Annotated in this window: 401 protein-coding genes, 5 tRNA genes and 2 pseudogenes (1 of these 408 only partly in view); 211 read left to right on the forward strand and 197 right to left on the reverse strand. The window is 62.8% G+C overall.

The window, feature by feature from the left end; all coding sequences use genetic code 11:
• The first annotated feature begins 385 nt into the window (after nucleotides 1-385).
• Nucleotides 386-2,221 carry a DNA helicase RecQ gene (recQ, locus tag JTF07_RS15650; RefSeq protein ID WP_204235165.1) on the forward strand — a complete coding sequence of 612 codons (1,836 nt, stop codon included), beginning with the start codon at nucleotides 386-388 and terminating at the stop codon, nucleotides 2,219-2,221.
• 36 nt (nucleotides 2,222-2,257) lie between these two features.
• Here recQ and JTF07_RS15655 read toward each other — a convergent pair whose 3' ends face one another.
• From JTF07_RS15655 to JTF07_RS15670, 4 genes are all read right to left on the reverse strand, one after another.
• Nucleotides 2,258-2,689 carry a VOC family protein gene (locus tag JTF07_RS15655; RefSeq protein ID WP_204235166.1) on the reverse strand — a complete coding sequence of 144 codons (432 nt, stop codon included), beginning with the start codon at nucleotides 2,687-2,689 and terminating at the stop codon, nucleotides 2,258-2,260.
• A gap of 124 nt (nucleotides 2,690-2,813) precedes the next feature.
• Nucleotides 2,814-3,407 (reverse strand): OsmC family protein, encoded by a 594-nt coding sequence (locus tag JTF07_RS15660; RefSeq protein ID WP_204235167.1) that lies wholly within the window; start codon nucleotides 3,405-3,407, stop codon nucleotides 2,814-2,816.
• Nucleotides 3,408-3,552: 145 nt separating this feature from the next.
• A complete protein-coding gene (locus tag JTF07_RS15665; protein WP_204235168.1) occupies nucleotides 3,553-5,142 on the reverse strand; it encodes an SLC13 family permease in 1,590 nt (529 codons plus the stop codon).
• A 64-nt stretch (nucleotides 5,143-5,206) separates the two neighbouring features.
• Nucleotides 5,207-5,689: an Lrp/AsnC family transcriptional regulator gene (locus JTF07_RS15670; protein WP_353843991.1), complete on the reverse strand. Its 483-nt coding sequence runs from the start codon at nucleotides 5,687-5,689 to the stop codon at nucleotides 5,207-5,209.
• A 125-nt stretch (nucleotides 5,690-5,814) separates the two neighbouring features.
• Here JTF07_RS15670 and kynU point away from each other — a divergent pair, with 125 nt between their 5' ends.
• On the forward strand, nucleotides 5,815-7,098 hold the full coding sequence (kynU, locus tag JTF07_RS15675) for a kynureninase (RefSeq protein ID WP_204235170.1): 1,284 nt from the start codon (nucleotides 5,815-5,817) through the stop codon (nucleotides 7,096-7,098).
• A gap of 59 nt (nucleotides 7,099-7,157) precedes the next feature.
• On the opposite strand, the gene JTF07_RS15680 is transcribed toward kynU, so the two are convergent.
• Nucleotides 7,158-8,432: an MFS transporter gene (locus JTF07_RS15680; RefSeq protein WP_204235171.1), complete on the reverse strand. Its 1,275-nt coding sequence runs from the start codon at nucleotides 8,430-8,432 to the stop codon at nucleotides 7,158-7,160.
• A 207-nt stretch (nucleotides 8,433-8,639) separates the two neighbouring features.
• On the opposite strand from JTF07_RS15680, the gene JTF07_RS15685 reads away from it, so the two are divergent.
• Nucleotides 8,640-9,062, forward strand: a complete 423-nt coding sequence (locus tag JTF07_RS15685; RefSeq protein WP_143923957.1) for an OsmC family protein — start codon at nucleotides 8,640-8,642, stop codon at nucleotides 9,060-9,062.
• Between the two features lie 50 nt (nucleotides 9,063-9,112).
• Here the strand turns inward: JTF07_RS15685 and JTF07_RS15690 are convergent, their stop codons facing one another.
• The 6 genes from JTF07_RS15690 to JTF07_RS15715 form a co-directional block, all read right to left on the reverse strand.
• Nucleotides 9,113-10,198 carry a tartrate dehydrogenase gene (locus JTF07_RS15690; protein ID WP_204235172.1) on the reverse strand — a complete coding sequence of 362 codons (1,086 nt, stop codon included), beginning with the start codon at nucleotides 10,196-10,198 and terminating at the stop codon, nucleotides 9,113-9,115.
• Nucleotides 10,195-11,223 (reverse strand): ABC transporter ATP-binding protein, encoded by a 1,029-nt coding sequence (locus tag JTF07_RS15695; protein WP_204235173.1) that lies wholly within the window; start codon nucleotides 11,221-11,223, stop codon nucleotides 10,195-10,197. The genes JTF07_RS15690 and JTF07_RS15695 overlap by 4 nt, the downstream gene beginning before the upstream one ends.
• Nucleotides 11,220-12,236, reverse strand: a complete 1,017-nt coding sequence (locus JTF07_RS15700) for an ABC transporter ATP-binding protein (protein WP_252199866.1) — start codon at nucleotides 12,234-12,236, stop codon at nucleotides 11,220-11,222. Before JTF07_RS15700 ends, JTF07_RS15695 begins: the two co-directional genes overlap by 4 nt.
• An 8-nt stretch (nucleotides 12,237-12,244) precedes the next feature.
• Nucleotides 12,245-13,135 (reverse strand): ABC transporter permease, encoded by an 891-nt coding sequence (locus JTF07_RS15705; RefSeq protein ID WP_204235175.1) that lies wholly within the window; start codon nucleotides 13,133-13,135, stop codon nucleotides 12,245-12,247.
• Nucleotides 13,132-14,097 carry an ABC transporter permease gene (locus JTF07_RS15710; protein WP_204235176.1) on the reverse strand — a complete coding sequence of 322 codons (966 nt, stop codon included), beginning with the start codon at nucleotides 14,095-14,097 and terminating at the stop codon, nucleotides 13,132-13,134. The genes JTF07_RS15705 and JTF07_RS15710 overlap by 4 nt, the downstream gene beginning before the upstream one ends.
• A gap of 84 nt (nucleotides 14,098-14,181) precedes the next feature.
• Nucleotides 14,182-15,864 carry an ABC transporter substrate-binding protein gene (locus JTF07_RS15715; RefSeq protein WP_204235177.1) on the reverse strand — a complete coding sequence of 561 codons (1,683 nt, stop codon included), beginning with the start codon at nucleotides 15,862-15,864 and terminating at the stop codon, nucleotides 14,182-14,184.
• A gap of 182 nt (nucleotides 15,865-16,046) precedes the next feature.
• Here JTF07_RS15715 and JTF07_RS15720 point away from each other — a divergent pair, with 182 nt between their 5' ends.
• Entirely contained in the window at nucleotides 16,047-16,781 is a 735-nt protein-coding gene (locus tag JTF07_RS15720) for a TetR/AcrR family transcriptional regulator (RefSeq protein ID WP_204235178.1), read from the forward strand.
• 105 nt (nucleotides 16,782-16,886) lie between these two features.
• Here the strand turns inward: JTF07_RS15720 and JTF07_RS15725 are convergent, their stop codons facing one another.
• From JTF07_RS15725 to JTF07_RS15750, 6 genes are all read right to left on the reverse strand, one after another.
• Complete coding sequence (locus JTF07_RS15725) at nucleotides 16,887-18,779, reverse strand: prolyl oligopeptidase family serine peptidase (RefSeq protein ID WP_204235179.1); 1,893 nt, start codon at nucleotides 18,777-18,779, stop codon at nucleotides 16,887-16,889.
• A gap of 117 nt (nucleotides 18,780-18,896) precedes the next feature.
• Nucleotides 18,897-19,964 (reverse strand): M20 family metallopeptidase, encoded by a 1,068-nt coding sequence (locus tag JTF07_RS15730; protein WP_204235180.1) that lies wholly within the window; start codon nucleotides 19,962-19,964, stop codon nucleotides 18,897-18,899.
• Nucleotides 19,965-20,044: 80 nt separating this feature from the next.
• Entirely contained in the window at nucleotides 20,045-20,953 is a 909-nt protein-coding gene (locus tag JTF07_RS15735; RefSeq protein ID WP_204235181.1) for an alpha/beta fold hydrolase, read from the reverse strand.
• Nucleotides 20,954-21,115: 162 nt separating this feature from the next.
• Nucleotides 21,116-21,979 (reverse strand): PPK2 family polyphosphate kinase, encoded by an 864-nt coding sequence (locus JTF07_RS15740; RefSeq protein ID WP_204235182.1) that lies wholly within the window; start codon nucleotides 21,977-21,979, stop codon nucleotides 21,116-21,118.
• Between the two features lie 67 nt (nucleotides 21,980-22,046).
• Nucleotides 22,047-22,730 carry a trimeric intracellular cation channel family protein gene (locus tag JTF07_RS15745; RefSeq protein ID WP_204235183.1) on the reverse strand — a complete coding sequence of 228 codons (684 nt, stop codon included), beginning with the start codon at nucleotides 22,728-22,730 and terminating at the stop codon, nucleotides 22,047-22,049.
• Nucleotides 22,731-22,890: 160 nt separating this feature from the next.
• Nucleotides 22,891-23,391 (reverse strand): OsmC family protein, encoded by a 501-nt coding sequence (locus JTF07_RS15750; protein WP_204235184.1) that lies wholly within the window; start codon nucleotides 23,389-23,391, stop codon nucleotides 22,891-22,893.
• A gap of 125 nt (nucleotides 23,392-23,516) precedes the next feature.
• On the opposite strand from JTF07_RS15750, the gene JTF07_RS15755 reads away from it, so the two are divergent.
• The 4 genes from JTF07_RS15755 to JTF07_RS15770 all read left to right on the forward strand — a co-directional run bounded on the left by JTF07_RS15755 (nucleotide 23,517) and on the right by JTF07_RS15770 (nucleotide 27,625).
• Nucleotides 23,517-25,046, forward strand: a complete 1,530-nt coding sequence (locus tag JTF07_RS15755; RefSeq protein ID WP_204235185.1) for a molybdopterin-dependent oxidoreductase — start codon at nucleotides 23,517-23,519, stop codon at nucleotides 25,044-25,046.
• Nucleotides 25,047-25,306: 260 nt separating this feature from the next.
• Nucleotides 25,307-25,984 carry a fasciclin domain-containing protein gene (locus tag JTF07_RS15760; protein ID WP_252199867.1) on the forward strand — a complete coding sequence of 226 codons (678 nt, stop codon included), beginning with the start codon at nucleotides 25,307-25,309 and terminating at the stop codon, nucleotides 25,982-25,984.
• Nucleotides 25,985-26,114: 130 nt separating this feature from the next.
• Entirely contained in the window at nucleotides 26,115-26,744 is a 630-nt protein-coding gene (locus tag JTF07_RS15765; protein ID WP_204235186.1) for a sigma-70 family RNA polymerase sigma factor, read from the forward strand.
• A complete protein-coding gene (locus tag JTF07_RS15770; protein ID WP_204235187.1) occupies nucleotides 26,741-27,625 on the forward strand; it encodes an anti-sigma factor in 885 nt (294 codons plus the stop codon). Before JTF07_RS15765 ends, JTF07_RS15770 begins: the two co-directional genes overlap by 4 nt.
• A gap of 64 nt (nucleotides 27,626-27,689) precedes the next feature.
• Here JTF07_RS15770 and JTF07_RS15775 read toward each other — a convergent pair whose 3' ends face one another.
• The 7 genes from JTF07_RS15775 to JTF07_RS15805 form a co-directional block, all read right to left on the reverse strand.
• The gene (locus tag JTF07_RS15775; RefSeq protein ID WP_204235188.1) at nucleotides 27,690-29,081 is read right to left on the reverse strand and encodes an amidase; all 1,392 of its coding nucleotides are present in this window, start codon (nucleotides 29,079-29,081) and stop codon (nucleotides 27,690-27,692) included.
• Nucleotides 29,082-29,113: 32 nt separating this feature from the next.
• On the reverse strand, nucleotides 29,114-29,785 hold the full coding sequence (locus JTF07_RS15780; protein ID WP_204235189.1) for an SRPBCC family protein: 672 nt from the start codon (nucleotides 29,783-29,785) through the stop codon (nucleotides 29,114-29,116).
• Nucleotides 29,786-29,797: 12 nt separating this feature from the next.
• Nucleotides 29,798-32,242: an aerobic carbon-monoxide dehydrogenase large subunit gene (gene cutA / locus JTF07_RS15785; protein ID WP_204235190.1), complete on the reverse strand. Its 2,445-nt coding sequence runs from the start codon at nucleotides 32,240-32,242 to the stop codon at nucleotides 29,798-29,800.
• Nucleotides 32,239-32,793 (reverse strand): (2Fe-2S)-binding protein, encoded by a 555-nt coding sequence (locus JTF07_RS15790; protein WP_252199868.1) that lies wholly within the window; start codon nucleotides 32,791-32,793, stop codon nucleotides 32,239-32,241. The genes cutA and JTF07_RS15790 overlap by 4 nt, the downstream gene beginning before the upstream one ends.
• Nucleotides 32,794-32,822: 29 nt before the next feature.
• Nucleotides 32,823-33,803 carry an FAD binding domain-containing protein gene (locus tag JTF07_RS15795; protein WP_204235191.1) on the reverse strand — a complete coding sequence of 327 codons (981 nt, stop codon included), beginning with the start codon at nucleotides 33,801-33,803 and terminating at the stop codon, nucleotides 32,823-32,825.
• 8 nt (nucleotides 33,804-33,811) lie between these two features.
• Nucleotides 33,812-35,275 carry a uracil-xanthine permease family protein gene (locus JTF07_RS15800; protein WP_204235192.1) on the reverse strand — a complete coding sequence of 488 codons (1,464 nt, stop codon included), beginning with the start codon at nucleotides 35,273-35,275 and terminating at the stop codon, nucleotides 33,812-33,814.
• A gap of 170 nt (nucleotides 35,276-35,445) precedes the next feature.
• Nucleotides 35,446-37,134, reverse strand: coding sequence for a PucR family transcriptional regulator (locus tag JTF07_RS15805; RefSeq protein ID WP_204235193.1), 1,689 nt, complete (start codon nucleotides 37,132-37,134; stop codon nucleotides 35,446-35,448).
• 74 nt (nucleotides 37,135-37,208) lie between these two features.
• On the opposite strand from JTF07_RS15805, the gene JTF07_RS15810 reads away from it, so the two are divergent.
• On the forward strand, nucleotides 37,209-38,237 hold the full coding sequence (locus tag JTF07_RS15810; protein ID WP_204235194.1) for an oxamate carbamoyltransferase subunit AllH family protein: 1,029 nt from the start codon (nucleotides 37,209-37,211) through the stop codon (nucleotides 38,235-38,237).
• Complete coding sequence (locus tag JTF07_RS15815) at nucleotides 38,221-41,223, forward strand: bifunctional FdrA/YlbE family protein (RefSeq protein WP_204235195.1); 3,003 nt, start codon at nucleotides 38,221-38,223, stop codon at nucleotides 41,221-41,223. Before JTF07_RS15810 ends, JTF07_RS15815 begins: the two co-directional genes overlap by 17 nt.
• 52 nt (nucleotides 41,224-41,275) lie before the next feature.
• Here the strand turns inward: JTF07_RS15815 and JTF07_RS15820 are convergent, their stop codons facing one another.
• The 8 genes from JTF07_RS15820 to JTF07_RS15855 form a co-directional block, all read right to left on the reverse strand.
• Nucleotides 41,276-42,520 carry an XdhC family protein gene (locus tag JTF07_RS15820; protein ID WP_204235196.1) on the reverse strand — a complete coding sequence of 415 codons (1,245 nt, stop codon included), beginning with the start codon at nucleotides 42,518-42,520 and terminating at the stop codon, nucleotides 41,276-41,278.
• Nucleotides 42,513-43,721 (reverse strand): VWA domain-containing protein, encoded by a 1,209-nt coding sequence (locus JTF07_RS15825; protein ID WP_204235197.1) that lies wholly within the window; start codon nucleotides 43,719-43,721, stop codon nucleotides 42,513-42,515. Before JTF07_RS15825 ends, JTF07_RS15820 begins: the two co-directional genes overlap by 8 nt.
• Nucleotides 43,721-44,632, reverse strand: coding sequence for an AAA family ATPase (locus JTF07_RS15830; protein WP_204235198.1), 912 nt, complete (start codon nucleotides 44,630-44,632; stop codon nucleotides 43,721-43,723). The genes JTF07_RS15825 and JTF07_RS15830 overlap by 1 nt, the downstream gene beginning before the upstream one ends.
• Nucleotides 44,625-45,299 (reverse strand): nucleotidyltransferase family protein, encoded by a 675-nt coding sequence (locus tag JTF07_RS15835; protein ID WP_204235199.1) that lies wholly within the window; start codon nucleotides 45,297-45,299, stop codon nucleotides 44,625-44,627. The genes JTF07_RS15830 and JTF07_RS15835 overlap by 8 nt, the downstream gene beginning before the upstream one ends.
• 11 nt (nucleotides 45,300-45,310) lie before the next feature.
• Nucleotides 45,311-46,294: a carbamate kinase gene (locus JTF07_RS15840; protein WP_204235200.1), complete on the reverse strand. Its 984-nt coding sequence runs from the start codon at nucleotides 46,292-46,294 to the stop codon at nucleotides 45,311-45,313.
• Nucleotides 46,291-48,330, reverse strand: coding sequence for a hydantoinase B/oxoprolinase family protein (locus tag JTF07_RS15845; protein ID WP_252199869.1), 2,040 nt, complete (start codon nucleotides 48,328-48,330; stop codon nucleotides 46,291-46,293). The genes JTF07_RS15840 and JTF07_RS15845 overlap by 4 nt, the downstream gene beginning before the upstream one ends.
• Nucleotides 48,327-50,471 (reverse strand): hydantoinase/oxoprolinase family protein, encoded by a 2,145-nt coding sequence (locus JTF07_RS15850; protein WP_204235201.1) that lies wholly within the window; start codon nucleotides 50,469-50,471, stop codon nucleotides 48,327-48,329. Before JTF07_RS15850 ends, JTF07_RS15845 begins: the two co-directional genes overlap by 4 nt.
• Before the next feature lie 128 nt (nucleotides 50,472-50,599).
• The gene (locus JTF07_RS15855) at nucleotides 50,600-51,451 is read right to left on the reverse strand and encodes an SDR family oxidoreductase (RefSeq protein ID WP_204235202.1); all 852 of its coding nucleotides are present in this window, start codon (nucleotides 51,449-51,451) and stop codon (nucleotides 50,600-50,602) included.
• A 206-nt stretch (nucleotides 51,452-51,657) separates the two neighbouring features.
• Here JTF07_RS15855 and JTF07_RS15860 point away from each other — a divergent pair, with 206 nt between their 5' ends.
• The 4 genes from JTF07_RS15860 (at nucleotide 51,658) to JTF07_RS15875 (ending at nucleotide 55,892) form a co-directional block, all read left to right on the forward strand.
• Entirely contained in the window at nucleotides 51,658-53,046 is a 1,389-nt protein-coding gene (locus JTF07_RS15860) for a sensor histidine kinase (RefSeq protein WP_204235203.1), read from the forward strand.
• A gap of 3 nt (nucleotides 53,047-53,049) precedes the next feature.
• A complete protein-coding gene (locus tag JTF07_RS15865; protein WP_204235204.1) occupies nucleotides 53,050-53,700 on the forward strand; it encodes a response regulator in 651 nt (216 codons plus the stop codon).
• A 123-nt stretch (nucleotides 53,701-53,823) separates the two neighbouring features.
• Complete coding sequence (locus JTF07_RS15870; protein ID WP_204235205.1) at nucleotides 53,824-54,711, forward strand: ABC transporter ATP-binding protein; 888 nt, start codon at nucleotides 53,824-53,826, stop codon at nucleotides 54,709-54,711.
• The gene (locus JTF07_RS15875) at nucleotides 54,708-55,892 is read left to right on the forward strand and encodes an ABC transporter permease (RefSeq protein WP_204235206.1); all 1,185 of its coding nucleotides are present in this window, start codon (nucleotides 54,708-54,710) and stop codon (nucleotides 55,890-55,892) included. Before JTF07_RS15870 ends, JTF07_RS15875 begins: the two co-directional genes overlap by 4 nt.
• Before the next feature lie 79 nt (nucleotides 55,893-55,971).
• Here JTF07_RS15875 and JTF07_RS15880 read toward each other — a convergent pair whose 3' ends face one another.
• The 3 genes from JTF07_RS15880 to JTF07_RS15890 form a co-directional block, all read right to left on the reverse strand.
• On the reverse strand, nucleotides 55,972-56,706 hold the full coding sequence (locus tag JTF07_RS15880; protein WP_204235207.1) for an ABC transporter permease: 735 nt from the start codon (nucleotides 56,704-56,706) through the stop codon (nucleotides 55,972-55,974).
• Nucleotides 56,703-57,539 (reverse strand): ABC transporter ATP-binding protein, encoded by an 837-nt coding sequence (locus JTF07_RS15885; protein WP_204235208.1) that lies wholly within the window; start codon nucleotides 57,537-57,539, stop codon nucleotides 56,703-56,705. Before JTF07_RS15885 ends, JTF07_RS15880 begins: the two co-directional genes overlap by 4 nt.
• Before the next feature lie 117 nt (nucleotides 57,540-57,656).
• Nucleotides 57,657-58,292: a TetR/AcrR family transcriptional regulator gene (locus tag JTF07_RS15890; RefSeq protein ID WP_204235209.1), complete on the reverse strand. Its 636-nt coding sequence runs from the start codon at nucleotides 58,290-58,292 to the stop codon at nucleotides 57,657-57,659.
• A 140-nt stretch (nucleotides 58,293-58,432) separates the two neighbouring features.
• Here JTF07_RS15890 and JTF07_RS15895 point away from each other — a divergent pair, with 140 nt between their 5' ends.
• The 9 genes from JTF07_RS15895 to JTF07_RS15935 all read left to right on the forward strand — a co-directional run bounded on the left by JTF07_RS15895 (nucleotide 58,433) and on the right by JTF07_RS15935 (nucleotide 68,198).
• Nucleotides 58,433-59,014, forward strand: a complete 582-nt coding sequence (locus tag JTF07_RS15895) for a GNAT family N-acetyltransferase (protein WP_204235210.1) — start codon at nucleotides 58,433-58,435, stop codon at nucleotides 59,012-59,014.
• 188 nt (nucleotides 59,015-59,202) lie between these two features.
• Nucleotides 59,203-60,471 (forward strand): pyridoxal phosphate-dependent aminotransferase, encoded by a 1,269-nt coding sequence (locus JTF07_RS15900; protein WP_204235211.1) that lies wholly within the window; start codon nucleotides 59,203-59,205, stop codon nucleotides 60,469-60,471.
• A gap of 48 nt (nucleotides 60,472-60,519) precedes the next feature.
• Complete coding sequence (locus JTF07_RS15905) at nucleotides 60,520-62,418, forward strand: helix-turn-helix domain-containing protein (protein WP_204235212.1); 1,899 nt, start codon at nucleotides 60,520-60,522, stop codon at nucleotides 62,416-62,418.
• 117 nt (nucleotides 62,419-62,535) lie between these two features.
• On the forward strand, nucleotides 62,536-63,909 hold the full coding sequence (locus JTF07_RS15910; protein WP_353844011.1) for a hydroxymethylglutaryl-CoA reductase, degradative: 1,374 nt from the start codon (nucleotides 62,536-62,538) through the stop codon (nucleotides 63,907-63,909).
• Nucleotides 63,906-64,841, forward strand: coding sequence for a hydroxymethylglutaryl-CoA lyase (locus JTF07_RS15915; RefSeq protein ID WP_353843992.1), 936 nt, complete (start codon nucleotides 63,906-63,908; stop codon nucleotides 64,839-64,841). Before JTF07_RS15910 ends, JTF07_RS15915 begins: the two co-directional genes overlap by 4 nt.
• A 47-nt stretch (nucleotides 64,842-64,888) precedes the next feature.
• Nucleotides 64,889-65,302: a hypothetical protein gene (locus tag JTF07_RS15920; RefSeq protein WP_204235214.1), complete on the forward strand. Its 414-nt coding sequence runs from the start codon at nucleotides 64,889-64,891 to the stop codon at nucleotides 65,300-65,302.
• Nucleotides 65,299-66,684, forward strand: a complete 1,386-nt coding sequence (locus JTF07_RS15925) for a tripartite tricarboxylate transporter permease (protein WP_353843993.1) — start codon at nucleotides 65,299-65,301, stop codon at nucleotides 66,682-66,684. The genes JTF07_RS15920 and JTF07_RS15925 overlap by 4 nt, the downstream gene beginning before the upstream one ends.
• A gap of 119 nt (nucleotides 66,685-66,803) precedes the next feature.
• The gene (locus tag JTF07_RS15930) at nucleotides 66,804-67,712 is read left to right on the forward strand and encodes a sulfite exporter TauE/SafE family protein (RefSeq protein WP_204235215.1); all 909 of its coding nucleotides are present in this window, start codon (nucleotides 66,804-66,806) and stop codon (nucleotides 67,710-67,712) included.
• Between the two features lie 27 nt (nucleotides 67,713-67,739).
• Nucleotides 67,740-68,198: an RrF2 family transcriptional regulator gene (locus JTF07_RS15935; RefSeq protein WP_204235216.1), complete on the forward strand. Its 459-nt coding sequence runs from the start codon at nucleotides 67,740-67,742 to the stop codon at nucleotides 68,196-68,198.
• A gap of 24 nt (nucleotides 68,199-68,222) precedes the next feature.
• Here the strand turns inward: JTF07_RS15935 and JTF07_RS15940 are convergent, their stop codons facing one another.
• On the reverse strand, nucleotides 68,223-69,242 hold the full coding sequence (locus tag JTF07_RS15940) for a LysR family transcriptional regulator (protein ID WP_204235217.1): 1,020 nt from the start codon (nucleotides 69,240-69,242) through the stop codon (nucleotides 68,223-68,225).
• A 91-nt stretch (nucleotides 69,243-69,333) separates the two neighbouring features.
• On the opposite strand from JTF07_RS15940, the gene JTF07_RS15945 reads away from it, so the two are divergent.
• The 3 genes from JTF07_RS15945 to JTF07_RS15955 all read left to right on the forward strand — a co-directional run bounded on the left by JTF07_RS15945 (nucleotide 69,334) and on the right by JTF07_RS15955 (nucleotide 74,922).
• Nucleotides 69,334-70,872 (forward strand): aminotransferase class I/II-fold pyridoxal phosphate-dependent enzyme, encoded by a 1,539-nt coding sequence (locus JTF07_RS15945; protein ID WP_252199870.1) that lies wholly within the window; start codon nucleotides 69,334-69,336, stop codon nucleotides 70,870-70,872.
• A gap of 307 nt (nucleotides 70,873-71,179) precedes the next feature.
• Nucleotides 71,180-72,997: a sigma-70 family RNA polymerase sigma factor gene (locus JTF07_RS15950; RefSeq protein WP_204235218.1), complete on the forward strand. Its 1,818-nt coding sequence runs from the start codon at nucleotides 71,180-71,182 to the stop codon at nucleotides 72,995-72,997.
• A gap of 404 nt (nucleotides 72,998-73,401) precedes the next feature.
• Entirely contained in the window at nucleotides 73,402-74,922 is a 1,521-nt protein-coding gene (locus tag JTF07_RS15955; RefSeq protein ID WP_204235219.1) for an MFS transporter, read from the forward strand.
• 203 nt (nucleotides 74,923-75,125) lie between these two features.
• Here JTF07_RS15955 and JTF07_RS15960 read toward each other — a convergent pair whose 3' ends face one another.
• Nucleotides 75,126-75,863: a GntR family transcriptional regulator gene (locus JTF07_RS15960; protein WP_213018889.1), complete on the reverse strand. Its 738-nt coding sequence runs from the start codon at nucleotides 75,861-75,863 to the stop codon at nucleotides 75,126-75,128.
• 167 nt (nucleotides 75,864-76,030) lie between these two features.
• Between JTF07_RS15960 and JTF07_RS15965 the strand changes: the two genes are divergently transcribed.
• The 7 genes from JTF07_RS15965 to JTF07_RS15995 all read left to right on the forward strand — a co-directional run bounded on the left by JTF07_RS15965 (nucleotide 76,031) and on the right by JTF07_RS15995 (nucleotide 84,478).
• The gene (locus JTF07_RS15965) at nucleotides 76,031-78,124 is read left to right on the forward strand and encodes an oxidoreductase (RefSeq protein ID WP_204235220.1); all 2,094 of its coding nucleotides are present in this window, start codon (nucleotides 76,031-76,033) and stop codon (nucleotides 78,122-78,124) included.
• A 4-nt stretch (nucleotides 78,125-78,128) separates the two neighbouring features.
• Nucleotides 78,129-79,196, forward strand: a complete 1,068-nt coding sequence (locus JTF07_RS15970) for a proline racemase family protein (RefSeq protein WP_204235221.1) — start codon at nucleotides 78,129-78,131, stop codon at nucleotides 79,194-79,196.
• Nucleotides 79,197-79,355: 159 nt separating this feature from the next.
• On the forward strand, nucleotides 79,356-80,294 hold the full coding sequence (locus tag JTF07_RS15975) for an ABC transporter permease (protein WP_204235222.1): 939 nt from the start codon (nucleotides 79,356-79,358) through the stop codon (nucleotides 80,292-80,294).
• 2 nt (nucleotides 80,295-80,296) lie between these two features.
• Complete coding sequence (locus JTF07_RS15980; RefSeq protein ID WP_204235223.1) at nucleotides 80,297-81,175, forward strand: ABC transporter permease; 879 nt, start codon at nucleotides 80,297-80,299, stop codon at nucleotides 81,173-81,175.
• Nucleotides 81,176-81,180: 5 nt separating this feature from the next.
• Nucleotides 81,181-82,047, forward strand: a complete 867-nt coding sequence (locus tag JTF07_RS15985) for an ABC transporter ATP-binding protein (RefSeq protein ID WP_204235224.1) — start codon at nucleotides 81,181-81,183, stop codon at nucleotides 82,045-82,047.
• Nucleotides 82,044-82,934, forward strand: coding sequence for an ABC transporter ATP-binding protein (locus JTF07_RS15990; RefSeq protein WP_204235225.1), 891 nt, complete (start codon nucleotides 82,044-82,046; stop codon nucleotides 82,932-82,934). Before JTF07_RS15985 ends, JTF07_RS15990 begins: the two co-directional genes overlap by 4 nt.
• Nucleotides 82,934-84,478: an ABC transporter substrate-binding protein gene (locus JTF07_RS15995; protein WP_204235226.1), complete on the forward strand. Its 1,545-nt coding sequence runs from the start codon at nucleotides 82,934-82,936 to the stop codon at nucleotides 84,476-84,478. The genes JTF07_RS15990 and JTF07_RS15995 overlap by 1 nt, the downstream gene beginning before the upstream one ends.
• Before the next feature lie 93 nt (nucleotides 84,479-84,571).
• Here JTF07_RS15995 and JTF07_RS16000 read toward each other — a convergent pair whose 3' ends face one another.
• From JTF07_RS16000 to JTF07_RS16010, 3 genes are all read right to left on the reverse strand, one after another.
• A complete protein-coding gene (locus JTF07_RS16000) occupies nucleotides 84,572-85,909 on the reverse strand; it encodes an MFS transporter (protein WP_204235227.1) in 1,338 nt (445 codons plus the stop codon).
• 77 nt (nucleotides 85,910-85,986) lie between these two features.
• On the reverse strand, nucleotides 85,987-86,919 hold the full coding sequence (locus tag JTF07_RS16005) for an NADP-dependent oxidoreductase (protein ID WP_213018890.1): 933 nt from the start codon (nucleotides 86,917-86,919) through the stop codon (nucleotides 85,987-85,989).
• Entirely contained in the window at nucleotides 86,916-87,548 is a 633-nt protein-coding gene (locus JTF07_RS16010) for a DsbA family oxidoreductase (RefSeq protein ID WP_204235228.1), read from the reverse strand. The genes JTF07_RS16005 and JTF07_RS16010 overlap by 4 nt, the downstream gene beginning before the upstream one ends.
• An 81-nt stretch (nucleotides 87,549-87,629) precedes the next feature.
• Between JTF07_RS16010 and soxR the strand changes: the two genes are divergently transcribed.
• On the forward strand, nucleotides 87,630-88,115 hold the full coding sequence (gene soxR / locus JTF07_RS16015) for a redox-sensitive transcriptional activator SoxR (RefSeq protein WP_204235229.1): 486 nt from the start codon (nucleotides 87,630-87,632) through the stop codon (nucleotides 88,113-88,115).
• An 11-nt stretch (nucleotides 88,116-88,126) separates the two neighbouring features.
• Here soxR and JTF07_RS16020 read toward each other — a convergent pair whose 3' ends face one another.
• Nucleotides 88,127-89,086 (reverse strand): quinone oxidoreductase family protein, encoded by a 960-nt coding sequence (locus tag JTF07_RS16020; RefSeq protein ID WP_204235230.1) that lies wholly within the window; start codon nucleotides 89,084-89,086, stop codon nucleotides 88,127-88,129.
• Between the two features lie 78 nt (nucleotides 89,087-89,164).
• On the opposite strand from JTF07_RS16020, the gene JTF07_RS16025 reads away from it, so the two are divergent.
• The gene (locus JTF07_RS16025; protein WP_204235231.1) at nucleotides 89,165-89,806 is read left to right on the forward strand and encodes a TetR/AcrR family transcriptional regulator; all 642 of its coding nucleotides are present in this window, start codon (nucleotides 89,165-89,167) and stop codon (nucleotides 89,804-89,806) included.
• Between the two features lie 6 nt (nucleotides 89,807-89,812).
• On the opposite strand, the gene JTF07_RS16030 is transcribed toward JTF07_RS16025, so the two are convergent.
• The gene (locus tag JTF07_RS16030; RefSeq protein ID WP_204235232.1) at nucleotides 89,813-91,024 is read right to left on the reverse strand and encodes an FAD-binding oxidoreductase; all 1,212 of its coding nucleotides are present in this window, start codon (nucleotides 91,022-91,024) and stop codon (nucleotides 89,813-89,815) included.
• Complete coding sequence (locus JTF07_RS16035; RefSeq protein ID WP_204235233.1) at nucleotides 91,024-92,328, reverse strand: aromatic ring-hydroxylating oxygenase subunit alpha; 1,305 nt, start codon at nucleotides 92,326-92,328, stop codon at nucleotides 91,024-91,026. The genes JTF07_RS16030 and JTF07_RS16035 overlap by 1 nt, the downstream gene beginning before the upstream one ends.
• 106 nt (nucleotides 92,329-92,434) lie before the next feature.
• On the opposite strand from JTF07_RS16035, the gene JTF07_RS16040 reads away from it, so the two are divergent.
• A complete protein-coding gene (locus JTF07_RS16040) occupies nucleotides 92,435-93,361 on the forward strand; it encodes a LysR family transcriptional regulator (protein ID WP_204235234.1) in 927 nt (308 codons plus the stop codon).
• Nucleotides 93,362-93,364: 3 nt separating this feature from the next.
• Here the strand turns inward: JTF07_RS16040 and JTF07_RS16045 are convergent, their stop codons facing one another.
• The gene (locus JTF07_RS16045; RefSeq protein ID WP_204235235.1) at nucleotides 93,365-93,730 is read right to left on the reverse strand and encodes a hypothetical protein; all 366 of its coding nucleotides are present in this window, start codon (nucleotides 93,728-93,730) and stop codon (nucleotides 93,365-93,367) included.
• Nucleotides 93,731-93,988: 258 nt separating this feature from the next.
• On the opposite strand from JTF07_RS16045, the gene JTF07_RS16050 reads away from it, so the two are divergent.
• Nucleotides 93,989-94,921 (forward strand): ornithine cyclodeaminase family protein, encoded by a 933-nt coding sequence (locus JTF07_RS16050; protein ID WP_204235236.1) that lies wholly within the window; start codon nucleotides 93,989-93,991, stop codon nucleotides 94,919-94,921.
• The gene (locus JTF07_RS16055; protein WP_252199871.1) at nucleotides 94,918-96,327 is read left to right on the forward strand and encodes an APC family permease; all 1,410 of its coding nucleotides are present in this window, start codon (nucleotides 94,918-94,920) and stop codon (nucleotides 96,325-96,327) included. Before JTF07_RS16050 ends, JTF07_RS16055 begins: the two co-directional genes overlap by 4 nt.
• Nucleotides 96,328-96,449: 122 nt before the next feature.
• Here JTF07_RS16055 and JTF07_RS16060 read toward each other — a convergent pair whose 3' ends face one another.
• Entirely contained in the window at nucleotides 96,450-97,025 is a 576-nt protein-coding gene (locus JTF07_RS16060; protein ID WP_213018891.1) for a hypothetical protein, read from the reverse strand.
• Between the two features lie 1,159 nt (nucleotides 97,026-98,184).
• On the opposite strand from JTF07_RS16060, the gene JTF07_RS16065 reads away from it, so the two are divergent.
• A complete protein-coding gene (locus JTF07_RS16065; protein ID WP_252199872.1) occupies nucleotides 98,185-100,974 on the forward strand; it encodes a zinc ribbon domain-containing protein in 2,790 nt (929 codons plus the stop codon).
• Nucleotides 100,975-101,034: 60 nt separating this feature from the next.
• Here the strand turns inward: JTF07_RS16065 and dsdA are convergent, their stop codons facing one another.
• The 4 genes from dsdA to JTF07_RS16085 form a co-directional block, all read right to left on the reverse strand.
• A complete protein-coding gene (gene dsdA / locus JTF07_RS16070) occupies nucleotides 101,035-102,444 on the reverse strand; it encodes a D-serine ammonia-lyase (RefSeq protein WP_204235237.1) in 1,410 nt (469 codons plus the stop codon).
• Nucleotides 102,445-102,480: 36 nt separating this feature from the next.
• Nucleotides 102,481-104,067, reverse strand: a complete 1,587-nt coding sequence (locus tag JTF07_RS16075; RefSeq protein WP_204235238.1) for an N-acyl-D-amino-acid deacylase family protein — start codon at nucleotides 104,065-104,067, stop codon at nucleotides 102,481-102,483.
• Between the two features lie 2 nt (nucleotides 104,068-104,069).
• The gene (locus JTF07_RS16080; protein ID WP_204235239.1) at nucleotides 104,070-105,401 is read right to left on the reverse strand and encodes an MFS transporter; all 1,332 of its coding nucleotides are present in this window, start codon (nucleotides 105,399-105,401) and stop codon (nucleotides 104,070-104,072) included.
• A 356-nt stretch (nucleotides 105,402-105,757) separates the two neighbouring features.
• A complete protein-coding gene (locus tag JTF07_RS16085) occupies nucleotides 105,758-105,949 on the reverse strand; it encodes a hypothetical protein (RefSeq protein ID WP_204235240.1) in 192 nt (63 codons plus the stop codon).
• Between the two features lie 201 nt (nucleotides 105,950-106,150).
• On the opposite strand from JTF07_RS16085, the gene JTF07_RS16090 reads away from it, so the two are divergent.
• Nucleotides 106,151-106,579, forward strand: coding sequence for an Lrp/AsnC family transcriptional regulator (locus tag JTF07_RS16090; protein ID WP_204235241.1), 429 nt, complete (start codon nucleotides 106,151-106,153; stop codon nucleotides 106,577-106,579).
• 199 nt (nucleotides 106,580-106,778) lie between these two features.
• On the opposite strand, the gene JTF07_RS16095 is transcribed toward JTF07_RS16090, so the two are convergent.
• On the reverse strand, nucleotides 106,779-107,741 hold the full coding sequence (locus JTF07_RS16095; RefSeq protein WP_204235242.1) for an ABC transporter substrate-binding protein: 963 nt from the start codon (nucleotides 107,739-107,741) through the stop codon (nucleotides 106,779-106,781).
• 383 nt (nucleotides 107,742-108,124) lie between these two features.
• Here JTF07_RS16095 and JTF07_RS16100 point away from each other — a divergent pair, with 383 nt between their 5' ends.
• Complete coding sequence (locus tag JTF07_RS16100; RefSeq protein ID WP_204235243.1) at nucleotides 108,125-109,129, forward strand: siderophore-interacting protein; 1,005 nt, start codon at nucleotides 108,125-108,127, stop codon at nucleotides 109,127-109,129.
• 87 nt (nucleotides 109,130-109,216) lie between these two features.
• Here the strand turns inward: JTF07_RS16100 and JTF07_RS16105 are convergent, their stop codons facing one another.
• Nucleotides 109,217-110,407 (reverse strand): DMT family transporter, encoded by a 1,191-nt coding sequence (locus tag JTF07_RS16105; protein ID WP_252199873.1) that lies wholly within the window; start codon nucleotides 110,405-110,407, stop codon nucleotides 109,217-109,219.
• 82 nt (nucleotides 110,408-110,489) lie between these two features.
• On the opposite strand from JTF07_RS16105, the gene JTF07_RS16110 reads away from it, so the two are divergent.
• Nucleotides 110,490-111,392, forward strand: coding sequence for a LysR family transcriptional regulator (locus JTF07_RS16110; RefSeq protein ID WP_204235244.1), 903 nt, complete (start codon nucleotides 110,490-110,492; stop codon nucleotides 111,390-111,392).
• Between the two features lie 93 nt (nucleotides 111,393-111,485).
• Here JTF07_RS16110 and JTF07_RS16115 read toward each other — a convergent pair whose 3' ends face one another.
• Nucleotides 111,486-112,655, reverse strand: a complete 1,170-nt coding sequence (locus JTF07_RS16115) for an acyl-CoA dehydrogenase family protein (RefSeq protein ID WP_204235245.1) — start codon at nucleotides 112,653-112,655, stop codon at nucleotides 111,486-111,488.
• 223 nt (nucleotides 112,656-112,878) lie between these two features.
• On the opposite strand from JTF07_RS16115, the gene JTF07_RS16120 reads away from it, so the two are divergent.
• The 6 genes from JTF07_RS16120 to JTF07_RS16145 all read left to right on the forward strand — a co-directional run bounded on the left by JTF07_RS16120 (nucleotide 112,879) and on the right by JTF07_RS16145 (nucleotide 118,569).
• Nucleotides 112,879-113,577 (forward strand): FadR/GntR family transcriptional regulator, encoded by a 699-nt coding sequence (locus JTF07_RS16120; protein ID WP_204235246.1) that lies wholly within the window; start codon nucleotides 112,879-112,881, stop codon nucleotides 113,575-113,577.
• A 114-nt stretch (nucleotides 113,578-113,691) separates the two neighbouring features.
• Nucleotides 113,692-114,774 (forward strand): TRAP transporter substrate-binding protein, encoded by a 1,083-nt coding sequence (locus tag JTF07_RS16125; RefSeq protein WP_204235247.1) that lies wholly within the window; start codon nucleotides 113,692-113,694, stop codon nucleotides 114,772-114,774.
• Nucleotides 114,771-115,319 carry a TRAP transporter small permease gene (locus JTF07_RS16130; protein ID WP_252199874.1) on the forward strand — a complete coding sequence of 183 codons (549 nt, stop codon included), beginning with the start codon at nucleotides 114,771-114,773 and terminating at the stop codon, nucleotides 115,317-115,319. Before JTF07_RS16125 ends, JTF07_RS16130 begins: the two co-directional genes overlap by 4 nt.
• On the forward strand, nucleotides 115,316-116,596 hold the full coding sequence (locus JTF07_RS16135) for a TRAP transporter large permease (RefSeq protein ID WP_204235248.1): 1,281 nt from the start codon (nucleotides 115,316-115,318) through the stop codon (nucleotides 116,594-116,596). Before JTF07_RS16130 ends, JTF07_RS16135 begins: the two co-directional genes overlap by 4 nt.
• 11 nt (nucleotides 116,597-116,607) lie before the next feature.
• Nucleotides 116,608-117,810, forward strand: a complete 1,203-nt coding sequence (locus tag JTF07_RS16140; protein WP_204235249.1) for a CaiB/BaiF CoA transferase family protein — start codon at nucleotides 116,608-116,610, stop codon at nucleotides 117,808-117,810.
• A 66-nt stretch (nucleotides 117,811-117,876) separates the two neighbouring features.
• Nucleotides 117,877-118,569: an IclR family transcriptional regulator gene (locus JTF07_RS16145; RefSeq protein ID WP_204235250.1), complete on the forward strand. Its 693-nt coding sequence runs from the start codon at nucleotides 117,877-117,879 to the stop codon at nucleotides 118,567-118,569.
• Nucleotides 118,570-118,661: 92 nt separating this feature from the next.
• Here the strand turns inward: JTF07_RS16145 and JTF07_RS16150 are convergent, their stop codons facing one another.
• The 3 genes from JTF07_RS16150 to JTF07_RS16160 all read right to left on the reverse strand — a co-directional run bounded on the left by JTF07_RS16150 (nucleotide 118,662) and on the right by JTF07_RS16160 (nucleotide 123,687).
• On the reverse strand, nucleotides 118,662-120,554 hold the full coding sequence (locus JTF07_RS16150) for an HNH endonuclease signature motif containing protein (protein WP_252199877.1): 1,893 nt from the start codon (nucleotides 120,552-120,554) through the stop codon (nucleotides 118,662-118,664).
• A gap of 283 nt (nucleotides 120,555-120,837) precedes the next feature.
• A complete protein-coding gene (locus JTF07_RS16155) occupies nucleotides 120,838-122,259 on the reverse strand; it encodes an FAD-binding oxidoreductase (protein ID WP_204235252.1) in 1,422 nt (473 codons plus the stop codon).
• A gap of 84 nt (nucleotides 122,260-122,343) precedes the next feature.
• Nucleotides 122,344-123,687, reverse strand: coding sequence for an MFS transporter (locus JTF07_RS16160; protein ID WP_353843994.1), 1,344 nt, complete (start codon nucleotides 123,685-123,687; stop codon nucleotides 122,344-122,346).
• 200 nt (nucleotides 123,688-123,887) lie between these two features.
• Here JTF07_RS16160 and JTF07_RS16165 point away from each other — a divergent pair, with 200 nt between their 5' ends.
• A complete protein-coding gene (locus JTF07_RS16165) occupies nucleotides 123,888-124,898 on the forward strand; it encodes a DUF2332 domain-containing protein (RefSeq protein ID WP_204235253.1) in 1,011 nt (336 codons plus the stop codon).
• A 12-nt stretch (nucleotides 124,899-124,910) separates the two neighbouring features.
• Here JTF07_RS16165 and JTF07_RS16170 read toward each other — a convergent pair whose 3' ends face one another.
• Nucleotides 124,911-126,161 (reverse strand): PucR family transcriptional regulator, encoded by a 1,251-nt coding sequence (locus tag JTF07_RS16170; RefSeq protein ID WP_204235254.1) that lies wholly within the window; start codon nucleotides 126,159-126,161, stop codon nucleotides 124,911-124,913.
• A 494-nt stretch (nucleotides 126,162-126,655) separates the two neighbouring features.
• On the opposite strand from JTF07_RS16170, the gene JTF07_RS16175 reads away from it, so the two are divergent.
• Together JTF07_RS16175 and JTF07_RS16180 are read left to right on the forward strand one after the other, a co-directional pair.
• The gene (locus JTF07_RS16175) at nucleotides 126,656-128,248 is read left to right on the forward strand and encodes a choice-of-anchor G family protein (RefSeq protein ID WP_204235255.1); all 1,593 of its coding nucleotides are present in this window, start codon (nucleotides 126,656-126,658) and stop codon (nucleotides 128,246-128,248) included.
• A 192-nt stretch (nucleotides 128,249-128,440) separates the two neighbouring features.
• A complete protein-coding gene (locus JTF07_RS16180; RefSeq protein ID WP_204235256.1) occupies nucleotides 128,441-129,808 on the forward strand; it encodes a copper amine oxidase in 1,368 nt (455 codons plus the stop codon).
• 281 nt (nucleotides 129,809-130,089) lie between these two features.
• Here JTF07_RS16180 and JTF07_RS16185 read toward each other — a convergent pair whose 3' ends face one another.
• The gene (locus JTF07_RS16185) at nucleotides 130,090-131,550 is read right to left on the reverse strand and encodes a SulP family inorganic anion transporter (protein ID WP_353843995.1); all 1,461 of its coding nucleotides are present in this window, start codon (nucleotides 131,548-131,550) and stop codon (nucleotides 130,090-130,092) included.
• 214 nt (nucleotides 131,551-131,764) lie between these two features.
• On the opposite strand from JTF07_RS16185, the gene JTF07_RS16190 reads away from it, so the two are divergent.
• Nucleotides 131,765-132,196: a MerR family DNA-binding transcriptional regulator gene (locus JTF07_RS16190; RefSeq protein ID WP_353843996.1), complete on the forward strand. Its 432-nt coding sequence runs from the start codon at nucleotides 131,765-131,767 to the stop codon at nucleotides 132,194-132,196.
• A 51-nt stretch (nucleotides 132,197-132,247) separates the two neighbouring features.
• On the opposite strand, the gene JTF07_RS16195 is transcribed toward JTF07_RS16190, so the two are convergent.
• Nucleotides 132,248-133,297: an LLM class flavin-dependent oxidoreductase gene (locus tag JTF07_RS16195; RefSeq protein ID WP_204235257.1), complete on the reverse strand. Its 1,050-nt coding sequence runs from the start codon at nucleotides 133,295-133,297 to the stop codon at nucleotides 132,248-132,250.
• A gap of 140 nt (nucleotides 133,298-133,437) precedes the next feature.
• Nucleotides 133,438-134,607 carry a PucR family transcriptional regulator gene (locus tag JTF07_RS16200; RefSeq protein ID WP_204235258.1) on the reverse strand — a complete coding sequence of 390 codons (1,170 nt, stop codon included), beginning with the start codon at nucleotides 134,605-134,607 and terminating at the stop codon, nucleotides 133,438-133,440.
• 184 nt (nucleotides 134,608-134,791) lie between these two features.
• Here JTF07_RS16200 and JTF07_RS16205 point away from each other — a divergent pair, with 184 nt between their 5' ends.
• From JTF07_RS16205 to JTF07_RS16215, 3 genes are all read left to right on the forward strand, one after another.
• The gene (locus JTF07_RS16205; RefSeq protein WP_198397876.1) at nucleotides 134,792-136,123 is read left to right on the forward strand and encodes an MFS transporter; all 1,332 of its coding nucleotides are present in this window, start codon (nucleotides 134,792-134,794) and stop codon (nucleotides 136,121-136,123) included.
• Between the two features lie 87 nt (nucleotides 136,124-136,210).
• On the forward strand, nucleotides 136,211-137,884 hold the full coding sequence (locus JTF07_RS16210) for a thiamine pyrophosphate-dependent enzyme (protein ID WP_204235259.1): 1,674 nt from the start codon (nucleotides 136,211-136,213) through the stop codon (nucleotides 137,882-137,884).
• 67 nt (nucleotides 137,885-137,951) lie between these two features.
• On the forward strand, nucleotides 137,952-139,244 hold the full coding sequence (locus JTF07_RS16215) for a M20 family metallo-hydrolase (RefSeq protein WP_204235260.1): 1,293 nt from the start codon (nucleotides 137,952-137,954) through the stop codon (nucleotides 139,242-139,244).
• A gap of 118 nt (nucleotides 139,245-139,362) precedes the next feature.
• On the opposite strand, the gene JTF07_RS16220 is transcribed toward JTF07_RS16215, so the two are convergent.
• Nucleotides 139,363-139,953: a hypothetical protein gene (locus JTF07_RS16220; RefSeq protein ID WP_204235261.1), complete on the reverse strand. Its 591-nt coding sequence runs from the start codon at nucleotides 139,951-139,953 to the stop codon at nucleotides 139,363-139,365.
• A gap of 351 nt (nucleotides 139,954-140,304) precedes the next feature.
• Between JTF07_RS16220 and JTF07_RS16225 the strand changes: the two genes are divergently transcribed.
• Nucleotides 140,305-141,132: an aminoglycoside adenylyltransferase domain-containing protein gene (locus tag JTF07_RS16225; RefSeq protein ID WP_204235262.1), complete on the forward strand. Its 828-nt coding sequence runs from the start codon at nucleotides 140,305-140,307 to the stop codon at nucleotides 141,130-141,132.
• On the opposite strand, the gene JTF07_RS16230 is transcribed toward JTF07_RS16225, so the two are convergent.
• From JTF07_RS16230 to JTF07_RS16250, 5 genes are all read right to left on the reverse strand, one after another.
• Nucleotides 141,125-141,733, reverse strand: a complete 609-nt coding sequence (locus JTF07_RS16230) for a hypothetical protein (RefSeq protein WP_204235263.1) — start codon at nucleotides 141,731-141,733, stop codon at nucleotides 141,125-141,127. The two genes, JTF07_RS16225 and JTF07_RS16230, sit on opposite strands and share 8 nt — an antisense overlap.
• Nucleotides 141,734-142,067: 334 nt before the next feature.
• Nucleotides 142,068-143,879, reverse strand: a complete 1,812-nt coding sequence (selB, locus tag JTF07_RS16235; RefSeq protein ID WP_204235264.1) for a selenocysteine-specific translation elongation factor — start codon at nucleotides 143,877-143,879, stop codon at nucleotides 142,068-142,070.
• A 1-nt stretch (nucleotide 143,880) separates the two neighbouring features.
• Nucleotides 143,881-145,299, reverse strand: a complete 1,419-nt coding sequence (selA, locus tag JTF07_RS16240; RefSeq protein WP_204235265.1) for an L-seryl-tRNA(Sec) selenium transferase — start codon at nucleotides 145,297-145,299, stop codon at nucleotides 143,881-143,883.
• Nucleotides 145,300-145,377: 78 nt separating this feature from the next.
• Nucleotides 145,378-145,472 (reverse strand) — tRNA-Sec (locus JTF07_RS16245).
• Between the two features lie 105 nt (nucleotides 145,473-145,577).
• Nucleotides 145,578-146,771, reverse strand: coding sequence for a trans-sulfuration enzyme family protein (locus JTF07_RS16250; RefSeq protein WP_204235266.1), 1,194 nt, complete (start codon nucleotides 146,769-146,771; stop codon nucleotides 145,578-145,580).
• Between the two features lie 255 nt (nucleotides 146,772-147,026).
• Between JTF07_RS16250 and JTF07_RS16255 the strand changes: the two genes are divergently transcribed.
• The 4 genes from JTF07_RS16255 (at nucleotide 147,027) to selD (ending at nucleotide 153,894) form a co-directional block, all read left to right on the forward strand.
• Nucleotides 147,027-148,193: an alpha/beta hydrolase gene (locus JTF07_RS16255; RefSeq protein ID WP_204235267.1), complete on the forward strand. Its 1,167-nt coding sequence runs from the start codon at nucleotides 147,027-147,029 to the stop codon at nucleotides 148,191-148,193.
• Between the two features lie 11 nt (nucleotides 148,194-148,204).
• The gene (locus JTF07_RS16260) at nucleotides 148,205-148,795 is read left to right on the forward strand and encodes a class I SAM-dependent methyltransferase (protein WP_204235268.1); all 591 of its coding nucleotides are present in this window, start codon (nucleotides 148,205-148,207) and stop codon (nucleotides 148,793-148,795) included.
• A 125-nt stretch (nucleotides 148,796-148,920) separates the two neighbouring features.
• Entirely contained in the window at nucleotides 148,921-152,811 is a 3,891-nt protein-coding gene (locus tag JTF07_RS16265) for a phosphodiester glycosidase family protein (protein WP_204235269.1), read from the forward strand.
• Nucleotides 152,812-152,907: 96 nt separating this feature from the next.
• Nucleotides 152,908-153,894: a selenide, water dikinase SelD gene (gene selD / locus JTF07_RS16270; protein ID WP_204235270.1), complete on the forward strand. Its 987-nt coding sequence runs from the start codon at nucleotides 152,908-152,910 to the stop codon at nucleotides 153,892-153,894.
• A 23-nt stretch (nucleotides 153,895-153,917) separates the two neighbouring features.
• Here the strand turns inward: selD and JTF07_RS16275 are convergent, their stop codons facing one another.
• Nucleotides 153,918-154,526, reverse strand: a complete 609-nt coding sequence (locus tag JTF07_RS16275; RefSeq protein ID WP_204235271.1) for a TetR/AcrR family transcriptional regulator — start codon at nucleotides 154,524-154,526, stop codon at nucleotides 153,918-153,920.
• Between the two features lie 132 nt (nucleotides 154,527-154,658).
• On the opposite strand from JTF07_RS16275, the gene JTF07_RS16280 reads away from it, so the two are divergent.
• Together JTF07_RS16280 and JTF07_RS16285 are read left to right on the forward strand one after the other, a co-directional pair.
• Nucleotides 154,659-155,897 carry an MFS transporter gene (locus JTF07_RS16280; RefSeq protein ID WP_204235272.1) on the forward strand — a complete coding sequence of 413 codons (1,239 nt, stop codon included), beginning with the start codon at nucleotides 154,659-154,661 and terminating at the stop codon, nucleotides 155,895-155,897.
• 28 nt (nucleotides 155,898-155,925) lie between these two features.
• A complete protein-coding gene (locus tag JTF07_RS16285) occupies nucleotides 155,926-157,566 on the forward strand; it encodes an amidohydrolase (RefSeq protein WP_204235273.1) in 1,641 nt (546 codons plus the stop codon).
• Between the two features lie 209 nt (nucleotides 157,567-157,775).
• Here the strand turns inward: JTF07_RS16285 and nrfD are convergent, their stop codons facing one another.
• From nrfD to JTF07_RS16320, 6 genes and pseudogenes are all read right to left on the reverse strand, one after another.
• Nucleotides 157,776-158,981 (reverse strand): NrfD/PsrC family molybdoenzyme membrane anchor subunit, encoded by a 1,206-nt coding sequence (gene nrfD / locus JTF07_RS16290; protein WP_204235274.1) that lies wholly within the window; start codon nucleotides 158,979-158,981, stop codon nucleotides 157,776-157,778.
• On the reverse strand, nucleotides 158,978-160,126 hold the full coding sequence (locus JTF07_RS16295; protein ID WP_204235275.1) for a 4Fe-4S dicluster domain-containing protein: 1,149 nt from the start codon (nucleotides 160,124-160,126) through the stop codon (nucleotides 158,978-158,980). Before JTF07_RS16295 ends, nrfD begins: the two co-directional genes overlap by 4 nt.
• 467 nt (nucleotides 160,127-160,593) lie before the next feature.
• A pseudogene (gene fdnG, locus JTF07_RS16300) lies at nucleotides 160,594-163,755 on the reverse strand (formate dehydrogenase-N subunit alpha); the annotation flags it as partial.
• Between the two features lie 107 nt (nucleotides 163,756-163,862).
• Complete coding sequence (locus JTF07_RS16310; protein WP_204235278.1) at nucleotides 163,863-164,573, reverse strand: class I SAM-dependent methyltransferase; 711 nt, start codon at nucleotides 164,571-164,573, stop codon at nucleotides 163,863-163,865.
• The gene (locus tag JTF07_RS16315; protein ID WP_204235279.1) at nucleotides 164,570-165,013 is read right to left on the reverse strand and encodes a thioredoxin family protein; all 444 of its coding nucleotides are present in this window, start codon (nucleotides 165,011-165,013) and stop codon (nucleotides 164,570-164,572) included. The genes JTF07_RS16310 and JTF07_RS16315 overlap by 4 nt, the downstream gene beginning before the upstream one ends.
• A gap of 140 nt (nucleotides 165,014-165,153) precedes the next feature.
• The gene (locus tag JTF07_RS16320) at nucleotides 165,154-166,170 is read right to left on the reverse strand and encodes an LCP family protein (RefSeq protein WP_204235280.1); all 1,017 of its coding nucleotides are present in this window, start codon (nucleotides 166,168-166,170) and stop codon (nucleotides 165,154-165,156) included.
• A gap of 536 nt (nucleotides 166,171-166,706) precedes the next feature.
• On the opposite strand from JTF07_RS16320, the gene JTF07_RS16325 reads away from it, so the two are divergent.
• Nucleotides 166,707-166,910, forward strand: a complete 204-nt coding sequence (locus JTF07_RS16325) for a cold-shock protein (protein ID WP_009882802.1) — start codon at nucleotides 166,707-166,709, stop codon at nucleotides 166,908-166,910.
• A 228-nt stretch (nucleotides 166,911-167,138) separates the two neighbouring features.
• Here JTF07_RS16325 and JTF07_RS16330 read toward each other — a convergent pair whose 3' ends face one another.
• Both JTF07_RS16330 and JTF07_RS16335 read right to left on the reverse strand, forming a co-directional pair.
• Nucleotides 167,139-168,161 carry an NADP-dependent oxidoreductase gene (locus tag JTF07_RS16330; RefSeq protein WP_286672975.1) on the reverse strand — a complete coding sequence of 341 codons (1,023 nt, stop codon included), beginning with the start codon at nucleotides 168,159-168,161 and terminating at the stop codon, nucleotides 167,139-167,141.
• On the reverse strand, nucleotides 168,161-168,577 hold the full coding sequence (locus JTF07_RS16335; RefSeq protein WP_204235282.1) for a MarR family winged helix-turn-helix transcriptional regulator: 417 nt from the start codon (nucleotides 168,575-168,577) through the stop codon (nucleotides 168,161-168,163). The genes JTF07_RS16330 and JTF07_RS16335 overlap by 1 nt, the downstream gene beginning before the upstream one ends.
• Before the next feature lie 254 nt (nucleotides 168,578-168,831).
• Between JTF07_RS16335 and JTF07_RS16340 the strand changes: the two genes are divergently transcribed.
• Together JTF07_RS16340 and JTF07_RS16345 are read left to right on the forward strand one after the other, a co-directional pair.
• A complete protein-coding gene (locus JTF07_RS16340) occupies nucleotides 168,832-169,476 on the forward strand; it encodes an HAD family hydrolase (protein WP_204235283.1) in 645 nt (214 codons plus the stop codon).
• Between the two features lie 42 nt (nucleotides 169,477-169,518).
• On the forward strand, nucleotides 169,519-170,667 hold the full coding sequence (locus JTF07_RS16345; protein WP_204235284.1) for a M20/M25/M40 family metallo-hydrolase: 1,149 nt from the start codon (nucleotides 169,519-169,521) through the stop codon (nucleotides 170,665-170,667).
• Nucleotides 170,668-170,750: 83 nt separating this feature from the next.
• Here JTF07_RS16345 and JTF07_RS16350 read toward each other — a convergent pair whose 3' ends face one another.
• The 4 genes from JTF07_RS16350 to JTF07_RS16365 all read right to left on the reverse strand — a co-directional run bounded on the left by JTF07_RS16350 (nucleotide 170,751) and on the right by JTF07_RS16365 (nucleotide 173,196).
• Entirely contained in the window at nucleotides 170,751-171,908 is a 1,158-nt protein-coding gene (locus JTF07_RS16350; protein ID WP_204235285.1) for an NAD(P)/FAD-dependent oxidoreductase, read from the reverse strand.
• Nucleotides 171,909-171,953: 45 nt separating this feature from the next.
• Nucleotides 171,954-172,148 (reverse strand): ferredoxin, encoded by a 195-nt coding sequence (locus tag JTF07_RS16355; RefSeq protein ID WP_204235286.1) that lies wholly within the window; start codon nucleotides 172,146-172,148, stop codon nucleotides 171,954-171,956.
• Nucleotides 172,149-172,341: 193 nt separating this feature from the next.
• Nucleotides 172,342-172,911: a DapH/DapD/GlmU-related protein gene (locus JTF07_RS16360; RefSeq protein ID WP_204235287.1), complete on the reverse strand. Its 570-nt coding sequence runs from the start codon at nucleotides 172,909-172,911 to the stop codon at nucleotides 172,342-172,344.
• 54 nt (nucleotides 172,912-172,965) lie between these two features.
• Nucleotides 172,966-173,196 (reverse strand): hypothetical protein, encoded by a 231-nt coding sequence (locus tag JTF07_RS16365; protein ID WP_204235288.1) that lies wholly within the window; start codon nucleotides 173,194-173,196, stop codon nucleotides 172,966-172,968.
• Between the two features lie 57 nt (nucleotides 173,197-173,253).
• Here JTF07_RS16365 and JTF07_RS16370 point away from each other — a divergent pair, with 57 nt between their 5' ends.
• The 6 genes from JTF07_RS16370 to fdxA all read left to right on the forward strand — a co-directional run bounded on the left by JTF07_RS16370 (nucleotide 173,254) and on the right by fdxA (nucleotide 176,591).
• On the forward strand, nucleotides 173,254-173,760 hold the full coding sequence (locus JTF07_RS16370; RefSeq protein ID WP_204235289.1) for a TetR/AcrR family transcriptional regulator: 507 nt from the start codon (nucleotides 173,254-173,256) through the stop codon (nucleotides 173,758-173,760).
• A 14-nt stretch (nucleotides 173,761-173,774) separates the two neighbouring features.
• The gene (locus JTF07_RS16375; RefSeq protein ID WP_213018894.1) at nucleotides 173,775-174,113 is read left to right on the forward strand and encodes a DMT family transporter; all 339 of its coding nucleotides are present in this window, start codon (nucleotides 173,775-173,777) and stop codon (nucleotides 174,111-174,113) included.
• On the forward strand, nucleotides 174,110-174,433 hold the full coding sequence (locus tag JTF07_RS16380; protein WP_204235291.1) for a DMT family transporter: 324 nt from the start codon (nucleotides 174,110-174,112) through the stop codon (nucleotides 174,431-174,433). Before JTF07_RS16375 ends, JTF07_RS16380 begins: the two co-directional genes overlap by 4 nt.
• Nucleotides 174,434-174,490: 57 nt before the next feature.
• On the forward strand, nucleotides 174,491-175,156 hold the full coding sequence (locus JTF07_RS16385; RefSeq protein WP_204235292.1) for an NAD(P)H-dependent oxidoreductase: 666 nt from the start codon (nucleotides 174,491-174,493) through the stop codon (nucleotides 175,154-175,156).
• Between the two features lie 174 nt (nucleotides 175,157-175,330).
• A complete protein-coding gene (locus JTF07_RS16390; RefSeq protein ID WP_204235293.1) occupies nucleotides 175,331-176,236 on the forward strand; it encodes an alpha/beta fold hydrolase in 906 nt (301 codons plus the stop codon).
• A 34-nt stretch (nucleotides 176,237-176,270) separates the two neighbouring features.
• Nucleotides 176,271-176,591, forward strand: coding sequence for a ferredoxin (gene fdxA / locus JTF07_RS16395; protein WP_204235294.1), 321 nt, complete (start codon nucleotides 176,271-176,273; stop codon nucleotides 176,589-176,591).
• A 33-nt stretch (nucleotides 176,592-176,624) separates the two neighbouring features.
• Here fdxA and JTF07_RS16400 read toward each other — a convergent pair whose 3' ends face one another.
• A complete protein-coding gene (locus JTF07_RS16400) occupies nucleotides 176,625-177,128 on the reverse strand; it encodes an SRPBCC family protein (RefSeq protein ID WP_204235295.1) in 504 nt (167 codons plus the stop codon).
• Nucleotides 177,129-177,248: 120 nt separating this feature from the next.
• Between JTF07_RS16400 and JTF07_RS16405 the strand changes: the two genes are divergently transcribed.
• Nucleotides 177,249-177,746 (forward strand): GNAT family N-acetyltransferase, encoded by a 498-nt coding sequence (locus JTF07_RS16405; RefSeq protein ID WP_204235296.1) that lies wholly within the window; start codon nucleotides 177,249-177,251, stop codon nucleotides 177,744-177,746.
• Nucleotides 177,747-177,789: 43 nt separating this feature from the next.
• Here JTF07_RS16405 and JTF07_RS16410 read toward each other — a convergent pair whose 3' ends face one another.
• From JTF07_RS16410 to JTF07_RS16420, 3 genes are all read right to left on the reverse strand, one after another.
• Nucleotides 177,790-178,707: a LysR family transcriptional regulator gene (locus JTF07_RS16410; protein ID WP_204235297.1), complete on the reverse strand. Its 918-nt coding sequence runs from the start codon at nucleotides 178,705-178,707 to the stop codon at nucleotides 177,790-177,792.
• 117 nt (nucleotides 178,708-178,824) lie between these two features.
• The gene (locus JTF07_RS16415; protein WP_204235298.1) at nucleotides 178,825-179,358 is read right to left on the reverse strand and encodes a GNAT family N-acetyltransferase; all 534 of its coding nucleotides are present in this window, start codon (nucleotides 179,356-179,358) and stop codon (nucleotides 178,825-178,827) included.
• Nucleotides 179,359-179,397: 39 nt separating this feature from the next.
• Nucleotides 179,398-179,961 carry a dihydrofolate reductase family protein gene (locus JTF07_RS16420; RefSeq protein ID WP_204235299.1) on the reverse strand — a complete coding sequence of 188 codons (564 nt, stop codon included), beginning with the start codon at nucleotides 179,959-179,961 and terminating at the stop codon, nucleotides 179,398-179,400.
• A 363-nt stretch (nucleotides 179,962-180,324) separates the two neighbouring features.
• Here JTF07_RS16420 and JTF07_RS16425 point away from each other — a divergent pair, with 363 nt between their 5' ends.
• The 4 genes and pseudogenes from JTF07_RS16425 to JTF07_RS20445 form a co-directional block, all read left to right on the forward strand.
• Nucleotides 180,325-181,785, forward strand: a complete 1,461-nt coding sequence (locus JTF07_RS16425) for an aldehyde dehydrogenase family protein (RefSeq protein WP_204235300.1) — start codon at nucleotides 180,325-180,327, stop codon at nucleotides 181,783-181,785.
• Between the two features lie 283 nt (nucleotides 181,786-182,068).
• Nucleotides 182,069-182,830, forward strand: a complete 762-nt coding sequence (locus tag JTF07_RS16430) for an SDR family NAD(P)-dependent oxidoreductase (protein ID WP_204235301.1) — start codon at nucleotides 182,069-182,071, stop codon at nucleotides 182,828-182,830.
• A 104-nt stretch (nucleotides 182,831-182,934) separates the two neighbouring features.
• Entirely contained in the window at nucleotides 182,935-183,342 is a 408-nt protein-coding gene (locus JTF07_RS20440; protein WP_252199879.1) for a helix-turn-helix domain-containing protein, read from the forward strand.
• A 123-nt stretch (nucleotides 183,343-183,465) separates the two neighbouring features.
• Nucleotides 183,466-183,768, forward strand: a pseudogene (locus JTF07_RS20445) (MmyB family transcriptional regulator); the annotation flags it as partial.
• A gap of 101 nt (nucleotides 183,769-183,869) precedes the next feature.
• Here the strand turns inward: JTF07_RS20445 and JTF07_RS16440 are convergent.
• From JTF07_RS16440 to JTF07_RS16450, 3 genes are all read right to left on the reverse strand, one after another.
• Nucleotides 183,870-184,853, reverse strand: a complete 984-nt coding sequence (locus tag JTF07_RS16440) for an aldo/keto reductase (protein WP_252199880.1) — start codon at nucleotides 184,851-184,853, stop codon at nucleotides 183,870-183,872.
• Nucleotides 184,828-185,268 carry a MerR family transcriptional regulator gene (locus tag JTF07_RS16445; RefSeq protein ID WP_252199881.1) on the reverse strand — a complete coding sequence of 147 codons (441 nt, stop codon included), beginning with the start codon at nucleotides 185,266-185,268 and terminating at the stop codon, nucleotides 184,828-184,830. Before JTF07_RS16445 ends, JTF07_RS16440 begins: the two co-directional genes overlap by 26 nt.
• Nucleotides 185,269-185,673: 405 nt before the next feature.
• Nucleotides 185,674-186,432, reverse strand: a complete 759-nt coding sequence (locus JTF07_RS16450; protein WP_204235302.1) for an SDR family NAD(P)-dependent oxidoreductase — start codon at nucleotides 186,430-186,432, stop codon at nucleotides 185,674-185,676.
• A 153-nt stretch (nucleotides 186,433-186,585) separates the two neighbouring features.
• Between JTF07_RS16450 and JTF07_RS16455 the strand changes: the two genes are divergently transcribed.
• Nucleotides 186,586-187,488 (forward strand): helix-turn-helix transcriptional regulator, encoded by a 903-nt coding sequence (locus tag JTF07_RS16455; protein WP_204235303.1) that lies wholly within the window; start codon nucleotides 186,586-186,588, stop codon nucleotides 187,486-187,488.
• Nucleotides 187,489-187,861: 373 nt separating this feature from the next.
• Here the strand turns inward: JTF07_RS16455 and dnaB are convergent, their stop codons facing one another.
• The 4 genes from dnaB to JTF07_RS16475 all read right to left on the reverse strand — a co-directional run bounded on the left by dnaB (nucleotide 187,862) and on the right by JTF07_RS16475 (nucleotide 192,889).
• On the reverse strand, nucleotides 187,862-189,172 hold the full coding sequence (dnaB, locus tag JTF07_RS16460; RefSeq protein WP_050773361.1) for a replicative DNA helicase: 1,311 nt from the start codon (nucleotides 189,170-189,172) through the stop codon (nucleotides 187,862-187,864).
• Nucleotides 189,173-189,346: 174 nt separating this feature from the next.
• Nucleotides 189,347-190,741 (reverse strand): FtsX-like permease family protein, encoded by a 1,395-nt coding sequence (locus JTF07_RS16465; protein ID WP_204235304.1) that lies wholly within the window; start codon nucleotides 190,739-190,741, stop codon nucleotides 189,347-189,349.
• 13 nt (nucleotides 190,742-190,754) lie between these two features.
• Nucleotides 190,755-192,125: an FtsX-like permease family protein gene (locus tag JTF07_RS16470; RefSeq protein ID WP_204235305.1), complete on the reverse strand. Its 1,371-nt coding sequence runs from the start codon at nucleotides 192,123-192,125 to the stop codon at nucleotides 190,755-190,757.
• Nucleotides 192,125-192,889 (reverse strand): ABC transporter ATP-binding protein, encoded by a 765-nt coding sequence (locus JTF07_RS16475; RefSeq protein ID WP_204235306.1) that lies wholly within the window; start codon nucleotides 192,887-192,889, stop codon nucleotides 192,125-192,127. The genes JTF07_RS16470 and JTF07_RS16475 overlap by 1 nt, the downstream gene beginning before the upstream one ends.
• Nucleotides 192,890-193,171: 282 nt before the next feature.
• Here JTF07_RS16475 and JTF07_RS16480 point away from each other — a divergent pair, with 282 nt between their 5' ends.
• Nucleotides 193,172-193,582, forward strand: coding sequence for a VOC family protein (locus JTF07_RS16480; protein WP_204235307.1), 411 nt, complete (start codon nucleotides 193,172-193,174; stop codon nucleotides 193,580-193,582).
• Here JTF07_RS16480 and JTF07_RS16485 read toward each other — a convergent pair.
• A complete protein-coding gene (locus JTF07_RS16485) occupies nucleotides 193,573-194,136 on the reverse strand; it encodes a TetR/AcrR family transcriptional regulator (RefSeq protein ID WP_204235308.1) in 564 nt (187 codons plus the stop codon). The two genes, JTF07_RS16480 and JTF07_RS16485, sit on opposite strands and share 10 nt — an antisense overlap.
• Nucleotides 194,137-194,313: 177 nt before the next feature.
• Here JTF07_RS16485 and JTF07_RS16490 point away from each other — a divergent pair, with 177 nt between their 5' ends.
• Nucleotides 194,314-195,174 carry an SDR family oxidoreductase gene (locus tag JTF07_RS16490; RefSeq protein WP_204235309.1) on the forward strand — a complete coding sequence of 287 codons (861 nt, stop codon included), beginning with the start codon at nucleotides 194,314-194,316 and terminating at the stop codon, nucleotides 195,172-195,174.
• 31 nt (nucleotides 195,175-195,205) lie between these two features.
• Here the strand turns inward: JTF07_RS16490 and JTF07_RS16495 are convergent, their stop codons facing one another.
• From JTF07_RS16495 to JTF07_RS16505, 3 genes are all read right to left on the reverse strand, one after another.
• A complete protein-coding gene (locus JTF07_RS16495) occupies nucleotides 195,206-196,759 on the reverse strand; it encodes an AMP-binding protein (RefSeq protein ID WP_204235310.1) in 1,554 nt (517 codons plus the stop codon).
• Nucleotides 196,760-196,799: 40 nt separating this feature from the next.
• Nucleotides 196,800-197,933: a DUF5938 domain-containing protein gene (locus JTF07_RS16500; RefSeq protein WP_204235311.1), complete on the reverse strand. Its 1,134-nt coding sequence runs from the start codon at nucleotides 197,931-197,933 to the stop codon at nucleotides 196,800-196,802.
• An 84-nt stretch (nucleotides 197,934-198,017) separates the two neighbouring features.
• The gene (locus tag JTF07_RS16505; protein WP_204235312.1) at nucleotides 198,018-198,809 is read right to left on the reverse strand and encodes an SDR family NAD(P)-dependent oxidoreductase; all 792 of its coding nucleotides are present in this window, start codon (nucleotides 198,807-198,809) and stop codon (nucleotides 198,018-198,020) included.
• Between the two features lie 120 nt (nucleotides 198,810-198,929).
• Between JTF07_RS16505 and JTF07_RS16510 the strand changes: the two genes are divergently transcribed.
• Nucleotides 198,930-199,580 (forward strand): TetR/AcrR family transcriptional regulator, encoded by a 651-nt coding sequence (locus tag JTF07_RS16510; RefSeq protein WP_204235313.1) that lies wholly within the window; start codon nucleotides 198,930-198,932, stop codon nucleotides 199,578-199,580.
• Between the two features lie 56 nt (nucleotides 199,581-199,636).
• Here the strand turns inward: JTF07_RS16510 and JTF07_RS16515 are convergent, their stop codons facing one another.
• On the reverse strand, nucleotides 199,637-200,935 hold the full coding sequence (locus JTF07_RS16515; protein ID WP_204235314.1) for a DUF445 domain-containing protein: 1,299 nt from the start codon (nucleotides 200,933-200,935) through the stop codon (nucleotides 199,637-199,639).
• 238 nt (nucleotides 200,936-201,173) lie between these two features.
• Between JTF07_RS16515 and JTF07_RS16520 the strand changes: the two genes are divergently transcribed.
• From JTF07_RS16520 to JTF07_RS16535, 4 genes are all read left to right on the forward strand, one after another.
• Nucleotides 201,174-201,392 carry a hypervirulence associated TUDOR domain-containing protein gene (locus JTF07_RS16520; protein WP_204235315.1) on the forward strand — a complete coding sequence of 73 codons (219 nt, stop codon included), beginning with the start codon at nucleotides 201,174-201,176 and terminating at the stop codon, nucleotides 201,390-201,392.
• A complete protein-coding gene (locus tag JTF07_RS16525) occupies nucleotides 201,389-201,934 on the forward strand; it encodes a DUF488 domain-containing protein (RefSeq protein WP_204235316.1) in 546 nt (181 codons plus the stop codon). The genes JTF07_RS16520 and JTF07_RS16525 overlap by 4 nt, the downstream gene beginning before the upstream one ends.
• A gap of 155 nt (nucleotides 201,935-202,089) precedes the next feature.
• Entirely contained in the window at nucleotides 202,090-203,289 is a 1,200-nt protein-coding gene (argE, locus tag JTF07_RS16530) for an acetylornithine deacetylase (RefSeq protein WP_353843998.1), read from the forward strand.
• A 5-nt stretch (nucleotides 203,290-203,294) separates the two neighbouring features.
• Nucleotides 203,295-204,596 (forward strand): MFS transporter, encoded by a 1,302-nt coding sequence (locus tag JTF07_RS16535; protein ID WP_204235317.1) that lies wholly within the window; start codon nucleotides 203,295-203,297, stop codon nucleotides 204,594-204,596.
• 255 nt (nucleotides 204,597-204,851) lie between these two features.
• Here JTF07_RS16535 and rplI read toward each other — a convergent pair whose 3' ends face one another.
• From rplI to JTF07_RS16575, 8 genes are all read right to left on the reverse strand, one after another.
• Nucleotides 204,852-205,310 (reverse strand): 50S ribosomal protein L9, encoded by a 459-nt coding sequence (rplI, locus tag JTF07_RS16540; RefSeq protein WP_143922726.1) that lies wholly within the window; start codon nucleotides 205,308-205,310, stop codon nucleotides 204,852-204,854.
• A 15-nt stretch (nucleotides 205,311-205,325) separates the two neighbouring features.
• Complete coding sequence (gene rpsR / locus JTF07_RS16545) at nucleotides 205,326-205,565, reverse strand: 30S ribosomal protein S18 (RefSeq protein ID WP_009882767.1); 240 nt, start codon at nucleotides 205,563-205,565, stop codon at nucleotides 205,326-205,328.
• A 36-nt stretch (nucleotides 205,566-205,601) separates the two neighbouring features.
• Complete coding sequence (locus JTF07_RS16550) at nucleotides 205,602-206,243, reverse strand: single-stranded DNA-binding protein (protein ID WP_204235318.1); 642 nt, start codon at nucleotides 206,241-206,243, stop codon at nucleotides 205,602-205,604.
• 33 nt (nucleotides 206,244-206,276) lie between these two features.
• The gene (gene rpsF / locus JTF07_RS16555; RefSeq protein ID WP_114384810.1) at nucleotides 206,277-206,567 is read right to left on the reverse strand and encodes a 30S ribosomal protein S6; all 291 of its coding nucleotides are present in this window, start codon (nucleotides 206,565-206,567) and stop codon (nucleotides 206,277-206,279) included.
• A gap of 137 nt (nucleotides 206,568-206,704) precedes the next feature.
• Nucleotides 206,705-208,030, reverse strand: coding sequence for a hypothetical protein (locus JTF07_RS16560; protein ID WP_204235319.1), 1,326 nt, complete (start codon nucleotides 208,028-208,030; stop codon nucleotides 206,705-206,707).
• A gap of 12 nt (nucleotides 208,031-208,042) precedes the next feature.
• A complete protein-coding gene (locus tag JTF07_RS16565) occupies nucleotides 208,043-210,490 on the reverse strand; it encodes a transglycosylase domain-containing protein (RefSeq protein WP_204235320.1) in 2,448 nt (815 codons plus the stop codon).
• A gap of 386 nt (nucleotides 210,491-210,876) precedes the next feature.
• Nucleotides 210,877-212,583, reverse strand: a complete 1,707-nt coding sequence (locus tag JTF07_RS16570) for an AMP-binding protein (protein ID WP_286672977.1) — start codon at nucleotides 212,581-212,583, stop codon at nucleotides 210,877-210,879.
• A gap of 113 nt (nucleotides 212,584-212,696) precedes the next feature.
• Nucleotides 212,697-214,223, reverse strand: a complete 1,527-nt coding sequence (locus JTF07_RS16575) for a CCA tRNA nucleotidyltransferase (protein ID WP_204235321.1) — start codon at nucleotides 214,221-214,223, stop codon at nucleotides 212,697-212,699.
• Nucleotides 214,224-214,342: 119 nt separating this feature from the next.
• Between JTF07_RS16575 and JTF07_RS16580 the strand changes: the two genes are divergently transcribed.
• The 7 genes from JTF07_RS16580 (at nucleotide 214,343) to JTF07_RS16610 (ending at nucleotide 224,190) form a co-directional block, all read left to right on the forward strand.
• A complete protein-coding gene (locus JTF07_RS16580) occupies nucleotides 214,343-214,831 on the forward strand; it encodes an NUDIX domain-containing protein (protein ID WP_252199883.1) in 489 nt (162 codons plus the stop codon).
• A complete protein-coding gene (locus JTF07_RS16585) occupies nucleotides 214,828-217,179 on the forward strand; it encodes a DUF6049 family protein (RefSeq protein WP_204235322.1) in 2,352 nt (783 codons plus the stop codon). Before JTF07_RS16580 ends, JTF07_RS16585 begins: the two co-directional genes overlap by 4 nt.
• A 3-nt stretch (nucleotides 217,180-217,182) precedes the next feature.
• Entirely contained in the window at nucleotides 217,183-218,796 is a 1,614-nt protein-coding gene (murJ, locus tag JTF07_RS16590) for a murein biosynthesis integral membrane protein MurJ (protein WP_204235323.1), read from the forward strand.
• Between the two features lie 19 nt (nucleotides 218,797-218,815).
• Nucleotides 218,816-221,287: a protein kinase family protein gene (locus JTF07_RS16595; RefSeq protein ID WP_204235324.1), complete on the forward strand. Its 2,472-nt coding sequence runs from the start codon at nucleotides 218,816-218,818 to the stop codon at nucleotides 221,285-221,287.
• Nucleotides 221,288-221,495: 208 nt separating this feature from the next.
• On the forward strand, nucleotides 221,496-222,491 hold the full coding sequence (gene trxB / locus JTF07_RS16600; protein ID WP_204235325.1) for a thioredoxin-disulfide reductase: 996 nt from the start codon (nucleotides 221,496-221,498) through the stop codon (nucleotides 222,489-222,491).
• 141 nt (nucleotides 222,492-222,632) lie between these two features.
• Nucleotides 222,633-222,950 (forward strand): thioredoxin, encoded by a 318-nt coding sequence (trxA, locus tag JTF07_RS16605; RefSeq protein WP_204235326.1) that lies wholly within the window; start codon nucleotides 222,633-222,635, stop codon nucleotides 222,948-222,950.
• Nucleotides 222,951-223,101: 151 nt separating this feature from the next.
• Nucleotides 223,102-224,190 carry an N-acetylmuramoyl-L-alanine amidase gene (locus tag JTF07_RS16610; protein WP_353843999.1) on the forward strand — a complete coding sequence of 363 codons (1,089 nt, stop codon included), beginning with the start codon at nucleotides 223,102-223,104 and terminating at the stop codon, nucleotides 224,188-224,190.
• A gap of 3,326 nt (nucleotides 224,191-227,516) precedes the next feature.
• Here the strand turns inward: JTF07_RS16610 and JTF07_RS16615 are convergent.
• From JTF07_RS16615 to rpmH, 8 genes are all read right to left on the reverse strand, one after another.
• Nucleotides 227,517-228,587, reverse strand: coding sequence for a ParB/RepB/Spo0J family partition protein (locus JTF07_RS16615; protein WP_353844012.1), 1,071 nt, complete (start codon nucleotides 228,585-228,587; stop codon nucleotides 227,517-227,519).
• 667 nt (nucleotides 228,588-229,254) lie between these two features.
• Nucleotides 229,255-230,151: a ParA family protein gene (locus JTF07_RS16620; RefSeq protein ID WP_252199917.1), complete on the reverse strand. Its 897-nt coding sequence runs from the start codon at nucleotides 230,149-230,151 to the stop codon at nucleotides 229,255-229,257.
• A 66-nt stretch (nucleotides 230,152-230,217) separates the two neighbouring features.
• Nucleotides 230,218-230,856 (reverse strand): 16S rRNA (guanine(527)-N(7))-methyltransferase RsmG, encoded by a 639-nt coding sequence (gene rsmG, locus JTF07_RS16625; RefSeq protein ID WP_204235330.1) that lies wholly within the window; start codon nucleotides 230,854-230,856, stop codon nucleotides 230,218-230,220.
• Nucleotides 230,849-231,430, reverse strand: coding sequence for a Jag family protein (locus JTF07_RS16630; protein ID WP_204235331.1), 582 nt, complete (start codon nucleotides 231,428-231,430; stop codon nucleotides 230,849-230,851). The genes rsmG and JTF07_RS16630 overlap by 8 nt, the downstream gene beginning before the upstream one ends.
• A gap of 9 nt (nucleotides 231,431-231,439) precedes the next feature.
• A complete protein-coding gene (gene yidC / locus JTF07_RS16635; RefSeq protein ID WP_204235332.1) occupies nucleotides 231,440-232,399 on the reverse strand; it encodes a membrane protein insertase YidC in 960 nt (319 codons plus the stop codon).
• Between the two features lie 171 nt (nucleotides 232,400-232,570).
• Entirely contained in the window at nucleotides 232,571-232,825 is a 255-nt protein-coding gene (gene yidD, locus JTF07_RS16640) for a membrane protein insertion efficiency factor YidD (RefSeq protein WP_353844013.1), read from the reverse strand.
• Between the two features lie 82 nt (nucleotides 232,826-232,907).
• On the reverse strand, nucleotides 232,908-233,273 hold the full coding sequence (gene rnpA, locus JTF07_RS16645; protein ID WP_204235334.1) for a ribonuclease P protein component: 366 nt from the start codon (nucleotides 233,271-233,273) through the stop codon (nucleotides 232,908-232,910).
• A gap of 2 nt (nucleotides 233,274-233,275) precedes the next feature.
• Nucleotides 233,276-233,413, reverse strand: a complete 138-nt coding sequence (gene rpmH, locus JTF07_RS16650) for a 50S ribosomal protein L34 (protein ID WP_009882743.1) — start codon at nucleotides 233,411-233,413, stop codon at nucleotides 233,276-233,278.
• 415 nt (nucleotides 233,414-233,828) lie between these two features.
• Here rpmH and dnaA point away from each other — a divergent pair, with 415 nt between their 5' ends.
• From dnaA to JTF07_RS16700, 10 genes are all read left to right on the forward strand, one after another.
• Nucleotides 233,829-235,463, forward strand: a complete 1,635-nt coding sequence (gene dnaA / locus JTF07_RS16655) for a chromosomal replication initiator protein DnaA (protein ID WP_204235335.1) — start codon at nucleotides 233,829-233,831, stop codon at nucleotides 235,461-235,463.
• A 541-nt stretch (nucleotides 235,464-236,004) separates the two neighbouring features.
• On the forward strand, nucleotides 236,005-237,144 hold the full coding sequence (gene dnaN / locus JTF07_RS16660; protein ID WP_204235336.1) for a DNA polymerase III subunit beta: 1,140 nt from the start codon (nucleotides 236,005-236,007) through the stop codon (nucleotides 237,142-237,144).
• Nucleotides 237,145-238,269, forward strand: coding sequence for a DNA replication/repair protein RecF (gene recF / locus JTF07_RS16665; protein WP_204235337.1), 1,125 nt, complete (start codon nucleotides 237,145-237,147; stop codon nucleotides 238,267-238,269). It abuts the gene before it with no gap.
• Nucleotides 238,266-238,778: a DciA family protein gene (locus JTF07_RS16670; protein ID WP_204235338.1), complete on the forward strand. Its 513-nt coding sequence runs from the start codon at nucleotides 238,266-238,268 to the stop codon at nucleotides 238,776-238,778. The genes recF and JTF07_RS16670 overlap by 4 nt, the downstream gene beginning before the upstream one ends.
• Nucleotides 238,779-238,979: 201 nt before the next feature.
• Nucleotides 238,980-240,977 (forward strand): DNA topoisomerase (ATP-hydrolyzing) subunit B, encoded by a 1,998-nt coding sequence (gene gyrB, locus JTF07_RS16675; RefSeq protein ID WP_204235339.1) that lies wholly within the window; start codon nucleotides 238,980-238,982, stop codon nucleotides 240,975-240,977.
• Nucleotides 240,978-241,086: 109 nt separating this feature from the next.
• On the forward strand, nucleotides 241,087-243,645 hold the full coding sequence (gyrA, locus tag JTF07_RS16680) for a DNA gyrase subunit A (protein WP_204235340.1): 2,559 nt from the start codon (nucleotides 241,087-241,089) through the stop codon (nucleotides 243,643-243,645).
• Nucleotides 243,642-244,469, forward strand: a complete 828-nt coding sequence (locus JTF07_RS20940) for a DUF3566 domain-containing protein (RefSeq protein ID WP_353844000.1) — start codon at nucleotides 243,642-243,644, stop codon at nucleotides 244,467-244,469. The genes gyrA and JTF07_RS20940 overlap by 4 nt, the downstream gene beginning before the upstream one ends.
• Before the next feature lie 231 nt (nucleotides 244,470-244,700).
• Nucleotides 244,701-244,774, forward strand: a tRNA-Ile gene (locus JTF07_RS16690).
• Nucleotides 244,775-244,925: 151 nt separating this feature from the next.
• Nucleotides 244,926-245,001, forward strand: a tRNA-Ala gene (locus tag JTF07_RS16695).
• Nucleotides 245,002-245,527: 526 nt separating this feature from the next.
• Entirely contained in the window at nucleotides 245,528-246,976 is a 1,449-nt protein-coding gene (locus tag JTF07_RS16700; protein WP_204235585.1) for an MDR family MFS transporter, read from the forward strand.
• A gap of 88 nt (nucleotides 246,977-247,064) precedes the next feature.
• On the opposite strand, the gene JTF07_RS16705 is transcribed toward JTF07_RS16700, so the two are convergent.
• Complete coding sequence (locus JTF07_RS16705; protein WP_204235341.1) at nucleotides 247,065-248,321, reverse strand: MFS transporter; 1,257 nt, start codon at nucleotides 248,319-248,321, stop codon at nucleotides 247,065-247,067.
• Between the two features lie 162 nt (nucleotides 248,322-248,483).
• On the opposite strand from JTF07_RS16705, the gene JTF07_RS16710 reads away from it, so the two are divergent.
• The 3 genes from JTF07_RS16710 to JTF07_RS16720 all read left to right on the forward strand — a co-directional run bounded on the left by JTF07_RS16710 (nucleotide 248,484) and on the right by JTF07_RS16720 (nucleotide 249,764).
• Nucleotides 248,484-248,933 (forward strand): MarR family winged helix-turn-helix transcriptional regulator, encoded by a 450-nt coding sequence (locus JTF07_RS16710; RefSeq protein ID WP_204235342.1) that lies wholly within the window; start codon nucleotides 248,484-248,486, stop codon nucleotides 248,931-248,933.
• A 104-nt stretch (nucleotides 248,934-249,037) separates the two neighbouring features.
• Complete coding sequence (locus JTF07_RS16715) at nucleotides 249,038-249,619, forward strand: GNAT family N-acetyltransferase (RefSeq protein WP_204235343.1); 582 nt, start codon at nucleotides 249,038-249,040, stop codon at nucleotides 249,617-249,619.
• Nucleotides 249,620-249,691: 72 nt separating this feature from the next.
• A tRNA-Ala gene (locus JTF07_RS16720) sits at nucleotides 249,692-249,764 on the forward strand.
• Nucleotides 249,765-249,910: 146 nt separating this feature from the next.
• Here JTF07_RS16720 and JTF07_RS16725 read toward each other — a convergent pair.
• Both JTF07_RS16725 and JTF07_RS16730 read right to left on the reverse strand, forming a co-directional pair.
• Complete coding sequence (locus tag JTF07_RS16725) at nucleotides 249,911-251,284, reverse strand: NAD-dependent succinate-semialdehyde dehydrogenase (protein ID WP_204235344.1); 1,374 nt, start codon at nucleotides 251,282-251,284, stop codon at nucleotides 249,911-249,913.
• A 135-nt stretch (nucleotides 251,285-251,419) separates the two neighbouring features.
• Entirely contained in the window at nucleotides 251,420-252,766 is a 1,347-nt protein-coding gene (locus JTF07_RS16730; protein WP_204235345.1) for an MFS transporter, read from the reverse strand.
• Nucleotides 252,767-252,842: 76 nt separating this feature from the next.
• Here JTF07_RS16730 and JTF07_RS16735 point away from each other — a divergent pair, with 76 nt between their 5' ends.
• Both JTF07_RS16735 and JTF07_RS16740 read left to right on the forward strand, forming a co-directional pair.
• A complete protein-coding gene (locus JTF07_RS16735) occupies nucleotides 252,843-253,370 on the forward strand; it encodes a winged helix-turn-helix transcriptional regulator (RefSeq protein ID WP_204235346.1) in 528 nt (175 codons plus the stop codon).
• A 47-nt stretch (nucleotides 253,371-253,417) separates the two neighbouring features.
• Nucleotides 253,418-254,035, forward strand: coding sequence for a dihydrofolate reductase family protein (locus tag JTF07_RS16740; RefSeq protein WP_204235347.1), 618 nt, complete (start codon nucleotides 253,418-253,420; stop codon nucleotides 254,033-254,035).
• Nucleotides 254,036-254,041: 6 nt separating this feature from the next.
• On the opposite strand, the gene JTF07_RS16745 is transcribed toward JTF07_RS16740, so the two are convergent.
• Entirely contained in the window at nucleotides 254,042-255,463 is a 1,422-nt protein-coding gene (locus JTF07_RS16745; protein WP_204235348.1) for an aldehyde dehydrogenase family protein, read from the reverse strand.
• Between the two features lie 67 nt (nucleotides 255,464-255,530).
• Nucleotides 255,531-257,108, reverse strand: a complete 1,578-nt coding sequence (locus JTF07_RS16750) for a GMC family oxidoreductase (RefSeq protein WP_204235349.1) — start codon at nucleotides 257,106-257,108, stop codon at nucleotides 255,531-255,533.
• Between the two features lie 123 nt (nucleotides 257,109-257,231).
• Here JTF07_RS16750 and JTF07_RS16755 point away from each other — a divergent pair, with 123 nt between their 5' ends.
• Nucleotides 257,232-257,741 (forward strand): GbsR/MarR family transcriptional regulator, encoded by a 510-nt coding sequence (locus tag JTF07_RS16755; RefSeq protein WP_204235350.1) that lies wholly within the window; start codon nucleotides 257,232-257,234, stop codon nucleotides 257,739-257,741.
• Here the strand turns inward: JTF07_RS16755 and JTF07_RS16760 are convergent.
• Together JTF07_RS16760 and JTF07_RS16765 are read right to left on the reverse strand one after the other, a co-directional pair.
• Nucleotides 257,724-258,971, reverse strand: a complete 1,248-nt coding sequence (locus JTF07_RS16760) for a Cmx/CmrA family chloramphenicol efflux MFS transporter (protein WP_204235351.1) — start codon at nucleotides 258,969-258,971, stop codon at nucleotides 257,724-257,726. The genes JTF07_RS16755 and JTF07_RS16760 overlap by 18 nt on opposite strands.
• Nucleotides 258,968-259,645, reverse strand: a complete 678-nt coding sequence (locus JTF07_RS16765) for a TetR/AcrR family transcriptional regulator (RefSeq protein WP_204235352.1) — start codon at nucleotides 259,643-259,645, stop codon at nucleotides 258,968-258,970. The genes JTF07_RS16760 and JTF07_RS16765 overlap by 4 nt, the downstream gene beginning before the upstream one ends.
• Before the next feature lie 116 nt (nucleotides 259,646-259,761).
• Between JTF07_RS16765 and JTF07_RS16770 the strand changes: the two genes are divergently transcribed.
• Complete coding sequence (locus tag JTF07_RS16770; RefSeq protein ID WP_252199887.1) at nucleotides 259,762-260,031, forward strand: DUF5808 domain-containing protein; 270 nt, start codon at nucleotides 259,762-259,764, stop codon at nucleotides 260,029-260,031.
• A gap of 100 nt (nucleotides 260,032-260,131) precedes the next feature.
• Here the strand turns inward: JTF07_RS16770 and JTF07_RS16775 are convergent, their stop codons facing one another.
• The 3 genes from JTF07_RS16775 to JTF07_RS16785 all read right to left on the reverse strand — a co-directional run bounded on the left by JTF07_RS16775 (nucleotide 260,132) and on the right by JTF07_RS16785 (nucleotide 261,232).
• A complete protein-coding gene (locus tag JTF07_RS16775) occupies nucleotides 260,132-260,488 on the reverse strand; it encodes a VOC family protein (protein WP_204235353.1) in 357 nt (118 codons plus the stop codon).
• 50 nt (nucleotides 260,489-260,538) lie between these two features.
• On the reverse strand, nucleotides 260,539-260,781 hold the full coding sequence (locus JTF07_RS16780) for a DinB family protein (RefSeq protein ID WP_353844014.1): 243 nt from the start codon (nucleotides 260,779-260,781) through the stop codon (nucleotides 260,539-260,541).
• A gap of 85 nt (nucleotides 260,782-260,866) precedes the next feature.
• Nucleotides 260,867-261,232 carry a DUF488 domain-containing protein gene (locus JTF07_RS16785; protein ID WP_204235355.1) on the reverse strand — a complete coding sequence of 122 codons (366 nt, stop codon included), beginning with the start codon at nucleotides 261,230-261,232 and terminating at the stop codon, nucleotides 260,867-260,869.
• Between the two features lie 229 nt (nucleotides 261,233-261,461).
• Between JTF07_RS16785 and JTF07_RS16790 the strand changes: the two genes are divergently transcribed.
• Together JTF07_RS16790 and JTF07_RS16795 are read left to right on the forward strand one after the other, a co-directional pair.
• Nucleotides 261,462-261,638, forward strand: coding sequence for a hypothetical protein (locus JTF07_RS16790; RefSeq protein ID WP_204235356.1), 177 nt, complete (start codon nucleotides 261,462-261,464; stop codon nucleotides 261,636-261,638).
• Nucleotides 261,631-262,410, forward strand: coding sequence for a pyrimidine reductase family protein (locus JTF07_RS16795; protein WP_204235357.1), 780 nt, complete (start codon nucleotides 261,631-261,633; stop codon nucleotides 262,408-262,410). Before JTF07_RS16790 ends, JTF07_RS16795 begins: the two co-directional genes overlap by 8 nt.
• Nucleotides 262,411-262,441: 31 nt before the next feature.
• Here JTF07_RS16795 and JTF07_RS16800 read toward each other — a convergent pair whose 3' ends face one another.
• From JTF07_RS16800 to JTF07_RS16820, 5 genes are all read right to left on the reverse strand, one after another.
• The gene (locus tag JTF07_RS16800; RefSeq protein WP_204235358.1) at nucleotides 262,442-263,092 is read right to left on the reverse strand and encodes a TetR/AcrR family transcriptional regulator; all 651 of its coding nucleotides are present in this window, start codon (nucleotides 263,090-263,092) and stop codon (nucleotides 262,442-262,444) included.
• Nucleotides 263,082-264,779, reverse strand: coding sequence for an AMP-binding protein (locus JTF07_RS16805; protein WP_204235359.1), 1,698 nt, complete (start codon nucleotides 264,777-264,779; stop codon nucleotides 263,082-263,084). Before JTF07_RS16805 ends, JTF07_RS16800 begins: the two co-directional genes overlap by 11 nt.
• A 69-nt stretch (nucleotides 264,780-264,848) precedes the next feature.
• A complete protein-coding gene (locus tag JTF07_RS16810) occupies nucleotides 264,849-265,595 on the reverse strand; it encodes an SDR family NAD(P)-dependent oxidoreductase (RefSeq protein WP_204235360.1) in 747 nt (248 codons plus the stop codon).
• A gap of 71 nt (nucleotides 265,596-265,666) precedes the next feature.
• On the reverse strand, nucleotides 265,667-266,812 hold the full coding sequence (locus JTF07_RS16815) for an acyl-CoA dehydrogenase family protein (protein ID WP_353844001.1): 1,146 nt from the start codon (nucleotides 266,810-266,812) through the stop codon (nucleotides 265,667-265,669).
• A gap of 46 nt (nucleotides 266,813-266,858) precedes the next feature.
• Nucleotides 266,859-267,686, reverse strand: coding sequence for an enoyl-CoA hydratase-related protein (locus tag JTF07_RS16820; protein ID WP_204235362.1), 828 nt, complete (start codon nucleotides 267,684-267,686; stop codon nucleotides 266,859-266,861).
• A gap of 262 nt (nucleotides 267,687-267,948) precedes the next feature.
• Here JTF07_RS16820 and JTF07_RS20450 point away from each other — a divergent pair, with 262 nt between their 5' ends.
• On the forward strand, nucleotides 267,949-268,665 hold the full coding sequence (locus tag JTF07_RS20450) for a hypothetical protein (protein WP_252199888.1): 717 nt from the start codon (nucleotides 267,949-267,951) through the stop codon (nucleotides 268,663-268,665).
• A 143-nt stretch (nucleotides 268,666-268,808) separates the two neighbouring features.
• Here JTF07_RS20450 and JTF07_RS16830 read toward each other — a convergent pair whose 3' ends face one another.
• The gene (locus JTF07_RS16830; protein WP_204235363.1) at nucleotides 268,809-272,105 is read right to left on the reverse strand and encodes a S41 family peptidase; all 3,297 of its coding nucleotides are present in this window, start codon (nucleotides 272,103-272,105) and stop codon (nucleotides 268,809-268,811) included.
• Nucleotides 272,106-272,270: 165 nt separating this feature from the next.
• Here JTF07_RS16830 and argS point away from each other — a divergent pair, with 165 nt between their 5' ends.
• Complete coding sequence (gene argS, locus JTF07_RS16835) at nucleotides 272,271-273,995, forward strand: arginine--tRNA ligase (RefSeq protein WP_204235364.1); 1,725 nt, start codon at nucleotides 272,271-272,273, stop codon at nucleotides 273,993-273,995.
• Complete coding sequence (locus JTF07_RS16840) at nucleotides 273,992-275,263, forward strand: MFS transporter (RefSeq protein ID WP_353844002.1); 1,272 nt, start codon at nucleotides 273,992-273,994, stop codon at nucleotides 275,261-275,263. Before argS ends, JTF07_RS16840 begins: the two co-directional genes overlap by 4 nt.
• A 130-nt stretch (nucleotides 275,264-275,393) precedes the next feature.
• On the opposite strand, the gene JTF07_RS16845 is transcribed toward JTF07_RS16840, so the two are convergent.
• Nucleotides 275,394-276,239 (reverse strand): hypothetical protein, encoded by an 846-nt coding sequence (locus tag JTF07_RS16845; RefSeq protein ID WP_252199889.1) that lies wholly within the window; start codon nucleotides 276,237-276,239, stop codon nucleotides 275,394-275,396.
• Between the two features lie 172 nt (nucleotides 276,240-276,411).
• On the opposite strand from JTF07_RS16845, the gene JTF07_RS16850 reads away from it, so the two are divergent.
• The gene (locus JTF07_RS16850) at nucleotides 276,412-276,951 is read left to right on the forward strand and encodes a peptidylprolyl isomerase (protein WP_204235366.1); all 540 of its coding nucleotides are present in this window, start codon (nucleotides 276,412-276,414) and stop codon (nucleotides 276,949-276,951) included.
• Nucleotides 276,952-277,026: 75 nt separating this feature from the next.
• Nucleotides 277,027-277,734 carry a rhomboid family intramembrane serine protease gene (locus JTF07_RS16855; RefSeq protein ID WP_204235367.1) on the forward strand — a complete coding sequence of 236 codons (708 nt, stop codon included), beginning with the start codon at nucleotides 277,027-277,029 and terminating at the stop codon, nucleotides 277,732-277,734.
• Nucleotides 277,735-278,157: 423 nt separating this feature from the next.
• Here JTF07_RS16855 and JTF07_RS16860 read toward each other — a convergent pair whose 3' ends face one another.
• On the reverse strand, nucleotides 278,158-279,015 hold the full coding sequence (locus JTF07_RS16860) for a cell division protein CrgA (protein ID WP_204235368.1): 858 nt from the start codon (nucleotides 279,013-279,015) through the stop codon (nucleotides 278,158-278,160).
• A gap of 380 nt (nucleotides 279,016-279,395) precedes the next feature.
• Between JTF07_RS16860 and JTF07_RS16865 the strand changes: the two genes are divergently transcribed.
• The 4 genes from JTF07_RS16865 (at nucleotide 279,396) to JTF07_RS16880 (ending at nucleotide 282,002) form a co-directional block, all read left to right on the forward strand.
• Nucleotides 279,396-280,493 carry a class E sortase gene (locus tag JTF07_RS16865; RefSeq protein ID WP_204235369.1) on the forward strand — a complete coding sequence of 366 codons (1,098 nt, stop codon included), beginning with the start codon at nucleotides 279,396-279,398 and terminating at the stop codon, nucleotides 280,491-280,493.
• Between the two features lie 2 nt (nucleotides 280,494-280,495).
• Complete coding sequence (locus JTF07_RS16870; protein WP_186293079.1) at nucleotides 280,496-280,669, forward strand: hypothetical protein; 174 nt, start codon at nucleotides 280,496-280,498, stop codon at nucleotides 280,667-280,669.
• Nucleotides 280,666-281,340 carry an anthranilate synthase component II gene (locus JTF07_RS16875; protein ID WP_204235370.1) on the forward strand — a complete coding sequence of 225 codons (675 nt, stop codon included), beginning with the start codon at nucleotides 280,666-280,668 and terminating at the stop codon, nucleotides 281,338-281,340. The genes JTF07_RS16870 and JTF07_RS16875 overlap by 4 nt, the downstream gene beginning before the upstream one ends.
• Nucleotides 281,341-281,489: 149 nt before the next feature.
• Nucleotides 281,490-282,002, forward strand: a complete 513-nt coding sequence (locus JTF07_RS16880) for a GyrI-like domain-containing protein (RefSeq protein ID WP_204235371.1) — start codon at nucleotides 281,490-281,492, stop codon at nucleotides 282,000-282,002.
• A gap of 79 nt (nucleotides 282,003-282,081) precedes the next feature.
• On the opposite strand, the gene pknB is transcribed toward JTF07_RS16880, so the two are convergent.
• The 7 genes from pknB to JTF07_RS16915 all read right to left on the reverse strand — a co-directional run bounded on the left by pknB (nucleotide 282,082) and on the right by JTF07_RS16915 (nucleotide 291,801).
• On the reverse strand, nucleotides 282,082-284,007 hold the full coding sequence (pknB, locus tag JTF07_RS16885; protein WP_204235372.1) for a Stk1 family PASTA domain-containing Ser/Thr kinase: 1,926 nt from the start codon (nucleotides 284,005-284,007) through the stop codon (nucleotides 282,082-282,084).
• A gap of 83 nt (nucleotides 284,008-284,090) precedes the next feature.
• A complete protein-coding gene (locus JTF07_RS16890; RefSeq protein WP_204235373.1) occupies nucleotides 284,091-285,944 on the reverse strand; it encodes a protein kinase domain-containing protein in 1,854 nt (617 codons plus the stop codon).
• Entirely contained in the window at nucleotides 285,941-287,410 is a 1,470-nt protein-coding gene (locus JTF07_RS16895) for a peptidoglycan D,D-transpeptidase FtsI family protein (RefSeq protein ID WP_204235374.1), read from the reverse strand. The genes JTF07_RS16890 and JTF07_RS16895 overlap by 4 nt, the downstream gene beginning before the upstream one ends.
• Nucleotides 287,407-288,993, reverse strand: a complete 1,587-nt coding sequence (locus JTF07_RS16900) for an FtsW/RodA/SpoVE family cell cycle protein (RefSeq protein WP_204235375.1) — start codon at nucleotides 288,991-288,993, stop codon at nucleotides 287,407-287,409. The genes JTF07_RS16895 and JTF07_RS16900 overlap by 4 nt, the downstream gene beginning before the upstream one ends.
• On the reverse strand, nucleotides 288,993-290,447 hold the full coding sequence (locus JTF07_RS16905; protein ID WP_204235376.1) for a PP2C family protein-serine/threonine phosphatase: 1,455 nt from the start codon (nucleotides 290,445-290,447) through the stop codon (nucleotides 288,993-288,995). The genes JTF07_RS16900 and JTF07_RS16905 overlap by 1 nt, the downstream gene beginning before the upstream one ends.
• Nucleotides 290,444-290,962 carry an FHA domain-containing protein FhaB/FipA gene (locus tag JTF07_RS20945; protein WP_143922781.1) on the reverse strand — a complete coding sequence of 173 codons (519 nt, stop codon included), beginning with the start codon at nucleotides 290,960-290,962 and terminating at the stop codon, nucleotides 290,444-290,446. The genes JTF07_RS16905 and JTF07_RS20945 overlap by 4 nt, the downstream gene beginning before the upstream one ends.
• Nucleotides 290,959-291,801 carry an FHA domain-containing protein gene (locus JTF07_RS16915; RefSeq protein ID WP_204235377.1) on the reverse strand — a complete coding sequence of 281 codons (843 nt, stop codon included), beginning with the start codon at nucleotides 291,799-291,801 and terminating at the stop codon, nucleotides 290,959-290,961. Before JTF07_RS16915 ends, JTF07_RS20945 begins: the two co-directional genes overlap by 4 nt.
• Nucleotides 291,802-292,199: 398 nt before the next feature.
• On the opposite strand from JTF07_RS16915, the gene JTF07_RS16920 reads away from it, so the two are divergent.
• Nucleotides 292,200-292,283, forward strand: a tRNA-Leu gene (locus JTF07_RS16920).
• Between the two features lie 89 nt (nucleotides 292,284-292,372).
• Here JTF07_RS16920 and fni read toward each other — a convergent pair.
• The 8 genes from fni to JTF07_RS16960 all read right to left on the reverse strand — a co-directional run bounded on the left by fni (nucleotide 292,373) and on the right by JTF07_RS16960 (nucleotide 299,566).
• The gene (gene fni, locus JTF07_RS16925; RefSeq protein WP_204235378.1) at nucleotides 292,373-293,458 is read right to left on the reverse strand and encodes a type 2 isopentenyl-diphosphate Delta-isomerase; all 1,086 of its coding nucleotides are present in this window, start codon (nucleotides 293,456-293,458) and stop codon (nucleotides 292,373-292,375) included.
• Nucleotides 293,448-294,539 (reverse strand): phosphomevalonate kinase, encoded by a 1,092-nt coding sequence (locus tag JTF07_RS16930; RefSeq protein ID WP_204235379.1) that lies wholly within the window; start codon nucleotides 294,537-294,539, stop codon nucleotides 293,448-293,450. The genes fni and JTF07_RS16930 overlap by 11 nt, the downstream gene beginning before the upstream one ends.
• Complete coding sequence (gene mvaD, locus JTF07_RS16935) at nucleotides 294,536-295,528, reverse strand: diphosphomevalonate decarboxylase (RefSeq protein ID WP_204235380.1); 993 nt, start codon at nucleotides 295,526-295,528, stop codon at nucleotides 294,536-294,538. The genes JTF07_RS16930 and mvaD overlap by 4 nt, the downstream gene beginning before the upstream one ends.
• Nucleotides 295,525-296,517 (reverse strand): mevalonate kinase, encoded by a 993-nt coding sequence (mvk, locus tag JTF07_RS16940; protein WP_204235381.1) that lies wholly within the window; start codon nucleotides 296,515-296,517, stop codon nucleotides 295,525-295,527. Before mvk ends, mvaD begins: the two co-directional genes overlap by 4 nt.
• A 160-nt stretch (nucleotides 296,518-296,677) precedes the next feature.
• Entirely contained in the window at nucleotides 296,678-297,367 is a 690-nt protein-coding gene (locus JTF07_RS16945; RefSeq protein ID WP_204235382.1) for a cation efflux transmembrane domain-containing protein, read from the reverse strand.
• Nucleotides 297,364-297,747, reverse strand: a complete 384-nt coding sequence (gene cmtR, locus JTF07_RS16950) for a Cd(II)/Pb(II)-sensing metalloregulatory transcriptional regulator CmtR (protein ID WP_204235383.1) — start codon at nucleotides 297,745-297,747, stop codon at nucleotides 297,364-297,366. Before cmtR ends, JTF07_RS16945 begins: the two co-directional genes overlap by 4 nt.
• A 66-nt stretch (nucleotides 297,748-297,813) precedes the next feature.
• Nucleotides 297,814-299,139: an RNA polymerase sigma factor gene (locus tag JTF07_RS16955; RefSeq protein WP_353844003.1), complete on the reverse strand. Its 1,326-nt coding sequence runs from the start codon at nucleotides 299,137-299,139 to the stop codon at nucleotides 297,814-297,816.
• A 46-nt stretch (nucleotides 299,140-299,185) separates the two neighbouring features.
• Nucleotides 299,186-299,566, reverse strand: a complete 381-nt coding sequence (locus JTF07_RS16960; RefSeq protein ID WP_204235384.1) for a YciI family protein — start codon at nucleotides 299,564-299,566, stop codon at nucleotides 299,186-299,188.
• A 204-nt stretch (nucleotides 299,567-299,770) separates the two neighbouring features.
• Between JTF07_RS16960 and JTF07_RS16965 the strand changes: the two genes are divergently transcribed.
• The 3 genes from JTF07_RS16965 to JTF07_RS16975 all read left to right on the forward strand — a co-directional run bounded on the left by JTF07_RS16965 (nucleotide 299,771) and on the right by JTF07_RS16975 (nucleotide 303,560).
• Entirely contained in the window at nucleotides 299,771-301,612 is a 1,842-nt protein-coding gene (locus JTF07_RS16965) for a bifunctional 3'-5' exonuclease/DNA polymerase (protein WP_204235385.1), read from the forward strand.
• 165 nt (nucleotides 301,613-301,777) lie between these two features.
• A complete protein-coding gene (locus JTF07_RS16970) occupies nucleotides 301,778-302,863 on the forward strand; it encodes an NAD(P)-dependent alcohol dehydrogenase (RefSeq protein ID WP_204235386.1) in 1,086 nt (361 codons plus the stop codon).
• A 52-nt stretch (nucleotides 302,864-302,915) separates the two neighbouring features.
• Entirely contained in the window at nucleotides 302,916-303,560 is a 645-nt protein-coding gene (locus JTF07_RS16975; RefSeq protein WP_252199890.1) for a VanZ family protein, read from the forward strand.
• A gap of 20 nt (nucleotides 303,561-303,580) precedes the next feature.
• On the opposite strand, the gene JTF07_RS16980 is transcribed toward JTF07_RS16975, so the two are convergent.
• On the reverse strand, nucleotides 303,581-304,054 hold the full coding sequence (locus tag JTF07_RS16980) for a MarR family winged helix-turn-helix transcriptional regulator (RefSeq protein WP_204235387.1): 474 nt from the start codon (nucleotides 304,052-304,054) through the stop codon (nucleotides 303,581-303,583).
• 73 nt (nucleotides 304,055-304,127) lie between these two features.
• Between JTF07_RS16980 and JTF07_RS16985 the strand changes: the two genes are divergently transcribed.
• Nucleotides 304,128-304,496 carry a VOC family protein gene (locus tag JTF07_RS16985; protein ID WP_204235388.1) on the forward strand — a complete coding sequence of 123 codons (369 nt, stop codon included), beginning with the start codon at nucleotides 304,128-304,130 and terminating at the stop codon, nucleotides 304,494-304,496.
• Nucleotides 304,497-304,564: 68 nt separating this feature from the next.
• Here JTF07_RS16985 and JTF07_RS16990 read toward each other — a convergent pair whose 3' ends face one another.
• The 4 genes from JTF07_RS16990 to JTF07_RS17005 form a co-directional block, all read right to left on the reverse strand.
• Nucleotides 304,565-304,996: a YdeI/OmpD-associated family protein gene (locus JTF07_RS16990; protein ID WP_204235389.1), complete on the reverse strand. Its 432-nt coding sequence runs from the start codon at nucleotides 304,994-304,996 to the stop codon at nucleotides 304,565-304,567.
• Nucleotides 304,997-305,028: 32 nt separating this feature from the next.
• Nucleotides 305,029-306,159, reverse strand: coding sequence for a methyltransferase family protein (locus JTF07_RS16995; protein ID WP_204235390.1), 1,131 nt, complete (start codon nucleotides 306,157-306,159; stop codon nucleotides 305,029-305,031).
• Nucleotides 306,156-306,995 carry a PhzF family phenazine biosynthesis protein gene (locus JTF07_RS17000; protein ID WP_204235391.1) on the reverse strand — a complete coding sequence of 280 codons (840 nt, stop codon included), beginning with the start codon at nucleotides 306,993-306,995 and terminating at the stop codon, nucleotides 306,156-306,158. The genes JTF07_RS16995 and JTF07_RS17000 overlap by 4 nt, the downstream gene beginning before the upstream one ends.
• Nucleotides 306,996-307,179: 184 nt before the next feature.
• Nucleotides 307,180-308,367: an ROK family transcriptional regulator gene (locus JTF07_RS17005; RefSeq protein ID WP_204235392.1), complete on the reverse strand. Its 1,188-nt coding sequence runs from the start codon at nucleotides 308,365-308,367 to the stop codon at nucleotides 307,180-307,182.
• 109 nt (nucleotides 308,368-308,476) lie between these two features.
• On the opposite strand from JTF07_RS17005, the gene JTF07_RS17010 reads away from it, so the two are divergent.
• From JTF07_RS17010 to JTF07_RS17040, 7 genes are all read left to right on the forward strand, one after another.
• Nucleotides 308,477-309,577: a Gfo/Idh/MocA family protein gene (locus tag JTF07_RS17010; protein ID WP_204235393.1), complete on the forward strand. Its 1,101-nt coding sequence runs from the start codon at nucleotides 308,477-308,479 to the stop codon at nucleotides 309,575-309,577.
• On the forward strand, nucleotides 309,574-311,115 hold the full coding sequence (locus JTF07_RS17015; RefSeq protein WP_204235394.1) for a sugar ABC transporter ATP-binding protein: 1,542 nt from the start codon (nucleotides 309,574-309,576) through the stop codon (nucleotides 311,113-311,115). Before JTF07_RS17010 ends, JTF07_RS17015 begins: the two co-directional genes overlap by 4 nt.
• Nucleotides 311,112-312,239, forward strand: coding sequence for an ABC transporter permease (locus tag JTF07_RS17020; RefSeq protein ID WP_252199891.1), 1,128 nt, complete (start codon nucleotides 311,112-311,114; stop codon nucleotides 312,237-312,239). The genes JTF07_RS17015 and JTF07_RS17020 overlap by 4 nt, the downstream gene beginning before the upstream one ends.
• Nucleotides 312,236-313,357: an ABC transporter permease gene (locus tag JTF07_RS17025; protein WP_204235395.1), complete on the forward strand. Its 1,122-nt coding sequence runs from the start codon at nucleotides 312,236-312,238 to the stop codon at nucleotides 313,355-313,357. Before JTF07_RS17020 ends, JTF07_RS17025 begins: the two co-directional genes overlap by 4 nt.
• 16 nt (nucleotides 313,358-313,373) lie before the next feature.
• A complete protein-coding gene (locus JTF07_RS17030; protein ID WP_204235396.1) occupies nucleotides 313,374-314,585 on the forward strand; it encodes a substrate-binding domain-containing protein in 1,212 nt (403 codons plus the stop codon).
• A 116-nt stretch (nucleotides 314,586-314,701) separates the two neighbouring features.
• Complete coding sequence (locus tag JTF07_RS17035; protein ID WP_204235397.1) at nucleotides 314,702-315,706, forward strand: sugar phosphate isomerase/epimerase family protein; 1,005 nt, start codon at nucleotides 314,702-314,704, stop codon at nucleotides 315,704-315,706.
• Nucleotides 315,703-316,716, forward strand: a complete 1,014-nt coding sequence (locus tag JTF07_RS17040; RefSeq protein ID WP_204235398.1) for a sugar phosphate isomerase/epimerase family protein — start codon at nucleotides 315,703-315,705, stop codon at nucleotides 316,714-316,716. Before JTF07_RS17035 ends, JTF07_RS17040 begins: the two co-directional genes overlap by 4 nt.
• 113 nt (nucleotides 316,717-316,829) lie before the next feature.
• On the opposite strand, the gene JTF07_RS17045 is transcribed toward JTF07_RS17040, so the two are convergent.
• Nucleotides 316,830-317,510: a LysE family translocator gene (locus JTF07_RS17045; protein ID WP_204235399.1), complete on the reverse strand. Its 681-nt coding sequence runs from the start codon at nucleotides 317,508-317,510 to the stop codon at nucleotides 316,830-316,832.
• 241 nt (nucleotides 317,511-317,751) lie between these two features.
• Between JTF07_RS17045 and JTF07_RS17050 the strand changes: the two genes are divergently transcribed.
• The 3 genes from JTF07_RS17050 (at nucleotide 317,752) to JTF07_RS17060 (ending at nucleotide 321,745) form a co-directional block, all read left to right on the forward strand.
• Entirely contained in the window at nucleotides 317,752-318,501 is a 750-nt protein-coding gene (locus tag JTF07_RS17050; RefSeq protein ID WP_204235400.1) for a M50 family metallopeptidase, read from the forward strand.
• Nucleotides 318,502-318,668: 167 nt separating this feature from the next.
• Entirely contained in the window at nucleotides 318,669-319,346 is a 678-nt protein-coding gene (locus tag JTF07_RS17055; protein WP_204235401.1) for an HAD family hydrolase, read from the forward strand.
• Nucleotides 319,347-319,579: 233 nt separating this feature from the next.
• Complete coding sequence (locus JTF07_RS17060; protein WP_204235402.1) at nucleotides 319,580-321,745, forward strand: HNH endonuclease signature motif containing protein; 2,166 nt, start codon at nucleotides 319,580-319,582, stop codon at nucleotides 321,743-321,745.
• Between the two features lie 156 nt (nucleotides 321,746-321,901).
• Here JTF07_RS17060 and JTF07_RS17065 read toward each other — a convergent pair whose 3' ends face one another.
• The gene (locus JTF07_RS17065) at nucleotides 321,902-323,497 is read right to left on the reverse strand and encodes a nucleobase:cation symporter-2 family protein (protein ID WP_204235403.1); all 1,596 of its coding nucleotides are present in this window, start codon (nucleotides 323,495-323,497) and stop codon (nucleotides 321,902-321,904) included.
• A gap of 606 nt (nucleotides 323,498-324,103) precedes the next feature.
• Between JTF07_RS17065 and JTF07_RS17070 the strand changes: the two genes are divergently transcribed.
• The gene (locus tag JTF07_RS17070; protein WP_204235590.1) at nucleotides 324,104-325,483 is read left to right on the forward strand and encodes an 8-oxoguanine deaminase; all 1,380 of its coding nucleotides are present in this window, start codon (nucleotides 324,104-324,106) and stop codon (nucleotides 325,481-325,483) included.
• A gap of 66 nt (nucleotides 325,484-325,549) precedes the next feature.
• Here JTF07_RS17070 and JTF07_RS17075 read toward each other — a convergent pair whose 3' ends face one another.
• Nucleotides 325,550-326,035 (reverse strand): hypothetical protein, encoded by a 486-nt coding sequence (locus tag JTF07_RS17075; protein ID WP_204235404.1) that lies wholly within the window; start codon nucleotides 326,033-326,035, stop codon nucleotides 325,550-325,552.
• 145 nt (nucleotides 326,036-326,180) lie between these two features.
• Here JTF07_RS17075 and JTF07_RS17080 point away from each other — a divergent pair, with 145 nt between their 5' ends.
• The 3 genes from JTF07_RS17080 to JTF07_RS17090 all read left to right on the forward strand — a co-directional run bounded on the left by JTF07_RS17080 (nucleotide 326,181) and on the right by JTF07_RS17090 (nucleotide 329,565).
• Nucleotides 326,181-326,630, forward strand: coding sequence for a DUF2871 domain-containing protein (locus JTF07_RS17080; protein ID WP_204235405.1), 450 nt, complete (start codon nucleotides 326,181-326,183; stop codon nucleotides 326,628-326,630).
• Nucleotides 326,631-326,890: 260 nt separating this feature from the next.
• On the forward strand, nucleotides 326,891-327,643 hold the full coding sequence (locus tag JTF07_RS17085; RefSeq protein WP_204235406.1) for a type 1 glutamine amidotransferase: 753 nt from the start codon (nucleotides 326,891-326,893) through the stop codon (nucleotides 327,641-327,643).
• A 140-nt stretch (nucleotides 327,644-327,783) separates the two neighbouring features.
• Nucleotides 327,784-329,565, forward strand: a complete 1,782-nt coding sequence (locus JTF07_RS17090) for an alanine/glycine:cation symporter family protein (protein WP_204235591.1) — start codon at nucleotides 327,784-327,786, stop codon at nucleotides 329,563-329,565.
• A 162-nt stretch (nucleotides 329,566-329,727) separates the two neighbouring features.
• Here the strand turns inward: JTF07_RS17090 and JTF07_RS17095 are convergent, their stop codons facing one another.
• The 8 genes from JTF07_RS17095 to JTF07_RS17130 all read right to left on the reverse strand — a co-directional run bounded on the left by JTF07_RS17095 (nucleotide 329,728) and on the right by JTF07_RS17130 (nucleotide 337,206).
• Entirely contained in the window at nucleotides 329,728-330,573 is an 846-nt protein-coding gene (locus JTF07_RS17095) for a hypothetical protein (protein WP_204235407.1), read from the reverse strand.
• Complete coding sequence (locus tag JTF07_RS20460) at nucleotides 330,570-331,250, reverse strand: DUF6114 domain-containing protein (RefSeq protein ID WP_252199892.1); 681 nt, start codon at nucleotides 331,248-331,250, stop codon at nucleotides 330,570-330,572. The genes JTF07_RS17095 and JTF07_RS20460 overlap by 4 nt, the downstream gene beginning before the upstream one ends.
• The gene (locus JTF07_RS17105; RefSeq protein WP_204235408.1) at nucleotides 331,250-331,867 is read right to left on the reverse strand and encodes a DUF6230 family protein; all 618 of its coding nucleotides are present in this window, start codon (nucleotides 331,865-331,867) and stop codon (nucleotides 331,250-331,252) included. The genes JTF07_RS20460 and JTF07_RS17105 overlap by 1 nt, the downstream gene beginning before the upstream one ends.
• Nucleotides 331,868-332,128: 261 nt before the next feature.
• Entirely contained in the window at nucleotides 332,129-333,661 is a 1,533-nt protein-coding gene (locus JTF07_RS17110) for an AbgT family transporter (RefSeq protein ID WP_204235409.1), read from the reverse strand.
• 162 nt (nucleotides 333,662-333,823) lie between these two features.
• Complete coding sequence (locus tag JTF07_RS17115) at nucleotides 333,824-334,672, reverse strand: creatininase family protein (RefSeq protein ID WP_204235410.1); 849 nt, start codon at nucleotides 334,670-334,672, stop codon at nucleotides 333,824-333,826.
• Nucleotides 334,669-335,415, reverse strand: coding sequence for a FadR/GntR family transcriptional regulator (locus tag JTF07_RS17120; protein ID WP_204235411.1), 747 nt, complete (start codon nucleotides 335,413-335,415; stop codon nucleotides 334,669-334,671). Before JTF07_RS17120 ends, JTF07_RS17115 begins: the two co-directional genes overlap by 4 nt.
• A 58-nt stretch (nucleotides 335,416-335,473) precedes the next feature.
• Entirely contained in the window at nucleotides 335,474-336,433 is a 960-nt protein-coding gene (locus tag JTF07_RS17125; RefSeq protein WP_204235412.1) for a CE1 family esterase, read from the reverse strand.
• A 119-nt stretch (nucleotides 336,434-336,552) separates the two neighbouring features.
• A complete protein-coding gene (locus JTF07_RS17130) occupies nucleotides 336,553-337,206 on the reverse strand; it encodes a GntR family transcriptional regulator (protein WP_204235413.1) in 654 nt (217 codons plus the stop codon).
• A 199-nt stretch (nucleotides 337,207-337,405) separates the two neighbouring features.
• Between JTF07_RS17130 and JTF07_RS17135 the strand changes: the two genes are divergently transcribed.
• The 3 genes from JTF07_RS17135 to JTF07_RS17145 all read left to right on the forward strand — a co-directional run bounded on the left by JTF07_RS17135 (nucleotide 337,406) and on the right by JTF07_RS17145 (nucleotide 341,823).
• Nucleotides 337,406-338,476 carry a 1-aminocyclopropane-1-carboxylate deaminase gene (locus tag JTF07_RS17135; RefSeq protein ID WP_204235414.1) on the forward strand — a complete coding sequence of 357 codons (1,071 nt, stop codon included), beginning with the start codon at nucleotides 337,406-337,408 and terminating at the stop codon, nucleotides 338,474-338,476.
• Between the two features lie 364 nt (nucleotides 338,477-338,840).
• Nucleotides 338,841-340,235, forward strand: coding sequence for an NAD-dependent succinate-semialdehyde dehydrogenase (locus JTF07_RS17140; protein WP_204235415.1), 1,395 nt, complete (start codon nucleotides 338,841-338,843; stop codon nucleotides 340,233-340,235).
• 256 nt (nucleotides 340,236-340,491) lie between these two features.
• Nucleotides 340,492-341,823: an MFS transporter gene (locus JTF07_RS17145; protein ID WP_204235416.1), complete on the forward strand. Its 1,332-nt coding sequence runs from the start codon at nucleotides 340,492-340,494 to the stop codon at nucleotides 341,821-341,823.
• A 41-nt stretch (nucleotides 341,824-341,864) separates the two neighbouring features.
• Here JTF07_RS17145 and JTF07_RS17150 read toward each other — a convergent pair whose 3' ends face one another.
• Nucleotides 341,865-343,277, reverse strand: a complete 1,413-nt coding sequence (locus JTF07_RS17150) for an MFS transporter (protein WP_204235417.1) — start codon at nucleotides 343,275-343,277, stop codon at nucleotides 341,865-341,867.
• A 462-nt stretch (nucleotides 343,278-343,739) separates the two neighbouring features.
• Between JTF07_RS17150 and JTF07_RS17155 the strand changes: the two genes are divergently transcribed.
• The 4 genes from JTF07_RS17155 (at nucleotide 343,740) to JTF07_RS17170 (ending at nucleotide 349,871) form a co-directional block, all read left to right on the forward strand.
• Nucleotides 343,740-345,371 carry an AMP-binding protein gene (locus tag JTF07_RS17155; RefSeq protein ID WP_204235418.1) on the forward strand — a complete coding sequence of 544 codons (1,632 nt, stop codon included), beginning with the start codon at nucleotides 343,740-343,742 and terminating at the stop codon, nucleotides 345,369-345,371.
• 65 nt (nucleotides 345,372-345,436) lie between these two features.
• Nucleotides 345,437-346,744, forward strand: coding sequence for a beta-ketoacyl-[acyl-carrier-protein] synthase family protein (locus tag JTF07_RS17160; RefSeq protein ID WP_204235592.1), 1,308 nt, complete (start codon nucleotides 345,437-345,439; stop codon nucleotides 346,742-346,744).
• A gap of 69 nt (nucleotides 346,745-346,813) precedes the next feature.
• The gene (locus JTF07_RS17165) at nucleotides 346,814-348,019 is read left to right on the forward strand and encodes an acyl-CoA dehydrogenase family protein (protein ID WP_204235593.1); all 1,206 of its coding nucleotides are present in this window, start codon (nucleotides 346,814-346,816) and stop codon (nucleotides 348,017-348,019) included.
• Nucleotides 348,020-348,212: 193 nt separating this feature from the next.
• Nucleotides 348,213-349,871, forward strand: a complete 1,659-nt coding sequence (locus JTF07_RS17170; protein ID WP_204235419.1) for an amidohydrolase — start codon at nucleotides 348,213-348,215, stop codon at nucleotides 349,869-349,871.
• 39 nt (nucleotides 349,872-349,910) lie between these two features.
• On the opposite strand, the gene JTF07_RS17175 is transcribed toward JTF07_RS17170, so the two are convergent.
• The 6 genes from JTF07_RS17175 to JTF07_RS17200 form a co-directional block, all read right to left on the reverse strand.
• Nucleotides 349,911-351,413 (reverse strand): sodium:solute symporter family protein, encoded by a 1,503-nt coding sequence (locus JTF07_RS17175; RefSeq protein ID WP_204235420.1) that lies wholly within the window; start codon nucleotides 351,411-351,413, stop codon nucleotides 349,911-349,913.
• Nucleotides 351,410-351,712: a DUF3311 domain-containing protein gene (locus JTF07_RS17180; RefSeq protein WP_204235421.1), complete on the reverse strand. Its 303-nt coding sequence runs from the start codon at nucleotides 351,710-351,712 to the stop codon at nucleotides 351,410-351,412. The genes JTF07_RS17175 and JTF07_RS17180 overlap by 4 nt, the downstream gene beginning before the upstream one ends.
• Nucleotides 351,713-351,826: 114 nt before the next feature.
• Nucleotides 351,827-353,311 carry a dihydrolipoamide acetyltransferase family protein gene (locus tag JTF07_RS17185; protein WP_204235422.1) on the reverse strand — a complete coding sequence of 495 codons (1,485 nt, stop codon included), beginning with the start codon at nucleotides 353,309-353,311 and terminating at the stop codon, nucleotides 351,827-351,829.
• Nucleotides 353,311-354,330: an alpha-ketoacid dehydrogenase subunit beta gene (locus tag JTF07_RS17190; RefSeq protein WP_204235423.1), complete on the reverse strand. Its 1,020-nt coding sequence runs from the start codon at nucleotides 354,328-354,330 to the stop codon at nucleotides 353,311-353,313. Before JTF07_RS17190 ends, JTF07_RS17185 begins: the two co-directional genes overlap by 1 nt.
• The gene (gene pdhA / locus JTF07_RS17195) at nucleotides 354,327-355,439 is read right to left on the reverse strand and encodes a pyruvate dehydrogenase (acetyl-transferring) E1 component subunit alpha (protein ID WP_204235424.1); all 1,113 of its coding nucleotides are present in this window, start codon (nucleotides 355,437-355,439) and stop codon (nucleotides 354,327-354,329) included. The genes JTF07_RS17190 and pdhA overlap by 4 nt, the downstream gene beginning before the upstream one ends.
• A 173-nt stretch (nucleotides 355,440-355,612) precedes the next feature.
• Nucleotides 355,613-356,188, reverse strand: coding sequence for a YqeB family protein (locus JTF07_RS17200; protein WP_252199894.1), 576 nt, complete (start codon nucleotides 356,186-356,188; stop codon nucleotides 355,613-355,615).
• Between the two features lie 200 nt (nucleotides 356,189-356,388).
• Between JTF07_RS17200 and JTF07_RS17205 the strand changes: the two genes are divergently transcribed.
• The 3 genes from JTF07_RS17205 (at nucleotide 356,389) to JTF07_RS17215 (ending at nucleotide 360,258) form a co-directional block, all read left to right on the forward strand.
• Nucleotides 356,389-357,018 carry a TetR/AcrR family transcriptional regulator gene (locus JTF07_RS17205; protein ID WP_204235425.1) on the forward strand — a complete coding sequence of 210 codons (630 nt, stop codon included), beginning with the start codon at nucleotides 356,389-356,391 and terminating at the stop codon, nucleotides 357,016-357,018.
• Nucleotides 357,019-357,218: 200 nt separating this feature from the next.
• Nucleotides 357,219-359,177, forward strand: a complete 1,959-nt coding sequence (locus JTF07_RS17210; protein WP_204235426.1) for a siderophore-interacting protein — start codon at nucleotides 357,219-357,221, stop codon at nucleotides 359,175-359,177.
• A gap of 64 nt (nucleotides 359,178-359,241) precedes the next feature.
• On the forward strand, nucleotides 359,242-360,258 hold the full coding sequence (locus tag JTF07_RS17215) for an ABC transporter substrate-binding protein (RefSeq protein ID WP_204235427.1): 1,017 nt from the start codon (nucleotides 359,242-359,244) through the stop codon (nucleotides 360,256-360,258).
• 9 nt (nucleotides 360,259-360,267) lie between these two features.
• On the opposite strand, the gene JTF07_RS17220 is transcribed toward JTF07_RS17215, so the two are convergent.
• Nucleotides 360,268-360,726: an Lrp/AsnC family transcriptional regulator gene (locus JTF07_RS17220; protein WP_204235428.1), complete on the reverse strand. Its 459-nt coding sequence runs from the start codon at nucleotides 360,724-360,726 to the stop codon at nucleotides 360,268-360,270.
• Between the two features lie 366 nt (nucleotides 360,727-361,092).
• Here JTF07_RS17220 and JTF07_RS17225 point away from each other — a divergent pair, with 366 nt between their 5' ends.
• Genes JTF07_RS17225 through JTF07_RS17235 form a run of 3 tightly spaced genes read left to right on the forward strand, consistent with a single transcriptional unit; the run spans nucleotide 361,093 to nucleotide 365,604 of the window.
• Entirely contained in the window at nucleotides 361,093-361,869 is a 777-nt protein-coding gene (locus tag JTF07_RS17225) for an electron transfer flavoprotein subunit beta/FixA family protein (protein WP_204235429.1), read from the forward strand.
• A gap of 11 nt (nucleotides 361,870-361,880) precedes the next feature.
• The gene (locus tag JTF07_RS17230; protein ID WP_204235430.1) at nucleotides 361,881-362,867 is read left to right on the forward strand and encodes an electron transfer flavoprotein subunit alpha/FixB family protein; all 987 of its coding nucleotides are present in this window, start codon (nucleotides 361,881-361,883) and stop codon (nucleotides 362,865-362,867) included.
• Nucleotide 362,868: 1 nt separating this feature from the next.
• Nucleotides 362,869-365,604: a cytochrome b/b6 domain-containing protein gene (locus tag JTF07_RS17235; protein ID WP_204235431.1), complete on the forward strand. Its 2,736-nt coding sequence runs from the start codon at nucleotides 362,869-362,871 to the stop codon at nucleotides 365,602-365,604.
• Nucleotides 365,605-366,009: 405 nt separating this feature from the next.
• On the opposite strand, the gene JTF07_RS17240 is transcribed toward JTF07_RS17235, so the two are convergent.
• Nucleotides 366,010-366,672 (reverse strand): GntR family transcriptional regulator, encoded by a 663-nt coding sequence (locus JTF07_RS17240; RefSeq protein ID WP_204235432.1) that lies wholly within the window; start codon nucleotides 366,670-366,672, stop codon nucleotides 366,010-366,012.
• Nucleotides 366,673-366,778: 106 nt separating this feature from the next.
• On the opposite strand from JTF07_RS17240, the gene glyA reads away from it, so the two are divergent.
• The 6 genes from glyA to purU all read left to right on the forward strand — a co-directional run bounded on the left by glyA (nucleotide 366,779) and on the right by purU (nucleotide 374,323).
• Nucleotides 366,779-368,188, forward strand: coding sequence for a serine hydroxymethyltransferase (gene glyA, locus JTF07_RS17245; RefSeq protein ID WP_204235433.1), 1,410 nt, complete (start codon nucleotides 366,779-366,781; stop codon nucleotides 368,186-368,188).
• Complete coding sequence (locus tag JTF07_RS17250) at nucleotides 368,188-369,405, forward strand: sarcosine oxidase subunit beta family protein (protein ID WP_204235434.1); 1,218 nt, start codon at nucleotides 368,188-368,190, stop codon at nucleotides 369,403-369,405. Before glyA ends, JTF07_RS17250 begins: the two co-directional genes overlap by 1 nt.
• Before the next feature lie 26 nt (nucleotides 369,406-369,431).
• Nucleotides 369,432-369,794, forward strand: coding sequence for a sarcosine oxidase subunit delta (locus tag JTF07_RS17255; RefSeq protein WP_204235435.1), 363 nt, complete (start codon nucleotides 369,432-369,434; stop codon nucleotides 369,792-369,794).
• Nucleotides 369,791-372,760 (forward strand): 2Fe-2S iron-sulfur cluster-binding protein, encoded by a 2,970-nt coding sequence (locus JTF07_RS17260; protein ID WP_204235436.1) that lies wholly within the window; start codon nucleotides 369,791-369,793, stop codon nucleotides 372,758-372,760. Before JTF07_RS17255 ends, JTF07_RS17260 begins: the two co-directional genes overlap by 4 nt.
• Complete coding sequence (locus tag JTF07_RS17265) at nucleotides 372,753-373,403, forward strand: sarcosine oxidase subunit gamma (RefSeq protein ID WP_204235437.1); 651 nt, start codon at nucleotides 372,753-372,755, stop codon at nucleotides 373,401-373,403. The genes JTF07_RS17260 and JTF07_RS17265 overlap by 8 nt, the downstream gene beginning before the upstream one ends.
• Nucleotides 373,404-373,468: 65 nt before the next feature.
• Nucleotides 373,469-374,323, forward strand: coding sequence for a formyltetrahydrofolate deformylase (gene purU, locus JTF07_RS17270; RefSeq protein WP_204235595.1), 855 nt, complete (start codon nucleotides 373,469-373,471; stop codon nucleotides 374,321-374,323).
• A 166-nt stretch (nucleotides 374,324-374,489) separates the two neighbouring features.
• Here purU and JTF07_RS17275 read toward each other — a convergent pair whose 3' ends face one another.
• A complete protein-coding gene (locus JTF07_RS17275; protein WP_204235438.1) occupies nucleotides 374,490-375,479 on the reverse strand; it encodes an Ldh family oxidoreductase in 990 nt (329 codons plus the stop codon).
• Between the two features lie 24 nt (nucleotides 375,480-375,503).
• Complete coding sequence (locus tag JTF07_RS17280) at nucleotides 375,504-377,030, reverse strand: aminotransferase class I/II-fold pyridoxal phosphate-dependent enzyme (protein WP_213018896.1); 1,527 nt, start codon at nucleotides 377,028-377,030, stop codon at nucleotides 375,504-375,506.
• Between the two features lie 74 nt (nucleotides 377,031-377,104).
• Between JTF07_RS17280 and JTF07_RS17285 the strand changes: the two genes are divergently transcribed.
• Nucleotides 377,105-378,019 carry a LysR family transcriptional regulator gene (locus JTF07_RS17285; RefSeq protein ID WP_204235440.1) on the forward strand — a complete coding sequence of 305 codons (915 nt, stop codon included), beginning with the start codon at nucleotides 377,105-377,107 and terminating at the stop codon, nucleotides 378,017-378,019.
• Between the two features lie 27 nt (nucleotides 378,020-378,046).
• Here the strand turns inward: JTF07_RS17285 and JTF07_RS17290 are convergent, their stop codons facing one another.
• Both JTF07_RS17290 and JTF07_RS17295 read right to left on the reverse strand, forming a co-directional pair.
• A complete protein-coding gene (locus JTF07_RS17290) occupies nucleotides 378,047-378,937 on the reverse strand; it encodes an IclR family transcriptional regulator (protein ID WP_204235441.1) in 891 nt (296 codons plus the stop codon).
• Nucleotides 378,938-379,069: 132 nt separating this feature from the next.
• Entirely contained in the window at nucleotides 379,070-379,807 is a 738-nt protein-coding gene (locus JTF07_RS17295) for an SDR family NAD(P)-dependent oxidoreductase (RefSeq protein WP_252199895.1), read from the reverse strand.
• 111 nt (nucleotides 379,808-379,918) lie between these two features.
• Here JTF07_RS17295 and JTF07_RS17300 point away from each other — a divergent pair, with 111 nt between their 5' ends.
• The 4 genes from JTF07_RS17300 to JTF07_RS17315 all read left to right on the forward strand — a co-directional run bounded on the left by JTF07_RS17300 (nucleotide 379,919) and on the right by JTF07_RS17315 (nucleotide 382,536).
• Nucleotides 379,919-380,506 (forward strand): TetR/AcrR family transcriptional regulator, encoded by a 588-nt coding sequence (locus JTF07_RS17300; protein ID WP_204235442.1) that lies wholly within the window; start codon nucleotides 379,919-379,921, stop codon nucleotides 380,504-380,506.
• Between the two features lie 126 nt (nucleotides 380,507-380,632).
• Nucleotides 380,633-381,214: a dihydrofolate reductase family protein gene (locus tag JTF07_RS17305; RefSeq protein WP_204235443.1), complete on the forward strand. Its 582-nt coding sequence runs from the start codon at nucleotides 380,633-380,635 to the stop codon at nucleotides 381,212-381,214.
• A 240-nt stretch (nucleotides 381,215-381,454) separates the two neighbouring features.
• A complete protein-coding gene (locus tag JTF07_RS17310) occupies nucleotides 381,455-382,297 on the forward strand; it encodes an ABC transporter ATP-binding protein (protein WP_204235444.1) in 843 nt (280 codons plus the stop codon).
• 62 nt (nucleotides 382,298-382,359) lie between these two features.
• Nucleotides 382,360-382,536, forward strand: a complete 177-nt coding sequence (locus JTF07_RS17315) for a hypothetical protein (protein ID WP_204235445.1) — start codon at nucleotides 382,360-382,362, stop codon at nucleotides 382,534-382,536.
• An 83-nt stretch (nucleotides 382,537-382,619) separates the two neighbouring features.
• Here the strand turns inward: JTF07_RS17315 and JTF07_RS17320 are convergent, their stop codons facing one another.
• Nucleotides 382,620-383,630, reverse strand: coding sequence for a threonine/serine dehydratase (locus tag JTF07_RS17320; protein ID WP_204235446.1), 1,011 nt, complete (start codon nucleotides 383,628-383,630; stop codon nucleotides 382,620-382,622).
• 371 nt (nucleotides 383,631-384,001) lie between these two features.
• Between JTF07_RS17320 and JTF07_RS17325 the strand changes: the two genes are divergently transcribed.
• Nucleotides 384,002-384,274 carry a hypothetical protein gene (locus JTF07_RS17325; RefSeq protein WP_204235447.1) on the forward strand — a complete coding sequence of 91 codons (273 nt, stop codon included), beginning with the start codon at nucleotides 384,002-384,004 and terminating at the stop codon, nucleotides 384,272-384,274.
• Between the two features lie 45 nt (nucleotides 384,275-384,319).
• Here the strand turns inward: JTF07_RS17325 and JTF07_RS17330 are convergent, their stop codons facing one another.
• Complete coding sequence (locus tag JTF07_RS17330) at nucleotides 384,320-385,678, reverse strand: MFS transporter (protein ID WP_204235448.1); 1,359 nt, start codon at nucleotides 385,676-385,678, stop codon at nucleotides 384,320-384,322.
• A 334-nt stretch (nucleotides 385,679-386,012) separates the two neighbouring features.
• Between JTF07_RS17330 and paaZ the strand changes: the two genes are divergently transcribed.
• Nucleotides 386,013-388,049 carry a phenylacetic acid degradation bifunctional protein PaaZ gene (gene paaZ, locus JTF07_RS17335; protein WP_204235449.1) on the forward strand — a complete coding sequence of 679 codons (2,037 nt, stop codon included), beginning with the start codon at nucleotides 386,013-386,015 and terminating at the stop codon, nucleotides 388,047-388,049.
• Here the strand turns inward: paaZ and JTF07_RS17340 are convergent.
• The 3 genes from JTF07_RS17340 to JTF07_RS20950 are packed head-to-tail and all read right to left on the reverse strand — an operon-like array spanning nucleotide 388,027 to nucleotide 392,155.
• Entirely contained in the window at nucleotides 388,027-388,947 is a 921-nt protein-coding gene (locus tag JTF07_RS17340; protein ID WP_204235450.1) for a diacylglycerol/lipid kinase family protein, read from the reverse strand. The two genes, paaZ and JTF07_RS17340, sit on opposite strands and share 23 nt — an antisense overlap.
• The gene (locus JTF07_RS17345) at nucleotides 388,944-390,596 is read right to left on the reverse strand and encodes an FAD-binding oxidoreductase (protein WP_204235451.1); all 1,653 of its coding nucleotides are present in this window, start codon (nucleotides 390,594-390,596) and stop codon (nucleotides 388,944-388,946) included. The genes JTF07_RS17340 and JTF07_RS17345 overlap by 4 nt, the downstream gene beginning before the upstream one ends.
• Before the next feature lie 5 nt (nucleotides 390,597-390,601).
• Nucleotides 390,602-392,155, reverse strand: coding sequence for a glycerol-3-phosphate dehydrogenase/oxidase (locus JTF07_RS20950; protein ID WP_204235452.1), 1,554 nt, complete (start codon nucleotides 392,153-392,155; stop codon nucleotides 390,602-390,604).
• A gap of 67 nt (nucleotides 392,156-392,222) precedes the next feature.
• Here JTF07_RS20950 and JTF07_RS17355 point away from each other — a divergent pair, with 67 nt between their 5' ends.
• The 3 genes from JTF07_RS17355 to JTF07_RS17365 all read left to right on the forward strand — a co-directional run bounded on the left by JTF07_RS17355 (nucleotide 392,223) and on the right by JTF07_RS17365 (nucleotide 395,339).
• On the forward strand, nucleotides 392,223-392,852 hold the full coding sequence (locus JTF07_RS17355) for a TetR/AcrR family transcriptional regulator (protein WP_204235453.1): 630 nt from the start codon (nucleotides 392,223-392,225) through the stop codon (nucleotides 392,850-392,852).
• Between the two features lie 133 nt (nucleotides 392,853-392,985).
• A complete protein-coding gene (locus tag JTF07_RS20955; RefSeq protein WP_204235454.1) occupies nucleotides 392,986-394,500 on the forward strand; it encodes a glucose-6-phosphate dehydrogenase in 1,515 nt (504 codons plus the stop codon).
• Nucleotides 394,497-395,339, forward strand: coding sequence for an SMP-30/gluconolactonase/LRE family protein (locus tag JTF07_RS17365; protein ID WP_204235455.1), 843 nt, complete (start codon nucleotides 394,497-394,499; stop codon nucleotides 395,337-395,339). The genes JTF07_RS20955 and JTF07_RS17365 overlap by 4 nt, the downstream gene beginning before the upstream one ends.
• A 50-nt stretch (nucleotides 395,340-395,389) precedes the next feature.
• Here the strand turns inward: JTF07_RS17365 and JTF07_RS17370 are convergent, their stop codons facing one another.
• From JTF07_RS17370 to paaI, 3 genes are all read right to left on the reverse strand, one after another.
• A complete protein-coding gene (locus tag JTF07_RS17370; protein WP_204235456.1) occupies nucleotides 395,390-396,052 on the reverse strand; it encodes a TetR/AcrR family transcriptional regulator in 663 nt (220 codons plus the stop codon).
• A gap of 69 nt (nucleotides 396,053-396,121) precedes the next feature.
• Nucleotides 396,122-397,417 (reverse strand): phenylacetate--CoA ligase PaaK, encoded by a 1,296-nt coding sequence (paaK, locus tag JTF07_RS17375; protein WP_204235457.1) that lies wholly within the window; start codon nucleotides 397,415-397,417, stop codon nucleotides 396,122-396,124.
• A 78-nt stretch (nucleotides 397,418-397,495) separates the two neighbouring features.
• A complete protein-coding gene (paaI, locus tag JTF07_RS17380; protein ID WP_204235458.1) occupies nucleotides 397,496-397,999 on the reverse strand; it encodes a hydroxyphenylacetyl-CoA thioesterase PaaI in 504 nt (167 codons plus the stop codon).
• A 414-nt stretch (nucleotides 398,000-398,413) separates the two neighbouring features.
• On the opposite strand from paaI, the gene paaA reads away from it, so the two are divergent.
• From paaA to JTF07_RS17425, 9 genes are all read left to right on the forward strand, one after another.
• Complete coding sequence (gene paaA / locus JTF07_RS17385; RefSeq protein ID WP_204235459.1) at nucleotides 398,414-399,424, forward strand: 1,2-phenylacetyl-CoA epoxidase subunit PaaA; 1,011 nt, start codon at nucleotides 398,414-398,416, stop codon at nucleotides 399,422-399,424.
• Nucleotides 399,421-399,732, forward strand: coding sequence for a 1,2-phenylacetyl-CoA epoxidase subunit PaaB (gene paaB, locus JTF07_RS17390; protein WP_143922875.1), 312 nt, complete (start codon nucleotides 399,421-399,423; stop codon nucleotides 399,730-399,732). The genes paaA and paaB overlap by 4 nt, the downstream gene beginning before the upstream one ends.
• A gap of 13 nt (nucleotides 399,733-399,745) precedes the next feature.
• Entirely contained in the window at nucleotides 399,746-400,714 is a 969-nt protein-coding gene (gene paaC, locus JTF07_RS17395) for a 1,2-phenylacetyl-CoA epoxidase subunit PaaC (protein ID WP_204235460.1), read from the forward strand.
• Entirely contained in the window at nucleotides 400,708-401,298 is a 591-nt protein-coding gene (gene paaD / locus JTF07_RS17400; RefSeq protein ID WP_502710968.1) for a 1,2-phenylacetyl-CoA epoxidase subunit PaaD, read from the forward strand. Before paaC ends, paaD begins: the two co-directional genes overlap by 7 nt.
• Nucleotide 401,299: 1 nt before the next feature.
• Entirely contained in the window at nucleotides 401,300-402,418 is a 1,119-nt protein-coding gene (gene paaE / locus JTF07_RS17405; protein ID WP_204235461.1) for a 1,2-phenylacetyl-CoA epoxidase subunit PaaE, read from the forward strand.
• Between the two features lie 102 nt (nucleotides 402,419-402,520).
• Nucleotides 402,521-403,687 (forward strand): thiolase family protein, encoded by a 1,167-nt coding sequence (locus tag JTF07_RS17410; RefSeq protein ID WP_204235462.1) that lies wholly within the window; start codon nucleotides 402,521-402,523, stop codon nucleotides 403,685-403,687.
• On the forward strand, nucleotides 403,684-404,562 hold the full coding sequence (locus tag JTF07_RS17415) for an enoyl-CoA hydratase/isomerase family protein (RefSeq protein WP_204235463.1): 879 nt from the start codon (nucleotides 403,684-403,686) through the stop codon (nucleotides 404,560-404,562). Before JTF07_RS17410 ends, JTF07_RS17415 begins: the two co-directional genes overlap by 4 nt.
• The gene (locus tag JTF07_RS17420; protein ID WP_204235464.1) at nucleotides 404,559-405,455 is read left to right on the forward strand and encodes a 3-hydroxyacyl-CoA dehydrogenase family protein; all 897 of its coding nucleotides are present in this window, start codon (nucleotides 404,559-404,561) and stop codon (nucleotides 405,453-405,455) included. The genes JTF07_RS17415 and JTF07_RS17420 overlap by 4 nt, the downstream gene beginning before the upstream one ends.
• Nucleotides 405,456-405,522: 67 nt before the next feature.
• Nucleotides 405,523-406,299, forward strand: a complete 777-nt coding sequence (locus tag JTF07_RS17425) for an enoyl-CoA hydratase/isomerase family protein (protein WP_204235465.1) — start codon at nucleotides 405,523-405,525, stop codon at nucleotides 406,297-406,299.
• A gap of 33 nt (nucleotides 406,300-406,332) precedes the next feature.
• Here JTF07_RS17425 and JTF07_RS17430 read toward each other — a convergent pair whose 3' ends face one another.
• Nucleotides 406,333-406,926, reverse strand: a complete 594-nt coding sequence (locus JTF07_RS17430) for a YdhK family protein (RefSeq protein WP_204235466.1) — start codon at nucleotides 406,924-406,926, stop codon at nucleotides 406,333-406,335.
• Between the two features lie 140 nt (nucleotides 406,927-407,066).
• Between JTF07_RS17430 and JTF07_RS17435 the strand changes: the two genes are divergently transcribed.
• Nucleotides 407,067-407,393: a CueP family metal-binding protein gene (locus JTF07_RS17435; RefSeq protein WP_204235467.1), complete on the forward strand. Its 327-nt coding sequence runs from the start codon at nucleotides 407,067-407,069 to the stop codon at nucleotides 407,391-407,393.
• A gap of 27 nt (nucleotides 407,394-407,420) precedes the next feature.
• On the opposite strand, the gene JTF07_RS17440 is transcribed toward JTF07_RS17435, so the two are convergent.
• Nucleotides 407,421-408,161, reverse strand: coding sequence for a TVP38/TMEM64 family protein (locus tag JTF07_RS17440; RefSeq protein WP_204235468.1), 741 nt, complete (start codon nucleotides 408,159-408,161; stop codon nucleotides 407,421-407,423).
• On the opposite strand from JTF07_RS17440, the gene JTF07_RS17445 reads away from it, so the two are divergent.
• Entirely contained in the window at nucleotides 408,160-408,303 is a 144-nt protein-coding gene (locus tag JTF07_RS17445) for a hypothetical protein (protein WP_204235469.1), read from the forward strand. The two genes, JTF07_RS17440 and JTF07_RS17445, sit on opposite strands and share 2 nt — an antisense overlap.
• Here the strand turns inward: JTF07_RS17445 and JTF07_RS17450 are convergent.
• The 3 genes from JTF07_RS17450 to JTF07_RS17460 all read right to left on the reverse strand — a co-directional run bounded on the left by JTF07_RS17450 (nucleotide 408,293) and on the right by JTF07_RS17460 (nucleotide 410,875).
• On the reverse strand, nucleotides 408,293-408,463 hold the full coding sequence (locus JTF07_RS17450) for a hypothetical protein (protein ID WP_204235470.1): 171 nt from the start codon (nucleotides 408,461-408,463) through the stop codon (nucleotides 408,293-408,295). The genes JTF07_RS17445 and JTF07_RS17450 overlap by 11 nt on opposite strands.
• Before the next feature lie 19 nt (nucleotides 408,464-408,482).
• Nucleotides 408,483-409,856: an L-lactate MFS transporter gene (locus tag JTF07_RS17455; RefSeq protein ID WP_204235471.1), complete on the reverse strand. Its 1,374-nt coding sequence runs from the start codon at nucleotides 409,854-409,856 to the stop codon at nucleotides 408,483-408,485.
• 224 nt (nucleotides 409,857-410,080) lie between these two features.
• Entirely contained in the window at nucleotides 410,081-410,875 is a 795-nt protein-coding gene (locus JTF07_RS17460; RefSeq protein ID WP_353844006.1) for a SurA N-terminal domain-containing protein, read from the reverse strand.
• A 253-nt stretch (nucleotides 410,876-411,128) separates the two neighbouring features.
• Here JTF07_RS17460 and JTF07_RS17465 point away from each other — a divergent pair, with 253 nt between their 5' ends.
• Nucleotides 411,129-411,485 (forward strand): VOC family protein, encoded by a 357-nt coding sequence (locus tag JTF07_RS17465; RefSeq protein ID WP_204235472.1) that lies wholly within the window; start codon nucleotides 411,129-411,131, stop codon nucleotides 411,483-411,485.
• A gap of 6 nt (nucleotides 411,486-411,491) precedes the next feature.
• Here the strand turns inward: JTF07_RS17465 and JTF07_RS17470 are convergent, their stop codons facing one another.
• Complete coding sequence (locus tag JTF07_RS17470) at nucleotides 411,492-412,037, reverse strand: dihydrofolate reductase family protein (protein WP_204235599.1); 546 nt, start codon at nucleotides 412,035-412,037, stop codon at nucleotides 411,492-411,494.
• A gap of 232 nt (nucleotides 412,038-412,269) precedes the next feature.
• Here JTF07_RS17470 and JTF07_RS17475 point away from each other — a divergent pair, with 232 nt between their 5' ends.
• Nucleotides 412,270-413,484: a M20 metallopeptidase family protein gene (locus JTF07_RS17475; RefSeq protein WP_204235473.1), complete on the forward strand. Its 1,215-nt coding sequence runs from the start codon at nucleotides 412,270-412,272 to the stop codon at nucleotides 413,482-413,484.
• A 56-nt stretch (nucleotides 413,485-413,540) separates the two neighbouring features.
• Here the strand turns inward: JTF07_RS17475 and JTF07_RS17480 are convergent, their stop codons facing one another.
• Both JTF07_RS17480 and JTF07_RS17485 read right to left on the reverse strand, forming a co-directional pair.
• Nucleotides 413,541-415,247 carry a BCCT family transporter gene (locus JTF07_RS17480; RefSeq protein WP_252199897.1) on the reverse strand — a complete coding sequence of 569 codons (1,707 nt, stop codon included), beginning with the start codon at nucleotides 415,245-415,247 and terminating at the stop codon, nucleotides 413,541-413,543.
• Nucleotides 415,248-415,288: 41 nt separating this feature from the next.
• A complete protein-coding gene (locus tag JTF07_RS17485; protein ID WP_204235474.1) occupies nucleotides 415,289-416,266 on the reverse strand; it encodes a flavin reductase in 978 nt (325 codons plus the stop codon).
• Between the two features lie 141 nt (nucleotides 416,267-416,407).
• Here JTF07_RS17485 and JTF07_RS17490 point away from each other — a divergent pair, with 141 nt between their 5' ends.
• Genes JTF07_RS17490 through JTF07_RS17515 form a run of 6 tightly spaced genes read left to right on the forward strand, consistent with a single transcriptional unit; the run spans nucleotide 416,408 to nucleotide 421,182 of the window.
• Complete coding sequence (locus JTF07_RS17490) at nucleotides 416,408-417,100, forward strand: amino acid synthesis family protein (RefSeq protein WP_204235475.1); 693 nt, start codon at nucleotides 416,408-416,410, stop codon at nucleotides 417,098-417,100.
• A complete protein-coding gene (locus JTF07_RS17495) occupies nucleotides 417,097-417,648 on the forward strand; it encodes an amino acid synthesis family protein (protein WP_143924698.1) in 552 nt (183 codons plus the stop codon). The genes JTF07_RS17490 and JTF07_RS17495 overlap by 4 nt, the downstream gene beginning before the upstream one ends.
• An 11-nt stretch (nucleotides 417,649-417,659) precedes the next feature.
• The gene (locus tag JTF07_RS17500) at nucleotides 417,660-418,409 is read left to right on the forward strand and encodes an alpha/beta fold hydrolase (RefSeq protein WP_204235476.1); all 750 of its coding nucleotides are present in this window, start codon (nucleotides 417,660-417,662) and stop codon (nucleotides 418,407-418,409) included.
• The gene (locus tag JTF07_RS17505; RefSeq protein WP_204235477.1) at nucleotides 418,406-419,887 is read left to right on the forward strand and encodes an aldehyde dehydrogenase; all 1,482 of its coding nucleotides are present in this window, start codon (nucleotides 418,406-418,408) and stop codon (nucleotides 419,885-419,887) included. The genes JTF07_RS17500 and JTF07_RS17505 overlap by 4 nt, the downstream gene beginning before the upstream one ends.
• A gap of 9 nt (nucleotides 419,888-419,896) precedes the next feature.
• On the forward strand, nucleotides 419,897-420,094 hold the full coding sequence (locus JTF07_RS17510; protein ID WP_204235478.1) for a tautomerase family protein: 198 nt from the start codon (nucleotides 419,897-419,899) through the stop codon (nucleotides 420,092-420,094).
• Nucleotides 420,095-420,135: 41 nt separating this feature from the next.
• Nucleotides 420,136-421,182: an LLM class flavin-dependent oxidoreductase gene (locus JTF07_RS17515; RefSeq protein ID WP_204235479.1), complete on the forward strand. Its 1,047-nt coding sequence runs from the start codon at nucleotides 420,136-420,138 to the stop codon at nucleotides 421,180-421,182.
• A gap of 233 nt (nucleotides 421,183-421,415) precedes the next feature.
• Here the strand turns inward: JTF07_RS17515 and JTF07_RS17520 are convergent, their stop codons facing one another.
• A complete protein-coding gene (locus JTF07_RS17520) occupies nucleotides 421,416-422,096 on the reverse strand; it encodes a GntR family transcriptional regulator (RefSeq protein WP_204235480.1) in 681 nt (226 codons plus the stop codon).
• Between the two features lie 140 nt (nucleotides 422,097-422,236).
• On the opposite strand from JTF07_RS17520, the gene JTF07_RS20705 reads away from it, so the two are divergent.
• Nucleotides 422,237-422,371 carry a hypothetical protein gene (locus JTF07_RS20705; RefSeq protein WP_286672978.1) on the forward strand — a complete coding sequence of 45 codons (135 nt, stop codon included), beginning with the start codon at nucleotides 422,237-422,239 and terminating at the stop codon, nucleotides 422,369-422,371.
• Between the two features lie 508 nt (nucleotides 422,372-422,879).
• Here the strand turns inward: JTF07_RS20705 and fdhA are convergent.
• Both fdhA and JTF07_RS17530 read right to left on the reverse strand, forming a co-directional pair.
• A complete protein-coding gene (fdhA, locus tag JTF07_RS17525) occupies nucleotides 422,880-424,094 on the reverse strand; it encodes a formaldehyde dehydrogenase, glutathione-independent (RefSeq protein ID WP_204235481.1) in 1,215 nt (404 codons plus the stop codon).
• A 135-nt stretch (nucleotides 424,095-424,229) separates the two neighbouring features.
• A complete protein-coding gene (locus JTF07_RS17530; RefSeq protein WP_204235482.1) occupies nucleotides 424,230-425,156 on the reverse strand; it encodes a LysR family transcriptional regulator in 927 nt (308 codons plus the stop codon).
• Nucleotides 425,157-425,342: 186 nt separating this feature from the next.
• Between JTF07_RS17530 and JTF07_RS17535 the strand changes: the two genes are divergently transcribed.
• The 3 genes from JTF07_RS17535 to JTF07_RS17545 all read left to right on the forward strand — a co-directional run bounded on the left by JTF07_RS17535 (nucleotide 425,343) and on the right by JTF07_RS17545 (nucleotide 430,818).
• Entirely contained in the window at nucleotides 425,343-426,641 is a 1,299-nt protein-coding gene (locus tag JTF07_RS17535; protein WP_204235483.1) for an aromatic ring-hydroxylating dioxygenase subunit alpha, read from the forward strand.
• Nucleotides 426,638-428,179 (forward strand): flavin reductase family protein, encoded by a 1,542-nt coding sequence (locus tag JTF07_RS17540; RefSeq protein ID WP_204235484.1) that lies wholly within the window; start codon nucleotides 426,638-426,640, stop codon nucleotides 428,177-428,179. The genes JTF07_RS17535 and JTF07_RS17540 overlap by 4 nt, the downstream gene beginning before the upstream one ends.
• 65 nt (nucleotides 428,180-428,244) lie before the next feature.
• Nucleotides 428,245-430,818, forward strand: coding sequence for a GcvT family protein (locus JTF07_RS17545; RefSeq protein WP_204235485.1), 2,574 nt, complete (start codon nucleotides 428,245-428,247; stop codon nucleotides 430,816-430,818).
• Nucleotides 430,819-431,091: 273 nt separating this feature from the next.
• On the opposite strand, the gene JTF07_RS17550 is transcribed toward JTF07_RS17545, so the two are convergent.
• On the reverse strand, nucleotides 431,092-431,964 hold the full coding sequence (locus tag JTF07_RS17550) for a MurR/RpiR family transcriptional regulator (RefSeq protein WP_204235486.1): 873 nt from the start codon (nucleotides 431,962-431,964) through the stop codon (nucleotides 431,092-431,094).
• A 104-nt stretch (nucleotides 431,965-432,068) separates the two neighbouring features.
• Between JTF07_RS17550 and JTF07_RS17555 the strand changes: the two genes are divergently transcribed.
• The 13 genes from JTF07_RS17555 (at nucleotide 432,069) to JTF07_RS20960 (ending at nucleotide 446,259) form a co-directional block, all read left to right on the forward strand.
• Nucleotides 432,069-433,211, forward strand: a complete 1,143-nt coding sequence (locus JTF07_RS17555; RefSeq protein ID WP_204235487.1) for an NAD(P)/FAD-dependent oxidoreductase — start codon at nucleotides 432,069-432,071, stop codon at nucleotides 433,209-433,211.
• 12 nt (nucleotides 433,212-433,223) lie between these two features.
• Nucleotides 433,224-434,612, forward strand: a complete 1,389-nt coding sequence (locus JTF07_RS17560; RefSeq protein ID WP_204235488.1) for a sodium/glutamate symporter — start codon at nucleotides 433,224-433,226, stop codon at nucleotides 434,610-434,612.
• A gap of 172 nt (nucleotides 434,613-434,784) precedes the next feature.
• A complete protein-coding gene (locus tag JTF07_RS17565; protein WP_204235489.1) occupies nucleotides 434,785-435,759 on the forward strand; it encodes a hypothetical protein in 975 nt (324 codons plus the stop codon).
• Nucleotides 435,759-436,964: an MFS transporter gene (locus JTF07_RS17570; RefSeq protein ID WP_204235490.1), complete on the forward strand. Its 1,206-nt coding sequence runs from the start codon at nucleotides 435,759-435,761 to the stop codon at nucleotides 436,962-436,964. The genes JTF07_RS17565 and JTF07_RS17570 overlap by 1 nt, the downstream gene beginning before the upstream one ends.
• Before the next feature lie 147 nt (nucleotides 436,965-437,111).
• Entirely contained in the window at nucleotides 437,112-437,453 is a 342-nt protein-coding gene (locus JTF07_RS17575; RefSeq protein ID WP_204235491.1) for a DUF1330 domain-containing protein, read from the forward strand.
• Nucleotides 437,454-437,658: 205 nt separating this feature from the next.
• Nucleotides 437,659-438,822: a thiolase domain-containing protein gene (locus JTF07_RS17580; RefSeq protein WP_204235492.1), complete on the forward strand. Its 1,164-nt coding sequence runs from the start codon at nucleotides 437,659-437,661 to the stop codon at nucleotides 438,820-438,822.
• Nucleotides 438,822-440,495 carry an AMP-binding protein gene (locus tag JTF07_RS17585; RefSeq protein WP_204235493.1) on the forward strand — a complete coding sequence of 558 codons (1,674 nt, stop codon included), beginning with the start codon at nucleotides 438,822-438,824 and terminating at the stop codon, nucleotides 440,493-440,495. Before JTF07_RS17580 ends, JTF07_RS17585 begins: the two co-directional genes overlap by 1 nt.
• The gene (locus JTF07_RS17590) at nucleotides 440,492-441,352 is read left to right on the forward strand and encodes an SDR family NAD(P)-dependent oxidoreductase (RefSeq protein ID WP_204235494.1); all 861 of its coding nucleotides are present in this window, start codon (nucleotides 440,492-440,494) and stop codon (nucleotides 441,350-441,352) included. Before JTF07_RS17585 ends, JTF07_RS17590 begins: the two co-directional genes overlap by 4 nt.
• Before the next feature lie 112 nt (nucleotides 441,353-441,464).
• Complete coding sequence (locus JTF07_RS17595; protein WP_252199899.1) at nucleotides 441,465-442,517, forward strand: DctP family TRAP transporter solute-binding subunit; 1,053 nt, start codon at nucleotides 441,465-441,467, stop codon at nucleotides 442,515-442,517.
• 1 nt (nucleotide 442,518) lies between these two features.
• Nucleotides 442,519-443,082: a TRAP transporter small permease gene (locus JTF07_RS17600; protein WP_204235495.1), complete on the forward strand. Its 564-nt coding sequence runs from the start codon at nucleotides 442,519-442,521 to the stop codon at nucleotides 443,080-443,082.
• Nucleotides 443,079-444,656 carry a TRAP transporter large permease gene (locus tag JTF07_RS17605; protein WP_204235496.1) on the forward strand — a complete coding sequence of 526 codons (1,578 nt, stop codon included), beginning with the start codon at nucleotides 443,079-443,081 and terminating at the stop codon, nucleotides 444,654-444,656. The genes JTF07_RS17600 and JTF07_RS17605 overlap by 4 nt, the downstream gene beginning before the upstream one ends.
• Before the next feature lie 53 nt (nucleotides 444,657-444,709).
• A complete protein-coding gene (locus tag JTF07_RS17610) occupies nucleotides 444,710-445,477 on the forward strand; it encodes an SDR family NAD(P)-dependent oxidoreductase (RefSeq protein ID WP_204235497.1) in 768 nt (255 codons plus the stop codon).
• The gene (locus JTF07_RS20960) at nucleotides 445,474-446,259 is read left to right on the forward strand and encodes an MOSC domain-containing protein (RefSeq protein WP_204235498.1); all 786 of its coding nucleotides are present in this window, start codon (nucleotides 445,474-445,476) and stop codon (nucleotides 446,257-446,259) included. Before JTF07_RS17610 ends, JTF07_RS20960 begins: the two co-directional genes overlap by 4 nt.
• Nucleotides 446,260-446,301: 42 nt before the next feature.
• Here JTF07_RS20960 and JTF07_RS17620 read toward each other — a convergent pair whose 3' ends face one another.
• The 3 genes from JTF07_RS17620 to JTF07_RS17630 form a co-directional block, all read right to left on the reverse strand.
• Entirely contained in the window at nucleotides 446,302-447,288 is a 987-nt protein-coding gene (locus JTF07_RS17620) for a PCC domain-containing protein (protein ID WP_204235499.1), read from the reverse strand.
• Nucleotides 447,285-448,178: an IclR family transcriptional regulator gene (locus JTF07_RS17625; protein ID WP_204235500.1), complete on the reverse strand. Its 894-nt coding sequence runs from the start codon at nucleotides 448,176-448,178 to the stop codon at nucleotides 447,285-447,287. Before JTF07_RS17625 ends, JTF07_RS17620 begins: the two co-directional genes overlap by 4 nt.
• A 73-nt stretch (nucleotides 448,179-448,251) precedes the next feature.
• Nucleotides 448,252-449,160 carry a LysR family transcriptional regulator gene (locus JTF07_RS17630; RefSeq protein ID WP_204235501.1) on the reverse strand — a complete coding sequence of 303 codons (909 nt, stop codon included), beginning with the start codon at nucleotides 449,158-449,160 and terminating at the stop codon, nucleotides 448,252-448,254.
• A gap of 114 nt (nucleotides 449,161-449,274) precedes the next feature.
• Here JTF07_RS17630 and JTF07_RS17635 point away from each other — a divergent pair, with 114 nt between their 5' ends.
• Together JTF07_RS17635 and JTF07_RS17640 are read left to right on the forward strand one after the other, a co-directional pair.
• Nucleotides 449,275-450,795: a M20/M25/M40 family metallo-hydrolase gene (locus JTF07_RS17635; RefSeq protein WP_204235502.1), complete on the forward strand. Its 1,521-nt coding sequence runs from the start codon at nucleotides 449,275-449,277 to the stop codon at nucleotides 450,793-450,795.
• Nucleotides 450,796-450,822: 27 nt separating this feature from the next.
• Nucleotides 450,823-452,121, forward strand: a complete 1,299-nt coding sequence (locus tag JTF07_RS17640; RefSeq protein ID WP_204235503.1) for an MFS transporter — start codon at nucleotides 450,823-450,825, stop codon at nucleotides 452,119-452,121.
• Nucleotides 452,122-452,164: 43 nt separating this feature from the next.
• On the opposite strand, the gene JTF07_RS17645 is transcribed toward JTF07_RS17640, so the two are convergent.
• Nucleotides 452,165-452,860: a YoaK family protein gene (locus JTF07_RS17645; RefSeq protein WP_204235504.1), complete on the reverse strand. Its 696-nt coding sequence runs from the start codon at nucleotides 452,858-452,860 to the stop codon at nucleotides 452,165-452,167.
• Nucleotides 452,861-453,027: 167 nt separating this feature from the next.
• Here JTF07_RS17645 and JTF07_RS17650 point away from each other — a divergent pair, with 167 nt between their 5' ends.
• From JTF07_RS17650 to JTF07_RS17675, 6 genes are all read left to right on the forward strand, one after another.
• Nucleotides 453,028-454,641 carry an ABC transporter substrate-binding protein gene (locus JTF07_RS17650; RefSeq protein ID WP_240518434.1) on the forward strand — a complete coding sequence of 538 codons (1,614 nt, stop codon included), beginning with the start codon at nucleotides 453,028-453,030 and terminating at the stop codon, nucleotides 454,639-454,641.
• Nucleotides 454,638-455,594 (forward strand): ABC transporter permease, encoded by a 957-nt coding sequence (locus JTF07_RS17655; RefSeq protein ID WP_204235506.1) that lies wholly within the window; start codon nucleotides 454,638-454,640, stop codon nucleotides 455,592-455,594. The genes JTF07_RS17650 and JTF07_RS17655 overlap by 4 nt, the downstream gene beginning before the upstream one ends.
• Nucleotides 455,591-456,505 (forward strand): ABC transporter permease, encoded by a 915-nt coding sequence (locus JTF07_RS17660; protein WP_204235507.1) that lies wholly within the window; start codon nucleotides 455,591-455,593, stop codon nucleotides 456,503-456,505. The genes JTF07_RS17655 and JTF07_RS17660 overlap by 4 nt, the downstream gene beginning before the upstream one ends.
• A 1-nt stretch (nucleotide 456,506) precedes the next feature.
• Nucleotides 456,507-458,312, forward strand: coding sequence for a gamma-glutamyltransferase family protein (locus JTF07_RS17665; RefSeq protein ID WP_204235508.1), 1,806 nt, complete (start codon nucleotides 456,507-456,509; stop codon nucleotides 458,310-458,312).
• A complete protein-coding gene (locus JTF07_RS17670) occupies nucleotides 458,309-459,991 on the forward strand; it encodes a dipeptide ABC transporter ATP-binding protein (protein ID WP_502710969.1) in 1,683 nt (560 codons plus the stop codon). Before JTF07_RS17665 ends, JTF07_RS17670 begins: the two co-directional genes overlap by 4 nt.
• Before the next feature lie 64 nt (nucleotides 459,992-460,055).
• Nucleotides 460,056-460,715: a GntR family transcriptional regulator gene (locus JTF07_RS17675; protein WP_204235602.1), complete on the forward strand. Its 660-nt coding sequence runs from the start codon at nucleotides 460,056-460,058 to the stop codon at nucleotides 460,713-460,715.
• 6 nt (nucleotides 460,716-460,721) lie between these two features.
• Here JTF07_RS17675 and JTF07_RS17680 read toward each other — a convergent pair whose 3' ends face one another.
• On the reverse strand, nucleotides 460,722-461,373 hold the 3' portion of the coding sequence (locus tag JTF07_RS17680; protein WP_204235510.1) for a PLP-dependent cysteine synthase family protein. The gene runs 473 nt beyond the window's last position; only the last 652 of its 1,125 coding nucleotides appear in the window; its start codon lies off the right edge, out of view; it ends in the stop codon at nucleotides 460,722-460,724.

Below are 461,373 nucleotides of genomic sequence, written 5' to 3' on the forward strand. Positions count from 1 at the left end.
GCCATCAAACATGGCGGTCTACACCGGGGGTGTCAGTTTCAATTTTCGTTGTCATCTCGCATCCTGTGATGATCCGGCTCAAACTGTGTTTGTGCTGGTCATACCGGGTGAAAACTGTTCTCGAAGAGTTCGTTTTCTGCGGGGCAACGAGATACAACTCTAGACCAGGCTGGCTGGTGCGTGCAACTCGAAACCGGAAAACTCGGCGTGACGCCCACCACACGTCGCCGGACCGCCCTGAGAGCGTCTGTGAAGGCCTGCCGGTGCCAGTGGTCAGAGTCGTCGTCGGAGGGGTGATCCCGTGGCTGCAGCACGCGCTCCTCTATGCACGTGGGCCCCGCGTACGAAGTTCGGCCGAGTCAGCACCGTCCACTAGGCTGGATGCATGACCTCGGCACCCACGACCTCTCCGCTCGACGTCCTCCACGATGTCTTCGGCTATGACGAGTTCCGGGGCCAGCAGCAAGCGGTCGTTGATCAGATCGTGGGCGGTGGTGACGCAGTCGTCCTCATGCCCACCGGCGGCGGAAAGTCTCTCTGCTATCAGATACCGAGTCTCGTCAGGCCCGGCGCCGGCGTCGTGATCTCTCCGCTGATCGCGCTCATGGCCGATCAGGTCGCTGCCCTGGAGAACCTCGGCGTGCGAGCGGCTTACCTCAACTCAACCCTCGACTTCGAGGAAGCGCAGAACGTCGAACGTGCGCTCCTGGACGGTGAACTCGATCTGCTCTACCTGGCACCTGAACGCCTCGTCCTGCCGCGCACAATGGCGCTGCTCGAACGTGCACAGGTCGCTTTGTTCGCAATCGACGAAGCCCACTGTGTTTCACAGTGGGGCCATGACTTCCGCAGCGACTACCTGGGCCTGGGAGTGCTGGCCGAACGATTCCCTGACGTTCCACGCATCGCACTCACCGCCACCGCCACCCCCGCCACACATGCCGAACTCACCGAGCGTCTTCACCTCGGCGAGGCCCAGCATTTCGTCGCCAGCTTCGACCGCCCGAACATCACCTATCGCATCGAGCCGAAGCAATCTGGCCGCTCTCAGCTCATCAACTTCATCACCACCGAACACTCTGGTGACTCGGGCATCGTCTACTGTCTGTCCCGGCGCGGTGTCGAACAGCTCTCCGAGGCGCTCGTGGCCCGAGGAATCAATGCCCTGCCCTATCACGCAGGGCTGCCATCCGAAGTACGCGCCGATCATCAGGCCAGGTTCCTCCGCGAGGACGGCGTGGTCATGGTCGCGACGATCGCCTTCGGCATGGGCATCGACAAACCTGATGTCCGCTTCGTCGCCCACCTCGACCTTCCGCGCAGCGTCGAAGGCTACTACCAGGAGACCGGTCGCGCCGGACGTGACGGACTGCCGGCCGATGCGTGGATGGTCTACGGTCTCGGCGATGTCGTCTCCCAACGCCGGCTCATCGAGTCAGGCGACGGCGATCGCACCTACCAGCGGCGTGCGATGTCGCACCTCGACTCCATGCTGGCCCTGTGCGAGACCGTCGATTGCAGGCGCGTGCAGCTGCTGCGCTACTTCGACGAGGAATCCGCTCCCTGCGGCAACTGCGACACCTGCATCACTCCCCCAGTGACCTGGGACGCAACGGTGGCCGTCCAGAAACTCCTCTCGGCCGTCATCCGCCTCGACCGTGAACGAGGCCAGCGCTTCGGCTCGGGCCAGGTCATCGACGTCCTGCGCGGCAACGACAATGAGCGTTCCCGCGCGGCCGATCACGAAAGCCTCAGTGTCTGGGGAATCGGCGAAGACCTCAGTGAAACGCAGTGGAAGACTGTGGTCCGCCAGGTCCTCGCCCGCGGGCTCCTGGAATCCCACGGCGATTACGGCGTGCTTGTCGTCGGTGAGGACGCTGGCCCGGTTCTGCGCAGCGAAGTGGAAGTGTCGCTGCGAGTGGACCCCGTCAAGAAGTCCGGATCCAAGAAGGCAGGAGCCAAGCGCCGAGGCGGCCCCGAAGTCGAACTCGGGACCGCGGACACAGCCCTATTCGAGGCTCTGCGGTCTTGGCGTGCCGATCAGGCCAAAGAGCAGAGCGTCCCTGCCTACGTCGTGTTCCCCGATGCCACTCTGTACGGAATCGTCGAAGCCAAGCCGAGCTCAATCGACGAACTCGGCAAGGTCAGCGGTGTGGGCCTGAAGAAGCTCGAACGCTATGGACCCGGGGTTCTCGAGGTCTTGGAGTCCGGCACCGGCTGATCCTGGTGGCCGCCAGATGACTATCGGCACCTGAGGTCAGCTCTGTTCTGCGGTGTATGCCTCGGGACCCTGTTCGGCTGCGACAGGATCCATCCACATGAATTCGAGAATATTGCCATCCGGGTCGGCCATGCTGATGGAATACATGAATCCGTAGTCCTGTGGTTCCTTGTTCTCCGAGCCACCACCGTCGAGAACCTTCGCCCGCGTGGCATCAACATCTTCACGTGACTCGCGGCTCAATGCGGTGAGCACCTGCGCGGTCGAATGCGGATCGGCGATCGGCTTATCGGTGAAGGTCGCGAGATACTCCCTCGTCAGCACCATGAAGAAGATGCTCTCGTCCCACTTCAGACAAGCTGCATTCTCATCAGTGAACTCGGGGACGACTTCGGCCCCCAGAGAGGCATAGAACTCTTTCGACCGGTTGAGGTCGGTGGTCGGAAAATTGACGAAGATCTGGGTCATGACTGCTCCTGGGCAGTTGGTGGCCAGCTATGGAGTCCAAATCTTCGTCTTCGGCCACAGGAAAGTCAATGGTCCGACGAGACTCGCCTCAATGCCTTGACGTGGTGCTCAGCTGTCGTGGCGCTCAGTTCTTCTTCGTCACGATGACGTCGATGGGCGTGGGGTTTGTGAAGATGTCGAAGACAGGGCAGTGAGCGTCGACGGTCTTCTGCAGCTCCTGGTAGGCCTCGTCACTATCGGGCCCCGTGATCTCCACGTTGACGCGAACCGTTGAGAATCCCGGTCGCACGGTGTCATCGGCTCCGAAGAGTCCCTGCACATCGAGGTCGCCCTCTGCGCTGACGTCAAGGCTCTCGATCGTCAGTCCCAGGTTGTGGGCGTAGAGGCGGTAGACGACGATCTGGCAGGAGATGAGCGCACCGAGCGCATACTCGACGGGGTTCGGTGCCACATCGTCGCCGGCCAGTGGGGTCGGCTCATCGACAGTGAAGGTGTGCTTACCGGCGGTGATGACCGAGGACACCGAGCCCTGGGCGCTGCCCTTCGCGGAGAAGGTCAGCTGTGCGTTCTTCGCCGAGGCGGCGATCCGTTCGTTCCACGCCTGACCTGCTGAGGTGAGGCGCTCGGCCCGATCCTCGGCGCTGATCGCGACGGTCGAACCAGGGGTGAAGTCTGCTGTACTGGTGGAGTCTGTGGTGGTGCCGGCTGTGACGGTCATGGGACGTCTCCTTCGATTGGGTGGTCCCCAGACTAGGAAGCCCAACCGATCTCCCGGAGCGCCCTCGTCAGATTCCGACTCAGACTGTCATACCCCCGCCATACGGCGACGCATATCGACACGTCGACTGGCTCGGATGAACGAACTAGAAGGGCCAGATGAGGGGGACATAGAGGACTGCAATCCCCAGATAGACGACCATCAGCGGCAGTCCCAATTTCCAGTAATCGCCGAAATGGTAACCACCGGCCCGCATGACGATGAGGTTGCCGGCAGTCGCCACCGGGGTGATGAAAGAGGCTGCGCCGCATACGGCCAAGCCCATCATGAAGGGTTGGATGCTTGCCCCGGTGCTCCCGGCAATGGCGACCGCGATCGGCAGCATGACCAACACTGTTGCCAGGTTCGACATGAACTGTCCGAGCACCATTGAGATCACGCAGATGACGAGGAGCGCCAGATACGGCGACGCCGCACCGAGGTTGCCCAGGACGAGATCAGCGACGATGTCGGCGGAACCGGTGTCGACGAATGCTCGGGACAGGGGAATCATTCCTCCGACCAGGATGACGATGCTCCACGGAACGGCCCTGTACACCGTCGGCAGTCTCACCACCTTCGTGACGATCAGTGCCCCGGCCGCCAGCATGGTGGCGATCGCGGTCGGCACTACCCCGGTGACCAGCAGCAGGATCATCGCCGCGAAGATGAAGAGGGTGCGCTTGTACTTCCTGCTCAGAGGCACTGCACGCTGCAGAGACTGCGGCGGAGTCACCGCGATGACATCCTGCGAACCCGCATACCGTTCGAGTGCTGCCCACGGACCCTGCACGAGCACGGCGTCACCCGCCCGAAGCTCGAACCTCTCCTCGGTCTCCTCCGACTCGCGCACCAACGGACCGGCGTGGTCCCCACGACGAACACCGAGGACGACGAGTCCGTCATCTGGTGTCGTCATGCCGGGCAGCACATGGCGGCCGATCAGGGAGGAATGGGGAGCGACGAGCACCTCGGCGACACCCTCTTCGACGGTGTACAGCGCGCCAGTGCTCACATCCATTCGATAGTCCTCGCGCAGGCGCTTCGCATGGGCGGTCGGATCCGGTGCGGCAATCGACTCCGGGCTTCTGTCGGGAAGCAGCCGATCGCCGGCGAGGAGGACGATGAGAATCGTGATGACCACCAGAGGAATGCCTGCCAGGGCGAATTCGAAATAGCCGAACTGACGTCCTCCGTGGTCGCTGGCAGCCTGTGAGACGACGATATTCACCGGCGACGCGGTGAGTGTGAGCACCGAGCCGCCGCTGGCGAGGAAGGCGAGCGGAATGAGCATCTTCGACGGCAGCATTCCCGCCTTCTTCGTCACGATGACGACCACGGGGAGTAGGGCACCGACCGTTCCGCTGACGCTGATGAACGCGCCGAGCATCCCAGCGGCGACGCCGATGACGAGGACCAGACGCGTTCTGCTGGTGCCGGCTCGGTTGACCACGAAATTCGCGAGCCAGGCGGTGATTCCCGAAGCCTCGAGCGACTCGATGACGATGAACAGCGAGACGATGAAGACCACGGTCGGATCAGCGAAGCCCTCGAACACTTCGGGCAGGCTGCGCACGCCGGTGGCCCACAGTGCGAGGACCACGCCTCCGGCGACGACGGCAAGCGGCACCTTTGAGGAGATGAAGGCGATCATCGCCGCACCTAGGATGATGAAGGTCCAGGTTGCCGGTTCCACGCTCACAGCATAGCCAGTGCCCAACAGCAGAGACTTTTCGTCTCAGGAACGGTGCTCCTGTGCTTCAGGGGCGGTGATGCCCGAACACGAGGCTCGTCTGAGTATGGGCGATCCTCGGATCTGAGAGATGCTCTGCGATGAAGGAATTCAACCCGGTCGGATGGGCGGTGGCGATGTGCACAAGCAGGTCTCGCTCTCCCGAGACTTGGAAGACGTCGAGGGTCTCTGGCGCCCGGAGCAGTCCAGCGATGACGTCGCTCATCTTCGACCGCCCGACCGGGGACATCCTCACCGAGATCATGCCGAACACGTGCAGACCGAGCGCGTCGAAGTCGATCTGGGCATGAAATCCTCGGATGATTCCCCGCGACCTCAGTGCACTGACGCGCCCCGAACATGTGGATGGAGCCAATCCCACTCGGCCGGCGAGCTCCTTGTTGGAGATCCGGGCATCGGTACTGAGCTCGCGCAGAATCGCCAGGTCCACCTCGGCGAGGTGGGAATCGTTCGCTTCAGAACGATGATCGACGATCAGATCCGAATTCACCACAAGAATCACTCCCAGTTTCCGTCTTCTGTTCGGATGGGTTCGATGATATCCGTGATCTGAGTATTCTGTGAGGAGATCCGCCATCAGCAGCACCGGCATTCCCGCTCCGACGAAGGTGACCAATGACGAGCCCCGAACACAGCACCCCACGTGATCGCACCGACTGCGAACGCCTCGATGCCGAGGATCCGCTGCGCGGTTTCAAGGACGAGTTCGTCCTTCCCTCCGACACGATCTACCTCGACGGGAACTCACTCGGCGCGCGGACGAAGGGGGCGGCCGAGCGCGCTCAGGAGGTTATCGCCGACGAATGGGGCACCGGGCTCATCCGCTCCTGGAACACCGCCGGGTGGTTCGATCTGCCGGCGACGCTGGGCGAGAAGGTTGCAGGCATCATCGGCGGTGGGACCGGCAGCACCGTCGTCACAGACACCACCTCGATCAACCTGTTCAAAGCCGCCTCGGCCGCACTGAAGATGCAGACCGCAGATGCGCCCGAGCGTCGGGTCATCCTCACTCAGCGGGAGAACTTCCCCTCCGACATCTACATGCTGCAGGGCCTGGCCGATCAGCTGAATGCCGGATACGAGGTGCGTCTCGTCGATGACGCCGAGGTGACCGCTGGGTTCCCGAACACGCTGACCGACGAGGTGGCCCTCGTCGTCCTCACCCACGTGAACTACCGCACCGGCCGACTCTTCGACATGGCCACAACCACCTCGGCGATCCATGACGGCGACGCCATGGTGATCTGGGACCTGTGCCATTCGGCGGGCGCCCTGGAGATCGACCTGGCTGGGTCGGGCGCGGACATGGCCATCGGGTGCACCTACAAGTTCCTCAACGGCGGGCCGGGCTCTCCCGCTTTCATCTGGGTCTCCGAGGCGCTGCAGAACCGTTTCACACAACCGCTCTCGGGCTGGTGGGGGCACGCGAGGCCCTTCGAGATGTCGCCGGACTATGCTCCGGCCGAAGGCATCCGCCGGTATCTGACCGGCACGCAGGGCGTCATCTCACTGGCGGTCGCAGAGCTGGGCCTCGATATCGCCAACACGGTCGATATGGCCGCGGTGCGGCAGAAGTCCCTGCAGCTGTCCGACCTCTTCATCGAACTCGTCGAATCTCGCCTGGCCGATCACCCGGTCGCACTCGTCACTCCACGCGAGCACGACCATCGGGGTTCACAGGTCTCGATTACTCACCCCGAGGGCTTCGCAATCATGAGTGCGCTCATCGAGCGCGGAATCATCGGCGACTATCGCGAGCCTGAAGTTCTGCGGTTCGGACTGACTCCGCTCTACCTCGGCTTCACCGATGTCTGGGACACGGTCGAGGCTCTGCGCGACATCCTCGACAACCGGATCTGGGACGCCCCTGCGCACAAGGTCCGTGGCGCCGTCACCTGAGGCTCGGAGCTCGGTTCCGCCCCGCTCCTCACCTGCACTGCGGCCTGATACAAGCGCGGTCAGCCGACTGGGCGCCCGCGTCCGGTCACCGCGTATGCGCCGATTCCCACTGCGCCGATCGCCAGGACCGCGCCGCCGATCGTCACGGCCTGCGGGATCGTCGCGATCGTGCCGAGCACGCCGACGGTCACGCCGGAGAAAGTCTGCATTCCGGGCCCGAACATCGAATAGGAGCCGATGACGCGTCCGCGGATCTCGGGCGGCGCCTCGAGTTGGATGATGGCCATCTCGGTCGATTCGGCGGTGATCTTACAGACCCCCGCAAGCACGAGGACGGTCAGCGCCAGCCACAGGTGCGTGGTCAGCGCGAAGACGATCGAGCTGGCACCGAGTCCAGCTGCGGCGACCGCTGCCGCCGCAGGGATCGGTCGCACCCACCCCGTCGCCTCGAGGAAGAAGCCGCCGAGCACACCGCCGGCGCCGAGCGCGAAGAGCAGCAGCCCGTAGGTGAAGTCACTGTCTCCTCCGGGGCCTGTCAGGAGGCCGCCGAAGACCGGCATCGCCGTCTGCAGCACAGCGCCGATCGTGATCGAGGCCAGTGCGGCCAGCAGCAGCATGCCGATGATCGAGCGGTTGTGTCGAACGTCGATGAGCACTCGCAGCGACTGCACCAGAGTCGTGCGTGTCTTGTTCGGACTCCCGCTCCTGGTGTGCCCGGTGAAGGGTGTGCGCGTCAGGAAGATCGTCAGCGGCAGGTAGAAGATGATGTTGATGAAGATGCCCCAGGTCGGTCCGAACGACAGCAGGAGCGCCGAGCCGACGACGGGTCCGAACAGGATCCCGAGACTGCGGAAGGTCGCATTCATCCGCACGGCGCTCGGCAACTCCTTGCGGTCGACGAAGTCATGCAGCATCATCTGCTCGGCCGGTCCCCACAGGCATCCTGCGAGGCCGTGGATGACGAGCAGCACGCACGCCTGCCACAGCTGGAGCGAATCGGTGAGGAAGAGGATGCCCCAACACAGGGACACGACCATGAACATGACCTGTCCGATCTGGATCAGGCGCCGGCAGTCGAATCGTTCGGCCAGGGATCCTGCGTAGACCGAGAGCAGGAGGAACGGCAGCCAATGGCTGATGAGCTGGAATCCCACGAGCGCCGGCGATTCGAACTGCTGCCACAGCACCCAGTACGTGATGACGTGCTCGATGTTGTCGCCCATCATTGCCAGCCCCGTTCCCACCAGGTACGGAGCCGTCGCCCAGCTGCGCAGCACCCCGAAGCGGCGGGGACTCGGGGTGTTCTTCGCCGAACCGTCTCGTGTCTCGTTCACCCGCCCATTCTGGCACCACGTTCACATGCGCCCCTTCCGCTTCCGCACCGTGGAACCTGATTCCTCTCCGCCGAGGCGGCTCTGGACATGGTCGTCTCCCACACGAATCTCAACCGGGGCTCCGAATCGTGCCCCCACACGCAGCGCGAGTGCAGAAATCAGCATAGACCGACTTCACTGCAGCGTGATTCCTGACATCATGGGGTCATGAGTGAAGACACCCGCAGCATCGAACTGACCAGGCTCGCCGAGAACCACTACCGGGCTACCGCACCAAGTGGGGCGAGCATCGAATTCGGCCGAGGAGAGGGCCTGATGACACCCGTCGAACTGCTGCTCGCAGCCGTCGCCGGGTGTTCGTCCATCGATGTCGACACTGTGACCAGCAGGCACACCGAGCCGACGCGCTTCGACGTCTCGGCAGTGGCCGACAAGATCGACGAGGACGGTGCGTCCCGGGTGGACAACGTCCACCTCGACTTCGACCTCGCCTTTCCCGACGACGAGGAGGGCCGCAAGGCCGACTCGCGCATCGAGAAGCTCGTCGGCCTCTCCCATGACAAGTACTGCACAGTCTCCCGCACGGTCGAGCAGGAGACGAAGGTCGACTTCAGCATCCGCCGCGACTGACCTCCGGCGTCAGCGCCGGGTCACGCAAACGGCACGGATGCTCTCGAACATCAGTCCTGCGACAGGATCGTCGAGGCGATCGCCTCGCCAAGTGATGAGGTCGAGCCCCGACCTCCCAGATCGGGAGTGAGAATGCTCGCGTCCCCGCTCCTCAGCACCGATTCGATGCCCTTGAGGACGTCCGCGCTTGCCGCGGTCTCGCCGAAGTGGTCGAGCATCATCGCACCCGACCAGATCTGGCCGATCGGGTTGGCGATGCCCTGACCCGCAATATCAGGAGCCGAGCCGTGCACCGGTTCGAACAGACTCGGGAAGGTTCCTTCAGGGTTGATGTTCGCGCTCGGCGCGACCCCGATGGTTCCCGTGCAGGCCGGTCCCAGATCAGAGAGGATGTCGCCGAAGAGGTTGCTCGCGACGACGACGTCGAAATGATTCGGTTTGAGGACGAAGTTGGCGGTGAGGATGTCAATGTGGAACTGATCTTGCTTCACCTCGGGGTAATTCTCAGACATGTTCTTCACACGCTCGTCCCAATAGGGCATTGTGATGGAGATTCCGTTGCTCTTCGTTGCCGAGGTGAGGTGTTGATTCGGACGGGAATCGGCCAGGTCGAAGGCGAACTTGAGCACCCTGTCGACTCCTGTCCGAGTCATCACGGTCTCCTGAACAACGATCTCCCGGTCGGTGCCCTCGAACATCTTTCCGCCGATCGACGAGTACTCGCCCTCGGTGTTCTCCCGCACCACGTAGAAGTCGACGTCACCTGGGCCGTAGCCGACCAGCGGGCTCTTCACACCGGGCAGCAGACGGCATGGCCTGAGGTTGATGTACTGGTCGAAAGACCTCCTGAATTGCAGCAGGCTGCCCCATAGAGAGATGTGGTCGGGCACGACGTCCGGCCAGCCGACCGCCCCGAAGAAGATTGCGTCGAAGCCGCGCAGACTGTCGAACCAGTCCTCGGGCAGCATGGTTCCATGAGCCTGGAAGTAGTCGGCACTCGCGAAGTCGAAATCGACGAATTCGAGATCGATTCCGTGTTTCTGTGAGACTGCCTGCAACACCCGACGCCCCTCGGGAACCACTTCCTTCCCGATCCCGTCGCCTGGGATGACTGCGATCGCCTTCTGTAAGCTCATTGAGCACCTGCTTCCGTTCTCTGACTGTCCGTGGGATCGGTTGGACTCTGAGTCTCCGATTCGGGATGATGACAGGCCGCTCGAGTCCCGTCTGCCATCGTACGCAGCAGCGGAATCTCGGTGGCACAGCGTTCGGTGGCCTTCCAACACCGGGTTCGGAACCGGCATCCGCTCGGAGGGTTCAAAGGGCTGGGCACATCACCGCTGAGGGTGATCCGCTCTCTGCTCCGCTCGACGATCGGATCGGGGATCGGAACTGCAGACAGCAGCGCCTTGGTATACGGATGCTCGGGTGCCGCGAACAGCCTGCCCGTCGGCGCGGTCTCGACGATTCTGCCGAGATACATCACGGCCACCTCGTCGCTGAGGTATCTCACGACGGAGAGGTCGTGGGCGATGAACACGTAGGTGAGTCCGAGCAGATCCTGGAGTTCCTTGAGCTGGTTGAGGACGCCGGCCTGCACACTGACGTCGAGGGCGCTGACCGGTTCATCGAGCACGATCACCTCGGGTTCGACGGCGAGCGCTCGGGCGATGCCGATGCGCTGCCGCTGACCACCGGAGAATTCATGGGGGTAGCGCTGGACGAACTCGGGACGCAGACCCACCATCTCCAGCAGTTCCTGCGCCCGTTCCGAACGGCGACCGGCCGCCAAGCCGTGGATCTCGAGGGCTTCGATGAGGGCGCTGCCGATCGTCAGACGCGGATTGAGGGAGGCATAGGGGTCCTGGAACACCATCTGCACGCGTCGCCGCAGGGAGCGCAGGTCCTGACCGGAGGCCGACTCGACCGACTCGCCGTCCAAGCGGATGCTGCCGCTGTCGATGTCGTGGAGCCGGACGATCGAGCGTCCCAGCGTGGACTTTCCGCAGCCGGACTCACCGACGATGCCGAGCGTCTTTCCCTTCGGCACCTCGAGGCTGACCCCCGAAAGCGCGTGGACCGTCCCCGTGCGTCTGCGGAAGAGACCCGAGCGAACCGGGTACTCCTTGACGACATCGATTGCTTCGAGTGTGCTGCTCATGAGGACGCCTCCTGTCGAACGGCGGCGACCTCGTCGATCCTCAGGCAGGCCGCCACATGGCGATCGGTGATGAACTGTTCGGGAACGGGTGTTCGATCACACGTGCCGAGCATCGCGTACCGGCACCTGGGCGCGAATCGACAGCCCGGCGGAAGCTCGGTTGGATCCGGAGGGGCCCCGGGGATCGAGTACAGGCGCGAATCGCCAGAATTGCCATCGAGTCGGGGCATCGCGGCCAGCAGATCCAAGGTGTACGGGTGGGAAGGACGGTAGAAGACATCCTCGACGTCGGCTTCCTCCACCTTCTTCCCGGAATACATCACGAGGACCCTGTCGGCAAGCCCTGCGACCACGCCCAGATCGTGGGTGATGATCAGCAGGGCCGAGTTGGTCCGTCTCTGAACCCGACGCAGCACGTCGAGCACCTGCGCTTGGACCGTGACATCGAGGGCTGTCGTCGGCTCGTCGGCGATGAGCACATCCGGATCGTTGGCGATGCTCATGGCGATCATGATGCGCTGGCGCATTCCCCCGGAGAATTCGTGAGGGAATTGGTCGACACGCTGCTCGGGGGTGGGAATGCCGACGATGTCGAGGAGTTCGATCGCCCTGGCTCGCATCTCTCGGCGGCTGCGGTCCGAGGAATGGACTCGCACCGCCTCCATGAGCTGATTGCCCACTGACTTCACCGGATTGAGTGCGGCGAGCGCGTCCTGGAACACCATGGAGATCCGTCGACCGCGCAGGTCCCGCAGCTGATCGTCGGTTTTGGTCAGCAGTTCCTCTCCGCGGAACCTGATCGATCCGGTCACAGCAGCTGTGCGCGGAAGCAGTCCCATGATCGCCATCGAGGTGATGGATTTTCCTGAACCGGATTCACCGACCACGCCGAGGGTCTCGTTCGCATTCAGTTCGAAGCTCAGCCCCTCCACCGAGGTGGCCGGGCCGTTGTCCGTGGAGAAGACGACGCTGAGGTTGTCGACCGTGAGCAGCGGCTGTTGGTTGAGTGTCATGGCGGGCCTCATCGTTTCGTCTGTGGATCGAGGGCGTCACGGAGCCCGTCGCCGATGAAGTTCACCGACAGCACCGTGATCAGTATGAGCAGGCCGGGGTAGAGCAGCAGATGCACCTGCGGGGTGCCGAGCAGACCGGCGGCCTGGCTGAGCATGTTGCCCCAGCTCGAGTCCGGGGGTTGGACTCCGAATCCGAGGAAGCTCAGGGTCGATTCCGTGATGATCGCCGCCGCTACTGCGAGGGAGACATTCACGGCGATGACTCCGGCGAGGTTGGGGATCATGTGTCTCACGATCACTCGCAGGGGAGAGGCTCCGAGAACGATCGCCGCATCGACGAACTCCTTCTCCCGCAATGAGAGCACCTGAGATCTCGCGACACGTGCGATAACGGTCCAGCCCAGTGCGCTCAGGGCCAGCACGATTGTCGCCGATGAACTGCCGAATCCCTGGAGCAGGAGAGCGAGGATCGCGATCGGTGGGACGACGAGGAAGAGATCGACGAGGCGCATGATGAGTTCGTCCACCCAGCCGCCGAAGTATCCCGCCAGGGAGCCGAGGAGGACACCCACAATGGTTGAGAGCACGCCCACACCAAGGCCGACCGACATCGATATCCGCCCGGCATAGAGCAGTTGGCTGAGGAAGTCTCGACCCAGTTCGTCCGTTCCCAGCCAATGCACCGGACTCGGGCCAGTGGACCCGGTGATGAGGTCCTGGTGATTCTCCTGGAAGGGGGCGATCCAGGGAGCGCCGAAACAGGCGATGACGAGCATCGCCAGCACCACGAGTCCGCTGACGGCGAGCCTATGCCGGAGGAACCGGCGTCGGAAGAGAGTCCACTGACCGACGAATGATCTGGTCGTCTTGGTGGTCGCGGCCACTGATTGTGCTCTCATGACAATTTCACTCTCGGGTCGAGGTAGGCATAGCTGAGATCCGCCAGAAGATTGAAGACGACGATGGTGATGGCGACGAGCATCATCCACGGCAACAGCAGCTGCGCATCGCCGGCGAGCAGGGAATCGAGAAGGAGCTTGCCCATCCCTGGGATCGAGAAGATCTGTTCGGTGACGACGAGCCCGCCGAGGAGGATGCCCGCATCGAGGAACACCACGGTGACGAAGGGTGCCAGGGAGTTGCGGAGGGCATGGTTGATGACAACCTGACGTTTCGGCACCCCTTTTGCCCGCGCCGTGCGCACATAATCACTGGTGAGCGAATCAAGCATCGAAGCTCGCCCGTATCTGCTCCAACTGGCGACGAGAGTGATCGTCATTGTCACCACGGGAAGGGCGAGGTGGCGTAGGTAATCCCCGAAATCGGAATGGCCCACCGAGTGAAGACCCACGAAGTACAGCGGCGGCTCGGCCAGGTTCCATATCTGCACCGGCCACACCCCGAATATCTGGATGAGAAGGAGCCCGAACCAGAACGCGGGGAGGGCGATTCCGATGTAGGACACTCCGGTGAACACATAGTCGGCTGCGCTGTACTGCTTGACCGCCGAGTACGTTCCCACCGCTATCGCTATGACCGCACCGAGGAGGACTCCCCAGAAGATGAGCTGGATGGTCGGCCCGGCGGCGCCGGCTATCATGTCGAGAACGTCACGGCCTGTGCGGGTGCTGGTCCCCCAGTCCCCTGTCACAAAGTCCTTGAACCAGAGGAGATACTGCTCCGGGATCGGTTTGTCGAGACCCAGTCGTTCGGTCTCTCGGGCGATCGCCGTCGGATCCTGGTTCAGCCGGAGCTTGCTCAACGGGTCGAAGGCTCGACGGACAGCCCAGAAGAGCAGGAACGAGGCGATGAGGATGACCGGGATCGAGTAGGCCAGTCGGCGCAGGGCATAGGTGATCATGATGATTCCCGGGCCTTTCCGGTTCCAGGACGGTCGAGTGCGATGCCGGCTCTGATCCTTGTGGCTTCACAAATAGCTGAGCGCTCAATCAAGGGTCCACTCCTCCAGGTTCCAGAAGGGGCCCTCTGCGGGATTGACCTCGACCGGCCCCTTGACCTTGCTGCTGGTCATGACGATGTTCGGCACCGTGTCGATGGGGATTCCGGGAACAGCCTCGGCGATGAGCTTTTCGGCTGCATGGGACTTCGTGATCCGTTCCTTGTCGTCCGTCGTGCGGGCTACGGTGTTGAGGAGTCCATCAGCTCCTGGGATGCTCGCTCGGGTGAAGTTGATGCCTGAGAATCCGTTGTCGTCACCGGGGATGGCGTCCGACCTGAATGAGGAGCCGAGATCGGGTTCGGGGACGGTGTCGATGATCGTCCATAATCCGACCTCGAAGTCCCCCTTCGGCGCGACGCTTGAAAACAGGTCGGCGCCTGCGACGTTGGCGATCTTCATGGAGAAACCGGCCTCACCTGCCTGCTTCTGAAGAATCTGTTCGGCCAGTTCGCGTCGCTGGTTCCCGGACTGCGTGGTGATGCGGAACTCAGCGGGTTTCCCGTTCTTCTCCCAGATTCCCTCGTCGTTCCTGCGCCACCCGTCATCCGTCATGAGTTCCTCAACCTTCTCGAGGTCTCTGGTGTATCGGGAGAAGTCTTCCCGGGCGTAGATTCCGTTGAGTGGGGTGAGGAAGCTTTGCTGCACCTGCTCGACCCCGATCTGTCCGTAGAGTCGCTCAACGATCGCGGGCCTGTCGATCGAATGGGCGAAGGCTTGTCGCACCGCCAAGCTGTCGAAGGGAAAAGCCGCATTGTTGATCCACAGGGCCTCCAGGTTTCCAGAATCGGTGTCGACGTCGATGTTCGTATTCGGGACGCCGGCCTTGATCTGACTCATCGCGTCGAGTTGCGGCGTCGGATACAGCGCCTGGACCTGACCGCTCTTGAGCGCGAGGAAGGCAGCCGCGGTGTCGGTGATGAACTGGAACGTGACCTTCTTGAGTTTCGGCTTCTCGCCCCAATAGTTGTCGTTGGGCACCAGTGTCACTGAGACCCCTTTGACCCAGGACTCGATCTTCCAGGGGCCACCGGAGAAGTCATAGCCGTCCTTCATCATCTCCGCGCGGTCCTCGCTCTTGAGGATGTGACTGGGCAGGACAGAGTAGTCGCCGCTGAAGAGCTTCTTCCATGAGCCGGTCGAGGTCTTGAGCGTGACGACTGCGGTCCTCTCGTTCGGAGCGTCGATAGATTCGATTTGCGAGTACCCGCTCTTGTCGAAGATGTCATCGCCGTCCCGGATCTGGAGGCCGGTGTACACGAAGTCTTCACCGGTGATGGGTTCTCCATCGGACCACCGAGCTTCGGGATTGATGCGATAGGTGATCGTCTGCTTCCCGTCCTCTGCTATGGCTACCCTCGGTTCACCGGTCAGCAGATCAGAGGGGACCAGCTCCCAGGAACCATCGGTCTTCCGGGACTCGAAGGCGCGTGGAAGTGTGGGGATCCGCATCGTGTAGGAGCCCCAGATGTTTGCGGCACACGTAGCGATCCAGTCTGCGCAGTCGGGTTCCTGTTCGGCACCGATGACGATCTGTTCGTCGTCCGAGATGTTCTGGTCAAGACCGCCGTCGCCAGTCGAACACGCGGTGAGACCGAGCGCGAACGCGAGGCCTGCGGCCGCTGCTGCACGAAGATGTCTCCTGCCTCGCGGTCGGGTGAAACTCGTCATTGAAGTTCCTTTCCACCATGGCCCCACTGCTTACAGTGCCATGTCGTAGCAACAGATTAATCCCGAATCGAAGAGATAGCAATAGTGTTAGTCAACAGAATTGACTATCTATTGGGCAAGCGATCTTCGTGTTCATCCCGACTGCGGTTATCCTTGAGGACACACACGACGATGGGAGAACCTTGACGAATCCCGGCACATCCGCGGACGGCACTCGATCGACATCCGATGCCCCGGTCCGCACAAGGCGCAAACGCGATTCGCTCAACCGCACCGTCATTCTCGACGCCGCAAAGGTGATTTCTGAGCGCGACGGCCTCGAAGGACTGACATTCCAATCGCTGGGAGCCGAACTCGGGGCCCACCCAACATCGATGTACCGTCATTTCAAGGACAAGGACGAACTCGTCCTCGCGCTGATCGATTCCCTGCGCGACCGTTCCTATCTCGGTGCCCTTGTGCCCACCGGGGACTGGAGAGAGAATCTGCGGATTGCTGCACGTGTCGTCCACGAACACTACTTGCGCTATCCTCAACTCGCTTCGCAGATGGCGGCCAGAACCACTCGCATGCCTCGCGAGTTCAGCAATATGGAATACACGCTCAAGGCGTTCTTCGATGCTGGATTCGACAATGAGGACGCGCTCAAATACCAACGCGTCTTCGGCAACTATGTGCGCGCGCTTTCAAGCATCGAAGCGACCTCCCACTGCCTGCCGGAGCAGGTGCAGCGAGAGGACGAGCTGGCCTGGAGAATACAGTTCGAACGCCTCGATCCCGAAGAGTATCCCGCCATCACTGCAGCTGGTCAACCTCCTCTGGGCATCGGGGATGCCAGTACGTTCGACGCCGGTCTCGAAGTGCTCATCAAGGGTCTCGAAGCACTTGCAGAGAGTGCTCCCGGCGCCGGAAGCTGATAGCGGGCGCGGTCAAGGGACTCAGCCGAGACGAACGGCAGCTGAGTTCCGATCACACCCCCAGCAGCGTCGAAATCCGTCGCTTGAAGGAATTCGACACAGCGATCAGGGCGTGTCGGACCACCTCGCTGAGGACTCGGTGAGCGCAACGAACCCCAGCTCACGCTCCAACCATTCGTGTTCGATGGCCAGACCCGCAGGTGTGTGACCGGCATCGAACCATTCGATGGAGACGTCTCCCCCGCTTGCCCGCAGCTGTTCGATGTACTTCCTCGCCTGTGCCGGTGGAGTGCGAGAGTCACGCGCTCCCTGAAACAGCACGACTGACCCTTGTACCTGATCCACGTAGCTCGTGGACGAGAGCTTCGCACAGGCCTCCTCGAAGCTCAGTTCACCGTTGGACAGCACCTTTTCCCACACGGGCCTGAGTGCGGCGTTCATCTCCTCAAAGGCAGTGGCCCAATCGGCCATCGCCACCACGGCGAAACCTCCAGCGAAGTACTCGGGCAGCCGGCCCATTGACAACAGCGTGAGGTGACCGCCGTAGGAGGCCCCGGTGACGAACGTCGATGCCGGATCCGCCACGCCAAGTCGCCGCAGGCGGTCCATCACCGCCTGAATATCTGCGATCTCGCGGTCGCCGTATCCGGTCCAGAAGCCTTCTCTGAATTCCCTGCCGAATGTCACCGAACCCCGATAATTGAGCGAAGCGAAGGCGAAGCCCTCTGCCAGCCAGGCCTGCGCCTCGGGAGCGTAGTGGTCGGTGGTGACCAAGTTGGGCCCGCCGTGGATGGACAGGATAGTGCCGCGCACCTCACCTACCGGAATCGCCCACCATAACTGAACAGGTGTGCCATCGGCGCTGGTGACGAGTTCAGAATTGAATGGCACACCCGCGGGCAGCTGGGGTGCATCGATGACGGGAATCGATTCGCCGTGGTGATCGATTCTGACGAGCGCTGGAGGAGTGTTCCACGACTGCTCGAATACAAATACTCCGCCAGCTTGATCGAGGTAGGACTGCGCGCTGTAGGCGAATTCTGCGGCCACATCGGGGTCGGCATAGCTGCCGGTACCCTCACGCACAACGGCGATGCCCCCGCCATCGGTGTCGAGGAGCAGGAGGCGATGAATCCCCTCGTCGACGTGGAGCAGGAGGATCTGCGAATATTCCGGGGCCCAGTCGAGCGCGAGCACTTCACCAGCCAACTCAGTCAAGGGGTAGTCTGTCCGGTCTCCAGTGGACGGTGACCACAGCGCTGGCCTGGCGAAGCCGCTCTTCTCAGTGCTCAACAGCACTCGATCGTCTCCCCGCCGCGGAGAGAAGCGTACGGCCCGGACCGGCCCGCCTTCGCCCATATCGTTGCACACGGCGATCTCCTCACCGGAGTGTGCGTCGACGATGGTGACAGCTGTCCGACGCCAACCCGGATTATGATTCGTCGAGTCAACGGAGAAGAGGCTGGCATCGGCGGAGACGTGCCCGTACCAGGCTTCGTTCTGTGAGGACCAGATGACCTCCGCCTCGCCCCAGGGATGCGCGGGAATCGACAGCAGGTGAAAGCCCTCATCATCGACGATGGTGGCGAGAAGCGTCGACCCATCGGCGGAGAACTCCATTCCTCTGATGACGTAGGGATCACGGTCTGGAGTCAGATGAACACTCGTCGTACCGTCGACCGATTGGGCCACGAGTCCGCCGACCTCAGAACCTCCGTCATCATCGAGGGAGACGATCCAGCGAGAATCGGGTGACAGAAAGGACTCGAAGCTCACGTCACCGGGAAGGATATCGGAGAGCACTGGATCGGCGTTCCCTGCCTCGGGCATGAGCAGACGCCCCTTGACCCCATGGCGATGGTTTTCGATAACAAGGCCAGTGCGCGGGTTTCCCATCGCCGGTCTCACCGTGTGCAGATACGGCGTGTTGAAGCGCATCTCCCATGTCGATGTCTTGCGTCCATTGGTCGATGCGGTGGAGTCGGTGTGAGCGGTCATTGCTTCTCCCCTGTGGTCATAGTGGCGTGATTCTCAGTAATAAGTGATATCTGTGTGGTTCTGAGTCACAGATGCGCGAGTCAGATCTGCAGCTCAGTTGTCGCGAGGACGCATCGGCTACGTGTCCGTCTGCTCGCGAATGCGCCGAATAAGCTCAGCGACGAGGTCGGTCCTTTCGATGATCGATTCGAGATTCGCCCATTCGTGTTCGGCATGGGCACCGTCTCCCAGCGGCCCGAGTCCGTCGAGGGTAGGCGTGCCGAGTGCCGCTGTGAAGTTGCCATCGGATGCACCCCCGACCTCGACACCGTCAAGCGGGGTCTGCCCGAGGTCTGCGGCGACCTCCCGGGCGAGGAGATAGAGCGCCTCGGCGTGCTCACGCTCAAGGGGCGGCCTGTTGATTCCCCCGTCCAGGGCCAGTGCGATCTCGGGATTGCGCGGGAGAATCGACCGGAAAGCGGCGTCGACGCGTTCGAGTTCCCTGAGGGACCAGGCACGGACATCGAAGGCCACCTCGGCGAGTTCCGGGATGGTGTTCACGGCACTACCGGCCGTGGCGAATGTCGGCGACACTGTTGTGCCGAGCGACTTGTCCGACTGGAGCGCGAGCCGCTGGAGGACATCGGCCATCTCTGCGAGGGCATTGGCGCCCTTTTCGGGCTCAAGGCCCGCGTGTGCTGCCCGCCCCTTGATCCCGACGCGGTAGATTCCGGCGCCTCGGCGAGCGATCTTCACCGCCCCATCGAGGCTCGGTTCGAGGATGAGCACGGCACGTGAGCGCGCCGCCGCCTCCTCGATGAGCCCCCGGGAGGTGATCGATCCGGTTTCCTCATCGCCCGTGATCAGGAGAGAGACGTCGTCGCGTCCGCTCCGCCCCTCGGCGGCCAGTCTTTCGAGAGCACCGATGGCCGCCACGAGCCCCGACTTCATGTCGAAGACGCCGGGGCCGCGAGCGCGCCCGTTCTCGACCGTGAAAGGCAGCCGGTCCAGAGTGCCCACTGGCCATACGGTATCGACGTGGCCGAGCAGGAGCATTCCCCCCGGAGCGGTGGCCTCGAAGTACAGATGGTCGACGCCGTCGATCTCTCGGATCTCGCCCTGCCAATCGAGTGCCGCACCGGCCCAGTGCCTGATGAGGGAGAAGCATTCGGCAATCCCTTCCCGGTGCCCGGTGGGAGATTCCACTTCGACCAACGATCGCAAGCGTGCGTGAACGAGCTCGGATTCAGTTTTCTTCTCGCCTACGCGGCCGCCGTGAGTGCTGTTCACGAGCTCCGCCGTCCGTTGGCGGCAGCAAGCGGATGAAAGAACTTCGTGAGTTCGGCGATGACGAACTCTGAAGTCTCTTCTGCCAAGTAGTGATCGGATTGTGCCGCCGCACCTTCGACTGCGGCGGCATACCCCTTCCACACGTCGACGACATCGAAGTTCATGCCGACGTATCCCTGCTCTCCCCACAGAGCCAGCAGCGGCATCCTCAGGCGCAGGTCGCGATCACGGTCGGCGCGATCATGGTCGAGATCGATGGTAGCCGCGGACTGATAGTCGGCCGTGGACGCTTCAACTCCTCCCGGGCTCGTGAAGCACCGTGCATATTCCTCATATGCGTCCGGATCGATCTGGCGACCCCCGGCGTTGCGGCCTTCGAATCGACTGCGCAGCCAGGTGAGAGGGTCTGCCCTGATGAGAGCCTCGGGCATCCCATTCTCCAGGGCGAGGAAGAACCAGTGGAAATAGGAGCTCGCCATAGCGCGGTTCACGTTGTCGAACATGTGCAGAGTCGGAACGATGTCAAGCACGGCCAAGCGTTCGACGGCCTCCGGGTGGTCGAGGCCCAAGCGATGCGCAACGCGGCCGCCTCGGTCATGCCCGACGACGGAGTACTTCTCGAAACCGAGCGACGCCATCAGGGCATGCTGGTCGGCAGCCATCTCCCGCTTGGAATAGGTGCTGCGGTCGTTCGTCTGCTCCGGCTTGTCGGAGTCACCGTACCCGCGCAGATCCCCAAGCACGACGGTGTGGTGCTTTGCCAGCTCAGGGGCCACCAGATGCCACATGTGCTTCGTCTGGGGATATCCGTGCAATAGCAGCACCGGGGGACCGGAACCGGCAATCAATCCGCTGACTCGCACACCTGAGCGCGAATTGCCGATCGGATCGAATCCTTCGAGCATGATGCATGCGCCTTCCGTCTTTGGAAAAACCTTTAGTCAATTCCTTAGACTATCTCAATTGCGCATGGGCAGGAAGGGGTCAGGGCAGGTGAAGACAGGGAGCCTGCAACGCTCAACTGCACCGGAGCACCACCGAGCCCGAGGGCTTCCAGAACCCAAGCCTCAGCTCTCGGCCAGTCGCTCCCGTTCGACGTCGATATCGAAGTCCGCAGCCGGCCACTGGGGGGCGATGTTCCGCAGCGCATTCAGCAGGAGCTGCTGGATCGCCAATCGTGCATACCATTTGCGGTCAGCGGGGACGACGTACCAAGGAGCCGCCTCGGTCGAGGTGCGCTCGAACACCGCCTGATAAGCCTTCATGTAGTCGGGCCACAGGAGACGTTCGTCCACGTCACCCGGGTTGTACTTCCAGTACTTATCCGGACGGTCCAGGCGCTCCATCAGCCTGTCCTTCTGCTCATCCGGGGAGATGTTGAGCATGACCTTGATCATGCGCACACCCGCGTCGGCGAGCTCGGCCTCGAAGTCATTGATGGCGGCGTAGCGCCGCTCGATCTCTTCGTCATCGGCAAGCTCGCGGACCTTGCCGATGAGCACATCCTCGTAGTGAGAGCGATCGAAGACGCCGATCATGCCAGGCCCGGGCACGCGCGATCGGATGCGCCAGAGGAAATCGTGGGAGAGCTCATCCTTCGTCGGCGCCTTGAACGCAGCGAGCTCCACGCCCTGTGGATCGACCGATCCGACGACGTGGCGCACGATCCCGCCCTTGCCTGCCGTGTCCATCGCTTGGAGGACGAGGAGAACCGCTGGCCCCGACTCCTCCTCATGATGGGCCGCGAAGAGTCGTTCCTGAAGATCGTCGAGTTCGGGGATGCAGGCTTTGAGGTCCTTGCGTCCGGATTTCTTGTTGCCTTCGTAGCCGGGGGTCGAACGCGGATCAACATCATCGAGCCGAAACCCTTTGCCTGCCCGCAGCAGCGGCTCCGGATCCTCGGTCCAACTCTGCGTCGTCTTCTCGCTCATGAGTTCATCTTTGCAGGCAGGAGGGTCAGCGTCTATATCTGTGATGATCTCCGAGGGCTCTGCGCCTTCAATCGGGTTTCCGGAAAACCGAAGGCAGCCTCTTCATCTTCCGCTCGGTCTCCCGATACGACCACTGCCGCATCGGCTGCGGTACCCGCCACTGCAGCCTCCAGGCCACCATTCGGAAAGTGAACGCGAGCCCGGCGATGATCAGCGACACCACGTTGCCCAGAATGCCTGTCGCATCGGCGATGAGCGTGACACCGGCTCCGAAGAGTGCAGGGATCAGGTAGAGGTCGGTGCCGGTGAAGATCGCCGGATCCTCACTGGCCACAGCATCGCGCATGAGACCGCCGCCGCAGGCCGTGAGCGCCCCCATGAGCAGCGCCGCCGGATAGGTCGCACCGGCGCCGAGGGCGATCGTCGTACCGGTGACGCTGAAGATGGCGAGCCCGATCGCGTCGAAGGCCACGATCCAGATCCGAGCCCGCGAGACATGCTTGCCGATGAGGTAGATGAGCAGCGTGGCGATGAGGGGCGGGGCCAGATAGATCGGCTGACCGAGCGCGTTCGGCACTCGATCGAGCAGGACGTCACGGATCATGCCCCCACCGATGCCGGTCATCGTCCCGAGGACCAACCCTCCGGTGATGTCGAAGCCGCGTCTGGCGGCCAGCAGAACTCCGGATACCGCGAAGACGAAGGTTCCGGTGAGGTCGAGAGCGAGAAAGACTGCTTCCTGTACGTCCACGACTGACTTCCCTTCCGGCCCATCAACGGCACACCCGACACCGATCGGCGTGCGGTCAGCATTTCCCGACGCCGATTCTCCAACCTCGGCGCCTGGTCACCACTGTAGTATCAGCGCGCCGAGGCGGAGCGTGCCGTCCTCATCCGGGCAGGAATCGGACTCAGCTGAGCTGGAAGTTGTCCGGGTTCTTGTATTCTTCGATCTCGACGCTCGGGTTGCCCTGTCCTTTGAGCAGCTTCGAGATCGGGCACCTGGCATGGGCCCGCCCGGCATACTTCTCCGCGTCTGCGGCAGAGACACCATCGATGGAGATGTAGGCCCGGGGCACGAAGTAGAACCCGGCGTTGGACTCACCGTGCAGGTCGACCTCGACGCGGACGCGGGACTGGGCTTCAACGTCGTTGACCGCCAGCACCACCTTGAGGGTTTCGCCGAGGCAGGTGCTCCACGCCATGGCGAGGAACTGCTCGGGATTGCTGCCCTGATCGGTGTGAGAGGTAGGGGCCGTCGACAGTGTCATACCATCGTCGACTCGCACTTCACCCGAGGTCCCGCCGAGGTTCTCGACCTTGGCGGTATAGATAGGAGCGCTTGCGCTTCTTGGTTCGTCCGAGTCTCCGCTTGGCGCCTGCGGCTCGGCGTATCCTGGGTTCTCAGTCATTGCACTATGCTACGTCAGCTTGACGGCAAGTTCACTGACAATTTCGTGAATGAGGCGCGGCACAGGAACGAATCTTCGCACCCTGATCGTCCATCCGGATCGTCGCCCGCTCCGAATATCTGTACATGAGAAGACCATTTCGCGCCGCCCTCGCTGGGACCGTCGCCACCCTTGTCCTGTTCGGTGCCGCCGACTTGATCGCCCGCGCGTTCGGTCCACCGGCGGCACCCCTGCTGGCATTGGGGCAGACGATCATTCCGCTGGCACCGACTGGCCTCGTCAAACCCGTCATCGACCTCTTCGGCACCAATGACAAGCTCTTCCTCATTCTCACCACAGGTCTCGGCGCGCTGGTGCTCGGAGGGCTCATCGGATGGCTGGCTTCTCAACGGCTCCGTCTGGCCACGGCGCTGCTGTGTGTGGCCGGGCTTGTTCCCATCATCGTCATTCTCATCCGCCCCGAGTCCAGTGTCGTCGACATCATCCCGACGCTTATCGGGCTCGCCCTTGGCTTGGCCGTCTTCCGACTCCTGATGAGCTTTGGAACGAGCCGCACTGAGACAGGGACGGCTCCAGCAGCAGAGCCATCTCGTCGCCGTTTCTTCATCATCACCGGCATCATCGGGACCGCGGGTGCCGCTGCGATGGCGGCCGGACAGACCGTGGCCGCATTGACTCTGGATGCGGGAGCCGCGGTGGCCAAACTGGTGCTCCCGAAGCCGGCGACGACAGCCCCTCCGATTCCCACCTCGGCGCATCCCGATGTCAAGGGTCTTGCGCCCTTTCTCACGGACCCCAAAGACTTCTATCGCATCGACACGGCACTGGCGCCCCCGGTCATCGACCCACAGGAATGGTCGCTGAGAATCCACGGCATGGTCGAGACCGAAGTGACTCTGACGATGGACGATCTGCTCGGCCTTCCTCTCGACGAACACCACATCACGCTCACCTGTGTCTCCAACCCCGTCGGTGGTGACCTGGTCGGCAATGCCACCTGGTTGGGCTATCCCGTGCGTGAGCTGCTGCGACGGGCGAACCCGAACAGGGACGCAGACATGGTCCTTTCCCATTCCATCGACGGGTTTTCGGCCTCGACGCCGATCGAAGCCCTCACCGATGACCGGGACTCCCTGCTGGCGGTTGGAATGAACGGCAGTCCGCTTCCTCCCGAACACGGCTTCCCCGCCCGCCTCGTCGTTCCCGGACTCTACGGTTTCGTCTCGGCGACAAAGTGGGTCACCGAACTCGAAGTCACTCGTTTCGATGAGAAGACGGCCTATTGGACTGATCGGGGGTGGGATGCCAAGGCGCCCATCCTCGTCGCGTCGAGGGTCGAAGTGCCGAAGCCGTTGGCCAAGGTGCCTGCCGGTGATGTGTCCGTCGCTGGCACGGCATGGGCGCAGCGCAGCGGCATCAAGCGAGTCGATGTGAAACTCGACGATGGGGAATGGACCTCGGCAGAACTCGGCGATGAGGTCACCATCGATACCTGGCGCCAGTGGAAGACGGGTTTCAGCGACGTCGATTCCGGATTGCACACCGTCACGGTCCGTGCGATCGATCAGGACGGAAACGTCCAGACCCCGAAGCGCAGGAAGTCCATTCCCAACTCCGCGACCGGTCACCACCACATCCAGTTCAGTGTCGAGTAGAGCGACCCTCAGTCACGCACCGAACTACACCGTTACGGCCCCAGACTCCCCATTCAGGCGGAGCCTGGGGCCGATCTGCGCGGGTCCGAGGATTTTGCAGAGGGCTCCGGGAAAAGAAGTCCAAAGAATCTTTGAAAATCACCCATCCAGAACCAGACGGGCTGCGAATACCAGGTACACAGCGAGCAATGAAGGCAACTTCAAAGCTGTGCGCTGATACGCACCACCGTTGATGCATGACCTCAATTAGGAGAAGAACGATGAAAACGCTGCTTCGCACTCGCACCACCACCATCCTGGCCGCCGGCGCAATCGGTCTTATGGCTCTGAGCGGCTGCTCGGACATGGGCTCCGACTCCGAGTCAGGTGATACCGAGACCAAGTCCAGTGACACCGCAGAAAGCCCTGCGGCATCGGAAGAGTCAGGCGACGACGCCATGGCCGGCGGGGATCTCGTCGGACCGGACTGTGCTGCCTACGCCGAGGCCAATCCCAAGGGCGGAGGATCGGTCGAAGGTATGGCACAGGATCCTGTCGCCACAGCGGCATCGAACAACCCGATGCTCAAGACCCTGACCAAGGCCGTTTCGGGCAAGCTCAATCCCGACGTCGACCTCGTCGACACTCTCAACGGAGACGAGTTCACCGTCATCGCACCCACCGATGATGCCTTCGGCGACGTCCCCAAGGACGACTTGGATGCGCTGGCCAAGGATTCGGACATGCTGACCAAGGTTCTCACCTATCACGTCATCCCAGGAAAGCTGGCGCCCGACGAGATCGCCGGTGAGCACGAGACCGTCGAAGGTTCGAAGGTGACCATTTCCGGTGAAGGAGACGACCTCAAGTTCGACGATGCCGGTCTGGTCTGTGGTGGCGTGGCCACCTCGAATGCCACCGTGTACATGGTCGACAGTGTGATGATGCCCTCTCAGTGACACCAGAGTTTGACGAGGCAGTGGCCAAGGACCGATTTCGACAGCTCGGATCGGCCCTTGGCCACCACCTTTTTCATACGATGCGTGGACAACCGACGAACAGAAGCCGATCGAATGACATGATTGGACAATGAGTTCAGATGATCCTACGGCTCCAGGCCATGGACCCCCGGGATATGATGCCCGAGCGTCAGAGGGCACCGTCGCCACAGCAGCAGACCCGAGCAGCGCCCAGCTGCTGCGGATCGCAGCCGGTGACAGGTCCGCTTTCGAAGAACTCTTCGTGGCGCAATCGCGCATACTCATGGCCGTGATCCTGCGGATTGTGAGAAGTCAGTCGCTTGCTGAGGAGGTGCTCCAGGAATGCTTCGCCGAAGTGTGGACCCGGTGCTCAGGATTCGACCCACAACGCGGGACGGGCAGGGCATGGCTGATCACGCTGGCTCGTCGGAGAGCCATCGACTGTGTCCGCAGTGTTCAGGCCCAACAGGATCGCGACTACGCCGACGGCCTGAGATCGTCGGCGGGAGAGGGCGAGCAGGTCGAACAGACGGTCATCGACAGATCCGAGTCGGAAAGAACCGTCACAGCGCTGAAGATACTTCCCCCGGACCAAGCACAACCCATCGTCATGGCCTTCTACCAAGGCCTGACCCACGCTGAGATTTCGGAGAATCTCAAGGTGCCCCTCGGCACCATCAAGTCACGAATCAGAGACGGAATGAAAAAGCTGCGAGAAGAGTTGGAGGTAAGCCGATGAGTGCCGATCGCGACTATCTGGCTGCCGGGCTGGCTCTGGGCGGACTCAGCGAAGCTGAGCTTGCCGAGGCGCAGGCTCTCGCAGACACCGACGCTGATTTCCGTTCCGAAGTCGCCGAGTATGAAGACACTATGGCGCTCATGGCCGAATCCGATGCAGGAGCATCTGAATCCTCAACCACAGATGCCTCTGAACCCATCAGTGCAGCCACCTGGAACGCAATTCTCGCCATCCCGAACACACATGATCAAGAGGATGCCGCCGCGAAACCACCGAGCCTGGAACAGGCTGGTTCTGAACAACAGCAGGCTCAGTCATCAGTACCGACCCAACTCAACGCTCCGGCTCAACCCGCATCGCAGGCAGACGATCAGCCGGCCTCGGACGTGCCACCGCCTGCAGACCTGGCCGAGCGCCGTCGGAAACGCAGCGCCTGGGTGCCGATGGCGGCAGCCGCTGCCGCTGTCATCGTCGCCGCCGGCGTCGGAGTGAGTTCCTGGCAGAAGCAGAACGAGCTGGAAGACGACCTGGCAGCTGCTCAGCAACAGCTCGACGACTCGGCTCGTCTCATGGAAGCCGGCGATCTGAAGACCAGCACTGCCGAGCTTCCCGAGGGCGGATCAGTCACTGTGGCCTCGTCCGAGAAGGAACAGCTCATTCGCCTCAGTCCTCGCGACGTCGAAGTCTCTCCTGCAGGAAAATCCCTGCAGATGTGGGTGATCGGCGATGAGGGCCCGGAGAGTGTGGGGCTGATGACGAACGCACCGGTGACCATCGCCGATGAGCCTTTCGCCAAAGGAAGCCTGTTCGGCGTCACTGTGGAACCCAAGGGCGGGTCGGAACAGCCGACCACCGATCCAATCGTGGCCATCGGCCTGTAGGCAGTGGCCATTGTCGAGATGCCTGGAGGCATCGGGCCTTCGTGACGTTCGGAAGGCTGAAACCTCAGAGCGACGGATGGGTCCGAGCGTGGTTGGTGACGTTCTCGAAGGCCTGTGCCACCTCGAGCACTCGCTTATCGGCACCGACGGGGCCGATGATCTGCAGTCCCACCGGCAGCCCCGTTGCGGAGAATCCAGCCGGCACGCTGATCGCCGGGCATCCCGTTGCTGAGATCAGGCTTGTCGCGTGGACCCACGCCATGTAATCACTGATCGGTTGGCCACAGAGGCTGTCCGGATGGTCGAGTTCGGCTGCAAAAGGTTCCACCTGACTTGTGGTCGTCACCAGCACGTCGTGACGCGAAAAATAGTCCTGCATCGCCACCCACAGCCGAGCACGAGCGTCGTCAAATGCGAAGAGCTCCTCCACACCCAAGTTCAACCCAGCTTGAATGTTGTCCCGGAGCGAACTTTTCATCTCGTGCGCATGGCCCCCAACGAGTTGCCCATAGTTCTGAGCGAATTCGTAGGCCCTGGCCACGCGGAACACCTCGACAGCATCGTCGAGTGCTGGGGCTTCGTGACTCAGTCGGGCACCCAACCCGGCCAGCACAGGACCTGCTGCTCCGACAACCTCAGCTACCTCGTCTTCGACCTCGACCTGGCCACCCAGATTCGGCGCGAATCCGATCGCCCATCCCGACAAGTCCTTCCCCGAATCCAGCGTCGAGAACCCTCCCGACTCCACGCGCGCAGCCGGTCCCATGCGATCAGGTCCGCTGCAGAGATCCATGAGCATGGCGATATCGGCAACCCTGCGAGCCATGAATCCCGGTTGGCTCAGCCACTCCCACGGGTTGCCTGGAGACACATGCGGTATCCAGCCGTTGGAAGGGCGCAGGCCCACAATATTGTTGAATCCAGCTGGCAGACGCAGTGACCCTCCCGTATCCGAGCCGTCTCCCGCTGCCTGGACCCCGCAGGCGATCGCTGCCGCGGCGCCGCCGGACGAACCGGAGGCGGACAGAGCGGTGTCATAAGGGTTACGTGTCGTCCCGAACACGGGGTTGGTGGTGTGGGCGCCCGCCGCGAATTCAGGCACATTGGTTTTGCCTGTGCTGATCACGCCTGCCGACTTCAGTCTGGACACGATGAGGGCATCCCGGTTCGGCACGTTCTCAGCAAAGATCGGGGAACCGAATGTCGTCCGCATCCCAGCGGTCTCGTGAGTGTCCTTATGCGTCATCGGGATGCCTGACAAAAGAGGAAGGGCCGATCCTCGGGCTCTGAGCTCATCTACCTCCGCCGCCGAGGCGAGCGCACCGTCTGCATCGACTGTGATCACCGCGTTGACAAAAGGATTGATCTCGTCAATGCGGAGGAGGTGCGCCTCGACAAGTTCTCGAGAACTCAGTTGACGAGTCGCAAGTGCATCCGCAAGTTCAGCGAGGGACATCCATCGGATGTCCGATTCTGCACCAAGCGACACTAGCGGCGTCCGGCCAACAGCCCGACGCAGACTCCGAGCAGGGCCGCACCGGCGCCGACGGCTGCACCCGCCAAGAACTCGCTGCCTCGCACAGACGTCCCGAGCACTGACCCGGCAGGCTCAGTCACCGGCGTTGCCGGACCTGCAGCCGCTGCAAGACCTGACGATGCTGCGGGCACTGCAAGGACATCAGGGGCATCGGCTGTGGCTGTAACGGCTGGCTCCTCGACTCCTTCGTGAATGGCCCGATCGATGTCTTTGAAGAATTTTGTGGCGATGCGTTTTGCCACGCCGGACAGCATTCGCTGGCCGACGCCGCCGATGGCTCCGCCCAGAACGGCGTCGGCTTCCCAGGTGACCTCGGTACCACCGGCTTCGCCAGGTGCCAGCGCCACGGTGATATCGGCACCGATGGTCCCCGGCCCGCCAGAACCCTTGGCAGTGAGGACGAACGACGTCGGTGGCTGCTCTTGCGAGAACGCCACCGAGCCTTTGTAAGTGCCTTTGATCGCCGCCACACCCATGGTCAGAATCACGTGATAGGTGTGGTCGTCTACCGGAGTGAAGCCTTCGACTCCAGGAATGGTGGCCGCGAGGATCCGGGGGTCGTGGAACGCAGCATATGCGGTGTCAGGATCGGCAGTCATCTGAGCGACGGAAGAGATGTGCATGTGGCGCAGTCCTTACTTGTGTCCGGCAGTGGATGGGGGTGCAGAATCGGCAGATCCGAGGCCTCCGGCTTTCGGGCCAGGTACTTCACCGGCCGCATGCTTATTCCGCAGTTCCCAGAGTGTGGAAGGATCAAGTGGCATGGCACGGATGGGGAAGCCTTCGGCGTCTTCGATGGCCGATGCGATTGTCGTGGCTGTCGGAATTGTTCCGGCCTCTCCTGCACCTTTGATGCCCAGGGGGTTGAGCGGGCTGGGAGTCTCCAGATGATCGGTCTCAACATAGGGAATCTCAGACGCGAAGGGCATCAGGAAGTCCATGAAGGAAGCATTGAGCAGCTGCCCGTCCTCGTCGTAGGCCATCCGTTCGTAGAGCGCTCCTCCCACACCTTGGGCGACACCGCCATGGACCTGTCCTTCGACGACCATCGGGTTGATCATCGGCCCGCAGTCGTGGACGACGCAGTAGCGAAGGATCGTGATGTCGGCAGTCTCTGGATCGGTTTCGACGATCGCGGCATGCATGCCGTTGGCCACGGTGGACCGCAGCGGCGAGAAGAACTCCTGCTCTTCCAGGCCCGGCTGCTCGCCCGGCTTCACTGAGGGTTCCTCTGCGTTGGACTCCTTGGCGAACTGGGTTGCGGCCTTGGCACTCTCATCAAACGCGTATCGCAGGGGATTCGACAGAACCGACACCGCGGCCAAGGGCATGGCGGCACTGGGGTCGCCTTTGACGGAGATGATCCCATCAATGATCTCCAGATCCTCCGGATCAGCCTCCAGAGACTCACCGGCAATCGTCAATGCCTTGGCCTTGACCTTCTGAGCCGTCAGGTGCAGGGCGTTGCCTGCCATCACGGCTCCTCGCGATCCCCACGTCCCGACCGAGTACGGAAGTTTGCGGGTGTCTCCTGTCGCCACATGCACTGTGTCGATGGGCACGCCGAGAGCATCGGCGACGATCTGAGCGAATACAGTCGCATGCGCCTGTCCGTGGGTTGTCAGCCCAGTCCAGACGTTCACCCGTCCAGAGGATTCGACCTCGATATGACCGCCTTCATAGGGTCCGGCACCGGTGCTCTCCACATAGCATCCGATCCCCAGACCGACTGTGCGGCCCTCGGCTCTGGCCTGGTCCCGATAGGCTTCGAAATCGTCCCAACCGACGAGGGCTTTGAGCTTGTCGAGGGAGGTCACGAAGTCACCCGAGTCCAGACAGCCTTCCGCACCGTCTTGCATGGTCACTCCCATCGGATGGGGGAACTCGCGGACGAAGTTGTTCAGTCGTACCTGTGTGCGATCCATTCCAAGTTCGTCGGCGATGGCGTCGACGGTGCGCTCCATCATGAACACCGCATGGGCGCGACCGGCGCCTCGATAGGGAGTGACCATGACAGTGTTGGTGTACAGAGACCAGTATTCGACTCGATAGTTAGCGATGTTGTAGGGGCCCGTGACATGCGTCGACGTGTTGAGCGGGACGATGACGCCGTAAGGAATGTAGGCCCCGTTGTCGTGCCAGAACTTCACATCCAGGCTGAGAATCCGACCGTCATCGTCGAACCCGACTTTCACACTCTGAGTCTGTGCTCTCTCATGCGCCGAGGAAATGAAGTGTTCGCGCCGGTCCTCGGTCCATTTCACCGTCGTTCCAAGTGCCCTGGCGGCACACGCCACGGCCAGTTCTTCCGGCCAGGGGTGGTTGATCTTGACTCCGAAGGCACCGCCGACATCGGGGGTGATGACTTCGACGCGAGTCAGGGGGATCTCCAGCCTCGCTGCCAACGCAGCTCGCAACCCGGTGCTGGTCTGGGTTGAGGAATGGACCTGGAGACTTTCGTCCTCCCGGTTCCAGGCTGCGATGACGCCTTTGCCTTCCATCGGCATGCAGGCGCTGCGCTCGAACTCCAGGTCAAGGTCGAGAGTATGTGGGGCCCGGTCCAACCCCGAAGCAACGTCCCCGACCTCTTGGACGTAGTGGGCTGCCACGTTATCGTCCATTCCGGCGTGAACGATTCGCTGCCCTTCACGTGACTGTTCGACACCGACGATCGGGTCGAGGAACTCATAGTCGACCTCGATCCTCCCAGCCGCGTCTTCAGCGATGTAGCGGTCGCGGGCGATGACCATGACGATCGGTTCGCCGACGAAGTTCACGTGGTCTTGGGCCAGGGCGAAACCGGTGTGAGGTGCCACGATGGATGGGTGGGGGATCAACATGGGCAGGCGATCTGCTGCCTGACCGGGCAGATCTTCGTGGGTCCAGACAGCGATGACGCCTTCGACGTCGATGGCACCTGTGACGTCGATATCGACGATGTCGGCGTGGGCATGGGGGCTGCGCACGAAGGCCGCGGCCACGCTGCCGTTGGCCAGATCATCAAGATATCGACCATTACCGGTGACCAGTCGCGGATCTTCGCGACGTTTGATCTTCTGGCCGAACATACGCGTGGTCATTGAGACACCTCCGGGGCGTCCTTGCCACAGCAATCCTGGCCACAGCCGCCACGCAGTTCGGCCGTACGCTGCACTGCCTTGACGATGTTCTGGTAGCCGGTGCACCGGCAGAGGTTGCCGGAGATCGCCTCCCGAGCCTCTTCTTCGCTCGGGTGCGGGTTTTCGTTCACGAAGGCGTCGATGGTGGTGATGAAGCCCGGAGTGCAGAAGCCGCATTGCAGCCCATGGGAATCGATGAAGGCCTGCTGCACGTCGGCAGGGTTCTCCGGATCGTCTCCGATTCCTTCAACGGTGGTGACCTCATGACTCTGTGCGCTGGCGGCAAAGATCAGACAGGACCGGATCGGATCACCGTCAAGCTGCACTGTGCAGGCACCGCAGACCCCGTGCTCGCAGCCGACGTGGGTACCGGTCAGTTCCAGATCCTGACGCAGCACGTCGGAGAGAAGTTTGCGATCCGGCACATCGAGGACATGGTCTTTGCCGTTGACGCTCAACCGGATGGTCGATCTCGGTTCGGCCGCTGCCTCAGCAGCGCTCATCTGGGTCATCGTGCTTCCTTCTCCTTGCCTGTCGCTGCTCACTGTCCACCGCTGAGGACTGACACACCACGCGCGTTCTTGGGCCTGCTCAATCGCTTGAGCAGGCGTCCAGCGAGGACTCCGGTGAGATGCCGGCGATAATCGGCGCTGGCGTGGATGTCTCCCTCCGGGTCAATGAAATCCTTGATCGCCGAGGCGACAGCGTCGACGATCGTATCCACACGATCCACGGGGGTGCCCGCGACGACGTCGTCGAGTTCAATGATGTCCGGGGTGTCCGTGACTGACACGAATCCCGCCTTCAGCCCTGTGATCGTGGCCGCTGTGCCTGCAGCCCCGGAACTGGCAGGGTCGACATTGTCGACATAGTCTGCTCGGTCGGAAGTGCTGGCAAAGTCAGTGTTGTCGGTCGACATGATCAGTCCGACCCCGGCCAGCCCGTAGTCACCGCTGCGGCGCGCCAGTTCGTCGAATCCGGCCCTCTGTCCTGGCTGCAGGGAGGGGAAGCTCGCCTCGGTGATGAGCTCCTCGGGTTCCAGACTGGTCTCCAAGGGACCGACGTTGAGTTCGTCTGCGGTGAGTGTGCGGGTACCGGTCAGACTCCTGACCTTCACGCGGCCACCCGTCAGCGCCAGAATCATCGGCATCTCACCGTTCGGGTCGGCATGGGCAATCGAGCCGACTGTGGTTCCCCGGTTCCTTATCGCCGGGTGAGCGACGTGTCCGAGCGCTTCACCGAGAACCGGATTCGCGCAGGCGGCACCCGGGTCGCGCTCGAGTCGTCGGTGACTCACGAGCGCACCGACCGTGATCTCCGTCTCCGTTGCTGTCAGTCCGTCGAGCCCCTCGACGGCAGTGATGTCGATGAGGTTCTTCGGAGATGCCAGGCGCATATTGAGGACCGGAACCAGGCTCTGTCCCCCGGCGATGATCTTTCCATCTGATGCATGCGCTGCAAGCAGCTCCAGGGTGTCCTCAACGGTCTTCGGACGGTGAATCCTCAGAGGAGAAGGCTTCATTGTCTCAGTCACTCATCTTTCGTTCTGCGAAGCTTGCGATCTTGTTCGAGGTCAGCGGTGACCCGGGCCCTCTGCCCTTCGCCTCCAATGTTGAGCCCAGCACCATCAGCCGGATCATCCAGCAGTTCTTTCGGCGCCAGCCAACGCGCAACATGGTACATGACCAGCATCGATATCGTACCCAGGGCAATTCCGGAGAGGACGAAGTCGTCAGTGAACTCCAGGCTGACGTCACCGATGGCGATGATCAGTCCAGCCGCGACCGGAACGATGTTGAGCGGGTTGGCGAAGTTGACTCGGTTCTCGATCCAGATCTTCGCACCCAGCATGCCGATCATTCCGTAGAGGACCACCGTGATGCCGCCGAGGACTCCGCCCGGAACCGATGATATGAGTGCGCCGAACTTCGGTGAGAAGCCGAAGCAGATGGCAACAAGGGCAGCCACCCAGTAGGCAGCGGTGGAGTAGACGCGTGTGGCCGCCATGACTCCGATGTTCTCAGCATAGGTTGTCGTCGGTGAGCCTCCGACCGAGGTGGCGACGACAGTGGCGACACCGTCGCCCAGGACCGCGCGACCCATGTATTTGTCGAGCTTCTCACCGGTCATCTCCTCGACGGCTTTGACGTGTCCGGCGTTCTCGGCGACAAGGGCGATGATGCCCGGCAGCATGACGACGATCGCTGCCGCGTTGAAGACAGGAAGGTGAACTCCGACGACACCTGCAGCAGTGTCGGTCATGGGCGGGAACCCGATCCACGCGGCTGACTCGATGGCGGAGAAGTCGACGCGGAAGTGCGTGGTCACTTCCCCGGCTGCTGCGCTGAACGAGGTGATCTGACCGAACATCTTGTCGAAGAGCCAGGAGACTCCGTAGCCGAGGATGAGGCCGAGGAACACTGCGATGCGACCAAGGAATCCTCGCGCCCAGACGGAGAGGAAGACGATGAAGACCATGACGATGACCGCGACCCACTGGTCCTGGGGCCAGTAGGTGTTCGCGACGACCGGGGCCAGGTTGAAGCCGATGAGCATGACCACTCCGCCGGTGACGACGGGTGGGAGAACCTTCGTCAGCGCGGATGCCCCGATGTAGTGGATGAACACACCGACGAGAGCGAGGATGACGCCAGAGATCATGATCGCACCGGTCACCTCGGCGGGGGTGCCGCCCTGTGCGGTGACAGCGGTGACGCCTCCGACGAATGCGGCGGAGGTGCCGACGTAGCTGGGCACCTTGCCCTTGACGATGAGAAGGAAGATGATGGTGCCGAATCCCGACATCATGACGGCCAGCTGGGGGTTGAGCCCCATGATGATGGGGAACACGAAGGTGGCCCCGAACATGGCTACCACGTGCTGAGCGCCAAGGCCGATCGTTCGACCCCAGGTCAGACGCTCGTTGGGTTTGACGAACTCGCCTGGGGCGACAGTCTTGCCATCCCCGTGCAACGTCCATGAAAACATCGACATGTGTTTCTCCTCATCGTTGAGAAAGGCCCGGTGCAGACATTTCGACACGTGTGTTCCTGCAGCCGCCGGTCACGAAACATCTCGACTCACACCCCGACTCTATTGGGATGCTGAGGCACACATCACGTCAGATCCTGCCAAATATACCCATGGCTCGTCGGCAGTCTTTGCTAAGGAAGCTTCACGATCTGCAAGGCCAAGGACAGCGAGAGGCGGAGGTTGGGATCCTCGGTGAACGGACCGAGCATGTGTTCGAGCTTGGTGATCCGGTATCTCAGCGTGTTGTAGTGGAAGAACAGCGACCGCGCCGTTTCGGCCACATTGAGGTTGTGATCGAGCAGCGCCTGCAACGTGGTGCGCAGTCCTTCGTACTCTTCTTTGTCGTCTCCTGCCAGTGGGCCGAGGACCTCGCGCGCAAAGCTGCGCAGCTCGTCCTTCTTCGTCACCTGAAGGAGCAGCCGGTAGACGCCGAGGGAGTCGTAGTGGCTGAGTCCCTGACCACGCTCCAACTGGCGTCCGACCTCGAGTGCGCGCATCGCCTCCTGATAGGCCGCCGCCAGGCCGGACACGTCTGCCGCGGGACGTGAGATACCGACCGAGAACTGCCTCCTGCCTCCCCCACCGTATCCGCGCACATCCGTGATGAAGGACTTCAGTCGTGCTGTGATCTTGTCCGCACTCTCTGCCGAGAGCAGCAGGATGACCTGATCTCCTGACCCGACGACCGCAGCCGCGGGATCGTCCTGGGACACGACTTTCGTCCAGGCGTCGGCGAAGAGGGACTGCATCGTCCGCTTGTTCTCAGCATCCGTCTGGTCCGCCTCCGAATCCACCTCGGCGACTGCCACATTGATGGGTCGGGCCAGGTCCCAACCCAGCGAGTCGGCATGGGAGAGCACTCGGTCTGTGGAAGCAATATGGCCTCGCAGCACCTCGAGGACGAAGTCTGTGCGGTACTTGCTTTCGACCGCAGTGATCGCCTGCTCCCGGGTGATGACAAGCGCCGCAGCTGCGGCGGCCTGTTCTATGAGCCGGAACTCGGGAGCCTTGAGCGCGCCTTCGCCGAAGGCAACGATGCGGCCCAGAGTCTTGTCTCCACCTTCGATGGTGCAGTTGCCCCACACAGATGTCCGGCCCGCGCGGGTCCGGCCCCTGCGCTCCAGGCCCGCGGGTTCGTCCTCAACTCGGAAACGGCCAGACTTGTCGAAGCAGACCAAGCTCACCAGATCCTCGTCAAACGCTGATTGAGCCTCGGTGTACATCGAATGAAGCCGCAGGCAGCGCACCCGACCGTCCAATGTGGTGACCGCGGCGGCCACACCAATCCGTTCTGCCACCATCTGACAGACGTCTTTGAGGTCACCGTCGTTGATGACGACGTCGACGAGCTCCCGCATCGTCTGCTCCGTCTTCCGGATCAGTTCGGCCCGGCGATCAAGGTTGCTCGACAGCACTTCATGCATGATCTCGTCGAACCCGACACCGTCACCGAGGTGGATGATCGGCAAACCGAGCCGGTTGGCTTCCGCGAGAGCAGCGTCGGGAATCTCGGTGAGATATCGTCCCGGCTTGATGCAGACGGCGGACACGCCGCTGCCCTCAAGGGTCGTCAGGAGCTGGGCGATCTCCTCGGGCCGGTCCCGCAGCGGATAGGCGGTGGTGAGGAGCAGTTCGCGGGGCTTCACCCAGGGAATGATGTCAGGGACTTCCATCACATTGGTCAGTTCGACCAGCCGATCAAGCCCCTGTTCCCCCGCAACGATCTCGCCGCTGCGCATACTCGGCAATCCGAGCACGTCACGTACGGACAGGCAGGCTGAAATGGAGGCACCCTCATCGACTGGCAAATTTTGATGCACATCTAGGCCATCCTTGGCACTATTTGACATGCATTGACGATAGCAGGTCACGATAACCTGTCGAAATGAGGTCCATGTCACGCACTCTTCCGGCAGCGGCTTCGCCCCTGCCGTTGCTGGACCACGACGACGTCACCGCGCTGGAGTCGATTCTCTCGAGCTCACCCGAGGTGACCTCATCAGAGATGACCGTTGACGCAACGGTCATCGGACTGTTTCCGACTGGCTTCTACCTCGGAGTCGATGCACACCGGCGCGGGACACAAGTGCTTCCCGTGATGGGCCCGGATGCCCTGCAACTGCCCACGGGACTTCAGGTACCCCAGCTGACTGCGGACCACCTCGGCGGGCTCCGGCCCGGGATGCCTGCCACCGTCACTTTCTCGACGGCACCGGCCCACCCGAGAGTGGAACAGATCGAAGCTGCGAATCTCAGGTGCGCAGCCGTGAGAACATGGCGTCCCAGCCGAATCGAGCCCCCGGATCTCAGCGGTCCTCGACGATGTTCGCTCGGGGTGGTCGCCTCAGTCCAAGATCGCCTGAACCCGGGTCTCAACGATCTTGCCCTCCGGTCGGTCAATCTCGTCCGGGCCCTGAAATCCGGTGCTGCTGAGGACGTCGACTCCTTCGCCCGCGCCCTCCTGGGTTACGGTCCCGGAAGCACCCCATCCGGTGATGACGCACTGTGCGGAATCGCCCTTGCCTTGCGCTGGACATCGCAGTCAGAGTTCAGCTCGTGCCAGCACTCGCTGCTGGCCAGCAGTCTGGTCGGCCTTGCTCTCGAAGAGCGAACCACAGCCGTCTCCGCCTCACTTCTGCGTGCCGCACTCGATGGCTACTGCATTCCGGAGATCGAGCGCGCCGTCGCCGACATCGCCCGACTGATCCGCGCCGAGAAGATCTCCGGCAACGGCCACCGCACCACACCGCCGCTTCACTCGTTCGACGAAGCTCACGGTCTCGATGAAGTGTTCGCGAACATCAGTCGGATCGGTCATCACTCCGGCCATGATCTCCTGACCGGATTCCTCGCGGTACTCACACCTCCCGAGCTCACTCTCGCTTCACCACTGGAAGGAACCATCCATGCCGACGACTCTTGATATCAGGTCAGGCCTCTACTACGACTCCGTAGCTCTCATGCAGGTCTCTGCGCAGGTCAAGGCCACCGAAGGTGTAGACGCGGCACTCATCGGCATGGGCACCGAGCTCAATGTCGGGCTCATGCGCGATGCCGGTTTCGACATTCCCGATTCGACTGCCCCCAACGATCTGGTCATCGCGATCAGCGGCAGCGACGAAGCTGCGCTCACGTCCGGTCTCGCCGCTGTCGATGAAGCCTTCACCCGCATTGCCGACACCGCCGCACGCTCGCTCGGGCCAACGGGAGCGGAACAGTCTCCCCTGACTGTCGAGTCAGCGGTCGAGCGCACCAGCTCCACCCTGGTCGTGGTCTCCGTGCCCGGCGACTATGCAGGCATCGAGACCATTGCCGCTCTGGATGCGGGCAACTCGGTGCTGCTCTTCAGCGACAACGTCGATGTCGACACCGAGGTCGCACTCAAGCACAGAGCCGCCGAGGCGGGGCTCATCGTCATGGGGCCCGACTGCGGGACGGCCATCGTCGCCGGGGCCGGGCTCGGTTTCGCCAACGAGGTGAGGCCGGGTCGAATCGGGATTGTCGCCGCTTCGGGCACTGGCGCGCAGCAGGTCTCGACCCTGCTCGATGCCGCGGGGGCAGGGATCTCCCAGCTGATCGGCACCGGCGGACGCGATCTGGCACGCGAGGTCGGCGGACTCAGTGCCAAACAGGCACTCAAGGCTCTGGCCGGCGACGAAGACACCGATCATGTCATCATCGTATCGAAGCCCGCCGACGCCGAGGTGGTCGCAGAGATAGAGGTGTTGGCAGCTGATCTGGGCATCGATGTCAGCTGGGCTGTGCTCGGTCCCGAGCGCACCGATCTCACAGCAAGCGTCGAAGCTGCCCTGGACAGGTGCGGCTTCACCGTCCCCACCTGGCCCTCCTGGGGAACGACCGGCACCTCAGAGGACCTGCAGCAGGGACCTCTGGTGGGACTGTTCTGCGGGGGCACCATGGCCGATGAAGCCATGCTCATCGCGGCCGAAACCCTGGGACCTATCACCTCGAACATCCCCCTCGGCGGGGCTGAGAAGATGACTGGCGCCGAACTGCCCACGTCCGCGCACACGGTCATCGACTTCGGTGACGATGGGATGACTCAGGGCCGCGCCCACCCGATGATCGACCCCAGCCTCCGTCTCGGGGCCATCGCCGAGGCGGGAGGCAGCGCCGGGGTCCTCCTCCTCGATCTGGTCCTCGGTCATGGGGCCCACGCGGCTCCAGCGGAAGGTCTCGCTGAAGCCATTTCCGCAGCTCGCTTGGCCGCAGCACAGGCCGGTCGGGAGTTGCCGGTCATCGTCAGCCTCATCGGCACCCAGTCTGATCCTCAGGATTTCTCCGCCACGGTCGGATCGCTCGTTGGGGCCGGCGCTGAGGTCTACGTCTCAAATGCTCAGGCGACGCGGCGGGCGGTCTCCCTCATCGCCCCACTCAACCAGCCCGAGAGCGACAACGCTCCCGTACGGCCGGGCCCCTCTACCCACGGGGCACCAGCGAACACGAAGGCGGCAGCGAACTCTGCAGCGACGAGCGATGTGTCGGCGAGTGATGCGTCGGCGACGAAGCTGGGCGAGCTGCTCTCGGCCGAGCCGAAAGTCGTCAGTGTCGGCCTGTCACTCTTCGCCGATGCGCTGCGCGCCCAGGCCGTTCCCGTCGTCGAAGTACCGTGGCAGCCACCCGTCGGTGATGCGAGCCGGCTGTTCTCCGTGATGAGCGACCCTCGTCGACTGACCGCCAATGCCCAAGCGTTGGAGGCCATGCTCAAGGCCGGCGCCCAGCTCGTCGGCCTACGACCGGCCCGTGAGTGTCTGGGCCTTGCCGACAACGAGTTCCTGCATTCGGGACCGCCCCTGGATTTCGAACGCGCCTCGGGGCCCATGCGCGGAGCATTGGCCGGCGCTGTGGTCTTCGAAGGGCTGACCGACACCCTCGAAGAGGCTGAAGCCGGGCTCGCCGATGGACGATTCAGCATGGCGCCGTGTCATTCGAAGGATGCTGTCGGGCCGATGGCCGGAGTGATCAGCCCGTCGATGTGGATGTTCGAACTCATCGACCCTGTGTACGGCAATCGCGCCTACTGCTCCCTCAACGAGGGCTTGGGCAAGGTGCTGCGGTACGGTGCGAACAACGACGAGGTGCTTGACCGCCTGCGCTGGATGCGCGACATCTTGGGCCCCGTGCTCGCACAGGCGGTCGCCGCACACGGACCCATCGACACGAAGTACTATGTTTCGCAGATGTTGGCATCCGGCGATGAAGGCCACAATCGCAATCGCACCGCGACACTGCTGTTCCTCCGAGATCTGATGCCGGATCTGCTGGCACTGGACTTCGCAACCGATGACCTCGCCGAGGTGTGCAGTTTCCTGGGCGCCAACGACTACTTCGCGCTCAACCTGGTCATGCCGACCTGCAAACTGGCGATGGCAGCGGCGAAGGGCATTCCCGGATCCTCACTGGTCGTGACCATGGCCCGCAACGGCACCGATTTCGGCATCCAACTTTCTGGTACCGGCGACGAATGGTTCACCGGACCGGCCCAGATCGCTGAGGGACTGTACCTGGGCGACTTCGGTCCAGAAGACGCCAATCCCGACATCGGTGACTCGGCGATCACCGAGACCGCCGGCATCGGAGGACTGGCCATGGCCGCGGCTCCGGCAGTGGTGCGTCTCGTCGGTGGCGATGTGGCCTTCGCTGTGGAGACGACGCGGAGAATGTACGAGATCACCGCTGGTGAGCACCCGATCAACCAGATTCCGATCCTCGAATTCCGCGGAGTTCCCAGCGGAATCGACCTGGTCAAGGTGCTGCGAACGAAGGTGCTTCCGCAGATCAACACGGGCATGGCCGGTCGCATAGCCGGTGTCGGCCAGGTGGGTGCCGGACTCGTCAACCCTCCGATGGACTGCTTCACCAATGGTCTCGAGTCGCTCGGACAGTAATTCGCTTCAACCTCGGTCACCGGACCCAGAGAGCATTCGCTGGGTCCGGTGGCTAAGAGTGAATGGGTCCGGATGTCCTCCGCAGCGAAAGGCCGCTGCCTTGGGCGAACTCAAGCAGCACCTCGGCGAAGATGGACACTGCAGTGGCCTCCGGCGAACGGGCGCCGAGATCGAGGCCGATCGGACCATGGATTCGGTCGATCTCTGCAGCGCTCGCCCCCGCCAGTGACATAGCCTCGACTCGCAGCCTGTGGGTGCGACGACTTCCCAACGCACCGATGTATCCGGCCACAGACCGTGCCGCTTCGAGGAGCACTGGAACGTCGAACTTCAAATCGTGGGTGAGCACCGCGATGACCGTGGATCCTTCGATTCGCCCGGCCCGGACCTCTTCAGCCAAGTATCGATGCGGCCACGAGACGATGACCTCATCGGCATCGGGGAACCTCTCCGGAGTTGCGAAGATCGGTCGCGCATCGCACACCGTCACCTGATAGCCGAGGAACTTCCCGAGCTGAGACAAGGCCGCCGCATAGTCGATCGCCCCGAAGATGATGAGACGCGGAGGCGGATCCGAGGTGGTGACGAAGATCCGTGTTCCCGCGCCGAGGCGCATTCCAGTTGAGTCGTATTCGCGCACTCCCGATCGGCCTTGGGCGATCATCGCACCCGCATCGGTGGTGACGTGCTCATCGAGTCGCGGGTGCCCGAGAGTTCCGCTCGTGCGCCACTCAGCTCCAGCCTCGGCGGCCGCACTATCTCGGCCGGCAGAAGAGGGCACGCCGGCCGCACCCTCTGCGGGTTCGATGAACAACATGCGGCCCGTGCCACCGATGCCCTCGGACGCGCCGGAGTCTTCGGCCGCCCGGCCGAACACCTCGTCGGCTGAAGTCTCACGGATCACCGGGAGTTCCAGGGCGAGCGCAGCCGGTCGAGATTCCTCAAGCGCACGCATATAGGCAGCCAGCGGCACCCTCCTTGCCTCATCGACGACGGGGATCACCAGCGCCTCGATCTGCCCGCCGCAGGCAAGGCCCACAGCGTAGGCCTCGTCGTCGCTGGTGCCGTAGTGCGACAACTTGGCCTGACCTGTGGCCAGTACCTCGAGAGCGAGTTCGTGGACGGCGGATTCGACGCACCCCCCGGACAGGCTGCCGACCGTCTGACCATCGGAGGCCACCGCCATCATCGATCCGGCCGGGCGGGGTGCCGATGCCCAGGTTTCGACGACGATGGCAACTGAGAACCGGCGGCCGGCCTGCAGCCAATTCAGCAGTGTCTGTTCCAGCTCAGCCATTCGTCATCGTCTCCTTCACTGCGCTCTGGCCCAGGCTTGCCGGATCCGGATGTCGGCTCATTCCATCCTTGCTCGTTCCATCCCGGCTCTGCCTCGCCGTATCCCGTCTCACGCTGGAAGCGATGTTCTCTGCCACTGCCTGCCACCCGTCAACTGTGGTGGCGGGAAGCATCACCTGCGCATATTCCTCCGCGATCCGCATACCTCGCACCTCCGGAGTGAAGCCGGCACGCCCCGCACGAGGATTCACCCAGATGAATCGGTGGCTCAGTCTCCTCAGCCGTGCGCACGCGCGGCGCAGTTCGGAGCAGTCGCCCTGTTCCCAGCCATCGCTGATGAGGACGAGCACCGATCCGCGGATCGCCTCTCGATGTCCCCCGTTGAGCAGGGTGAGCAGTCCTTCTCCGAGGCGGGTCCCGCCGGCCAGGTCGGGAATCATCTCCTGCGCCGCCAGCAATTCACGGTCATTCAACGGTGCACAGAAGTGATGGTCGACTCGAGTCAGACGAGTTCCCAGAGTGAAGCTTCGTGCCTTGAGTCTTGGCGTGGCTCGAGCCAGGAATCGGATGAGTGCCGGCAGCCATTGCTTCATTGAGGCTGAGACATCGACGATGATCGTGGCATCTCGATCGCGTTCTCGGCGGGTTGACCGCGGCAGACGAGAGAGTTCTTCCTGCCGAATCAGGGTCTTCACGATCTGGTTCGCATCGATTCTTCCGAAACTGCTGCGCCTGTCTGCATACGCACTGCGACGTGGGTTGTGAAAAGACAGGCCATCGATCAGACGTACCGCCTCCGCCGCATGTTCTCCGTTGCCGAGGTCGGTGGTGCGCAGGACCTCGAGCCGGCTGGCAGCGGCTTGGAGCGCCATTGTCTGGTCTTCGACGTGATCCCATTTCGCCGAGTCACTCGACTCTTCGCTGGGCTCCGGAGTCGGGATCAACACCTCGTGAGGGCTCGGTGCCGCTCGGTGTCGCCCGGTGAGACCGAAATGCTGGTTGAAGAGGGCATCGTGGATCGGAATATGTTTCTGCTCCGTGCAGATCAATGACCGCGAGGCAGCACGAACCTGGGTTGGGTCCAGCGGGTCGATGAGGGCGAGTGCGCCGGCCAGAGTCCGGATCCTGTCTGCACCGGCAGGCAGTCCATGTCGGCGCAGACGTGAGCCGAAGCGCATCAGCTCGGCGGGCAGGTCGCTCATCACTGGTCGACCAGACTGTTCGGACTCAGATCGCTGAGATCATCGGCATCTTTGAGAACTGCGGAAATCGTCGACCGCACGGCCGCCTCATCGAGTTCACTGATTCCCAGCGCCGCGAGCGCGCGGATCCAGTCGATGGTCTCCGAGGTCCCCGGAGGTTTGATCAGGGTCTGCGCCCGCAGACGAGTCGCAGCTCGAACCACGGCGGCTCGCAGCGCTTGGGAAGAAGCTGGGACATGATGAGCGAGTATTCTCTCCTCCGTCTGGGCATCAGGTTGTGAGAACCAGTGGTAGACGCAGCGGCGTTTGAGCGCGTCGTGAAGTTCACGCGTGCGGTTGGAGGTCAGGATCACCAAGGGCGGGGTCGGCGTGTGAATGGTGCCCAGCTCGGGAACTGTCACAGACCAATCCGAAAGGACCTCAAGCAGGAGAGCATCGAATTCGTCGCCGGCACGGTCGATCTCATCGATGAGCAGCACAGGACGCCGAGGTTGAGCATCAGCTCCTTCGTTTCGTGAACTTTCGATCGCCTGGAGGATAGGTCGTCTGAGCAGAAATGGCAGGCTGTGGAGTTCATCGTCGAGGCGTGTGGCATCGAGCCGTTGAGCCGATGCCTTCGCCGCTGCTTCGATGGTCCGGACGTGGAGAATCTGTTTGGCGAAGTCCCAGTCGTAGAGTGCATGGGTCGCGTCGAGCCCCTCGTAGCACTGCAGACGGATCAGTTCGGTGCCGTGGACTTCGGCCAGCGCCTTGGCCAGGCTGGTCTTGCCCACTCCGGGCGCTCCTTCGCACAAGAGCGGCTTGTCGAGTGCTCCCGCGAGGAAGCTTGCGGTGGCAAGGGAATCGTCGGCCATGTACCCCACGTCTCCCAGGGCCTTCGCCAGGTCGATGGCGCCGGTGTATTCAGGCATGATCACTCATTCCGGTGGTGGGCAGAACCAATCCTTGTGCTTGTGCATCTGCCGGAGTGTCGACATCCCTGTTCCCCGTGACTCCAGGCGCCAACAGATCTCCGCACTCGATGTCGAGGACCTGACACGACCGTTCTCTGAACAGACTCCTCGCCCCTCTATCCTCGTGACAGGCCGCGATCGCTTCCGAGATCAGGTCCCTGCCGATCATCACAGGGTGCCCGAGTGCCGTGTTCCACGTGCAGCGCGCCAAAACCTCGGTGCCGGAGTGCTCAACCAATCGACGGTAGGCCTCGACAGGAGTCTCGGGTAGGTCGACCAAGGTCACGATGGCCGCTTCGGCATCGGCGGCGACTGCCCGCAAGCCCACCTGCAGCGATGACCCCATCCCCGAGGCGAAGTCAGGGTTCTCGACCACACGTGCTTTGGCCGGCACCAGGGGTCTCGCCACATCGGCAGACGCCCCGAGAACCACGATGATCTCCAGCGAGTCCTCGGACTGCTGCACCTCGCCCCAAGCATGCGCCGCAGCCATCGTGTGCACATGGTGTTCGAGCACCGAGGTCCCCGAACGCAGTCGCAGCAGCGCCTTGGGCGCACCCATCCGGCTGCCGCTGCCTGCCGCCAACACGATCATGCTGACCTTGCGCTTCATCGCCCTCACCATGGATATCGATTCTAGGCGTGTTCTGCCAAGGTCGAATCTCGGGCAGCCCCGGTCACATCGTCGTCAACAGGTGTGACCACGGTTCCGGAGCTGCCTGCCACAGCCTCGGGGAGATTGCCGAGAGCAGCGATGACACCCATCGGTCCACCGTCGTCGACGAAGTTGAGAACAGCATCGACCTTGGGGCCCATCGAACCCGAGGCGAAGGTGCCTGTGTCCTTGAGCTCGCGCAGCTGGGCGTTCGTGACTTTCGTGATGTCACGGGCCTCGGGAGTGCCGAACCCCGCGACGGCACAGGGCACATCGGTGGCGATGATGAGTCGATCGGCCTTCACCGAGCGTGCCAGCTGCGCCGCGCTGAGGTCCTTGTCGATGACCGCGGAGACTCCGTTGAATCCTTTCTCATCGGGGATGACTGGGATTCCGCCACCGCCTGCCGCGACGACGACCACCCCGGAATCCGCCAGGAACTCGATCGTCGGGGTCTCGAGGATCCGCACCGGGCGAGGCGATGCGACAACCCGACGCCACCCTCTGCTGCCGAAGTCCTTCCATGTCTGCCCCAGCTCCTCCATCGCAGCCGCATAGTTCCGAGGCTGATAGGAGCCGATCGGTTTGACCGGATCCGTGAAGGCCGGATCGTCAGGGTCGACGACGGTGCGGGTAATCAGTGCAACGACGCTCTTGGCAATCCCTCGAGAATTCAGCTCCTTCTCGATCCTGCTCACGATAGTGAAGCCGATGGTGCCCTGGGTCTGGGCCCCGCACCAGTCGAGGCTGACTGGGGGCAGTTCCGCGACGGCAAGCTCGTTCTTGCGCATGATGTTGCCGACCTGCGGCCCATTCCCATGGGCGACGACGAGTTCGTGTCCGTCGTCGATGATATCGGCGAGATGGACGGCCGCCTGGGCGATGGCACGGCGCTGGCTCTCCGGTGACGCGTCACCATCAGAGGAGGTCATCGCGTTGCCGCCGAGGGCGACGAGGACTCTCACAGCCAGTCCACCTCGGGTGCACTGGCACCGTCACCAGCCAACTCGGCGTAGCCGGGCCCTCTGTCGAAGAAGGGTTCGTTCTCTCCACGTTCGGTGAGCAGGCGTGCACGCAGCGACTCCGAAGCCGCCGCGTCGACGGTGGCGTTCTCGATTCCCTCCGGGCCCTCGGTGACGATGACACCATAGGACTCTTCGGCCGCTGCGATACTCACCTTGCCCCACTGGACGTCGCGGACGACTTCGGCGAAGGGACGCTGGAGCGGGTCTCCCCAACCGCCGCCGCCGGTCGTGCGGATCCGCACGACCTCGCCGGCGCTGATCGGCTCGTCATCGGCCAGCGCATCGATTTCGCGTTCGTTCGCACCACCCGGGTCGATGGTGACTTGGAAGGGCTGTCCGGCCTTACCACCTTTGACTCCCCAGCAGGCGAGGATCGATCGGTCGGCGATCGACATGAAGTGACCATCGCGCAGCATCCTGATGTGCTTCTCGTAGCCGAGTCCGCCACGGTAGCGACCAGCCCCGCCGGAGTCGACAGACAGGCCGAGGCGTTCAACGCGAAACGGGAACCTGGACTCCGTGAACTCTGTCGGCAGATTCCGGGAGTCGGGGACCACGTGGATCGTATCTTCACCGTCGGAGTAGTAGCGTCCACCGGAGCCGCCGCCGAGGACCTCGCGCATGAGGTAATCGTTGCCGTCGCGGTCCTTGCCGTAGACGCCGGTGTAGCGGATGGTCTCCTGGTCAGCAGGCATCTGCCCGTCGACTGCCTTCGCCACCACGCCGGCCAGCACGCCGAGAAGGCGCAGAATGACGAAGGTGCGTGCGTTCGTAGGACCTGGGAACTCGGGCGTAAGCAGGGTCCCCTTCTCCGGGAAGCGCATCTCGATGAGGGGGACGATTCCCTCGTTGACGTCGAGTTCACCCATGCGTTCGGGGCTGTCGGCGAGGTTGCGCAGGATCGGTGCCAACCACTTCTTGAGGAAGTTTCCGCCCACATAGTCACCACAGTGGTTGATCGGCCCTGCAGCCTGAGCCGCGGTGCCGGTGAAGTCGATGATGAGACGTGGACCGTCGTCGGGGCCGCCGGTTGAGGTCTTGGTCAGGGTGATCCTCTGTGTGTGCAGCATCGGGTCGGAGACTCCGTCGTGTTCGGCGTAGTCCTCCCATACGTACTGGCCATCGGGGATCTTCGACAGGATCTCGCGGCGGTAGATCTCCGTGGAGTTATCGAGGATGGTGTCGAAGGCGGCCTCGACGGTGTCGACGCCGTAGCGGGTGAACAGTTCGGTCAGACGCCTGGCGCCCATGAGGCAGGCAGAGCATTCCGCATCGAGATCTGCCGAGAGCGAGTCGGGCATGCGCGAGTTGCGCGTCATGATGGCCAGTGCCGACTTGTTCGGCTTCCCCGCGTCCCAGAGTTTGATCGGGGGGATCATCAGGCCCTCTTCGAAGACGCTGGTAGCACCAGAGGGCATCGATCCGGGGCAGGCTCCGCCGATGTCATCGTGGTGGCCGAACGCCTGGACGAAGCAGACGACCTCACCGTCGGCGAAGACCGGCACGGTCACGCACATATCTGGAAGGTGGCCGATTCCGCCCTCAGAGGCGTAGACGTCGTTGTGGAAGAAGACATCGCCTTCCTGCATCTCCTCGATCGGGAAGTCGCGGACGATGGGATGGACGAGTGCCGAATATGAGCGACCTGTGAGCTTGCGCAGCTGCCGGTCATGGATTCCCGCTCGGAAATCGTGAGCGTCGCGGATCATCGGTGACCGCGAGGTTCGGGCAATCGCGGTCTCGACCTCCATTTCGACACTGGCCAAGGTGCCTTCGACGATCTCGACGATGATCGGGTCAACCGTCGAAGCCTTCTGCCTCGATGTCAGACGGTTGCCATGTTCATAAGCCGTTGGCAGACCTGCGGGGTTGATCGGGTCAGCGTTGATGTAATCGGTCAGCGCCTGCCCTGTCAACGGAGTGAGGCTGAGCATCGACCCGGAGTCGGGTGCTGCGGTCTGGTCAGTGATCGTCATTTGCCTGCCTCCTGGCGTTTGCGGCGAGTGGTGATGATGTTGCCGCCGGCATCGATGCGAGCGGTGAATCCCGGGTGCAGCGGGAAGGTCGAGCCGAACTCTTCGACGATGGCCGGACCTTCCAGGGTGTCTCCTGCCAGGAGACTCTCACGCCAGTACACGGCGGTGTCGACGTATCCGTCCTCGGCGTCGAAGCAGACTGGTCGCACAGCGGTCTGTGCACGTTCGGACTTATCCGGCGCACCCTCGGCTGATGCGATGTGGCGAAGCTCCGGACGGGTGATCGGACCGATGCCTGAGACCCGGACATTGACCCATTCCACGTGCTGGTCCGACGCATCGGCGAAGTCATAGCCGTAGAGCTGCCTGTGCTCGGCGTGGAATGCCCGTGTCACCTCGTCGGCCCATTCTCGGGTGATCGTGCCCGAAGGAGCGGGCACGCGGACCTCGAAGGCCTGACCGAAGTAACGGAGGTCGACGGAGCGGTCGAACTGATGGCGTTCTGGCGTGAATCCCTCGTTGATCAGGGCCTCGGTTGCCCGAGTCTGGAGACGTTCGAAGAGGCCTGCGACCTCAGCGATGTCCAATCCGTCATCGCGTGCGACGTTCGTCTGAACATAGTCGTTCTTGACGTCGACGGTGAGGAGACCGAAGGCGGAGACGTTTCCAGGGTTAGGCGGAACGACGACGCCGGCAAGGTCGAGGATGTCGACGAGCGTGCAGGCCAGCAGCGAGCCGGAGCCTCCGAAGGTGGTGAGCATGAAGTCACGGACGTCGAGGCCACGTTGGACCGAGATCTGGCGTAGGGCGTTGGCTTGGTTCCAGGCAGAGATCTCGAGGATTCCGGTCGCGGCCTTCTCCGTGCTCAGGCCGAGCTTTGCGGCGATTTCGCTGATGCCGCGACCAGCGGCATCAGCGTCGAGGGGGATCTCTCCGCCGAGGAGGTGGGGCGGGATCCGCCCGAGGAAGACGTGGGCATCGGTGATGGTCGGTTCCACCCCGCCGTTGCCATAGCAGATGGGCCCCGGGTCTGCTCCTGCCGACTGAGGACCGACCTTGAGCTGTCCTTCGGCCGTGGTCCAGGCGATCGAGCCGCCGCCGGCACCGACGGTGACGACGTCGATCATGGGGATCTTGGACGGATAGACACCGACCGAGCCTTCGGTCGTCAGAGCAGGCTCTCCGTCGACGACAACGGTGACGTCCGTCGAGGTGCCGCCGCCGTCGCAGGTCAGGACCTTGTCGAATCCGGCTTCCCGCGCGATGAGTCCGGCACCCAGTGCACCGGCGGCAGGGCCGGAGAGCACCGTGGTGATGGGCTGGTTGACGACCTCATCTGCGGAGAGGACGCCGCCGTTGGACTTCATGATGTAGAACGGCAGCTTGGCATCCTTGTCGGTGCCGGTATAGGCCTCGAGGCGCTCATGGATGTTCTTGACGTACGTGGAGACTTTGGGTTTGACTGCGGCGTCAACCAAGGTCGTCATCGATCGTTCGTATTCGCGGTATTCGCGCAGCACTTCCGAACTCAGGGACACAATGACGTCGGGGTGCTCTTCGAGGAGGATCTCGCGCATCCTCTGCTCATGGGCGGGGTTCGCGTAGGCGTGGAGGAAGTTGACTCCCAATGTGCTGATTCCCTGGTCCCGGAACCAGCGGGCGACCTTGCGTGCCTCGACTTCGTCGAAGGGACGCACTTCGTTGCCTTCGAAGTCCATGCGGCCGGTCACAGTCTTGACGAGGTCCGCGGGTACGATGCGGTCGGGCTTGACCCAGAAATAGGAGTTTCCGTACCCGTCGGGTACTGCCTGTCGGGCGATTTCGAGCACGAATTCGTAGCCCTCGGTGGTGATGAAGCCGAGACGATCGAGCTTGCCTTCGAGCAGCTGATTGGTAGCGACGGTGGTTCCATGGCTGACCGCACTGATATCGGAGGCCGTGATCGTCGCGGAGTCCTGATCGGTGCCCAACATGTCGAGTACCTTGTCAATGCCGTTGATGAAGCCATCAGCGGGATTCGACGGTGTCGAGGGAGTCTTCGTCGTGGTGAGCTCACCGGTGGCTTCGTTGAAGGCCACCACATCTGTGAACGTGCCGCCGGTGTCGATACCGATACGGATTCGTGGGCTTTGAGTCGACATCAATGTCCTTCCCAGGTCTGCTGACCCCAGGTCTGCTGAGCGTTTGAATCCATTTTTGCCGGTGACTCACATCACTGAACCGGCAAAAGATGCCAAACAACCCATGAGCCGTTGGTAAATGTCTCCAATTACGACAGCTCCGAGCACAGCACTTCTTCAACAGATCGCGCGGGGCGGCCCAAGATGGCCCGCGCTGGAAGCGCTCCACACGGCAATCCGTGGTTGTCGTAGTAGGAGAACATCGCTGCCAGCCATTCGATCTCGCGCAGGTCGAGGCTCGTGCCAGACGTCGAGTCGGCGCCAGCGCTTCTGTGCGCGGCGACCCACTGCTGCGGAGTTGATGCTTCGAGTTCAACCGCTCGACCCAGCACTTGTTCCGCGGCGGCAGCATAGTCGCGAACAGTCAGCTGCTGCGGGCCGCCGAGTTCATAGCTCGCCCCGATATGGGAGTCATCAAGCAGCACTGCGGCCGCGATCTCCCCGAGGTCGGCGAGACTGATCAGTCCGAATCGGGTGTCGACGCTGTAGGGCACAGCAACGTGCGGATTCTGTCCTCGCAGGCCCGGCAGGAGATTGTCGATATATGCGCACGGCTGGAGAATCGACCACTGAAGTCCGCTCCGCCGCACCAGGTCCTCAGATGCAGCCTTGGCCACATGGTGAGGCATGTCCGGAGCATAGGGTGCCGCCACCGAATGGTAGACGACGCGATCCACTCCTGCCTCGCGGCAGGCCCCGAGCAGTGTGGAGATGAAATCACGCTCATCTGGGTGAAGGTTCGGCGCCATGAGATAGGCGGCACGACAACCCTTCAGCGCCTCGACGGGGTTCGTCATTTCGCTTCGCCCAATCGGAATGGTGGGAACTGCTCGGTCCTTGAGCGCCGATGAAATTGCCCGTCCTGTCTTTCCTCGCGCGCCCACAACAGCGACAGATTCTCCTGCCGCCGGATCGATGGTTGTCCTTGTGATCTCCGTCATCAACGTACTTCTTTCTGATCGATAGTTCTGCAGATTGGGCGGCGCAGTCACGCCTGGCCCCGAACTTACACACGAGAGACATGCGCAGATACGGCGAATACTGCCAAACCCTCCAGCCACGTCTCCACCCCGCGCCGGAGGGTGCACGCACCAGATCCCCACAGCGGCGGATATCCCAACACGCCTCTGCTGTCTAAGCTGGAGGGATGGCAGAGAATCCGACATCGCTGAGACCTACGCGCGGCGACGTATATCTGGTCATCGCCCTGGCCGCAGGTTCTGTAGTCTTCGCCATCCTGTATGTCACGACAAGCTACTGGCCGTTCGAGGCCCCGCTATGGGTTCTGTGCCTGGCTTCGGTGGCGGTCACAGTGCCCCTCATCTGGAGGCGGCGCTACCCCAGCCAAGTCGCCTGGATCCAGACCGCGATCTTCGTCGGCGCACAGATCGGCGGCGCCATGGAACCTGGGGTCACCCAGGTCATCCTCTTCATGGGCGTGTACTCGATCGGTGCGTGGCAGAGCAATCGCCGGGCGGCTCTCTTCTCCAGGGCGCTGTTGTGCACGGCCATCTTCATCTACCTAGTGGCCTCCGTATTCTTCCAGTCCAACGGTCTCTCGGACTTGACAGTCCTGCAGATCACCGCGAGCTTCGGCGTCAGCCTGCTGACGAATGTCGCCTATTTCGGCGGCGCCTGGCTCTTCGGCAACCGAGCCTGGAAGCAGCGGCTGATCCTCGACGATCTGCGCTCCGCCAACGCCGAGGTCCGCGCCCAGGAACAGCAGCTGACTCGTCAGGCTCTCGATCTTGAGCGGGTGCGCATCGCTCGTGAACTCCACGATGGCATCGCCCACCACATCACCGGCGTCGGCATCCACGCCGCAGCCGCCCGCCGCAGCCTCGAGAAGAACCCCGACAAGGCCCGAAAGTCCCTCAAGACCATCGAGTCCTCCACCCGAGAAACCGTCGATGAACTGCGTGCGCTCGTCTACACCCTCCGGGATACGGACGACGCCAGCACCAGTGATCACAACACAAAGGGCAACCCCGGCCTCGGCGACATTCCCGAACTCATCGACGCCTCACGTCGATCGGGACAGCAGATCGACGTTGTCACGATCGGTGAGCCCAGACCGCTGACACCGATCACGGAGATGTCGATCTACCGGGTGATCCAGGAGTCCCTGACCAACTGTCGTCGCTATGCGGGATCGCACGCCGAGGTGGATGTCCGCCTGCGGTACGGCACCACCGATCTCGAGGTCGAGATCAGCGACACCCGGTCTCCCGGCGGGCTCCACGAGGAGGCGCACCCCAACTCCGAACCTCCGGCGAAGCAACCGGGCCTGGGCCTCGGCATCGTCGGCATGCGCGAACGGATGAGCGCCATGGGCGGCTCCCTCGAAGCCGGTCCGAAGTCCCGTGGCGGCTGGCTGGTGCGGGCACAGATTCCCTACCCTCGGAACGTCGCCGGACCAGAGGTCGACCCCGCCGCGCCTGCTGATCTCGGGACAGAGACCGCCACCGGTACCGACATGGATACGGACGATCTCCCAACTGCTTCCTCCTTCACCGACTCCACAGCAAAGGCCTGAACCGTGATCCGAGTCCTCCTCGTCGACGACCAGTCGATGGTCCGCACCGGCTTCCGCACGATCCTCGAGAGCGAGGACGGCATCGTGGTCGTCGGGGAGGCTGAAAACGGTCAGGTCGCGATCGACCGCGCGCTCGAGCTGGCGCCGGATGTGATCTGCATGGACGTCCAGATGCCTGTCATGGACGGGCTCGAATCCACCGCGGAGATCGTGCGCCGAGGAGCGGCCGGCGCCGTCCTCATGCTCACCACCTTCGACCGCGACGACTTCCTGTTCCAGGCGCTGGCCGCTGGCGCCAGCGGATTCCTGCTCAAGACCGCCGAGGCGGAGCAGCTCATCGACGCGGTCACCGCGCTGGCGGGCGGCGATGGACTCCTGTCCCCCGAGGTGACCCGACGCGTCATCGAACGCTCCGTCCGCAGCCCTGTCGCCACCACCTCGGCGGCTCCCGAACTGGAACTCCTCACCGACCGGGAACTCGAGGTCCTCCACCTCGTGGCCAAGGGGCTGAGCAATTCCGAAATCGCAGGAACGCTCTTCGTCGGCGAGGCCACCGTCAAGACACATGTCTCCAACCTGCTGACCAAGCTCGACATCCGCGACCGCATCCACGTCGTCATCTTCGCCTACGAGAACGGACTCGTCGGGAACTGAAAGTTCTCATTCCCAGTGTCAGGCTTATTCCCAGTGTCAGACCTCGGCCTCCCCCACACTGCCGATGCCGAAATAGCCCGAACGACGGATTCGCATCGGCGCAGCACCACATAGCGTTGAACCATGATCACCTTGGACTCGATTTCACGCAGCTTCGGCGACAAACAGGTTCTCCACGACCTGTCCTTCAGCATCGGCTCGGGCAGGATGACAGGATTCGTGGGCTCCAACGGATCCGGCAAGACGACGACCATGCGCATCATCCTCGGCGTACTCGCTGCCGACTCCGGTCGCATCACCGTCGACGGCGAAACCATCACCGCCGCACATCGCAGTGCGATCGGGTACATGCCCGAGGAACGGGGCCTCTACCCGAAGATGCCGATCATCGATCAGCTCATCTACCTCGCCCGCTTCCACGGTCTCAGCCGCCATTCGGCCCGTCGTCGCGGATTAGAACTCCTCGAGCAGCTCGACCTGGGCGGCAGACCCAGCGACAACCTCGAAGCCGTCAGCCTGGGCAACCAGCAGAAGGTCCAGATCGCTGCCGCGCTCATCCACCGCCCGCGTGCCCTCGTGCTCGACGAGCCCTTCTCCGGACTCGACCCGGTCGCCGTCGAACGCACCCTCGAGGTCCTCAAGGATTTCGCCGACACCGGTGCACCCGTCCTCTTCTCCAGCCACCAGCTCGACCTGGTCGAACGCCTCGTCGACGACCTCGTCATCATCGACGGCGGCCGGCTTGTTGCGGGCGGCACCGCCGATGAGCTGCGGCGTCAGCGCAGCACACCTGAGTGGATTCTGCAGACCGATTCGGACATGGGCTGGGTGCGCGAGATCCCCGACATCCGAGTCGTCGAATTCGACGGCAACTGGGTGCGCTTCGCCGCACCGAACGCCGATATCGCCGAGACGGTCCTGCACCAGGCCATCACCGTGTCCTCAGTGAAGTCATTCGCCCCGCACACCGTCGCCCTCAACCGACTCTTCCAGGAGGTCACGCAGGCATGAGCACCCAACAGGATTCGAACTCCGTCGACACGAGGCCTCCCGCTACGAACGCCCCCAGGAAATCCGGATTGGCGACGACAGCACAGACACAGCGTGCCAGCTTCACCACCGCCATCGGTCTCGTCATCGAACGAGAGGTCATGGTCCGCCTGAAATCCAAGGCCTTCATGGTCTCGACGCTGCTGAGCATCGTCCTCTTCGGGGCACTCGTGGCAGTCTCCGGGTCGCTGCCCACACTGTTCTCCTCCACGGACAAGGTGGCGGTCACCTCGGCGGGGGCGCAGGCTGTTGAGGGAATCGACGGAATCGAACTCGTCTCCGTCGACAGCACAGATGAGGCGAAGACCCTGGTGACGTCCGAAGAGGTCGCGGCCGCCGTCGTCGAAGACCCTGCGTCCCCTGTCGGCGTCACCGTCATCGCCGAACGCTCCGCCCCCGAGTCGCTCACCGGCGCTCTCAGCCAAGTGCCCACCGTTGAACTCCTCGACCCGCACGCACCGGATCCCGGACTCACGTACCTGATCGGGCTGGGCCTCGGGCTCGTGTTCTTCATGTCGGCGGTGACCTTCGGGACAACCATCGCCTCCTCGGTGGTGGAGGAGAAGCAGTCACGGATTGTGGAGATCCTGCTCGCCTCCACCTCGGCGAAGGTGCTGATGTTCGGCAAGGTTCTCGCGTGTTCGATCCTCGCCTTCGCACAGATAGGCCTGACTGCACTCTCCGTCCTCATCGGGGCCGCCATCAGCGGAAACGACCTGGTGCTCGGCAAGGTCACGGAACCGATCGCCTGGTTCATCCCGCTCTTCATCGTCGGCTTCGTCATGATCGCCTCCCTCTACGCCGCGGCCGCTTCAATGGTCTCCCGGACTGAGGACCTGGGCTCGACGTCCAGCCCGATCATGATGCTCATCTTCCTGCCCTATATGGCCGTCATCCTCTTCTCATCCAACGAGACGGTGATGGCGGTGATGTCCTACATCCCCTTCTCCGCAGCGGTCGCGGTCCCGATGCGCGTCTTCCTCGGCACGATCGAATGGTGGGAGCCGCTGGTCTCCCTCCTCATCCTCGCGATCACCACGATCCTGGCTCTGCTGCTGGCGACCCGGATCTTCGAGCGTTCCATCCTCCAGTCGGGTCCGAAGGTGTCGTGGAGACAGGCCCTGACCAGGTCGAAGAAATAGTTTCGGCAGGATCAGTGCTCGTCGGCACAGCAGACAGGCGGGAATGTCTCGCAGCGCCCGTCATGCGGCGTCAGCCGTATCATTGCGTGCGCCGGCGCAGCGTCAGCGAACCGATGACGATCGCGCCGAGGATCCACCATCCGATGAAGAGGATGCGCAGCCAGATGTAGCTGGAATCCTCATCGCCGCTCGCGACTGCTGTGAGCGCGTCGATCGCGTGTGAGAGCGGCAGCCAATCGCCGATGGTCTCGAGCACCTCTGGCAGCTGATCACGGGGCAGGAAGATGCCTCCGAGGAGGATCTGGGGGAAAACGAGCGCCGGCATGAACTGCACAACCTGGAATTCGGTGCGGGCGAAGGCACTTGCGAGCAGTCCCAGCGACGTACCCAGCAGGGCATCAGCGATCGCGACAATGAAGAGCATCCATATGGACCCCTCGATCTCGAGACCGCACACCAGTGTGGCATAGGCGACGGCGACCGCAGTCTGGACCACAGCGAGGATCCCGAAGGCGAGTGTGTAGCCGAGGATGAAGTCACCGCGGCCCAAGGGCATCGACAGCAGTCGCTCGAGCGTGCCGCTGCGGCGTTCGCGCAGAGTGGAGATGCTCGTGACGAGGAACATCACGATGAAGGGAAAGAGCGCGAGCATCGCCGGGCCGATTGTCGCGAAGACCTTGGTCTCATCGAAGATCCAGGCCACGAGCCCGATGAGGAGGCTGGGTACGATGAGGAGCAGGGCAATGGTGCGCGGATCATTGCGGATCTGAAGCAGCACGCGTCCGGCCGTGGCCAGGGTTCGCACCGGAGTCATTGTGGGCCCCTCTTCCGCTCGGCCCGGCTTTTTCCGACGGTGAGCAGATGTGTGGGAGACAGACGTCTTGATCGCCGGGCACCACGGTCACGGCGACCAATGAGCGAGGCGCCCGAACCCGAATCGTGGGTCTCGATGATCCGCAGAAACGCGTCTTCGGCCGTGTCCGCACCAGTGGTCGACAGAAGCTGTTCGGGGGTCGTATCCGCGATGAGATCGCCCTCACGCATGAGCAGGAGCCGATCGCAGCGAGTCGCCTCGTCCATCACGTGACTCGACACGAGGAGGGTCGTCCCATCCTCGGCGAGTCTGCGGAAGATGGCCCACAGATCCCCGCGCAGGACCGGGTCGAGGCCGACGGTCGGTTCATCGAGTACGAGCAGGTCCGGCGAGCCGAGCATCGCCGCCGCCAGCGAGACTCGGCTGGCCTGCCCACCGGACAGGGTCCTGGCCAAACGATCGGCCTGCCCGGACAGATCCGCGCGATCGATGACTCTTTCGACATCCGAACGGGGAGCGCCCTGAACGCGAGCGAAGTAGCGGAGGTTCTGCCGCACGGACAGATCCTCATAGATGCTGGCCTGCTGGGTCATGTAACCGACTCTGTGCCGAAGCGATGCGCTCCCTGCGCTCTGACCGAAGACATTCACCGATCCGCCGGCCAGGACCTGTACCCCGACGACGGCCCGCATGAGAGTCGTCTTGCCGCTTCCGCTGGGTCCGAGCAGACCGACGATCGCGCCACCGGGCACTGTGAGGTTGAGGCAGTCGATGACCATCGTTGGGCCCCGAGAAATTCGCAGACCGCGGGTTTCGATCGCATTATTCATCATATGATGAATTAGACGCTTCCACGCCGCCCACGTCAAGGGCTCAACCCGAGCACTGATGGTCCCGGGTGAGACCGAGAAGGGGTGCTCGCTACGAGCCCTTGTCAGCCATCTACGTTGTCAGCACTCTGCCCGGAGCCCGTCGATATGACCCTGCACCGCGGGAACGACATGAGCGATGACCTCCTCGATCGGGCTGGAGGCCAGGGGTTCGGCCATGACGACATGCCTGAGGATGAGCACCCCGGCTATCTGAGAAAGCACCATCGAGGCCCGCTGCTGCGCCGACGCGGCCTCAATCCCCACATCCTCGAGGCGCTGGGCAATCGCGGACATGAGTTCGCGCAGCAGGAACTGACGGACGAGTTTTCCGGCCGCCGATCCGTTGACGACCGAGCGCAGAATCGTCACACCCACGGGTTTGACCTTCGGGTCCTCCCACGCGAGCAGCACCGTGCGGGCGATCGAAGCACCGAGTTCGGCAAGGGGCGCATCGAGGGCAGCAGCGATGATCTTGTCGGGCCGGACCGGGAGCTTGACGACGTCGGCGAACAGGGCCGCTTTCGTGTCGAAATAGTGGTGGACGAGCGCCGGATCGACTTCGGCGCGGCGGGCGATGCCGCGCATACTCGCCGTCTCATATCCCTTTTCGGAGAATTCGGCGGCGGCCGCCTCGGCGATCATCGTCCGGGTGTCCCCGCTCTGTCCCTTCCGTGGACGCCCCCTGCGACGGGGCGCGGATTCTGGCTCGACCATGCTCCTCAGCTTAGCGGGGAGGACTCACAGCCAGTCGGGCATAATGATGCCATTTGTCACCGATGCGCAACCCTTGCCAAGGGCTCTCTGACGCCCAACGAATCTTGCGCACACCCGAGACACGTGATTTCGTTATTGACATGAATCCGCAGGAGCTGTCTCTGCCGCTGACCACCGACCGACTGCGCCTCCGTGCGTATCGGGACTCCGACGCCGAGGCTCTGCTGCCCATCTACTCCCGCGAAGATGTCGCGCGGTTCCTTCTCTGCGAGCCGTGGACCGCCGAGGTGGCGCGGGCCGAGGTATCCAAGCGCATTCCGAGAACCGGCCTGGACACCGAGGCTCGCGCACTCGCATTGGTCATCGAAACCGCGGACGGGCTGGAGAGCATCGAAGGCTCGGTCGTCATCGGCGACATCGCGATCTGGTTCGACGCAGAGTCATCGGAGAAGGCCGAGATCGGCTGGGTTCTCAACCCGGCGGCAGGCGGGCACGGATTCGCCACCGAGGCGGCCATCGCCATGCTCAACGCCGCCTTTGCCCACGACGGCCTCCATCGAATCATCGCTCAGATGGATGCCAGAAACAGTGCCTCGGCGAGGATGGCCTCGCGCATCGGCATGCGGCAGGAGGCTCACCTGCGGCAGGACTGGTGGTCAAAGGGCGAATGGAGCGACACGCTCATCTTCGGCATGCTGCGCAGCGACCGGCAGCGGGCATGAGGGTTCGCCCCCTCGATACTGGCCCACGTCATGTGACCCGTGTGACGAAAGGTCTGGGAAACAATCCGAAAACCCGGTCAAAGGTTCACGAAACGGGCCTCTGTGTGGTCGGAACCACCTCGGCGGTGGCCATAGCGTGGTAATAGCGGTATCAGCAATCGTCGCATCGAAAGGTCCTCAGGGTTCCCATGTACAGGCAGTCGTCGAAATTGGCCAACGTCCTCTATGACATTCGGGGACCCGTCCTCGAAGAGGCCGAGGCGATGGAGGCCAAGGGCCACACCATCCTCAAGCTCAACATCGGCAACCCCGCCCCCTTCGGATTCGAAGCCCCCGAGGCGATCGTCCATGACATGGTCAAGCAGCTTCCCGTTGCGCAGGGCTATTCCGATTCGCGCGGAATCCTCTCCGGGCGCCGGGCCGTGGTCCAGTACTACGAGACCCGAGGCATCCACAATCTGGACACCTCCGAGGTGTTCCTGGGCAACGGAGTCAGCGAACTCATCACCCTGTCCCTGCAGGCGCTGTGCAATCCCGGCGATGAGATCCTCGTTCCCAGCCCGGACTACCCCCTGTGGACGGCATCGGTTGCGCTCTCCGGCGGCACGCCCAAGCACTACCTGTGCGACGAAGCCACCGCCTGGCAGCCCGACCTCGACGACCTCGAATCGAAGATCACCGAGAACACCCGCGGCATCGTCGTCATCAACCCGAACAACCCCACCGGCGCCGTCTATTCGCGTGAGACCCTGAACAAGATCGTCGACATCGCACGTCGTCACGGCCTCATCATCTTCGCCGACGAGATCTACGAGAAGATCACCTACGACGATGTCGACATGGTCAATATGGCCACGCTCACCGGCGACGATGTGCTGTGCCTGACCTACTCTGGCCTGTCGAAGGCCTACCGGATCGCCGGATACCGCGCTGGCTGGCTGGCCATCACCGGACCGCTGTCCGAGGCGAAGAGCTACCTCGAGGGGATCAAGCTCCTGGCCAATATGCGCATGTGTGCGAACGTTCCCGCTCAGCACGCGATCCAGGCTGCCCTGGGCGGCAAGCAGTCAATCGATGACCTCGTCCTGCCGCAGGGTCGCCTGGGTGCACAGATGGACGTCGCCCACACGGGCCTGAACTCCATCGACGGCGTCTCTGCACATCGGGCCAGCGGTGCGCTCTACATGTTCGCCAAACTCGATGTCGAGAAGTTCGGGATCACCGACGATGAACAGTTCGCCCTCGATCTGCTGCGCGAGCAGAAGATCCTCGTCTCCCACGGTTCGGCTTTCAATTGGTCACGACCGGACCATTTCCGGCTCGTCACCCTGCCCTCCGTCGAGGTGCTGGACGAATCGATCAACCGCCTCGGCGAGTTCCTCTCCGGGTATCAGCAGAAGGCGAGCAGCACCTGCGAACTGCCGACCGTCAAGGAGATGTCCCCCGCAGCGGGGTGAAACCGCCGGGGCACGTGGTCTGGTGATCCGGGCTGAGATAATGGCCCCATGACGGAGCGCGCAGCAGGGCCAGAGACAGCAGCGGTGGATTCCGTCGCACGGGCGATCAGCCTGATCGCGCGGGGCAACCCCGTCGATCGCAGCTCGTTGGAATCAGAACTCGGGCGGCAGTCGGCCCTCATCGACTCGCTGCTCGATCTGTCCACGACCATGGTTCGCTGGCGCCAGAAGGACCATGAACGCGCCGCCCTGCTCGAAAGCGCCTCTGAGCTCATCCAGGTCAGAGACACGAAGCGCCTTCTGCAGAAGCTCGTCGACAGAGCCAAGTCGCTGATCGGCTGCGACATCGCCTACCTCTCCGAATACAACCCCGAAACCGACGAGCTCAACGTCAGAGCCAGTCGCGGGGCGATCTCACTCCAACTCCCAGCTCTCCGGGTGCCGCCGGGAGTCGGACTTGCAGGCCGGGTTGTCCGCGACCGAGCGGCCCACTGGACCTCGGACTACGACCTGACCCAGCTGCCTCATGAGCGGCGTGTGGACTCAGCGGTCAAGGCCGAAGGCATGGAGTCGCTCCTCGGGGTGCCGATGGTCGTCGACGGTGAAGTACTCGGCGCCCTGTTCGCGGCGAATCGCTACCCTCATGACTTCGGAGCAGATGAGATCACTCTGCTCTCCGCCTTGGCAGACCATGCCTCGGTGATTCTCAAGACCGCTCGACTCATGGGCGAACTCGCCGAGGCTGCGGCGCTGTCAGCTGCCGCAGAAGAGCTGGCTGCGGCCAAGGCGAACACCTTGCAGCGACTCGTCGAGATCGAAGAGCAGCTGACCCAGCTGGTGCTGCAGGGCCACGGCGCACCAGCCGTCACCAACGTCATCTCCAAAACTCTCCGCGCCGAGGTGCTCATCGTCGACAGCTGGAGGCTGGACTCCCCCGACTTCCCAGCGGACGAGGGCTTCCTCGCCGAGGGCGACATGAGTCGAGAAGACATTCTTGCGGCCGTAGACATCAGTCGCCGCACCGGACGGAGCATTCAGATTGCTCACGCCAAGCGACTCATCGCCGCTTCGGTGGCGTCGAACAGACGTCAGCACAGCGGACTGTTCGTGCGCTTCCACAACGACCCGAAAGACGGCGACCACAGCATCGTCGCTCAGGCCGCACAGTCCTTGGCCCTCATCCAGATGAACGAGCAGTCACGCGCCGACGCCGAGAACCGTGTGCGCGGCGAACTGGCCGTCGATCTGATCGCCGACACCAGAAGTCTCGACGAGCTGCGAGCGCGAGCACGCTCCAGCAACTTCACCCTCCTCGGCCCTTGGCAGCTGATAGTGGTCCAAGCCGGCCCCAACGAATTCGACCGCATCGGCTCGTACCTGGCTCGGATCGAGCCGCGGATTCTCATGACCCAGCGCTCCCCTGGGCTGACAGTGCTGCTGCCCCGTTCGGCTCATCGCACCCGGATACAGCTGGAAGAGCTGCTCACCGCCTCAGAAGTCCTGCGCAACTGCCTGATCGTCGTCTCCGACACCGGTTTCCAACGTTCGGAGCTGCGCACCGCAGAGGACGAGCTGTGGTCGTGCGTGCGCGTCCTCAATTCGCTTTCGATCACCAGCGGCGTCGCACCTGCCGAGGACTTCGCCCCCTACACAGCCATGTTCGGCTCAGCTCCCGAACACGTCGGACGGTTCATGGAGCGCATGCTCGGCCCCCTCCGACGGTGGGATCGGAGACAATCCGCCGATCTGGTCACCACACTGCGCACCTACTTCGAACACAGCAGCAGCATCAGCCGCACCGCCGCCGCTCTCTCGGTTCACGTCAACACCGTCAAGCTGCGCCTGGAGCGCATCGACGCGGTGCTCGACAACGATTGGCGTGCACCCGAATATGCGTTCCGCCTCCACGTCGCACTCCGTCTGGATCAGCTCCAGCAGAAGATCTGAATGCAGCCAGGCACGAGCCACCCACCCTGGCCGATCCAGCCAGTGGGAGGAGATATCAATGGCCATTACGGCCATAGGTGATCGAGCCCCGAAGTGTTTGACTGAACTCTGCGCGGAATTACTCCGCGCGAACGGTCTGACCGGCTCTGCTCGGCCGCTTTCGGCAGCCGCAGGCGGCAGACACAGACTCGAAGAAGACTCGACAGGAGACACACAATGGCAGAGAACAGTCGCATCGCCGACTTCCGCAATATGTCGGTCAACGATCGTCGCACGGCAGTAGCCGAGGCAACCGGGCTCGACACCGAGGTGTTCGCCCAGATCGATGCGACTGCATTCGGCCCCGAACAGGCCGCGAACCTGAGTGAGAACGTCTTCGGCGTCTTCTCCCTGCCCTTGGGCGCCGCCACCAACTTCACGATCAACGGCACCGATGTCCTCGTACCCATGGCCACCGAAGAGGCTTCGGTCATCGCCGCTGCCAGCAACGCCGCCCGGATGGCGCGCCCACAGGGTGGGTTCTTCACCAGCTCGACCCAGCCGATCATGCAGGCGCAGATCCAGCTCATCAATGTGGCAGACCCCCATGCCGCTCGGTCTCGCATCTTCGAACGCCAGGACGAGATCATCGACCTGGCCAATGCACAGGATCCGAAGCTCGTCGAGGTCGGCGGAGGCGTCAAGGGCCTCGATGTCCGCCTCGTCGAAGCGAAGTCGGCAACCTACGTCGTCGTCCACCTTCATGTCGACGTCCGCGACGCCATGGGCGCGAACGCGGTGAATACCATGGCAGAGGCCGTCTCAAGCAGTCTCGCGGCGATCGCCGAAGGTGACGCACTCCTGCGAATCCTGACGAACAAGGCCGATCTGCGTCTGAGCCGAGCACACGCCGTCTTCGACAAGGAGCTGCTGGGAGGCGCCGAGGTCGTCGACAACATCCTCCACGCCTATGAGTTGGCCGCAGCCGACCCCTACCGTGCCGCCACCCACAACAAAGGCATCATGAACGGCATCTCCGCCGTCGTCCTGGCCACCGGCAATGACACTCGCGCTGTGGAAGCCGGCGCCCATTCACATGCCCTCAGCGACGGTCGTTACACCTCACTGTCCACGTTCGAAAAGAATGCCGAGGGCAACCTCGTCGGCAACCTCGAGATGCCGATGCCCGTCGGTCTCGTGGGCGGTGCCACGAAGGTCCACCCTGCGGCCAGAACCGCGCTCCAGATCGCCGAGGTGAGCACGGCGAAAGATCTGGCCGAAATCATCGTCGCCGCAGGGCTGGCGCAGAATCTGGCGGCCCTGCGAGTCCTTGCCACCGAAGGTGTGCAGCGCGGCCACATGTCGCTGCATGCGAAGAACCTCGCCGTGTCTGCCGGCGCCACTGCCGAAGAATCCAAGACCATCGTCACGAGGCTCATCGAAGAGAAGGCCTTCCGCTTCGACCGAGTTCAGGCCATCCTCGCCGAGCTTCGCTCAGGTGGATCGAAATGATGGACTCACTCCCTCAGGTGTTCACCCATGACACGCTGCCGACTCAGGTCAGGGTCTACGAGGTCAGCGCACGGGACGGCCTCCAAGCCGAATCGCTCACCCTGCCCGCCCAGACGCGTGCGCAGCTCATCTCCCGACTGGCAGGTGCCGGTCTGAGAACCATCGAAGCAGGCAGCTTCGTGTCTCCACGGGCCGTTCCGCAGATGGCCGACACCCGCTCAGTTCTCGACGGGCTCGACCTCGACTCGGACATCTCCTATCCGGTCCTGGTTCCCAACCGACGCGGACTCGACGAGGCCAGGGCGGCTGGGGCCAAGGACATCGCCGTCTTCGTCAGTGTCACGGAATCGTTCTCTCGGGCCAACCTCGGCGACAGCCTCGAAGTGACCACAGCACGCAATCTTGATGTGGCAGCGGCGGCCACCTCGGCGGGGATGCGGGTCCGCGGGTATCTGTCCATGGTCTTCGGCGACCCCTGGGAGGGTCCAGTGGATCCGCAGCGCGTGGTCACTGCGGCTGCGCAGCTGCTGGAGGCAGGGTGCGCGTCGATCTCGCTCGGAGATACGATCGGCACTGCAACACCTGGACACGTGACTGCAGTCCTGCAGTCCCTGATCGAAAGCGGTGTCCCCGTCGACGCGATCGCGCTGCACACTCACAACACCTACGGTCAGGCGCTGGCGAACGTCTTCGCCGCCCTCCAACTCGGAGTGAGTGAGTTCGACGCTTCTGCCGGAGGAGTCGGAGGCTGCCCGTTCGCGGGTTCGGCAACCGGAAATCTGGCAACCGAGGATCTCCTGTGGATGCTCAACGGCTTGGGAATCTCGACAGGAGTCGACATCCGCACAGTCGCAGAGACGAGCCAGTGGCTGAGCCGGCAGCTCGACAAACCACTGGCTTCTGCCACATCCGCTGCCATCGTCAATCAGTAGCACCACCGTTCATCAACAGACCGTTCATCAACAGAAGGTAGGCGAAGATGCCACAGCTGCTCGAAGTCTGGAATGATACCGTCGACTCGAAACACCTTGTCGGCAGCATTGCCATCGGAATCGGGGTGGCGGTACCGGCGTTCCTCATTTCCGACCACTTCTTCACGACCACCGGCGATCCGGAACTGGGGCATTCCTATGCCCTCCTGATCGGGATCGTGGGCTGCATCGTCGGTGCCGTGATCTCCGGAATACTGTTCAAGCCCAAGCGAGTGATCACTGAATCAGAGGCTGACACGCGCAACAGGCAGGAGGTCATCGACGAAGTCGTCGAAGAGTACGGAGACCTAGGCGACCCACGCGATCTCAAACCGGCAGTGCAGGAAGAGATCCGAGCACTCGGGCTCTTCGACGCTCTGGTCGAGAATCATGAGAACCGAGCGAAGGGTGCACAGCTGTGAGCGCGGACCTCATCGAACCGATCCTGTGGGCAATCGGCATGGCTCTGCTGGCTGCAGTGCTCTTCACCGGAATCGGTCTCATCTCAGGCACCGACGAGACAGCGATCGTCGCACCCCTGGCACTGCTTGTCATCCTCATCGGTGTGCCGCCGGCCGGTGTCATCGCCTTCTTCCTCGCAGCGATCATCGCCAAGCACATCTCTCACGCCGTGCCCACAACACTGCTGGGGATACCCGGCGACACCACTGCAGTGCCGATGCTGCGCGAGGCACAGCTGCTGCGTTCTCTCGGAGTGCCCCATATCGCGCTGCAGAAGGCCATCTCGGGTGGCGTCATCTCGGTGATCATCGCGATTCCGCTGTCAATTCTCTTCGCTCTTGTCCTTACTCCGTTCGCTGAGGCCATCGGTGCCGCAGCACCGTGGATCTTCATCGCGGCGGCGATTCTCGTCGCGTACACCTCGAAGGGAAAGCTCGCGGCAGTTCTCGCTCTGATCCCCTTCGTCCTCATCATCGTCGGGCTGCAGGCATTCATCCTCGAACAGAAGGATGCGACGTTCACGACATCCTTCTTCCTGGGCATCGCGACCGGCCCGCTCATCTACGATCTGTTCTCTGCCCTATCCCCCGCAGGCCGTCGCTCGATGACGCAGACAGGCAAGCGGGAATTCGATCTTGCTCCCGATGTGCGGCCCGCCGGTGGCACGAGGCTGCCGAACCCATTCACGGTCCTGGACCGGCAGCAGCTGGCCTACACCAGCGGTTCGGCCGTCATCACCAGCGCAACCTTCGTCTTCTCACCCGTCGCCATGGCGGTGCTCATGGGTGAGATCGCGGGCAGCCGGATCAAGAACGGCTTCCATCGGCTGACAACGGTCGTGTCCGTGAGGAACGGAACCACCGAGTCGACCTATATCGCCGAGACCCTGATCCCGCTGATCGCCATCGGGCTTCCGCTCTCACCCATGGCAGCGGGCCCGGCCGCACCCCTCTTCAACGCGCCTCCCGTCTACACTCTTGATGCCAAGACAGGTGAGACGAACAACCTGCACGATCTGCTGTCGACCGGTGAGTTCGCGCTCTTCTCGGTCATCGCCGCGGTCATCGCCGTTGCGGTCGCCTATCCGTTCGTGATGAGAAACGCCCATCGGGCTGCTACTTGGGTGATGAAATCTGTCTCCCACGAGGCGATCATCGCAGGCTTCGCCGCACTCATCTGTGTCATCTGCCTCTACGAGGGCGGGCTGCTCGCACTCGGTGTGACCATCACCGTGGGCCTGGTCGGCGGCCTGTTCAATCGCATGATCGGCATGCACGCCGGCGTCCAGTTCATGGGCTACTACGTCGCCGTCCTCACCGTTCCGGCGGTCTTGGCACTGTGACGCACAAGGTCCGGAAACGTCACAGAAATTCATAGTCTAGTAATCGGATGGACTTAGTGGGTATTGTTGGCATCGATCGAATTGCTCAACAATTTTCGGCATGCTGAAAGGTCCCCACCATGCGCCAACTCATCGTCCTCGGACTCGTCGGGCTCCTTGCCCAACTCATCGACGGTTCCCTCGGCATGGCCTATGGGGTGACGTCGACGACCCTGCTGCTCGCGGCCGGGATCGCCCCGGCCACCGCCTCGGCGGCGGTCCACTTCTCCGAGATCGGCACCTCGCTGGTCTCCGGAATCTCGCACCACAAGTTCGGCAATGTCGACTGGAAGACGGTCTCGATCCTCGCGGTACCCGGCTTCATCGGAGCCTTCGCCGGCGCCACGTTCCTCGCCGGCCTCAGCGGTGACGCGGCCACTCCGTGGATCTCAGGCATTCTGCTGCTCCTCGGCGTCTATGTGATCTGGCGATTCCTCGCCCTCGGCGGCCGCCGCCCCACCTTCAAGGGACGCCCGGGCCCGAAGCTCCTCGTTCCCGTCGGTCTCATCGGCGGCGCACTCGACTCCATCGGCGGAGGCGGCTGGGGGCCAGTCGGAACCACGACGCTCCTGTCGTCTGGTCGGATCGAGCCGCGCAAGGTCGTCGGCTCGATCGATACCAGCGAATTCGTCGTCGCGGTCGGCGGCTCGCTCGGGTTCCTGTTCGCCCTCGGCTCCTCGGGCATCGAGTGGTCCATCGCCGCCGCCCTTCTGATCGGCGGAATCATCGCCGCCCCTTTCGCTGCCTGGCTGGTCAAGATCCTGCCTGCTCGGATCCTCGCCATCGCAGCCGGTGGCATCATCATCCTCACCAACGCACGCACCATCGCCCTGGCACTCGGTGCCTCGACGACCACCGTCTCAACTATCCTCTTGGTGCTCGCCGCTGCCTGGATCGCCCTCATCGTTCAGGCTGCACGGAACGAACGCAGGGCTCGGCGCGCAGAAGCTGCCCAGGAGGCCGAGGTCGAGGTCGGCGCGGGCAGCTGAGGCTCAACCCGCTGTTACTATGACGGCATGCGGGTCACCACGAAATCCGACTATGCGCTTCGCGCCCTGATCGAGATCGCCAACGTCAGCGACGGTGGCCCCATCAGCGCCGATGAACTGGGAAAGCGACAGGGCATCCCCAAGGGATTCCTCCAGGCGATCCTCGCTGACCTCCGCAGGGTCGAGATCGTGGCCTCCATCCGCGGCAAGTCCGGGGGCTGGAAACTGACGAAGCCAGCGAGCGCCACCACAATCGCCGACGTGATCCGAGCCGTCGACGGCCCCCTGGTCTCGATCTACGGGCAGCGCCCGGAGGTCGTCGAGTACGACGATGCCGCCGAGTCACTCCAGCAGGTGTGGATTGCGGCCAGGTTCGCCCTGCGCGATGTCCTCGAACAGGTGACCATCGAGGCGCTGGCCTCGAAGTCCCTGCCCGCCGAGGTGACCGAGAGGGTCGCGATCGAAGACGCCTGGCAGCCGCACTGACCAATCACAATCGCGCTACGATCGTCACCGCCACTGCGCGGTGACGACCCCGAGGTCGGCGACCACCTCGGCGATGGCGGCATTGTGGGCGGCGACGATCGGGTCATGCCGCGAGACCTTCTTACTCGACTCCGCCGTCCGGGCACGGGACACGAGGAGCACGTCGCGGCGGCAGGCGTCCATCGGCATCGGGATGATCTCGACCGTCGGGTCCTCCGGCACCGAGGAATCAGGGATCACCGCGACCGCCAACCCAGCGGCGATCATGCGGATGATCGCCGCATAGTCATCCATCCTCATCCCCACCCGGGGCTCGAATCCGGCGGCGACACAGAACGATCTGACCACCTCGTCGATGGCGTCACCGGGATCGATGCTGAATGCCCACGTCTGGGACACGAGTGAGGTGAGGTCGGGCATGCCGTGGGCGTCAAGTGCGGTCGGGCCCACGGACTTCGGCACGCAGAGGAAGAGCTGCTCCGAATACAGGTGCCGCGCGGTCAGGGTCGAGGGAATCCAGGTTCTGTCGATGTCGGTCGAGACGAGCAGCGCCAGATCGAGATCCCCGGCCTCCAATCTGGCGACGAGCTTCGCATGCTCATCCATGGTCACGTCGAGAGCAGCCGTGGTCGTGTCTGCCGGGTCCGGATTCGCGGCGGCCATCTCGTCATGGGCCCGCCAGCGCGGTCGCCTCTGCAACTGGTTGTGCAGCTTCGGGATCACCCGGGCGCCGACTGTGGGTACGGCCCCGATGCGAACAGGGACTGCCTGATCTTCGCGCCACAGTGCCACCTCGTCACCGAGGCGATCGCACAGCCCCAGGATCTCGATGGCACGGGAGACGACGAGGCTGCCGACCACTGTCGGACGCGATCCCCGAGGGCTCTTCTCGATCAAGGTCGACCCCAGAGCCTTCTCCAGATTGCGCAGGTGATGATTGACCGTCGGCTGGCTCCACCCCAGTGTGGTCGCCGCGGCGGCAACCGAACCGGACTCGGCGATCACGCGCAGGGCCATGAGTCCACGGGTATCGAGGGTTTCCATTATCCTCCGACTTCGAGATCAATAGTGCGTATTCATCAGTTTAGGAAACTTGGTATTCTCCCGGCAAGGGTCCGTTCCCTAATCTGGATTCATGACCGTGCACCAAGACTCCCCCATGACATCCACCTCAGATCAGTCGGCATTCCCGGGAACCGCGAAGACCTACGCACCCTATGCCGATGCACTGCAGGCGGCGGCCCAGCGTGACTCGCTGTTCCTGTCCACCCCCGGGCACGGCGGCACCACCATGGGAATCTCTGCAGGTCAGGCCGAGTTCTTCGGCGAGCACACCCTCTCCCTGGACATCCCCCCGCTCTTCGAGGGCATCGACCTCGGTGTCGATACCCCGAAGGACGAAGCCTTGCAATTAGCTGCCGAGGCCTGGGGCGCGCGGCGCACCTGGTTCCTCACCAACGGCTCCTCGCAGGGCAACCGCATGGCAGCACTGGCGATCGGCACCCTGGGTACGGGCGTCGTCACCCAGCGCAGCGCCCATTCGAGCTTCATCGACGGCATCGTTCTGGCCGGACTCAACCCCGGCTTCGTCTCTCCCAACGTCGACGAGGTCAACGGCATCGCCCACGGAGTCACCCCAGACTCGCTGCGCCATGCCATCGCAGCCCATCCCGAGAAGGTTTCCGCGGTCTACCTGGTGACCCCCAGCTACTTCGGTGCCGTCGCCGATGTCAGGGCACTCGCCGAGGTGGCCCATGAAGCCGGCGCTGCCCTCATCATCGACGCCGCATGGGGCGCGCACTTCGGATTCCATCCTGATCTGCCGGAATCCCCGGTCACGCTGGGCGCCGACATCGTCATCATGAGCACTCACAAGCTCGCCGGGTCGTTCACGCAGTCAGCTCTGCTCCACCTCGGCGACACCGAGTTCGCAAACAGACTCGAACCGGCCTTGGCCCGCGCCTTCATGATGACGGCCTCGACCAGTGAGAACGCCCACCTGATGGCGTCGATCGACATCGCCCGCCGGGATCTTGTGAACTCATATGTCGCGATCTCCGATTCTCTGGAGAACATCCGTCAGATCCGTGCCCGGATCGAGGGCTCCGAGCACTATCACCTGCTCTCCGGGGACTTCATGAACCATGCCGATGTCGTCGACATCGATCCCTTCCGCCTGCCCATCGACATCACCTCGACAGGACTCGACGGCCATGCTGTGCGCAAGCGCTTGACCGAGGAATTCGACATCTTCGCCGAGATGGCGACGGCCACGACGATCGTCGCCCTCATCGGCATCGGCAAGTCCCCCGACCTCAGCCGACTCTTCGATGCCCTGGACCAGATGCGCCTCGAACACGAAGATGACAGGCTTGCAGACGCCCTGAACGCTTCGGCCGGGATCCCGGCGCTGCCGAGCCCTGGAAAGCTGGTGGCCCTGCCGCGTGATGCGTACTTCGCGGACTCCGAGCTCGTCCCCGCCGCCGAGGCTGTCGGCCGAACCAGCGTCAGCTCGCTGGCCGCGTACCCACCCGGAATCCCGAATGTTCTCCCCGGTGAGGAGATCACCGCGGAGACCGTCGAGTTCCTGCAAGCCGTGGCTGCGAGCCCATCGGGACACGTCCGCGGCGGAGTCGATCCGAAACTGAGCACGTTCCGAGTGCTCAAAGACTGACTTCCAGTCTGGCGCTTCTCCGTTGCCGCCAGCCGGTCTGCTGTAGTCAGCCGGTCCGTTGCCTCAAAGAGGAATGTTGCCTCGAAGGGCCCCGTTTACTCTGATCGGACCCTCTCATCGTCCCCATGAGACTGGTTGATTGTTCAAATAGCGATACTGGATGCAAAAGGACGTCTTGTCGGATACAGTCACCGCTGAGGATAGATTTCACACGGATTGTGCTTCCCTTATTCTCGCTGTTCGACCAGATGCAGTCTGCAATGACGAGCTGCAGACTGCATGACGCTACCGAATGATTCAGGACCGGATGGACGTGCACGCACATCAGCCAGGGGAAGAACTCGCCGATTTCACGGAGAGCGAGCTCCTCTCGCTCATCGAGGCCGGAACTGCCGGTGCCTATTCCGAGATCTACCGCCGCTACCGCGATGACGCCGTAGCAAGAGCATCATCTTCTCTGCCCGACGCGAAGGCCAGACAGGTCACAGATGATGCATTCCTCAGTGTGCTCAGGTCCCTGCTCAACAGGTCCTCCGACACAGCCGAGGGTCTCCGCTCAATGGTGGACACCGAGATCGACGTACATCTCGCGAATCTGACGTCCACAGAGCGGACGTCAGCGAGTGGTTCGGACGCAGAGGCTCCAGAGGCTGCGCTTGTCTCACAGGCGCTGTCGAACCTGCCCGATAACTGGCAGCGGATCCTGTGGTTGCGCGAAGTCGAACGGCTCTCACCCGAGGCTATTGCCGAGCAGCTGAATATCAAAGCGTCGACAGTCGACAGGCTGACTGGCCGCGCCCGTCATGGCCTGCAGGACGAATGGCAGCAGGTCCGCCCCAGGGATAGCAAGGCAACCGCCGATCACCGTACCGCACTCATTCCTGCGCTTCTGACCTCACCGATCGTCATCGAGCGCCTCTCTTCCACCCTGGCACAGGCAATTCCAGAACCAGGTCCCGCTGTTGCCGAAATGACTGCAGTCGAAGAGCCAACTGGTGCGGAGCCCGACACTGAAACCACGATGGCCGAGGGTACAGACGTCGCAAGCGGAAGCGCCGGCGCCAATGACGACGACACCGCCACTGCTGTCCTGCCCGCTCCTGTCCCGGCTGGCGCAGTCACGGGCATCGACAACGCGCCGGCACTCAAACCTGCCGCAGGGGCCGAAGACAACTCGGCGACAGAGTCGGCGGCCGAGGCAGATTCTGCACCCGAATCCATCCCTGCGGCAACCGGCTCCTCCGCAGCCGATGATTCTGCCGAGGCTTCAGATGCATCCACTGAACCTGCGAACGCGGCAGCTGGCGCTGCGAGCATTTCTGCTGGCGCTGCGGGTGCAGCCGCAGACGACACAAATACCGTCGAACCCGTGTCGCTCGCCGCGTTCGACGCACAGTCAGCAGCCGCGCAGACTTCGACCCTGACGCCTGAAGCAACTCGGTTCAGCATGCCGAAACCCGTTCTGATCCCTGTGGTCGCCGCGTGCGTCGGGCTCCTGGGAACGCTCGTCGGTGTGGCCATCGTGCCGCAACACGACGAGCAGACGGGGCTTCGTCCAGGCAACGCCAGCAGCGCGGTCTCACCTGCAGATTCTTCCTCGAAGAAGCACGACAAGAACAGCAGCTCCCAGTCTCCGGATGACACGTACTCGGACAAGGCAGACCAAGAGTCGGGACCCGAGAATTCGAAGGCATCTGACTCCGACAGGGACGAGGACGAGAAGTCACCACGAACACCAGGGCACGATGGCAGTCGGGCGGACGACAGTCCATCAACCGAGGACGATCCCGGCGACACAGGTGACACAGGTGACAGCAACGATCGCCCGTCAGCAGATGAACCTGACGAACCCAGCCCGTCGGATTCTGACAAGCCAGCCCCAGAGTCACCGTCGGAGCCGACGCCACCATCTTCCGACGACCCCGAAACACCTTCGGACCCACCGCCGTCGGATGAGCCGTCTGACGAGCCAAGCGAGGAACCGTCAGAAGAGCCGTCGGATGAGCCGTCTGACGAGCCAAGCGAGGAACCGTCAGATGAGTCGCCTGAAGAGCCAAGCGAGGAACCGTCAGATGAGTCGCCTGAAGAGCCGTCCGCACCAGGCTCTGAAACCCCCGCCCCGTGATCCGACACAGAACGGCACGTCGTACTGAGCGCAGGCTCTTCAGCGAAGTGGGCGCTGGACACTGAGGCACTCCTCAGGCTGGTTGCACCTCCGATTGGGCTGACTGCACCACAAATTGAAGCGTCAGCTGACGCGCAACACCCATACGCACGCCCAAAACCCCACTCCTGAGACTGCTCCTAATAACCACAGGGTCGCCTGAGGTAAATACCCCGGTCGCCGTCGCCAGACCCATAGATTACTTATCCGAGCGGCATTTCATCGTGATCTGGAACACCAAATTTGTTGACATGGGTGTTTAATCGAGTAAAGATGTTCAGCATTGTCGAAAACCGAACGCCCTGGAACCCCCAGGTTCGACGGGCGGTAGAAAATCGAATTGCATCTGAAACGAGGAACCACTGATGTCAGAAGGCCAAGCACACCCGATTCCGGATGGGACGAAGTTGCCCCGCAGGGAGCGGAAAGCTCTCAAGAAGAAGCGCTTGGAGGCCGACCACTGCATCGTGATCGAGAAGAAGTCCATTCGCACCGCAATCGGCGGCACAACGGTCGGCAACTTCATGGAATGGTTCGACTTCGGCGTCTACGGATACCTGGCCGTCACCATGACCACGGTCTTCACGGAAGGCATGGACAGGCAGATGGGTCTGCTCGTCACCCTGTTCGGCTTCGCGGTCTCCTTCCTCGTCCGTCCACTCGGCGGCATGGTCCTCGGACCACTGGGTGACAAGATCGGGCGCCAGAAGGTCCTCTTCTTCACCATGGCCACCATGGCTACTGCCACTGCGCTCATCGGCGTCCTGCCCACCGCGGCCCAGATCGGTCTGTGGGTGATCATTCCTCTTTACCTGCTCAAGATGATCCAGGGATTCTCAACCGGCGGCGAATACGCCGGCGCAACCACCTACGTGTCCGAGTTCGCGCCAGACAAGTCGCGTGGATTCTGGGCTTCCTGGCTCGACGTCGGCTCCTACCTCGGCTTCGCAGCCGGTGCAGGCACCGTCGCCATCACCACCGTCATCTCGACGAGCATCGCCGGAGAGAGCGCGATGATCGACGGCGGCTGGAGGATCCCGTTCCTCATCGCAATCCCACTCGGCGCCGTCGCCATCTGGTTCCGGCTGAAGATCCCCGAGACGCCCAGCTTCGAAGCCTCCGTGGCCGAGGGCCTCGATGTGAAGGTCAAGGACGACAAATACGCTCGCCACGGCCTCATCGGCGTCGTCCGTCATTTCTGGAAAGAGATCCTCATCGGCATCGCCATCGTCGCCGGATCGCAGACGGTGGGCTACGCCCTCACAAGCTTCATGCCGACCTACCTCGAGGAGACGGTCAAGGTCTCGAACGTTCAAGCGGCAGTAGCCACCATTCCGGTGCTCATCATCATGTCACTGTGCCTGCCGCTGATCGGGCGCCTTTCCGACAAGATCGGACGTAAGCGGGTCTTCCTCATTGCTGCGGGAATGACGATCGTACTGATGGTCCCGGCATTCGCGGTCATGCAGATCGGCCAGATGTGGGCCGTCATCGTCGCGCTGTTCATGGTCGCTCTGCCTGCCGGCTTCTACATCGCCTGCCTCGCGTCGACGCTGCCGGCACTGTTCCCGACAGCGTCGCGCTATGGCGCCATGGGCCTGACCTTCAACATCGGGGTCTCCCTGTTCGGCGGCACGACGCCGCTGTTCAGCCAGGCGCTCATCGATCTCACCGGGAACTCGTACATGCCGGCGTTCTACATCATGTTCTTCTCGGTCATCGCCTTCGTAGCGGTGCTCCTGATGAAGGAATCGGCGCACAGGCCGCTGCTCGGATCATTCCCGACTGTGGAAACTCACGAGGAAGCCGTTGAACTCGCGGCCGGCCAGGATGACAACCCGGATCTCGATCCGGACACCATGCCGATCCCGGTGGTGAAGGTATGATCTCGGATCGTGAAGGTGTATTCCCAGTCATCTGCAGGCCTGACCGACTAGCCTGACCAACAGCTCAGACCATCGCCGAGGCGGTCGTCCCCTGACCGGGGCCGGCCGCTTCGCCGTCTGTGTCGCTTGGCCGGTGCTCGTCCGCGGCTAAACATCTGTCCCCATTCGCCCTCTGTGTCCATTCGCCCTCTGTGTCGCTCGGGCTAGAGGTCCTCGGCCCGCCTGAAGTAGAAGAGGTTGTCGATGACCAGGGCCCGAGCCTCGGCGCAACGGCTGGCCTCGATGAGCCCGACGAGGTCGACGATCTGCTGTGCCGATTCGGCATCGACGGTGGCAGCGATCTGATGAGCCGCGAAGACTCGCGACTGGTCGCGCAGCCGCAGACTGATGTCGGCCGCCCGGCGACCCAGACCGTGTTCGAGCAGATGCTCATGAAAGAGTCGATCGGCAGTCATGAAGCCGATCGTATCCTCCTCAAGCGCCGCTGCCAGCGCAGCTTCGGCGTGCCGGCGAAGATCGCCGAGCGCGGACGCACTCGCTGCCGGATCCTCACCTGCCCTGGCGCACAGGGCTTCGACTGCGGGCCCTGCGAGCAGGGCCCTGATCCCGATGATCTCCTCCAAGTCCTCTCGCGTGACCGGCACTAGGCGGAAGCCGCGGTTCGGCACGGCTTCAACTGTCCCCTCGGCAACGAGAGACATCATTGCCTCTCGGACGGGGCTCAGGGACATACCCAGCTGCTTGGCCAATCCCGCGGCCGAATAGATCGTGTCCTCGGCGAGATCCCCGGTCGTGATCGCATGGCGGATGACGACGAGTGCGTGCTCCCTCAGCGTCGGGGCCGTCTCGGGACGAGCCGGGATCGATGTCTGAGTGCCCGATGCGTGACTGCCCGCCGCCGGGCGCTTCGCTTCAGGTACTCCGGATTCGCTGGTGACCAAGATTCTCCTTCGATGACTATTGACAGCATAACCACGACGGCTCACGATTGAGTGAAGTAATCGGTTATCGACTACTCTCCTTTCGATCGAGTCGGAATGAGCTCGTCGACACCTCGGTGTGGTTCCTGCGAAGTGACCACTGTCGTTCCTGCGAAGAAGGAGGAACCATGTCCCACGATCCTCTGCTCCAGCCCTTCACCTTGGGCCCGGTGCAGCTCAAGAACCGCATCGTCTCCACCGCGCATGAGCCGGCCTACACCGAGCTCGGCATGCCCAAGGACCGCTACCGTCTCTACCACCGGGCGAAGGCCCGCGGTGGGGTGGGACTGACGATGACGGCCGGTTCGGCCATCGTGTCCAAGGACTCCCCCGCCGCCTTCGGCAATGTCGACCTCTCCACCGACGAGGTGATCCCCTGGTTGTCCGCGATCGCCGATGACTGCCATGCCGAAGGCACCGCAGTGATGATCCAGCTGACCCACCTCGGCCCGCGCAACTCGAACTTCACCGCCGATTGGCTACCACTCATCTCCTCGAGCCGCCACCGCGAACCCACCCACCGGTCATTCACCAAGGCCATGGAGGACTTCGACATCGAGCGGGTGGTCGAGGACTTCGCGGCGGCCACGACTCGAGTCAAGGCCGCCGGCTTCGACGGTCTGGAGTTCCTCCACACCGGCCACCTCATCGACTACTTCTTCGCCTCCCGCTTCAATGAGCGCGAAGATGAGTACAACGGCGACCTCGCGGCCCGGATGCGCTTCCCGCTCCAGATCATCGACGCGATGCGCGACGCTTCGGAGGGACTCGCCCTCGGCGTCCGCATGTCAGTCCTCGAACAGATCGAGGACGGCATCACCGAAGAAGCCTCCATTGCGGTGCTCAAGGAGTATGCCGCCCATGGCGTCGACTTCCTCAACCTCAACGTCGGAAGCATCAGCTCCGACAAAGAACTCGCGGAAGCGATCCCGGGCATGGGCACCCCCTCGGCACCCTGGCTCGAGACCTGCCGTCGCATCCGCGAAGCGATCGACATTCCCGTCCTCCACGCCGCTCGGATCGCCGATGCGCCCACGGCCCGGTTTGCGATCGAGGACGGCTGCGTCGACCTCGTGGGCATGACCCGGGCCCAGCTTGCCGACCCCTATCTGGTGAAGAAGATCGAGGAGAAGCGGGAGGATGACATCCGCCCGTGCGTGGGGGCGAACATGTGCCTCGACAGCATCTACACCTCGGGCGCTGCGACGTGCATCCACAATCCCGCCAGCGGGCGCGAGGCCGATCTGCCACAGGAGATCACCCGCGACGTCGAGTCCGGCCCCAAACACGTCGTCATCGTCGGCGCCGGTCCCGCCGGCCTCGAAGCCGCGCGAGTCGCTTCGGTCCGCGGTCATCGGGTCACCCTTCTCGAAGCCGACTCTGCGGTGGGCGGTCAGGTGAAGATCGCCGCTCGCTCCCAGCGCCGCCGTGACCTCATCGGCATCATCGACTGGCGTGAGCAGCAGTGCCGCAAGCACGGCGTGGACATCCGCGTGGATACCTTCGCCGAGGCGGACGAGATCCTCGCGCTCGCACCCGATGTCGTCATCGTCGCCACCGGAGGCGTCCCCGATGCCGGCTACCCCTTCCGCGAGGAGGGACCATCATTCGATGTCTGGGACGTCATGGATGACAACCTGCGCAATAAGTCCCGTGTCCTCGTCTTCGACGACCATGGCTTCTATCCGGCCCTCGACGCCGTCGAACACCTGGCCCGCAACGGTCAGGAAGTGACCTACGTCAGCCCCGAACGCACCATCGGCGTGGACGTCGGATCGATGAATTCCCCCGCTTATCTGCAGGTGTTCTCCGAATTCGGAGTCACGGTCCACCTCGGCGAAAGGCTCGCGGCGAAGCCGACGATCAACGGCAAGCTGATCACCGCACGACTGCGCAATGACTACTCGGGCATCGAGACCGAGCTCGAGACCGACGCCGTGGTCGTCGATTTCGGAACCACACCCAACGATGATGTCTACTTCGATCTCAAACCGCATTCGAGCAATCACGGTGAGATCGACATCGATTCCTGGATCCACGGTCGCACCCAGCCGGATCGCGAAAGCGGAGCGATCCCACCCTCCACAGCAGGAACTGCCTCCGCAGGCACCGCCGACGAGGCGAGCGTCCCCTTCGCGCTCTATCGGATCGGAGATGCCGTCGCCTCCCGCAATGTCCACGCCGCCGTACTCGAGGGACTGCGCGTGGGAATGGGGCTCTAGGCAGATGAGCGGACAAACCACGATCACCACGATCGACTATCACACCGGAGGGGAGCCTTTCCGGATCGTCGCCGATCCCCCGGTGGAGATCCCGGGTTCCACTGTGGCCGAGAAGCGAATGAACGCGATCGGCAGCGAGGCGATCGACGGACTGCGCCGACTGCTGGTCTTCGAGCCGCGTGGACATGCCGATATGTACGGCGGATTCGTCACTGCTCCCGATGACGACGGTGCCGACCTCGGAGTCCTGTTCTGGCACAAGGACGGATTCTCCACTGCCTGCGGCCACGGGACGATCGCTTTGGGAACATGGGCAGTCGAATCCGGATTGGTGAGCGCTGCCGAATCGGGGGTCACCGATGTCGTCATCGACGTCCCGTCGGGACGTGTCACCGCCACCGTCCACACCGACCCCGACGGCGAAGTCACCTCGGTCGACTTCATCAACGTCGCCTGTCGAGTCATCGCATCCGACATCGAAATCGATATCAGCTGCGATGACGAGGCGCAGAAGAGCACGATGGGCAGAGAAGAGTCCAACTCCGGTCGACAATCGATCAGCGTCGATCTCGCATGGGGAGGCGCGATCTATGCCTGCCTCGACGCGGACCGAATCGGCCTCACCGTCGTGCCGGAGAATCTCAACGAACTCATCAGTCTCGGACGTCAGGTGAAGACGGCGTTGGCCGATCATCCGCTGTCTCAGCATCGCAGCGACAGCAGACTGAGCGGGGTATACGGCACCATCATCGTCAATCGCCTCGGCCTAGGGCCGGGTGGTGAGCTCCACCAGCGGAACGTGACCGTCTTCGCCGACGGCCAGGTCGACCGCTCTCCCTGCGGGTCCGGGACGGCAGCGCGAATCGGCATTCTCCACGCCAGCGGAGAACTGGCAGCCAGCCAGACGCTTCTCCACGAGTCGATCATCGGCACTCGATTCCGAGCCAGTGTCCTCGCCGAGGCGAAGGACGGCGTCATCGCGACCATCGAGGCGAGCGCGCACAAGATCTCCACCTGCACGTTCGTCGTCGATCCCCGCGATGAGCTGGTTCCGGGCTTCGTTCTGCGCTGAATGATCCCGACCGTCTCCTGTCGGAAGATCAGCGACACTGCGCGCATGACCCCCTCGGCAAGCCCATCTGCCGGTAAAGTTCTTCCGGCGGAGCATTGTGAGCCGCGTCATATAAAGGTAGATTGAACATACCTTTACGCATCGATGGAGAGAGTGACCGTGGGCAAATACATCGCCAGGCGCATATTTCTCATGGTTCCCATCGTCCTCGGCGTTGCCACACTCTCGTTCGTACTCATGCAGCTCGCTCCCGGCGATCCTGCCGCTGCCTACCTCGGTGACAAAGCCACTCCGGAGGCGGTTGCCCAGCTGCGGCACGCATGGGGACTCGACCAGCCGTTCCTCATTCAGTACTTCCAGTTCCTCGGCGGACTGGTCGTCGGCGACTTCGGCCCGTCATTCATCTTCCAGACCTCCGTGCTCGAGCTGCTCAAGCTGCGCATGCCTGCGACCCTCATGCTCATGCTGGTCTCGGTCATCTTCGCCCTCGCCATCTCCATCCCGATCTCGCTGTGGGTGGCAGCGACCAAGAGCCCAACCGCGGCGATCATCTCCCGATTCTTCACCGCCACGGTCCAGGGGATGCCCGCATTCTTCGTCGGCACCCTGTTGATCTTGGTTCTCGGAGTAAATACGGGACTGTTCCCTGTCGGCGGATATGGGCGCAACCTGGGCGAGCATCTCTACTCTCTGGTGCTGCCCGGGATCGCGGTCGCACTCACAATCTGTCCCGTCCTCATCCGCAGCCTGACCGCGGCGCTCAACGACTCGTTGTCGGCCGAGTACACGAACTTCGCGATGTCCAAGGGGCTGAGCCGGTCGAAGACTGTGACGAACTATGCGTTCCGCAATGCAGGAATCACGGGGATCTCGATCCTCGGCATCCAGGTCGGACATCTTGTCGGCGGTGCTCTCATCGTCGAGAACGTGTTCGCGATTCCGGGCGCCGGTTCGCTGCTCATGCAGTCGGTACTGGCCCGCGACTACAACGTCGTCCAGGCACTGACCGTCGTCTTCGGCGTGCTCGTCGTCCTCGTCTATCTGCTCACCGACATCATCTACAGCGTCGTCGATCCGCGCGTACGGCTGGGAGGCTGAGCATGTCCGTCGAACCTCTTGCGTCCCAGACCACACCACAGGCCCGTTTCACATTGCCGCTGCCGGCGTTCCTGCGGCGGCACAATCTGCAGCTGTGGATCGGCCTGGCCATTATGAGCATCATCGTCGCGATCCTGGCGATCGGGCCGCTGTTCGTCACTGCCGATCCGAACCGGCAGGACCTCCTCAACGCCTTCGGCCCGTCCTCTCTCGCCCACCCTATGGGCACGGATCAGCTGGGTCGCGACATCCTCTCCCGCTTTCTCAACGGCGGACGAGTCGATCTCATGGTCGCCGTCATCGCCGTCATCGTGCCGTTCATCCTGGGCACCGTGCTGGGGGCCCTGGCAGGCTATTTCGGCAGGTGGGTCGATGTCGTCATCATGCGCCTGGCCGATATCGTCTCGGCCTTCCCCTTCTACGTCCTCGTCATCGTGCTCGTGTTCGTCATGGGCAACGGCATGGCCAGCATCTTCGTCGCCATCAGCCTCGTGTCCTGGGTCGCCTACGCCCGCATCGTCCGCGGTGAGGTCCTTGTGCTGCGAGAGGAGGAGTTCATCTCCGCCTGTCGCGCCAGCGGACTCTCGACTCCGCGCATTCTCGCCCGACACGTCGTCCCGAACACCGTCAGCCAGGGAATCATCTACGGAATGAGTGACATCGTCCTCAACATCGGCGTCGTCGTCACCCTCAGCTTCTTCGGCATGGGCATCGTCCCGCCGACAGCGGACTGGGGGCAGATGATGAATGACGGCCAACAGTACATGGGCACCGGCAACTACGGACTCATCCTCTGGCCCGGCTTCGCCGTCGTCCTCGTATCCCTGGCCTTGGCGCTCATCGGTGACGGCCTGACCAACATCCTGAAGCCGAAGAGGTGAACCATATGAGTCCCGAATCCGCGCCGCCCCAGCCTAATCAGTCACAACCCGGGCAGCCCCTGCTCGAGGTCGACTCGCTCACCGTCGACATCGACGGGGAGGTCGGCAAGCACCGGATCCTCGACGATGTTTCGATCACCCTTGAGCCGGGAGAGCCGATGGGCCTCGTCGGCGAATCGGGGTCAGGGAAGTCGATGACCCTGCGCACGATTCTCGGGATGCTGCCGCCGGCGGCCACTGTCGTCGAAGGGGAGGTCAGATTCCGAGGGAGGAACATCCTCACTTTGGGCAGCGACAGACGCTACGACCAGAAGGTGCGCGGCACCGGAATCTCGATGGTGTTCCAGGAGCCGGCGATCGCGCTCAATCCCGTGATGAAGGTCGGACGCCAGATCACCGATGCCATTGCCGAGCACAAGGGCCTGTCGAAGCGTGCGTCTCATGACCTCGCGATCGAGCTGATGGACCGAGTCGGCATTGCGAACCCGGAACGTCGTGTCTCGGACTACCCGTTCCAGCTCTCCGGGGGCATGCGACAGCGCGTGATGATCGCGGCCGCCCTCGCGCAGGAGCCGGAGATACTCCTCTGCGATGAACCCACGACGGCATTGGATGTCACGATCCAGGCTCAGGTGCTCGATCTGTTTCGTACGATGCAGCAGGAGAAGGGTCTGGGTCTGCTCTACGTCACGCATGATCTCGCCGTCGTCGCCCAGCTGTGCACGAGCATCAGCGTGATGAAGAGCGGAAAGATCATCGAACACGGGAATCTGCAGAGAATCTTCGACGAGCCGCAGGAGGACTACACACGCAGACTCCTGTCGGCGACTCCACGCATCGACGATGGAGTGCAGCTGGAGAGGGCGACATGACCACACGACTGCTGTCACAGGGCGATGACGACTCCCGCCGAGACACAGGTTCCCGGCCGGTCTCACCTTCGGGTTCCGGGCTCAGAGCCGAGAACATCACCGTCACCTTCGGTCGGGGCGAGCGATCATTCACTGCCGTCGATGACGTGAGCATCGACGTCGCCCCGGGCGAGATCGTCGGCCTCGTCGGAGAATCCGGCTCCGGAAAGTCCACGGTCTCCCGGGTCATCTGCGGGCTGCAGCGCGATTATTCGGGCACGGTCTCCTTCAACGGCCAGGAGCTAGAGCCGAAACGCAGCGCTCAGCAGTGGCGGGTCGTCCAGATGGTGTTCCAGGATCCCTTCGCCTCCCTTGATCCCCGGTACACGGTGCGCAGCACCCTCTCCGAGGTGATCAGGCACCATAAGCTCGCCTCGGGAGCAGCCCTGAAGCGCAGGTGCGCCGAACTCATGGACATGGTTCGCCTGCCGGTCGAATTCCTCGACCGGACTCCCACTGCCATGTCCGGCGGTCAGCGCCAACGCGTGGCCATCGCCCGAGCACTCGCGGTCCAGCCCGAGGTGATCGTGGCCGACGAGGCGGTGTCCGCCCTTGATGTCAGCGTGCAGGCAGAGATCATCGCTCTCTTCGCTCGGCTGCGTGAAGAGCTGGGACTGTCGATCCTCTTCATCTCCCATGACCTGGCGGTGGTGAAGAGCCTGTGCGAGCGTGTCTGCGTCATCCACAACGGAGTCCTTGTCGAGAACGGTTCGACAGCCGAGATCTTCCATCACCCTCGTGAGGACTACACGAAGACCCTGCTCCGCGCCATCCCCCGGTTCGACAGTGCCTTCCTCGATCAGACTCCGGAACGGCGAACCACCTCGGCGAGCGAAGGAGGCCGTTGATGTTCGGCAAGCGCACGTCCAGATTCCTCGCCGTCGTCGCCACGTCGCTGCTGATACTCACCGGCTGCGGATCGGGCAATGAGGAGGCGCCTGCCAACGGGGGCGACCTCATCTTCGCTCGCGGCAAGGACGCCACCACCCTGCTGCCGCCGACCACGACGCAGAATGCCGATATCTGGACTCTGCAGCAGGTGTACGAGACGCTGACGCTGAACAAACCCGATGGGACCGGAGTCGTTCCGGGTCTCGCGACGGACTGGAAGGAGTCGAAGGACAAGCTCTCGTGGACGTTCGATCTGCGTGAGAACGTGAAGTTCCACAGCGGCAAGGAGCTCACGGCCGATGATGTCGTCTTCTCACTCAACTACGCGCGGGACGCAAGCGACGACGCCAATCTCTGGGCCGGGGAATTCACCCTCATCGACGACGTCAAGAAGGTCGACGACTCCACGGTCAAGATTGAGCTGTCCAAACCATGGGGACCGCTGCCCAGCTATATGGCGCTGTTCGCCGCCGCGATCTACCCGAAGGACTTCGGCGGTCACGATGCCGAATACATGGCAACGCATGCCGACGGCACGGGACCCTTCAAGGTCGACTCCTGGTCCAAGGGGCAGAGCCTCAAGCTCGTGCGCAACGACGACTACTGGGAAGAGGGCGTGCCGAATCTGCACTCGGTGACGTTCAATGTGGTCTCCGAGGACAACACCCGAAGACTCCAGCTCCAGGGCGGACAGGCCCACATCAATGAGGAGCCTGCCCCCTTGAGCATGAGCACCATGGACCGGTCGCAGGATGTCTCGGCTACCGCCTTCGAATCGACGAAGATCCTCTACTTCAACCTCAACAACACCGTCAAGGGTCTCGACGACCCGAAGGTTCGCCGGGCGATGTCCTACGCCGTCGACCGGAAATCCGTCGTCGATGTCGTCTATGCCGGCTATGCGGATCCGGCAAGCTCCTTCATCTCCCCTGGTCTGACGGGCCATGCCGAAGGCATCACCGGCGGCGAGTACACCATGGACAAGGCCAAGAAGCTCATGGCCGAATCCGATCACGCGGAGGGGCTGGAGATCACTATCCAGATCCCTTCCGGCGTGGCAGACCGTGAACTGCTCGCACAGATCGCCCAGCAGTCGTGGCAGGACCTCGGGATCACGGTCCATGTGCAGAAGCTCGACGATGCGACCCTGGTGACCAACCGCACCAACGGCGACTTCGAAGTACAGGTCGGCTATGCGACCTCGGACGTCTCCGACACCTCGCAGATGATCAACTTCCTCGCGGTCACCGACGACTCGGGCATCCGCTCCGGTTACGGCGATCCCGACGTCAAGAAATGGTCGACGCAGGCTCTGGCCGAACCCGATCCGGACAAGCAGAACGAGCTCTACGCGAAGATCCAACAGAAGGTCGCCGACGACGCCCCGATCATCCCGGTCGCCTACCAGAAGGCGCTGTACGGAATCAGCAGCGACGTCGTCGACTTCAAACCCTATGTGCTCGGCACCTACGGGCTGCGGGAGGCGACTCTGAATCGGTAGTGTCTTGTCGAGCAGCACACCGCGCTGTCGACGTTGTCCCGAGGGCAGCGTGTCCCTTCACATGTAGAGATACGACCGGGCTACCCGCCTCGGTCATGTGCGGGATGCATCGCGAAGCGAGCCAGTCGGCCACCATACAATCGCGATGCCGACAAGCCCCAGAACGGCAAGGACGAGGTAACTGGTGACGAACCCGGAGTCCCCGACCATGGCTGACAGCAGTATGCCGATCACGGCGAGCAGCGCGGCAGTTCCCATGCTCTCCGACGCCTGCAACGACGCACTGTACCTCCCATGTTCGTCCGAATTCGTGATCCGCAGGGTCGCCGAGGCGATGCGCGGGTAGGCGATACCCATCCCAGCGCCCATGAGCACACATCCGAGAATGACCGCCGGAAGGCTGAGGAGATCGAGAGTGTAGCCGACGACGATCACGGGCCCGAAGGAGACCAGCGGTGCAGCTAGAGCAAGGAGTCGACCGTCACGCGTCCTGTCGGCGTCGAATCTGCCCTGAATCCATGAACCTGCTGCCCAGCCCGCTGCTCCGCTGGCAATGACGAGGCCCGCCGTCGAAGACGCGAAACCGCGTTGATCTTGGAGGTAGAGAGTCAGGTGAACATCGCTGGCTGTGGTTATGGCTCCCAAGATCGCTCGTAGTCCCACCAGCCGCGGAGCCCCCGTCCGCAGGGTGAATGTTCCCGCAGGCAGGAGCATACGAGCCGCCGGGAGGAGAATAAGGCTGCCAAGGAGGAGAAGCACAAGGCCCTCCACGACCGAAAGCTGACCGGCGAAGTGAAGAGAGACGAGGGCACCAGCAGCCATCAGTGCGACTATGACGTTCCTGTGCGGTGATTTCACCGCAGGTCCCTCAGATCTATCCGGGAAGTCGGCTCCGGCGAATGAGCTGAGGCTCGAAGATGCAGAGGGTCTGGCCCCCGCGATCAGCAGAGCGACGATCGCTATCGCCGACCCGCCCGCGGCTACGCAGAAGACGGTCCGCCATGTGGTGAGCTCGGTGAGATGCCCCGCGGCGAGAGGGCCCACGAGCGAGGGCAGAAGCCAGGCCGCACTGAGCAGAGCGAACATGCGCGGACGCATGTCAACGGTCATCGTGCGAGCGATGAGCACGTAGATGACGACGGAATCGACTCCTCCGCCGAAGCCCTGAATCAGCCTTCCGAGGACGAACATGGGTGCGCTCGGGGCCAATGCGCACACGGCGATGCCGAGGACGAACAGGGCACCGCCGATGGCAAGCGGTTTCCGCACTCCGTGGGCGTCGATCCACATTCCGGCGATAACATAGCCGACGAGCCCGGTCGTGATCGTCGCTGCGTAGGACATCGAGTACCAGTTCTGCCCGTCAAGATCGGTCATGGCAACCGGAAGGACGGTGGTGACGGCGAAGGATTCGAATGCGATGAAGCCCATCAATGCCAGGGCGCTGAGAATGATTGGCGCCCTCTGAACCGACCAGAGCTTTTCACGTCGCGACGTTGCGGTCCTTCTCATCGCAGTTCGGCAATGCGAAGAACTACCTTGCCGCGGCCGTGGCCGGTCTCCACATCGCGGTGTGCTTCGCTGGCTTCATCCAGGTCGAAGCTGCGACGGATGTGCACGCGGAGTCTGTTGTCGGACACCAGCCGGGCCAGCCCTGCCAGACGGTCGGCGGACCTCCTGCTCCGCACAACACGGCATCCGAGTTCATCGGCGAGTGGCATGTCCACTATGGTCGCAATACGCCTTCTGTCGGTCACGATCTGGACGGCAGTCAGCAGGTTCTCATGACCGGCAGCGTCGAAGGCCACGTCATATCCTCCCGGCAGTTCGCGAATCCTCTCCAGCTGTCCCGGACCGTAGGCAATTGGTTCGGCACCCAGAGATCGCAGATAGTCGTGGTTCCCGACGCTCGCTGTTCCGACGACCTCGGCACCGGCCAGCACGGCAAGCTGGGTGAAGATCGTCCCCACGCCTCCGGCCGCACCGTGGACAAGAACACGATCACGGCTGGTGATCTCCAGATCTTCGAATGCGGTCAGTGCCGTCTGCCCCGACGCCGATAACGCGCCAGCCTGTTGCCAATCGAGATCCGGTGGTTTGGCAGTGACCTGGTGTTCCGGAACTGCGACGAACTCCGCATAGCTGCCGAGCATTGAGTAGCCGAGAACCTCATCGCCGACGCGCACGCCCGAAACGCCAGATCCGACCTCTTCTACGATCCCGGAGAATTCGTTTCCCGGCACCTGTGGGAATGTGATCGTCGCACCGGGAGGAGTCCAGCCGGCGCGAATCGCGGCGTCGGTCAACTGCACTCCTGCTCGGATGATACGCACGAGCACGTCCCCGGTTCCAGCACGGGGGCGAAACAGCAGCTGAGCCCGGAGGACTTCAGCGGAGCCGAATTCGTCGAAGGCCGCCGCCTTCATCGTAAGATCCGTCATTGTGGACCACTCGCTTTCTGCAGAAAGGAGGTCAGTTCCTCCACCGAGGCGGCCCCAGAGATCGAATGGTCACCGATCAGAAACGCCGGTACCGAGGGAAATCTTCGATCCACCGCTTCCCGATGATCGTCTCGGACCATGGCTGCCAGGTGGTCGCTGGCGATTGCCGCGTGGACCTCGGTCGCATTCAGCCCCATGTCGATACCCAGCTGCTGCAACACGTCAGGATCCGAGACGTCGAGATTGCCACGCAGATGCGCCTCGAAAGCACGTTCCCACGCACCGTCGACGTCTAGTCCCCTCTCCTGCGCCGATCTGAGCACTCGATGAACCGCTCGGGAGTCGGTCCGGAGAGCGGTGTCGATCGAGATGTCGAGTCCGACGTCCTGCCCTGCCTCTCTGATCCTCTGCGAGAGCGAGGCCCATTCATCCGATTTCATGCCCCACTCACTCGTCGCCACCTCGGGCAGCAGCTGTCCATGAATCGGTGGCCCTTCGGGCTCAAGCAGAAAACTCCTGTGGCTCAACACGAGGTCTACGCCGATTTCGCGGGCAGCCCGCTCGAGTCTGCGGTGTCCGATCCAACACCAAGGGCACCGCACATCTGCCCATATCTGCACATCGGTCATCTTCTGGTCTCCTTGTCAGTCGAGGTGTTCATGTACAGTCGACTACATGAAGTGGACTTGACGTCAAGGAGGTCGTTGCCGATGCCGCAGATCCCAGAGGACGTGGTATGGCTGAAGCCTGGCCAGGTCGCCGAGCGAGCGGGAGTAGCAGTCTCCGCGCTCCATTACTACGAGAAGCTAGGGCTAATCCACAGTCGACGGACCGCAGGGAATCGACGCGAGTATCGACGTGACACGCTCAGGGTCATCGCCTTCATTCGCGCTTCCCAACGCGTGGGCATCGGGCTCGATCGCATCAATGATGCCCTGGAAGGTCTGCCGGAGGAAGGGATTCCGACGAAACGCGACTGGGCACGGATCTCACGTGAATGGCACGACGACCTCACTGAGAGAATCGACCACCTCACCGCACTGAGAGATTCTTTCTCGAACTGCATCGGATGCGGCTGCCTGTCACTGCGTTCCTGCCCCTATTCCAACCCGAACGACATTCTCGGAACCGGCGGAGCGGGAGCTCGTCGTCTCGGGAACGACGCATCGGACCGGAACAATCCGCGGGGTGAATGACACTGCGCGACTCAGTGCTCGAGGATGATCTTTCCGGTCGTCGCCCGGGATTCGAGTGCCGTGAAGGCCTCGGCCACCTCGGCGATGGAATAGCGGGCGCCGATGCTCACCTTGAGGTCTCCGCTGCGAATCCACGCGAAGATCTCATCGGTGCGACCGCGGATCTCATCTGCGGTGCGGACGTGGTCGGCGACGGTGGGGCGGGTGAGGAAGAGCGAGCCCGAGGTGTTGAGCGTGTTGACGTCGACCGGATCGACCGGACCGCTGGCGTTGCCGACGACGACGATCGTGCCCCGGGTGCGCACGGCCTTGAGATCATCGTCGAAGGTGGTCGCTCCGACGCCGTCATAGATGACGGTGGCGCCGATACCGTCGGTGACCTCCAGGGTCTTATCGGCGAAGTCCTCGTAGCCGAAGACATGGCTCGCTCCGTTCGCCCGGGCGATCTCGGCCTTCTCCTCTGACGAGGTCGTGCCGATCACCGTCGCGCCCTTGAGCACGGCGACCTGAGTGAGCAGCTGACCGAGACCCCCGGCCGCCGCGTGGACCACAACGACGTCGCCCGAAGTCACCGCGTGCGTGTCCGTGGTCAGGTAGTGCGCGGTGATGCCCTGCATGAGAGCGGCCACTCCGGTCTCATCGTCGATGTCATCGGGGATCGGGACCGCTTTGGCCGCCTGGACGAGGGCGAACTGCGAGAAGCTTCCCTGCCCACCGGCCATCCAGCCCACGCGCGTTCCGACCTCGAACCCCGTGACACCGTCACCGGTGGACACGACCCGACCGACCCCTTCGACTCCGGCACGAAAGGGCGTGGGCAGAGCCGCGCGACGTTGGACGACATCGAGGAAGTTGACGCCTGAGATACTCAGCTCGACGAGAATCTGGCCCTCGGCGGGTACCAGTTCCTCGTTGTCCACCTGCGCGTACGCTTCTGGACCACCATGCTGCTCAACCTTGATGAATGTCATCTTTGCCCCCTTGAAGTCGGTGTCTGGGTCTAGGCGCGGAGCTTTCGTCCGCATGTGCATCCGGACTATAGTCCGTATATGAGCGAGCATACCGGAACGCAGTCCGCTTTTGGAAGAGCCCTTCTTCCCATGGCGACTCCAGAGCAGCCGCTGCGCGCCGACGCACAGCGGAATCGACGTCGAATCCTCGACTCTGCCACGCAGCTCCTGGCTGATGAGGGAGTCGGTGGACTGACCATGGACGAACTGGCCAAGCGCGCTCAGGTCGGCAAGGGCACGCTGTACCGGAACTTCACCGATAAAGCGGGAATCGCCTCGGCGCTGCTCGACGATCGCGTCCGAGACATGCACTCGCGGATGCTGCAGGGGCCACCTCCGCTGGGGCCGGGCGCACCCGGCGACGAGCGCCTGGCAGCCTTCACCGAGGCATATATGAGGCACATCTCGGGCAACCTCGACCTCGTCCTCCTCACCGAGGCATCGAGCCCCCGGGGGCGTTTCGACAGAGTGGGCTACCCTTTCTGGCGTCGACACGTCGAAACCCTCGTCGCCGAGGTGCGCAGAGAAGACCACGCCGAGAATGCACGACTGCACGCCGAGGCGGTCATGTCCGTGCTCTCGGCCGCTCAGCTGGAGCAGTGGATCCGCATTGAGGGGCACGACCTCGACGAGCTCATCCCCCGAGTGCAGAAGATCGTCGTCAGCATCGCCGTCGGCTGAGTTCAGTCACCGCTCCACAACGAGGTCGCTCAAAGGCGTCGAACAGCAGGGCAGAAACTTCCCGGCCGCGATCTCCTTGGGGCGGATGCCTCCTGCGTGGTTCATCTCGACCTCGCCGCTGACCAGGACTGACTTGCAGGTTCCACACATCCCCTCTTCGCAGGAAGACGGGAAGACCATACCGGCCTCGACTGCTGCGTCGAGAACCGTGGTCTCAGGATCGCATTCGACATGCTTGCCGCTGCCGGTGAAGTCGATGCCGAATCTCCTCAGCGGAGACGCCCCGCACACAGACGGTGGACCAACAGGCTCCGCTCCCCGCCCCGAAACTGCCTCGGTCGCGGCCTCGACTTCGGCGAACTGGGCCCGCTTGGCCAGCCGTTCGGCTGGAGAGGTCGCGAAGACGAAAGACTCCTCGTGCACCCGGCTCCCCAGCACGCCGAGCTCGTCGAGCATCACCCGGACTGCGGCCATGTAATCGGCAGGACCGCAGACAAAGGTCTCACGATCTGCCAACTCGGGGACCACCTCGGCGAGGGCCTCGCAGGTGATGCGACCACGGCGACCGGCCCACACCTCAGTGGCGGAGTCTCTCGAGCACATCGTCACCACATTCACACCGGGGACCTCGGCCAGCTGCTCGAGTTCGGGCCGGAAGATGATGTCGGCCGGGGTAGCCGCGTTGTGAATGAGCACGATGTCGGTCGGGGCACCGGCAGGCCGCGCTAGCAGGGACCGCACCATCGACATAATCGGGGAGAGACCCGAGCCGCCGGAGACGAACAGGTGCTTCGCGGCCGGGTGGAAACTGGTGCTGAACAGACCGTACGGACCGTCGACGTGGACTCGGTCGCCGACCCTGAGCACGTCGTGCAGGTAGGTCGAGACCGCGCCGCCGTCCACGCGTTTGACGGTGAGGGTGAATGTGTTCGTCCCGAACGGTGCCGAGGCGATCGAATAGCAGCGCTCACACTCGAGTTCGGGGATGCGCACCGTCACGTACTGTCCGGGTTCGAAGTCGATCCGAGCCATCCAGGGGGCAAAGAGCTCGAAGCTCCTGACGTTGTGCGTGACATCGGTGATGGACACGCATTCGACCATCCCGGTCAGTTCCGCGTCGGCATCGGGTGCTGCCGCGTCAAAGCCGGGGGCCGTCGCAGCATAGCCGGGGGCTGCCGCGTCAAAGCCGGCGTTCAGTGTCTCCTGGTCGATCGTCATCAGCCCTGTCCTCCCTGGCCAGCCTGCCGTACGTCGGTCTGCACCCTGTGAGCCTGCAGCCGTTCGATGTACCACGTGCAGAATTCTTCGAGGTCGCTCTCCGTGGGCGCATAGGGTCCCGGAATGTAGGCCGGCGACGAGATCCCGCGGTGGGCCTTCGCGCACAGCGCCGCATCCTGCTCGTTCGTCTTCACCCACACGGTCGTGAGGTTCTCAACGTCATAGTCGACGCCTTCGACCGCATCCTCATGGACCAGCCAGGTCGAGCGCACCCGCGTGGTGTCGGGCCCCAGGGGAATGAGGGAGAAGGTGACCGCGTGGTCGCCCATGAAGTGGAACCAGGCGTTGGGCTGAGTGTGCATGGATAGTCGCCCGAGCTCAGGGGTATCGAGTTCACCGAGGAGCTTCGCCGAGGCGGCCCCGCCGTCCATCGTGTACGACTCCCCCTTTCCGTCGAGAGCCGCCCGTTCGATGCGGAAGCCGGTGGCTCGGCCGCTGAGCTCTGCGATGAGCTGCGTGGGCAGGTTGTTGCGTTCGCTGTTGACCCGCAGTCTCTCCTCGGCGTCGAGGTAGCGCTGATAGGCGGGCTTGAGCCGTTTGGGGATCTCGTCCGGGGCGTAGCCATAGGTTGGGAAGAATGTGCAGGTCAGCTCCGGGTGCCCGGCCTCGCAGTGATAGCACTCGCGGTTGTTCTCCATGACGAGCTTCCAATTGGCGTGCTCGATGAGATCGACCTGAGCGGCGACCTTGGTCTTGTTCAGGGCGTGCGGTTCGATGTAGGGCGAGATCCGCTCGGCCACCTCGGCGAAGTCCTCCGGCGGATTGTGCGCCAGGCAGATGAAGACCAGGCCAGCGACGACGCGGACGTTGACCGAGCGCAGGGAGAAGCAGGTCCGGTCGAAGCCGGGAGCCTGGACACCTGCGGACATGAGGTCGCCCTCGGGTGAGTAGGTCCACTGGTGGTAGCTGCAGACGATGTTGCCCACGGACCCATTGGTCTCGGACAGGAGGCGAGCGCCTCTGTGGCGGCAGACGTTGTGGTGGGCGCGGATCTCCTCGTCGTCATCGCGGATGATGATGACCGAATAGTCGCCGATGTCGATGGTGACGAAATCGCCGGGCTCGGGCACCTCGGCAGCTGCCGCTGCGAAGATCCATGTCGCGGCGAATACCGCGTCGATGTCCCTGCGATAGAACTCATCGGAGAGATAGAAGGGGGCCTCAAGACAGTAGCCGGGTCGACGCTCGTCGATGAGCCTGTCTGGTTTGTCTGTTCTGGGATCGACTTCGGGTGCCAAAGTCATCGGTGTCACCGCCTCGCTGCGATTGCTGTTGCCTAAGGCCAGTGTCCGCCGGAAAACCTGCGAAGAAAAGCGAATCTTTTTCCACTGGATCGTGCAACAATATTGCATGATCGATCAGCGTCTCCAGGTGCTCCGAGTGCTCTCCGAGGTCGGAACTCTCACCGAGGCCGCACACCGCCTCGGATATACCCCTTCCGCCGTGTCTCATCAGCTGCGATCCCTGTCCAAGGACCTCGGTCTGCCCATCCTCGAACAGCGCGGAAGAGGCCTCGTTCTGACCCCTGTGGGCCAGCTCCTCCTTGAGCGGACACAGGAGCTCTTCACCCGGTGGGAGGAGATTCGCGGCGAACTCGCCGAGGCCGATGCGGGCAGCCCCATGCAGCAGAGGCGACTGCGCCTGTGCGGCTTCTCGACGGCTGCGGCGGCGCTGCTGCCACCGACTGCGGAGAAGGTGAACGAACTTTTCCCCGATTCTCAGGTCACCATCATCGAGGCCGAGCCGGAGGAGTGCTTCGAACTCCTCGTCACCGAGCAGGCAGATATCGCCGTCGTCGTGGCCACGGACCCGCTGCCGCCGCGCAGCGACATCCGGTTCGAGCAGAATGCGCTGGTCAGCGACCGGCTCGACCTCCTCGTCCGCAGCGATCACCGCTTGGCCACTCGCTCGGCGGTGTCACTGAGTGAGGCTGCTGAGGAGAGTTGGATCCTCGACCGCCCGGGTTCGCCCTACTACCGGCTGGTGCGAACAGCCTGCGCGGCCGCCGGCTTCTTCCCCGAGAACGCCCATCAGTCGCGGGAGTGGGAGACCGGAGCGGCCCTGGTCTCTGCCGGATTGGGGGTGGCGCTCATCCCCCGCCTGGCCAGACTGCCCGAGGGCTACGATGTGGCCCGCGTGCCCTTGCGCGGAGATCCGGTACCGTCCCGGAAGATCCTCACCGGGGTACGCAGCGGGTCTGCCGGCCAGCCGATCATCGCCGCCGCGCTCGGGATCCTCCACGAGGTCGCAGCCTCGGTGGCTCACCGCGGGGTGTGAACCTCACCGGTACGACGGCCAGCCCATGGCCGCGTGCCTGATGCGACGACGCTTCTTCGCGGTGCGGACCGCGAGGACGATTCCGGTGACGAGAGCCGCCAGTGACACCACGCCCACAATGACTGCGGTGATGACGAAACCGGAGGCGAAGTCATTGAAGGCATCGACGTTGCCGCCACCACCGAACAGGAACAGCACGCCGGGAATCATGATGATTCCGATCGCCAGCAGCACACCGAGGGCTCCCGCCATAATCAACAGAATCCCCGGAACCACCGAGGGCAGCCGTGGCATGGGGTGCTGCGGAGCGACGTACCGCGACCTCGGGTGCTGTGCCACCGGCTGCTGCGGCACCGGCCGCTGCGGCATTCCGAAATTCTCCCGAGCCATCGTCACATTCACCCTTCGCCTTCACCTGGCCGACCACCAGTCTTCGACCATTGACCACTGTCGCTCTCCATCGTAGACGCGCCTCGACGCTGGACACCCGTGCTCATGTGACGAGATGGTGACGCGCTCACCCGGACTTTCGCATCCTGAAGAGCATTCACACGCCGACCGGGGGTGGCATAAGGTCGATGGCAAGAAGCCAGCCCCCAGGCCCAATCACGAAGGATGTGCTCACCGATGGACGAAGTGAAGAACCTCGATGCCGAAGCTGTCTTCGCCGCACTCTCCCCCGCCGAGGCGGTCGCCGCCCTGCGTGCAGCGTTGGCGAGCGATTTCGACCCCGCCGATGACATCCCGCGCACGATCACCGACATCTCTGCCGGGAACATGATCTTCATGCCCTCGGAGATCGGCGACTGGGTCGGCGTCAAACTCGCCGGCGTCTCCGTCGGCAATCCCGAACGCGGCCTCCCCCGAATCATGGCCCAGTACCTCATGTACGACAGCGCGACCCTCGAGCTGCGAACCGTCATCGATGGTGCGGCGCTGACGACCCTGCGCACCCCGGCGGTCTCCGTCGCTGCGATCGAACCTGCCCTGACCAGGTTCACTCGGCCGGTCAAAGTCGTGGTCTTCGGCGCCGGCCCGCAGGGTGTGGGGCATGTCGACACGATCGCCGATGTCCTCGATGTCGAGCTCGCCGATGTCGCCTTCGTCGTCCGCTCCCCCGATCAGGTCACCTCCGATGCCCGTGACCGCGGCAGGGTGCTCGAAGCGCAGACCGCCGAGGTGGACTCAGCACTGCGCGCCGCCGACATCATCGTCACCGCCACCACCGCGAGCGAACCCCTGTTCTCATCAGATCTGGTCAGACCCGGTGCTGTGGTCATGGCGTGCGGATCCCACGATCCCCATTCGCGTGAGCTGCCAGCTGAGCTCTTCACCTCGGCGATGGTCGTGGTCGAAGACCTCAGCACAGTGCTGCGGGAGGGCGGGGACGTCGTCCTCGCGATCTCCGATGGGGCGCTGGATGCGGATTCGCTCGTGACGATGAAGCGCTTCAGCAACGGCGAGGTCAGCGCCGATGCGGGTCAGACGGTCATCTTCAAGGGCTCCGGCATGTCGTGGGAGGACCTGGCTGTGGCCACGGAACTGGCAGGCAAAGCATGAGCACGTCTGCCGAAGGATCCGGAGGATCCACCGACGGTACAGGATCCACCGGCGGTACAGGATCCACTGGATCAGCAGGGAAAGCGGGTGAACTTCGCCGCAGCATCGGACTGACCGAACTCGTCTTCATCGGCCTGGTATTCATCGGACCGGCGGCTGCGGTCGGCGTCTTCGGCACGCTCGACGCGAACTCGGGCGGTGCCGTTGCGCTCGTCTATATCGTGGCCACGATCGTCATGTCGTTCACTGCGGTCAGCTATATGCGGATGTCGCGGGAGATTCCGCGGGCAGGAACGGTCTTCGCCTACGCCTCGGCGGGAATCGGCCCGCGTGCAGGATTCACCGCCGGATGGATGATCCTCCTCGACTACCTGTTCATTCCATCCGTGGCGTATCTGTTCACGGGCATCGCTCTGAACTCGATCTTTCCGAGCATTTCCGTGTGGCTGTTCACCGGCATCGCCGTCATTCTCACCACCGGCCTCAACCTTGCCGGCGTGAAGATCGCCTCACGGGTGATCACGCTCGTGGTGGTCATCGAAGTGCTCGTGCTCGGGCTGGTCCTCGTTCTCGGCATCATCTATCTGGCAGCCAACGGGCCCAGCCGAGATTGGCTGTCCCCGCTCACGGGCGTGGGCGCGTTCTCGATCACTGCAGTTCTGGCCGCAGTGTCCGTGGCTGTTCTGTCCTATCTCGGCTTCGATTCTCTGGCGACATTCGCCGAGGAGGCCAAGGGCGGGCCGAAGATCGTCGGACGCGCCACCTTGGTGTGCCTTGTTCTGGCCGGCGTCTTCTTCGTGGCGCAGACCTGGGTGGGTAGTCTGCTCTCGCCGGTGTCTCCTGCCGAGCTGCAGGCCAACCCTGAGTTGGAGGGCGCAGCGTATTACGATGCCGTCGATGCCACCCTCGGGACGTGGGTGCAGTGGCTGCTGGCCCTGGCCAAGGCCGTCGGTGCGGCGTTCTCCGCCATGATCGGACAGGCCGCCGGATCACGAATCCTCATGGACATGGGCCGCAACGGCCAGGTGCCGAAGTTCCTTGGTCAGGTGTCGCCGCGGACCGGTGTTCCGTGGAAGGGAATCCTCGTCGCGGCCGTCGGCAATGTCATCGTCGCCGGCTGGGCGACGACCCGCGCGGACGGTCTCGACCAACTCACGTCCATCGTCAACGTCGGCGCTCTGAGCGCGTTCATATTCGTACAGGCCTCAGTGGTCGGCTACTTCCTCGTCAAACGCCAGGGTTCCGAGACTCCGAGCTGGTTCACCCATGGGGCGATTCCGATCATCGGCGCCGTCCTGCTCGCCATCGTCCTCGTCAGCGCGAATCCCCTCGCCCTGATCATCGGTGCGGTGTGGCTGGCCATCGGTATCGTCGTGTACCTGGTGCGCAACCACCGACGGGCCTGACTGCGCAGACGGGCCCGACTGCTGGTCGGGGTCCGACTGCCGGGCCCAGCTTCGACCGGGCAGTGACACGGTCAGTCAGTGTCACTGTCAGTCAGGGTCGCCACGGTCGCTCAGGGTCACGCTCAGTCTTGGAGCCGGGTTGTGCCATCAATCCCACCTGAGGTGTTGAGCTGCTTGGCATAGCAGTAGTCGGCGCCAAGACCGTGCGATGAGCACCAGGACAGTGCCTCCTCCGGATCGTCGTATCCGATTCCCACGACCGTGACCCAGAAGTCGTCTTCTTTGAAGCTGGCGAAATCACCAGACCACACCAGCTGCACGCGAGGGAACTCCTCCCGCAGCCCTTGGTGTTCGGCGAGGATGTCCTTTTCCTTCCAGGTCTTCCCTTCGGCCTCAAGACCCAGCTTCTTCGAACTCAGCTGCGGCACCCATTTCCCGTTGAGGTCAGCCTTGACGCTGGGTCTGTCTTTTTCGATCAGCTGCTCAAGTGCCTTCGCCGGGTCATCCGACAGGGCTGGTGATTCCGAGGGATCGGGACTCTCTGAGGGACCTTGGCTTGATGAGGCCTCGCTTCCCGGGCTCTGCGCCTCCGATGCGGCGGGTGCGGCGACCGTGTCGCCGTCAGAGCCCTTGCCGAACAGAGTCGCTGCGCCCCATCCGATTCCGAGAGCGACAACGACGATGAGAACCACGCCCATCGCGATATGCCCTCTCCGACTGCGGGACTTCCCAGCCGGTGCAGCGGCATCAGGCCCTTGCGCATAGTGGGCATTGGAGTTCTGTGACGGTGCCTGTTGGTGATTTGGGTACTGCTGGTGGTGTGGGTACTGCTGGTGCTGTGGATACTGTTGATACTGGCCATGTGGGGCCTGGGCCGAAGCGGATTCGCTCTGCGGGCGCTTCGGCCTGGGGTACGGGGACGCGGTGGGAGCCACAGGAGGCCCTTCGCCCCAACCATTGCTGACACGCTCTTCCGGCTGACCCCAGCCAGTATCGGGCTGTTGGTTCCAGCCCGCTTCCGACTGCTGATTCCACCCTGTGTTGGGTTGCCGCTGCGGTGGGTTCGCCCCGTGTCCTTGCTGACCGTTGCCGTTCCACGCAGGGTCGCGGCCACTCCCGGGTGGAGGTGGAATCTCACTCATCAGCGGCTCTCGATCCTTCTTTGCGAAATGAGTCCTTGAGGACAACGTCCATGGTTTCACAAGCCTAATATAGGATTGCCACTACAAAATGAATATGCGCTCGCATATTGGCTTATATCCAAATACACACCCCTCGCCTGCATCGAAGCAGACCCACACGGATGAAGGACCACTCATGAGCGACTCATCTCACGACGCCAAAGACAACGGAGCCGCAGAAGAGTCGGACAGCACTGCCGTTGACGAGCCGGACAGCACTAACTCAGAAGAGCCGAAGAGCACAGAGACTTCACCCGCCACGAAGAGGCCCGAGCCCTCCCTTTCTGCGGCGTCTGGCTCGGAGACGCCCTCCCCTGCAGCCGGGCTTGACTCGAACAACGACGATTCGGACTCCACAGCGCGGTTCGCGCCTGGCTGGAACCAGAGCAACCAGCAGCAGTCCCACCTCTATGACTCAGAACCGCAGACGCAATCCCCAGCTCCATCCCCATCCCCATTTCCAGAAATGGGATCACCCCACCCGGGCCAGCACTCCCCAGCCTCTAGCCAGGGCTCGCCAGCCTCTAGCCAGGACTCGCCATATCCTGCGTACGGCGCTCCCATCGGGCAGCAGCATCCCGACCCGAACTCGTACTACTCTCGCTCGGGCAGTCAGTCGAATGGGCACCCGGGAAGCCAACCGAGTGGATACTCCGGCAGCCAACCGGGTGGGCACATGGGCAACCAGCCCGGCGGCCACCTCGGCGGTCAGCCGCAAGGAGTTCCCTATCCTCAGCTTCCCCAATACCCTCAGCCTCAGATGTCTCCGTCGGCGGCGAAGTACCTGTCTGCGTTGAGCCAGGGAGCCACATGGCGCAGCGCCCTGATCCCGCCTGGGCTGGCCCTGCTGGCTGGAATCATCGTCTCGATCATCATCTCGGCGCTGCTCACCTCGATGAGCGACTTCACCACTCTCGCTGAAGAGACCGGTTTCAACACCGACGGAATCAGCTACGCGCTGCCCTTCGTCCTGCTGGCAATGTCCCTGTTCGGTTCGGCTGTATTCCGCTTCAACGTGCAGGCCGGAGACATGGGTCAGGCGTCGGGCAGCCTCTTCGCCTCGGGAGCACCGCTGCTCATCACCATCATCGTCATCGGTGTGCTGTGGTGGTTCACGAAGCGCAGCGAGCTCAAATCGCCGTCACCCAATCGCGGCGTCACCTGGATCCGCATCGGGATCACGACCTTGTCGATGGCTTTCGTTCTGCTTCTTCTCGAACTGATCTTTGCGGCGCGCTTCTCCATCACAGAAAGCGGCGGGGTGGTCGATCTCGAGTTCTCCGCCGTGACCGTCCGTTCGTTCTTCCTGCCGCTGCTCACCGTCCTCATCACCAGCATCTGCGCAAGGATCGCCGGGCACTTCAAGGGCAGCGAGGCCATCGGTGCTCCCTTCCTGCGGTGGCTCGTCCCGCCCATTCTCGTGACGTGGACCCACCTCATTGTCGCCACCCTTGCCCTGTCGATCGTCGCAGTCTTCATCATTCCGCTGTCCTTTGACATGCCCTGGCAGACGATTCCAGCGCTCTTCATCAATGTGGGTCTGATCCTCACCATGCTTGTCCACCTCGGCGGAGTCAGCGCCTCGGCTCAGGGAGACATGATGGGCTTCGACTCCCGCGGGTTCTCGGAGTCACTGACCATCTTCAGCCGCGAGGCACCCGGGCAACTGTGGATCGGGCTGCTGGCGGTCGTGGCCGCCGTCCTTGTCGCAACCCTTGTCGCCACCGTGACTCGCCGTCCCTATTGGACAGTCGCCGGGGAGGACAAGGCGCAATGGTCCACTGCGTGGAAGATTCCGTTGGCGTTCTGCGCTATCTGGGGACTGGTCTCCGTGCTGGCTGTCCCCCTCCGCATCCATCTGGAGGGGTCAGCCGCGGCTGCGTCGATGTTCGATGGCTTCGGCACCGCCCGCGCTGGTGTCGGCCCTCTGGCCTGGTCGTTCCTCCTCTTCGCCCTCTGGGGCGTTGTCATCGAGGTTCTATCGAGGACCCTCGGCCCGCGGCTTGTCCTGACCGTTCCGGCCCTCGCGAAATTCTTCGCCGGACGGGCCGTCCACCCACACTGGGGTCAGGCGCTGGGTATGAGCGAACCACGCCATCCCCTCATCCATCCAGACGCCGTCGCTGGCCCTGGTGCCGGAGCCGGTACGACAACTGCCGGCGCTGGTGCCGTTGCTGCTGCCGGTACCGGGGCCGCTGCTTCGGCCGACCCAAGCGTCCCGCAGTCAGGGCCCTCAGCGCACGCGGAACCTGGCGCGTATCCACCTCCAGGGGAACTTAGCGCGTATCCACCTCCAGGGGAACTTAGCGCGTATCCACCTGCAGGTGCCACCTATCCGATGCCCGCTCCCCCGAACGGCGCCTATGCCGGGCCCGGCTCGCCCCCGCCTCCGGGAACCGCACCTGCCCAACCCTTCAACAAGAAGAAGGCGACTCTGGTCGGCGTGATCAGCGGCTCGGCCGTACTCGCGATCGTCGCGGCACTCATCGTCGTCACGCAGGTCAACGGGAACACCTTCAGTCCTGAGGCCGCCGTAGAGAAGTATTTCTCCGAACTCTCCGATGGCGATGCCGAGGGCGCGCTGAAGATGGCCGATGTCGACGTGCCCACAGAGCAGCGGCAGCTGCTGACGAACGACGTCCTTGGCGCCGCAAAGGCCCTGCCGAAGGACGTCACCGTCGACGATGCCGATGTCAACGGGAACTCGGCGACAGTGACCGCGACCTACGACGTCGGGGGAAGCAAGGGCACGACGAACTTCTCTCTGCATAAGGCGGGCAAGAAGGCCTTGTTCTTCGACGACTGGAGGCTGCAGGCGCCCGAGCTCTTCTACCTCTCCGTCGAGACTCCCGGTCTGAGCAAGGTCAAGATCAACGGCATCGATATCGAGACCAGCGAATACGGCATCGCCCTTCCCGCTTTCCCGGGAATGTACACCATCGGACTCTCTGAAGTGACCGAACTGGTATCTGCAGACGAGATCGAGGCCCGAGCATTCTTCGCCGAGGAAGGCGACATGGAAGGGTACGAGCCTGCGCTGCTCGCGGCCCAGCCCACCGATGCCTTCCGCACCGAGGTGAACAAGCAGATCAAGACTCTCATCGACAGCTGCGCCAAGAAGACCGTCGCACAGCCCGATGGCTGCCCCTTCGGCTCCTACAGCGCCGAGAGCTACGACGCGACGAACATCAAATGGTCGATCTCCTCGTATCCGACGGCCAGCGTGGGCGATCCTTCGGGCGAAGGCTACTTCGACCCCGAGGAATCCACCGGGCCCAACGCCGGACCCGCCTGGCCGATCTCGACAGAGACGACAGGTGAGGCGTTTGTGACGGGAAAGTACGACTCGTTCTTCGATGAATCAGACACCTTTGACGACACGGTGACGTTCTCGGTCGACGGCACCGCTGAGATCGTCGACGGCAAGGTCGTGATCAACATCGAGGGCGACCCGTACGACTTCTGATCAGGGCCGGGTCGCTCCGGTCAGGGCTGGCTCCCTCTACTCACGGTTGGGTGGCACTGCTCAGGGCTGGATCGTCGACAGCAGGTTCAGCCCCTCAGCCACATAGTGTTCGCGCTCCTCGCTGGGCACCATGGCCCCTCCGGTCACCCAGACCAAGTGAGTGGCATCGGCATGGCGCGACCCCTCGCCGAGGTGGTCCATCGTTCGCCAGGGAACGGTGAGTCCCGCCGTCGCAGAAGGCTCGACATCGAGCCCCTCGGTCTGGTGGAGCACACCGACGCCTGCCTTGATGGCCTCGTCGGAGACAGTGGCGAATCCGGAGATCAGAGGGCTGATGACCGGACCGATGAAGCGCGAGGGGCGCGCCACAGCCAAACCGTCGGCGGCCGTGGCCCCGCTGAGGCTGATGTCCTGGACGCAGATCTCGCTGTGCAGACCGGTACGAACGCCGAGGAACATGGCGGGTGCTTGGCTCGGCTCCACGAAGATGCAGTGCACATCGTCACCGAAGACTTGTTTGAGTCCATAGGTCACGCCGCCGGGGCCGCCGCCGATTCCGCACGGTAAGTACACGACGAGAGGGTGTTCAGCGTCGACTGTCACTTGTGCGGCTTCGAACTGGTCTCTGAGACGCAGAGCGGCCACCGAGTACCCGGCGAAGAGACTGCGTGAGTCTTCGTCGTCGACGAAGTGAGTGCGCGGTGCCCCTTCGGCGGACGCTCTGCCTGCCGACACTGCCTCGACGAAGTCTCCAGAGTGTTCGATGACGTCGACACCATGACTGCGCAAGAGCTCCTTCTTCCACTCTCGAGCGTCGGCCGACATGTGCACCGAGGCGGCGAAGCCGAGTGCCGCACTGAGAATGCCGATCGACAGTCCCAGGTTTCCGGTGGAACCGACGACGATCCGGTGAGTTGCGGCGAGCGCGCGAAACTCCTCGGCGCTGTAGGTGGCGGGATCGTTCGGGTTCAGTCTGTGGCCGGCGGCGACCACCTCGGCGTATTCGAGGACCTCGTGGAAACCACCACGCGCTTTGATCGATCCGCTGATCGGAAGAGCATCGTCGCGTTTGAGCCACAGTCTGCCGGGCAGTTCGACACCGAGGCGCTCGTTGAGATCCGCCTGCGCAGCATCGGCAGGGACGAGCGGGGATTCGATGATTCCTTCGGCGGCAGCAGTCTCCGGGAAGGTTTCGGCGAACCACGGCGCGAACCGTTCGAAGCGCTGGGCGGCTCGATTCATAACGGTCGGGTCTACATCGGCGTGGTGTTCCACTCCAGTTTCTTCGTTCGCGGCCATATTCTGCAGTACGTCGGCACTGGGATCGAGGTCGGTGCGCAACCAGAAAGTCGGTTCACCAGCAGCCAGGGACCGGATTATCGGGTCGGCAGCATCGAAATCGACCCCCGGCTGCGGTGGAGGCTGCGGCCGCGGCTGAGGTTGCGGTTGATGCTGTGATTGAGAGGGCATGTTGGCAGACTCCGATTCGCGTTGGTGTGGACCATTTCAGTACTGGGCGGCAATGTACTTTCCCGCCCTTCGACCCATCCATTGGCCATTCTCGACCACGTGCTCGCCAGAAACGAGAACTTCGTCAATGCCCAATGGTGCCAGCGTCGGCTGAGTGAATGTGGCGTTGTCGACCACTGTCTCGGGGTCGAAGAGAACAAGGTCGGCCACATGGCCAACCCGGACACGACCGCGGTTGACCAAACCGAATACATCCGCTGGCAGCGCGGTCATCTTCCGTACCGCATCTGCGAGAGAGATGACGGACTGCTGGCGCACATAGTGGTCAAGGACGCGTGGAAACGACCCATACCCACGAGGATGCGGTCTTCCACCAGTACCCACAGGAAGGCCATCCGTGCCGATCATCGTGAGTGGATGGCGCAGCGCCGTCTCCACATCTGATTCATTCATCGCGTGCACAATCATCGTCGCCTTCAGATTCTCCTCGCGAAGTATGGACGCCACGGTAGAAACCGGGTCGAGCCGAAGGCTGTGCGACAGGGATTCGATGGACTGACCTTCAAATCGGTGCGACCCAGTGCTCGCGATGACGACGTTGTCCCAGCCGGCCTGCAGTCCGTAGTTCTCGAACGTCGATTGAGGGTCACCGATCTGTCGGCTCGCCGCCTGCACAAGTTCAGGTGAATTCAGTCGATCCAGCAGAACGCGCGATCCGCCATCATGCATCCACGGGGGCAACAGCGCTGCCAGCATCGTGCTGGCAGCCGTGTAAGGATAGATATCTTGAGTGACACGCACACCTTGAACTCGGTTGGAGTCGATCTCGGCAAGCACCTCAGCGAGCTTTCCGGGCTGCCGTCGATCGGCCATCTTCAGATGCGAAATGTGGCACTTGGTGCCCGCAGACTCGGCGATGGCAAGAGTCTCACGCACACTTTCAGACAGGTATCGGCTCTCATTGCGCATGTGGCTCGCGTAGACGGCGTTCGGAGGCAGTCGTTTCGCCAAGCGGGTGATCTCCTCCGAACTGCTGAACACTCCAGGGGGATAGATCAACCCAGTGGACAGACCGGCAACACCCATCTCGAGCGCCTCATCGACCAAGCGCTCCATCGTCGCCATCTCGGCCGTCGAGGGATCTCGGTCTTCCGCTCCCATCGCGGCGACTCGGATCGTGTTGTGCCCGATCAGCGACGCGAAATTCGTCACGAATTCGCCCTCTTCGAGAGCAGCTACATAACTGGAAAAATCGCTCCAAGTACATTCCTGAGGCGGAAATATTCTCTCAACCAGCGAGTTGAAATCGTCCGAGTGGAGTTCGTTGATGGGTGCCATGCTGAAGCCGCAATTGCCGTTGATCTCGGTTGTCACACCCTGCAGGATCTTGGAGGTGTCATCCTCTGCCCGGAGCGGAGAGTGATCCGCGTGGGCGTGAGTATCGATAAATCCTGGCGCCAGCAACCGACCATCAGCATTGATATGGTGTTCACCCAGCCGGGCGCCCAGAGTTCCGGCGCGCGCGATATGAGCGATAGTCTGGCCTTCGATGAGAACGTCTTTCGGCTCTGTCGATAGGTTCTCTCCGTCGGCGAGAAATGCGTGGGTGATGAGTGTTCGCATGTTCAGATCCCCCCGAGTTTCTGGACTTCGCGATTCATTGCACGCGGCAGGACGGCCAGTCCCACCACAGAAACCACGAGCAGGCCGACCATTGTGAGGAGTCCACCCTGAGTGCTGCCGGTTGCTTCCTTGACCAACCCCATGATCGTGGGGGCGACGAATCCTCCCAGGATTCCGACTGTATTGATGAAGGCGATTCCACCTGCAGCAGCCGTTCCGCCGAAATGCTGGGCAGGCACGGCCCAAAAGACCGTGTACGCACCCCAGACTGCGGCAATCGCGACGATGAGCGCGATGAACGACACCCCGAAATTCGATGCGGTGTAGGCAGCGACCGTGAGTCCGAGGATCGCGACGATCGTGGGCACAATACTGTGCCAAGTCCGCTCGCCGAAGCGATCGGAGCTACGGGTCAGAACGATCATCACAGGGATGGTAACGAGATACGGAATCGATGATAGGAGGCCGTTGGAGAAGGTGTCGGTGATGCCGTTCTCCAACAGGATCGTCGGCAGCCAGAAGCTGACCGCATAGATCCCGCACATGATTCCAAAATAGGCGACCGCCATGATGTAGACAGTCGGGTTCTTCAACGCCACCAGGAAGCTGCTCGTATGCTGCGAGGACTGGCTCCGCGACAGTTGGTCTCGTATGATCTGACGCTCGCCGTCGTTGAGCCACTTGGCCTGTTCGGGTCGATCGACCATGAACAGCCAGAATATCGCTCCGAGCAGAACACACGGCAGACCTTGGACGAGGAACATCCACTGCCACCCTGAAAGCCCGCCCAAGTTGTCTGTCGCTGCAATGATCATGGCGGATCCGGCCGATCCGATGATCGCCCCGATGGGTCCCGCAAGCATATAGATGCCCATCACCGAAGCCATCTTCCGAGCGGGGTACCAATACGTCAGATAGAGAATGATCCCCGGAGCGAATCCGGCCTCGAAGATGCCGAGCAGAATGCGAATGACATAGAACATCGTTTCGTTCGTCACGAAGAGCATGGATGCCGAGGTGATTCCCCACAGCACCATGATTCGGGTAATGGTCTTGCGAGCGCCGACCCTATTCATGAGCAGATTGCTTGGGATCTCGAGGCTGGCATAGGCGAGGAAGAACAGGCCTGCGCCGATTCCGAAGACAGCCTCGGTCAGTCCAGGTATTTCGGCTTGCATATGCAGCTTCGCATACCCGATATTCACCCGATCGAGATATGCGAATGTGTAGCAGATCAATAGGAAGGGCAGAAGACGACGGTTGATCTTCTTGAATACAGCGACTTCCTTGTCACTGGCAATTCCATTCGTGGCAGCGGTTCCTGTGTTCGACATGGATTCTCCTCTCAACACTGATGACACAGTAGTGTTGAGTCATTACGATTGATCAAATCGTTGGAAATCGCTATTTTGGGGCATCTGTTTGCATCTATTTGCAGCTGGAAGCCAGCTCTAGGAGAGGACTTGCTCAGATGGCCGGTCCCACTGTCGACGCCGTGGATCTCGACATCACCGATGCCCTCCAGATTGATCCTCGAGTGCCATGGCCGGTGATCGGCGAACTGGTTGAGCGATCCGAAGTCTCAGTTTCGCGACGCTGGCGGAGCCTGAACGAAATGGGACTCGCGTGGACCGGAGTCGCCTTGCACCCGGCGGCCTCACAAGGAGCATTCATTGAGATGGGCTGCTGGTCAGACAAATTTCAGCCGCTGATCGACCAGCTCTGCGAACACCCTGATGTCATCACAGTCGGTTCGACGACCGGCGACTTCAACCTGTATTGCATTGTCATCGGGGTTTCTCTGGAAGGAGTTCTCAATCGCATCGACCAAGGACTCCCAGAACTTCGACTGTGCGAACGAGTTCGGATCAATCTCTTTCATCAGATTGCAGGAGGAGTCGACTGGAGGCAGGGCATCATCGACGTGGAATCGTGGCGTCGCAAAGGCGGCTCGCGATCGATTGCAGTCAAAGAACTTCAACGTGCACGAAACTCTGCGAGTGAGTCGCCCGTGGCCCCGTCCGTCCGTTTTCGCCGCCTCTTCCTCGAATTGGGAGCCGACGCAAGGAGACCGCTGACAGAGGTGGCACAAGCGCTGGAGACGACTGCACCGGTCGTCAAGCGGATGATCAGCAGACTCGTCGATCAGCGGCAGATCGTCTTTCGCTGCGATATCGCCCGGCCGGTATTCGACTTTCCCATCGCGATGGTTCTTTCGTTGAAGACCGCCCCGGAGCACGCTGAACAACTCGCATTTCGCATAGGCGCCTGGAAGGAGACCCGGTTCTGCGCCTCGGTCGCCAGCACTGCCAATCTCATCGTTGTTGCAGGGTTGAGAGACCTGATCGACGGGGACAATTTCATGTCTAAGCTGACGGATCTCGAGCATCCAGTTGATGTTGTCCAGCGCGCGATCAACACCCACACGTTCAAGGTCTATGGGCGCCTGCTCGACGACTCCGGAAAGTCGCTCCGTCACATTTCGGTCGACCCCTGGGCTGCTGAATACTGAGAGACAAAGTCGGTTCGACACTGACTCACCAACGTCTCAGCAGCGTTCCTACAAGCATTCTTACCGGCTGTTTCACCGAACCGGATTGAGCGAACCGTGATGCCTCTATCGAGAATGCCTCCGATGGGCACACTCTCCTGGACGCAGAACATCCCCACGCCTCATCTAAGTGCGGGCGCAGCCTGCCACTTCGACAGACTCAGTCCTTGTGGACGTCCTTCGCACTCTCCAACACGTCCGCGAGCTCGCCGAGCCACTGCGTGTATCCGTCGTAGGTGTAGGCACGTTTGTCGTCCCAGGTGCCGAGTTGCCTGTGCTTGACCGGGAGCAGGCTCTTGAAGACGGGATTGTCCTCGTAGTCCGTCGATGCATCGTGGATAAGCATGACGTCTGCCGGGTAGTCGCTGATCTTCTCCCAGGAGACTTCGGCCCAACTGGTGTCCGCCCCTGACTCCGGTCCGACGAGGTTCAGGCCGTCGTCAGTGAGCATCTTCGCGACTCCCAGCTCTTTGGCTGTGTAGTTGATCTCGGCGCTGAAGTTCGCGAGCAGCACGGTCAGCCAGTCCCTGTCGGCGGTGATGTCGCGGATTCTCTGTCGAGCAGCCTCGAACCGCTTGCGCTGCCGAGCAATCTCTCCGGTTTCGGTGTCTTTGCCGAGCGCACGGGCGATCGCGGCATACTGGGCGAACATGTCATCCGGCGTTCCTCCGTCGAGCTTGACCGGCACAAACGGAACGAGCTTCGCCACTTGGTCTTTGAGCTTGTCGTCCCACCATGTCCACCCATCGCCCTTGTCGTTGCCATAGGCGATGATGACGTCGGGATTCGTCGCCGCGAGAGCTTCGAGATCGAACTCCATATCGGTGCCGACGATCTCCACACCCGTCTGGTCGAACGACTTCCCCGGGGACTCATCCTGGCCGAACCCATAGACGGCTACCGGTTTGATTCCGTACGGGGCGAGTGCGGCTGCGGAGTAGAAGTCCATGGCGACCCGTTCAGCCGGATGGTCCAACTCAATGGTGAGTCCGTCATAGCCCTTCGGGCTGTAGGAGAAACCTTTCGCCCCGGTTGTCGTTGCGGCTTCGCTCTCGGGGCTGCCGCATGCGGCTAGGGCAAATGGGGCAAGTACGGACAACGCGAGCAACTGGCGGCGGCGCATGGATGACCTTCCGGTATTCGTCTGTGTTGGGATCGTGGGAATCGGTTGAGGATTGGATCAATATTCACTTGGGCTGCTCACCGCCGACTCACTTCCTTGATGGCGCCGACCTAATTACTTGAAGGCGCTGTTCAGTGACGGCGCATGAGCACATGTTTCGGCCTCGGCACGAAGGTGATGACCTCGTATGGCGCGCAGCCGATCTTCACCGAATTGCGCGCTCTGGACCCGTCGAGAACACCGTAGCACCATTTGGACAGGCTATCCTTACTAACTTCGCGTAGACTGGTCTATGAACGTTGCACCACATCGCCTGCAGGAAGAGTCTTTCGGCAGGCGACCGTACCGAGTTCCTCGCCACAACGAGGGCACAAGGAGCACCTGTGTCACAAGCACCCATCACCGCCTTCGACGCCACCGTCGTCGGCGTCGAAGATCTGAGCCCCATTTTCCGTCGCGTCACATTCGGCGGAGAGGGTCTCAGGGAATTCGGATGCAGCGGCCACCCGCGTGATCTGCGATTCAAACTCATCATTCCCTCGGCCGGAGAAACGAAGCCGAAGTTCGATCTTCTTCGCTTCCTCGATGAACAGGACCCCGATTCCGGTGTGTCCTGGTATCAGGCATGGCTGCAGCTCAACCCGGATGAACGCGGTCAGATGCGCACCTACACGGTGCGCGAATGGCGCGAGGAGACGCGCGAACTCGTCGTCGACATGGTCCGCCACACCGACGATCAGGGCCACTCTGGGCCTGCTGCCGCCTGGGCACAGAACGCTCAAGTCGGTCACAGACTGCACGTCATCGGTCCTTCGCGCCACGCCGAAGGGCCCACGGCCGGAATCGAGTTCGCGCCGGAGGATGCTGACACCATCCTCCTCGCCGGTGACGAGACTGCAATACCCGCGATCGCTTCGATCCTCGAATCACTCAAGGGCTCCGAGGTACAGGGCAAGGCGATTCTCGAGGTCCCTACCGCCGAGGATGCTCTTGAGCTGGAGGCTCCCGCAGGGTTCGAGATCCAGTGGCTCCCCCGCGGCAGCGCTGACCATGGTCAGCTGCTCGAGCTGGCCGTCCGTGACGCTGTCCGTGTCGAGAACCGAGTCCTCGCCGGAGTGGGTGCGGGAGCCTCGGGTACTGCACCCATTGACCTCGACGACGTCAACATCGACGAACAGATCCTGTGGGACGTCCCGACGGCACTCACGCAGGCCGCTCAGAGCAGTTCCAGTGGCACCGATAAGAATGCCCGCCCGTTCTACGCCTGGATCGCGGGTGAGGCTGGACCGGTCAAACGCCTGCGTCGCTATCTTGTCCAGGAGGTCGGAGTCGATCGTCAGCAGATTGCCTTCATGGGCTATTGGCGTCAGGGCAAAGCCGAGGGCTGATCGATCCCGCCTGGTTACTCGGATCCAGGCGACGCCATACGACTCAGGCGGCTCCACGCCGCTCCAGGCTGCTCACTTGGAGACAGCTCAACTGTGCCCGGTTCGCTTCGAGGACGAACTCCTCGAAGACGATCGCAGCATCTGCGGAACAATCGTGAAGGCCGCACCGAGGAGGCACAACGTTCCACCGAGGGCAGCCAGCAGCGGTGGAACCTCGCCGAGGACCAACCAGGCAAGAACGACGACGAGCGCCGGAACGAGCAGACTCGAGGAACTGAGCACACCGGCGGGCAGGAAACGGATCGCGTATCCCCACAGGTTGAAGGCGATCGCGGTCGGCACAACACCGAGATAGATGACCTGCAAGGTGATGTTCATCGGCGCATCGGCTACCTCGGTGATGAGATCAGGGGTGAAGACAAGGCAGGCAATCGTTCCTGCCATAATCCCCGCCCAGGTGACCGTCACCGAATCATCCCGGGACAGGAAGTGCTTCTGAAGTAGGACGCTGGCTGCATAGAGGATTGCGGCCGCAAGGCTCAGGAGCAGGCCGCCAATGGTGACAACGCCGGAGAAGCTGGCGATCGTGATCAGCACGATCCCTGCCAAGGACACAGCGATTCCTACGACGAGCTTCCAGGGGAGACCTTCGCCGAGAAACAAGCCTGCGAATATCGCCACGATGAGCGGGGCAATATTGACGATCATTGCCGCAGTGCCAGCGTCGATCGACCGCTCCGCAGCGTTGAGAAGAACCGTGTAGCCGGCGAACCACGCTACTCCCCAGATGAGCGTGATCACCCACGCCCTCGTCGATGTCGGGAACTTCGGCCTGCGGAAAAGCATCCAGGCGGAGAGTACGACGACAGCGGCGCTCATGCGCAGCAATGACATTGGTCCCGGTGTGTAGTGATCGGCCGCATCACGGATGACGACGAACGAGGAAGCCCAAAAGACCATGGTCAGCAGTGCCGCGATCCACGGCAGGATCCGCGGAGAAGACGCTGACCCCGTGGGCGGCGTTGCTCCGCTCGCATTCTCTGCAGTCGCAGTCAGTACAGTCGCCGCAGTCGGTACAGTCGCCGCAGTCAGCGAAGTCGTCGAAGTCGTCTCAGCCAAGGAAGTCGTGGCAGTCGCGACCCTCGGCTCGTCCGCCGAGGGCGAATTGCCGGGGAAGTCCGATTCGGGTGACGAGTCCGATTCGGATGATAAGTCCATGCTGGTGGGCACGGCCGACTGCATCGACGGGCAATTTCCGGAAGCTGAGTTGTCCTTCATGCTTACGATTATTCTGCCGGCGAGTGTCAATGAAAAGCGCACACCATTGCACATATGTACAGAATTCTCGTACATTAGACGGATGACTAACGTCGTCCAGCTGCAATCATTCAAGTCAGTCGCGACTACCGGCTCGGTGCGATCAGCGGCACTGCACCTCGGCCTGTCTCCTTCGGCGGTCAGCCATCATCTCAAGCTCCTCGAACAGGACTCTGGCCTGACTCTCTTTCAAAGACAGGGCCGTGGCCTGTGTCTGACTGACACCGGATCTGCCATCATGGGTGAGGTCGACGGCGTGCTCGACTCATCAAGCCGGCTGCAGCAACGCATCACGGATCTGAAGGACAGTCGAGTCAACCGCCTTTCGATCAGCTATTTCAGCAGCGCTGGAAACCGATGGATGCCGGAGCTGGTCCTCTTCCTCGAGCACAGACACCCGCATACTGCCGTCCAACTGAGCCTGGCGGAGGGCCAGTGGCATGAATCTCGATCCGATATTCAGATCGTCATCACAGAGACCAGGGAACCTGCACTGCCGCCTCAGATCAACTGCAGCTTCCTGCTGGAAGATCCGTATGTCGTCGCAGTTCCCGAGGGGCACGAGCTCGCAACTCGCAGTGAGGTATCCCTGACCGAGATCGAGAGACTTCCCTGGATCGACAACGAACAAGGCGATGGCCCGTGCCGTACGATCCTTTTCGACGCCTGCGCCAGGGCCGGGATTCGAGTGCAATTCAAACATGAGGCACACACCTTCGTCGCCGCACTCCACATGGTCAGCCGCGGGTTGGGAGTCACGCTTCTCCCCCGCCTCGGCATCGATCAGCTTCCCGAGGGGGTTGTTATCGTTCCCCTGGCAGCGCCCGAGCCGATCCGTTATGTCCACGCCATCAGCGACCCGGACCATCCTCAACAGGATGCTATCGACGATGCGCTCACGGCCCTCCGTGAACTTGCAAGCAGTGACGCCGTCGCACTGGCGTGAATTCGAACTCACCAGTCCAATGATTGCCAGCGAAGCGCCCAGAAATTCTGCAGAATCGCCTCTCTCGCAGCCCGACGAATTTCGATTTACAGTTTAGTAACTGCGTGGCATCCCAAGAACGTGCGAGCCAAGGTAATTGAGCACCATTTCCTGACTCACTGGCGCAATCTTCATCAAACGGACCTCACGCAGGTACCGACCCACATGGTATTCCTCGGAATAACCCATTCCACCGTGGACCTGAACAGCACGATCTGCTGCGTCAACACCCGCCTCAGCACAGAGGTACTTCGCAGTATTCGCTTCACGGCCACTGGACAGCCCTTGGTCATAGGTCCAGGTGGCTTTCCTTAGGGCAAGCTCGGCAGCGTCAAGTTTCGCCAAGGAATCTGCCAGGGGGAACTGAATCCCCTGATTCATACCGATCGGCCGATCGAAGACGACTCGCTCATTTGCATATTTGACCGCCTTAGCGAGCGAAGCACGACCGATCCCCAAAGCCTCGGCCGCAATAAGCATTCGCTCCGGATTCAGTCCATCCAGAAGGTACTGGAATCCCTTCCCCTCTTCACCCACTCGATGCGAGTCCGGGATGACGAGATCCTCGATGACAAGTTCATTCGAGGACACAGCATTGCGCCCGATCTTCCTGATCGGATTGATCTGAACATGGTCTCTATCCAGATCGGTGAAAAATAGTGTCATGCCGTCGGTCGGCTTCGCGACATCCTCCCGTTTCGTCGTGCGCGCCAACAAGAGAATCTTGTCTGATTCCATGGCTTTCGAAACCCAGACCTTTCGACCCGACACGACGTACTCGTCCCCACGTCGTTTCGCGAAAGTGGTCACTCTGGTCGTATCTAGTCCCGCATCAGGTTCCGTCACACCGAAGCACACATGTATCTTGCCCTCAGCAATCTGAGGCAGATTGGCCCTTTTGAGTTCCTCGCTGCCGTGCTTGATGACTGGATGCAGACCGAAGATCGTCATATGTATTGAACTTGCCGCATTCATCGCACCTCCAGCAGCAGCAACTGATTCCAACAGCAGCGTCGCTTCAGTGATACCGAGGCCGTGACCGCCGTACTCGGTCGGCGTCGTCAACCCGAGCCACCCCTTTTCCGCCAACAGGTTGTAGAACTCGGTCGGAAACTCATGGTTGGCATCCTTATCAGCCCAGTACTCGTCGTCAAACCGACCGACGATCTCCTGGGCGGCTTCGCGCACCATCAACTGATCATCGGTCAAGGCGAAATCCGCCATCGTCATCTCCTCGATTAGTTCGCTGCCATACAGTCGGTCAAGGCGACGTATGCGATTGCCACATGCGAATCGTGCTCGGCGCCTAGATTCGAACCTCTCATCCGGGCGTCCGTGCCATCCGGACCTCCGTACATTTCGTGGCGCGTTGTGCTCCGCTACGTATTATTTGGTAGGACCAATATAGAATGTAACCGAGGATATCGTCAGACTCAAGAGAGACCCTATGAAAACAACCGAGACATCGAGATTCGTCGCCGAGCTACGATCACGAATTCTCGACGGCACCCTGCCCGCGGGGACCAGGCTCGACGCAGAACGTGAGCTCGCCGTGCACTACGAACTCAGCCGCAGCACAATCCGCGCTGGGCTACAGGCCCTAGCCTCCGAAGGGATGATCCAGAGAAAGATCGGCAGAAACGGCGGTAGCTTCGTCACCACCCCGAAAGGGGACTCAATCACGAGCTCTCTACAACTGGTCATCGGTACCGGAGGAATCGCGGAGCGTGATCTGATGGAAACTCGATTAGCCATTGAGCCCCACTGCGCCGAACTCGCTGCAACCAGGATGAGCGGGGAGGAAATTGACAAGCTCTCGGCAATCCAATCAGAGATGACCGCAGCCATTCGCCCAGTGGGCAACCCAACAGATCGACCAGCGTTCCTGCGGGCTAATGCAGACTTCCATCTTCATATCGCGCTGGGAAGTCACAATCAGGCCCTATCTGCCATCCTCAAAGGACTCATCGGCCCTATCGAAGCGCTCACCGACGACCCCCACCTTCTCGGACCAGGTCAGCTTCGGGAGCTAGTACAGGCCCATGAGCACATCTTCTCTGCGGTGAAGTCCCGTGACGGCTTCCGCGCCGCAGACGTAATGCGCAAGCACCTACGGGCTCACATCCAACTGTCCTCCGAGCGCTGAAACCACTGACCACCCGAATACCAGCCAGCGAGAATACTCTTGTTGGCTGGTCGCTTTTCGTCTACAGTGTTCGTTTATACGTACTCCTCGTGCGCATATACCAATGGAGGTGTAATGAAGTCACGTACGCGGGCCATAGCGGCACTGTTATCCGTCCTCATTCTTGCGTCAACGGCACTGAGCTCTTGTGCCCCGGCGGCAACTACGGAGAAGACAACCCTGTCACTGGCCGACAGCTATGCGCCCACCCATATTTTCGCGGACTCCGGGGTCAGCGTCTTCATGGACGAAGTCTCACACCGAGGCACCGGATCTCACGGCGCTTCAAAAGAGACGGCCGACTTCTCGTATTACCCGGCCGGACAAATGGGAACCCCGCGAGATCTGGTGTCTCTCAACCGATCGGGAGTTCTTGACATCACACCCGCCTCGGCGGCATATCTCTCTGATCAACTTCCGTTGTCGAGTGTCTCCGATCTGCCAGGGATGGTTGAGGATTCTTGCGTGGGCGCACAAGCACTGTTCGACATGATGTCCCCGGGAGGAATCCTCTACGAAGAGGAATATGCGCCGCGCGGCCTGCGTCCTCTCTGGGTCTCTGTTCTTCCCAGCTACGAGATTCTGACGGTCAGCCGCCAGATCAATTCTCCTTCGGATCTCCGCGGGCTCAACATCAGAACTTCCGGCGGAGCGCTCGACGCGACACTCTCTGACCTCGGCGCGGCAGCCGTCAGCATGCCTGCATCCGAAGCGTACGAAGCGCTGTCCCGGAAAACTGTTGACGGCGTGGCTTTCCCCTTCATCAGCGTGCTTCCGTACAAGTTGCAGGAGGTTCTCGGCCACTCGACGACAGGGCTGAACATCGGTGCATTCGCGATCCCATATGTCATCAGCGAAGAAACATGGACCGATCTTGACCCTGCTCTACAGAACCGAATCGAAAAAGCTGGCCACGATGCCCAGAACAGCCTGTGCCGGGCGGTGAATAGCGAGACTCCGGCGGCAATCGACACGATCGGCGAGGACGGGGTCGACTTCAATCAACCGCATGCACAGGGAGTGAAGGAGTTCGACGACAAGCTGGCGCCTGTGCGCAAGCAGTGGGCGGAGAACATGGATTCGATCGGCAAGCCGGGTTCACAGGTGCTCTCCGATTACGAAGCCCTCATCGCTCGATACGAAGGGAACTCGAAATGAATAGTGACCACGGGTCGGCGATGCAGAGGACGATCCACACCGTCAAGGTCATCAGCGTGACACTTGCCGGTGTGGCGATCGTGGCCATGGCGCTGGTCATGCTGACCGAAACCTTGATGCGCTATGTCTTCACCAATCCTCTTGGCTGGAATATCAGCGCAGTTGAGCGGATCTTCATGCCTATGTCCGTCTTCCTTGCGCTGCCGTGGCTATATCTGACCGCGGGGCACGTCACTGCGGAGCTCATCTACGACAGGCTTCCAGTCGCATGGCGCACTGGTGCCCGAATTATCGGTCATCTACTACTCCTCCTCATTGCTGCGGCGCTTACCTACGGCGGAATGGTGACGGTTGTCGATTCTTTCACTCTCGGCGATGCCCCGCCACCGGGTTCAAGCGAGATGCCGATTCCGACATGGATATGGCAACTAAGTCAGCCAGTGGGCGCTGCAGCCCTGTTCTTCGTCGCTATCCTCGACACCCCCAACGTCATTTCAGATTCACAATCAACCAATGCCCCTGCTACCGAGGGTGAAGACTCATGATCGCCATCACTATCAGTGTCATTCTCCTGGTTCTCATCCTCAGCAAGGTCCCTATTCCTTTCGCGATCCTCGGCGCTGCTGGTATCGGTCTGCTGTGGTTGGGCGGTGGCGAGAACCTCATCGGAGTCTTCGAAGTCATACCAATGAGCTCGGTCGGCAGCAATTCGCTCGCAGCGATCCCGCTCTTCATCCTCATGGCCCATCTCGTTCTCAAGAGTGGGGTCTTGGACACCCTTTTCAATTCGGCGAGCACACTGATCGGCCGTATTCGCGGAGGAACCGGTATCGCAGCGGTGCTGGCGGGCGCAGGATTCGCAGCGGTGTCTGGATCTTCAACTGCCGCGGCTGCCACACTTGCCCACACTTCTACAGGAACAATGCTCAAGCAGGGGTACAGTGCCAGACTTGCCAGTGGAACGGTCGCAAGCGCAGGCACACTTGCCGCGATGATTCCGCCGAGTATCCTGCTGGTCTTCTACGCCATTACCGCTGAAACCAGCGTCGGCAAGACCCTGCTCGCAGGCGTCGTACCCGGCATACTCATGAGCTTGGGACTGGCAATCACAGTCTGGGTGATGGGTCTGCGTGGGCATGCTCCTGCAACCGATCCCACTTCATGGAAAGCGAAGCTCGTGGCCTTGAAGGGTCTACTGCCGATTGCCTTCCTCTTCGCCGTTGTCGTAGGAACGGTCTTTCTCGGGATCGCCACCGCCACCGAAGCCGCAGCCCTCGGATGCTTAGGCGGGTTCCTCCTCATGGTGTGGATGAAGGCAGCAACCTGGTCAAACCTGAGGTCCGCTGTTGTGGGCAGCGTCTCCAGCAGTGCGATGATTCTCTCCATCGTCTTCGCGGCACATGTGTTCGGGATCTTCCTTACACAAACTCAGGTCGCTCCGACAGTTGTGGAATTTGTCCAGGGTCTAGCGATCGCCCCGATCCTCATCATCGTCATCTTTGCTTTCATATATCTAGTGCTCGGGTTCTTCATGGACCAGATGGCAATCATCGCTCTGACGGTTCCGGTGACGCTTCCAGTCGTCGAAGCACTCGGCTTCGACCCGATTTGGTTCGGCGTGATCGTCATACTTCTTGCAGAGATCGGGCTGATCACACCGCCACTGGGACTCAACGCGTTTGTTGTGTCTCGCGCAGCTGCGATCAGAGTCGAGACAGTATTCATGGGCTCGGTTCCCTTCATCATCGCAATGCTCATCGTCACGACTCTGATTTTCGTGTTTCCCGATCTGTCATTGTTTCTGACAACAAGCGTGAAATGAGGAATTAGCCAGTGAACAACGCTCCAACTCGATCGACTCCGGAGAAGTCTGATCAGTCAGCATCTCGCGGCCCTGTCTTGGACGGCCTGAAGGTTCTTGAAATGGGAACGGTCATCATGGCGCCGTATGCAGGAAAGATCCTCACCGATCTTGGCGCCACGGTGATCAAAGCCGAGCAACCGGGCGGGGACATCGGCAGAAGAATCGGCCTTGGCGGGGGTTCCGGAGACAGCGTGTTATCAATGAACCTCAACGCGTCAAAGCACAGTATTGAGATAGATGCCGGAGCCGAATCAGATCAGCCGGCCCTCGAACACCTGATCAGTTGGTCAGATGTCATCATCACCAATCTGCTTCCTCGCCGACGTCGTCGCTACGGGCTGAATTGGGAGAATGTCCGACGGCTGAACCCTCGAGCTATTCTTTGCACGGCACAGGGTTTCTCTTCTCATACCGACATGGGAGATCGACCAGCCTATGACGACATCATCCAAGCAGGGTCTGGTGTCGCAGATACGTACCGATTGCGGGATGGAAGGCCAAGCTATTCTCCCTATGTCGTGGCCGACAAAGTCTGCGGAATGACCATGGTCCAAGCCGTCTTGGCGGCTCTGTTCAAGACGCAGGCGAGCGGACAGGGCACGTGGGTCGATGTTCCGATGGTCGAAACCATGGCGGCGTTCACGTTGGTCGAACACCTTGGCGGCCAGACTTACTCCCCGCCCCGCGGAGATGTCGGATGGTCGCGTGTGCTCTCCCCCGAACACAGGCCTCATCAGGCTCTCGACGGCTTCATGTGTGTCATGCCCTATACAGATAAGAACTGGTCTGATTTTTGCAAGATAATCGACCGGCCCGACTATCTGAACCACCCAGATCTACTTTCAAATCAAGCAAGAACTCGTCACCCGCGAGTCTATGAGTCTGTAATCGCCGAGTATGCCGCGACACGTACATGCACGCAGATCCGGGAAGAATGCGAACCCTACTCAATCCCTGTTCAAAAAGTCATGAGGGTCGAGGACATACCAACTGACGAATATCTGGGGGCCTCGTCAATGTTCTCCCGTGCTTCACATTCGAAGGAAGGCGACTTCGTCCACGTAGGATCACCACTCACCTTCGTCGACCATCCACGCCCCCCGGTCAAAGAGACATCGGCAATCGATGCTGATCGCGCCGAGGTCTTCAAAATGATCGGCTATTCGAATTGACTCTGTACGCTGTTTCTCACACCACTATCTGGTAAGAGAGAGTCCATGACATCGACACATCGTACGGTGAATCGTATTGTTCGAATTCTTGAGTCGGTCGCCCGATCGGGAGCCACCGCAGTGAGCCTGGCGGCTCTCGCACGTGAGCTCGACGCTCCCAAGAGCAGCGTCTACGGTTTCGTAAGAGGATTATGCGCGGAAGGATATCTCGATGAAGTCCACGACGGCTTCGTCCTCGGCACTGGCGTCGCGCATGTCCTTGGTCCAGCAGAGAACTCGGTTGTGCTGCTCATTGAGGATGTACTAGAAGAGATATCAGCTCGTACCGGTGAGACCGTGACCGTTGCTGTTCGTGTTGCCAGTTCCGTTGTCTACGTTCACAGTCTGCCCGCCGACTATGAAGTCTGCTATGTCCCGCAACTCAAGGTCAGACGGCCCCTCTTACCGACCTCTGCAGGGAAGCTGTTTTTCGCATTGCAACCAAAACCTGGAGACGAGGAACTGCTCGCTGGATTCGAGCCCGACCAACGGTCCAATTTGCAGGCAGAACTGCCTGGAATCAGGTCCTCCGGAACCGCGCTCAATCGTGGAGAGACCGTACCCGACGTGGCGGCTACCGCAGTAGGAGTATTCGTCGACTCCGTGCTCAATGCAGCGATCACAATCGCTGGCCCATTCACCCGAACTGAACCACACCTCCGGCACTACGGAGAAATTGCGCGTGAGCTGCTCAACGGCGCGGGATTCGGACAACCCTAAACCTATGGTCGTCTAATTCCACATGAAGTACGACCAGACAGACGGGATGAAGACCATATGTCTCGTGAATGCGGAGCTCACTCCCAGCTCACTCATTCGTTGAAGAGGTTGTCGATGACTTCCTGAGCCACGAACCTCGCATGCAATAACGGTGCCCTGGCCGGATCAATCGATGCCGGAGGCACCCACGCAGGACGCCCGTCTTTGAGCATCACCGTCTCCCACTCCGACCGATCCAAGAGATGGTGGTGGGCAGAACAACTCAACATCATATTATTGACATCAGTGCGACCGCCTTGTGCCCACTCAACAATATGGTGGACATCGCACCACCCCGGCGGTGCATCACACCCGGGGAACGTACACCCCTGATCACGAGCAGTGAGAACCGCGATCTGCTTGGCATTCGCGAACCGATTCTCCGTGACCACCTGCATCGTCTTCGCCTTGTCAGAGATGAGGTCGAAGAACACAGCCCCGTTCAAACCATGACGGACAAGCTCGCTCATCGGGACCGGATTCTCAGCCCCCGTCACCCCAACACCAGTACCGTTGGCAATATCGTCAGCCTTCGCCGTGACCACTAGAGCGTATGGTGAGCCGTGACCGGTCCGCGTCATATCGATCCTGGCGATGAGAGTCGCGAAGCGTTCGTAGATCCACTCCTGGGCAGACAACCTCTGACCCGTCATATCAACGAGAGTTCCATCTTCGAGGACACCAGACTCATCCACGTCCGCGCCACTGTTGGTACTGTTCGCGATCTTCGTTCTCTGCGTCAGCAACCCATTGAGGACACCACCCGTGACCGGGTCCAAGAGACCACAGATCTCCCAATCACCATTGTCACGAGCATGCATGCTGACCTTGTACATGGACCGATCCGTGGCACCGACTGGCTCTTGACCATCGGGATCGATATGGGCCAGGATCCGTGCGAAGATCGCCCTCAGGTCATGGACTCGCACACTCGGGGCCTTGTCCACGAGAGTCGATTCAGCATAATCACGATCATCCTGACTGACCCACGTGGGCAGCTTCGTCAAACAGTCCTTGATGACTCTGGCCTGATCGGCTGACAGGCGGCCCTCGTTGAAGGCATCAGCGACCATCGGGAACAGGGGTGGCTGCGCCTGCCCAGTCAGCGTGACTCTCCCGCCAAGGCTTTTGGCCATATCGGTCCGCCGGTTGGCCTCCCGGGCGGTGATGTTCAGCCTGTCCTGGATGAGGGCCTTCGTCGTCTTCGCCCCGTAATCAGACGGTGTTCCCACGCGTTCGCACACGGCCAGAGCCAGAGTCGACAACGCCTCGTTGACCCGGCCCAGGGCCTCGAGGCCATCGATGAGTGTGATCGCATCATCGGGACCCATCGGACGCTCGAAGGTCCGCAGCCCGTCCTTGAGTCCACTGAGCGCGGTGAGGCTGGTCGTGACTTCGGGCGCGAATCGCGACAGATCCGCCCACTCCTGGCTCGAGAGCAGAGGATGAGGACTCGGGCTGCTGGGACCAGAGGCACTGCTACCGGGAACAGCCGGACCTGAGTCGTCACACGAAGTAGTGGCGACTGGAGTGCTGGAAGCCTCGACAGTCCTGCCGTTGTCCGCAGTCACAGCGACCTCACCGGTTTCGTTGGCACCACCAGTATCGCGGGATCCTTTGGCTTCGCTTGTGTCGCTGGCTTCCGAAACACGAGCCTCTGACTCACCGTGGCCATCAACGTCATCGCGATCATTCGATACCTCTGATTGGCCTGTGGGTACGGCCGCGAGGGATTCGAACTTGCCCGCGAGTGGGTGGCCGGTGAGGTCGAGGTTGGAGTCTTTGAGCTGGTCGAACAGAGATTGCGGTCCCCCTGTCGCAGTCGACGGCCCTCCCACCGACGGTGAAGCATCAGTCGTGTCATCGCCCGTGGCAGCACCATCGGGTCCGGGGCGTGGTTCACGCTCGTCTGGGTTTCCTGGGGTGCGGTCGGGGGTGAGAGTCATGGTGTTGAAGTCCATTCGTCAACATCGTCGTTGCTCTTCTCTCAATTATACATTCATTTCACCTCTTTGCGCTATGAGTTTCGATTTATCGTCGATCATTATTTCATTACCGTAGTAATTGGTGGCTCGATGATCGGACAGGACCCGCAACTCCCCGGGTCAGGACGTAGAACCACAAACGTTCCCCGATAGCCGGACCGCCGCGAAGACTGAGCACACGACAACGAGCCGGGACATTGTGTGATCACAACGTCCCGGCTCGGAAGAAACCGGATTCAATCCCTCAGATCGCGCTGAGCATCTTCCCTGGGTTGAGGATCCCCTGGGGGTCAAGAGCATTCTTCACAGCGATCTGGATCCGCCTCGAGCCCTCATCAAGCTCGTTGTTGAGCCAATCGCGCTTGAGGAAGCCCACGCCATGTTCACCGGTGATCGTGCCGCCCAACTCGAGGCCGATGCGCATGATCTCGCCGAAGACCTCCTGCGCCTTCGCGGTCTGGTCCACGTCGCCGGCGTCGAAGAACACTGAAGGGTGAGTATTGCCGTCACCAGCATGGGCCACCAGCGCAATCATCAGACCCGAAGACTCCTGCAGCTCCTTCAACCGGTCGCAGAACTCGGGCATCGCCACGCGTGGCAGACACACATCGTCGAGCAGCTGGCCTCCGCCATGGGCATTGGCGAATTTCTCGTAGGCGGGCTGAATCATCCGTCGTGCAGCGATGAGCGCCGCCGAGTCGCTCGGATCGTCGGAGTACGCGACGTCGAGTGCACCGCAGGTCTCGGCCACCTCGGCGAACTGGGACATGACCGCTTCGGAATCCGCAGGATTCTGGTCGACCTGCATGATGAGCATCGATCCGGCATCTCCGTCGAGGCCGAAGTCGCCGAAGTCGTTGAGCATCTTCAGACTCGACGAATCGAGGAACTCCAGCAGGCTCGGCACACCGCCGGCGGCCATGAAATCCGCAACGGTCTGCAAGCCGGAGCGCTCGTCGGGGAAGGTCGCGACAGCGGTGAATGGATCGGGCAGCTTCGGGATCAGGCGCAGGGTCGCCTCGACGACGATGCCCAGCGTGCCCTCGGAGCCGACGAACAGGTGGCGCATGTCGAGCCCGGCGACGCCCTTGGCCGTCTGCGGACCCAACTTCGTGAGCGTGCCATCGGCCAGAACCACCGTGAGGCTGCGAACGTAATCCCTGGTCACTCCGTATTTCACGCAGCACAGGCCACCGGCGTTGGTGGCGATGTTGCCGCCGATCGACGACAACGCGACCGACCCCGGATCGGGTGGGTAGGACAGGCCGAAAGGAGCGAGGTGATCCTTCAGGTCCTGATTGATGATGCCAGGCTGGACGGTGACGAGCCGTTCGGCCTCATCGACGGACACGACGTCCTTCATCCGCGAGACATTGAGCAGGATCGCCCCAGGCGAGCCGTTCGCCCCACCTGAGATCCCCGATCGAGCACCCTGCGGGACGACGGGGACGCCGTGCTCTGTTGCGAATCGCATGACCTCCTGCACATCGCTCGCCGAGGTGGCCCTGACCAGAGCGATCGCCCCTTCGTGGGGGCAGAACAGAGCTTCATCGCGAGCGTGAGCTTCGATGACGTCGGGATCTGTCGTCAGCACCCCGTTGCTCAACCGTGCCGCGAGCGTATCGAGTTCAGCCGCACCGACTGCAGTCTGGTCCTGTACTGTCATGGCGTCCTTCCCAACGGAATTGCCGGGGTGGTCACGACCGCCTCGGCGACTGTCTTTTGGTGACGATCGGGCACGTGTTCTCCCCTACTTCACCATCTCCGGATTCACCTTATCCGGCGCGGGAGCGGCCTTGAGGATGAGGGTGACGATTCCGGCGGCGACCATGGCGGCGCCGACGACCCACATGCCAGCGTTCTGGGTTCCGGTGAGCTCCGCGAGTCCGCCGGTGATGTAGGGCGCGAAGAATCCGGCGGAGTTGCCCAGCGAATTGATCAGCGCGAGGCCTGCGGCAGCTCCGGCACCGGCGAGGAAGGTCTGCGGTAGGGGCCAGAAGGTCGGCAGTGCCGCACAGATGGCCATGCAGGTGATGGTCACAGCGATCATCGTGGTGAACGGCGAGCTCAGGTAAAGCGCGATCGGAATGGTCACACCGCCGATGAAGAGCGGGAGCGCAACGTGCCATACACGCTCATTGGTCCTGTCGCCGTGACGGGACCAGAAGTACATGGCCAGCGCACCGAAGACGTACGGAATCGCGGTGATGAAGCCGATCTCGACAATCGAGTATTCGACGCCGAAGGTCTCCTGGAAGCCGGAGATGATTGTCGGCAGGAAGAAGCTCATCGCGTAGAGGCCGTAGACCATGCCGAAGTAGACGAAGGACAGCGCCCACACGCGTGGCTGCAGAAGGGAACGGCGGACCGGGTAGTGAAAGTTGTCAGCCTTGTCCTTCTCTTCTGCGTCCATCCTCGACTGCAGCCAGTTCCGCTCCTCGGAAGTCAGCCATTTGGCGTCGCGTGGGTGATCAGTGAGGTAGAAGATGCACATGATGCCGAGCAGGACCGCAGGCACGCCTTCGACGACGAACATGAAGCGCCAGCCTGCGAAGTTCTCGAAGATCGAGTTGCCGCTCGAGATCAGCCACGAGGACAGTGGAGAGCCGATGACGCTGGACATCGGGATCGCGAGCATGAACAGCGCGGTGGCCCGTGCCCGCATCGATGATGGGAACCAGTACGTGAGGTAGAGGATGACGCCCGGGAAGAATCCCGCCTCGGCGACGCCCAGAAGGAAGCGCAGGAAATAGAGCCATCCGTGGCTGGGCACAAACGCCATCGCCGCGGCCACGATGCCCCAACTGATGAGAATGCGCGCGAGCCAGATCCGAGCGCCGAACTTGTGCAGCGCAAGGTTCGAAGGCACCTCGAGGAGGAGGTAGCCGAAGAAGAAGATACCCGCCGCGAAACCAAACTGGGTAGCCGTCATCGCGAGGTCCTCGTTCATGCCACCAGGGCCCGCGATGCCGAGATTGGTGCGGTCGAGGTAGTTGATGAAGTACATCGCGATGATGAACGGAATCAGCCGGACAGTGACCTTCCTCAGGGTCCGCTTCTCCATTGCTGAATCGCTCGACGGTTGCTGGCTCACAGGTGGGTTCACCTCGGATGACATGTGATCTCCCTCGATCAGGCTGAAGCCGCGGTGACGGCTCTCGGCACACTACTGACACACAGTACGTCAGCTTTCGCTCAGGTTCCTAGAGATCGGTCTCAAAGTACCGAATATCGGGACGCAGGTGCCGACGACTGCCAGGCCTAGGATTGACCCAAGAGCCAGAGGAGGACTCCATGCAGCCCATGACCGAGCTCGCGGCAGAGTCGCTGCGTGACTACTACGTGAAGTTCGCACGCTATGAGGCGAGTGACACTTCACCGACCTACGCTGCGTGGGCACGAGGCATAGCGGAGGACGAGGAGATCATCGAACTGCTCCTCGAGCTTCCTCGGCAGAAGCGCCAGGCCAACCTGCTGTTCGCCGCTGCCCGCCACCTCGGCGCCGGTGACGACCACCTCATGGCCGGTGACCACGGTTCCGCGAGCCTGCGCACCAGGCTGAAGGAGAACTGGCCGGCTACACGGGCACTCATGACTGCGCGGTCGACTCAGACCAATGAAGCCGGACGCTGTGCCGTGATCCTGCCAGCGCTGGACCGAATCGCCGCGCCTCTGTCGCTCATCGAGGTCGGCGCTTCTGCGGGACTGTGCCTCTGCCCCGATCGTTACAGCTACATGTACACCACAGAGTCAGGGCCACTGGCCCTTCACCCCGAGGATGGCCCGAGCACTGTCGAACTCGCCTGCGAAATGACGAATGCAACGCCGCCCGAGCGGATCCCCGACGTCGCGTGGCGAGCCGGAATCGATCTCAATCCGATCGACATCGCCGATGATGACCAGCAGGAATGGCTACGCTCCCTGGTCTGGCCGGAGCACGGACTGCGCCGGGATCGCTTGACTGCCGCGGCCGCCCTTGTGTCCGCTGACCCGCCGAGGCTGGTGCCGGGCGATCTGCTCGAGACCGTCGAATCCGTGCTGGCCGAGGCTCCCGCGCAGACGCAGAAAGTCGTATTCCACAGCGCAGTGCTCGCCTATGTCGAACCGGCCGAACGCGAAGGTTTCGCCGCTCTCATGCGATCGCGTGATGATGTCGTGTGGATCAGCAATGAGGGAGGCAGAGTGCTGCCCGATATCGGAGCTCAGCTTGACCGCGAACCGGACGGACGATTCGTGCTCGCTGTCAACGGACAGGCGATTGCGCTGACCGGGCCGCATGGGCAGAGCTTCGAGGGTCTGGGATGACGAAGTGGTTCATCAGGCTATCGAAGAGCTGGTCGTATACAGCTTGCACATCCGCAGTGAGAACACCGCGCTGACGAGCTCTGCTACGCACAGCGGATCTTTCAGCGAGCGGCCCGTAAGTTCGTGCACCCGGCGGAGTCGATAGCGGACAGTGTTGGAGTGGCAGTACAGCTGTTCGGCGGCGCGCTCGGCCGACCCTTCATTGTCGAAATAGGCAACGAGCGTGTCAAGCATCATCGACCGGTCCGCGGCCGGCAATTCCAAGACCCCACTGAGCACCTCATAGGCCAGCCGGCGCCCCTCATTCGGCTCACATGCGAGGAGCGCAGCCAAAGGACTCGAATTGAACTCACGCACCTCTGTCTGACCTGGTCGCAATGTCGACAGAGCTGTACGTGCCAGCTGAAGAGCACGCGGCGTCTCAGACAACGCCCTGTAAGGCGGGCTCACTCCTGCACGTACGCCGATGCTTGTCAGAACACCCAGGGCGGCTTCGTGCTGCTCGGAGTGCAGTGACACAACCCCGAGCTGCAGCGTCGGCGTCAGCTGCCAGCCAGAGACAATGCCCTGGTCCGCAAGCTTCCGTTCCACGTCGGCCAGATCTCCGCCCGCCTGGTGACGTTTGTCGACAGCAACCACGATGAGATCCGCACCCGGGGCCAGGCCGAGCAATGTGGCCATTTCCCAGGAGCTGCAGTCCGGACTCGGCCGGCCTGCGAGCAGCGACTCGACCAGAGCAGATCGTCGGCGCCCCTCTTCGGCGAGAAGCTCAGCTGATGCCGCCCGATAGGAATCAGTCAACGCCGATGCGTGCGCATCCGCGACTGACCACAGCCGAGTTGCCACTGCGAAGATGGCTTCCGGGGCTTCACAATCGCCACCAGGCCTCGCCGCCTCAACCAGCGCGTCCCACAGAACGCCGAAGCTCAGATGGTTCGCCTGCAGGATCTCGGCCAGAGGAATTCCCTGCTGGGCTCGACGTCTGCCTGTCTCATGGGGCGCCGTCATCTGCAACGAGTTGTGACATTGGTTCATCGCGTTGACCGCGGCCCTCAGATTGTCCTCGATCGATCGGTGAAGGTCCTTCTGAAGAAGCGGATCTGCGCGTTCGTAGAGCGGAATTCGTTCGAGAATCAGGTCGTGGGCATCTGTGACAATGCGCGGCATCTGCGAATCAGCCCAATACACGAGTTGATCGGCATCCGACATCGTCAGCGCTCCCGCCGGCCAGCTCATCTCTGAAAGGTGCAACTCTGTACCCATTCCTCAACCTCGCGTCCAACCGATGTGTACCGATAGTACAAGTTTCAAGCTAGTCATGCACGCATGATCCCGGGTTACCGTCACATTCGACCCAAGGACAATTCACCTTGATTTCCCCTGCAGAAAAGCCGTTATCTGTGTACGTACTTTACGTACGCGAAAAACACCGGAAGGACGGTCACGAAAATACCTCGATTCAGGTGGATAAATCAATGAGAAAGATCAACTATGACGCAGAATCTGAGATCTCCGGTCGCTACCCAACAATTGTTGCACATCACAATCAGGCTTGTTCTTCGTGTCAAAGTTGAATGGAACTCTCAAAATCTCTGGACACGGCCTGAGTGTTTCGGAAGTATGTCCTGTGGGTAACGCTCGTTGGTGCATATGCCGACATCTGAGGGGGCGGTCCAAACAACGAGCGGTACTTTGGAGGTAAATTCGTGTCTCACCACGTGCAATCACGTCCCCACGATGGTCATCGAAAGAGAAAGATGGTTCTCAGGCGAATTCTGCCTGGCGTGGCCGTCGGAGTCGCGGGTACATTGCTGGCTTCGACCGCCGTATCGGCACAGGGCGTGAAAGCCAATGAGCCGACGGAAGCCGGAGCCAGCGTCGCAGGCATGACTCTAGACTCGAAAGAACTTGTCGCACTGGGTAAGTCCAAGGCCGCGTCCATATCGGATCCGGGCCCGAACCGAGAGGCTTTCAACGGCGCCATCGGCGGCGACGAGGTCGTCGATTTCGGTGCAGGCTACGAGATCCCGCTCGATGATTTTCTCAGCTTCGGTGAAGCCGGCGCCATCCACAGCGAATCCACCGCCGCCGACTCCAAGAACGGCAAGGCCGTCACCGGAATCGTCGGCGCCGACGGTGGGCTCACACTCGACGGCAAAGACAGCGACTTCGGCACCGCGAGCGTCGACCTCCTTTCGCTGGTCGATGCCACCGGAAAGTCTGATGTCACCGACGGACTCATCGACCAGGCTGACTTGAACTTCGGTCTCGGCGGCGCCTGGGTCGAGGCAGTGGACGGCGAACTCCAGGATCCAGACGGTGTGGGCGGATACGGGCAGTACCGCGTCGGTGACGCAAAGCTCAATCTGCACTCCCCCGCCATCGAAGATGCCGGCGACGGAGTGTCGGACGCCGCAGGTCAGATGGAAGACGAAGTGGCCGACAAGGTCAACGACGCGCTCGGACTCGGCAAAGCCCTCCCGGGAATGAAGGTCGACACGACCGTCACCTCCAACATCGAGGAAGACGTCCTCGATGCGATCCTGCGTGAACCGATCAAGACCGATGACGGACTCGCCACAATCGACCTTGGAAAGGGCTCGGTGGAGGTCGACCTCGCCCGCCTCGGCGGCAACGACGACGGCGTGACCGATCGTCCGGTCGGAATCAACAACCAGGACCCGAACTCCGAGCTGATCGACGATGAGACATACCCGCTCATCGCCAGCAGCATCCATGACGCCATTGAGAAGGTCATCGACGTCGCAGTGGACACAGCGATCGAATCGTTGCGCAGCGCGAAAGTGAACGTTGATATCACCGCTATCGATGGAACCACCGCCGGATGGGACATGGACCTCACCGGAAAGGTCAGCAACTACGACTGCAAACCTTCGGGTGCAACAGGATCGGTATCCTGCACAACGATCGACGGCGTGATGAACACGATGAAGACCGTCACAGGCCCGATCTATGACAAACTCTCGGACCCATCAGGCCTGCTGTACAAGGCATTCACCACGATCAAGACCGACATGATGACGGTCCCGATCCGCGCGGCAGTTGATCCATTCCTCGAGCTGCTGGCTGATAACCTCGTTTCGCTGCAGATCAACCACCAGGAGACAACTGAGTGCACGACCGCGGACGGTGAAAAGGTCGTCAGCGGCGTGGACGTCTCCGCCCTGAGCCTCGGCGTTGCCGGCGGCAAGTCACGGATGGGCTTCGGCAACGCTGGAGTCCGCACCGACCCTTGCGGCGAGTCAGCAGACGCCGTCGAGCCGGGACCGGTCGAGCCGCACAGCGACAGGTCGATGTTCGACCCACGCAATCTGTTCCCTGGCTTGTGAGACTCGAGACAGCTGCTGATCGCGATGCCAGCCATCGCTTTCGACACAGATGCAGTACACGCGTTCACGAACACAGCGAATGCATGACGCTCATCGCACGATGAGCACCCGAGTGGTGGCGACACATTCCATGTGCCGCCACCACTCCCATTTGTCCATCAGATACCGCCGGGAAAGACGAGCTGAGCACCCTTGAGTAGACATGCCTACACGTACAGACGTCTGCTGCGAATCGTGGCAGGGGGACTCTGTCTCATCTTCTTCGTCACGGCGTGCACTCGAGGTGACACCTCACCGAAAGATGCGAAGACCGCGGATTCCTCTGCAGTCGCCTCAAGCAGCTGCAAGGAGCCCGCGAAGAAGGTCTCACAGACCTTATCCAGCGGAGCGACCTGGACGATGTGCTGGGGTGTCCATCCCGACTTCGGCCTCAGTCTCTCCGAAGTCTTCATCGCACCCCCCGGCAAGGACCCGATCAGAATCATCGATTCTGCCTCCATCGCTCAACTGGAAGTCCCGTACGACACAGGAAAGCGCAATACATCCGATATCACTGCGGCCGGCTTCGGCGGCCGCAAGATGAAGACGCTGAAAGCCGATGCTTGTGCGGGAGACCTGAATTCGATGGAGATCCCGAAGATCGGCGACGGCAAGTACGGAGAAAGTGAGACACGCAATGTCCTGTGCACCGAGGTCATCGACGACGGACTCGCCTATCATTCGAGTGATCTCGTAGCACCTGCCTCCGACCGAAAGAACGCCTTGCGACTGTCGACGGTTTCGCGGGTGGGCTGGTACGAGTACGTCTCTCAGTACACGTTCGGCTCGGATGGATCCATCGACGTGCAGCTTGGAGCAACCGGCGACCTCTCCCCTGCCGACTACACGGACAAGGACCACGGCTGGGACGTCGGAGACGATGAACATGCGGCAAGTCATTCGCATAACGCCGTCTGGAAAGTCCGTTGGGGACTCGGAGGCGAAGGCGGAATGAAGGCGCAGCAGTTCGACGCCACACCGACGGGCGAATCCGGACCGGAATCACCGATCATGACCGGAAAGCTCAAGGATATCGAGCACCCGGCCCTCGCACGATGGCAGGACCGCCGTTGGTGGCGAGTCCTCAACCCCGATGTACTCAACGACGACGGCCATCCCATCTCCTACGAGATCGATACCGGAAAGTCGGACTCATTCGAGTTCGTCGATGACGTCGAACATGCCCACTCCCACGGGGAAGAACCCGGGTACGACGTCGGCTTCACGAACTTCAACGATTGCGAACAGTATGCGACGAACAATCGAGGAGATTGCGGCCGTGGAGTCCCTGAGTTCGTCGATGACGGCAAGGGGCAGAAGCTCGATGACGTCGTGTCGTGGGTCGCTGTCGGATTCCATCATGTCCCCCGTGATGAAGAGCAGTCGCCCATGGAGATGCACTGGCAGGGGTTCAAACTGCTCCCCCGTGATCTCACCGCGCAACGATTCGACATTCCCGAAGGACATGAAGAGGTGAATGGCGTTCCCGACTCCGAATGGAATCAGGAACCGACGAATTAATTAGCTACTGTTTAGTAGATAATGGAGAATTTGCCGCTTGGGGCCTGGTGGATTGACTGGGGGAGATCGTCTTGAGGAACGAGATTAGTATTGCGCGGAAATTGCGTTACAAGGTAGGCTGATTTTGCTGACTTAGCATATTAGCTACTTGGCAATCGCATGAAAGTACCTCAGAGCGGAAATGCGATAACTCCTGAGCGCACGCAGCTTCCCGTGCGCTCAGGAGTCCTAATTTTTATTAACTACATCCGATTTATACCAATGATGTGGAAAGACCAGAGCTACGAGAGGCCCTGACCGCCGAGGCGGGCCCGCATTCTGACACTGGCATCGTTGAGCCCCACAATCTCTACGTGCTTTCCATAGTGTTCGTACTTATCGGTCACAGAGTCCAATGCAGCGATCGTCGACGCATCCCAGAGATGGGACTGGTGCATGTCGATGACGACGTGCTCAGGGTCTTCGGCGTAGTCGAACATCGTGTACAGGTCGTTGGAGGATGCAAAGAACAGTTCACCGTTGACGGTGTAGCGGGCACTCGGACGTCCATCAGATTCCACGATCTCACGGTTGACGCTGACGAAGTGCGCCACCCGATTGGCGAAGGCGACCATGGCCACGAGCACACCGAGAATCACTCCGATTGCCAGGTTGTTCGTCCATACAGTCGCAATCACGGTGACCAGCATGACGGTGATCTCTGACTTCGGCATCCGCTTGAGAGTGCTGGGGCGGATGGAGTGCCAGTCGAAGGTCGCCCAGCACACGAAGATCATGACCGCTACCAGCGCGGCCATGGGAATCAGCGCAACGATGTCGCCGAGGACGACGACGAGGATGAGCAGGAAGACACCGGCGCAGAACGTCGAGATCCGTGTCCGAGCCCCCGAGGCACGCACGTTGATCATGGTCTGACCGATCATCGCGCAGCCGCCCATGCCGCCGAAGAGCCCGGTGACGATGTTGGCCACGCCCTGCGCCCAGGACTCACGAGTCTTGTCCGAACGGGTATCGGTGACATCGTCGACGAGTTTGGCCGTCATCAGTGATTCGAGCAGACCGACCAGGGCCATCGCCACCGCATAGGGGGCGATGATCTTCAGCGTCTCAAGTGTCAGCGGCACCTGCGGAACAAGGAGGGTCGGCAGCGACTCAGGCAGCTGGCCCTTGTCACCCACATTGGGAACATCCCAGGCGAAGAGCACGACGAGAAGGGTCAAGACGACGATGGCGACCAGGGGCGCCGGCACGATGGACGTGAACTTCGGGAGGACGAAGACGATGATGAGGCCGAGCAGGCACAGCGGGTAGACCAGCCACGGGACGTCGAGGAGTTCGGGCACCTGGGCCATGAAGATGAGAATGGCCAGGGCGTTGACGAATCCGACCATGACTTGTCGCGGGATGAATCGCATGAGACGGGCGACCCCGACCAGTGCCAGAATTACCTGAATCAGACCTGCCAGGATGACGGTGGCGATGAAGTAATCGGTGCCGTGCGAGGCCACCAAGGGCGCGATGACGAGCGCCACTGCACCGGTCGCCGCGGAGATCATTGCCGGGCGACCGCCGAGGATCGCCACGGTCACGGCCATCGTGAATGATGCGAAGAGTCCGACTCGCGGGTCCACCCCGGCGATGACGGAGAAGGCGATCGCTTCGGGGATGAGCGCCAGACCGACGACGAGCCCGCCCAGAATCTCGGTCTTGAGCCAACCGGGTCGCTTCAGCGTCCGGAGCACACTTTGGCGCTCCTCCGGTGTCGGAGTGTGCCGTGCACTGTCTGGGGGCAGGGTGGTGGGCACAAGGGGCTCCTACAGGCAGGAAGAAGACGGGAAATGAGTTGGTACCGGGAGTCGTCACGAACCTTCACGGGACGTCAGAGTTCGAAACCAACATTAACGTTGCGTTAAGGTTGGTGCAAACCAGTTCCTGCGGCTGGCACAGGACTGGAGCGTGACCACAGCGAGTCGGGCACAACGCTGGAGCGAGACCGGAGGCGAAGAAAGGGTGCGTGGCATGCACATCGGCGAGATGACGGAGAAGTCGGGCCTGTCCTCACGGACTCTGCGACATTACGAAGACATCGGGCTCATTCCTGCCACGGGCAGGACCGAGGGTGGTTTCCGCGTCTACACCGATGAGGACTTCCGTCGCCTGATGACGATTCGGCGGATGAAGGCCCTCAGCTATTCCACCGTCGAGATGGGTGAGCTGCTGGCCCACCTGGACATCCTGGAGGGCGACTCTCCCGAGGAACAGCGAATCGAGGCTCGGCGAATACTGATGGCACTGCTCGACGATGCCGATGCCAGACGTGAGAAACTCGCCCGACAGGTCGAACGCGCCGACGAGTTCCTCGGCATCCTCCGTCATCGCCTCGGCTGAGCAACCACTGCTCGCGACTGACTTAGCAGGGATCCCCCGGCCCCGACTCACTCACCTATCCGGCGTCCACCCCAGCTTCGGGCCGATCTCGGTCGCGAGTTGGTGCAGGATGTGCTTCCAATCCTCGAGTTCGAACTCGAAGGGCAGCTCGAAGAGGTAGTCATCGGACTGCCCGAACGCCGGATCGCTGAGCAGCCGATCGACGATCTCCTCGTTCGACCCCAGCACATCGGTGGCGATGATCGTATTCTTCCCGTGGATCTTCTTCGTCCGCGGAGTCCTGGCCTCCGCATAGTCGCGATACTTCCTCACCTGATGGGGGTTGGCACCATCGGTGGGGACGATGACCCGGGCAATGCTGACTCGACCTTCGCCAGCCGAGCCTTCAGCTCCGGTGCCACCGGTCCTGGCCTTGCGGAAGGTCTCGATCTGGTTGGCCTGGTTGAGCGAGAAGTCCTCGATGCCGTCCTCGGCGGAGGAGATGTTGCTCATCAGCCAGTTGAGCCCGGCACCTCCGGCCCAGGTGGCTGATTTCAGAGAACCACCGCCATACCAGAGCCTGTCCGAGAGCCCTGGTGAGTTCGGTTCGACGCGTTCGGAATCGATGTCTCCCCCGAACCCCTGGTACTCGGGCTTCTCTCGCACTGGAGCTCCGGCAAGGAAGTCCCTCAGCCGTTCGATGCGTCTGTAGCTGAAATCGCTGCCACGCCAACCCTCATCGAAGACCAGGTCGTTGACCTCCTCGGCGAATGCAGGAGGATGCACACTCAGCCCGGGAAGCACTCGCCCTCCGGAGAGCACATCGGCGACAGCGAGGTCTTCGGCCAGGCGGTACGGGTTCTCATGTCCGACGGGAATCACTGCGCTCCCCAAGCCGATGCGCTCCGTATGCTGGGCCAGCGCGGAGAAGTACACCGCTGGAGACGGCAGACCGTACTGCATATGCCGGGTGCGCACCCACCCACTGTCGAGGCCCAGCTCCTCTGCAAACCTGAAGAGTTCGATGCCCTCCTGCAGCCCCCGTGTCGGGTCGCTGCGATCAAAGGGAACCAGATGGATGAAGCCCAGGTGATCGAATGGCCGTGTCGTCTGTGTGCTCACGATATCTCCCCATGACGTCTCGCTGAGGCGCCCACCTCAGGTAGTTGAACTATCAATTCATACCAGCATCGCCTGAACATCGACCGTCATACCGACGCATTCGCGAGCTCGCATCCTCATCTCCGTGACGGCGCCGGCGTTCACGCCCAACCGACAACGAGGCGGGCCGCCTCGGCGGGGATCATCGGGTCCACCCCGGTCAGGTCGGCGAATCGGCGCAGTCGGTTGGCCACCGTATTGCGATGGCAGAACAGCTCGGCGGCACTCGCCCCGATGCTCCCCGAGCGCAGGTAGGTGTGCACGGCCTCGACGAGGCGCTCACGTTCGCCCTCTCCGCAGACGGCGAGCGCCCGTTCGACGTCGGTGACGATGGAGTTCCCCGCCGCGTTCAGCGCCTGAGCGGCCAATCTGGCCCAGCCGCGCTCCCAGGTCATCGCCCCCGCCTCCGCGGCGGTGAGCACCTGCGCCAGATCCCGAGCGGTCAATGCTGACCTGCGCAGGGACCCGATTCCCCGGGTATTGACCAGGCCCACCCGCGCCTCGGCGAGCCGACGTTCGACCGTTTCCAATCGCGACCCGGAGAGCTCGGATGACCCGGCGAAGGCAATGAGGACATCGCCGAGGTGGTGCGTGAACATGGTCCCGCCCGCGCGCTCATGATCGGACACGAGAACCCGCAGCGCCGAGGTGTCCTCACCGCGCGCGGCCACGACGAGCAGCGGACCGTCAGGGTCGAGACCCAGCGCCGAGGCGATCGTGGCCAGGCGCTCGTCCGTCGGGTTGAGGTCATCGAAGAGTCCCGCGATGAGTCCCTGCCGGACGGAGGATTCCTCCTCGCGCATGCGCTCTCGCTCTGCCGTGTAGGCATGCTGAACCTGGGAGACGTATTCGTCGACGGTGGAGAGCACGATCCCGGTGTGCCGGATGACGAGTTCCGCATCATCCTGTGTCGCGACCCTGGTCAGGGCCTCCCACAGGACGTTGAAGTCGTGCCGGATCGCCGTCATCAGCGCCTCCAGCGGAATCCCGGCACGAGCGCGAGAGACCCCGACCTCCGTGGACACCGCGACCGGGCCGTCGAAACCGCCGGCGCGCAGGCCCTCGACGAGAGACTGGAATGAGACGAGCCCGGTCCGTCTCAGCTCCGAGACCGGAATCGGGGCAGGATCGTAGCCTGGCACCCTGACGACTCGGGACATGAACCGTTCGGTGAGCAGCTCGAGATCGAGGGCGTCGAGGAGTTCGATCCAGCGCTGACGGTCACCGGTCAACGGCTGATCCTTGAGCTGTCTCTCGTGTGTTGGCGGCATCGTCCTAGACTATGTGCGGAAGGCTGTGCAGATGCACAATCGGCAACCGAGATCTCGGGGCAAAAGATACTCGAAATCGTGCGATCTCACTCTGTAGTGTTCTAAGTTACAGGTTGAATGCCCTAGCCGACCATGCCCTTCAACCCAGTCCTGCCACCCAGTCCTGCACTCGATGGAGAGAAACATGAGCCACACCGACCCCACAGCTGCGGCAGAATACTCCGCAACTCATGAACTCAGCGTCAAAGACGCCAACAAGGTCGCGCTCGGCGCCCTCCTTGGCACCGCGCTCGAATGGTACGACTTCTTCCTCTTCAGCGCGGCTGCGGCACTGGTCTTCAACGTGCAGTACTTCACCAGCGAGAACGCCACTGCCGCTGCATTGGCATCCTTCGCAACCTTCGGCGTCGGACTCGCCGCCCGTCCCATCGGCGGACTGATCTTCGGCCGCATCGGCGACAAGCTCGGGCGCCGTCAGGTCCTCATGGTCACGATCGTGGGCATCGGCATCGTCACCGGCCTCATCGGTGCGCTCCCGACCTACGCCGCGATCGGCTTCGCGGCACCTGTCCTGCTCGTGCTCCTGCGCATCCTGCAGGGACTCTTCGTCGGCGGCGAATGGTCTGGCGCCATGACGCTCGTCGTCGAGAACGCCCCGCTTCACCTGCGCGCACGCTACGCCGCAATCCCGCAGATCGGCTCGCCCATCGGCACGATCCTCTCCTCCGGCGGCTTCTTCGTCATGACCCTGATCCTGTCGGCGGACAGCTTCAGCGCCTGGGGCTGGCGCATCCCGTTCCTCGCCGCCATTCCACTCCTCCTCGTCGCCGTCTACATCCGCAGCCGCCTCGAAGAATCCCCGGTCTTCCGCCAGCTCGAGGATTCCGGCGAGCTCGAGAAGAGCCCCGTGCGCACCACCTTCCGCGACAGCTGGAAGCAGATCATCGTCGGCATGGCCGCGGCCCTCCTCGGCGTCGGCGGCTTCTACCTCGTCACCGCATTCTGCGTCTGGTACGGCGTCAACGTCCTCGGCTACGACGATTCGCTTCTGCTGTTGGGCAGCATGGTCGCCGCCGCTGTCGAGATCTTCGCCCTCATCTGGGGCGGAGCGCTCGGAACGAAGTTCGGGGCCAGCAAGGTCATCCTGTGGGGCGGCATCGCCTCGGCGGTGGTCTCGGTTCCTGCCTTCCTCATGTTCGCATCCGGGAACCCGGTTCTCGTCGTCCTCGCGATGACCCTGGCCGTCGGCACGCTGTCACTGCCCTACGCCGCCTCGGGCACAGTCATGACCGGTCTGTTCCCGGCCAGCACCCGCTACACCGGTGTCGCCCTGGCACAGAACGTCGCCGGCATGATCTCCGGATTCATTCCGCTGCTCGCCACCGGGTTCGTCGCCGCGGCGGCCGATCATTGGTGGCCGGCCGCAGCGATGCTTGCCTTCCTGTCTCTCTTCACGGCCTTCGCCGGAGCCATCGCACCGCGCCTGAGCGTCGACCTGCCCGGCTTCAAGCACTGACAGGCAGCGCAGCACCAGCGCTCCCGCCACCAGTAATCCCACCACCAGCACCCAGCTGCTCTCACTCTCACGAAAGGGCCCACACGCATGTCCCGCTCGGCCGGTCACCTCATCGTCAACACTCTGGAGAACGCCGGAATCGAGCGGATCTACGCGGTCCCCGGCGAAAGCTACCTCGATGTCCTCGACGGGCTCTACGACTCTCCCATCGAGACCGTCGTGTGCCGACAGGAGGGCGGCGCAGGGTTCATGGCTCTGTCCGAATCACGGCTGACGGGGCGGCCCGGAATCGCCATGGTCACCCGTGGTCCGGGCGCCGCGAACGCGATGATCTCCGTGCACACCGCCTACCAGGACGCCACCGCGCTCGTCCTCTTCGTCGGACTCGTGCCCATCGCGGACCGCGCCCGGGAATCGTTCCAGGAGTTCAGCCTGCCCGAGTGGTTCTCCTCCACCGCGAAGAAGGTCATCATCGTCGACGACGAGCACCGTGCCGGTGACCTCACTGCCGATGCCCTGCGCATCGCCGCATCCGGTCGCCCCGGCCCCGTCGTCGTGGGTCTGCCCGAGGACGTCCTCGTCCGCCTGACCGACTCACCAGCAGCGACACCTGCTCCGATCGCCGAACCTCAGCCCTCGGCCATCGACCTCGAATCGCTTGGCGCCCGCTTCGCCGCCGCGCAGAAGCCGGCCTTCGTCCTCGGTGGGGACGGGTGGCACGAAGGCCACGGCCGCGCACTGCTCGACCTGGCCGCCTCGGCGGGAATCCCGGTCTTCTGCGATTGGCGCGCCTACGACGCCGTCCCCCACACCGGACCCGCCTGGGCCGGTTGGTTGGGATATGGCCGCACCGAGGCGGTCGCAGCCGGATTCGGTGATGCCGACCTCCTCGTCTTCGTCGGCGCCACCCGATCCGATGTCGCCAGCGACGGCTACACCCGCGGTTTCGACGCGGAGACCGTCGTCGTGGGGCTCGATCCGGAGGCGACCCAGCATGCCGGGCGCATCGACCAGCAGATCCTGGCCTCCCCACGCAGCTTCGTCACGGCTCTGAGCTCGATCGATGCCTCAGACCTGCGCGGAGAACGCAACGACGCGTGGATGCAGTCGCGTTCAGACGTGCAGTCCCAGGTCGCCGAGCACAGGCCCGACGCCGAGGTGGCTGGTGCTCGTCCTCGAATTGGGGTCGATCTCGGGGTCGCGTTCGGGATCCTCGACGACCGCCTCGGCGGCTCCGCGGTTCTGACATACGGAGCCGGCAATGCCACGATCTGGGGCCACAGGTTCATCCGGCATCTTGAGCCGGCGAGCCTCGTCGGCGCCCGAAACGGGGCCATGGGCCTTGCCGTTCCCGGTGCAGTCGCGGCCTCGCTCGTCTTCCCAGAGCGTCGCGCGGTCGCGATCTGCGGTGACGGTGACTTCCTCATGAATGGGCAGGAGCTGGCTACGGCCTTCGCTCACGGGGCGAAGCCGCTGGTCATCGTCGTCGACAACGGGGTGTACGGCACAATCGTCCAACACCAGGTCAACCACTATCCCGGGCGTCCCTCTGGCACCCGCATGGTCAACCCCGACTTCGCAGTATGGATGTCCTCGTTCGGCGGGCACGGCGAACAGGTGGAGAGGACCGAGGACTTCGAGGCCGCGCTCGACCGAGCCCTGGCTGCTCACGGTCCGGCGCTCGTCCACGTCCTCATCGACCCCGAGCTCATGCCCCCGGCCGTCGACGAGATCCCGGCCGTCGACGAGATCTCGGCCTGACGAGATTCCGGCCTGACGATTCCCCGACCATCCACGACAGTCCCCACAACCCCGCCAAGGACGAACAATGACGCAGACTCCCCACTCGCAGACTCCTGCTACTTCACCAGCGACTACACAGACAGATAGGGACGATGAGTTCCTCGCCGACTGGTCGGTGCATTCGCGCTTCGGCGCCGTCGAGGGAACGAACGGCGTGGATCGTCAGGCGGCGAGCGCCGCCGACGGTGAGCAGCGCAGATGGTTCGCCGAGCTGCTGAACAAGCACGGGTTCAGCGTGCACCGGGATCCGATCGGCAATCAGTTCGGTCTGCTCGAACTCGTTCCCGGCGCCCCGTATGTCCTCACCGGATCGCACATGGATTCGCAGCCGACCGCCGGCCGCTTCGACGGGGCGTATGGCGTCATGTCCTCGGCTCACGCCTGCTTCGCCGTCGCCGATGAGCTTCGCGCCGACCCAGCAAGGGCGAAGTACAACCTCGCCGTCATCAACTGGTTCAACGAAGAGGGCTCGCGCTTCAAGCCGTCGATGATGGGCAGCAATGTCTTCACCGGCAAGGCCGAGCTCGAGGCGGCACTGGCCACCACCGATCCTCATGGCGTCACCGTCGCCGAGGCGCTCGATGCGATCGGTGAGCGCGGAGACTTCACCGCGCCGGAGATCGCTGCCTATGCCGAAATCCATGTCCAGCAGGGCCGCAGCATGGAGGAGGACGGTGTCACGATCGGCCTCGTCAACGCCACGTGGGCTGCTCATAAGTTCGAGTTCCGCGTCACCGGCGAGCAGGCCCATAGCGGTTCGACGCTGATGGGTGATCGTCGCGATGCACTGCTGGGTGCCGCCCGGCTCGTGGTCGCCGCGCGCGAACTCGTCGACGAATTCGAGCCCGGGGCGCTGCACACGGCGTGCGGTGAGCTCAACGTCTACCCCAACTCCCCGGTCGTCGTCGCCAGTGAGGTCGGCCTGCTGCTCGACCTGCGCTCCCCCAGCGCCGAGGTGATCGCCGCCGCCCACGAATCCCTCATGTCCACCGTCGCCCGGGTCCGCGACGAGGTCGGTGTCGAGATCGAGATCGTCGCCGAACACAGTTGGGATCAGAACCCGTACTCCGAGGACGGAGTCGAGCTGGCACGGTCGGCTGCCGAGGACCTGGGTCTCACCTCGGCGCGGGTGATGACCGTGGCCGGACACGACTCGACGAACATGAAGGACACCGTGCCCACTGTGATGCTCTTCGTGCCCAGCGTCGGCGGCGTCTCCCACAGTCTTCAGGAATTCACGAAGGACGAGGACCTCGTGTCCGGCCTTCACCACCTCACCGAAGTGGTGCGACGGCTGGCTGCTGGCGCGCTGGGCTGAGCTGAGCTCGCCCCTCTCGCTTCCGCTAGCCAAAAGTGCACTGGTAGAGCACAAATGCTCTACGTGAGCACTTTTGGCTAGCGGTCAGGGTTCGAAGCACCCGGGACACATACGTGCGTCAATTGATGGGCTCGACGTCCTGGTTCTCATCGACGAGCTCTTCGGCCAGCGTCTCCCACTTGTCATAGGCGTCGGGATGTCCTGAGCCTTGGACTGCCTGGGCCGCGGCACCGGGATCCATCGTCTCCCACCCCGTGATCTGGAGCAGTCCCGGGTTCGGGCACTCTGGATTGACTCCGTAGAAGGACTTCGAGGCGTACACCGCATCGGTGATCTGACCGTGGGTCCCCCACCCGTATGACGGCCGCTGTTGGAACAGTCCGGCAGAGTCTTTGTCGCCGCTGTCGAGATTCCGCAGACTCGATTCCTGTAGCGCTGTCATGACAGCGATCTTCTGAGCCTGCGCCGAGAGATCAGAGCCCTTGCCGACGGCGATGATGGTGCGAGCATTGTCGATCTTCTCCTGCGAGAGCTGGCTGGTGTCCTGGGGCCTGGCACCTTCACCGCCAACAGAGGCGGTGCTCGCAGGAGTCGAGGCCTTGCCCGTAGGAGGAAGGGTCTCCGCAGGCACTGCGGTCGCCGCAGACGCGCCACCGGCGAGGAGGCCTGCGGAAAGAGCTGTCACCGCTAATGCTCGTGCAAGTTTCATCGGTTCTGATTCTCCTGAAGTCCGCTCAATAGAGCAATGGGCATTGTGTTGAGCGGTAAGCCCGCGCACAATATCCTCACTCGAGAAAGACACGGCCCTCTGAAAACTCGCCCACGCCCCAGCCTCTCGAAGGGACAACGTCGCCTGCAACGAACACGGAGCTAACGGCTGTTGAATTGTGCCGATCCGGCGGCGTGTCGACGCCGCAACGCGGTTGACGCACTGCGGCCGACGCTGTACCACGGTTGGCGCGCTGCAGCCGAAGCCGCACTGCGGTTGACGCACTGCGGTTGACGCCGTACCACGGCCGAAGTTGCACTGCGGGCGAGGCCGACGCAGTACTCTTGCCCCATGGACTCGAGACTGCCAGAGGAAGCTGCCCGAGCAGTCGAGTCGTATCTGCGAATCGCCGACAGGCTGCTGCCGGGTGCGGTCACCGCATGCGCAGTCGGTGGGTCCATCGCCCTTGATGCCTACCGACCGGGCCGCAGCGATATCGATGTCATCGCCGTCCTCAGCGATGAGTGGAAAGACCACCAGAGCCTTATGGCACGCTTGAGGCTTCTGCATCTCGCTCAGGTGCCCCGCCTGACCGTCCGTGCTGCACGCGGTATGGGGTTCAGCGCATGTTGCAACACGGTGTTCGTCTGGCAGTCCGAGATCACCCGTGCGGTGACCGAGATCAACCCGGTCGCGTCCCACGTAGGCGAGGTCTTTGACTCTCAGGGTGCTTTCGACGTCAATCCGGTGATCTGGAAGGAACTCGTCGACGGCGGCGTCTCCGTCCGGGGCAGCCCTGTCTCGGATTGGAATCTCGACTCCGAGCCGGGTGAACTCCGCAACTGGGTGGAGCGCAACATCCGCGAGTATTGGGCACCGCTGGCTGAAAGCGCACGCAGAGTTAGACGCCCCTTGTCAGCTGGAGCTGTGGAGTGGTGCCTGCTGGGGCCGGCGCGAATGCACTACACCCTCCTGACCCGGGAGATCATCAGCAAGGAGGATGCCGGACGGCACGCGCTTGAGGCCTTCCCTGACCACTCGGCGATCATCGAGGTTGCCCTCGCCCGACTGCGAAGCGATCCGCTTCCGACAACCCCACCTCGTGATCAGTGGCGTGCGCTGACTGCATCGGCGATGAGGTCGATCATCGCCGACTCCCCAGCGAACGACCTCATTTGATGACGTCGACGTCCTGGTTGTCATCGACGAGCTGCGCGGCAAGGGGTTCCCACTTCGCGTATTCGTCAGGGAAAGCCGAGGACTGCACGTCCTGCGCGGCCTGGCCCGGGTCGATGTTCTCCCAGTTGTCGATCTGAGTCAGGCCCGGATTGGGGGTGTCGGGGTTGACTCCATAGAACGACTTGGAGGCGAAGACGGGATCCTCCACCTGCTCGGCCGATCCCCAGTTCATCGAGGGACGCTGCTGGAACGCTCCGACGGAGTCACGATCCCCGCCGTCGAGATTCTGCAGGCTCGACTCCTGCAGTGCGGTCATCACGGCGATCTTCTGGGCCTTCTCCGACAAGCCTGCGCCCTTACCGACGCCGATGATGGTGCGGGCATTGTCGATCTGCTCGGAGCTGAGCTCGCCCGGATCGTCGATGCCCACGGCTGTGCCGTCGCCCTGGTCCTGGCCGGCGCCCCAGGCGTTCTCGCTCGACTGGTCGACGGCCCCTGAGATCGGACCTGCCGCGGCGGAGGTCGCCGCCCCCAGGGAGAGACCCCCTGCGATGACGGCAGCGGACAGTGCAGTCACCGCAAATTTGCGCACGCTTTTCATCTGTTCTCACTTTCGTGTTGGATCGGGCGAGCTGCCCGGACGGCGTCCTGATCGGATTCGGCACACATCTGCTTCCTGCTTTCGGCACAGGGATGCTCCGGTAATCGCCTCACACCACACTGTCGGACGCAGGAAGGCAGTTCAATGCCGAGACGCTCATAGGTGGCTTAGGTTCGCCGCAACGAATCGGAAGGGACTGGTGAGCATCAGCTCAGAATTCGCTGGATGCTCTGCGGCACCATGCGGCGCCCGCACGCACCCGTGACCCGGGTCTCGGCTCGCCCATCGGGCCACTCGAAGGTGCGGGTCAGGCTCCATTCAGGCGCGCGTCTGCCTATCTCACGACCTCGCGTGATGTGTTGTCGATACGGCGGGTCCAACCGCGACCGTCGAGGTGTTCGAGCAGAGGAATGACGACGCGCCGCGTGGTACCCAGCGCCTTCCTGGCCGCACTCGTCGTGAACGGCTGGTCCAGTCCGGCCAGCAGTCGCATCGCCTGTGCCGGTGTCCGTGGTGACACGACCACACCGTCGCCGAGGCGCAGCAGCCGTCCCGCGGATTCGGCGACTGCAAGCTCCCGCGCTCCCAGTCGGAGTTCTCGCAGGTCATCGGCCTCTGGAGCTGCGAAGGGATTGGCAGCCAAGCGTCGTTCCACCTCGGCGACGCCTGCCTCGGCCGGACCCAGATCGGCGGTGTGACCGGGCGGGCGGACCATTCCCTTGACCGTATCGAGGCCGGCGCGAGAGGCGATGGCAGCCACGAGTTCCTGACCGCCGGTGCCAGGCAATGGAGGGTCGACGCGGCGCAGTTCTTCGGCCAGTGCCTTCTCGGGGACACCAGCGGCCAGAGGCTCTGCCGCCAGCTTCGCCTTCACGATGGTCTCCGCGTTCTCGACCCACTTCTCGAGTGTCGGCCGGTGGACGAGCCATCCTCCGGCGATCTCTTCAACCCCCTCGACGGCGTCGGGAAGCGTCAGTCCGAAGCGCACCAATCTGGCCCGTTCCACGGCTCCCCGGCGGGCCACCTCGGCGAGGATGTCTCCGGTCTCCGGACGATCGGTCAGCGCGCGAGCCCGCCTGGTTCCAGCACCTCGGCGGCTCAGTTCCGGCGGGTCGACGTCAAGGATGATGACTCCCGCGAAGACGTTGCGGCTGCCGGGGCTGCGCAGCACGATCCGGTCCGTGACCTGCAGCGGCAGCGGACGTTCGAGTGTGAGGCGGGCGTGGTCGCCGTCGAAGGGCCTCATGTGCACCGGGACCGCGGCGGTTCCGATGTGGAGCATGAGTCCGTGCACGCCCTCGTCGAGCGGCTGGCCCATGGTTCGGCGAACGTCGATGATCTCGACGATCGGCCAAGCATCGTCGGTGATGAGAGCGTCACCGCGGTGGATGTCATCGGCTGCGACCTCACGCAGATTCACGGCGACACGGGCGCTGGGGGCGACCACCTCGGCGGAGGAGTTCCGGCTCTGCAGACCACGGACGGCCGTCGACTCGTCCGAGGTCTCCCCGACGAGGCGCAGACGATCACCGGTGCGCAGGGTTCCGGCCGTGAGCGTGCCGGTGACGACGGTGCCGGCGCCCTTGATCGTGAAGGCACGATCGACCCACAGCCGCAGTCGGGCCCGCGCGTCGGGGGCCGGCGCTTCGGCGGTGACCTGGTCCAACGTTGTGATGAGCGCGTCGATGCCGTCCCCGCTGGTTGCCGACACCGTCAGCACGGGAGCATCGGCCAGCGGTGTGCCCCGCAGTTCGGCTCTGATCTGGGACTCAGTCGCTGTGACCGACTCGGGGGCGAGGTCAGCACGGGTGATGACGACGAGGCCGCGGGTGATGCCCAGCGCGGTGATCGCGTCCCGGTGGTCACTCGACTGGGCCTGCCACCCCTTGTCCGCTGCAACGACGAGGCACACGATGGGGGCCGGGCCGACGCCTGCGAGCATGTTCGCGAGGAACTTCTCATGCCCGGGAACGTCGACGAAGGCGAGTTCCCTCCCGGACGGCAGAGTCGTCCAGGCGAAGCCGAGGTCGATCGTCAGACCCCTCTTCCTCTCCTCGTCCCACCGGTCTGGTTCCATCCCGGTCAGGGCGTTGACCAGAGTGGACTTCCCGTGATCGACGTGGCCGGCGGTTGCGAGAACGTACATCTCAGGCATGGTTCGCGAAGTCCGGATCATCGCCGAAACCCACACCATCGTCGCCGAGGCGGCTCCGCGTGTTCGCACGAACCCGGTTCACGGCCTCGCCGATTCGATCGTCATCGGCTTCGGGAACGCAGCGCAGGTCGACGAGGCATCGTCCCTGGTGAACTCGGGCGACGACTGCCGGGTCACCGAGGCGCAGCGGGCGGGCGAGCTCCTCGGGCAGTTCGATGGCCCATCCGGGAAGGGGAACGCCGGGTGCTCCCCCGCCGCCGACGCGCCCGTCGTGGGCGACAACGGTTCCGGAGACGAGGCCGGCCAGGCGCTCGGAGCGTTCCCTGAGCCGATCGACGTCGATGTGCAGGGCCTGACGGACGGGATTCTCGGTGTTCGCGACCGTGGCCTCGATCGCCGCCAGCGTGAGTTTGTCGGTGCGCATCGCCCTGGCAAGGGGGTGCTTCGCGATGCGCTGCACGGCGTCGCTGCGGCCGAGGATGAGTCCGGCCTGCGGACCGCCGAGGAGTTTGTCGCCACTGACGATGACGACATCAGCTCCGGCGGCAAGCGCACCGGCAATGTCGGGCTCATCGGGCAGGGAGGGGTCGGGTTCGAAGAGTCCGCTGCCCAGATCGGCGATCAGTGGGAGTTCATGGTCGTCGGCGAGTTCACGCAGCGCAGCGATCTCGACGGAGGCGGTGAAGCCTTCGACTCGGAAATTGCTCGTGTGGACCTTGAGCAGACTCGCAGTCTGATCGTTGATGGCCCGGGCGTAGTCGTCGAGATGGGTGCGGTTCGTCATGCCGACCTCCCGGATCCGGGACCCAGTCGTCGCCATGAGATCGGGCAGGCGGAAGCCAGCACCGATCTCGATGAGCTCCCCGCGACTGACGATGATCTCGCCTGCCGCCTTCGCACCGCTCACACCGGCCGAACCGTCATTTCCTGATACCGCGTCACCGCGCAGCGCGGTGACGGCGAGCAGCAGCGCAGCGGCACCGTTGTTGACGACCAGCGCGTCCTCGGCACCCGGGCAGGCACGCAGAAGCGCCCGCTTCGCGCCAGTCCCCCGCTTGCTGCGCTGACCGGAGTCCAGATCCATCTCCACGTCGACATAGCCGGTTGCATCGGCCACGGCCCGCCGGGCGGCAGCAGACAGTGGGGCGCGGCCGAGGTTGGTGTGGACGATGATTCCGGTGGCGTTGAGCACCGGGGTCAGAGTGGAGGCCGAACGGGAACTCAGGTGTTCGATGACGGTGGGGACCACCTCGGCGACGGGGATCTCACCGGAGCGAGCGGCGGCCTGAGCCTCGACGATGATCGCCCTGATCGTCGACTGGCTCAGCCTCTCACCTGCGGTGATGACCTCAGGGAGGGCGAGGAGATGATCGGTGCGCGGAATGTAGCGCCGCGGATCCGTGTCGGCCAAGACTGCGTTCTCCTTCGCTGCGGTCGGGCCCTGCTGCGGACGCGAGCTCCGAGGTTGCAGGTGCGGCGACGATGCTGGTGGCGGAGGCGGACGGGAATCGAACCCGCCAGACCGAGATACTCGGTCTCACCGGTTTTGAAGACCGGGGAGCCCACCAGGACTCGGACGCCTCCACGAAGAATCCTACCGTGCCTGGTGAGGATCCCACCCCTCAGATCAGGAGTCACACGCGCCGTCCGCTGTTGCGAGACGGAGATCATCGAGTCAGAGATGGTGCTTCATGACGTGATCTCAAGTGCCGCTTCCAGATCTTCCAGGAGGTCGGACGAGTCTTCGATTCCCACAGACAGCCGGATGGTGCCTGGCAGAATTCCGAGTTGCTGGCGTTGTCCTTCCGACACAGCCGAATGTGAGGTCCTACTTGGCAGGCATGCAAGCGATTCGACACTGCCCAAGCTTGAAGCTTCGTGAATGACGCTGAGACCGGCAACCAGCTGTGCCGCGCGATCGTCGCCGCCTCTGACACGGAAAGTGACGATGGCTGCGCCCTTCAGTCCCAGCTCGTCAGCGAGGTCCTTATCAGCATAAGAGCTGATCGTGGGATGCGTAACAGCCTCCACTTCAGATTTGGATTCGAGATAGTCAGTGACGATCTCTGCGTTCAAACATGCTCGCTCGGTTCTGATGACCAGGGTCTTCAAACCACGGTCCAGCAGAGCGGCTCCCTGTGGAAGAAGAGTGCTTCCAAAGACCACCGACGACTGACGAACAACATCGATCGTCTCCTTGTCCCCGGAGGCCACACCCGCGGTAACATCCGAGTGCCCGTTGAGGTATTTGGTTGCCGAATGCAGGACGACGTCGAAGCCATGTTCCAAGGGCTTGAGCATCGGCGGTGGGGTGAAGGTTGCGTCGACGACGGCTTTCGCTCCCACATCGTGGGCGAGTGAGGCCAGCGCGGTGAGGTTCGCCAGTCGCAGCATCGGATTCGACAGGGACTCGACAAAGAGGAGGGAAGGAGAGTCGGCGAGCGCCCGTTTCCACCCGGCCAAGTCATCCACCGCGACAAAGCGGACCGTGCGCCCGAAGTCGGAAAACTGCTGACGTAAGAATGCCGATGTCTCTCCGTAGAGTTCTTCGGCAGCAACCAGGATTCCCCCCGGCGGGACCAATGACAACAATGTCGTGGTGATTGCAGCCATGCCGGAGGAGAACAGAACCGCGCTCTCAGCCCCTTCGAGGGCAGCGATCTTCTCTTCGACTGATTCGACAGTCGGGTTTCGATTTCGGCTGTAATACCACGATCTCTCACCTCCGGTTTCTTGGATGTCACGATAGTCATCGTCGTCAAGATCGAAATTCACCGATGTATAGATTGCATCCACGATCGGCCTTGGTCCGGAACCGGCGAAGCGCCGCCCCTGGGATACGGCAGTTGTCGACAATTCGAATTGTGGTCGGATCTGCTTCATTCTTCTTCCCTGCTGGAGTACGAAAACTCGCGAAAGGTGACTCAGCGATTTCTACAGACCAGTAACGTGTCAATGAGGGAAGTCACGGCCACCTCCACCGTCGGAAGTGACTGAACGACCACCCACTGGGGGCTCCAATCGTCTCCGATCCTACCGCGCCAGGTGAGGATCCTGTCGCCCGGATCTGTGCGTATGGGCAGTGCTAAGCTGATTTCGGAGACGCACCGAGGTCATCCGATGTCGAGGGAGACATCCATGCCGATCGGCTATATCATCACCATTGTCATTATCGGGGTATGCACATTCACTGCCCTGATCAGGGCCACACGGCTTGGAATCCTTGCCTTCTATGTCAGCGTGGTCATCAACGAAATCCCGCATCTGGCTGCATTCTTCCTCGTGCTGTCCACTGCGCTGGCCCTGGTCGAGGGAGATCTGCAGGGAACCGGCGGCATCATACTTCTCGTCATCGCCGCACTCGAGCTTGTGGGCCTGCTCGAACTGACCAGGCGATCGATCCGCGCCCACGCGGTGGTCAACGCGGTTGCGGCCAGTCACGGGGCTGAGATAAGCGGTGGCGGTGTTCGACTCTGGCTGCGGCCACTCGTCTTTCCCGTACCTCTCCGGCCCGGGAACGTCAGACGAATCGGTGGTCTTTCCTACGGCGAGCATCCCAAACAACGTCTCGATGTCTATCGGCACAGGAACAGCGAGCTCACTGGTCCCGTTCTCGTCTATTTCCACGGCGGTGGCTATTCGTCGGGAACCAACCGGAACGAAGGACGGGTACTGCTGCACCGTCTGGCCGCCCAAGGATGGGCGTGCATCAGCGCGAACTATCGCCTGCGCCCGGAGGCAGGATTCGACGAGCACCTCGCCGACGCACGCTCGGTGCTCCAGTGGGCTCACAGCAACGCCGGCATCCACGGCGGAGACGTCTCGAGGATCGTCATGGCCGGCAGCTCCGCCGGTGCGCACATGACCGCGTTGACGGTCCTCACTCCCCCGAAGCCACTTTCCCCTCCTCCTTACTCGAAGTCGCGCCCAGAGCCAGCCGACGCCGAGGCGGTTCCCCGGATCGCTGCTGCCGTGTGCCTGTACCCGTGGATCGGCCGGTACTTCGGTCGGGGCGAGGACGAGAGCCAACCGTCGACGCCCTTGGCGCTCGACCCCTCGAATGCACCACCGATAATCATCGCCCACGGCGACCACGATTCCTGGGTTCCGGTCGAAGCGGCTCGAGAGCTCCACGAGCATGTGCGCGCGGGATCATCGAACGCGACATGGTATGTCGAACTGCCCGGTGCCCAGCACTCATTCGACGCTCTGCATTCCTGGCGCAATGCCGCAGTGGTCGAAGGGATCGTCGCGTTCCTGCGTCCCATCGGCGATGTCGCTGAACTGACCGATTCGTCACGATGAAAGGACACGTCATGTCGGACTTCACCTGGGATCCCGACACCTATCTCGACGTCATGGCGAAGGAGATCCCCGACTACCGGCGGCTGCAGACCGAACTTGCCGCAGCCGTCGCCGAGGCGGATCCGCGCACACTCCTCGACCTCGGCGTGGGCAGCGGTGTGACGGCTCATCGGGTTCTTGAGTCGCTGCCGGAAGCGCATATCCACGGCATCGACGAGAGCGAGGAGATGCTGGCCGGCGCCAGGAAGGTTCTCGATCATCACCGCAGCACGCTGAGCCTTGGGCGGCTGGAGGATTCGCTGCCGGACGGTCCCTTCGACCTCGTCATGTCGACGCTTGCGGTGCATCACCTCGGCGGAGAGGGGAAGGCCGATCTGTTCTCACGGATCGCACGGGTCCTCGTCGCCGGCGGCCGGTTCGTCCTGGCCGATCTCATCGTCCCAGCCGATCCGGCAGATGTGGTCACGCCCATCGACGGAGTCATTGATGTGCCGAGCTCGCTCGCTGACCAGCTGGAATGGCTGAATGCGGCGGGATTCTCCACTCGAGTGACCTGGCAGCACCGGGACCTCGCTGTGGTCGCAGCAGACACGGTCGATTGACTGACGGCGCGCCCTTCACTCCCCGCTTTCACTCTTCTGACCGAGTTCACTCAGGGTTTGCTCAGGTGTTGTCATGGTCGCCTTAGGCTAGCCGGGTCTCCCCGCTGTCTTTCCAGAAAGACCCCATGCCTTCACGCACCCTGCCTTCGTCGAGTAATGCCACTTTCACCAGGTCATTCGTTCTCGTTCTCGCAGTGATCGCTGCACTCCTCGCTCCCGGGACGATGGGTCCGGGCGGACTCCTGGCCACCTCGGTGCCGGCGAGCGCTGCCCCGCCCAGCGATGAGGATCTGGGCAAAGACGGGTCGGTCCTCCGCTCCTCCGAGACGAAGCGGGTCGCACCGGGCCTCGAGGTCACGGACTTCTCGCGTCTTGAGGACGGCGGCTGGAACAACGGAAACGTTCTCACCGCTGATCTCACCACGGCATCTCTGTCCCTCGACATCCGCGACACCGGCACGGTCGCCGGTCATGACACCACGAGCGCAATCATGAAGGGGGGCAAGAACGGTGCGAAGGCAGTCGCAGCGGTCAACGGTACGTTCTTCGATATCAACCACTCCTATGCCCCCATCTACACCTCGGTGAGCAGGAGCGGAATGCGGATCGGCTCTCAGACTCCCAAACCGGCGTTCACCCTCGCCGACAAGAAGGCCGCTGTGACGATGCTCTCGGCGGCGGGCACACTGACCGCCGACGGGGAGGAGACGGACCTCGGTGGGTTGAACAATCCGAACCTGTCCAGCGATGCGATCGGCGTCTACAACGAGGCCTGGGGTGACTACTCCCTCAACCGACCCGTCGGCGGACCTGATGCGATGGCAGAGGAAGTCGCGCGGGTCACCGTCGTCGACGGCGCCGTCACGAAGTCCTCCGGGATGATCGACGAGGCCGGGGATCCGGACGTGCCCGAGAACGGTCAGGTCCTCCTCGGACGTGACTCGGGAGCGAAGACTCTGTCTGAGCTCGAGGTCGGCGACGAGGTGGAGATCGAGATCGGTCCCAGCGAGGACGTCGACCTGGGCATCGGGGGAAGCCACCAGGTCCTCAAGGACGGCGAAGTCCCCGATATGGGCAAGGACAGCTTGGTGACCACCGCGCATCCACGCACAGCCGTAGGCATCAGCAAGGATGGATCCGAACTGTTCGTGACCACGATCGACGGACGCAGCGAATCATCGGGGGGAATGAGCCTCGACGATATGGGCGAGTTCTTCTCCGACATCGGCGCTCACAACGCCATCAACCTCGATGGCGGCGGTTCGACGACGATGCTCGCGCGCGAAGCCGGAGCGGACGCGCCTGCGCTGCAGAATGACCCCTCCGATGGAGAGGAACGCTCGGTCGGCAATGCCCTCGTCTTCTACTCCGATGCCCCCGCACAGATGATCGCCGATGCGCAGATCGATACCACCATCGAAGGCGAGGACTCCGTGTTCAAGGGACTGCACCGGAGTCTCACAGGCACAGCTCTGGGCGCGAACCTCGAACCGATCGCCGCCTCAGGTTCCTTCTCCGCCGAGGGAGGCGTCTCGCTCGCCGATGAGGATGAGGACAACGCTCGTGTGGCCGGCGACTCGACAGGGACCGGACGGGTCTCCTACCAAGTCGGCGGTCACACTGCGCGGCAGGACCTGCGGGTGCTGAGTGAGGCCATCGGCCTGCAGCCGAGCACTCGCGCGATCAACCTCGAGAAGACTGGAGCGAGCGAGAAGGTGCGCGTCCACGGCTTCGACTCAGAGGGTCGGCGCGCGCTCATCGAGCCACGGGACATCGATATCGAGACCTCGGAGGGGCTCTCGACTGAGGACGACGGAACGGGCGGCCTCGTCGTCACTGCCGAAGGCGATTCGCCCACGGGATCGATCGCACTCACCGTGGGCGAGGCCACGACGACGATTCCGGTGACGATCGGCACGGAATCCACTGAGGTGCTCGACTTCTCCGACCTCTCCGGGTTCACCGACGCCTCGGACCGTGCGACAGGCTCCTTCACGGCAGGAGAACCCACCGACGACGGCAAGGCGAGCATCGACCTCTCCTATGACTTCACCACCTCCTCGGCGACCAGGGGCTACTACCTCGTCCCGAAGGATCCGGTGCCGATCAAGGGCAACACCCTGGCCTTCGAGATGATGATCCGCGGCGACGGCTCGGGCGCCTGGCCCCGACTGCAGGTGAAGACCGCCGACGGGACGACGACGAACATCGACGGGGACCATCTCACCTTCGACGGCTGGCAGAAGGTGCGCTTCACCGTGCCCGCCGGCCTCTCACAGCCGCTGACCCTCGAACGGATCCGCATGATGGAGACCCGATCGGCCGAGAAGTACATGGGCGAGATCTCGATCGCCGGCCTGCGCGCGGTCTCCATGCCGCAGACCGATGACCCGAAGACGCAGGCGATCCACGATCCGGCCCTGCTGAGCACCGGCTCAGTCGCGGGCCGACCGCAGCAGGTTGCCGTGATGAGCGATGCCCAGTTCGTCGCCACGGATCCCGACTCAGAATCGGTCGAGGGCGCGCGGCGGACCTTGCGTGAGATCCGCAAGGCCGACCCGGATCTTCTCGTCATCAACGGCGATTTCGTCGACGAGGCCTCACCTGCCGACTTCGAGCTCGCCGAGTCGATCATCGCCGACGAGTGGACCGAGGACATCCCCTACGTCTACGTCCCCGGCAACCACGAGATCATGGGCGGCGAGATCGAGAACTTCGAATCCGCGTTCGGATCGCCGACGACTGCGAGGATCCTCGGACGCACGAAGGTGCTCACCTTGAATTCCTCGGCCGGGTCCCTGCACGGCAGCGACAGCGAGCAGCTTCGTGCACTTGAGGATGCCCTCGCCGAGGTGGATGAGAGTGATCATCTCACCGGCATCGCCGTGTTCTTCCACCATCCTCCGCAGGATCCGCTGCCGTCGAAGACGAGCCAGCTCGGCGACCGTCGTGAAGCCGCGGAGTTGGAGAAGAAGCTCGGAGAATTCCGGGAGAGCAGCGGAAAGTCTGCCGCGGTGATCAACGGCCACGTCGGAGTCTTCCATGGGGCTGCCGTCGAAGGAGTCTCGTACCTCATCAACGGCAACTCAGGGAAGAATCCGGCGGGCACGCCTGCCAACGGCGGATTCACCGGATGGACGATGCTCGGCATCGACCCCGGCGTGGGTGAGGTCGGAGCCAATCCGAGCACCGCCGACCGCGTGAGTTGGCTGGCCGCAGAGACGAGGCCGCAGGTGGACTCCATCTCAGTCGATGCACCGGCATCGATGGTGGCCGGACAGTCAGCTGATATCTCCGCGACGTTCACCCAGGGCGAGCGCACAGTGCCCGTCGGCTGGCCGGCAACGGCACAGTGGGGCGGAGACGGTGTCGTCATCGATGCCGGTGCCGAGGTGGATATGCAGAAGGCGACTGGGGCGAAGATTCACGCCGAGGCGGCTGGATCCTCGGCACCCGAGGCAGCCTCCGAAGTGATCCGGATCAATCCGGCCACTGGAGAGATCACCGCCGAGAACCCCGGCACCGCGGTCGTGGAGGTGACTGTCAACGGCAAGACCGCGAAGACCACGGTCGAGGTCGCCGGAGACGAACCGCCTCCCGGACCAGGCGATGACGAGGGTGATGAAGACGCCGAAGGGTCTGGCAACGGAGCCAATGAGGACGGAGCTTCGGCAACCTCGGATGACGGCGGTGACGAGGCGAACGGTTCAGGCAGTGCGGACGGCTCGGACTCTGAAGTGTCTGTTGGCGGCTCGGATGACAGCAACTCATCCGACGATGGCTCCGATCAGTCCGGCAACAGGGACGGTTCGGCGAATGATGGCTCCACTGCGAGCGGCGGCGCCGATCCAGGGTCGAATTCGGACGGTTCGGGCGATGGAGGCGGCGATCTGCCGAGAACCGGCGGACCGGTGCTGCTGACGGCCGCTGCGGGCGCTCTGCTGGTCATCGGCGGACTCGTCATTGCGAGGTTCGCCCGTGGCCGTCTCGTCGGTCGGTCGGGGATCCGACACTGATGGATCGTCGGCGCTGCCTCGGCGATCGGGCGGCGCCCGATCATGGTCGAATGAGCACCTGTAGCACTGCTCTCACCTCGGTGTTAGTCTCGCGGTATGACTGCCACCCAGGAACGTCTGACCTCATTCGCCCACGGCGGAGGCTGTGCCTGCAAGATCCCGCCCGGCGAACTCGAAGAGGCGGTCAAGGGCTTGACCGGCCAGCCCGGTGCCGATGTCCTCGTCGGTCTCGACGACGGTGATGATGCCTCCGCCGTGCGGGTCCGCGACGACCTCGCGGTGCTCTCGACCGCGGACTTCTTCACCCCTGTCGTCGACGATGCCTACGACTGGGGTCGGATAGCGGCGGCGAACGCTCTGTCCGACATCTACGCGATGGGCGGGACGCCGATCACGGCGATCAACCTCGTCGGATGGCCGCGCGAGAAACTGCCGATGGAGCTGCTCACCGAGGTGCTGCGCGGCGGACTCGATGTCGCCGCCCAGGCGAAGTGCCCCGTCGCCGGTGGGCATTCGATCGACGATCCCGAACCGAAGTACGGCATGGCCGTGACCGGCATCGCTCATCCCGATGAGCTCATGCGCAATGATTCCGCCGAGGCGGGCCTGCCGTTGACCCTGACCAAACCCATCGGAGTCGGCATCCTCAACAACCGGCACAAACAAACCGGCGAATACTTCGCCGAGGCCGTCGCGACGATGACCGAGCTCAACCGCGGCGCTGCGCAGACGGCGGTGGCTGCTGGTGTGCGCGCGGCCACCGATGTCACCGGCTTCGGGCTGCTTGGCCACCTGTTCAAGATGTGCCGCGCTTCAGGCGTGGGAGCGGTCATCGACGTGGCCGCAGTCCCCCGCCTCGGCGGAGTCGATGAGTCGATCGCCAACGGGTATGTCTCAGGCGGAACTCGCCGGAACCTCGACTGGGTGCGTCCCAGCCTCACCGCCGACGACTCAGTGAGTGAGGATGACCTGCTCCTCCTCGCCGATGCGCAGACCTCTGGCGGACTGCTCGTCGTCGGCGAGATCCCGGGACAGCCGATCATCGGTGAGATCGTCGTCGGGTCCGGTGTCCACGTGCGCTGAGTCCGTCCGATTGTCAGCACGGATCACTTCGACGGTACGCGCGCCGCAATACCGGTGAGGATTATGTCGATGCCCTTTTCGTAGAGCAGCTGATTGCGTGCGCTTCCACTTGAATGCTCGTCGAGGAGCGCACCCATCTCGGAACGTGAATCGCCTGGGGAGAAGATCCGCGTCGGCGACAGTGCGTCGAGTGCTGCACCGAAGGCAAACGCATCGAGCACTTCGACAGTGGTCAGGAGCTCGTCGCGTGGGACTCCTGCGCGTTTGAGCGTCGTGATCAGCGATTCGTAGAGAGCTAAGGTTGCGGGTTCGTCTACGGTGACGCCGAGGAGATGGATCATGACTCGAGGGTGGTCAGAATACAGCCGCCACAGTGCATGAACGCCGGCTTTGAGCGTGTCCCTCCACCCCAGTCCGGTGGGTGCATCGAATTCGTACCTGCTGCTCAACACCTCTCGCATCGCATGAACGATGCCGTCGCGACCGTCCACATGATGGTAGAGCGATGAGAGGCTGACTCCGAGCTTCTTAGCCAGCGGTTGGATCTTGAGTTCGTCGCCCTGGTCGATCATCTCGATTGCTGCAAGCGCGATCTTCTCACGGCTGAGAATCGGTGAACTTGGTCGTGCCATTTACTGCCCACTCCAGGTTGAACGACGATGAAACGCGATTGACAAGTTCTCATCCTACGTGCACTATTCTAGTTAACCGAAAACATTTCGATTAACTGGTGAGCTTCACTCCACGGTAAAGGGGCCGTCCACATGAGTTCTGCACAGATATCGTCCGCAGCTGAAGTCGAGGACCCGAGAGTTCCCTTACAGCTGCGCAACGGCACCGCCGTGTTCCTGGTGTCGCTGGCTGGACTCATGATGGCCAACCTTGCTCCACTCATCATGTCGGTGCTTGAAGAGATCGGATTCGACGTCGTGGCCTCCGGCAACATACTGACGTGGACGCTCTTCGCATCTGCCATCGTCGGCTTGGGAACCTCACGACTCGCAGCAGGATCACGACGTCGAATGCTCGCCGCGTCGGGTCTCATCGTCGCGGTGCTCGGATTCTCATCGGCGGCTCTTCTCTCGTCACCCAACTTCGTCGTCGCTGGCTTCGTCATCGGTGGGGCAGGCGTGGGTACCGCGATCTCTACCTCGGGCGCAGCCATTGCCGCATTGAGGAATCCCAATCGGGTCAGCGCGACGAGCGGCGTCGTCAACCGCCTTCTCGTCATGGTTGTGCTTGCAGTCATTCCCCTGATCGGCTTGGCGCAGGTCACCGTATTCGGAGCCCTCGCACTGCTGTCGCTCCTCAGCCTCGTCGTGACGCTCTGGTTGCCCAGTACTCCTGAGTTCGCTCCGTCCGATGTCGGCACCGCCTTGCCTGCCGAGATGGCGACGACCGCGATACCTGGTCGCATCAAGTTCGCGGGATTTGCGGTGCTCCTCGTCTTTCCTCTGTGGGGCACGAGCGAAGACGCAGTATGGACGCTGGCGCCAGTTCTCGGCGAAGCTGTCGGCATGGGCGAGCAAGCACTCGGATTCGCCCTCAGCGCGGCCGCCGGTGTGGGAGCCGCTGCCATGCTCGTCGTGACCGTGTTCGGCAGGCGGATCGGCCGGGCCGTTCCCCTTGCCATCGCCCTCGTCCTCGGTGGTGCTGCCAAGATCTGGATCGGCGTGACTGACGACCCGACGACCCTCGCAGTGCTCATCGTCGTCGTCAATACGATCTACGCCTTCACCTTCGTTCTCTTCATCGCGACCGCCGCTGGACTCGATGCTCGCGGGACCTGGTCAGGTCCTCTCATCGGCGCATACATCGTCGGATCGAGTTTCGCTCCGATCATCGGCGCCTGGCTCATCGACGGAGTCGGCATACCGGCGTTCGGACTCATCGTCGGAATCGTCAGCTTCGTACTCGTCGTTCCGACCATGCTCATTGCCCACGAGTCGACGAAAGTCGAGAAGGCTCTCAACCACCTAGATCCTGCCCAGGTATCTCAGTAGCCCTGCCGCACACCCTCGAAGGGGAGTCATGACCACCATCTTCACAAATGCCACGGTCTTCTCCGGTCGCGAGCATGAACCGCTTCACGAGGCGGTAGCTGTCAGCTCCGGCCGCATTATCGCGACCGGCGATGCAGAGACAGTCAGATCCGTCGTCGGCCCGGGGGCGCAGTCTGTTGACCTCAACGGGGCACTGCTCGCGCCCGGATTCGTCGAGGCTCATACTCACATGACCATGTTGGGACGGGCTGTGGACAAGGTTCAGCTACGCGACTGCTCGAACCTTGACGAGATCACAGACAGACTCCTCCAAGCTCGAAGGCGCGCGCCCAACGCCAAGTTCCTCTTGGGCGCCGGGTGGATGTTCGCCGCGTTGCCCGGTGGTATTCCGCTGGCAGCAATGCTCGACGCAGCGATCCCCGATATTCCGGTACTTCTCGATTCCAATGACGTGCACTCATCGTGGGTGAACACCGCCGCGCTGAATGCCATGGGCATCGATGCGGCGACTCCGAACCCTCCAGGAGGGGAGATCGTACGCGGGAGTGATGGTGAAGCTACAGGGTTTCTCCTTGAGAACGCAGCGGTGGAATACGCCTGGACCTATCTCGATGAGATCGCGACCGATGATGACCGCGACCGGTTCCTCGACAATGCATTCCAGGTCTACCTGCAGAATGGGGTGACCGCTGCCAGCGATATGGGTTTGAACGAGGCCGATCTCGCCACATTCCACCGTCGGCTGGAACGTGATGGCAGGCTGCCATTCCCTGTCACCGCTTACTGGCTGCTCCGACCGACCGGAGATCATGCAGAGGACCTGAAGAGCCTTGACCGAGCGATCGAAGTCAGGGATCTGGCCGCTCAGTGGCAGGGTGCAGATTGGTTCCGGATCGTCGGGGTCAAGTTCATCTTGGATGGCGTCATCGATGCTTGCACCGCTGCCATGCGAAGTCCGTACGCCAATGGTTCGGATCCGGAACCGATCTGGTCGCTCGAGACAGCGGGGCCGATCGCCGTGGCCGCAGACGCCCACGGGCTGCAGTTGGCAATGCATGCGATCGGTGACCACGCGAGTGAGATTGCCGTCGACATCGTCGAAAAGTGCATTGAACGAAATGGCCCCAAGCGCCGGGCACCACGGATCGAGCACCTTGAGTCGGTGACTGATGCGACGATCAAGCGTGCAGCAGCATTGGGTGTCTTCGCATCGATGCAACCCGTCCACTGCGATCCGATGATCATGGGCAACTGGATGGAGATGTTGGGCGATGAGCGTGCGGAAGCAGGCTTCCCCTGGCAGAAGTTCCGTGATGCAGGGGTGAGAATCGCGCTCGGAACTGATGCCCCAACAGCTCCTCACCAAACGGCGCACAACCTCTTCATCGCACTGACCACTCGCTCCGCACTCATGCCGGGGCCGGAGACCTATCACGTGGAGAGAGCATTCACGCCTGGGCAAGCCCTCGCGGGGCTGACTCAGCATGCGGCCGACGCCGGCGGATTCGACGATGGCATCGGAGCGATCGTTCCCGGGGGTCGTGCGAACTTGGTCGTACTCGACGCCAACCCCTTCAATGACGGCACCGATAAGCTGCTCGAATCTGCAGTGCTGAGAACCCTGGTCGATGGAGAGCAGGTCTGGCCCCATGACCCTGAGAAGAAGTAGGCATCCCTGTGCTCAGCCATGAGGTTCGTTTCGAACGCCTCACCCTCGGGTCTGGTGTCCACGTGCGCTGAGTCCGTCACCGCGCCTGATCACAGGCTGCGTCGGTCCTTGGGCAGCTCCCTCAGTGCGTCCTCCATAGTCTTCTCGCCCTACTTAGTGGGCGGTCTGCTGCTCAAAAATCTGCCACAACCTACCTCGACCGTCGAGACCTACACCCCGGTCGTGATCGAGTCGCCTGTGATTCCGCGGGCGCGGCGTTCTTCGAGGCGAGCGCGCTGCGGTTCGACCACGTGGCGCGGATCCTTCGTGGACTCGATGCCGGCTTCGAGGACCCCGAATCGCGTGTACGCCGAGGCGGCTGCAAGTGCCGCACCGCTGACCGCTGAGACGGTACGTAGTGCAGCTCGAGTCTTCCACCCCGCACCCTTCCCCAGCTTCTTTGCAAACACCCTGGCCCCCACCTCGGCGGCGGCTGTTCCGATTGCACCGGCGATGAGCAGCTTCTCCGCCCGGTGGAGCTTGTGGCCGGGTTCGCCCTCTTCGAGAGGATCCACCTCGGCGGGGTGCATGCCCTTCTTCATCCGATCCATCGTGATCGCCTCTCCGGCGGCACCGACCAGAGCGAGCAGGCGCGCCGGTCCGGTCTCCCGCACGGGAGCCAGAGCCATCGCGGTGCCTCCGGCAGCCACTGCGGCCGAGGACACGAAGACGTAGGAGAGACCGTTGCGGCCAGCAGCGTTCCAAGTGGGGACCGCGGTGTCACCGAGGAGTGCTCCGGTGTACGCGGCCAGAGGAGTGGCGAAGAGTGCCGACTCGAGCGCGGCAGGAGTCTCGAAAGCATGGAGAACACGACGCAGCGGACCCAGCGGAAGCCGCAGACCGGTCAGCCGGTCGACTTCGATCGCGGCAAGTACTCCTGAGCCGACGCCGAATCCGGAGAGGATCCAGGTGCCCAGGCTCATGGGCGAGCTGACTTTGAACACGCGCATCATGTTGAGGAAGCGTTCGGGGCGGCCGAGGTCGGCCACGAGTGCCGCTCCCCCGACGCCGGTTGCGGTGATCGCCGTGAGCCTGGTGGCGATGCGCAGACCCGGGCGGTCGCTGAACTGGGCGCCGAGGCCCAAGAGGCTCGAGCCGCCGGCTAGGCCGCCGAGAAACAGGTAGAGCGCGATCTCATCGCCCCATGGTGGAGCCTTGACGATGGCACGTCCGTAGTAGGAGGAGAATTCGACATCCTCGACCATCGGCATCTCACGGTTGCCGTCGGCCCCACGGTTCTTCCAACCCTGACCACCGCCACGGCCAGAACCATCAGGTCCACCGGAGCCGCCACCGGGACGACCACCTCGGCGACGCTTCTTCCGTGAGCGATCGAGCTCAGGTGGGCGGTAGGAATCGTATTCGGATGTGCTCAACGCCGGCTCCCGAGAAACGCGAGTCCGGCGGCAGCGACCATGCCGAGTGCGGCCATGCCTGCCTTGGCATACATCTGGGGCAGGTCCTTCGTCGGCACCCGCGGATCCGGGGGAAGACCGTAGACCTCCGGCTCGTCGAGGATGAGGAAGACAGATCCGGTTCCGCCGACGCCGTCGTTCGGGTTGGCGCCGTAGAGACGGGCCTCGGTCATGCCCTTCGCGTGGAGGTCGGCGACGCGGGTGTGGGCTTTGTCGACCATGTCGTCGTGGTCGCCGAACTTGATCGACTCGGTCGGGCAGGTCTGCGCACAGGCTGGAGTGTCACCCTCGACGAGGCGGTCGTAGCAGAGCGTGCACTTGTTGGCCGTGTTCTTGTTCGGCACGTCCATATCCGCGGCCTTGCGGTCGTCGCGGTCGGTGGGCGTGTTGATCGTGCCGTCATCACGGCGTTCGATGACACCGAAGGGGCAGCCGGCCACGCAGGTGCCGCAGCCGTTGCAGACATCGTTCTGCACGACGACGGTGTCGAATTCCGTGCGAAAGAGTGCTCCCGTGGGGCACACGTCAAGACAGCCGGCGTGGGTGCAGTGCTTGCACACGTCCGAGGACATCAGCCAGCGGAAATCCGCGGTGTCCGGCGGCGTGGTGTCGAGTTTGGCGATGTCCTCCGGGTCGCTCGGGTTCAGGGCTCCGGGTGCCAGCAGGTCGATGCCCATCGGCGGTGTCGACGGCAGACCGCCACCCGACGCTCCGGCCCCATTCGACCCGGACTCTGCGGCACCGAGTGCTCCGCCCAAAGGCTTGGCACCCGCGGACTCGTTCGAACGGGGACGGATCGTCGGCATGCCGAGGTTGACGAGTTTCCGTCCGGACTCACGGGCGGCTTCGATCCGATCGGAGTCCTGTTCGATGAAGGCGACGTGTCGCCACGTGTTGGCGCCGAGGCTGCCCGTGTTGTCGTACGAGGAGCCGAGGAGTTCGAATGTCCCGTCCTGCGGGTTGTTGTTCCACTCCTTGCAGGCGACCTCGCAGGCCTTGCAGCCTATGCAGATCGACGTATCGGTGAAGAACCCTTTGCGCTCGTGCGCGGAACCGTGCCAGTGTCCGTCAGCAACAGCATCGTCCTCGACAGTCGTTGTCGACATCAGTCCTCCTCCTCGTGTCCTCTATTGTCCACGCTTGTCGTGTCAGCGCCCTCGTCGTTTCGGCCGCTGAAGTCACGTGGACCCTCGCCGAGGTTGCCCTTCTCAGCGCTGTCAGCATCCTTGCCGATGTCGCCGCGGTCCGGATCCCCGTCGGTCGGGTCCCCGTCGTCCGCGCGGTTCGCGTCCACGGTCTCGGTCCTGTTCTCGTCGATGGAATCGGCGGGTCGAAGATCGACGCGACCCGAGCGATCGTCGGCATTGTCAACGACGCTGGAAGCGTCATCGGGTGCCGAACCACCGGTCGCCTCGGCGTCGTCCGATTCGCCACTGTCCGTCGCTTCGTCTCCGAAGGTGCGCCCGGGGGTGACACCGACGGCAGAGTCGCCGCCGCGATGCGGATGTCCGCCCTTGCTGGCTTCAGAATCCGCGGCGTGGGACTCGGCGACCACCTCATCGGAAACGGTGACGAGCTGGTTGCCTGATTCGGGGCTCAGTCCCGCCTCGCGTTGGTACTTCTCGACGAAGTCGACGAGTTCGGGACCGCGCGGGCGCCTGCCCGGCATGATCGTTCCGGCCACGTACTTGCTGTTCTGGATGAACACGTTGGGATCCATCGTGACACCCAGCAGATCGTTCGCGGAGTCGCCTTCGACGGTGGCGTCCCCGCCCACACCCCAGTGATAGGGCAGGCCGATCTGGTGGATGGTCTTCCCGCCGATCGTCAGCGGCGTCATCCTCTTCGTCACGAGCACGCGCGCCTCGATGGCAGCCCGTGGGGAGACCAGAGTCGCCCACCCGTAAGGCTCAAGACCCACCTCGGCGGCAAGCTCCGGTGAGATCTCGCAGAACATCTCGGGCTGCAGTTCTGACAGGTACGGCAGCCACCGGGACATGCCACCGGCGGTGTGGTGTTCTGTCAGGCGGTAGGTCGTGAACACGTAGGGGTAGACATCGGTACCGGGATTGCCGGCTCCTGGCGCGGACAGGTTGTCCTCACGGCGCATGACCAGGCGCGTCGGTGAGCTCTGCTGATCGTAGAGCGGGTTGTCAACCGTCGATTCCTGCGGCTCGTAGTGTGTGGGCATCGGTCCGTCGACCATGCCGCTGGGCGCGAACAGCCACCCCTTGCCGTCGGCCTGCATGATGAACGGATCATCGCCGTCGAGGTTGGCAGGACCGCCATGGGCCTGATCCGATCGGGCCGAGGGTGCTCGGTCGATCGGGAAGTCGGGCACATCCTTGCCCGTCCACTTGCCGGAGTCCTCGTCCCACCAGACGAATTTCTTCCGCTCCGACCACGGTGTGCCATCCGGTGCCGCCGAAGCGCGGTTGTAGAGGATACGGCGGTTCGCCGGCCACGCCCATGCCCATTCGGCGGCGGTCTCGTCCTGATCAGCACGGGGTTTGCGCCGGGCGGCCATGTTCTGCCCGCCTGCGTAGATGCCCGCGTAGATCCAACAGCCACCGGCGGTGGTGCCGTCGTCGGTCATCTGGTTGAAGTTGTCGAGCGGCTGCCCGTCCTTCTCTCCGCCGACGTAATAGCCGTTGATCTCGGCCAACACCGATTCGGGGTCGACCTCGCCCTCGTCGTCGACCGGATAGTCCCAGGTCATGTCGAGGAGCGGACGGTCGCGAGGATCCTCGGAGTCCTTCAGCTTCTCGCGCACACGCTTTCCGAGTTCGAAGAAGAAGTCGAGTTCGCTCTGTGCGTCGCCGGGCGGGTTGACGGCCTTGTGGCGCCACTGCACCAGGCGCTGCGTCTGCGTGAAGGTGCCGGCCTTCTCCGTGTGGTTGGCGGCGGGCATGAAGAACATCTCGGTCTCGATGTCCTCGGTTGTGAGCTCACCGCTGGCGATCTCCGGGCCGTCCTTCCACCAGGTGGCGGACTCGATGAGCCGGAAGTCGCGGACCACCATCCACTTCAGGTGGCTCATCGCCATGCGCTGCATCCGACCGTTGGCTGATCCCACGGCCGGGTTCTGGCCCAGCAGGAAGTAGCCGTCGACACCGTCATTGAGCATGCGGACCTGGGTCTGATAGGTGCCGTGGGCGCCGTTGATCTTCGGCAGATAGTCGTAGGCGAAGTTGTTGTCCTTCGTCGCCGCATCGCCCCACCACGCCTTGAGCAGATTGGTGGCGTAGCTGCGCCCGTTGGCCCAATAGCCCTTGTGGGTCTCCGGGGTACCGACGGCGGCGACGTAGTCGTCGAAGGTCTCGTGAACTCCGGCGCTGGGCATCGGCAGGTAGCCGGGCAGCAGATTGAACAGGGTCGGAATGTCGGTCGAGCCCTGGATCGTGGCGTGCCCGCGCAGTGCCATGATGCCGCCGCCGGGTCGGCCCATATTGCCCAGCAGGAGTTGGAGGATCGAGGCGGTGCGGATGAACTGCGCGCCCAGGGAGTGCTGGGTCCAGCCCACCGCATAGGCGAAGCAGGTCGTACGTTCGCGCCCGGAGTTCTGGGTCACGGACTCGACCAGATACTCGAAGTCGGCGGGTTTGATCCCGCAGTTCTCGGCCACCATCTCGGGCGTGTACCGGGAGTAGTGACGCTTGAGAATCTGGAACACCGACCTGGGGTTGCTCAGGCTCTCATCCCTGACCGCACGACCTGCTTCGTCGGTCTGGTAGGACCAGGTCGAGTTGTCGTAGGAGTTCGTGTCCGGGTCGAATCCGGAGAACAGACCGTCCAGGTCCTCCGTGTCCTGATAGTTCTCGCTGATGAGGTTCGCGGCGTTCGTGTACGCACGCACGTACTCGTCGAAGTGCAGACCCTCGGTCAGGACACGGTTGATGAGCGCACCGAGCAGGACGATGTCGGAGCCGGCCCGGATCGGGACGTGCTTGTCGGCAATCGCGGTGGTGCGCGTGAAACGAGGATCGACGTGGATGACGCGTGCACCCCGGGCCTTGGCCTCGGTCACCCATTGGAAGCCCACTGGATGGCACTCGGCCATATTGGATCCCTGGATGATGATGCAGTCGGCATTCGCCATATCCTGGACGGGTTGTGTGGCGCCGCCTCGCCCAAACGAGGTTCCCAAACTGGGAACCGTGGCGGAGTGTCAAATACGCGCCTGGTTCTCGATCTGTATCGCGCCCGCCGCCGTGTAGAGCTTCTTCGCGAGGTAGTTCTCCTCGTTGTCGATGGTCGCCCCGCCGAGGCTGGCGATCCCCATCGTGCGACGCAGAGGGTGGCCCTTGTCGTCGAAGTCCTCCCAGTGATTGCGGCGGGCTTCGATGAAGCGGTCGGCGACCATGTCGATGGCGGTGCCGAGATCGAGCTTCTGCCAGTCCTTGGCTCGTGGTGCTCGGTAGAGGACGTCGGTGATGCGTCCGTTGGCGTTGACCAGCTGTTCGCTGGCCGCGCCCTTGGGGCAGAGGCGTCCGCGGGAGATGGGTGAGTCCGGGTCGCCTTCGATCTGGATGACCTTGTCATCCTTGACGAAGACCTTCTGACCACAGCCGACGGCGCAGTACGGGCAGACCGACTGCACAACCTTGTCCGCGGTGGCATTGCGTGAGGTGGTGTCGCGCGTCTTTCGGGACACCACTGATTCGCCGCGCCCCGACGCATCGGAGGATCGCAGCTGCCGGATCACCGGCCACTCGAGAGGACTGAACCGAGCCATGGCTCAATCCTAGCCCTTCTCGGTGGCCGATGGTGACCAAATCGCCCACGATCACTCGCAGTGTTTCACGAGGTGAGAAGCGGTGATCTCATTCGCCGAGGTGGTCCTCAGTCGGTGATCCTGTGTGCCAGGAGCACACTGTCGTCGAGCTCGGCGGGCTGACCGTCGGGGCCTTCGACCTCACGGGTGCGCAGTTCGGCGAGTTCGATCTCCCAGCGGACGGGGCTGCCGCCGATGAGCAAGGCGAAATCGCCGTTCGGGGTCACCGGTTCATGATGATGACCGAGGCCGTGGCCAAGTTCCTCGTCAAGGTTCTCCGCCCACGGAGGCATTTCGGCGTGGGAGATGAGCAGCAGTCGGCCATCGGGCGCGACGTGCTCGGCGACCTTTCCGACGAGCTCCTCACGAGTGTCGGGCAACCGGGTGTGGAGGAAGCAGCCGATGACAAGGTCATAGCCGCCTCGGCGAGGGTGCTCTTCGTCAAAATTCGCACCCGAGGGATCCCAGGTGGAGACGTCAGCGACCTCGAAGGAGACGGTGGCACCCTTCGCTGCGGCTGCTTCCGCGGCCCGGTCGACGGCAGTCTGCGACAGGTCGATTCCGGTGGCATCCCAACCGTGTTCTGCCAACCAGATGGCGTCAGCGCCCTCACCGCAGCCGACGTCGAGGACGCGGCCGGGGGTGAGGCTGTCGACTGCGGCGACGAGCGCCTCGTTCGGGTTGCCCGACCAGATCGGATCGCTGCCGGCATATCGCTCTTCCCAGGCCGCGACGGAGTCTGGGACTCCCGTCGTTGCGACCTGTTGGGGTTCGGTCACTGCTTCGTTCCCGGTTCGGGAGACACCTCGGTGGCCTCGGATTGCACGGTGTCGTCCGAGCCTTCGGCTGCCTCGACGCCGGCTTCCTGCTTGGCCAGTTCCTCGCGGACCTCGTTCATGTCGAGTTCTTTGACCGCGGTGATGACCTGTTCGAGCTGAGGTGCGGCGAGCGCACCTGGCTGAGCGAAGACGACGATGCCCTCACGGAAGGCGACGAGGGTCGGGATGGAGGAGATCGCGAAGAGTCCCGCGAGTTCCTGCTGCGCCTCGGTGTCGACCTTTCCGAAGACCACGTCCGAGTACTGTTCGGAGGCCTCTTCGTACACGGGGGCGAACTGCTTGCAGGGGCCGCACCAGTCGGCCCAGAAGTCGAGAAGAAGGATCGAGCTGTCGGTGATTGTTGACTCGAAGTTGTCTTTGGTGATTTCGATCGTAGACATTCGGGCAGTCTAAACGCCGACTATGAACACTGTCTGGACACTTTCGCAGTCTGGACAGCAGCGCGGCCCGCGGCGCGTTCACGAGGCACACCAGTGACCTCGGCTCGCCGAAATCGCGTGTGGGCCCGACCTCACGAAGCTCAGTCCACGAGGTCGACGATCGGCGCATCTGCGGAGATAGCAGAGAAGACAGCATCGGCGGCAGATGATTTCACGACGCGGTTCTCATTGTCCGGTGCCGGCTGCCACGGCATGATCGCAAAGGTGATCGAGTCCTTGGGCACTGAAGACACGGTCGCGGCCAGCGAGGCGAGGGAGGAGACCGAATCGAGGCCGTCATCGACGCGCAGCGAAGAGGTGACCGCGTCAAGGAAACTGTAGAGCCGGTCGGGCCTCGACAATGTGTGGGAGCTCTTGGCTCTGTCGATGATGGAGTCCATGACCATCTGCTGATTGCCCATGCGCGAGATGTCGCTGCCATCTCCGACGGCGTGCCGGGTCCGCGCCAGGGCGAGAGCATCCGTGCCGCCCAGGGTCTGCTCCCCTGCGGGCAGGTCGAGGTTCGCCTTGTCGTCGTGCAGCGGTTCGTCGAGATCAACAGTGATCCCATCCAGTGCGTCGACGATGGTGGCGAAGCCGTCGAAGTTGACTTCGACGAAGTGGTCGACGCGAACTCCCGTGAGCTCTTCGGCCGCAGAGACCGAGCATGCAGGACCCTGGTTGAGTGCCGAATTGATCATTCCGCGCTGAGCCGGCGAAGCACCGGACCCGGTGTCGTCGCAGGCAGGCATGTCCATCATCGTGTCTCGCGGAATCTGGACGGCATCGATACGAGAGGAGTCATCGGAGACATGGGCGAGAATCATCGCGTCACTGCGCGCACCATCGCCTAAGCCGTAATCATTCGTGTCCAGCGCCCTGGTATCGGAGCCGAGGATGAGGACGTTCAGCTCATCCGTGATCTTCTCGGGTGCCTCACCGTCCCCTGCGCGCAGGGCCGAGGAGGTGATGTTCCCCTTGAGGTTGTGGACAACGGCGACGATCGTGACCGGGACTCCGATGACGAGGACCGCGAGGATGGCGACGATGGTGCGGCGACGTCGGTACTTCATGGCAAGGCGGCGCTGGCGTCGTGGACCGACTTCGGAATACGGCATAGAACTTCAATTCGCGATCGGCGATGGATTGCATACAATCCTAAACATAATTTCTCTGAACTTTCTGTCACCGATGGGCGATACATTCTGTTAGAGTTGAATTGTTCCCGTACGAAACAGTGCGGAACGTGCGGTGCCGCGAGCGTAGGTAGATTCGCTTGGCACCGTGCTGTTGCCTGTTGGCGCGTGTCTACCATCCGCGCCTCTCTAACTTTCTGACTTTTCAATCCAGCCGTTCTTCGGCTTCCGTCCAGCACCTTCGAGTGCCCTACCGAGACCGCACTTCCCGCTTTCGCCTGAGATGAGGATTCTTCACTTCAGCACGAATCTCGGAACTTCGGTTTCTCCACATTTTTCTGCCGGGCCTGCGTTCAATGCGCAGATCATCCGACAGGAAGTCACATCTTCAGACGATCAGCTGATCGGCAATGTCGTTCAGTTCAGGTCTCTGACAATGTGAACAGCCGGGCCCTCAAAGGGTCCGACCATCCAGACCGCTCCGGCGGTCACCAGTTTAAAATAAGGATACAAAGATTATGGCTACAGGTACCGTGAAATGGTTCAACTCGGAAAAAGGTTTCGGATTCATCCAGCCTGACGATGGTTCAGCAGACGTCTTCACTCACTTCTCCGCGATCGAATCGACCGGCTACCGTGAGCTCGCCGAGGGCCAGAATGTTGAATTCGACTCGGAAATGGGCTCCAAGGGCCTTCAGGCCACAAGCGTTCGTCCCCTCTGAGACTTCCGTAACTTTCCGGTCCCGGCCGGATCGCGATTGATTCGTCAATAGCGAGCACCTGCCGGGAACGCAGTTGCACTGAGTTACACCAAAAGCGTGTGTTCGCGTTTGGAGTTTGTGTTTTCACTTGCTCCGAATGCGGTCACACGCTTTTCGGCGTCCGCAGGCTCTCAGCGGTGTCGACGCCAGGCACCAAGCGCCTACCCATCGGTCCGCACCCCTACACACTCACAGGCGCACGAGCTGCTTCCCCAGATTGGCACCGGCGAACAGTCCGTCCAGGGCTCCCGGCGCAGCCTCCAGACCCTCGGCAATCGTGTCGGCGATGGCCAATTCGCCACGACCGAACATTCCAGACAGATGCGCCAAGGCCTCAGGGAATCTGTTGAGGTAGTCGAAGAAGACGAAGCCTTCCATCCTCGCTCGACGCAGACCAAGCTGCATGTAGTTGCGGATTCCGGCAGTCGGCAGATCACCCTCATAGCCTGTGGCCACTGCTCCGCAGAGCACGATCCGGCCATGGTCGGCGAGGTTGTCGATGGCGGTCTCGAGCAGCTCGCCTCCGACATTGTCGAAATAGATGTCAATGCCGTCCGGGGCCAGATTCCTGAGCTGCTCCGTGACGCTGTCCGACCGGTAGTCGATGCACGCGTCCAATCCCGCCGCCTCGCGCACCCAGTCGCATTTCTCCTGCCCGCCGGCGATCCCGATGGTGTGACACCCGAGGGATCGAGCGATTTGGCTCGCAATCGAACCAGTGGCACCAGCCGCTGCAGACACCACCACTGTCTCTCCAGGAGAAGGCCGCCCGATTTCCATCATTCCGAAGTAGGCCGTCAGACCGTTGGTGCCGAAGATACTGAGCATGTGGCGGGGCTCGATTCCGTCGGGAACGACATTGACTCCGAAGAGTCCCTGCCCGGAAGCCGTCGCATACGACTGCCACCCCAGCTCGCCGTACACCTGGGCACCTACAGGAAGCGCCACATCATTCGATTCCACGATGGTGCCGACACCTGCTCCCCTCATCACCGCGCCGATCTCGACAGGTGCTCGGTAGTTCGCTCCAGGGTTGAGCCACCCGCGCTGAGTCGGATCGATGCTCAGCCACTCGACTCGTACTCGCGCCTCACCCGGCTGCAGAGGGCTCAGCTGCTCCTCCTGTATGTCGAAGCAGGAGGCAAGCGACTCGCCTTGCGGCCTCTTCATCAGGACGCAGCGCCGGTTTCGAGTGGGAACGTCCGCCGACATCAGTTCTCACCCGACACTGGCCGCCGAGCGAATGACGGCGCCAGACGCCCCAGCAGCTTAGTCAGCTGTTCCTGCTCTGCGGAATCGAAGACGTCGCCCAGAAGGGTGGTGGCCTTCTCCTCGGCGACCTTGACGGCATCGTGATAGAGCGCGGCACCGACCTCGGTCAGGCAGACGAGTGAGACCCTCGCATCGTGCGGGTCGGAGTCCCGTGACAGATATCCGAGCTTTTCCAGCGGTGCGACCAAGCGGGCGATTCCAGATGGAGTGATTCCCAGGCTCTCTGCCAATTCGACTCGGCGCAGTCGTCGACCCGGCGCAGAGCATAGGCTCTGCAGAACTGTCAGATCATTGAGGGAGAGGCCTTGGACCTCAAGCTTTCGCCGGATCTCAGTATCGGCCCGGACAAGACGCATGCACAGCTCCAGCACGAAGAACAACCTTTCATTGTTAACTCATTGAGTACTCAATGATATGTCATACACATGCCATTCCAAAGCCTGCTCTGGGGGTAATGAGCTGGAGGTCATGAGAATGATGCTCGCCGTACGGGGGCAATGAACGGAGGATCGACGAGCCCTCGCCGAACATCTGCATCATATGCGGGCGCGGCTCTCCGAGAGTAGCGTTGGAATCCTCGAGGTCCCCACACAGAACAGGTGATGCCACGATGACTCGTCCGACCGACCTGCGCCCGACCACCGTCGTCTTCGACTTAGGCAACGTCCTCATAGGTTGGGATCAGACCGGGCCTCTTGCCGATCGGATGACCAGGGAGGAGTGGAATGATTTTGCCGCCGAGGCGGACTTCGGCATGCTGAATACGCTGGCTGATCGCGGGGTGCCGATCACAGAGGTGATCGCACGGGCGGCTGAATCCGATTCGCGTCACGGTGAGATCGTCGCCGCCTACTATGATCGCTTCGACCTGTCCCTGACGGGACCGATTCAGGGAATGACCGAGCTCGTCGCCGAGCTCAAGGCCTCAGAAGTCAGACTGCTGGGTCTCTCGAACTGGTCGGCAGAGACCTTCCACCATGCGCCGAAGGTCGCGCCGGCGATCAATGAGCTCGAAGATATCGTGGTCTCGGGACGGGAGAAGCTGATCAAACCCGCCCCTGAGATCTTCCACCTCCTGAGCCGACGCTTCGACCTAGTCCCCGAACAGACGGTCTTCGTCGATGACCTGCCGGCGAACATCGGTGCCGCCGAACAGCTCGGCTTCATCGGCCTGCTCTTCACCGATGCCCGGCAGCTGCGAGACGACCTTATAGGCCTTGGGCTCCTCTCCTCCCCTGCTGCCGTTGAAAACTGACGACGGGTCGTTCCCGTTCACACTCGAACTCGAGGAGAAGTGATGGCGAGGCCCGATTTCCTGGACACCATCGATTCTCAGCTGGATTGGCAGCGTGGCCTCTACAAGGATTTCCACCGCCAGCCCGAACTCGGCCTCGAGGAGCACAAGACTTCTGAGCGAATCGAATCCGAGCTCAAGGACCTCGGTCTGGAGTCCAAACACATCTCGAAGACGGGCCTCGTCGCTGTCATCGAGAACGGTCAGGGCCCGACAGTCCTCGCCCGGGCCGACATCGACGCCCTCCCGGTGAGCGAGGACACCGGCTTGGACTACTCCTCCACCGTCGATGGAGTCATGCACGCTTGCGGACACGATATGCACATCACCGCACTGCTGGGCGCAGTCCGTCTGCTGAATGAGAACCTCGAGGACGGCCTCACTTCGAAGATCCCCACACCCGATGTCGCCTACGCTCAGCACGTCATGCCGCTGCCTACGGGAACGGTCAGCACAAAGGCAGGCCCAGTGCTCTCAGCTGGAGATTCCGTGAAGATCACCGTGCACGGTCGTGGAGCACACGGATCGATGCCGCACCTGACGGTGGACCCCGTGGTCCTCGCCGCCACGATCGTCTTGCGTCTGCAGACCATCGTCTCCCGTGAGGTCGAACCCGGTGAGTTCGCCGTCGTCACGGTCGGCGCCTCGAATTCGGGATCCAGGTCCAACATCATCCCTGATCGAGCGGAGCTTCTGCTCAACCTGCGCACCTATGACATGGGAGTCCGCGACCGGATCATCGCCTCGATCGAACGCATCGTCAAGGGCGAGTGCCAGGCCGCAGGATCCCAGAAGGAACCGAGCTTCGAGTATTACGACCAGTTCCCGCTGACCGACAACGATGAAGACGCGAACGAGGCGGTCACCAAGGCATTCGAAGACTACTTCGATGACGGAGTCGTCCAACCGGCCAATCCCGCCACAGCCTCGGAGGACTTCAGCGAGATCCCCGATGCCTTCGAGATTCCCTACGCATACTGGATGATCGGATCCAGCGATGCGGTCAAATACAAGAAGGCAGCCGAAGCGGGAACCGTGAACACGGACATCCCGGCCAATCACTCAACGCAGTTCGCTCCCGTCATCGATCCGACGCTCGAAATCGCCACGAAGGCACAGGTCGTCGCTGCGCTATCGCAGTTGGGCAGGTAGGGAACTGCCACCCTCATCAGATGGCGGCGCCGGATGGATCTGGTCCGCTTCGGCAGGCTCGACCTGGTCATGGTCGGAACCGCTCAGGACGGCAGGAAGTCTCCGGTTGCGACTCTGCGCAACTTCGGGATAGCTATTCGATAACCGACGGCGGCGGCCGACTGCGCGTCACCACTCCAGCGCAGCAGGAGCGCGTCTGGATTGGCCTTCTGTCCGCGAGCGACGACTTCGGGTTCGCCATGAACGGGGAAGTCGCCGGAGACGCGGATGGTGAGTCCGAACTGTTCGGTCCAAAAGTACGATTGAAAGTCCAGCGGTGGGGCTTCATCACCGACGAGCAGAGCAAGGCTTGCGGTTTTCGCCTGTTCAATCGCGGCCGTCCACAGGGGCTGTCGTTCGTGACTGTCTGCAGTCGGCAGCCACGCGATATCACCGGCTGCCACTATGTGCTCATTCACTCGCCCACGAGTGTCCACTTTGAGTCGCCCATCGGTCAACAAGCCGGAGTCGGCAAGCCAATCCCCTTCGGGAGCGTCACCGATCGTAGAGACGATGACATCCCCACCGACCTCCTGTCCGCTGTCGAGGCAAATCGTGATCGGTCCGTCAGCAGAATCGGGGGCGCAGACCTCGGCGACCCTTCCATCGATGAGCTCAACACCGTGAGCACGGGCGGCCTCGCTGCACCGGCTGCCCAGATAGGGGCCAAGATGGCTGGCCATAGGAGTTCCTTGGTGCACCAGCGTTACGGCACAGCCGATATTCCGGGCCGCGGAGGCGATCTCCATTCCGAGCGGGCCCCCGCCCAGAATCACCACATTCGGCTGGTCGTGCAGGCGCGTTCGCAGTCGGAGCGCATCGTCATGGCTGCGAACCGAGAATTCGCGGGGATGATCGGTGAACCGCTTGGCACTGGAGCCGCTGGCAATGACGAGTCCGTCGAAGTCGATGTGCTCACCGTTGTCGAGCGTGATCGAGCTCCGCTTCACATCCAGTGCCACAGCACGGTTGCCCAGGAGCACTCTCGCACCGTGGTCGGACGCCGGCAGATACTGCGGCTCGATCGTGCCGACGTCGGCCAGCATGGCCTTGGACAGAGCGGGCCGCGAATACGGTTCATGCGGCTCCCCGCCAACGATGGCCAGCCGGCCCTGATACCCGTGAGAGCGGAGTGTATCTGCCGCTGTCATCCCCGCGATGCCGTAGCCGACGATCACGATATTCTCATAATTGCGGTCCACGTGCATTCCCCTCTGCTCGGTCCCTCGAGTATCAGTGTGTGAATCTCACCTGAGCGACAGTGCAGTCACCGGGCAGATGCGAACTGCCTCGTGAGCATGCTGTTCCGCATCGGTTCCGACCTCGATCTCTGCGACATCGATGATCAGTTCGCCTTCGTCATCGAGGTGGACCAGATCAGGGGCTACCTCTTCACAGAGTCCATGACCTTCACAGCGTGGTTGGTCGAGTTCAATGCGCATTTCTACCTCCGAAGAATCGATTATCGGCGCCCAGTTTCGGTACATACGAAACGCACCAGTTCCAGTGTCATGGCACACGGCCATGAGTTCCATTCGGATGCTCTCATGCCGCGTATTCGCGTCAAGAGTACACCGAGGTCATGAGTGATTCATCGATGCCAGATCGGCAGACTCCTTCCTCCGCGATGCCGGCTCAGTCAGTCACGGATCGCACCATACGTGCCGGTGAGCCCACTACGACAGTCCCTCCACGCACGTCCTTGGTCACGACCGAGGCCGCCGCGACCACGGCGTTGTCGCCGATGGTCACGCCGGGCAGAACGGTCACATTCGAACCGATCCACACGTTTCGGCCGATGATGATGTGGCCAGGATGCATGTCGGCGCGACGCTCCGGGTTGATGTCATGGTTGAGGGTCGCCAGAACTGTGTTGTGGCCGATGAGGCTGTCGTCCCCGATCCTGATGCCGCCCTGGTCCTGGAAGCTGCATCCGGAATTGATGAAGACCCGTCGACCTATCGTCGTATTCTTTCCGAAGTCGGTGTGGAACGGCGGGAACATCGTGACGGTCTTGTCCACTGGTTTCCCGATCAGCGAGGCCAACAGCTGCCGAACCTCATCGGGCTCGTGATACGAACCGTTGAGTTCGGCGGTGATGCGCAGTGCCTCTTGGCTGGTGCGGTGCATCACCTCGTGAAGGGGCGAATCGCCGACAATGGTTTCACCGTTGTTGAGTGCTTTGACCAGATCTTTGAGTTCCATGCTGACCATCCTTTCGCGTTTCTCGCTTTCCTGCACTTTCGGCGGGACTGATGCTCAGGGTCTGAGCAGAACCTTGTGCGCCTCACGCATGCCCATTGCGGCATATGCCTCGGCGGCTCGATCCAGCGACATCGTCTGGTCGAAGACCTTGCCCACGTGGCCTCCGGGATATGAGGAGCGGATCGCCTGCATCATCGATTCCTGTGAGTCGACAGCTTCGATGGGGCTGTCGCTGCCGAATCCGACCGAGTGTTGGGGGTGGTGCGCAGAAAGCTGCGGATGCATCTTTACCTTCCGGTTGGTATAGTTCCGTGTATGGCTAAGGGATCGAAAGACCGTATCGTGGAGGCCGGCCTGGCTCTAGCGGCCTCTGGTGCGCCGGTGACACTGGAATCGGCAGCGCGCGAGGCAGGACTGACCAAGCCCGGGCTCATGTATCACTTCCCCACAAAGCAAGCATTGATGCTCGGGCTCGTCGATCACGTGATCGACGACTGGCAACGCCGACTCCAGCAGGAGATCGGGCAGCCACCCGAAGCCGTGACTACGGCCGAGCGGATCCGTGCATATCTCAACTGCGTGCTGTCAGATGAACTGGACCGGACGGATGTGGTGATGTGCACCGATGTTCGCTACAGCGAGTTGATGACTGCTCGATGGGTGGAGCGAATGCAGCCCTGGCTCGGCATTTCGGAGAACCTGGATGCAGCCGCCCAGGGAAATCTCCTCACCGCACGCCTGGTTGCCGACGGCGTCTGGTACTCCACTGCCTTCTGCACATTCCCCTTGGACACCGCGGCAACCGAGAGCGTACGTGCCACGGCAATGGCACTCCTGGCGGATACGTGACTAGGTGGACGGCGTTGATCGGATCCATCGTCGCAGAGGTCACCGCCACACTTTCTCTGCGGGGCGCGCTCGAGACTTTGTGGCTATATGCAATCGTAGTCACCGGCTACCTCGCCGCTTTCTACCTGCTCTCCCGTGCCCTGCGCGCCGGGATGCCCATCGGCGCAGCGTATGGCATCTGGGGAGCATCAGGGGTCGCATTGACCGCAGTGTTCTCTACCGTGTTCTTCGACGAGCCGCTGACCGGCATGATGACGCTAGGACTGGCACTGATCATCTCCGGGGTCCTGGTCATCGAATTCGGCTCCCAGACCGCAGCCCGCAACCGAGCCTCGACGGAGAACGGATCATGATTTCCGCTGCAGCCCTGACAGGTGCGGTCATCACAGAGGTCGCCGGCACTCTTTCGCTACGTGCCGCCGTGCAAGGAACCAGAGCGTGGTATATCGCGGCCGTTGCCAGCTATCTGGTCGCGTTCACCTTGCTGACCGTCTGCCTTGCTCAGGGCATGGCACTCGGGGTGGCCTACGGAATTTGGACGGCCGCAGGGGTGGTGGTCACAGCAATTCTGAGCCGGTGGCTATTCCAGGAACCGCTCACCGTAGTGATGGCGGCCGGTATGGCCCTGGTGGTCGGCGGGGTCCTGTTCGTCGAATTGGGCGCCGCCCACTGACTGGCACTTCTACCGATTGGGCAATACACAACCCTACGAAGAGAACGGAGCATCACAATGCATCTCGTCACCGTATACGCGCATCCAGTACCAGGTGCGTTCACTGCCAGCATCCTCGAATCATTCGAGCAGGCATTTAAAGAAGCCGGTCACACCGTGGACCGGATTGATCTGCACGCCGAAAGATTCGACCCCCGATTCACCGTCGAAGACCACGAACACTACTACGGCGGACCCGTGCCTCCCGGTATTGGCGAAATGCACCGACGCGTCGAGAAGGCCGACCGGCTGGCATTCGTCTTCCCCATTTACTGGTGGGGCCTGCCAGCGATGATGCGTGGCTGGATCGAACGCGTGTTCACTGGTGGATGGGCATTTGGTGAAGATGCCATGGACTATGCCACCCAGGACCAGCCAGACCCACTCCTGCCGAGCATACCGACCATGCTGCTGGCAACTGGCGCCACCGCACAGCCGACTTACTCCAAGTATGGGTACGACGAAGCAATGTACACGCAACTCGATGTGGGTACATTCGCCTACTGCGGACTGACGGACGTTGAAAGCCATTTCATCTACGACGTCGAGGGTGATGCAATCACCCGTGAACAGGGTCTTTGTGAAGTTCCGGCATTCGCACGCCAGTTCATGTCCAATGAACGGGAAGTACGCAATGTGAAGGACGATCATCTGGCTCGACGCTTCAGAATTGCTTCCCGGTGAATGAGTCTGAAGACTGAGGTGAGTTCGAACTCGATAAGTTCGGAGCGCAGCCGCCTGATCACGCAATCGATCGCTCGTGGGGTGGGTTGACACCGCAAGCCATAGCGCGTGGCCATGCTCGCAGATACGCACGCCGCCCTGGCAGGGAGATGGAGGCGGCCTTAGAATTGCAAGATGCCGCAAGTTCTCTCCGTGAGTCGTTCGTCCGGACGATCATTGACCGGCCTCATCTATGGTCCTGAAGAAGGGACGCCGGTCCTGTTCATCGCCGGGGCGGGAACCGGCAAGTCCATGGTGTTCGGTGAAGATCTGCTCGATACCCGCGGTATTCGACTGATCACGATGGATCGTCCCGGCATGGGCGGTTCGGACCCCGATCGCACACGCACGCCGGCTTCGACAGCAGCCGACTATTACTACTTCGTTGCTGCCGCGCTCGACGTGGCCAACCCCAGCGTTCCCATCATTGCAAACTCGCAAGGTGCGCTGTTCGGTCTCGCTGCGGCCGCCCAGGGTTGGGCACAGACTCTTGTCTTAGTCTCACCAGCAGACGAAGTAGCCAACCCGTCAGTGCGCCAGTTGCTCCCCGAGACCGCACGCGCTCTACCCGATCTCGTGCAGAGCGCACCGGCCGTCGCTCAGGATCTCCTGAGGTCCTTCACGCCCAATGCCATGCTCACCATGGTCCTCGACGGGTCCGATGCACACGATCGCGCCGTCTACATGACTCCCACCTTCGATGCCCTTTACCGGACTGCTCTTGCAGAGGGCTTCGTTGGAGATGGCAGCGGGTACGTCGCGGACACGATGATGGCGGCTGCGCGCTGGCCCATCGATCTGGCCGCGATCACAGTTCCTGTCACCGTACTGTTCGGAGTCCGCGATCAGGTGCACTCGCCCGATCACGGCGCACTCCTCACATCCCGGTTCCCGCACGCGCGACGAAGAGTGATAGACGAAGCTGGCGGCGCGCTTCTCTGGACCCATGCCGAGCTAGTGTTCGATACGGCGCTCAGGCAATCCGACGCTCGTGAGCAACACGCCTCAGACAGGGGTGTCCCTGACAAAGCACCCAGTTGACCTCGGGTTCAGGCTCTCGGGCTACCGTGGGGGCATGACATACGTGATCGCTCGGCCTTGTGTTGACGTCAAGGATCGATCCTGTGTGGACGAATGCCCTGTGGACTGCATCTACGAAGGGGATCGGATGCTCTATATCCACCCCGACGAATGCATTGACTGCGGGGCCTGCGAACCAGTCTGTCCTGTGGAGGCGATCTTCTACGAAGACGACACTCCTGAGGAATGGTCCGCCTACTACCAGGCGAATGTCGAGTTCTTCGATGACATCGGTTCGCCGGGCGGGGCCGCCGTCCACGGGGTGATTCCTAAGGACCACCCGATCATTGCCTCGTTGCCGCCGCAGAATCAGTAAGCGGTCGACAGGATCTGACAAGGTCCCGAGTCATCAGGTCCTCTGTTCGAACTCATCCTTCATCGCAGTCAGCGTTCTGTGGATGTTCAACCGCTGAAAGTCGGCAAAGGTGGTGCCTCCGGTGACGACACGATCGAATGCCACTGCCACCCAGTTCGGCCATGTGATGCGGTCATCGTTCCAGGTTTCGGTGACACATGTCTTTCCCCCAACTTCTTCAAAGGTGTAGGACCAGGTGGCGTTGTTGCCTGTGAGAGTCGGCGAGCGCGGTCCGATCTTGCGCACGGTGAACGCGAATCGAGAACCTGGAACCGAGTCGATGACGACGCATTCGGTCACCCAGGTGGCTCGACCACGACGGTTGGTGCCGTCGAAGACCTCACCCACGCGCAGCGGTCGTGGTCCTACCGATGTGCTGGCTCCCGTGTTCTCTGAACTCCACCGAGGCATCTGCGTCGGATCTGCGACCTGCTCCCAAATGGCGTCGGCACCGCAGTTGATCACGATGCTGTCGCTGACCTGCATGGTGCGTTTCATCGAGTTCCCTTCATCCGTCATGCTCAGCCTAAGCTGTCGATCGCCTGGCCTGCACCACGCTGTTACCCAGTCGGCTATCACGACCCGTGGGTTCTTCGGACGACGCGTAGTGTGAAGAGCATGACTCCGAACGAGACACGGCGCTTGAGACTCCGTGAGATGTCACCGGAGGATCTCGACGACATGGCGGACCTCCTCGGCGATCCCCGGGTCATGGAGTACTACCCGCGCCCGAAGAATCGCACTGAAGCCGCTGGGTGGATCGATTGGAACGTGCACAACTATGCCGAGTACTGTCACGGGCTCTGGGCCATAGAGACCCATGCCGGCGAATTCATCGGAGACTGCGGCCTGACCTGGCAGAAGGTCGATGGGACACCCGCCCTGGAACTCGGATACCACGTGAAGAGTTCAGCCCAGAAGTTCGGCTATGCCACCGAGGCGGCCGTTGCCTGTCGCGACTACGCCGGTTCACATGCGCTGGCGTCTCGTTTGGTCTCGATCATCCACCAGGACAACAGACCCTCCCAGCGGGTGGCTGAGAAGGTCGGCATGAGACTCGATCGAGCACTGCGCCATGCATCGCCGGCCCACCTCGTCTTTGCCATGGACCTGTGAGGATTCGGGTTCCACAGCATCCCGGTGGAATTGACCCGAGATATCACGCTGACGTCGGTTGAGTGCCGCGTTCTCCCAGAAGAGCCTTCTCATGAGCAACCGTCTGATCCCGCAGGGCCTGGACGACGGCGGCAACGGCGGGGCGGCGCATCGAGTCTGGCCGCAGGACCATCCAATAGGGAAGCCGTTCCGACAGGGTCTCCGGCATGAGTCGGACCAGGTCGGCATGCAGGTCACCCATGAAACAGGGCAGGAAGCCGATGCCGGCACTGGCGCGGGTGGCTTCCACATGGACGAACACATTGGTCGAGGACAATCCGTCCTTCATCGTGGGAACCAGCCGACGCGGGGCGTCGAGATCGTCGACTTGGAGCATGGAGTCCACGAAGTAGACCAATCGATGGTCAACCAGTTCCTCGACCGTTGCCGGTGTGCCATGTTCAGCCAGATAGTCCCTTGAGGCGTACATGCCTAACTCGTAGTCACCGAGTTTGAACGCTTGAGCACGATGCACCTGCGGCTCACCCACGACGACTTCGATATCCAAGCCAGATCGCTGCTGCAGAGCTTGGCGGGTCACTGTCACGATCTCCACGCTGAGTCCGGGATGTCGACTCCGCAGTTTTGCCACGGCCGGGGCCGCCACATAGGCGCTGAAGCCGTCCGTGGCAGTCATTCGGACCACTCCGGTGATCGGGTCGGGGGCACGGCCCGGTTCGCCGAGGCTGCGCACCGCATCCTCCACCTGTTCCGCCACCCGCACTGCCTCTTCACCCAATTCGGTGAGTTCCCAACCGCCGGATGCTCGAGACAGAACACGTCCGCCCAAGGCCTTCTCCAGAGCCGCGATGCGACGCGAGATGGTCGTGTGGTTCAGCCCCAACGTCGCCGCCGCAGTCGTGAACTTCGCTGATCGGGAAACCGTGAGCAGCACAAGCAGATCGTTCGGCTTCATGTCCATATCTGCAATATTGGGCAGAGAGGACTCCGAAATGGGGCGAAGAGCCGCAACGTCTGTGCATGAATGCTCACCATCCGCGCAGAACGATCGGACTCAACTGTTCAGAATCGGTACTGTTCAGAATCGGTCAAAGGGACCTGCGTACTGGAATGTTCCGCCCTGACCGTCATAGTCCGAGAGTGTGCGGATCTGGAAGTAGTCGCCCCACTCGGATTCCGGTGAGGAGACTGCCGTCCCCGAGGCTGGGACGAAACCGAAGCGCGCGTAGTAGGCAGGTTCTCCGAGCAGGCCGACGACTGTCTCACCTCGTGCATCTGCAGCACCGAGCACCGCATGCATCAGCGCGGAACCGACGCCCCTTCCCTGCTGCCCCGGCTGGACACTGACCGGTCCGATGCCAAGAGCTGGGGAGGAATCGACGTGAGCACGCGTGGCCACAACGTGCCCGATGATCTCGTCTTCTTCGACGGCGACGAGAGAGAACTCAGGGATCCACGCGGCGTCGTCTCGAAGCCATGAGATCAGCGTCGCTTCCCCAGGATCTCCTCCCGGCTCCACCGGCGGAGCACTGTGCTCTGCACCGCGAAATGCGGCCGCAGCGACGGCGCGGATCGCTTCGATATCGCCTGAACGTTCTCGTCTCATCAGCATGAAAGTCAGACTACCGTGCACCGATGAGCACTCGGGCACTCAACGCCTTGTCTCGTATCGCGTCAGGAGAACACCGTTGGGAAACGACTGCGTCCCCACCAGATTCACGTTCACCCACCTGTCCAGGTGTGTGAAGAACGGCGTACCGCCGCCCACCAGTACGGGGTAGGTGAGAAGAATGTATTCATCGATCAGTCCGGCCCGCATGGCCGCGGAAGCGAGCGTGGCGCCGACGATGTCCATGGGACCACCATCGTCTGACTTGAGTCGAGTGATCTCAGCGGCGGCATCACCGGAGAACAGTCGTGCGTTCCAGTCGACCGCGGTGATCGTCGAGGAGAACACCACCTTCGGCATGTCCAGCCACCTGCGCGCATACTCAGATTCTGCTGGTGTGACCCCCGGCTGCTGGGCTGCGATCGGCCAGTGGGAACTCATTGCCTCCCACAGTCGCCGACCGTACAGAGCCAGCTCAGTCGCACCCACCCGATCGGACCACCACTGGAACACCTCGTCGTTCGGCGTAGTCCAGCCAAGATCATCTCCGGGAGCGGCGACGTAGCCGTCCAGGCTCACATTCATCGCAAAGGTCAGTTTCCGCATGACATCGGCTCCTTTCAAGTCGGCAGCCGTTGGTGCAGAAGAGTCTACTGCGGCATATTGACGAAGCGGGACTTCGCGCCCTGGAATGCCGACTACGCAGCGATCGCTGGCCAATCCTGAACGCGTCTCTACCGAATTCGAGGTTCGAGGCGTCAATCTTCCGGTTCTGCATGAACGCAGGCGAAAAGTCTGACTAGAGACTCCTACTAAAGGTAGACATCAACAGATTGCAACCACATAGCAGGTACCGCGACTGCTGGCTTGGCGACACCTGGGTCTGGCCGTACCTGCGCTCGGAGTGCCTTATAGGTGATGGTTCTCATGCCCTTCCGGTGCTGAACTTAGTACACGGCCAGCAGGCCCGTGCTGCGCCACGACAACCACGTTCATCGATCAGCCCTGGCCGAACTGGGGCAGGCACTTCTATTGAACGCCCAGATGTCGTTCTATCGAAAGGTAATCTCAATGCTTGCTTCCAGCGAAGTAGATCGCTTATTCCATGGACTTCGCTCCCAGCGCCGCGCGATGCGTCATACCTCAGCCCGAGAGCGAATCACCCGGCTGGAACGATTACGGGCCGAGCTCGTCGCCCGACAAGAAGACATTGGTCAGGCGATTCACACCGATCTCGGGCGCCCCGCCGAGGATCGTTTCGAAGTCGAGATGCTTTTCAAGAACATCGATACTGCTCGAGAGGAGCTGGCCGGGTGGATGAAGCCACAACCGATCGAGAAGTCGGTGTCGGCTCCGGCCGAGCGCGTTTTCGTCACGTACGAGCCCCGTGGGGTCGTCCTGTTGTTCTCGACATGGAACTTCCCCCTGAGTCTGTTCTTCTCTCCGCTGATCCAGGCAGTCAGCGCAGGGAACGTGGTGTTGGCCAAGCCGAACACATCGGCACCCGCTGTAGGGGATGTGATTGAAAAGATCATCCACGCCGTCTTCGACGAGCGAGAGGTGGCCATAGTAAACGCCGAAGAGGTCACCACCCCCGACGGCGTTCGCGACGCGAACGACGTGCTCCTTGACCTCCCGGTCGATCACATCTTCCTGACTGGCAGTCCGCGAGTCGGCAAAATCGTCGTTGAGAAGGCCGCTCAGCACCTATCCTCTTTCACTTTGGAGTTGGGCGGCAAGAACCCGGCGATCATCGACCAGACGGCAGATCTCGGCAGTGTCGCCGACATGTTCGTCCCGGGCAAGGTCTTCAACCAGGGTCAGAATTGCCTCGCCGTCGACTACGCTTGGGTGCCCCAGGCCCACCGCGACGAGCTGGTCGAGAAATTCGCTGCCGCAGTGAAGAAGAACTATTATTCCGACGACCGTTTCCAGTGGGAACGCGACGCCCGGTTCGTCAACCGCCGTAACTTCGACCGCGTAAAGAGCTACCTCGACGAGGCGGTCGCCGGCGGCGCGAAGGTCGCCTTCGGTGGCGGAAGCGATCCGGAGAACCTCGTGATCGAGCCGACCGTCCTCATCGACGTACCCGCCGACGCAAAGATCCTCCACGAGGAGATCTTTGGACCGATCCTGCCCGTTCTGACATACACAGACGAGGAGCAGGTCTTCGACCACGTAGAGGCGGCAGGCAAACCGCTCGCAGTGTCCATCTATTCCCGCGATCAGGCGTTCATTGACCGTGTCCTCGAAAATACCGTGTCCGGCGGCGTGAGCATCAACGCCAGCAACCAACATTGGTTCGAAGATAACCTCCCTTTCGGCGGCGTCAACATGTCCGGCTACGGCGCTTACCACGGCATCTGGGGGTTTCGCGAGCTATCGCACGCACGAGCCGTCTTCCACATGCCTGCCGAACCGCAGCAGTAGTGACCAACAGGCCTATCCACCCCGTTTCAAGAAGTATGCATCTGGTTCAAAGCGTTCTGCCTACGGTGTGAGCTTGGTCGACACCCCTGCGGCCGACTGATTCCTTCTCGTGGAGAGGTCGGCGCCGCGACGCGGGCCCCGTGGAATTGAATGGAGGGATCAATCATCCCGGATCAATGGTTCCTTCACGACGCTCCCAGAGTGCTAGAGACTTGAGTTCAAGCTGTCGACTCAGGGGCGACCTTAGACGTATATCGATAGTTGCTTGACAGGAGAAGTATTTATGAAAGAACAGAGAATCGCTCTCGTAACTGGCGGAAACCGAGGGTTGGGTAGGGCTAGTGTCCTCAAACTCGCCGAGAATGGAATCGACGTTATCTTCACTTACCGCTCGAATAGGGACGAGGCCTTCAAGGTTGCCGAGACGGTAGCGGCGCAAGGACGTATCGGTGTGCCGTTGGAACTTGACGTCGAGGGCTTCGGTGACTTCCCGGTGTTTGCAGAGATGGTTCGAGACGCACTCAGCAGCAGGTGGAATCGTGACACTTTCGACTTCCTTATCAATAACGCTGGCTCCGCAGAAAACACCCCTGTGGGGGCGACAACACCAGATGCTGTCGACTTTCTGGTCGATGTGCATTTCAAGGGTGTCGTGCTCCTGACACAAGCGCTCTTGCCGCAGCTGGCTGATGGAGGCCGAATTGTGAACCTGTCGACTTCGCTGACTCGACACGTGAGCCCGGGCTCCTCAGTTTATGCATCGGTTAAGGGTGCCGTTGAGGTTTACAGTAAATACTTGGCCAGTGAGCTGGGACAGCGTGGCATCAGAGTCAACAGCGTGGCCCCTGGACCGATCGGCACGGATTTTAGTGGCGGGGCACTGCGTGACGACGCGGCACTGCGCGAGGTGCTGGCGGGACAAGCGGCATTGGGAGGAGTCGGCGAGCCAGATGATGTCGGCGGCGTAATCGCCGCGTTATGTGGACCGGATACCGGGTGGATGACAGCACAGCGAGTCGAGGTCTCCGGAGGCATGAACCTCTGAAATCGTAGACGCGCCCACACCCGAATTGATCGGTGACCTGACCCTGCGTACTCGCACACAGTAGGCGGTGAGTTCTTTCGTGCCACTGTGGAATATTGAATTTCATGGATCGGGAGCAACTAGCGCATTTCCTACGTACTCGTCGAGAGGCGCTTCAGCCCGAGGAAGTTGGCCTCGTCCGTGGCACTTATCGGCGCGTGCGTGGGCTACGGCGCGAGAAAATTGCTTACCTGAGTGGCATGTCTGCCGACTACTACACCCGGATCGAACAGCAACGGGGCCCAGCTCCCTCCGGGCCCGTGGTGGCTCGACTTGCAAAGGCGTTGCGCCTGAGTTGGGAAGAGCGCGAGCATCTTCTGCGTCTGTCCGGCCGAGCAGCCTCACGCGGGCCAGCAAGTCGTCACGGTGTCTCACCAGGAATGATGCGACTTTTTGATCACCTGAGGAACACGCCAGCACAAATAGTTACTCCCACGATGGAGACTCTCGCTCAAACTGACGCTTCCGTTTAACTCGTCGGAGACGAGACACGTCACACCGGATATGAGCGCAGTCTCGGTTACCGGTGGTTTACCGATCCGAGTGTGCGGCGCCTGTACCCGGAGGCAGACTATGTCTGACACAGCCGAGCCTTCACTGCGCAACTGCGTGCTGTGCACTCGTTACAGGGCGCCGATTCCGAAGCTGGCCACCTCGTGCAGATTATCGCCGAGCGCAGTTCGGAGTTTGCTCATTTGTGGAATCGCCACGAGATCACGGTCAATTACGACGGCTACCACAAGCCGATTTACCACCACGAGCTGGGACGGATCGACCTGTACTGCCAAATTTTGTTCGACTCTGACAAATCCCAGGCACTCCTGACCTACACCGCTTTGCCCGGAACGGCGAGCTCCGACGTATTAGAGCGGATGCACCACAACACCCGATCACGCTGATCCCCAGTGCTGTAGTGCATCCGCATTTGGACGCCTGGCATCCTGCAAATTGAGTGGTTCGATGGAGCCTCATATCGGATGCTTCCATCGTCCCGTCGAGGTTAGCGGTCCGTGCCTGCTGGAGCGTCAATGCCGTCGCGGGACCCAGCGATTTCGGTGTCCGGAACGGCCTCGACCAGCGCGCGACGCTGGTCCTTGGTCAATTGGACCTCGACCGCGGCCGCATTCTCGTCGAGCCGTGTTCGCCGTCGCGTTCCGGGAATCGGCACCACGCCTTCCGCTAGAACCCAGGCCAGCGCGATTTGGGCGGTGGTGGCATCGAGATCAGCGGCTATCCGCTCGACCCGCTCAACGAGACGTCGATTCGCCGCGAATGCGTCGGGTTGAAAACGTGGGAGCCCGCGGCGGGCATCGTTGGGTGAGAGGTCATCGAGGCTTCGCACGCCCTCAGAGAGAACACCGCGGCCCAGCGGGGAAAATGCCACGAAGCCGATTCCCAACTCATCCGCGACGGCCTTCTCGCCGTTGGACACGATGTCGCGAGAGAACAGTGAGAACTCCGACTGAACGGCCGCGATGGGGTGGACTACGTGTGCGCGGCGAAGCGTGGGTGCTGCTACCTCGGACAGGCCAATGTGTCGGACCTTTCCTGCTGTTACCAATTCTCCCAGGGCCCCGACGCTTTCCTCGATCGGGACGGCGGGGTCTACTCGGTGCAGGTAATACAGATCGATGGTGTCGATGCCGAGGTGGCGCAACGACCGGTCACAGGCACGGCGGATGTACTCCGCAGAGCCGTTTCGGCTACGTACAGTACCGTCGTCGTCAGTCTCTGTAGAGGCTTTGGTCGCGATGGTGATCTCATCGCGGCGGCCGGCGAGAGCTCGCCCGATGAGTTGTTCGTTGGTAAACGGGCCGTACGCTTCCGCCGTGTCGATGAAAGTGACGCCGATGTCAACGGCGTGTTGCAGTGTCGCGATGGACTCCTGTTCATCGCTGGGGCCGTGGAAGGCGTTCATGCCCATCGCGCCGAGACCGATGGCGGAGACGGTCAACCCGTCACCGAGGGTACGTTGTTGCATCATCAGAAGTCCTTTCCTGGACGATCGCGCGATAGGTCGCGATCTTCTGTTCGATGGCAGCGAGATGCCGCCGTGTGCGTGCGAGATCGGCAAGAACCCGTTGGCGGTGCTCCTCGAACACCGCCAGACGTGCAGCTTCTGTACCGGGCTGTCGGCTGATTTCAGCGATTTTCCGGATGTCAGCGATAGTCATTCCCGTTGCGCGCAGCATGATCAGGCCGCCCAGCCAATCAAGATCGGCCTGCCGGTACCTACGCTGACCGGAGGCGTTTCGAGGCGTCGGATCCAACATCAGTCCAGCACGGTCGTAATACCGCAGGGTCTCCATCGGCAATCCAAGAGCGGCAGCTGCTTGTCCGATCGTCAGGCCATCCGATGACATCTCGGCATCAATTTGAGGAAGTGGAAGATCACGCATGTCCTCATCCTCACCCCCGGAGCGTGCTCCGGGTCAAACTTGCTGTGGTCGTCACTGAGCAGACGTTACCGCGAGACACCTGACAGGCCCTGCCCGGGAAAGTAAGAAATTGACAAGGCAACGGGATCCTTCAAGCATTATGGCTCCATACGTGACGAGCATCGGAGAAATACTTCCCTCTTCCTTCATTCCCAGATCGCACCAGACTCATCCTGATCTCATCGCGATGTCGAAGAACCCACCCTTCTTGATACACGCGTGGCTAGCACCCCTTCATGCTGGAGGCCGGCCACACGTTCGCTGTTCTCAGTTGACGGTACATAAGAGTTCGAACTCTTCGGCCAGTCACTGGTCACCGAGGTATCGAAATGAAGTTCCCCGCAGCTTACAGAGGGCGGACAGCCCTTAAGCTTGTTCGCTGGGGCGGATCACGATCTCATTGACCGCGACATGACGAGGGTTCTGCACGATGTAACTCACGGCCTCAGCAATATCGTCTGGCTGGAGATAATCGATCTGACCGAACATGGCTGTGAAGCCCTCGGCGGAGCCCTCACGATGGTCGAAGAGCTCTGTGTCAACACGACCAGGCTCGATCACCGACACTCGTAGATGACGTTGCGCGAATTCCTGACGGAGCGCCTCGGAGAATGCGGTCACGGCGAATTTTGAGGCGTTGTAACCAGCAGTGCTCGCGGCTGCGAAACGCCCAGCTACCGAGGAAATGTTGACCAGGTCCGCGATCCTCCGTGGGCTGTCTTCGGCTGCAGCCACCAGGTGTGTAAGCGCGGGTTTGGTGACATTCATCAAGCCATGAAGGTTGATGTCGACCATCCGCTCCCAATCTCTAAGGGTCAGCTCCTCGGTCGGACCGTTGAGCATGAGGCCAGCTGCATTCACGACGGTATCCAAACGCCCGAATTCCTCCACAGTTCGGTCGATGGCGGCCTCAGCGGCTGCAGCATCAGTGAGATCGGCGGTAATCTTCAACACTGTGCCGCCGTCTGTGCGGACCCTGGCCGCCAACTTCTCAAGCCGGTCGTCGCGGCGTGCGACGACCGCCACGCTTGCGCCGGCGGAGGACAATCGCAGCGCGGTAGCGCGACCGATGCCACTGGATGCACCGGTAATGAGTGCGACTGTACCGTTCAAGTTCTCTGCCATGGGATAGTCCCTCCATATATCTGTTCGTTTGCTCCTCCATGACACCATCAGAGAAGCCGATTGCGACTGAGTTAGTGCGCCTCCCAGCAGCTAGTAGTCACAGTGCCCGCTAAGGTCTCCCCAAATGTGGTTCGCATAATAGACAATTGCCCCATGGATTCTTCTACGTCGCTCGGTGAGTTTCTTCGCTCGCGTCGCGCACGCCTAGAGCCACACACAGTCGGGTTGCCACCCTCGCCAATCCCACGTCGCGGGAAGGGACTTCGCCGGGAGGAGGTGGCCACTCTCTCTGGTGTCAGCGTTGACTACTACGCGCGCCTCGAGCAGGGCAGGATCGGCAATGTCTCCGACCAAGTCCTTTCCGCCATCGAAGATGCCCTGCGCTTAGACCCTTTGGAGCGTGAACATCTTCGCGGCCTCGTGGGCACGACACCGGCCAAACCCCATCGGCGCGCACCAGCCAAGGCAAGGGTACGGGTGGGTTTGCGGACATACATCGACGCTATCGACCCCATCCCAGCGATGTTGCAGGGACCACGGATGGAGGTTCTTGCTTGGAACCGCGCCGCGACGATCTTGTTGGCTGATTTCGCCGCCATGCCTTCGGAAGATCGCAACATCGCTCGTTGGCTGTTCCTTGATCCGAGCAACCGGAGTCGTTACCCGGACTGGGAAGAGATCGCCGCCCCGACAGTCGCCGCATTGCGTGCCTTCCAGAACCCACACGTTCCAGACGAGGAACTTGAACGCCTCGTTGGCGAATTATCCGTGGCCAGTGAGGAGTTCGCCCGCTATTGGGCCGACTACCGGCTGTTTCAGCACACCCACGGCACCAAGCGCATCTTCCATCCGGCTGTCGGCGTGATGACTCTCAATTACGAGACCCTCCACATCCCCGACTCCGGCGGTCAGTTCATCTCTACCTATACCGCCGACGTCGGTTCTCCATCGGAGGAAATGCTGAGCATTCTGATGAGCTGGGGCGATGAGCAGCCAGTCGACTCCGCTGAATGGATGAGCGAGTCCACGAAAAATGAATCACCCCGCCGCGACTGACCACGATCTGATTTGGCGGGAATTCCAGGACCAAAGATCCCAACATCCGCTAACGCGATACATGAGATCTTTCTAGGCTTATCGCTGTGCATTTGGTTTGGAATCAGTTGAGTTCAGTTCTTGGTAAATCTGTCGTGCGAGATACTGATTGAGGCATTGACGCAATACTGAACATGCGGCGGAACCAGGTGCAACATCCGAGGCCGTCACAATCATTGATTCTGGCACCTCGAAAATTGCTGAGTGCAACTGTCGACTGGCAATGTGCACAGATGCTTCCGACTTTGCGCGAGAAGCACAGGTGTACTTTGCGCAAAACCGACTACGTAGCGATCGCGGGGCAATCGTGAACGCTTCTCCGCAGCAGAAGAGTCTACTGCGGCATGTTGACGAAGCGGGACTTCGCGCCCTGGAAGGCCACGGAGATGTCGGCTGTCGGACCCGCACGGTGTTTGGCGACGATGATGTCGGCCTCGCCGGCACGTTCGTGTTCCTTGTCGTACATGTCGTCACGGTGGATGAGCAGCACCATATCGGCGTCCTGCTCGATCGAACCGGACTCACGCAGGTCCGAGATCATCGGTCGCTTGTCAGTCCTCTGCTCGCTGCCACGGTTGAGCTGCGATAGGGCAATGACCGGGATCTCAAGCTCTTTGGCCAAGAGCTTGAGCGAACGTGAGAACTCGGAGACCTCCTGCTGACGCGATTCGACCTTCTTGCCGGAGCTCATCAGCTGCAGGTAGTCGACGCAGACCATCTTGAGATCGTGCTGCTGTTTCAGACGACGGCACTTGGCGCGGATCTCGGTGAGCGCCATGTTCGGGGAATCGTCGACGAACAGCGGGGCGTCGTTGATGCGCGACTCCGTCGCGGCCAGCGTCGTCCAGTCGTGAGGGGACAGTTCACCTCGGCGCAGGTTCTGGAGAGGAATCTCCGACTCCGCGGACAGCAGACGCATGACGAGTTCGTTCTTGCCCATCTCCAAGGAGAAGAAGACGGCGGCCTGGCCGTGGTGGATCGCCGCCGAGCGCATGAAGTCCAACGCCAGGGTGGACTTGCCGACACCGGGACGAGCCGCGATGACGATCATCGTGCCAGGGTGGAACCCGTTGGTCAGCGCATCGAATTCGGTGAATCCGGTCGGCACGCCGGCGGTCTGGCCGTCGGTGTCGCCATTGCGTTCGATCTCCTGAGCGACATCGCTGAGGATGTCAGAGAGGATCACATAATCCTCTGTGGTGTGACGCTCGGTGACCTGGTAGATCTCCGCCTGGGCCGAGTTCACGACCTCATCGGTGTCGCCTTCCGCGTCATAGCCCATCTGTACGATGCGAGTGCCGGCCTCGACAAGGCGGCGCAGGACGGCCTGCTCGCGCACGATCGCAGCATAGTAGCCGGCGTTGGCGGCAGTCGGAACGGAGGAGATGAGCGTATGCAGGTACGCTGCGCCACCGACTCGGGACAGGTCACCGGTCTTCGTGAGGTAGTTGGCCACCGTCACCGAATCCGCAGGCTCACCGCGCGAATACAGGTCGAGGACGGCCTCGTAGATAGTCTCGTGAGCAGGCTTGTAGAAGTCATCGCCGGTCATGGATTCGACGCAGTCGGCGATCGCATCCTTGGACAGAAGCATCGCACCGAGGACGCTCTGCTCGGCCTCGACGTCCTGCGGCGGGGTCCTCATCCCGTCAAACCCCTGATTGTTGCTCAATCGTCTTCCTCTTCCTCGAACCTTGCCGGCGGACACCCGCTTTCAACGCCCTCCAACTGTACCTGGATCGAGAAGCCGCAGACCCACCTCGGCGGGGATATCCGAGTGTGAGTACACGCTCACTCCGGCATGCTCACAACACCCTCCTCATGCCCGTGAACGGCCTGCGGTCGCCACGGTCACGAGGATCGGCTTCGCCAGCTGCAATCCCGATCTGATGATGAGGATACCGAGGACCACTGACGCAAGAATCGTTGAGAACGTGATCGGTTTGAGCACGAGCGCTGCCCCGGCCAAAGGCAGAACGAGAAGCAGACCGAGCCCGCCTGCCAGCAGCGACACCCAGATGACCGGCCCCAGAACTGCTCTCACCATGGCTTTGTGCATGGTCTCCGGATCCATTCCCGCGGCATAGAGATCTTGGAATGTGTCGGCTCGATCGTAGATGTCGGCGACCTGGTTGATCAGCGCGGATACGGCGATCAACAGGATCGAGATTCCCATCACCAGCATGACTCCGGTGAAGATGTCCTGCAGGAGGAACCGGTCGGCGTCGTGCATCCGGGCGCCCGGCTCATCCCCCGCGTCGAGGCCGAGCTGCATGAGCGAGATGCCGGTTCCGCCCACTGCGGCGACGAACGCAGTCATGGCCAACCCGGAGACTCTGCGCCAGAACCGCTTGGGTTCGTCGGAGACCAACCGCGCGGCGATGAGTCGTTCCGGGGTCTGCGCCCTATTCCCGCTCAGATGGGCAAACCACCTGATCAGAAGCCCGCCGAGGAGGTCGACCACGATCAGACCGAGGATGAAGGTTGCGATGACCGTAGAGAGGACGATTCCCAGACCGAGCCCTCCGCTCTTCGTCAGCATCACGACAACCGGCAGAGCCAGGATCACAAGGGACGCCAGAACCACCTGAACGACGGGGAACTTCCGTTCCAAGGCCTTGGTGCGCACACCCAGTGGTGAGATCGCGACCCTGCGCAGGCCCATCAGCGAGGCCGCGATGCACACGAGGATGAGGAACACGACCACCGAGGCCACCAACCAGGCGGGCATGAGCATGTTCGCGTATCCGATGGAATGTCCCATGAAGTGGATCAGGCTCACCGGCCAGGACAGGCCCAGGTAGCCGAGGACGCCGAGGACGATTCCGCAGATCGCCGGCACCAGCGGTTCGGCCACCGCGAGGGTGACGATGGACGAGCGCCTCGCCCCGAGCAGCGACAGCGTGGACAGCCGCTCATCCTGTCGCCGGGCGGACAGAGTCGCCGAAGCCGACGCCAGTGTGCTCGCGGGAATCACGAGCAGGATGGTCGCGAAGCTCGCGAGGAACTTGTACATGAAGTCCATCCCAGCCATACCCGGGTCCGGGCTGGGTGGGATCTGGAAGAACATCCAGGCTCCGGCAGCAACGGTGAGGAACAGGGAGGTACAGGCGAAGAACGCGCTCATCACCAGCAGCGAACTCGACGAGGTCAGCGTCTTGCGCCCCAGGACGAGGGGAACGACGCGGGTTGCTGTGGGCAGAACGGTGGGCATGTCGATCTCCTTCTCAGGCCGCAGCGTTCACAGCGGTCACGCTGCGCACGAGCGGACGGGTGAACTGCAGCCCCAGCCACACCATCGCCACGCCGCCGACGAGCACTGCTGCGACAACCCCAATGGTCAGCGGATCGCCGAGGTCACTGACCGAGGCCATGAGTCCGGCAAGCATTCCACCCAGTACCAGGGACACGAGGGTGACGAGGACGATGGGCGACATGACCGCGTTGACAGTGACTCGGTGCATCATCTTCTGCGTCATTCCCGCCGAGTGCAGCTCACGGTAGGTCGATGCCCGGTCGAGGATGTCTGCTGCCTGGTTGATCGTCGCGGAGATGACGATGAAGACGAAGGCGATAGCCAGGGTGAGGGTGAGTCCGGTGAAGATGTCATCGGCCATGTACTGGAAGGGGCCCATGATCGCCTTGTCCTCGGCGGTGAGATCTCCCTGATTCGCCCGCATCATCGCCGTGCCGGCACCACCGACGACCGCGATGAAGATGATCATCGCCAGACCTGCCACGCGACGCCAGTACTGTGCCGGTGCATCGGCGATCATCGACGCCGCGATCATCGACGTGGGTGTGCGGGCGATCCGGTGACTGAACCAGCCGTGGATGCGCATGACGAGAACACCGATGACGTTGATGAGCAGGAGCGCGATGCCGATCGTGATGATGCTCGCAATCGTATAGGTCATCCTCGGCTGGTCCCGGTTGAGGGAGAAGACGAGGGCGCCGATCATTCCGACCGCGAGCACGACCACGGAAATGATGCGAGCCACGGGGAACTTCCTGGCCAAGGACCTGGTCCGCACGCCCAACGGCGAAACCGTGATCCTGCGCAGGCCGAGCAGTGCGGAGATGAGGCAGACGAACAGCAGTCCGATGACGACTGCGGCGAGCAGCCACGCCGGCATCATCAGTGCGGAGTACCCCAACGGTTCACCGGTGAAGACGAGGAGGCTGAGTGGGTAGGCGAGCAGGAAGTAGCCGACGATCCCGGCGATGATGCCGGTCGCGGCGGGGATGAAGGGTTCGGCGACCGCCAGCAGCCGGACAGTGCCGGGCCTCGCGCCCAGCAGGGAGAGTGTGGACAGGCGCTCATCCTGCCGCCGGGCACTCAACTTCGCCGAGGCGACCCCCAAGCTGATCGCGGGAACGACGAGGAAGACCGTGGCCAAGATCGCGAGCATGCGATAGAGGTCGGCCACCTCGGCGTATCCGGAGACATCGGGTCGGTCGTTGAATGCCCAGGCACCGCCGGCGACGGTGAGGAAGAGCGTCGAGCATGCGAAGAATGCGATGGCGACGAGCTTCGAAGTCGACGAGGTGAAAGATTTCTTGGTCAGTACGACGGGAAGGATATTCATGGTCGGCATCACCGGTTGTTCTGAACGTACTGGCTGCTCTGCACGAGCTGGTCGTTCCCCATAGGCTGGTTCGCGGAGTCGGAGACGATCCGACCGTCTGCAAGGCGGACGATGCGCGAGCAGCGAGCGGCCACCGTCTCATCGTGGGTGACCACGACCAGAGTGGAGCCCCGTCCGGTCGTGGATGCCAGGAGTTCGGAGAGCACCTCGCTGGAGGTGGAGGAGTCCAGGGCGCCGGTGGGTTCGTCGGCGAAGGTGACCACGGGCTGGGTGACCTGGGCGCGGGCGATGGCCACGCGCTGAGCCTGCCCGCCGGAGAGTTGTCCGATGCGTTTGTTCAGGTGCTCGGCCAGTCCCAGGCGCTGGAGCCACGCGCGGGCATGTTCGGTTGCATCGGTGCGCTTCAAGCCTGAGAGCATGGCGGCGAGCGCGACATTGTCAAGAGCGGTGAGTTCGGGCAGGAGCAGACCCTGCTGGAAGACAAAGCCGAAGACCTCGCGGCGCAGTGCAGTGCGGCCCTTCTCCTTCAGTGACGTGATCTCGGCGGCAGCGCTGCGGTCGGTGGGCAGGAGGCGGATATTTCCCTCATCAGGACGGATGATGCCGGCCAAGCAGTGCAGGAGGGTCGTCTTTCCGGAACCGGAGGGCCCCATGATGGCCAAAGATTCGCCGAGGCCGATGGTGAGGTCGACTCCGGCGAGCGCATAGGTCTGGTTGTAGTGCTTGGTCACGTTCGTTGATGTGATGATTGCGGGAAGCTGTGTGTTTGTCATGTCTCTATATTTTCGCAATCGGACTTGCCCGACTATGAAGACCTCCCACCACCTCGGCGAGGAAAACCCGACACTTGGGAGGGGGATTGCAGATCCGGCGAATCACTTGGTGATTGGCACGGGGCCGGACCCGCCGATAGACCAATCGGCGATCAGCCGCCTATTGTGAATGCGCAGCGGACGCCCGATAGCTCCGCTTCCAATGAACCACTTCGCGTGAACCACTCTGGGTGGACTCGCGACGAGGACGAACCAAGACACGTCTACTACTGAGGAGTCATCATGAAGGCACAGTGGATCAGCATTCCGGTCGACGATCAGGCTCGTGCTCTGAAGTTCTACACGGATCGGCTCGGCTTCATTCCAAAGGTCGATGTGCCGGTCGGCGAGGACTTCCGCTGGCTGACAGTCGTCTCACCAGAGGATCCCGATGGCGTGGAAGTCGTCCTCGAACCCAAGGGACACCCCGCCGCGAACGACTTCACTTCTGCGCTGAAGGCAGACGGAATCCCCATCAACCAGTTCTCCGTCGACGACGTCCAAGCAGAATACGATCGACTCACCGCGCTCGGCGTGACCTTCACTCAGGAACCGACGACCATGGGCCCGGTCACCACGGCGGTTCTCGACGACACGGTCGGCAACCTCATCCAGCTCATCCACCAAGAAGAGGGCGAGGGGCCTCAGCTCTGAAGTGAGCGGCAGATTCCGTCGAGAACAAATCCGGTTCGTCGATCGTAGGCCGCTCTGGAAGGGCGAACCCCGTACTTGAGTGCAAGTGAGTTGTCGACGGCCATCGCTTGAAAGTCATCCGGCGTGACCTCTTCGGCCAAGGCGTTGGCCGCATGCCCATCCTGCACAAGCTCCTCGTGGAAGCTTCCCCCAAGGTGACAGAGCTCCATGAGTGGACCCGAGGCAGGAAACGCCCGCAGGAGAACATCGTTGACCGCCGGCAGTCGGTATTGAAGGTCGCGGATGGCACCGACGTAGAATCGAATCCGCTCACTGATACCGGAAACTGAGCGGGCGTCATCGATCACGGACTTCAGCCCAGTCGCGACAACCTCGTCGATGACGGAATCGATCAGTCCGATCCGCCCGCCGAACCTATTGAAGATCGTCGCCTTGCTCACCTGGGCGGCAGCGGCAACGTTCTCCAGAGGTGCCGAAAGTCCCTCGACGCGAAACACCTCGATTGCGGCAGCGCGGATCCTCTCGACATTACGGCGGGCATCAGTGCGCAACATCGGCCCAGAATTCCTATCAGCCACCCTCAGCTCTTCCCTGTTCTCTCCATAACTTGACTCTACTGGTCACTTTACCGCAGGATGGATGTCGGCACTAAGTTGACCATTCCAGTCAACTTGAAAGGGGTGCCTCCATCAGCACCGGTCTCGGACCGGCTTCAGCGAAAGGTCGCCGTAATGATCATCGTGACCGGAGCAACGGGCGCTCTCAACGGATTAACTGTGGAACATCTCCTCAACCGGATTCCGCCGAGTGACATCGGCGTCAGCGTCCGCGATCCTAAACGCGCGCAGCATCTGGCTGACAGAGGAGTCCGCGTCAGACAAGGAAGCTACGACGAGCCGGCCGCGCTCCGCGATTCGTTCGCCGATGCCGAGCAGGTGCTGCTGGTCTCATCGAGCGACGTCACCGCGGACGTCAACTCTCAGCACAGGACCGCCATCGACGCCGCAGTCGAGGCCGGGGCCAAACGGATCCTCTACACCAGCGCTCACGGAACAGGCTTCAATACGCCCTATCCCCCGCTGGCAATCAACGCTGCTGCGGAGCAGTACCTCGCCGAGTCTGGCGTGGCATGGACGGCTCTGCGCAACGGCTTTTATGGTCACCTCGAGCAGCTCCTCGGACCATGGCAGGCAACGGGCACGATCGCCAAGCCGGCCGATGGCCCCTTCGCATGGGTCGATCGACGCGACGCCGGCGAAGCGGCCGCGACGATCCTCACCAGCGCTGAGGCGTTCGAGGGCCCAGTCAATCTCACTCCGGCTTCTCCGGTGACTCTCACCGACTTCGCTGCACAGGCTTCCGAACTGTCGGGCCGCCCCGTCGAACGTATCGTTGTCGATGACGAGGAATGGGTTGCTGGTGAGATTGCCGACGGGGTACCCGAGTCGGCAGCACGCTTCACTTTGGCAATGTTCCAAGCAACGCGAAGCAACCACTTCGCTCAACCCGACCACACGCTGTCTCGCCTTCTCGGACGGGAGCCCCGCAGCATCGCTGACCAGCTCGCGGACCAGCCCGTGCGCGCCGTGTGATCCTCCACGAGAACGCAGTGCTCCGCGCGGTTCAGGAACTCGAAACGGCAGTTTCGCTTTTGAGAAGCTCGTCACGGATTTCGACCTTGAGGACCTTGCCTACCTTGGATCGGGGCAGATCGTTCCAAGCATCGATGCGTTTCGGTGTTTTGATGCTTCCGACCAGTCCTTTCACATGGACCCGCAGTTCATCCATGGTCACCTCACCGCCTCGGCGAAGTTGGACGACAGCGGTGACCATCTCACCCCAATGCTCGTCCGGAAGCCCGATGACAGCGCAGTCCTGCACATCAGGATGGGAGAGCAGTGCCTGTTCCACCTCGGTGGAATAGACGTTGAAACCTCCGGTGATGATCATGTCCTTGGCTCGATCGACGACGTAGAGGAGATTCTCCTCGTCGAGGTAGCCGATGTCGCCGGTGTGATGCCAGCCGAATCGCGTCGCCTCCTCGGTCGCCTCGGGATTCTTGTAGTAGCCCTCCATGACGAGAGATCCGCGCACGACGATCTCGCCGCGTTCTCCTCTGGGGAGGATCTCGCCGTCGGAAGACATCACCTCCACCGTGCACAGAGGGGAAGGTCTGCCCGCCGAACTCAGGCGGTTCTTAGCCAATGTTCCGTCAGGCAGGAAATGATCCTCCGGTGCCAAGGTCGAAATCATCATGGGTGCCTCCGTCTGCCCGAACAGCTGCGCCATGACCGGGCCGATCCTTTCGATCGCCTCCTCCAAACGCACAGGCGACATGGGCGCAGCCCCGTACCACAGGCACTCGAGAGAACTGAGATCGGTGGTCTCCAGCCCCGCCTCGGCGAGGATCATGTATACGATCGTCGGGGGCAGGAACGAGTGAGTCACCCCATGCTCTTCGACATTGATCAGGAACTGCCCGACGTCGGCACCGCGCATGATGACTATCTCACCGCCGAGGGAGAGGATCGGAAAGCACAGGACCCCGGCAGCGTGTGTCAGCGGTGCCATCGCCAGGTACACGGGCTTCTTCCTGAACGGATAAGACATCAAGGTGAGCGCGGTCATCGTTTCGAGATTTTGATTCGATAACATCACCCCCTTGGGCCGTCCGGTCGTGCCCCCGGTGCCGACGACCATCGCCAGATCGCCCACAGGTGCGCCCGAAGCTTGCCGGTCCCCGCCAGCTTCGAGGAACGCTCCCCAGCTGACCACCCCTCCGGGCTCGGCATCCAGGCATACCCAGGTATGGACCATGGGCAGATCGCCTCGAATACGGTCGACGAGTTCCGTGTAGGCATTCGCGAAGATCACGACCTTGCAGTCAGAGAGCTCCAGCAACTCGCGATTCTCCTGAGCTTCGTTGCGAGGGTTGATCGGACACCAGACGGCTCCGATCCGGCTGATTCCGAAGACACAGGTGAAAGCTGTCGGATCATTGCCTGAGATGATGGCGACCTTGTCTCCCGGCTTGACCCGCCTGGCTGCGAGTCCGGCAGCGATCTCACGCGAGGTGGCCTGCACCTGTGCGTAGCTCAGGGTGTCGCCATCGGTCGTCAAGCATGGTGCCTTCGGGTCGATGGAAGCACCCTTGTCGAGATAGTCGAAAAGTCTCATGATCGTCGTTCCTTCAATCCTGTGTCTTCGGTTCTGAATCTCAGTCCTGTACGGTCAGCACGGGCTTGGCAACCAGCCCGAACTCCCGCAGGACGCCCAGCAGCTCCTGATGGCCAAGTGCCTGGCATCCGGAGGCGAACCCCACCCGCCGAGGTGCCTGCTGGGTCAGGTGGTAGGCGAAGTAGGCCTGCAGCAGTCCGGTCTGCTGATAATTGCTGTTTCCGTGGATGACACAATGTGCCCGCCCCAGAGGTCCACTGGCGTGGACCGAGTCGAGTGACTTGTTCACCAACGGGTTCTCCCTCGGCGGCATCTCGCTCATCACCTGGGCAGCAGTCTCGATGAGCACCTTGTCGCGGTCTTCATCTGACATGTCCTTGGTCTGTTCGAGCGCATTGGCCACAATGACCGGAACACCCCGCATCAGGGGCGTATTGAACACGCCACCTTGAGCCTTCACATTGGCAACGCGAGGGTCGTTCTTGAACCAGACCGGGTGGCTGGTTCCGCCCCAGGGCAGGGACTGCGCCAGTTCGTGCTGGCCGGGAACGACAAGTGGAACCAGCCCCTCATTCGGATCGAATTCGGTGTACGCATTGCGTTCGAGGTAGTACGCCTTCGAGGTCGCGGCATTGACGAGGATCGTCTGCGTCGAGGCGATCGTCGGGCTTCCACCCCAGAACACGGCGATGTCCAAGGTGTCGAGTCCAGGTTTCTCAAGACACAGGTTCGCTGCGATCTCGCCGATTGTGTACATCTGAGCGAGACCAGGTGAGAGGAGCAGCCCCTTGGCGGCGTATTTCTCTCCGAACTGCGTCTCACAGGTGAGCAGCCAATCCTGCTCACCGGAGGTATCCGTGTAATGAGCTCCTGCGGCCAGTGCCGCCTCGACGACGGTGGGACTGTACTTGGTGAAGGGACCCACCGTGTTGAGCACAACGCTGGCTCCGCTGAAGAGCTCAGTCAGTGCCTCGACGGTGTGATCGACGGCTCGGACCTCATAATCGGCGGTCTCGATCCCAGGGACGTTGGACTGCATCGACTTCCGAACACGGTCCTCGTTGCGGCCGGCTGCCACGAAAGGCACACCGTACTGGCGAAGGTATTCGCAGATGATGCGGCCCGTATATCCGCTGGCTCCGTATACGACGACGGGCTTGTTCTGCTCAGGCATAATTTTCTCCTACTCGTGAATGGCGTTCAGGTGCACATGGGTATGGGCATGCAGATCTCAAATGGTTGGAAGCGTAATTACGGGTCACATGCCCATTCCCCCATCGACCTGCAGGGCGGCTCCGTTGACGAATCGTGATTCATCCGAGGCCAGGAACATCAAGGCATCCGTAATGTCTTCCTCCTCGCCCAAGCGACCCGAGGGAGTCAGATCGACGACTGCACCGACGGCAGCTTCCGGTGACTCGAAAAGACCCAGCTCGGAGACATCGTTGGCCAACCCGGCTCCCATCGCGTTGGGGACCAGACCAGGGAAGATGCAGTTCACGCGGACCCCGTATCCCAGTTTTCCGCTCTCCATTGCGGCCACTCTTGTCAAGCGATCGATCGCTGACTTGGTCGCGGAATAGACGGAGATTCCGGGAAAGGCGATGGTCGCCGCCACAGAGGCGACGTTGATGATCGTTCCGCCGCCTTCTGCGGGCCCACCCGGTCGCATAGCACGCATTCCGTGTTTGAGGCCCAGGACCGTACCGAGAACATTGACGTCGAGCATCTTCTTGGCGTCAGCAGGATCGATATCGGTGATCAGACTGGTGATCTCCAGACCGGCATTGTTGATGACAATGTCCAATCCTCCGAGTGCACCGACCGTTGAGTCGATCGCGGCCTGCCACGACGCATCGTCTGTGACATCGAGTTTGACGAAGTGGTTGCCCTCACCCAGTTCCGAGGCAACCTCGGCGCCGCGGTCCTGCAGGTCGGCGATCGCCACCGTGGCCCCTGCAGCGGAGAGTGCACGAGCGTATGACTCACCAAGGCCCTGTGCGCCACCTGTGACCAAAGCCCTGCGCCCGGTCAGATCGTATGTTGACATTTTCGGCTCCTTTGCCTGTGATTTATCTGGTGCGACCAGCGTCACATTCATTCTTGACAAGTGTCAAGACCAATTGTCCAAACCATTGATCCAGGTTCGGTCACCAGCTAGCATGGAAGCGTGGCAAGCACTCAGACTGAGCAGAAGTCTGCCCGCAGCAGGAGGGGCACGGGCAGCTACGACGAACGTCGGATCAAGCTCGCAGAATCCGCCTTGCGGACCCTCGGCCAGCTCGGCTATGCGCGAACGAGCCTGCGCGATATCGCGGCGAACTCTGAATTCAGCCACGGCGTGGTTCATTACTATTTCCGCGATAAGACCGAACTCATCATCTTCTGCGTCAAGCACTACAAGACCCAGTGCATGCACCGTTATGACTCGGTCGTGTCAGAGTCCACCACAGCGGATGGACTGCTCACCGGATTCGCTGACAAGCTCGTGCAGACGCTGTCGGAAGAGCCGTCGATGCACCGTCTCTGGTACGATCTGCGATCGCAGAGCATGTTTCAGGAGGCGCTTCGCGTCGATGTGTACGACATCGATCGTGGACTCGAGGACATGATCTGGCGGGTGGTGACCCGATACGCGGAGTTGAGCGAGAGTCGACCGATGATCGAATCGCGTGCCGCCTACACCATGTTCGATGGCATCTTCGAAAGCGCGCTGCGGGATTTCCTTGCCGATCGAGCGGGCACGGTCGAGTGGATCAGAGCTCAGGTGACAAGCCTTCTTCCGGCGCTGTGCACACCCGTGGACTCAACCTCGAGCTGATCGCCTGGCTGCTGCGGGCAACGGCGATTTCCAGGGTCGCGACAGCATGATCGCCCTCACCCGGGCAGCAGCACGATGATCGTGTGGATGAGAAGTCCGACCAGGGCTCCGATCACGGTTCCGTTGATACGGATGTACTGCAGATCCCGGCCGACGTAGAGCTCGATACGCTCGGCGGCTTCCTTCGCGTCCCAGCGTTCGATCGTGTCGGAGATGACGCTGGCGATCTCGGGGCCGAAGCTCTCGGCCAGGTCTCCGGCCGTGGTGGCGATCCTGTCATCGATCTTGGCGGCGAACTTCGAGTCAGCCTGCAGCCGCTGGGCGAATTCTCCGATGAGTTCCGAGATGCGTCCGCGCACCTCGCCATTGGGGTCGATGATGGCTTGGCGCAGGAGCTGCTTAAGGCTGCTCCAGATCTCGAGCACGGAGTCGACGACCCCTGACTGGCTGAGCAGGTCGTTGATGATGACCTCTGCCTTCTCCGACAGCGGAGTCTCCCCATTGAGGTCGTCGGAGAGGTCGACGAGCCAGGCGTCGAGGGCCTGACGGGCCTTGTGGTATTCGTTGTCGCGGACGTCGGCGACCCAACCGAGCACCTCTCGCTGCAGCCGGTTCGACAGCTGCTCGTTGACGAAATCGGGGACCCAGGACGGTGCCCGATTGTGGACGATCTCATCGATGACCTGCGGATTGTCGCTCAACCAGGAGTACGCCTCGGCGACGATGAGGTCGACAAGTTTGTGGTGCGCACCGTCGAGGACGATCTGGCGCAGCAGCTGCGCCAGCACCGGGGTCTTGCGGGTCGCGACCAGGCGCGGAATGATGACGTTCTTGGTCAGAGCCACGACGGATCCGTCGTCGATGCGAGCCAGCACATATTCGAGCCCACCGGCCGCGCGGTCGACCACGAGGTCACGGTTGGCGGATCTGCTCAACCACTCACCGGCACGATGGGAAACCTGAGCGGACCGGATCTTTGTCGACACCGCCTCGGCGTGGAGGAAGTTCGCGGCGACGAATGCGGACAGGCTCGCGCCCAGGGTGTCCTTCTTGCGCGGAATGATCGCGGTGTGCGGGATCGGCAGACCGAGCGGGTGGCGGAAGAGGGCGGTGACGGCGAACCAGTCGGCGATCGCACCGATCATCGCGGCCTCGGACGCGCGCGAGACGAAGCCCCAGACCCCGGTGTTGTCGGTGAAGATGTGGGTGATAAGGAAGACGATGGTGGCGAGGATGAGCAGCGACAGTGCCAGTGTGCGCATCTTGCGCAGACCCCGTCCCCGCTCCTGATCTTCCGGCGTCAGTTCGCTCGGACCGCCGAAGCGCGGCACGGACGGTACTTTTTCGATCGACATCGTTCCCCCCTTGTCATCTGTCATCGACTTTAGCGAAGTCCCCGCCCAAGATGGTCATCGGCAGGCTGTGCCGAGGCTGGGAACCTGAATCGCGGCCCCGCTTCCTCCGTCACGGCCCCGGTTTCTGAAACCGTACATGAAACCGCAACTGAGGCCGCGAGAGCGGTCCGCCCTGTTGCCGATGGCCTCATCGTGTTTGTATGGGAGAGACGACATTCGACGAATTGAGAAGGATGACATGGCGGAGAACTTTGCCGTCGGCGATCACGTGGGGTGGAACTCGGAGGCCGGCGAAGTCTCAGGCACGATCACAAAGGTCCACACCACAGACTTCGAATACAAGGGCCACAATCGTCGCGCTTCGAAGGATGAGCCGCAGTACGAAATCAAGAGCGACAAGACCGACCACATCGCCGCCCACAAGGGCACGGCTCTCCACCGGATCGACAAGAATTGAGCAGCTCGCGGTTCCTCACCATCGGCCATTCGAATCATTCCCTCTCGGAGTTCATCGACCTCCTGACCGAGAATTCCGCCGAGGTGGTTGTCGACGTCCGCAAATTGCCCGGATCGAAGAAGAACCCCCAGTTCAACGCGGATACTCTCTTCGATGACCTTGCCGAGTCGGGGGTGGAGCTGCGTCGGCTCGAAGGGCTGACCGGCAGGCGACCCGTGAACCATGACATCGGGTTCGAGGTCAATGGGTGGTGGAAGAACCGCAGTTTCCACAACTATGCCGATCATGCCCTGACGGAGGAGTTCCGCGACGATTTCGACCGGCTGCTTGAGTGGGGCGCGAACAGCCGCAGTGTGCTGATGTGCTCGGAGGCCGTGTGGTGGCGCTGCCATCGGCGCATCATCGCCGATAACCTGCTCGCCCACGACTTCCCAGTCACCCACATCATGGGCAAGAACCAGACCACTGCGGCCGAACTCAGCGCGGGGGCCACCGTCGCCAAGGACGGAACGGTCACGTACCCAGCTACCGACGAGGCGTGAGGCAGTAGTCTCAATTGACGAGACCAAACAGTCTCACCAACATTTCGGACGTAGTGTGTCGGGGTCTGGTCACCGCTGTCCCGCACGGGAGGGATCCGACCAGGTTCCGCTTCAGGCTGACCAGACGGTTCATCCCCGTACAGTCAGGAGCAGCCGTGTCCGCACTACCGGCCGAGGCCACCATTTCCGAGATCACCGATCTCATCACCTTCGACACCACGAGCCGGGACACGAATCTCCCACTCATCGATCACGTCGTCGAACGCCTCAAGGCCGCGGGCATCGAATCTCAGCTTGTGCCCAACGCCGAAGGCACCAAGGCGAATCTGCTGGCCACTCTGCCGGCCGCCGACGGTTCCACCAGCGGAGGCATCGTCCTGTCCGGGCACACCGATGTCGTACCTGTCGACGGTCAGGACTGGTCGAGCGATCCCTTCACCCCGCAGGTCAGGGACGGCAAGCTCTACGCGCGCGGCAGCGCAGACATGAAATCCTTCATCGGCGTCATCCTCGCCAAACTGCCCGAGCTGGCAGCCGCGAAGCTCAAGGAGCCCATCCACCTCGCCTTCTCCTATGACGAAGAGGTCGGCTGTGTGGGCGCGATCGACCTCGTGGACACAATCACCGAGGCGGGTCTGGCCCCTCGCGGCTGCATCGTCGGTGAGCCCTCGAGCATGCGGGTCGTGCGCGGACACAAGTCGATGAACGTCTTCCGCGTCGACTTCCACGGCGTTGCGGCCCATTCCTCCCTGACCCCGGAAGGTGTGAACTCGATTGCCTACGCCGCCGAGTTCGTCACCTTCGTCCATGCGGTCGCCGCCGAATTCCGCAGCGAGGGACCTTTCGATGAGAACTACGTCGTGCCCTTCACCACGGTGACAGCGAATACGATCAGCGGCGGCATCGCCGTCAACACGATCCCCGCCGAGGCGAGCGTGCAGTTCGAATTCCGATCCCTGGGATCCGTCGACCGTGAGGCCCTGGTTGAACGGTTCCGTGCCGAGGCGGCTCGTCTCGAACGCATGATGCGCGCGGAGAACGACAGCGCCCGAGTCGACTTCACCGTTGAGGCAGCCGCCCCCGGCTGCGAAACTCCGGCGGAGGCCGACATCGTCTCCCTGGCTGGTCAGTGGGGCGGAGAGATCAGCGACGACAAGGTCACCTACGGCACCGAGGCGGGGCTGTTCTCCAATGCCGGCATCCCCACTGTCGTCTGCGGCCCCGGGGACATCGCCCAGGCACACGCTCCCGATGAATTCATCGAACTCGAACAGATCGCCGCCTGCGAAGCGTTCATCGGCAACCTCATCACCGATCTCAGCGCAGAAGCCGACCCCAGCGCAGCAGGAAAGTAGGCACCATGAGTTCCTCCACCGCGAATCCGCAGCAAGAGCCCGTGCTCGAGGCGACTCCGGAACGTCTCCTTGCCGCACGCAAGGCCGTCATCTCCAGCTCGATCGGTGCAGCCCTCGAATGGTTCGACATCATCGTCTTCGCGTCGTTCGCCGTCGTGATCTCGGAGATCTTCTACCCCGAGGGTGATCCGGTCTTCTCCCTCATCCTCACGTTCGCCACGTTCGCGATCTCCTACCTGGTCCGCCCCATCGGTGGTCTGGTCCTGGGCCGGTTCGCCGATCGACGCGGACGTAAGCCGGCGCTGACACTGACACTGTTCCTCATGATGCTCGGCACGCTGCTCATGGCGATTGCCCCGACCTATTCGCAGATCGGTATCTGGGGCGCGCTCATCATCCTGACTTCCCGACTGCTGCAGGGATTCTCCGCCGGCGGCGAGTTCGGCACAGCGACGACCTTCCTTGTGGAGACCGCTCCGCACCGGAAGATGTACTACGCCTCCTGGCAGATCGCCAGCCAGGGCGCGTCGATGGCCTTGGCCTCGGCCTTCGGATTCGCCCTCAATACCTATCTCTCCGATGAAGCTCTCCATTCGTGGGGGTGGAGGGTGCCGTTCCTCATCGGTCTCCTCGTCGGACCCGTCGGACTCTACATCCGCTCCAAGCTCGACGAGACCGAGGAGTTCACGTCGAGGCCCCCGGCGAAGTCGCCCCTACGCACGCTCTTCGCCAACCACTGGGGTCGCATCCTCGCAGCCTCCGCATCGGTCGGTGTCGCCACGATCTCCGTGTACATGATCCTCTTCATGCCGACATTCGCAATGTCGAACCTGGGCATCTCACCGACGGCGGCCTACCTCGGCGGCATTCTGGCCGGTCTGATCTGCCTGATCGGCTCACCGCTGGTGGGTCGCCTTGCCGATCGCGTCGGTCCCGCGCGGATCATGACCTATGCTGCGGTCGCGGCCCTGGTGCTCGCGTGGCCGCTGTTCCAGCTCATCGTCACCCAGCGCAGCGTGCCCGCGTTCATCTTCGTCATCGCCGTGCTCGGTGTGATCATGGCGTTCTACTTCGCGCCGATGCCCGGAATGCTCTCCGTGCTGTTCCCTGCCGAGATCAGGGGCACCGGTCTGTCCACGGCATACAACATCGGTGTGACGCTCCTCGGTGGCATTGCTCCCTTGGTGCTCACGTGGCTGCTCGATATCACCGGTTCACTGAACTCGCCGAGCGTCTACTATATGGGAGTCGCCGTGCTCTCCCTCATCGGCCTGTCCTTCGTCCGCAGGCACTACGGCCAGCGCTGAGGCAGATGGCAGGGCCCGACTGACTCCGGCGACCGGCCTTCCGGCTTGCCGGCATGCCTCCCCGTCATCGCGCCCTGCCCTCAGAAGGCCCGCGCAGAATGTGGCCTCGGGGTCCAGCCTCGCTTCGCGCCCCAGTCGTCGAGAGCAGACAAAAACGTCGAGGGGACACTCTGTAGAGTGTCCCCTCGACGTTCAGCTCTGCTTTCGACTACGAGTCGAACTGACCAATGGCCAGCCGGACTCGCTGCGGAAGCATCAGGCCTTGCCGACGACCTCGAACTTGGCGTTCGCGGTGATCTCGTCGTTGACGCGCACGGTAGCGGTGTAGCTGCCGGAGGTCTTGACGTGAGCAGGCAGTGCAACCTGACGACGATCGAAGTCGTGTCCGGTTGCGGTGTTCAGCGCCTCGGCCACAAGTGCCGGGGTCACGGCGCCGAAGAGGCGACCGTTCTTGCCGGACTTGAGCTCGATGCGAGCGCTGGAGGATTCCAGCTGAGCCTTGACCTTGACTGCTTCATCGTGGTCGGCGATCTGCTTGGCCTGGCGGGTCTTGCGGAGAGCAAGGACATGCTTCTCTGCACCGGCGGACCATGCGGATGCCCAGCCACGGGGCAGCAGCAGGTTACGTGCGTATCCGGCCCGAACCTCGACGATGTCGCCGGCGGCTCCCAGACCATCAACTTCCTGGTTAAGAATTACTTTACGGTTTGACATGTTCTCACCCTCCGATCAGCGAGCAGTGCTCGAGTAGGGCAGAAGTGCCATCTCGCGGGCGTTCTTAACGGCCTTCGCGATGACGCGCTGTTCCTGCACGGTCACGCCGGTGACGCGACGGGCACGGATCTTGCCGCGGTCGGAAATGAACTTACGGAGCGTAGCGGTGTCCTTGTAGTGGATCTTCGCCGCTTCGCCCTTCTTGAGCGGATTAGCCTTCTTCTTGATAGGCTTCCGGATCTCTGGCTTGGCCATGAGTATCTCCTGATTTACGAAATGTCTTGAACGTGTTTAGAACGGTGGCTCATCGGCGCCCGGGTTGCCCCAGCCGCCGTTGCCGCCCTGTGGACTCGATGATGCCCACGGGTCGTTTGCCGGTGCATTGTTCCCCTGGCCGTAACCGCCCTGGCGCTGACCACCCTGCTGCGAGCCACCCTGTTGCGGGTTGCCCTGCTGTGGGTTGTTGCCCCAGCCCGACGACTGCTGCTGAGAGAAGCCACCCTGTTGGGAGCCTCCGCCCTGCTGCGCTCCGCCGAAGTTACCGCCACCGGAGAATCCGCCTCCGCTGCGTTCATTCTTCGTCACCTGAGCGGTGGCGCGTCGCAGGCTGGGGCCGACTTCGTCGACGTCCAGTTCCATGACGGTGCGCTTTTCGCCTTCTTTGGTTTCGAAGGACCGCGACTTGAGGCGGCCCTGAACGACGACCCGAGTACCACGCTGCAAGGATTCGGCTACGTTTTCGCCCATCTCACGCCACACCGAGCAGCGAAGGAACAGGGTTTCCCCGTCCTTGAACTCGTTGGACTGACGGTCGAACATACGCGGCGTCGAAGCCACGGTGAAGTTTGCGACCGCAGCACCGTTAGGTGTGAAGCGCAGTTCGGGATCACTTGTCAGGTTCCCGACGACCGTGATGACTGTTTCGCCTGCCATTGACTGCTCCTTGAAACGAGGTGCTTGACGCTATTACTTGGCGTCTGGGCGGAGGATCTTGGTGCGCAGGACGGACTCGTTGAGTCCGAGCTGACGATCGAGTTCCTTGGTCGTTGCAGGCTCTGCGTGGAAATCAACCACGACGTAGAAGCCTTCGGACTTCTTCTGGATGTCGTAGGCGAAGCGCCTGCGTCCCCAGATGTCCACGTTGTCGACGGTTCCGTTTTCAGCCGGGACAACCTTCATCAGTTTGTCCACGGTGTCAGCCAACGTCCGCTCTTCGGTTTCGTTGTCAAGAATGAGCATGAGCTCGTAATGACGCATCTGTCACCCACCTCCTCTGGTCTTTGCGGCCATGGTCGTTCCATGGCAGGAGGGCATATGCATGTCCGTTCCAGCCCCCACGATGGTCGTGAAATGGGAACAGACCTCCACAGTCTAGTGGACGCGCACCGGTGGTGTCATGTCGGATTCCCGTGCCCTTGGACACGGACCGTGGGATGGTCATCGTCGACTCGCCGAGGAGGTCCTGTCCTGAGCAGTCGACCGCGGATCCGTCGCCGGTACAGATTCTCACCCGCGCAGATGACGACAGCGACGAGGACGAGCAGTCGCAGGAGAGTCAGGAGTGCGACGAATGTCGGTTCAAGGCCTTTGTCCGCTTCGATCGCGGTGACTTCGCCGAGGTGGACGGCAATGGCGAAGGCCGCCTCCGCCAGTGCCCAGAAGATGAGCACCCACCAGCGACGGACTGTGAGCGCGAAGAACGGCAGGATCCAGAGACTGTCCCAGGGCATCATCCCCGGCGCCAGCAGCAGGCAGCCACCGATGAGGAGGCAGGCGGAGACGGCTGGGTCGAGTCCTGCTCTGCGCACCATGTACAGCGCGATGGTGACCGCGGCGATGACACCCGCACTGGCGATGATCCACACCGGCGCCCACACCTCGGCGGTTCCCAGGCGCGCCATGACGAGGATCGAGGCGAAAGACCCACCGTCGACGGCGTCGCCCATCCAGTCCACGATCCGTTCGACGGCGCTGCCGTCGATGACCAGGATGAGCGCCGAGGTGATTGTGAGCGCGGCGAGCATCATCCGCGGATCCCGGGGGCGCAGCCTTCCGGCCGGGTGCGGCCCAGCGAGACACAGCGCGAGCACGACCAGAAGGGCCAGCGGGTTGACGAATGAGGCTATGCCGAGCAGGACCCCGGACAGCCACGGTCGAGGGGTCACCGGCGACGATCCGACGAAGATGACCATGGCCCACACGCTCAGCGCCAAAGCCACCGGGTCCAGGGTCGAGCCCAAGGTGAAGAGGATGACCGGGGAGGCGAAGGCCGCGACCAGCCAAGCTCGCTGCCTGGCGAGGACCAGGAGTGCGACGCCGAGAGCGGCGAAGGCGATGACGTTGACGAGTAGAACGAACGTCATGAAGACGGAGACGTCGTCGGTCACGAGCTTCATCAGCTGGACGAAGCGGGCATCGATCACCGACAGTCCGGCCATCCCTCCGTGGGAGCGACCCAGGGCCTCCTCAGGATTGGTCTGACCGAGGAATGCCGTGGACAGAGGTCCGGAGCACATCCTCGCCGAGGCGGATGGCTGTGCGTAGCCCGAACTCAGACAGGGGCCCTGCAGGGCGAGAGCGAGAAAGGTCATCAGGCCGAGGATTCCGGCGAAGATGTAGGCCTGGCCACGCCTGTAACGTGCTCCCGCAGATGCGAGATGAATGCCGTCCGGACCGCCGAGCAGAGGCTCGGCGATCCGGGTGCTGGACAGAGAAGGCATGACTAGAGGTTACTAGTCGTCGACTCCGGGGCCTGTCGGTGGCTTAACGGGCAACCCGCCTGACCCCTCATCATCAGACGATCCGCCATCTTCAGCGGCTCCACCGCCCCCGGTGTCGGAACCATTGCCATCCTTGGAACCGCCGGTGTCGGAACCATTGCCATCCTCGGAACCGCCGGTATCGCTGCTGTTGCCGTCTTTCGAACCGCTGTCATCGTTCGACGAGCCATTGTCCTCGCGACCGTCGGCGGAGTCCTTGGAGTCCTTGGAGCCGTCCTCCGAATCCTTCGAACCGTCGGCGTCCTTATCCTTGTCCTTGTCGTCGTCGTCCTTCGGCTTCTCGCTCGGCTCGTCGACTGGGGCCTTCTCGTCGGACCCGTCGCCGCCATCGCTGCCGCTCGGAGCCTCGGGTTCCGGCGCCTTGGGTTCGGGTTTCGGAACTGCCGGTGCGTTGGTGTTCTTAGGCTTCGGCTTGTCCGGCAGTTCGCCACGCTCGGGGAACTGTTCGACCTTGGTTCCCTGGAGCGCGTCCTGCATGTACTCAGTCCACACTTGAACAGGGAAAGACCCGCCCGTGACCTCGCCGCGGCCGCCGTAGGAGCCGATCGACATCTGCTTGCCGTCGACCTCACGGTAGAGGACCACTGATGTCGCAAGGTTCGGGGTGTAGCCCGAGAACCAGGCCGCCGTGTTGTTGTTCGTCGTACCGGTCTTGCCCGCTGCTGGTCGTCCGAGCTGCTGGGCATAGCTGCCCGAGCCGCCGTTGATGACCTGCTGCAGAGCGAAGGAGGTCTCAGCTCCCACCGCTTTGTCGAAGACGCGCTTGCCCTTGGTCTCGCCCTTGTAGACCTCCGTGTCGTCGGCCCCCTGAGTGACCTTCTTGATCGTGTGCGTGTCATGGTGGACACCGTTGGCGGCGAAGGTCGCGTAGGCCGAGGCCATGTCGATCGGCTTCACGCTCGGTGTTCCCAACACGTTCGAGGGGTTCGGGGTGAGTCCGATGGAGCATCCGCCCGTGTCACCGGACTCCATCTCCTTGTCCGTGCAGTTGCCGCTCAGGCCCGCTCGCTGTGCCACGTCGACAGTCTTGTCCGGACCGACCTGGACATTGAGCGCGGCATAGGCCGTGTTGATCGAGGACTGGGTGGCCTTGAGCAGACTCACGGGACCGTAGCTCGTATTGCCGAAGTTCGACAGCTCCCATGGAGTGCCGTCGTTGTTCAGAGTCGTCGGACTCGTACCGGGGTAGGTATCGGTGAGTCGCACACCGTTCTCAAGCCCAGCCACCAAGGCGAAGGGCTTGAAGGTCGAACCGGCCTGCACATGGCTCTGCGTCGACGCGTTGAATGCCTGATCGAGGTAGTTCTTACCGCCGTAGAAGGCCTCAATTCCACCGTTGTCAGGATTGATCGAGACCAATCCCGTCTGCAGCCCCTCCGGCTGATCGGACGGCAGGTTCTTGATGGCCTTCTCGGCCTGCTTCATCCGGTCCTCGTCGAAGGTAGTCGTGATGTTATAGCCACCACGGTCAAGCTGCGCCTCGGTGATGTCGAGCTTGCGCAGGGCCTCACGGCGGACGAAGTCCCACATGTAGCCCTTCTGGCCGGACAGTGAAGATTCCTTGTTCTGCTTCTTCACCTTCGGCATCTCGATCTTGGCTGCCTGCTCCTCAGTGATGAAGCCCTCATCGACCATCGACTTCACGACGTAGTCGAAACGATCCTGGTAGACCTCAGGGTTGTCCGAGGGATCGGCCGCTCCTGGGCGCTGGATCATCGCTGCCAGCAAGGCCGACTCGCTGACGTCGAGGTCCTTCGCCGACTTATCGAAGTAGTTCTGGCTGGCAACCTCGATGCCATAAGACCGACGTCCGAGGTAGATGGTGTTGAGGTAATTGGCAAGGATGTCGTCCTTGCTTTGCTGCTGATCGATCTTCAGCGAGATGAACATCTCCTTGACCTTACGATCGAAGGAGTGCTCGTTCGTCAGGTAGAAGTTCTTCACGTACTGCTGCGTGATGGTCGATCCACCGCCGGCGTACTGATTGGTCGCCACACCGACGACTGCGCGGGAGAGTCCCTTGATGGAGATTCCGCGATTCTCGTAGAACGAGGTGTCTTCCGCAGCTACCGCAGCCTTCTGCATCGGCTCGGAGATCTCATCGATTCTGACCGACTTCCGGTCCTCGACCTTGTACTGCCCGATGGGCGTCTTGCCATCGTTGTAGTAGATGGTCGAGGTCTGACCTGTGGCCTCTTGATTGGGTTCGGGGACGTCTGTGGTCGCATATCCGATCGAGAACAGCACGCAGAGGAGAATGACGATGCTGAGTCCGCCGACGACGAGCAGCCGGATGCTGGGCAGAAAACGCGTCCATCCGTGCACGCCTGAGCGCGGATAGTTGAGAATATTCTTCGTCTTCTTGCCTCTGGTTTTGGCTTGTCTTTGTCCCTTAGCCACCCAAGGTCCTCCAGGTCAGTTTGCCTGCCGCATTGCGTGGCGACGAGGTTCGATAAGGTCACACTTGAGCTTCAGTCTGGCACGCGTTCTTTGGAACAGAGTGAAAATCCCCTGAATCCAGCGCCAAGTCACCCCAGTTGTTACTTGCAAGCACATATGAGTAGCGATGTATGCCCACTCTCACCAGCGATTTTACCGTTCCACCTAGGGATCGACCACACCAAGTGGCGAATTGCTCACATTTAGCCGTTTTTTCAACTATTAGTCGCCTGTCGGCCCAACTTCGTGCATAGAACTGTGCACTCCAGACCCGAACTGCTCATTGAGAGTAGGCCGCCGACGAATACTTTCCGTGCAGATTCGCCCTCAGCAATCGCCGAGGGCGGTCAGCTCTTGAGGTCGAAGTCCGTGTCTGCGTACTCCTTGCCTTCGACAGCCGGCTCACCGCTGAACGGATGCAGCTGGTCCTCACGGGCACGAAGTTCGACACGGCGGATCTTGCCGGAGATGGTCTTCGGCAGCTCGGAGAACTCGAGCCGGCGGATGCGCTTATAAGGGGCCAGGTGCTCACGGCAGTAGGCGAGGATCTCCCGAGCGGTGTCCGCGTTGGGCTCGAAACCACCCGCCACGACGACATAGGCCTTGGGAACAGCGAGACGGACAGGATCCGGCGAGGGGACCACAGCCGCCTCGGCGACGGCCTCGTGCTCGATGAGCACACTCTCAAGCTCGAACGGCGAGAGTCGATAGTCACTGGCCTTGAACACGTCGTCGGCGCGCCCGACATAGGTGATGTAACCGTTCTCGTCGCGTTCGGCCACGTCACCGGTGTGATAGACGCCGCCTTCGAAGGCTTCAGCGGTCTTCTCCTCATTGGACCAATATCCGCTGGTCAGTCCCAAGGGTCGCGGGTCGAGGCGAAGGCAGATCTCGCCTTCGTTGCCCTCTTCACCGGTCGCGGGATCGATGAGGACCACGTCGTAGCCGGGGAGCACCTTGCCCATGGAGCCGTATTTGAGCTCCTGATCAGGCGAGTTGCCGACCTGCAGCGTGGTCTCCGTCTGACCGTAGCCGTCGCGGATGAGCACATCCCATTCCTGCTTGACCCGGTCGATGACCTCCGGATTGAGGGGCTCGCCGGCACCCAGGGCGATCTTCGGCGGAGTCTTGAGATGGCTGAGGTCTGCCTGGATGAGCATGCGCCACACCGTCGGAGGAGCACAGAAGCTGGTCACGCCGACCCGGTCCATGGTCTCCATCAGGGCATTCGCGTCGAAGCGCGAGTAGTTGTAGAGGAAGACACAGGATTCGGCGATCCAGGGAGTGAAGATATTCGACCAGGCGTGCTTGGCCCAGCCGGGCGAGGCGACATTGAGGTGGACGTCGCCGGGCCTCAGCCCCATCCAGTACATCGTGGACAGGTGGCCGACGGGGTAGGACACGTGAGAATGGGCGACCATCTTCGCCTTCGAGGTCGTGCCCGAGGTGAAGTAGAGGAGGAGAAGGTCATCAGCGCGGGAGGTGCCCTGCGGGTCGAAGCGTGAGTCTTCATCGTCGGCATCGACATAGCTGTAGTCCTGCTGGCGCGTCGCATCGTCACCGACGACGATGCGCACCACCTCGGCGTCGACATCGTCGAACTTCGCGGCATCCTCAGATCCGGCGATGACGAACTCGGCCCTGCCGCGATCGACACGATCATTGAGGTCGATCGGACCCAACTGGGTGGTTGTCGGCAGAAGGACCGCGCCGAGCTTGATGCCGGCGAGCATGGTCTCCCACAGCTCGACCTGGTTGTTGAGCATGATCATGACGTGGTCGCCGCGCTTCACGCCTGACCGACGGAGGAAGTTGGCCACCTGATTCGAACGACGGGAGAGCTCCGCATAGCTCCACTTGCCCTCCGACCCGTCCTGCTCGACGATCCACAGGGCTGGGCTGTCGTTGCCCTCGGCAACCTTGTCGAACCAGTCGATGCCGAAGTTGAAGTGATCGAACCGCGGCCATTCGAAGCCGTCACCGGCCGCCGCGGCATCGCTGCGCAACTCGATCAGCTTGTCTCTGGCTGCACGGAACTCATCGGTCACAGTCATCAGGATCTCCTCACATCGTCGCCTGCGCCACACCATGTGACCGCAAGCACAAACATACGCGAATTACGAAGTTATCAGTTGGTGTGAGGACGACAACAGGCGGGGGTGGAGACTTAGGACTGCTCCCCGGGCTCGCTGGGCCCAGCTTCTCCGGGATCAACTTCCGCGGGCCCGTGCTCGGCCCACCACTGACGCAGAACCTCTTCGGCGCGATCAGGTCCCAGCGGACCGTGCTCCATCCGCTCCTCGAGAAGGTGCTTGTAGGCCTTGCCCACCAGCGGCGAGGGTTTGATGTCGAGGATGGCCATGATCTGCCGACCGTCGAGGTCAGGGCGGATCGCGGCGAGCTCCTCCTGTTCGCTGAGCTTCTCGATCCGGTGCTCCAGGTCGTCGTAGGCGAATGCGAGCCGATCAGCTTTCTTCTTGTTCCGTGTGGTCACGTCTGCGCGGGTGAGGATGTGCAGTCGCGAGAGCAGCGGGCCGGCGTCAGTGACGTAGCGCCGCACCGCAGAATCGGTCCATCCGGCGTCACCGTAGCCGTAGAAGCGCAGATGCAGTTCGACCAGACGGCCAACGGCCTTCGTGGTGTCCTTGTCGAAGCGCAGCGCCTTCATCCGCTTCGCGGTCAGCTTCGCACCGACGGCATCATGGTGATAGAAGGTGACTGCCCCACCGGGTAGGAATCTGCGTGTCGCAGGTTTGCCCACATCGTGCATGAGCGCAGCGAAGCGAACGGTGAAATCGGGCACGACGAGATGGTTGGGGTCATCAGCGCTCAACCCGGCTTCGCGCTGTTTGGCCGCATACTGCTCTTCGAGCTCCACAGCCTGGCGCAGCACGGTCAGCGAGTGCTGATAGACGTCCTTGTGGCGGTGGTGTTCATCGGTCTCCAGCCGCAGACCTGCGACTTCGGGCAGGACGTGATCGGCGACATCGGTGCGCACCAGCACATCGATGCCCGCGGCCGGGTCGATGCCGGTCATCAGTTTGAACAGCTCCACCTGGATGCGTTCGGCGGAGATGATCGCAATCCGATCGGCCATGTCACGCATCGCCGCTTCCACCTCGGCGACGGGAGCGAGACCCAGCTGAGCGGTGAAACGCGCGGCGCGCATCATGCGCAGCGGATCATCAGAGAACGAATCCGCGGCCGTGCCCGGGGTGCGGATGACACCCTCGACGAGGTCGGTGAAGCCATCGAACGGGTCGACGAAGCTCATTGCGGGCAGGCGAATCGCCATCGCACCGATGGTGAAATCGCGTCGGATCAGGTCAGCGTCGAGATCTGTGCCGAATTTCACGGTAGGTTTGCGCGAATCCGGGTCGTAGGCTTCGGCACGGTAGGTCGTGATCTCGATCTGCACACCGGACTTGATCGCGCCGATGGTGCCGAATTCCCGCCCGATGTCCCAATGTGTGTCGACCCAGTCGGAGATGAGGGAGAGGATGTCGTCGGGGCGCGCATCCGTGGTGAAGTCGAGATCGGGCATCGGACGGCCCAGAAGTGCATCGCGAACGGATCCGCCGACGAGCGCGAGTTCGAATCCGGCCGCGGCGAAGCGCTTGCCCAGGGGCCCGAGAATGTTCTCGAGCTCATCGAGCTTGTCGTACAGACGGGCGTGCGCAGTCTTCGGGTCCACCGAGCTCCTTCGTGTTCTACCGTGCCGTTCCGATCGGAGACGACTCATCTACAGCCGAGTCCAGCCTACCGGGAGCGCGCCCAACGACACTTCCAAGAATCGCCTACTAAGGTAGGAGAATGACCACACCGATGCCCAAGCCGGGACCCAGAGCGTCTCGTCGCACCACGGTAGAGGAGATATCCGCCGGGGGCATCATCGTCGACTTCACACGCCCGGAACTGACCGTGGCCGTGATCGCCCGGATCAACCGGGCAGGACGGATCGAATGGTGCCTTCCCAAGGGTCACCTCGAAGGAATTGAGACCCCCGCCGAGGCGGCTCGCCGTGAGGTGGAAGAGGAGACAGGTATCCTCGGGCAGATAGTCTGCCCCCTCGGCACCGTCGACTACTGGTTCACGGTGACCGGAATCCGCATCCATAAACTCGTCCACCACTTCCTGTTGCGTGCACGGTCTGGGACGTTGACCGTGGATAATGATCCTGACCAGGAAGCGATCGACGCTGCGTGGATTCCGTTCAACGATCTGCGCTCCCGGCTCTCATTCGCCAATGAGCGTCGCATCGTTGCCGCCGCCCGTCCGATGGTCGCCCGATTGGAGCAGTGAAACCCATCAGCCATATGCGTTTCCTCCTCGCCCTGCTGAGCACAGTCCTTCTGCTCGCAGGGTCAGTTTTCGTCGTCCCGCTCATGGAATCGAAGCCGGCAGTCGCCGCCGGTTCGTCTGCCGCCGATGGCTCCTCAGCGAGCGGCGGCTCCTCAGCGGACGGCGGCAAGTCCGGTGACTCCGAAGTCGCCATCACCCTCGACGAGGTGACGCCCTGGGTCGATGCAAAGGGCACACTCAAGGTGCGCGGCACGATCGCGAACCCCACGGATGATGCGATCTCCGATCCTGACCTGCATCTGGCGATGTCGATGCAGAAGCTCGATTCCGGACGCAAGATCGAGAGCTGGAAGACCGACCAGTCCCAGAACCGCAGCATCGCCGACCTCGAGAACAACGGTCCCGACGCCCGTAAGAAGGCCAAGGAGGGCTCAAACGGAGACTCCGACCCGATGACTGCGGTGGACACCACGTTCGAGGATGAGATCGCGGCCGGGTCCTCCGCAGAATTCACGATCTCCGTCCCCGCAGATGATCTCGGACTGCAGAAGTCCTCTCCGGTCGCGAACTGGGGCCCGCGTGGACTGAGCGTGCAGCTCGGCGATGCCACCGGGCGACTCGCCTCCGAAGTCGGCTTCTCCACCTGGTACCCGAGCCCGAAGTTCGACAAGACCAAGATCAGTATGCTTGCCCCGGTGACGATTCCGGCTCACACCTCTGACGGCATCATCGCCCCCGACGTCCTCGACAAGGCGATCGGCAAGAACGGCTCTCTGACGTCGATCATGAACGTTCTCGACACGCCCGGAGTGGGAATCGCCCTCGACCCCCGGATCATCGCCTCCTTCGAATCGGCTGTAGCCGAACCACCGCCAGACGATGACGGGTCAGATCCCCAGGAGTCGGAAGAGCCCTCCCCGCAGGGCACGGAAACGGCAACTACGGGTCCCGATGCCCAGGGCCCCGATCCCGGCGCGAATTCCAATGACGAGGGCGGCGACGACGAGTCGGAAGCCCAGGAAGAGCAGCGCAAGCGCCTCGACACCTGGTATCAGGACTTCCTTGCCGAAGCGGACTCGCACACCGTCATCGCTCTGCCCTATGGCGACCCCGACCAGGCGTCGCTGGTGGACAGTGACCTGGAGAGTCTTGGCACGTTCGCGCAGAAACAGAAGCAGATCGTCAAGGATGTCCTGCCGAAGGCCAAGACCGACATCGCCTGGCCAGTCGCCGGCTCCGCACAGCGCGAGCATCTCGCTGACTTCGCCAAGGCCGGTGATCAGACCGTGATCCTCAGCAACAACCAGCAGCCATCTCTGGCAGGGGTCCACGACGACGCCCACTCGAAGACTCGCATCACCGCCGATGCACAGTCATCGATCGACACTCTGATCACCGATACGGCTCTGTCGCAGCAGAGCGCCAAGATCATCGGTTCCGATCATCCCGCTTCGGGCATCTCAGAACTGGTCGCGACAACCGCCGCGATCCAAGCGGAGTCCCCCTACCGGACACGACATCTGCTCTTGCCCATGCCGCGCACGGCAGCCTCGGCGAACTGGGAGGGTACGGTCAAGTCCGTCGCGGACGCTCCCTGGGTCGATCCGTCCGGCATCGATGATCTCCTCGACACCGACCCCGTGCCGCGCGGGCTGCTGCAGTCAGGAGCGGGTCCGAAGGCGATCGGAACCAAGGCAGTGCACAGCCTCGCAGAGACCCGGACGACGCAGAGGAAGTTCAACAGTGTGTTCTCTGACCCGGCGAGTGCGAATACACGGCTGGACCGTGAGCTGCTCAGCTGCACCTCGGTCGCGTGGACCCTGGAGGGCAGTGCGAAGAGCTGTGCCGACGATGCCCAGGCTTCGAGTGAGAAGGTGAGGAACAGCCTCTACCTCGAGAAGGGCTCCTCAGTGCTGCTAGTCACCGGTGAGGAGACAACCATCCCGGTGACGATCGTCAACGATTCACCCGCCGAGGCGAGCATGAGCATCCGGATGAAGCCGAAGACCCCCCAGCTGCGGGCCGAGCCCACCGAGACAGTCGTCGTGCCCTCCCAGGAGACCATGCGCGTCGACGTTCCCGTCGAAGGCCTGGCCAACGCAGACGTCCCGACGACGATCGAGATGGTCGCCACCGACGACGTCGTCCTGCCGAAGAACGAGACGCTGCTCGTCAGGGTGCGCGCCGACTGGGAGAACATCGGTACGGCCGTAGTCGGATTCGCACTGGCCGCCGTGTTCGTGATCGGCTTGATCAAGACGATCTCCCGCGGACGCAGGAAGATCCCCGAACAGCAGCTGGCCGATGCGATGGCCCGCGCGCAGAACGACGAATCGGAAACGAGGTAAAGCGTGTCCAGTTTCTCAGCGCTGGCCAAGTCCTCGGCCATTATGACCGCAGGCACACTGACTTCGCGTGTGCTGGGCCTGGTCAAGGCCTCACTGCTCGCGACGGCGATTGGAATCACCGCAGTCCAGGCGGACGCCTTCGATGTCGCCAACAAGGTGCCCAACACCTTGTACATGCTGCTGGCCGGAGGTGTGGTCAACGCCGTCCTCGTCCCGCAGCTGGTCCGGGCGTCGAAGCGCAAGGACGGAGGCGAGGACTATACGAACCGTCTGCTGACTCTGGCGTTCATGATCCTTGCGGTGGTCAGCATCGTCGCCACAATCGCTGCTCCGGTCCTCGTGTGGCTCTATTCCTCCGGGTGGGGGCCGGATCAGATGGCCCTGGCAACGGCCTTCGCATTCTGGTGCCTGCCGCAGCTGTTCTTCTACGGTCTCTACACGCTCTTGGGCCAGGTGCTCAACGCGAAGTCCTCATTCGGTCCATATATGTGGGCACCGGTGCTCAACAATGTCGTCGCCATCGTTGGACTTCTCGTCTTCATCCTTGTCTTCGGCACGAACAATGCTTCCCCTCATCATTTGAGCACCTGGACTCCGGACAAGATCGCCCTCATCGGAGGATCAGCCACACTGGGTGTCGCCGCTCAGGCTCTCATCCTGATCTGGCCGCTCAAACGCATCGGCTTCAAGTACAGGCCGACGTTCGGGTTCCGTGGGGTCGGCCTCGGCACCGCTGGCAAGGTGGCGTTCTGGACCTTCTCCGCGATGCTCATCGGCCAGATCGGATTCCTGATCATTTCCCGCGTCGCCGCTGGTGCCTCGGTTCCGGGAGAGGGCAATGCCTCGAACGCCGCCTACACTAACGGCTACCTGGTGTTCATGCTCCCGCACTCGCTCATCGCAGTGTCGCTAGCCACGGCACTCTTCACCTCGCTGAGCAGAGATGCCGCCAACAACGACACCAAAGCTGTTGTCGGTGACTTCTCCATGGGCATACGCATGGTCGGATTTGTGAATTCGTTCGCTGTCGCTGCACTCGTCGTCCTCGCGTCGCCTGTGGCGATGATCATCGCCGGCGATGGCCGCGAACAAGCGATGGCCGTGGGATTAGTGATCATCACGATGGTCTTCGGCCTCATCCCCTTCAGCGCCAACTACCTGGCACAGAGGGTCTTCTACGCCTATGAGGACGCGAAGACACCGTTCCTCATCCAGCTCCCGCAGGTGATCTTCCAGTCCTTGGCGGTGCTATCTGCATCGATCTTCCCGAAATCGGTCACGGTCGCCATCATCGGACTGACGATGAGTCTGGGCTACCTGTTCGCGATGATCCTCTCGTTCGCGCTCCTGTCGAAGCGCCTCGGCGGGATTGATCTCCGCACGATCCTCGGCGCCCATGTGAAGTTCTTCGTAGCAGCGTTGCTTGCCGGATTGGCCGGTTATGGGCTGCTCTTCTTCTTCCCGGACTTCGCATTGTCCGGCAGGTGGCAGGCATTCGTCTGCGCCGCTGGCGTCGGCACTCTCATGCTCGTCATCTTCCTGGGAGCATCTTATTTGCTGAAAGTCAGAGAGTTGCATTCGATTATTGGCGTGGTTGCTGGAAAACTAAGAAGATAGCCTGCGCATCGAAGCCCCTATGGAGGTGGTCACCCTGATCGATATCGAACCCGGCATGGTAGTTGCCGGTCGTTACGTCGTATCAACGGTCGACCGTCGGTGGCTCGAGGACAATCCACAGGCGGGCGCCGTGTGCACGGCCCTTGACGCCATTCTCGACGAACCCGTCCTCATCCACGTCGCCGATGCCGACGGGTCCACGGATGTTCTCGAAGCAGCGCGACGGGTCTCCATCCTCGGCGATCATCGCATTGCCCCGACGTTGGACGTCGGTCATGCGAACGGACTCGACTATGTCGTGTCCAAGCGCATTGCCGTCACCTCGCTCAGCGAGATCCTGCCCAAGTCACCGCTTCCCATCGATGCCGCCCGCGCTCTCATCGGCGAGATCGGAACAGTTCTCGTCACGGCTGCCCGACGCGGCCTGTTCCACATGTTCCTGCGTCCGAACACGGTGGGCATCACGACCAAGGGCACCGTCCTGGTCTCCGGCATCGGCATCGATGCCGCTCTGGCGCTGGGCACCGGAGTCATCCGCCCCGAGGACTACACGCCGACGAAGGCATCTCGAGAGGATGCCCTGGGCCTCATCCGGCTTTTCTACGCCGCCGTCACCGGCTACTGGCCCACCGATGAGCCGTTCAACGGCATCCCCGCAGCAGGACGCGAGAATTCCCGCATTGCGAGGGCCAAGAGCCTCAATCCCGAGATCTCCAACGAACTCGATGACTTCGTCAGCGGCATCCTCACCGGGACCGATCCAGGACCTGGCTCGGTAGCCGAAGTACTGGGCTACCTGGACGAGTGGGATGCCGAGCTTCTGCGCTACGTCAACCGTGCTCCGGTACCCGACAACGACAGTGTCTTCAACCATTCGCCTCGCAGCTTCGACGAGGCGACGAGCCTACCTGCACCACGATCAACGTCGATGGGTACGTCCACTGCGAACACAGCCAGCGACGATCAGGTCAAAGCGGCTCTGGTTCGCATCGGCATCACCCGTCCGGGAACTCGCGGACTGGCTGTGGGAGTCGTCGGCAAGACGACGGGGCAGTATGCCGACCGTATGCAGATGCGTGAGGCCTCGAGCTTCCCGATCGGCAAGGATCAGCTCGACAACGCCACCCAGGACTGGGAGGAGTGGGAACCTGAACAGACCTATTCGGAGTACTCCGCATATGCCGACCACGAATATGACGAGAATCTGACGTCTCCGATCATGAATCGTGACGCCCAGGATTCGGACCCCGACACCCAGGCCATCGACGTGGTGTCTGAGGACGACCTTGACGAGATCGAGGACGATAACGATACCCGCGTCATCATGGATGACGAGGACGACGGGTCGTGGTTCCTCGGCGGAATGTTCGAGACTCATGAGCAGCAGCGCGAGCATCAGCTGCGCGAGTACGAACGCGAACGACGCATCGCCAAGGCCAAGGAAGACGAAGCACGCCGGCGCATCGCCGCGCTCGAGGCCGCCTCGACATCCAAACGACAAGAGGCGAACCCCGTAACGCCACCCAAACAGGTGCGTAGGCTTTCGCCCACTGCTGTCGATGAGTCACCAACCGATTCGTCTCGTCCGACCGCGCCCGTTGCCGCAGTCTCGCCCAAGCAGAGGTCGGACGACAGCTCTGGAGCTGCATCGGCCGGAACTGCTGGCGTCGCAGGGACTGCCGCTGTCGGGGCAGCTGGAGCTTCCAAGTCCTCTGACTCCGGGAACAAGAAGAAGACTTCAAGCACAACACAGTCAGCTTCCGCCGGAGCAGCGACAGGTGGTGCGGGTGCCGGTGCATCCGGCGCTGCGGCTACTGGCGGTTCAGGTGCCGGTGCGGCAGCAGGCGCTGGATCTGCCAACAACGATGGCGACCCGAATGGTGATCCGGCGAGTTCGCGAAAACCGTTCGCCTGGTTGGTCCTTGCGCTGATAGTCATCGCGGCCATCGTGATCTCGATTGCGGTCTTCAACTTCACTTCCGGCGACGACGAGCCTGAAACGGTAGCCGAAACCTCGGCCCCAGCCAAGACTGAAGACGGCAAAGACAAGAAGACAGAAGAGCCCAAGGCAGATCCGCCGAAGATCGATACGGTCAAGGCGTTGGACCCCGAGGGCGACGATGAGGAGAACGACGACAAGGCCCAAGACGTCGTCCCCAATACGGACGGGTCGTGGCGGACCGACCGCTACAATTCGGCATCGTTCGGCAACCTGAAGTCCGGCGTTGGACTGCACTTCGAACTCGAAGACAAGACTACGGTGAAGGAAGTCAAGGTCAAGTCCTCGAACTCGGGCGGGTCCTTCGAGATTCGCAATGGTTCCGATCCTGAAGATGCGAAGAAGGTCGGCGAGGGCAAGTTCGACTCCGACGGCGTCACCATCAAACTCGATGATGACGTTGAGACGGACAACCTGATTCTCTGGGTCACCGAGCTTCCTCAAGACGATGGCGGCTTCCGTGCCATCATCAACACAGTCGACTTCAAGTAAGAGGCCGGTCCAGGCCTATGGTCCTCGCTGACCCTGGAAGACATCAGCCTGAGAGATCGACACCGGGTCTGGGAGTAGCGGGGCACATCGTTTCAGGCCAGATGCGGAATAGTCGCAACCGCCGTACCGTTACACGTACGATAGTCAATCCGTGCCGCCATCGAGCGGGACTCTGAGTACACAGCGAGCAGAAACAGGGAATTTTCACATGACTGATACACAATTGGTGATCATCGGGTCGGGTCCGGCCGGATACACCGCGGCCGTCTACGCGGCTCGTGCGAATCTGTCGCCCGTGGTCATTGCAGGTTCTGTGACAGCAGGCGGTGAGCTCATGAACACCACCGACGTTGAGAATTACCCCGGTTTCCCCGCCGGAGTGCAAGGTCCAGAACTCATGGAGAGCATGCGCGAGCAGGCTGAGAAGTTCGGCGCCGAGGTGATCTACGACGACGTCGCAACCCTCAAGCTGGAGCCCGGTGCCCATCAGATCGAGACTGCGCTGGGAGCCAGGTACACGGCTCAGGCAGTCATCCTCGCCACCGGCTCGGCATACCGCGAGCTCAACCTTCCCAATGAGAAGAAACTCTCTGGCCATGGAGTCAGCTGGTGTGCCACCTGCGACGGGTTCTTCTTCCGAAACCAGCACATCGCTGTTGTCGGCGGGGGCGACTCGGCCCTCGAAGAGGCAACATTCCTCACTCGATTCGCCTCCAAAGTAACCCTCATTCACCGTCGTCAAGAGCTTCGGGCTTCGCAGGCGATGCAGGATCGGGCAGCCGCCGATGAGAAGCTCGAATACCTTCTCGACAGCGAAGTCACCGAGATCCACGGCGAAGACTCACTCACTGGTCTCACAGTCCGCAACACTGTCTCAGGCGAAACGGCTGAGCTGCCGGTCACCGGTTTGTTCGTGGCAATCGGCTCGGATCCCCGCACCAGTCTCTTCGCCGATCAGCTCTCGCTGCGTTCCGATGGCTATCTCAACGTCGAAGGGCGAACCTCCAAGACCGCTGTCGAAGGCGTCTTCGCTGCGGGCGACGTCATCGACTCCGTCTACAGGCAGGCCATTACGGCTGCGGGATCAGGCTGCTCGGCAGCCCTCGATGCCGAGCACTACCTGGCCGATCTCGATGCAGTGACAAAACAGGCCGAGGCCGTAGCAGCCGAGGCTTCACAGGCCCCAGCACCAATTGCGTCCTGACAGACACCAGTCGACTGACACCGACTGCCGCTGAACACACGCTTCACCTGACCCACCGAAGGTCTACGCGCGACGGGCGGGGAATGAAATCTGCGCAACGGCTGTTTCCGCTAGAGAACATTGTTAAGAGAAAGGTTGCTCATGTCGACAGAAGTCACTGATGCCACGTTCGAAGAGACCGTTTTGAAGTCCGACAAGCCAGTGCTCGTCGATTTCTGGGCTCCATGGTGCGGCCCTTGCCGCATGGTCAGCCCGATTGTTGACCAGATCGCTGAAGAGAACACCGAGAAGCTCAAAGTGGTCAAGGTCAACACCGACGAAAACCTCGAGACCGCGAGCAAGTACGGAATCACCTCGATTCCTGCGCTCTACGTCTTCAAGGATGGTGAGGTAGCAAAGAGCATCATCGGCGCACGCCCCAAACCGGCGCTTGAGGATGAGCTCTCCGACTTCATCTGATCATGTTCTAAGGCGCCTGTTGTACGATCAACAGGCGCCTTAGGTCTATCCAGATGGCAGACAGGAACACGTTCAGAACTTCGCACAGCAGATTGGCATCGCATTGACTCACAACCCACACCCGCCGTTTTCACGCGGGAAAAGCTCTGAGGTGCTACCCAACATCAAATCTCAGATGGCTCGTCTGGGGCTCAATGTCGGTCAAGCCGAATCTGTCGAGTTCGATCGGACCTTCGAACTCGCCGTCCGGCAGTTCCAACAGGTGCGGGGGATTCTCTGTGACGGTGTGATGGGCACAGAGACCTTTTCAGAGCTCGAACGGGCTCGGTATCAACTCGGTGACCGTGTGCTCCGCTATGACCCTGTGAGAGTCCTTACAGGGGACGATGTGCTCAGACTGCAGCGCACCCTCGCCGGTCTCGGGTTCTACGCGGGCCGCATGGACGCAGAGTACTCAGCAGTCACTGACGCCGCCGTCAAAGAGCTGCAGATGAGTCTCGGCACCAAGGTCGACGGAGTAGCAGGACCACAGACATTGCGTGGACTCGACGCAATTGACCGCAAACAGGACACCGGGAATCTCTTTGCTCTTGAAGAGCGCGCCCGAGTTGCAGCAACTGGGACCTCGCTTGCCGGACGCACCTTCGTCATCGAGGCTGCAACTACAGTTGTAGATTTCGAGACTCTTCCAATGACGGATACCCAAGCGGACACCGAACGGCGTATCACCACTGATATAGCAACTCGCCTTGCCGGACGACTGGAGGCTGTCGGTGCAGGAGCGGTCCTTCTCGCCGGAGATGCCGTCGAGGTCAACAAGGCCGACCAACTCGGTGCCTCCGCCGTCATCACAGTCACCGCAGACGTCAACAAGTCCAAAGACGCAAACGGAATCGCAACCTTCTTCTTCGGGCACGAGACCCACTCCGACATCAATTCCCCGACCGGCGCACGTCTGGCTGAACTCATTCAGAGCGAACTCGCTGCCCGTACGGGAATGAGAGACTGCAGGAGCCATGCTCGCACTTGGTCGTCTCTGAAGCGGCTCCGCACTCCAAAGGTTCACGTAGTCGCCGGCTACCTCACTAACGCGGATGATCTCGATAACCTCGAGGACGCCAACGTTCGAGATGCGATTGCTGACGGCATCGCGGCTGGCCTTCAGAGACTATACGTGCGCGAGGACTCTGACCCCGAAACGGGGACCCTCAGCCTCGCACAGATTAAGGCGTACAGCTAAAAGCTCAGTGCCTGACGTTTCACGTGAAACGCGTGTTCGAGAGACCTCAAACTTCGAGAGACCTCGACGCAGCTTGGTAGTCCACGCCTGTTCCGACAGTGGCTGCGATCGAGCAACTCCAACCACTCGCAGATTGCTGTCCTCTTAGCCTGAAGACTCTTCGTTGCGTCGTGCCCGCGATCCTGCGTTGTGCCCGCGATCTTGCGTTGTGTATCGCAACATACGCATTTTCGTTAAGCCGGGACGATCACTATCGCGATCAGCGAAACGGTACACAGACCCATTTGTCACTCGCCCCCGTTCAGCACGGTTAAAGGCCATTTCGCGAATACGGCGCACCAGCCTGGATCCGAGGAGCTGATCTTTAAACGTCAACTACTCGGATTCGGTCAACTTGGTCACCACCGGCACTCCGCTGTCAGTCCGGTTCGCGACCCGTACCGTGTCAAGCGACAGCACTACTACGGCGAATCCATTCGGTGCACCGATGACAACTCGCCGCACGAGTACGGAACCATAGATCGATGCTGCCCAAATTGATCTACCGACTGACCCGAGAGAGGTTTCACGTGAAACATGCATCGACTACAACACACGGGCGGCGAGTCTGAGTCCAAGAACGCCTAGCAAGTAGTCCAACCCAAATCTCTGCATCGAGGGATGGCGGTCTCTGAATGCGACGAGCGAGCATCGACCAATCTAGCCTCTCCATACAGCAACACGACGACTGAGCATCTGCGAACGTCGTTAGGCGACTAAACGCTGCACGAGATAGCTTCCGTTTCACGTGAAACCTCGGCCCACACATGAGGACAAAACCCTATTGATCACGAACACCGTTTGCCTTAGCATCTCGGCAGCCGAATCGGGGTTCACAACCGATGATGGCTACTCGACCGGGGCAGAGTTGCCGATGCGGAACACACCAGACCAAGGAGCGACTTGTGCTCACTCCAAGGACGAGCCAACGCTGAACTGTGTGATCGAGGCGGCCTGTTCACCAATGTTTCACGTGAAACTGCACTGCCTGCCTACGGATGACAATGTGCGAGTCGGCACTCGGGTAGGAGTTCGGTGGTAGACGGCGACTGCCCGAGCTAGGCACGAGGAACAGGCTTCTGGACGTTCCGATGAGTTGCCACTAATCCTGCATTCGTCGGTCATTTCGCGAGCGAACCCAGATGGAAACTCATACTCGTCGGATGCGCGCCGACAAACGGTAGTGAGCCAAATGGTTCCACGTGAAACATAAACAAGTCCCAATCGGGACTGCGGTGTATTGGACCGCGCCCAGCGACAATTGGGGCTACTTGCGCAAGCAGTAACCGAACTGAGTACTGATCGCAGCGAATGCGCTGCACCTCAGCCGCATATACGGCAAGCTTGCTCTCTGACGAGCTATGGGCACTCACCGCGAATCGACGGGCGGTTGGGCGCGAGAACTGGTCGACACTCAACTCCTGAGGCAGCCCCTCGTCGGTGTTGTTTCACGTGAAACGACTAACAGAATACTGTCGGCATCTTCCATAAGTGCACACCTTGAAACTAGTGGACGGCGTTTCATAGGTCGTGCTCGGTTGTCAGATTCACAAGCGCGAAGAGTCTCAACCGCGTAATGGAACGTCGTTGAGAACCGACCACATATCCATCCCCAAGCAGGAGCAACAGCTGCTGGTCGCTGACGCGGATGACACCTATATATACGATCAATCGGCAGAAGGAGACACAGAACCCAACTTTCAAGACAGGATCCTCATCGATAGTGGCGAAACACGAAGGGTCGACGATCGGAGAATAGGTATCCGTTTCACGTGAAACAAGAGCCGAAGGACAGCACGGTGAACGACCAGCGAACCTGGGTCCGACTCCAGCCATCGCCCATGTTCAGAGTTCGCCAACCCGTAACCCCGCATTCGCGAGCACGATGACCACACATGTACTCCCGACCCTCAATCAAACCTTCACGGCTGACTCACTGTAGCTGAGGTTGCGTTGAAGAGGTGAACGACCCCGCAGCAACGAGTATGCCGATGGAGAATGTGATGCGGCCCGCTTCACGGGGAACTATCATCTCCCGCGGACCACTGCGCTCACTGCCGAGGTACAACCTTCAAGTTGGCCATTCGGAAAGCCATCCCCTTACCTGGAAGGCACTCTATGTTTGTGCTGGCAATTCCTTACCGAGAATTTGCCGCTGAAGTGCACATCTTGCGCACCCCCTATCGGGAGTCTCCAACCATGCTGGCCTCGGGACTATTGCAACCGATGGGAGCCTCCTGCCTAGTTGGGAGTAACGACACTATTGATCAGTGGTTTCACGTGAAACCTCTTCGAGAAGAAGAAGATTGTCATCAGCCACCCAGTAGTCGAGGTTCAGGCAAACGACCATATGCGGAACTCCTACTTGGAGCTCCTTATGCTGCAAGAATCCTTCACGATCGAAGCCGCACGCCTGAAGTTCAACACTACCGGTCACTTTCATATCGATCTCGCCACTCGACTACCATCCGCTGCTTGACAGTACAAGGTCTTGCCTGCATAATCGCCAAACGGCGAATGGAATGGTGGATGTTTCACGTGAAACCAACGGCCATCGCCCGCCTAGCAGACACATGTAGGACCGGATTCGACAGTGCCGGCATCGGGGTCATATGCCGCGGAATTCGTATCCTCGCTCGTCAACCCTGGTCAACAGTTGGATACGGAAGGCCCGGTTCGTCCTTAACAGGGACCCCTACTACCGACTTCACGCTATCCTGCGCACCATGAGCAGATACGAATCACCCTTGGCCTCGATGCCCGGGCAATCGGAGTGTTCCGTGGTTTCACGTGAAACAAGTGCTCCGGAGTGTACGCACGTGGGTGTCGATGCAGATGAGGTAGATCCATCGCTGAGAACGAATCAACCACCATGGCAGCCGCATGACGAAATCACGCTGACCCGCCTCAACGAGCGATGACACATTGGCCGACACGTGGAAGCTTTGAGAAACTCAGCCACGATTGCCGAACGATGACCAGTGGATAACGTGAAACAACCGTGAAAGGACGGACCGGACGCGCCGGCCTGACGACCACGGGTGGTCTTCCCCGACTACCCAGACCATGCGGGAGGCCAAATACGGAGGGCCCGATTCTCAGGTGCTCGGGGTGACAGTCAACGGACCCAAGAGCCGCGTCACACCCTCACGGAATAGGGACCGATCAACTACCGACATGAACTGCCTACACCGACACCACAAAGTAGCAACTCTTGAATACAAGTTGGGCGGGTGACGATGAACAATGTCATCATCACCCGCCCAACTTCAAACGACCAGAGGCAGCTATTCCGCCGGCGCCTCAACTCCAAGCAAGGTGAGGATGCGATCGAGATCGTCTTGGTTCGCGAACTCCACGCTCAGCTTGCCCTTCTTCTTTCCGACCGTGATGTTGACCTTGGTGTCAAGACGATCGCCCAGGCGTTCAGCAACTTCAATGAACTGAGGGGCAACACGGGTGGTTGCACGTGAAACATTCATCGAGTCGCCACGGTTAAGAAGTACTACAGCTTCTTCCGACGCTCTCACAGAGAGGCCCTCAGCAACTATGCGCTGAGCAAGAATCTCCATGTGCTCCGGTTCGCGAAGACCGAGGATCGCACGAGCGTGTCCTGCCGATATGACGCCAGCAGCTACACGCCGTTGGACCAACGGGGGCAACCGAAGCAGGCGAAGCGTATTGGAGATCTGAGGGCGAGAACGTCCGATACGTTCGGAAAGCTCCTCCTGTGTGCACCCGAAGTCCTCGAGCAGCTGGCCGTAGGCAGCAGCCTCTTCCAATGGGTTCAGCTCCGCTCGGTGCAAGTTCTCAAGCAGAGCATCCCGCAAGAGGTCTGTGTCATCGACGTAGCGAATGATTGCAGGGATGGTTGAAAGACCTGCGTCTTTCGTCGCCCGAAGACGACGTTCGCCCATGATGAGTTCGAAGCGTTCGTGATCGCTTGGCTTCTGCCGGACAACGACCGGCTGCAGCACACCGATCTCGCGGATGCTGTGGACAAGTTCACTGAGCTGATCTTCGTCAAAGAAGGTACGTGGCTGACGAGGGTTGGCATCAATACGGTCGACGTCGATCTCGCCGAATTCCGTATCAGGGATCGAGTCAACTCCGGCAGTCCCTGTATCCTCGTCCGGTACTGAGTCCTCGTCTTCGTTAACGGAGGCTGGGCTCGACGAGGCCGTCGAAGGCGTCGAGGCTGGATCTACTTCATCTGTAGTTGCCGGGTCGTCTGACGCGGTCTCTTGTCGAGCCTCATCGAAGATCTCATGACCCGACCTGTACACCCCGGGATGTGTCTCCAGAACATCGTCGGCCAGTGTCGACTCCTCGTCCTTTTGATCCGCGGTCAAGTCCACGGGTGTCGCTTCGACGTCGGGCTCAGCAGTACCAACGCCAGAAACCTCCAAACCAGCTGTGCCGGCGAACTCCGATTCAGGAGTCCGATCGACACCGGCAGTCGCGGGTGCGTCCCTCTTCGCCTTGGTGTTCGAAGCACGGCTTGCAGTCTTGGTTGCTGTCGAGGTCTGAGCACTCGATTCCGCAGTCGCCGACTTCACTGAAGAGCTTCCTGTCGCCATGGTGTTCGCTGCGCTGGTTTCGGCAGTTGCGGACTTCGTCCCTGAAGCGGCCTTCTTCTTCGTCGTCCGAGACCCGGCAGGCTTCGAGGAGGTTGACCCAGTTGCTTTCTTCGCAGACGCACTCTTGGCTGGCCCACTCTTTGGAGCCGTGCTCTTAGAAGTGGTGCTCTTCGACGGCGACGACTTAGGCGCAGATGCATCCGCCTTAGCGGTCTTCGAACTTGAAGACGTGGATGAAGATCCGGCCTTAGGCTTACGCCTTCGTGAGGACTGCATGGAGGCTGCAGGATCCGTCCGAGCGGACCGAGGTGCTTTCGGCTCTTCCGAGGTCTGCGTGGCCTCTTCAGGCTCGCCACCGGAGAAGAACACGTCAACTGGTCGATCGCTCGACGCCGCATCCGGAATCAAAGCGCCTAAGCCACGACCCAATCCACGCTTCCTGCGTTCAGCCACGATTTACTCCTCGTTGTGCGATTTCTTCGGCTGCTTCCCGATAGGACAAAGCGCCACTGGAATGGGGGTCGTACGAAATGACAGTCTGTCCGTAGCTCGGAGCCTCTGAAATGCGCACAGAGCGTGGAATCGAGGATGACAGGACCTGCTCGGGGAAATGAGTCCGGACGTCATCCGCCACTTGGGCACTGAGGTTGGTCCGCCCGTCATACATCGTCAGAAGGATTGTGGAGATCGACAATTTAGGATTGAGATGCTTCTGGATCAGCTGAATATTCTTCAGCAACTGGCTCAAGCCTTCAAGCGCATAGTATTCGCACTGAATCGGGATGAGCACTTCACGGGCGGCGACGAAGGCGTTGACTGTCAGAAGACCTAAGCTCGGGGGGCAGTCCACGATGACGTAGTCCACTCGGCTTCCCGCAGCCGCCTGTTCATCGAGATAGACATTCAGGGACCTCTGCAGGCGCTGCTCTCGGGCGACGAGAGACACCAGTTCGATCTCGGCCCCGGCCAGATCAATGGTCGCCGGAACACATTTGAGAGTCTCGAAGTCCGGGCACTGCGCTACAGCTTCACGCATGGGTACGTCATCGATGATCACATCGTAGATGCTGGTGACGTCCGAATAGTGGTCAATGCCTAGAGCGGTGCTGGCGTTGCCCTGGGGATCGATGTCGATGAGCAGGACGTTGAGATTCTGATTCGCCAGTGCAGCGGCGATATTCACAGCGGTCGTGGTTTTCCCGACGCCGCCCTTCTGGTTGGCGATCGTGAAGATCCGGGTAGAGTCTGGTTGTGGAAAACTCACCTGCGACAGTCGATCGGCGCGTCGATTGTCGCGCGCGATTGCAGCACCTATGGGAGACGACTCGTCCATGATCGGCATTCGGCGCACTCCATCATCCATTGGTTTCACAAAGCTATACTCAGCCTAGACCAAATCTACTTCGTACTATTTCTTGACTATCTCGACGACACGGCTAGGCACTTCGAGGATTCCGCCGTCGACGATGTGAATCTTCGGCTGAGACAGTCGGTATCGCTTCAGCAGCTTCTTCGTCTTCGCCAGTTCAGCCTCGACAGAGGCACCTTTGAGCGCGAGGATCCGTCCATCAGGGCCCATCACTTCATGAGTCCATTCGATGAGAGTCGTCATCGCCTTGACCGCCCTCGATGTCACAACAGTGAACATCTCCTCGTCAACGAGTTCCTCGACGCGGGCTCGGACGATACGAACATTGTCCAGTTGAAGATCGTCGACGACCATCTTCAGCCATTCGACCCGCCGCTCCATCGGTTCGATGAGGACCACGGCCGCTTCAGGACGAAGCAGGGCGATCGGAATTCCTGGCAGCCCGGCGCCACTGCCAACGTCGCCGACGACATCACTGTCATCGATGAACTCAGCCACAACAGCACAGTTGAGGATGTGTCTGGTCCAGAGTCGGTCGATCTCGCGGGGACCGATCAGTCCCCATTCGATTCCAGTAGTCGCCAGATGCTGCGCATACCGGGTAGCTGCGGGATAGGCGGCCCCGAAGAATTCTTCGGTACCTGCCGGGGGAATTTCGAGAGCGGAAATGTCAGTCATGGGCAGGACGGACGAGTACGTGCCGGCCGTCACCCTCACCTTCGGACTCCGAAACCAAACCGGCCTGAGCAACCTGGTCGTGGATGATCTTGCGCTCAAAGCTGTTCATGGGTTTGAAGGCGAATTCATTGCCCGATTCTTTGACGTCCTCGATCGCGCGCTTCGCCTGCTTGATGAGTTCGTCGCGACGGCTGTTGCGGAAGCCATCGATGTCGAGCATCAGCCACGATCGCTGACCTGTGCTGGTCTGGACTGCCAACCGGCTCAGCTCCTGGAGTGCGCCGAGGGTTTTGCCGTCTCGGCCGACCAACGTGCGCAGGTTGGAATCATCGTCGTCTTCGCAGACGATCGACAGTTGTGCGCGTCCGTCTCCGACATCAATGTCGATGTCGCCGTCGATGTCGGCAAGGTCCATCAGTTCTTCGAGGTAGTCCGCTGCGATCTCGCCCTCTTCTTCGAGGAGCTCGGCTCTCGTCGGCTTCGCATCTCTTTCGACGCCGCTGTCTGCGGCACCTGCGTCGGCAACCTCATCGACGGTCTCTTCAACAGTCGTGTCGACATTCTCTTCAGTCATGGTTCTTCCTCAGCGCTTCTTGTTCTTCTTGCGGTTCTTGCTCACCGGCTGCTGCCGTTGACGGCTCTGGTTCGAGGTCTGCTCAACAGCAGTGGCGGTGCCGCCCTTGGTCTCAGGCTGCTGCACGGGCTTGCCCTTGCGAGCCTTCCGCTCCAGCATCTCCTTCTCGGCCTTGGAGCCGGGGGCTGGCATATTGCGGATGACCACGTGCTGCTGGCACATCGTCCAGGTGTTCGAGACGAGCCAGTAGAAGAGAACGCCGAGCGGGAAGTAGATACCGCCGATGCCGAAGACGAGGGGCATCACGTAGAGGAGCATCTTCTGCGACTGCATCATCGGGTTCGCCATCGCGGACTCCGACATGTTCTTCGCCATCATCTGCTTCTGCGTGATGAACATGGTCGCCGCCATGATGACGATCAGGATGCCAGTGAGGAACTTGACGGCGATACCCGGGTCGGTGAAGACCGCAGACAGCGAAATTCCGAAGACAGACGACTTTTCCGCCTGAATCGCAAGCTCCTGAGTGAATCCACCGATTGCGTTGATCTTCCCCGAGGCCACATCCGGCATGTTGTGGATGACGCGGAACAGGGAGAAGAAGATCGGCATCTGCACGAGGAGAGGCAGACACGAGGCCCACGGGCTCGTCTTGTTGTCGCGGAACAGGCTCATCTGCTCTTCGGCCATGGCCTGACGCGAGTACTGGTCCTTCTTGCCCTTGTACTTAGCCTGCAGGCGCTGAATCTGAGGCTGCAGCAGCTGCATCTTCCGCTGGGACTTGATCTGATAGACGAACAGCGGAATGAGGATTGCACGGATCACCAGGGTCAGCCCGGCGATCGACAGAACCCAAGTCCAGCCATTGGCTGCTGGCAGACCGATCGCAGTGAAGATCTCGTGGAAGATCGCGAGGATCCAAGCAACTACCCACTGCAGCGGGTAGAGCAGCTTGTCCATCCAGTCCATTCAGTACTCCTCGTTACAACGATTCTTCACGATCGTTCATTTTGCCATTGTTCGCGGGTCTTCGCGACACAGAACCACGGGTCCTGCTCTCGCGTGTACCGGAGGTGTCAACCACCGGATTGTCGTGATGCACAGACGCGCTGAACATCTGCTGCGCGCACGACACAATTGTCAGCGGCCATCTTCGTCATGCATTGAAACTGAGCGGGCCCGGCGCGCTGAACCGGGAACATGGTCCACCCCGCCATGGGAAAAAGGATTGCATCGCAGTATTCGCCACCCAGTTAACACCATTCCCTTGAGAACTCCGTGTATCTCGAAGGCCTCCAGGCCGTACATAGAGCAACTGGGATAGTACCGACACACCTGTCCGTACAGTGGAGACACCACGACTCGATAAGCTCTGATGAACCACACGAACGGCATGCGCGGCCCGATTCGGATCACCCACCAGACCGTGGGCCAGAAACCGGCCGGTCTGCGGGGCACCTCCGAGGGGTGTTTCAGATCATGTTCGGCGTCCACGGCTCTCTAGTTTCTTCTGCGCTTTGTCCATCAGCATCGTGACCTCGGACTCAAGTACGGAGAATTCCGCTTCTGATGCGTGGGGCAATGCTCTGATCACGAACAGTGCACCGGGATCAAGGCTGTCGAGCCGGACTCGCATGATCTCTCGAAGACGACGTTTCACTCGGTTCCGTCGAACGGCGTTTCCAACGGCCTTGGATACGATGAAACCCACGCGTGCAGCGTGGGAATCATCACTATCAATCAGGCTGTGTGCCATCAAATGGTCCGAGCGCACACGGACGCCAGCTTTGAAGACTCTTCTGAAGTCGTCTCCGCTGCGGATCCGGTGAGCCGCGGTGATCACACTTATGCCGAAACTTCGGCACGTCCCTTGCGACGACGTGCGGCCAGGATCGAACGGCCGGCGCGAGTGCGCATGCGCAGACGGAAGCCGTGCTTCTTGGCGCGCTTGCGGTTATTGGGCTGGAAAGTACGCTTACTCACTTCAAGTCTCCGATTTCTAGGTTGCGGTCGAACGACGGTGCGTTCTCACAAAAAACGGCGGTACGAGTCTCGACCGCCGAGCACTCCTGTGCATAAGAGCCAAAAGATATTCAAGATAATCGGATGAAGCCCGGTACACAGGACACTCCATCTTAGCCAAGGTCAAAGTTCCTGGTCAAACTCGAAGTCAATGTTTCACGTCACTGTTGTGAACTGTTCGCCGGAATTCATCGTCTGCACATCTGCGGTCGTCCACAAGTAACAAGGGTGTAGTTTTCCACATGGTTATCCACCAGTGTGGAGGATTACAGGGATGACTCGTCAGTTCTCCACAAACTGTGGAAAACTATGTGGAAGTCATACACAGGTGTGGACCATGCCAATAAGAAACTACGAAAACGGAGGAAGATTGACGGTGTCGAATTCCAAGAATGAGCTCATCAGCCAATGGCGGACGGTGGTCTCGACCCTGGATCAGGACCCCAGTCTCACCGCTCATCAGAGGGGCTTCCTCTCGCTTGCTGTGCCCAAGGCTCTCGTCGACAACGCATTGGTCCTGCTTGCTGTCCGGGATGAACACACGCGCAGAACCATCGAGACTCGTCTCCTCGGGCCTTTGACCCGGGAGTTCTCTCATGTTCTTGGTTTCGAGGTGACCTTCGGGTTCGTCGTCGATCCCGAACTCGACGTTCCGATCAGGTTCGAAGATCTCATCGGGGAACCCACACCGGGATCACCCATTGAAATCGATCCCGAGACATCCACCTCGGCGATGGGATCTACCGGGTCTGCAGCCTATGCACCGTCGCAGACCGCGAACGCTCAGCCTCAGACTCCGGCGCCCTACAACCGCGCTCCACATCCGCAGCCGCAGATGCCCAGGTACGAAGACACCGGGCCAGCGCCCAGCAACGGGGCACCTGTGGAAAGAACGACGCGAGAGATGAAGATCGCCGAGGCAACCGCCGCCCAGCCGACTCCACCGGTCGAGGTCCCCGGCGTCGCCCAGCTCAACCCCAAGTACACCTTCGACACCTTCGTCATCGGGGCGTCCAACCGCTTCGCCCATGCTGCGGCCTTCGCCGTGGCCGAGGCACCGGCCAAGGCCTACAACCCACTGTTCATCTACGGCGATTCGGGGCTGGGAAAGACACACCTCCTGCACGCGATCGGGTATTACGCGACGCAGCTGTTCCCCGAGATCAGAGTGAAATACGTCTCGAGCGAAGAGTTCGTCAACGACTTCATCAATACGATCGGTTCGTCGAAGACTTCGAACTCCCTGCGACCAGCATTTCAGCGTCGCTACCGCGAGGTCGACATCCTGATGATCGATGACATCCAGTTCCTGCAGGGCAAGGATGCGACGGTCGAAGAGTTCTTCCACACATTCAATGCTCTGCACAATGAGGTCAAACAGGTCGTCATCACCTCCGACCAGCCCCCGAAGATGCTCAAAGGCTTCGAGGAGCGACTGCGCTCACGCTTCGAGTGGGGCCTCCTGACAGATGTGCAGCCCCCGGACATGGAGACGCGCTTTGCGATTCTGCGTCGGAAGGCAGCCGGCGAACAGCTCGATGTTCCCAATGACGTGCTCGAATACATCGCCTCGCGGATCTCCTCGAACATCCGCGAGCTCGAAGGTGCTCTCATCCGTGTGACGGCCTTCGCCAACCTCAACGATCAACAGGTCGACGTCAGTCTGGCCGAGACCGTCCTCAAGGACTTCATCACCCAAGACGACACCCCAGCCATCACTGCTGCCGACATCATGGGCCAGACCGCTGCCTACTTCAGCCTCACCCTCGATGATCTGTGCGGCACGTCCCGATCAAGGACACTGACCACTGCTCGCCAGATCGCCATGTACCTGTGCCGTGAGCTCACGGAGCTGTCGCTGCCGAAGATCGGACAGGCATTCGGCGGCCGCGATCACACCACCGTGATGCACGCGAACAAGAAGATTCGAACTCAGATGGCTGAACGACGGGCGGTCTACACTCAGGTCACCGAGTTAACAAACCGCATTAAACAGCAACATCGCCTATAGAAGACGGTATACACATCTGTGGATAACCATGGGGACAAGCCACGTAACCTGGGGATAGAATGGTGGATAACTTCACGAAGTGAGTGGAGGGATGTGAACTACATGGATGTGCTTACCCAGGCGCCCACCGAAGCATGTGTGGCCGTGCACAGGGGATCCACACCCTCGGAGGTCGCTCAGCCCTTGATTACTAGGGCGTAACAGTTGGTTGTCCACAAACTCCACAGGTGCTAATACTTCTACTCCATGAATTGAAGTTGTAAGAGGGTGACCGCCACCGACTGCACCGGCTCGGTTGGGAAGCTCTCGAAGGAGAGCTCGACACAGGCTGTGACCGCGATCAGTTATTCGAACACATGGTCACAGCCGATTCTCGAATGCGAGATCTTGAAGGTCCTGGTCTGAGCAGAACCTGTGGCTCATCATGTTGTCGTCAGCTCGATGCCCCGACGCTGAGATTTCCGCTAGGCTGTGTAGAGTTTTCCGAGCAACGTCAAGCCAGTGTCTTGAAGACGTCGGGTGGTCGCCCCGAAGGAGTAAAGTGAACGCCGAAGCATCTCCCCTGAAGTTCAAAGTCAACCGCGATGTCCTTGCCGATGCGGTGACTTGGGCAACCAAGACCCTCCCCAGTCGTCCTTCCGCACCAGTGCTCACAGGCATTCTCATCACCGCCGAGGCTGGTGGGACCGTTCGTCTCTCCGTCTTCGACTACGAAGTCTCGTCCCGAGTCGAGATCTCAGCCGAGGTCGTCACCGCCGGCACCGTCCTCGTCTCCGGCCGGCTCCTTGCCGACATCTCCAAGGCCCTCCCGAACCAGGAAGTCACCCTCGAACAGATCGATTCGAAGGTCGACGTCACCTGTAGCTCGTCTCGGTTCTCACTGATGACGATGCCTGTCGGCGAATACCCTGCCTTGCCTCAGGTCCCCGAGGCCTCAGGAACCGTGGCGGCCGGTGAATTCCAGAACGCCGTCTCCCAGGTCACGATCGCAACGTCGAAAGACGACACCCTCCCGATCCTGACCAGCGTTCGTGTCGAGATCGAGGGCGAAAAGGTCACACTCCTGGCCACCGACCGCTACCGGCTCGCTGTCCGGGAGTTCACCTGGAACCCCGGACGTCCCGACGTCTCCGCTGTCGCACTTCTGCGCGGACGCACTCTCTCCGATGTCTCGAAGTCACTCGGCGGTGATGTCACGATCGGTCTGAGCAACGATGCAGGCAAGGATCTCATCTCCTTCACCTCGGCGGGCCGTGTCACAACCTCACTCCTCGTCGAAGGCGAGTACCCCAAGGTTCGTTCGCTGTTCCCTGATTCCGTGCCGATCCACGCGATCGTCGAAACCGGCGTTCTGCGTGAAGCTGTCCGCCGTGTCTCCCTCGTGGCCGAACGGAACACCCCGCTGCGCTTCGAGGTCAGCGACGGAATGCTCACACTCCACGCCGGAACCGGCGACGATGCCCAAGCGTCGGAAGCCGTCGAGGCAGTGCTCCAAGGTGACCCGATCACCGTGGGCTTCAACCCTCACTACATCGCCGAAGGTCTCGCTGCCATCGAGAGCCCCTACGTGAACTTCTCGTTCACCCAGCCGATGAAGCCCGTCATCATCTCGGGGCAGAAGGATCTGGAATCCTCGGCGGACGAATCGTATCGGTACTTGCTCATGCCAACACGTATCTGAATGTGGATATCCCGACTTTCGCTGCGTAACTACCGGTCGTATCCCGAACTCGACCTCGAGTTCGAACCCGGGGTCACCACATTCGTGGCCGACAACGGGACCGGCAAGACCAATATCGTCGAAGCCATCGGGTATCTTGCTCATCTGCGCTCTCATCGAGTTGCCTTCGATGCGCCGCTGGTCAATGAGTCCGCCCAGACGGCAACCGTGTCCGCTCTCGTCAATCGCGATCAGCGACATGCCACGGTCGAAGTCTCGATCCAGTCCAAGGGCGCGAACCGGGCACGGGTCAACCGCTCGCCGGTGAAGATGAAGGAGATACTCGGGCTCGTCTCCTGTGTCGTCTTCGCACCAGAGGATCTCAGCCTTGTCCGGGGCGAACCTGCAGAACGACGATCGTGGATCGACACCCTGGTAGTGTCCCGCAACCCTCGCTATTCCTCGGTGATCACAGATTTCGAACGTGCTCTCAAGCAGCGCAACGCGCTGCTCAAACGTCTGCGCGAGGATCGCGACCCCGGCCTCGAGGCGACGTTGGACATCTGGAACATGGCCTATGCGGACTCCGCCTCCGAGCTGGTGTACGGCAGGCAGAGGATCCTCGCCGATATCGTCGAGCCGCTGCAGAAGAACTTCGCCTATATCGCTGCCGATGCTCGACTGGAACGCCAGGGAATCAAGGCTCGCTACGATTCGCGCATCGACTATTCTCAGGCCGGATCCGCTGCCGAATGCCGGGAGCTGCTGCTGGCCGCCCTCGAACGCAGACGCACAACGGAGATCGAAAGGGGTCTGACCCTGCACGGTCCCGGTCGTGACGATCTGGCTCTGACCATCGGCGATCATCCAGCGAAGGGCTACGCCTCACACGGTGAGACATGGTCGTTGGCTCTTGCCATGCAGCTGGCCGGATGGGATCTGCTGAGCTCCGATGCCGGGTCGGCCGCCGAACAGCCGGTCCTTGTCCTGGATGATGTCTTCGCCGAACTCGACACTGGGCGTCGGAACCGTCTGGCCTCTCGGATCACTGAAGCTGAGCAGGTATTCATCACCGCAGCCGTCGATGGAGATCTGCCAGCAGAGCTTGAGGGCCGAAGAATCGGTCAGGAGCGTCTGCTCCCATGAGTGGGATCGAGAAGGACACCTCAACTCCGGTTGCGGCACTTGAAGCTCTTGATCGGGTGCGTCGGATGGAAGCGACCGAGGCGAAGTTCGTCCGCAGCCGGCGCCGGTCACGACTGCGAGGCGAAGCCATCTACTCCTCGCCGGGCAAGGACAAACGTGACCCTGCGGCGATCTCATCTGCGCTGGGAAAGCTGATCTCAGCCCGAGGCTGGTCTTCTTCCATCGACATCGGCAAGGTGCTGGGCCGGTGGCCCGATCTTGTGGGAGAGCAGGTCGCAATGCACTGCAAACCCGTCGACTTCTCTCCTCCGCTGCTGATCATCGCCGCTGACTCGACGACATGGGCGACTCAGCTGCGCGTGCTCAAGCCCACGATCCTCAGTGCGTTGGAGGCTGGTCTCGGCTCGCAGACGATCACGGAGATTGAGATCCGCGGGCCACGGGGACGCAGTTTCAAGAAGGGTCGGCGCAGTGTGTCCGGTCGTGGGCCACGGGACACCTTCGGCTGAGGAGTTTCTGAGTCTGCATCTCGGCAGATCTGAAAAACCATAGAGGGCCTTAAACGGCGATAGCCGGTCCCGTTCGTGCCCGGGGGTACATCTGAGGCTTCAGAAATCCGCAAATGCACCTTAATGGGCCGCTTACGGGCATTTCAGGGCGTGGCGCGGTAGAATAGGAAGCTGTTAGCGCCCACCCGCACTAGGAGTCATATGACGACCGAGGATCTACCCCATTACGATGCCGGGGATATTACGGTACTTGAGGGTCTCGAAGCAGTTCGCAAACGACCTGGCATGTATATCGGTTCGACTTCGGAACGCGGTCTCCACCACCTGGTTCAGGAAATCGTCGACAACTCCGTCGATGAGGCGATGGCCGGGTACTGCGATCACATCGAGGTGACGATCCTCGCCGACGGCGGTGTGAGAGTCGTCGATGACGGGCGCGGAATGCCCGTGGCGATGCACCCCACAGAGGGGAAGCCCACCGTTGAGGTGATTCTGACCATTCTGCACGCCGGCGGTAAGTTCGGCGGAGGCGGCTATGCTGTGGCCGGCGGTCTGCACGGTGTGGGCTCGACAGTGGTCAATGCGCTGTCGGAGCGCCTGGATGTCGAGGTCCGACGTGACGGCTATGTGTGGAGCATGGACTTTGAGAAGGGTGTTCCCACAGGGGAGCTTCGCCGCGGCGACGAGACTTCCGAGACCGGCACGATGGTGACGTTCTGGCCGGACTCGACGATCTTCGAGACCACCGACTTCTCGTATGAGTATCTGCGGGCGCGCTTCCAGCAGATGGCGTTCCTCAACAAGGGCCTGAAAATCAGCCTGACCGATGAACGGCACGTTCAGATCGATGACGACAACGTCCAGATCGACGAGGACGAAGAGACAGACGCCAAACCGCGTGAGGCGACGTATCACTACGAGCACGGTCTGCTCGACTACGTGCAGTACCTGAATGCGACGAAGAAGGCCGATCTCATCCACCCGGATGTCATCGTCTTCGAGTCCGAGGAGCCCGGCGAGACGCTCTCTCTCGAGATCGCGATGCAGTGGACGACGTCCTACAGCGAATCGGTCCACACCTACGCCAACGTCATCAACACTCATGAGGGCGGCACGCACGAAGAGGGCTTCCGCACGGCACTGACCTCGCTGATCAACAACTACGCTCGGGAACAGAAACTCCTGCGGGAGAAAGACGCGAACCTCACCGGTGACGACATCCGTGAGGGGCTGACAGCTGTCATCTCGGTCAAGCTCGGCGATCCGCAGTTCGAAGGTCAGACGAAGACGAAATTGGGCAACTCCGAGGTCAAAGGCTTCGTCCAGCGCGTTGTCCGCGATGAACTCGGCCACTGGATGGAATCCAACCCGGCTCAGGCCAAGGACGTTGTACGCAAGGGTCTCCAGGCATCCCAGGCGAGACTGGCAGCACGCAAGGCCCGTGAAGCCACAAGACGCAAGGGACTGCTCGAATCCTCGGGCATGCCCGGCAAACTCAAGGACTGCCAGTCCAAAGACCCGACGATCTCCGAAGTCTTCATCGTCGAGGGTGACTCCGCAGGCGGCTCCGCAACACAGGGGCGCAACCCGAACACCCAGGCGATTCTGCCGCTGCGCGGCAAGATCCTCAATGTGGAGAAGGCTCGACTCGACCGGGCGCTGGGCAACAACGAGGTCCAGGCCATGATCACGGCCTTCGGCACCGGTATCGGCGAAGAGTTCGATCTTGACAAGCTGCGCTACCACAAGATCGTGCTCATGGCCGACGCGGATGTCGACGGCCAGCACATCACGACGCTGCTGCTGACCTTGATCTTCCGTTACATGAAGCCGCTCGTCGAACACGGCTACGTCTACCTGGCGACTCCTCCCCTGTACCGGCTCAAGTGGTCGAACGCCCCGCACCAGTTCGCCTACACCGACAATGAGCGCGATGGTCTGCTCGAAACCGGACGAGCCTCCGGTAAGCGTCTGCCCAAGGACATGGCGATTCAGCGCTACAAGGGTCTGGGCGAGATGAACTATGAGGAGCTGTGGGAGACCACGATGGATCCTGACCACCGGCTGCTCAAGCAGGTGTCGCTCGACGATGCGATTGTGGCCGATGAGATCTTCACGGTGCTCATGGGCGATGACGTGGATTCGCGTCGACGCTTCATCCAAGAGAACGCGAAAGACGTTCGCTTCCTCGATATCTGATCCTCACCGTCGGTTCCCGGCCACTGCCGGGAACCGACGGTCACACAGACTCTCACGAATTCACTCACCGCCGTGCTGCGCGGGTTAAGACACAAGGGAAGAGCCCACATTGGCTGACGAAAACGATATCGGAACCGAAATCAACCGTGTCGAACAGGTTGATCTCAATCTGGAGATGCAGAGGTCATACCTCGATTACGCGATGAGCGTGATCGTCGGCCGTGCCCTGCCGGATGTCCGCGATGGACTCAAGCCTGTCCACCGGCGCGTGCTGTACGCGATGTTCGACGGCGGCTACCGCCCGGATCGAAACTTCTCGAAGTGCTCACGCGTCGTCGGCGACGTCATGGGCCAGTACCACCCGCACGGCGATACTGCGATCTACGATGCGATGGTCCGCCTCGTGCAGCCGTGGACTATGCGCTACCCGCTCGTCGCCGGACAGGGGAACTTCGGGTCACCAGGAGATGACGGTGCTGCCGCGCCTCGTTACACCGAGTGCAAGATGGCCCCACTGGCTCTTGAGATGGTCAGGGACATCGAAGAGGGCACTGTCGACTTCCAAGACAACTACGACGGCCGGAACCAAGAGCCGACGGTTCTGCCCTCGCGGTTCCCGAACCTGCTGGTCAACGGCTCCTCTGGTATCGCCGTGGGTATGGCCACGAACATTCCGCCGCACAACCTTCGTGAGGTCGCCGCCGGAGCTCAGTGGCTCCTGGCCCACCCCGAAGTCAGCAAGGAAGAGGCACTGGAGGCGCTGCTGGGCATCGTCAAGGGCCCCGACTTCCCGATGGCCGCGACGATCCTGGGCCGCAAGGGCATCGAGGACATGTACCGCACCGGCCGCGGTTCGATCACGCAGCGTGCCGTCGTCGAGGTTGAGGAGATCCAGGGACGCACCTGCTTGGTCGTCACGGAGCTGCCGCATATGGTCAACCCCGACACCTTGGCAGCGAAGATCGCCTCCTACGTCAAGGACGGCAAGGTCGCCGGCATCGCAGACCTCCGAGACGAGTCATCGGGACGCACCGGACAGCGTCTTGTCATCGTTCTCAAGCGCGATGCTGTGGCGAAGGTCGTACTCAACAACCTCTACAAGCACACCTCGCTGCAGGAGAACTTCTCTGCGAACATGCTGGCGATCGTCGACAGCGTGCCGCGCACCCTCAGCCTGGACTCGTTCCTGCGCCTGTGGGTCAAGCACCAGATCGAAGTCATCGTCCGACGCACCGAATTCCGTCTGCGCAAGGCCGAGGAGCGCGCACATATCCTGCGCGGCTACCTCAAGGCACTCGATGCCCTCGACGAGGTCATTGCTCTGATCCGTCGTTCACCTTCATCAGACGAAGCTCGCACGGGTCTGATGGAGCTCCTCGAGGTCGATGAGATTCAGGCCAACGCCATTCTCGATCTGCAGCTGCGTCGTCTCGCAGCCCTGGAACGCCTGAAGATCCAGGAAGAGGCCGAGAAGATCGAACAGCAGATCGCTGAGTTCAAATACATCCTCGCAACTCCCGCCCGCCAGCGTGAGATCGTCTCGGAAGAGCTCGACGAGATCGTCGATCGCTACGGTGACGACCGCCGGACCAAGATCCTGGCCGGATTCGACGGAGATGTGTCGATGGAAGACCTGATTCCTGAGGAAGAGGTCGTCGTCACCATCACCCGCGGCGGATATGCCAAGCGCACCCAGAACCACCTGTACCGGGCACAGCACCGGGGTGGAAAGGGCATCAAGGGTGCAAACCTGCGCGGCGACGATGTGGTCGAGCAGTTCTTCGTCACCTCCACACACAACTGGCTGCTGTTCTTCACGAACACCGGTCGTGTGTACCGCGCCAAGGCCTACGAGCTCCCAGAAGGATCACGGGATGCCAAGGGCCAGCACGTGGCGAATCTGCTTGCTCTGCAGCCGGGTGAGACGATCGCCAAGGTGCTCTCCATCCGAGACTACGAAGAGGCTGACTTCCTCATCCTGGCCACGATGTCCGGTGTGGTCAAGAAGACCCGTCTGAGCGAGTACGACTCGAACCGTACGGGCGGTGTCATCGCGATCAACCTCCGTGAGTACAAGGGTCAGCCGGATGAGCTGGTCTCGGCACGGATCGTCAGCTCTGAGGATCACCTCCTGATGATCTCCCGCAAGGGAATGTCGATCCGGTTCGCAGCCGACGACGACTCGATTCGCCCACTGGGACGAGTCACCGGCGGTGTGACAGGAATGAAGTTCAAGGGTGATGACGAGCTGCTGACCATGGATGTCATCCAGCCCGACACCTTCGTCTTCGTCGTGACAGAAGGTGGCTATGCCAAGCGGACTCCGGTCGACGAATACCGTCTGCAGGGCCGTGGCGGCCTGGGAATCCGGGTTGCCAAGATCACCGAGCAGCGCGGAGACTTGGTGGGTGGACTGATCGTCGATGAGGGAGAAGAAGTCCTCGTCGTCATGGAGCGCGGTAAGATCGTTCGGTCGAATATCGATGAAGTTCCGGCTAAGGGACGCAACACGATGGGTGTGGTGTTCGCGAAACCGGGCAAGAATGATCGTATTATCGCAGTAACGCGTGGACCCGAGACCGTGGTCGAAGAACTTGACGAAGAAGCTGAGGAACCGGAGGGTGAGGACGTAGAGCCTCAGACCGGCAGCGAGGATGTGGAAGAGTGAGCGACAACAAACAGCCAGGCTCAGGCAAGATCATACGCACGTCCAGTGGTTCCACCCGCTTGACGGCAGGATCGTCGAAGAACGGGGAGAAGGCTGATCCTTCGGCCGGCTCCGGAAACTCGGCGGGTTCGGGCAACTCCGGGAATTCGGGCAAGTCATCCGATAAGACCCGAGTGGTGGCTCCTCCTGCTCCCAAAGCCTCGCCGAAGCCCAACCGGGCTCCTTCGGCCGGACAGTCCTCAGGAGGTGCGGCTGCGGCCGGACAGTCCTCGTCCGGAACTGCCGCAGGCGGCTCCGCGCCTTCGAGCAAGGCAACCGGGTCACAGAAGGCCTCGTCCGGAAGCGGCCCTGCCACCTCGGCGATGGGATCAGCGGCCAACACCGTTCGTGCCAGCTCCGGCAGCGTGAAAATGGGCGTCAAGAACATGGTCGACAGCGGCAAGGGCAATAAAAAGAAGAAGGGCCCGCGTACTGTTCGCCTCACCGTGTCAGCGGTGGACCCATGGTCGGTCATGAAGATGTCGTTCCTCATGTCCGTGGCCATCGGCATCGCCACCATCGTGGCTTTCGTCGTGCTCTGGGTCGTCCTCCAGGCCACCGGCGTCATGAGCGGTCTGGAAACGACTATTTCCGAAGTTGCTGGCGCGGAATCGGCTGAGAAGATCGTCGGGATCTTCGGGTTCGGCCGAGTCGTGGCAGCCGGCTTCATCATCGCGGTCATCAACATCGTGCTGATGACCGCACTGTCGACTTTGGCTGCGTTCATCTACAACATCGGATCCCTCATCGCGGGTGGATTCCATCTCACACTGACCGACGACTGAGAACCGACGACTGAGCCCTGCAGCAGCCTGCTTCGGGGCTCATCTGCCCCACCCTGACTCCAGAAGCCGACGGCGGCTCGGAATCCCAACTCGGGAATTCCGAGCCGTTGTCAGTCGGTTCAGGGCCGATCTCAGAGTATGATGAGGTCATGTGAGGCGAGTCACTGTCAGCCGATTTGTGTTGGAATGAGCCGTTGGGTATCGTTTTACTTCGGGTTCACCCCCTGAAAAGGGCCTATAGCTCAGGCGGTTAGAGCGCTTCGCTGATAACGAAGAGGTCCCTGGTTCAAGTCCAGGTAGGCCCACATCCTTTCGAGGAGGATCATGAAGAAATGGATTCTCAGCAGTCTCACTCTGGTGGGGCTCGGTGCATTCTTCGGGTGGCGGCACAAGAATCAAAGTGCCCAAGCCGAATGGTCCGAACACACCGATTCGGTGTGAAGGTGAATCCCTTCTGGGGGTATGGCGCAATTGGTAGCGCACCTGCTTTGCAAGCAGGGGGTTAGGGGTTCGAGTCCCCTTACCTCCACCATCGAACGAAGGCTCCGAACCATCATGGTTCGGAGCCTTCGTTGTATCACTGCGGCGATGACCAGAGTGGAACCGGATGCCATTTCCCCCCTGTTCTGATGCCGGCCCTGCCGAGTTCGACTTCGGGAAACAGGCGCTTGAGTACCTTGGCAGCGAGTTCCACGTCCGGCCGAAAGTCCAGCCCCAGCCCATCAATCGCATCTCAGGTATGCGTCGATCTCACGGTCTTAGGCATGGAGGGCCCGGTCGCCTCTGTAGTTCTGCTGACAGGCATAGACGGCCGTAAGAGAGTTGAATCACGATACTGTCAGATTGAGGTTTTCCCCACCGACAATTCGGAACTGACGGAATAAGCTGGAGTGTATCCTCGTTGACCTATTTGTCTGCACGCACAGTTGGCTGCTGTGAGCAGTTTCCCGCCCACTCCGGGCGATGACATACCTTTTGATCGGAGCACCCCCTTGTCCAGCGACACCTCTCACTCACGTGCGAACGACGCACAGGCTGAATCCATCGATCCTGCCGGAATGCGGGTGATCTGGCTGCTCCTGGTGGCCGCCTTCGTCGCGATCCTCAACGAAACGACGATGGCCATTGCAATCCCGGAGCTCAACGCGTCGCTCGGGATCCCTCCGGAGCTCGGCCAGTGGCTGACCAGTGCGTTCATGCTCACCATGGCCGTCGTCATTCCGACGACCGGATTCCTCCTGCAGCGCTTCACCACCCGCCAGATCTTCCTGGCGGCGATGATCCTGTTCTCCGCGGGCACCCTGATCTGCCTCGTGGCTCCCGGATTCACCGTCCTGCTCGTCGGACGGGTCGTCCAGGCAGCGGGCACCGGCATCATGATGCCCCTGCTGATGACGACCATGATGAATGTCGTCCCAGCGCACTCGCGCGGTCGCATGATGGGCCGAGTCGGCCTTGTCATCTCCCTCGCACCGGCAATCGGTCCGACGATGTCGGGCATCGTGCTCGACTCTCTGGGTTGGCGCTGGCTGTTCGCCATCGTCCTGCCTATCGCGCTCATCGCACTCGGCCTCGGTGCAAAGTGGATGACGAACCTGGGTGAGAGCACCCATGTACCGATCGACTACCTCTCCGTTGTTCTTTCTGTCTTCGCCTTCGGCGGTATCGTCTTCGGCCTCAGCCAGTTCGGCGGAGGACATGGCGGCGACGCGGGAGGAAGCTCGTCAACCGGCTTTGCGTGGACTGCGATCGCCGCCGGACTCGTCTTCCTGGCCCTGTTCGCCTGGCGACAGCTGATGCTGCAGAAGGAAGATCGGGCACTGCTCGACCTGCGCGTCTTCTCCGCGAAGAACTATGTCATCGCGGTCATCATCATGGCCGTCGTCGCACTGGCTATGTTCGGTACCTTCTCCCTGCTTCCGCTGTACCTGCAGAACGTTGCCGGGCTCAACGCCACTCAGTCGGGTCTCGTCCTGCTGCCGGGATCGATCCTCATGGGCGTCCTTGCTCCCGTCATGGGCCGCATCTACGACGCACGAGGACCCAGAACCCTGCTGGTGCCGGGATCGATCATGATCGCTGCATCGATGTTCGCGTACTCCATGGTCGGGGTGGGTACTCCGACCTGGGTGCTCGTTGTCATCCAGACCGTGATGTCGTTGGGACTGGCCGGGTCCTTCACGCCCCTGTTCTCCGCCTCCCTTGGGTCGCTCGAGCGCAAGCTGTACTCGCATGGATCCGCTGCGCTCAACACCATGCAGCAGGTGGCAGGAGCGGCCGGTACAGCGCTTCTCATCTCGATCTATTCCTCCGCTCTGCACTCGGGCGAGGCTGCGGGACGCTCCGTTGCGGAGTCGGGTGCGCCGGGAGCGCACAATGCGTTCCTGTTGGCCGCAATCATCGCTCTGGTGCCCGTGGTGCTCTCGTTCTTCATCAAGAAGCCTGAAGATCAGGAAGAGGGCCACGCCGAGGTGGTCGACTCGGCTGCGGAAACGTTGGCCGAATGATGTGAACTGAGATTCGATGCGGCCCAGGTGGGCTGGCCCTGATGGGTCAGCCGACCTGGGCCGCATCGCTGTGTGGAGACAGGCAGGGTCAGGCGGACTGCCCGGTCTGCGCAGTCGCATTTGAGGCGGACACAGTCTGTGGCTCCCCGACTGCCGCTTGCTGCCCGGCATCCGGCGCGGTTGAGCTGCGGCGCAGCTCTCCGCCCCGGCTGAGACCGGCGATGACGAGAACGACGAGGCCGGCGGCTGTGACCAGAGACCCTGCCCACAGCGGAGATGCGTAGCCGAGGCCAGCGGCGATGGTGATTCCGCCGATCCAGGCACCGAAGGCGTTGCCCACGTTGAAGGCCGCGATGTTGGCACCCGATCCCAGCGTCTGAGCCTCTTTGGAGTGACGCATGATGCGCATCTGCATGGCCGGAACTGTGGCGAAGCCGAATGCGCCCATGAGCACCAGTGCGATGATCGTGGCGGCCTGGCTTCCGGCGACCTGGGAGAACACAGCCAGGATGATGACGAGTCCGATGAGCAGGGTGATCAGCGTGGCCCCGAGGCTCTTGTCTGCGGCCCGTCCCCCGATGAAGTTGCCGATGAACAGGCCGACTCCGAAGAGGACGAGAAGCCAGGGCACTGATGAGCTGGCAAATCCCGAGACCCCCGTCAGAGTGAAGGCCATATAGCTGAAGGCCCCGAACATCCCCCCGTAGCCAAGGATCGTGATGAGAATCGATGCCCATACCTGGCCGGACCGGAAAATGCGGAACTCGCCGAGGATGCTGCCGGTGCCGCTCGCCTGTGCAGCGGTCGCCGGGATGAGAAGGACGATGCCGACGAGTGCGATGACCCCGATGATGGAGATCACCCAGAATGTCGATCGCCAGCCGGCGGCCTGACCGAAAAAGGTGCCCAGGGGCACGCCGAGAACGTTGGCACTGGTGAGACCGGCGAACATCATTGAAATCGCGGCGGCTTGGCGATGTGGTGCAACGAGGCCAGCGGCGACAACGGAGCCGATTCCGAAGAAGGCGCCGTGGCAGAGTGCGGCGACGATTCGACCGATCATCATCATGTCGTAGCTCGGTGCGAGAGCGGAGAGGACGTTGCCGATGATGAACAGAACCATGAGCACGACGAGTGCGACCTTGCGGTTGACGCGGGTCAGAGCCACAGTGATGAGGATGGCGCCGACGGCGACAGCGAGGGCATATCCCGAGATGAGATAGCCGGCGACGGTCTCGGAGACCCCGAAGTCCGCGGACACCTCGGGCAGCAGGCCCATGATGACGAACTCCGTGAGTCCGATTCCGAACCCGCCGATGGCGAGAGCGAGAAGTGCGAGTGGCATGGTGTGTATCTCCCTTCGCACCAAGACGGCGGACCACCTCGGCGCGTGTGCAATAGAAAGCGTATGCAGTAGTTGCAAACGCAACGGTATAAATACTTGCACACGCGTTCTATCCGCGCAAGTGGTGTATTCTGTGATGAAGACGATCTGAAGGAGAGACACATGGGCATCAGAGATGACGCAGTCGAGATCCGGTCTCGTGGCTGGCGTACTCTTGCTGCTCTGCACGCATTGATCGAGACCGAACTGGAGCGCTCTCTGCAGCGCGAGCATCAGCTTTCGGTCGTCGAATACACGGTCCTGGACGCGCTCAGCCGGCAGGACGGCTGGCACATGCGGATGCGGCAGCTGGCCCGTGCGGCAGCCCTGTCGAGCAGCGCCACGACGCGTCTCGTCACCCGTCTTGAGGATCGCGGACTCCTGACGAGGATCCTCTGCGATGACGACCGTCGGGGAATCTACACTGAGCTCACCGAGTCCGGATGGAAACTGTTCGCCGCCGCTCGCCCGACGCATGATCGGGTACTCGAAGCGGCGCTGGCCGATGCCGGCGAAGTGCCGGAGCTGGAGCCTCTGGTCACTGCTCTGCACTCCGAGGTGGCCCAGGCTTAGACTGCTGCGTGCGCGGGCCTCTGGGCCGATGAGAGTCGGCACTGTAGTCACGTCGCAGGTGCGGGAGTAGTGTGTCCGACACAGTTCGGAATCAGGAGGGGCTCATGGACGCTCAGATACTCCCCGCCACAGCAGAGCGCTTCGATGACGTGGAGACGATGCTCGGGCCCAAACGCGGCCCCGACGCCATCGCCTGCTGGTGTCTGACCTATCGGCTCGGCGGCAGAGCATCCTCGAGGCTCGATGCCGTCGAGAGGAGGGACGCCGTTTACGATCTGTGCTCCCAGTCGCCGTCACCGGGGATTCTGGCCTATCTCGAGGATGAGGTCGTCGGCTGGTCATCGGTGGCTCCTCGCTCACAGGTTGCGGAATTGGCCGATCCCAAGACGTATCCGAGAGTCGATGACGTCGAACCCTGGTCGATCTTCTGTCTGCGCACACGCGGAGGAAAGCGGCGGCAGGGAATCGGGCAGCAGATTCTCCGAGGCGCAATCGATTTCGCCTGGGCCAACGGCGCCGAGGTGATCGAAGCCTACCCGCTCGACACCACGGAGAAGCTGGCACCGATCTTCACCTATCCCGGACTGCGGTCGATGTTCGAGAAGGAGGGATTCACGAAGGTCGCTGACACCGATTCCGAGGTGGGAGGTGCGAGGCGCGTAGTGATGCGGCTGGAGTCCGCGTGAGCAGCAGAACCTTCGCTCTTGCCTCCGATTGCGCAGTCAGCGTCTGAGCGGGTAATATCGGCCTGTACTCCCGGGGGTATGGCGCAATTGGTAGCGCACCTGCTTTGCAAGCAGGGGGTTAGGGGTTCGAGTCCCCTTACCTCCACTCGAGAAGCTATTGAGACAGCACTCGTAAAAGAAGATCCCGCCGACAGCGATATGGACGCTGTCGGCGGGATCTTTGTCTGTGCTCTTATCCGTGTGTCCGAACCGAAGACCAAGGCCTGGAGCTCAGGCCTTGGTCTCTCAGTTTCAAGCGTGAACGCGGATCAGGTGTTCGTTCGTGAAGGCCTGGAAAGCCCACTGAGCGTTCTCGCGGCCGTAGCCCGAGCGGTTGATACCGCCGAATGGGTATTCCGGTCCCGATTCCATGTGTCCGTTGATGAGAGTCATTCCTGCGTTGATCTTGGCGCCGAATTCCTCTCCCTTTTCGAGGTCGTCGGTCCACACTGAGCTCATGAGTCCGTATTCGGTGTCGTTGGCCAGGCGCAGCGCATCCTCTTCGTCCTTGGCCCGGTAGATCATGACCGCGGGACCGAAGAGCTCATTGCAGCCGAGGTCTGACTTCGGGTCGATGTCGGAGATGACTGCTGGCGACATGAACCAACCCGGACGGTCGAGCTTCTTACCACCGGTGTGCAGAGTGGCACCATCGGACACAGCTTTGTCGATCATGGCGACGATCTCATCAAGTGCACCCTCGGAGGAGACAGGGCCCATTCCGACATCCGGGTCGTCGAAGGTCGAGACCTTCGTCGCTTCGGCGGCCTTGACAGCCTCGGCGAGGAACTCGTCGTAGAGATCATCGACGACGATCATGCGCTTCGGCGAGGTGCAGACCTGACCGGCGTTTGCCAGACGCAGGCCCACGAGCTTCTTGGCCACAGCCGGCACGTCCTTCGAGTCGAGGACGACAGCCGGGTCGTTGCCGCCGAGTTCGAGGACGGCGCGCTTGTAGTACTTCGCAGCGATAGAGGCCACGGAGGCACCTGCTCCTTCAGAGCCGGTGAGGGAGAAGCCCTTGACGCGGAAGTCCTTGAGGACCTCCTCGGCGTGGGAGCTGTCGAGGTAGATGTTCTGGTACACGCCCTTGGGCAGACCTGCTTCGGTGAGGAGATCTTCGAAGTACTGCGAGGACTTCGGGCAGATCGAGGCCTGCTTCATGATGATCGCGTTGCCGACCATGAGGTTGGGCAGCACGAAGCGGGCGATCTGGTTATAGGGGAAGTTCCACGGCATGATGCCCAGCAGAACGCCCAGCGGCTGGTGGCGGACATAGCTGCTGGCCGCACCCGCTGCTGCGAGGTGTGTGGGTGCCAGGTGGGTGGCGGCGTTGCCGGCCATCCAACGTGCCGTGCGAGCGACCTTGTCCACCTCGCCGAGGCCCTGTTTCTTGACCTTGCCCATCTCGCGGCCGATGATGTCGCTCATCTCATCGGCATTGGCATCGACGAGGTCGGCGAACTTCCGGAGGATCGTCGCGCGCTCATGGAGCGGCGTCTCCTTCCACGATAGGTGGGCCTCGTGGGCACGATCGATGTAACCGGGGATCTCTTCCTTCGTGACGGAAGCGAATTCTTCCTCAACCTCACCGGTGTTGGCGTTTGTCACTGCGAACTTGCTCATAGGACGTCCTCTCGTGAATAGATTCACCTAAGTATGACAACACGCGGAAAGGCCCGGCAATTCCCTCTCCATCGTGAGACAAGAGGGCAATCGCGTCGAACTGTGGGGCCCGTCTTCGCGTAAAACGCACGGGGCTCAGTCCTCGGTCGGCGTTGCCGCCTGAGCAGCCGCCTCGGCGGGGATGGCTGTCCTCTCACGTGTCTGACGATTGCGTCTGACCGCGAATGACAAGGCGGCAGCGACCGCGCACATCACGGCCCCGCCCCACCAGGCATACGTGTACTCGCCGAAGACATCGCGGATGACACCGGCGCCGAAGGCGGCAGCCGCGGCGCCGAGCTGGTGCGCTGCGAAGACCCAGCCGAAGACGATCGTGCCTCGCTCGCCGAAGACCTCACGGCACAGCGCCGAGGTGGGCGGAACGGTCGCGACCCAGTCGAGGCCGTAGATGACGATGAAGAGCACCATGGACGGATGCACGACGTCCGAGAGCAGCCAGGGCAGGAGCAGGAGCCCGACGCCGCGGAAGGTGTAGTAGGTGAGCAAGAGGATGCGCGGGTCGAATTTGTCGGTCAGCCACCCGGAGAACACGGTTCCGGCGATGTCGAAGATCCCGACGACCGCGAGCAGACCTGCCGCAGTGGTCGTCGGCATGCCGTGGTCGTGTGCGGACGGGATGAAGTGAATGCCGATGAGACCGTTGGTCGTCGCCCCGCAGATGGCGAACGCAACGGCCAGAGCCCAGAACGATCGATGTCGAGCAGCGAAGGCCAGGCCGGCGAAGGCGCGCTTGGCGGCTCCAACTGTGGGCCGCTCGTCGGGCACATAGGTCTCGGGGTCGGCGCCATAGGGCAGGACACCGCGGTCCTCCGGATGGTCGCGGAGGACGAACCACACGACCGGCACGGCCACGAGAGCCGCCGCAGCGATGAGCAGGGAAGCCGGACGCCACCCGGTCGACTCCGCGATCGCGGCGACAGGAGGCAGGAAGATCAGCTGGCCGGTGGCCGACCCGGCGGTGAGTATGCCCATGACCAGTCCTCGGCGGCGGATGAACCACCGATTGGCGATGGTTGCGGCGAAGACCATAGCCATCGACCCCGTGCCCAGCCCGATGAGCAGCCCCCAGAAGACGAGCAGCTGCCACGAAGCGGTCATGATCACGCTGCCCCCGGCGCCCGCTGCGACGAGGATGAGAGCAAGCGCCACGATCTGGCGGATTCCGAAGCGATCCATGAGTGCGGCGGCGAATGGCGCCGTGAGCCCGTAGAGGATGAGATTGACGCTGACCGCCAGGGACATGACGCTCATCGACCAGCCGAAGTCATTGTGGAGCGGGATCATGAGCGCCCCCGGGGCTGCCCGGAAACCTGCTGCGGCGAGCAGCGCGAGGAACGCGACGGCGGCCACCCACCAGGCGGGGTGGATGCGGTGACGCTTGCCCGCCTTGGCGTCAGGGGGACGCACTGGAGTGGTCGACATCGATCCCTCATACTTTCTTGAAAGAAGTTAGACTGGAGGCAGTATAACCACACTTCTCTGAAGAAAGGTAACGCTCATGGCGTTGAGATCCGATTGGTCCGAAGCGCTCTGCCCCGTCGGGCGCTCCCTTGACGTGCTCGGCGATCCATGGGTGCTGCTCATCGTCCGCGACGTGCTCCACGGGCGCGGACGCTTCGACACGCTGCGTGAGAGTCTGCGGATCTCCGAGGCGGTCCTCAGCAGACGTCTGCACTCGATGGTCGAGGCAGGTCTGTTGGAGAGAGTCGACTATCAGGACGGGGCACGTACCCGTCAGGGCTACGCCGCCACCGAGGCCGCGGCCGATCTGCTGCCGATCCTTCAGCAGCTCGCGGTCTGGGGCGAAAAGCACACCATGATGCCGACCGGCGGCGCACACATGCCGATGATCCACGATACCTGCGGGCAGGAGACGACCCAGGGTGAAGTCTGCAGCTCCTGCGGCGAAGTCCTCGTGTCCGAGGCGATGACCTGGGTCAAGCCCTGGAAGGTCGAGAAGGGCGAGGGTCAGGAGGGACAGAAAGGCACCCGTGAGAAGCTCCAGCCCGCGGGGACGCTGGTCTAGACTGATTGAGAGTCGCCGAACTGAATCAGAGACGCCGAGGAGCAACGATGCCCCAGCACCGCAGACTGAAGTACTTCGTCGCACTCTCGATCGACGGCTTCATCGCCGGCCCGGATGGCGGCGACCCCAGCGGATGGTGGCCCATCACCGAGGACTATATCGACTTCATTCGCACCGAGTATCCCGAAACCCTGCCCGGACCAGCCAGGGACGCGATGGGCATTACGGGCCCGGGACTCCACTTCGACACAGTCATCGAGGGCCGCCGGTCCTTCGAACTCGGCCTGGCCGCAGGACTGCCCGACGCCTACCCTCATCTGCGGCATCTCGTGGTCTCTTCGACCCTCGGGGCCGACCCGGAGTCCGCTGTCGAAGTCGTCAGCGATGATCCCGTAGGACGGATCCGTGATCTCAAGGGTGAGCAGGGCAAGGACATCTGGCTCGTCGGCGGCGGGACGCTGGCCTCGAGCGTGCGTTCCGAGATCGATGAGCTCATCATCAAGCTTGGTCCTCTCACCCTCGGCACGGGTGTGCCGCTGTGGGGCTCTGGGTCCGACTTCAACACGCAGACCTGGACGACTTCCGAGGTGCGAGCGTTTCCCGGCGGAATGACCGTGTTGCGGTTTGAGCGGGCCGGGGACGATCGACAGACGGTCGTCGGCTGAGTTGACTCAAGACGCGTCCGGGGCGATGTGCACTGTGAATGGTCGAGTAGCTGAGTCATAGGCAGCTGTCGTGCCGGTGACTCCCATGCCGCTGGCTCGGGCCGGCTCATAGGTCCGTACGCCGCTACCGCCCTGCCACCGATTGACCCACACGACGCCCGCGGGGATGCTGGCAGCCAGATCGATGTGATCGGCATTGCGCGAGTACACCGTGGCAGCCAGTCCGAATGATGATTCCGACGCACGCTCGAGCCCCTGGGCGAATGAGGACACGACCGAGACCGGAGCGATGGGACCGAAGGTCTCCTCACTCATGACTGACATCGACGAGTCGACATCGGTGATGACAGTTGCCGGATAGAAGAACCCGTGCCCGGCGGGGACTTCACCTCCTGTTCGCACCGTGGCACCTTTCGCTACGGCATCTCTCACCTGGTCACCGACGATGTTCCGCTGCCTCTCGTCGACCAGGGGTCCCATCATGACGTCCGCCTGCAGGCCATCGCCGAAGGCGTACGCTTCGGCAGCCTTGACCAACTCGACGACGAATTCCTCAGCAATGGCCTGATGCACGTAGATGCGCTCCATCGATGTGCAGATCTGTCCCGTATTGACGAACGAGCCGAAGGCCACCGCCTCAGCGGTCGCCCGAACATCGACGTCTTCGTCGACGATGACGGGATCCTTTCCACCCAGTTCGAGAACCGCACGGTGCAGTGCCTGTCCTGACGCGGCACCGACCTTCCTCCCGGCGGACACTGAACCGGTGAAGTGGACCAGGTCGATGTCGTCATGGCCTGCTAACGGTTCACCGGCGTGGACGTCGCCGAGCACAAGATTGAGGACGCCCTCGGGAAGGTCGAGCAGTTCGAACAGTCGCACTGTCGACAGTGGTGAGCGTTCCGAGGGCTTGATCACTACGGTGTTTCCGGCCGCGAGCAGGGGGCCCAGAGCACCTAGAACCATCGTGACGGGGAAGTTCCACGGTGTCACGACAGCGGCCACGCCCACAGGCTGGCGGATGACTCGAGTGCGACCTCCGTCGGGATCGTCGGTGGAGGTTTCGAATGCGTATGTCAGCGCCTCCCGTGCGGAGGCCTTCAGCCCGTCAACGCCGGCCGCGATGAAGTTGCGGCCGATGCCCACGGGTTTGCCCATCTCGCGGCATTCGAGTTGGGCCAGTTCGTCGGTGTGTTCCTCGATCCGATCCGCCCATCGGATGATCCGGGCCACGCGGTCCTCGACGGTCAGTGCCATCCACGCGGATTGGGCTGTCTTCGCCGAGGCGACCGCCAGGTCGACGTCGGCTGCCGCCCCTTGTGGGAATTCGGCGACCGATTCCTCGGTCGATGGATTGATCACAGTCAATCGGTTCGGGTCCTGGGAGCTGGTCCAGGTGCCGCCGATGTAGTTCTGCAGTGTCTTCACAATTGTCGTGTCTCCTCTGAAGATGGGAAAAGGTCGGTGGCTGCGCCGGAGCCAGCCCGTGCCTTGGTCAGTCGATGCGGTCGGCCATCAGCTCGCCGACCATGATCGATGCCAGGTTCGTGTTGGCCCGCGGCACCGAGGGGAAGATCGATGCGTCGACGATGTAGAGGTTCTCGATCCCGTGCACTCGGCAGCCGGAATCGACGACGGTGGTCGGATCATCGGCACGTCCCATGCGGCAGGTGCTCGTTCCGTGCTGAGCATCGGCGACAGTGGTCAGCAGGTGGGCATCCAGTGCGTCATCGTCGTCGAGGACAGAGAAGAGCTCCTCATTGCAGTCCTTCACGGATCCTCCGAGGATGGCCTGCGTCGCGTCCTGTTCGAGCAGTTTCACTGCGGCCCGGATACCGGCACGGAGTCGGGCACGGTCGCCAGTCTCGGAGAGCATCCGTTCTGCGACCGCAGGTTGTGCGTGGGGGTCAGCCGAAGTCAGCGTGACCGTGCCGCGGGAGTCGGCCTGGTTGAGCCAGACCCCGAAGGCGCCGTATTCGGCGCCCGTGTTCGCCGTGGCCATAGAGATCACGCTCTGGTTCATCGAGACGAACATCAGATCGTTGTATCTAACTGTCTCGGTCCCCTCTTCTGGGCCGCTGGACCAGCGCACGCACACATTCGTGTGGCGATCGTCCGGTGACGAGATGCCCGAGGAGTCATTGAGCGGAAGGGTGATAGACGCCATCGCATGGTCCTGCAGGCCCTGCCCCACAGGAAGGTCGGCGAGGACGTCGATGCCCAGAGACTCCAGCTGGTGGTGTGGGCCGATGCCAGATCGTAGGAGGATCGTCGGTGAGTGGATGACCCCGGCGCTGAGGACGACGGTGTCCGCATACCGGGTCTCGGAGTTCTCCCCGGTGAGCAGGCTGACACCGACAGCGCGCGAGTTCTCGAAGAGGATGCGGTCGACGGTCGCCTCGCCGAGGATGGTGAGAGTCGGCAGCCCACGTGCGCCTTCGAGGTAGGCGTCGTTGACGCTGACGCGGCGCGAATCATGAGAATTGATGGGGTAGGGAGAGACTCCTGTCGCCTGCGGTGCATTGACATCGGCGGCCCAGGGGTAGCCGGCGGCCAACGCTGAGTCGGCCAGTGCCGTGTCCACTGCGCCCCACCTGTTGCGCGGCGCGCGGTAGATGGGAGTGGGCCCGGAGTCGCCGTGAAATTCGGCAGTGCCGAAGTCTTCGTCGTTCTCGAGTTTGGAGAAGTAGGGCAGGACCTCAGCACCCGACCAGCCCTCGCACCCGGACCTCGACCATTCGTCGAAATCCTCGAGCGGCGGACGGATCGCAATCTGCCCGTTGACCGATGAGCTTCCTCCCACGCCCTTTCCTCTCCAATAGATTGCTTCGGGCTGAGAATCGGTGCGGGTTGCGTTGAGATCGGTCCACATCATTCCTGCTATGGCGTCGGGTTCCATGATCGCGACTGCAGGGTTCGGTGATCTCCACGCCTCATGCATCTCTGCCGACCGATAGTCATGCCCGGCTTCGATGAGGAGGACACGCTTCCCCTTCTCCGCCGATCGAACCGCGAATGCCGCCCCTGCGGAGCCGGCGCCGATGACGATGATGTCCCAGTTGTCTTCTTTCACGTCACATCTTCCTTGAGAACGGGTAGCTTGGGAGTGGGTGGCGGACTGTTCCGCACTTCCACTACAATGACGTACATCACAATATTCAGTCAATAGTGAATGTTCATTCAAGAATGAATTGTTATGAAGGAGTTCGAAGTGGCGGCGCTCGCAGACACAGATGACCGGGCAGCGAAGGCGTCGCTGATCGAGAGTTTCAGTCGTCGGATCGGCGAGGCCATGAACTGGCCCCCGATGGCAGGTCGCGCGGCGGGCGTTCTCATGCTCAGTGATTCACCGCTGAGCATGGCCCAGCTCCAAGACGCTCTCGACGCGAGCAAAGGCTCTGTCTCGGAGACCACGAGGTTGCTCATCGACAACGGCGTGATCGAACGGTTCAAAGAACCAGGACAGCGGCAGTTTGTCTATCGCTGGAGGTCAGATGCGTGGATCGGATGCCTGGACCACCAGTATCGGGCAACGACTCAACTGCTGGATTTCGCGGAGTCGGTGCGCGATCAGGGCAGAACGTTGCCACATGTCCAGCGTCGGCGAGTTGAACAGATGGAGGCGTACTACCGCTTCATGACTGATCGGCTTGAGAAGCTGCTCCGGGAATACTGTGAATCGGAGGCGTCAGGCGACAGCGTCTGAGGACTCTTCGAGCGTCGCGACACCGGTACGAGCTGTCCAGACCCGTTCGACTCGGATCGCAGCCGCGACGACGACGAGTGAGGCCAGCGCGAGGACGATCGCGACGGCGACGGGAGCCTTGAACCCCCAGCCGAGTGCGATGACTGCGGCGCCGAGGGCCGGCCCGACGGCATTGCCGACGTTGAACGCCGAGGTATTCACGCTGGCCGCTAGGGTCGGCGCCTGTGTGGCGATCTGGAATACCCGAGCATTGAGCGCCCCCGCAATCGAGAAGCCGCTGGCACCGATGAGGACGATCACGACAATCGCCGCCCAGCCGGTGTCGGCCACCAGCCATAGAGCGAAGAGACTGAGTGCCAGGGCCGCGAGGCTGCCGATGATGTTGCCGAAGATGTTCCTGTCGGCGAAGCGTCCGCCCACGATGACTCCGACGAAGGCACCGATGCCGAAGGCAGCCAGGACTCCGGGGACCTGATCGTGGGAGATCCCCGCCACCCGGGTGAGCAGGGGCGAGAAATAGGAGAATGCGGCGAAGACCGAGGCTTGGAAGAGAGCGGTCGTTGCCAGAGCCAGCCAGATTCGTGGACCCTTGAACGCTGCGAGCTCGGCCTTGAGAAGAGTGGGCAGATGCTGGCTTGACCCGGTGTCTTCATTCGTCGGGTTCCGCACTGTGAGCGCGATGAGGACGGCGGCGAGTGCGGTGACGATGGCGACGGCCCAGAAGGTCGCTCGCCATCCGTACTGCGTGCCCACCCAGGTACCCAAGGGCACACCCACGAGGTTGGCAACGGTCAGCCCGCCGACGAGGCTGGCCAGGGCACGGCCATGCACCTCGGCGGGTGCGATGCGCGTCGTATGGACAGCGGCCACTGCCCAGAACCCTCCGCAGGCGATGGCCGCCAGGACGCGGGTGACCATGAGGAGCGAATAGCTCGGCGACAGCGCGGCCAGGATGTGCAGTGCGGAGAATGCAATGATCGAGATGATCATCGTGGCCCGACGCGGAAGCTTGAGCGTCAGCAGCGCCATGGCCGGTGCCCCGCCGATCATCCCCACGGCGAATCCGGTGATGAGCAGGCCTGCCTGTGGGATGCTGACCTGCAGATCCGCACTGATGGGCTCGAGGATTCCGGCGATCATGAACTCGCTGGTGCCGAGGCAGAAGATCACCGTTGCCAGGAGGTAGACCTGAGCCGGGACACGGACTCTTGTCTGAGTCGAAGTCGTCACTGTGCGCTGCCTTCGGTAGAGATGAGGTGTCCGGGCGCGCTGCCGACATATGCGTGGGGTGGCATGTGGTTGTGCAGTGCTGTGATTCCCGCGGGGGTGCACAGTGCTTCGATGAACGCGCTCGCCTGAGCCTGGACGTTGTCAGCAGGCATCACCCGAGCAGTGATCCTCAGTCCGGCAAGCACGCTGTGGATGAGCTCCGCGTGCACTTTCGTGTCGACTTCGGGGCGGACGTGTCCCTCGACCTGTCCGCGCTCGAGGACGATGCTGTAAACCTCCAGCCAGGCCTGGCGGTCGGGATCGAGGATCGTGCACACCGCGTCGACTTCGCGTCCGAGTTCGGCCGCGGTGTTGGCCGACAGGCATCCGATCCGCTTGTCGTCCTCGCACTGTTTGGCCAGTTCCCCGCCGAGGCGGTGCATGATGAGCGTCGGGGCCGGTGCTGTTCCTGTGCGCAGCTCCTCACGAAGCGAGGTTCCGGACGCTGTGTATTCGCGCAGTGCCCGCAGGAACAGGGCATCGAGGCTGTCGAAGGTGTTGTAGAAGCTTGAGCGGCCGATGTTCGCACGCTCGCAGACCAGGCCGACGTCGGTGCCGGTGTATCCGTGCTCGCTGAAGACGGCGATGGCGGCCTTGATCACCGCCTGCTCCTCGAAGCTCTTCTTTCTGCCCATGGTGCGAGCCTAGAGTATTTTGGACACTTCTGTCCAATAAAGTGATCGGAGCACACTCTGGGCCGTTCTGACCTCGCTGGACGCTGACAACAGGTGTAACGTGACGGCAAGGAACGATGGCACTATTCCGAGCGGGACGCGCAGGCGAGCTGTCCGCTGCGAAGAAGGGAACACGCATGAGCCCAGTGAGCAAGGAACGTCGGAAGCGTGTTCGCGATGATGATGCGAACTGGAAGCTCGGAATCTTCTGCATCTGTCCTCAGGACCCTTCGTTCCTCATTCCGAAGCGCGTCGGCATCGGATGGTCGCTCAACTTCGGGAGTCCGTGGTCGCTGGTGTTCTTCCTCGTCGTCATCGCTGTTCTGGTGTGGGGCGTCTTCTTCTGAGGAAGAGCTCGGGCGCCGAAGGCGTCGGGCAGCCAGAAGCCAAGAGATTCCTGCGCTGCGAGATTCCTGCGCTGCGAGATTCCTGCGCTGCGCGCATGCACTACTTCCGGCGTGATGAGAGCACGCAGAACTCGTTGCCTTCCGGATCGGCCAGGACAACCCAGGGTTCTTCCTCGGTCTGTCCCACATCGGCTCGGTGGGCGCCGAGCGCGAGGAGCCGATCGACTTCGGCGGCCTGGTCGTCGGGACGGAAGTCGAGGTGAAGGCGATTCTTCACGGCCTTGGTCGCCGGGTCGACTCCGAAGAGGAGGCCTGGGAGAGTGTGTTCCCCGGCTCTGATCTCCACTTCGTCCTCGTCCTCATAGATGACAATCCATCCGAGGGCCTTCGCCCACCAGTGGCCGAGCACATGCGGATCGTGTGCATCGACGACGAGCTGCTCCCATTCCAGTCCCATGTCCACAGACTAATGTGTCCATACTCGGCTGTGAATGGCACTATGCCGGTTCAGGCACCGACATCGTGCAGGTGGTGCCTGAGTTCGTGAATTCCATAGCGCGTCAATGAGGTCACCGTGAACTCGCGTCCATCGGAGCGGTAGCCGGTGCGTTCCCACTGTTCGGCGGTGATCTGAGCCAGAGCGGCAGCATAGGCAAGCGCTGCCGCTCTCAGGTCAAGGGCCACCTCGGCGGGATTCTGGTGGCGGCAGTCGGATGCGATGGCGACTGCGTCGCCCTCGAAGTTCGGCAGGGTTCCGGACGGGCACGAAAACCGGCATTCGGCCTGGTCAGCATCTCACTCCAGGCATCAGCGGAAGCCGAGACATAGTCGGCGACTATGTCTCATCCAGAACTTGTTTGAGTACCGTCGCGTCGCTGATGTCGTCGCGCTTCGATGCCGTGATGAGGGTCAGTTTGCCCTTCTTCGCGTACTCCTTGAGCTGCTTGAGCGCCGCGGAGTGGTCCTCGTCCTTGAGCTCGTCGCGGTAGCGCCGCGAGAACTCCTCGAACTTTTCTGGATCGTGGGAATACCACCTGCGCAGATCGCTCGAAGGCGCAAGGTCCTTGAGCCAGTCGTCGAGTTCGGCCTTGTCCTTGCTCACTCCGCGTGGCCATATCCGATCGACGAGGATCCGCGTGCGGTCGTTCTCAGCCGGGTCGTCGTAGGCCCGCCGAACCTGTACCTGATGCTTCTGCGTCATGATCGGCCTCCATGTAGTCGTGCTGGCCCCAGCACTGTCGTCCTGACCCCAGTGTAGGACAGGAGAAGTGAGCGGCAAGGGGCACGATCGCGGTTGTCGAAAACGGATATTTCCCGTTGTCAGAAGGTTGCCGACCGTTGTCACGGGGGGCGTATACTGACCAGCCAGGCACCATTGCGATGATGCAGTTCACCTCGATGATCATTCGTGCGAACGAGGAGATGATGGCGTGACGGCACAGAATGCGGCGCTTCCGAACGGAAGGACCCCGCAGCACGTCGTGGACCCGCCTGCCCCCTTCGCGATCTGCCTCGCCGCCACCGTCCACCCGGGCCCGGACTCTGAGGTCAAGGACTTCATCGGTGTTGTCAGCGGACTCGTGCGGAGAAGTGCCGTAGATGGGTGACCCACCAGCCGATGCTCCAACCGAGGCTCCGAACGTGAACAGGCTGTTGCCCGCGCCACTGGCGACGGTGACTCTGCCTGAGGCCTTCGCCTTTCCCGAAGATGTCGACCAGTGGGTGCGTGCAGTGTTCGTGGCCTCGGTCGATGGGGCTGCGACCATCGCCGGTCACGCCGGAGGTCTTGGCAATGACATCGACAAGCAGCTCTTCGCCCTCAATCGGGCATCGGCAGATGTCATCCTCGTCGGCGCCGGCACTGCCAGGACGGAGGTCTACGGCCCCGCCGAGGACGATGCGCAATGGCGGCATCTGCGTGAGAACCGCAGCCCCACGGCACCGATGGCGGTGGTCTCACACAGTCTGGATCTCGATTTCTCAGCCTCGCTGTTCACCGAGGCTCCCCGCTCTGCCCGGACCATCCTCATCACCTGCGCAGACGCACCCGCTCGGGCACATGCACAGGCTGCTGAGGTCGCCGAGGTGATCGTGGCCGGTCAATCGTCGGTGGACCTGAGCGCGGCGATCGCTGAACTCCGCTCGCGTGGATTCGCCCGGATCGTGTGCGAGGGTGGACCCCAGCTGTTTGCCGACCTGCTGCAGGCAGGAGGCGTCGACGAACTGTGTCTGACCCGCAGCCCGACTCTGGTCGCCGGGACTGAGACGAGGATCCTGCGCGGTGCCCAGTTCGATCCACCGGTCGAACTCGAGCTGAAGACCCTCTACGGCACCGACGACGGATTTCTCTATCTGCTCTACCAACCTGCAGATTGCTAGGGGCACGCTGAGTCCACTGGAACAGTGATCACTAGTTCAGCTTCACTCTCTTCCGTGCGCCGTCGCTGAGGTTGCTCAGCACCACGGTGCGAACCTGCCGGTCGATGTACTGATTGAGGCTGACCTGCGTCTGCTGGAAATACCAGTGCTTGAGGGCCCACATATGAGCCAGGGTCATGAGGTTGTGTCCGATCGTACTGGCATCGACCTCGTGCAGGTCACCCTTGTCGGCAGCCTCGGCGACGACATCGATGAGCGGCTGCAGTGTGGCCAGCTCCTGCGATTGGATGGACGCCAGCCCGGCGCGTGAGAGCGACCTGGAAGTCTGATACGTGAGGACGACGGCCTGACGATGATCATCGACGACCTGACAGAACTCGGTGAAAGCCGCAATGATCCGATGCACGGGATCGTCGGTCGCCTCGATCACCGCCGGCACGCGCAGTCGGAAGTCCTCGAGAACCCGGGTGATCGCTGCCAGCACGATCTGCTCCCGATCCGAGAAGTACTTGTACAGCAGTCCGACGCTGACACCGGCCGACTTGGCGATCGCCTGCATCGACACGGCATGTGAGCCCTTCGTCTGCATGAGGCTGACGGCGGCATCGACGATCTGCCTCTCACGGAATTCCGCGCGAGCACCGCGAACTACGGCGTTGACGTCCTGAGTCTCACTTGTCATGTCTGCTGACCACTTCCTCCCGCAGCTTGAACTTCTGAATCTTACCGCTCGGGGTCCGCGGGAACTCATCGAGGCACTGCAGTGTCTCCGGCCAATAGTGTTTGGTGACGCCCTTGGAAGCGAAGAATTCGCGCAGGTCATCCATGGTGAACGTGTGGCCTTCTCGCAGTGTGACCACGGCACACGCGATCTCCTGCAGGCGGGGGTGGGGCACCGCCACGATCGCCACTTGGGAGGTGGCGGGATGCTCGTACAGGATGTTCTCGACGTAGGCGACGGGAATGTTCTCTCCACCGCGGATGATGATGTCCTTCGATCGACCGCCGATCTTGATGAAGCCCTCGTCGTCCATCTCTGCGATATCGCCGGTGTCCAGCCAGTCGCCGTCGAAGGCTTCGTCGGTGAGCTTCGGTTCGCTGAGATACCCGACGAACAGGAACGGGCCCTTGACCTGCACCTTTCCTTCAGTTCCGGCGGGGACCGGTTCGCCGAGCGGATCGACGATTCGCACCTGCATATCGCCGAGCTCACGACCGTCTGTGCTCGTGACCTTGTCATCGGAATCGCCAGGGGCGGTCATGGTGACCAGTCCGCATTCGGTCTGCCCCCAACCGCCGAAGACGTTGAGGTTGGGGAGCAGCTCCTTGGCCTCGTGGACCATGACGCGTGGAATCGGAGCGCCCATGCAGCAGAAGTGTCTGAGACTGGAGAGATCACGATCCGTGGTCTTGGCGGCCTCGATGAGATCGTGCAGGAACGGGGTGGCGCCCGAAGTGTGCTCGATGCCGAACTCTTCGATCAGTCGCGCGAACTCCTCGCCGTTCCAGACGTCCTGGAACACACCGGTCCCGCCGATGAGCAGCGGCAGGCAGACTCCGTACATATACCCGGTGAGATGGCCGAAGGTCGAGGCCATGTGGATGACGGAGCCGTTCCCGAGGCCCAGGTGATCGGGCCAGGGCAGTGACGCGGAGAGCACCGAATTGTGTGTATGCATGACCCCCTTGGGATCACCCGTCGTCCCCGAGGTGAAGAGGATCAGACCGACATCATTGGGATTGGGCCTCCGCGTCTCCCAGTCGATGCTTGCAGCTGCCTCGGCCGATCCTGACGAACCAGCCGAGCCCGGTGAGCTTCCCGTCCCGCGATCTAGGAAGTCCGTCCATCGTTCGAAGCCCTCACGGGAGGTGAATGGATCTTCTCCGGGAGCGTCGAGAACGATCGTATGCCGCAGATCAGGCAGTTTGTCCCTGAGGCGGTCGACCATGTCCGGGTAGTCGAACTTGCGGAACCGGTTGGGGACGAAGAGAACCGTGACTGCGGCCTTCTTCGCCATGTATCCGATCTCGCGGTCGCGGTAGATCGGGATGAGACCGTTCGTGACCGCCCCCGCCTTGAGAGCGCCCAGGTGGATGACCAACCATTCGTACCAATTGGGCAGGTGGATGCCCACCACCTCACCCGGTTGCACACCGAGGTCGACGAGGGCCCTGGCACACGCCTCGGCGTCGGCGGAGAGCTGTCGATATGTGTGGCTTCCATAGGGGTCTCGAGACACGACCGAATCGGGAGTCTCGCTCGTCCAGCGGTCCAGATGATCGAGCAGCGTCTCGTTCTTCCAGGCACCTGTCGCGGTGTGCTTGTCGATGAGGGAGTCGGTGAGGATCGTGTCGAATCGGGTTGGCATGTCAGGGCTCCTTTGCTCTGGTCTCGTGCCGGTGATTGTGGAACGTTGAGGTGAATCGGTGGGAGAGGTTCAGGCCATGGTGAGCCCGCCGGAGACGGAGAGCGTCTGACCCGTGACGTAGGTGGATTCGGGGCTGGCGAAGAAGGCAACGGCATTCGCCAGATCGTCAGGCTGTGCCAGGCGGCGCATCGGGATCGCCTTCTCCAGTGCTGTGCGCAGCTTCGGATTGTCCTCGGAGATCTCAGCGAACAGCGGAGTGTCGGCCGGTCCCGGGCACACGCAGTTGGAGGTGATGTTGTGCCGTGCGACCTCGCGGGCGAAGGTCTTGGAGAAGGAGATGATGCCTCCCTTGGCCGCCGAGTACACGGCCTCCCCGCTCGAGCCCACGCGTCCGGCATCGGAGCCGATGCTGATCACGGCCCCGGATTCGGCGGCGATCATGTGTGAGGCGACCGACTGCGTGCAGTTGAGGGTGCCGATCAGGTTGATCGCGATGACTCGGTCCCAGGTCTCGGCTGTCGAGTCCATGAAGGGCTCGACCTTGTCCCAGCCGGCATTGTTGACGAGGACGTCGATGCGGCCGAACGTCTCGACCACCTGGGCGGTCATGGCATCGACCTTGGCCCGATCGGTGACATCGACGGCGACGCCGATGGAATCATTTCCCAGCGCCGAGGCGGTCTCCTGTGACTTCGTTTCGTCGAGGTCGGCGACGACGACGGTGGCTCCGTCTGCGGCCAGGCGGGTGGCGATGCCTCTGCCGATCCCCGAGGCGGCGCCGGTGACGATGATGATGCGATTGTCCAGTGCAGACATGATGTGTGGTCCCTTCGGATGGTGCTGGTCTCAGTTGTGCTTGTCAGCTGCCGATGTCGGATGTGTGCTGGTCAGGGGGCGAAGGCGCGTCCGGCCGACTCCCTGGCGATGACGAGTTTCATGATCTGTGCGGTTCCGTCCCCGATCTGCATGCCGAGCACGTCCCGGAGACGCTTCTCCACGTCACGATCCTGCTTGTAGCCGTTCTGGCCGTGCAGAAGGAGGCATTGATGGATGGCGTGATAGGACTCCAGAGGAGCCCACCACTTGCACATCGCCGCCTGTGAGGTGTGGGGCAGGCCTTCGTCACCGAGCCACAGGGTGTTCAGACACAGCAGCCTGGCGGCGGCCATCTTCGTCTCCGCCTCGGCAAGGGGAAATGAGACGCCCTGGAACTTCGACAGCGGCTGGTCGAATGCCTCCCGACCCTTCACATAGTCCCAGGCGTCCTCGATCGCTCTGGTGGCACTGCCCGTGCACTGCAGACCGATGAGAGCACGGGAGAAGTCGAAGCCCTGCATGACCTGGGAGAACGCTGCTCCCTCCGCGCCGAGGAGGTGATCGCCCGGAACCCTGACATCGGTGAAGTCCACCGAGCCACGAGCCACCGCGGACTGTCCCATATCGGTGATTGGGGTGCGGGCGACCCCTGGGGCATCGAGGTCGACGAGGAAGGCGGAGATGCCCTTGCCTCGTTTCGCGTTCGGATCGGTCCTCGCGAAGATGACTGCGGCCGTCGAGGTCAGCGCCAGTGACATCGATTTCGTGCCGTTGATGATCCAATCCCCACCGTCACGCTTGGCGGTGCTCTGGGGATTGCCGGCATCTGAGCCGGCGTCGGGTTCGGAGAGGCCGATGGCCACTGTTTCGGCACCGGAAGTGATGAGGCGGCAATAGTGTTCGGCTACCTCGGCGCTCGCGTTCCGCGCGATGACCTGACCCATCAATGAGCCCACCACCTGCAGATACGCCACGTTGAGGTCGCCGCGAGCTATGGCCTCGGTCACCAGTCCCGCGGTCACCTTCGTCTGGCCCTGCCCGCCGAGGTGGGGCGAGAGTTCGGGGGCGATGAGACCGGCGCTGCCCATCTCCAGTGTCAGATCGGTGCCGATCCTTCCGGCATTCTCCCGGTCACGTGCCTCGGAGATGAGGCGTTCCTCGAAGGCCGCTGCAGTGTCGAGCAGCGACTGGGCCTCTGGAGTGATTGCGAAGTCCACTGTGATCCTCTGTTCTGGTGGGCTGATCCGCCTGATTGCCTGTGGTTCAGTACGCGTTGTCGAAGGTGCTGAAGTCGGGATCGCGCTTCTCGGCGAAGGCGGCAGCGCCCTCATGTGACTCGGGTGAGTGCGCGTACAGGTCGAGGGCGCTCATTGCCAGATTGGTGAAACCGGTCTGCATCTCGGAGTCGGCATTGAACGACTGCTTGAGGAAGCGCAGGGCCGTCGGCGCCTTGAGACCCAGTGCTCGGGCTCGTTCCTTGGCTCGGGGCATGAGCTGGTCGGCTTCGACGACTTCATTGGCCAAGCCCCACATCTCGGCCTTCTGGGCGTCGATGAGTTCGCAGAAGTACCACATCTCGCGTGCCCGCTTCTCACCCACGATTCGGGCCAGGAACGCCGTGCCGTAGCCGGCGTCGAAGGATCCGACCTTGGGTCCGGCCTGCCCGAAGCGGGCGTGGGAGGCGGCAATCGTGATGTCGCACAGCGTGTTGAGGACATTGCCGCCGCCGACGGCGACGCCGTTGACGGCGGCGATGATGGGCTTCGGCACGGATCGCATGGTCTTGTGGAGTTCAGAGATGCGGAACATCCCGTAGCGGCTGGGGCCGTAGTCGCCGGTCTTCGCTTTCTGCTTGACGTCCCCTCCGGCACAGAATGCCTTCTGCCCGGAACCGGTGAGGATGATCGAGCGGACTTGAATATCGCCCCAGGCCAGAGTCAGCGCCTCGATGAGCTCGTCAACTGTCTGTGATCGGAAGGAATTGAACGACTCTGGGCGGTTGATGGTGATGACCGCATAGGACTCCTCAACCTCGTAGAGGATGTCGGCGAACTCCTGCGCAGCGGCCGCGGATCCGTGTGTAGCTGGCATCTTTGCCTCCTCAAGCTGGTGTTCTTCGGGCGGCGGCAGCCGATCCCGAAAGAAAGTGAATCAACGTTCACCTCAAGTGAACACCAGTTCAGCGCGAAGGTCAATACCCTTGAACCGGTGAGGTCTGGGCGCTGAAGTCGGAATCGTGAATCGCCATCGTTTCTGCGCGTTCACGGGAACATCCGGTGCGGAGTGCGAGAATGTGAGGGTAGAACCGATCCTCGTATTCCCGTGGAATCCATGCACACTCGAGAGGGCAGTGATGACTCAACCCCGTAAGTCCCGACCGCAACCGGCTGCCGGTGCGGAGGTCGGCTCCCTCATCGGAGGAGCATTCGGCTTGGTGTTCCTCATCATCAACAGCGCATCGTTTTCGACCCTGGGCCGTATCCTCGTCCTCGTCACGGGGACTGCGGCCTTCGCCGTCATCGTGTTCTTCGCGATTCGTTCACTGAGCCGCATGAAGCGCGCCGAGGTCTCGTCCGCTGCGTCCGTCGAATTCGCTGAGTCCGGCGAATCCGTCGAGTCGGCCGAGGGGCAGGCTGAGTCAGCCGGGCACACTGAGCCAGTCCAGCACGCGGCGGTCGCTGAGTCAGCCCAGTCAGCCCAGGGGCAGGTTGCGGCCGGATCGCGTCGGACCGTTCCCTTCGGACGCAGCTACTGGATCATCGTCGGGATCGAAGCGCTGGCGCTCTTCGGAGGCACGCGCCTGCTAAGCGGTTTAGGACATCCAGAACTCGGCGTGGCCTGGGTGGCGTTCGTCGTCGGCACCCACTTCTATGCTCTCGGCCACGTGTTCAAACTCGACCGGTTCCATATTCTCGCCACGGTCGTCACCCTGTGCGGCATTGCCGGCTTCATCGCCTTCTTCGCCTCGGTCCCAGCATTCATCCCCGTCTTCAGCGGGATCATCTCCGGGTTCGTGCTCCTGGCGTTCGGCCTCTGGGCGCTCGTTACTGTCGACGGTGAGCGTGCGTGAAACGCCGATTTGCTGTCCACAAACGGTCGCCAGGTGACTCTACGGCGAACGTTTGCAGACAGTAAAAACCGTTTGCGGACAGTAATCGGCTGACGCGAAAGCCCCTGGGCGCCGCGGGGAGTAGCCCGTGGGCGCGGCCGGGGCTACTCCGTGGGCGCGATCGGGGCCTGGGGCTTCGGGGGTGTCTGCACGCGCGGGGCCGGGAATTCCGGGGGCGTGGCCGCAGAGGTCTTCTCCAGGCCGGAGAGCACCTCGGCGATGGCGCGGTCGAGTTGCAGATCGTCCTCACTGAACAGCTGTGAGGGATCATGCTCGACCTCGATATCAGGTTCGACACCGTAGTTCTCAACATCCCAGCCTTTGCCCTCAAGCCAGAAGGAGTAGCGCGGCTGAGTCACACCGGTGCCGTCGACGAGGTCGTAGCGGCCGTCGATGCCGACAACTCCGCCCCAGGTGCGCACACCGATGACGGGACCCAAGCCCTTGGCCTGAGCACGGGCATTGATGATGTCACCGTCGGAGCCCGAGAACTCGTTCGCGACGAAGGCCACGGGGCCTCGGCGTGCGTCTTCGGGGTCGGCGATCATGGCATCGTAGTTGCGCACAGCGTTCCAGGCGATGACACGATCGGCGAAGCGTTCGGCCACCAGGGCGCTGGTATGACCGCCCCGGTTGAATCGGACATCGACGATGACAGCGTCGGCCGACATCGCCTGCCTGAGGTCGCGATGCAGCTGCGCCCAACCGTTGGGCATCATATCCGGGATGTGCACATACCCGACACGTCCCTCGGACTTCGACCTCACATACTCCCGCCTCGATCGCACCCAGTCCTGGTACCTCAGCTTCTCCTCGCTGGTCAGCGGCACGATTGCCACCACTCGGTCCTTGCGACCACGGCGCAGGGTGAGTTCGACGATCCTGTTGCCGGCTCCCTGCAGGTGGGCGGCGGGGCCGCGCACCTCATCGACCCGTTGGCCATCGACAGCCAGGATGATGTCGCCCTCCTGAGCTCCGACACCTGCCTGACGCAATGGCGATCTGGCGGCGGGTTCGCTGCTCTCACCGGGCAGAATCCGTGCGATCTGCCATCCGCTCGGTGTCCGTTCCAGGTCAGCGCCGAGGAACCCGAGTCGCTTCGACGGGTTGCCCAAGGCATTCGAGGGCGTGACATAGGCATGAGACGTGTTGAGTTCCCCGACCGTCTCCCACAGCACATCGACGAGATCATCATGGGTCAGCGCCTTCGCGGCGACTCGGCGCCACCGCAGGGTGATCCCTTCCCAGTTCACGCCGTTCATGTCTGCACGCCAATAGTGATCGCGCATGATGCGCGAGTTCTCTTCGAACATCTGCAGCCACTCGGCACGCTGGTCGAGTTCGAAGCGCAGCCGGGAGAGATCCACCGCGACGCACTCGTCATCGTCGTCTTCGACCTTGCGGTTGCTGGGACGCACAGTCACGTCGCCGTCATCGTAGACGACCATGAGCTTGCCATCCCCACTCACCCAATAGGCATCTGCCTTGTCGACGATGGTGACGAGTTTGCGTTTGGCGAAGTCGAAGTACTGGATCGACTCTGTGGGAGGGGCATCAAGGTCGGTGCCGAGCACGCCGTCCTCCGATTCCCCGGCACGGATCCACAGGACTCCGCCGACAGCGGCTTCAAGCTTCCGGAAGACACCGGCAGAGACGGGGAACGCGAGGATCCGCTCTTCGGCGCCCTCGACCTCCAACTCGACGGTGGTGACCTTGGACTTCTCCGCCTTGGTCTTCTCTGCCTTCGACGCCTCATCGGTCAGTTCGCTGATCGCCCACCCGCTTGAGGTCGGTCCGAATGGAGCCGGCTCAGTGGCGCTCAACGGCAGCAGCCACGGTCTGGTCACACCGTTGAACGACAGGTCGAAGGAGTGCTGATTGTAGGCAGGATCGAAAGTCCGGTCAGACAGGAACACCACGTATTTGCCGTCGGCGGTGAATGTGGGGGAGTAGTCGTTGTACTTCCCGCTGGTCAGCGCCAGCGCCTCATGGTCTGATTTGGTGTCGATGAGCATGAGCTGCGCCAGCTGCTCCTCACCCTGAGTGGGCTGTGACCAGATGAGGTACCGTCCGTCCGGTGAGAACTCGGGAGACCTGGCCTCGCCGAAGCCCGAATGTCCTACCAGTCGGATCTTGCCGTTGCCGACCTCGACGAGACGGACGCTTCCGTCGTGGGAGATCGTGGCTAAGGTCTTTCCGGACGGATCGGAGGTCATGTGCAGAACTCGTCCGAGGGCGCCAGCCCCTATCCGACGTTCCGTCGCCGTCGCCGAGGTGGCGCGAACCTCGATGGCATCGTCGCCTTCGACGTCGGTGACGTAGGCCGCCTGTCCGGTCTGTCCGAGCACCACCGGGAGGCGTGTGCGGATCGAAGAGTCCGCGCACAACGCTCGTGCGGGGCCCTCACGATGAGCCAACCAGAAGGTCTTTCCCCGCCATTCGATGAGGGAGGCGTTACCCTCATGATCTGGGGCGATGTTGCCGATCCTGGACTTCGAGTCGAGGTTGAGCGGTTGCACTTGGGTACCTGGAAGCTGCACCTCGAGGGTCCGGATGCTGGCATCGAGGCTGTCGAGGATGCGGATCTCGCCGCGGCTGTGCCACACGATGCGCGTCCGGTCGGTCGTCGCATTGCGGACGTACCCTTCGGCTTCGGTCTGGAACGTCAGCTGTCGAGGCTCACCCGGATCCCCATCGCTGCGTGTGGCCAGACCGTCCCAGATCCAGAGGTTGGCCTGCTCATTGGCATGGTGGGGGAAGCTCGCGGCCTTGTCAGAAGTGATGACCAGTGAGTCTCCCACCCACAGCGGGTCGGTCAGCGACGCCTCTTCGTTGCGCAGCAGCCGCTGCCACTGGACTCCGCTGCCCGTGGCGTCTGCGCTGCGATCAAGCCAGAGTCGGGGCGCGGTTCCCCCTCGGTAGCGCTTCCAGTGCGCGGGTTCACGACTGTAGGGAGTGGCCAGGGCGGTCACCGATGAGTGATGATGGGCCATTCCCGAGGCTCTGCCCCACGACAGGCGTTCGACGCTGCCGTCGATTCCCACTGACCTGACCACGTGATTGCGTGACTCGAACTCGCCGGCGTTTGAGCCGATGAGGACGCGCTCATCGTCGGCCCAACCGAGCATCGTCATCGCCGTCGACCCCAGCCAGGTGAGCCGACGCAGAGAACCGGAAGCCACCTCGGCGAGCATGAGCTCAGGGTGGCCATCGCGGTGCGAGACATAGGCGATACGGGAGCCATCGGGGGAGAACCTCGGGCTGCGCGCGGGAGCATGATCCGAGGTCAGACGCCAAGCGCGCCCACCCTCGGCGGCGGCGAGCCACACGTCATCGTCGGCAATGAAAGTGATGAGATCACCGTGGATGTGCGGGTACCGGAGGTAAGTGTTGGAATTCACGTGACCCACATTACAAGCATGCACGGACACGGAGCTGTGAAAGAGGAGGATGCCCAGCCAATTTGCACGCTCTGCGAGATCTCGTCGGCGCGGATGCTCGGATTCGGGCGTCGAGGTGACGCGGCCCATGCGGCGCAGTCGGGCCCTGACCAATAGAATGGTGGCATGCCATCTTTGACTTCGCTTCTCAACGATCGTTTCGCACTCGCCCTCGAACAGTCCTTCGGCGAGGATTTCACGCGACGCGACCCTGTGATCAGGAGCAGCCAGTTCGCCGACTTCCAGGCCAACGTGGCTCTGCCCTTGGCGAAGGAGCTGAAGTCCAAACCGCGCGACATCGCGACCACGATCGTGGCCAACCTCGACCTTGAGGGGATCTGTGAGACCCCGGAGATCTCCGGTCCGGGCTTCATCAACCTCACCTTCACCCCCGAGTTCCTGGCATCGACCCTGAACCAGGGAACCGCCACCGAGGTCGAGCCAGAGACGAGCGGAGCGCGCATAGTCATCGACTATTCGGCCCCCAACGTCGCCAAGGAGATGCACGTCGGCCACCTGCGGACCACCGTCGTCGGCGACGCGCTGGCCCGGACCCACGAATACTTCGGCAACACGGTCGTGCGCCAGAACCACATCGGTGACTGGGGCACTCCCTTCGGCATGCTCATCGAACACCTCCTTGACGTCGGCATCGAATCGGAGACGGCCCAGGACATCTCGGCCAACCCGAATGCCTTCTACCAGGCCGCGCGGGCGAAGTTCGACAGCGATGAGGCCTTCGCCACTCGCGCACGTGCCCGAGTGGTCGCACTGCAGGGCGGCGATGAGCAGACCTTCGAACTCTGGGAGCGCCTCGTCGGGTTCTCACGGATCTACTTCAACAATATCTACTCGCTCCTCGAGGTGACCTTGACCGATGAGGACTTGGCAGGTGAGAGCATCTACAACGATGACCTTGCCGCGGTCTGCGCAGAGCTCGAGGAGAAGGGCCTGGCCCGCATCAGCGACGGTGCCCTGTGCGTCTTCCCCGAGGGGTTCACCGGTCGTGAGGGCGAACCTCTGCCGCTCATCATCCGCAAGTCCGACGGCGGCTACGGCTACGCCACGACGGACCTCGCGGCCGTCCGTCATCGGGTGCGCACACTCAGGGCCGATCGTGCCCTCTACGTCGTCGGCACCCCGCAGGCGATGCACTTCGAAATGATCTTCTCCATCGCTCGAGCCGCTGGCTGGCTGCCCGAGGAGGTCGCGGTCGAGCACGTGAAGATCGGAAATGTGCTCGGTGACGACGGGAAGATCCTGCGCACCCGCAGCGGTTCCCCCGTGCGCCTGGCCGAACTCCTCAATGAAGCCGTCGCCCGCGCGAAGACCACACTGCAGGAGTCGAACGCCGAATTCAGCCCCGAAGAGGAAGCCGAGGTCGCACAGATCGTGGGCATCGGCGCTGTGAAGTACGCCGACCTCTCCGTCGCCCACGACACGAGCTACACCTTCGACCTCGACCGGATGCTCGCCCCGATCGGCAACACCGCACCCTATCTCCAGTACGCCGGAGCCCGGATCCGCTCGATCTTGCGCAAGGCGGACGGGGATGCGTTCACGGCTGCGCCGATCCACCTCGGCGAGGCTGCCGAACGTGATCTTGCTCTGGCGATCCTCGGGTTCTCCGATGTCCTCGCCGAGGTGGTCGCCGGCTCCACGCCGCACCGGCTGTGCACGTACCTCTTCGACCTCGCCCAGTCGTTCACCTCGTTCTACGAGCAGTGCCCGGTCCTCATCGCCGAATCCGTCGAGGTGCGCGATTCCCGGCTCCGTCTGAGCCAGACGGTCCTCGAGGTGCTTGAAGCCGGTCTCGGCGTCCTGGGCATCCGCGTGCCCGAGCGCATGTGAACCAGCAGGACCCTTCCGTCGCCCGGCGGATGCTGCCGTGGATGGTCGTGGGCATCGTCGTTCTGGCGATCAACCTGCGGGCACCGATCATCGCACCGACCGCCGTCCTCGGTGACATTCAGGACGACACCGGGCTGAGCGCTGCAGGGGTGGGCCTCCTCACCGGTCTGCCGGTCCTGCTGTTCGCCCTCGTCACCCCTGTTGCCGGGAAGACCATCGGACGCTTCGGTGCGGAGGCGACGGTGCTGTCCTGCCTCACCGGTGTGCTCCTCGGAACCGTGCTGCGCTCGCTCGGTCCGCCCTGGCTCGTGCTCGCGGGCACGGGAATCATCGGCTTCGCCATCGCTCTGGGCAATATCGCGGTGCCGGTGATCATCCGGCGCGAAGTCCCATGGAGCCAGGTGTCGATGGTGACGGGCCTGTACTCGGCCACAATGAATGTCGGCTCCATGATCACCCTGCTCGGCACGGGTCCCCTGGCTGCAGCGGTCGGGTGGCGGTGGGCCGTGGCCATCTGGGGTGCTCTGGCCGTGATCGGACTCTTCTACTGGCTGTTCGTGATCCGGCTGCGGATCCGACGCAACGCGATCCTCGCAGCCTCGACGGATGCGCCAACGTCACCTGCACCCACACCGGTACGTCGTCCTTGGCGCGAGGCACCTCCCGAATTCCGTGCCATCATCGCACTGCTCGTGATCACCTTCAGCGGACAGTCGATTGCCTACTACACGACCACCACCTGGCTGCCCTCGATCCTCTCCGACACAGGAGGGCTGGACTCGGCAGCCTCGGGCGGGACCGCCTCGCTGTTCCAGGTCGCAGCCATCCTCGGCGCATTCGGTGTGCCGCTGCTGGCGGCCAGAACCAAGCCCTGGGTGCCTGTGGCGATCATCGCCGCGCTGTGGCTCTCGCTCCCGACAGGACTGCTGCTCGCTCCGAGCTCATACGTGCTGTGGGCGATCACCGGCGGAATCGCTCAGGGCGGCGGATTCACCGCGATCTTCTCCATCATCGCCCGCACCGCCGGAAGCGACCGGGAAACCGCCTCGGCCTCGGCACGGGTGCAGGGAGGCGGTTACCTCGCCGCCACATTGGCCCCGCCGTTCGCAGGGTGGCTGGGCAACGTCACCGATGGATGGACGGCCCCGATTCTGCTCATCCTCGCAGCGACACTTGCCTTCACGATCGCGGGACTGCTGGCAGTCCGCATCTCGGGTCGCTTCCGGGGCGGTGGGCCGGCCAACAGACGTGAGGTTCTGGGTGAATGACGAACAGCTCCCGCCGCTGTTGTTCTCACGTCTTCACGTGAGCGAACTTCAGCGGCGGGAGCTGTTCTCTCTGTCTGGGTCGGTCGATCGCCCGGTCAGCTGACCATGTCAGTCGACCCCTCCCGACAGATCAGTGCTTGGCGTTCTTGTCGTCCGCCGTCTCGGTGGCTGACTTCGAATCCTCGGCAGGCTTGACGATGGTCGCCGGCGTTGCCTTGGTGTCCTTGGCCTCGGTTGCAGGCTTCGGAGTCGGTGCTGCCGTGGGGGCGGCGGCAGTCTTCGACTCGGGCACTGCGGTCTGCGAGACCTCGGGTGCTGTTCCCTGGCGGGATGCGGGGGTCGAGCCGACCGGGCGAGCATCTTCCGGACGGTTGTTGGGCAGCGGTGTCGACCATGGGTCCTCGACCGGCTGCGCCTTCTTCCACACGTAGTAGCCGATTCCGGCTGCCGAGCCGATGACCAAGGTCCACACGACAGCGGCCTTGCCGCCACCGGACTTGCGTGCGGTGTCCTTCTGGATTCGCTTTCCGGCGTTCGTGAGGGCCTTGCGGGCCTTCTTCACTGCCTTCTTGTCGCCGGTCAGGCGCACAGCGAGATCGTCGACGAGCTGAGGGGTCTCAACTGCTGCAAGCGAGTTGGCGGCGTTGCTCGCAAACTTACCGGCGCGTTCGGTGGCCTCGGGGCGGTAGGCATCGAGCTTGTCCGCCCAGGCGTGAACCTGGTCATTCGCCTTGTCGGCGAATGCTTCGACCTGAGGGCGGGCCTTGACGGCAAGACCTTCGGCCCGATCGGCCAGTGCTTCGACCTGCGGTCGAGCCTTCTCTGCAAGCGCCTCGACCTGAGGGCGTGCCTTGTCAGCGGCTTCGCGGAGTTTTGGACTTGCGGCCCCGCTGGCATCGGCCAGGACTCGGAGTGACGTCTTCTTCGCGGAATCGAGCTTCGAAGTGAACGGATCTCGAGCTGACTTCTTCGACATGAACATTCCCAATCCTCTTTGTCGGGGTCAATTGATCAGTCTCAGTCTACGGCCTAGGTGCAAGCCGCCGGACATCACGCCGTCATGAAATTGTCTGCAGAAACGCTGACAGAGTCTGCAAACCGAGCTGGCGGAATCTGCGGAAGCCCCCGGGGCGTGGAAGAATGGCCCTATGACTACAGCTTCTACGCACACAGCAGTCCTGCACACCAACCATGGTGACATCACCATCAACCTCTTCGGCAACCACGCGCCGAAGACTGTTGCCAACTTCGTGGAACTGGCCAAGGGTGAGCGCGAATTCACCGACCCTGCCACCGGCGAACCCACCAAGCGCCCCTTCTACGACGGCCTCAACTTCCACCGCATCATCTCGGACTTCATGATCCAGGGCGGCTGTCCGCTGGGCACCGGCACCGGCGGCCCGGGCTACACCTTCGATGATGAGATCCACCCGGAACTCCAGTTCGATCGCAAGTACCTGTTGGCCATGGCCAACGCCGGCAAGCAGATGGGACGCGGCACCAACGGTTCGCAGTTCTTCATCACAACCGCTGAGACCCCATGGCTCAACGGCAAGCACACCATCTTCGGCGAGGTCGCCGACGAATCCTCGCAGAAGGTCGTCGACGAGATCAACAACGTCCGCACCGCTGCCATGGACAAGCCAGTCGAGCCAGTCGTCCTGGAATCGGTCGACATCAACGGCTGACTCCGATTCGCCGGTGAGCAACGGTACCTGCTGTGCAGGAGTACTGAGGCTGACTGAACTGAGTACCATGGTGTGATGGACACACCTCAGGAGGGCTCGGCCCGGGAGACCGGCCGGGCCCTTTCTGTCACCCCTCCGCTGGTCACCAGTGTGATCATGATCCTCACAGGCGTGGTCTTCCTGGCCCAACTGCTGCCCAGCCTGGATCTGACCCATCGGCTGAGCTTCGTACCCGCCCTCGTGCTCGAACAGCCGTGGCGGGTTCTCACAGTGGCTCTGGTGCACGAACAGCCCTCACCGTTCCATCTCCTGGCCAATATGATCGGCCTGTTCTTCTTCGGATCATTCGTCGAGCGAGCTCTTGGCCGCTGGCGATTCCTCGTCCTCTATCTGCTGGGAGCGATCGGTGGATCAGTCATGGTTCTCGTTCTTGCGAAGCCGTTCTCTGTGGATTGGGTGACGAACAACATCGGTGCCTCCGGTGCGGTCTTTGCGATCATCGGCGTGCTGCTGGTGCCGACCCGGAAGCTCGACCGCAACATTACGGGGGTCGTGCTGTTCGTTGCCCTCAACTTCGGATACGGATTCCTCGTCGCAGGAGTGTCCTGGCAGGCCCACCTCGGAGGGCTCATCGCCGGTTTCGTGCTCGGCTGCGGTGCTCTGCTGGTGCCGAAGAAGCAGTCGACTCTGATGTTCGCACTTGCGGCCCTCGGGCTGCTTCTCCTGATGCTCGCCGCCAGCGCGTGGCAGATCAACGACGCCTGGCAGATCACCGCCCTGTGAAGAGCATCGCCTTGTGAAGAGCACAGATGACCATCCACACAGGTGGGCGCAATGACTCTCAGGCCTATATCAGACTTCCGTGAATAATTAGCGCCTTCGCGGTTTGAATCTAGTTGTCCACAACCTTTATCCACATGGTGGATAACTTACATATGTGTATTTCGCCAGGTCACAGGCTCAAAATAAGTTATACACAAGCGACATTCCCGGCTTGGGTATAACTTCGTTCCTGTGGACAAGTGCCAGTAGAGGCCGTTGAAACGTCAATTGCGGGCTAACACTCTACCCGCAGGTGACCGCCGTGCGGCCTGGTCTGACGACGGGAACGTCAACGAAAAACGGGGGTAGCGTCGACCTGCGGGTGCGCACACCCGGTTGTCGCCGCAACCCCCGTCATTCGTCAGCAGGCGTGGTGCCTGCCGACTACCTCCAGCGCGTGGACATGATCAGCCCCGCGACGAAGAAGGCGAAGCCGATGAGGATGTTCCAGTTCTGCCAAGCCTCGACTGGGAACGCTCCCTGCGAGACATAGAAGGTCACGAGCCAGATCAGGCCGATGAGCAGGAGGCCGATGAGCACTGGCAGGAACCAGCGAGGATTGGGCTTGATCGTCTGCTGACCGGACTGCGAGGTGTAAGAGGCGGTCTTGCGACCCTGAGGGCGTTTGGCTGGATTGCCCGAACGCGAGGTGCGCTTGGCCGATGACGCCTTGGCAGCAGAGCCCTTGGCCGACGAGCCCTTAGCGGAGGCACCCTTGGTGGTCCTGCTCTTGTCGGCAGATGTGCTGTCCTTGTCGGACTTGGCTGCCTTGTCGACCTTCTCGGACTTCTCAGTCTTCTTGACGTCGGCGGTGGACTCGTCGGCTGTGTCGGCTGCATCAGCCTCATCAGCGGCGGCAGTCTTCTTGGCCCCGGAGCCCTTCGATGTGGACTTCTTGCCGGTGGCCGCTGCCGCTGCCGTGGACTTCTCGGCCGACTCATCATCTGCAGCGTTGTCGTCGACAGTGGAGGCATCGGCGTCGGCAACTTCGGCGTCGGCGACTTCAGCGTCGCCGTCGATGTCATCATCGTCGGCAAGCACGTCGGATTTGTCGGAGGAGTCATCCAGATTGAGGAGGTCACCCTCGAGGCTCTCGTCCCCCGGGCCCTCCGTCTGTTCGACCTGCGAGTCCTCTACTGCCTCGACATCGTCGTTCGGCTGGGTCTTGGTTTCGACATTGGCCTTCGACGAGTTGCGAGAAGTGCGCTGGGGGCGCTGGGTCCGTCCGTTGGACTTGGCCACGAGTACTCCTTATACGGCCGACCATTGCTGAGGTCACCGATTGATGAATAGGGACAATCGGACATCAGTCTACTCGTGACATCCGGCAGTTTTAAAAACTCCAACTACCCTGAGAACGACCTGTTTGTGCAGTTTCATGCGATAAAGTGCAATACGGTGTCCCCGCTTGCCCTCTGGGCGAGCCCCGGATTCGAAACAATAGGCACGGTGCAGCAGTGGTGAATGGTCCCTTCCCGGGTAACGAATCAGACGCAGACGCGTCATCGCGACCCACTATTCGTCCTGCTCAGAGGCAGAATTCCTCGCATCACCCGGCGAATGAACGACACCAATCACAGGGTGGATACGGCGGTGACGGAGCGAACCCGTCCACAGAACCCATGGCCTCGGCACCCGACCTCGGCGGGGCACCGAATTCAGGCGCAGGTTCGAACCCCGGATCCGGGTCGCTTTCAGCGGCCGATCAACCACTTCCCAGCCGCCGTGAACTCCGACGTCGCGAGGCTGAAGCTGCGGCCGCCAGCGGGGCTCCGACCGCCGTCTACTCCGATGCGCCGCTCGGTTACTCGGACTCGACTCAGGTCATGCCCGCGGTCAACAGCGCAACGGATCCCAACCTCGGCGCCCATGCGGGTGCGGACGCTGCGAACTACAGCGCACAGAACTACAGTGCACAGAACGGCGGCGGACACCACGACGGAGGTCGTCGCACCAACCGTCGGAGGCAGAAGCCGGAGCGTGAGCCGCTGGGCCCAGTTCGCGGCACCATCCGCACCTTCGGCGAGCTCTGCATCACCGCCGGAATGGTTCTCATCCTGTTCGTGGTCTGGCAGCTGTGGTGGACCGATATCGAAGCCAACCGCGACAACGAGGTGCTGGCCGACCAGCTCACCGATGACTGGCAGAACCAGGACCCCAACGAGCTTCCGGACGACCCGGACGAGCCTGTCGTGTCGGATCCGGTGGAGAAGAACGAAGCGTTCGGCATCTTCTACATTCCGCGCTTCGGCGACGACTACTACCGCACGGTCGCCGAGGGCGTCGATCTCGAACCCGTCCTCAACCGGATGGGCGTGGGTCGGTACCCGAACTCTGCGATGCCGGGCGAAGTCGGCAACTTCTCGATCGCCGGCCACCGCGTCACCTACGGTAAACCGCTCAACCAGATCGCGCAGCTGCGTCCCGGCGATGAGATCATCGTCCAGACCAAGGACGGCTTCTACACCTATACGTTCCGCAACTTCGACATCATCCTCCCCGATGCCGTCGAGGTGCTCGCACCGGTCCCCAACGAGCCGGAATTCAAGGGCAAGGACCGGATCCTCACGATGACGGCCTGCAACCCGATGTTCTCGGCCCGAGAGCGCTATGTCGCCTACGCCGAGCTCACCGACTGGACTCCGGCCGGCGACGGTGCACCGGAGAACATCAAAGATTCGAAAGCCTACGACAAGGTCAGCAAGAACGGTGGTGCCTGAGAATGTACGGTCTGATCTGGCGACTGCTTCCGGGCAACTGGTTCATCAAACTCATCTTCGCCCTCATCCTCATCGCGGCCGTGGTGCTGCTGCTCATGCAGTACGTCTTTCCGGTCGTCGCCCCCTACATGCCCTTCAACAATGCAACTGTGACTGATGGAAGCGGTGGCCAATGACAAAGATCCTCGTCATCGACAACTACGACAGCTTCGTCTACACGCTCGTGTCCTACGTCCGTGAGCTCGGAGCCGAAACTCATGTCATCCGCAATGACGACCTGAGCGCCGAGGCCGTCGTGGCCCTGGCATCGGAGTACGACGGTGTCCTGCTGTCGCCGGGCCCGGGAGTGCCGGCCGAATCGGGAGTGTGCCCGGACCTCATCGCCTGGGCGGAGACGTCTGGCACCCCGGTGTTCGGAGTCTGCCTGGGCCATCAGGCGCTGGGAGAGGTCTTCGGTGCCACAGTGACCCACTCGCCGGTGCTGATGCACGGAAAGACCTCGGTGATCACTCACGACAGTCAGGGCATCTTCTTCGGTTGCAAGAACCCGCTGACCGTAACCCGCTATCACTCGCTGGCGATCGTTGATGAGACCATCGATCTCGAGAAGTTCCTGGTCACCGCCCGCACCGATGATGGAGTCGTGATGGCCATCGAACACCGTGAGAAGCCATTGTTCGGTGTTCAGTTCCACCCGGAGTCCGTGCTCACGGAATGCGGCTATCTGATGCTGGGGAACTGGCTCGAGGTCTGCGGTATCGACGGTGCCGCCGCGCGGGCCGCCGCGATGTCTCCGATGGCCTCGGCGATTGCGGCGAAGCCCGTCCCGGCCGCCACTCCGGCTTAAGCTGCGGCTCCGACTTACGCGGCCGCCACTCCGGCTCGAACCGCCACTCCGGCTCAGACGGCCACGACAGCCAGGCAATCGCGCTCAGACTCTTCCTGTGGCCCTACTGGGCATATTAGGATCGTGAGACACACCGAGAGGACCCACTGATGTCAGAGTCGAGTATCAACCGGAGCGAACCATTCCCCGAACTCACCGTGTTCGAGGCGACGCCGGTCCCCACCGCCGTCGTCGAGGTCAGGAATGTCGCCATGGAGGACCTTCCAAGCCACTTCGACGCCGCCTTCTCCGGGCTGTTCCCTGCCCTGGCCGAGGCTGAGCAGGAGATCGCTGGTCCCGCATTCGCGCTGTACACGCGCCAACCCAGCGACACCGTCGACCTGGAGATCGGCCTTCCGCTCACCTCGGGGCTGAAGCAGGCCCTGCCACTGGGCGAAGGCCTCATCGCGGTCCCGTCCCAGCTGCCCGGAGGATCGATCGCCGCACTGACCCATGCCGGTGGATACGACGGATTGGGTGAGGCCTGGGCGGGGTTGATGAAGGCGGTCGTCGATGCCGGACACCACCCGGACCTGCCGTTCTTCGAGGTCTACGTGACAGAGCCGAACCCCGATATGGATCCAGCGGATCTGCGTACCGACCTCTTCCTCACTCTGTCCTGAGAAGACGAACTGAGGCCGCCACCGAGACTTCTCGATGGCGGCCCCAGCCGTTTCAGACCTTGGGTCTGGTCGGACTCACTCAGCGGTTGCCGTCGGCGCCTGAGTCGGAGAAGCCGTCGAACCAGTTGCCTCCGCCTCCGCCGATGGCCTCGGCATCCGAGTCACTGTCCTTGTCCTGCTCGTCGCCACCGGTGTCATCGCCGCTGTCGTCGCTGCCACCGTCGTCAGACGGCGACGTGGGGACTCCTCCGGGGATGGACGGAATGCTTGGCGACGATGGCTCCTCCGGCGGCTTCTTGGCCACCTTGACAGTGATCTCCGAGCCCTGCTTGACCTCGCTGCCGCCAGCTGAAGACTGTTCGAAGACCTTCTTCGCGGGTTCGTCTGCGGTCTCGACCTCTTCGGTCGTGCACCCCAGCTGGTAGTCGTCGCCCTCGAGGATCTCACATGCTTCCTGCGCGGATTTGCCCGTCACATCGGGGACCTCGACCATTCCCGAGGACACGACGAGGTCGACGTTCGAGTCCACGTCCACCTCGGAGCCGTTGCCTGGCTTCGTTTCGATGACGACGCCCTTCTCCACGTCCGGAGAGTTCTGGGAGATGTGCGTGCCTGCCTGGAGCTTGGCGTCGTTGAGGATCTTGCGGGCACTTTCCTCGGATTTGCCGGAGACATCGGGGACCTTGACGCTTTCGGGGCCGGAGGAGATGACCAGCTTCACGACGCTGTCCTGCTCCACTCGCTGGCCGCCGGCGGGATCGGTCTTGATGGCTTTGCCCTCGTCGACGTCCTCGCTGTACGACTCGTCTCTGTCGACTCTCAGGCCCTGTTGGATGAGGGCGGACTCGGCCTCATCGGCGTCCATATTGGCCACGTCCGTGACCTCGACCTGGATGATGTCCGGTGGTTTGTTGATCTCGTAGACCCACAAAGCGATGGCGGCAAGAGCCAACAGCACGAAGATGCTGCCGATCCAGATCCAGGCGCGCGAACGCCTCGGCGGCGGTGGCTCGTCCTGCTTGGCCATGATCGTCGACACGGCACCCGTCTCAGGCTCCACCTCGGCATCCTGAGCATACTGCGGAGGACCCATCATGGCCCCGGCCATCGGGAACGCCTGGGTGCGATCCATGTCGTCGTCGAAGCTCAGGGGACGACCGTCACGGGCCGCGAGGACATCCTCACGGAAGATATAGGCGTCCTGGTAGCGCTCGTCACGATCCTTCAGCAGCGAATGCATGAGGAGGCGGTCGACCTCAGGGGGAACATTGGGATTGTAGAAACTCGGCGGCTTCGGCGTCTCGCCCACGTGCTGGTAGGCGACTGCCAGCTGCGAATCTCCGACGAACGGGGGCCGGCCGACGAGGAGCTCATAGAGCAGGCAGGCCGTCGAATACAGGTCGGAACGGGCGTCGACGACCTCACCGCGGGCCTGCTCGGGGGACAGGTACTGGGCGGTGCCCACGACCGACTGGGTCTGGGTCAGCCCGCTGTTGTCCTTGAGCGCGCGGGCGATGCCGAAGTCCATGACCTTGATGTCACCCTCGGGGGTGAGCATGACGTTGGCTGGCTTGATATCGCGGTGGACGATTCCGTTGCGGTGGGAGTACTCGAGTGGGGCGAGCACACCGGCGACGACGTTGAGCGCCTCGTCGATGGTCAGGGTGCCGTGCTCGTTGAGGACCTCGCGCAGCGTCTGGCCCTCGACATACTCCATGACGATGAAGGGCACGGAGACACTGGAGCCTCCGGTCTCCACGAAGTCCTCTTCACCCGAGTCGTAGACAGCGACGATACCCGGGTGGTTCAGCCCTGCCGCGGACTGCGCCTCACGCTTGAGACGTGTGTGGAACGAAGGATCACGAGCGAGATCGGACCGCAGAAGCTTGATCGCGACGCGCCGGCCGAGCCGGTTGTCGACGCCCTCGTGCACTTCTGCCATTCCCCCACGGCCGAGGAGCGCACGAACCTCGTACCGCCCCGACAGCACCTTGGGTTCATTCATTCTGGTCCTCCGCTTGGTTCACCCACGTCGTGGGAAAGTACTCCGCATGTCAAGTAGATTACTCGTCTTCTCAGCGCATGGTGTCAGCCAAAGATCGACTCGTCCAGGTCTGTGCCGGCACTGGGATCTTCGCCGCCGCCGTTTCCGGACGGGTTTCCGCCGTCGTCGTCGGAGCTGTTGGACCCGCTGTTCGAGTTCGAACCGCTGTTGTCATTGCCGTTCTGGCCGCCGTTCGGATCGCTGCTCGAACCCGAGTCGGTGTCAGCTCCGTCGTCGGTGCTGCTCGAGTCGCTGCCCTCGGAACCACTGTTCGAATCACTGCTCGAACCACTGTCGGAATTCGACGAGCCGGTGTCGTTGGAGCTGCTGCTCTCGTTGCTCGAGGAGCCCCCGTCGTCGTTGCTGCTCGAGCCCGAACCCTCGTCGCCGCTGGTCTCTGACGGTGTGGGAGTGCTCGAAGGTTCAGGTTCCTCCGTCTCCACCGGCTCTTCGGCCGGGCCAGAGGAGATGTAGAGCGTGACGGTGTCGCCCTCTTCGAAGGTGTAGCCGTTGTCGCCCTCACCCACATCGGCGACCGTGCCCGCTGCGCGGGAGGACTCGATGGTCTGGGTCTCGGCTTCCAGTCCCTGCCGTTCGAGGTTCTGAGTCGCCGAGGATTCGGTCAGTCCGATGTAATCGCTCTTGTCGATTTCGATCGTCTTCGCTGCCTGCGAAGTCGTGGGGGCGCTGGTGCTGGGGTCCGGCTCGGGCTCGGCGTTGCCTCCTCCGAGGAAGAACCACAGCAGCGAACCGACGGCGATGAGTGCGACGATCGCGAGGATCCAGATGAGGGCGCGGCCCTTCTTCGACTGCTTCTCGTCGAGTTCCCTGTCCTCTGCATTCTCCGCGTCGAGTTCGCTGCCGTTCGCAGCCTCGGCGCCCGCTGCACCGGCCGCACCGGCACCAGCAACACCTGCGGCAGCTGCACCCGGATAGACACGAGTCTCCTCGTTGGACGCCGTGACCGGCATCGCCTTGGTCGTCGGCACGGGCTCGGGGCTGTTGAAGACCTGGGTCAGCGCATCGGAGGCGGCGCTGCCCAGTCGCATCTGCGGCAGAATCTCTTCGGCACCTGCGACATCGCCTGCGGCCAGCGCATCGGCGGCCCTGGACACCGCCATGGCATCCGAGGGCCTGCGTTCGGGCTTCTTCTCAAGCAGGCAGTCAACGAAGCGGCGCAAGGGTTCGGAGACCGTGTCCGGCAGCGGCGGATGCTGCTGATTGACCTGGGCGATGGCGATCGCGACCTGCGAGTCACCGGTGAACGGACGCTGCCCTGCCAGTGCCTCATAGGCGATGATGCCCAGAGCGTAGAGGTCGGAGCCGGACCCCGAACCCTTGCCTGTGGCCTGCTCCGGTGCCAGGTACTGGGCGGTGCCCATCACCTGGCCGGTCTTCGTCAGCGGAGCCTGGTCGGTGACGCGGGCGATGCCGAAGTCCGTGATCTTGACCCGGAAGTCCGGGGTCATGAGGATGTTGCCGGGTTTGATGTCGCGGTGGATGACTCCGACCTTGTGGGCCGCCCCCAGCGCCTGCGCGGACTGGGAGACGATGCTCAGAGTGTCCGTCTCCGACAGGGGTGCGCTGCGCTCGATGATCGCCGACAGTGCCTCACCTGGAACGTACTCCATGACGAGATAAGGGGATCCCTGCTCGTCGCCGTAGTCGAAGACACCGGCGATTCCGGGGTCCGATGCGCGTCCCATGTTCTGTGCCTCGGCGCGGAACCGCGCGAGGAAGGTCGTATCCGACAGGTATTCGTCCTTGAGGATCTTCGCCGCAATCTCACGGCCGAGCACGGAGTCGACGCCCTTCCAGACCTCGCCCATACCGCCCACGGCAATGCGAGAGGTGAGCTTGTATCGGTTTCCCAACAGGGTGCCTTCGACGGGTCTCATTTTTCGACCACCGCTTCCATCATGTCCTTGGCGATCGGTCCTGCGACCGTCGCTCCATAAGCTTCGTTGCCCGCGTTTCCGCCGTTCTCCACGACGACCGCGACTGCGATCTTCGGATCATCGGCTGGGGCGAATGATATGAACCACGCGTGCGGTGCCGCACCGGGTCCGTGCTGTGCGGTACCGGTCTTCGCGGCGACCTTCGTGCCGTTCATCTTGGCCACCGAGCCGGTTCCGTCCTCGACCACGCCTTCCATCATCGTCGTCAGCTGATCGGCGGTCTTACCCGAAACGGGACGTGACATCTGCGCAGGGCGCATCTCCTTGATGGGTTCGAGGGTGCTCGCGTTCAGAACCCGGTCGACGAGCTGCGGCTTCATCATCTTGCCGCCGTTGGCGATTCCCGCCGTCATCATCGCCATCTGCATCGGCGTGGACCTGACCTCGTACTGTCCCAGCGAGGACTGAGCCAACTGGGGTGGATCGAGGTCCTCCGGGAACGTGGATGCACTGACGTTGAGCGGAATCTCCATCTTCTGGCCGAATCCGAACTTCTCCGCCTGTTCCTTGATCGCATCCTCGCCCAGATCCATTCCGAGTGAGGCGAACGAGGTGTTGCAGGACTCGGCGAGCGAATCGGCCAGCGACGGGCTTCCGCCGTTGCGGCAGGCGCCCGGATGGGAGTTGCCGATCGTAGAGGTGGTCTGTGGCAGGTCGAGCTCTGCCGGACCGTTCAGTGTCGAATCCGGCTTGTAATCGCCTGATTCCAGCGCGGCCGCAGCCACGAGGACCTTGAAGGTCGAGCCCGGTGGGTACAGGTTGCCGCCGATGGCGCGGTTATAGGCTGGCTTGTCCTCAGCGTTGTTGAGCGTCTCGAAGGCGGACTGCGCCGTCGAGGAGTCATGACTGGCGATGGGGTTGGGGTCCCAGCCGGGTGTCGAGGCCATGGCGAGGATCTTGCCGGTCTTCGGATCGAGTGCGACCGCTGCACCGTTCTGGTCCCCCAGACCGTCCCAGGCGGCCTTCTGCACCTTCGGGTCGATGCTCAGCTCCACGGCCGCACCGCGGGGCTGCTCACCGGTGACCAGGCTGCCGACCTTGTCGTAGAACAGAGCATCGGAGTCCCCGGAGAGATACTCGCCGGAGGCACGCTCCATGCCTGAAGCTCCCGACACGATGGAGTAGTATCCGGTCATCGAGGCGTAGGCACGGGGGTCGAGACCCTCCGAGCCGTACTTGCGCTGGAACTTGTATTTATCGTCGACCGGCTCGGAGTAGGCGATCTTCTTGCCGTCGACGAGGATCGGACCCCGGTCGCGAGCCAGCTGGTCGAGGACCTTGCGGTTGTTGAGCGCATTGTTGTTCAGTGAGTCGGCGGTGACGAACTGAACCCAGCTGGTGGAGCTGAACAGGAGCGCGAACATGACGAATCCGACGATGCTGATGTGTTTCAGTGGGTTCTTCATCGTTCACCTCCGGTAGTGCCCAGATTGGTCGTCGGGTCCTCATCTGACCGGTTCGTCTCAAGATCGGCGGCGCCGAAGTTGGTCGTCGGCGCATCGTCGCTGGTGGCGCGATTCGTGGCGAGACCGCCAGTCGCGTGTTCGCGTGCTCCCTCGACACGTCTCGTGTCATTGCGATTCCCGGCAGCCCGCGCCGAGGCGGTGGCGTCGTCGGGATCCTCCGTGATCTTGAGGACGCCGGTGTGGAACTCCTCCACCGGTCGCCTGGCATTGTCGGAGATGCGCAGGAGCAGCGCGATGATCATCCAGTTTGCGATCAGGGACGACCCGCCTTGGGCGAGGAACGGCGTGGTCAGACCCGTGAGCGGAATGAGGCGGGTGACGCCGCCGACGACGACGAAGACCTGTAGGGCGATCGTGAAGCTCAGGCCCGTGGCCAGCAGGGTGCCGAAACCGTCGCGCAGCTGCTGGGCGGTCTTGATGCCGCGTTGGAAGATGAACAGGTAGCAGAGCAGGATGACGAAGAGTCCCGCCATGCCCAGTTCTTCGCCGAGGCTGGCGTAGATGAAGTCGGATTCGGCATAGGGGACCATATTTGGTCGGCCCTCACCGAGTCCGGTTCCGGTCAGCCCGCCGTTGGACATGCCGAACAGACCTTGGACCAGCTGGTACGAACCACCAGGGGTTTTGTTGTACTCCTCGGCAGTGAGTGCGTTGAGCCAACCGTCGACTCGCTGCCCGACGTGGGAGAAGAGGAAGGTCGCTGCGACAGCGCCGGCTGCGAAGAAGCCGAGTCCGAGGATGATCCAGGAGACCTTGCTCGTCGCGACATAGAGCATGGCGACGAACAGGCCGAAGAACAGCAGCGAGGTGCCCAGGTCCCTCTCGAATACGAGGATGCCGACGCTGGCCACCCATGCGATGATGATCGGACCGAAGTCACGCAGGCGCGGGAAGCGGATGCCGAGGATCTTCGGGCCGGCCAGAACCAACTGGTCACGATAGGACACGAGGTAGCCGGCGAAGAAGATGGCCAGCAGGATCTTCGCGATCTCACCGGGCTGGAAGGACATCGGGCCGACGCCGATCCAGATGCGCGCACCGTTGACCGTCTTGCCGAGGCCGGGAAGCAGCGGGAGCATGAGGAAGATGAGCGCAGCGAACCCCGAGAGGAAGGTGTAGCGGCGCAGCCACCTGTGGTCACCTAAGAAGATGATGATGCCGACGGCCAGAGCGACACCCAAGGTCATCCAGATCAGCTGGGTGACTCCGCTGTTCTGATATTCGTCCCGGCCCAGGTCGACCCGGTAGATCATCGCCAGGCCCAGGCCGTTGAGCAGGACTGCGATCGGGATGAGAACAGGGTCGGCGTACTTGGCCTTCCACCACACGACGATGTGGATGATGAGGCCGAGTGCGGCCAACCACGCAGCGTACTGGTAGACATTGGCGGGGATCGTGTCCTCGGTGCCGAGTCCGACGAGGGCATAGGCGCTCGTGGATACGGCGATGGCGAGGATGAGGAGGCCGAGTTCAGCCAAGCGATAAGGCCGTGGCCGCGCGCCTTGGTTGGGGTTCGCGGACATTACTGTGACTCCTCAGTGATGGCATCACTGGGATCGACCGCTTGGGAACTCGGTGGTGACGGTGCGGGATCGCTGGGGCTCGCGGCGTCTTCAGCATTGCCCGAGACAGTGCCGGACTTGTCGGCTTCCTGACGCAGGTTCTCGATGATGCGATCGGCCTCGTCGCGGGAGTCAGCCTGGATGGAGCCGCGCAGACGATCCTGCGAAAAGCTGTTGAGGGTCCCGACCTCGATGTCGGTGGTGTCCTCGAGCTGGCTGAGCTCGATGGGTCCCAAGGTGGTGTCGAGGCCACGGTAGAGGGTGACTTTCCCGTCGAGATTCGTCAGGTAGTAGTGGTTGTTCATGTAGTTGTAGGCGAAGAATCCGCCTACGGCGATCGCGACGATGACGATGGCCGCGATGATCCACCCCAGGTAGGACCGCTTTTCGACCTCGTCGTCGTCAGCGTCGAGGTCATCCTCCTCGGTGGGTTCGTCCCTGTGGGATGTCTCCGTGTCGGTGCGCTGGGAGGGTGGGACCACCTCGGCGGTGGGCTCCTGCTTATCGGAGTCGGACACCGCCTGCAGGGGAACGGTGTCGGTGGGGATGTCGCCGTTGCCGTAGTGGGGCTGTGTCTCCGTGGTGGCTTCGTCGACGTCGGGGTTCGTGCCGATCGTGGCGTACTTCGGGTTGAGGTGGACGGAACCGACGGAGCTGCCGTGCACGGTGTCGACGGTGCCTTCGAGCACGTCGCCGATGACGACGGTGACGTTGTCGGCACCGCCCCCTGCCAGGGCCAGGTCGATGAGCTGACGGCAGCATTCGTCGGGATCTGAGACCTCGGCGAGGATGCGGGCGATGTCGTCGATGTCCGCGAAGCCGGTCAGTCCATCCGAGCACAGCATCCAGCGGTCGCCGACGTGGGCTTCGCGCAGGGTGAGGTCGAGATCGGGGGAGGCTCCGACGTCGCCGAGGACCTTCATGACGACCGATCGCTGCGGGTGGGTCTCCGCCTCGTCAGCGGTGATGCGTCCTTCGTCGACGAGCATCTGGACGAAGGTGTGGTCGTGGGTGACGGTCTGAAGTTCCCCGTCGCGCAGCACGTAACCGCGGGAGTCGCCGATGTGGGCGAGTGCGAACCGGTTGCCCGGTGCCCTCAGCAGAGCGGTGACCGTGGTGCCCATGCCTGCGAGCTCGGGCTGCTCGGCGACACCGCGGCAGATGCGGTCATTGGCCTCGAGGATCGAGGTGCGCAGGATCTCCAGAGCGTCCTCGCCGCTGGGCTCGCGATCGAGGTCGGCGAGGCGGGAGACGGTGATCGCCGAGGCGACGTCGCCGCCTGCGTGACCGCCCATTCCGTCAGCGATGAGCAAGAAATTCGGACCCGCATAGCCGGAATCCTGGTTGTTCTTACGCACCAGCCCGGTGTGAGACCGGGCTGCTGAACGGAGGGTGATCGTACCGTCGGTCGTCACGATTGGGTCTCCAGCGTCGTATGGCCGATGGTGATCTGGGTGCCGATCCGCAGACTGATGGGCGAATGCATGGGCGAGCCGTCGACGATCGTCCCGTTCGTCGAGCCCAGGTCCTCAAGGACCCAGGAGCCGTTGGCGGCCACGATTCGCGCATGATGGCTGGAAGCGAAATCGTCATTGATGACGATCGAGTTGTCCGGCGCACGCCCGAAGGTCACCGGCGCCCCGGAGAGCGTGATCAAGGTCCCGGTCAAGGGCCCACCGGTGACGCGAACGGATCCCGGATGCGCCTGAGACCTCGCGGGGGCAGGCGTCGGCGCGGGGACCGGCGCTGGTCTGCTCGGTGCCGGACTCGGAGCTGCGTTACGGGAGGCTCTGCCGCCTCGGCGAGACTTCCTGGGGGCCTTTTTGGCACCGAAGATGTCGCGCCTGAGGACACCGGCCACTCCGAGCACGAAAAGCCAGAGGATGATGAAGAAGGCGAACCGGAAGACGGTGACGGTGAATTCACTCACTGGGCGTCCTGTTCGATCTCGTGGTAGCGCACCTCTGCATCTCCGGCCATGAGGACATCACCGTCGGAGAGGTTCGCCGAGGTGAGCTTGCGGCCGCGCAGAAGTGTTCCGTTGGTCGATCCGAGGTCGTTGGCGACCGCGTGATCGCGCTCGACGGTGATCTCGAAGTGTCGGCGGGAGACGCCGGGGTCGTCGATGACGTAATCGGAGCTGGATGAGGACCGGCCGAAGACGTTCGTGCCCTGGTGCAGTGCGTAGTCCTGTCCGTGGATGGTGACGCTCGCATCGATCGTGCGCGACCTGGACGGTGCGGCCTGGCGCACTGGCGCTGGGGTGGGTTCCGGGGTGCGCCTGGGCGGGACCGGACGGGAACCGGAGTTGGCCTGTCCTTCACCCACGATGTTGTGTGAACGGGACACGGGGTCGTAGCCGCCGCGGTTGGCCGGTTGGGCTGCGGGCGATCCGTCGGGACGCTGGGTGCTGGAGACGACACGGTACATTCCGGTGTCGAGATCTTCTGCTTCGACGAATTCGACGGAGACGGGACCGACGAAGCTGTAGGCCTGCTCGACCGCGTGATCACCGATCACCTGTCGCAGGTCCGAGCGGAGTTCGTTCTCGAGGCCCGAGAGCCGGTCGAAATCTGTGGGTGACAGCTCGATGCTGTAGTGGTTGGCGGTCAGTGTCCGTCCGCGCGAGACGACTGCGGCCTTGTTATCGGCTTCGCGTCGCAGTGAGCCGGCCAGTTCGACCGGTTCCACCTGTGAGCGGAATGCTTTGGCGAAGGCGCCGTTGACGACATTCTCCAATCCCTTCTCGAAACGATCGAGAATCCCCATGGCACCTCCTCATTCAGGTGTCGTGCGCGTGACGAACGTTTCGCCACCAGCCCGGACTATGCGTCCGAGCGAGTCTGTCTAGGTGAGTCCACGCTCGGCAAAGGACACCGAGATGGAGACACCAACACCCAATCCTAACGCGGTGAAGCTCTCAACTCACGTCACTGGGTATTTCGGGGCCGAGGTCTGCTCGGATTCCCGGCGGCCGTCCAGCTTAGGGGTTGTCGCTGAGTACTCCTTGAGCCTCTGACGAGCGCCGATGTCATGGGAGATGAGGCGTGCGTCACCTCAGACGCGAGATGGACGGGCAGCAAATGTGAACGTCGACACGTTTCGGGCGTTTCGGCTGACCTCGGTTTCACTCTTCGGGTCCGCGATGCTAGAGTTTTCTCTTGTTCGCGCGAGTGGCGGAATTGGTAGACGCGCTGGCTTCAGGTGCCAGTGATCGCAAGGTCGTGGGGGTTCAAGTCCCCCCTCGCGCACAGTGAACAACAGCCCTTCACCGGGACCCTTCGGGGCCGAGGTGGAGGGCTGTTTCGTGTGTGGGAGCGTTCGGAGGCGTGGACCTGGGTCAGCTTCCCGAGCGTCGGGACAGCTCCTCGACATTGATTCCGCGCAGACGGCAGAATTCGCCGAGGCGGCCCCGCGTGAGCAGGTCTGTGCGGGTGAGGTCTTCTGCCGTCTCGGCTCCGAGCAGGGCGAAGAGGGCCCTGGTCTGTGACTGCCACGTGTTCACCACGTCAATGAGACGGTCCGCGCCTCCATCGAGCACGGCCTGCAGGAACGTGCCGGCAACCCCGACGGCCCGCGCACCGCAGGCAAGGGCCTTGACGACGTCATAGGGGTTGCGCACCCCGCCGGACGCGAGGAGCACGGGCCCCTGGGTGGGGGAATCGAGCAGGCAGGCCAGGGCGGATTGGCCGAATCCGGTGAGCATGGAGAAGTCCTCGGCGCCGGCGCGGTCGTTCTCGATACGGAGGAAGTCCGTGCCGCCGGCGCCGCTGACATCGGCGAATCGGACGTCGATCGAGGCCAGCAATTCCAGCGTGCGACGGCTGAGGCCGAAACCGACCTCCTTGACGATGACCGGAACGGGGCAGGATGCGACAATCTGTTCGAGCCCGTGTGCCCATTCGGAGAAGTCGCGGGTGCCCTCGGACATTGCTGTCTCCTGCACCGGGTTGATGTGGATCTGAAGGGCGTCGGCGTGCAGCAGGTCGACGGCGCGGCGGGAGTCCTCCGCGCTGCGACCGGCACCGAGGTTGGCCATGACGAAGCCGTGCGGGTTCTCCTCACGGATGATCGTGAAGCCCTTCACCGTGTCTGAATCGTCGAGTGCCACGCTCATCGAACCGCAGGCCATCGGCAGCCCGGTCTCGGCGGCCGCGATCGCAAGGTCGCGGTTGATCGCCGCCGTCGTGTCGGTGCCTCCGGTCATGCCATTGACATAGAAGGGCGTCGGCCAGGTCCACTCGCCGAGGCGGACGCTGAGGTCGACCCGTTCCGGGTTCGTGCCGCCGAGGGCATGATGGACGAACTCGAGATCGTCGAAATCAGTGCGCCGCGGCGCTTCGGCCTGCTGCTGGGAGGCCAGCTGGACATGGTCGTCCTTGCGTGTCGCGCGGGCGGAACGGGCCTCGGGGCTCTCAGAAGTCATCAATGCTGCCTTCGGGTCGGTGCGGGGTCAGGCTGAGTCGGCGGATGCCGTGGCGCTCCCACTCGCGGAGGATGTCGATCGTGGGCAGTTCGGCGTCGGAGAGGGCGATGCCGCAGTCTCCTCCGCCGGCGCCCGAGGGTTTGGCCGCGGCACCGTAGGTTTCGGCGATATCGCACAGTGCGGCCAGCTGTTCGGTCTCGATCTGGCTGCCGGAGGACTCGCCGAGTCGCTGCAGCAGTCGCCGTGCCTGCCGGATGCGGTCGAGGGCGCCGATCGCATCATCCTCGTCGAAGGCGGCGACGAGTGCGTTGACCCCGAGCCGGCTCTCGTCAGTGAACGACTCGAAGGGGCGGGCCTTCCCCCTGCCCGGCGTGTGCACGCGTTTGACGAGATGGTCCGTCGAGGCCGGGGAACCGGTCCAGCCGACGAGCAGGTGCAGGGAGTCAGGTGGGCTGATGCGGGTGACCCCTGCCCCGACCCATTCGCTGCAGTGCAGGGCCGAGGCGACTCCGTGGACTTCGCGATGGAGCTTCAGGGCCGCGCGGTCGGGTGAGGAGTAGCGGATCCACCCTCCGAAGGCGCTCGCTGCGAGATCCCCGCCCGAGGCGTTGGGAGAGATGGCGATCGTGGCCAGAAGGGCGAGCTTATAGCGTTCGGTCCGAGTCAAGCCCAATGTGTAGAAATCGTCGAGGGCGGCGATCGCGGCAGTCGTGACCGCGGCCGAAGAGCCGAGACCGAATTTCCGTCCGCTGGCATCGTCGAGCTCGCTGGAGATGTCGAGGTCGAAGTACCGTGGCGGTGTCCCCATCTCTGCCCGCAGCTCTTCGACGACCGAGATCGCGGCGAGCACATAGTCTGCGGGCCGGTGGTCGAGCACGATGCTCTGACTGTCTGCCTCGCGGAACCAGACCAGCGGGGTCTGACCGTATTCGCTGGAGTGGATGCGGCCGGCATCTCGGCTTTCGGTGAGCCGGACGGTGATATACCGGTCCACGGCGACGAGCACGGCGGGTTGGCCGGGTTCGACGACGGCATATTCGCCGGCGACGAAGAGCTTGCCCGGTGCACGCGTCTCGATCATGAGATCCCCTCTGTCGCTGCGGGCACCTCGGAACCCTCGGGCAGCAGGTGGGCTCCCGGTCCGGGGCCGACGATTCGGAGATCACCGAGTCCCTCGAGGGCCCCTGCCACGGCCTCGGCGTCTTCTGGTCGGACGAGGACGACGACATTGGGCCCTGCATCTGCTGTGGAGTAGGCCTCCAGTCCGTTCTCGCGTAACTTCTCGACCGCGTCGAAGATGGCCACGCTCTGAGGTCGGAGGAACCGGATGGGCGGTGTCGTCGACTGAATGAGAGCATGCATTCTCAGCGCATGCGACTCCGTGAGCTCACCGATTCTCGTGAAATCGCCTTCTCGACAGGCGTCGATCATTGCCGCCAGGCTGTCCTCGGTCGAACTCACCCAGGCATCGTAGAAGGGAGAGGTAGCGGCGGTCAGTCTCATGGCTGCGCGACTCGACACCGGTTTTCGACCCCGGTCAACGGTGACGACCACCATCCGCATATCCGGTGCGTCGACGGGCTCGGCGCACGAATCCTGATCATCACCCGCGTGCCACACGGCCACCCCGGGCACGACGGAGCGGCAGGCCGAGCCCGAGCCGAGCCGGGCGAGCCTACTGAGAGCGCGAGTGTCGAGGTCGAGCTCGAAGGCAGCGGCGGCCGCAGTCGCAAGGGCGGCGAACCCGGATGCAGATGAAGCCAGGCCAGCTCCCGTGGGCACGGAATTGCGCGAACGAACGATCACCGGCTTCTCAGAGCCGGCGAGGGAACGGACGTGGTCGAGGAACGCGGTAGTGCGTCGTGTCTGCTCCTCGTCGGCGGGTTGACCGTCGAGTTCCAAGCAGTCGGCATCACCGTCAGGATTCGGCACGACCGTGGTCGTCGTTTCGAACGCGTCGAGTGTCATCGACAGGCTGCCCGCCGCCGGGAGGATGCGGGACTCGTCGCGCTTGCCCCAATATTTGATGAGGGCGATGTTCGGGTAGGCGCGAGCGGTTGTGGTTCTCATGTCGTGGATACCTCCGTTGTCCAGGTGCGCGGTGCGCCGGCGGCGCGAAGTGCGAGCGCCAAGTGTTCGGCCTGTTCGTCCGAGTCGGCGAGAGCGAGGACGCAGCCCCCGAGGCCGCCTCCGGTGAGTTTGGCGCCGCGAGCTCCGGCTCCAAGGGCTGCCTCGACGAGCGCATCGAGGGCTAGGCTGCTGACTCCGATGCTCGTCAGCAGTTTGTGTGCATCGAGCATTCGCGACCCGAGCGTGGCGAGGTCGCCGGACCGAACGTCATCGACCGCGTCCTCCGTGAGTTCCGCGAGGCGGGAGATCGCGGCCTCGACGTTCTTCGGCTGTGCGGCGCGCAGTTGGCGAACACCGGCGACCGCCTCGGCGGTGGAGCCTTGCTGACCGGAGTCTGCGACCACGAAGATCAGTCGCCTGCCGACGTCGATCGCTGTGGCCCGACCGTTGTGGAACCTGATGGGGACCTCAGTTGCGACGGCCCATGCGTCGATTCCGCTGGGGCGACCGTGCGCAACAGATTCCGCCTGCGCCACGACTGCGTGGAGAGCGTCACGGTCGAGGACCTTCCCGCGGAGATCAGCCACTGCCCGTGCGATCGCGGTGGCGACTGCGGCGCTCGATCCGAGGCCGCGACTGTGGGGAATCGCACTGCGAATGCCGACCTGGACCTCGGCGTTCTCATCACCTGTGGCGGCGAAGGCCGCGCGCAGTCCGGCGACCACGGGCCCCATCTGCTGTGGTGCCGCCTGGGCGGTGCCGGAGAACAGTTGGCTGTCGATGCGCGTCTCCCGCCCTGGGGTGAGGCGGATGTCTGCCTGTGCCCCGAGTCCGTGAAGAGGGACGGCGAGTGCAGGGGCTCCGTAGACCACGGCGTGTTCGCCGAAGAGTATCGCCTTTGCGTGGGCGTGGCCCTGTGCGGGATGTCTGGACCCAGCGCCTCGCGTATTGGAGGTGGCGCGCGGGTCGGTTGGAGAGGACTTGTGCATGCGGCGCGAAGTCAGTGGGCGTCGTCGCGGACGAGGTTGATCACTGACAGCCTCATGCAAGGGACGTGGTTCTGTGTTTCGGTCATGGTGGTTCCATCCTATGCCGTACTCCGATTCCGCTGTCGGGCGGAGGGCTCGGAGACGAAACAGTCTGCCGAGGTCAATCCTGACAGCGATCGCCAGTACAGCCATCGGCCTCGTGCTCGCCGCTGAGCACAGACACTGGTGCCGCACAGCAGGCATCTCCGCGCCACGCCTCGATGCCCTCTCTGATGGCGAAGACGGCGATCACGAGAGCGGCGAGGGAGTCCGCCCATGCCCACCCGAGGATGCTGTTGAGCAGCAATCCTGCGAGCAGAGCGGCAGAGAGATACGTGCAGAGCAGGGTCTGTTTGGAATCTGCGATCGCCGAGGCGGACCCGAGTTCGCGACCCGTGCGGCGTTCGAACCAGCTGAGGAACGGCATGACGAGAAGGCTCAGGGCGGCGATGACGATGCCGACGGTGGAATGCTCTGGATCACGCCAACCGGTCAGGGAGGCGATCGCATCGACGCTGACGTAGATTGCCAGGGCGAAGAAGGACACCGCGATCACGCGCAGGGCCGTCTTCTCCCTCCGCTCGGGGTCGGGCGCTGCGAATTGCCATGCCACGGCTGCCGCAGAGAGGACTTCGACGATCGAGTCGAGCCCGAATCCGATGAGAGCCGCCGAGGAGGCTGCCCCACCTGCGATGAGAGCCACAACGGCCTCGATGACGTTCCACGTGATGGTAATGGCCACGACGATCCTGATGCGTCGACGCAGAACCCGTCGGCGCGGTTGAGCTGTGGGAACAGCCGTGCTGCTCACGCCGTGGCCCTCCTGTCACGATCGTCGGCAGGTTCGCGATCGCAGCACCCGGGCATGGTGCAGGAGGGGTTGAGGCAGGGGGCGCTCTCGTCGACTGCGAGAGTGACGTCGAGCAGACTGTTGAGGGCCGAACTGATGTGGGGATCCGCGATCTTGTATCTGGTCTGTCGCCCCTGCGCCTCGGCCACAACTATTGCGCATCCGCGCAGACAGGCGAGATGATTTGAGACGTTCGTCCTGGTCAGATCCAGATCGCGAGCGAGCTGCGCAGGATATCCGGGAGTGTCCAACAGTGAGAGCAGGATTCGCGAGCGGGTTGAATCGGCCATGGCTCGACCCAGACGATTCATCACGTCGACGCGAGAAGAAATGGTCAGCATATGCTGACCATACAGTAATCGCTGACCTATATCGATAGGGCTGAACGTCTGTGTCGGCCTCTCGGATCACCTTCCTGATCGGTTCTCGAACGACCGGTTCTCGAGATAGGCGCGTTCGGCGGGGTCGGTGGTCAGCTCGATGGCGCGGCGATAGGCCCGCTGGGCCTCCTGCTCATGACCGGTGCGGGTGTGCAGATGCGCGCGCAGCGCCCACGTCGGCTGGAACGCGTCGACACGTGCGGGGGACACTGCAGGCCCTTCGACAGGGGGCCGCCCACGACGACTTGAGCCTTCCAGGGCATCGAGTTGCGCAAGTCCCGCCTCAGGACCGTCGATCTCAGCAATGACCGCGGCCCTCGATACAGCTCCGCCGAGGCTGGGCGCCATCCGCTCCACATCGTCGTGGAGGCGCAGCAGCATCGGCCAATCGGTGCTTCCACGGCGTACACCGGACATGTGGAGGATCTGGATCGCAGCCAGGAGACCGAAGCGACCGATCTCGCCGCTGTGCTGCACTGAGCGCAGATGATCCTCGCCCCTGGCGATGAGCACGGCATCCCAGATGCCCGGGTCCTGATCGTCGAGGGGAACGAACAGTCCCTCCCGGCTGCGGCGGGCCGGGAACCGGGCGGCGGAGAGATGGACGAGGGCCGCGAGCCCGTGTGATTCTCCATCACTTGGACACAGTTCCGCGAGCAGCCGAGAGAGATAGAGGGTCTCGCCGATAGTGCCATCGCGCGGCTGGGCCGGCGCATGCACCCAGTCGATGGCGAAGGCACCGTAGATCGCCTCTTGGATGTCGGGGAGCCGAACGTCGAGATCGGAGCGATCAGGAAGGCCGAAACCGATACCCACGGCAGCGATGCGCTTCTTCGCCCTGGTCAATCGTGCGGCGACTGTCGCGACCGGAAGTGCCATTCCCGCGGCAATCTGCTTCCCCGTCATGCCCATGACCGCAGAGAGCATGAGCAGCGGTCGGGCTGGCGGATCGATGTCCGGATGAGCGCACGCCCCCAGCAATTCGAGGCGCCGATCGGGAAGAGCACCCGGATCGGGTGGATCTGCGGATCCAGGATGCAGTGCGGATCCAGGGTGCACCGAGTCACTTGAGCCGTCGTGGACCTCGGGATCCCAGACCGCCGAGGTGCGGGTCGCCGCCGACTTCCACACATCGCGTCGTGCATTGAGGGCAACCCGATAGAGCCAGCCCTCGGGATTGGCCGGTACTCCCTGTTCCCGCCACACGCGAACGCCGGTTTCGAGGGCCGAGCTCAGGGCATCCTCGGCGCCGGCGATATCCCCGTCAGCGGACGCGATGAGGGCGATGATCCGCCCCCAGCTGTCCTGGGAGAGAGCCATCGCCGTCTCGCTTGGATCCGAATTCTCGGTCACACAAGAACCCTCAGCGCCGCCGCTGCGCCGACAGTCACTGACTGCCTCAGGCCGGCACCCAGCGTCCCTCGATATAGGAGACTGCCGCCGCTCGAACCTCGAGGACCCCGTAGTTCGTTCCGGGGAACCTCTCTGCCCAGGCCAGCGCCGCGTCTCGGCTCTCGACGTCGATGACGAAGACTCCGGCCAGTGCTTCCTTCGTCGCGGCGAAGGGTCCGTCCTCGATGACGACAGAGCCACCTCGGCGGGTGACGGTGGTGGTCTTCTGTTGCGGTTCGAGCATCTCGGCGGCGATGAAGACTCCCGCCGAATAGAGAGCGTCGGCATAGTCGGACATGAGTCTCTGCATCTCCTCCATGACCTCGGGGGAGGGCTGGGGGCCGCCGTCGTGAAGTTCGGGTGCGTGGAAGACCAGTGAGTAGCGCATTGTCGTGCTCCATTCATCTCATGAGCGACCGTGTTTCGGTCGTTCACCATCGAGACGACCGAGATCGCGCCGATTCGACACGTACGGGAAGATTATCGTGAGAACTGCTGCACGACAACGGATTTCACCGGGTTCGGACAGCGCAGAACACGAGATTTCGGGGCCAGATCTCACTTCGTCCTGCACAGGCAGTAGTTTGGTTCCATGACCTCACCCGATTCCGCCCCCGCCGCGTGGTGTGTGATCGGACGTGCGCCCGATCGCGCTCTTGGCGGCGTTCGGGGTATGGGGTCGATGATCGCCGTCGTCGACCTCGACGATGCCAGGCAGCGGATCGGGCGCCACCACCTCGGCGTGGATGAGCTGCCGGAATTCGTGCGAAGCCGAGAAGCAGAGGGCCGGCCGAGGTGGGTCTTCAGCGACACTCCGAATTGGTACCCGGCCCTGTTGGCCGCCGGGGTGCAGATCGAACGCTGCTATGACCTGCGGCTGACCCACGCGATACTCATGCGCTCGGAACTCGTCACGGATCACAGTGCCCTCATGACTGCGCAGGAGTGGGACGCGGGTCCCGTGAGTGCACCGACCGCGCCCGAGGCTGAGGCGCTCTTCGAAGTCACCGAACGACGCAGCCACATCAAAACGGTCCCGCACGACATCGAGTCTGCGCTCGCCGAATTCTCCCGTCAGTCCACCGCCTTGCAGACTGCCACAGATCCCGGCCGCCTGCGTCTGCTGCTCGCCGCGGAGTCCGCCGGTGGGCTCGTGGCAGCGGAGATGCAGGCGGCCGGGGTGCCCTGGGATGTCGTCGAACACGACCGGATCCTCGCTGAGGAACTCGGGCCCCGACCGGCGCGGGATGCGAAGCCTGCGAAGATGCTCGCCGTCGCCGAGGAGGTCCGGGCCGCTCTCGACGACCCGCGGGCCAATCTCGATTCCCACCTCAAACTCCTCCACTCCCTTCATGCCGCCGGAATCAATGTCGCCTCGACGTCGAAATGGGAGCTCGAGCAGAGCGAACACTCCGCCATCGCACCCTTGCTGCAGTACAAGAAGCAGTCACGTCTGCTCACTGCCAACGGTTGGCATTGGCTCGACGAATGGGTCTCCGAGGGCAGGTACCGTCCCGTCTACGTGCCCGGAGGAGTCGTCACCGGCCGCTGGGCAGCCAGCGGCGGCGGTGCTCTCCAGATTCCCCGTCAGCTGCGACCGGCCCTGCGCGCGGACCCCGGCTGGCGGCTGATCTCAGCCGATGTCGCCCAGCTGGAGCCACGGGCGCTCGCCGCCATGTCCGGGGATGCAGCCATGGCCGAGGCCGGTCGTGGTCGTGACCTGTACTCCGGCCTCGTCGACGAAGGCATCGTCGGCACCCGACAGGAGGCGAAGATCGCCGTGCTCGGCGCGATGTACGGTTCCACGACCGGTGACAGCGGCAGACTCGTGCCCCGCCTGCGCACGAGCTTTCCCGCTGCCATGGGCTTGGTCGATTCCGCCGCCGAGAAGGGTTCTCGTGGAGGGGTCGTGTCCACTTGGTTGGGCAGGACCTCCCCGATGCCAGGCGAAGGATGGCGCCGAGTTCAGTCGGCGGCGAACCAGTTCGACGCCACCTCGCAGGACGAGAACCGTGCCCGGCGCGCCGCCGGTGACCAGGGACGCTTCACCCGCAACTTCGTCGTCCAGGGGACCGCCGCCGAATGGGCACTGGCCTGGCTGGCCGACCTGAGACTGCGGCTGTCACGGCTGCCGGCCATCGATGACCGGAGCCCTGGAGCCACCTCGACGGTCGGGAGCGACGGGGGGACGGCCTCGGCGGGGGAGGCGATGGGGAGCGTGGCCATGGCCTCAGGACCGGTGTTCTCACGACGGGCTCACCTGGTGTTCTTCCTCCACGATGAGGTCATCGTGCATGCCCCGGCCCAGCAGGCCGAAGCCGCGGCGGAGGCGATCAGGGAAGCGGCCGCCTCGGCGGGGAAGCTGCTGTTCGGCACGGCACCGGTCGACTTTCCTCTCGATCTCACGATCTCCGAGCGGGCGGCCAAGGGCTAGGGGTTGGCGAGGGGGCGCAAGCCGATTCAGCGGGTGCCTCTGTTGCAGAGATCACGGGTGAGCCCGGAATAACCGACAGATAAGCGGTGCTGCATGTAGTGTATCTGCGGCCCCGTTACGGAGCCGCGAGAACATCCGGAGTCGTCACAGCACAGAGGAGTTTCCATGACCTTCACCGTCAAGGCACTGCAGAAGACCGGCCCCGACCAGCCGTTCCAGGTCGCCGACATCGAACGCCGCGACCCACGAGCCGATGACGTGGTCATCGACATCAAGGCCGCCGGAATCTGCCACAGCGACATCCACACCATCCGCAACGAATGGGGCGAGGCGCACTTCCCCCTGACCGTCGGCCACGAGATCGCCGGCGTCGTCGAGGCCGTCGGCTCCGACGTCACCGACTGGAAGGTCGGCGATCGCGTAGGCGTGGGCTGCATGGTCAACTCGTGCGGAGAGTGTGAGGAATGCCGGGCAGGGCAGGAGCAGAACTGCCTCAACGGCCAGGTCGGGACCTACAATTCCACCGACGTCGACGACACCATCACCCAGGGCGGCTACGCCGAGAAGGTCGTCGTCAACGAGCGCTTCGTCTGCCGCATCCCCGACGCTCTCGACTTCGACGTCGCGGCCCCGCTGCTCTGCGCCGGCATCACCACCTATGCGCCGCTCAACCGCTGGGGCGCAGGTGAGAGCAAGGACGGAGCACCGAAGAAGGTCGCCATTCTGGGACTCGGCGGACTCGGCCACATGGGCGTCCAGATCGCCGTCGCCATGGGCGCCGACGTCACCGTCCTCTCCCGCACCCTGAATAAGGAGGAGGCGGCACTCGAGCTCGGCGCGAAGCAGATGCTCGCGACGACAGAGGAGGACTTCTTCAGCAAGCACCGCGGAGAATTCGACCTCATCCTCAATACGATCAGCGCGGACATTCCCGTCGACAAGTACCTGAGTCTGCTCAAAGCCCGAGGGGTCATGACCGTCGTCGGTATGCCTCCGGAGAAGCAGCAGCTGTCCTTCGCCTCCGTGATCGGCGGAGCCAAGGTGCTGGCCGGATCGATGATCGGCGGCATCGCCGAGACACAGGAGATGCTCGACTTCTGTGCGAAGCACGACATCGCCGCCACAATCGAGACCGTGAGCATCGACGAAGCGGATGCGACCTATGACCGCGTCGTCGCCGGCGACGTCTACTTCCGTGCCGTCATCGACACCGCCACATTCGAGGGCGCCGAGGTGATCGCGCTCGCCTGATCACTGAGGTCAAGGGGCCGTTTCGCTGATCATTTCGCGAGGCGGCCCCTTTTTGGCACTGCAGTCTCTCTCAGCTCTGGAATCACTCTCGCCAGTCCTCGGAATGGTCGCCCGCGATGAGGGGCGACGAGCTCAGCGCCCGATTCGTCGGCGCAACGGGCTGGGACACGGATTGCGGATTACCGCAGCCCGGGCGCTGCCATCAGGTATCGGCGGTAGTCTGAGCCGCATGGCGAGTCAGCAGAGACAGATGGGCGATATGCCCCTGGTGCTGCTGATCCTCTACACCGTCTTCATCGGCTTCATGACGCTGACTCCCTACCAGCTCGACGTCAGCCCTGCGGGTCCGATCGGCAGGCTGCTCCAGTTCTTCGCCGATCATCAGGTGACGTCGTGGCTGACCTATACACTCGTCGAGAAGCTGGCGAATGTCGCCATGTTCGTCCCGTTCGGATTCCTGCTCGCCCTGCATATGGGGCGTCGGCGCTGGTGGGTCGGCGCGGCGGTGGGCGCGGCCTTCACGTGCCTGATCGAGGGGGCCCAGGTGACTCTGCTCTCGCCCACTCGCTACGGTACGATCAGCGATCTCATCACGAACACGCTCGGTGCCGCGATCGGTGCCGTCCTCGCGCTGGTCCTCATGATCCTGCTGCCACCTCGAGATGAGCCGGAGGAGGTCGAACGCGTCGTGCGTTGAGGGCTCCCACCTCAGCGACCTCACCTCTCGGGTGCGCCCTTTGTGTCCTCATCCTCGAGGGCGCCGATACATAGATCGAGAGCCTCGCCGAGGTGGCGTTTGAGTTCCTCGTCGAGCGAGGAGACCATGAGTGCTGAGATCCTCTCAACCCTTTCGACGGCCTGGTCGAGGGTCCTCCCTCCCTCATCGGTCAGGGTCGTGGGCAGGGCCCTGCCGGTTTCAGCTTTCGCCGCGCGAGTCACAAGACCCCGGTCCTGCAGGCCCTTGAGCAGTGTATTCATCGTCTGCCGGGTGACGAAGGCCCCGCGGGCGAGTTCCGAGTTCGATGCTCCCGGAGCCCGGCGCAGCAGCTCGAGGCAGGCGTACTGCGGTGTTGAGATGCCCAGCGGACGCAGCGCCTCGTCCATGCGCGAGCGCAGCACCGACTGCAGGTGCTTGAGCTGATATCCGATCAGGGATTCGAGTGCATCTGGTGGCTGCGGCTCTTGACTCATGTAAGTATTCTGACATACATTGTTGATGTCAGAATACTGACATATATTTCAGTGGCAAGAGATGGGAACGAACATGACTGTGACAGGACCGGATTTCCTCGCACTGCAGGTGCGAGACCTAGCGAAGTCGGCCGAATTCTACGAGGAGACGATCGGTCTGACGCGGGCGCCGGCAGGGCCGCCCGGAGCGGTGGTCTTCGCGACCTCACCGATACCGTTCGCCGTGCGTGAGCCATTGCCCGACATTGATCTCGACTCGGTCGATCGCCCCGGAATCGGAGTGGCGCTGTGGTTCAACTGCGATGACGCTCAGTCTCTGCACGACCGCCTCGTCGAATCAGGGGTCGAGATCCTGCGTTCCCCGGCGCGAAGTCCCTTCGGCCTGACGTTCACCTTCGTCGATCCCGAGGGCTACGCGGTGACCATGCACGACGCCCGGTGAGTCTTCGGCACCCGGCAGGCTGAGGAGTGCCTGACGGTGACCTGGGATGTTGACCTCTCGCAGGGTGCTCACCTCAGGGAATCGACGATCTTCGCGATCCGGCGCTCCCGCGTGGCCTCGGCCTTTGCCGATTCGACCTGACGCACATGCTCCTTGCGCTTCGAAGGGGCCAGCCCATCAAAGACTTCACGGACGCCGGCACTGTCGAGCGCCTCGGCGAGGTCATCGGGAACCGGGGTCTCGCGTGATGAAGTGTCGTGGGTCAGCGTCACCTCGTGGGTCTCGTTGCCGGACACACCCGCCGCCTCACGATGTTCCTTGGCCAATGGGAGGAGGAACTTTCCGCCCATCACTGCGGTCGTGGAGGGATAGGAGTACTCGGCGATCGTGACGATGACCGGGACTCGTTTGCCGACTCCGAAGCCGAGCACGATGTCCTCGGGCACCTCGATGCCGACATTATTGCCCAGCTGCAGGAGAGTCGTTGTGAAGGTGACCATGGCCGAAGCCTACGCCCGGATGGGCGCGTGCTCTAGTAGTCGTTGCGGCGGGCGCGGGCCCCGTCGGCGTCGGCGTCGACGTTGATGTTGGCGGCGCGGTCCTGTTCGGCCGCAGCGTGGTTATGATCGTTCGCGGCGTGGTCATGTTCGACCTCGGCATGGTCCGCATCCGAATCGGCCTCGTCCTCATCGTCATAGTCCTCATCGGCCTGTGAGAATGTCGGGATCCAGCAGGAGACTCGTGCGGCGTAGTCGTCGTACTCGGCCCCGAAGCGCTGATGCAGGTCGGCTTCCTCGTGCGGGCGGATCAGCCAGTTCCACAGCAGAGAACCGGCGATGGCGTAGGCGATGACCATCCATGATCCGATGAAGAGCCCGATCGCCACACCCTGGACGATGCCGGCGATGGCCATGGGATTGCGAACGAAGGCATAAGGCCCCCTCTTGACGAAATGGTGGGCCATCGCGGCGGGCAGGGGGGTACCGGATCCGAAGTTCGCGATCGCCCGTGCAGACCACACGCCGAGGACGGTGCCGAAGGCGAGAAGGGCGAAACCGGCGACGATCACAAGGATCGGGAACTTCACGGACAGGTCCCAGCGTTCCTCGAACGAATTGATGATCCCCGGAATGACGATGAGGAACACGCCCCAGAAGACCATGATCTGGATCGTGGTTCTGATGAGGAGCTGAGACCTCACGCGTGTGTGAGAGCTGCGGAATGCGAACGGGCCGGTGATGAGACGTTCGGACGGGATCCTGCCCAGGATCATGAGTGTCCCGGCGAGGATGCTGCCCACTGCGGCGGCCACCATGAGGACGGCGCCCAGGCCAGCGTCGGTGGTGACGGTGGCATAGATGACCATGCAGAGGGCGACGAGAGTCGTCCAGGCAGTGGCCACCCAGACGGCCCAGCGGAAGTTGAGTGCTGCCAGAGCCGAGCCGATGACGAACAGCGGGATGTCGACGATGGCGACGAGCAGCGGGCTGAGACCACCCAGCGTCGCCTCACGCAGTGCTGGAAGCGTGATGGTGCCGAGCCACCACGCGGCGCCTGCGAGTGCCTGGAGGGCGAAGTACATTCGGCCATGGAAGATCCGCACCGGCGTGTTCTGTGTGGTGGGCTTTTTGTGCCTGCTCGGCATCTTCATCGATCGGCTCATGCGAACGCCGTCCCTCGGAAGCACACGGTCGTGGATCCGCCGACCCAGACCTCATCGTTTTCATGGGAGATCGAGACGACACCGGCTCGTCCGAGTGCGGTGCCCTGCGTGACGGTGTACTTCTCGGGCGCAAGGCCGGAAGCGATGAGCCACTGCGCGACTGAGGCATTGAGGCTGCCCGTCACGGGATCCTCGGCCACGCCTGCGCCGGGGACGAACGCTCGGATCTCAAACTCATGCTCGTTCTCATCCGGGTGGGAACCCAGGACGCCGAGCTTGGCGTCGGGAATCTGCGAGAAGTCAGGTTCGAGGTCGAGGACCTGCTGCGCATTCGTCAGTCTCACTGCGGCCCAGCCTGGTCCGTTGTCGACCCACTGATGCCCGAGGATCTCTGCGCGGTCGATGCGGAGGGCTGCGGCGATCTGTTCGACGAAGCCTTCGTCGAGGTCACCGGTGCGGATCGGGTCGGGAGCGGCGAACGACAGGGTCTGGCCACCTCGGCGAAGGTTGACGAGTCCGGCACCACACTCCTGGACCACGGTCGACTCGCTGCGCGGGACGCCTCCTGCTTCCAGCCATGCGGCCGCCGAACCGAGTGTGGGGTGCCCAGCGAAGGGGAGCTCGCGGGCAGGTGTGAAGATTCGCAGACGGTAGTCGGCGCGTGGGTCGCTGGGTGGGAGGACGAATGTGGTCTCCGAAAGGTTCGTCCAATTCGCGATCCGAGCCATGTCCTGGTCGGTCAGCCCCTCTGCGTCGAGGATCACGGCCACAGGGTTGCCGCGAAAGGGCTCGCTGGAGAAGACATCGACCTGGGCGAATGCTCGATTATGAGGCAAGAGGGGGAACTCCTTCGTTGAAAGGGCGCTGTTTGGGGGTGCGCACTTCCCATGGTAATGGGGTGAAGCTTCAGGTGGGGGATCAGGTCCTGTTGCGTCGGAGTGTCAGAACCGCTGTGGGCACCAAATGTGACAAGTGAGTTTGCCATCTGATTTGAGGTGGTTCTCGTGTGTCGAGTCGTCGTCAACGGTTGAGGGCGGCTGCGATCCGGTCGGGAGACAGGGCCGCATCGATGGCCAGGTGCGCCGCGCCCAGTATGGCGGCATCGCCGGCTGCGCGTGAGGGGGCGATCGTCAGGTGTTCGGTCGACAGGGGGATGGAGCGCGCATAGACGACTTCGCGAACACCGGCCACAAGGTGTTCGGCCGCCTGCGCCATGGTCCCGCCGATGAGGATGAGGGAAGGATTCATCAGGCTCACGCACGTGGTGAGGACCTCGCCGAGGTCACGGCCGGCCTGACGGACGGCCTGGATCGCCTGCAGATCACCGGCCTTGACGAGCCCCACCACGTCGGCGGGAGTCCGCGTCGCCAGCCCCGACCGCGCAAGCTCGCGCGCGATCGCACGACCCGAGGCGACCGCTTCCAGGCAGCCGCGATTGCCGCAGGCGCACGGAACGTCGGCCGCGCGAGGCAGGGCGACGTGGCCGATGTCGCCTGCGGCTCCGTGCGAGCCGCGGCGCAGTGAGCCGCCGGAGATGATGCCTGCTCCTATTCCCGTGGCGACCTTGACGAAGATGAGATCCGTGGTGTCGGGCCAGGCTGAGCTGCGTTCGCCGAGGCCCATGATGTTGACGTCGTTGTCGACAAGGACAGGTGCGGAGAACGTCTCCTTGAGGGCACCCGGCAGATCGAACCGGTCCCAGCCGGGCATGATCGGCGGATTGATCGGGCGCCCGGACGAGAACTCGACCGGACCGGGCAGGCCGATGCCCACCCCGACGACATCCACGGCACTGCGATCAGCCTCGGCGAGCAGGCGCAGCGCCGAAGTGGTCAGCCACTCGATGGCGCTGACGGGACCATCGGAGATCTCGCGTTCCTCCCCGAGTTCTGCGAGGACGGTGCCGGTCAGATCCGTCACTGCCAGCCGAGCGTGTGAGGCGCCGAAGTCCGCGGCGACGACCACTCTGGCTCGAGGATTGAAGGCGAACTGCGAGCTCGGCCGGCCGCCTGTCGACACGGCGTCGCTGACGGGAGTGATGAGCCCGAGGCTGAGAAGCTGGTCGATTCTCTGCGCGACGGTGGGACGTGAGAGGCCGGTCGACTTCGCCAGATCGGCCCGAGTCCGCGGCTGACCGTCGCGCAGGAGCTGGAAGAGCCCGCCGGCATGCGACAGGTCAGGGGCTTGCGAAACTGTCACCTGGCTCATCCCTTCAGTAAAGCACATTCGGTAAACTGCATTGTCCAAAGGTGACGATTGATCACTTACTTTTAAAAAATGCTTGACAGAAGTAGGCAAGCTGACATCAGAATGGTGCATGGACACTGTCGCCCAGGCTTCCGCCCCTCCACCTCGAATCGGGATGGTGGGTGGCGGCTTCATGGCCCGCACGCATACCCGTGCCGCTCGCGCCGCCGGAGCTCACCTCGAGGTGATCGCAAGCTCAAGCGCAGCCGGCAGCCGCAGCGCTGCAGCTGAACTCGGCTACCGGGCAGCCGCGACCGGCGACGAACTCTTCGACCACGAACTCGACGTCGTCCATGTCTGCACCCCGAACAGCACCCACGCCGAACACTCACGGCGGGCCCTCGACTCGGGCTCCCACATCATCTGCGAGAAGCCGCTGGCCGTTGACGCGGCCACCGCACGCTCCATCCTCGAGCATGCGACATCGTTGGGACTGGGTGGAACCGTTCCGTTCGTCTACCGCTATCACCCGATGGTGCGTGAGGCCCGCGCCCGGATCCGGCGAGGAGACACCGGGGCCCTGCTGACCATCGATGCCAGCTATCTTCAGGATTGGATGCTCAGTGCTGATGACGACAACTGGCGTGTCGATGCCGGCTCCGGCGGTCCCTCCCGCGCCTTCGCGGACATCGGCTCTCACCTCGTCGATCTCATCGAGTTCATCACCGACGAACGCATCGTGTCCCTGGTCGCAACGACGAGAACCGTCCACCCCCGCCGAGGCGGAGCGAGAGTGACCACGGAAGACACAGTTGCGATGACGGTCGAGATGAGCGGCGGTGGAATCGGCTCGGTCCTCATCTCCCAGCTCGCGCCGGGACGGAAGAACGGCCTCGTCATCGAGGTCGCGGGATCCAAGGAAAGTCTGCGATTCGCCCAAGAGCACCCGGAAGAGCTGTGGGTGGGCCGTCGAGCCGGCAGTCTGTTCTTGGTGCGCGACCCAGAGGTCCTGTCGGCCGATGCCGCCCGGCTGTGCAGGGTCCCGGCAGGACATCCGCAGGGCTATCAGGATGCATTCAATGCGTTCGTCGCCGATTCCTATGCTGTCTTCGCCGGTGAGGAGCGTGAAGGTGTGCCGACCTTGGCCGACGGCGTTCGCGCGGCATTCGTGACAGAGGCCGTGCTCAAATCGGCAGCCGAGCGCACGTGGGTCGAGGTCGAAGCGCCATGACCGATGCACCGGTGCTGCGCGCCACGGGGATCAGCAAACAGTTCTTCGGAGTCGAAGTGCTGCACGATATCGCGCTCGAGGTGCGCGCCGGCACGGTCCACGGCCTCGTCGGGGAGAACGGAGCCGGAAAGTCCACGCTGATGAAGATCATCGCTGGTGTCTACCGCAGGGACGGCGGGGAGGTGCGCATCGATGGCCAGGTCGTCGACTTCTCCCATCCCGTCGATGCCGGCAGGGCAGGCGTGGCCACGGTCTTTCAGGAATTCAATCTGCTGCCCGATCGCACCGTCGCGCAGAACGTCTTCTTGGGACGAGAGCCCCGAAGGCGCGGCCTTGTCGATGTGCGCACGATGCGGTCGAAGACCCAGACCCTCCTCGACGAACTGGATGTGGAGGGAATCACCCCCGATGCGAAGGTCGGCTGGCTGACCGTGGCCGAGCAGCAGATCGTCGAGATCATCAAAGCACTCTCCGTCGATGCCCGGGTGATCTCCATGGACGAACCCACCGCGGCGCTGTCAGACAATGAGGTTGCAGTCCTCTACCGGGTCATCGAGACTCTCAAATCCAAGGGCGTGGCGATCATCTACGTCTCGCACCGACTGCAGGAGGTCTTCGACCTCTGCGACACGATCACCGTGATGAAGGACGGCGCTCTCGTCACCAGCGAACCGGCGTCCCAGATGGATCAGGCGGGGCTCGTGCGCGCCATGGTCGGCAGGCCCATCAGCACGTTCTTTCCTGAGGCCGAGACGGGAACGGAGATCGGTGACACCGTGCTCTCGGTGACCGGCGGAGGCAACGAACAGCTTGACGGCATCGCCCTCGACCTGCGCGCCGGTGAGATCCTCGGGCTGGCCGGCCTGCAGGGTTCGGGGCGGTCGGAGCTGCTGTCTGCGATCTTCGGCGCCGAGCCGTTCACCCGCGGTACGCTGCACCTCGACGGCGAGGCAGTGCGCATCGCGTCCGCTCGACAGGGCGTCCGGCGGGGTCTGGCCCTGGTCACGGAGGACCGCAAGGGCACAGGTCTGGTGCTCTCCCAATCCATTCTCGACAATGCGCTGCTGGCGATCCGCGCTGTCTTCCCCTCCCGCACTTCGGGTATGCGCGCCGAGATTCCGGGGATCCTCGAATCTCTCGAGGTCATCAGCCGCAATGCGGACCAGGAGGTCCGAGCACTGTCGGGAGGCAATCAGCAGAAGGTCGTTCTGGCCAAATGGTTGGCCACCTCCCCACGTGTGGTGCTGCTCGACGAACCGACTCGAGGAATCGACGTCGGTGCGAAGGTCGCGGTCTACACGCTGATCCGCAGCCTCGCCCGCCGAGGTGTGGCGATCGTCCTCGTCTCCAGCGAACTTCCCGAGGTCCTGGGAATGTCCGATCGGGTTCTCGTCATGTCGGATGGCCGGATCGCCGGGGAGCTTCCTCCGAGTTCGACGGAGGAAGAGGTCCTGGCCCTGGCCACCGGCACCGAGGCCCACGTGGTCAGTGATGACACGCACGTCAGCGCTGACTCCAGGGTGGTGGGGGACCGATGAGAACCCAGCTGCGTCGCCTGGACACCACCGCACTCGTCTATCTCGCGCTCATCGGAGTGCTCATCATCGGTGCCGTCCTTGTGGCCACGACCGGTCGCAACTTCTTCAGCCCGGGCAATGTCCGCGACATTCTCACCGGAATGAGCGTCCTGGGATTCGTCGCCATCGGACAGACGCTCGTGATCCTCGGAGCATCCCTGGACCTCTCCGTTCCCTATGTCATGAGCCTGGCCAGTCTGGTCGCAGCGCAGACGATGAACGGCAGCGATGCGATGGTCCTCCCCGCGGTGCTGCTGACCTTGGTGGTCACTGCCTGCATCGGTCTGGCCAACGGTCTCATCGTCACCGTCCTGGGAGTCCACGGTTTCGTTGCGACTCTGGGAGTTGGTCTCATCCTCAAGGGGTATCTGGACACGAACTACCAGGGCACAGAAGGCAGTGTTCCCTGGTCGTTCCAGCTCTTCGGCGCCACCGGCGTCGGACCGGTGCCGGTCTCGACGATCGTCATGCTCGCCCTCGCCGGCCTCGTGGCATTCCTCCTGGTCCGGACCAGATTCGGCCACCACCTGTTCGCCGTCGGCGGCAACTCGGAGGTCGCCAGACTCTCCGGCGTCCGGCAGCGCCTGCCACTGATCGGAGCGCACATCGGCAGCTCCGTCTGTGCAGGATTGGCGGGTCTGCTGCTGGCGAGTCGCCTGGGTGTAGGAAGCCCGACCGTCGGCTCACAGGGCAGCTACGATCTGCTCTCGATCGCCGCGGTGGTCCTCGGCGGAACGGTACTCATGGGCGGACGCGGTTCGATCTGGGGGACCATCGGCGGCGTCGCGATCTTCGCAGTCCTCGACAATCTCATGAGCGTCATGCAGTTCAACCCCTTCCTCAAGGACGTCATCCGCGGACTCGTCATCATCATCGCCGTGGCGCTCTACGCTCGCCGCCGGGTCATCGCCCGCAGAATCCGTTTTGCCGATGGGCCACCAGGACCGAACATCGCCACCGGGGCCGTGCCCGACCGTGATCCCGAGACCGACCGTGATCCCGAGACCGACCGTGACCCCGACCCCGAGACCGCCCGTGGCCCCGAGCGTGACCTTGAAACCGACCGTGAAGGGAGCCGAGGATGATTCCGAGAACTCCCGAGACCCGCCTCGGCGATGGGGGACTTCGTCGACTGATCGAACGGGCTGTGGATCCGCGGGGAGCCGTGGTCGTCCTCCTCGTCGTCATCCTGATCGCCATCGTCGTCCTCAACCCGAGCTTCGCAGAGCCGGGAGCGCTCATGCGCTTCATCCAGCGGGTCTCGCCGGTGGTCATCGTCGCCATCGGCCAGTACTTCGTCATCGTCAGCGGCGAATTCGACCTGTCGATGGGCGCAGTGGTCACCGCGCAGGTGATGACAGCGGGCCATCTCATCGGCGAAGACGACTCGAAGACGGTGCCGGTGCTCATCATCATGCTGGTCATCGGCGTCGTCGTCGGCATCGTCAACGGACTGGCCACGACGCTGCTCAAGGTCCCCTCGTTCATCGTCACCCTCGGCACGATGCTCGTCATCCACGGCGCAGTCATGTGGTGGACGGGCGGAGCGGCGACAGGCAATCCCGCCGAATCCTTCCGGCAACTCGGCCGGGGCGGAATCGAGGGGATCCCGATCCTCGGCCTCCTGCCCTATGCCGTCCTGATTCTGGTGGCAGTCATCGTCTTCGCCGTGTGGATCTCCCGGAGACCCTTCGGCAGGACCGTGGTCGCCATCGGCGACAACGCAGAGGCTGTGACCTTCGCCGGAGCGAACGTGTGGAGGACGAAGACTCTCGCCTTCGTCCTGTCCTCCCTCGCAGCGACAGTGGCAGGAGTGCTCCTCGCCGGCTATGCCGGGGTCCATCCCTCAGTCGGTCAGGGCTACGAATTCACCGCCATCACGGCAGTCGTTCTGGGAGGCGTGGTCCTCGGCGGCGGACGGGGAACCGTCCTCGGCGCACTGATCGGAGCCTTCACTCTCGAGTCGCTGTTCACCCTGCTCAACTTCACTTCGGTGCCGGCGACGATGCGCGACGCGATCCAAGGAGCCATCATCATCGCTGCGGTCGCATACTCCGGTGTGGCCTTCGCGAAGAAGCGCAGACGACCTGCCACCTCGGCGACCACGAGCCCGACGAATGAACAGACCGACCCAAGCACAACCTCGGCGGGGACATCTTCGCCGATCCAACTCACCGGCGGCGACGAAGCCGAACGGAAATGACAAGGGAGAGAACATCATGAGAAGAGGACTGAGGAGCGCGCTCGGCATTGCCAGTGCCGCCGCTCTCATCGCGTTGGCAGGGTGCACGACCGACCCGTCTGTGGAACCGGCGGACGAAGGCGATGGTGCGCAGGAGGAGGCACCGGCCGAGGAGTGGTTCGACCAGGAGCTCTACGACCAGCAGCTCAAGCAGCGTGAGGTCGATCCGGAGGGCCCGGAGGACAAGCCCTACCTGCAGATGATCAACCCCAAGATGGGCGACACCTCGGAGTTCAAGTCCGATGGTGGGAAGAAGATGTGCTTCGCGAATGCGTCGATCTCCAACCCCTGGCGCCAGACCGGGTGGATCACGATGAACGAGCAGCTCAAGGAGCTCAAGAAGGACGGCGTCATCACTGAGATGGAGACCCGTGATGCTCAGGACAACGATGATACGCAGATTGCCGACATCGACTACTTCATCGCCGAAGGCAACTGCGATGGCTTCATCATCTCGCCCAACTCGACGGCCGCAATCACACCCGCCGTCGAACGCGCATGCAAGACAGACAAGCCCGTGATCGTCTTCGACCGTGGTGTCGAAACGGACTGCGCCGTGTCGTTCATCCACCCGATCGGCGGATTCGCCTGGGGCATCGACACCTCGCAGTTCCTCATCGACAATCTCAGCAAGGGCGACAAGGTCGTGGCGCTGCGGATTCTGCCCGGTGTCGACGTGCTCGAACAGCGCTGGGCAGCAGCGGACAAGCTCTTCGGTGAGGCCGGAATCGAGGTCGTCGACTACTTCACGGAGGGTGACCCGGCCGAGATCAAGAAGGTCGTCTCCGATGAGCTCGCGAAGGGCGACGTCCAGGGCATCTGGATGGATGCGGGAGACGGTGCCGTGTCCGCGATCGAAGCATTCGAGGATGCTGGCAAGGACTATCCGGTGATGACCGGTGAGGACGAGCTGAGCTTCCTGCGGAAGTGGAAGGACACCGAGATGACCGCTCTGGCGCCCGTGTACACGAACTTCCAGTGGCGGACCCCGCTGCTGGCCGCGGAGAAGATCTTCCAAGGTGAGGAAGTCCCGACCGAATGGGTGCTGCCGCAGAGCCCGATCACGGCCGAGGACCTCGACGAGTACCTTGACCGGAACAAGGGAATGCCCGATGGCCACTATGCGAAGTTCGGCGGCGAGGACATGGCCGGGTATCCGCAGGTGTGGCAGGACCGAGTCATCCCCTGATCGGGGAATGGGGATGATCGGCGTGTGCAGATGAACGGCGTTTGCGGACGGACGGCGTGCGCGGATGTTCGGCGTGCGTGGATGAACGGGAGTGAGAACATGACGGGAGTGAGAACATGATCGGACCCCGTGAGATCGGCGTCAACACCTGGGTGTGGACGTCTCCGCTGAGGACGGCGAACCTCGGCGATCTGGCGGACCGAGCCCGACGATTCGGGTTCGGTCTGCTGGAACTGCCCGTGGAGAGCCCGGGTGATTGGAACCCGAACACCGCCGCCGAGGTGCTGGCCGGGTATGAAATGGGTGCGCGGATCGTGGGGGCGATGGGTCCCGGTCGTGACCTCATCGACCCGCTCTATCGTGCGGATACTCAGGACTACCTCCGGCACTGTGTGGATGTGGCTCTCGCCGTGGGGTCGCCCACCGTAGCCGGTCCGTTCACGGCCGCGACCGGCCGAGTGTGGAGGATGGATGCGGGCGAGCGGAGCCGGGTCGTGGAGACACTTCGCGAGGCACTGCGCCCCGTTGCCGACTATGCCGCTGAACGCAGCGTGGCCCTGGCTGTGGAACCGCTCAACCGGTACGAGACGAGCATCATCAACACGGTCGACCAGGCCCTTGATGTTCTCGAACCCCTGCTGGACCGTGGAGTCGGGTTGGCTCTGGACAGCTATCACCTCAACATCGAGGAGCGCTCGCCGGCGGCCGCGATCCGGGCCGCCGGGGACCATTGTCGGGTCGTGCAGGTATGCGGCAACGATCGCGGGCCCGTGGGTGGGGACCACACCGACTGGGACTCCTTCTTCGATGCCCTCGATGACATCGCCTACGCGGGACCGCTGACGCTGGAGAGCTTCACCGCAGGCAACGACACTATCGCCGCGGCTGCATCCATCTGGCGTCCCCTGGCAAGGACCCAAGACGAACTGGCACGGACCAGCGCAGAATTCCTCACTGAACTGCAGCTTTCGCGGGTTTCCGGCATGGCGGCGGGCAGGAGCTCGGTCGTCGGGGACGCGGCTGACACAGGCCCGGCGGACACGGGCCCGGCGGACACGGCCCCGGAGGACACGGCCCCGGCGGACAGGGCAGCGAATACGACTGCAAGGGAGCAGCAATGACCGATTCATCTCATCCAGTCACTCTATTCACTGGTCAATGGGCCGATATGCCGTTCGAGGAGGTGGCTCGGCTGGCGGCGTCCTGGGGTTATGACGGGCTGGAGATCGCGTGCTCCGGCGATCATCTGGACCTCGCCAGGGCCGAAGAGGATCCTGCGTACCTGCAGTCACGCCTCGATGTTCTGGACAGGTACGGTCTCAAGGTGTGGGCGATCTCGAACCACCTGGCAGGCCAGGCCGTGTGCGACGACCCGATCGACTTCCGCCATCAGGCGATCGTGCGTGACTATGTCTGGGGTGACGGCGATGCGGAAGGGGTGCGCCGACGAGCCGCCGAAGATATGAAGCGGGCAGCCCGGGTGGCCCGAAAGCTCGGCGTGGACACGGTCGTCGGGTTCACGGGATCGAAGATCTGGCCGTATGTGGCGATGTTCCCACCTGTGCCTGCCGAGGTCATCGATGCCGGCTACGAGGACTTCGCTACTCGGTGGAATCCGATCCTCGACGTCTTCGACGGCGAAGGGGTGCGCTTTGCTCACGAGGTTCATCCGTCCGAGATCGCCTACGACTACTGGACGACGGTGCGGGCACTGGAGTGCATCGACCATCGGGAAGCCTTCGGCCTCAACTGGGACCCGAGCCACTTGCTGTGGCAGGGCCTGGACACGATCGGCTTCATCACCGACTTCGCCGATCGCATCTACCATGTCGACTGCAAAGACACACGACTTCGGCCTGCGAGCGGGCGAAGCGGCATCCTCGGTTCGCATCTGCCCTGGGGCGATCCTCGGCGAGGGTGGGATTTCGTGTCGACGGGACACGGGGACATGCATTGGGAAGATGCGTTTCGAGCACTGAGGTCGATCGGCTACGCCGGGCCGATCTCCATCGAATGGGAAGATGCCGGGATGGATCGTCTCCACGGTGCCGCCGAGGCGGTCGTGCGCATCCGTGAACTGCTGTGGAAGAAGCCCGACGCGTCCTTCGACGCCGCATTCTCGAACCAGTAGCTGCTGCTCGGATGCCTGAGAGCAGCGACCCGGCCCAGTGGGCGCTGCGACTCGGGTCAGTAGGCGCAGCGGTATCTGCCTTCTGGCTGGCTATGCTTACTGGCTGGTGATGCTTACCGGCTGGCGAAGGCCAGCGTTCCGCCCAAGCCGATGAGCATGCCGCCGCCGATTCCACGGATGCGCGACATCCGCCTCGGCGAGCGAGCGAACCAGCTGCGCGCGGTACCGGCGACGAAGGCCCACGACCCGTCCGAGAACAGGGCAAGAGCCTGGAAGAGGAGACCGAGGAAGATCATCTGCAACGGCACATGCCCGGCCTCGATCGAGACGAACTGGGGGAGGGCCGCGACGAAGAAGATGATGGTCTTCGGATTCGAGATGCCGACGATGAAGCCCTGCATGAACATCGATCGATAGGTGACTTCACGACCAGCGGGGACGAAGGAATCCGCTTCGCTCTCAGCCTCCAGCGCCGTTGATGGGTCCTCGGGCACCTCATTGCCGACCTTGCGGTGTCGGATGCCCTGGACGCCCAAGTATACGAGGTAACCGGCGCCGAGGATCTTGACGATCGTGAAGATGACGACCGATTGGGCGACGATGGTGCCCACCCCGAAGGCCACGGCCACGATGATCGGGATGATGCCGACGCTGCCGCCGAGCACGCTCGTCAGGCCCGAACGCCTGCCGTGGGAGAGCGATTGGCCGACGACGAAGAGCACCGTCGGCCCGGGAATCACAATGATGACGAGGGCTGCGGCGAGAAAGGCGAGAAGAGCGTCGGTGGTCGGCACTGAAGAATTCTATGGTCGCGACTCAACCGCAGGTAAGGGTCTGAGGTGGAGAGTTCGATCACATGACCGACGACCTGTGCGGGTCCGCAGGTTGGCCCTGCTGGGGTGCCGGCTTCGCGCTGAGAACCGACCGAGTGGACGGACTCGTACGGACTCTCGGAACCGACCCTGAAGACGTCACTCAGGGTCGGTTCATAGACTGGGCGGCTATGAGTGAGCAATTGACGACGGAGGTGCGTGCATGGACCTGAAGCAGGGAGTTTCAACCTGGTGGGAGGCCATCACGTCCGGGTTCGGTCGCCAGGACGGGCTTGAACCCGATGTCGTGCAGCTGCTCCTCGTCATCGGCATCCCTCTTCTCGTCACGCTGACGCCGGGAATCTGGCGATTCTTCGGCATGTTCGTCACCTTCGTGCACGAACTCGGCCACGCCTTCGCCGCATTGATGACGGGTCGGGTCGTCAAGGGAATCTCCCTGAACTTCGACCATTCCGGTCAGATGAACTCCTTTGGCAAGGTCGGATTCTCGGCGACGTGGTCGGGCTTTTGGGGATATCCGGCACCCGGTGTCCTTGGATTGGTCCTCATCACCTCGGCGACTCAGGGGTGGGCGCCATTGGCGCTGTCGGTCGGTGCGCTCATCCTCCTGGTTGCGCTCATCTTCATCCGGAACCTCGCTGGTGCCATGATCGCAGTGGTCACGGCTGTGGCCGCGCAGCTCGTCGTCGTATTCCTGCCGGTCGAATGGCTCGCTGTGTTCGTCGCCGGCCTGGGAACGGCCCTGGTGATCGGCTCGCTCAAGGACCTCGTCAAGGTGTTCCGCGTCCATACCCGCAGGCGCCACATCCAACAGTCGGATGCCTACATTCTCGCCCAGGGTTCGAGCCTGCCGGCGGGAGCCTGGCTGAGCCTGTTCGCACTGGTCATCATCGTCTGCGCGCTCGCCTCCGCATACATCCTGTACTCGGCGTCCACGATTGCGATCGGCTGATCTGAGCTCACGCAGGGTCGCTGGGGGCAGTTCGGATCTGGGGTGACAGCAGTCGGGCTGGGTTTGAAGCATTCGGACCAGGTTTGAAGCAGTTGGGTCGGGGCTGGAGGCGGCCCGCGCCCAGGGGCGGGAGCAGTCGGGTCAGTGCCGGATGGCAGAATCGGAGTATGAATCCGAGCCCGAAGTATGCTGCTGTATTGTTCGATTGCGACGGGGTGCTCGTCGATTCTGAGCGCCTCACGAATACGGTTCTCTGGGAAATGCTCAATGAGCTGGGTTGGCAGATCTCGCGAGAGGAATGTGTGTCCCGGTTCGTCGGGAAGATGCTCCGCGACGAGGTGGATGTCATCGAGGAGCATTCCGGTTTCCGTATCGACGCTGAGTGGCTGAGTGTGTTCCGTGGGCGTCGCAATGATGCTCTCGAGGCTTCATTGGAAGCAATACCGGGAGTCGCCGAGGCTGTCCGCGCCCTTGACGCGGCTTACCCCGGCCGGCTCGCGTGCGCGTCGAGCGCTGACCGCCCCAAGATCAACCTGCAGCTGCAGAAGATCGGGCTCTTCGACGTCTTCGACGGTCGGATCTTCTCCGGAATGGAGCTGCCTCAGTCGAAGCCGGCGCCGGACGTGTACCTGGCGGCCGCCGCTGTTCTCGGCGTCGATCCTGTGGAGACAGCAGTGATCGAGGATTCGCCGACCGGTGTGACAGCCGGCGTTGCGGCTGGCGCACACGTGCTCGGTTTCTGCCCCGACTCGCCAGTCCATCAGAGACCCGAGGCGCTCGAAGGCGTGGGAGCCCACGAGATCTTCACCGCGATGGAGCAGCTGCCGAGCCTGCTTTTGAGCTGAGGTGTGCTCAGGACCGCGCGGGATGCTCCGGACCGCGGTGTCAGGTGGTTGGCTGGTTGATGGAGCAGGTGACGATTGAAAATGTCCTTCCTATCGCGTCCATCATGACTGAATGATCGAATAAAGATCGAACAATACTATCGTTTGTTATCGAATTGTGATGTCAATCGCTGGCGATCACGATTAGAATTGAGGTAGGCACTCACATCGACGTGAAGATCAGGTGACCACCAGTGAAGTTCCCCTCCGAATCCGACAGCTCCGGTTCCGAACCTGCTCGTGACTCCGATGGAACCTCTCATCCCACTGAGAAGCCTCAATCCAATGCGACTTCAAACTCCAAAGGGCCCACTTCGGGCGACGAGGCTGACCCGGCTTCTACCGCTGGCGCTGCCGCTGGCGCTGGTGCTGATACGGATGCCGATGCCGATACCGATACAGGTGCTGATGCTGGCGGAGCGGCCCGCGGACCGACACATTCCTCTCGCCGCCTCCGCATTGATGCGGATTCACCTTTTGCTGACGCAGCGAAAGTATTTGCCGCGAGCGATCAGGCGCAGCTATCGGCATTGGATGTCTCTGCTGAACTCTTCTTCAACGAAACCGTAGAGAATCTGCGCCTCCACAATCCCCACCCCGGGCAGCCATATGCTCACGCGACGATCGCTGAAACCGTTCGCCGGTTCCAGCGTGACCGCCGCTCTTCCGCAGTTGCGAAGTCCAAGGACCCCGAAAGCCCCAAGAAGGGCCAGAAGCAACTCCCGCCCTTTCCTCGATTCAGGCTGGACCAGACCTTTTACGGCTGGGTTCACGAACTCTCCCAGGCCGAAGACATCGCGGAGTTCACAACGGTTCTGGGGACGACGACAGCGCGGGCGTATTCTCAGATAACCTCGGCGATGATTCTCCTGCATGGTCTACCCAAATTCTTCGCGCGCTGCCTCGCCGGTGAGTTCACGATCGAACACGTCCATGCCACCGCTCATGCCTGCAGGGACATCAAGTTCGAGAACCTTCCGCTCATCGACGACTACCTTTCGGATCGTCGCGCGGACATCACGCTCGAAACCTTCAAGAAGTCCTTGGGCATGAAGATCGCAGTTGTCGAACCTCTCGAGGAACGTGTGGAAGAGGCGAGCAAGCGTCGACGTGTCGATATAACGACGACCGCCGATGGAACGGCGTTCCTCACCCTGGCTGGACCAGCGCCTGAACTGCAGGCCTGCTATCTGCGAATAGCCGCCTTTGCGCGAGCGATACGGTCCGGGCACATCGCGGCCTTCAGTGACCAGCTGGCGCCGGGCACCGAGATCGACGATGACCGGGGACTTGACGCACTCATGTTCGACATTCTCACGCGAACCATCCCGCAGCTGAGTATTCAGGTCACTGCGACCGATACGACGACGGGGGAGACGTCAACACACGACATTCCTCTCGAGATGCCCGCTGAGCTTCTGATGAGCCCGGCTTCTGTCATCAACGCTGTGAACGAAGGTATCACCGAGGCTGGTGACGCCAGCGCCGCCACCTCCAGCGCCGCGACCTCCGGCGCCAGCGACGCCGCCGCCACCACCGTCAGCAGGTCCGGTTCGGAAACCGACGAAGTGGCGAGCAGAGTGGAAGTCGTTCTCACGATGCCCACTCACGAGCAGTGGCTGGGCTCGCAGGCCAAGATGATCACCACAGTCCCCTTCCTCACGCTCGCTGGCTCCTCGGAACTTCCTGGCACGTTCTCCGACGGCTCTCCGATCCCAGCAGATACTGCGCGTCGCGTCGCGAGACATGCGAAGTCATGGACGCGGATTCTCACAGACCCTGCCAGCGGCACACCGGTCGATGCCAAGGCTACGACCTACCAAATACCCGAGAATGTCCGTCAGACCTTGATTGCCAAATGGCAGGCATGCACGATTCCCGGTTGCACACGCAGGGCAGAGAGCACAGAGATCGATCACATTGTGCCCTTCGACCATGATCATCCGGCAGAAGGCGGGCTTACCCGATTCGGCAATCTCCACCCGCTGTGCAAGCTGCATCACCAGGCGAAAACTGATCGCAAATACTCGGTTCGGATGAACCGCGCAGGTTTCCTGCAGTACGTCTTTCGACACGGAATGAGAACCGAGGTGGCGGCTGGAGATCATCCGATCAATGCCGCTCACGCGAAGATGTTCGTTGAGATGCAGCGACAGGCTGCCCGCACATCTGATCCACCGAAAACGACAACACGTGAGGCAGATGAGCCGTGGCATGGCGACAAGCGAATATCTCAAGAATGTCCTGGACCACCCGCTGCCGACGGTCAGGCCGGGTGGGTGGAGAGCACCAAAATGCTCAACGACCGCGCGAAGGAAAACGAATGGATCTGGGACGCCGGCGGTCCACCGCCATTCTGAACTTGCGATTCCAGTAGAAAGCCGTCGGTGGTGGGCGCGCAGGCACCACCACCGACGGCTGGAACTGAGTGTCTAAGCGGAACCTCTAGGCGGAACCTCTAGGCGGAACCTCTAGGCGGAACCTCTGGACGGAACTGCTTGTTCAGCCGGAGAGCGTCAATCGTCGGTCTCGTTGATCACTCGACGTATATCGTCTTGAGTCTGCGCTTCGCCATTTTTGATCGCCTCCACAACCTTTTCGTGCTGCTGTTCCGTGACGACAGGAACTTCTTCACCATTGCAGTCGACGATCTTTCCGTCCTTGACGGTGTCGCCTTCGGCCAGCAGCGCCTCATGGTTGATGAGTCGTTCGAGCTCGTCCCTGCGGATGACTCGCCCGGTGCCTGCAACGAAGACCGAACGTTCGGTGCGGTCCTTGCTCCTTACCCCGATGTGGTTGAAGACCAGGTTGAGCAGCACAGCCATAAGTGTGGCCGAGGAGATTCCCGAGTGCAGGATGATGCCGACCCACGATGGGAAGGAGTTGTAGAAATCGGGCTGGACGACCGGGATGATGCCGAACGCCAAGGACACCGCCACCAGGATCATATTGAGGTTGCCCTCGTACTCGACCTTCGACAGGGTGCGGATGCCCGAAGCAGCCACGGTGCCGAAGAGGACGATCCCTGCGCCGCCGAGGACGGGGGAGGGTATCGCGGCAACGACTCCTCCCATGACCGGGAGCAGGCCGAGGACGACGAGAATGACACCGCCGGCTGTGACCACGAAACGAGACTTCACCCCGGTGATCGCCACAAGTCCGACGTTCTGGGCGAAGGCTGACTGGGTGAAGGAGTTGAAGATCGGTGACACTGCCGAGGACAGCATGTCCGCGCGCAGGCCATTGGAGATGCGCTTGGAGTCGACCTTGGTCTTGACGATTTCGCCCACCGCGATGATGTCGGCAGTGGTCTCTGCGAAGGTGACGATGATGACGATGAACATCGAGATGATCGCCGCAGCAGAGAAGGTCGGCATTCCGAAGGCAAACGGTTCGGGGAACGCGAACACGCCCCGATCAAACACGTGGGAGAAATCGGCCCAGCCGAAGATGAGGCAGATGACAGTTCCGACCACGATTGCCAGAAGGATGGACAGGCGGGAGATCGCGGCCACAGGAATTCGGCTGAGAATGAGGACGACCGCAAGGGTACCGACGGCGATGAGGATATTGCGACCGCTGCCGTAATCAGGTGCCTCGGCGTTTCCGCCCATCGCCCAACCGGCAGCCACAGGCATGAGGGACAAGCCGATCGTCGTGATGACGGTGCCTGTGACGACGGGTGGGAAGAACTTCACAATGAGCGCGAAGCCTGGAGCGACGATGAGGCCGATCACCGAGGCGACCAGGACAGCCCCGAATACCTCCGGAAGTCCTTCGCCTCCCGCGAGGATCGAAGTCATGGTGGCGACGCCGGCAAATGACACTCCCTGCACCAGAGGCAGTTGTGAGCCGAAGAACGGAACGCCGAACGACTGCAGAATCGTGGCCAATCCGCCCACGAACAGGCATGATGCGATCAGCACGCTGATTCCGGCACCATCGAGGCCGGCGGCCTTTCCGATGATGAGGGGGACGGCGATGATGCCGCCGTACATGGTCAGAACGTGCTGAAGACCGTAGGCAAATGAGGTGCCTACCGGAAGCCGTTCATCCTCCGGACGGGCCGCTTCTGCCCGGGAATTCTTGGGCGTCTGCTTTGATGTCGACATCTATCTCTCCGTTGAGTTCTTCCCTGAGTAACAGCCTCGGGGCCCTCGCTTGGATAAGCGATTCGGGTGGTCGACTGAATGTGAGGGAACTATTTCAATGCTTCCAGGATGCGAAAGTTTATTTCCTTATCGCAAAATGCTAGGCGAATCCTTTGAGGATGGCAAACTCATTTCGTGATCTGCCGCACATGCTAGAGTGCAGTCTTGCCGGTGGATGCCTCGGAGGACAAATAAGTCCCACCTGAGGTGCAGCACCTGGAGCTGGGCGGTAGAGCGCGGTATCACCTCGAGTGCGGAACACACTCACGGATCCGCGTCCCGTACACCTTCACCGGACGGCGGAGCAGCAGACGCCGAGAAACCTGAGCTGGCGGCGATTCGCCCCAGTCGTGTCGCCGCACAACGGCCGATGTGATGATTCGGCCGAATCAGCATTGAAAGGCGGCAGATATGACCACAGGTATCGAACTCCCAGCGGCCGGCGCCCCGACAGACGGCACAGCGACAGCCACCTCCCCGACAGCTGGCACTCCGGCAGCCACATCCCCGACAGCTGGCACTGCGACAGCCAGCACCTCGACGGCTCGCGCTGCGAAGGGCTCCACCATGTGGCTGCGCAATCCCATGGCCGTCCACCTCGGCCGCGACACAGATCCGGCGCAAGCGTCCGGCGGAATTGTCGTGGACACCCAGTCCGGGTTGATCGTCGAACTTGTTCCTGCAGGTGGCGAGCCCACCGGAGGGGCACAGTCCGTCGCCGAGGTGGTCGATGCGAGTGCGCATGTCATCACTCCGGGGCTCATCAACACCCACCATCACTTCTACCAGACCCTGACACGAGCGTGGGCTCCCGTAGCGGACCTGCCGCTGTTCGGGTGGCTGACAAACCTGTATCCGGTCTGGGCTCGACTGACGCCGAAGGCCCTCGAGCTGGCCACGACGGTCGCGATGGCCGAACTCCTTGAGTCCGGGTGCACAACAGCCGCCGACCACCACTACCTGTTCCCGACCGGTATGGACGATGCAATCGACATCCAGGTCGAGGTGACCAGGAAGCTCGGCATGCGCGCCATGCTCACCCGCGGATCCATGTCCCTGGGCGAAAAGGACGGCGGTCTGCCGCCGCAGCAGACCGTGCAGGATGCCGACGTGATCCTCGCCGACTCCCGCCGGCTCGTCGAGGCCTATCACGAACGGGGCGCCGGGGCGCAGGTGCAGATCGGATTCGCCCCCTGCTCGCCCTTCTCCGTGACCACCGAACTCATGCGTGATAGCGCGATCCTCGCCGAGGAGCTCGATGTCCGACTCCACACCCACCTTGCAGAGACCCTCGACGAAGAGGAATTCTGCCGCGAACGATTCGGGCTGCGCACCGTCGACTATCTCGAGTCCGTGGGGTGGCTGAGTGACCGATCGTGGCTGGCCCACGGTGTCCACTTCGATACGGATGAGATCACCCGCCTCGGCGAGGCAGGTGCCTCCGTGGCACACTGCCCGACGTCGAACATGCGCCTGGCCTCAGGCATCGCTCGGGCTGTCGAGCTCGAAGATGCCGGCGTCAACGTCGGTCTCGGTGTCGACGGATCGGCATCGAACGATGCCTCGAACCTCATCCGTGAAGTCCGGCAGGCACTCTACATCCAGCGCCTGCGCTACGGCTCGGTTGATGTCACCTGCGCCCGCGTGCTCGATTGGGCCACTCGCGGGTCCGCGGCGGCCCTGGGGCGTGAAGACATCGGACGCATCGAGGTTGGCAAGCAGGCGGACCTGGCGATGTTCCGCCTCGACGGTCTCGCCTTCTCCGGCTCACACGATCCGATTCCTGCCCTCGTGCTCTGCGGAGCGGAGAAGGCGGACAGAGTCATGGTCGCCGGTCAATGGCGAGTGCTCGACGGCAACGCGATCGGCAGCAACGGTGGACAGCTCGATAAGGAAGCTCTCATCGCGGCCCACCAGGAGGAGGCTCGCAAGCTCGTGGCCGGCTGAGACGCAGCCCAACCCGCCCTCAGCCCAACCTGCCCTCGCCCAGCCCGACCTCAGCCCAACCCGACCTCAGCTCTCGGGCTTCCGGAACACCTCGCGCATATGATCGCTGGTGAGGAAATCACCGACACCGATCATGATGAGACTGAAGACGATCTGCTCAGTGATCATCCAGACCGGATAGAGGCCGGGGATGGCCGCCATGACGAGGGTGATCACCGGGAAGATCTGGGCGAAGAGGCGCAGTCGCTGGTAGCCCCAGTAGTAGCCCTTCGTCGAGCGCCAGAAGAAGTAGAACAGGGTGGCGGTCATTCCGAGAACGACGACGGTACGCATCCAGACTGCGAACGGCACGGGTTCGCCCGCGCGGGCGATGATGACAGCGAAGACCACAGCACCGACGCCGAGGACCAGCTCGAAGGCGAGCAGCCCTGTGATCCATGCGAACGCGCGCGTCGTCTTCGGGTGGGCGAGTCCTTCGGCAGGAACGATGAGTCCTGCCTTGCTGCCTCCCGCGATGCGGTCGATCTTTGCGAACAGATTCTCCATGGACATGCTTTCAGGCTAACCGCCAGTGGGCCGGATTCCCTGCGAAATGGGGAGGTTTGAGGGTGTGAGGCCGAACATCAATCAAAAGTTGGGATCAGAGTTCAATCCTCTGGGTCAGGATTCGAATGCCGGATCTTGATGAAGTAGAAGCATGAAGAAGATATTCAACGCGGCATTCGCCTACATGATCATCGGCGTCCTCTCTGGCCTGTTCTACCGGGAGTTCACCAAGGCCAACGATTTCCCAGAAGGAGGCTTCACGCAGCTCAGCGTCGTCCACACCCATCTGCTCACGCTCGGCTTCATCGTCCTGCTCATCGTCCTCGTCCTCGACAAAGTCTTCGGACTCTCGGGCACCACGATGTTCTCCTGGTTCTTCTGGACCTACAACGCCGGCATCATCCTCACCGCAGGCACCATGGTCTGGCACGGCATGCTCACCGTCCTCGGCCAGGAGTCCAGCGCTATGATCTCCGGCATCGCCGGACTCGGACACATCGCTCTCTCCGTCGGCATGGTTCTGCTCTTCCTGTCACTGCGCAAAGCCATCGTCGCCGACAAGGCCGTCACCACGTCCACAGCTCGGTCGATCGCCGGCTGACCATCCCTCGGATCTCAGCTCAGTTCTCACTTCGAAATAACCACTCAAATAGGAATAACCACTCAGACACCGCCGCCGAGGTGGTTCCGGGGTCCGTGCTCAACGACGTCATCGTTGAGCACGGACCCCGCTTCGTCTGCCTATCTGTCACGTTGTCGGCTTCGCGGTTCTGTTGCATTCGAGACCTTGTCGGCTTCATCCCATTCTCGAATTCGAGACCCTGTCGACGCCTCCGGTTCGCATCGGTGACAATGGTCGGCATGAGCGAAGTGAGAATCCTGGTCATCGAACACGAGAGCGGCGCCGGCCCGAAGAGGTTCGGCGAGTGGCTGAGCGAAGCTGGCGCCGAGGTCGTTGTCATTCGTCCCTACCTCGGCGATGAGATTCCTTCCGCTCTCGATGGCTCGGCTGCGCCTGTCGGCTCCGCTGATAGTGACCGCTATTCCGCTCTTCTCGTCCTCGGCGGGTCTGCCGGGCCACTCGAGGACACCGTCAATCCATGGCTGCCCCAGGTCAGGGACCTGTTGCAGCGATCGGCGGCGGGGGAGTTCCCGAGCTTCAACATCTGCCTCGGCGGGGAGCTCCTGGCAGCGGCCACCTCGGCGAAGATCATCCGCCGGGAGCACCCGCAGATCGGGATCTACGATCTGCACACCACCTCGGCGGGGGAGGAAGATCCAGTGTTCTGCGCCATCGCTGGAGAGACATTTCCCGCGGTCCTCTTCCACCAGGAGGAGATGGAGCTGCCAGACGGCGGTGAACTCCTGGTCACCGGGTCCGATGCTCCGGTCCAGGGTTACCGGGTAGGGGAATTCGCGTGGGGGACGCAGTTCCATCCCGAATCCGACGCCGCGCAGGTTCAGCAGTGGCTGAGCTCGGACCCGTTACGGCTGCCCGACGGAAAAACCAATGACTCCATTAAGACCGAGGTAGCCGAGGCGGACGCCGATCTGATCCGGATCAACCGGACACTTGCGCACGGCTTCGTTGACTTCCTGCGCGGACGGCAGTGACTGGTGGATGAGGGCGGTGGCCCCACGCATCGTTGAAAGCTGAATATCAGCTGACAGCGTGTGGTGTTGTTGCTAGGTTGTCTTCAGGCGCCGGTGCCGGACCGATCCTCCGGACGAATCGCAACCAAGCGCCCGTGAGAATGAATCCCATAATTGAAAATTCTGACCAGATCCACGACATCGCGGTCCTGGATTCCATCCCGATCAGTGCCGACCGGATGACCACTGCTTCCCCAGCCCTTGACGTTTCAGTGGCCCCCGAAATCACAGCAAGCCCTGTAGTCACAGCAAGCACTGACATCACAGCAAGCACTGACATCGCAGCGTCAGGCGTCGACCAGGCAATCGAATCGTTCTTCGGTCCGATCGCGCAGGTCTTCAGCAACATCGTCTTCTTCGAGCTCACGATCGGCGACCTGGCCATTCCGCTCATCGTTGTGTGGCTCATGGCAGCCGCCGTCTTCCTCACCGTCTATCTGAGATTTCAGCCGGTCACAGGGTTGAAGTACTCGGTCGGAATCATCCGCGGGCGCTTCACACGCAAGACCGACCCCGGTCAGGTATCGAGCTTCCAGGCGCTCGCCACAGAGCTCTCCGGCACGGTGGGCCTGGGCAATATCGCCGGTGTGGCCGTCGCCATCACCATCGGCGGACCCGGGGCCGCTCTGTGGATCATCATCTTCGGCTTCTTCGCCATGACCGTGAAGATGGCCGAGGCGACCCTGGGCGTGAAGTACCGAAAGGTCCATGCCGATGGGACAGTCTCCGGTGGCCCCATGTACTACCTGCGTGACGGGCTGGCCGAGATCGGCCGCCCCAAGCTGGGAAAATTCCTCGCAGTCTTCTACGCCGCAACCACGGTGATCGGTGTGATCGGAGCAGGCAACCTGTTCCAGGCCAATCAGGCCGCCTCGATCCTCGTCAAGGCCACCGGTGGTGAAGGCAGCTTCCTCGACGGAAAATCGTGGCTCATCGGTACCGTGTTCGCGGCTCTCACAGCTCTGGTCATCCTCGGCGGAATCAAGAAGATCGGGCAGTGGACCTCGAAGCTCACCCCGATGATGGCGATCCTCTACTTCCTCAGCGTCCTCGTCATCCTCACTATGAATGCCAGCGAGATCCCGCACGCATTCGTGCTGATGTTCACCGGTGCATTCAGCCCCGACGGTGTCGCCGGCGGAATCATCGGCGTCGCCATCGTCGGCATCCAGCGTGCCCTGTTCTCAAATGCGGCAGGCGTCGGCTCCGCCGGTATGGCCCATGCCGCATCGAAGACGACGAAGCCGGCGACCGAGGGCTTCGTTGCGATGTGGGAGCCGCTCATTGACTCCGTCATCGTCTGCACCCTGACTTCCCTGGCCATCATCACCACCGGCCTCTACGATTCGACGTCCGAGGATGGAATCGGCTTGACGTCCGAGGCCTTCGCGAGTGTCGCCGGGTGGTTCCCGGTCCTGCTCACGATCTGTGTCGTGCTCTTCGCCTTCTCAACGATCCTTGCCTATGGCTATTACGGCCAGCAGGCTCTGGGGTACCTGACGGGGAACTCGAAGAAGGCAGACAAGGCATACCAGGTCTTCTGGATCCTGGCCGTCATTGTGGGCGCGTCGATGTCGCTGGAGTCTGTCATTGCGTTCTCAGACGCGATCTTCTTCCTCATGGCCTTCCCCAACCTTCTGGGCCTGTACTTCCTGTCCAGGATCCTGCGCCTTGAGATTCTGCGGCTGCGCAAGCGCATCGACGTCGGCATCATGCGTGAGATCACACCCGCCGAGCTGCAGGTCGGCATGGGGGATCATGAGCCGACGATGGAGCAGATCAGAGCCGCGGAGGCAGGCCGTCGTCGTAAGCGCGACAAGTTGCGTGAGGTGCGGGATTCGCTCAGAGCCAAGAAGCTGGCGCGTGCCCAGAAGGACAGCTGAAGAACGGCAGCTGAAGAACGGCGGCTGAGGAACGGCACCTGAAAAGTTCCGCGTATCCTGACGCCGAAGAGGCCCGTCGTTTCCCAGCAGTATGCAGTGCTGGGAAACGACGGGCCTCTGTTGGGTGACGCGCCTGCGACGAACGAGTCAACGCGGGAGTGATCAGGCTTTCTTGAGCTCCTGGTCGGTGTTCGAGTAGTTGATCGAATCGGCTGTGGTACCGACCAATCCCATCGTGACTCGCAGGAGTCCCGGTTCGACATCGTCCATGGTCGGCGGCGTTTCGGGACCCAGGGTCAGCGAATCGCCGTTCTTCGTCGTGGCGGTGATCGAACCGATGTACACCGTGACATCGCCCTTGAGCGTCATCGTATCGGCCAGGGTCAACAGCCCTTCTTTCTCCTCCGGCGGGCGCACCGTGAGTGAGAACCCGGAAATTGTTATCTCGTCAGCCTGGATCTTCAACGTGGTGATCTTTCCGCCGTCGGCGGTCGGAACAGCGGCGAACGAGATCCCTTTGAGCCCCTTGAAGGAGAGTGACTCAGACCCCATCGCCGCGGGAGTCTTCGTGAAGATCGGAGCATCCTCATCAAGCTGAGCATCCTTCGGGAAGTCACCGTTGAGCTCTTCATCCGACTTCTCGTCCGGGTCTTTGACCCCCAACCCACCGGGGTCGGTGGGCTCCGTCGTCGGTTCATCCGTCGGCGTCTCAGTCGGTTCGTCCGTAGGTGTCTCGGACGGTCCGTCTGTGGGCGTCTCAGTCGGTTCGTCCGTAGGCCCCGGCGATGCCGGGGTCTTCGGCTTCACCGGAACCTCCGGAGAGATCGGTGCTTTGGGCTTCGTGTCATCCGGACCCGGCTCAGTCGAATCCGAACTTTCACATCCGAGCAGCGGAGTGCACAGCGGAGAAGAGTGAGCGGGTGCTGCTGCTGTCACTCCCACGGCCGAGGGGACGACGAGGGCAGCTGCCGCCAAGAGCGACGCCGTGCGGCGGCTGGGCGCCCTCATGCAACGTCCTTGTCACCTGCGGATTGAGTGTCTTCCCTCCGCCCGGCAGCTGGTGCCTGAGCGTCCGAGCTGTGAGCGTCGGACTTCGGCGCCCGCGGTCCCATCCAGGCGACAATGAGGATCGATCCGATGGAGGACAGCAGCATTCCGAGGATGAATCCGCCGAGGTTGACCCCGACGAGCGAGTAGACCGCAAGAACGAGAGCGATGATCCCGTAGAACACGTGATGCGTTGGCCTGAAAATCGACAAGAGCGCGAGCACCACGAGAGCGATCGGAATGACCGTGGCCTGCAATCCTTCGATGCCGAACTGGATCTGGAGGTTGCCAGTGTCGAGCTGCCCGGAGAAGAAGAGCTCGATTCCTCCGAGTGCGGCCAGCACTCCGCCGATGAAGGGGCGCTGCCGACGCCATTTCCGGAAGCGGCGACGCTTTGGGGCATCCTCATGACCGGCTTCTTCGCGCGCGGCGTTCTCACGACCGGCGCCTTCGCTACTGGCATCCTCACGACCGGCCGTGGCAGCGTCGAATTCGGCCGTCTCAACGGTCGATTCGGGCCTGGCCTCCTCGCGCTCACTATCACGGCGCGACCGGCGGGACAGCGCGAGCAGGCTCGTTCGCTGCTCGGAGCCCTCCTGCTTGTCGGTCTGCTGATCGTTGATTGCGGCCTCCTTCATCAGAAGCACTTCTCGGATCCGTCAGTGAGCTTCAGCTCCATGTCCTTCAGGGTGAACACCGAGGCCGTGGTGCTCCATGAGTCCTGTTTCAAGTCCTTGATCGAGACCGTGTCGGCGTCCTGGGCGAAGTCACCCTTGGACCCTTTTTCCTTGGTGTTGACGTCGGAAGCGTCCACGCCGATGCGGATGTTCTTGAACTCGGCGTCGCCCTTGAGTCCCGTCATGCCGATCTGAAGGTTCTTGGCCGATGCCGGCTCGCCTTTTCCGCCAGCCTTGATGAGAACGCCCACCTTGCCCATCGGGGTGTCCGCGACTGCAGACTGGCAGAGATTTTCGAGCGTGGCGTTGCCGATGTTGGCGGTCACGACGGAGTGCTTCGCACCCTCTGCGTCCTTGGCGACCCCGCTGTACTGGGAGAAATCTGTTCCCTCGAGCTGTGTGGAGCTGATCTTGAACTGGCTTCCCGATATGGCGAATGAAACAGGTACTGCACCCTGAGCAACCCCACCCATAAGGATGGCGGAGACAACGCCGGTAGGAATCGCTACCAAAGCGATCCGCCCCGCGTGGGATTTGCCGACCGCGCTGATGCTGCTGGCGAGCTTTGGGAACTTCATTGATCCTCCTCCGGATGCCGACAGCTATGTCAGCATCGCATCGTGACGTATCTCGTCGCGTTGTGATGTATGTTACTGCGGGGTATTACCGACGAGTATATCGGTCAATTGTGTCGAGTCAATAACTTTTTCTTCACACGGTTTCACGGCGATCTGTTGAAAGGACCCTTGAGCTCTGGCTGATCGCCGAGGATGCAGAACATGTGACCAGGTCATGGACCCGTGACCAGCGAGGTGAGTACATCACAGGCTGGGCGAAGTTCACCGTACCGGAGCATCTGGTCCCAGCGGTATGCCCAGGCCCCACCAGAGGAAGAAGAGCAGGCTCCACATGATCGTCATGCACACCGCCAGCGGCAGGGTGTGTGAGGCAAGGGTGCCGATGCCGGCGGACTTCTGATAACGCTGCATGAAGCCGAGGGCAAGGATGAAGTAGGGGCTCATCGGAGTGATCGCAGTCGAGCCCGAATCAGCGATGCGGAAGATCGCCTGCGAGGTCTCAGGCGGAACGTCGAGGAGCATGAGCATCGGCACGATGACCGGGGCCATGATCGCCCACATGGCCGATCCGGAGGTGATGAGGACGTTGACGACGGAGAGGACGAGCAGCACGAGGATGAAGATGACCCATGTCGGCAGGCCGAGGCCGGTGAACAGTTCCGAGCTCGACACGGAAACCAGCATGCCGATGTTCGTCCACTCGAAGTACTCGAGGAACTGCGCGATCGCAAAGAACAGGACGAGGACCGGGGCCATGGACACGATGCCCTGGCTCATGAGCTTGGGGACGTCGGCGAACTTCTCGATCGTGCCCTCACGGAACCCGTAGACCATGCCGCCGACGCCGAAGAGCATGGCGATGATGAACGCGATGCCGGTCAGGAATGGGGACTCCCCGATGGGGCCGTCTCCGCGCAGGGGAGCATTGTCCGGGACCACCAGGACGACGACGAAGAGGAGCATCGCGATCACTGCGAACATCGAGTACCGCAGGGCTGAGCGTTCCCTGTCGGTGATGACGAGGTCTTCGTGCTCGGCGTCCTCGTCGGCCTCGAGGTTCTGCCGCTTCGTGAGCACGAGCTCGGTGACGATGGTGATGACGATGGCCAACAGGATGGAGCTGGCGATGTTGAAGTACCAATTGCCGATCGGGGTGACCAGATAGTCGGGGTCGATGATGTGGGCAGCCGCCGAGGTGATTCCCGCGAAGATCGCATCATTGGGAGTCGGGATCGGGCTGGCGTCATATCCCGAGGCGATCGAGGTGTACGCGACGATGACGCCGAGGACGGGGGAGCGGCCGACCGCCTTGAACACCATGCCGCCGAGCGGGACGAGGATGACGTAGGCCGCGGCCGAAGCAACGTGGGAGACCGTTCCCATGAACGCGACGGTGAAGACGATGAGGGATGCGGGCACCCGTGCGATCGAGACCTTCATCGCCGTGGACAGGAGTCCGGTGCGCTCTGCCAGGGCCACGCCCATGATGACGACCATGATCGTGATCAGCGGTGGGAAGGACTGGTAGGCGTCGAGCGAGGTGCTCACCGCCATCGCGATCCCGTCGCCGCTGAGCAGGTTGTTCACCGGTGTCCATTCCCCGGTGCCGGGGTCGTTGACCCCGACTCCCATGAAGGAGAGGACGAGGCTGAGGACGGCGAGGATGCCTGCCAGGATCCAGAACAGCCAGAAGGGGTGCGGGAGTCGGTTGCCGACGTTCTCGATGACGTTGAGGAATCGGATGACGCCCGGGAGTCGTTCCTGAGTGGGTTTGTCGGTGGTGGTCGTTTCCATGGCTGGCTCCTGTTTATCCAGGTGATGAAGGAGCATTTGGGCACGACTCGGCGCTACCCGTGAACTCCATTGGTCAGAGAGGTGGGACTGAGATGGGGAAGATGTGGCGGTGGCGGAAGTCTGTTGGGGCAGACGACCGCTGAGATCAGGCGGCGAAGGCTGTCATAGGCGCAGCATCTCCCGGGAGTAGGCGACGAGTGCAGAGATGACCTCGCCGAGGATGTCGTGCCCGGCCGCGGCTGTGGCGGTGCGTGGATCCCCGAGGACCCCGTTGTCGGAATATTGGTCGAAGGTGACGGCACTCGACGGTGATTTGGTCCGGGTCAGTCGCGCCCGCGGAGACAGCTCGTCGAGAGCTGTGGCTCCGGCGCTCAGATGGGCCGAGTCGACGAGGCGGTCGTCGATGGCCAGCATCTGCGAGGTCTCTGATTCCCCGGAGTGTCCGCTGACCTCGGTGCGGGGCAGTGCCGCCGTGGTCTCGGTGGCCAGGCCGCTGACCGGTGAATAGGCGAAGGCGAGATTCGGGTGGGAGCTCAGCAGCACCTGTTGGGCGACGCCGAGGGCGGCGATATTGCCCCCGTGGCCGGTGATCACCAGGATGCGGGTGAAACCGGAGTCGCAGAGCTGGCCGGCGACCGTGGTGACGATGTCGACGAAGGTCCGCGGATCGAGGCTGACCGTGCCGGGCAGATTCCCGTGATGAGGAGACACCCCGTAGTCGATGCTCGGGAGGACGAAGGCCCGGCCAGGCACGGTTCTTTTACCGCCGACCAGATCTTCGGCCACTGCTGGTTCTTTGGCCACTGCCAGTTCTTCGGCTACTGCCATGGCCACATGGTCGGCTCGGATGCTGTCGGTGCTCAGGGGGAGTCCGTCGCCGTGCTGCTCGCAGGCACCGACGGGCAGGATGAGGAGAGCGTTGTCCTCCTTCGCGACTTCGACCTCGAGCGAGGTCAGCTGCCCGTACGTGCGCACCTGTGGTCGGATCTCGGTCACGCTCTGACGGGTCACTGTTCGGTTCTTTCGGTGAGTGCGGGCGATTCGGTCGCCGCGAGGGACTCGGCGGCCGTGGCCTCCTCGGCGTCGGTGCGTTCCGACCAATCGGCGAGGACGGCGGCCCTGATGCTCTCGAGGTGCTTGCGGGTCCGATGTGAGGCTTCGAGTCCGTCGCCGCGCTTGATGGCATCGAGGATGTCGGCGTGCTCATCGTGGTCGCGGAGGCGGTCGTAGGTGAACCGGGCCGCCTGCTGAGTGCGGGAATGAATGGCCAGCAGCGAGACGAGCATCTCGTGTAGGGCCCGGTTCCCCGAGGCCTTGGCCAGCTCCACGTGGAAGTGGCCCGCAGGGACCTCGGTGTGCAGCTGCAGGGCATTGTCGACCGCGGTCTCCATCGTCTGCACGGCATCCTTGCCCTGGACGCTCGCCGCAAGTTCTGCGATGCCGGGTTCGATGGCGATGCGAGCATCGAGCAGCTCGATGGCGGCGGCGAGGTCGACGGGCACGTAGTGCGGGTTGTCGAGGATCCGCCGGTTGATCGCCTCCCGCACATAGGTCCCGGAACCGTGCTTGAGTTCGACCGATCCGGTGGCCTCGAGGCGGCGCAGGGCCTCGCGGACGGTGGGGACTGTGACCTCGAACCGTTCAGCCAGAGCTTTGGCCGAGGGCAGGGTCTGGCCGGGTTGCAGGTTCTGTGAGCGAATGGTCTCGACGATCTCACGAGTGAGTCGTTCGACGAGTCCGATGGGTGCTGTCATGGCACTCTCCTTCAAGTGTTTAAGTCATCTAATCACTTAGTGAATCGAGTGTCAAGGGTCACTCATCGATGCGTGGGTGATTCTCGAAGAAGGCCCATATCGTCTCTGTGGCGGAGAAGTGCTCGGTGACATAACCGCCTCCGCTGTACATGGTCTCACCTGGCCAGACGTGCCCTCCGTCGGCAACAGAATAGAGTTCGACATCGGCCCCGTCCTGGCAGTTCTGCCACTGGGTGTGTACGACTTCCTCACCCTTCTTGCCGACCTTCCTGTCCTTCGAACCTGTGCAGCCTGCGGCCTCTGTCCACGGCTCCAGCCACGTTCGCACTGCCGGATAGATCTCACCCTGGCGCTCGCCTCCCTCATAGTGCATGGTGGCGTCGCCGGTGCCGTGGATGGCGAGCATCGGCGTCGGCTCGGAGTAATCACATCCCGCGAAGGACTGCGGGTAGTAGGCACCGGCGACGGTGGCGAAGGCGGAGAATCTGTCCCGCAGCTGGCAGGCGAGGACCGAGACCATCCCACCGCCGTTGGACTTTCCGGTTGCGAAGACGCGATCGAGATCGATGCAGTATTCGCTCTCGATCGAATCCAGCAGATCGGCGACGAAGCGCACGTCGTCGGCTCCGCTGGCGTACGGCGCGCCCTGCCAGGCACGTTTTCCGTCCTCAGCGATGCCATCGGGGAAGACCGTGATGGCAGGCAGTGCGGGGAGTCCGGTGTAGTTCTGAAACTCCGCTCCGTCGGAGCCCCTGCCGTGGAAGCCGAGGATCAGCGGCAGCGGGGCGGTGAAGTCGTAGTCGCGGGGGATGTTGACCCGATAGGTTCGTTCGTCGCCCGCCGAGGTGATCGTGCCCTGGTCGTTCCCAGACTTCTTCTCGACCCCGCACCCCGCCGAGGGCCGACTCTCGACTTGGCTGGGCGGGGAAGCGGCGGCGTCGGTTCGCGGTGTGAGCGCAAGTGCCAGGCTGAACACGAGGGCCAGGACCAGGCTGATGGGCAGTATGCGTTTCATCATCGAATGCAATGTTCTTCCTTTGATCGTCGGTGATCGTGGGCAATACAATACACGAGTCATCTAATCACTTGATGAATTATTTCGAGCGCGCACTGTCGCGGTCGGGTCAGCAGGCGGGGTCAGTCGGCCCTATCGCTGGTGAGTGTTGACCAGTTCTCGCACGTGAGCGCCATGGCCCGGTCGGCGTCGCCGGCGCGGACGGCGGCAACGATCTCCGCGTGCTGCTCGGGCGAGGCGGATCCCTTGACGGAGTCGAAATGCAGGTATTCGGCTCGCCGCAGTGTCGCCGTGACGACCTCAAGATGATCGGGAATGAGCGGATTGCCGCTGCGAGCCAGGGCGACCTCATGGAATGCATCATCGGCGGTGATGGCCGCGTCGATGTCGGCATTGCGCAGGGCTGATCTCAGCTCTTCGTTGGCGGCTTCCATTTCGGAGACATCGGATGCGTTGAGGTGCGGGAATGCGAGGCTCATGGCTAGAGCGTGCAGCTGAGCTGCGATCTGGCGGGCGTGGATGACTGCCTCGGGATTCTCCGGTGCCACGCGGGTCATGCGCCCCGGCTCGGCGACGACCAATCCGGCCTGCCCCAGGCGCTGAAGAGCCTCGCGGACGGGAGTGCGCGAGACCTGCAGCCATGCGCCCAGCTCCTGGTCACGCAGCTGTTCCCCGGGGGCCAGTTGGCCCCGAACGATGGCATCGCGGATCGAGCGATAGACGTCATCGCGCAGCAGCCTGCGCTGGGGGATCGGCGCATTCGTGGGAATCGGCACTCTCGACCTCTCGATCCTGATCTATGGGGTGGACATCTGTGGGGTGGACGCGCCCGGCAGTCCTGGCATGTGGGATGCAGCGCTTTTGCCATTGTAGTCCTCACCAGAATGCAATATATTGCATATCGTCGGCACTTATCGGCAGCGGCTTGAAGCAGCTGCTCTCCAGCTTCCAGCACGACCAGACGAAGAGGACACAATGCCAATCACTGATTTCGAACGCTACCCGCTGACCTTCGGGCCCAGCCCGGTCCACGAGCTGAAGCGACTGAGCGACCACCTCGGTGGGGCTCGGGTGTGGGCCAAGCGGGAGGACGTGAACTCCGGTCTCGCGTTCGGGGGCAACAAGACCCGCAAGCTCGAATACATCGTTCCCGACATCCTCGCCTCCGGCGCGGACACGCTCGTCTCGATCGGTGGTTACCAGTCGAACCACACTCGCCAGGTCGCTGCCGTCGCGGCGCACCTGGGACTGAAGTCGCGCCTCGTGCAGGAGCGCTGGGTCGACTGGGATGACCCGGTCAACGACAAGGTCGGCAACATCGAACTCTCCCGCATCATGGGCGCCGATGTGCATCTCGACTCGGCCGGATTCGACATCGGCATCCGGTCCAGCTGGGAGAATGCCATCGCCGAGGTCGAAGCCGCGGGAGGCAGGCCCTACCCCATCCCGGCCGGTGCCTCTGAGCACAAGTTCGGTGCACTCGGATTCGTCAACTGGGCCTATGAGGTCGCCGAGCAGGAGAAGGAGCTCGGCGTCTTCTTCGACACGATCATCGTATGCACGGTCACCGGCTCCACCCACGCGGGAATGATCGCGGGCTTCGCCGCACTCGAGGCGGCAGGAGGTCCACATCGCCAGGTCATCGGCATCGACGCCTCTGCAACCCTGGACAAGACCCGTGATCAGGTCAAACGCATCGCGAACAACGCAGCAGGTCTCATCGGACTCGGTCGGGAGATCACCGATGAGGATGTCGACATCCGCTCCGGCTGGGAAGGCCCGGCCTACGGCATCCCCGACGAATCGACCATCAACGCGATCCGCACAACCGCGGAACTCGAAGGTGTCATCCTCGACCCTGTCTACGAGGGTAAGTCGATGGCTGGCCTCCTCGACCTCGTCGGCCCAGCTGGTGCCGACGGTCAGGCTGAAGACGAAGGCCAGGTTGATGCCGGAGACCGGGGCGCAGTGGCGAAGGATTCGACGGTTCTCTACGCTCACCTCGGCGGACAGCTGGCGCTCAATGCCTACAGCTCGATCTTCTGAGCCGTTCCGTCACAACGAAGGGTTGGCCGCCTCGTTCAACGCTGAGTCAGAATTTCGCTGTTGCCTTGACGCAAAATCCTGACTCGGCCTTGAATGAGCGCCGCGGCGCGGTGCAGATATCGTGAGCGCGTCGTGCCGTGGATGCGGATTTCGTGACATCACCCGCGAAATCCGCACAACCTCGGCGAGGGTGGTCCGGGCTGTCGCGAACTGATGATTCCCCCAGGTTCCGCCACTTGTTGCGCACGTCACGTGTTGATAGCGTGAGAGGCAGGCATACGCGATCCGTCGATTTCGGCGGTGAACAGCGATGCAAACGCCTTATCCGGCGCCACCAGGGCGCCACTAGTCAAAGGAGTCTGGAATGAGCAATGTAGGCAGTGCTGCAGGCGGCTACCGTGTCGAGAACCCAGCCACGGGCGAGGTCGTCGAGAGATTCGACAACGCCACTGACGCGCAGATCGAGGAGACTCTCGACGCGGCTCACAAGGGCTTCCTGAGCTGGCGCGAGAAGACGATTGAGGAGCGCGGTGCGATCGTGAACAAGGTCGCCGCCCTGTTCGGTGAGCGCAAGGAAGAACTCGCGACGGTCATCGCCTTGGAGATGGGTAAGCCCGTCGCCGAAGGCATCGAGGAGGCCGAGTTCTGCGAGGCCATCTTCAACTACTACGCGGACAACGGCCCGAAGTTCGCCGCGGACGAGCCGATCGAATCGATGTCGGGCGGCAAGGCATTCATCCAGCGCCGACCCGTCGGCGCACTCCTGGGCATCATGCCCTGGAACTTCCCGTACTACCAGGTCGCCCGCTTCGCGGCGCCCAACCTGGTGTTGGGAAACACGATCATCCTCAAGCATGCGGAGATCTGCCCCCGTTCATCGGCGATCATCGCCGACATGATGAAGGAAGCCGGCATTCCCGAGGGCGTGTACAACAATATCTACGCCACGCATGAGCAGATCGAAACCGTCATCGCCGATGATCGGGTCGAAGGCGTATCGCTGACAGGCTCCGAGCGTGCCGGTTCGGCCGTGGCCGCCACCGCAGGCAAGAACCTGAAGAAGGCTGTCCTCGAGCTCGGCGGCTCCGATCCCTACATCGTCCTCGACACTGACAACATGGACGAAGCTGTGGACACCGCCTGGGGCACCCGCCTCTATAACACCGGCCAGGTCTGCAACGCGAACAAGCGGATGATCGTCATGAATGACATCTACGATGACTTCGTGTCCGGACTGACCAAGCGCGCCCAGGATTGGACGAAGGGCACCCCCGACGAGGCGGGCGACGGCAAGTATTCGCCCATGTCCTCACGTGGTGCTGCGGAGAACCTGCGCAAGCAGCTCGACCGTGCAGTCGAGCAGGGAGCGAAACTCGTCGGCGGCGAGCTCGCCAGCGACGGTTCCGCCTACGTATCGCCGGCCGTGCTGACCGGGATCACCTCGGACATGGACGCCTACCGCGAGGAGCTCTTCGGACCCGTGGCCACCGTGTACAAGGTGAGCAGCGACGACGAAGCTCTCAAGCTTGCCAATGACACCCGCTTCGGTCTCGGCGGCGCCGTGTTCTCGAAGGACGAAGAGCGTGCTGCGAAGCTGGCTCAGCGTCTCGATGTGGGCATGTCGAACGTCAACACTCCAGGCGGCGAAGGTGCGGAGATTCCGTTCGGCGGCACCAAGCGTTCGGGCTTCGGCCGCGAGCTCGGCCCCTACGGCATGGACGAGTTCGTCAACAAGCGCATGTACTACGTCGCTGACTGACTCTGACTGGGCAGTCCCAGCTGGACACCGAAACACGGTCGTCCTGCCGAGGCACTGCCGCCAAGTCTGAGGCGAGATCGAGACGCGGGCGTTGCGTCGAGAATGACGGGGAGAACCCGATTTTTCGGCACAGCGCCCGCGTTCTGCTGTGCCGGGGTGAGTGCGCGGGTGAGAGTGGGAGCAATGCGTTTCGCGGGCACGATGTGAGTCTCGTCGAACCCTCGACTCCCAGGCACAGGGTCGATAGCGTCAATGGATGCCGAAACTGCTCGTACTCGGCCTGTGCGCCGGGTATTTCCTCGTCCTCCTCGATGTGACAGTCGTCAACGTCGCACTGCCGCAGATCAACGCTGATCTGCAGGCGGGCCAATCGGGGATGGCAGGAGTGATCAACGCCTACACCTTCGTCCTCGCCGCACTGCTGCTTGCCTTCGGAGCGATCGGGGACCGATGGGGTCATCGCCGGATCGTGGTGTTCGGTTTCCTCTGCTTCTTCCTCGGTTCGCTGGCCTGCTCGCTGGCGCCGACGATCGAGTTCCTCGTTGCCTCCCGTGCTCTGCAGGGTGTTGGCGCCGCCGCAACGATGACCGGCACCCTGGCGATGCTCTCGGAGTCGGCTGCCGATGACCGCGAGCGAAACAAGCTCGTCGGGCTGTGGGCGGCACTGGGTGGGGTCGCCCTTCCGGTGGGACCTCTGCTGGGAGGACTGCTTGTCGAGCTGGGCAACTGGAGGGCAGTGTTCTGGTTGAACCTGCCCGTCATTGTCGCCGCACTCATTCCCATCCTGATGCACTCCACGCCGAGGCGGGCGTTGGCCAGAAGTGGTGGGCCAGCCAAGGGCACGGTGCCCGATCACGTCTCTGGCCGGGTCGGGTCTTCGGATCACGCTGAGTCTCCAAAGTTTCCGGGCTCTACCCGGTTTTCGGTCTCTTCGCGAGCGAGGCTCCTGTTTGCCTGCATCGTCGCAGCGCTCATGAACTTCTGTGTTCTCGGGTCTCTGTTCCTGCTCACCCAGTTCTTCCAGGACGATCGGGGACTGAGTCCGCTGCAGGCTGGGCTGGCCACTCTTCCTGCTCTGCTCCCGATGCCGGTATTCGGTGCGCTGTCGGGAAAGGTCAGCAACCGCCTCGGCGTGTGGAGAACGAGTGCGATGGGACTCATCGTGGCTGGTGTGGGGCTCGGACTGATGGGTCTGACTGTGTCAGGGACGAGTTTGTGGGGTCTGTGGCTCGCACTGTTCGTGTGGGCGATCGGGGTAGGGATCCTCACGCCCGCGATCGTGGCGGCGGCGATGCATGCATTACCGCAGCGGCCGGGATTCGCCTCCGGCGCAGGAAGCACGGCCCGCAACGTCGGCGGCGCAACGGGCGTGACGGTCTTCGCCGTTCTGTACACGGTCGACACCGGAATCCTCATGGCCGGTGCAGGGGTCGTGATGCTCGCCGCCTCATTCATCTGCCTGGAAGTGGGGCGGCGGACACAGGGTGGACGGTCGGAGGGCGGGCAGGCTGCGGCGCGAGTTCCTGCTGCCAAGTCGCGAGACCCTGATCCATACTCGGTTGGAGGCACTGGCCGACCCGATCTGTGACCTAGGGGGCAATCACAGATCAGGTGACTCAGACGGGCGCGTCAGGCCCCGGTTGACTGCGCGGCCTTGGCAGCGGCGCGCTCCTCGGCGGTTGGGATCTGAATGATCGGGCCGAGCACCACAGTGTAGAAGAAGATGCCGATGCCCAGGATGACTCCGCAGACGATGAACGCGGCACCGAAACCGCCGGTGGCTTGAACAACGAAGCCGGTGACGATCGGCGCCGAGACGCCGATGAGGTTGTTCACCGAGTTCATGATCGAGCCTGTCGCACCGACCCCGCCCTCGGGGGCGATGAGCGCAGGCAGGGAGTTGGTGACGCAGAAGGAGACCGTGATCCCGCTGGTGCCCAGGGTGATCCAGAACAGGGCCCAGCCCGGGTCCTCGGTGAAGGCCGCCCCCATCACCGTCATGGCCAGGAGCATGCCCGCAACGATGAAGGTCTTGCGGACAGCCGTGCCTGACTTGCCGATCCGCATCAGGTGGTCAAGCAGCCAGCCGGGGAAGATGAACTCGACGGCCACGGCGACGAGCCAAGGCAGGGCAGTGAAGATACCCGAGGACATCACGCTCATGCCCATCTCCGACTGCAGGTAACCAGGCAGCCACGTCAGGAGCATCCACTGCGTATAGCCGGCGCAACCGAGGCCAAGGGACATACCCCAGACCTTGCGCTGCTTGAGGATGTAGCCGAGATTGGCCAGAGGGTTGGGGCGAGGTGCGTCCTCGTCCTGCGCTCCACCCTCACGGATGTATTCGAGCTCAGAGTCCTTGAGCTTGCCAAGACGGTTCATCTCCTTGGGGTCGCGGTACTTCCAGAAGAAGACGAACACATAGGCAAGGCTGAGGAGGCCCATGGCCACGAAGGCTCCGCGCCAGCCGAAGGATACAACTGCCATGGCCACGAGTGGGAAGCCGATGACATTGGACAGGCGCTGACCGGAGTCGAAGATCGCTGTTGCCGTTCCGCGTTCGGAGCGCGGGAACCAATAGCCCGTTGCCTTCATCGCTCCGGGGAAGATCGGTGATTCGGCCATGCCGAGGATGATGCGGGCCAGAATGAGCAGGCCGGTGCCGCTGATGATCGCAGTGATGAAACAGGAGACGCTCCACATGATCGTCGCGACCCTGAAGACCCACTTGATGCCGATCTTGTCGAGGAGGAGACCGGCAGGAATCTGCATGAGCACGTAGGACCAGCCGAAGCTGGACAGGACGATGCCCATCTGACCGGCACTGAGTCCGAAGTCCTCGCGAATATGGCCCTCTGCCACAGCGATCGAGCTGCGATCGATGTAGTTGATGAGCACACCGAAGAACAGCAGAATCGCAATCGCCCACCGCATCTTGCCGATGCCCGACCGGTTGGGTTTCACCCCCGGAGTGTGGGTTTCCTGCGGGGTGAACTTGAGCTCGTCCGGATCGGCGCTGTTCGCCTGAGGCTGAGGCTCCACAGTGAGTCCCTTCGTTGGTATCTCGGTATTGGTATCTCGGTCGCCGATGACCGAGCGACATGGGAATGGACTCCGGGCGGCAACGCCCATGATTCCACGATATGGAAATAGTATTTCGTAAGAGCCAGGTCAACGTATAAAGGCGGTTAGCGGAATGTCAAAGAGCCTGCATTGCTGAGTAGTTCCGGGCGGTTACCGAAAGCAAGGGAAAATGGATGATACGCCACGTCTGCGCAGGTAGCAGGGTCAGGCCGAAATTTAATCCGATATTTCGGATTGTCGACTCCGGTTAGACAAATGGGTGTTTTCGCGCCAGTTGGCCGAAGCCCGATAATTGAATGATTACAGATTAAGAATTGAAACCGGTGACTCCTATACTGAGGAAGCGGCCCAGACCGGGCCCACCGGCCAGCTGAGGACGCACCCGGATCCAGCCAGGCCGCAGCTATCTGGAGGTCATACGTGCCGATCACCTCGACGATCCTCGACGTCGCTGGGAACAATCCTGAGCAGCTCGCCCTCGTCGGCGCTGACGAGCGGCTGACCTACTCCGAGCTCGTCGACGACTCTCGCCGGATGTTCGCCGTCGTCGATGAACTTCATCGAGCGCAGGCCGACTCGCCGATGCCCGCGCCGGAGACCGACGGCATCCCCATCACCGCCATCAGCATCACCTCGGCGTTTCACACCTCGCGCATCATCGCCGGGCTTGCCGGGTACCGCACCGTGTCTGCGACCATCGATCCGCGCTGGCCGCTGACCCACCAGGTCGATGTCATCCGGGCCACCGGAATCGGTGTGATCATCAGTGACTCACCCACCCTCGCCGAGGCGCTCGCCTCCTCCTCTTGGACCGGCACAGTCATCAGCCTCGCCGACTTCCGCGCCCGCGAAGCCGCCCGCACACACGAGGCCGCCCTCACGCACGAGACAGCCGCCACACACCAGACAGCCCCCTCGCACGGCACAGCCTCCATACACGAGACAGCCTCCACACACGAGACCGTCGCCGCCGGTGAGTCGCCCGCGAGTCCGACCCCCGCACCCGCCGTCCGCGATGCGTCCGAGCCCTTCCTGATGCTCTTCTCCTCGGGCACGACGAGCAACCCGAAGGCCTTCATCAAGACGCGGCAGCAGTATCGCGACAATGTCGCCGTCTCCTCAGCCCACCTCGAACCGCTGCCCGGAGTCGCGACACTGGCACCGGGCCCGGTGTCCTACAGCCTCACGCTCTACGCGGTCATCGAGAGCCTCGCGACCGGGGGCAGCGTGCACGTCGCCGACGAGTTCGACCCGATCACGATGGGTCGGCGCATCGAATCCGAGGCCATCTCCCGTGTCGTCGCAGTTCCCGCAGTCGTCCGCGCCCTCGCCGAGGCGGCCCGTCGTGACCCCGAACGTTTCACCCACCTCGACCTCGTCGTCACCGGCGGAGCCAATCTGCCGGCGAGCATCCGCGACCGCCTCGCCGAGATCCTCCCGGAAACACGACTGATCAGCTACTACGGTGCCGCAGAGATCGGTTTCATCGGCGACAGCCGTGATGGTGACGGCACCTGGATCACCGTCTATCCGACCATCGGTGCTCAGATTCGGGACGAGTCCGGCGCCGAGGTTCCCGAGGGAGAACTCGGCACGCTGTGGATCCGGGCCGCGGCCTGCTCATACGGCTACGTCACCGACACCACCGACGCGGTGCTGCGTGGAGCAGACGGTTGGGCCACAGTCGATGACCAGGGGCGGATCGAGAACGGCAGGCTGCAGCTGGCCGGTCGGGCCGGCGATATCGCCATCACCGGTGGTCACAAGGTCTCGTTGCCGGAAGTCGAGCGGGCATTCGAAACGTACGACAACCTCGGCGAGGTATGCGCCATCGCCCTCGAGGACCCGGCGTTGGGCAGCCTCATCGCCCTCGTCATCGAAGTGAGCGCAGACAAGACCGCGCTGCTGAAACATGCACGTGCCCGCCTGGCGCCGCAGTTCGTTCCCCGTCGCGTCTATCGGCTCCAGCACCTGCCAAGGACGGTCGGCGGGAAGATTCGGCGCGTCGAAACCGTTGACCTCATTATGGACGGACAAGGACAGCGACTGTGAGCGGACAGGTCTCCACAGGCCGGGGCGCACCGACCACCGAAGGCAGCCGCGTCGTCATCACCGGAATGGGCGCGATCACGCCGAGCGGCAACGACGTCGACGAGCTGTGGGATTCTGTGGTCACCGGCCGCAGCGCAATCAGTCGACTCGAGGGGGAGCAGTTTGCGGATCTGGCCGTGCGCATCGGCGGCCAGGTGACAGGTTTCGACGCTGAGGCGGTCCTGCCCCGCTCTCTCGCTCGCCGACTCAGCCCGGTCCAGCACTGGGCCATCGCCGCCGCAGACCAGGCTCTGACGCAGGCAGGGATCGCACGCCCGGACACGGGGGCGAAAACGGACACGGGGGCGAAAACGGATGCAGGAGCGCAGGCCGATGACGCTGACGGCCTCCCTTGGGACCGATCCCGCGCAGCCGTCATCGCTGCCACCGGCTCCGGCCCCGTCGATGCCATGCAGAAGGCCACACGCTCACTGCTCGACGGCGGCCCCCGCTCGGTTCCCCTGACATTGGCGATCCACGGTGCACCCGACTCGGCCGCGGCGCTGCTGAGCCAGCGCTACGATTTCCGCGGGCCCGGGCAGGGAATCTCGGCCACCTGCGCCAGCGGGGCCATCGCCCTCGGCGAAGCAATGCGCCGCATCCGTCACGGATACGCCGATGCGGTGCTCGTCGTCGGAATGGAGGACTGCCTCAACGCGGTCAACCTGGCCTCGAACGCGAACATGCGAGCGCTCGCCGCCGGCTTCGAAGACGATCCCACATCCGCCAGCCGGCCCTTCGACAGTGCGCGATCCGGGTTCGTCATGAGCCAAGGCGCCGGTGCGATCCTCCTCGAATCCGAGGCCGGAGCCGCCGCCCGCGGGACCACCGTGCTCGCCGAGCTGGCAGGATTCGGAGCCGCCAGCGACGCCCACCACCCGACGAACCCGCACCCCGATGGCCGAGGTGCCGCCTCAGCGATGAGCCAGGCCCTGGCCGACGCTGGGCTGGACCCGGAGGGTATCGACCACATCAACGCCCACGCCACCGGCACCCCCGCCGGCGATGCGGCAGAGCTCAAGGCCTTCGACGCCGCACTCGGCGCCACCGCCCACTCGATTCCGATCAGCGCCACGAAGTCGTCCACGGGCCACCTCCTCGGTGCCTCGGGGGTCGTCGAAGCCATGATTGCCGTCCGAACGATGATGGAGCAGACGCTGCCCCCGACTGTCAACCTCGAGACCTGCGAATTCGACGGATGGAACATTGTTTCAGGTCAAGCACGCAACATCGGCCGTGACGGTGTCGACGATGCGCCGATCGCCACAGTCCTGTCGACCTCGTTCGGATTCGGCGGGCACAACGGTGCGATCATTCTGCGTCGGCCCCGCTGATCAACGTGGGACTTCGACTCGCTGCCCCCGATCCAATGGGGAATCTGACCCCGTCCGCTAGGAGACATGATGACCGACCGTGAGACCCGCCTCGGCGAACTGGCCGAGAAATACCTTCCCGCCGAGTTGTGTGAGCGTTTCCGCGAACGTGCGGGCGTCTACGACCGTGAGAACCGCTTCTTCGACGAAGACCTCGAGGAGCTGAAGTCTCTGGGCTACCTCACTCTGTTCGTTCCGGACGCCTACGGAGGTCCGGGGCTGAGCCTGCACGAGGTTTCGCGTCTGCAGCAGCGCCTGGCCTCGGCGGCTCCGGCCACGGCATTGGCGATCAACATGCACCTCATGTGCACCGGTGTCGTCAAGGCACTCAACGACCGCGGCGATGCCTCATTGAACTGGGTGTTCGACGAGGCGATGGCGGGGGAGATCTTCGCCTTCGGCATCTCCGAACCCTCCAACGACTGGGTCATGCAGGGGTCGAACACGGAGGCTGAACCGACCACTGACGGCGGCTACCTGCTCACCGGCGTGAAGATCTTCACCTCACTCTCACCCGTGTGGACGCGCCTCATCGTCCACGGGGCGATCGCCTCCGATGAGGAGGGAATCGCCGGCCCCGATGCAGACCAGCCAGCCGAGGGTCAGTTGGTCTACGGCTTCATCGAACGCGGAGCCGAGGGCATCACGGTCTCCGACCACTGGGACGTCATGGGAATGCGGGCCTCCCAGTCACGGGCGACGATCCTTCACCAGGTGCCCATGCGCCCCGAACGGGTCTCGCGCACCATCCCGGCAGGCAAGCACCCCGACCCTCTGACCTTCGCGATCACCAGCAACTTCCAACTGCTCATCGCCTCTGTGTATGCCGGCGTGGCCGCCCGCGCGCTCGAACTCGGCGCTGCCGGGCTGAAGAAGCGGAAGTCTGCGAAGTCCGGGACCACTTTCGCTGAGGTGCCCGAGACTCGGGCTCGCCTCGCCGACGCGCACCTGGACTACCTCGCCGTCCCCGCCATGCTCGACGCCTACACCAGGGACTTCGACGCACTGGTCGACCACGGGGCCGGTTGGCCGCTGCGACTGGTGGGAGCCCGGATCAAGGCCTCCGATGCGGCCAGGAACGCGGCTGAGACGGCTCTCATGTGTTCCGGTGGCGGCGGCTTCGACAACAGCCACGAACTCTCGCGCCTCTACCGGGATGCGACCGCGGGTCTGTTCCATCCGCCGAGCGCCGACGCCGCCCGCCCGATGTACGCGGCAGCCCTCCTCGACGACTGAAGGGTGGCCATCGGCTCTCGTTCGATACATACTGCCCGTCGTTCAACGCTGAGTCAGGTTTTCGCCGTTGTCTCGAGGTGAAAACCTGACTCAGCGTTGAACGAGAGTCTCAGGCTCCGAGTCGTTCGGACGGGACGTGATGGGACGTGGCACCATGGCCGCAACCATAAGAGCTGCAAGGACGGAGCATCCGATGGACGAGAGAACACCGACGATCGTGCGCGCGAACTCGATCGTGTCGCAGGCGAGGACGAGGCCGGGCGCCCAAAAGTCCCTAGCAACGCCTGATCCGACCGCCAGCTCGGCTCTCGAGCCTGAGGCGCTGGCGATCACCGGAGAGACAATCAGTGCGACCGGAACTCTGACTGAACTGCGAGACAGGTTCCCCGCCGCCGAGGTGCTCGACTTCGGTGACTCGACCATCATCCCCGGCCTTAACGACGCCCACATCCACCTCGCCCTGACCGCCGGTGACGCCCTCCACCTCGACCTGTCCCATGAAGCGGTGAGAGACGTTCCCACCCTGTTGGACACGATCGCCGCGGAGGTGGGGACAACCTCGGCGGGGGCATGGGTCAAGGGCAGCCGCTATGACGATGAGAAGACCGGGATCGTCCTCCGCGACGAACTCGACCGGATCGCGCCCGAGACCCCGGTTCTCGTCAATCACGTCGCCGGACACTGGGGCGTGGTCAATTCGGCCGGACTGCGATTCCTCGGCATCGACGAGTCTTCACCCGACCCGGACGGCGGCCGCAATGACCGCTATTCCGACGGTCGGCTCAACGGGAAACTCATCGAGCGGGCGCTGATGAACGTCCTCATGCCGGCCACTGCCCGCGGGGAGCGTTTCATTCCCGGGGACACGGTCGAGGACCTGCAGCTCGGTGCCGCGCGAACGATCGCGAAGTGGAATGCCGCGGGCCTGACCTCGATCTGCGACGCACTCATCAGCCCCCAGGACATCGGGATCCTCTCAGCATTGCGCGCCGACGATGCACTCGGCCTGCGCATCGGCATGCTTCTGTCCATCGACCACTATGACAAGGCCGCCGAGGTCGGAATCGGCAGCGGTTTCGGAGACGATCGTCTTAAGCTCATCGGTGTCAAAGCCTTCCTCGACGGGGCGATCGGTGGGCGGACCTGCCTGCTCTCCGAGCCGTTCACCGACCCGAGCTATCAGGGTGTGCAGACCACTTCGACCGAGGAGCTGCGAGTCAACGTCGAACGCGTCCATACCGACGGCAACCGCATCGGCGTCCACGCGAACGGCGACGCCGCGATCCGCCTCGTCCTCGATGCCTTCGAAGACGTTGCTGCCCGGATCCCGCGCCCTGGCCTGCGGCACCGGATCGAACACTGCAGCCTCATCGACGACGACATCCTGAATCGGATGAACCGCCTCGGCGCCGTTGCTATCCCCTTCGCCGGATATCCGGGCTATCACGGTGGGGCGCTGAACTCCTGGTACGGCGAGGAGAGGATGGAGCGGATGTTCGCCCACCGCTCGTTCCTCGACGCCGGAGTCACGGTGGCCGGATCATCGGACTATCCGTGCGGGCCCTATCAGCCGCTTTTCGGACTGCAGTCGCTGGTGACGAGGACCGGCGTCGACGACGGGATCACCGTCGGAGCCTCGCAGAAGGTCACAGCAGCCGAGGCGCTGTCGATCTTCACTCTCGGATCCGCCGAGGCCTCAGGGGAGGAGTCCTACAAGGGCAGACTGGCACCGGGATACCTCGCCGACTTCACCGTCCTCGGAGACAACCCACTGACCATCGACCCTCACGGAATTGCGGACATCGACGTGCGCGCGACGTATGTCGGTGGGAGTGAGGTGTACAGGGGCTGAGGTTTCCATCGACCTGCCTGCTGGCGCCGCTGTTCTGCCTCAGGCATTCACCTTCGCTCGCTCCGCTGCCGGAACCCACCGTGTATCCGGCTTCGCCACGGTGACGATGACGACGATGATGAGGTTGACCGCGACTGCCCACAGGCCGCCGTTGATGCCCAACAGCGGATCGTGGCCCGTGTAGTGCAGGGCCACCATGGTCACCGAGCCGACGATGAGGCCGGCGGCAGCGGCCTGTTTGCTCATCCGCGGCCAATAGAGTGCGAGCAGTGCGGCGGGAACAACCTGTGCGAGACCTTCGTAGCTGAGCACCGAGAGCTCGACGAGGGCATCGGGCATGAGCAGGCTCATCACCAGCGCAATCACACCGACGATGAGGCACACCCACTGGGACAGCGCCTTCTGCCGCAGACCCCGAGCGGCAAGCTGGTCCTTCGTCATCGACGCGGAGTTCTTCGGGCCAGACAGCCCTCCACCGAGGACCGTGCGACCCCACATCGAACCGATCGAGAGCATGTACACGCTCATCGGCACGATGGCTGAGAGTGCACCGGCGACACCGATGACGGCGACGAGCGGGGCCGGCAGTGAGTCGATGACCACGGAGAACAAAGCCAGGTCCGCATCCTTGAGGGCGGGAATGACGAAGAGCGCGGCCACGCCGACCATCATCGGCACGAGGAGCAGCAGCTGATACCAGGGCAGGATGATGGAATTGCGACGCAGGGTGTTCGCCGAGGTGCCGGACAGGTATCCGGCGATCGAGGTGGGGAAGACGGTGATCGTGATCCCGTTGAGGATGATCGTCGAGATGAACCAGGCGCTTCCATACGTTCCTTCGCCGGCACCGGGGAAGGTCAGCCATTGAGACTTCTCACTCACGAGCCGGTCGAGGAGTTCGCCTAACCCGTCGAAGTAGTGCAAAGGCACGTAGATGGCGAGGAAGGCGACGGCGAGGATGACGAGGCCGTCTTTGAGGGCGCTGACCCACGCGGAACCGCGCAGACCGGAGAAGAGGATGAACGCCTCGGCGACGATGAAGGAGATGATGGCGGCGACTTTGAGGTCGATCGCCCCGTAGCTCATGGCATTGACGACGGCACCCATGCCCTGGATCTGCAGCTGGATGTAGGGCACGATGAACACGGTCGCGAGCACCGCGACGAGGATCGCCAGACCCCGCGAGCGGAAGCGGTGCTCGACGATGTCGGAGAGGCTGACGAGCTTGTGCCTGGCCGCATAGGTCCAGAACAGCGGGCCGACGAGGTAGGCGACGACGAGTCCGACGCTGAGATAGCCGATGAGGTAGAGGATCGGCACGCCGTAGGAGTACGACCAGCCGGCCGTGCCGAGGAACGAGAAGCTCGTATAGGTCTCTCCTGCCATGAGCAGTAGGATGAAGACGAACCCGAGTCCGCGCCCGGAGACCGACCATTCGTCGAGTGACTTCTCACGCCCGCGTCCCGACCAGATGCCGATGCCGATGGTCGCGAGCATGGCAACGCCGAAGATGATGCAGGCGATGATCGCTGAAGTGCTCATTTCCCGGCCTCCTCGATCGGGTGATCCTCACCGAAAGCGACATCGGCTGGGACGTATTCGGCCTTGTCACCGCGGTAGTAATGATCACCGCGGGCGGCCATCCACACGAAGAACCAGGTGAGGATCGTGACGCCGATCGTGTAGGTGAGGATGAACGGCATCCCGAAGATGCGCGGCTCGATCGAATTCGCGACGAAGGGCGTCAGGACGTAGCCCACGACGGGAACGATGAGGAGCAGCAATGAGTACCGCCGCCGAGGTGGCCTCGACGGCGGTGGTGAATCGTGAACTCCCGACATGGGCGACCTCTTCCTCTTCGCATGGACACCGCAGGTGAGCGGCCTGCGCCAGGCTAGTGGTGCGTGTCACGGAAGGTGGAGGTCAGTCCGAAATGTGGAATCGGCGGGCCGCCGTCACAGCTCCGGCAGCAGGGAGATCGGGTTTTCGATGCAGTCGGCGACGAAGGTGAGGAACTGGCTCGGTTCGGCACCGTCGCAGGCACGGTGGTCGAAGACGAATGACAGGAACATGACCTTGCGAACGGTGAGCTCGCCGTCGACGACCCAAGGGCGGTCCTTGATCCGTCCCAGGCCGAGCATCGCGACCTCAGGCAAGTTGATGATCGGCGCAGAGCCGTCGACTCCGAACACACCGTAGTTGTTGAGCGTGAACGTGCCGCCGGTCAGCTCCGCGGTGTTGAATCTGCCGGTCGATGCCTTGCCGACCGTTTCGGACACCGAGTCGCGCAGCTGCCGCAGGCTCATCTGGTCGGCGCCGTGGACGACTGGAACCATGAGTCCACGCGGGGTCTGCGCGGCCAGGCCCAGGTTGATGTCACCGTGGGTCACGATCTCCTTGGCCTCGGTGTCGATCGAGGAGTTGATGATCGGGTGCTTCTTCAGCCCCGCGACGACGAAGCGAGCCACCAGTGAGAGAAGAGAGTACTTTTCTCCGGTCCTCGCTTCGAGAGTGCGCTTGGTGCTCAGCAGCTCTGTGGCGTCGACGTCGAGCCAGATGGTGGCCTCGGGAATCTCCTGCCGCGACTTCGTCAGTCGTTCGGACACGACCTTGCGCAGTCCGGTGATCGGGGTCCGGGTATCGCGACTGACTTCTGCCCCGGAAGGGGCCACGCCCGTCGAGGTCGTCGTGCCCGATTCGATGGCTTTGAGCACATCTGCCCTGGTGACAATGCCGCCAGGGCCGGTTCCCAGAAGATGTTTGGCACTGAGTCCATGATCCTTCGCAAGCTTGCGAACGAGAGGAGAGGACACCGGTGAGATGACGGACCCGGACCCGGACCCGGATACGGCACCGGACTGGGGTGCGGGCTCGGAATCGGAGGCCGGGGGAGTGGCCGCCGACGGTGGTGTCGTCGGGCCCGCCGAGGGCGGTTTCGGCGCTGAGGACGCTGTCGCCCCACTGCTCTTCGTCTCACTGTTCTTCACACCGAAGGACCGCTGCTTCGTCGACCGTGCTTTGGGCTCGGACGTTCCGTAGCCGATGAGGTTCGCACCGCCGCTGTTTGTCGCTGCCCCCGCAACTGATGCCTCGCTCGGGACAGTCCCGGCACCGGAGTCCACGTCCGCGCTCGGACCAGCACCCGCCTCGGCGACGGAGAGCAGGGCCTGACCTGCGGACACGGTGTCACCGGCGTTCGCATGCAGCGCTTCGATCCGACCGGCGAACGGGCAGGGCAGCTCGACGACGGACTTCGCAGACTCGACCTCGACGACCATCTGGTCGACGTGGACCTCGTCGCCGACGTCGACTAACCAGCTGATGAGCTCGGCCTCGGTCAGACCCTCGCCCAGGTCGGGCAAGATGAAATCGCGGGCGCTTGTCGTGCGTGCGGAATTCCCGGTGCCGGTGGCACCGGACACACTCGTCTCGGCACTCATCACAGCTCCCAATCCCAGGATTCGAGAGCATCGAGAATGCGTTCGGCGGTCGGCAAGAAGTACTCCTCGAGCTTCGGGGACGGGTAGGGCACATCGAACCCGGTGATCCGCAGGATCGGGGCCGACAAATGGGTGAAGTTGGCTTCGGTGACCCGGGCGGCCACCTCGGCGCCGTAGCCTCCGAACTGGGCGGCCTCATGGATGATCGCGGCACGGGTCGTCTTGCGCACCGATGCGGACACGGTCTCATCGTCGAAGGGGGACAGCGACCGCAGGTCGATGACCTCGATCGCCAGTCCGTGCTCGGCACCTTCCTCGGCTGCGGCCAGTGCGGTGCGCACGGTGGGACCGTAGGCCAGAAGAGTCACGTCGGACCCAACGCGGACAACCTGGGCTCGATCCATCGGCGCGGTCTGCACGGGCAGGCTGAGCTCGTCCTTCATCCAGTATCGCGACTTCGGCTCCATGAAGATCACCGGATCCTCGGAGGCGATGGAATCGCGCAGCAGGGAATAGGCGTCGGCCGGGTTCGAGGGGGTGACGACGGTCAGGCCCGGGGTCGAACACCAATAGGCCTCGGACGAGTCCGAGTGGTGCTCGACGCCGCCGATATCGCCCGCATAGGGAATCCGGATCGTCAACGGCAGGCTGACCTTGCCCTTCGTGCGGTTGCGCATCTTCGCCACGTGGGACACGATCTGTTCGAACGCAGGATAGGCGTAGGCGTCGAACTGCATCTCGACGACCGGGCGCATCCCGGCCATCGCCATGCCGATCGCGGTGCCGACGATCCCCGACTCCGCAAGCGGAGAATCCCAGACCCGTTCGGGACCGAATTCCTTCCGCAGGCCCTCGGTGACACGGAATACCCCGCCGAGGCGGCCGACGTCCTCTCCGAAGACCAGGACGTTCTCGTCGTCGCTCAGGCTGTCGCGCAGAGCCTGGTTGAGCGCCTTGGTCATCGTCACCGAGACCGGCGTCGGAGCGTCTTCTGCCGTGGTGGCAGTGGTGACGGTCATGGCTGTGCCGCCGTTGCCAGCTCGGCCTCGAGCTTCTCCTGCTGTGTGGCAAGGTTCGCGCGCGGGTTCGCATAGACGTAGGCGAAGAGTTCGCTCGGATCGACCTCGGCATCGGTATTCATGGCGTCACGGACGGAGGTGGCAAGCTCTTCGGCGCTCGCCGTGATGTCTGCGGCGGTCGCGTCATCGAGGATCCTGGCTGTGCGCAGGTGCTTCTCGAGGCGGTCGATGGGATCGAACTGCTTCCAGTGTTCGACCTCTTCGGCGTCACGGTACTTCGTGGGATCGTCGGAGTTCGTGTGCGATTCCATCCGGTAGGTCAGGCACTCGATGAGGGTCGGGCCCTCGCCGTTGCGGGCGCGTTCGAGAGCTGCTGTGACGGCGGCGAACACGGCGGCGATGTCGTTGCCGTCGACCCGGATGCCGGGCATTCCGTATCCGGCGGCGCGGTCGGCGAGCATCGTCGCATTCGACTGTTCACGCAGCGGTGTCGAGATCGCATATTGGTTGTTCGCCAGCACGAAGACGGTCGGGGTCTGCCATACCGAAGCGAAGTTGAAAGCCTCATGAGTGTCACCCTCACTGCTGGCGCCGTCGCCGAGGAAGGTCAGGGTGCAGGCGTCTTCGCCCTTGAGCTTGGCGGCCATGGCGTAGCCGGTCGCGTGCAGAGTCTGCGTTGCCAGCGGTGTTGCCGCAGGTGAGGTGTGATATTCGTTCGGGTCGAATCCGCAGTGCCAGTCGCCGCGGAAGGCGGAGAGGATCTCGGTCACGGGGACCCCGCGGGTCAGCAGCGAAGCAGAGTCGCGGTAGGTGGGGAACAGCCAATCGCCCGGTGCCAGAGCAGTGGTGGCACCGACCTCGATGGCTTCCTGGCCGGCGGCGGACGGGTAGGTCGCGAGTCGCCCCTGCCTGGTCAGGTGGGTGACCTGAGCCTCGAATCGTCGGACTTGCACCATCTTCTGGTACAGACCCAGGAGGGTGCGATCGCTCGGGATCGTCAGTCCATCGGTGGGAACGCCGGTGGGCTGACCGTCTGCACCGATGAAGCTGATTGGCTGCAGCTGGGGCAATGAACGGTGAGAGCGGGAGGTGGGAACGTCAATGGTCATGAGCCCATGGTGGCGTGAGCCGGGTCACCGATCCAGGGTCTGCGAGCAGGCCCGGACGTGTTGTCGTTTGTGTCGGCAAGAGTGGACGAAGTGCTCGGTTGCCCCGTGGGCAGAGGGACGTTTGGCCCGGGTGGTGGGCGCAGGTTTCGGGGATCGAACTCAGTCTTCGGTGGTCAGATCTCGCCCCACCGGTAGCCGCGTGAGGTGAATGCCTCGGCGACCTTGTCCTTCTTCCCTTCGACGTCGCCCCTGTACGCCTGGTGTCCCCCTTCTGTGAGGATGGTCAGCTTGCCGTCGTCGAAATAGGCGGTCGAGAACGAGGCCCGGGTGATCCGCAATGGGTGATCATCGGATCTGCCGATGACGATCTCGTCATCGGCGACCGACAGAGGAGTGGTCGAGACGCTGATGACGACAGCGGTGATCACGCCGAGGACGGCGCCGATGATCGGACGGGCGATGACGACCCAGGCCTGGTCGAACTGGCTCAGCTTCTCGATGACGTCTCCGAACGGGATCGGGAACCTCGCCGCGAAGGCCCCCACTGCCGGAAGGAAGAATCCGAGGGCGATGCCGACGCCCACGCAGACGACGCCGACGACGAGGATGTCGGCCCGGCTCAGTGCGAACACCTCGGCGGACGTGCGCGCTGCGGAACTGCTGGTCCTGGTGTTCCCTGCGGAGCCGCCGTTCGAGGTCGGATCCCTGTGTGTCTCTGTGTGATCGGTGTCGTGATCGCGCTCTGCCATGGTCCTACTCCGAGCTGTGCTCCAGCGCTTCTCGATGTCGTCGAGCTCGAGGAGTGCTGGTATGTCGAATTCCTATGTGGGATAAAATTGTACCAAAGTGGAACACGCATGTACCACAATGAATGTGATCGGGCATGATGGGTTGAAGCCAAGGCTGGCCGAAGGGGTGAGTGGTTGTGGTGAGTTCAGGGGGCAGGGGAATGCGCCGGCTGGGGAAAGATGCCCTGGTAGCAGAGGCGATGTCGGTGCTGGCCGAGAACTCTCAGGCGTCGATGATCGAGATTGCGAATGACATCGGCGTCGGGCGAACGACTCTCTACCGGCACTTCGGTGACCGCGAAACCTTGATCGCCGAGGTGGCGCGGCAGGGGGCGCGTCAGTTCATGGATGCCCTCGTGAGCGCTCGCCCTCACGTCGGCCCCGGTCTCGAGGCCGTGGAGCGCGTATGTGCACAGCTGTTCACCATCCCCGATGCCCTCACCCTCATGTTTGCCGACAACCCGATCATCACCGATGACTCCTTCGCCGAGGCTGCACCTGAGCGTCAGGGTGAGGCGGACGGCGAACCGAGCGCCGATGCTGCGGGCTTCGACACGTCGACGCCGGGTGAGCGGGACCCCCTGGAGGCGGTGATCGGCAGGGGCCAGGCCGATGGGTCCATCGCCCCTGATCTGCCGGTCGAATGGGCCGCGATGTATGTCTTCCTGACCATCGGCTCGGGGCATCTCTTCGATGTGAGTTCTCGTTCTGGACGTCGAGACCCAGGAAACCGCGCCCTAGCTCTTGACCTGACGATCCGGGCAGTCAGGAAAACACTGAGCGCAACGTAGGGCCTCCTCGGCGACGGACATCGCGGTGTTGGGCGACGAAAGCCGCGAATGATCAGTTGTGAGCCGCTTCTAACTTAGGTTAGGCTGACCTATGAGACTCAATGGGCATCTGTGTGCATGAAGGCGGTTGACACCTGCTTGAAGCTGCGAACCCCTGGTCTCGATGTTTCATCCGTCAAGAGACCCTCGGAGCCGAATTCATGCCGCGTACTTCCAGGCCCATGCAGGTGTTGCCGATCGTCCTGCGTGAGGTGGAAGTCACCGGCATCGCGGATATCACGCCGAACATGCGGCGCCTGACAGTAGCGGGCGACCAATTGTCGGCAGGTGTGGTGAACGGGATGCCGCGGCCGCAATTCCTCTCCGAGGGTTTCGACGATCACGTGAAGCTCGTCATACCGACTCCCGAGACCGAATCCCTCGACATCGGTGAGCAGGGGGATTTCCGGTTCAATTGGAACCGAGAAGCTCTCCGTTTCACCCGCGATTACACGGTCAGCAGTGTCGATGCAGATTCGAATTCGTTTACCGTCGACGTAGTCCGTCACGACTCGGGCCTTGCCGCTGAGTGGGCCTTCAGCGCCTCTGTCGGCGACTCTCTGAAGTTCGCGGGCCCGAAGTCCAGCGCCGGCATCAGCGAAGGCATCGACTTCCACCTGCTCGTGGCCGATGAGACCGCCCTGCCCGCAGTTCGCCGCTGGCTCGAGACTGCACCTGTCGGCACAAGCGGACACGTCATCGTCGAGGTCCCGACCGCCGAGGACATCCAGGAGATCTCCACCGCCGCAGACGTCGAGATCGATTGGCTGATCCGCAGCGGCACCTCTCCTGGGGGCTCCACCCTCATGTATGAGGCCGTGAAGAACCTGGTTCTCCCGGTCGGGCGAACCTACGCGTGGTGCGCAGGCGAGGCCCTGACCATCGCGCCCATCCGCCGTCACCTGCGCCGCGAACTCGGCCTGCCCAAGGAGGACGTCGAAGTGATCGGGTACTGGCGCAAGGTATCCGCCGTCACGAAGACCGGGTCGGCATCGGGCGAGATTGCTGGAGATGCCACGAGCGAAACCGTCACCTCTCAAACCGCTGCCTCCCAGGCCGCCACCTCCCAAGCCGCTGCGTCCGACGGTGTGACCACCGCAGGCGGCGATGAGGTCGCGGACGTGTCCGAAAGCAGCCAGAGCATCGTCGGCAACGTCCACGAGATGACCGAGATCCTGCCCCCGATCATCACTCGGATCGCGGTCACTCTCGGCATCGGCGATCTCGTGGCAGGAGGAATCACCACCGCCGAGGCGATCGCCACGGCGGCCGGCATCGATACCGAAGGCGCACGCGTCGTCCTCACTGCGATGTGTGCCCTCGGACTCCTCGAACGTGACGGTGCAGCGTATCGCAACACCCAGGCCGGCGCGGTGCTCATCGGTGACGGCGCAGGGGACGGACTCAATCTCGACGATCCAGCAATTCGAGATCTGTTCTCAATCGTCAATCTGCTCGACGTTCTCAGGAACGGACATGGCGCCAAGCCCGCACCCGCCTCGGCGGGCAAGGCTCTGACCCTGGCGGGCGAGGCTCTGACCCTGGCGGGCGAGGCTCCCACCTGGAGGGCCCAGCGTGGAGTCGATGCCGCCCTCGACACCGCTCACCGATCTCACACCCTCGATCACCTGCGCTACGTCCTCGATATCATCCTCGAGCTCGAGCCCATTGCCACAGCTGCAAGCGTTGCCCTGGCGGGTGATGCCGGAGCCGAGGTGTCGGCCGCCCTCACGCGCAAGGCACCGGAGTCCGGCCGGAGCGTCTACATTCCCGGCACCGCCAGCGTCGGCGGCGATCAGCCCTGGCCAGTCGTCGACTGCACCCTGATGCTCGCGGGCCTGACCGGACGCTGCCGCACAGAAGCACAGGCTCTCCTGGCACGCATTCTCGAATCCAGCGCCAGCATCGTGATCGTCGAACCCCTCACCGACGAGGCCGAGCTCGATGATCATCAGGCAGAAGAGCTCGTCGCAACATACGCCATGACAGGCAATGCGTCATGGACGAGCGAGGAGCTGCGCGAATGTCTCAGCGATCTCGGTGTCGCTGCGGTCGAGGTCGTCGACATCGGGTGGGGGTTCGGACGCTTCCGCAGCGCCGTCATCGCCCGCAGGGCCTGAATCTTCCCTCTGCCCTAGAGGGTTCATCAGTCGCGAGCCGCAGGCTCGACGTTGAAAGGAACACATGAAACTCAATCGCATCATCACAGCTGTGATCGCGTCAGTGGCGAGCGTCGGCCTCCTCGCCGGGTGCTCAGGCGATGGAAAAGGTGACTCCGAGGCCTCTGGCGGCGCCGAGACGCGCACTGTCACTGATTCCAGCGGCGCCGACGTCGAAGTCCCTGCCGACCCGAAGAATGTGGCGACCCTGCACTACGCTGCGACCGAGACCCTCATGGACCTCGAACTGCCTCCCGTCGGGCAGGGCAGCTACCAAGAGCCCACCGTTCCCAAGGACTGGGTGGATGAACTCAGTGACATTCCGGTCGTGGCCCAGGAAGAGCCCGACCTGGAGAAGCTCGCCGAGGTGTCGCCCGACCTCATCCTCGCCCCCAACATCCTTGAGCCGGACATGATCACGCAGATGGAGGAGATCGCGCCGGTCTACCAATTCACCCTGCGCGGCGGCGACCGGGCGAACTGGCAGCAGCGAGTCCAAGAAGTCGCCGACGCCATCAACCAGACCGACCAGCTCGAGAAGCTCGATGCCGACTTCGAAGCCGAACAGAAGCGGATCGCGAAGGAATACGGTGACGCCATCGAGGGCACGAAGCTCGGCGTCGTCTCCTCCTACGAAGACAACTCCGCCTATCTGTGGGGCAGTGAGAACATGGTCGGTTCCCTTTTCACGCCACTCGGATTCGACTGGTCGGCCAAAGAGGATGAGTCCATCAAGAAGTACGCGAAAGCCACTCAGGGCGGAAATAAGTCGGGCATCAAAGAGCCGGAGGCACAGATCTCGATGGAGGTCCTCGACAAGAGCCTGTCCGATGCCGACATCATCTTCGTCACCTCGAATATGCGCGGAGAGTACGACGAACTGACACAGAAGATGCTCGACTCTGCGGTGTTCAAAGATCTGCCTGCAGCCAAGGCTGGGCACGTCTACCCGCACGGCAAGGCCACGATCGCCGGATACGCCGATGCGAAGTACGGAGTGGACATGGCCGAGAAGGCGATCCGGGACTACCAGAAGGGCTGAGCCCGAGGATCAGTGACCCGAACCGGGACGGTGTCCTTCCGCCTCATCGAGGATGAGCAGCGAGCGGGAGGAGACCACACCCGGGACTTCGTGGATCCTGCGCAGAATCACCTGGGACAGTGCAGTGTTGTCGGGGGCATTCACGGTCACCAGGGCATCGATGTCACCGCTGACGGCCTGGACCTTCTCGACGAACGGCAGTTCGGCGAGGTCGTCTCGCACCCCTGGCCATGGCCGATCACCGATCTTGACGACGACCACCGCCGTCACGGTCATGCCGAGTGCACTGCGGTCCACCTCGGCGGTGAATTTTCTGATCGCCCCGGACTCGACGAGAACGGAGAAGCGCTTGTGGGCGGCCGAGCGTGAGATGTGCACCTGCTCGGCCAGCTGGCGGACGCTCAGGCGCGAGTCGTCGACAAGAGCAGCGATGATGCTGCGGTCGATGTCGTCGAGGTCGAATGCCACGAGGCGCTCCTTCAGCGTTGATGCGGGCGTCGGACTCACCGGGTCACTTCCGTTCCCAAGGGCAGTCGTTGCCTGGTCACAGTCGGTGGCTCCATTCTAGGGCCCGTTCCTTGAGCGCGCGCTCACTCCTTCTGCAATCGCTTGAGTCGCCACGATGAGGGCGCAATCGGTCTGTGCGGGTAGAATTTGTTCGAACGTTCGTACAATAAGCATGTTAGCTGCGGCACACAGGAAGTAGGATGTCTGACTGAGTACTTTTCCGGGCTGCCTCGCGGACCCGGGTGTCGGACGAGAACGTGCTAACTGTAGATTATGAGGCAGAAGTCTCATTTGCAGATGAATTGCCTCACGGAATAGGAGTCATCCTTGAAGATCGCGGTGTTGGTCAAAGAGGTCCCGGACACATATGGGGATCGGAAACTGAATGTGGAGACCGGTTTGGCGGATCGTTCCGCTTCGGAAGCGGTCCTCGACGAAATCGGCGAGCGTGCCCTCGAAGTCGCTCTCTCGTATAAGGATGGCAGCGATGGAACCGAGGTGACCGTCATTTCGATGGCACCCGACACCGCGACCGCCACGATCCGCAAGGGCCTGGCCATGGGCGCGGACAACGCAGTGCATGTGTCTGACGAGGAGCTCCTCGGTGCCGATCTCGGCCTCACTGCCGAGGTCCTGGCAGCAGCCATTCGCCGTGGCGGCTTCGACCTCGTCGTGACCGGCAACGTCTCCACCGACGGCAACGGCGGCATGATTCCCGCGATGCTCGGCGAGCATCTGGACTTCCCGCACGTGACCGGCCTGACCGCGGTCGAGATCAGCGACGGCAAGGTGGCAGGAACCCGCGGAGTCGAGGGCGGCAAGCAGGAAGTCAGCGCGGAGCTTCCAGCCGTCATCTCCATCACCGAGGCGCTTCCCGAGGCCCGGTTCCCGAACTTCAAGGGGATCATGGCGGCGAAGAAGAAGCCGTTCGAGGTCATCAGCCTGTCCGACCTCGAGGTCGATGCCAACGACCAGTCCACAGCACGATCGATCATGGTCACGGTAGCCGAGAAACCGCCGCGTGAAGCCGGAGAGAAGATCGTCGACGAAGGAAACGGCGGAGCAGAGCTCGCCGAATACCTCATCAAGAACCGCTTGGCCTAAGGAGAATCGATATGTCCGAATTCCCACAAGACTCCATTCTCGCCGTCCTCACCGCCGATGCCGAAGGTCAGCTGGAGAAGCCTGCTGGTGAGCTGCTCGGCGGCGCCGGTGAGATCGGTTCGCCCGTCGCACTGGTCCTCGCACCTGCCGGTCAGGGCGAGGCGGCTGCGCAGCAGGCCGCATCATTGGGTGCCGTGCAGGTGCTCACAGCCGAGGTCCCCGAGGGCAACTCTTCTCTCGGAACCTTCGCCGTCGACGCCCTGAGCGCCGCCAGCGATCTCGTTGCCCCCGACGCCGTCCTCCTCTCGCACTCGATCGACGGGCGCGACATCGCCGGACGATTCGCGGTCCGCAGCGGTTCGGCACTGTCCGTCGATGCCCTGGGTATCGAGCGTGACAGCGAAGGCGTCGTGGCCAACCACTCCGTCTACGGTGGTGGCTACACCGCCTCGTCGGCACCGACTTTCGGTGCCCCGGTCATCACCGTCCGTCAGGGATCCATCGAGACCCGTGGCGAAGCGCAGTCGGCGAACTCCCAGGCCCTCGAGGTTGCCGATTCCGGCAAACGCTCGGCCCAGATCGACTCCTTTGATGCTGTCGTCGAGACGTCATCTCGTCCTGAGCTGCGCGGTGCCTCGAAGGTCGTTTCCGGTGGCCGCGGTGTCGGCTCAGAGGAGTCCTTCGAGCTCGTCGGCGAACTCGCCGATGTCCTCGGTGCCGCAGTCGGTGCCTCACGCGCTGCTGTCGACGCCGGTTACATCGCCCAGTCCCACCAGGTCGGACAGACCGGTGTCTCTGTGTCGCCGCAGCTCTACGTGGCACTCGGCATCTCCGGTGCGATCCAGCACAAGGCCGGCATGCAGACCTCGAAGACCATCGTCGCTGTGAACAAGGACGGCGAAGCGCCGATCTTCGACATCGCCGATTACGGCGTCGTCGGCGACCTGTTCAAGGTCGTCCCGCAGTCGATCGAGACCTTGAAAGCGAAACAGTCCTGATATGGCCACCTATTCCAGTTCGCTGCGCTCGGGTCTGCCCAGAGTTGAGGGCGGTGATCCATGGCCACCTGAAGGTGTCATCGGTGAGCCGCTCGAGCCGGGCACCTCAGTTGTGTCGGAAGAGTCCTTCGAGCCGGAAGATTCGGCTGCCCCGGACGAATCCGTCGAGCCGGATTCCACTGACGCCAGCGCCGAGGTGGATAGCTCGGTAGACGCGGATGAACCCGCAGTCGCCGAGCAGGCCGTTGAGACCGAAGGGCCCGCCGACGATTCCGGTTCCGTCGGGACCGGTGCTGCCGTTGGAACTGGTGCTGCCGTTGGCGCGGTGGGTGCAGCTGCTGGTACGGCCGCCTTTGCCACCGATTCGAATGCGGAAGCGGATTCAGTTGATGGCTCGGGGTCCGATGAGAGCCCAGGATCCTTTGAGAGCTCAGCGCCCGTTGAGACGTTGGAGCAGCCGTCTGAGTCGACCGAATCTGTCGCCGAGGCGAGCCGTGAGGTTCCGCTGCGCCGTGGTCTGCCCCGCGTCGAAGGCGGCGAACCGTGGCCGCCGGAAGGCCTTGCACCTGCTGGTGTGAAGGCTCCTTCCAGCAGCTCTGATGCAACTGACTCAGCCGACTCTGTCTCCGGGCAGCCGCCAGCCGCTTCGGATGCCGAGAGCGAGTCGGAAGCTCACTCGAAGTCCTCTGCTGCTCCGGCCGCCGTTGTCGCGACCGCGGGTGCAGGAGCCGCTGTCGGCACAGCCGCAGCGGCATCTGGCTCCGGCGCTCAGGACGCAGCCGCTTCCGATGAACCTGCTGCAGTTGAGCCTGCGCCGACTGAGTCCGCACCTGCTGAGTCCGCAGCGACCGAGCCCGCAGGGACCGAGCCTGCGCCTGCTGGCGACGTTCCTCTGCGTCGGGGACTGCCTCGTGTTTCCGGGGGAGATCCGTGGCCACCAGAAGGTCTGGCTCCGGCTGGGGCGAAAGCCGCCTCGGCCACATCTGCATCCTCATCGGCGCCGGCAGCTGCGGCTGCTCCGGCCGCCGACACCTCAAGCGCATCGACAGATCAAGTAGCTCCACCAGCAGGTGAACAGCCTGCTGAGGCCGATAAGTCGTCGGCGGCTCCAGCCGCTGCGGCAACTGCCGGTGTCGCCGGTGGTGCTGTCGGCGCTGGTGCGGCGGTTGCCGCGTCCGGGAAGAAGTCCTCCGGCGAACTCAGCGACACACCGCTTCGCCGCGGATTGCCGCGCGTCGCCGGTGGCGACCCATGGCCGCCCGAGGGCTTCGCTCCGGCAAGTGCCGGCACCACCTCTGCTTCTGCAGCTGCCTCGACTTCTGGCTCGGCTGGCGCGAACACATCAAGTGCAGACTCCGCCGACAGCACGTCGACCGGCGCCGCTTCGACGCCGCCTGCCACAGACGCGGACTCTGCTGCCCAGGCTGAGAAGCCAGCAGCAGACTCGTCTGCCCAGGCAGGTACTTCCGCCCAGTCGGATTCCGACTCCTCCTCGGCAGCTCCGGCCGCCGCCGCGGGAGCCGCAGCCGTGGGTGCAGGTGCGGCCGGTGCCGCGGCTGCCTCGTCGAGCTCAGATGAGAAGCCGGGCGCCACCTCGGCGGAAGACAAGCCTTCCCGATCCGGACTGCCGAAGTCCACAGGACCGGCGCAGCGGAAGCCGATGGCTAAGCCTGCCGCCAAGGCCACGGACAAGCCGACTGCGAAGCCAGCAGCCAAGGTCACCGACAAGCCGGCAGCCAAGACTGCCGCGAAATCGAGCTCCGCACCGGCGAAATCGGCCTCTGCTTCGAGCTCGGCCGCAGCCAAGCCTGCTGCCGCGAAGAAGAAGGAACCGACGATGATCGGTTCGAAGTCCGTGGGTCAGTGGGCGAAGCTCGGTGGCCTCGGGCTCGGGGGACTCATCGTGGCTGCAGGGATCATCATCCTCGCGGCTCGCGGAGTCACGACTCTGCCCGGTGTGCCCGAGTTCCTCGAACGCTACCCGGGCGAATACCACCTGCCCGAGTTCGTCGACCCAGGGTTCCCCGCGTGGGCCCGCTGGACTCACTTCCTCAACATCTTCTTCATCGTGCTCATCATCCGTTCGGGTCTGCAGGTACGTCACCAGCAGAAGCCGCCGGCCTTCTACACCCCGAAGAAGGGTGGTAAGAAGGTCAGCATCAACCTGTGGCTGCACACGAGCCTGGACCTGCTGTGGTTGGCCAACGGTGTTGTCTTCGTCGTCCTGCTGTTCATCTCCGGACACTGGGCGCGGATCGTGCCGACCAGCTGGGAAGTCTTCCCGAATGCGGTATCCGCGATGCTGCAGTACATGACTCTCGAGTGGCCCGCTGAGAACGCGTGGGTCAACTACAACTCGCTCCAGCAGCTCATGTACTTCATCGTCATCTTCATCGCGGCTCCCCTTGCTGCGATCACCGGCGTGCGGATGAGCGAATGGTGGCCGAAGGATGCCACCAAGCTCAACAAGTTCTACCCCGCACCGCTGGCTCGTGCGATCCACTTCCCGACGATGATCTTCTTCGTCGTGTTCGTCCTCATCCACGTGTTCCTCGTGTTCACCACGGGGATCCTGCAGAATCTCAACCACATGTTCGCAGGCACGCACGCGGACAACTGGGTCGGATTCATCTGGTTCGTGGTCTCGCTGGCAGTCGTCGTCGGTGGCTGGTTCGCCGCCAGGCCGATGCTGCTGGCACCGATCGCAAATATGTTCGGCCGCGTCTCCAGCCGGTAGCGAACCCGGCTCCGGCCGACTGGCTGCGGCGGCGCGATCCGGTATCGGGTCGCGCAGCACGCTGGCAGGAAAACGCGGCATTGGCGAAGGCCCTGCGGGACGATCAAGTCCCGCAGGGCCTTTTCGCACCTTCTGGCAGGGCGTTGGTACAACGGTTGGTAAGTTCGTGTCGATCAAGAGCGATTTTTCGAAGCGAACTTGCCAACCGTTGACGCGGGGCGGGACGCGAGGCGGTTGGCGGCGGCGCATGGCGCATGGCGCGGGGCGGCTGGCGGCAGTGCCGTTGGCCCGGGCGCGGGGCGGCTGGCGGTTGGCGGCTCCCTTGGGAGCTGACTCCCGAGCCTCAGCGTAACTCAGTGCGGGGCGGCACAATTCAGCGCAGGGCGGCGCACAGCTCAGCGCAACTCAGCGCAGGGCGGCGCGCAGGGTTTTGTCGAACTCGCGGACATGCTCAGCGGCGTGAGCTTCGACGGCCGACTCCTTGCCCTCCAGGATCGCTTCGAGCAGATCGATGTGCTCGCGGATGTGGCCGATGAGGTCTGGAATTCGCGGGATGACAAGGCACCAGATCCGAGTCGCCAAGTCGTCGAGGCGCACCAGGGTCTCCATGAGATGCGGGTTGTCGACCGAGGAATAGATGAGGCGGTGAACCTCGAGGTCGCGCTCCATGAGGGCTCGCGGCTCATCGGTCTCCTTCAGCGCACGCAGATCGGCGATCGTCGCTTCGAACTCCTGCCGACGTTCGGGAGTGAGGTTGCGGGCGGCCTTGCGGGCGGCGATGGGTTCGAGGACCTCCCGCATCTCAGAGATCGTCGACAGGTCTTTGAGGTCGACATTGCTCGCGAAGGTTCCGCGTCTGGAGTAGGAGACGACGAGATGGTCGCTCTCCAGACGCTTGAGCGCTTCCCTGATCGGGGTTCGTCCGACCTCGAGCTCTGCGCTCAGGGCCGCCTCGTTGATGGGGTCACCGGGGGCGATGTCGAGCATGATGAGGCGGTGCCGAAGGATCTCATAGGCGCGTTCGGCCAGGGACAACCTCGGTGACGCTGCGGTAGCCGACGACGACATTCTCACTCTCCTGAAATCACCCATTGCACTTTCGTGTTTTCTCGTCATAGACTACAGGAACGCATCTGATATATTAGTTGACGATCAAATGGTCGAAGGAGATCACATGACAGAACAGCTCGTCGAGCCTCTCGAGTCGCTCAGCCAGTCGCAGGCACAGCCGTCTGCTCAGTCGCTCGCGCCCTCGTCCGTGGACTTCGCCAGCAGAGAGCCCGTCGAGCTGAGCACCTCCCTCGCCGAGCTTGATCCGCAGATCGCCGGATTCATCGATGCGGAGCTTGCTCGTCAGCGCGAGGGACTCGAGATGATCGCCTCGGAGAACCACACAGCCTCCGCCGTCATGGCCGCGCAGGGGTCAGTGTTGACCAACAAATACGCAGAGGGCTACCCCGGTCGTCGTTACTACGGCGGCTGCGAGCACGTCGACGAGGTCGAGCGTCTCGCCATCGCCCGCGTCAAGTCACTCTTCGGCGCCGAATTCGCCAACGTGCAGCCCCACTCCGGGGCTCAGGCAAACGCCTCTGTCATGCACGCACTCATCCGGCCAGGAGACACCGTGCTCGGTCTCGACCTCGCCGCCGGCGGGCATCTCACCCACGGCATGAAGATCAACTTCTCCGGTCGTCTCTACAACATCGCCGCCTACGGTGTGCGCGAGGATACGAACCGCATCGATATGGCCGAGGTCGATCGCCTCGCCCAGGAACACCAGCCCAAACTCATCGTCGCCGGCTGGTCGGCCTACTCCCGCCAGCTCGACTTCGCCGAATTCCGCCGTATTGCCGATTCCGTCGGTGCCTACCTCATGGTCGACATGGCTCACTTCGCCGGGCTCGTCGCGGCAGGGCTGCATCCCTCTCCGGTCCCACATGCCCACGTCGTGACCTCGACGACGCACAAGACCCTCGGCGGTCCCCGCGGCGGGATCATCCTCACCAACGACGCTGACATCGCGAAGAAGGTCAACTCCGCCGTCTTCCCCGGTCAGCAGGGTGGGCCGCTTGAGCACGTCATCGCAGGCAAGGCCGTGGCCTTCGGCCTCGCCGCCACCGAGACCTTCGTCGAGAAGCAGCAGCGGACTCTGTCCGGTGCAGCGGAACTCGCTCGACGCCTCGGCGAATCCGATGTCGCCGACCTCGGAATCACCGTCCTCACCGGCGGCACCGACGTCCACCTCGTTCTCGTCGACCTGCGCAACTCCGTCCTCGACGGTGGACAGGCTGAAGACCTGCTCGCCTCGATCGGCATCACCGTCAACCGCAATGCCGTGCCGAACGATCCGCGTCCGCCGATGGTCACCTCCGGTCTGCGGATCGGCACCCCGGCCCTGGCTAGCCGTGGATTCGGTTCCGCTGCCTTCGCCGAGGTGGCCGACATCATCGCCGAGGTGCTCACGGCCGGTGCTGCCCAGACCGGTGCCGAACCGCAGGTCATCGCCGAGCTCAGCGACCGTGTGTCGGCTCTGGCGACCGCCCACCCGCTCTACCCCACCATGAACGAAATCGGAGCACGCTGATGGCTGATCAACTCCCTGAACACCCCGACTTCCTGTGGCGCAACCCGGAACCAAAGAAGTCCTACGAGGCCGTCATCATCGGCGGAGGCGGGCACGGTCTGGCCACTGCCTACTACCTGGCCAAGAACCACGGCATGACCAACATCGCGATCCTCGAACGCGGTTGGCTGGCCGGCGGCAACATGGCCCGCAATACGACGATCATCCGCTCGAACTACCTGTGGGATGAGTCCGCAGCCATGTACGAGAAGTCGCTCAAACTCTGGGAACAGCTGCCCGAGGAACTCGACTACGACTTCCTCTTCTCCCAGCGCGGCGTGCTCAATCTCGCCCATACCCTGCAGGACGTGCGTGAGTCCCAGCGACGGGTGAATGCGAACGCACTCAACGGAGTCGACGCCGAGTGGCTCGATCCTCAGCAGGTCAAGGAAGTCTGCCCGATCATCAACATCGGCGATGATCTGCGCTACCCGGTGATGGGAGCGACCTATCAGGCGCGCGCAGGCATCGCCAAGCACGACCACGTTGCTTGGGCATTCGCCCGCAAGTGCGATGAGATGGGCGTCGATATCATCCAGAACTGCGAAGTCACCGGGATCGAGCGCATCGGCGACAAGGTCGTCGGTGTCGAGACCACCCGCGGCCACATCGCCACCGAGAAGGTCGCCATGTGCGTGGCCGGAGATTCCTCGGTGCTCGCTGACATGGCCGGCATCCGGCTGCCGATCCAGTCCCACCCGCTGCAGGCCCTCGTGTCCGAGCTCTTTGAACCCGTGCACCCGACGGTGGTCATGTCCAACCATGTCCACGTCTACGTCTCCCAGGCGCATAAGGGCGAACTCGTCATGGGTGCCGGGGTTGATTCCTACAACGGCTACGGCCAACGAGGCGGCTTCCACGTCATCGAGGAACAGCTGGCCGCCGCAGTCGAACTCTTCCCGATCTTCGCCCGGGCCCACGTGCTGCGCACCTGGGGCGGCATCGTCGACGTCACCCTCGACGCCTCGCCCATCGTGTCGAAGACCGAAGTCCAGGGCCTCTATGCCAACTGCGGCTGGGGCACCGGCGGCTTCAAGGGCACGCCCGCCGCCGGACTGACCTTCGCGCACACGATCGCCAACGATGAACCCCACCCGCTCAACGCCCCCTACGCCCTCGACCGGTTCGAAACCGGCCACCTCATCGACGAGCACGGCGCCGCAGCCGTGGCGCACTGAGCGAACACGAGACAGAAGGACCTGCCATGCTTCTCATCAGTTGCCCGCACTGCGGGCCACGCGACGAAACCGAATTCCACTACGGCGGCCAGGCACACGTCGCTTACCCGGCCGATCCCCACGCGCTCAGCGACAAAGAGTGGGCCGAATTCCTCTTCTACCGCGACAACGACCGCGGTGCCTACGCCGAACGGTGGAGTCACAGCCTCGGGTGCCGCAAATGGTTCAACGCCATCCGCGACACCGTGACCTATGACTTCACAGCCATCTATCCCATGGGCGAGGCCCGCCCGACGGCTGCGGACCCTGCGACGCAGCAGCCGGTGACCGCGGAACCGACTCCAGCAGAAGCGGAAACGACTCCAGCAGAAGGCGAGGGTGCACGATGACCACCGCAGATACGAACACGCGCCTCGAGAACGCGAACGGCATCGACCGTACGCGTCCCATCCGCTTCAGCGTCGACGGTCGGCAGTACTCGGGTTTCGCCGGTGACACGATCGCCAGCGCGCTCATTGCCGCCGGACGCATCGACTGCGGCAACTCGACCTACCTGGGCCGAGCCCGCGGCATCCTCGGCGCCGGAATCGAGGAGTCGAACGCCCTCGTCCGGGTCAAGGGTCGCATCCCCGGCGATGTCAGCGAATCCATGCTGCCCGCCACTCGCGTGCCGATCACCGAAGGACTCGAGGCCGACTACCTCTCCGGTCTCGGCATCCTCGATCCCGGCCAGGACGAACTGGTCTACGAACACAAGCACGTCCACACCGATGTGCTCGTCATCGGCGCGGGTCCCGCCGGACTCGCCGCGGCACGTGAGGCTGGAAAGTCGGGGGCCAGAACGCTGCTGCTCGACGACAGGTCCGCTCCCGGTGGGTCGCTGCTGTCGAGTTCGGCAGTCAGCGTCGACGGCATGCCCGCCGCCGAGTGGATCGAGTCCACCGTCGCCTCGTTCGCCGAGGCGGAGGAACTGACCTACCGGGCGAACACGACCGTCTTCGGCAGCTACGACTCGAACTACTTCGTCGCCCTCGAAGACCGCACTCTTGAGCTCGTTGAAAACGGGGGAGCGGGTGCACGGGGCAGCGACAATGCCAAGGGTGCGTCCGCAGCCAGCGGCGGTCCTTCCCGCCCGGGCACCCGCCAGCGGGTCTGGCATATCCGCGCCCAGCAGGTCGTGCTGGCCACCGGAGCCCATGAACGCCCGATCGTCTTCGCCAACAACGACCGTCCGGGCATCATGCTCGCCTCGGCCGTGCGCACCTACCTCAACCGCTATGGCGTCGCCGCAGGACGCTCCGTCGCGATCGCTGCGACGAACGACTCGGCATACGAACTGCTCGCCGATCTGCACACGGCAGGCATCGAGGTGCCGGCGATCATCGACTCGCGGACAACCGCCTCGGCGATGGCAGAGTACGTTGCCAGGGAAACCGGAACCCGGCTCATCCTCGCATCTGCAGTCAGTGACACCGCAGGGGACGGGCCTGCCGGACGCATCAGTGCGATCACGGTCTCGGGCCTCGACGAAGACGGTGTGGCCACCGGCGACACCGAGGTCATCGACGTGGACCTGCTGGCCGTGGCGGGCGGATTCTCTCCCGTCATCCACCTGCACGGGCAGCGCAAAGGGTCCATCGAATGGCGAGCCGACATCGCTGCCTTCGTTCCGACTGCACCTGTGCGCGATCAGTTCACCGTCGGTGCGATCAACGGCGACTACTCGCTGGATGCGGCCCTCCGGCAGGGCGCCGAAGCCGGCAATGCGGCCGCTGAGCACACCGGATTCCCTGCCGTGATCGACCTCCCGACCTCAGCGTCGGTGCCCTATGCCGATGCCCGCCCACTGTGGTTGGTCACCTCTGCAGGCGCCGACCACACCGAACTGACCACGCATTTCATCGACTTCCAGCGTGATCAGTCCGTTGCCGATGTGCAGCGGGCGATGAACGCGGGCATGCGCTCGGTTGAGCACATCAAGCGCTACACCTCGATCTCGACGGCCAATGATCAGGGCAAGACGAGCGCGGTCAACGCCATCGGTGCGATCGCGCAGGTGCTGGGAGAATCCGACCTGGGCTCGGTCGGCCACACGACCTTCCGTGCGCCCTTCGCGCCCGTGCCGTTCGCGGCGCTGGCCGGCAGGCGCAAGGGCGAGCTCTTCGACCCGGCGCGGGTCACCTCGATCCACCCCTGGCACATCGCCCACGGTGCCGAATTCGAAGACGTCGGTCAGTGGAAGCGGCCCTGGTACTACCCTGCCGACGGGGAGGACATGGACGCGGCGGTGCTGCGCGAATGCAAGGCTGTGCGCGAATCGGTCGGCTTCCAGGATGCCTCGACTCTGGGCAAGATTGAGATCCGCGGTACCGACGCCGGCACGTTCCTCGGCCAGATCTACACCAACGGCTTCGCCAAGCTCAAGGTCGGCAAGGGACGCTACGGACTCATGTGCAAGCCCGACGGGATGGTCTTCGACGATGGTGTGACCCTGCGTGTGGCCGAGGACCGCTACTACATGACCACGACCACCGGCGGCGCAGCGACCGTGCTGGAGTGGCTCGAGGAATGGCACCAGACCGAATGGCCCGAACTCGACGTCGTCTTCACCTCGGTGACGGAAGAATGGTCGACCGTTGCGGTCGCCGGCCCGAAGTCCCGCGAAGTCATCGCCACACTGGCCCCGCATCTGGACGTGTCCAATGAGGCCTTCGAATTCATGGGATTCAGGGAGACCACACTGGCCAACGGCATCCCGGCTCGCATCTGCCGCATCTCGTTCTCCGGGGAGCTCGCTTTCGAGATCAACGTCGAGAACTTCTACGGACTGACCGTCTGGGAAGCCGTCGCCGAGGCGGGCGCCGAGTTCGGCATCACCCCCTACGGAACCGAGACCATGCACGTTCTCCGTGCTGAGAAGGGCTTCATCATCGTCGGCCAGGACACCGATGGGACCGTCACCCCGCAGGACGCGGGCATGGACTGGATCGTTTCGAAGCTCAAGGACTTCATCGGCAAACGTTCCTACTCACGGGTCGATACATCCCGTGAGGACCGCAAGCACCTCGTCGGGGTGCTCCCGGTCGACGGCACGACACGACTGGCCGAGGGTGCCCAGCTCATCACCTCAGGCACCCCGGTGACCCCCGAGGCGGGACCGGTCCCGATGATCGGCCATGTCACCTCCTCCTACATCTCCCCGAGCATGGACCGGCCCTTCGGCCTCGCGCTCGTCGAGAACGGCCGGAACCGGATGGGCGAGATCGCACAGTCTCCGGTCGGCGGCGAACTCGTCGATGTCGAGATCACCTCACCCGTCTTCTACGATCCAGAAGGGAACCGCCGCGATGGCTGACACCACCCAGAGAACCCAGCAGAACTTCGACACCCCCGCCGAGGTGCTCGATGCACTCCGCGTCTCACCGGCAGCCCACCTCGCCGAAGACATGGCCACCTCCACCGCCAACGGCGGACAGGCCGTTGGCCTGCGAGAACGATGCTTCGCTGTCCAACTCGGATTGCGCGCCACCCCCGGAACCGCCTCGGCGGAGGCGCTCGAATCTGCGCTCGGAATCACCCTGCCGCAGCGGGTGGGCGAGGTCACCGGCGACGCCGCGAGCCTGCACACACTGTGGCTGAGCCCTGATGAATTCCTCACCGTCGACGTCTCCCGACAGCAGCGGCCCGGGGAGACCCTCGTCGCCGAGGCGGCCCTCGAAGGTCTGCCAGGACAGGCCGTGGATCTCTCGGCCAACCGCACGATCCTCGAACTGACCGGGACGAAGGCAAGAGAGGTCCTTGAGAAGAGCATCCGCGCCGATCTGCACCCGCGTGTCTTCGGCATCGGCACTGCGATCTCGACCCAGATGGGCCCTGTTCCGATCATCGTGCACCACTCATCGGAGCTCGAATATCGGATCTACCCGCGGGCCAGCTTCGCGGACTTCGCGGTCCGCTGGCTGCTCGACGGCATGGCGGAGTTCGTCGCCGACGTCTGAAATTGACCACGGTGAGCTTCTCACCCAATGATTGAGTACACCCATCGAGCAAGGAAGCAGTGGATATGCAGGATTACGTCTTCACCCTGGAATGCGACGAACGGCCGGGAATTCTCCATTCCGTCACCGGAGCCCTTCTCACCCACGGCGGTGACATCAAGGAGCTCAAGCAGTTCGACGACCAATTCGCCGAGCGCCTGTTCCTCAGGATCGACTTCAGTCTCCAGGACGAGTCGAGGGCCTCGATCGATGCTCTGCGCACGGACTTCGAAGGCATCGGCTCCGAGTTCGAGGCGACGTGGAAGCTGTGGCCGCAGGGGGAGAAGCGTCGGGTCCTCATCATGGTCTCGAAGTTCGAGCACTGCCTCAATGACCTGCTGTTCCGGTCCCAGATCGGTGAGCTGCCCATCGAGATCGCGGCCGTGGTGTCCAATCACCCCGACCACCGTGAACTCGTCGAATGGCACCACATCCCGTTCTTCCGCATCCCGGTGACCAAGGAGACGAAGCCGGAGGCAGAGGCGAAGCTGCTCGATCTCGTCGACCGCTTCGAGATCGATCTCGTCGTCCTCGCCCGCTATATGCAGGTCCTCTCCGATGACCTGGCGCGTGAGCTGACGGGCAAGGCCATCAACATCCACCACTCGTTCCTGCCATCGTTCAAGGGCGCCAAGCCCTACCATCAGGCATGGGAGCGGGGAGTCAAGACTGTCGGGGCGACCGCACACTTCGTCGACAGCGAACTCGACGAGGGCCCGATCATCGCCCAGCAGGTCGTCGACGTCGACCACTCCTTCGGGCCCAAAGACCTCGTTGCCGCTGGCCGTGACGCCGAGTGCAAGGCGCTGTCCAATGCCGTGAAGTGGCACTGCGACGGCCGCGTGTTCCTGTCGGGAAAGCGCACCGTCGTCCTGCGGTGAGTTTGTGGGGCCGGGGCGCAGCCCCGCTGCATGTCATCGTGGGGCGACCCTAGCCTCGAGAGCAGACTCTGGGGAGTGTGCTCTCGACGCTCAGCTGTGCTCTCGACGCTCAGCTGTACCCTCGACGCCAACCTGTACCGGGGTAGTCCATGAGACGGCCGCGGATCTAGCGAGCGGCCCGCTCGAGCAGTGCCGCGTGGGTGTCTCGGGGCAGGTCGATGACTGCGTCGTCGCGCTTGCGCCCGAAGTCGATTCCGAAATCCTGCTCGAGTCTCGCCAGATGCTCTTCGACCCGGAACGGGTACTCCGAGTCGAAGGCATCAGCGCTGATTGCGATCACGAAGAGTCCGGTTCCGGGAGTCGTCGTTCCCTCGTCGATAGATGGTGCATCCACCGAGAAATTCGCGCCTCCGTGTGCTGCGAGGAGTTCGATCATCAGGGCAAGATTGCTGCCCTTGACCCCGCCGAAGGGAAGCAGCGAGCCGGCCAGTCCCTGCTCAGGATCGGTCGTCGCAGTCCCATCCGGAGCCTGCGCCCACCCCTCGGGGATCGACGCCCCACGCTCGGCGGCTCCGCGAACGTTTACCCAGGCCGTGGCGCTGCTGGCCTGATCGAACATGCGCGGCCCCTGCGAGTGAGGGAGCGCGAAGGAGAACGGGTTCGTCCCGGCGACCGTGTCGCGGCTGCCGAAGAGTGACATGAGCGCTGACGAATTCGCTCCGGCCATGGCAATGAGACCACGATGGGCCAAACGCATCGTGTAATAGCCGAGCTCACCGGCGGGAAACGCATTCATGACGTTGAGGATCGAGATGCCCAGGCTGGCGGCTGAGTCCGCGAAGCAATCGAACACCTCGTCGAAGGCGAGCTGGGCGATGCCTCCATCGGCGTCGACAAGATGGGTCGCCGGCAATCGGTTGACGGACTTCGGACTGGCGGCACCGTTGATCCGACCGGACTCGAGACCGTCGAGGTAGTCGAAGAGGTGCGACGTACCGACCTGGATCTTGCCGCGCCGATCCGCCGCGACCGTGGCAGCTGCCAGTGATGCCGCCAAACGGTCTGATCCGCCCGCAGCGAGAATCGCAGCGAAGCACAGGCGCTCCAGCTCGTCTGCGGGCAGGGAAACGGAAGCGGGTTCGTCGGCAACAGGCATGCTCCTCACGCTACCGCAGGAGGTTCAGTCCGACTCAGCCACGACGTTGAAGGTGTCCATCCTCGAATCCTGTGCTCCGCGGACATAGCCGGACGGTGCCGCGGCCGTGGCGCGAAGGAAGTCGACGACTTCGGCGCTGAGCACCTCACCGGGCAGAACATTGGGCACGCCGGGCGGGTACGCGGCCAGAGCATCGGCCGAGACCCTGCCGACAGCCTCGGCGAAGGGAACGGTCTGGGGCGCCGCGAAGTAGGCATCGCTGATCTCCAGTCGCTTCTCGCAGCTGCCGGGCAGCACGATGGGACGCTCCGGCTCGGACTCGGAGCGCGGCAGTTCCTGCAGTGCGGTCCAGAATCGTTCGACGTCGACGGGAGATGTCGCGCCGATGAGAAGCAGCAGCGCCGACGGGGTCGCCAGCTCGCAGTAGATCCGGTGGTCGCGGATGAGCTGGTACTGGGCATCAGCGCCGGTGATCCCGGCGCCTCGGGTGTCGATGGCGACCTTGAACGGATCGTTGGCGATCGCATCATGGCCGCCGAGGATATCGGGAGTCGCGTCGCGGAACCTCGAGTCGTTCTGAACTCGAGTTCGGATCTCCTCGGCGGTGGCCAGTGCTTCGTCGATCGCCTCCGGGTGGATGACGAGATGACGGCGTGCCTCGTCGAGGGAGGACAGGAGGATGGCACTGGACGAGGTCGACTGATAGGACTTCACGACTCGATCGACAAGCGTTTCGATGCGCTGTGCCTGCCGCCCGCGGCCGAGGTGGACCATCGCGGACTGCGCCAAAGATCCGGCGCCTTTGTGGGTGCTGGAGATGACGAGATCGGCACCGAGGCGCACAGCGTTGACGGGCAGCTGCGGGTGCATGCCGAAGTGGGAGCCCCAGGCCTCATCGACGATGAGGGGAACATCGTGAGCGTGGGCCACCTCGGCGATGGCGCCGATATCTGCCACAGCGCCGAAGTAGCTGGGGGAGACGAGGTAGACGGCTGCGGACCCCGGATGCTCGGTCAGTGCGTACTCGACCTGGGCCGGCGTCACACCGTGTGAGGAGCCGAGGCCAGGATCGACGCGACCGTGGATGAAGTGCGGGCGCAGTTCGGCGTGAGTGACGCCATCGATGACCGAGGAGTGGACGCTGCGCTGGAGGACGAATTCGCGCCCCAAACCGCGCACAACGGTCGTTGCGATGTGATTGCCGCCGGAGGCGCCATTGGTGATGAACCAGGTGCGGGCTGCGCCCCAGGCCTCGGCGGCGAGCTGCTGGGCGGCCATGATCGGCGTGACCCGATCGTGGTTGATCATCCGCCAGTTCTCCTGGTCCACACCGCTGAAGAGCATGGGGAAGTCGATGCTCATGCCAGCCTCACCGACGACTTCGGCCAGTCCCGGCGCATGGTCGCGGCTGCCCTGGTGGGCGGGCACATGCAGGCGCTGCCAATCCTCGGCGGCCAAGGAGCGCACCGCCTCGGCATACGGCGCGGTGTATTGGCGAGGGTCGATGGCGGTGGCTGTGGTGTCCGGGTGCAGATGGGATTCGGCGAGCATGAGTCCCACGCTAGGCGTCGAAAGCTTTCTAGGATATAGCAAGATATCTATCACCGTGACATAGTGTCTATGCCATGATGAATCTGCAGCAGTTTCGGGTGCTCATAGCGATCAGGGACGAGGGAAGCCTCAACCGGGCCGCCGAGGTGCTCGAACACGGGGTCCCGACCGTGACCCATCACCTGCGTACCCTCGAATCCCATCTGCGGGTCAAGCTCGTCGACCGGGCACGGAACGGAACTCGACTCACGCCCTTGGGCGAGTCCTTTGTCGAAGAGATCGAACCGGTTCTGGCACGCATCGATCGGGCCGAGCAGCTCATCACCGCACAACGCGATGCCGGCGTAGTGTCCCTGCGCGTCGGGTCGTTCTCCTCGATCGGCTCACGACTGCTCCCCGCCGCAATCACAGAGCTCCAGCAGCGGACGTCCGTGCGCGTCGAGGTCGTCGAGGCTGAACCCAGCGAGGTCGTGCGGATGCTCCACAGCGGTGAGGTCCACGCCGGCCTCATCTACGACATTCCCGAGCTGCCTGAATTCGCGGGCCCCGAGCTGCGGCTGCGCACTCTCCTCGACGAGCCCTACCGGGTCATGGTCGCCGACAACGGAGAACTGGCCGGCTACGAGATCCTCGACTTCGCGACGATGAGTGACGTCGACTGGGTGCTCAGCCACAACGAGTCGGAAGCGTCCGTGCGGGTGCTGCGGCGGATCTCCCGGGGACTGGGATACGAGCTGCGCGAACTCATGCGCAGCGACGACCTCTACATGATCCACGGGCTCGTGGCCGAAGGTCTCGGATGCGCCTTGACCACAGAGGTGGCCGTGGACACCGACTTCGACGTCGTCCTCAGGCCGGCCAAGCAGGATCTGGGGCAGCGCCGGGTCTCGTTCGTGACCCGTTCGGGCCCGAATCCTGAGGCCGTGGGTTGGCTGGGCGAGATCCTGAGTGCGGTGGCCACGCGACTGGAGGCCGCCTCGGCGGGATGAGTCGTGGTGTCGGTGCGAAGCCGGTGATCAGGGATCGGCCTGTGTGCCCAGCGCCTCGGCGATGGCCTTGGCCTCGCGACGGAGCAGAGCGACGAGGCGTTCGACGCGGGGGCCGGTGACGCGGTCGGCGATGCTCGCGATCGACAGGGCCGCGCGGGGGCGGCTGCCGCGGATCCGCAGCGGTACGCCCACGGCCCACGACCCCTGGGCGAAGAGGCCTGGATTGTGGACGAAGCCGTCGACTCGGGCCCGGTCGATGATGTCGCGCAGCTGCGTGACCGAGACCTTGGGATACCGTTCGGCGAAGATCTGGGCGTTGGCCTCGAACTGGGCGTCCACCTCGGCAGGGGAGAGTTCGGAGAGAATCGCGAGACTGCCCGCGCCGATGCCCAGCGGGTGGCGATCGCCCACGGACAGGGCGTTGTTCAGAATCTCACCGAAGCCCTCCTCGCGGCGGGCGCAGATCGAGTAGTTGCCGGTGCGCAGAGTCAGAAAGGCTGTGTCCCGGCTCAGCTCGGCCAAGCGCAGCAGGCTCGACTCCGACTCCGTGACCAGCGGATCGACAGATTTCTGAGCAAGCTGGCCGAGGATCTGCGACTGCACGCCGAGGCGGTAGCCACCCTCCTCGAAGCGTTCGACGTATCCCATGGCGATGAGCGCCTGGAGCATTCGGTGGACGCTGGCCTTGGGGCGGCCGCTGATCGAGGCGACCTCGGACAGGCTGGCTCCGCTGCTGCGCTCGCCGGCGATGAGCCCGACGAGGTTGAGCAGGGTCAGCGCTCGCTGGATGCTCTGGGCGCCGGTGCCGGGCTCGAGGTCGTCGACGGCGTGGGCGACGTTGAACGACGCTGACCGTCGCAGGATCTTCCCACGCATCTTCATCCGGTGTTCGTCATTGGGGTCGGCGCCGTTGTGCATGCTTCCATTATGGTCATCTTGCACCCGCGCACGGTACCCGCCGTATCACTGTCGGTTGGCAGGTGCTCGATCACTGTCGGTTGACGGATGCTCGTTGGAGCGGAGAGCCGATCGTGACTGTGGGGCCGATCGTTACCAGGGCACGGGGCCGTCGTTGTCGGTGAATGTTCCGGTCGGGCCGTCGCTGGGGATGGTTGTCATCCGGACTGCTTGGGCAGCTCCCTGCGCTGGGGTGAGCTGGCCGCGGAATCCGTTGAGGTCGGTTGCGACGAATCCCGGGCACACGGCGTTGACGAGGATCTTCTCCGGGGCCAGTCCTCGCGCGTACTGGATTGTCAGCGAAGTGAGTGCCGTTTTGGAAGGGACATATCCGAGAGCGATCGGATCGGGTTGGTTGAAATCCGAGGTCAAGGTCAGCGATCCCGCGCTGCTGGAGACGTTGACGATGCGCGGACTCTCAGAGAGGCGAAGGAGCGGAAGGAATGCGGTTGTCACAGTGACGACTCCGAAGACGTTCGTCTCGAAGATGAAGCGGATGTCGTCGACGTTCGCGGAGGCAGGTGACTGTCCTGCGAAGTCGGCGCCCGGCCGTCCGCTGATCCCGGCATTGTTGACCAGCGCGTCCAGGCGTCCGAACCGGTCCTTGACGGAGTCGGCCGCCGCAGCTGCCGATGCGGCGTCGGTGACGTCGAGGGTCACCGAGGTGACGTCTCCGCCGGCCGCTCGCAGCTCGGCAGCCGTCTCTTCGCCGTTGGCGGCGCTTCTGGCGCCGATCACTACGGTGTGTCCGAGGTCGGCGAGCTGGCGTGCTATCTCGCGGCCGATTCCCTTGTTGCCGCCCGTGACGAGCGCAATCATTGTCTCTGGCATGGAGCTCCTTCGGTGGGGCCACCCGACGGTGGCGAATCTCGGATAGACTTGCGAGGCAAGTGGATAGCTTGTCCACTTAACCTTACCGGAGAGCCTATCCACTTGGAAGAGATGTCACTGAAATCTTCGTCACCGAGCCCGAAGCGCTCCGATGCCAAGCGCAATAGGGACAAGATACTCACCGCGGCGCGAGCAGTCTTCGCAGAATCCGATAACACCGTGTCGCTCGCCGAAGTGTCGCGGCGTGCGGGTGTCGGTATGGCTACCCTGTATCGGAATTTCCCAAGTCGTCTCGACCTCTTGGAAGCGCTCTACGCCAATGAGGCCGACATCGCCTTCGCTCCGCCCGAGTCCCTGCCGAGCTCCGATCCGGGAGCAGCATTTCGGACGTGGCTGCGCCAGTTCTACTGCTTTGCCGCTGGCAAGAAGCAATTTGCCGCGGAACTGCTGACTCAGCTCAACCGAGACAGTCCGATCTTCGATGACACGAGGTCGCGAGTCATCGCTGTGGGTCGACCGCTGTTCGATGCTGCGCTGAGCGCCCGTCAGCTGCGTGAGGACGTTCAACTCGAACAGATACTGGAGATGTTGGTCGCGCTTTCGGCCATTGCAGGCGACGCTGAGTATCGTGAAGCGATGCTCGACGTCGTTCTCGACGGCCTCACTCCCACGCCGGAACGCGGAGGCCCTCTCGGCTGACCGCGCTGGTCAACAGCCCTGGCCCAGTCAACAGCCCTGGCCCAGTCAACGGCCTGGGGAGGACTGGTCAACGGTCTGGGGAGGGCGCACACTGAAGGCACCGCATCCGCTCTGGGAGGAGCAATCATGAGTGCCACATACACCTTCGACGTGTTCTCGAGCCTCGACGGGTTCGCCTCGGTCAGTCCCGACGGCGACTGGGGAGGCTACTGGGGCAAGCAGGGACCTGAACTCCTCGACCACCGACTCGAGCTCTACAGTGGACCCAATCGGCTCGTCCTCGGTGCAACGACTTTCCGCGAGTTCGCCGCCATGCTCGCAAACACCGAGGACTTCCCTGATGTTCTCGATCCCTGGGTCAGTGCAATGCGCAGCCTGCCGACAACTGTCATCTCAACCTCGCTGAGCCAGCCGCTCGACTGGCCGCAGGCCACCGTGGCAGACGGTGACGCGCCCGAGGTGGTGGCACAGATGAAAGAGGAGTCTGATGTGCCGATTCGTTCGCACGGAAGTCTGTCGATGAACCGTGCGCTGATGGGCGCCGGCCTCGTCGACCGGCTGCAGGTGACGATCTATCCGGTGATCACCGGACGCACCGGAACCCAGCCGATCTTCGCCGGATCACAGGACTTCGATCTCGAACTCCTCGACCGCACGTCGCTGGGAGGCGGCGTCGAGGAGCTCGTCTACCGGCCGACGCTGCACTGACCACGGGCACCGTCGGCACCGTCGGCACCGACGTCAGGGCACCCTGGCCCCGACAATGACGCATCGTGAGCGTTGGGCTCGGGCCCGCGGTGGATTGCTGCGGCAGAGCTATCCATGATGTGGAACATCGTCCTGCCCGAGAACGCCCACCTCGGCGAGCGATCGACCTAGAATCGGATCGGCCCCAACCGGGAGCCGGCCCCGACTGGCGCAGGTGGTTCCTGCTGCAGCGACGCGATCATGACGAGGAAAGTGAGTGTGGACAAGGTGGGCACGACGGTCCTTGAACTCAGCGAAGTGACCTTCCGACGTGGAGAGACGAAGATCCTTCACGGCATCGATCTGGCTATCGGGCAAGGCGAGCATTGGGTCCTCATCGGCCCTAATGGAGCGGGGAAGTCGACGATTCTCAGCTTCGCCTCGGCGCAAGTCTTCCCTACCTCCGGGACTGTGGACATCCTCGGCGACCGTATGGGTCGGGTCGAGCTCCAGGCTCTGCGCCGTCATATCGGGCACGTCAATCCGCGCCACCCTCTGCGCTCGAACCTGTCCGTGCGAGAGGTCGTCCTCACCGGCCTGACCGGCACGATCGAACGCCCCCTACGCTGGGAACCCAGCCCAAACGAGATCTCGAGGGCCGATGACCTTATCGCCGAGGTGGGGCTGACCTCCCGTGCGGACGCGGGTTGGAAAGTGCTGTCCCAGGGGGAGCGGGGCCGAGCGCTGGTCGCTCGAGCTCTCATCGCCGAGCCGCAGCTCCTCCTCTTCGACGAACCGACCACCGGCCTCGACGTGGCCGCCCGCGAACAGCTGTTGGAGACGATCGATTCGCTGTCCGTGACCTCGCCGGAGCTCACGACGCTGCTGGTGACCCACCATCTCGAGGAGATCCCGGAGTCCACATCCCACGCGATGCTGATCTCCCACGGGCGGCTCACCGCTGCAGGTGAGATCGCCGAGGTGCTCAGCACCGACCAGGTCAGCGCGGCCTTCGAGCACCCGATCGACGTCGGTTTCGCCGACGGACGCTGGTCGGCTCGGGCGATCCGGGAACGCGTAGTGGCGGTTTCCCAATCGTGCTGAGCAGCGACGACGGTCGGGTGGTGGCAATTGCGCGCTCACACCGCGCCGCCTAATCTTGAGACATGAAGATGAGTACCGTATGGAGCATCGTCGGCGCGATCATTGCGATCATCATCGCGTGGTGGGTCGTCAACGTCGCCTTCTCAATCGCGTGGTTCCTCGTCAAGGCGCTCATCACCGTCATCGTCGCGGTCGGCATCTTCTACCTGATCAAAGCATCACTGAAGTCCAAGGACTGACGGCGCTGACAACTGGCTGATCAACCATGAGCGTCCGCCCAATCCAGCTGTCGGCGGCCGGACGCAATGACCCACACTGGAGGTCAGAGGTCGCCGAGGCTGGTGTTCGCCCCGCACAACACGACGCAGACCTTTTCGTCGGGCTCCGGAACATAGCCTTCGGATTCACCTGAGCCGTGGATGCCGGCCAGCGCCGTTGCTGCCGCATGTTCGACAGCCAGGCGGTGCTCACCCCAGAGATGATGCCGAGCCTCGATGATCTGCGCATCGTCGACGAGCACCGAGGTGACCAGGTCGCTCTGTGCGGCCGCGACCGCCAAGGGTGTGGCTCGTCGGGCACCCAAGGAGTCGGCCGCCACGGAATCGACGGGTACATCGACGGGCTCGCCCGCTTCCAAAGCCGCGTTCAGGGCGCGACAGTTCCTCGGTTCGACGGCAACCGTGCGCACCCCATGGAATGTGGCAGTCGTGGCCACCCCGGCGAACAGGCCGCCTCCGCCTACGGACACGACGACCGTGTCGAGATCGGGGATCTGGGAAAGGATCTCGGTCATCATTGTGCCGGCGCCGGCCGCGATGAGCGGATGATCGTAGGCGTGGGAGGCCAAGGCCCCCGAGGACTCGACGAATTCATGGCAGGCCAGGGCCGCCTCGGCGTATTCAGAACCGACCAGACGTACTTCGGCGCCGTAGCTGTGCAGTCGCTCGACCTTGACGGTCGGGGCGTTGGCCGGCAGGAAAACGGTCGCCCGAACTTCGGCCTCGCGGGCGGCCCAGGCGCAGGCCAGGCCCGCGTTTCCGCCCGAGGCGATCGTGACGCCGGCGTCGGGGAAGGTTCCCTGACCAATGTGCGTCTGAATGAAGTTCTGCGCCCCGCGGGCCTTGAAGGTGCCCGTGTACTGCATGAACTCGAGGGCGAAGTGGACGCCTGAGCCCCTCGGGTCGGTGCTCGGCGGGGCGGACCAAGTTGCTGCCGTCGGACTCGGGGCGTCGGAAGCACTCCCAGGCTGTGCTGATGCCACCGTGACCGGGCGAACGTACCCCGCGATCCGTGCGGCGGCCGCCTCGATGTCGTCGATCGTGAGTTCATTCATCGAACTTCTCCTGCTTCTGTAGGATCTCATCGTCATTTCGTGGGCTCTCCGGGACGAACGGAAGCATCAGATGGAGAGGTCGGCCGCCCTCGTCATGGCACGCCCCTGGACTCGTGGCCGGTGCGGTTGCATAACGAAATGATAACGCACTGTAGATGATGTGATCGGCTCGGTGAGGCGGACTGATGCCCAACCGGGCAACCGTGGCTGCTGAGAAGCTACACGTCATTCGTGTAATAGTTCCGACATGCGCGCTCAGGAGGCTCGGGTTGAGGGTAGCCTGCCGGAGGCGGATTGCGGGGTCGACGGCCCCGCAATCCGCCTTGTGGACGGGATAGGGGCCTCTGATTCTGACAATGATTGTGGTGTGTATGTTAGCGACCGTGTGGCTGGTGACAGCCGTGAGCTTCCTCGTCGGCTTAGCTGTCAAGGCGTCGACTCGAGCAGTTGGCACGGTCTTCGCCACGCTGTGGTTCGTCGCCATCATGGCAGATTCCGCGGTTCCGGAATCGCAGGAAACCCTGATCGCCACCGCGCAGACCTGCGCAGCGACATTCGCCGGCTCACTGGTGGCGTTCTTCGTCGGCTTCGTCTTCCTTGGTCTCCTGCGAGACCGGAGGAACCGAAAGAGCCGAACTGCCTGATCCCCAATGCCGTGGACGCCTGATGCTGGGGAACTCAGCGGCGGCTCACGCCTCTCCGTGGTGCTTGACGACGCCCAGGGGCATGCCCTTCGTCTCTTTGACCAGACTGACTCCGATGAGCGAGATGATGCAGACGACGATCATGTAGGCCGCGATCGACAGTGATGAGCCCGTGCGTGCCAGCAGGGTCTCCGCGATCGTCGGAGCGAAGGCCCCGCCCAGGATCGCGCCCAGGGCGTAGCCGATGGACACGCCCGAGTAGCGGACCTGCGGTGGGAACATCTCCGCGTACATCGCCGACATCGGACCGTAGGACAGGCCCATGCCGACAGTGAGGATGAAGATGCCGATCCCGTACATCCAGATATTGGCCTGATCGATCATGAGGAACGTCGGAACCAGCCACAGGATGAGGAGGACGTAGCCGATCTGGAAGGTGCGCACGCGGCCCAGCTTGTCCGACAGCGCCCCGCCCCACATCGTGAAGACCAGCCAGCCGAAGCTCGCCAGGGTCGTGGCCAGGAGGACGGGTGCTCGGTCGAGCCCGACGGTGCCGCCTTGGTCCAGCGGCCGGGAGGCGTAGGCGGCGAAGAACGCGATGATCATGTAGCCCACGGCGTTGTTGCCGATGAAGATGAGCGCGGAGAGGACGACTTCCTTCGTGTTCTTCTTAAACAGTGTCGACAGCGGAGCCGAGGACTCGGCGCGGCGCTCGGCGAGCTCGGCGAAGACCGGGGACTCCTCGACCTGGCGGCGAATGTAGTAGCCGACGAGGACGAGGACGACGGAGAACAGGAACGGGATCCTCCACCCGAAACTCGCGAACTGCTCGGTGGTGAGCACGGTGGTGAGGATCCAGATCACGCCGGTGGCGAGGATCATGCCCACGGGCACGCCGATCTGCGGGTAGGCACCGAAGAGCCCGCGCTTATTCACCGGCGCGTGCTCGACCGAGAGCAGTGCGGCACCGCCCCATTCGCCGCCGGCAGAGAAGCCCTGAAGGATTCGCAGGAATGTCAGCAGGATGGGTGCTCCGATTCCGATGGCCGCATAGTTGGGCAGCAGCCCGATGAGCGAGGTCGCGGCGCCCATGAGGATGAGCGTGAGGACGAGCATCTTCTTGCGTCCGATGCGGTCGCCGAGGTGGCCGGCGATGATTGCGCCGAGCGGCCTGAACAGGAAGGAGATCCCGAGAGACGCCCAGGCCATGATCTGCCCGAGCGCCGGGTTGTCAGACGCCAGGGGGGCGAAGTACTGGACCGAGAGGATGAGGCCCGCGGCCTGTGCGTAGATGAAGAAGTCATACCACTCGATGGTGGTGCCGACGAGGGTCCCGGCCAGGACCCTGCGTTCCTCGCGAGTGATCGAAGAGGGTGCCGCCGCGGCAGGCGAAGCTGTAGACATGAGAGAACTTTCCTCGGGAGTTGTGCCGGGTTGTGCGCTGCGGATGCGGTGGTCCTCGGCTCTGAGTGATCGCCGGTGCTGTCGCGCAGGTGACTGAATGGTCAGTAATTGGTCTCGATCATAGTGCATGCAGTGATCGGTGTCACTTGCCTAACTCGCACCCTCCCCGTGCAGGCGGCGTCTGGGGCGGGCGGAGGTGACTGAAGGGTCAGGCGAAGACGGCCGCGCAATGACAATAACCGACCGATTGGTTAGTATTGCAGTCAGGAATCGGCAGCGGTGCCGACGTCGGCCGCCGTGCACCCGGAGACATCGTTGAACAGGGAGAGCAGACATGACCGAAATTCTCAGTTCGTATGTGGCAGGCGACTGGCACACTCCGAGTGGGAGCACTGACGGCACCCGAGCCGTCCATGACGCGACCAACGGGCAGCTCCTCCATCATGTCTCCTCTGCAGGCATCGACTTCGCCGCCGTCGACGAGTACGCGCGGAGCACAGGGGTCTCCGAACTGCAGAAGCTGACCTTCCACCAGCGCGGCGTCATCCTCAAGAAGCTCGGCGCCTACCTCATGGAACGCGCGAAGGACTACCACGAGATCTCCTTTTCGACCGGAACAACCAAGCGCGACGGATTCGTCGACATCGAAGGCGGCATCGGCACACTCTTCACCTACTCCGGCGTCGCCCGTCGCCAGATGCCCAACTCCACCGTCCACCTCGACGGAGGAATCGAGCGTCTGTCGAAGAACGGCACCTTCGTCGGCCGTCACATCCTCACCTCCAGGCAGGGGCTGGCGGTCCAGATCAACGCCTTCAACTTCCCCGTCTGGGGCATGCTCGAGAAATTCGGCCCCATGTTCGTCGCCGGTGTCCCCGTCGTCGTCAAACCCGCCACCGACACCGCCCACCTGACCCGGGCAGTGGTGGCCGACATGATCGAATCCGGTCTGCTGCCGGCCGGTTCCATCCAGCTCATCGCCGGTGACGTCACCCCGCTCTTCGACCATCTGGCCGAACAGGATGCGATCGCCTTCACCGGTTCCGCGACAACGGCGAAGCACCTCGGCGGACTGGACTGCGTGCGCGATCGCGGCACCCGATTCTTCGCCGAGGCGGACTCCCTGAACTTCTCCCTTCTGGGCCCGGACGCCGCCCCCGGCACCGAGGAGTTCGACCTCTTTGTCTCCGGCGTCGTCGCCGAGATGACGATCAAGGCCGGCCAGAAGTGCACGGCGATCCGCCGCGCCTTCATTCCCGAACAGCACAAAGAGGCCGTCGCCGAGGCGCTCATCGCACAGCTGGAGACTCAGGGAGTCGGCGACCCACGTGAGAAGTCCACTCGGCTGGGACCCGTCGTGTCTGACAAGCAGCGGACCGACGTACTCGACGCCATCGATGAGATCACCTCGGCGGGGGCACATATCCTCACCGGTGGCCGCGAGGCCTCCGATGAACTGGCGAAGAATCTCGGCGGAGCCTATGTCGCGGCCACCGTGCTCCAGGCCGATGACCCCTGGGTCGACGCCGTCCACGATATCGAGGCCTTCGGTCCGGTGACCTCGCTCATCACCTACTCCTCCACCGAGGAGGCTGTGCGCTTGGCCGCTCGCGGGCGCGGTTCCCTGGTCGGCTCGGTCGTCACCCACGATGCCGAGTTCGCCACCGAATTCATCCGCCAGGTGGCGCCCTGGCACGGACGCATCCTCGTCCTCGACCGCGACGACGCCGAAGAGTCGACCGGACACGGTTCACCGCTGCCCACCCTCATCCACGGTGGCCCAGGACGCGCCGGCGGCGGCGAGGAGATGGGCGGACTGCGCGGCGTCGAGCACTTCATGCAGCGCACCGCGATCCAGGCCTCCCCGGACATGCTCACCGCCATCGGCGGCGAATGGGTCGCAGGAGCGCAGCGCCGGACGGGGCAGCACCCGTTCACAAAGACTCTGGCCGATCTGCGCGTCGGCGATGCCCTCGAATCCGAGTGGCGTGAAGTCACTCTCGAAGACATCGCACACTTCGCGGAGTTCACCGGAGACACCTTCTACGCCCACACCGACGAGGAAGCGGCGGCCGCGAACCCCTTCTTCCCGGGGCGCGTGGCGCATGGCTACCTCATCGTGTCCTTCGCCGCTGGACTCTTCGTCCAGCCGGATCCCGGCCCAGTCCTCGCGAACTACGGCCTCGAAGGATTGACCTTCATTACGCCCGTGTCACCAGGTGATTCGCTCAAGGTGACGCTGACGGCCAAGCGCATCACCCCGCGTGAGACCGATGAGTACGGCGAGGTCCGTTGGGACGCCGAGGTCGTCAACCAGAAGGACGAGCCGGTCGCGAAGTACGACGTGCTCACGCTCGTCGCGAAGGAGTAGCGGCGACGCGGACCCGCAGTGAGGCCGGACGAATCGTGAGACTCGCCGGGGTGTGGGCGATCACATCGCCGTCGGCGATGATCTCGACCGGCTCTGCATCGTCGGGCGCGGCAATATCCACCTCGCGAGCGTGGTTGAATCTGATGTGCGGATGCCACTTGTGCTTGCCGAGGCTGAAGAGGACCACCTCGGCGGCCAGCCTCGGGAGGAATGCGTCCTTGAGCAGCACAACGTCGATGAGGCCGTCGTCGAGTTCAGCCTCGGGTGAGAGCTTGAGGCCGCCGCCATAGCGACCGGAGTTGGCGAATCCCGCTGTGTACCCATGGAAGTCGACACGTTCGCCATCGATGGTGAGCACCAAGCGGAAGCGTCGAGGTTGCATGATCGCCCGGACGACGCCGTACAGATAGACCCAGTGTCCTCTGATGAAGCGGGCCGAATCGGCGTAATTCTGGACCGCGGTGTCGAGACCGAGGCAGACATTGCCGATGCAGATCTTCCCGTCGAGGTCGAGGACGTCGATGGTCTGGTCGCGACCGGAGGCGATGATGGCCGCGGCGGCCTCGATGTCCTTCGGGATGCTGAGCTTGCTGATGAAGTCGTTGCCGCGGCCGCCGGCGATGATTCCCAGCGAGGTGCTCGTGCCGGCGAGCCCTGCGGCGACCGCACGCACCATGCCGTCACCGCCGAGGGACGCCACGATGGGTTCACCCTGTGCTGCGAAGTCCGCGGCAAGGTCGCTCGCATGTTGCTCGCTCGTGCTCGAGACCAGTACCGGCTCAAGGCCGTTGGCGGCGAAGGCCGTCCGCAGGGGTGCGATCCTCTTGCGCACAGCGCCGTTGCGCGCCGACGGGTTGAGGATGACGGGGACGGGGGTGGGAGGCGATTGCGTGCTCACAGCGCGCGTGGCCCGTTCATCAGCTTGCCGGGGTTCATGATGCCCTCCGGATCCACCTCGGCCTTCGCTGCGCGCAGCATCCGCAGCCACAGCTCGCCGGTCTCCCGAGGCAGCCAAGGTGCATGGTCCGCTCCGGCGGCATGGTGGTGGGTGATCGTTCCGCCGTTGTCGACCATGGCATTGCCCGCGGCCGTCTTCAGCGCCTTCCACTGCTCCATCTCCTGCCCTTCCTGCTGTTGGGCGAAGACGGTGTAGTAGAGCGAGCACCCGGCGGTGTAGAGGTGCGATATGTGGCACAGCACCAGGGCCGGTGTGCCGCGATCGGCCATCGCCTTCTCGATGTCGGCCTTGATCGTGTCGTGCAGAGACTCGATCCTGCTCCACGGCGCAGCCGTCTCCATCGTCTCGACGATGACGCCTTCGGTCATCAGCTGGTCGCGCAGGTACGGCGTCGAGAAGCGATGCTTCTCCCACTGGGTCTCGGGCGCACCTCCCATGGTGACGCCCTGATGCTTCCTGGCGATCGCACGTCCGCCTGCCCGGCGGGATTTCGCGTCCGCCTTGCGGCCGTCGTAACGCAGCACCAGCATGCACGGGGTCGTGACTCCTCGGGCGCGCAGAAAGGCGAGGAGGCCCTTGCGCTGGATGTCGCTGCCCAGCTGCGCGAGACCGAACGCCGTCTCGTTGAGGTCGGACAGACGAGCGATATCGGGGCGCAGGCCACTCTGTTCGATCTCGCGCAGCGCAGTCGCGCCCGAGTGGAAGTCGGGGAAGAACCAGGCATCCGGCAGTGTCGTCTCGGGCAGGCGCTTGATGCGCAGCGTGGCCTGGGTGATGATGCCCAACGTGCCCTCCGAGCCGACGAAGACTTGGCGCGGATTGGGCCCAGCTGCCGTGGCAGGAGTCGAGCGCAACTCGACCGGACCGCTCGGCGTCGAGCAGCGCAGACCGAAGACGTTGTCGTCGATACGACCGTAGCCGGTCGACTGCTGACCGGCCGACCGTGTCGCGACCCAACCGCCGACGGTGCTGAACTCGAACGATTGGGGGAAGTGGCCGAGCGTGAAGCCGCTGGCCTGCAGCTTCTCCTCGAGATCGGGGCCGAAGACACCGGCCTGCACGGTCGCCGTCAGCGACTCCTCGTCGATGTCGAGGATCTGGTCAAGGCGGGCCAGACTGATGCAGACGCAGCTGCGGAAGCCCGGGCGAAATGCATCGATGCCGGCGACGACGCTGGTGCCCCCGCCGAAGGGGACGACCGCGATGCCTTCCTGCGCACAGAAGGCCAGCAGTGCGTCAACCTCGGCGTGGGATGCCGGGTAGAGCACGATGTCCGGGGCGAACGGCAAATCTGCGCTGCGCAGACGCAGCAGGTCGGGCAGGCTGCGTCCAGCAGCATGGGAGACGCGGGTCGCGTGATCGTCACGGACGAACTCGGCGCCCAGCAGCTCCTCGAAGCGAGTGCGCGCGTCATCTGGGAGGTCAGCATCGGGCAGTTGGACGGCGTCGAGTTCGACCGGTGGGTTGTTGACGCCTTGGGGCCAGCCGCAGTTCTTGGTCAGCATCTTCTTGGCTCCGGGTTTGATCGGGCCGTCGTTGCCGTCCTCCCCCCAGCCCCACCAGCGCATGCGCGGTTGTGTCTTGTCCATGAGGGTCATCCTTCTTCCTCTGTGGTTTCGTTCAGTTCTGGAGCATGTCTGCGCACTGCGGCGGCAAGGTCGCCGCGGTCGGCGTCGACGAGTCCCCACCGGGTCCGCCGGTCGATCACGTCCTCGACGGTGATGGCGAGTTCATGTTCGACGGCGAAGCGGATCTCCGCACCGGTGAATGGGATCCCCGACCTCACCGGTTCGTTCAGCTCAGGATCGTCGACGCCGTATGCGGCCACCGTTTCGGCGTCGGTGCCGTAGCGCTGGACCAAGTGCTCCGGCAGGCCGGGCCTCGGAGTACCGGCACCGACGAGGCTGAGCATCGTGGTGCTGCAGGGCCGAGCTTTCAGCCCTCCGGCCTCGACCACCGCGTCGACGGCATCTTCGGCCATTCGTCGGTACCCCGTGAGTTTGCCTCCGACGATCGCGAGGGCGCCGGTGCGCGGATCGCGCAGCAGCGCGTGCTTACGCGACAGGTCTGCGCTGGAGTTGCCCTTGCTTTTGAGCAGCGGCCGGAAGCCGGCGTAGCTGCCGACGATGTCGTCGGAGGTGAGAGGATTCTGCAGAACGGCGTTGATGGTCTCGAGCAGGAAGGCCCGCTCGTCCTCGTCCGGGCGGGCTCGCTCGGGGATCGGCCCGTTGTGCGGGTCGTCGGTCAGGCCGATCATGACGAGGCCATCGTGCCACGGCACCGCGAACACGAATCTGCCGAAGTGGCCGGGCACCGGGGCCGTGATCGCGGCGGTCGGCGACCCGATGCGCTCGGCCCGGACCAGCAGGTGGGAGCCTTTGCTCGGGGCGAGTTCGACGTCGTCTGAGAGCGTATCGGCCCAGACTCCGGTGGCGTTGACGATCTGCTTCGCGCGGATCATGCGGCGGTCACCCGAGAGCTGATCGGTGACGTGGACCTGGCCGGACTCGATGCCGGTGGCGGCGGCATACGTGATGATGCGGGCACCATGGGCGGCAGCAGTACGGGCGAGGGCCACAACGAGTCGGGCGTCGTCGACGAGCTGACCGTCCCAGTTGAGCAGGCCGCCGCGCAAACCGGCCGTGGCGGTGGCCGGGGCGAGCTGAAGGACGTCTGCAGCGGACACTCGGCGAGGGTGGGGAAGCAGCGATTTGGGGGTGCGTGCCAGCATTCGCAGCACGTCACCGGCGAGGAAGCCGGCGCCGAGCATCGTGGCGTCCACGAGGCTGACCCCGGAGTGAAGCGGAAGGAGCATCTGCAGCGGCCGGATCAGATGTGGCGCAATCTGGCTCATCAGGTGGCCGCGCTCGACGGCAGATTCCCAGGCGATCGGGACGTCGCCCTTCGCCAGGTAGCGCAGACCGCCATGGGCGAGCTTCGAGCTCCAGCTGCTGGTGCCTGAGGCGAGGTCTCTGCGCTCGATGAGCACGACGCTCAGTCCACGGGCCGCGGCGTCGAGTGCGACGCCGACCCCGGTGAACCCGCCGCCGATCACGACGAGGTCGACGGGCACATCGGCGAGATCCGCGAGGTCCCGCTCACGCCGCGCGTCGTTGAGCGCGGCATCATGTGGGGTGTGTGAAGCCACTTTCGGCCTTTCTGGTACGAAGTCGTACCAGTTTGCATTCCTCACGCTTTGTTGTCAAGATCACACTGTGAGTGATCAGGGACGACCGTATGCGGGTGCGAGCCGCGAGGAGCGTGAGTACGCCCGCCGTGAGCAGCTCGTCGCGGCCGGGATCTCGCTCTTCGGCACTCAGGGCTATCGCGCAGCAACAGTTGGCGCGGTCTGTCAGGAGGCCGGTCTCAACAAGCGCTACTTCTACGAGTCGTTCGCCACCCTGGAGGACCTCCTCTGCGAGGTCTACGAGCGGGTGGTCGCGGACCTGCGCGGCTCAGTCCTCGCCGGTGGCGGAGACGACCCATCGAGGGTGCTGCACGGGTTCATGGCCGGATTTCTGACCTGGGCGCAGGCCAACCCGGTGATGGCACGAGTCCACCTCTTCGAGGTCCTGGGGGTCAGTGAGCGCGTCGACGAGCTGTACCGTTCACACGGGCGGACAATCGGTGACGAACTCGCCAGTCGACTGTCCGCGACAGTAACCGGCCCTCAGCTCACCGCAGGCCAGCAGCGGGTCCTCGGCGACGTGCTCATCGGGGCCGGCTTGCAGATGGCCGTCGACTGGGTCATCAGCGAATATCAGCCCCCACGCGATGAGCTGCTCAACGAGATCGACGCGACCTTGGGGTGGGTCCTGGCAGCCGGACTGGCAGCACTGGGCTGAGAGGTCGCTGACGGTCATCGAAGTGTCTGCGACATCGGGGCCGACGGAGTAGCGTGGGCGACAGACACGACTCGGTCTTCGCCGAGCAGAAGCCCCATCGTCTTGAGCGGAAGCCCGTCGACAGGAGAGCACAGTGAACGCCAACCTCATCATCTTCGGTGCCGCAGGAGACCTTGCCGGGCGGTTTCTGCTTCCGGCACTGGCGGAGCTCGCCGCCATCGAAGCATTGCCGAATGATTTCTCACTCACGGCTTCGGCGACTTCGGAGATGACGAACGAGGCGTACCGCGACCACGCCGAGGAAAAGCTGAACGAGCACGGTGCCGACTATCCAGAGGCTGCTCGCAGCTGGATCCTCGACCGGACGCAGTACAGGACGACGGATGTCACCGACGCTGCCGACATGGCCGATCTCATCGACACGGCAGGCCCTGACCAGAATTCGCCGGTCACCGTCTATCTCGCTCTGCCTACCGGTCTCATGCCCGATGCGCTGCGAGCCCTGGCCGCTGCGGACCTTCCGGCAGGCAGTCGGATCGCGATGGAGAAGCCCTTCGGGGCGGACCTCACCGGCGCACGGGAACTGGACAACCTCCTCGGCGAGCTCTTCGGTGACGATGCCGCGGAGATCGTCTTCAACGTCGACCATGCGCTCGGGATGGCTCCGCTGCAGGCGATGCTGCCGCTGCGGTTCTCCAACCCGCTGCCCGAGGCCGTCTGGAACAGTGAGCACATCGAAGAGGTCCGACTGCTGTGGGATGAAGCCATCGCGCTCGAAGGGCGCGCCCGGTTCTACGACAGCACGGGAGCGCTCAAGGACGTCCTGCAGAACCACCTGATGCAGGTGCTCACGATGAGTGCCATGGAGCGGCCAGAGGGAATCGAATCAGGGTGGCCGAGCGCCGCAGAACTGCGAGCTCGCAAGACGGAGGTTCTGTCCGCCGTTCGGCCGCTGTCGGCCGCTGACGTCCTGACCTCCACCCGCCGGGCTCGATACACGGCAGGAACCCTCGCCGATGAGCCGGAAGCCGCGGGGAAGAAGGTGCCCGACTACATCGCCGAGGACGGTGTCGACGGCGATGGCGATACCGAGACCTTCGCCGAGGTTGTCCTGAATATCGATTCGCCGCGCTGGGCGGGCACCCGGTTCCGACTGCGCACGGCAAAGGCGCTCGATCGCACGCGCAAGGGCATCGAGATCCTGTTCCGGCCGGTCGGTGCCGCCCAACAGGGTGCACGGCTGTGGATCGGCCTCGACGGACCATTCGACGTCGAGCTCGGTCTCAATACGAGCAGCTCCCGCGACCGGCTGGCGTCGATGAGCCTGATCGGTGAGCAGCCGCGGCCGGATTTCTCCCCGTACGGGCACGTACTCAAGGACGTTCTCGAAGGCGAGTCGGATCTGGCGGCAGGGCAGGAGGAATCGACGATAGCCTGGCAGATCCTGACCCCGGTCCTCGAGGCGTGGAAGGCGGGTGCGGTGCCGATGGAAGACTATCGTGCAGGCAGCCCCGGCCCGGACTCGAAGCCCCCGGCCGGGCCGGAGCAGGAACGAGACGCGGAGCCGCCGTCGGACTCACTGCCGCAGCCCGGGGCGAAGCCGCCATCGAACTCACGGCAGCGGCCCGATGTGAGGGGGCGGTCATGAGAGCCGAGCAGATCACCGATCCGATCGCCTACCATGGCGAAGGCCCAGCATGGTCACCGTCATGGGGCGGTCTGCGCTGGGTCGACATGCTCGCCGGGGATATCCTGACGCTGCGTGATGAGCGGGTCGACCGCAGACATATCAGCGAGGTCGTCGCAGCCCTCCGCCCTCGCCGAGGCGGTGGCGCGGTCCTCGGACTCGAGCGCGGATTCGCCCTTGAGTCTCCCGAGGGGCACATCACCGCCCTACCTGAAGTGTGGACCCAGTCGGACATCCGGATGAACGAGGGCGGCTGTGACCCGGAGGGAAACTTCTGGTGCGGATCGATGGCCTATGACCAGAGCCCCGGTGCGGCCTCGCTCTATCGGCTCAGCCCCGAGGGGCGAGTCGACGTCATGCTCGAGGGCGTGACCATCTCCAACGGCCTCGAATGGAGTCACGACGGTTCGCTCGCCTACTACAACGACACACCTACGGGCCAGATTGCCGTCTTCGACTTCGATCCCGATAGGGGACTGCGCAACCCTCGGGCCCTCGTCGAACTCCCTGACGGCGGCCGTCCCGATGGGCTCACCGTCGACAGCGAGGGCTGCGTGTGGGCGGCTGTGGTCAACAGAGGAGCGGTTCACCGCTACCGACCCGACGGCACCCTGGACGGAACCGTCGAGGTCGGCGCCGGCAAAGTCACAGCCTGCGCCTTCGGTGGCGACAACCTCGATCGGCTCTTCATCACCACGTCGCAGGAGAATGTGGACACCGCGGCAGATCCGCTGGCGGGTGCCCTGTTCGTCGCCGAGGTGGGCGTGACCGGAATGCCGCTGCGCGAGTTCGCGGGATAGGGGCTCTCAGGCCTCGGGATAGGGGCTGCGGCCGCAGGATAGGCCGACTCTCAGGCCTCGAGGCCGTTGAAGGCCATCGAGGTGACGGCCTCGGCGATGGTTTCAGGGTCGACGGGGTAGCTGGGGCGATACCACTCGGTGATGGAGTTGACCATGCCGAAGAGCAGACGGGTGATCAGACCCGGGGTGAAGTCCGAGCGCAGGCCGCCGTCCTCGATCGCCGCAGCGACGAGAACGCGTATCTTGTCGTCGATCTTCCGGCGCTGCTCGAGGGCTTCGCGCTCGACGTCCGAGTTTCCGCGCACGCGCAGCAGCAGGGTCACAGAGTGGTGGTATTCGATGAGGATGACGACGCTGGCGTGAACGGCGGCACGCAGGCGCTCGAGCGCGGTGAGGCCGGTGCGCTGGCGTTCGTCCTCGACCGCGGAGTCCAGGGCGCTGATGCCGCGGTTGATCGCCAGATGCAGCAGCTCTTCCTTCGACTTCACGTGATGGTAGATCGCTGACTTGGTGATCCCGAGTTCACGCGCCACGGTGTCCATGGACGTGCCGTCATAGCCGCGCGAGACGAAGACCTCGGTGGCCTTGTTGATCAGAGTCTCCCGGTCATAGCCGGGCCGCCCGCGACGTGTGCGCTTGGGCGCTGAACCCACGGCTGCGCCGACACCTGAGTCAAGGTCAGGTGTCGGCGCAGGTGAAGTCGTTTTCGGCATGCGCACCAGTCTAACCAGCCCGCAGCGCGGACGCCGCGTACGGCACCGCAGTCCACCGCCCGCGGGTGATCATCTGAGACCCTCGCGGCGGTCGATGATGCGCTTGAGTTTGCCGACCGAGCGGGGCAGATCGCCGGGCTGGAGCACGGACACGGTCGATGAGACGCCCAGGCGCTCCTTGATCCGCGCGGCGACCAGACCGTTCAGACCGTCGAGCTCGACAGCTCCGACGCCTTCGCGGGACTCGACCTCGACGGTGACCTCGTCCATGCGTCCGGGGCGGGTGAGCACCAACTGGAAGTGGGGGCTGAGGTGTTCGAACTCGAAGAGCACGGACTCGACATTGGCCGGGTAGACGTTGACTCCGCGGATGATGATGAGGTCATCGGAGCGGCCGGTGATGCGCGAGATGCGGCGGAAGTTCGGGTTCGCGGTGCCCGGCAGCAGGCTCGCCAGATCATGTGTGCGATAGCGGATGATCGGCAGCGCCTCCTTCGTCAGGGAGGTGAAGACCAGTTCGCCCTCCTCACCGTCGGGCAGGGCCTCGCCGGTGTAGGGGTCGACGATCTCCGGATAGAAGTGGTCCTCCCAGATCGTCGGGCCATCTTTGGTCTCCGCAGATTCGCAGGCGACGCCGGGGCCCATGACCTCGGAGAGGCCGTAGATGTCGACGGCATTGATGTTGAAGGACTTCTCGATCTCCTTGCGCATCTCATCGGTCCACGGTTCGGCACCGCAGATCGCAGTCTGCAGGCTTGTGGTCGTGGGGTCGATGCCCTGCTTGTGGAACTCATCGAGGATCGTGAGCAGATAGGTCGGCGTGGCCGTGATGATGTCGGGCTTGAAGTCCTGGATCAGCTGCACCTGCCGCTGCGTCTGACCGCCGGAGATCGGGATGACGGTGAAGCCGTGGCGCTCGGCACCATGGACGCCCAGGCCGCCGGTGAACAGTCCGTAGCCGTACGCGTTGTGCATCATCTGGCCGCGTCTGCCGCCTGCACCGAGGATTGAGCGGGCGATGAGGCTGCCCCACTTGTCGAGGTCACCCAGCGTGTATCCCACGACGGTCGGCAGCCCGGTCGTGCCCGAGGACGCGTGGATTCGAGCGACGTCTTCACGCGGAACGGCGAACATGCCGAATGGGTAGTTGTCGCGCAGGTCCTGCTTGTTCGTGAACGGCAGCTTCGCGATGTCGTCGAGACTCGTGATATCCGCGGGGGTGACGCCGAGATCGTCGAATGCCTTCCGGTAGAACGGCACCTTCTCGTAGACCTTCGTGACAGTGGACTTGAGGTTGGCGAGCTGGTCGGCGCGCAGCTCATCGAGGCTCATGCGCTGGCCGGCGTCGAGTTCAGTGGCAGTCATCGTTGTCTCCTTGGTCAATCCTGTTGTACTTCGCAATTCGTGGGGCGCCGAGGTGGGGCGTTGAGGTGGCGCGTCGGATCAGGTGGACGCGGGCTTCGGTGGAGGCAGGGTGCGGGAGCGGCCGCGGTAAGTCGCCACGATCTCGTCTCCGCGAGTGACTTCGATGTCGTAGATCCCCGAGCGGCCCTGTTTGACGATCTCTTTGCCGCGGGCGACGAGCTCGTCGCCGACGTAGGTGGGTCTGAGGAAGTCGATGTCCCCACCCGAGGCGACGGTGGTGGAGCCGGGATAGTTGCAGGCCATCGCAAAGGTGGTGTCGGCGAAGAGGAAGATATAGCCGCCGTGGGTGATCTCGTGCCCGTTTGCCATGATGTCGGTGACCGTCATCGAGCACTGTGCCCAGCCGGGACCGTGATCATCGACGGTGATGCCCAGATGTTGCGAGGCACGATCGTTGGCGAACATCGCCGCAGCACCGGTCACCTTCTCAGCGTTGTCGCCTTCGGCTGTACCTGTTGCTGCCGCGCTGTCCTGGGGCGCGGGCGCAGCAGTCGGTGTGGTCTCGTGGCTGGGTTCTCCCATGTCAGGCTCCTCCTCGAGTCGCTGGTCGATGGCACGCTCAGCCGTTGAGACTGCACGTGAGTGATGGAGATCGATTCCTCGCGGAACCCGGCAGGAGTGCCCTGGAGCGACGTCGGAGAATAAACGACCATCTGGTCAATAAATATGGTTGTGATCGGCGTCTCTGTCAAGTCGAGCCAGCGGAGCGTCGGAAGCGTGCGTGATGCTCGAGGTGATCTCGAGACGCCGGTGTCGGCGTTGCACCTCGGCGTGGGGTGTGCCACACTGAGAGTGAACAATACAGAACAAATGGTCAGTAAATGATTGTCCCGGGTCGGCGGTCTGAGGATGGTCGAACCGAACGCGCAGTCCTCAGTGGTGCGGCATTCGAAGCCACGCACTGCCGGGAAGGGCGCATCCAAGGGTGGAGTGGTCATGACGACGCAAATGAACGAAACGGAACTCGAGGCGCAGTTCGCCGCGACGATCGAGTCCAAGGACCGGATCGAACCGCGTGACTGGATGCCGGAGAAGTACCGCAAGACTCTCGTGCGACAGGTGGCTCAGCACGCGCACTCGGAGATCATCGGCATGCAGCCCGAAGGCAACTGGATCTCCCGCGCGCCTTCGCTGCGACGCAAGGCGATCCTGCTCGCGAAGGTCCAGGACGAGGCTGGCCACGGACTCTACCTGTACTCCGCCGCCGAGACCCTGGGCGCGACGCGCAACGAGCTCACCGAGAAGCTCATCGCCGGCAAGCAGAAGTACTCCTCGATCTTCAACTACCCGACGTTGGCCTACACCGACGTCGGCACGATCGGCTGGCTCGTCGACGGCGCCGCGATCTGCAACCAGGTGCCCCTGTGCCGCACCTCCTTCGGCCCCTACGGTCGTGCGATGATCCGCGTCTGCAAGGAAGAGTCCTTCCACCAGCGCCAGGGCTACGAACTGCTGATGACGATGATGCGCGGCACCGAAGAGCAGCGAGCCTCGGTCCAGGAATCGGTCAATCGCTTCTGGTGGCCCTCGCTCATGATGTTCGGCCCGCCCGATGACGACTCCCCGAACACCGAGCAGTCGATGGAGTGGGGCATCAAGACCCACACCAACGACGAGCTGCGCCAGAAGTTCGTCGACATGTCCGTCCCGCAGGCCGAGGCCCTGGGCGTGACCTTCCCTGATGAGGGCCTGAAGTGGAACGAAGAGCGCGGCCACTACGACTTCTCGACCCCGGATTGGGACGAGTTCTGGGCCGTCGTCAAGGGCAACGGTCCATGCAACGAGCAGCGTGTGGCCCACCGCAAGCGCGCGTGGGACGAGGGAGCCTGGGTGCGTGAAGCCGCGCTCGCCTTCGCCGAGAACACCGCCGGCGACGCAGCTGACACCGACACCACGAACCCCGCCGCTGACACCACAAACACCGTCGCCGAGGAGACCGCCAAATGAGCGCAGAGACACAGACACCAGCGACTCGCGGCGAATGGCCCCTCTACGAGGTCTTCGTGCGCGGCAAGCGCGGACTCAACCACGTCCACGTCGGATCGCTGCACGCAGCCGATGACCAGATGGCGATCCACCATGCCCGCGACGTCTACACCCGCCGCAATGAAGGAGTGAGCCTGTGGGTTGTCCGCTCCTCGTCGATCACGGCCTCGAGCCCCGACGAGAAGGACCCCATGTTCGCGCCCAGCGGCGACAAGGTCTACCGCCACCCGACCTTCTACGACATCCCCGACGATGTCCCCCACATGTGAGGAGGGCCTGACGATGACCAACGAACCTTCCATCCACGTCGACCACGACGAAGCCGGAGCCAACATCGAGCACGGCGATCACGAAAACGCCTATTCGGGGCTGCTCGTCAATGACGCGCATTGGGCCTTCGGCACAGACTTCGAAGATCCCCTGGCCGGAGTCGACACCACCGTTCCCTCCGGCGTCGACCCGAAGGATCTCGCGGCCTACTGCCTCATGCTCGGTGACGATGCTCTCGTCTTCTCCCAGCGGATCTCCGAATGGTGCTCCAGCGCGCCCGACCTCGAAGAGGACATCGCGCTGGCCAATATCGCCCTGGATCTGCTGGGCCAGTCCCGGCTCCTGCTCGCCCGGAGCGCTGCCGCAGATCCGAGTCTCGTGCCGCAGCTGCCCGAGGGCTCACCGGTGCCTGACGAGGACCGTCTCGCGTTCTTCCGAGAGGACCTGGCGTTCCGCAATGTCCGCCTGGCCGAGGTCCCCAACGGCGATTTCGCCGAGGCGGTTGCGAAGATCCTCATCTACTCCACCTGGCGCCTCGCGATCTTCGAACGACTCCAGTCCAGCAGGGACTCCGTGCTCTCGGCCATCGCGGTCAAGGGTGTGAAGGAGATGTCCTACCACCGTGACTTCGCCGGCCGCTGGGTCCTCACACTTGCCCGCGGCACCGAGGAATCCAAGACTCGTCTGCTCACCGCACTCGAGGGACTCTGGCCGCTGTGGGACGAACTCTTCGAGACCCACCCTGTCGAAGCCTCGGTGGCGGCGGCCGGAATCGGGGTCGATCCTGCTGAGGTGGCCGACGAGGCCGGAGTCATCCTCGACCAGGTCTTCGCCGCAGCCGGCATCGAGCGCCCAGAACGGGGCGCGCTGGCCGGGGTGCGAGGACAGAAAGGCCGCGACGGACTGCACACCGAAGCACTGTCGAAGATGCTCGCCGACATGCAGGTCGTCGCCCGCCAATACCCGGAAGGACAATGGTGACCGCAGCACTTCAGACCCCCGCGTCCACCGTCCGCGGAGACAGTGAGGACCAGCGCACGCAGGTTCCGGCGGCCGACCACCACACCGCCGAGGCGCTCGATCGTGCCCGCGTCGCCGCGGCTCGCGTCACGGACCCGGAGATGCCGATGCTCACGCTCGTCGATCTCGGCGTGCTCCGTGACGTCGCGATCGAAGACGGACGCGTCGTCATGACCATCACCCCCACCTACTCGGGATGTCCGGCGATGGCGACGATGCGCGATGATCTGCAGCGCGAACTCCAGGACGCAGGTTTCGAAGGCGCCGAGGTGCGGGTGTCACTGACTCCGGCCTGGACCAGTGATTGGATCACTGAAGAAGGACGGAAGGCGCTGAAGGGTGCTGGAATCTCCCCACCCGGGCAGGCGCCTCAGCACACGGGGCCTGTGGTTCTGACGCTGATGCCCACGAAGCGGGCCCTGACCTGCACCCTGTGCGGATCGGCCAATGTGAAGCTGTCCTCGGAATTCGGCCCCACGGCATGCAAGGCGATGTACCAGTGCCTCGACTGCCTCGAACCGTTCCAGCATGTGAAGGAGATCTGAGATGACCGAGACGATCAATCAGAGCGCCGAGGCGACCGAGCCGACCGTTTCAGGTGCGGGCGCTCCCAGATCGAGCTTCTACCCGCTGACCGTGAAGTCCGTCGACCACCTCACCGAGGACTCGGCGGCAGTGACCTTCGACGTGCCGGGCGAGTACGCGGAGCTCTTCGACTTCGCCGCAGGGCAGTCCCTGACTCTGCGCCGGATGATCGGCGGTGCCGAGCACCGCCGCTCCTACTCCATCTGCGCCCCGGCCGGAACTGACCCGCGCATCGGTGTCCGTGAGATCCCCGACGGGCTCTTCTCCACATGGCTCGTTCGTGACGTCCGCCCAGGTGAGACCATCGAGGTCCAGCCACCCAGCGGCAGCTTCCAGGCCGACCCTGACCTCGGCGGACGGCACCTGTGCATCGCCGCAGGTTCGGGCATCACCCCGATGCTCTCGATCGCCACGACCGTGCTGTCCAACCCCAAGGCTTCGGTGACGATGCTCTACGGCAACCGCACCACGAACACCGTGATGTTCGCCGAGGAGCTCGCCGACCTCAAGGACTCCCGCAACCAGCAGCTCGACCTCATCCACATCCTCTCCCGCGAACCCCGGGAGGTCGAACTCTTCTCCGGCAGACTTGATGAGGAGAAGCTGCGCGCGCTGCTGACGAACCTGGTGCCCATCGGCGATATGGACCACGTGTGGCTGTGCGGTCCCTTCGGCATGCTCAGCGATGCTCGCGCCGTGCTCGCCGAATTCGGTGTGCCCAAGGACAAGGTCCACTTCGAACTCTTCTACGTCGACGAACCGCCACCGGAGGTCGTCCACGCGGACAAGGTCGTCGAGGGCGCCACCAGCGACGTCACGATCGTCCTCGACGGACGACGGACCACCTCGGCGATGTCGCAGGGCCAGACGATCCTCGATTCCGCACAGGAATCGCGCTCGGATCTGCCCTTCGCCTGCAAAGGCGGAGTCTGCGGTACGTGCCGGGCCAAGGTCTGCGGCGGCGAGGTCGACATGGTGCGCAACTATGCCCTCGAAGACGCCGAGGTGGAGGCGAACTTCGTCCTCACCTGCCAGACCTTCCCCGTCAGCGACGAAGTCACGGTCGACTACGACTCGTGAACGAAATGACGCGAGCGCCGAGACTTCCCAGCGTCCGGCGCTTGCGGTCGCTAGGCTTGAGGATCAGCGACGCTGCACCACACATCACACTTGAGGAGACCCATGCCCGAGGCATTCATCCTGGACGGACTGCGCACACCCATCGGCCGCTACGGCGGAGTCCTCGCTGATCAGCGACCCGACGATCTGGTCGCGAGCACGCTCAAGGCCGTTGTGGACCGGTCGGGAATCGACCCGTCCGACATCGACGAGGTGATCCTCGGCTCGGCCAACCAGGCCGGTGAGGACAACCGCAACGTCGCCCGCATGGCCGTGCTGCTGGCCGGTCTGCCCGAGTCCATTCCCGGATTCACCGTCAACCGCCTGTGCGCCTCGGGGCTGACTGCAATCACGACGGCACGACAGATGATCGCCGCCGGCGACGCCGATGTGGTGGTGGCCGGCGGAGTCGAATCGATGACCCGCGCACCCTGGGTGACGGAGAAGCCCTCACGTCCCTGGGCGAAACCCGGCAAGTCCTGGGACACCTCGATCGGCTGGCGCTTCACCAACCCCTCCTTCGGTGAGGACACGACCCTGTCGATGCCTCAGACCGCCGAGCGTGTGGCCGAACAGTGGAAGCTGAGCCGCGAAGCCCTCGACGAATTCGCCTACGCCTCTCACCAGAAGGCACTCGCGGCACAGGAGGCCGGCAAGTTCGATCCCGAAATCCTGCCCATCGGCGACATCAGCGCCGATGAGGGACCCCGGGCAGACACCACCGTGGAGAAGCTCGCCAAACTGCGCGCGATCCACGGACCCGGCGGCGTCATCACCGCCGGCAACTCCTCCTCCCTCAACGACGGAGCCGCTGTCACGATTCTCGTCAGTGAACGCTACGCCGAGAAGCACGGTCTGAACCCCAGAGCACGAGTCGTCACGGGTGCCAGTGCCGGCGTCTCCCCGGAGATCATGGGCATCGGGCCCGTTCCGGCCACTCGCAAGGTCCTCGACCGAGTCGGCTGGAGCGTCGGCGACCTCGAGGCCGTGGAACTCAACGAGGCCTTCGCCTCACAGTCCCTGGCCTGCATCGGCGACCTGGGCCTGGACCCGGAGACCGTGAACGCCTTCGGCGGAGCGATCGCGCTGGGACACCCACTGGGCTGCTCGGGCGCACGCATCACCCTGACCCTGCTCAATCGCCTCGAACAGGCCGATGCCAAGCGCGGACTGGCGACGATGTGCGTCGGCGTCGGCCAGGGCTCGGCACTGCTGCTGGAGCGGGCATGAGCGCGGGCGGCGGCGCCGAGAGTGCAGGGAGCAGCGCCGAAAGCGCAGGGTCGAACTCCCCGCTGCTCATCGAGCGCCTCGAGGATCGGACGATCATCCGGCTCAATCGGCCCAAGGTGCGCAACGCCATCGACCTCGACATGGTCGAAGCCCTCCACTCGGTGTGCGCCGAACTCGAGGCTACGCCGAAGGTCGCGATCATCACCGGTTCCGACGGAGTCTTCGCTGCCGGCGCAGACATCGGGCAGATGCGCAATCGTGGCCGCGAGGAGGCCCTGGCTGGCATCAACTCGAAGGTGTTCTCTCGCATCCAGGAACTGCCGATGCCCGTCATCGCTCTCGTTGAGGGGTATGCTCTGGGCGGCGGGGCGGAACTCGCATTCGCGTGTGACTTCCGCATCGGCACGCCCACGACTAAGATCGGCAATCCAGAGCCCGGGCTCGGCATCATCGCCTCGGCCGGAGCCGCCTGGCGATTGCGTGAACTCGTGGGAGAGCCACGAGCCAAGGAGATTCTCTTAGCCGGTCGCACCCTCCAGGCCGACGAGGCGAAGTCGATCGGATTGCTCAATGACGTCGTCGACCCTGAGGACCTCGAACTCGCCGGTGAGGCACTTGCCGACCGGATCGTGAGCTTTGCTCCATTGGCTGTGAGACTGAGCAAATCCGCATTCCACGCGCCCCGTGAGGCCCACCCTCTCATCGATAACGTGGCCCAGGCAGTGCTGTTCGAGACCGAGGAGAAATACGCCCGAATGGATGCGTTCCTCGCGAAACGAGAAGCCAAGAAGCGGAAGAAGGCCGGAGCAGTGGCGACGGAGGCCATCGACGAACAGCCCGTGCCGCGAACCGGACAGAAGGGCGACACCGAATGAGCGAGCAGGCCGCGCACGAACCTGACGCAGTTCACACCCCGAACTCGACAACGGACTCAGACAGCGGCCCGCTGGTCCCAGAGACCGTCGGCGTCTACGGCGGAGGGCGGATGGGTGCAGGCATTGCCCACGCCTTCGCCAGCGCCGGAGCACGCGTCATCATCATCGAGAATACCGATGAGACCGTGGCCGCGGCCCAGGAGCGCGTGGACGCCTCAATCGAGAAGTCGAAGTCCAAGGGCCTCGACGTCAAGGGCAGCGTCGAGGTCGTACGCGATCCCACCCTGCTCGACCAGGCTCTCCTCGTCGTCGAGGCCGTCCCGGAGATCGTCGAACTCAAGCAGGAGATCCTGGCGGCCATAGCGAAGTACGCGCCGGCCGCGAGCATCGCCACGAACACCTCGGCCCTGTCGATCGATGAGCTCGCCGCTGCACTGCCACGGCCACACGCCCTCATCGGACTCCACTTCTTCAACCCTGTCCCCGTCAGCGACCTCGTCGAGGTCGTCGTCGGCACCCATACGCAGCCAGCGCTCGTCGAGGTTGCGAAGTCCTGGGTCGCGGGTCTGGGGAAGACGGCGATCACGGTCAAGGACTCACCGGGATTCGCCTCCAGCCGCCTCGGCGTGGCCCTGGCCCTCGAAGCGATGCGGATGGTCGAGGAAGGAGTCGCGAAGCCTGCGGACATCGACAACGCAATGACCCTGGGCTACCGCCACCCGGCGGGACCGCTGAAGACCACGGACATCGTGGGCCTCGACGTCCGCCTCGGCATCGCCGAGCATCTGGAAGCAGAGCTGGGGCCCAGGTTTGAGCCGCCACAGCTGCTCAAAGACAAAGTCGCAGCAGGTCAACTGGGTCGAAAGTCCGGTCAGGGATTCTATACCTGGTGACACAACAGGCAACAAGCCTGCTTGTTACACTGTCATCTCAAACACCGTCAGCTGCAAGGGAGCACACGTGACCGAGATCCAACTGTCCAATCGGGGGAACATCGCAGAGATCGTCCTCGACGGTCCCGATTCCCGCAACGCCCTTGACGCTGACAACCTCCGGGACCTCGCGGCGGCTGTGGCCAAGGTCGCCGAGGCGATCCCGAGCGTTCGTGTGCTCCTGATCAGGGGAGAGGGCAAGGTCTTCAGCTCCGGTCGTGACATCTCGGCCGTCGACGTCGAGACCGATGACGCGCATGCATTCCTCGCCGAGGTCTTCACTCCCGTCTTCCAGGCCATCCGGGCACTGCCGATCCCCGTGATCTCGCAGGTCCAGGGTGCCGCTCTCGGACTGGGGTTCGGGGTTGCAGCGGCAGCTGACATCATCATCGCCGCCGATGACGCGAAGTTCGGTTCGCCGTTCGCCGCGATCGGCGCGATGCTCGACTCGGGCGCCCACCACGTGTTCCTCGATCGGGTGGGCTATCACCGGACGATGGACCTCATCATCACCGGTGACTTCATGACCGGCGCCGAGGCGGCCGCTGCGGGCATCGTGTCCCGTGCTGTCCCAGCCGATGAGCTCTCCGAGTTCGTCGAGTCGAAGCTGGCCACGATCGTCACCGGCCCAGCCGACGCGTTCGCGATGGAGAAGGGCTTCGTGCAGAAACTCGCCGACGAGCGCCCACCCCTGGCGCAGGTGCTTGCGGAAGAGGCCAATCTCCAGGAGACCGCGCGTCAGACTCCGGACTACGCCGAAGGGTTCAAGGCCTTCCAGGAGCGCCGCGCGCCGCAGTTCGACTGAGCCGCCGTTGGGCCCCGGTCTCCGAAGCTGAGGTCATCTGACTGACTGGACCTCGTCCTCGGTGACCCATTTGTGGTTCGTCATCGTCATGTCATCCATGTCGATATCGACCATGTAGACGGTGTCCTCAGTCGACCCCTCGATCGTTGCCTCGGCGCCCCTCATCCCCGGCATGTGGTCTGCGTTGAGAGTCGCCTTCGCACCGTCCTTGAGGGGAGCCTTGCCGGGGTTCTTCAGTTCTTCGTGGACGACCCATCTGTGGTCCTCGACTGGGTCGCCGCCATCGGTGGGCGTGTAGCTGACCGAATAGGTCGTGGTGTCGAAGGCGCCGGAGATCGTCGCCTTCGCGCCGTTCATCCCCGGCATGTGGTCAGCGGTGAGAGTGACTTCATCGCCGGTGGCGTATGTGGGATCGGATGCCTTGTCGATGCCCTTGGGCGGCTGACCGCCGTCCGCGGCGTGCTCATGGCTTTCGCCGTGGTTCTCACCCGATGCCGACTCGGACTGCTTCTCATGCTGTGAGTGCTGAGCACCCTCGTCGCCTTCAGAGCTGGCGCATCCCGACAGCAGCAACGCTGCTGCGGCTGCGACCGCAGCGATGGTCGTCAATGGAGCGGATGTCTTCATTTTCTCTCCCGGGGTATCCCTGGCAACGGCGGTCCGATCGCGGGCTGCACGAAGGCGCCCGAGGTCGACGCTATACCTAGAGGGGGTATTGTTGTCAACGTGATTCAGACTCAGGCGACGCCTGCGGCGAAGCTCAGGAAGTGACTATCGATCTGCCGGAGGAGCAGGCATATGTCTCGATTGCTCCCTACATGGCTACCACCCACGACTGCTTCTATCACAGTCTGACAACCTGTCGCGGAGAGCTCGGCAACGAGGAGCTTGACGTAAAGATCACCGACAGCGCCACCGGCGAATGTGTCGTCGACGATCGGGTGACCACGTTCGAGAACGGCTTCGCCGGATTCTGGGTCCCAAGCGACATCGTAGGAACGATCTCCATCACTCACGAGGGGAAGTCCGGTTCTGTTGACTTCTCGACCGGGGAAGAGGGTGCGACCTGCATCACCGATCTGCGCCTCTCCTGATCTGAAGCCTCGGTTATCCGGGTCTGATCAGTCCTCGGGGTTCGCTTCAGGCTCGTTCTCTGTCGTCGCCGGGTGCTTCTGCTCCGACTTCCAGCGGCGGAAGGTGAGGATCGTCAACACGATGACCAGGGCCCACGAGATGCCGACGGCGATGCCGTTGATGACGCTGGGCCGTCCGATGAAGGCACCGACCGCGACAAGTGACAGCTGACCCGGCAGGGCCGAGATCACGGTCGCGATGAGGAATGTTCGACTCCTGATCCCCAACGCCCCGCTGCCGTAGTTCACCGGCCAGTATGGAAATCCTGGCATGAGGCGAAGGATGCACACCGCATAGAACCCGCCGTTGGTCAGCCGGGCCTCGATCGCCTCTGCGTGAGAGCCCAACAGCTTCATCACGGTGTCGCGACCAAGTCCGCGTGCGACCCAATAGCCGCCGACGCAGCCGGCTACGACTCCGATCATCGACAGGATCGTGCCGAAGATGAGGCCGAAGGCGAGACCGCCGGCTACGGCCATGATGGTCACCGGGATCGGCGTTGCTGCAATGAGCGCATAGACAATGATGAAGATGCCGAAGCCCCAGAAACCGGCATCGGCTATCTGCTTCTGGATTCCGTCTAGAGAGGGCAGGTGCACGTTGAACACCAGCCACAATCCGGCGAGCACAGCCAGCGCCAATGCCACATTGCGCAGGACCGATCCCCACGGCACTCGAGATTCGCCGTGAGAGCTCGGTTGCGGCGCGGAGTTCTCATCATTCGGCATGGAACGATCCTACGTGTCGGCCTCGGCAGGTGATGAATCGACGAGGCCCGCCGACGTGAAGTCGACGGGCCGCCTCGGCGAGGTCCGGATGACCTCAGCCCATTGCCATGACGATGATGCCGTTCGGATGTTCAGCCGGTGAAGATCGCGACGGCCTTGATCACGGTCAGGGTCAGGCCCCAGACGAGGCCGCCGACCACGACAACGGTCAAGGTCGAACCGACCGCCTTATAGGTGCCGCCGACAGGAGACTGAGGTGAGCCCTCGGGCGGGACGTGTGCTGTTGGAGTGGAGTTGCTCATGAGATGTCCTTCCCTGCTTTCAGTTGCCGTCTTCGAGGGCGGCGGCCTGCTTGGCCTTGACGTCCTCTTCGCGTTCGAAGAACTTCTCCTTCACGGGGCGGACGAGGATGTTGGCGACGAAGCCGATTGCGAGTGCACCGACCATGATGTACATGCCCGGAGTGTAGAGCTCGGGGCCTGTCTTTCCGGCCTTCTCTCCTGCCTCGACGACAGAGTTGACGATGAGGGGGCCCGCTACGCCCGCTGCTGACCATGCGGTGAGCAGGGCGCCGTGGATGGCCCCGACCTGATAGACGCCGAAGAGATCCTTGAGGTAGGCAGGAATGGTCGAGAAGCCGCCGCCGTAGAACGAGATGATGACCAGCGTCGCCAGAATGAACAGGACGATCGAGCTGCCTCCGAAGAGTGCCACGACCAGGTAGAGCAGCAGTCCGACGCCGAGATACATCATGTAGTTGTTCTTCCGGCCCAGGTAGTCCGAGGTCGTCGACCAGATGAAGCGGCCGCCCATATTGCCGATCGACAGCAGCCCCACGAAGCCGGCGGCAGCTGCGGCCGTGATGCCGAAATAGGACTGAATCATCGGAGCGGCGTTTTCGAGGATGCCGATGCCGGCAGTGACGTTGAGGAAGAGGACCACCCACAGCAGCCAGAACTGCGGTGTGCGGATCGCATTGCGCACCGAGACATTGCCCGTTGTCTGCATGGGCTTGGTCGTCGCTTTGGCGGGGTCGAAGTTCTTGGGCGTCCACTCGGGGTGGGGCACGCGGATGACGAAGGCGCCGGCGGCGATGACCACGGCGTAGACGATGCCGAGGGTGACGAAGGTCGGCGTCAGACCTGCCACGAGGTTCTCGGGTTCCGGACCGCCTCCGTAGAGGCTCATCAGCTGGTTCGACATCGGGCTGGCGATGAGTGCGCCGCCGCCGAAGCCCATGATGGCCAGGCCGGTGGCCAGCCCCGGGCGGTCCGGGAACCATTTCATCAGCGTCGAGACCGGGGAGATGTAGCCGATGCCCAAGCCGATGCCGCCGATGACGCCGTAGCCGAGGTAGACGAGCCAGAGCTGCCCGGTCATGATTCCCAGTGATGCGACGAAGAAGCCGACCACCCAACAGGTGCCTGCTGCGACCATTGATGCGCGCGGGCCGTTCTTCTCCACCCAGGGGCCGAAGATGGCCGAGGAGATGCCGAGCATGAGGATCGCGAGCGAGAAGATCCAGCCGATTGAGACTTCACCGGCATCGAAGTGCGTCATGAAGGGGATCTTGAAAACGCTGAACGCATAGACCTGTCCGATGCACAGGTGGATGGCAAGCGCGGCCGGCGGGATCAGCCACCGGTTGAAGTTCTTCGGCGCGACGATCGCAGATCGCGTGAGGACGGAAGCCATGGAGGGATCCTTAGATTGGTGTGCTCTGCGTGCGACCGCTATCGGTCGCACGTGCTGTGAGGACGGGCGTGTCAGGACGACACGTTTCTGTTCTCCTACAGGTTAGAGCGCACGCAAGCATTTTGCGAGGAACACTCAGGGATTCCCCAAGAATGAGACTCGGGCCTGTCCGGCCCGAGTCTCTGGCAGTCAGAGCTCGATGGCTCGTGCCTGTGGCGTTCCGGTCAGAGGTTGATCGTGACGTCGCCCTGTTTGCGAAGCTTCTTGGCGTACTTCTGAGTCGCCTCGGTCGACTTCTGGCTCTTCACCTGTTCCTCGAGCTGGGGGCGCATCTTCTCAAGAGGTGGGACTTCCTGAGCCTGCTGGCCGCCCTGCTGTGCCATCTGCTCCTGCTGCGTCTTCGCCTGCTGGTAGGCCTGGCCGATCTCTTCGCCGCTGACCTTGAACTCGCCGTATTCGTCCTTGATGAGGTCTTCGATCGACAGCTGGGTCTTCAGCTCGGAGTGGACCTTCTTCTCGTCCATGCCCTGCTTCTTCATGGCGGCGAGGAAGTCCTTCTTGCTCATCTGGCTGGACTTGGCGGACTCTCCGAGAGCCTTGTCGATGTCCTTGTCGGAGATCGTGATGTCGCGCTTTTCGGCTTCCTGGCTGAGCAGCTCGGTGCTCACCAGGTTCTCAGCCGTCTGAGTCTTGAGCTGCTTCTCATCGACCTGCTGGCCCGACTGCTGAGACTGCATCTGCATCTGCTGGTACTGAGTTTCGTAAAGGGGGACGAAGTCATCCTTGGTGATCTTCTTGCCGTTGACCTCGGCGACGACCTTGGGGATGCCATCAGTGTTCGGCTTGCCTTCTTGGCTCTTGCCCTGGCCTTGTCCCTGGGCTTGGTCTTGCCCCTGCTTCTGCTCAGCCGCGGCGGAGGTCTGCTCGTCCGCTGGTTTGTCCTCGGCTGAACCGCAAGCGGCGAAGGACACCACGGATACGGACAAGGCGAGGCCCAGCAGCCACTTGCTCTTCTGCACATTCACTCCTGAAATCGGGATCAGCCTGTCAGGCTAACAGTCGCGATTCACCGAAGTATGTGTGGAGTATGAATGTCGCTTGGCAAGCCGGATTGTGGAGGTTGGGCGTGAAGGTGCCCATGGCGGTGCTGAGCGCTTCAGGTCGTGTCTGTGCTGGACCTATGTCGAGTCGGCAACGGCAGATAGACTCGGGACGAATCGGATGTGCGGTCGGACCCTACGGAGGCCGGGCTGCGGACGGAGGTGTCCACGGATGCAATCGAAATTTCGCGGAGTATTCCTGACCTGCGACGACGCCGAGGTGACAGCTGACTTCTACAGGAACGTTGCCGGGGTACCCTTGGAGGCCGTCAGCAGCGACGAGTACACCTATTGGATGGTGGATATCGACGGTGTCCAGATTGCTCTTCATGACGCGAAGGCCTTTGCCGACTACAGCTATCCGCCCAACCCGTCGTCCAATCTCACCCACCTCTATTTCCGGATCCCCGATCTGGAGGGGTTCCTTGATCACGTGCAGAGCGTCGGTGCGCCACTCGTCGAAGTCGATGACGTCGTCGTCACGGTCGAGGACCCCGACGGGCGGAAGGTCATGTTCGGCACGGCGTGAGTGGCTTCACTGCTGTGGGCTGTAGGCCGAATAGACGACACCGCTGACGAATGACTTCGAGTCGAGCAGCTGCAGTCGGGGCCGGGCGTCTTCGGGAAAGAAGCCGCGACCACGTCCCTGCCACACCGGATAGGTGAACATTCGGTACTCGTCGACGAGGCCGGCGCCGATCAGTGAATGCGCCAGGGTAATGCTTCCGGTGAGGATGACGTCGCGACCTGGCTCCTCGCGCAGGGCGGCCACAGCCTTGAGCGGATCCTCGCCGATGACGGTTGAGTTCTGCCAATCCGGGTCTGCCAGCGTCGTCGACACCACCCGCTTGTCGGCCTGGTTGAGGTGCTCGGCAACCCCTGTGGTGTCATCGGTCTGCAGCGGCCAGTAGCCCCGGAAGTCCTCGAATGTCCGCCGACCCAGCAGCAGCACATCCTCGTTGGCCGACTGACGCATGAGCTCGGTGGACAACTCCTCATCTTGGGCCTGCGGGTCGAACCAGTCGTCGAGCATTTCGATTCGACCGTCAAGGGTCTGGTTCTGAGTGATGATGATGCGCACGATGGGCTCCTCGTCGAGTGGTGGCGTCACCGTCCACGGTACGCACGGCGCGACCCGAGATCCATAGTTGGGACGACCAGCTTCACCTCAGGCATCGACGCGCTCGGGGACCGGGTCGGTGGCTTCCCTGCGGGCTTGACCCGATTCGTCGCAGCCTCAGACGGCGCGGTCAGGTCGGAATCTCAGTAGAGTCGGATTCACAGCCCATTTTGCCCGAAGGAGAACCGCGTCCATGTCCGCATCACCATCCTCATCCATTCCAGATTTCCGCACCGAGGCTCAGGTGCTGCACGACGATCTTGTGAGACTGCGTCGTACTCTGCACGCCAATCCCGAGCTCGGGTACCAGCTGCCGTTCACCCAGAAGACCGTTCTCGAAGAGATCGCCGATCTGGGACTCGATATCAGCACAGGGGAGTCTCTGACCTCGATCGTGGCGGTGCTCAAGGGAGGACGCCCCGGGCCTGCAGTTCTGTTGCGTGGGGACATGGATGCCCTGCCGGTGGTCGAGGACACCGGACTCGACTACGCCTCGACGAACGGCAATATGCACGCCTGCGGCCATGACATGCATACCGCTGGTCTCGTCGGCGCCGCTCGTCTGCTTGCCGCGCACCGAGACGAGCTGCCCGGGTCCATCGTATTCATGTTCCAACCCGCCGAGGAGGTCGAAGGAGGCGCCGAGCCGATGATCGCCGAGGGTGTGCTCGAGGCGGCAGACGTGCCACTTGTCGCGGCGTACGGAATTCACGTCGAGGCTGATGTGCGCGGACGGTTCACCACCAAGGGCGGGCCGCTGATGGCGGGGTTCGCCGATCTCAATCTGAAGGTCCACGGCGCCGGCGGCCACAGCTCCCAACCGCAGGCCACTCGCGATCCCGTGCCTGCCATCGCCGAGATTGCGCTCGCCCTCAACACGATGGTGTCACGGTCATTCGACATCTTCGACCCGGTCGTCGTGTCCGTGACCCAGTTGGAAGGCTCGCAGGCCAGCAACATCATCCCCGACACCGCGAAGCTCACCGCCTCGGTCCGCTATCTCTCAGCCGATTCGATCGCGCTGCTGCAGGAGCGTGTGCCTGAGATCGCTGAGAACATTGCCCGGGCACACCGGTGCACCGCCGAGGTGGACTTCCGGATCGGATTCCCCGTGACCGTGAACAACCCCGCCGAGACTCAGTTGGCCATCGACCGCCTCGGCGAGGTCTTCGGTTCTGACCATGTTCAGGAGATGGCTGCCCCGCGGATGGGATCCGAGGACTTCTCCTATGTGCTGCAGAATGTGCCGGGTACGTTTGTGTTCCTCGGAGCCACTCCAAAGGGTGTGGACCCGAACGCGGAGACAAACCATTCTCCCAGGGTCGTCTTCGACGACGGGCTGCTTGGGGACCAGGCAGCAGCCCTCGCCCACCTCGCGTTCACACGTCTGCTCGACGAACTCGGCTGACGATGACGTCGGGCCCGCCGTTGGTGCAGCGGGCCCAGCATCGGATCAGTCCTGAGTCAGATCTCCTTCTTGATGGTGGCCCCGGCACGGGCCTCCAGCTCTTCCAGATCCTTCCGCCTGACTTTGCGATAGGCATCGAAGTCGTGATCCTCATGCAGAGTCTTCACGATGCAGAAGCCGAGGATGCCGACGATGACCGCGAACGGCAGCGCTGATAGCATCGCCGCCTGTTGCAGGGCCGCGAGCCCTCCGGCGAAGAAGAGGACCATCGCCGTCGTTCCTGTCAGTGCTCCCCATACCGTGAGTACCCAGCGGCTGGGTTCGAGGGTTCCGCGGGAGGTGAGCATGCTGAGCACGAAGGTGTTCGCGTCAGCGCCTGAAACGAAGTAGAGGACAACGAGGATGATCGCAATCACCGAAGTAAGACCAGCCATCGGAAGATGTTCCAGTGTTTCAAAGAACGCTGAATTCACATCCGCGGCCGCGGCTTTGCCGATGCCGCCGTCACCCTCCATGTCGATCTTGATCGCCGTTCCGCCGAAGATCGTGAACCAGATGAAGAAGACAAGGCTGGGGATACCCATGACCCCGAGGACGAATCCGCGGATCGTTCGACCCTTGGATATCTTGGCGAGGAAGACGCCGACGAAGGCACCCCAGCTCAGCCACCATGCCATCATGAAGTACGTCCAGTACTGATACCACTCAACGTCGCCGGCCACCAGTGGAGTCAGGAGACTGGTCCTGAAGAAGTCATTGAGGTATTCGCCTGTCGAGCGGAAGAAGAGATTTCCGATGAAGCCTGTGGGGCCGACGACGAGAACGAAGAGACCGAGGAAGATCGACAGTACTGCCGTCGTCTGGCTGAGGAACTTGATGCCCCGGTTGACTCCCGACAGTGCAGACAAGGTGAACACGACTGTGATGCCCAAGATGATGATGATCTGAACGAACAATTCGTTCGGAATCCCGAAGACCCGGTTGAGGCCCTCGGTGATCTGTGATGCACCCAGTCCCAGCGAGGTGGTCGTCCCGAACAGCGTGGCGATCACCGCCAGAATGTCGATGAGGTTGCCAAGCCATCTGTCCATGGCTTTGCCGAAGACCGGCTTGAGCATGGGCGAGATCAGTCCGGTGTTTCCTCGCCTATGGGTCGAATAGGCGATGGCGAGGCCGAACACACCGAAGACCGCCCAGGCGTGAGGTCCCCAGTCGAAGTAGGAGAACTGGAGTGCGCGTACCGCTGCCTCGGTGGTGCCAGGGTCAGCGAGTCCGTGGGGTGGAGTCGTGAAATGGCTGATCGGTTCGGCCACACCGTAGCTGATGAGTCCGATGCCCATCACAGCGGAGAGGATCATGGTCAGCCACGCCCAGGTGCTGAACTCTGGTCGGTCGTCATCGGCGCCGAGGCGGACCCGCCCGAACCGGCTGAACCCGAGATAGAGGAGGAGTCCGATGCAGCCGAGAGTGAGGACCAGGTACACCCAGCCGACCTTCGCAGCGACAACGTCCATCGCGGCAGTCATCGCCGTTGCCATGCCGTCGGGCGACAGGGCTCCCCACAGAGTGAATGCGGCGACTCCGACGATGGAGATCCAAAAGACACGACCGGGGCGATGTCTCATTGCGACGGCGTAGGCGACCTCCGGTGTCGGACCGGATTCGGACTCCATGCCGTGGCCCGGCAGCTGTGCTCGGGCGCCCGCGGAGTATCGGGGGCCATCCCGATCCGCATCGGGGTATTGCTCGGAATCGTCGTTCATGGGAACTCCACTTCATTGTGAATCGGGCGTGTGCGCATCGCTCAGGTGAGCGGGGAGAGGTCCTGGCTGTCAAAGAACTTGCCGGCCTTGTAGATCATCGGCTCGTCCTCGGAAGCCTCCGCGCTGCGCACCCGACCGACGAATATCGTATGGGTCAGGGCCTGGAAGCGTTCCTTGATCTCGACTTCGATTGAGGCTGCCGAACCGTCGATAAGTGGTGATCCATGGGGTCCGGAATGCCAGTCGAGCTCAGCGAACTTGTCTGTGGCCTTCGATGCGAAGGTACCGATGGTCCCTCGCTGATTGCGGCTCATGATGTTGATCCCCATGTGGGAGGAGCGGAAGAGTGCAGGGTAGGTCGAGGACGTCTTCTGCACGCAGACGAGGACCAGCGGCGGGTCGAGTGAGATCGAATTGTAGGAATTCACCGCCAGGCCACGAGGCTTTCCGTCTTCGTCCGTGGTCGTCACAACTGTCACCCCGGTGATGAACTGCCTGTTGAAGGACTTGAGCGATGCCGAAGACGGTTCGCCGGAGAAGTCATCGGTGACCACGTCACCTGCGTGGGATTCGAATGCCGAGGACAGGGACTTGAGTCCGAGGTCGGCGAGCAGCGCGTGTGCATCCCAGGTGACCTCTTCTCGGCAGATGACTCCCTGATCGAAGGTGATGAGGTTCGAACCGTGGGTCTTCACCTGCTGCCCGGTGGGAGGAACATCGTTGAGCGGCCGGGTGAAAGTGCCCGTGGAGTGCCAGTAGATGGCTCCCTGATCGCCTTCGATGAGGATGCGGTCGATCGTGGTGGTGAGATCTGGGAAGGCTGCGCGGATCTCGTTGATCTCTGCCTTGGTCTCCTCAACGCTTCTCTCCTTGCCGGAGTTCGCGGAGACGCGCACGTAGTCGTCGGTGAAGAGTGAATCGAGAGCATCGGTGTTTCCGATGTCCCATGCTTCGCGCCAGGTTCCGATGATGGTCGTCTTAACGTCGTCGTAAGGACGTGCTTCTTTGCTCTGTTGCATACTAGAGATCGTAGGATCACTGTGATGTATTAGTCAATAGATTGTAGGAACCTTGATTTATCGGGAGTCTATTGGGGTATTGACTTTCATCTTTGCATGCAAGTAGATTTCTTGTATGCAACAGACTGGAGTTTTGACACGATGAGCACGACGACCGCACGCGAGCAGGATGAGGGCATCGGCCGCCTCGGCGAGCACGAGGAGCTTCCGGCGAATTTCGATGAACTGGCACAGCGACTTGGTGTCCGTTCGATCACCATTCAGCGAGAAGAGATCCTCGCTGAGGCTGGTGTCGGCCTCAGCAAACCGCTGCAGCAGGCGGCTGCGGTGGCCGTGCTGAGGAACCCATGGATCGACAGCATCGATCCACACAGTGATCTGGGTCCGGCGACCGAGAGGATCGCTCCGGTGCTGGCGAAGGTGCTGACCGATCGACTTCTGTCGATGCTCGGTTCCGCAGAGAGCGTCGAAGCTTTCGGCAAGGGTGCAGTGGTCGGGGTCGATGGAGAGATCGAACATGCCGGCGCACTCATCCACACTCCCTATTTCGGCAACATCCTGCGCGAAATGCTCGAAGGCACCTCGGTCATCTGCTTCGCCGACGGCCGATCGGGCCCATCGTCGACGATTCGGGTGCCGATGTGGCACAAGGCCCACGCCACCTCACGTGACCACTACCAGACAATCGACATCCACCTCTCGGACTCACCACGAGCCGATGAGATCTGCGTGATCGCCGCCGCCTCGACCGGCCCCCGACCGTTCGCCCGCATCGGCGACCGCAGAACCGATGGCACAGTCACCACAGAGATCCTGAAAGGACTCGTCAAATGAAGATCCGCAAACTCACCACCGTCGTCGAAGAGATCCTCTCCGAAGGCGGCCGCGAGACCAGCCCCGTCATCACCGTCGCTGCAGTTGCCGCAGTGATCGAGAACCCCTGGCGCGGTCAGGGATTCGTCGAGGACCTCAACCCAGGCATCGACGCCACTGCCAGCGCCCTCGGCGCTGAGCTTGCTCCCCGGGTCATGGAAGCACTCGGCGGCAGCCTCGAAGCCTACGGCAAGGCCGCAATCATCGGCCTCAACGGTGAGATCGAGCACGGCTCCGCACTCATCCACACACTGAAGTTCGGCAACCACTTCCGTGATGCTGCTCAGGCGTCTACCCTGCTTCCGGCCGTCGAGAAACGCGGCGAGGCGGGAGCGGTCTTCGACATTCCGCTCAAGCACTTCACTGACGCAACGATCCGCTCGCACCACCAGACCTTCGAATGGAGGGTTGCCGACGCACCTCATGCCGATGAGATCCTCATTGCGCTCGCGGGGTCGACGGGCGGACGTCCGCAGCAGCGGCTCGCGCCGCTATCGGCCGACAAGTAGGGCGCCGGATCATGCGGGATGACAATGACGTCCCCGTCGTCCTGCTCCATGGGGTCGGACTCGACAGGAACGTTTGGCAGCGGGTGGAACGACTGCTGAGGTCTCCAAGTCTTGCGCTCGATCTTCCAGGACATGGAACTCGGCCACCGTTGCAGGAACCGACCTCGGTGACAGAGATGGCCGCGGATGTGGCGGCCCGGATGCCGCCCGGGCCGGTCCACCTCGTTGGATTCTCCCTGGGATCGCTCATCGCCCAGCAGATCGCCCTCGACCATCTCGAACGTGTGCGCACGCTCACCTGTGTGAGTTCGGTGTGCGCTCGGACCGAGGACGAATCGGCCGCTGTGGCCACCCGGCTGCAGAACGCGCGCCGGGATCTGCCTGCCAGCATGGAAACCGCTCTGCAACGATGGTTCCCCGACGAAGACGGAACCGACTGGCAGGCCCAGCGGGAGGAGACGCGCCCAGTTCTCATGGCCAACAATCCGGTCTCCTATGCGCATGCCTACGCCGTCTTCGCCACAGCCGACAGGGAACTCGCAGACAGGCTGCCCGCGATTGCAGCCCCGACCCTTGCGGTGACCGGAGAATCCGATCCCGGTTCCACACCGGAGATGAGCCACCGGATCGCGGCACGGATTCCCGACACCGAAGTCGTCATCGTCCCCGGGGCCCGGCACATGCTGCCTGTGACCCATCCCGAGGTGCTCGTCGGCCATCTCGACCACCTCATCCACCAGTCAGAAAGGAATCAGCCGTGACTCTCAGACTCGATCACTTCATCGGAGGCACCCACAGTGCTCCTGCCGATGGAGGATACCTGGACAGTACCAATCCGGCCACGTTGGAAACTCTCTACGAGTTCGCCCGTGGGACCGCCGCTGATGTCGATCATGCCGTCGAGGCCGCGCGCCGGACATTCGAATCGGCGGCGTGGCAGAGAACGACACCGACACAGCGAGGTCACCTGCTGCGAAGGTTCGGCGATCTCATCGGGCGCAACGCCGACGACCTCGCTCGCTTCGAGAGTGAAGACAACGGCAAACTCCTGCGCGAGATGAAGGGGCAGCTCAAGGGGCTCCCCGAATACCTCTACTACTATGGCGGCCTGGCCGACAAGGTCCAGGGTTCGCAGATTCCGACGAACTCGCCTGAGGTCATCAACTTCACCCAGCGAGAGGCTCTTGGCGTCGTCGGGCTCATCACCCCGTGGAACTCGCCCATGACTCTCACGATCTCCAAATTGGCACCAGCCCTGGCCGCCGGCAACACTGCCGTCATCAAACCGAGTGAGTACACATCACGGACGATCCTGCGCTTGGCCGAACTCGCTCATGAGGCAGGCTTCCCCGACGGCGCGGTCAACGTCGTCACCGGAATCGGCGCCGAGGCGGGCCAGGCTCTCGTGGATTCGCCGAAGCTCGCGAAGATCTCATTCACCGGATCGACTGGAACGGGTTCTGCGATCGCCGGTGCCGCGGCCTCGCGATTCATCGGCTGCACCCTCGAGTTGGGAGGTAAGAGCCCGAACATCGTCTTCGATGACGCGAATGTGTCGAACGCCGCCATGGGCGTCATCGCAGGCATCTTTGCAGCGGGCGGTCAGACCTGCATCGCCGGCAGCAGAGTCTTCGTGCAGCGGGGCGTCTACGACGAACTGCTCGAAAAGGTCACCCAGCGGGCTTCGTCGATCATCATCGGCGATCCGATGGATCCGAAGACCGAACTCGGCCCATTGGCATTCGAAAGCCAACTGAACAAGGTCGCAGAGTACGTCGACATCGGAGTGTCCGAAGGAGGCAGCATCGCCTACGGCGGGCAGCGCCCCGAGGTCGACCTCCCCGGCTACTTCTTCCAGCCGACGGTGATCACGGATACGACAAACGATATGCGGATCTGCCGTGAGGAGATCTTCGGGCCCGTTGCCGCGATTATGCCCTTCGACACCGAAGACGAAGTACTGGGCCTGGCCAACGACACAGACTACGGTTTGGCTGCGGGAGTCTGGACTTCGAACCTTCAGCGGGCGATGCGGATGTCGCAGAGCATCGACGCAGGCACCGTGTGGATCAACATGTACCGGGCGATGTCTCCGATGTCACCACGTCAGGGATTCAAGAACTCGGGAGTCGGCATCGAACACGGAATCGAGTCGATGCACGAGTACACGAGGCTCAAGAGTATTTGGATCAATACCGACGAAGGTGCCATGGCCGACCCGTTCGTTCTGGGGCGGTGACCACCTGACATGCCTCTCATCGACATCTCAATCGCCAAGGGCCGAGATTCGCGGCAGCTGCGCGACCTCATCGCAGGAGTGCACCGGGTGGCCGAAGAGACTACCGGAGCCGCAGCAGAGAACATCACGGTGATCGTGCGCGAAGTGGAGAAGGACCTCTGGTCGCGCACGAACACGACGATCGGCGAACGCGAAGCCACGAAATAGAGAACACACAGCAAGACCGCTTGAGATCAAAGGAGCACATCATGCGCTTTTCACTCTTCCTGCACTTGGAACGCTGGGACGACTCGATCAGTCCGGAACAGCATTGGAATAACCTCGTCGAGCTGGTGAAACTAGCTGAAGCCGGCGGATTCGGGACGGTGTGGATCGGCGAGCACCACTCCATGGAGTTCGTCTCCTCTCCGAGTCCGATGCCGCAGCTGGCATATCTGGCCTCCCAGACTTCGACGATCAGGCTCGGATCAGGAACGATCATCGCTCCGTTCTGGCATCCGCTCCGCGCCGCCGGAGAAATCGCACTGCTCGATGTCATCAGCGGCGGACGCGCCGAGGTGGGAATCGCTCGCGGCGCCTACCAGTTCGAGTTCAACCGCCTGGCCGACGGCATGGCTGCAGCGGACGGCGGGGAGTACCTGAGAGAACTGGTTCCGGCAGTCCAGAAGCTGCTCCAGGGCGACTACGCTCACGAGGGCAAGCACTGGCAGTTCCCGCTCTCGACGGCTGTACCCAAGCCGATCCAGCAGCCGACCCCGCCGATCTGGTTGGCCGCGAGGAGTCCGGAGACTCATGATTTCGCCGTCGCGAACGGATGCAACGTCCAGGTCACACCGCTGATGAAGGACGACCGTGAGGTCGAGGACCTGATGGAGAAGTTCAACACTGCGATCGCCGCGCACCCCGAGGTCGAGAAACGTCCGGAGATCATGGTCCTGCGGCACACCTACCTTCATTCCCCTCGGGATCCGGAAGGCTGGAAGGTCGGCGCGAACGGCGTCAACAAGTACTACCGCACCTTCTCCTCTTGGGCATTCGGGAAGAGGGATCACGAGAACGGTTTCCTCGATCCGACTCCGGAGGAGAACTTCGCTGATCGCCCCGAGTTCGAGCTCGAAGCGCTGCATAAGTCAGCGATGATCGGTACCCCTGATGAGGTCACCAAGCGGATCCGCCACTACGAGGACCTCGGCTACGACGAATACAGCTTCTGGTCCGACAACGCACTGACTCACGAAGAGAAGAAGGCCTCACTGCAGCTCTTCATCGACGAGGTCGTCCCCAACTTCCGCTGATACGTCGTCGAGTCGCCCGGTCCCGGAGGCCGGGCACATCGAGCCGTCGATCAGCAGGATTGCGCCGGACCGGCAGGGATGTGTCAGGCCTGCAGGGAGGTGTCAGGCCTGCAGGGAGGTGTCAGGCCAGCCGGGATGCGAAAGAAGGCGGGCCTCAGATTCACTAGGAGTCTGAGGCCCGCCTTCAGCTGTGACTAATCGCTTTCAGCCGTGATTGAGTATCGCGGTTGTTCTCAGGGTTCCCGGTCGATGGATAGGGTCGTGCGAGTGCGGGGGACCAACAGTTCCTGAGTCGAGGCGAACACGTGAGATCTCATCGTAGTCTCCGCGCCGAATGGGTCCTTGTTCTGGATCATGGTGAGCACTTGGCGGTGTTCCCTGCTTGAATTGACCGCGCGACCGGGGTGATCCAGGGTCTTGCGCACCAGCGTGTAGAACGACAACTGGTTCATCAGCCGGCCGTATTGTTCGACGAGCTTGTTGTTGTCGGCCCCATCGACGAGTGTCTGATGAAATCCCTGTACCTGGCTGGCATAGGTGTCCGTGTCTCCGGCCTGCGATGTCACCTCTGAAGCAGCGACATTGTCTTCGAGCACATCGAGCTGGTGACAGGGTCCCCGTCGAGCCATAAGGGCCGCGGCCAATCCTTCAAGAACTTCTTTGAGCTGGAACATCTCGACGATCTCCCGGCGAGTCGGCTCTCGGATGAACGTGCCGACTTTCGGGCGAATCTCAATGAGGCCCTCAAGCTGCAGTTGCTTGAGAACTTCTCGAATGGGGGTTCTGGAGACGTCGAACTCATGAGCAAGTGAGACCTCGGAGAGCGGACTCCCGGGCTCGAGGTCGCCGCGTGTGATCTTCGCGCGAAGCCGTTCCAGGAGTGTCGTCGCTGGACCAGTAGGGTCTGTATGCATGCTTCAGATCGTATGTTGCATGCATGTCCGGGTCAAGGATGTGCTTGACCGAGAGGCTTCGCGCTCATCTGATCCTCATCTGGACCGAAATTTCAGGGTGATTGATCAGAACTCAGTGTAGCGAATCTCCAGCATCTGCCATGCAACGATTATCGGATGGCGAGGCAGAGATGGAGATGATGCTGATCCTGAATACGACGATTGCTGCGGAGACCCGGGCTGCTTGGCCCCGAGCTACGGTGCTGCGATGGATCGCCCGCGCCTCGATGGCATGATGGCAAACGGCCGGGAACTCCTGGCCGAAAGATTCCCATTCTTCGAGTACCGGCCGTTGCCGGACGGAGAGTTGCTTCCTCACACTGGCCCCGATGTCCTCCCTCAAGCTCCGTTGCCCATCCTCGGACCGTTGTCCTCCCTTAGGCTCCGTTTTCGGGGAAGGCCAGGCAGCCCTCGCTCACCTCGCGTTCACACGTCTGCTCGACGAAGCAAACTCGAGCTCCGCGTTGGGGCTGAGGGTGAAGCACTGAAGCGCGGGCGCTGTGCCGAGATCTCGGTGCAAAACCCCCTGGTGCTCGTCCCAGCGCCCGCGTTTCGACGAAGAGACGGCGAACGGTTGGTAACTTCTGTTCGAAGAATTTCAGTTCTTCGAGCAGAAGTTACCAACCGTTGCTGGGTGGAAGGTTGTGGCTCCCTCGGGGCCTGAAGACGTTCGCCCCGGGGCCGCCTCAGATTACTCAGGCCCTGATCTGGCACTGATCAGGCTGGGGGCCGCCTGGGCGCTGCTCAGGCCCTGACCAACCCGTGGGGGTCGAGGACGAACTTCTTTGCCACGCCTGAGTCAAACTCCGCGTAGCCCTGCGGGGCATCCTCGAGGGCGATCGGGGTGGCGTTGACGTTCCTCGCGATCGTCACCTTGTCATTGAGGATCGCGTGCATCAGCCCGCGGTTGTACTTCATGACCGGGCACTGGCCGGTGACGAAGACGTGGGACTTCGCGAAGCCGAGCCCGAAGCGCATCGACAGTGATCCCTCTTGGGCCGCCTTGTCGGCAGCCCCCGGGTCGCCGGTGACGTAGAGCCCGGGAATGCCGAGGCTGCCGCCGGCGCGAGTGATGTCCATGAGCGAGTTGAGCACAGTGGCCGGAGCCTCGGTGGCTGCATCCTTGCCGTGTCCACGGGCTTCGAAGCCCACGGCATCGATGCCGCAGTCGACCTCGGGAGTGCCGAGGATCTGCTCGATCTGATCCTTCGGGTCGCCCTTGGAGACATCGACGGTCTCGCATCCGAAGGCACGCGCCTGTGCCAGGCGGTCCTCGTTGAGGTCGCCGACGATGACAACCGATGCACCGAGGAGCTGCGCCGAGGTGGCTGCCGCGATTCCGACCGGACCTGCGCCGGCGACGTAGACCGTCGAACCGATGGTGACGCCGGCCCCGACCGCACCGTGGAACCCGGTGGGGAAGATGTCGGAGAGCATGGCCAGATCGAGGATCTTCTCCATTGCCTGGTCCTTGTCCGGGAACTTCAGGACGTTCCAATCGGCGTAGGGGACGAGCACGTATTCGGCCTGTCCGCCGACCCAACCGCCCATGTCGACATAGCCATAGGCAGAGCCTGGGCGATCAGGGTTGACGTTGAGGCAGATGCCGGTCTGTCGTTCGATGCAGTTCCGGCAGCGACCACAGGAGATGTTGAACGGCACGGAGACGAGATCGCCGACCTTGACGAATTCGACGTCACGTCCGACTTCGACCACTTCGCCGGTGATCTCGTGGCCGAGAACGAGCCCTTCGGGTGCAGTGGTGCGGCCCCGGACCATGTGCTGGTCGGAGCCGCAGATGTTCGTGGCCACGGTCTTGAGGATGACGCCGTGATCGACCTTGCGGCCGACATTGGCTGGATGGACGCCGGGGCCGTCCTTGAGGACGAAATCAGGGTACTCGGTGTCGACGACTTCGACCTTGCCGGGACCTGCGTAGCTGATTGCCTTATTGCTCATCGTTGAGTCTCCATTCGAAAGAATGTGGAAGTGGCGAACCTCAGGAGGGCTGAAAAGCCTCCTGAAATATCAGTCTTTCATCAGACGTGCCTGCAGTCTCGCCTTTCGATGGCGGGTGTGTCAACAGGCGCAGCCTCATTCGCTGAGGCGGGTCGCAAGAATGTGCTGGGAGGTGGCCCGCAGGTGTCGCAGAGACTCCTTGATCAACGGCGAATTGCGGCTGCCGGTGCGGACTGCTGCGACGATCTTCCGGCTGAGTCTGCCCGGCCCGGTCAGGCGGACTCTGGTGACATTGTCCTCCCCGGCGAGGCTGACCAGCCTGGGCAGCAGGCTGACGCCCACCCCGACCCCGACGAGTGCTGCCTGCGTTTCCCATTCGACAGATTCGTGGGAGATCCGCGGGGTCACACCGGCCGCAGTGAACGCGGCGATGAACAGTGCGTGATAGGGCGATCCGGGCGCAGCAGTGATCCAATCTTCGCCGGCCAGCTCGGCCAGAGTCACAGACTCGAATGCGGCGACCGGGTGGTCGGAGGGCACCATGACGTCGAGCGGATCGTCGAGCAGGTCGACCTTCTCGAATCGTGGATCGTCTTCGATCTGGACATCGCCCTGCATGGAGACGACGACGGCAAGGTCGATGCGTTCAGCCACGAGGAGTTCGAAACAGCGCGTGGGACTTGCTTCGGTGACATGGACCGTGGATGTGGGGTGAGACCTCTGCAGGTGGGCCGCAAGTGGTGCGAGCAGATTCGCCGAGGCGGTTGAGAAGCCTCCGATGCCGAAATGCGTCGGCGTCTGATCCCCCGCGGTCAAGGAGGAAGCGCGGATGTCCTCCCATTCGGCGATGAGCCTGTCGGATCGGCGCACGAGATTCTGGCCCGTCGCCGTTAGCCGCAGTCCGCGTCCGTCCTTGACGAGCAGGGTCATACCAAGCGAGTGCTGGAGCTCGCGCAGCTGCCCGGACACGGCCGATGCGGAATAGCCAGTGAGCTCGGCAGTGGCGGAAACGGTGCCGCAGGCGGCGAACGTGCGCAGCGTGATGAGGCGAGGATCGATCATGGCACTATTGTGCCCCAAATCATACGGATATTCCGCACGGAATATGTCAAAATCTCGCGCTTTTCCTGCAGTGTTTCGGTGGCTATTGTCTTCTGTGACAGCGCCGGTCAACTCACGTGCTCCGGCAGAGAGTCGGGGTTGTCACGGGATGCAATGCACCAGCAGCAGACATCAAGGGAGATGGAATTGACCGCAGTGAATCTGGCGCCGACGAAGAAGGGTTTCCCTGCCGGCTTCAGCGAAGAGAGACTCGATGAGATCCGTCAACTGCTCGACACGCGACGTACCGGCTTCTCACTCGAGGCTCCTTTCTACACCGACGACCATCTCTTCAATCTCGACATGCAGGCCATCTTCGGGCAGAACTGGGTCTTCGCCTGCAGCGTCGCAGAGATTCCCGAGCCCGGGGACTACGTCACCCTCGACTTCGGTCCCTATTCCCTTCTCGTGCTGCGTACCGACGACGGCGGAGTCAATGTTCTGCACAATGTGTGCCGCCACCGCGGTGCCCGCGTCCTCACCGAGGCCGCAGGGACCACAGGCAATCTGGTCTGCGGGTACCACTCGTGGACGTACGCGCCCGATGGCCAGCTCATCCACGCCTCGGCGCCGGGTGAGATGGAATTCGACAAGGCCTGCTACTCGCTCAAGCGCGCGCACGGGAAGATCGTCGCGGGACTCGTCTTCCTCTGCTTGGCAGAGGAACCGCCCACCGACTTCGACGACACCGCGGCGATCTTCGCCCCCTACGTCGGACCGCACGAGCTTGCGAAGACCAAAGTGGCCTATCAGCAGAACATCGTGGAGGAGGCCAACTGGAAACTCGTGATGGAGAACAACCGCGAGTGCTACCACTGCGATGGCCACCCGGAGCTTGCCTGCGCCCTGTTCCCGACCTGGGGACTGACCGATGAGACGATCCCGCCTCACCTCGAGGACGTCTGGGATCGCAATCAGCAGGCTCAGGCCGCACTGGAATACCGGTGCCGTCGCTACGGACTGCCCTATGAAGTCGTCGAGGAACTCGACACCCGCATCGCCGGAATCCGGATCTCACGCGAATCCCTGGACGGGCAGGGGGAGTCGTTCTCGGCCGACGGCCGACGGCTGGTGAAGAAGCTCCTCGGGGATCTTCCCGATTTTCGATTGGGTCGCTGCTCGATGCATCTGCAGCCCAACAGCTGGTTCCACCTCCTCGGGGATCATGTGGTGACCTTCACCGTGCTCCCGATCAATGCGCATCAGACTCTCGTGCGCACCACCTGGCTCGTCGCCGACGACGCGGTCGAAGGCGTCGACTACGACCTCGAAACATTGACGCATACGTGGAAGCAGACGAACCTGCAGGACAAGAATTTCGTTGAGCTCTGCCAGCAGGGAGCGACGAGTCCGTTCTACGAGCAGGGTCCGTATATGAAGAGCGAATACCAGGTCGAGGCCTTCATCAACTGGTACACCCAGCGGATGCGGGAGCACGTGGGATGAAGCGCGTCGTCGACCCCACGACTCCGCTGGCGCAGCGGACCCGGGGCCTCGAGATGCCATGGAACAGGGTCCTCTCCAGCACGACGGGACCTGCCGGTGCCGCCACGGCTCTGGGCCCCTGGCATCCGCAGGAGTTCTCCGCCGAGTGCGTGGAGACCATCCCCGAGGCGGGCGACATGATGGTCTTCGTCTTCCGGCGCATGGACGGCGCTCCACTGGCATTCCGGTCCGGTCAGTACATCAACATCGACTTTCCCGTGCATGGTCCGGATGCCGAGCCGGTGTCGAGGAGCTACTCGATCTCGAGTGCCCCGACGGAACCGTGGACATTCTCCATCACGATCAAACGTGACCCGAAGGGACTCGTCTCGCCGTGGGCGCACGAGTCCCTTCGGGTCGGCACCACGCTTGAGATGCTGGGCCCAGTGGGAGCGTTCCACCTCGCTGACTACGATCGGCGAGCCCGTTACCTCCTGCTTGCGGCGGGTGCGGGGATCACTCCGCTGATGTCGATGGTGCGCACGATCCATTCGCTGCCGGGACAGGCCGATGTCGTCCTTCTCTACCACGGCTCTGCCCCAGATCGCTTCGCCTTCGCCGAAGAGCTCAACTTCCTGCAGAAGGCCGACTTCCGCATTGAGGTCATATATACCCTCGGCGATCGGGAGCAGGCCGAGGATTCGGCCGGCGCTGGAAGCGTCTGGGTCGGAAAGACCGGCCGTCTCTCGACCGCGCTCCTCGACGAAGTCGTCCCCGATGCCAACGGGCGGCAGGTGTTCGCATGCGGTCCCGAGGGATATCTCAACACGGCGACGGACTGCTTGCGCGAGGTCGGAGTGGACGACACCTCGGTGTTCATGGAGTTCTTCTCCGGCGACCGGGAGACCCGTGCCGAATACGCCGAGGAAGTGGCGATCGCAGGCGAGATCGCCGAAGAGATCGCCTCGGCCAGCGAGGAATACTACGAAGCGCAGCCCGCCGCCTTGGAGATGTACGAACCCGAATATACGGCCGACGGGCCCGTCGAGGCCACAGGTTCGACGCTCGAGGCCGTCGACGCCTTGGCCGAAGTTCCGGTCGAGCCGGAAGCCGAGGTGGTCGTGGCAGGGATCGAACCAGGGACGGCCGCCGAGGCGGGGGATGAGCCGGTGCTGGACACCCGATCAGACTCCACTGTCGGAAGCTCCCCGGCGACCGCCTCGGCGACGGACGGTGACGGACAAGGTGACGAAGTCACGGTTGTCGATCCGACGACCTTCGCTACCGTTGGCGAAGGCGAGCACCTGATGTCCTTTGTGCGCACCGGACTCAACGTTCGCGTGGATTCGAAGGAATTCGTCCTCGACGCAGCTCGTCGTGCGGGTGTGAAGATCGGTGCGAACTGCCAAGAAGGCATGTGCGGTTCGTGCAAGGTCGTCAAACTCGATGGGGAGGTCGACATGAATCACCAAGGCGGCATCCGCGCCAGAGAGATCGATGCGGGGAAGTTCCTTCCCTGCTGCTCGACGGCGACGAGCGACCTGGTCATCGACGCCTGAGCGATCGCACCAACTCAACCTTTCGCACCATTTGATTTTCCCACTGCACCACAAAGGAGTACACAGTGCCGATTTCCTCACCATCTTCACCTCGCGTGGTCATCATCGGAGCCGGCATCGTCGGAGCCAACCTCGCGGACGAACTCGCCAAACTCGGCTGGACCAACACCCTCGTGCTCGAACAGGGGCCCTTGAATATCCCAGGCGGCTCGACCTCGCATGCCCCCGGCCTTGTCTTCTCCTCGAACGGGTCGAAGTCGATGACCGAGTTCGCGCAGTACACGATTGAGAAGCTCACCTCGCTGACTGGCCCCGATGGTCGCGGTTCGTTCCTGCCCGTCGGCGGACTTGAGATCGCCACCCAGGACGACCGACTCCAGGACCTGCACCGTCGTGCCGGATGGAATCGGTCCTGGGGCGTCGACGCCGAGGTGGTCGATGCTCAGGAATGCCTGCGGTTGTTCCCTATGCTCAATCCGGACAAGGTCCTCGGCGGGCTTCTGACTCCGGGTGATGGGCTGGCGCTCGCCGCTCGTGGCACCCAGCTGGTCATGGAACGCGCTCGGGCCGCTGGTGTCGAGTTCCGCGACCGCACCACCGTCACCGGAATTGAGCAGTCCGGTGGCAAGGTCACCGCAGTGCTGGCCGGCGACGACAGCTTCCCGGCGGACATCGTCGTCTCCTGCGCCGGATTCTGGGGCCCGAAGATCGGTGAGATGGTCGGCACGACGATCCCGCTCCTGCCTCTGGGGCACCAGTTCGCTTGGACGACCGAGGTGCCGAGCCTCGTCGGCAAGAACGAGCAGCCGGCAGGAGCCTCGGCGCCCATTCTTCGCTACCAGGACAAGGACCTCTACTACCGCGAATGGGGTGAGCGGATCGGGATCGGCTCCTATGCTCACCGGCCGATGCCAGTCGACCTCGATACGCTGCGCACCTATTCGCCCGACGAGATCACTGACGAGGTCATGCCCTCGAGCCTCGAGTTCACACCCGAGGACTTCGCCCGAGAGTGGGAGGCCACCAAGGAACTGCTGCCCGAACTGCGCCAGACTCAGGTTCAGCGCGGATTCAACGGCATCTTCTCCTTCACCCCCGACGGCGGATCGCTCGTGGGGCAGTCCCGGGAAGTCGACGGATTCTTCGTCGCCGAGGCGGTCTGGGTCACCCACGGTGCCGGCATCGCGAAGGCCGTCGCCGAACTCATCTCACTTGGGCGTTCGAACACGGACCTGTCGGGCATCGACCTCAACCGCTTCGAGGACGCACTGACGACCCCCGAATACGTCAGCGAGACCTCCCAGCAGAATTTCGTCGAGATCTACGACGTCATCCACCCGCTGCAGCCACGGGTCTCGCCGCGGGACGTGCGGCTCAGTCCCTTCAATGACCGGCAGAAGGAGCTCGGGGCATTCTTCCTCGAGACGAACGGGTGGGAGCGCCCGCACTGGTACGAAGCCAACGCTGCGCTGCTCGACGAACTGCCTGAGGACTGGAAGGCTCCTGAGCGTGAAGGGTGGGCGGATATGTTCCACTCGCCGATCGCGGCAGTGGAGGCGTGGAAGACGCGGACGAATGTGGCCATGTATGACATGACCGCTCTCAAGCGCTTCGAGGTCAAGGGGCCAGGAGCCGGCGAGCTGCTGCACGGGCTGACCACCTCGTCGATGCTGCGCAAGCCGGGAGCTGTCAGCTACACCCTGCTGCTTGATGACGAAGGCGGCATCACCAGCGACATCACCGTCGCGATCCTCGACGAGCAGACCTACCAGGTGGGAGCGAACTCGAACATCGACTTCGCCACCATCACCCGCGCGGCACGGGAACAGTCGGCGGCAGATCCGAGCAAGTGGGCTACCGTGCGCGAGACGACGCAGGGAACCTGCTGCATCGGCCTCTGGGGTCCGCTCGCCCGGGAGGTCATCGGTCAGGTCAGCACCGACGACCTCAGCAACGACGGGCTCAAATACTTCCGTACCAAGCAGATCACCATCGGCGGCATTCCCGTCACGGCGATGCGCCTGTCCTATGTCGGTGAGCTCGGCTGGGAACTCTACACCTCGATGGATCTGGGACACCGGCTCTGGGACGTGCTGTGGGAGGCTGGCCGGGAGTTCGGACTCATCGCGGGTGGCCGTGAAGCCTTCAATTCGATGCGCCTGGAGAAGGGGTTCCGCTCCTTCGGCTCCGATATGACCAGCGAGCACGAGCCCGTCCAGGCGGGACTCGGCTTCGCGGTCAAGGCCTCGAAGACCGACGACTTCAAAGGAAAGGCCGCGCTCGAGGCAAGGGCTGCAGCCACCACGACTAAGCTGACATGCCTGACACTGGATCGGCGCGAGGACGTGGTCCTGGGAACTGAGCCGGTCTACCTGACCGTTGGGGCGGGTAACGGGTCCGATACTGCCAGTTCCAGCGGCGGTACCGGAACCGCCGGCAATGGTGCAGGCAAGGCCGACGGCTACGTCACCTCGGCGGCGTACGGATACTCGATCGGAGCGACCATCGCCTACGCCTGGCTGCCGAACACTCTGAGCGTCGGAGACGGAGTCGAGATCGAGTACTTGGGACGCAGATTGCCTGCGACAGTCACCGCTGAGCCCATCTTCGACCCGGAGATGACCCGGCTGAAGGGGTGAGCGTCGGGTGGTGGGCGCAAAACTGAGACCTCTGCGCCCGTCGCCGCGAGACGAGGCGGAGTTCGAGGCGCGTGCACGTGCGTGCGTCTCGAACCTGCTTCCTACTGTCAGAACAGTACACAGTGAGCTGCGGTCCGATTTCATATTCGAGATCGGACCGCAGCGCACTATGAACGTGTACACCGTGAGCCCCGACCGTCGCCAAGGAGGGTGAAGGTCCGGCTGGGAGGCCGACTTCAGCTGGGAGGTCGACCCCACCGAGCCTGCCCACCGCTATTTCTTGCGTAACCGATTCACCCTGTCGCGGATCTTCTGAACTTCGGCGCTCCGTTCGACTGCGCGAGCCGGGACGAGCCGGGCGAGTTCATAGGCGAGCACATCGATGAGTGCGAACGTGCAGATCATGCGGTTCATTGAGGCATCGTCCTCGCTGGGCAGCGAGAGGTGAAGCAAGTGTTCGGCGACGTCGCGACGAGGAGCTGCAGATGAGATGAGCACGGTCGCATGGCAGCGCTTGAGGGATTCTTCCAGGTGCCACAGAACATCGGTCGTCAACAGTCGAGGAGCGACGATGACGCTGACGTCTTCATGCTGAAGGCGAGGAAACACATCGGCGAGCATGTGGCCGCTTCCCGTGGTCGCTCGCGAGCGTATTCCAGTTCGTTCCAGGCTGAGGCTCAAATACTCGGCGGCGAGAAACCCTGTGCCCAGACCGAAGGTCGTTGCGGTACCCGCCTCTGAGATTGCTCGAACGGCCTCGGCAAAGGTCTCGGTGTCGAGGTGGTCTCCAAGATCGACAAGGGATCGAGCGGACGTCGAGAGAATCCGCTTGATTGCTATTGCCTGCCCTCCCTCTTCATCGCGTTCAGGCAGACGTGAGAGCTGAGTTCGGAGATTGGAATCCAGACCGATGGCGCGATCGACGCTGTCGGCGCAGAGGCGCTTCCACTCTCGGATCCCCGCGTGCCCGAGCTTTCGTGCTGTCCGTGCGACCGTCGCATCGCTTGTCATCGTCTGAGCGGCGATCTCGGCTGCCGTGATCGTGGCAAACCGCAGCGGGTCACGTTGCGCGAAATCGGCAACTCTCTCCTCGCTCGGGGTCAGTGGCTCACGCTGTGCGTCGCCAGTCTTCTCTTTAGAGGTCACGAATCCATTCTCCCATGTAGATTTTCCTACCTATTGACGTCGAATGACGAAAAATCTACACTCGAACGTGATCTGAGTCGCACTATTCAAGGGGAGTTGATCTCGTGGTCTACGAGTTCGTCATTGTCGGAGCAGGCGCCTATGGATGCGCTGTTGCGTATCACCTGGCCAAGAGCGGACACAGTGTCCGCGTCCTGGAAGCCGGCGAGATCGCCGCCGAAGCTTCAGGCGGAGGTGGCAAGCGCGGTGTGCGGGGGAACCGTCGCGATCTCCGTGAACTGCCCTTGATCGGTGAGGCGTATCAGCTGTGGCCGACCTTGGCTGAGGAGCTGGACGCGTCGACGGGCTATGTGCGGACAGGGGGTGTGAATCTGATCGAAAAGGAATCCGTCGGTATGCGCGGAGGCATGGTGGCAGCGGAGGCGATTCGCGCGACACAAACCGAACTGGGAGTGCCCACGGAATTCTGGACTGGAGAGAAGCTGAGGGAAAGACTCCCTCAGGCGAGCACAGCGATTCAAGGTGCGTTGTACGCGCCATTGGACGGTGTCGCCAGCCACCAGGACACCACTCTTGCATATGCCGCTGCAGCGAGAAGATCAGGGGCAGAGATCACCGAGCGTGATCCGGTCGTGCGCATCTTCGATCGGGGCAGCGGGGTTCGCCATGCTGTCGAGACTGCCAATTCGGGGCTCGTCGGGGCGAGTCAAGCGATCCTGATCGCCAGCAATGCTACTGCACGATCTCTTGTCGCCGAGAACTTCGGGTGCAGGCTTCCTACATGGACGGCGTATCCGCAAGCGGTCTGGTTGCGACCCGAGAGCGAGTTTCAGTGTCCGTATCTGGTCGGACACGACAGTCGAACTCTGTCGGTGAAGGTCGACAATGAGGGTGTCATCCAACTCAGCGGCGGGTGGCGGGGACGTTTCGACTCGGCAACCGATTCCGGCACACCGGTGGAAGGCAATGTGGCAGGAAGCATCCGCGAACTGGAGGCGACGTTCCCTAGCTTGGGGTCTCTGACACGCCTCGGGGTCGACACGTCCCGTGCAGAATCCGGTTCGGTCGACCAGCTTCCCATCATCGATACGATCCCAGGTACTCAAGGTGTCGTCGTCGCCACCGGATGGAGCGGGCATGGTTGGGCATTGCTTCCCGCGATGTCAGCCCATATCGCGGACTTCCTGGCGACAGGACGACGACCGCGTCAGATCGACCACACCGCCATTGAACGTTTGAGGGGCTGAAGGCACATGGAAATGATGGAATTCGACAGCGACGGGCTTACTGTGCTGCTGATAGCAGTGGCTGGTTTGGGGGTCCTGCTCATTCTGGGCGTTCTCCTCCGGATCTGGGTGCCGCTGCTGCGGAGGATCTTCCTCCCCGCCTCGCTTGTCGGCGGTGTGATCGGGCTCCTCCTCGGCCCCAATGTCGTGGGTTTGGTGCCCGAGGGGATTTCGGTGACTTGGAGTGGTTTGGCCGGCGTCCTGATATCGGTCGTGTTCGCACCGATGCTGCTTGGTCAGAAGCTGCCTCGCATCAAGGAAGTCGCCGAGGACGCTGGGCCTCATGTCTGGATGGCGTGGTTCAGCACAGCGGCGCAAGTCGCGATTCCGTGTCTTCTGCTGTTCCTGCTCTTCGAGAAGGGAACAGGGACAAATCCGCTGTTCTCGACCATTTTCGAAGCCTCATGGTCGGGCGGTCACGGGACGGCGGCCGGCATGGAGCAGGCATGGTCGGCATTGGGGTGGGAAGAGGGTTCGTCCTTGGCTCTGGGCGCTGCCACGATTAGCCTCATCTTCGGCATTCTCGTGGGAACCATCCTGATCAACATCGGAGCTCGACGAGGGCACCTCAAGTATTTGGGTGAGAAGTCGGATGCAAGCGAGTCCGATGTGCTCGGCAAAGAGGCAGGCGAAGGTCACATGGTGACGCGGTTGAGCCCTCAGTCATTGAGTACTTTGGGTTTCCATTTTGCCCTGATCCTCGTGGCGATTCTCATCGGATTCGGTCTCAAGATGGTCCTTGACCCGATCATCACGGGTATGCCGCTATTCCCTCTGGCGATGATCGGTGGGCTCGTCGTCCACGTGGCCATCTGCCGCACGAGCCTCTATCGACTTGTCGACAAGGCGACGCTTGATGCGATCGCGGCTGTGTTCCTGGACTTCCTCGTCGTATCGGCGGTTGCGAGCCTGTCGATACCTGTGATTGTCGAGAACTGGATTGCGCTTACAGTCATTTCGCTGACCATGGCGGTTCTCAGCCTGTGCATCTTCTATTATCTCGCGCCGCGGATCTTCAAACGGGACTGGTTTGAGAATGGTCTCGTGCAGTTCGGCACTCAGACCGGAGTGGTGGCGACCGCCCTCCTGCTACTTCGCACGGCCGATCCGAATATGCGGTCCAACGGCTATCGGGGGCTTGCCCTCAGCCGACCGTTCATCAGCCCTTTCATCGGTGGAGGTTTGGTTACAGCACTGTTTCCGATACTAGTCATGGAGTACGGCAACCTGTGGGTGGGGCTGGGATGTCTGGGGTTCTGTGTTGCGCTCATGCCTATTGCCAAAATACTCGGCCTATGGGTGCCGTCGAGTTCGCGGAGGCGTGAGAGCTCGGCGAGCGTGGAGGCTGGGAGTGGATTTTGACGTCCCCGCGGCGGGGAGAATCTTCTCGAGCAGGGCACCGGTCGGTCGCCAATGACCCTCGCCGAGGTGGCCCGGTCGCATTCCTATTCCCTCCTTTGGGGGATTGTTCGGTCTGCCGAAGAGCCACAGACTGGAGGACATCATCTAGAGACGCATATCTGAAGGAGTCCTCATGCCGGCGACACAGTTGTCCCGACGGCCCCGCTTCGTGCAGCACCTCGCGGTGGTGGCCGCAGTCGCGGCCGCAGCACCGTACCTGATCTTCAAGGTTCTGTGGTTATCAGGCTCGACTGTTGGCATGACATCGGCGGCTGTCGCAGGACAGATGCATGGAACCCGCTACCTCGTCGGCAACATCGTCACCGTGGCAATGGTGTTCGTCGCCGTCGGCCTTGTCATGTCTCTGACCCGCACGTGGGCTCGGCGAATTCCTGGGCTGGTGATCTTCATCCTCGGTGCCGGGGCTGCCGGGCTCCTGGCACCGATTCTGTTGGGGCTTCCGCTCGGCATCGTTCTTCAGTCACTCACTGGCGCGGGCACGCAGCCGGCCGACCAAGGATTGGCCCCTTGGGTGTTCGGACTTGTCTACGCCGGATTCTGCGTTCTGGCCGTCGCGATGGCCATCTCCGTGGGTGCGCATGTGGTCGATCGCTGGGGGCACCTGCTGGCTGCTCCGCCGTCCGCTCCTTCTGCTTTCGCGGTGGTCTGTGGAGCGGTCGGGATGCTTCCCTTCGCCGGTGCTATGGCCTACTGGGGTGTGATGGGGCCAGGAAGTTCTGGACCGCAGGGCATGGACCTGCCGGCGCAGCGGGCCGTGCTGGTGGTGACAGCCGTGCTTGGCGTGGCCTCGTTCGTCATCCCACTGGTCTCCCACCATCTTGCGCTCTGGCCGCGGACGGCCTGGCTGGTGACGTGGACGGGGTGCTGTGTGGTCATCCTCCAGGGGCCGGCGCAGATCGTTCTGGCTCAAGACGCGGTCGTTCAGCCGCTGGTGGTCGTGCTTGCCCTTGCAGCTGTCCCCGGAGGCAGCATCTACGGTCTCGCCGTGATGCGAAGCTATCTGCAGTCGCCTCCGAACCCCGATGCTGCTGCCCTTGCCCGGCTCTCGCGGAAACCGCTTCTGCCAGATCAAGTGAGTCCGGTCTGATGCCCAGATGGCTGTTCGCACTGCTGGCCGCTGCCTTCGTCCTCTACACCGACGACTACGTCATCGCCGGCATCCTCCCAGAAATCGCCCGTGACCTCGACGTCACCGAGGGGCAGGCGGGTCAGCTCGTCACGGCGTTCTCCGTAACGGTCGCGGTGGGTGCGCCTCTCGCAGCCGTCGTGACGTCACGCCTTCCGCGTCGCAGCCTGTTCGCGATCGCGCTGCTGCTCTTCACCGCTGCGAATCTTCTCGCCGCGGTCGTGGACTCATTTGGCGTGCTGTTGGTGCTGCGCATCGTTGCCGCCTTGGCCACCGCAAGCGCGACCCCGGCGATCTTCGCGTTCGCCGCAAGGCACGCGCCGCCAGAGAAGGCAGGGCGCTTCATCGCGGTCATCTCGCTTGGAGTGACAGGATCGATCGCCGTCGGAGTGCCGCTGGGCACGTGGATCGGTGGCGTCCTCGGGTGGCGAGTGACATTCCTGACCATGGGAGCATGCGGAATCGTGGTGCTGCTCGCCGTCCTCATTGCGCTGCCGAGGGCCCGCACTGAAGATACGAGCACTGGGGTGCGGGACCAGCTGCGCGTCCTCCTGCAGAGACGGATCTCCCTGAGCCTGATCGCGAATTGTTCGCTGATGACCGGATCGATGATGATGCTCACCTATCTCGCTCCCTATCTCACAGCAGTCGCCGGCGCAGACGTCGATGATCGTGCGCTCGCCTTCGGCCTCGCTGGAGTGGCGGGGATCCTCGGTATCTGGTTGGCTGGGGAGGCCGTCGACCGATGGGGAGCAGACCGCACCCTAGCCGTCGGCGTCGGTGCCATCGTCGCCTCGATGCTCGGATTCACGGTGATATGGATGAGCAGACCCGTGCCTCTGTGGCTTATCCTCATCACAACGACCTTCTGGGGCGGGATGGCGATGGGGAATTCGCCTGCCGTTCAGTCGCGCCTGGCCTCGATGGCGGGACCGCTGGCAGGGCAGGCGCTGGCTCTCAACACGTCCAGCACCTACCTGGGCGTCTCATGCGGTGCGGCGATCGGTGGAGTCGCATTGTCCGTTTTCGGCCCGGGGGCCTTACCGTTGGCGTCGGCTGTCTTCGTCCTCGGATCACTCCTGCTGTTCGTGGTCTCCCGCCAGCCGGATTCTCGCTGCGCGGACCCACCTCGGTCGCAGTCGACACAGATGAGGAACGAGAAATGAGGAGAGGAACGACATGCGAGAACGAAACGCGACGTCGCAAGACGCGATTCAGGCCGAATTGGGCTGTGGACCGCTCACCTGCCCGACGCCCCCGATGACCCGCACGATGCTTTCGAGCGCCTGCCCGATGACTGGAGGACACCCCCAATGACCGCCTACGCGATCGCCCATCTGCAAGAGACCGAACCTCATCCCGACGTCATCGAATACATCGAGAGGATCGGCGGAACCTTCCAGCCCTTCGGCGGCCGCTTCCTTGTGCATGGCACTCCGCACGAGGTCAGGGAAGGCGCATGGCCCGGACACGTCGTCATCATCGGATTTCCGAGCCTCGACCAAGCCCGCGCATGGTGGGACTCCCCGGCCTATCAGGAGATCTCTCCGCTGCGGTCACGGCACATCGCCAGTGACATCATCCTCGTCGACGGTGTGCCCGTGGACTATGACCCGGCAGAGACCGCGCGGGCGATGCGCGGCGGATCTGCGTAGCTCCGGCGAACTTGCGATTCCGGCAGCCACGCAGCCGCTCCGGCGACCGGGCAACTCCAGCAACGCAGTGTCGCCGACTGTGGTCGATGCACTCCTTGTTCCATATGGTGGATTCGTATTGACCGATAACTGGGACTGACGAAAGTATGACAGCACGAGTTACTGTCGACTGCCCCACCTCGGTGGCGGACCCAAAGGAGTGTCCATGCCCAAGCCTGCGATCATCGGTTGGTCCCACGGAAAGTTCGGCCGCTCCGAATCGCCTCTTCCCGAGATGATGGCCGAGGTCGCCAGAGGGGCCATTGCCGATGCGGGACTCGAACCGGCCGACATCGACGTCATCCACGTCGGCGTCTACAACAACGGTCTGTCCAAGCAGGGATTCGAAGCAGCGCTTCCCGGGGTCGTCTTCCCCGAACTGGCCCTCACACCAGCGCACCGGCATGAGAATGCCTGTGCCACGGGCTCGACTGCGGTCTTCGCCGCCCATGACTCCATTGCCGCCGGTCGGCATAAGACTGCCTTGGTCATCGGGGCAGAACGTATGACCCAGGCATCGGGTCATGACGTCAACGAGGTTCTGCTCAGTGCCAGCTACCGGGAAGAAGAGGAGCACTTCAAGTCCTTCGCCGGTGTCTTCGGAGAGATCGCCCGCCAGTACTTCGAACGCTACGGCGATCACTCACAGGCCCTGGCGACGATCGCCGCGAAGAACCACGCCAACGGTGCCCGCAATCCGCTTGCCCACATGCAGAAGGACATCGGCTTCGAGTTCTGCAACACGGTCTCGGAGAAGAACCCCTACGTCGCGGAACCGCTGCGCCGCACCGACTGCTCGATGGTCTCCGACGGGGCTGTTGCACTCGTCATGGCCACCGAGGATGTCGCCGCCTCGGCCCCACAGGCGGTGACTTGGCGCGGCATGGGCAACGCCAATGATGTCCTTCCCCTGTCCCAGCGCGACCCTTTGGAGATGGCCGGAGCCCGCCGCGCCATGGCCCAGGCGCTCGACGCCGCGGGAATCGGCATCTACGACCTCGACCTGCTCGAGACCCACGACTGCTTCACCATTGCCGAACTCCTCGAATACGAGGCCTTCGGACTCGCCGAACCCGGCCAGGGACATCGTCTCCTCGCCGAGGGCACAACAGCCGTCGGCGGACGCCTGCCGGTCAACCCCTCGGGCGGACTCAAGGCCAAGGGCCACCCGATCGGCGCCACCGGCGTCTCCATGCACGCGCTCGCCGCCGCCCAGCTCACGGGCCGCTCGCCAGGCATCCAGATTCAGGATCCAGAACTGGCCGGAGTCTTCAACATGGGCGGAGCCGCCGTATCCAACTTCGCCTCGATCCTCGAGCGAGCACGCTGATGCGCGCCATCTCCCAGACCTCGCCGGCCAAGGACTTCACGCCCACACCTCGGCGAGGCGTCAACGTCTCCCGTTTCCTCACTCAGACGGCCCGTCGGATCCCCGACCACACCGCGGTCATCGACGACGACCACTCAGTGCGCTGGACCTGGAACGACCTCGACGAGCGAGCCGAGGCGCTGGCGCTGACCCTCCAGGCCAACGGAGTGGGCAGACGCGACAGCGTCCTCCTCGTCTCGGCCAATCACGCCGAGGTGATCCAATCCTTCTGGGGCATCATCCGAGCCGGAGCCGTCATCGCCCCACCCAATGCCGCACTGTCGACCGAAGAGCTGCTGAGCATCAGCTCCGATGTCGCACCCGCAGCCGTCATCGTCGACCGCGCCCACGTCGACTTCGTCGAGGCTCTGAAACAGACAGGCTTCACCGGCGCCGTGCTGTGGATCGGCGATCTGCCAGATGGATCACCCTCGAACACGGCTGCGGAGAGTGCTGCAGACGTCGGCGACTTCGCGGTCGAGGAGGATGACCCCTGCTGGTACTTCTTCACTTCCGGATCCACGGGCAAACCCAAGGCGGCGACGTTCACGCACCGCCACCTCGGCGCGGTGCTGGCGAACCATCGCTGCGATCTCTTCCCCGTCGAGGACGAGAACGGGGCCTCGCTCGTACTCGCGCCGCTCTCACACGGGGCAGGCATCCATATGCTCGCGCAGGTCTTCGGCGGGACTCCTTCGGTCATCCATCCTGGGGGGAAGGTCGATCCGGTCACCCTGTGGGACTCGATCGACGGCTACCAGATCACCAACGCCTTCACAGTCCCGACCATTCTCAACCGCATCGTCGCAGGCTACCCGGCAGAACGCGGGCCCGCCGAGCACAGCCTCAGACGTGTCGTCTACGCGGGTGCCCCGATGCTCGCAGCCGACCAGTCACGCGCCCTTCAACGCCTTGGTCCCTGCTTAGTGCAGTACTTCGGCCTCGCCGAGGTGACCGGTGCGATCACTGTTCTCCGCCCCGAAGAGCACGGAACGATTCCCGTCGACTCCGCCGGCATCGGCACCTGTGGCAGAGCCCGCACCGGGGTCGACATCATCATCCTCGACGAGTCGGGCCGGGAGCTGGCCGCCGGTGATCAGGGTGAGGTCTGTGTGGCCGGACCCACCGTCTGCGCGGGCTACCTGGGACGCGCCGATGCCAACGCCGAGTCCTTCGCCCACGGCGTCTTCCATACCGGCGACGTCGGCTACCTCGACGAGTCGGGCTTCCTGTTCCTCACCGGCCGCAAATCCGATATGTACATCTCCGGCGGGTCGAACGTCTACCCGCGAGAGATCGAGGAACTCCTCCTCACCGACGCCGAGGTGGCCCAGGCCGTTGTCGTGGGAGTGCCCGACGCACAGTGGGGAGAGATCGGAATCGCGATCATCGAACCAGCGTCGAGTGGTGCGGCGAATGCCAGCGCCGGCTCGAGCGCTGAGCCAGGTGCGGACGCGAGCGCGGGAACTGACCCGAGCGAACGCCTGCGCACCCTGTGCAAGTCAGCGCTCGCGCCGTACAAGGTGCCCAAGGAGATCCACTTCGTCGAGGCGATGCCTGTCACGGCCTACGGCAAGCTGGCGCGCAAGGAGCTCAAGGCTGAGTACTCGGCAGGGCGGGGAAGCGCACGATGAGCGATCTCCACGGAAGAATCGTCATGGCCATCGGCTGCGGCACCCCGGATGGGCAGGTCAACAATGGGTTCGCTGCAGCGAAGGCGTTCCTCGCTGCCGGCGCGAAAGTGTGCATCGTCGACCGCGATCGGGCGGCCCTCAACCACGCACGGGCGACACTCGGGCAGGCCAGCACCCCAGGTGAGACGGCCGGTTCCCCGGACCGCCTCGGCGAGGGTGGCGACCTGGACTCCCGTGTGACCACAGTCGTCGCCGACGTCGGGGACGAGGCCTCCCTGTCTGCGGCCTTCGACCACTGCGCGAGCAGCCTCGGTGAGCCCACGGTGCTGCACTTCAACGTCGGCATCGTCGTCAACGGCGGACTCGACACACTGGAGACAGCGGGGTTCGCGAAGGCCCTCGACATCAACCTCACGGGAGCATTCGCGGCGATGAAGCAGGCACTGCCGTACATGCGCAGGGCTGGTGGCGGATCGATCATCACGGTCTCCTCGGTGGGCGGAATGCGCTACATGGGCTACGACTACCCCGCCTATGCCGCATCGAAGGCCGGACTTATCGAACTCACGAAGGTCGTCGGCGCCCAGTACGCATCCGAGGGCATCCGCGCGAACTCCATCGCACCGGGACTCATCGAGACACCACTCATCCACAACTCGATCAGCGGCCACTACGACTCCGTCGAGGACATGCTCGCAGCCAGACATGCACTGTCGCCGACAGGGAAGATGGGGCACCCAGAGGACATTGCGAAGCTTGCTGTGTTCCTCGCTTCGGATGACTCGAGCTATATCAACTCCACACTCATCCCGGTCGACGGCGGACTCGTCCACTTCGCCGGAACCCCGAAGAGCTGACCCGGAAGACCTGATCAGATTGTGGGCCCGATCAGATTGCGGGCCTGAACGGACCGACAGAACCAGCCGTGACGAAGCAGTCGCGACGATGAACACAGACAGGAACAACTCAATGATGGAGGCAAGGGTGCCGACAACACCGACGAAGAGGACCGTGCTGACGTGGTTCGCCGTGCTGGTCACGCTCGTCCTGCTCGTCAGCGGATGCGGAACGAACTTCGGCACGACCGACGACGGGAAGCAGAAGTACCGGTGGAAGATGACGGTCACGACCGGGTCGACGAGCACCTGGTACATCGCGGCCGAGAAGTTCGCGAAGGACCTTGAAGAGGAGACCGATGGGCGCATCACGCTCAAGATCTTCGCCAACGAACGGCTCTCGGCCGGCGAGGCCACCGCAGGCGTCGAACAGCTCATGGATGGGGCGAAGGACTTCTCCTACAACTCGCCGATCATCTACTCGGCCGTCGACCCGCGCTTCGGCACCGTGACCGCCCCCTTCATCTTCGACAGCGTCGAAGACGGCCAGAAGGCGCTGAAGGGCAAGGGCGGAGAGGTCTACGCCGACTACCTGTCCGAGCACGGCGTCCACCTGCTGGGCTTCGGCGAATCGGGGATGCGTCAGCTCACAAACACCCACCACCCGATCCACACCCCGGAGGACCTGCACGGGCTCAAGTTCCGCATCCCCGGTTTCGGCCTCTACACCGACCTGTACCGGTCACTGGGCTCCAATCCGACGACGATGCCCTTCGGCGAGGTGTTCACCGCACTGCAGCAAGGCGCCATCGACGGACAGGAGAACCCGATCGACGTCATCCACTCCTCGAACCTGCAGGAGGTCCAGCCCTACCTGACCCTGTGGAACTACTCCTATGACCCGCTGGTCTTCGGTGTCAACGAGGACCTCTTCGATTCTCTCGACGCCGAGGATCAGGAACTCGTGAGCCGCCTGGCCAAGGAGAGCAACGAGTTCCAGATCAAGAAGAACCGTGATGGCGAGGAGAAGCTGATCAAGGAGCTCAAGGACAGCGGCATGGAGGTCAACGAACTCACCGAGTCCGAGAAGGACGAGTTCCGCACCACCCTGGAACCGCTGTACGCCCAGTACCGCAAGATCTGGGGCCAGGACATGTCCGAAGCGTTCATTCCGGAAGGACTCTGAGATGAAAATCGTCAAATGGTTCGAAGACTGGGTCGTCATCGCCTCGTTCATGATGATCGTCCTCGTCACCTTCGTCAACGTCGTCTCCCGCTTCACCTTCCAAGCCTCGCTGGCCTTCAGCGAGGAGATCACGATCAACCTCCTCGTCGTGCTCACGATGATGGGAGCGGTTGTCGGCATCCGCCTCGGCGCGCACCTGGGGTTCAGCTACCTCGTGGAGAATGCGAAGGTGAAGACGCGCAGGACTCTCATCATCATCGGCGCGGCTCTGATGATCGTCTTCCTCGCTGTCCTCCTCATCTGGGGCAGCGAAATGATGATCCACCAGATGGTTCGCGGTCGTGCGACCCCGTCCCTTGGCATCCCGCAATGGCTGTTCACGCTGTCCATCCCGCTGGCCGGCCTCCTTGGAATCGTCCGCACACTGCAGGCGGCCCGGGTGTCGCTGCATGAGGACACCTCCGCCGAGGCGGTCGCTGAGCGCATGGCCCAGGAAGCCGCACCCATCATCGACGATTCAGAGCTGAAAACCCACCCCACCGACCGTCAGGGAGGCCGCAAATGATCACGCTGCTGCTGTTCGGAAGCTTCTTCCTGTTCCTCGCCTTGGGTATCCCAGTGGCGTTCGCACTCGGTCTCTCCGCCGTCACCGTCCTCATCACCACCGATGGGCTTCAGGTCCTCGACGTGGTGCCCTCGGTGATGTTCCCGTCGATGAGTTCGGGCACGCTGCTGGCGATCCCGTTCTTCGTCCTCGCCGGCATCGTCATGCAGTACACCGGCATCTCCCAACGCCTCGTCGACCTCGCGTTCCTGGTCTTCGGTCGCTTCAGCCACGGTCTGGCCGCGGTCACGATCATCTCCGCGTTCTTCTTCTCTGCGATCTCCGGATCGGGACCGGCCACTGTGGCCGCGATCGGCGCGATCCTCATCCCGGCCCTGATCCGCAACGGGTACCAGAAGAAGCACGCCGTCTCTCTCGTCGCGGCCTCGGGCTCGATGGGCATCGTCGTGCCACCGTCGATCGCGTTCATCATCTTCGCCGTCGTCGCCTCCGAGTTCGGGTCGATCTCGATCACCCGCCTGTTCATCGCCGGCATCGTGCCCGGCGTGATCATGGCTGTGGCGTTCTTCATCGCCGCGCTCTTCGTCCCCCGCGTCCGTGAGCTCGCGGGTCTGCCCGTGAAATCGGGTCAGGGGCTGCTGGCTGCAGGCAGTGATCCGGGTGCTGCCACCCGCGCCGAGGCGGCCGTGTCCTCGGATTCGACCGCATCGTCGACGACAGCGTCGTCCTCGGCGGCAGGAACCGGTGGCACCGGCGTGGCGAAGACCAGGCTGCTGAAAGCCGGCGCGGCTGGAACGCCCGTGTCGACGAGCGGATCGGCCACCTCGGCGGGCACTGGTATGACGACCGGCTCCGGGAACACAACCGGCGACGTGACCGGCACTGCTGCGCCCGCCGAGGGCAGTTTCGGCGAATTCCTCGCAGCCCTCGTCAAAGCCATTCCGGGTCTGCTCATTCCCGTCATCATCCTCGGCGGCATCTACGGCGGAATCTTCACCCCCACCGAGGCGGGTGCTGTGGCCTCGGTCTTCGCACTGGCCGTCGGCATCTTCGTCTACCGCGAGCTGAAGTGGCCGGATCTGCCGAAGGTGTTCCTCGAATCGGGAGTCTCGACGGCGGTCATCATGTTCATCGTCGGTGTGGCCAGCCTCTTCTCCTACGTCATCACGGTCGAGGGCATCGCCGAGACAGTGTCAGCGGCGGTGCTGGGGATCACTGACAACAAATTCGTCATTCTCGCTGTGATCACGATCATCCTGCTCATCGTGGGTGCCTTCGTCGACGCGATCAGCGCGTTCTACCTGTTCATTCCGATTCTTGTGCCCATTCTGCTGGCGGTGGGTGTGGACATGACGACGATCGGCGTGTTCATGACAGTCAACCTCGCCATCGGCCTGTTCACCCCACCCGTGGGACTCAACCTCTACGTCGGTGCCGGCATCGGCAAGGTCAGACTCGAAGAGGTGGTGCGCGGGATCATGCCGTTCCTCATCTGCGCAATCATCGCGCTGCTGCTCATCACCTACATTCCGGCGATCTCGAACTGGCTGCCCGACCTCCTCGGCGTCGGCTAGATCCTCGACCCACGACAACACCCGAACTGTCTCTCGAATCTTCAAGGAGAATCATGGAACCCTATCTGCTGACGAACAAATCGGCGCTGGTCACAGGCGCCGCCCAGGGCATCGGCCTGGCCATCGCGACCTCGCTGGCCAGACGCGGAGCCTCGGTCGGGATCGTTGACCTCAAGGGTGCCGAAGCGGCTGCCGAGAGTCTGTCGAAGCAGTTCCCCGAACAGACCTTCACCGGGTACGAACTCGATGTCCGCGACGCCGAGGCGGTCACCGCCGCCGTCGGATCCTTCGCACAGGCGTCCGGTGGGATCGACATCCTCGTCAACAACGCCGGCACCGCGGCACGCATCGGAATCGACGAGATCACGGCCGAACAGTGGCAGCGTGACCTGGACACCAACCTCGGCGGGACGTTCAACTTCATCAAGGCCGCCGTTCACCCGCACATGATCGACGCCGGGACCGGGTCGATCATCAACATCTCCTCGATCTCGGGCATCAACGGCGGTGCGGTCTCCGCTGGTGAGGCCGGGGCGCGTTCGGGTCCGGCGTATGCGGCGAGCAAGGGCGGGATCATCGCTCTCACGAAGTGGGTGGCCAAGGAGTACGGGCGGCAGGGAATCCGCTGCAACTCGGTGGCACCAGGTCCAGTGGAGTCTGCACTCACCGCAGGTCAGGACTACGACACCTCGAATCAAGCCCTGGACCGCATGGGCACCCCCGCTGAGATCGCCGAGGCGGCCGCCTACCTCGCCAGCGATGGCGCGGCCTTCACGACCGGTCAGATCCTGCGCATCGACGGCGGGGCCGTGATGTCGTGAGTTCATCAGCGTCACCACGGTCAGCGGACTCGCTCCCGGACGAGGTTCTCGACGTCTGGTCCATCGGGTTCACCCCGATCAAGGGGACTCGGCACCAGTCGCAGCCCGAGGCTTCGTTCGACGAGCACGGACCTGTGGGGGACCGGCGCTACTGCCTCGTCGACACCGAGACACGGCGGGTCCTGCGGACCGTGCAGAACCCGTCGCTGGTCGCGGTCGCTGCGGCATTTCACGGTGCCCAGCTGGAGGTCTCGCTGCCCGACGGTCGGTCGGTCTGCGCTGTACCGGAGACCTCGGGTGAGGTGCTGACCTGCGATTACTGGGGCAGACCCGTCGCAGCTGAACTGATGCAGGGTCCACATGATGCGCTGCTGTCCTCGTGGCTGGGCAGGCCTGTGCGTCTGGCTCATGTTCCACGCGGAGACGTCGTCTTCGGGCAGCCGATCACGATCGTGACCACAGCCTCCGTCCGCGATCTCGGAGAGAGACTCGGGCATCGTGATCTCCTTGCCGAAGCGGCTCGATTCAGAGCGACACTGCTCATCGAGACGGACGTCCCCTATACAGAGGAGACGTGGAACGGCCGGGAGATGACTTTCGGTGAGATTCGGATTCGAGTCGGAGGTCCGATCCCACGCTGTGCGGTCATGGATCTGCATCCCGTCACCGGCGCGCGCGGTTCGCGGCTGCTGAAGTCACTTGCCGCCTACCGACCCAGAAACGACGCTGGTGAACCCCATTTCGGGGTCTATGGGCAGGTCATCGACGCACCCAGAAGATGACCGCAGAACGAGTGTGCCTGCGCAATGAGTGAGGCTTGTCTTTCACATCGACAGCACGAGGAGTTCGAAGGTCACGGCCACAGGGTTCGCCCCGAGGGCCAACTGTCCTGCGTGAACCTCGCCGGCGACATCGACGACTTCGCCTTCGAGCCTCACCTGCGGGTTGTCACCTAGGGCGCCACTGACGGAACCCGTCAGGTGAGTGAACTCCACGGCTGGCCATGGGGCGGAACTATCGGTGAACACGGTGCCGGTGGTGCTGCCGAGACTGGCCCGCACCTCGGCGGTGTCGAAGCCGGCGGCGCGGCAGATGGTCACGATCGCGTCATCGATGAGTTCCCCGGGACGGACACGGGAGATGACCGCCTCGGCCGACGCCGACGCCGACGCCGACGCCGACGCCGACGCTGACGCCGGAGCCGAAAGTTGAGCAGACTCCGAGGCAGGGGAGTCCGTCGCAGTCGGCGCGAACGCGAAGAACCCGGTCTCCGGATCGGCCTCGCTGAACTGCTGCGCATCGGCGAGAGCAAAGACGCGCAGGCGCATACCCTTCGGCCCGACGAGTGTGCCGGGCAGCAGATGGCCGCCCTTGACCGGGCCCTCCTGCGTCAACCAGGAGGCGTGGATATGGGTGAACGGAACACCGTCCTTCTTGCCCACCGTCGCCGAGGCATGCTGCAGCTCTGCTGGCCCATCGTGGTGGAACTCGGAGGTGAAGGACATTGGGTGCTCGGCATCGGGGCCATAGGCCGGATAGACGTAGTCGATCCGACCGAACTCACCCTCAGTGAACTCCACCATGACCCCGGAGACGTCGAGTGATTCCAGGAGGCCGGTCACGGAGGCGAAGAGATCATCGCCGGCGCCGAGATCGATGAGATGCTGGCTTTGACGGGTCGGCACCGAGACGATTCTCGGACTCTGCCGGGGCCCTGCATGGATGACGACGTCACCGGGCTCGCCGAGGCGGTAGCCGGGAGGCTCGTAGGCGCTGGTGTTGCCGTGTGGCTGAACAGTGCTGTCGGTCATGTCTGGTCCTCCATGCTGCTCACAGCCTCGGCGATCTGGCGAGCTTCGTGTTGGAGAAGCTCGGCGAGTTCGAATACACGGCCCCCGGTCATGCGCTCCTCAATGCTGGCGATCGACAGTGCCGCGCGCGGCTTTCTGCCCTTGACTCTGATCGGCACGCCGATCGCCCACGATCCCTGGGCGAAGAGCCCTGGGTTGTGGGCGAACCCGTCGTGACGGCCCCGGCGGATGATCTCCTTGAGTCTGGGCACAGAGACTGCGGGGTAGCGGTCGGCAAATATTCTCGAGTTGGCCTCGAAGGAGGCGTCCACCTCGGCGTCGGAGAATTGGGTCATGATGGCAAGACTTCCTGCGCCGATGCCCAAGGGGTGGCGATCGCCCACGGCCAGGGCGTTGTTGAAGATCGGGCCGAAGCCGTCCTCACGGCGGGCACAGATCGAGTAGCTGCCGGTGCGCATCGTGAGGAAAGCAGTGTCCTGGGTGAGCTCGGCGAGCCTGAGCAGACTCGACTCGGATTCCTCAATCGCGGGGTCGGCGGACTTCTGGGCCAGCTGTCCCATGATCTGGGACTGCACGCCGAGGCGGTAGCCGCCGTCCTCACATCGTTCGACGTATCCCATGGCGATGAGGGCGTTGAGCATGCGATGCACGCTGGCCTTGGGGCGACCGCTGATGGCCACGATCTCGCTGAGAGGCGCGCCGTTGGGATTCTCGCTGCTGATGATGCCGACGAGCCCCAGCAGGGACAGGGCACGCTGGATGCTCTGAGCTCCAGTGCCCGGCCCCAGGTCGTCGACGGCGTGAGCGACGTTGAATGATGCGGAACGGCGCATGATCCGCCCGCGCATCTTCATCCGGTCGAGATCGTGTGCCTGCGCTTCATTGCCCATGCTGACGATTATCGGCTGTTGCTGGTCATGGGCAGAAGTCGGATCCATGATGTGGACCGCGGATGGGGGTGGACTACCGTGCAGTCAGGCCCCTGCGCAGGGACTCGATCATCAGGTCGAGACCGTCTGACTCCCGCAGCGGATCGGCGGCAAGGATCTGGATCGAACGGTCGTCGAGGCCAGGGTCCTCGAGTTCCACGGCAGCGCACCCCGCCTCGGCGAGGTTGTCCGGGATCGTCCGCTCAGCCATCATCGCGACCATCGTCGTTCCGGCGATGGCTCTCATCGTGAGCACGGGACACGTGGCTTCGATCGTCGGGGAGAACACCTGTCCCTGCGCGCGGACAGCCTGTTCGATCCTCATCCGAGCGGTGTTTCCCGACGGCAGCGTGGCGATCGGGAAATCGACCAAGTCACGGATGCGAACCGAGGCTCGCTGGGCAAGAGGGTGCTTCTTGTCGAAGACCGCAAAATTCCGGGCCGGGGTGTGATCGATCCGCCGGACGCCGGGAACCGAGACGAGATCATGGCCGTATACGGAGAAGTTCACGCACAAGTCGGCTTGCCGGTTCTTCAGTACCTGAACAGCCTCGAGTGACGTGGTGTCGATGATCGAGACCTGCACCCGGTCAGTGGTGGTCATGACATCGTTGATGGCGTCGGCGACGACGGTCTGGCCGAGCCCGGTGCTGGTGACGATTGTGATGGTCTCGACCTCGCGGGAGTAGCTGCCGAACGAGTCGGCGAGGAGCTCGGATTCGGCGATCATCCGCCGCGCGAAGTCTGCGAGAGCCAGGCCCTGTCCAGTGGGAACGACTCCGCTCGCCGAGCGATCGAACAGCGTCGTGCCGTAATGCTCCTCAAATGTTTTGATCTGGCGGCTGGCGGTCGAATGGGAGACAAACAGAGCTCGCGCGGCGAGGTGGATGGAGCCGTACTCGACGACTGCCAGCAGGGTCTTCAGGCTGCGCAGGTCGGTCATGCCATTATGCTACTAGGGGTGGTGCATATTATGCACGGGCACCTTGCGAGAAACGCACCGGCATATGGACAGATCAGTCTTCCAATCTGAGCCGGACTGCGACAATCTGAACACATGAGACCAGATCACAGCCCCGGTCAGGGCGAAACGGCACCGAAACGAACAGTGCCGAATGAAATCCGCGAAGTTGTCACTCGAGAGTCCGCCATTCGAGAGTCTGTCACTCGGGCCGCGGGCGAATTCGTCCGCAGCCAAGCCTTCTTCGATCTGCTGGCCACGCGCGTCGCAGAACACACCGAAAGTCAGGCACCGGGCAATGGCCTCGCCGCTCACGCCTACCTCGCCGAGGAGATCGCCCCCGAGCTCACGGCCCTGGGCTTTGTGGCGACGATCCACGACAATCCCGAATCCGATGAGCACCCGCTGCTCATCGCCTCACGCATCGAGGACTCGCAACTGCCGACCGTCCTCCTCTACGGTCACGGCGACGTGCAGTTCGCCCACGACTCGCAATGGTCTGACGGTCTCGACCCGTGGGTGCTCACCCGCGACGGCGACCGTCTCTTCGGTCGAGGCAGCGCCGACAACAAAGGCCAGCACACCGTGAACTCCCTCGCCCTGAAGACCGTGCTCGAGTCACTCGACGCTCCCGGCACAGCCGCTCTGGGCTACAACGTCAAGGTCCTCATGGAAACTGCCGAGGAGGCCGGTTCGCTCGGCCTCAAGGCCTTCGCCGCCGCGCATAGGGCCGAACTTGACGCCGATCTCTTCCTCGCCTCCGACGGCCCGCGGATCGCTGCCGAATATCCGACGCTGTTCCTCGGCTCCCGCGGAGCGCTGAACTTCAGGCTCGTCGTCCATGACCGCGATGGCGACCACCATTCGGGCAACTGGGGTGGGAAGCTGCGCAACTCCGCCACCGTCCTCGCCGCCGCGATCAATTCCCTCGTCGATGGAAACGGCGTCATCAGGATTCCCGCGCTGCGTCCCGACGACCCGCCAGCCTCGGTGCTCGAAGCCGTTGCGAAACTGCCCGAGGTGGTCGAAGACGGATCGCCTGAAGTCGATGTCGATTGGGGAGAGCCGGGGCTCACCTCGGCGGAGAAGGTCTTCGCCTTCAATGTCATCGAGGTCCTCGCCCTCAAGGCCGGGGATCCGGACCAGGTGGTCAACGCGATCCCGGGTGCGGCAGAGGCGCACATGCAGCTGCGATACGTCGTCGGCACCGACGTCGACGACTTCGAAGGCAAGGTGCGGGCGCATCTGGAGGGCGAAGGGATCCACGGAGTCGATGTCGTCTTCGAGCATTGCATGCCGGCGACTCGACTCGACCCGAACGCCCGCGTCGTCGCAGCCGCCGCTGAGTCGATCAGGATGACGACCGGGCTCGAAGCCGCGATCGAACCGAACTTAGGTGGAACCATCCCCAACGACGTATTCGCCGAGGTGCTGGGTCTGCCGACCGTGTGGGTGCCGCATTCCTATCCCGGATGCAATCAGCACGCCCCCGACGAACATGCCCTGACCTCGATCCTTCAACAGGGTGCCGAGATCATGGCCGGAATGTTCTGGGATATGGGGCAGAACCCCGACGACTGGTTCACCTCGAAAGAGGCGACGCCGGATGCGTATTGAGACCACATCGGGCACAGGAGCCGCGAAATGAGTGAGCAGGCGATATCTGCGGAATCCACCTCCGGCACAAGGCCCGTGCGACCGTGGAAGGTGATCGTTGCGGCCTCCGTCGGCAACGCCTTGGAGTGGTATGACATTGCGATCTACGCCTACTTCTCGGTTTACATCTCCGTCGCATTCTTCCCCTCCGAGAGCCACTCGGTCTCAATCATGCTGGCGCTGGGCACCTTCGCCCTGTCCTTCTTCATCCGACCCGTCGGTGCGATCGTGCTTGGAAGCTATGCCGACCGCAAGGGCCGGAAGCCGGCACTGACTCTCACCATCTGGCTGATGTTCCTGGGCACTTTGATGATCGTGATCATGCCCCCGGCTCATGCCATCGGCCTGGCCGCCCCCTTGCTCATTCTGCTCGCCCGCCTCATCCAGGGCTTCGCGGCAGGAGGTGAGTTCGGATCAGCGACCTCGCTCATGGTCGAACATCTGCCCCATCGCAAGGGCTTCGCAGCCAGCTGGCAGTTCACCTCGCAGGCGCTGTCGACGATACTGGCCTCTGTCATCGGTGTGTCCCTGACGACCAGTCTCAGCCAGGAGCAGCTTGAGACCTGGGGTTTCCGTTTGCCCTTCATCGTTGGCCTGCTGGTCGGGCCGGTCGGTCTGTATATCCGCCGTCATGTCCCCGAATCTCCGGAATTCACCGCCGCTGCGGCAAATGCCCCGAAGCAGTCCGCTGCGATCGGTGGAATCGTGCGTCACCACAAGCTGGCTGTGGTCTTGGCTATCGGCGCCATCGCAGTATCGACCTGCCTCAACTACTTCATCACCTACGTCCCCACCTACGCCGTGGAGAACCTGGGCATGACGTCGTCCGCCGGCTTCTGGGCCACCCTGGTCTCCGGCATCGTCCTGCTCCTCTTCACGCCGGTCGTCGGCTACGTCTGCGACAGGGTCGGACGGCTGACGTTCATGATCCCGGCGGCTGTGGCTGTGATGGTGCTGACATGGGTGCTCTTCACCTGGGTTGTCGTGGCCAATGCGTTGAGCGTGCTCATCGTGGTCGTCGCCATCTTCTCGCTGTTCAAGGCCGCCTACTACGGGCCCCTGGCCAGCGTGATGGGCGACATCTTCCCGACCGAGGTCCGCGGTACCGGACTCTCACTGGGCTACAACGTCGGGGTAGCCATCTTCGGCGGGCTGACACCACTCGTTGCCGCGTGGCTGATCGGCGTCACGGGAGATGCCAAAGCGCCCGCCTACTGGGTGCTGCTGGCCGGTGCGCTCAGTGTGGCTGCGATCCTCGTGGTGTGGAAGAAGCTCGGCGTGCGCTGACTCCATGCCGCCTGATGAATGCCGAACACGAGTGCGGATGGGATCAGGCGAGCGCGGGGGAGGCGGCAGTCTCGGCGAGGGCCCGCTTCTTTGCCCCACAGTGACCGATGACGGTCACGACGGCGATCGCCGCGGCGACGAAGGCGATGCCGATCCACTGATTGATCAGCAGCGTCGCGGCACCGGCGATCGCGCCGATGAGGATGAGAAGGACGGCCAGAGCTCGGCGGATCCAGCGGACGCTGTCGCCACCGGCCAGCCGCGAATCAGATGCCAGACCGACGATCGTCGAGGTGACGACGACGGTGGTGACGTCGGCGATCTTCATCCTCCGTGCCGCAGCGGCCTGTGCGCCCATCAGGGCAGAGAGCGCCGAGGTGAAGATGGTTCCGGCCAGCCCCACCTCAGGGTTGGGTATGAGCGCGACATAGACGGCCAGGCCCGCGCAGCCGACGGCCACTCCGGCGTAGATGATCGTGGTGCGCACGTGCCAGTCCTCGCCGATTCGGCCGAGGATGCGCCCGCCCAGGGCCGCTCCCACCATGAAGAACACGAGGGCTAAGGCAGGGCGCAGGACCGGAGTGTCCTCGGCTCCGGCCAGGCCCATGCCGAGGATGACGACATTGCCCGTCATGTTTCCGGTGAAGACCTTGTCGAAGCCCAGGTAGCCGATCGCGTCGACCATTCCCGTTGAGAAAGTCAGTACGAGCAGCATGGCCAAGTCGAGTCGACGTGTCATTGCGTCCCTTTCGCAGAGCCTGCAATCGAGCTCTTTTGATCCCAGAATTCGGGAACTTCACAGTATTTGTATACAAAACGTTAATCAACGATTAGATTGTATGCAAACAAGAGGGCCGGAGTGACTATCGGCCAGCCTCTGAGATGGATACCCACACAGGAGTGCGCGTGAAGAAACGGATAATGGCGGTGCTTGCCAGCGTCGTCCTGCTGGGCGGGTGCACGCCGGTCCAACCGCTCGGCGAACCGCCCGAGCGACCCGACGTGAAGTCGGTCGATGCCGACGCCGGAGCCTTCGAAGAAGGCGGAGATCTCGTCATGGCGCTGTCCTCGGAACCGGATCGCCTCGACCCGACGACATCTTCCTCTCTCTACACCCGATATGTCATGCAGACGATGTGCCAGAAGCTCTACGACATCGATGCGAACGGTGAGATCACGCCGATGCTCGCAACCTCGCTGCCGGATGTCTCCACAGATGGAAAGACCGTGCGCATCCCGGTCAAGGACGGTGTGCGATTCGCCGACGGCACCGACTTCGACGCCGAGGCGGTCAAGACGACCATCGAACGCGGGCTCAACCTCGAAGAGTCATCCCGCTCTGCAGAACTCGGCCCGATCAACGATGTGACCGCCATTGACGATCACACCCTCGAGGTCACGTTCGACGAGCCCTTCGCGCCATTCACCGCGGCCCTGGCCGATCGTGCCGGGATGATCATGTCGCCGGCGGCCCTGGACGAGGCGGGTGAGGACTTCGGCGACCACCCGGTGTGCGTCGGGCCGTTCAAGTTTGAGAAGCGCATCGCGCAGACGTCGATCAAGGTCGTCAAGGACCCCAACTACTACGATGCCGACAAGGTACACCTCGACTCGATCACCTATCAGATCATGTCGGATGCAAACATTCGTGCTGCGAACATCCGCTCCGGCGATGTGCAGGTCGCGGACACGATCTCCCCGCAGGACGTCGACGCTCTCACAGAGGAATCGGGAATCGGACTCCTGCAGTCGAACTCTCTGGGATACCAAGGGCTGACTGTGAACATGGGCTTCGGCGACAATCCGGAGAACTTCGAGACGCCACTGGGCCAGGATCCGAAGGTGCGCAAGGCACTGTCGATGGCCTTCGATCGCAAGGCATTGGTCAACACCGTATTCAACGGGTGGTTCTCACCGGCGTGCTCCGGCATCTCTCCGGACAGCCCCTTCGCAACCAAGGCGAGCGACGAGTGCGTCGACTACGATCCAGCCGGCGCGAAGAAGCTTCTCGAGGATGCGGGAGTCGAACTTCCGCTCAAGGTGAATATGAAGGTTTCGAACACTCAGGACACACTTCGCTTCGCTCAGGCCGTTCAGGCCTCCACCAAGGAAGCAGGCTTCGACATCACGGTCCAGCCGATGGAATACACGGCCCTGCTCGATGCCCAGGACCGCGGCGACTACGAGCTCCTCCAGCTGGGCTGGTCCGGACGCGTCGATCCGCACGGAAACCTCTATACCTTCCACTACCCAGGCGCCGGCAACAACGTCACAGGGGTCGACGACGACAGACTCAGCAATCTGCTCACCCGAGCCAGTGAAGCCACAGACATCGATGAGCGCAAGAAGCTCTACGGCGAAGCCTCACAGCGGATCGGTGAACTCAACTCGATCATCTATCTCTACCGGCAGAAGAACCTCACGGCCTACACCGATGATGTGTCCGGCATCGATGTGTTCTCCGACGGCGTCGTCCATCTCTCCGAAGCCGGATTTTTGAAGAAGGACGCTCAGCGATGACTCGATTCGTGCTCACCAAGATCTTCCACGCCATCATCACCTTCGTGCTCTCAGGCATCGTCATCTTCTTCGGTGTGCGCATGCTTCCCGGCGACCCGGCTCTGGCGATGGCAGGTGAAGAGGCGACCCCTGAACGACTCGACTCGATCCGCGCCGACCTCGGGCTCGACCAGCCTCTGCTCGTCCAGTTCGTCAAGTTCTTGGGCGACATCGTCACCGGCGACCTCGGCGAATCCACGCGGACAGGCTTGGCCGTGACCGAGATGATTGCGACCACCTTGCCAGTGACCCTGTGGCTGTCGCTGTACGCGATCGTGGTCGCTGTCATCGTGGGCATCACCCTGGGCATGGTCGCAGAACGCTTCCGCGGAAAGTGGCCGGAGTTGGGCAGCAACTTCCTCGCTCTCCTCGGCCTTTCGGTTCCGAACTTCTGGCTCGGACTCCTCGCAATCTTGGTCCTTGCCGTCACTCTCGGTTGGTTCCCTGCCTCGGGGTACGTCGACGTCCTCTCCGACCCGATCCGCGGCATCTACTACCTCACCCTGCCTGCCTTGATCCTGGGCACCAGTCTGGCCGCCGTCATCACCAGGCAGACCAGGGCCTCGATGATCGAGAGCATGGGCACCGACTATGTGCGCATGGCACGCGCCAAGGGACTGTCCCGTCCGAGGGTCCTCCTTCGATACGGACTGCGAAACTCGCTCATCGTCCTCGTCACGATCATCGGTCTGCAGCTGGGTGGCCTGATCTCGGGTGCAGTGGTCACGGAGAGGATCTTCGCCCTGCCGGGAATCGGCAAACTCACCCTCGATGCGGTCTTCTCCCGCGACTATCCGGTCATCCAGGCAGTTGTCCTCGTGATCACGGCCTCCTACATTCTCATCAACTTGGCCGTCGACATCCTCTATTCGGTCATCAACCCACAGATCCGAGTCAGCGAGGACGCCTCATGACCACCCCAATCGTCACGAACACCGACAAGAACACGCAGGGACTCGATCCCGAATTCCACGCCTCGAACAACCGGGCCTGGTGGCTGCTGCGCTCCATCCTGTCCAACCCGATGGGGCTCATCGGGTCCGTCATGGTCGCCATCGTGGTGCTCGTCGGACTCTTCGCACCGCTCATCGCCCCCTATGGATTCGCCCAGACGAACTTCCAAGCTCCATTCCAAGTGCCGGGCACGATCGGCTTCGTCCTCGGCACCGACGACCTCGGCAGAGACGTTCTCTCCAGGCTCGCATTCGGTGTTCGCGCCTCGCTCCAGGTGGGGCTCCTGGCAGTTGCGCTGGCCGTCATCGTCGGCACGCCTCTGGGCCTCTTGGCAGGATACTTCCGGGGCCTCGACGCGGTCATCTCCCGACTGACCGATGTCACCCTGGCATTTCCATTCCTCATCATCGCCGTCGGGCTGGCAGCCATTTCCGGGCCCAGCCTGGCCAACGCCGCGATCGCGTTGGGCATCTCCCAGGTACCCACGATGATCAGAGTGGTCAGAGGTGAGACGATGCGGCTGAAATCGGCCGATTTCGTCAAGGCCGCGATCGCCACTGACGCGTCGAAGGCACGTATTCTGGGCATGCATGTCCTACCGAACATCGCTTCGGCGATCATCGTGCAGGCCACCGTCATCATTCCCACCGCAGTGATCGGAGAATCGATCCTCTCCTTCCTCGGCCTGGGTATCCAGCCGCCCTCACCCAGCCTGGGCATCATGCTCTCCGACGCGCAGCAGTACATCTTCCGTGCACCGTCGACCGCGCTGTTCCCCGGGCTGGCGATCCTGGTCATCTGCTTGGCCTTCAACCTCTTCGGGGACGCCCTGCGCGACGCCCTCGACCCCAATTCGAAGAAGGGACACTGATATGTCATTCACCCCACCCGCGGCTTTCACCACTCGGCCCACTCTGGAGGGCCACTTCGGAATGGCCGCCTCCACCCACTGGTTGGCCACTGCTGCTTCACAGGCTGTGCTCGAACGGGGCGGCAACGCCTTCGATGCGGCCGTGGCCGGAGCCTTTCTCCTCCATGTGGTCGAACCCCATCTCAACGGTCCCGGCGGTGACATGACAGGAGTCTTCGCCACCGCCGAGGATCCGGCGAACCCGCAGATCATGATGGGGCAGGGTCCGGCACCGGCAGCTGCAACCATCGAGCACTATCGCAATGAGGGACTCGATATGGTCCCCGGCGCCGGGGCACTCGCCTCTGCGGTGCCCGGCGCCGTCGACTCCTGGCTCAATCTGCTCGAGCACCACGGCTCTTGGGAACTCGCCGACGTCCTCGATTTCGCCATCGACTACGCCGAGAACGGGCACCCCGTTCTCGGTCGAGTCGTGGGCACCATCGAACGCGTTCAAGAGCTCTTCACCGAACACTGGCCCACGTCGGCAGCCCAGTGGATGCCGGAGGGTCAGATCCCGAAAATCGGTGATCTCATCTATAACCGCCCCTATGCCGAGGTCCTGAGGAAGCTCATCGCTGCAGGTGACGGTGTGGAAGGGCGCGCTGCCAGAGTCGCTGCGGCACGTGAGGAATGGAAGTCCGGCTTCGTCGCCGAGGCGGTCGAGAAGTTCATCTCCACCCCGCACAGGCACTCGACTGGAGGCGACCACGCTGGAGTGATGACAGCAGCCGACTTCGCCGGATTCGACGCACATTTCGAGACACCGGTGTCCGTCGATTTCCGCGGCTACTCGATTGCGAAGATCGGAGCCTGGGGGCAGGGCCCGGTGCTGCTCCAGACGCTGAAGATCCTCGAGGGCTTCGACGACGACCGGCTCGATCCTTCGACCGAGATCGGTGCGCATACGATCCTCGAGGCACTCAAACTCGCGATGGCCGACCGCGACACCTATTACGGGGATGCCGATGTCGACCTCGACTGGCTGCTCAGCGAAGAGTACGCCGCAAATCGCCGGGGCCTCATCGCAGATGATGCCTCACTCGAATTCCGACCCGGCACCGACCGGGCGGGTTCTGTCGCGACCTTCACTCCGCCGCTCGTGCTCGAGGGAGCGGACAAGGAAGCCATGGCCAAGGCGGGCATCGGCGAGCCGACTGTGCAGAAGAACGGCGTCAACAACGGCGATACCTGCCACATCGACGTCGTTGACCGTTGGGGCAACATCATCTCAGCCACACCCTCCGGCGGATGGCTGCAGTCCTCGCCGGTCGTCCCCGAGCTCGGATTCTGCCTGGGAACTCGTCTGCAGATGATGTGGCTTGACGAAACAGCTCCCTCGGCGCTGACCCCCGGAAAACGCCCGCGCACCACGCTGACTCCGACTCTGATCTCCACAGGCGGTCAACCGATCATCGCGCTCGGTTCACCCGGCGGTGACCAGCAGGAACAGTGGCAGCTGCTGATGATTCTGCGCATGCTCATCGGCGGCTACGCTCCCCAGCAGGCGATTGATGCTCCCGCACTGCACACCACCTCGTTGGCGGGATCGTTCTGGCCGCGCACCTGGGTTCCCGGCGGAGCTGTGGTCGAGGACCGCCTCGGCGAGGATGTCATCAATGGGCTGATCGCACGTGGCCACATCGTGACGAGGGCCGGCGACTGGGAACTGGGCAGGCTCTCCTGCGTGACCCGGGACCCTGCAACCGGTCGCGTCACCGCAGGTGCGAACCCGCGCGGTGCCCAGGGATACGCGGCAGGCAGATGATGAGCACTGCGACCGGTGGCGGTGTGGAACCGTCAGAATTCGTCCTCGAGGTCGCTGGCCTCGAAGTCTCCTACGAGCACCCGGTGCTCCACGATGTGGGCTTCACGTTGGCACCGGGGGAGCGTCTGGCTCTCGTCGGTCAGTCAGGTTCCGGCAAGTCGACGACGATCAGCGCAGTCCTCGGACTCCTTCCGGGGGCAGGCCATGTCAGTTCCGGCTCTGTGAAGTACCGCGGTGAGGACCTCGTCCACGCCGATCATCAGCGACTCCAAACGCTTCGGGGCCGTTCGATTGCCTTGGTACCGCAGGATCCCATGGCCAGTCTCAACCCGAGCATGCGCGTGGGCGACCAGATCGCCGACGCTCTGCGGACATACGGAATGTCGAATTCCGCCGAGGTGACCCGCAATGTTGTGCGGCTGATGACGGAAGCGGGAATCCCTGACGCGGAGAACCGGCGACGGTCATATCCGCATGAATTCTCCGGTGGTATGCGGCAGAGGATCCTCATCGCAATCGCCCTGTCAGGTGAACCGGACCTCATCATCGCCGACGAACCGACCTCCGCACTGGATGTGACGGTGCAGAAGCAGATCCTTGATCATCTGCAGAAACTCGTCACCGAGCGAGGAACTTCGCTGCTCTTCGTCACGCACGACCTCGGCGTCGCCGGGGAGCGGACGGACACCATCCTCGTCATGAACGAAGGCCGCGTCGTCGAACGCGGGACACCTCAGCAGGTGCTCGGGAATCCTCAGGACGAGTACACGAAGGCCCTGGTCAAAGCCGCGCCCAGCATTGCGGTGGAGCGGGACCCGCAGCAGAGGAATCCGGCCGGTGCTGCGGCTCAAGGTTCCCGGGAGAGCAACGACCGCAGCGCCGGTGGGGACGCCTCGGCGAACGTGCTCGAGGTCGAAGACCTGCACAAGGTGTACAAGCTGCGCGGCCGCAGCAAAGAGGTGCACGCACTCAAGGGCGTGAGCTTCAGCGCACAGCGAGGGCAGACGACGGCGGTGATCGGTGAATCCGGTTCCGGAAAGTCGACGATTGCGAAGATCGTCTTGGGCTTGGAAAAGGCCACGAGCGGCACAGTTCTCACCGGAGGGCGCAATGTCGATGCCACCTCGCGGGCCGAACGCAGCATACTGCGGCGATTCAGTCAGCCTGTGTTCCAGGACCCGTTCTCCTCGCTCAACCCGATGTGGGGCATCGAGCGGATCATCGCTGAGCCCCTCGACGTATTCAAGGTCGGCACACGAGCCGAGAGGAAGGACAAGGTCGCCGAGGTGCTCGACCAAGTGGCTCTGCCCACCTCGATGCTCGAGCGTCGACCCGCCGATCTCTCCGGCGGACAGCGACAGAGGGTTGCGATCGCGCGAGCGCTGATCAGCGAACCTGAGCTCCTCATCTGCGATGAGGCAGTGTCGGCACTCGACGTCCTGGTCCAGGAGCAGATTCTCGACCTGCTGCGTCGGCTGCAGTCGGAGCTCGGCGTGAGCTGCCTGTTCATCACGCACGATCTTGCAGTTGTCGCGAACTTGGCAGACGATGTTGTAGTGATGAAGAACGGAGAGGTCGTCGAAGCGGGCGCGACGAGAGATGTCATCGATCGTCCAGTCGCGGAGTACACGCAGAAGCTGTTGGCCGCTGTGCCAGGTTCCGGTCTGCTCAATGCCTGAGCCCGGTTCTCGATCGCGGTCAAGTTCGGCTGCGAAGCCGAGTGCGGCTTCGCCCTCGAACAGCATCGCGGTCGGGGCGAAGATCCGCCACGACATCATCAAAGGCGTGCATCCGCCCGGAGGCAAGCTCCGCGAGGCGGCCCTGGCGAAGCAGTACGACGTCTCGCGGATCCCGATTCGAGAGGCATTGCGCTCCCTCGAATCTGAAGGGCTCGTCGAGTCTCGGCCCTACAGCGGCAGCATGGTCGCCCCGTCACCGATCGAGGACGCTGAGGATCTGTTCGAGATCCGCATCGTCCTGGAATCCGCGACCGCCAAACGAGCTGCGAAGCGCGCAGCGCAGCAGAGCAGCGGAGGGGTCCCGGATGAGCGTTGGCGGATGATTCGCAAGGAGATCAACGAGATCCTCGCCGCCGGTGACATCGTCATCGGAGAGGAACGCTACGAGGACCTCGCGGTGCTCAACATGCGCTTCCACTTCGCAATCGCCGAACTCAGCGGCAGCCTCTCCTTCGTCAGCCTCCTGCGCCAGATCTCAGGGAAGATCGAATGGCTCTACTCCCTCAACGTCACCCGTCGAGGACCGCAGGCATGGCCCGAGCACCGCGACATCATCGCAGCCATCGATGCCGGACAGGAGACGAAGGCCGCCGAGGTGATGGGACAGCACGTCCGTCGCAGCCGGGATTCGTACTTTGCCATGATGGCCGACAGGCCTGCCTAGACGAGTTCAGCCAAGGCGACCGCTGGCAATGAATTCCGTGAGGCGTTCCCGGTAGGGGACCGTGTCGATGCCTGCCTCTGCGAGCCACTCCGGCGAATAGTACTTGTCGAGGTAGCGCTCGCCCGGGTCGCAGATCAGCGACACCAGACTTCCCCTCTGCCCGGCTGCCTTCATCTGCGACACGATGCGGAATGCGGCCCACAGGCCGGTGCCGGTCGAAGCCCCGGCACGACGCCCCATCAGTTTCTCGAGCAGCTGGATGGAGGCGATGGCGGCAGCATCGGGAACATGCATCATCCGATCGATGCTCGAGGGGATGAAGCTCGCCTCGACCCGCTGTCGTCCGATGCCCTCGATCCGGGATCCCTGATCGGTCGTCGCCGCCGGATCATGGTCGCGCCATCCGGCGAAGAAGGCTGAATTGTCAGGATCGGCTACACAGATGCCGGTGGCCCGACCGGTGTAGCGAACGTATCTGGCCAGGGTCGCCGATGTGCCGCCCGTTCCGGCGGTGGCGATGATCCAGGACGGTTCGGGGTAGGTCTCGCTCGACATCTGATCGAAGATCGACTCGGCGATATTGTTGTTGCCGCGCCAGTCCGTGGCTCGCTCCGCGTAAGTGAATTGATCCATGTAGTGACCGCCGGACTCCGCAGCC

It is taken from the genome of Brevibacterium sp. RIT 803 (assembly GCF_016892625.1).
Taxonomy (GTDB): Bacteria; Actinomycetota; Actinomycetes; order Actinomycetales; family Brevibacteriaceae; genus Brevibacterium.

Bases quoted from the DNA above. Each gene is read 5' to 3' on its own strand.
- recQ (WP_204235165.1), top strand. From the start codon at position 386: ATGACCTCGGCACCCACGACCTCTCCGCTCGACGTCCTCCACGATGTC.
- JTF07_RS15655 (WP_204235166.1), bottom strand. From the start codon at position 2,689: ATGACCCAGATCTTCGTCAATTTTCCGACCACCGACCTCAACCGGTCG.
- JTF07_RS15660 (WP_204235167.1), bottom strand. From the start codon at position 3,407: ATGACCGTCACAGCCGGCACCACCACAGACTCCACCAGTACAGCAGAC.
- kynU (WP_204235170.1), top strand. From the start codon at position 5,815: ATGACGAGCCCCGAACACAGCACCCCACGTGATCGCACCGACTGCGAA.
- JTF07_RS15685 (WP_143923957.1), top strand. From the start codon at position 8,640: ATGAGTGAAGACACCCGCAGCATCGAACTGACCAGGCTCGCCGAGAAC.
- JTF07_RS15690 (WP_204235172.1), bottom strand. From the start codon at position 10,198: ATGAGCTTACAGAAGGCGATCGCAGTCATCCCAGGCGACGGGATCGGG.
- JTF07_RS15695 (WP_204235173.1), bottom strand. From the start codon at position 11,223: ATGAGCAGCACACTCGAAGCAATCGATGTCGTCAAGGAGTACCCGGTT.
- JTF07_RS15700 (WP_252199866.1), bottom strand. From the start codon at position 12,236: ATGACACTCAACCAACAGCCGCTGCTCACGGTCGACAACCTCAGCGTC.
- JTF07_RS15705 (WP_204235175.1), bottom strand. From the start codon at position 13,135: ATGAGAGCACAATCAGTGGCCGCGACCACCAAGACGACCAGATCATTC.
- JTF07_RS15710 (WP_204235176.1), bottom strand. From the start codon at position 14,097: ATGATCACCTATGCCCTGCGCCGACTGGCCTACTCGATCCCGGTCATC.
- JTF07_RS15715 (WP_204235177.1), bottom strand. From the start codon at position 15,864: ATGACGAGTTTCACCCGACCGCGAGGCAGGAGACATCTTCGTGCAGCA.
- JTF07_RS15725 (WP_204235179.1), bottom strand. From the start codon at position 18,779: ATGACCGCTCACACCGACTCCACCGCATCGACCAATGGACGCAAGACA.
- JTF07_RS15735 (WP_204235181.1), bottom strand. From the start codon at position 20,953: ATGCTCGAAGGATTCGATCCGATCGGCAATTCGCGCTCAGGTGTGCGA.
- JTF07_RS15740 (WP_204235182.1), bottom strand. From the start codon at position 21,979: ATGAGCGAGAAGACGACGCAGAGTTGGACCGAGGATCCGGAGCCGCTG.
- JTF07_RS15750 (WP_204235184.1), bottom strand. From the start codon at position 23,391: ATGACTGAGAACCCAGGATACGCCGAGCCGCAGGCGCCAAGCGGAGAC.
- JTF07_RS15755 (WP_204235185.1), top strand. From the start codon at position 23,517: ATGAGAAGACCATTTCGCGCCGCCCTCGCTGGGACCGTCGCCACCCTT.
- JTF07_RS15760 (WP_252199867.1), top strand. From the start codon at position 25,307: ATGAAAACGCTGCTTCGCACTCGCACCACCACCATCCTGGCCGCCGGC.
- JTF07_RS15765 (WP_204235186.1), top strand. From the start codon at position 26,115: ATGAGTTCAGATGATCCTACGGCTCCAGGCCATGGACCCCCGGGATAT.
- JTF07_RS15770 (WP_204235187.1), top strand. From the start codon at position 26,741: ATGAGTGCCGATCGCGACTATCTGGCTGCCGGGCTGGCTCTGGGCGGA.
- JTF07_RS15775 (WP_204235188.1), bottom strand. From the start codon at position 29,081: ATGTCCCTCGCTGAACTTGCGGATGCACTTGCGACTCGTCAACTGAGT.
- JTF07_RS15780 (WP_204235189.1), bottom strand. From the start codon at position 29,785: ATGCACATCTCTTCCGTCGCTCAGATGACTGCCGATCCTGACACCGCA.
- cutA (WP_204235190.1), bottom strand. From the start codon at position 32,242: ATGACCACGCGTATGTTCGGCCAGAAGATCAAACGTCGCGAAGATCCG.
- JTF07_RS15790 (WP_252199868.1), bottom strand. From the start codon at position 32,793: ATGACCCAGATGAGCGCTGCTGAGGCAGCGGCCGAACCGAGATCGACC.
- JTF07_RS15795 (WP_204235191.1), bottom strand. From the start codon at position 33,803: ATGAAGCCTTCTCCTCTGAGGATTCACCGTCCGAAGACCGTTGAGGAC.
- JTF07_RS15800 (WP_204235192.1), bottom strand. From the start codon at position 35,275: ATGTCGATGTTTTCATGGACGTTGCACGGGGATGGCAAGACTGTCGCC.
- JTF07_RS15810 (WP_204235194.1), top strand. From the start codon at position 37,209: ATGTCACGCACTCTTCCGGCAGCGGCTTCGCCCCTGCCGTTGCTGGAC.
- JTF07_RS15815 (WP_204235195.1), top strand. From the start codon at position 38,221: ATGCCGACGACTCTTGATATCAGGTCAGGCCTCTACTACGACTCCGTA.
- JTF07_RS15820 (WP_204235196.1), bottom strand. From the start codon at position 42,520: ATGGCTGAGCTGGAACAGACACTGCTGAATTGGCTGCAGGCCGGCCGC.
- JTF07_RS15825 (WP_204235197.1), bottom strand. From the start codon at position 43,721: ATGAGCGACCTGCCCGCCGAGCTGATGCGCTTCGGCTCACGTCTGCGC.
- JTF07_RS15830 (WP_204235198.1), bottom strand. From the start codon at position 44,632: ATGCCTGAATACACCGGCGCCATCGACCTGGCGAAGGCCCTGGGAGAC.
- JTF07_RS15835 (WP_204235199.1), bottom strand. From the start codon at position 45,299: ATGGTGAGGGCGATGAAGCGCAAGGTCAGCATGATCGTGTTGGCGGCA.
- JTF07_RS15845 (WP_252199869.1), bottom strand. From the start codon at position 48,330: ATGACGATCACTGACCAGACCGCAGCACCCGACTCCGGGTCGATGCTC.
- JTF07_RS15850 (WP_204235201.1), bottom strand. From the start codon at position 50,471: ATGTCGACTCAAAGCCCACGAATCCGTATCGGTATCGACACCGGCGGC.
- JTF07_RS15855 (WP_204235202.1), bottom strand. From the start codon at position 51,451: ATGACGGAGATCACAAGGACAACCATCGATCCGGCGGCAGGAGAATCT.
- JTF07_RS15860 (WP_204235203.1), top strand. From the start codon at position 51,658: ATGGCAGAGAATCCGACATCGCTGAGACCTACGCGCGGCGACGTATAT.
- JTF07_RS15870 (WP_204235205.1), top strand. From the start codon at position 53,824: ATGATCACCTTGGACTCGATTTCACGCAGCTTCGGCGACAAACAGGTT.
- JTF07_RS15875 (WP_204235206.1), top strand. From the start codon at position 54,708: ATGAGCACCCAACAGGATTCGAACTCCGTCGACACGAGGCCTCCCGCT.
- JTF07_RS15880 (WP_204235207.1), bottom strand. From the start codon at position 56,706: ATGACTCCGGTGCGAACCCTGGCCACGGCCGGACGCGTGCTGCTTCAG.
- JTF07_RS15885 (WP_204235208.1), bottom strand. From the start codon at position 57,539: ATGATGAATAATGCGATCGAAACCCGCGGTCTGCGAATTTCTCGGGGC.
- JTF07_RS15890 (WP_204235209.1), bottom strand. From the start codon at position 58,292: ATGGTCGAGCCAGAATCCGCGCCCCGTCGCAGGGGGCGTCCACGGAAG.
- JTF07_RS15895 (WP_204235210.1), top strand. From the start codon at position 58,433: ATGAATCCGCAGGAGCTGTCTCTGCCGCTGACCACCGACCGACTGCGC.
- JTF07_RS15900 (WP_204235211.1), top strand. From the start codon at position 59,203: ATGTACAGGCAGTCGTCGAAATTGGCCAACGTCCTCTATGACATTCGG.
- JTF07_RS15905 (WP_204235212.1), top strand. From the start codon at position 60,520: ATGACGGAGCGCGCAGCAGGGCCAGAGACAGCAGCGGTGGATTCCGTC.
- JTF07_RS15915 (WP_353843992.1), top strand. From the start codon at position 63,906: ATGATGGACTCACTCCCTCAGGTGTTCACCCATGACACGCTGCCGACT.
- JTF07_RS15920 (WP_204235214.1), top strand. From the start codon at position 64,889: ATGCCACAGCTGCTCGAAGTCTGGAATGATACCGTCGACTCGAAACAC.
- JTF07_RS15930 (WP_204235215.1), top strand. From the start codon at position 66,804: ATGCGCCAACTCATCGTCCTCGGACTCGTCGGGCTCCTTGCCCAACTC.
- JTF07_RS15935 (WP_204235216.1), top strand. From the start codon at position 67,740: ATGCGGGTCACCACGAAATCCGACTATGCGCTTCGCGCCCTGATCGAG.
- JTF07_RS15940 (WP_204235217.1), bottom strand. From the start codon at position 69,242: ATGGAAACCCTCGATACCCGTGGACTCATGGCCCTGCGCGTGATCGCC.
- JTF07_RS15945 (WP_252199870.1), top strand. From the start codon at position 69,334: ATGACCGTGCACCAAGACTCCCCCATGACATCCACCTCAGATCAGTCG.
- JTF07_RS15950 (WP_204235218.1), top strand. From the start codon at position 71,180: ATGGACGTGCACGCACATCAGCCAGGGGAAGAACTCGCCGATTTCACG.
- JTF07_RS15955 (WP_204235219.1), top strand. From the start codon at position 73,402: ATGTCAGAAGGCCAAGCACACCCGATTCCGGATGGGACGAAGTTGCCC.
- JTF07_RS15965 (WP_204235220.1), top strand. From the start codon at position 76,031: ATGTCCCACGATCCTCTGCTCCAGCCCTTCACCTTGGGCCCGGTGCAG.
- JTF07_RS15970 (WP_204235221.1), top strand. From the start codon at position 78,129: ATGAGCGGACAAACCACGATCACCACGATCGACTATCACACCGGAGGG.
- JTF07_RS15980 (WP_204235223.1), top strand. From the start codon at position 80,297: ATGTCCGTCGAACCTCTTGCGTCCCAGACCACACCACAGGCCCGTTTC.
- JTF07_RS15985 (WP_204235224.1), top strand. From the start codon at position 81,181: ATGAGTCCCGAATCCGCGCCGCCCCAGCCTAATCAGTCACAACCCGGG.
- JTF07_RS15990 (WP_204235225.1), top strand. From the start codon at position 82,044: ATGACCACACGACTGCTGTCACAGGGCGATGACGACTCCCGCCGAGAC.
- JTF07_RS15995 (WP_204235226.1), top strand. From the start codon at position 82,934: ATGTTCGGCAAGCGCACGTCCAGATTCCTCGCCGTCGTCGCCACGTCG.
- JTF07_RS16000 (WP_204235227.1), bottom strand. From the start codon at position 85,909: ATGGGCTTCATCGCATTCGAATCCTTCGCCGTCACCACCGTCCTTCCG.
- JTF07_RS16005 (WP_213018890.1), bottom strand. From the start codon at position 86,919: ATGACGGATCTTACGATGAAGGCGGCGGCCTTCGACGAATTCGGCTCC.
- JTF07_RS16010 (WP_204235228.1), bottom strand. From the start codon at position 87,548: ATGACCGATGTGCAGATATGGGCAGATGTGCGGTGCCCTTGGTGTTGG.
- soxR (WP_204235229.1), top strand. From the start codon at position 87,630: ATGCCGCAGATCCCAGAGGACGTGGTATGGCTGAAGCCTGGCCAGGTC.
- JTF07_RS16020 (WP_204235230.1), bottom strand. From the start codon at position 89,086: ATGACATTCATCAAGGTTGAGCAGCATGGTGGTCCAGAAGCGTACGCG.
- JTF07_RS16025 (WP_204235231.1), top strand. From the start codon at position 89,165: ATGAGCGAGCATACCGGAACGCAGTCCGCTTTTGGAAGAGCCCTTCTT.
- JTF07_RS16030 (WP_204235232.1), bottom strand. From the start codon at position 91,024: ATGACGATCGACCAGGAGACACTGAACGCCGGCTTTGACGCGGCAGCC.
- JTF07_RS16035 (WP_204235233.1), bottom strand. From the start codon at position 92,328: ATGACTTTGGCACCCGAAGTCGATCCCAGAACAGACAAACCAGACAGG.
- JTF07_RS16040 (WP_204235234.1), top strand. From the start codon at position 92,435: ATGATCGATCAGCGTCTCCAGGTGCTCCGAGTGCTCTCCGAGGTCGGA.
- JTF07_RS16045 (WP_204235235.1), bottom strand. From the start codon at position 93,730: ATGCCGCAGCGGCCGGTGCCGCAGCAGCCGGTGGCACAGCACCCGAGG.
- JTF07_RS16050 (WP_204235236.1), top strand. From the start codon at position 93,989: ATGGACGAAGTGAAGAACCTCGATGCCGAAGCTGTCTTCGCCGCACTC.
- JTF07_RS16055 (WP_252199871.1), top strand. From the start codon at position 94,918: ATGAGCACGTCTGCCGAAGGATCCGGAGGATCCACCGACGGTACAGGA.
- JTF07_RS16060 (WP_213018891.1), bottom strand. From the start codon at position 97,025: ATGGGCGTGGTTCTCATCGTCGTTGTCGCTCTCGGAATCGGATGGGGC.
- JTF07_RS16065 (WP_252199872.1), top strand. From the start codon at position 98,185: ATGGGCAACCAGCCCGGCGGCCACCTCGGCGGTCAGCCGCAAGGAGTT.
- dsdA (WP_204235237.1), bottom strand. From the start codon at position 102,444: ATGCCCTCTCAATCACAGCATCAACCGCAACCTCAGCCGCGGCCGCAG.
- JTF07_RS16075 (WP_204235238.1), bottom strand. From the start codon at position 104,067: ATGCGAACACTCATCACCCACGCATTTCTCGCCGACGGAGAGAACCTA.
- JTF07_RS16080 (WP_204235239.1), bottom strand. From the start codon at position 105,401: ATGTCGAACACAGGAACCGCTGCCACGAATGGAATTGCCAGTGACAAG.
- JTF07_RS16085 (WP_204235240.1), bottom strand. From the start codon at position 105,949: ATGAAAGAGATTGATCCGAACTCGTTCGCACAGTCGAAGTTCTGGGAG.
- JTF07_RS16095 (WP_204235242.1), bottom strand. From the start codon at position 107,741: ATGCGCCGCCGCCAGTTGCTCGCGTTGTCCGTACTTGCCCCATTTGCC.
- JTF07_RS16105 (WP_252199873.1), bottom strand. From the start codon at position 110,407: ATGAAGGACAACTCAGCTTCCGGAAATTGCCCGTCGATGCAGTCGGCC.
- JTF07_RS16110 (WP_204235244.1), top strand. From the start codon at position 110,490: ATGACTAACGTCGTCCAGCTGCAATCATTCAAGTCAGTCGCGACTACC.
- JTF07_RS16115 (WP_204235245.1), bottom strand. From the start codon at position 112,655: ATGGCGGATTTCGCCTTGACCGATGATCAGTTGATGGTGCGCGAAGCC.
- JTF07_RS16120 (WP_204235246.1), top strand. From the start codon at position 112,879: ATGAAAACAACCGAGACATCGAGATTCGTCGCCGAGCTACGATCACGA.
- JTF07_RS16125 (WP_204235247.1), top strand. From the start codon at position 113,692: ATGAAGTCACGTACGCGGGCCATAGCGGCACTGTTATCCGTCCTCATT.
- JTF07_RS16130 (WP_252199874.1), top strand. From the start codon at position 114,771: ATGAATAGTGACCACGGGTCGGCGATGCAGAGGACGATCCACACCGTC.
- JTF07_RS16135 (WP_204235248.1), top strand. From the start codon at position 115,316: ATGATCGCCATCACTATCAGTGTCATTCTCCTGGTTCTCATCCTCAGC.
- JTF07_RS16150 (WP_252199877.1), bottom strand. From the start codon at position 120,554: ATGACTCTCACCCCCGACCGCACCCCAGGAAACCCAGACGAGCGTGAA.
- JTF07_RS16155 (WP_204235252.1), bottom strand. From the start codon at position 122,259: ATGACAGTACAGGACCAGACTGCAGTCGGTGCGGCTGAACTCGATACG.
- JTF07_RS16165 (WP_204235253.1), top strand. From the start codon at position 123,888: ATGCAGCCCATGACCGAGCTCGCGGCAGAGTCGCTGCGTGACTACTAC.
- JTF07_RS16170 (WP_204235254.1), bottom strand. From the start codon at position 126,161: ATGGGTACAGAGTTGCACCTTTCAGAGATGAGCTGGCCGGCGGGAGCG.
- JTF07_RS16175 (WP_204235255.1), top strand. From the start codon at position 126,656: ATGGTTCTCAGGCGAATTCTGCCTGGCGTGGCCGTCGGAGTCGCGGGT.
- JTF07_RS16200 (WP_204235258.1), bottom strand. From the start codon at position 134,607: ATGCCGCCAACACACGAGAGACAGCTCAAGGATCAGCCGTTGACCGGT.
- JTF07_RS16205 (WP_198397876.1), top strand. From the start codon at position 134,792: ATGAGCCACACCGACCCCACAGCTGCGGCAGAATACTCCGCAACTCAT.
- JTF07_RS16210 (WP_204235259.1), top strand. From the start codon at position 136,211: ATGTCCCGCTCGGCCGGTCACCTCATCGTCAACACTCTGGAGAACGCC.
- JTF07_RS16215 (WP_204235260.1), top strand. From the start codon at position 137,952: ATGACGCAGACTCCCCACTCGCAGACTCCTGCTACTTCACCAGCGACT.
- JTF07_RS16220 (WP_204235261.1), bottom strand. From the start codon at position 139,953: ATGAAACTTGCACGAGCATTAGCGGTGACAGCTCTTTCCGCAGGCCTC.
- JTF07_RS16225 (WP_204235262.1), top strand. From the start codon at position 140,305: ATGGACTCGAGACTGCCAGAGGAAGCTGCCCGAGCAGTCGAGTCGTAT.
- JTF07_RS16230 (WP_204235263.1), bottom strand. From the start codon at position 141,733: ATGAAAAGCGTGCGCAAATTTGCGGTGACTGCACTGTCCGCTGCCGTC.
- selB (WP_204235264.1), bottom strand. From the start codon at position 143,879: ATGTACGTTCTCGCAACCGCCGGCCACGTCGATCACGGGAAGTCCACT.
- JTF07_RS16250 (WP_204235266.1), bottom strand. From the start codon at position 146,771: ATGAAGCAGATCCGACCACAATTCGAATTGTCGACAACTGCCGTATCC.
- JTF07_RS16255 (WP_204235267.1), top strand. From the start codon at position 147,027: ATGCCGATCGGCTATATCATCACCATTGTCATTATCGGGGTATGCACA.
- JTF07_RS16260 (WP_204235268.1), top strand. From the start codon at position 148,205: ATGTCGGACTTCACCTGGGATCCCGACACCTATCTCGACGTCATGGCG.
- JTF07_RS16265 (WP_204235269.1), top strand. From the start codon at position 148,921: ATGCCTTCACGCACCCTGCCTTCGTCGAGTAATGCCACTTTCACCAGG.
- selD (WP_204235270.1), top strand. From the start codon at position 152,908: ATGACTGCCACCCAGGAACGTCTGACCTCATTCGCCCACGGCGGAGGC.
- JTF07_RS16275 (WP_204235271.1), bottom strand. From the start codon at position 154,526: ATGGCACGACCAAGTTCACCGATTCTCAGCCGTGAGAAGATCGCGCTT.
- JTF07_RS16280 (WP_204235272.1), top strand. From the start codon at position 154,659: ATGAGTTCTGCACAGATATCGTCCGCAGCTGAAGTCGAGGACCCGAGA.
- JTF07_RS16285 (WP_204235273.1), top strand. From the start codon at position 155,926: ATGACCACCATCTTCACAAATGCCACGGTCTTCTCCGGTCGCGAGCAT.
- JTF07_RS16295 (WP_204235275.1), bottom strand. From the start codon at position 160,126: ATGTCGACAACGACTGTCGAGGACGATGCTGTTGCTGACGGACACTGG.
- JTF07_RS16315 (WP_204235279.1), bottom strand. From the start codon at position 165,013: ATGTCTACGATCGAAATCACCAAAGACAACTTCGAGTCAACAATCACC.
- JTF07_RS16320 (WP_204235280.1), bottom strand. From the start codon at position 166,170: ATGCCGTATTCCGAAGTCGGTCCACGACGCCAGCGCCGCCTTGCCATG.
- JTF07_RS16325 (WP_009882802.1), top strand. From the start codon at position 166,707: ATGGCTACAGGTACCGTGAAATGGTTCAACTCGGAAAAAGGTTTCGGA.
- JTF07_RS16330 (WP_286672975.1), bottom strand. From the start codon at position 168,161: ATGTCGGCGGACGTTCCCACTCGAAACCGGCGCTGCGTCCTGATGAAG.
- JTF07_RS16335 (WP_204235282.1), bottom strand. From the start codon at position 168,577: ATGCGTCTTGTCCGGGCCGATACTGAGATCCGGCGAAAGCTTGAGGTC.
- JTF07_RS16340 (WP_204235283.1), top strand. From the start codon at position 168,832: ATGACTCGTCCGACCGACCTGCGCCCGACCACCGTCGTCTTCGACTTA.
- JTF07_RS16345 (WP_204235284.1), top strand. From the start codon at position 169,519: ATGGCGAGGCCCGATTTCCTGGACACCATCGATTCTCAGCTGGATTGG.
- JTF07_RS16355 (WP_204235286.1), bottom strand. From the start codon at position 172,148: ATGCGCATTGAACTCGACCAACCACGCTGTGAAGGTCATGGACTCTGT.
- JTF07_RS16360 (WP_204235287.1), bottom strand. From the start codon at position 172,911: ATGGAACTCAAAGATCTGGTCAAAGCACTCAACAACGGTGAAACCATT.
- JTF07_RS16365 (WP_204235288.1), bottom strand. From the start codon at position 173,196: ATGCATCCGCAGCTTTCTGCGCACCACCCCCAACACTCGGTCGGATTC.
- JTF07_RS16380 (WP_204235291.1), top strand. From the start codon at position 174,110: ATGATTTCCGCTGCAGCCCTGACAGGTGCGGTCATCACAGAGGTCGCC.
- JTF07_RS16385 (WP_204235292.1), top strand. From the start codon at position 174,491: ATGCATCTCGTCACCGTATACGCGCATCCAGTACCAGGTGCGTTCACT.
- JTF07_RS16390 (WP_204235293.1), top strand. From the start codon at position 175,331: ATGCCGCAAGTTCTCTCCGTGAGTCGTTCGTCCGGACGATCATTGACC.
- fdxA (WP_204235294.1), top strand. From the start codon at position 176,271: ATGACATACGTGATCGCTCGGCCTTGTGTTGACGTCAAGGATCGATCC.
- JTF07_RS16400 (WP_204235295.1), bottom strand. From the start codon at position 177,128: ATGAAACGCACCATGCAGGTCAGCGACAGCATCGTGATCAACTGCGGT.
- JTF07_RS16405 (WP_204235296.1), top strand. From the start codon at position 177,249: ATGACTCCGAACGAGACACGGCGCTTGAGACTCCGTGAGATGTCACCG.
- JTF07_RS16410 (WP_204235297.1), bottom strand. From the start codon at position 178,707: ATGGACATGAAGCCGAACGATCTGCTTGTGCTGCTCACGGTTTCCCGA.
- JTF07_RS16415 (WP_204235298.1), bottom strand. From the start codon at position 179,358: ATGCTGATGAGACGAGAACGTTCAGGCGATATCGAAGCGATCCGCGCC.
- JTF07_RS16420 (WP_204235299.1), bottom strand. From the start codon at position 179,961: ATGCGGAAACTGACCTTTGCGATGAATGTGAGCCTGGACGGCTACGTC.
- JTF07_RS16430 (WP_204235301.1), top strand. From the start codon at position 182,069: ATGAAAGAACAGAGAATCGCTCTCGTAACTGGCGGAAACCGAGGGTTG.
- JTF07_RS20440 (WP_252199879.1), top strand. From the start codon at position 182,935: ATGGATCGGGAGCAACTAGCGCATTTCCTACGTACTCGTCGAGAGGCG.
- JTF07_RS16440 (WP_252199880.1), bottom strand. From the start codon at position 184,853: ATGATGCAACAACGTACCCTCGGTGACGGGTTGACCGTCTCCGCCATC.
- JTF07_RS16445 (WP_252199881.1), bottom strand. From the start codon at position 185,268: ATGCGTGATCTTCCACTTCCTCAAATTGATGCCGAGATGTCATCGGAT.
- JTF07_RS16450 (WP_204235302.1), bottom strand. From the start codon at position 186,432: ATGGCAGAGAACTTGAACGGTACAGTCGCACTCATTACCGGTGCATCC.
- JTF07_RS16455 (WP_204235303.1), top strand. From the start codon at position 186,586: ATGGATTCTTCTACGTCGCTCGGTGAGTTTCTTCGCTCGCGTCGCGCA.
- dnaB (WP_050773361.1), bottom strand. From the start codon at position 189,172: ATGAGGACCCCGCCGCAGGACGTCGAGGCCGAGCAGAGCGTCCTCGGT.
- JTF07_RS16465 (WP_204235304.1), bottom strand. From the start codon at position 190,741: ATGCCCACCGTTCTGCCCACAGCAACCCGCGTCGTTCCCCTCGTCCTG.
- JTF07_RS16470 (WP_204235305.1), bottom strand. From the start codon at position 192,125: ATGCCGACCATGAATATCCTTCCCGTCGTACTGACCAAGAAATCTTTC.
- JTF07_RS16475 (WP_204235306.1), bottom strand. From the start codon at position 192,889: ATGACAAACACACAGCTTCCCGCAATCATCACATCAACGAACGTGACC.
- JTF07_RS16480 (WP_204235307.1), top strand. From the start codon at position 193,172: ATGAAGGCACAGTGGATCAGCATTCCGGTCGACGATCAGGCTCGTGCT.
- JTF07_RS16485 (WP_204235308.1), bottom strand. From the start codon at position 194,136: ATGTTGCGCACTGATGCCCGCCGTAATGTCGAGAGGATCCGCGCTGCC.
- JTF07_RS16490 (WP_204235309.1), top strand. From the start codon at position 194,314: ATGATCATCGTGACCGGAGCAACGGGCGCTCTCAACGGATTAACTGTG.
- JTF07_RS16495 (WP_204235310.1), bottom strand. From the start codon at position 196,759: ATGAGACTTTTCGACTATCTCGACAAGGGTGCTTCCATCGACCCGAAG.
- JTF07_RS16500 (WP_204235311.1), bottom strand. From the start codon at position 197,933: ATGCCTGAGCAGAACAAGCCCGTCGTCGTATACGGAGCCAGCGGATAT.
- JTF07_RS16505 (WP_204235312.1), bottom strand. From the start codon at position 198,809: ATGTCAACATACGATCTGACCGGGCGCAGGGCTTTGGTCACAGGTGGC.
- JTF07_RS16515 (WP_204235314.1), bottom strand. From the start codon at position 200,935: ATGTCGATCGAAAAAGTACCGTCCGTGCCGCGCTTCGGCGGTCCGAGC.
- JTF07_RS16520 (WP_204235315.1), top strand. From the start codon at position 201,174: ATGGCGGAGAACTTTGCCGTCGGCGATCACGTGGGGTGGAACTCGGAG.
- JTF07_RS16535 (WP_204235317.1), top strand. From the start codon at position 203,295: ATGAGTTCCTCCACCGCGAATCCGCAGCAAGAGCCCGTGCTCGAGGCG.
- rplI (WP_143922726.1), bottom strand. From the start codon at position 205,310: ATGTCAAACCGTAAAGTAATTCTTAACCAGGAAGTTGATGGTCTGGGA.
- rpsR (WP_009882767.1), bottom strand. From the start codon at position 205,565: ATGGCCAAGCCAGAGATCCGGAAGCCTATCAAGAAGAAGGCTAATCCG.
- JTF07_RS16550 (WP_204235318.1), bottom strand. From the start codon at position 206,243: ATGGCAGGCGAAACAGTCATCACGGTCGTCGGGAACCTGACAAGTGAT.
- rpsF (WP_114384810.1), bottom strand. From the start codon at position 206,567: ATGCGTCATTACGAGCTCATGCTCATTCTTGACAACGAAACCGAAGAG.
- JTF07_RS16560 (WP_204235319.1), bottom strand. From the start codon at position 208,030: ATGCCTTCTCTGTCCAGCACCCGGATCGCCGAGCCTCTGCTCGGCGGT.
- JTF07_RS16570 (WP_286672977.1), bottom strand. From the start codon at position 212,583: ATGACTGTGACCGATGAGTTCCGTGCAGCCAGAGACAAGCTGATCGAG.
- JTF07_RS16580 (WP_252199883.1), top strand. From the start codon at position 214,343: ATGACCACACCGATGCCCAAGCCGGGACCCAGAGCGTCTCGTCGCACC.
- JTF07_RS16595 (WP_204235324.1), top strand. From the start codon at position 218,816: ATGGAGGTGGTCACCCTGATCGATATCGAACCCGGCATGGTAGTTGCC.
- trxB (WP_204235325.1), top strand. From the start codon at position 221,496: ATGACTGATACACAATTGGTGATCATCGGGTCGGGTCCGGCCGGATAC.
- trxA (WP_204235326.1), top strand. From the start codon at position 222,633: ATGTCGACAGAAGTCACTGATGCCACGTTCGAAGAGACCGTTTTGAAG.
- JTF07_RS16620 (WP_252199917.1), bottom strand. From the start codon at position 230,151: ATGCCGATCATGGACGAGTCGTCTCCCATAGGTGCTGCAATCGCGCGC.
- rsmG (WP_204235330.1), bottom strand. From the start codon at position 230,856: ATGACTGACATTTCCGCTCTCGAAATTCCCCCGGCAGGTACCGAAGAA.
- JTF07_RS16630 (WP_204235331.1), bottom strand. From the start codon at position 231,430: ATGACTGAAGAGAATGTCGACACGACTGTTGAAGAGACCGTCGATGAG.
- yidC (WP_204235332.1), bottom strand. From the start codon at position 232,399: ATGGACTGGATGGACAAGCTGCTCTACCCGCTGCAGTGGGTAGTTGCT.
- yidD (WP_353844013.1), bottom strand. From the start codon at position 232,825: ATGCCGTTCGTGTGGTTCATCAGAGCTTATCGAGTCGTGGTGTCTCCA.
- recF (WP_204235337.1), top strand. From the start codon at position 237,145: ATGTGGATATCCCGACTTTCGCTGCGTAACTACCGGTCGTATCCCGAA.
- JTF07_RS16670 (WP_204235338.1), top strand. From the start codon at position 238,266: ATGAGTGGGATCGAGAAGGACACCTCAACTCCGGTTGCGGCACTTGAA.
- gyrB (WP_204235339.1), top strand. From the start codon at position 238,980: ATGACGACCGAGGATCTACCCCATTACGATGCCGGGGATATTACGGTA.
- JTF07_RS16700 (WP_204235585.1), top strand. From the start codon at position 245,528: ATGCGGGTGATCTGGCTGCTCCTGGTGGCCGCCTTCGTCGCGATCCTC.
- JTF07_RS16705 (WP_204235341.1), bottom strand. From the start codon at position 248,321: ATGCCACTCGCACTTCTCGCTCTCGCCATCGGCGGGTTCGGAATCGGA.
- JTF07_RS16710 (WP_204235342.1), top strand. From the start codon at position 248,484: ATGGGCATCAGAGATGACGCAGTCGAGATCCGGTCTCGTGGCTGGCGT.
- JTF07_RS16715 (WP_204235343.1), top strand. From the start codon at position 249,038: ATGGACGCTCAGATACTCCCCGCCACAGCAGAGCGCTTCGATGACGTG.
- JTF07_RS16725 (WP_204235344.1), bottom strand. From the start codon at position 251,284: ATGAGCAAGTTCGCAGTGACAAACGCCAACACCGGTGAGGTTGAGGAA.
- JTF07_RS16730 (WP_204235345.1), bottom strand. From the start codon at position 252,766: ATGTCGACCACTCCAGTGCGTCCCCCTGACGCCAAGGCGGGCAAGCGT.
- JTF07_RS16735 (WP_204235346.1), top strand. From the start codon at position 252,843: ATGGCGTTGAGATCCGATTGGTCCGAAGCGCTCTGCCCCGTCGGGCGC.
- JTF07_RS16740 (WP_204235347.1), top strand. From the start codon at position 253,418: ATGCCCCAGCACCGCAGACTGAAGTACTTCGTCGCACTCTCGATCGAC.
- JTF07_RS16755 (WP_204235350.1), top strand. From the start codon at position 257,232: ATGAAGGAGTTCGAAGTGGCGGCGCTCGCAGACACAGATGACCGGGCA.
- JTF07_RS16765 (WP_204235352.1), bottom strand. From the start codon at position 259,645: ATGGGCAGAAAGAAGAGCTTCGAGGAGCAGGCGGTGATCAAGGCCGCC.
- JTF07_RS16770 (WP_252199887.1), top strand. From the start codon at position 259,762: ATGGCACTATTCCGAGCGGGACGCGCAGGCGAGCTGTCCGCTGCGAAG.
- JTF07_RS16775 (WP_204235353.1), bottom strand. From the start codon at position 260,488: ATGGGACTGGAATGGGAGCAGCTCGTCGTCGATGCACACGATCCGCAT.
- JTF07_RS16785 (WP_204235355.1), bottom strand. From the start codon at position 261,232: ATGACGCAGAAGCATCAGGTACAGGTTCGGCGGGCCTACGACGACCCG.
- JTF07_RS16795 (WP_204235357.1), top strand. From the start codon at position 261,631: ATGGGTGACCCACCAGCCGATGCTCCAACCGAGGCTCCGAACGTGAAC.
- JTF07_RS16800 (WP_204235358.1), bottom strand. From the start codon at position 263,092: ATGACAAGTGAGACTCAGGACGTCAACGCCGTAGTTCGCGGTGCTCGC.
- JTF07_RS16805 (WP_204235359.1), bottom strand. From the start codon at position 264,779: ATGCCAACCCGATTCGACACGATCCTCACCGACTCCCTCATCGACAAG.
- JTF07_RS16810 (WP_204235360.1), bottom strand. From the start codon at position 265,595: ATGTCTGCACTGGACAATCGCATCATCATCGTCACCGGCGCCGCCTCG.
- JTF07_RS16820 (WP_204235362.1), bottom strand. From the start codon at position 267,686: ATGCCAGCTACACACGGATCCGCGGCCGCTGCGCAGGAGTTCGCCGAC.
- JTF07_RS20450 (WP_252199888.1), top strand. From the start codon at position 267,949: ATGACTCAACCCCGTAAGTCCCGACCGCAACCGGCTGCCGGTGCGGAG.
- argS (WP_204235364.1), top strand. From the start codon at position 272,271: ATGCCATCTTTGACTTCGCTTCTCAACGATCGTTTCGCACTCGCCCTC.
- JTF07_RS16845 (WP_252199889.1), bottom strand. From the start codon at position 276,239: ATGTCGAAGAAGTCAGCTCGAGATCCGTTCACTTCGAAGCTCGATTCC.
- JTF07_RS16850 (WP_204235366.1), top strand. From the start codon at position 276,412: ATGACTACAGCTTCTACGCACACAGCAGTCCTGCACACCAACCATGGT.
- JTF07_RS16855 (WP_204235367.1), top strand. From the start codon at position 277,027: ATGGACACACCTCAGGAGGGCTCGGCCCGGGAGACCGGCCGGGCCCTT.
- JTF07_RS16865 (WP_204235369.1), top strand. From the start codon at position 279,396: ATGGCCTCGGCACCCGACCTCGGCGGGGCACCGAATTCAGGCGCAGGT.
- JTF07_RS16870 (WP_186293079.1), top strand. From the start codon at position 280,496: ATGTACGGTCTGATCTGGCGACTGCTTCCGGGCAACTGGTTCATCAAA.
- JTF07_RS16875 (WP_204235370.1), top strand. From the start codon at position 280,666: ATGACAAAGATCCTCGTCATCGACAACTACGACAGCTTCGTCTACACG.
- JTF07_RS16880 (WP_204235371.1), top strand. From the start codon at position 281,490: ATGTCAGAGTCGAGTATCAACCGGAGCGAACCATTCCCCGAACTCACC.
- pknB (WP_204235372.1), bottom strand. From the start codon at position 284,007: ATGAATGAACCCAAGGTGCTGTCGGGGCGGTACGAGGTTCGTGCGCTC.
- JTF07_RS16890 (WP_204235373.1), bottom strand. From the start codon at position 285,944: ATGAGACCCGTCGAAGGCACCCTGTTGGGAAACCGATACAAGCTCACC.
- JTF07_RS16895 (WP_204235374.1), bottom strand. From the start codon at position 287,410: ATGAAGAACCCACTGAAACACATCAGCATCGTCGGATTCGTCATGTTC.
- JTF07_RS16900 (WP_204235375.1), bottom strand. From the start codon at position 288,993: ATGTCCGCGAACCCCAACCAAGGCGCGCGGCCACGGCCTTATCGCTTG.
- JTF07_RS16915 (WP_204235377.1), bottom strand. From the start codon at position 291,801: ATGGGGATTCTCGATCGTTTCGAGAAGGGATTGGAGAATGTCGTCAAC.
- fni (WP_204235378.1), bottom strand. From the start codon at position 293,458: ATGACTTCTGAGAGCCCCGAGGCCCGTTCCGCCCGCGCGACACGCAAG.
- JTF07_RS16930 (WP_204235379.1), bottom strand. From the start codon at position 294,539: ATGATCGAGACGCGTGCACCGGGCAAGCTCTTCGTCGCCGGCGAATAT.
- mvaD (WP_204235380.1), bottom strand. From the start codon at position 295,528: ATGAGAACCACAACCGCTCGCGCCTACCCGAACATCGCCCTCATCAAA.
- mvk (WP_204235381.1), bottom strand. From the start codon at position 296,517: ATGCACAAGTCCTCTCCAACCGACCCGCGCGCCACCTCCAATACGCGA.
- cmtR (WP_204235383.1), bottom strand. From the start codon at position 297,747: ATGCTGACCATTTCTTCTCGCGTCGACGTGATGAATCGTCTGGGTCGA.
- JTF07_RS16960 (WP_204235384.1), bottom strand. From the start codon at position 299,566: ATGCGCTACTCACTGGTCTTCCACGCACCCGAACTTCACGACGGCGGC.
- JTF07_RS16965 (WP_204235385.1), top strand. From the start codon at position 299,771: ATGACCTCACCCGATTCCGCCCCCGCCGCGTGGTGTGTGATCGGACGT.
- JTF07_RS16970 (WP_204235386.1), top strand. From the start codon at position 301,778: ATGACCTTCACCGTCAAGGCACTGCAGAAGACCGGCCCCGACCAGCCG.
- JTF07_RS16980 (WP_204235387.1), bottom strand. From the start codon at position 304,054: ATGAGTCAAGAGCCGCAGCCACCAGATGCACTCGAATCCCTGATCGGA.
- JTF07_RS16985 (WP_204235388.1), top strand. From the start codon at position 304,128: ATGACTGTGACAGGACCGGATTTCCTCGCACTGCAGGTGCGAGACCTA.
- JTF07_RS16990 (WP_204235389.1), bottom strand. From the start codon at position 304,996: ATGGTCACCTTCACAACGACTCTCCTGCAGCTGGGCAATAATGTCGGC.
- JTF07_RS16995 (WP_204235390.1), bottom strand. From the start codon at position 306,159: ATGAGCCGATCGATGAAGATGCCGAGCAGGCACAAAAAGCCCACCACA.
- JTF07_RS17005 (WP_204235392.1), bottom strand. From the start codon at position 308,367: ATGAGCCAGGTGACAGTTTCGCAAGCCCCTGACCTGTCGCATGCCGGC.
- JTF07_RS17010 (WP_204235393.1), top strand. From the start codon at position 308,477: ATGGACACTGTCGCCCAGGCTTCCGCCCCTCCACCTCGAATCGGGATG.
- JTF07_RS17015 (WP_204235394.1), top strand. From the start codon at position 309,574: ATGACCGATGCACCGGTGCTGCGCGCCACGGGGATCAGCAAACAGTTC.
- JTF07_RS17020 (WP_252199891.1), top strand. From the start codon at position 311,112: ATGAGAACCCAGCTGCGTCGCCTGGACACCACCGCACTCGTCTATCTC.
- JTF07_RS17025 (WP_204235395.1), top strand. From the start codon at position 312,236: ATGATTCCGAGAACTCCCGAGACCCGCCTCGGCGATGGGGGACTTCGT.
- JTF07_RS17030 (WP_204235396.1), top strand. From the start codon at position 313,374: ATGAGAAGAGGACTGAGGAGCGCGCTCGGCATTGCCAGTGCCGCCGCT.
- JTF07_RS17035 (WP_204235397.1), top strand. From the start codon at position 314,702: ATGATCGGACCCCGTGAGATCGGCGTCAACACCTGGGTGTGGACGTCT.
- JTF07_RS17040 (WP_204235398.1), top strand. From the start codon at position 315,703: ATGACCGATTCATCTCATCCAGTCACTCTATTCACTGGTCAATGGGCC.
- JTF07_RS17050 (WP_204235400.1), top strand. From the start codon at position 317,752: ATGGACCTGAAGCAGGGAGTTTCAACCTGGTGGGAGGCCATCACGTCC.
- JTF07_RS17055 (WP_204235401.1), top strand. From the start codon at position 318,669: ATGAATCCGAGCCCGAAGTATGCTGCTGTATTGTTCGATTGCGACGGG.
- JTF07_RS17065 (WP_204235403.1), bottom strand. From the start codon at position 323,497: ATGTCGACATCAAAGCAGACGCCCAAGAATTCCCGGGCAGAAGCGGCC.
- JTF07_RS17070 (WP_204235590.1), top strand. From the start codon at position 324,104: ATGTGGCTGCGCAATCCCATGGCCGTCCACCTCGGCCGCGACACAGAT.
- JTF07_RS17075 (WP_204235404.1), bottom strand. From the start codon at position 326,035: ATGTCCATGGAGAATCTGTTCGCAAAGATCGACCGCATCGCGGGAGGC.
- JTF07_RS17080 (WP_204235405.1), top strand. From the start codon at position 326,181: ATGAAGAAGATATTCAACGCGGCATTCGCCTACATGATCATCGGCGTC.
- JTF07_RS17085 (WP_204235406.1), top strand. From the start codon at position 326,891: ATGAGCGAAGTGAGAATCCTGGTCATCGAACACGAGAGCGGCGCCGGC.
- JTF07_RS17090 (WP_204235591.1), top strand. From the start codon at position 327,784: ATGAATCCCATAATTGAAAATTCTGACCAGATCCACGACATCGCGGTC.
- JTF07_RS17095 (WP_204235407.1), bottom strand. From the start codon at position 330,573: ATGAGGGCGCCCAGCCGCCGCACGGCGTCGCTCTTGGCGGCAGCTGCC.
- JTF07_RS20460 (WP_252199892.1), bottom strand. From the start codon at position 331,250: ATGAAGGAGGCCGCAATCAACGATCAGCAGACCGACAAGCAGGAGGGC.
- JTF07_RS17105 (WP_204235408.1), bottom strand. From the start codon at position 331,867: ATGAAGTTCCCAAAGCTCGCCAGCAGCATCAGCGCGGTCGGCAAATCC.
- JTF07_RS17110 (WP_204235409.1), bottom strand. From the start codon at position 333,661: ATGGAAACGACCACCACCGACAAACCCACTCAGGAACGACTCCCGGGC.
- JTF07_RS17120 (WP_204235411.1), bottom strand. From the start codon at position 335,415: ATGACAGCACCCATCGGACTCGTCGAACGACTCACTCGTGAGATCGTC.
- JTF07_RS17125 (WP_204235412.1), bottom strand. From the start codon at position 336,433: ATGATGAAACGCATACTGCCCATCAGCCTGGTCCTGGCCCTCGTGTTC.
- JTF07_RS17135 (WP_204235414.1), top strand. From the start codon at position 337,406: ATGCCAATCACTGATTTCGAACGCTACCCGCTGACCTTCGGGCCCAGC.
- JTF07_RS17140 (WP_204235415.1), top strand. From the start codon at position 338,841: ATGAGCAATGTAGGCAGTGCTGCAGGCGGCTACCGTGTCGAGAACCCA.
- JTF07_RS17145 (WP_204235416.1), top strand. From the start codon at position 340,492: ATGCCGAAACTGCTCGTACTCGGCCTGTGCGCCGGGTATTTCCTCGTC.
- JTF07_RS17160 (WP_204235592.1), top strand. From the start codon at position 345,437: ATGGGCGCGATCACGCCGAGCGGCAACGACGTCGACGAGCTGTGGGAT.
- JTF07_RS17165 (WP_204235593.1), top strand. From the start codon at position 346,814: ATGACCGACCGTGAGACCCGCCTCGGCGAACTGGCCGAGAAATACCTT.
- JTF07_RS17170 (WP_204235419.1), top strand. From the start codon at position 348,213: ATGGACGAGAGAACACCGACGATCGTGCGCGCGAACTCGATCGTGTCG.
- JTF07_RS17175 (WP_204235420.1), bottom strand. From the start codon at position 351,413: ATGAGCACTTCAGCGATCATCGCCTGCATCATCTTCGGCGTTGCCATG.
- JTF07_RS17180 (WP_204235421.1), bottom strand. From the start codon at position 351,712: ATGTCGGGAGTTCACGATTCACCACCGCCGTCGAGGCCACCTCGGCGG.
- JTF07_RS17185 (WP_204235422.1), bottom strand. From the start codon at position 353,311: ATGAGTGCCGAGACGAGTGTGTCCGGTGCCACCGGCACCGGGAATTCC.
- JTF07_RS17190 (WP_204235423.1), bottom strand. From the start codon at position 354,330: ATGACCGTCACCACTGCCACCACGGCAGAAGACGCTCCGACGCCGGTC.
- pdhA (WP_204235424.1), bottom strand. From the start codon at position 355,439: ATGACCATTGACGTTCCCACCTCCCGCTCTCACCGTTCATTGCCCCAG.
- JTF07_RS17200 (WP_252199894.1), bottom strand. From the start codon at position 356,188: ATGGCAGAGCGCGATCACGACACCGATCACACAGAGACACACAGGGAT.
- JTF07_RS17205 (WP_204235425.1), top strand. From the start codon at position 356,389: ATGCGCCGGCTGGGGAAAGATGCCCTGGTAGCAGAGGCGATGTCGGTG.
- JTF07_RS17210 (WP_204235426.1), top strand. From the start codon at position 357,219: ATGCCGCGTACTTCCAGGCCCATGCAGGTGTTGCCGATCGTCCTGCGT.
- JTF07_RS17215 (WP_204235427.1), top strand. From the start codon at position 359,242: ATGAAACTCAATCGCATCATCACAGCTGTGATCGCGTCAGTGGCGAGC.
- JTF07_RS17230 (WP_204235430.1), top strand. From the start codon at position 361,881: ATGTCCGAATTCCCACAAGACTCCATTCTCGCCGTCCTCACCGCCGAT.
- JTF07_RS17235 (WP_204235431.1), top strand. From the start codon at position 362,869: ATGGCCACCTATTCCAGTTCGCTGCGCTCGGGTCTGCCCAGAGTTGAG.
- JTF07_RS17240 (WP_204235432.1), bottom strand. From the start codon at position 366,672: ATGTCGTCGTCGGCTACCGCAGCGTCACCGAGGTTGTCCCTGGCCGAA.
- glyA (WP_204235433.1), top strand. From the start codon at position 366,779: ATGACAGAACAGCTCGTCGAGCCTCTCGAGTCGCTCAGCCAGTCGCAG.
- JTF07_RS17250 (WP_204235434.1), top strand. From the start codon at position 368,188: ATGGCTGATCAACTCCCTGAACACCCCGACTTCCTGTGGCGCAACCCG.
- JTF07_RS17255 (WP_204235435.1), top strand. From the start codon at position 369,432: ATGCTTCTCATCAGTTGCCCGCACTGCGGGCCACGCGACGAAACCGAA.
- JTF07_RS17260 (WP_204235436.1), top strand. From the start codon at position 369,791: ATGACCACCGCAGATACGAACACGCGCCTCGAGAACGCGAACGGCATC.
- JTF07_RS17265 (WP_204235437.1), top strand. From the start codon at position 372,753: ATGGCTGACACCACCCAGAGAACCCAGCAGAACTTCGACACCCCCGCC.
- purU (WP_204235595.1), top strand. From the start codon at position 373,469: ATGCAGGATTACGTCTTCACCCTGGAATGCGACGAACGGCCGGGAATT.
- JTF07_RS17275 (WP_204235438.1), bottom strand. From the start codon at position 375,479: ATGCCTGTTGCCGACGAACCCGCTTCCGTTTCCCTGCCCGCAGACGAG.
- JTF07_RS17280 (WP_213018896.1), bottom strand. From the start codon at position 377,030: ATGCTCGCCGAATCCCATCTGCACCCGGACACCACAGCCACCGCCATC.
- JTF07_RS17285 (WP_204235440.1), top strand. From the start codon at position 377,105: ATGATGAATCTGCAGCAGTTTCGGGTGCTCATAGCGATCAGGGACGAG.
- JTF07_RS17290 (WP_204235441.1), bottom strand. From the start codon at position 378,937: ATGCACAACGGCGCCGACCCCAATGACGAACACCGGATGAAGATGCGT.
- JTF07_RS17295 (WP_252199895.1), bottom strand. From the start codon at position 379,807: ATGCCAGAGACAATGATTGCGCTCGTCACGGGCGGCAACAAGGGAATC.
- JTF07_RS17300 (WP_204235442.1), top strand. From the start codon at position 379,919: ATGTCACTGAAATCTTCGTCACCGAGCCCGAAGCGCTCCGATGCCAAG.
- JTF07_RS17305 (WP_204235443.1), top strand. From the start codon at position 380,633: ATGAGTGCCACATACACCTTCGACGTGTTCTCGAGCCTCGACGGGTTC.
- JTF07_RS17310 (WP_204235444.1), top strand. From the start codon at position 381,455: ATGACGAGGAAAGTGAGTGTGGACAAGGTGGGCACGACGGTCCTTGAA.
- JTF07_RS17315 (WP_204235445.1), top strand. From the start codon at position 382,360: ATGAAGATGAGTACCGTATGGAGCATCGTCGGCGCGATCATTGCGATC.
- JTF07_RS17320 (WP_204235446.1), bottom strand. From the start codon at position 383,630: ATGAATGAACTCACGATCGACGACATCGAGGCGGCCGCCGCACGGATC.
- JTF07_RS17325 (WP_204235447.1), top strand. From the start codon at position 384,002: ATGTTAGCGACCGTGTGGCTGGTGACAGCCGTGAGCTTCCTCGTCGGC.
- JTF07_RS17330 (WP_204235448.1), bottom strand. From the start codon at position 385,678: ATGTCTACAGCTTCGCCTGCCGCGGCGGCACCCTCTTCGATCACTCGC.
- paaZ (WP_204235449.1), top strand. From the start codon at position 386,013: ATGACCGAAATTCTCAGTTCGTATGTGGCAGGCGACTGGCACACTCCG.
- JTF07_RS17345 (WP_204235451.1), bottom strand. From the start codon at position 390,596: ATGGACAAGACACAACCGCGCATGCGCTGGTGGGGCTGGGGGGAGGAC.
- JTF07_RS17365 (WP_204235455.1), top strand. From the start codon at position 394,497: ATGAGAGCCGAGCAGATCACCGATCCGATCGCCTACCATGGCGAAGGC.
- JTF07_RS17370 (WP_204235456.1), bottom strand. From the start codon at position 396,052: ATGCCGAAAACGACTTCACCTGCGCCGACACCTGACCTTGACTCAGGT.
- paaK (WP_204235457.1), bottom strand. From the start codon at position 397,417: ATGACTGCCACTGAACTCGACGCCGGCCAGCGCATGAGCCTCGATGAG.
- paaI (WP_204235458.1), bottom strand. From the start codon at position 397,999: ATGGGAGAACCCAGCCACGAGACCACACCGACTGCTGCGCCCGCGCCC.
- paaA (WP_204235459.1), top strand. From the start codon at position 398,414: ATGACGACGCAAATGAACGAAACGGAACTCGAGGCGCAGTTCGCCGCG.
- paaB (WP_143922875.1), top strand. From the start codon at position 399,421: ATGAGCGCAGAGACACAGACACCAGCGACTCGCGGCGAATGGCCCCTC.
- paaC (WP_204235460.1), top strand. From the start codon at position 399,746: ATGACCAACGAACCTTCCATCCACGTCGACCACGACGAAGCCGGAGCC.
- paaD (WP_502710968.1), top strand. From the start codon at position 400,708: ATGGTGACCGCAGCACTTCAGACCCCCGCGTCCACCGTCCGCGGAGAC.
- paaE (WP_204235461.1), top strand. From the start codon at position 401,300: ATGACCGAGACGATCAATCAGAGCGCCGAGGCGACCGAGCCGACCGTT.
- JTF07_RS17410 (WP_204235462.1), top strand. From the start codon at position 402,521: ATGCCCGAGGCATTCATCCTGGACGGACTGCGCACACCCATCGGCCGC.
- JTF07_RS17415 (WP_204235463.1), top strand. From the start codon at position 403,684: ATGAGCGCGGGCGGCGGCGCCGAGAGTGCAGGGAGCAGCGCCGAAAGC.
- JTF07_RS17420 (WP_204235464.1), top strand. From the start codon at position 404,559: ATGAGCGAGCAGGCCGCGCACGAACCTGACGCAGTTCACACCCCGAAC.
- JTF07_RS17430 (WP_204235466.1), bottom strand. From the start codon at position 406,926: ATGAAGACATCCGCTCCATTGACGACCATCGCTGCGGTCGCAGCCGCA.
- JTF07_RS17445 (WP_204235469.1), top strand. From the start codon at position 408,160: ATGGAACGATCCTACGTGTCGGCCTCGGCAGGTGATGAATCGACGAGG.
- JTF07_RS17440 (WP_204235468.1), bottom strand. From the start codon at position 408,161: ATGCCGAATGATGAGAACTCCGCGCCGCAACCGAGCTCTCACGGCGAA.
- JTF07_RS17450 (WP_204235470.1), bottom strand. From the start codon at position 408,463: ATGAGCAACTCCACTCCAACAGCACACGTCCCGCCCGAGGGCTCACCT.
- JTF07_RS17455 (WP_204235471.1), bottom strand. From the start codon at position 409,856: ATGGCTTCCGTCCTCACGCGATCTGCGATCGTCGCGCCGAAGAACTTC.
- JTF07_RS17465 (WP_204235472.1), top strand. From the start codon at position 411,129: ATGCAATCGAAATTTCGCGGAGTATTCCTGACCTGCGACGACGCCGAG.
- JTF07_RS17475 (WP_204235473.1), top strand. From the start codon at position 412,270: ATGTCCGCATCACCATCCTCATCCATTCCAGATTTCCGCACCGAGGCT.
- JTF07_RS17480 (WP_252199897.1), bottom strand. From the start codon at position 415,247: ATGAACGACGATTCCGAGCAATACCCCGATGCGGATCGGGATGGCCCC.
- JTF07_RS17485 (WP_204235474.1), bottom strand. From the start codon at position 416,266: ATGCAACAGAGCAAAGAAGCACGTCCTTACGACGACGTTAAGACGACC.
- JTF07_RS17490 (WP_204235475.1), top strand. From the start codon at position 416,408: ATGAGCACGACGACCGCACGCGAGCAGGATGAGGGCATCGGCCGCCTC.
- JTF07_RS17495 (WP_143924698.1), top strand. From the start codon at position 417,097: ATGAAGATCCGCAAACTCACCACCGTCGTCGAAGAGATCCTCTCCGAA.
- JTF07_RS17500 (WP_204235476.1), top strand. From the start codon at position 417,660: ATGCGGGATGACAATGACGTCCCCGTCGTCCTGCTCCATGGGGTCGGA.
- JTF07_RS17510 (WP_204235478.1), top strand. From the start codon at position 419,897: ATGCCTCTCATCGACATCTCAATCGCCAAGGGCCGAGATTCGCGGCAG.
- JTF07_RS17515 (WP_204235479.1), top strand. From the start codon at position 420,136: ATGCGCTTTTCACTCTTCCTGCACTTGGAACGCTGGGACGACTCGATC.
- JTF07_RS17520 (WP_204235480.1), bottom strand. From the start codon at position 422,096: ATGCATACAGACCCTACTGGTCCAGCGACGACACTCCTGGAACGGCTT.
- JTF07_RS20705 (WP_286672978.1), top strand. From the start codon at position 422,237: ATGCAACGATTATCGGATGGCGAGGCAGAGATGGAGATGATGCTGATC.
- fdhA (WP_204235481.1), bottom strand. From the start codon at position 424,094: ATGAGCAATAAGGCAATCAGCTACGCAGGTCCCGGCAAGGTCGAAGTC.
- JTF07_RS17530 (WP_204235482.1), bottom strand. From the start codon at position 425,156: ATGATCGATCCTCGCCTCATCACGCTGCGCACGTTCGCCGCCTGCGGC.
- JTF07_RS17540 (WP_204235484.1), top strand. From the start codon at position 426,638: ATGAAGCGCGTCGTCGACCCCACGACTCCGCTGGCGCAGCGGACCCGG.
- JTF07_RS17560 (WP_204235488.1), top strand. From the start codon at position 433,224: ATGATGGAATTCGACAGCGACGGGCTTACTGTGCTGCTGATAGCAGTG.
- JTF07_RS17565 (WP_204235489.1), top strand. From the start codon at position 434,785: ATGCCGGCGACACAGTTGTCCCGACGGCCCCGCTTCGTGCAGCACCTC.
- JTF07_RS17570 (WP_204235490.1), top strand. From the start codon at position 435,759: ATGCCCAGATGGCTGTTCGCACTGCTGGCCGCTGCCTTCGTCCTCTAC.
- JTF07_RS17575 (WP_204235491.1), top strand. From the start codon at position 437,112: ATGACCGCCTACGCGATCGCCCATCTGCAAGAGACCGAACCTCATCCC.
- JTF07_RS17580 (WP_204235492.1), top strand. From the start codon at position 437,659: ATGCCCAAGCCTGCGATCATCGGTTGGTCCCACGGAAAGTTCGGCCGC.
- JTF07_RS17585 (WP_204235493.1), top strand. From the start codon at position 438,822: ATGCGCGCCATCTCCCAGACCTCGCCGGCCAAGGACTTCACGCCCACA.
- JTF07_RS17590 (WP_204235494.1), top strand. From the start codon at position 440,492: ATGAGCGATCTCCACGGAAGAATCGTCATGGCCATCGGCTGCGGCACC.
- JTF07_RS17595 (WP_252199899.1), top strand. From the start codon at position 441,465: ATGATGGAGGCAAGGGTGCCGACAACACCGACGAAGAGGACCGTGCTG.
- JTF07_RS17600 (WP_204235495.1), top strand. From the start codon at position 442,519: ATGAAAATCGTCAAATGGTTCGAAGACTGGGTCGTCATCGCCTCGTTC.
- JTF07_RS17605 (WP_204235496.1), top strand. From the start codon at position 443,079: ATGATCACGCTGCTGCTGTTCGGAAGCTTCTTCCTGTTCCTCGCCTTG.
- JTF07_RS17610 (WP_204235497.1), top strand. From the start codon at position 444,710: ATGGAACCCTATCTGCTGACGAACAAATCGGCGCTGGTCACAGGCGCC.
- JTF07_RS17620 (WP_204235499.1), bottom strand. From the start codon at position 447,288: ATGACCGACAGCACTGTTCAGCCACACGGCAACACCAGCGCCTACGAG.
- JTF07_RS17625 (WP_204235500.1), bottom strand. From the start codon at position 448,178: ATGGGCAATGAAGCGCAGGCACACGATCTCGACCGGATGAAGATGCGC.
- JTF07_RS17630 (WP_204235501.1), bottom strand. From the start codon at position 449,160: ATGACCGACCTGCGCAGCCTGAAGACCCTGCTGGCAGTCGTCGAGTAC.
- JTF07_RS17635 (WP_204235502.1), top strand. From the start codon at position 449,275: ATGAGACCAGATCACAGCCCCGGTCAGGGCGAAACGGCACCGAAACGA.
- JTF07_RS17640 (WP_204235503.1), top strand. From the start codon at position 450,823: ATGAGTGAGCAGGCGATATCTGCGGAATCCACCTCCGGCACAAGGCCC.
- JTF07_RS17645 (WP_204235504.1), bottom strand. From the start codon at position 452,860: ATGACACGTCGACTCGACTTGGCCATGCTGCTCGTACTGACTTTCTCA.
- JTF07_RS17655 (WP_204235506.1), top strand. From the start codon at position 454,638: ATGACTCGATTCGTGCTCACCAAGATCTTCCACGCCATCATCACCTTC.
- JTF07_RS17660 (WP_204235507.1), top strand. From the start codon at position 455,591: ATGACCACCCCAATCGTCACGAACACCGACAAGAACACGCAGGGACTC.
- JTF07_RS17665 (WP_204235508.1), top strand. From the start codon at position 456,507: ATGTCATTCACCCCACCCGCGGCTTTCACCACTCGGCCCACTCTGGAG.
- JTF07_RS17670 (WP_502710969.1), top strand. From the start codon at position 458,309: ATGATGAGCACTGCGACCGGTGGCGGTGTGGAACCGTCAGAATTCGTC.